Source organism: Streptomyces collinus, from assembly GCF_031348265.1.
GTDB lineage: Bacteria > Actinomycetota > Actinomycetes > Streptomycetales > Streptomycetaceae > Streptomyces > Streptomyces collinus.
This window is the reverse complement of record NZ_CP133771.1, coordinates 1491913-1953285: the sequence shown is the minus strand read 5'-3', so window position 1 is coordinate 1953285 and position 461373 is coordinate 1491913. Positions and strand designations below refer to the sequence as shown.

At 71.2% G+C, this 461373-nt stretch carries 402 protein-coding genes, 8 tRNA genes, 3 rRNA genes and 8 pseudogenes (1 of these 421 only partly in view); 276 read left to right on the top strand and 145 right to left on the bottom strand.

All coding sequences use genetic code 11. The features are described 5' to 3' along the window. Window positions 1-845: 845 nt before the first annotated feature. Window positions 846-2402 (bottom strand): annotated as a pseudogene (locus RFN52_RS08740) (streptophobe family protein); the annotation flags it as partial. A gap of 240 nt (window positions 2403-2642) precedes the next feature. Between RFN52_RS08740 and RFN52_RS08735 the strand changes: the two are divergent. Further along, entirely contained in the window at window positions 2643-5165 is a 2523-nt protein-coding gene (locus RFN52_RS08735) for an ABC transporter ATP-binding protein/permease (protein ID WP_184844634.1), read from the top strand. 89 nt (window positions 5166-5254) lie between these two features. Here the strand turns inward: RFN52_RS08735 and RFN52_RS08730 are convergent, their stop codons facing one another. The 3 genes from RFN52_RS08730 to RFN52_RS08720 all read right to left on the bottom strand — a co-directional run bounded on the left by RFN52_RS08730 (window position 5255) and on the right by RFN52_RS08720 (window position 8102). After that, entirely contained in the window at window positions 5255-6010 is a 756-nt protein-coding gene (locus RFN52_RS08730) for a transglycosylase SLT domain-containing protein (protein ID WP_184844631.1), read from the bottom strand. Window positions 6011-6351: 341 nt separating this feature from the next. Further along, window positions 6352-7407 carry an S-adenosylmethionine:tRNA ribosyltransferase-isomerase gene (locus RFN52_RS08725; RefSeq protein ID WP_184844628.1) on the bottom strand — a complete coding sequence of 352 codons (1056 nt, stop codon included), beginning with the start codon at window positions 7405-7407 and terminating at the stop codon, window positions 6352-6354. After that, a complete protein-coding gene (locus tag RFN52_RS08720) occupies window positions 7404-8102 on the bottom strand; it encodes an SDR family NAD(P)-dependent oxidoreductase (protein ID WP_184844626.1) in 699 nt (232 codons plus the stop codon). The genes RFN52_RS08725 and RFN52_RS08720 overlap by 4 nt, the downstream gene beginning before the upstream one ends. A gap of 236 nt (window positions 8103-8338) precedes the next feature. On the opposite strand from RFN52_RS08720, the gene RFN52_RS08715 reads away from it, so the two are divergent. The 3 genes from RFN52_RS08715 (at window position 8339) to RFN52_RS08705 (ending at window position 10516) form a co-directional block, all read left to right on the top strand. Further along, complete coding sequence (locus tag RFN52_RS08715; RefSeq protein WP_184844623.1) at window positions 8339-9484, top strand: GAF domain-containing sensor histidine kinase; 1146 nt, start codon at window positions 8339-8341, stop codon at window positions 9482-9484. Beyond that, on the top strand, window positions 9477-10118 hold the full coding sequence (locus tag RFN52_RS08710; protein WP_184844620.1) for a response regulator: 642 nt from the start codon (window positions 9477-9479) through the stop codon (window positions 10116-10118). Before RFN52_RS08715 ends, RFN52_RS08710 begins: the two co-directional genes overlap by 8 nt. Before the next feature lie 155 nt (window positions 10119-10273). Then, complete coding sequence (locus tag RFN52_RS08705; RefSeq protein WP_184844617.1) at window positions 10274-10516, top strand: chaplin; 243 nt, start codon at window positions 10274-10276, stop codon at window positions 10514-10516. 249 nt (window positions 10517-10765) lie between these two features. On the opposite strand, the gene RFN52_RS08700 is transcribed toward RFN52_RS08705, so the two are convergent. Continuing rightward, window positions 10766-11551: an Rv1486c family protein gene (locus RFN52_RS08700; RefSeq protein WP_184844614.1), complete on the bottom strand. Its 786-nt coding sequence runs from the start codon at window positions 11549-11551 to the stop codon at window positions 10766-10768. A gap of 161 nt (window positions 11552-11712) precedes the next feature. On the opposite strand from RFN52_RS08700, the gene RFN52_RS08695 reads away from it, so the two are divergent. The 3 genes from RFN52_RS08695 (at window position 11713) to RFN52_RS08685 (ending at window position 14130) form a co-directional block, all read left to right on the top strand. Further along, a complete protein-coding gene (locus RFN52_RS08695) occupies window positions 11713-12510 on the top strand; it encodes an ABC transporter ATP-binding protein (protein WP_033310988.1) in 798 nt (265 codons plus the stop codon). A 95-nt stretch (window positions 12511-12605) separates the two neighbouring features. Then, a complete protein-coding gene (locus RFN52_RS08690) occupies window positions 12606-13037 on the top strand; it encodes an NfeD family protein (protein WP_161368928.1) in 432 nt (143 codons plus the stop codon). Window positions 13038-13170: 133 nt separating this feature from the next. Continuing rightward, window positions 13171-14130: an SPFH domain-containing protein gene (locus RFN52_RS08685; RefSeq protein WP_184844611.1), complete on the top strand. Its 960-nt coding sequence runs from the start codon at window positions 13171-13173 to the stop codon at window positions 14128-14130. A gap of 58 nt (window positions 14131-14188) precedes the next feature. On the opposite strand, the gene RFN52_RS08680 is transcribed toward RFN52_RS08685, so the two are convergent. The 3 genes from RFN52_RS08680 to RFN52_RS08670 all read right to left on the bottom strand — a co-directional run bounded on the left by RFN52_RS08680 (window position 14189) and on the right by RFN52_RS08670 (window position 16266). After that, on the bottom strand, window positions 14189-14695 hold the full coding sequence (locus tag RFN52_RS08680) for an HNH endonuclease (protein ID WP_033310994.1): 507 nt from the start codon (window positions 14693-14695) through the stop codon (window positions 14189-14191). A 208-nt stretch (window positions 14696-14903) separates the two neighbouring features. After that, window positions 14904-15443, bottom strand: coding sequence for a YbhB/YbcL family Raf kinase inhibitor-like protein (locus RFN52_RS08675; RefSeq protein ID WP_184844608.1), 540 nt, complete (start codon window positions 15441-15443; stop codon window positions 14904-14906). Window positions 15444-15483: 40 nt separating this feature from the next. Continuing rightward, window positions 15484-16266, bottom strand: a complete 783-nt coding sequence (locus RFN52_RS08670; protein ID WP_107458778.1) for a sporulation protein — start codon at window positions 16264-16266, stop codon at window positions 15484-15486. Window positions 16267-16410: 144 nt separating this feature from the next. On the opposite strand from RFN52_RS08670, the gene RFN52_RS08665 reads away from it, so the two are divergent. The 6 genes from RFN52_RS08665 to RFN52_RS08640 all read left to right on the top strand — a co-directional run bounded on the left by RFN52_RS08665 (window position 16411) and on the right by RFN52_RS08640 (window position 24996). Beyond that, window positions 16411-17052, top strand: coding sequence for a DNA-3-methyladenine glycosylase (locus RFN52_RS08665; protein ID WP_184844605.1), 642 nt, complete (start codon window positions 16411-16413; stop codon window positions 17050-17052). A 525-nt stretch (window positions 17053-17577) separates the two neighbouring features. Then, window positions 17578-19103: ribosomal RNA gene (locus RFN52_RS08660) — 16S ribosomal RNA — on the top strand. Window positions 19104-19408: 305 nt separating this feature from the next. Beyond that, window positions 19409-22525, top strand: a 23S ribosomal RNA gene (locus RFN52_RS08655). Window positions 22526-22616: 91 nt separating this feature from the next. Continuing rightward, window positions 22617-22733 (top strand): 5S ribosomal RNA (gene rrf / locus RFN52_RS08650). Together the 16S, 23S and 5S rRNA genes form the textbook arrangement of a ribosomal RNA operon. A gap of 236 nt (window positions 22734-22969) precedes the next feature. Continuing rightward, window positions 22970-24313, top strand: coding sequence for a beta strand repeat-containing protein (locus tag RFN52_RS08645; protein WP_184854227.1), 1344 nt, complete (start codon window positions 22970-22972; stop codon window positions 24311-24313). Next, window positions 24205-24996, top strand: coding sequence for a hypothetical protein (locus RFN52_RS08640; protein WP_184853833.1), 792 nt, complete (start codon window positions 24205-24207; stop codon window positions 24994-24996). Before RFN52_RS08645 ends, RFN52_RS08640 begins: the two co-directional genes overlap by 109 nt. Before the next feature lie 92 nt (window positions 24997-25088). Here RFN52_RS08640 and RFN52_RS08635 read toward each other — a convergent pair whose 3' ends face one another. Further along, window positions 25089-26381 carry a DUF1015 domain-containing protein gene (locus tag RFN52_RS08635; RefSeq protein ID WP_184844602.1) on the bottom strand — a complete coding sequence of 431 codons (1293 nt, stop codon included), beginning with the start codon at window positions 26379-26381 and terminating at the stop codon, window positions 25089-25091. Between the two features lie 72 nt (window positions 26382-26453). On the opposite strand from RFN52_RS08635, the gene RFN52_RS08630 reads away from it, so the two are divergent. The 4 genes from RFN52_RS08630 (at window position 26454) to RFN52_RS08615 (ending at window position 30523) form a co-directional block, all read left to right on the top strand. Beyond that, window positions 26454-27485, top strand: a complete 1032-nt coding sequence (locus RFN52_RS08630; protein WP_184844599.1) for an HAD hydrolase-like protein — start codon at window positions 26454-26456, stop codon at window positions 27483-27485. Between the two features lie 88 nt (window positions 27486-27573). Then, entirely contained in the window at window positions 27574-28617 is a 1044-nt protein-coding gene (locus RFN52_RS08625; RefSeq protein WP_184844596.1) for a FecCD family ABC transporter permease, read from the top strand. Next, complete coding sequence (locus RFN52_RS08620) at window positions 28614-29654, top strand: FecCD family ABC transporter permease (RefSeq protein WP_184844593.1); 1041 nt, start codon at window positions 28614-28616, stop codon at window positions 29652-29654. Before RFN52_RS08625 ends, RFN52_RS08620 begins: the two co-directional genes overlap by 4 nt. After that, window positions 29651-30523: an ABC transporter ATP-binding protein gene (locus tag RFN52_RS08615; protein ID WP_184844590.1), complete on the top strand. Its 873-nt coding sequence runs from the start codon at window positions 29651-29653 to the stop codon at window positions 30521-30523. Before RFN52_RS08620 ends, RFN52_RS08615 begins: the two co-directional genes overlap by 4 nt. Window positions 30524-30560: 37 nt before the next feature. Here the strand turns inward: RFN52_RS08615 and RFN52_RS08610 are convergent, their stop codons facing one another. Continuing rightward, window positions 30561-30908: a sterol-binding protein gene (locus RFN52_RS08610; RefSeq protein ID WP_184844587.1), complete on the bottom strand. Its 348-nt coding sequence runs from the start codon at window positions 30906-30908 to the stop codon at window positions 30561-30563. 42 nt (window positions 30909-30950) lie between these two features. Here RFN52_RS08610 and RFN52_RS08605 point away from each other — a divergent pair, with 42 nt between their 5' ends. The 5 genes from RFN52_RS08605 (at window position 30951) to RFN52_RS08585 (ending at window position 36228) form a co-directional block, all read left to right on the top strand. Next, the gene (locus RFN52_RS08605) at window positions 30951-31226 is read left to right on the top strand and encodes a hypothetical protein (protein WP_184844584.1); all 276 of its coding nucleotides are present in this window, start codon (window positions 30951-30953) and stop codon (window positions 31224-31226) included. A 7-nt stretch (window positions 31227-31233) separates the two neighbouring features. After that, on the top strand, window positions 31234-32049 hold the full coding sequence (locus tag RFN52_RS08600) for a TlyA family RNA methyltransferase (RefSeq protein WP_184844581.1): 816 nt from the start codon (window positions 31234-31236) through the stop codon (window positions 32047-32049). Further along, window positions 32046-32951: an NAD kinase gene (locus RFN52_RS08595; protein ID WP_031112347.1), complete on the top strand. Its 906-nt coding sequence runs from the start codon at window positions 32046-32048 to the stop codon at window positions 32949-32951. The genes RFN52_RS08600 and RFN52_RS08595 overlap by 4 nt, the downstream gene beginning before the upstream one ends. Before the next feature lie 196 nt (window positions 32952-33147). Further along, a complete protein-coding gene (gene recN, locus RFN52_RS08590) occupies window positions 33148-34866 on the top strand; it encodes a DNA repair protein RecN (protein WP_184853832.1) in 1719 nt (572 codons plus the stop codon). Between the two features lie 219 nt (window positions 34867-35085). After that, a complete protein-coding gene (locus tag RFN52_RS08585) occupies window positions 35086-36228 on the top strand; it encodes a glycosyltransferase family 4 protein (RefSeq protein WP_184844578.1) in 1143 nt (380 codons plus the stop codon). 6 nt (window positions 36229-36234) lie between these two features. On the opposite strand, the gene RFN52_RS08580 is transcribed toward RFN52_RS08585, so the two are convergent. Continuing rightward, window positions 36235-37914 carry a PucR family transcriptional regulator gene (locus tag RFN52_RS08580; protein WP_184844574.1) on the bottom strand — a complete coding sequence of 560 codons (1680 nt, stop codon included), beginning with the start codon at window positions 37912-37914 and terminating at the stop codon, window positions 36235-36237. A gap of 128 nt (window positions 37915-38042) precedes the next feature. Between RFN52_RS08580 and RFN52_RS08575 the strand changes: the two genes are divergently transcribed. Beyond that, window positions 38043-38999, top strand: coding sequence for an LLM class F420-dependent oxidoreductase (locus RFN52_RS08575; RefSeq protein WP_184844572.1), 957 nt, complete (start codon window positions 38043-38045; stop codon window positions 38997-38999). A gap of 45 nt (window positions 39000-39044) precedes the next feature. On the opposite strand, the gene RFN52_RS08570 is transcribed toward RFN52_RS08575, so the two are convergent. Further along, entirely contained in the window at window positions 39045-40847 is a 1803-nt protein-coding gene (locus RFN52_RS08570; protein ID WP_031110122.1) for a glycoside hydrolase family 15 protein, read from the bottom strand. A gap of 527 nt (window positions 40848-41374) precedes the next feature. Between RFN52_RS08570 and pyrG the strand changes: the two genes are divergently transcribed. The 11 genes from pyrG to RFN52_RS08515 all read left to right on the top strand — a co-directional run bounded on the left by pyrG (window position 41375) and on the right by RFN52_RS08515 (window position 55063). Further along, window positions 41375-43033, top strand: coding sequence for a CTP synthase (pyrG, locus tag RFN52_RS08565; protein ID WP_184853831.1), 1659 nt, complete (start codon window positions 41375-41377; stop codon window positions 43031-43033). A gap of 94 nt (window positions 43034-43127) precedes the next feature. Then, a complete protein-coding gene (locus RFN52_RS08560; RefSeq protein ID WP_184844568.1) occupies window positions 43128-43754 on the top strand; it encodes an NUDIX domain-containing protein in 627 nt (208 codons plus the stop codon). Window positions 43755-44034: 280 nt separating this feature from the next. Beyond that, entirely contained in the window at window positions 44035-46074 is a 2040-nt protein-coding gene (locus RFN52_RS08555; RefSeq protein WP_184844565.1) for a tetratricopeptide repeat protein, read from the top strand. A gap of 138 nt (window positions 46075-46212) precedes the next feature. After that, window positions 46213-47337 carry an alanine dehydrogenase gene (gene ald, locus RFN52_RS08550; protein ID WP_184844562.1) on the top strand — a complete coding sequence of 375 codons (1125 nt, stop codon included), beginning with the start codon at window positions 46213-46215 and terminating at the stop codon, window positions 47335-47337. 425 nt (window positions 47338-47762) lie between these two features. Continuing rightward, complete coding sequence (locus RFN52_RS08545) at window positions 47763-48890, top strand: ParA family protein (protein ID WP_184844559.1); 1128 nt, start codon at window positions 47763-47765, stop codon at window positions 48888-48890. Further along, window positions 48875-49459, top strand: a complete 585-nt coding sequence (locus tag RFN52_RS08540) for a hypothetical protein (RefSeq protein ID WP_184844556.1) — start codon at window positions 48875-48877, stop codon at window positions 49457-49459. The genes RFN52_RS08545 and RFN52_RS08540 overlap by 16 nt, the downstream gene beginning before the upstream one ends. A gap of 939 nt (window positions 49460-50398) precedes the next feature. Further along, the gene (locus RFN52_RS08535; RefSeq protein ID WP_374050155.1) at window positions 50399-51439 is read left to right on the top strand and encodes a segregation and condensation protein A; all 1041 of its coding nucleotides are present in this window, start codon (window positions 50399-50401) and stop codon (window positions 51437-51439) included. Next, window positions 51436-52122 (top strand): SMC-Scp complex subunit ScpB, encoded by a 687-nt coding sequence (gene scpB, locus RFN52_RS08530; RefSeq protein WP_184844550.1) that lies wholly within the window; start codon window positions 51436-51438, stop codon window positions 52120-52122. The genes RFN52_RS08535 and scpB overlap by 4 nt, the downstream gene beginning before the upstream one ends. Further along, complete coding sequence (locus RFN52_RS08525) at window positions 52122-53240, top strand: pseudouridine synthase (RefSeq protein ID WP_031106757.1); 1119 nt, start codon at window positions 52122-52124, stop codon at window positions 53238-53240. The genes scpB and RFN52_RS08525 overlap by 1 nt, the downstream gene beginning before the upstream one ends. An 87-nt stretch (window positions 53241-53327) precedes the next feature. After that, window positions 53328-54047, top strand: a complete 720-nt coding sequence (locus tag RFN52_RS08520) for an NUDIX hydrolase (RefSeq protein WP_184844547.1) — start codon at window positions 53328-53330, stop codon at window positions 54045-54047. Then, entirely contained in the window at window positions 54044-55063 is a 1020-nt protein-coding gene (locus tag RFN52_RS08515) for an ADP-ribosylglycohydrolase family protein (RefSeq protein ID WP_184844544.1), read from the top strand. The genes RFN52_RS08520 and RFN52_RS08515 overlap by 4 nt, the downstream gene beginning before the upstream one ends. 25 nt (window positions 55064-55088) lie before the next feature. Here RFN52_RS08515 and RFN52_RS08510 read toward each other — a convergent pair whose 3' ends face one another. Further along, window positions 55089-55529: a Rieske (2Fe-2S) protein gene (locus RFN52_RS08510; protein WP_184844542.1), complete on the bottom strand. Its 441-nt coding sequence runs from the start codon at window positions 55527-55529 to the stop codon at window positions 55089-55091. Between the two features lie 179 nt (window positions 55530-55708). Between RFN52_RS08510 and aroH the strand changes: the two genes are divergently transcribed. From aroH to der, 5 genes are all read left to right on the top strand, one after another. Continuing rightward, a complete protein-coding gene (gene aroH, locus RFN52_RS08505; protein WP_184844540.1) occupies window positions 55709-56071 on the top strand; it encodes a chorismate mutase in 363 nt (120 codons plus the stop codon). Further along, window positions 56068-57153 carry a prephenate dehydrogenase gene (locus tag RFN52_RS08500; RefSeq protein ID WP_184844537.1) on the top strand — a complete coding sequence of 362 codons (1086 nt, stop codon included), beginning with the start codon at window positions 56068-56070 and terminating at the stop codon, window positions 57151-57153. The genes aroH and RFN52_RS08500 overlap by 4 nt, the downstream gene beginning before the upstream one ends. A gap of 246 nt (window positions 57154-57399) precedes the next feature. Then, on the top strand, window positions 57400-58062 hold the full coding sequence (gene cmk, locus RFN52_RS08495; protein ID WP_374050211.1) for a (d)CMP kinase: 663 nt from the start codon (window positions 57400-57402) through the stop codon (window positions 58060-58062). Continuing rightward, the gene (locus RFN52_RS08490; protein ID WP_184844531.1) at window positions 58059-58706 is read left to right on the top strand and encodes a lysophospholipid acyltransferase family protein; all 648 of its coding nucleotides are present in this window, start codon (window positions 58059-58061) and stop codon (window positions 58704-58706) included. The genes cmk and RFN52_RS08490 overlap by 4 nt, the downstream gene beginning before the upstream one ends. 78 nt (window positions 58707-58784) lie before the next feature. Further along, window positions 58785-60278 carry a ribosome biogenesis GTPase Der gene (gene der, locus RFN52_RS08485; protein ID WP_184844528.1) on the top strand — a complete coding sequence of 498 codons (1494 nt, stop codon included), beginning with the start codon at window positions 58785-58787 and terminating at the stop codon, window positions 60276-60278. Between the two features lie 63 nt (window positions 60279-60341). Here the strand turns inward: der and RFN52_RS08480 are convergent, their stop codons facing one another. Together RFN52_RS08480 and RFN52_RS08475 are read right to left on the bottom strand one after the other, a co-directional pair. Continuing rightward, window positions 60342-60731: a hypothetical protein gene (locus tag RFN52_RS08480; RefSeq protein WP_107458088.1), complete on the bottom strand. Its 390-nt coding sequence runs from the start codon at window positions 60729-60731 to the stop codon at window positions 60342-60344. An 85-nt stretch (window positions 60732-60816) separates the two neighbouring features. Continuing rightward, the gene (locus RFN52_RS08475; RefSeq protein ID WP_184844525.1) at window positions 60817-61614 is read right to left on the bottom strand and encodes a DUF8842 C-terminal domain-containing protein; all 798 of its coding nucleotides are present in this window, start codon (window positions 61612-61614) and stop codon (window positions 60817-60819) included. 543 nt (window positions 61615-62157) lie between these two features. Between RFN52_RS08475 and RFN52_RS08470 the strand changes: the two genes are divergently transcribed. Continuing rightward, a complete protein-coding gene (locus RFN52_RS08470; RefSeq protein WP_184844522.1) occupies window positions 62158-62790 on the top strand; it encodes a LysM peptidoglycan-binding domain-containing protein in 633 nt (210 codons plus the stop codon). A gap of 72 nt (window positions 62791-62862) precedes the next feature. On the opposite strand, the gene RFN52_RS08465 is transcribed toward RFN52_RS08470, so the two are convergent. The 3 genes from RFN52_RS08465 to RFN52_RS08455 are packed head-to-tail and all read right to left on the bottom strand — an operon-like array spanning window position 62863 to window position 66703. Further along, on the bottom strand, window positions 62863-63504 hold the full coding sequence (locus RFN52_RS08465) for an ATP-binding cassette domain-containing protein (protein ID WP_184844519.1): 642 nt from the start codon (window positions 63502-63504) through the stop codon (window positions 62863-62865). Next, entirely contained in the window at window positions 63501-66227 is a 2727-nt protein-coding gene (locus RFN52_RS08460; RefSeq protein WP_184844515.1) for a branched-chain amino acid ABC transporter permease/ATP-binding protein, read from the bottom strand. The genes RFN52_RS08465 and RFN52_RS08460 overlap by 4 nt, the downstream gene beginning before the upstream one ends. Beyond that, window positions 66227-66703, bottom strand: a complete 477-nt coding sequence (locus RFN52_RS08455) for a hypothetical protein (RefSeq protein WP_184844512.1) — start codon at window positions 66701-66703, stop codon at window positions 66227-66229. Before RFN52_RS08455 ends, RFN52_RS08460 begins: the two co-directional genes overlap by 1 nt. 145 nt (window positions 66704-66848) lie before the next feature. Between RFN52_RS08455 and RFN52_RS08450 the strand changes: the two genes are divergently transcribed. Genes RFN52_RS08450 through RFN52_RS08440 form a run of 3 tightly spaced genes read left to right on the top strand, consistent with a single transcriptional unit; the run spans window position 66849 to window position 69752 of the window. Beyond that, the gene (locus RFN52_RS08450; RefSeq protein WP_184844510.1) at window positions 66849-67412 is read left to right on the top strand and encodes an MTB12 C-terminal domain-containing protein; all 564 of its coding nucleotides are present in this window, start codon (window positions 66849-66851) and stop codon (window positions 67410-67412) included. Beyond that, the gene (locus RFN52_RS08445) at window positions 67387-68673 is read left to right on the top strand and encodes an ABC transporter substrate-binding protein (RefSeq protein ID WP_184844507.1); all 1287 of its coding nucleotides are present in this window, start codon (window positions 67387-67389) and stop codon (window positions 68671-68673) included. Before RFN52_RS08450 ends, RFN52_RS08445 begins: the two co-directional genes overlap by 26 nt. Window positions 68674-68711: 38 nt before the next feature. Beyond that, the gene (locus RFN52_RS08440) at window positions 68712-69752 is read left to right on the top strand and encodes a helix-turn-helix transcriptional regulator (protein WP_311240923.1); all 1041 of its coding nucleotides are present in this window, start codon (window positions 68712-68714) and stop codon (window positions 69750-69752) included. Here the strand turns inward: RFN52_RS08440 and ctaD are convergent. Next, a pseudogene (gene ctaD, locus RFN52_RS08435) lies at window positions 69751-71322 on the bottom strand (aa3-type cytochrome oxidase subunit I); the annotation flags it as partial. The gene RFN52_RS08440 and the pseudogene ctaD overlap by 2 nt on opposite strands. A gap of 430 nt (window positions 71323-71752) precedes the next feature. Between ctaD and RFN52_RS08430 the strand changes: the two are divergent. Further along, the gene (locus RFN52_RS08430; RefSeq protein WP_184844501.1) at window positions 71753-71968 is read left to right on the top strand and encodes an I78 family peptidase inhibitor; all 216 of its coding nucleotides are present in this window, start codon (window positions 71753-71755) and stop codon (window positions 71966-71968) included. Between the two features lie 75 nt (window positions 71969-72043). On the opposite strand, the gene RFN52_RS08425 is transcribed toward RFN52_RS08430, so the two are convergent. Both RFN52_RS08425 and RFN52_RS08420 read right to left on the bottom strand, forming a co-directional pair. Next, window positions 72044-73027: a phosphatase PAP2 family protein gene (locus tag RFN52_RS08425; RefSeq protein ID WP_184844498.1), complete on the bottom strand. Its 984-nt coding sequence runs from the start codon at window positions 73025-73027 to the stop codon at window positions 72044-72046. Window positions 73028-73254: 227 nt separating this feature from the next. Next, entirely contained in the window at window positions 73255-74442 is a 1188-nt protein-coding gene (locus tag RFN52_RS08420) for a mannosyltransferase family protein (RefSeq protein ID WP_184844495.1), read from the bottom strand. 262 nt (window positions 74443-74704) lie between these two features. Here RFN52_RS08420 and RFN52_RS08415 point away from each other — a divergent pair, with 262 nt between their 5' ends. Both RFN52_RS08415 and RFN52_RS08410 read left to right on the top strand, forming a co-directional pair. After that, window positions 74705-76309, top strand: coding sequence for an MFS transporter (locus RFN52_RS08415; protein ID WP_184844492.1), 1605 nt, complete (start codon window positions 74705-74707; stop codon window positions 76307-76309). Between the two features lie 237 nt (window positions 76310-76546). Continuing rightward, window positions 76547-77737 (top strand): acyl-CoA dehydrogenase family protein, encoded by a 1191-nt coding sequence (locus tag RFN52_RS08410; RefSeq protein ID WP_184844489.1) that lies wholly within the window; start codon window positions 76547-76549, stop codon window positions 77735-77737. 49 nt (window positions 77738-77786) lie between these two features. On the opposite strand, the gene RFN52_RS08405 is transcribed toward RFN52_RS08410, so the two are convergent. After that, on the bottom strand, window positions 77787-78227 hold the full coding sequence (locus RFN52_RS08405) for a cell division protein SepF (RefSeq protein ID WP_030850887.1): 441 nt from the start codon (window positions 78225-78227) through the stop codon (window positions 77787-77789). 289 nt (window positions 78228-78516) lie between these two features. Here RFN52_RS08405 and RFN52_RS08400 point away from each other — a divergent pair, with 289 nt between their 5' ends. The 3 genes from RFN52_RS08400 (at window position 78517) to RFN52_RS08390 (ending at window position 82419) form a co-directional block, all read left to right on the top strand. Further along, window positions 78517-79731: a DUF5685 family protein gene (locus RFN52_RS08400; RefSeq protein WP_184844486.1), complete on the top strand. Its 1215-nt coding sequence runs from the start codon at window positions 78517-78519 to the stop codon at window positions 79729-79731. A 268-nt stretch (window positions 79732-79999) separates the two neighbouring features. Further along, window positions 80000-80905: a S1 family peptidase gene (locus tag RFN52_RS08395; protein ID WP_184844483.1), complete on the top strand. Its 906-nt coding sequence runs from the start codon at window positions 80000-80002 to the stop codon at window positions 80903-80905. Window positions 80906-81336: 431 nt separating this feature from the next. Beyond that, a complete protein-coding gene (locus RFN52_RS08390) occupies window positions 81337-82419 on the top strand; it encodes a S1 family peptidase (protein WP_184844480.1) in 1083 nt (360 codons plus the stop codon). Window positions 82420-82678: 259 nt separating this feature from the next. Here RFN52_RS08390 and RFN52_RS08385 read toward each other — a convergent pair whose 3' ends face one another. Continuing rightward, window positions 82679-83698, bottom strand: a complete 1020-nt coding sequence (locus tag RFN52_RS08385; RefSeq protein WP_184844477.1) for a DUF3533 domain-containing protein — start codon at window positions 83696-83698, stop codon at window positions 82679-82681. Between the two features lie 154 nt (window positions 83699-83852). Here RFN52_RS08385 and RFN52_RS08380 point away from each other — a divergent pair, with 154 nt between their 5' ends. Continuing rightward, a complete protein-coding gene (locus tag RFN52_RS08380; RefSeq protein ID WP_184844474.1) occupies window positions 83853-87347 on the top strand; it encodes a DNA polymerase III subunit alpha in 3495 nt (1164 codons plus the stop codon). Then, on the top strand, window positions 87344-88327 hold the full coding sequence (locus tag RFN52_RS08375) for a DNA polymerase Y family protein (RefSeq protein ID WP_184844472.1): 984 nt from the start codon (window positions 87344-87346) through the stop codon (window positions 88325-88327). Before RFN52_RS08380 ends, RFN52_RS08375 begins: the two co-directional genes overlap by 4 nt. Before the next feature lie 16 nt (window positions 88328-88343). On the opposite strand, the gene RFN52_RS08370 is transcribed toward RFN52_RS08375, so the two are convergent. Further along, a complete protein-coding gene (locus tag RFN52_RS08370; RefSeq protein WP_184844469.1) occupies window positions 88344-88718 on the bottom strand; it encodes a cupin domain-containing protein in 375 nt (124 codons plus the stop codon). Between the two features lie 79 nt (window positions 88719-88797). Here RFN52_RS08370 and RFN52_RS08365 point away from each other — a divergent pair, with 79 nt between their 5' ends. Together RFN52_RS08365 and RFN52_RS08360 are read left to right on the top strand one after the other, a co-directional pair. Continuing rightward, window positions 88798-89244, top strand: coding sequence for a MarR family winged helix-turn-helix transcriptional regulator (locus tag RFN52_RS08365; protein ID WP_184844466.1), 447 nt, complete (start codon window positions 88798-88800; stop codon window positions 89242-89244). A 172-nt stretch (window positions 89245-89416) separates the two neighbouring features. Beyond that, window positions 89417-90277, top strand: a complete 861-nt coding sequence (locus RFN52_RS08360; RefSeq protein ID WP_184844463.1) for an esterase/lipase family protein — start codon at window positions 89417-89419, stop codon at window positions 90275-90277. Window positions 90278-90385: 108 nt separating this feature from the next. On the opposite strand, the gene RFN52_RS08355 is transcribed toward RFN52_RS08360, so the two are convergent. Beyond that, a complete protein-coding gene (locus tag RFN52_RS08355; protein ID WP_184844460.1) occupies window positions 90386-91405 on the bottom strand; it encodes a lytic polysaccharide monooxygenase auxiliary activity family 9 protein in 1020 nt (339 codons plus the stop codon). A 180-nt stretch (window positions 91406-91585) separates the two neighbouring features. Here RFN52_RS08355 and RFN52_RS08350 point away from each other — a divergent pair, with 180 nt between their 5' ends. Next, window positions 91586-92035, top strand: a complete 450-nt coding sequence (locus RFN52_RS08350; RefSeq protein ID WP_184844457.1) for a GNAT family N-acetyltransferase — start codon at window positions 91586-91588, stop codon at window positions 92033-92035. Window positions 92036-92065: 30 nt separating this feature from the next. Here RFN52_RS08350 and RFN52_RS08345 read toward each other — a convergent pair whose 3' ends face one another. Then, a complete protein-coding gene (locus tag RFN52_RS08345; protein WP_107308287.1) occupies window positions 92066-92200 on the bottom strand; it encodes a hypothetical protein in 135 nt (44 codons plus the stop codon). A 139-nt stretch (window positions 92201-92339) separates the two neighbouring features. Here RFN52_RS08345 and RFN52_RS08340 point away from each other — a divergent pair, with 139 nt between their 5' ends. Continuing rightward, a complete protein-coding gene (locus RFN52_RS08340; protein ID WP_184844454.1) occupies window positions 92340-92972 on the top strand; it encodes a class I SAM-dependent methyltransferase in 633 nt (210 codons plus the stop codon). On the opposite strand, the gene RFN52_RS08335 is transcribed toward RFN52_RS08340, so the two are convergent. Together RFN52_RS08335 and RFN52_RS08330 are read right to left on the bottom strand one after the other, a co-directional pair. Then, a complete protein-coding gene (locus RFN52_RS08335) occupies window positions 92931-93431 on the bottom strand; it encodes a ribonuclease FAU-1 family protein (RefSeq protein ID WP_184844449.1) in 501 nt (166 codons plus the stop codon). The genes RFN52_RS08340 and RFN52_RS08335 overlap by 42 nt on opposite strands. Continuing rightward, window positions 93412-94341 carry a GNAT family N-acetyltransferase gene (locus RFN52_RS08330; RefSeq protein ID WP_184844445.1) on the bottom strand — a complete coding sequence of 310 codons (930 nt, stop codon included), beginning with the start codon at window positions 94339-94341 and terminating at the stop codon, window positions 93412-93414. Before RFN52_RS08330 ends, RFN52_RS08335 begins: the two co-directional genes overlap by 20 nt. A gap of 71 nt (window positions 94342-94412) precedes the next feature. Between RFN52_RS08330 and RFN52_RS08325 the strand changes: the two genes are divergently transcribed. Continuing rightward, entirely contained in the window at window positions 94413-94781 is a 369-nt protein-coding gene (locus RFN52_RS08325) for a GntR family transcriptional regulator (protein WP_184844442.1), read from the top strand. A gap of 7 nt (window positions 94782-94788) precedes the next feature. Here the strand turns inward: RFN52_RS08325 and RFN52_RS08320 are convergent, their stop codons facing one another. The 7 genes from RFN52_RS08320 to RFN52_RS08290 form a co-directional block, all read right to left on the bottom strand. Next, a complete protein-coding gene (locus tag RFN52_RS08320) occupies window positions 94789-95565 on the bottom strand; it encodes a DUF72 domain-containing protein (RefSeq protein ID WP_184844439.1) in 777 nt (258 codons plus the stop codon). 44 nt (window positions 95566-95609) lie between these two features. Beyond that, window positions 95610-96005: a hypothetical protein gene (locus RFN52_RS08315; protein WP_184844436.1), complete on the bottom strand. Its 396-nt coding sequence runs from the start codon at window positions 96003-96005 to the stop codon at window positions 95610-95612. Window positions 96006-96141: 136 nt separating this feature from the next. Then, window positions 96142-97236: a DUF5925 domain-containing protein gene (locus RFN52_RS08310; RefSeq protein WP_184844433.1), complete on the bottom strand. Its 1095-nt coding sequence runs from the start codon at window positions 97234-97236 to the stop codon at window positions 96142-96144. 75 nt (window positions 97237-97311) lie between these two features. Then, window positions 97312-98112: a polysaccharide deacetylase family protein gene (locus RFN52_RS08305; RefSeq protein ID WP_184844430.1), complete on the bottom strand. Its 801-nt coding sequence runs from the start codon at window positions 98110-98112 to the stop codon at window positions 97312-97314. Then, window positions 98105-99103 carry a glycosyltransferase family 2 protein gene (locus RFN52_RS08300; RefSeq protein ID WP_184844427.1) on the bottom strand — a complete coding sequence of 333 codons (999 nt, stop codon included), beginning with the start codon at window positions 99101-99103 and terminating at the stop codon, window positions 98105-98107. The genes RFN52_RS08305 and RFN52_RS08300 overlap by 8 nt, the downstream gene beginning before the upstream one ends. Further along, the gene (locus tag RFN52_RS08295) at window positions 99100-99921 is read right to left on the bottom strand and encodes a glycosyltransferase family 2 protein (RefSeq protein ID WP_184844424.1); all 822 of its coding nucleotides are present in this window, start codon (window positions 99919-99921) and stop codon (window positions 99100-99102) included. Before RFN52_RS08295 ends, RFN52_RS08300 begins: the two co-directional genes overlap by 4 nt. Before the next feature lie 479 nt (window positions 99922-100400). Further along, the gene (locus tag RFN52_RS08290; RefSeq protein WP_184844421.1) at window positions 100401-101606 is read right to left on the bottom strand and encodes a S8 family peptidase; all 1206 of its coding nucleotides are present in this window, start codon (window positions 101604-101606) and stop codon (window positions 100401-100403) included. A gap of 336 nt (window positions 101607-101942) precedes the next feature. Between RFN52_RS08290 and RFN52_RS08285 the strand changes: the two genes are divergently transcribed. After that, entirely contained in the window at window positions 101943-102749 is an 807-nt protein-coding gene (locus RFN52_RS08285; protein ID WP_184844418.1) for an SGNH/GDSL hydrolase family protein, read from the top strand. 4 nt (window positions 102750-102753) lie between these two features. Here the strand turns inward: RFN52_RS08285 and RFN52_RS08280 are convergent, their stop codons facing one another. The 4 genes from RFN52_RS08280 to RFN52_RS08265 form a co-directional block, all read right to left on the bottom strand. Next, entirely contained in the window at window positions 102754-104403 is a 1650-nt protein-coding gene (locus RFN52_RS08280; protein ID WP_311240922.1) for a serine/threonine-protein kinase, read from the bottom strand. A 114-nt stretch (window positions 104404-104517) separates the two neighbouring features. Further along, a complete protein-coding gene (locus RFN52_RS08275) occupies window positions 104518-106104 on the bottom strand; it encodes a HoxN/HupN/NixA family nickel/cobalt transporter (protein ID WP_184844415.1) in 1587 nt (528 codons plus the stop codon). Further along, a complete protein-coding gene (locus tag RFN52_RS08270) occupies window positions 106101-107732 on the bottom strand; it encodes a tetratricopeptide repeat protein (protein WP_184844412.1) in 1632 nt (543 codons plus the stop codon). Before RFN52_RS08270 ends, RFN52_RS08275 begins: the two co-directional genes overlap by 4 nt. A 101-nt stretch (window positions 107733-107833) precedes the next feature. Then, window positions 107834-109366 (bottom strand): DUF4331 domain-containing protein, encoded by a 1533-nt coding sequence (locus RFN52_RS08265; protein WP_184844409.1) that lies wholly within the window; start codon window positions 109364-109366, stop codon window positions 107834-107836. A 227-nt stretch (window positions 109367-109593) separates the two neighbouring features. On the opposite strand from RFN52_RS08265, the gene RFN52_RS08260 reads away from it, so the two are divergent. The 3 genes from RFN52_RS08260 to RFN52_RS08250 all read left to right on the top strand — a co-directional run bounded on the left by RFN52_RS08260 (window position 109594) and on the right by RFN52_RS08250 (window position 111344). Then, the gene (locus tag RFN52_RS08260) at window positions 109594-110136 is read left to right on the top strand and encodes a sigma-70 family RNA polymerase sigma factor (protein WP_033312815.1); all 543 of its coding nucleotides are present in this window, start codon (window positions 109594-109596) and stop codon (window positions 110134-110136) included. Beyond that, window positions 110133-110951, top strand: coding sequence for an anti-sigma factor (locus RFN52_RS08255; RefSeq protein ID WP_184844405.1), 819 nt, complete (start codon window positions 110133-110135; stop codon window positions 110949-110951). Before RFN52_RS08260 ends, RFN52_RS08255 begins: the two co-directional genes overlap by 4 nt. Before the next feature lie 126 nt (window positions 110952-111077). Then, window positions 111078-111344: a hypothetical protein gene (locus RFN52_RS08250; protein WP_184844402.1), complete on the top strand. Its 267-nt coding sequence runs from the start codon at window positions 111078-111080 to the stop codon at window positions 111342-111344. A 178-nt stretch (window positions 111345-111522) separates the two neighbouring features. Here RFN52_RS08250 and RFN52_RS08245 read toward each other — a convergent pair whose 3' ends face one another. Both RFN52_RS08245 and RFN52_RS08240 read right to left on the bottom strand, forming a co-directional pair. Then, on the bottom strand, window positions 111523-112305 hold the full coding sequence (locus RFN52_RS08245; RefSeq protein ID WP_184844399.1) for an ABC transporter permease: 783 nt from the start codon (window positions 112303-112305) through the stop codon (window positions 111523-111525). After that, window positions 112302-113267 carry an ATP-binding cassette domain-containing protein gene (locus RFN52_RS08240; RefSeq protein WP_184844396.1) on the bottom strand — a complete coding sequence of 322 codons (966 nt, stop codon included), beginning with the start codon at window positions 113265-113267 and terminating at the stop codon, window positions 112302-112304. The genes RFN52_RS08245 and RFN52_RS08240 overlap by 4 nt, the downstream gene beginning before the upstream one ends. A gap of 63 nt (window positions 113268-113330) precedes the next feature. On the opposite strand from RFN52_RS08240, the gene RFN52_RS08235 reads away from it, so the two are divergent. Further along, window positions 113331-114047 carry a TetR/AcrR family transcriptional regulator gene (locus RFN52_RS08235; RefSeq protein ID WP_184844393.1) on the top strand — a complete coding sequence of 239 codons (717 nt, stop codon included), beginning with the start codon at window positions 113331-113333 and terminating at the stop codon, window positions 114045-114047. Here the strand turns inward: RFN52_RS08235 and RFN52_RS08230 are convergent. The 3 genes from RFN52_RS08230 to hmgA form a co-directional block, all read right to left on the bottom strand. Next, window positions 114044-115201, bottom strand: a complete 1158-nt coding sequence (locus RFN52_RS08230) for a type ISP restriction/modification enzyme (RefSeq protein WP_184844390.1) — start codon at window positions 115199-115201, stop codon at window positions 114044-114046. The genes RFN52_RS08235 and RFN52_RS08230 overlap by 4 nt on opposite strands. A gap of 26 nt (window positions 115202-115227) precedes the next feature. After that, window positions 115228-115977, bottom strand: a complete 750-nt coding sequence (locus RFN52_RS08225; protein WP_184844387.1) for a GntR family transcriptional regulator — start codon at window positions 115975-115977, stop codon at window positions 115228-115230. Window positions 115978-116113: 136 nt separating this feature from the next. Beyond that, window positions 116114-117460, bottom strand: coding sequence for a homogentisate 1,2-dioxygenase (hmgA, locus tag RFN52_RS08220; protein WP_184844384.1), 1347 nt, complete (start codon window positions 117458-117460; stop codon window positions 116114-116116). Window positions 117461-117612: 152 nt separating this feature from the next. Here hmgA and RFN52_RS08215 point away from each other — a divergent pair, with 152 nt between their 5' ends. From RFN52_RS08215 to RFN52_RS08175, 9 genes are all read left to right on the top strand, one after another. Then, window positions 117613-118209: a hypothetical protein gene (locus tag RFN52_RS08215; RefSeq protein WP_184844381.1), complete on the top strand. Its 597-nt coding sequence runs from the start codon at window positions 117613-117615 to the stop codon at window positions 118207-118209. Further along, entirely contained in the window at window positions 118206-118826 is a 621-nt protein-coding gene (locus RFN52_RS08210) for a TetR/AcrR family transcriptional regulator (RefSeq protein WP_184844378.1), read from the top strand. The genes RFN52_RS08215 and RFN52_RS08210 overlap by 4 nt, the downstream gene beginning before the upstream one ends. A 94-nt stretch (window positions 118827-118920) precedes the next feature. Next, window positions 118921-121188: a molybdopterin oxidoreductase family protein gene (locus RFN52_RS08205; protein ID WP_184844375.1), complete on the top strand. Its 2268-nt coding sequence runs from the start codon at window positions 118921-118923 to the stop codon at window positions 121186-121188. Between the two features lie 135 nt (window positions 121189-121323). After that, window positions 121324-122757 carry a CitMHS family transporter gene (locus RFN52_RS08200; protein WP_184844372.1) on the top strand — a complete coding sequence of 478 codons (1434 nt, stop codon included), beginning with the start codon at window positions 121324-121326 and terminating at the stop codon, window positions 122755-122757. A gap of 23 nt (window positions 122758-122780) precedes the next feature. After that, complete coding sequence (locus RFN52_RS08195; RefSeq protein WP_184844369.1) at window positions 122781-124073, top strand: MFS transporter; 1293 nt, start codon at window positions 122781-122783, stop codon at window positions 124071-124073. Window positions 124074-124495: 422 nt separating this feature from the next. Continuing rightward, the gene (locus RFN52_RS08190; protein WP_184844367.1) at window positions 124496-125833 is read left to right on the top strand and encodes an ABC transporter ATP-binding protein; all 1338 of its coding nucleotides are present in this window, start codon (window positions 124496-124498) and stop codon (window positions 125831-125833) included. A gap of 121 nt (window positions 125834-125954) precedes the next feature. Beyond that, window positions 125955-127343 (top strand): aldehyde dehydrogenase family protein, encoded by a 1389-nt coding sequence (locus tag RFN52_RS08185; protein ID WP_184844365.1) that lies wholly within the window; start codon window positions 125955-125957, stop codon window positions 127341-127343. Window positions 127344-127362: 19 nt separating this feature from the next. Next, on the top strand, window positions 127363-128445 hold the full coding sequence (locus RFN52_RS08180) for a Zn-dependent alcohol dehydrogenase (protein WP_184844363.1): 1083 nt from the start codon (window positions 127363-127365) through the stop codon (window positions 128443-128445). Window positions 128446-128641: 196 nt separating this feature from the next. Further along, window positions 128642-130003 (top strand): MFS transporter, encoded by a 1362-nt coding sequence (locus RFN52_RS08175; protein ID WP_184844361.1) that lies wholly within the window; start codon window positions 128642-128644, stop codon window positions 130001-130003. Here the strand turns inward: RFN52_RS08175 and RFN52_RS08170 are convergent. The 3 genes from RFN52_RS08170 to RFN52_RS08160 form a co-directional block, all read right to left on the bottom strand. Next, window positions 129992-130960, bottom strand: coding sequence for a DMT family transporter (locus RFN52_RS08170; RefSeq protein WP_184853829.1), 969 nt, complete (start codon window positions 130958-130960; stop codon window positions 129992-129994). The genes RFN52_RS08175 and RFN52_RS08170 overlap by 12 nt on opposite strands. Before the next feature lie 384 nt (window positions 130961-131344). After that, a complete protein-coding gene (locus tag RFN52_RS08165; RefSeq protein WP_184844359.1) occupies window positions 131345-132055 on the bottom strand; it encodes an ArsR/SmtB family transcription factor in 711 nt (236 codons plus the stop codon). Between the two features lie 46 nt (window positions 132056-132101). Further along, the gene (locus RFN52_RS08160; RefSeq protein WP_184844357.1) at window positions 132102-132752 is read right to left on the bottom strand and encodes a TetR/AcrR family transcriptional regulator; all 651 of its coding nucleotides are present in this window, start codon (window positions 132750-132752) and stop codon (window positions 132102-132104) included. Between the two features lie 67 nt (window positions 132753-132819). Between RFN52_RS08160 and RFN52_RS08155 the strand changes: the two genes are divergently transcribed. Next, window positions 132820-133971: an acyl-CoA dehydrogenase family protein gene (locus RFN52_RS08155; protein ID WP_184844355.1), complete on the top strand. Its 1152-nt coding sequence runs from the start codon at window positions 132820-132822 to the stop codon at window positions 133969-133971. Window positions 133972-134018: 47 nt separating this feature from the next. Here RFN52_RS08155 and RFN52_RS08150 read toward each other — a convergent pair whose 3' ends face one another. Continuing rightward, window positions 134019-134468: a DUF6234 family protein gene (locus RFN52_RS08150; protein ID WP_311240921.1), complete on the bottom strand. Its 450-nt coding sequence runs from the start codon at window positions 134466-134468 to the stop codon at window positions 134019-134021. 220 nt (window positions 134469-134688) lie between these two features. On the opposite strand from RFN52_RS08150, the gene RFN52_RS08145 reads away from it, so the two are divergent. Together RFN52_RS08145 and RFN52_RS08140 are read left to right on the top strand one after the other, a co-directional pair. After that, a complete protein-coding gene (locus tag RFN52_RS08145; protein WP_184844343.1) occupies window positions 134689-134934 on the top strand; it encodes a YiaA/YiaB family inner membrane protein in 246 nt (81 codons plus the stop codon). A gap of 94 nt (window positions 134935-135028) precedes the next feature. Beyond that, window positions 135029-135664 (top strand): TetR/AcrR family transcriptional regulator, encoded by a 636-nt coding sequence (locus RFN52_RS08140; RefSeq protein ID WP_184844340.1) that lies wholly within the window; start codon window positions 135029-135031, stop codon window positions 135662-135664. Window positions 135665-135682: 18 nt separating this feature from the next. Here RFN52_RS08140 and RFN52_RS08135 read toward each other — a convergent pair whose 3' ends face one another. Then, window positions 135683-136144, bottom strand: coding sequence for a MaoC family dehydratase (locus tag RFN52_RS08135; RefSeq protein WP_033311842.1), 462 nt, complete (start codon window positions 136142-136144; stop codon window positions 135683-135685). Window positions 136145-136253: 109 nt separating this feature from the next. On the opposite strand from RFN52_RS08135, the gene soxR reads away from it, so the two are divergent. Further along, window positions 136254-136718 carry a redox-sensitive transcriptional activator SoxR gene (soxR, locus tag RFN52_RS08130; RefSeq protein WP_184844337.1) on the top strand — a complete coding sequence of 155 codons (465 nt, stop codon included), beginning with the start codon at window positions 136254-136256 and terminating at the stop codon, window positions 136716-136718. Here the strand turns inward: soxR and RFN52_RS08125 are convergent. Next, window positions 136678-137442, bottom strand: coding sequence for a 3-keto-5-aminohexanoate cleavage protein (locus RFN52_RS08125; RefSeq protein WP_184853828.1), 765 nt, complete (start codon window positions 137440-137442; stop codon window positions 136678-136680). The genes soxR and RFN52_RS08125 overlap by 41 nt on opposite strands. Before the next feature lie 76 nt (window positions 137443-137518). Beyond that, a complete protein-coding gene (locus RFN52_RS08120) occupies window positions 137519-138121 on the bottom strand; it encodes a hypothetical protein (RefSeq protein ID WP_184844334.1) in 603 nt (200 codons plus the stop codon). Window positions 138122-138385: 264 nt separating this feature from the next. On the opposite strand from RFN52_RS08120, the gene RFN52_RS08115 reads away from it, so the two are divergent. Further along, window positions 138386-141184 carry a penicillin acylase family protein gene (locus RFN52_RS08115; protein WP_184844331.1) on the top strand — a complete coding sequence of 933 codons (2799 nt, stop codon included), beginning with the start codon at window positions 138386-138388 and terminating at the stop codon, window positions 141182-141184. 19 nt (window positions 141185-141203) lie between these two features. Here the strand turns inward: RFN52_RS08115 and RFN52_RS08110 are convergent, their stop codons facing one another. Together RFN52_RS08110 and RFN52_RS08105 are read right to left on the bottom strand one after the other, a co-directional pair. Continuing rightward, on the bottom strand, window positions 141204-142520 hold the full coding sequence (locus tag RFN52_RS08110; RefSeq protein WP_184844328.1) for a serine-threonine protein kinase: 1317 nt from the start codon (window positions 142518-142520) through the stop codon (window positions 141204-141206). A gap of 92 nt (window positions 142521-142612) precedes the next feature. Beyond that, the gene (locus tag RFN52_RS08105; protein WP_184844325.1) at window positions 142613-143848 is read right to left on the bottom strand and encodes an exo-beta-N-acetylmuramidase NamZ family protein; all 1236 of its coding nucleotides are present in this window, start codon (window positions 143846-143848) and stop codon (window positions 142613-142615) included. 173 nt (window positions 143849-144021) lie between these two features. Here RFN52_RS08105 and RFN52_RS08100 point away from each other — a divergent pair, with 173 nt between their 5' ends. The 3 genes from RFN52_RS08100 to RFN52_RS08090 are packed head-to-tail and all read left to right on the top strand — an operon-like array spanning window position 144022 to window position 147078. Then, window positions 144022-144795: an SDR family oxidoreductase gene (locus RFN52_RS08100; RefSeq protein ID WP_184844322.1), complete on the top strand. Its 774-nt coding sequence runs from the start codon at window positions 144022-144024 to the stop codon at window positions 144793-144795. Continuing rightward, a complete protein-coding gene (locus RFN52_RS08095) occupies window positions 144792-146456 on the top strand; it encodes a class I adenylate-forming enzyme family protein (protein ID WP_184844318.1) in 1665 nt (554 codons plus the stop codon). The genes RFN52_RS08100 and RFN52_RS08095 overlap by 4 nt, the downstream gene beginning before the upstream one ends. A 28-nt stretch (window positions 146457-146484) precedes the next feature. Continuing rightward, on the top strand, window positions 146485-147078 hold the full coding sequence (locus RFN52_RS08090) for a TetR/AcrR family transcriptional regulator (protein WP_184844315.1): 594 nt from the start codon (window positions 146485-146487) through the stop codon (window positions 147076-147078). On the opposite strand, the gene RFN52_RS08085 is transcribed toward RFN52_RS08090, so the two are convergent. The 5 genes from RFN52_RS08085 to RFN52_RS08065 all read right to left on the bottom strand — a co-directional run bounded on the left by RFN52_RS08085 (window position 147017) and on the right by RFN52_RS08065 (window position 152733). Beyond that, entirely contained in the window at window positions 147017-147442 is a 426-nt protein-coding gene (locus RFN52_RS08085) for an STAS domain-containing protein (RefSeq protein ID WP_229856907.1), read from the bottom strand. The genes RFN52_RS08090 and RFN52_RS08085 overlap by 62 nt on opposite strands. A 22-nt stretch (window positions 147443-147464) precedes the next feature. Further along, a complete protein-coding gene (locus RFN52_RS08080) occupies window positions 147465-148571 on the bottom strand; it encodes a cobalamin B12-binding domain-containing protein (RefSeq protein WP_184844312.1) in 1107 nt (368 codons plus the stop codon). Further along, window positions 148568-150184: a SpoIIE family protein phosphatase gene (locus RFN52_RS08075; RefSeq protein WP_184844309.1), complete on the bottom strand. Its 1617-nt coding sequence runs from the start codon at window positions 150182-150184 to the stop codon at window positions 148568-148570. The genes RFN52_RS08080 and RFN52_RS08075 overlap by 4 nt, the downstream gene beginning before the upstream one ends. Before the next feature lie 294 nt (window positions 150185-150478). Beyond that, a complete protein-coding gene (locus tag RFN52_RS08070) occupies window positions 150479-151693 on the bottom strand; it encodes an acyl-CoA dehydrogenase family protein (RefSeq protein ID WP_184844306.1) in 1215 nt (404 codons plus the stop codon). A 5-nt stretch (window positions 151694-151698) separates the two neighbouring features. Then, window positions 151699-152733 (bottom strand): phosphotransferase family protein, encoded by a 1035-nt coding sequence (locus tag RFN52_RS08065; protein ID WP_062925941.1) that lies wholly within the window; start codon window positions 152731-152733, stop codon window positions 151699-151701. A gap of 200 nt (window positions 152734-152933) precedes the next feature. Here RFN52_RS08065 and RFN52_RS08060 point away from each other — a divergent pair, with 200 nt between their 5' ends. Then, a complete protein-coding gene (locus RFN52_RS08060; RefSeq protein ID WP_184844303.1) occupies window positions 152934-153884 on the top strand; it encodes an NADP-dependent oxidoreductase in 951 nt (316 codons plus the stop codon). A gap of 291 nt (window positions 153885-154175) precedes the next feature. Here RFN52_RS08060 and RFN52_RS08055 read toward each other — a convergent pair whose 3' ends face one another. The 4 genes from RFN52_RS08055 to RFN52_RS08040 form a co-directional block, all read right to left on the bottom strand. After that, window positions 154176-154511 carry a DUF202 domain-containing protein gene (locus RFN52_RS08055; protein ID WP_184844300.1) on the bottom strand — a complete coding sequence of 112 codons (336 nt, stop codon included), beginning with the start codon at window positions 154509-154511 and terminating at the stop codon, window positions 154176-154178. 121 nt (window positions 154512-154632) lie between these two features. Further along, window positions 154633-155025, bottom strand: coding sequence for a YidH family protein (locus RFN52_RS08050; RefSeq protein WP_184844297.1), 393 nt, complete (start codon window positions 155023-155025; stop codon window positions 154633-154635). A gap of 10 nt (window positions 155026-155035) precedes the next feature. Then, window positions 155036-155596, bottom strand: a complete 561-nt coding sequence (locus tag RFN52_RS08045; RefSeq protein WP_184844294.1) for an NUDIX hydrolase — start codon at window positions 155594-155596, stop codon at window positions 155036-155038. A gap of 43 nt (window positions 155597-155639) precedes the next feature. Then, the gene (locus RFN52_RS08040; protein WP_184844291.1) at window positions 155640-156545 is read right to left on the bottom strand and encodes a DMT family transporter; all 906 of its coding nucleotides are present in this window, start codon (window positions 156543-156545) and stop codon (window positions 155640-155642) included. A 364-nt stretch (window positions 156546-156909) separates the two neighbouring features. On the opposite strand from RFN52_RS08040, the gene RFN52_RS08035 reads away from it, so the two are divergent. The 4 genes from RFN52_RS08035 to RFN52_RS08020 all read left to right on the top strand — a co-directional run bounded on the left by RFN52_RS08035 (window position 156910) and on the right by RFN52_RS08020 (window position 160874). Next, a complete protein-coding gene (locus RFN52_RS08035; protein ID WP_184844288.1) occupies window positions 156910-157860 on the top strand; it encodes a hypothetical protein in 951 nt (316 codons plus the stop codon). Window positions 157861-157894: 34 nt separating this feature from the next. Beyond that, window positions 157895-159430 carry an APC family permease gene (locus RFN52_RS08030; RefSeq protein ID WP_184844285.1) on the top strand — a complete coding sequence of 512 codons (1536 nt, stop codon included), beginning with the start codon at window positions 157895-157897 and terminating at the stop codon, window positions 159428-159430. 111 nt (window positions 159431-159541) lie between these two features. Beyond that, window positions 159542-160267, top strand: a complete 726-nt coding sequence (locus RFN52_RS08025) for a molybdopterin-dependent oxidoreductase (RefSeq protein WP_184853826.1) — start codon at window positions 159542-159544, stop codon at window positions 160265-160267. Then, window positions 160251-160874, top strand: a complete 624-nt coding sequence (locus RFN52_RS08020) for a cytochrome b/b6 domain-containing protein (RefSeq protein ID WP_184844282.1) — start codon at window positions 160251-160253, stop codon at window positions 160872-160874. The genes RFN52_RS08025 and RFN52_RS08020 overlap by 17 nt, the downstream gene beginning before the upstream one ends. Window positions 160875-161667: 793 nt before the next feature. Here RFN52_RS08020 and RFN52_RS08015 read toward each other — a convergent pair. Genes RFN52_RS08015 through RFN52_RS08000 form a run of 4 tightly spaced genes read right to left on the bottom strand, consistent with a single transcriptional unit; the run spans window position 161668 to window position 165469 of the window. Continuing rightward, the gene (locus RFN52_RS08015; RefSeq protein ID WP_184844279.1) at window positions 161668-162699 is read right to left on the bottom strand and encodes an L-idonate 5-dehydrogenase; all 1032 of its coding nucleotides are present in this window, start codon (window positions 162697-162699) and stop codon (window positions 161668-161670) included. Between the two features lie 20 nt (window positions 162700-162719). Continuing rightward, window positions 162720-163484, bottom strand: a complete 765-nt coding sequence (locus tag RFN52_RS08010; RefSeq protein ID WP_184844276.1) for an SDR family oxidoreductase — start codon at window positions 163482-163484, stop codon at window positions 162720-162722. 13 nt (window positions 163485-163497) lie between these two features. Beyond that, on the bottom strand, window positions 163498-164895 hold the full coding sequence (locus tag RFN52_RS08005; protein ID WP_184844273.1) for a GntP family permease: 1398 nt from the start codon (window positions 164893-164895) through the stop codon (window positions 163498-163500). Between the two features lie 55 nt (window positions 164896-164950). Beyond that, window positions 164951-165469: a gluconokinase gene (locus tag RFN52_RS08000; protein ID WP_184844271.1), complete on the bottom strand. Its 519-nt coding sequence runs from the start codon at window positions 165467-165469 to the stop codon at window positions 164951-164953. Window positions 165470-165607: 138 nt separating this feature from the next. Here RFN52_RS08000 and RFN52_RS07995 point away from each other — a divergent pair, with 138 nt between their 5' ends. Beyond that, window positions 165608-166309: a FadR/GntR family transcriptional regulator gene (locus RFN52_RS07995; RefSeq protein ID WP_184844268.1), complete on the top strand. Its 702-nt coding sequence runs from the start codon at window positions 165608-165610 to the stop codon at window positions 166307-166309. Window positions 166310-166315: 6 nt separating this feature from the next. Here RFN52_RS07995 and RFN52_RS07990 read toward each other — a convergent pair whose 3' ends face one another. Both RFN52_RS07990 and RFN52_RS07985 read right to left on the bottom strand, forming a co-directional pair. Further along, window positions 166316-166690: a YchJ family protein gene (locus RFN52_RS07990; protein WP_184844265.1), complete on the bottom strand. Its 375-nt coding sequence runs from the start codon at window positions 166688-166690 to the stop codon at window positions 166316-166318. Between the two features lie 62 nt (window positions 166691-166752). Beyond that, window positions 166753-166837 (bottom strand) — tRNA-Leu (locus tag RFN52_RS07985). Between the two features lie 196 nt (window positions 166838-167033). On the opposite strand from RFN52_RS07985, the gene RFN52_RS07980 reads away from it, so the two are divergent. The 3 genes from RFN52_RS07980 (at window position 167034) to RFN52_RS07970 (ending at window position 169729) form a co-directional block, all read left to right on the top strand. Then, complete coding sequence (locus RFN52_RS07980; RefSeq protein WP_033311869.1) at window positions 167034-168359, top strand: M20/M25/M40 family metallo-hydrolase; 1326 nt, start codon at window positions 167034-167036, stop codon at window positions 168357-168359. A 149-nt stretch (window positions 168360-168508) separates the two neighbouring features. Then, entirely contained in the window at window positions 168509-168742 is a 234-nt protein-coding gene (gene chpH, locus RFN52_RS07975; protein WP_184844262.1) for a chaplin ChpH, read from the top strand. A 132-nt stretch (window positions 168743-168874) separates the two neighbouring features. Continuing rightward, window positions 168875-169729, top strand: a complete 855-nt coding sequence (locus tag RFN52_RS07970) for a chaplin (protein WP_184844258.1) — start codon at window positions 168875-168877, stop codon at window positions 169727-169729. Between the two features lie 79 nt (window positions 169730-169808). Here the strand turns inward: RFN52_RS07970 and RFN52_RS07965 are convergent, their stop codons facing one another. After that, window positions 169809-169997 (bottom strand): DUF5703 family protein, encoded by a 189-nt coding sequence (locus RFN52_RS07965; protein WP_003989151.1) that lies wholly within the window; start codon window positions 169995-169997, stop codon window positions 169809-169811. 47 nt (window positions 169998-170044) lie between these two features. On the opposite strand from RFN52_RS07965, the gene RFN52_RS07960 reads away from it, so the two are divergent. Then, complete coding sequence (locus tag RFN52_RS07960; RefSeq protein WP_184844255.1) at window positions 170045-170758, top strand: hypothetical protein; 714 nt, start codon at window positions 170045-170047, stop codon at window positions 170756-170758. A 63-nt stretch (window positions 170759-170821) separates the two neighbouring features. Here RFN52_RS07960 and RFN52_RS07955 read toward each other — a convergent pair whose 3' ends face one another. The 3 genes and pseudogenes from RFN52_RS07955 to RFN52_RS07945 form a co-directional block, all read right to left on the bottom strand. Continuing rightward, a complete protein-coding gene (locus tag RFN52_RS07955; protein ID WP_184844252.1) occupies window positions 170822-173260 on the bottom strand; it encodes a helix-hairpin-helix domain-containing protein in 2439 nt (812 codons plus the stop codon). Continuing rightward, entirely contained in the window at window positions 173257-174243 is a 987-nt protein-coding gene (locus tag RFN52_RS07950) for an aldo/keto reductase (RefSeq protein WP_184844249.1), read from the bottom strand. The genes RFN52_RS07955 and RFN52_RS07950 overlap by 4 nt, the downstream gene beginning before the upstream one ends. Before the next feature lie 112 nt (window positions 174244-174355). Continuing rightward, window positions 174356-175456 (bottom strand): annotated as a pseudogene (locus RFN52_RS07945) (pectate lyase family protein); the annotation flags it as partial. 211 nt (window positions 175457-175667) lie between these two features. Between RFN52_RS07945 and RFN52_RS07940 the strand changes: the two are divergent. Then, a complete protein-coding gene (locus RFN52_RS07940; RefSeq protein ID WP_184844243.1) occupies window positions 175668-176723 on the top strand; it encodes an LLM class F420-dependent oxidoreductase in 1056 nt (351 codons plus the stop codon). A gap of 242 nt (window positions 176724-176965) precedes the next feature. Continuing rightward, window positions 176966-177754 (top strand): ferritin-like domain-containing protein, encoded by a 789-nt coding sequence (locus tag RFN52_RS07935; RefSeq protein WP_184844240.1) that lies wholly within the window; start codon window positions 176966-176968, stop codon window positions 177752-177754. Between the two features lie 10 nt (window positions 177755-177764). Here RFN52_RS07935 and RFN52_RS07930 read toward each other — a convergent pair whose 3' ends face one another. Next, complete coding sequence (locus RFN52_RS07930) at window positions 177765-178760, bottom strand: magnesium and cobalt transport protein CorA (RefSeq protein WP_184844237.1); 996 nt, start codon at window positions 178758-178760, stop codon at window positions 177765-177767. Between the two features lie 61 nt (window positions 178761-178821). Here RFN52_RS07930 and RFN52_RS07925 point away from each other — a divergent pair, with 61 nt between their 5' ends. The 4 genes from RFN52_RS07925 (at window position 178822) to mshC (ending at window position 182292) form a co-directional block, all read left to right on the top strand. Continuing rightward, a complete protein-coding gene (locus RFN52_RS07925) occupies window positions 178822-179508 on the top strand; it encodes a histidine phosphatase family protein (RefSeq protein ID WP_184844234.1) in 687 nt (228 codons plus the stop codon). A 78-nt stretch (window positions 179509-179586) separates the two neighbouring features. Continuing rightward, window positions 179587-180174, top strand: coding sequence for a DUF3090 domain-containing protein (locus RFN52_RS07920; protein WP_033311881.1), 588 nt, complete (start codon window positions 179587-179589; stop codon window positions 180172-180174). Then, the gene (locus RFN52_RS07915; protein ID WP_184844231.1) at window positions 180138-180968 is read left to right on the top strand and encodes an SCO1664 family protein; all 831 of its coding nucleotides are present in this window, start codon (window positions 180138-180140) and stop codon (window positions 180966-180968) included. The genes RFN52_RS07920 and RFN52_RS07915 overlap by 37 nt, the downstream gene beginning before the upstream one ends. 94 nt (window positions 180969-181062) lie before the next feature. Further along, window positions 181063-182292: a cysteine--1-D-myo-inosityl 2-amino-2-deoxy-alpha-D-glucopyranoside ligase gene (mshC, locus tag RFN52_RS07910; RefSeq protein ID WP_184844228.1), complete on the top strand. Its 1230-nt coding sequence runs from the start codon at window positions 181063-181065 to the stop codon at window positions 182290-182292. A 65-nt stretch (window positions 182293-182357) separates the two neighbouring features. Here mshC and RFN52_RS07905 read toward each other — a convergent pair whose 3' ends face one another. The 6 genes from RFN52_RS07905 to RFN52_RS07880 all read right to left on the bottom strand — a co-directional run bounded on the left by RFN52_RS07905 (window position 182358) and on the right by RFN52_RS07880 (window position 189383). After that, entirely contained in the window at window positions 182358-183341 is a 984-nt protein-coding gene (locus RFN52_RS07905; protein WP_184844225.1) for a PAC2 family protein, read from the bottom strand. Between the two features lie 157 nt (window positions 183342-183498). Beyond that, complete coding sequence (locus RFN52_RS07900; RefSeq protein ID WP_184844222.1) at window positions 183499-184170, bottom strand: FadR/GntR family transcriptional regulator; 672 nt, start codon at window positions 184168-184170, stop codon at window positions 183499-183501. 128 nt (window positions 184171-184298) lie between these two features. Further along, window positions 184299-185915, bottom strand: coding sequence for a glycerol-3-phosphate dehydrogenase/oxidase (locus RFN52_RS07895; RefSeq protein ID WP_184844219.1), 1617 nt, complete (start codon window positions 185913-185915; stop codon window positions 184299-184301). Between the two features lie 8 nt (window positions 185916-185923). Continuing rightward, a complete protein-coding gene (glpK, locus tag RFN52_RS07890) occupies window positions 185924-187462 on the bottom strand; it encodes a glycerol kinase GlpK (protein WP_184844216.1) in 1539 nt (512 codons plus the stop codon). Window positions 187463-187544: 82 nt separating this feature from the next. Continuing rightward, entirely contained in the window at window positions 187545-188339 is a 795-nt protein-coding gene (locus tag RFN52_RS07885; protein ID WP_184844213.1) for an MIP/aquaporin family protein, read from the bottom strand. 270 nt (window positions 188340-188609) lie between these two features. Further along, window positions 188610-189383 carry an IclR family transcriptional regulator gene (locus tag RFN52_RS07880; protein ID WP_184561913.1) on the bottom strand — a complete coding sequence of 258 codons (774 nt, stop codon included), beginning with the start codon at window positions 189381-189383 and terminating at the stop codon, window positions 188610-188612. 303 nt (window positions 189384-189686) lie between these two features. Between RFN52_RS07880 and metH the strand changes: the two genes are divergently transcribed. The 4 genes from metH to RFN52_RS07860 all read left to right on the top strand — a co-directional run bounded on the left by metH (window position 189687) and on the right by RFN52_RS07860 (window position 197735). Further along, on the top strand, window positions 189687-193202 hold the full coding sequence (gene metH, locus RFN52_RS07875) for a methionine synthase (protein ID WP_184844211.1): 3516 nt from the start codon (window positions 189687-189689) through the stop codon (window positions 193200-193202). Between the two features lie 126 nt (window positions 193203-193328). Beyond that, window positions 193329-194030, top strand: coding sequence for an HAD family hydrolase (locus RFN52_RS07870; protein ID WP_184844208.1), 702 nt, complete (start codon window positions 193329-193331; stop codon window positions 194028-194030). Window positions 194031-194438: 408 nt separating this feature from the next. Further along, window positions 194439-196043, top strand: coding sequence for an ABC transporter substrate-binding protein (locus RFN52_RS07865; RefSeq protein WP_184844205.1), 1605 nt, complete (start codon window positions 194439-194441; stop codon window positions 196041-196043). A gap of 108 nt (window positions 196044-196151) precedes the next feature. After that, window positions 196152-197735: an ABC transporter substrate-binding protein gene (locus RFN52_RS07860; RefSeq protein WP_184844202.1), complete on the top strand. Its 1584-nt coding sequence runs from the start codon at window positions 196152-196154 to the stop codon at window positions 197733-197735. 71 nt (window positions 197736-197806) lie between these two features. Here RFN52_RS07860 and RFN52_RS07855 read toward each other — a convergent pair whose 3' ends face one another. Together RFN52_RS07855 and RFN52_RS07850 are read right to left on the bottom strand one after the other, a co-directional pair. After that, on the bottom strand, window positions 197807-198478 hold the full coding sequence (locus RFN52_RS07855) for a response regulator (protein ID WP_033311894.1): 672 nt from the start codon (window positions 198476-198478) through the stop codon (window positions 197807-197809). 54 nt (window positions 198479-198532) lie between these two features. Next, entirely contained in the window at window positions 198533-199537 is a 1005-nt protein-coding gene (locus RFN52_RS07850) for a RecB family exonuclease (protein ID WP_184844199.1), read from the bottom strand. A gap of 804 nt (window positions 199538-200341) precedes the next feature. On the opposite strand from RFN52_RS07850, the gene RFN52_RS07845 reads away from it, so the two are divergent. The 3 genes from RFN52_RS07845 (at window position 200342) to RFN52_RS07835 (ending at window position 203902) form a co-directional block, all read left to right on the top strand. Further along, on the top strand, window positions 200342-202066 hold the full coding sequence (locus RFN52_RS07845; protein WP_311241215.1) for a site-2 protease family protein: 1725 nt from the start codon (window positions 200342-200344) through the stop codon (window positions 202064-202066). Between the two features lie 38 nt (window positions 202067-202104). Further along, window positions 202105-203007 (top strand): tRNA (adenine-N1)-methyltransferase, encoded by a 903-nt coding sequence (locus RFN52_RS07840; RefSeq protein WP_033311897.1) that lies wholly within the window; start codon window positions 202105-202107, stop codon window positions 203005-203007. A gap of 316 nt (window positions 203008-203323) precedes the next feature. Further along, entirely contained in the window at window positions 203324-203902 is a 579-nt protein-coding gene (locus RFN52_RS07835) for a hypothetical protein (RefSeq protein WP_184844193.1), read from the top strand. A gap of 59 nt (window positions 203903-203961) precedes the next feature. On the opposite strand, the gene RFN52_RS07830 is transcribed toward RFN52_RS07835, so the two are convergent. Then, window positions 203962-204267, bottom strand: a complete 306-nt coding sequence (locus tag RFN52_RS07830; protein WP_062925902.1) for a ferredoxin — start codon at window positions 204265-204267, stop codon at window positions 203962-203964. Window positions 204268-204512: 245 nt separating this feature from the next. Here RFN52_RS07830 and arc point away from each other — a divergent pair, with 245 nt between their 5' ends. The 6 genes from arc to prcA all read left to right on the top strand — a co-directional run bounded on the left by arc (window position 204513) and on the right by prcA (window position 210633). Next, entirely contained in the window at window positions 204513-206279 is a 1767-nt protein-coding gene (gene arc, locus RFN52_RS07825) for a proteasome ATPase (protein WP_062925901.1), read from the top strand. A 234-nt stretch (window positions 206280-206513) separates the two neighbouring features. Then, window positions 206514-208025 (top strand): depupylase/deamidase Dop, encoded by a 1512-nt coding sequence (gene dop, locus RFN52_RS07820; RefSeq protein WP_345614308.1) that lies wholly within the window; start codon window positions 206514-206516, stop codon window positions 208023-208025. Window positions 208026-208203: 178 nt separating this feature from the next. After that, window positions 208204-208422: a ubiquitin-like protein Pup gene (locus RFN52_RS07815; RefSeq protein ID WP_019757212.1), complete on the top strand. Its 219-nt coding sequence runs from the start codon at window positions 208204-208206 to the stop codon at window positions 208420-208422. A gap of 9 nt (window positions 208423-208431) precedes the next feature. Next, the gene (locus RFN52_RS07810; RefSeq protein ID WP_184844190.1) at window positions 208432-209022 is read left to right on the top strand and encodes an endonuclease VII domain-containing protein; all 591 of its coding nucleotides are present in this window, start codon (window positions 208432-208434) and stop codon (window positions 209020-209022) included. After that, entirely contained in the window at window positions 208974-209819 is an 846-nt protein-coding gene (gene prcB, locus RFN52_RS07805) for a proteasome subunit beta (RefSeq protein WP_184844187.1), read from the top strand. The genes RFN52_RS07810 and prcB overlap by 49 nt, the downstream gene beginning before the upstream one ends. Window positions 209820-209886: 67 nt before the next feature. After that, window positions 209887-210633: a proteasome subunit alpha gene (gene prcA, locus RFN52_RS07800; protein WP_184844184.1), complete on the top strand. Its 747-nt coding sequence runs from the start codon at window positions 209887-209889 to the stop codon at window positions 210631-210633. 319 nt (window positions 210634-210952) lie between these two features. On the opposite strand, the gene RFN52_RS07795 is transcribed toward prcA, so the two are convergent. Next, on the bottom strand, window positions 210953-212005 hold the full coding sequence (locus tag RFN52_RS07795; protein ID WP_184844180.1) for a LacI family DNA-binding transcriptional regulator: 1053 nt from the start codon (window positions 212003-212005) through the stop codon (window positions 210953-210955). A gap of 46 nt (window positions 212006-212051) precedes the next feature. Between RFN52_RS07795 and RFN52_RS07790 the strand changes: the two genes are divergently transcribed. The 17 genes from RFN52_RS07790 to RFN52_RS07710 all read left to right on the top strand — a co-directional run bounded on the left by RFN52_RS07790 (window position 212052) and on the right by RFN52_RS07710 (window position 229515). After that, window positions 212052-213311 (top strand): MFS transporter, encoded by a 1260-nt coding sequence (locus RFN52_RS07790; protein ID WP_184844178.1) that lies wholly within the window; start codon window positions 212052-212054, stop codon window positions 213309-213311. A gap of 9 nt (window positions 213312-213320) precedes the next feature. Beyond that, window positions 213321-214682, top strand: a complete 1362-nt coding sequence (gene pafA, locus RFN52_RS07785; RefSeq protein WP_184844175.1) for a Pup--protein ligase — start codon at window positions 213321-213323, stop codon at window positions 214680-214682. 191 nt (window positions 214683-214873) lie between these two features. Beyond that, window positions 214874-215854: an FKBP-type peptidyl-prolyl cis-trans isomerase gene (locus RFN52_RS07780; RefSeq protein WP_184844172.1), complete on the top strand. Its 981-nt coding sequence runs from the start codon at window positions 214874-214876 to the stop codon at window positions 215852-215854. 56 nt (window positions 215855-215910) lie between these two features. Continuing rightward, the gene (locus RFN52_RS07775; protein WP_030848632.1) at window positions 215911-216282 is read left to right on the top strand and encodes an FKBP-type peptidyl-prolyl cis-trans isomerase; all 372 of its coding nucleotides are present in this window, start codon (window positions 215911-215913) and stop codon (window positions 216280-216282) included. Window positions 216283-216410: 128 nt separating this feature from the next. Then, window positions 216411-217388, top strand: coding sequence for a helix-turn-helix transcriptional regulator (locus RFN52_RS07770; RefSeq protein WP_184844169.1), 978 nt, complete (start codon window positions 216411-216413; stop codon window positions 217386-217388). 15 nt (window positions 217389-217403) lie between these two features. Continuing rightward, window positions 217404-218477 carry a helix-turn-helix transcriptional regulator gene (locus RFN52_RS07765; protein WP_184844167.1) on the top strand — a complete coding sequence of 358 codons (1074 nt, stop codon included), beginning with the start codon at window positions 217404-217406 and terminating at the stop codon, window positions 218475-218477. Window positions 218478-218577: 100 nt separating this feature from the next. Beyond that, window positions 218578-218871, top strand: a complete 294-nt coding sequence (locus RFN52_RS07760; protein ID WP_184844165.1) for a hypothetical protein — start codon at window positions 218578-218580, stop codon at window positions 218869-218871. Window positions 218872-218915: 44 nt separating this feature from the next. Beyond that, window positions 218916-219110 (top strand): hypothetical protein, encoded by a 195-nt coding sequence (locus RFN52_RS07755; RefSeq protein WP_033311910.1) that lies wholly within the window; start codon window positions 218916-218918, stop codon window positions 219108-219110. Window positions 219111-219368: 258 nt separating this feature from the next. After that, window positions 219369-219650 (top strand): Sec-independent protein translocase subunit TatA, encoded by a 282-nt coding sequence (gene tatA / locus RFN52_RS07750; protein ID WP_033311911.1) that lies wholly within the window; start codon window positions 219369-219371, stop codon window positions 219648-219650. A gap of 47 nt (window positions 219651-219697) precedes the next feature. Then, on the top strand, window positions 219698-220660 hold the full coding sequence (gene tatC / locus RFN52_RS07745) for a twin-arginine translocase subunit TatC (RefSeq protein ID WP_184844163.1): 963 nt from the start codon (window positions 219698-219700) through the stop codon (window positions 220658-220660). 31 nt (window positions 220661-220691) lie between these two features. Next, on the top strand, window positions 220692-221582 hold the full coding sequence (locus tag RFN52_RS07740; RefSeq protein ID WP_184844161.1) for a diacylglycerol kinase: 891 nt from the start codon (window positions 220692-220694) through the stop codon (window positions 221580-221582). A 40-nt stretch (window positions 221583-221622) separates the two neighbouring features. Then, on the top strand, window positions 221623-224472 hold the full coding sequence (locus RFN52_RS07735; protein ID WP_184844159.1) for a DEAD/DEAH box helicase: 2850 nt from the start codon (window positions 221623-221625) through the stop codon (window positions 224470-224472). Between the two features lie 399 nt (window positions 224473-224871). Next, window positions 224872-226515, top strand: a complete 1644-nt coding sequence (locus RFN52_RS07730; protein WP_184844157.1) for a sensor histidine kinase — start codon at window positions 224872-224874, stop codon at window positions 226513-226515. Further along, window positions 226512-226919, top strand: a complete 408-nt coding sequence (locus tag RFN52_RS07725) for a roadblock/LC7 domain-containing protein (protein WP_030848665.1) — start codon at window positions 226512-226514, stop codon at window positions 226917-226919. Before RFN52_RS07730 ends, RFN52_RS07725 begins: the two co-directional genes overlap by 4 nt. Continuing rightward, window positions 226916-227314, top strand: a complete 399-nt coding sequence (locus tag RFN52_RS07720) for a DUF742 domain-containing protein (RefSeq protein ID WP_184844154.1) — start codon at window positions 226916-226918, stop codon at window positions 227312-227314. Before RFN52_RS07725 ends, RFN52_RS07720 begins: the two co-directional genes overlap by 4 nt. After that, the gene (locus RFN52_RS07715) at window positions 227295-227915 is read left to right on the top strand and encodes a GTP-binding protein (protein ID WP_184844152.1); all 621 of its coding nucleotides are present in this window, start codon (window positions 227295-227297) and stop codon (window positions 227913-227915) included. The genes RFN52_RS07720 and RFN52_RS07715 overlap by 20 nt, the downstream gene beginning before the upstream one ends. Window positions 227916-227976: 61 nt before the next feature. Next, on the top strand, window positions 227977-229515 hold the full coding sequence (locus RFN52_RS07710) for a cytochrome P450 (protein ID WP_184844149.1): 1539 nt from the start codon (window positions 227977-227979) through the stop codon (window positions 229513-229515). Here RFN52_RS07710 and RFN52_RS07705 read toward each other — a convergent pair. Further along, complete coding sequence (locus RFN52_RS07705; protein WP_184844146.1) at window positions 229509-230501, bottom strand: RluA family pseudouridine synthase; 993 nt, start codon at window positions 230499-230501, stop codon at window positions 229509-229511. The two genes, RFN52_RS07710 and RFN52_RS07705, sit on opposite strands and share 7 nt — an antisense overlap. A gap of 80 nt (window positions 230502-230581) precedes the next feature. Here RFN52_RS07705 and RFN52_RS07700 point away from each other — a divergent pair, with 80 nt between their 5' ends. Further along, a complete protein-coding gene (locus RFN52_RS07700) occupies window positions 230582-231178 on the top strand; it encodes a GNAT family N-acetyltransferase (protein ID WP_184844143.1) in 597 nt (198 codons plus the stop codon). Between the two features lie 17 nt (window positions 231179-231195). On the opposite strand, the gene RFN52_RS07695 is transcribed toward RFN52_RS07700, so the two are convergent. Together RFN52_RS07695 and RFN52_RS07690 are read right to left on the bottom strand one after the other, a co-directional pair. Further along, window positions 231196-232038: a siderophore-interacting protein gene (locus RFN52_RS07695; protein ID WP_184844140.1), complete on the bottom strand. Its 843-nt coding sequence runs from the start codon at window positions 232036-232038 to the stop codon at window positions 231196-231198. 103 nt (window positions 232039-232141) lie between these two features. Then, window positions 232142-233071 (bottom strand): 5'-3' exonuclease, encoded by a 930-nt coding sequence (locus RFN52_RS07690; RefSeq protein ID WP_229856919.1) that lies wholly within the window; start codon window positions 233069-233071, stop codon window positions 232142-232144. A 170-nt stretch (window positions 233072-233241) separates the two neighbouring features. Between RFN52_RS07690 and RFN52_RS07685 the strand changes: the two genes are divergently transcribed. From RFN52_RS07685 to RFN52_RS07670, 4 genes are all read left to right on the top strand, one after another. Further along, window positions 233242-234333: a quaternary amine ABC transporter ATP-binding protein gene (locus RFN52_RS07685; protein WP_184844135.1), complete on the top strand. Its 1092-nt coding sequence runs from the start codon at window positions 233242-233244 to the stop codon at window positions 234331-234333. Beyond that, window positions 234326-236941 (top strand): ABC transporter permease/substrate binding protein, encoded by a 2616-nt coding sequence (locus RFN52_RS07680; RefSeq protein WP_184844132.1) that lies wholly within the window; start codon window positions 234326-234328, stop codon window positions 236939-236941. The genes RFN52_RS07685 and RFN52_RS07680 overlap by 8 nt, the downstream gene beginning before the upstream one ends. Before the next feature lie 330 nt (window positions 236942-237271). Beyond that, complete coding sequence (locus RFN52_RS07675; RefSeq protein WP_184844129.1) at window positions 237272-237841, top strand: helix-turn-helix domain-containing protein; 570 nt, start codon at window positions 237272-237274, stop codon at window positions 237839-237841. After that, entirely contained in the window at window positions 237838-238557 is a 720-nt protein-coding gene (locus RFN52_RS07670; RefSeq protein ID WP_184844126.1) for a helical backbone metal receptor, read from the top strand. The genes RFN52_RS07675 and RFN52_RS07670 overlap by 4 nt, the downstream gene beginning before the upstream one ends. Here the strand turns inward: RFN52_RS07670 and RFN52_RS07665 are convergent. Further along, window positions 238469-239620, bottom strand: a complete 1152-nt coding sequence (locus RFN52_RS07665; RefSeq protein WP_184844122.1) for a TDT family transporter — start codon at window positions 239618-239620, stop codon at window positions 238469-238471. The genes RFN52_RS07670 and RFN52_RS07665 overlap by 89 nt on opposite strands. A gap of 70 nt (window positions 239621-239690) precedes the next feature. On the opposite strand from RFN52_RS07665, the gene RFN52_RS07660 reads away from it, so the two are divergent. After that, entirely contained in the window at window positions 239691-240620 is a 930-nt protein-coding gene (locus RFN52_RS07660; protein WP_184844119.1) for a LysR family transcriptional regulator, read from the top strand. A 64-nt stretch (window positions 240621-240684) separates the two neighbouring features. On the opposite strand, the gene RFN52_RS07655 is transcribed toward RFN52_RS07660, so the two are convergent. The 3 genes from RFN52_RS07655 to RFN52_RS07645 form a co-directional block, all read right to left on the bottom strand. Beyond that, window positions 240685-241380 (bottom strand): gamma-glutamyl-gamma-aminobutyrate hydrolase family protein, encoded by a 696-nt coding sequence (locus RFN52_RS07655; protein ID WP_184853825.1) that lies wholly within the window; start codon window positions 241378-241380, stop codon window positions 240685-240687. A gap of 37 nt (window positions 241381-241417) precedes the next feature. Further along, window positions 241418-242863, bottom strand: coding sequence for an ethanolamine permease (gene eat, locus RFN52_RS07650; RefSeq protein WP_184844116.1), 1446 nt, complete (start codon window positions 242861-242863; stop codon window positions 241418-241420). A gap of 163 nt (window positions 242864-243026) precedes the next feature. Beyond that, a complete protein-coding gene (locus tag RFN52_RS07645; RefSeq protein ID WP_184844113.1) occupies window positions 243027-243764 on the bottom strand; it encodes a FadR/GntR family transcriptional regulator in 738 nt (245 codons plus the stop codon). 97 nt (window positions 243765-243861) lie between these two features. Between RFN52_RS07645 and RFN52_RS07640 the strand changes: the two genes are divergently transcribed. From RFN52_RS07640 to RFN52_RS07625, 4 genes are read left to right on the top strand one after another with little or no spacing between them, the layout of a single operon-like run. Further along, a complete protein-coding gene (locus RFN52_RS07640) occupies window positions 243862-245226 on the top strand; it encodes a glutamine synthetase family protein (protein ID WP_184844110.1) in 1365 nt (454 codons plus the stop codon). Window positions 245227-245234: 8 nt separating this feature from the next. After that, window positions 245235-246608: an aldehyde dehydrogenase family protein gene (locus RFN52_RS07635; protein WP_184844107.1), complete on the top strand. Its 1374-nt coding sequence runs from the start codon at window positions 245235-245237 to the stop codon at window positions 246606-246608. Next, complete coding sequence (locus tag RFN52_RS07630; protein WP_184844104.1) at window positions 246605-247390, top strand: 3-oxoacyl-ACP reductase; 786 nt, start codon at window positions 246605-246607, stop codon at window positions 247388-247390. Before RFN52_RS07635 ends, RFN52_RS07630 begins: the two co-directional genes overlap by 4 nt. A gap of 42 nt (window positions 247391-247432) precedes the next feature. Continuing rightward, on the top strand, window positions 247433-248338 hold the full coding sequence (locus RFN52_RS07625) for a DUF2510 domain-containing protein (RefSeq protein ID WP_311240920.1): 906 nt from the start codon (window positions 247433-247435) through the stop codon (window positions 248336-248338). Between the two features lie 13 nt (window positions 248339-248351). Here the strand turns inward: RFN52_RS07625 and RFN52_RS07620 are convergent, their stop codons facing one another. Further along, window positions 248352-249554 (bottom strand): amino acid deaminase/aldolase, encoded by a 1203-nt coding sequence (locus tag RFN52_RS07620; protein ID WP_184844101.1) that lies wholly within the window; start codon window positions 249552-249554, stop codon window positions 248352-248354. Between the two features lie 1722 nt (window positions 249555-251276). Between RFN52_RS07620 and RFN52_RS07615 the strand changes: the two genes are divergently transcribed. Genes RFN52_RS07615 through RFN52_RS07605 form a run of 3 tightly spaced genes read left to right on the top strand, consistent with a single transcriptional unit; the run spans window position 251277 to window position 254065 of the window. Next, window positions 251277-252089 (top strand): hypothetical protein, encoded by an 813-nt coding sequence (locus tag RFN52_RS07615; protein WP_184844098.1) that lies wholly within the window; start codon window positions 251277-251279, stop codon window positions 252087-252089. After that, window positions 252086-253294: a type VII secretion-associated serine protease mycosin gene (gene mycP, locus RFN52_RS07610; RefSeq protein WP_374050154.1), complete on the top strand. Its 1209-nt coding sequence runs from the start codon at window positions 252086-252088 to the stop codon at window positions 253292-253294. Before RFN52_RS07615 ends, mycP begins: the two co-directional genes overlap by 4 nt. 42 nt (window positions 253295-253336) lie before the next feature. Further along, entirely contained in the window at window positions 253337-254065 is a 729-nt protein-coding gene (locus RFN52_RS07605; protein WP_184844094.1) for an SseB family protein, read from the top strand. Window positions 254066-254085: 20 nt separating this feature from the next. Here RFN52_RS07605 and RFN52_RS07600 read toward each other — a convergent pair whose 3' ends face one another. Then, on the bottom strand, window positions 254086-254442 hold the full coding sequence (locus RFN52_RS07600; protein ID WP_062925865.1) for a DUF1844 domain-containing protein: 357 nt from the start codon (window positions 254440-254442) through the stop codon (window positions 254086-254088). Window positions 254443-254837: 395 nt separating this feature from the next. Here RFN52_RS07600 and infC point away from each other — a divergent pair, with 395 nt between their 5' ends. From infC to RFN52_RS07555, 9 genes are all read left to right on the top strand, one after another. Beyond that, on the top strand, window positions 254838-255488 hold the full coding sequence (gene infC, locus RFN52_RS07595; RefSeq protein WP_221760418.1) for a translation initiation factor IF-3: 651 nt from the start codon (window positions 254838-254840) through the stop codon (window positions 255486-255488). Between the two features lie 107 nt (window positions 255489-255595). Then, window positions 255596-255790 carry a 50S ribosomal protein L35 gene (gene rpmI / locus RFN52_RS07590; protein ID WP_003977225.1) on the top strand — a complete coding sequence of 65 codons (195 nt, stop codon included), beginning with the start codon at window positions 255596-255598 and terminating at the stop codon, window positions 255788-255790. Window positions 255791-255888: 98 nt separating this feature from the next. After that, the gene (gene rplT / locus RFN52_RS07585; protein ID WP_003989074.1) at window positions 255889-256272 is read left to right on the top strand and encodes a 50S ribosomal protein L20; all 384 of its coding nucleotides are present in this window, start codon (window positions 255889-255891) and stop codon (window positions 256270-256272) included. An 87-nt stretch (window positions 256273-256359) separates the two neighbouring features. Next, entirely contained in the window at window positions 256360-257220 is an 861-nt protein-coding gene (locus RFN52_RS07580) for a TrmH family RNA methyltransferase (protein WP_184844091.1), read from the top strand. A gap of 53 nt (window positions 257221-257273) precedes the next feature. Next, on the top strand, window positions 257274-258425 hold the full coding sequence (locus RFN52_RS07575; RefSeq protein WP_184844088.1) for a sensor histidine kinase: 1152 nt from the start codon (window positions 257274-257276) through the stop codon (window positions 258423-258425). 127 nt (window positions 258426-258552) lie between these two features. After that, complete coding sequence (gene pheS, locus RFN52_RS07570; RefSeq protein WP_184844085.1) at window positions 258553-259674, top strand: phenylalanine--tRNA ligase subunit alpha; 1122 nt, start codon at window positions 258553-258555, stop codon at window positions 259672-259674. After that, window positions 259674-262187, top strand: coding sequence for a phenylalanine--tRNA ligase subunit beta (gene pheT / locus RFN52_RS07565; protein ID WP_184844082.1), 2514 nt, complete (start codon window positions 259674-259676; stop codon window positions 262185-262187). The genes pheS and pheT overlap by 1 nt, the downstream gene beginning before the upstream one ends. Window positions 262188-262510: 323 nt before the next feature. Then, entirely contained in the window at window positions 262511-263851 is a 1341-nt protein-coding gene (locus RFN52_RS07560) for an NsdA family TPR-like regulatory protein (RefSeq protein ID WP_184844079.1), read from the top strand. Window positions 263852-263958: 107 nt separating this feature from the next. Next, window positions 263959-264504 (top strand): NUDIX hydrolase, encoded by a 546-nt coding sequence (locus RFN52_RS07555; protein WP_062925859.1) that lies wholly within the window; start codon window positions 263959-263961, stop codon window positions 264502-264504. Between the two features lies 1 nt (window position 264505). Here the strand turns inward: RFN52_RS07555 and RFN52_RS07550 are convergent, their stop codons facing one another. Continuing rightward, window positions 264506-264763, bottom strand: coding sequence for a hypothetical protein (locus RFN52_RS07550; RefSeq protein WP_031142045.1), 258 nt, complete (start codon window positions 264761-264763; stop codon window positions 264506-264508). Between the two features lie 228 nt (window positions 264764-264991). Beyond that, complete coding sequence (locus RFN52_RS07545; RefSeq protein ID WP_184844076.1) at window positions 264992-265867, bottom strand: 3-hydroxybutyryl-CoA dehydrogenase; 876 nt, start codon at window positions 265865-265867, stop codon at window positions 264992-264994. 179 nt (window positions 265868-266046) lie between these two features. On the opposite strand from RFN52_RS07545, the gene RFN52_RS07540 reads away from it, so the two are divergent. Next, window positions 266047-267276, top strand: a complete 1230-nt coding sequence (locus RFN52_RS07540; protein WP_445082010.1) for a glycoside hydrolase family 10-like protein — start codon at window positions 266047-266049, stop codon at window positions 267274-267276. Window position 267277: 1 nt separating this feature from the next. Here the strand turns inward: RFN52_RS07540 and RFN52_RS07535 are convergent, their stop codons facing one another. Together RFN52_RS07535 and RFN52_RS07530 are read right to left on the bottom strand one after the other, a co-directional pair. Further along, window positions 267278-267478: a DUF1918 domain-containing protein gene (locus RFN52_RS07535; protein ID WP_184844070.1), complete on the bottom strand. Its 201-nt coding sequence runs from the start codon at window positions 267476-267478 to the stop codon at window positions 267278-267280. Window positions 267479-267571: 93 nt separating this feature from the next. Then, window positions 267572-268492 (bottom strand): DMT family transporter, encoded by a 921-nt coding sequence (locus RFN52_RS07530; protein ID WP_184844067.1) that lies wholly within the window; start codon window positions 268490-268492, stop codon window positions 267572-267574. Between RFN52_RS07530 and RFN52_RS07525 the strand changes: the two genes are divergently transcribed. The 3 genes from RFN52_RS07525 (at window position 268491) to RFN52_RS07515 (ending at window position 271076) form a co-directional block, all read left to right on the top strand. After that, window positions 268491-269927, top strand: coding sequence for an aminotransferase-like domain-containing protein (locus tag RFN52_RS07525; protein WP_184844064.1), 1437 nt, complete (start codon window positions 268491-268493; stop codon window positions 269925-269927). The genes RFN52_RS07530 and RFN52_RS07525 overlap by 2 nt on opposite strands. A 41-nt stretch (window positions 269928-269968) precedes the next feature. Then, the gene (locus RFN52_RS07520) at window positions 269969-270409 is read left to right on the top strand and encodes a GNAT family N-acetyltransferase (protein WP_184844062.1); all 441 of its coding nucleotides are present in this window, start codon (window positions 269969-269971) and stop codon (window positions 270407-270409) included. Between the two features lie 73 nt (window positions 270410-270482). Next, entirely contained in the window at window positions 270483-271076 is a 594-nt protein-coding gene (locus RFN52_RS07515) for a histidine phosphatase family protein (protein ID WP_184844059.1), read from the top strand. Here RFN52_RS07515 and RFN52_RS07510 read toward each other — a convergent pair. After that, window positions 271058-271507: a DUF6314 family protein gene (locus RFN52_RS07510; protein WP_184853821.1), complete on the bottom strand. Its 450-nt coding sequence runs from the start codon at window positions 271505-271507 to the stop codon at window positions 271058-271060. The genes RFN52_RS07515 and RFN52_RS07510 overlap by 19 nt on opposite strands. 137 nt (window positions 271508-271644) lie before the next feature. On the opposite strand from RFN52_RS07510, the gene RFN52_RS07505 reads away from it, so the two are divergent. After that, entirely contained in the window at window positions 271645-274131 is a 2487-nt protein-coding gene (locus RFN52_RS07505; protein ID WP_184844057.1) for an alpha-L-arabinofuranosidase family protein, read from the top strand. Window positions 274132-274197: 66 nt separating this feature from the next. Here RFN52_RS07505 and RFN52_RS07500 read toward each other — a convergent pair whose 3' ends face one another. Further along, a complete protein-coding gene (locus RFN52_RS07500; RefSeq protein WP_311240919.1) occupies window positions 274198-274890 on the bottom strand; it encodes a DUF6215 domain-containing protein in 693 nt (230 codons plus the stop codon). A 172-nt stretch (window positions 274891-275062) separates the two neighbouring features. Between RFN52_RS07500 and argC the strand changes: the two genes are divergently transcribed. The 5 genes from argC to RFN52_RS07475 are packed head-to-tail and all read left to right on the top strand — an operon-like array spanning window position 275063 to window position 279899. Next, window positions 275063-276091, top strand: a complete 1029-nt coding sequence (argC, locus tag RFN52_RS07495) for an N-acetyl-gamma-glutamyl-phosphate reductase (RefSeq protein ID WP_184844051.1) — start codon at window positions 275063-275065, stop codon at window positions 276089-276091. Continuing rightward, on the top strand, window positions 276088-277239 hold the full coding sequence (gene argJ, locus RFN52_RS07490; protein WP_184844047.1) for a bifunctional glutamate N-acetyltransferase/amino-acid acetyltransferase ArgJ: 1152 nt from the start codon (window positions 276088-276090) through the stop codon (window positions 277237-277239). The genes argC and argJ overlap by 4 nt, the downstream gene beginning before the upstream one ends. Then, window positions 277236-278150, top strand: a complete 915-nt coding sequence (gene argB, locus RFN52_RS07485) for an acetylglutamate kinase (RefSeq protein ID WP_184844044.1) — start codon at window positions 277236-277238, stop codon at window positions 278148-278150. Before argJ ends, argB begins: the two co-directional genes overlap by 4 nt. Then, a complete protein-coding gene (locus tag RFN52_RS07480) occupies window positions 278147-279346 on the top strand; it encodes an acetylornithine transaminase (protein ID WP_184844041.1) in 1200 nt (399 codons plus the stop codon). Before argB ends, RFN52_RS07480 begins: the two co-directional genes overlap by 4 nt. A gap of 7 nt (window positions 279347-279353) precedes the next feature. Continuing rightward, window positions 279354-279899, top strand: coding sequence for an arginine repressor (locus RFN52_RS07475; protein ID WP_184844037.1), 546 nt, complete (start codon window positions 279354-279356; stop codon window positions 279897-279899). A gap of 169 nt (window positions 279900-280068) precedes the next feature. Here RFN52_RS07475 and RFN52_RS07470 read toward each other — a convergent pair whose 3' ends face one another. The 6 genes from RFN52_RS07470 to RFN52_RS07445 form a co-directional block, all read right to left on the bottom strand. Next, a complete protein-coding gene (locus tag RFN52_RS07470; RefSeq protein ID WP_229856913.1) occupies window positions 280069-280872 on the bottom strand; it encodes an FAD:protein FMN transferase in 804 nt (267 codons plus the stop codon). Continuing rightward, window positions 280865-281944, bottom strand: coding sequence for an FMN-binding protein (locus tag RFN52_RS07465; RefSeq protein ID WP_184844034.1), 1080 nt, complete (start codon window positions 281942-281944; stop codon window positions 280865-280867). The genes RFN52_RS07470 and RFN52_RS07465 overlap by 8 nt, the downstream gene beginning before the upstream one ends. A gap of 40 nt (window positions 281945-281984) precedes the next feature. Beyond that, the gene (locus RFN52_RS07460) at window positions 281985-283367 is read right to left on the bottom strand and encodes a ferredoxin reductase family protein (protein ID WP_184844031.1); all 1383 of its coding nucleotides are present in this window, start codon (window positions 283365-283367) and stop codon (window positions 281985-281987) included. 126 nt (window positions 283368-283493) lie between these two features. Beyond that, window positions 283494-284192: a L,D-transpeptidase family protein gene (locus tag RFN52_RS07455; RefSeq protein ID WP_184844028.1), complete on the bottom strand. Its 699-nt coding sequence runs from the start codon at window positions 284190-284192 to the stop codon at window positions 283494-283496. Window positions 284193-284195: 3 nt separating this feature from the next. Then, on the bottom strand, window positions 284196-284783 hold the full coding sequence (locus tag RFN52_RS07450; RefSeq protein WP_184844025.1) for a pyridoxamine 5'-phosphate oxidase family protein: 588 nt from the start codon (window positions 284781-284783) through the stop codon (window positions 284196-284198). A 139-nt stretch (window positions 284784-284922) separates the two neighbouring features. Continuing rightward, window positions 284923-285819, bottom strand: coding sequence for a hypothetical protein (locus tag RFN52_RS07445; protein WP_184844022.1), 897 nt, complete (start codon window positions 285817-285819; stop codon window positions 284923-284925). A 222-nt stretch (window positions 285820-286041) separates the two neighbouring features. Here RFN52_RS07445 and argH point away from each other — a divergent pair, with 222 nt between their 5' ends. The 4 genes from argH (at window position 286042) to RFN52_RS07425 (ending at window position 290771) form a co-directional block, all read left to right on the top strand. Further along, on the top strand, window positions 286042-287475 hold the full coding sequence (gene argH, locus RFN52_RS07440; protein WP_184844019.1) for an argininosuccinate lyase: 1434 nt from the start codon (window positions 286042-286044) through the stop codon (window positions 287473-287475). A 153-nt stretch (window positions 287476-287628) separates the two neighbouring features. Next, on the top strand, window positions 287629-288600 hold the full coding sequence (locus RFN52_RS07435; RefSeq protein WP_184844016.1) for an aldo/keto reductase: 972 nt from the start codon (window positions 287629-287631) through the stop codon (window positions 288598-288600). An 87-nt stretch (window positions 288601-288687) separates the two neighbouring features. Then, window positions 288688-289239 carry a TetR/AcrR family transcriptional regulator gene (locus RFN52_RS07430; RefSeq protein WP_184844013.1) on the top strand — a complete coding sequence of 184 codons (552 nt, stop codon included), beginning with the start codon at window positions 288688-288690 and terminating at the stop codon, window positions 289237-289239. Next, complete coding sequence (locus RFN52_RS07425; RefSeq protein WP_184844010.1) at window positions 289236-290771, top strand: MFS transporter; 1536 nt, start codon at window positions 289236-289238, stop codon at window positions 290769-290771. The genes RFN52_RS07430 and RFN52_RS07425 overlap by 4 nt, the downstream gene beginning before the upstream one ends. A gap of 174 nt (window positions 290772-290945) precedes the next feature. Here the strand turns inward: RFN52_RS07425 and RFN52_RS07420 are convergent, their stop codons facing one another. Further along, entirely contained in the window at window positions 290946-291620 is a 675-nt protein-coding gene (locus RFN52_RS07420; protein ID WP_062925833.1) for a lysophospholipid acyltransferase family protein, read from the bottom strand. A 385-nt stretch (window positions 291621-292005) separates the two neighbouring features. Here RFN52_RS07420 and RFN52_RS07415 point away from each other — a divergent pair, with 385 nt between their 5' ends. From RFN52_RS07415 to RFN52_RS07405, 3 genes are all read left to right on the top strand, one after another. Next, window positions 292006-293181 carry a glycerophosphodiester phosphodiesterase gene (locus tag RFN52_RS07415; protein WP_184844007.1) on the top strand — a complete coding sequence of 392 codons (1176 nt, stop codon included), beginning with the start codon at window positions 292006-292008 and terminating at the stop codon, window positions 293179-293181. Between the two features lie 90 nt (window positions 293182-293271). Then, the gene (locus RFN52_RS07410; RefSeq protein ID WP_184844004.1) at window positions 293272-293766 is read left to right on the top strand and encodes an RNA polymerase sigma factor; all 495 of its coding nucleotides are present in this window, start codon (window positions 293272-293274) and stop codon (window positions 293764-293766) included. 57 nt (window positions 293767-293823) lie between these two features. After that, entirely contained in the window at window positions 293824-294321 is a 498-nt protein-coding gene (locus tag RFN52_RS07405) for a GNAT family N-acetyltransferase (protein WP_184844001.1), read from the top strand. Between the two features lie 93 nt (window positions 294322-294414). On the opposite strand, the gene RFN52_RS07400 is transcribed toward RFN52_RS07405, so the two are convergent. Both RFN52_RS07400 and RFN52_RS07395 read right to left on the bottom strand, forming a co-directional pair. Continuing rightward, complete coding sequence (locus RFN52_RS07400) at window positions 294415-294843, bottom strand: hypothetical protein (protein WP_184843998.1); 429 nt, start codon at window positions 294841-294843, stop codon at window positions 294415-294417. Then, window positions 294824-295183, bottom strand: coding sequence for a hypothetical protein (locus tag RFN52_RS07395; protein ID WP_184843995.1), 360 nt, complete (start codon window positions 295181-295183; stop codon window positions 294824-294826). The genes RFN52_RS07400 and RFN52_RS07395 overlap by 20 nt, the downstream gene beginning before the upstream one ends. Before the next feature lie 69 nt (window positions 295184-295252). Between RFN52_RS07395 and RFN52_RS07390 the strand changes: the two genes are divergently transcribed. The 10 genes from RFN52_RS07390 (at window position 295253) to RFN52_RS07345 (ending at window position 308237) form a co-directional block, all read left to right on the top strand. Next, window positions 295253-295903, top strand: a complete 651-nt coding sequence (locus RFN52_RS07390; protein WP_184843992.1) for an HAD family hydrolase — start codon at window positions 295253-295255, stop codon at window positions 295901-295903. 375 nt (window positions 295904-296278) lie between these two features. Next, window positions 296279-297313 (top strand): methionine ABC transporter ATP-binding protein, encoded by a 1035-nt coding sequence (locus tag RFN52_RS07385; RefSeq protein WP_184843989.1) that lies wholly within the window; start codon window positions 296279-296281, stop codon window positions 297311-297313. Further along, on the top strand, window positions 297310-298017 hold the full coding sequence (locus RFN52_RS07380; RefSeq protein ID WP_107458263.1) for a methionine ABC transporter permease: 708 nt from the start codon (window positions 297310-297312) through the stop codon (window positions 298015-298017). The genes RFN52_RS07385 and RFN52_RS07380 overlap by 4 nt, the downstream gene beginning before the upstream one ends. A 62-nt stretch (window positions 298018-298079) precedes the next feature. Beyond that, window positions 298080-298898: a MetQ/NlpA family ABC transporter substrate-binding protein gene (locus RFN52_RS07375; protein ID WP_184843986.1), complete on the top strand. Its 819-nt coding sequence runs from the start codon at window positions 298080-298082 to the stop codon at window positions 298896-298898. A gap of 140 nt (window positions 298899-299038) precedes the next feature. After that, a complete protein-coding gene (locus RFN52_RS07370) occupies window positions 299039-299671 on the top strand; it encodes a GNAT family N-acetyltransferase (RefSeq protein WP_184843983.1) in 633 nt (210 codons plus the stop codon). A gap of 145 nt (window positions 299672-299816) precedes the next feature. Next, window positions 299817-301037, top strand: coding sequence for a precorrin-6y C5,15-methyltransferase (decarboxylating) subunit CbiE (gene cbiE / locus RFN52_RS07365; RefSeq protein ID WP_184843980.1), 1221 nt, complete (start codon window positions 299817-299819; stop codon window positions 301035-301037). Between the two features lie 367 nt (window positions 301038-301404). After that, window positions 301405-305526: a nicotinate-nucleotide--dimethylbenzimidazole phosphoribosyltransferase gene (gene cobT / locus RFN52_RS07360; RefSeq protein WP_184843977.1), complete on the top strand. Its 4122-nt coding sequence runs from the start codon at window positions 301405-301407 to the stop codon at window positions 305524-305526. A 185-nt stretch (window positions 305527-305711) separates the two neighbouring features. Next, entirely contained in the window at window positions 305712-306953 is a 1242-nt protein-coding gene (gene cobA, locus RFN52_RS07355; protein ID WP_184843974.1) for a uroporphyrinogen-III C-methyltransferase, read from the top strand. 64 nt (window positions 306954-307017) lie between these two features. Then, on the top strand, window positions 307018-307836 hold the full coding sequence (locus tag RFN52_RS07350; protein ID WP_184843970.1) for a TrmH family RNA methyltransferase: 819 nt from the start codon (window positions 307018-307020) through the stop codon (window positions 307834-307836). 8 nt (window positions 307837-307844) lie between these two features. Then, the gene (locus tag RFN52_RS07345; protein WP_184843967.1) at window positions 307845-308237 is read left to right on the top strand and encodes an NUDIX domain-containing protein; all 393 of its coding nucleotides are present in this window, start codon (window positions 307845-307847) and stop codon (window positions 308235-308237) included. A 33-nt stretch (window positions 308238-308270) separates the two neighbouring features. On the opposite strand, the gene RFN52_RS07340 is transcribed toward RFN52_RS07345, so the two are convergent. Then, window positions 308271-309728, bottom strand: coding sequence for a serine/threonine-protein kinase (locus RFN52_RS07340; protein ID WP_184843963.1), 1458 nt, complete (start codon window positions 309726-309728; stop codon window positions 308271-308273). Window positions 309729-309923: 195 nt separating this feature from the next. Here RFN52_RS07340 and RFN52_RS07335 point away from each other — a divergent pair, with 195 nt between their 5' ends. From RFN52_RS07335 to RFN52_RS07320, 4 genes are all read left to right on the top strand, one after another. Further along, window positions 309924-310163: a DUF8836 family protein gene (locus RFN52_RS07335; protein ID WP_184843960.1), complete on the top strand. Its 240-nt coding sequence runs from the start codon at window positions 309924-309926 to the stop codon at window positions 310161-310163. A 234-nt stretch (window positions 310164-310397) separates the two neighbouring features. Then, on the top strand, window positions 310398-310607 hold the full coding sequence (locus RFN52_RS07330) for a hypothetical protein (RefSeq protein WP_184843956.1): 210 nt from the start codon (window positions 310398-310400) through the stop codon (window positions 310605-310607). 201 nt (window positions 310608-310808) lie between these two features. Continuing rightward, on the top strand, window positions 310809-311750 hold the full coding sequence (locus RFN52_RS07325) for a phosphotransferase family protein (RefSeq protein WP_311240918.1): 942 nt from the start codon (window positions 310809-310811) through the stop codon (window positions 311748-311750). A 79-nt stretch (window positions 311751-311829) separates the two neighbouring features. After that, window positions 311830-312120: a TFIIB-type zinc ribbon-containing protein gene (locus RFN52_RS07320; protein WP_107458274.1), complete on the top strand. Its 291-nt coding sequence runs from the start codon at window positions 311830-311832 to the stop codon at window positions 312118-312120. A gap of 52 nt (window positions 312121-312172) precedes the next feature. Here RFN52_RS07320 and RFN52_RS07315 read toward each other — a convergent pair. The 5 genes from RFN52_RS07315 to RFN52_RS07295 all read right to left on the bottom strand — a co-directional run bounded on the left by RFN52_RS07315 (window position 312173) and on the right by RFN52_RS07295 (window position 312640). Continuing rightward, a tRNA-Val gene (locus tag RFN52_RS07315) sits at window positions 312173-312244 on the bottom strand. 43 nt (window positions 312245-312287) lie between these two features. Beyond that, a tRNA-Val gene (locus RFN52_RS07310) sits at window positions 312288-312359 on the bottom strand. 24 nt (window positions 312360-312383) lie between these two features. Continuing rightward, a tRNA-Val gene (locus RFN52_RS07305) sits at window positions 312384-312455 on the bottom strand. A gap of 1 nt (window position 312456) precedes the next feature. Further along, window positions 312457-312530: transfer RNA gene (locus RFN52_RS07300), tRNA-Cys, on the bottom strand. Window positions 312531-312567: 37 nt separating this feature from the next. Next, a tRNA-Gly gene (locus tag RFN52_RS07295) sits at window positions 312568-312640 on the bottom strand. Window positions 312641-312818: 178 nt separating this feature from the next. Between RFN52_RS07295 and RFN52_RS07290 the strand changes: the two genes are divergently transcribed. Genes RFN52_RS07290 through RFN52_RS07280 form a run of 3 tightly spaced genes read left to right on the top strand, consistent with a single transcriptional unit; the run spans window position 312819 to window position 315559 of the window. Beyond that, on the top strand, window positions 312819-313862 hold the full coding sequence (locus tag RFN52_RS07290; RefSeq protein WP_184843950.1) for a chorismate-binding protein: 1044 nt from the start codon (window positions 312819-312821) through the stop codon (window positions 313860-313862). Further along, a complete protein-coding gene (locus RFN52_RS07285) occupies window positions 313859-314680 on the top strand; it encodes an aminotransferase class IV (protein ID WP_184843947.1) in 822 nt (273 codons plus the stop codon). The genes RFN52_RS07290 and RFN52_RS07285 overlap by 4 nt, the downstream gene beginning before the upstream one ends. Window positions 314681-314734: 54 nt before the next feature. Continuing rightward, window positions 314735-315559, top strand: a complete 825-nt coding sequence (locus RFN52_RS07280) for a GNAT family N-acetyltransferase (RefSeq protein ID WP_184843945.1) — start codon at window positions 314735-314737, stop codon at window positions 315557-315559. Window positions 315560-315591: 32 nt separating this feature from the next. On the opposite strand, the gene RFN52_RS07275 is transcribed toward RFN52_RS07280, so the two are convergent. Further along, a complete protein-coding gene (locus RFN52_RS07275; RefSeq protein WP_184843942.1) occupies window positions 315592-316116 on the bottom strand; it encodes a DsbA family protein in 525 nt (174 codons plus the stop codon). Window positions 316117-316290: 174 nt separating this feature from the next. Between RFN52_RS07275 and RFN52_RS07270 the strand changes: the two genes are divergently transcribed. Both RFN52_RS07270 and RFN52_RS07265 read left to right on the top strand, forming a co-directional pair. Further along, window positions 316291-316728, top strand: coding sequence for a hypothetical protein (locus RFN52_RS07270; RefSeq protein ID WP_184843939.1), 438 nt, complete (start codon window positions 316291-316293; stop codon window positions 316726-316728). 156 nt (window positions 316729-316884) lie between these two features. Continuing rightward, window positions 316885-317061: a hypothetical protein gene (locus RFN52_RS07265; RefSeq protein ID WP_167345902.1), complete on the top strand. Its 177-nt coding sequence runs from the start codon at window positions 316885-316887 to the stop codon at window positions 317059-317061. Window positions 317062-317145: 84 nt separating this feature from the next. Here the strand turns inward: RFN52_RS07265 and RFN52_RS07260 are convergent, their stop codons facing one another. Continuing rightward, on the bottom strand, window positions 317146-317706 hold the full coding sequence (locus RFN52_RS07260) for a CGNR zinc finger domain-containing protein (RefSeq protein ID WP_184843936.1): 561 nt from the start codon (window positions 317704-317706) through the stop codon (window positions 317146-317148). A 347-nt stretch (window positions 317707-318053) separates the two neighbouring features. Next, window positions 318054-318467 (bottom strand): SsgA family sporulation/cell division regulator, encoded by a 414-nt coding sequence (locus RFN52_RS07255; protein ID WP_004002642.1) that lies wholly within the window; start codon window positions 318465-318467, stop codon window positions 318054-318056. 191 nt (window positions 318468-318658) lie between these two features. Between RFN52_RS07255 and RFN52_RS07250 the strand changes: the two genes are divergently transcribed. The 7 genes from RFN52_RS07250 to RFN52_RS07220 all read left to right on the top strand — a co-directional run bounded on the left by RFN52_RS07250 (window position 318659) and on the right by RFN52_RS07220 (window position 327441). Beyond that, window positions 318659-319117 carry a TIGR02611 family protein gene (locus RFN52_RS07250; RefSeq protein ID WP_184843933.1) on the top strand — a complete coding sequence of 153 codons (459 nt, stop codon included), beginning with the start codon at window positions 318659-318661 and terminating at the stop codon, window positions 319115-319117. Between the two features lie 46 nt (window positions 319118-319163). After that, window positions 319164-319235: transfer RNA gene (locus tag RFN52_RS07245), tRNA-Val, on the top strand. Between the two features lie 1578 nt (window positions 319236-320813). After that, complete coding sequence (locus RFN52_RS07240) at window positions 320814-322103, top strand: ABC transporter substrate-binding protein (RefSeq protein WP_184843929.1); 1290 nt, start codon at window positions 320814-320816, stop codon at window positions 322101-322103. Beyond that, a complete protein-coding gene (locus RFN52_RS07235; RefSeq protein ID WP_184843926.1) occupies window positions 322103-323110 on the top strand; it encodes a carbohydrate ABC transporter permease in 1008 nt (335 codons plus the stop codon). The genes RFN52_RS07240 and RFN52_RS07235 overlap by 1 nt, the downstream gene beginning before the upstream one ends. Further along, window positions 323107-323994 carry a carbohydrate ABC transporter permease gene (locus tag RFN52_RS07230; RefSeq protein ID WP_184843923.1) on the top strand — a complete coding sequence of 296 codons (888 nt, stop codon included), beginning with the start codon at window positions 323107-323109 and terminating at the stop codon, window positions 323992-323994. Before RFN52_RS07235 ends, RFN52_RS07230 begins: the two co-directional genes overlap by 4 nt. 7 nt (window positions 323995-324001) lie before the next feature. Then, on the top strand, window positions 324002-324592 hold the full coding sequence (locus RFN52_RS07225; RefSeq protein WP_184843919.1) for a hypothetical protein: 591 nt from the start codon (window positions 324002-324004) through the stop codon (window positions 324590-324592). Window positions 324593-324705: 113 nt separating this feature from the next. Next, complete coding sequence (locus RFN52_RS07220) at window positions 324706-327441, top strand: exo-rhamnogalacturonan lyase family protein (RefSeq protein WP_184843916.1); 2736 nt, start codon at window positions 324706-324708, stop codon at window positions 327439-327441. A gap of 281 nt (window positions 327442-327722) precedes the next feature. On the opposite strand, the gene RFN52_RS07215 is transcribed toward RFN52_RS07220, so the two are convergent. After that, complete coding sequence (locus RFN52_RS07215) at window positions 327723-328217, bottom strand: hypothetical protein (RefSeq protein ID WP_184843914.1); 495 nt, start codon at window positions 328215-328217, stop codon at window positions 327723-327725. 629 nt (window positions 328218-328846) lie between these two features. Here RFN52_RS07215 and RFN52_RS07210 point away from each other — a divergent pair. Together RFN52_RS07210 and RFN52_RS07205 are read left to right on the top strand one after the other, a co-directional pair. Beyond that, entirely contained in the window at window positions 328847-329530 is a 684-nt protein-coding gene (locus RFN52_RS07210; protein WP_311240917.1) for a hypothetical protein, read from the top strand. Between the two features lie 67 nt (window positions 329531-329597). Beyond that, a pseudogene (locus RFN52_RS07205) lies at window positions 329598-329986 on the top strand (hypothetical protein). A gap of 114 nt (window positions 329987-330100) precedes the next feature. Here the strand turns inward: RFN52_RS07205 and RFN52_RS07200 are convergent. The 4 genes from RFN52_RS07200 to RFN52_RS07185 all read right to left on the bottom strand — a co-directional run bounded on the left by RFN52_RS07200 (window position 330101) and on the right by RFN52_RS07185 (window position 336102). Next, complete coding sequence (locus tag RFN52_RS07200) at window positions 330101-330307, bottom strand: hypothetical protein (RefSeq protein ID WP_062925803.1); 207 nt, start codon at window positions 330305-330307, stop codon at window positions 330101-330103. Window positions 330308-330318: 11 nt separating this feature from the next. Further along, a complete protein-coding gene (locus RFN52_RS07195) occupies window positions 330319-331674 on the bottom strand; it encodes a type III PLP-dependent enzyme domain-containing protein (protein WP_184843911.1) in 1356 nt (451 codons plus the stop codon). Window positions 331675-331958: 284 nt separating this feature from the next. Further along, window positions 331959-333620 (bottom strand): helix-turn-helix domain-containing protein, encoded by a 1662-nt coding sequence (locus RFN52_RS07190; protein ID WP_184843909.1) that lies wholly within the window; start codon window positions 333618-333620, stop codon window positions 331959-331961. Between the two features lie 109 nt (window positions 333621-333729). Continuing rightward, entirely contained in the window at window positions 333730-336102 is a 2373-nt protein-coding gene (locus tag RFN52_RS07185) for an SCO7613 C-terminal domain-containing membrane protein (protein WP_311240916.1), read from the bottom strand. 97 nt (window positions 336103-336199) lie between these two features. Here RFN52_RS07185 and RFN52_RS07180 point away from each other — a divergent pair, with 97 nt between their 5' ends. Together RFN52_RS07180 and RFN52_RS07175 are read left to right on the top strand one after the other, a co-directional pair. Continuing rightward, complete coding sequence (locus tag RFN52_RS07180) at window positions 336200-336646, top strand: SRPBCC family protein (protein ID WP_184843902.1); 447 nt, start codon at window positions 336200-336202, stop codon at window positions 336644-336646. A gap of 39 nt (window positions 336647-336685) precedes the next feature. Further along, window positions 336686-336757: transfer RNA gene (locus RFN52_RS07175), tRNA-Val, on the top strand. A gap of 68 nt (window positions 336758-336825) precedes the next feature. Here the strand turns inward: RFN52_RS07175 and RFN52_RS07170 are convergent. After that, window positions 336826-337554, bottom strand: a complete 729-nt coding sequence (locus RFN52_RS07170; RefSeq protein WP_184853818.1) for a 3'-5' exonuclease — start codon at window positions 337552-337554, stop codon at window positions 336826-336828. A gap of 169 nt (window positions 337555-337723) precedes the next feature. On the opposite strand from RFN52_RS07170, the gene RFN52_RS07165 reads away from it, so the two are divergent. From RFN52_RS07165 to RFN52_RS07150, 4 genes are all read left to right on the top strand, one after another. Continuing rightward, complete coding sequence (locus RFN52_RS07165) at window positions 337724-338290, top strand: DUF4365 domain-containing protein (RefSeq protein ID WP_062925797.1); 567 nt, start codon at window positions 337724-337726, stop codon at window positions 338288-338290. Continuing rightward, window positions 338287-339522, top strand: coding sequence for a hypothetical protein (locus tag RFN52_RS07160; RefSeq protein WP_184843899.1), 1236 nt, complete (start codon window positions 338287-338289; stop codon window positions 339520-339522). Before RFN52_RS07165 ends, RFN52_RS07160 begins: the two co-directional genes overlap by 4 nt. A gap of 92 nt (window positions 339523-339614) precedes the next feature. Continuing rightward, the gene (thrS, locus tag RFN52_RS07155; protein ID WP_184843896.1) at window positions 339615-341591 is read left to right on the top strand and encodes a threonine--tRNA ligase; all 1977 of its coding nucleotides are present in this window, start codon (window positions 339615-339617) and stop codon (window positions 341589-341591) included. 66 nt (window positions 341592-341657) lie between these two features. After that, window positions 341658-342218, top strand: coding sequence for an HIT family protein (locus RFN52_RS07150; RefSeq protein ID WP_184843893.1), 561 nt, complete (start codon window positions 341658-341660; stop codon window positions 342216-342218). A 138-nt stretch (window positions 342219-342356) separates the two neighbouring features. Here RFN52_RS07150 and RFN52_RS07145 read toward each other — a convergent pair whose 3' ends face one another. Beyond that, window positions 342357-344024: an AbeC-like domain-containing protein gene (locus RFN52_RS07145; protein ID WP_184843891.1), complete on the bottom strand. Its 1668-nt coding sequence runs from the start codon at window positions 344022-344024 to the stop codon at window positions 342357-342359. Window positions 344025-344195: 171 nt separating this feature from the next. Then, window positions 344196-346394 carry an elongation factor G-like protein EF-G2 gene (locus tag RFN52_RS07140; protein WP_184843888.1) on the bottom strand — a complete coding sequence of 733 codons (2199 nt, stop codon included), beginning with the start codon at window positions 346392-346394 and terminating at the stop codon, window positions 344196-344198. 218 nt (window positions 346395-346612) lie between these two features. On the opposite strand from RFN52_RS07140, the gene pgsA reads away from it, so the two are divergent. From pgsA to relA, 15 genes are all read left to right on the top strand, one after another. Further along, window positions 346613-347371: a phosphatidylinositol phosphate synthase gene (gene pgsA, locus RFN52_RS07135; protein WP_229856920.1), complete on the top strand. Its 759-nt coding sequence runs from the start codon at window positions 346613-346615 to the stop codon at window positions 347369-347371. Continuing rightward, window positions 347368-348276, top strand: coding sequence for a phosphatidylinositol mannoside acyltransferase (locus RFN52_RS07130; RefSeq protein WP_184843885.1), 909 nt, complete (start codon window positions 347368-347370; stop codon window positions 348274-348276). The genes pgsA and RFN52_RS07130 overlap by 4 nt, the downstream gene beginning before the upstream one ends. Then, window positions 348273-349436, top strand: coding sequence for a glycosyltransferase family 4 protein (locus tag RFN52_RS07125; protein ID WP_184843882.1), 1164 nt, complete (start codon window positions 348273-348275; stop codon window positions 349434-349436). Before RFN52_RS07130 ends, RFN52_RS07125 begins: the two co-directional genes overlap by 4 nt. Before the next feature lie 311 nt (window positions 349437-349747). Beyond that, window positions 349748-350290 (top strand): LemA family protein, encoded by a 543-nt coding sequence (locus RFN52_RS07120; protein ID WP_033309754.1) that lies wholly within the window; start codon window positions 349748-349750, stop codon window positions 350288-350290. A 135-nt stretch (window positions 350291-350425) separates the two neighbouring features. After that, the gene (gene pdxS / locus RFN52_RS07115) at window positions 350426-351331 is read left to right on the top strand and encodes a pyridoxal 5'-phosphate synthase lyase subunit PdxS (protein WP_184843879.1); all 906 of its coding nucleotides are present in this window, start codon (window positions 350426-350428) and stop codon (window positions 351329-351331) included. Window positions 351332-351344: 13 nt separating this feature from the next. Beyond that, window positions 351345-351953 carry a pyridoxal 5'-phosphate synthase glutaminase subunit PdxT gene (gene pdxT, locus RFN52_RS07110; RefSeq protein ID WP_184843877.1) on the top strand — a complete coding sequence of 203 codons (609 nt, stop codon included), beginning with the start codon at window positions 351345-351347 and terminating at the stop codon, window positions 351951-351953. A 48-nt stretch (window positions 351954-352001) separates the two neighbouring features. Beyond that, entirely contained in the window at window positions 352002-352754 is a 753-nt protein-coding gene (locus RFN52_RS07105; RefSeq protein ID WP_184843874.1) for a YebC/PmpR family DNA-binding transcriptional regulator, read from the top strand. Between the two features lie 199 nt (window positions 352755-352953). Then, window positions 352954-353493 carry a crossover junction endodeoxyribonuclease RuvC gene (gene ruvC, locus RFN52_RS07100; RefSeq protein ID WP_175431467.1) on the top strand — a complete coding sequence of 180 codons (540 nt, stop codon included), beginning with the start codon at window positions 352954-352956 and terminating at the stop codon, window positions 353491-353493. Continuing rightward, on the top strand, window positions 353490-354095 hold the full coding sequence (ruvA, locus tag RFN52_RS07095) for a Holliday junction branch migration protein RuvA (protein WP_184843871.1): 606 nt from the start codon (window positions 353490-353492) through the stop codon (window positions 354093-354095). The genes ruvC and ruvA overlap by 4 nt, the downstream gene beginning before the upstream one ends. Before the next feature lie 45 nt (window positions 354096-354140). Next, the gene (ruvB, locus tag RFN52_RS07090) at window positions 354141-355211 is read left to right on the top strand and encodes a Holliday junction branch migration DNA helicase RuvB (protein WP_184843868.1); all 1071 of its coding nucleotides are present in this window, start codon (window positions 354141-354143) and stop codon (window positions 355209-355211) included. 185 nt (window positions 355212-355396) lie between these two features. Then, complete coding sequence (yajC, locus tag RFN52_RS07085) at window positions 355397-355888, top strand: preprotein translocase subunit YajC (protein ID WP_184843865.1); 492 nt, start codon at window positions 355397-355399, stop codon at window positions 355886-355888. Between the two features lie 132 nt (window positions 355889-356020). Then, window positions 356021-357781, top strand: coding sequence for a protein translocase subunit SecD (gene secD / locus RFN52_RS07080; protein ID WP_184843863.1), 1761 nt, complete (start codon window positions 356021-356023; stop codon window positions 357779-357781). A gap of 1 nt (window position 357782) precedes the next feature. Continuing rightward, complete coding sequence (gene secF / locus RFN52_RS07075) at window positions 357783-358895, top strand: protein translocase subunit SecF (RefSeq protein WP_184843860.1); 1113 nt, start codon at window positions 357783-357785, stop codon at window positions 358893-358895. Continuing rightward, complete coding sequence (locus tag RFN52_RS07070) at window positions 358892-359431, top strand: adenine phosphoribosyltransferase (protein ID WP_184843857.1); 540 nt, start codon at window positions 358892-358894, stop codon at window positions 359429-359431. The genes secF and RFN52_RS07070 overlap by 4 nt, the downstream gene beginning before the upstream one ends. Before the next feature lie 193 nt (window positions 359432-359624). Further along, window positions 359625-362147, top strand: a complete 2523-nt coding sequence (relA, locus tag RFN52_RS07065; RefSeq protein ID WP_184843854.1) for a GTP pyrophosphokinase — start codon at window positions 359625-359627, stop codon at window positions 362145-362147. Window positions 362148-362233: 86 nt separating this feature from the next. Here relA and RFN52_RS07060 read toward each other — a convergent pair whose 3' ends face one another. Continuing rightward, window positions 362234-363463: a DUF349 domain-containing protein gene (locus tag RFN52_RS07060; protein WP_184843851.1), complete on the bottom strand. Its 1230-nt coding sequence runs from the start codon at window positions 363461-363463 to the stop codon at window positions 362234-362236. 137 nt (window positions 363464-363600) lie between these two features. Continuing rightward, window positions 363601-364434, bottom strand: a complete 834-nt coding sequence (locus RFN52_RS07055) for a peptidylprolyl isomerase (RefSeq protein ID WP_184843848.1) — start codon at window positions 364432-364434, stop codon at window positions 363601-363603. 167 nt (window positions 364435-364601) lie between these two features. Between RFN52_RS07055 and RFN52_RS07050 the strand changes: the two genes are divergently transcribed. Both RFN52_RS07050 and hisS read left to right on the top strand, forming a co-directional pair. Next, window positions 364602-365309 (top strand): MBL fold metallo-hydrolase, encoded by a 708-nt coding sequence (locus tag RFN52_RS07050; RefSeq protein ID WP_184843845.1) that lies wholly within the window; start codon window positions 364602-364604, stop codon window positions 365307-365309. A gap of 11 nt (window positions 365310-365320) precedes the next feature. Continuing rightward, window positions 365321-366583, top strand: coding sequence for a histidine--tRNA ligase (gene hisS / locus RFN52_RS07045; protein WP_184843841.1), 1263 nt, complete (start codon window positions 365321-365323; stop codon window positions 366581-366583). Window positions 366584-366621: 38 nt separating this feature from the next. On the opposite strand, the gene RFN52_RS07040 is transcribed toward hisS, so the two are convergent. The 4 genes and pseudogenes from RFN52_RS07040 to RFN52_RS07025 form a co-directional block, all read right to left on the bottom strand. Beyond that, window positions 366622-367248 carry a response regulator gene (locus RFN52_RS07040; protein ID WP_184843838.1) on the bottom strand — a complete coding sequence of 209 codons (627 nt, stop codon included), beginning with the start codon at window positions 367246-367248 and terminating at the stop codon, window positions 366622-366624. Continuing rightward, window positions 367245-368431 (bottom strand): annotated as a pseudogene (locus RFN52_RS07035) (sensor histidine kinase). The gene RFN52_RS07040 and the pseudogene RFN52_RS07035 overlap by 4 nt, the downstream one beginning before the upstream one ends. Further along, window positions 368428-369273 carry an ABC transporter permease gene (locus RFN52_RS07030; protein ID WP_184843835.1) on the bottom strand — a complete coding sequence of 282 codons (846 nt, stop codon included), beginning with the start codon at window positions 369271-369273 and terminating at the stop codon, window positions 368428-368430. Before RFN52_RS07030 ends, RFN52_RS07035 begins: the two are co-directional and overlap by 4 nt. Beyond that, on the bottom strand, window positions 369270-370142 hold the full coding sequence (locus RFN52_RS07025) for an ABC transporter ATP-binding protein (protein ID WP_184843832.1): 873 nt from the start codon (window positions 370140-370142) through the stop codon (window positions 369270-369272). Before RFN52_RS07025 ends, RFN52_RS07030 begins: the two co-directional genes overlap by 4 nt. Window positions 370143-370284: 142 nt before the next feature. Here RFN52_RS07025 and RFN52_RS07020 point away from each other — a divergent pair, with 142 nt between their 5' ends. The 17 genes from RFN52_RS07020 to nusB all read left to right on the top strand — a co-directional run bounded on the left by RFN52_RS07020 (window position 370285) and on the right by nusB (window position 386841). Beyond that, window positions 370285-370944 (top strand): vitamin K epoxide reductase family protein, encoded by a 660-nt coding sequence (locus RFN52_RS07020; RefSeq protein ID WP_184843829.1) that lies wholly within the window; start codon window positions 370285-370287, stop codon window positions 370942-370944. A gap of 56 nt (window positions 370945-371000) precedes the next feature. Next, window positions 371001-372353: a replication-associated recombination protein A gene (locus tag RFN52_RS07015; protein ID WP_184843826.1), complete on the top strand. Its 1353-nt coding sequence runs from the start codon at window positions 371001-371003 to the stop codon at window positions 372351-372353. Between the two features lie 318 nt (window positions 372354-372671). Next, complete coding sequence (gene rpsD, locus RFN52_RS07010; RefSeq protein ID WP_010046470.1) at window positions 372672-373286, top strand: 30S ribosomal protein S4; 615 nt, start codon at window positions 372672-372674, stop codon at window positions 373284-373286. 176 nt (window positions 373287-373462) lie between these two features. Continuing rightward, window positions 373463-373903, top strand: coding sequence for a DUF948 domain-containing protein (locus RFN52_RS07005; protein WP_051715496.1), 441 nt, complete (start codon window positions 373463-373465; stop codon window positions 373901-373903). A 9-nt stretch (window positions 373904-373912) separates the two neighbouring features. Further along, entirely contained in the window at window positions 373913-374266 is a 354-nt protein-coding gene (locus RFN52_RS07000) for a hypothetical protein (protein WP_184843824.1), read from the top strand. Next, entirely contained in the window at window positions 374266-376938 is a 2673-nt protein-coding gene (gene alaS / locus RFN52_RS06995; protein WP_184843821.1) for an alanine--tRNA ligase, read from the top strand. Before RFN52_RS07000 ends, alaS begins: the two co-directional genes overlap by 1 nt. Before the next feature lie 17 nt (window positions 376939-376955). After that, window positions 376956-377420, top strand: a complete 465-nt coding sequence (gene ruvX, locus RFN52_RS06990) for a Holliday junction resolvase RuvX (RefSeq protein WP_184843818.1) — start codon at window positions 376956-376958, stop codon at window positions 377418-377420. A gap of 121 nt (window positions 377421-377541) precedes the next feature. Beyond that, complete coding sequence (gene mltG, locus RFN52_RS06985) at window positions 377542-379275, top strand: endolytic transglycosylase MltG (RefSeq protein WP_184843815.1); 1734 nt, start codon at window positions 377542-377544, stop codon at window positions 379273-379275. After that, window positions 379256-380095, top strand: a complete 840-nt coding sequence (locus tag RFN52_RS06980; protein WP_184843812.1) for a shikimate dehydrogenase — start codon at window positions 379256-379258, stop codon at window positions 380093-380095. Before mltG ends, RFN52_RS06980 begins: the two co-directional genes overlap by 20 nt. A 51-nt stretch (window positions 380096-380146) precedes the next feature. After that, on the top strand, window positions 380147-380548 hold the full coding sequence (locus RFN52_RS06975; RefSeq protein ID WP_184843810.1) for a hypothetical protein: 402 nt from the start codon (window positions 380147-380149) through the stop codon (window positions 380546-380548). 141 nt (window positions 380549-380689) lie between these two features. Then, window positions 380690-381874, top strand: a complete 1185-nt coding sequence (gene aroC / locus RFN52_RS06970; protein WP_184843805.1) for a chorismate synthase — start codon at window positions 380690-380692, stop codon at window positions 381872-381874. Beyond that, entirely contained in the window at window positions 381871-382386 is a 516-nt protein-coding gene (locus RFN52_RS06965; RefSeq protein ID WP_184843802.1) for a shikimate kinase, read from the top strand. The genes aroC and RFN52_RS06965 overlap by 4 nt, the downstream gene beginning before the upstream one ends. Then, on the top strand, window positions 382383-383474 hold the full coding sequence (gene aroB, locus RFN52_RS06960; protein WP_184843799.1) for a 3-dehydroquinate synthase: 1092 nt from the start codon (window positions 382383-382385) through the stop codon (window positions 383472-383474). The genes RFN52_RS06965 and aroB overlap by 4 nt, the downstream gene beginning before the upstream one ends. Window positions 383475-383638: 164 nt before the next feature. Continuing rightward, the gene (locus tag RFN52_RS06955; RefSeq protein WP_184843797.1) at window positions 383639-384496 is read left to right on the top strand and encodes a Pro-rich N-terminal domain-containing protein; all 858 of its coding nucleotides are present in this window, start codon (window positions 383639-383641) and stop codon (window positions 384494-384496) included. A 172-nt stretch (window positions 384497-384668) separates the two neighbouring features. Continuing rightward, complete coding sequence (locus RFN52_RS06950) at window positions 384669-385784, top strand: aminopeptidase P family protein (RefSeq protein ID WP_184843794.1); 1116 nt, start codon at window positions 384669-384671, stop codon at window positions 385782-385784. A 53-nt stretch (window positions 385785-385837) separates the two neighbouring features. Then, window positions 385838-386404, top strand: a complete 567-nt coding sequence (gene efp, locus RFN52_RS06945) for an elongation factor P (RefSeq protein ID WP_184843791.1) — start codon at window positions 385838-385840, stop codon at window positions 386402-386404. Between the two features lie 2 nt (window positions 386405-386406). Further along, the gene (nusB, locus tag RFN52_RS06940; RefSeq protein ID WP_184843788.1) at window positions 386407-386841 is read left to right on the top strand and encodes a transcription antitermination factor NusB; all 435 of its coding nucleotides are present in this window, start codon (window positions 386407-386409) and stop codon (window positions 386839-386841) included. 174 nt (window positions 386842-387015) lie between these two features. On the opposite strand, the gene bldD is transcribed toward nusB, so the two are convergent. Then, entirely contained in the window at window positions 387016-387519 is a 504-nt protein-coding gene (gene bldD, locus RFN52_RS06935; protein ID WP_006131213.1) for a transcriptional regulator BldD, read from the bottom strand. Window positions 387520-387785: 266 nt separating this feature from the next. On the opposite strand from bldD, the gene pyrR reads away from it, so the two are divergent. From pyrR to RFN52_RS06865, 14 genes are all read left to right on the top strand, one after another. After that, complete coding sequence (pyrR, locus tag RFN52_RS06930) at window positions 387786-388352, top strand: bifunctional pyr operon transcriptional regulator/uracil phosphoribosyltransferase PyrR (RefSeq protein WP_062925757.1); 567 nt, start codon at window positions 387786-387788, stop codon at window positions 388350-388352. A gap of 102 nt (window positions 388353-388454) precedes the next feature. Then, the gene (locus RFN52_RS06925) at window positions 388455-389432 is read left to right on the top strand and encodes an aspartate carbamoyltransferase catalytic subunit (protein ID WP_184843785.1); all 978 of its coding nucleotides are present in this window, start codon (window positions 388455-388457) and stop codon (window positions 389430-389432) included. Window positions 389433-389437: 5 nt separating this feature from the next. Further along, window positions 389438-390724 carry a dihydroorotase gene (locus tag RFN52_RS06920; protein ID WP_184843782.1) on the top strand — a complete coding sequence of 429 codons (1287 nt, stop codon included), beginning with the start codon at window positions 389438-389440 and terminating at the stop codon, window positions 390722-390724. Further along, window positions 390721-391290: a PH-like domain-containing protein gene (locus tag RFN52_RS06915; protein WP_184843779.1), complete on the top strand. Its 570-nt coding sequence runs from the start codon at window positions 390721-390723 to the stop codon at window positions 391288-391290. Before RFN52_RS06920 ends, RFN52_RS06915 begins: the two co-directional genes overlap by 4 nt. Further along, complete coding sequence (carA, locus tag RFN52_RS06910; RefSeq protein ID WP_184843776.1) at window positions 391287-392429, top strand: glutamine-hydrolyzing carbamoyl-phosphate synthase small subunit; 1143 nt, start codon at window positions 391287-391289, stop codon at window positions 392427-392429. The genes RFN52_RS06915 and carA overlap by 4 nt, the downstream gene beginning before the upstream one ends. Beyond that, the gene (gene carB, locus RFN52_RS06905; RefSeq protein ID WP_184843773.1) at window positions 392422-395730 is read left to right on the top strand and encodes a carbamoyl-phosphate synthase large subunit; all 3309 of its coding nucleotides are present in this window, start codon (window positions 392422-392424) and stop codon (window positions 395728-395730) included. Before carA ends, carB begins: the two co-directional genes overlap by 8 nt. Window positions 395731-395800: 70 nt before the next feature. Then, window positions 395801-396907: a quinone-dependent dihydroorotate dehydrogenase gene (locus RFN52_RS06900; RefSeq protein ID WP_184843770.1), complete on the top strand. Its 1107-nt coding sequence runs from the start codon at window positions 395801-395803 to the stop codon at window positions 396905-396907. Next, window positions 396904-397749: an orotidine-5'-phosphate decarboxylase gene (gene pyrF, locus RFN52_RS06895; protein WP_184843767.1), complete on the top strand. Its 846-nt coding sequence runs from the start codon at window positions 396904-396906 to the stop codon at window positions 397747-397749. The genes RFN52_RS06900 and pyrF overlap by 4 nt, the downstream gene beginning before the upstream one ends. Window positions 397750-398026: 277 nt before the next feature. Beyond that, the gene (locus tag RFN52_RS06890) at window positions 398027-398350 is read left to right on the top strand and encodes an integration host factor (protein WP_003977346.1); all 324 of its coding nucleotides are present in this window, start codon (window positions 398027-398029) and stop codon (window positions 398348-398350) included. 58 nt (window positions 398351-398408) lie between these two features. Continuing rightward, the gene (gene gmk, locus RFN52_RS06885; RefSeq protein WP_031105569.1) at window positions 398409-399002 is read left to right on the top strand and encodes a guanylate kinase; all 594 of its coding nucleotides are present in this window, start codon (window positions 398409-398411) and stop codon (window positions 399000-399002) included. Window positions 399003-399070: 68 nt separating this feature from the next. Beyond that, complete coding sequence (rpoZ, locus tag RFN52_RS06880; RefSeq protein ID WP_003988945.1) at window positions 399071-399343, top strand: DNA-directed RNA polymerase subunit omega; 273 nt, start codon at window positions 399071-399073, stop codon at window positions 399341-399343. A 114-nt stretch (window positions 399344-399457) separates the two neighbouring features. Then, window positions 399458-400660, top strand: a complete 1203-nt coding sequence (gene coaBC / locus RFN52_RS06875; protein WP_184843764.1) for a bifunctional phosphopantothenoylcysteine decarboxylase/phosphopantothenate--cysteine ligase CoaBC — start codon at window positions 399458-399460, stop codon at window positions 400658-400660. 236 nt (window positions 400661-400896) lie between these two features. Then, window positions 400897-402105, top strand: a complete 1209-nt coding sequence (gene metK, locus RFN52_RS06870) for a methionine adenosyltransferase (RefSeq protein WP_184843761.1) — start codon at window positions 400897-400899, stop codon at window positions 402103-402105. 454 nt (window positions 402106-402559) lie between these two features. After that, complete coding sequence (locus RFN52_RS06865; protein WP_184843758.1) at window positions 402560-404713, top strand: primosomal protein N'; 2154 nt, start codon at window positions 402560-402562, stop codon at window positions 404711-404713. A 106-nt stretch (window positions 404714-404819) separates the two neighbouring features. On the opposite strand, the gene RFN52_RS06860 is transcribed toward RFN52_RS06865, so the two are convergent. Continuing rightward, window positions 404820-405371, bottom strand: a complete 552-nt coding sequence (locus tag RFN52_RS06860; protein ID WP_184843756.1) for a hypothetical protein — start codon at window positions 405369-405371, stop codon at window positions 404820-404822. 377 nt (window positions 405372-405748) lie between these two features. Between RFN52_RS06860 and fmt the strand changes: the two genes are divergently transcribed. Continuing rightward, window positions 405749-406681: a methionyl-tRNA formyltransferase gene (gene fmt, locus RFN52_RS06855; RefSeq protein WP_184843753.1), complete on the top strand. Its 933-nt coding sequence runs from the start codon at window positions 405749-405751 to the stop codon at window positions 406679-406681. A gap of 572 nt (window positions 406682-407253) precedes the next feature. Next, a complete protein-coding gene (locus RFN52_RS06850; RefSeq protein WP_184843750.1) occupies window positions 407254-408681 on the top strand; it encodes an RsmB/NOP family class I SAM-dependent RNA methyltransferase in 1428 nt (475 codons plus the stop codon). Between the two features lie 573 nt (window positions 408682-409254). Here the strand turns inward: RFN52_RS06850 and RFN52_RS06845 are convergent. Continuing rightward, window positions 409255-409769, bottom strand: a pseudogene (locus RFN52_RS06845) (IS256 family transposase); the annotation flags it as partial. A gap of 231 nt (window positions 409770-410000) precedes the next feature. Continuing rightward, window positions 410001-411098: a LacI family DNA-binding transcriptional regulator gene (locus RFN52_RS06840; protein ID WP_051803924.1), complete on the bottom strand. Its 1098-nt coding sequence runs from the start codon at window positions 411096-411098 to the stop codon at window positions 410001-410003. Window positions 411099-411343: 245 nt separating this feature from the next. On the opposite strand from RFN52_RS06840, the gene RFN52_RS06835 reads away from it, so the two are divergent. From RFN52_RS06835 to RFN52_RS06805, 7 genes are all read left to right on the top strand, one after another. Then, window positions 411344-412261 carry a carbohydrate ABC transporter permease gene (locus RFN52_RS06835; protein WP_184843747.1) on the top strand — a complete coding sequence of 306 codons (918 nt, stop codon included), beginning with the start codon at window positions 411344-411346 and terminating at the stop codon, window positions 412259-412261. Window positions 412262-412263: 2 nt separating this feature from the next. After that, on the top strand, window positions 412264-413211 hold the full coding sequence (locus RFN52_RS06830) for a carbohydrate ABC transporter permease (protein WP_184843744.1): 948 nt from the start codon (window positions 412264-412266) through the stop codon (window positions 413209-413211). A gap of 56 nt (window positions 413212-413267) precedes the next feature. Continuing rightward, window positions 413268-414611: an ABC transporter substrate-binding protein gene (locus RFN52_RS06825; protein ID WP_184843741.1), complete on the top strand. Its 1344-nt coding sequence runs from the start codon at window positions 413268-413270 to the stop codon at window positions 414609-414611. Between the two features lie 674 nt (window positions 414612-415285). After that, on the top strand, window positions 415286-416782 hold the full coding sequence (locus tag RFN52_RS06820) for a ricin-type beta-trefoil lectin domain protein (protein WP_184843738.1): 1497 nt from the start codon (window positions 415286-415288) through the stop codon (window positions 416780-416782). 164 nt (window positions 416783-416946) lie between these two features. After that, window positions 416947-418368, top strand: coding sequence for a GH1 family beta-glucosidase (locus RFN52_RS06815; protein WP_184843736.1), 1422 nt, complete (start codon window positions 416947-416949; stop codon window positions 418366-418368). A 404-nt stretch (window positions 418369-418772) separates the two neighbouring features. Next, the gene (locus RFN52_RS06810) at window positions 418773-419156 is read left to right on the top strand and encodes a transposase (protein ID WP_184843733.1); all 384 of its coding nucleotides are present in this window, start codon (window positions 418773-418775) and stop codon (window positions 419154-419156) included. Beyond that, entirely contained in the window at window positions 419123-419461 is a 339-nt protein-coding gene (locus RFN52_RS06805; RefSeq protein ID WP_184843730.1) for a transposase, read from the top strand. The genes RFN52_RS06810 and RFN52_RS06805 overlap by 34 nt, the downstream gene beginning before the upstream one ends. Window positions 419462-419809: 348 nt before the next feature. On the opposite strand, the gene RFN52_RS06800 is transcribed toward RFN52_RS06805, so the two are convergent. Next, the gene (locus tag RFN52_RS06800) at window positions 419810-420115 is read right to left on the bottom strand and encodes a helix-turn-helix domain-containing protein (protein WP_184843727.1); all 306 of its coding nucleotides are present in this window, start codon (window positions 420113-420115) and stop codon (window positions 419810-419812) included. Window positions 420116-420435: 320 nt separating this feature from the next. Continuing rightward, entirely contained in the window at window positions 420436-421101 is a 666-nt protein-coding gene (locus RFN52_RS06795; RefSeq protein WP_311240915.1) for a universal stress protein, read from the bottom strand. 229 nt (window positions 421102-421330) lie between these two features. Between RFN52_RS06795 and RFN52_RS06790 the strand changes: the two genes are divergently transcribed. From RFN52_RS06790 to RFN52_RS06775, 4 genes and pseudogenes are all read left to right on the top strand, one after another. After that, window positions 421331-422599, top strand: coding sequence for a sensor histidine kinase (locus RFN52_RS06790; RefSeq protein WP_184843724.1), 1269 nt, complete (start codon window positions 421331-421333; stop codon window positions 422597-422599). Window positions 422600-422679: 80 nt separating this feature from the next. Then, window positions 422680-423453, top strand: a pseudogene (locus RFN52_RS06785) (LytR/AlgR family response regulator transcription factor); the annotation flags it as partial. 227 nt (window positions 423454-423680) lie between these two features. Next, complete coding sequence (locus RFN52_RS06780) at window positions 423681-424043, top strand: hypothetical protein (RefSeq protein WP_184843721.1); 363 nt, start codon at window positions 423681-423683, stop codon at window positions 424041-424043. A gap of 13 nt (window positions 424044-424056) precedes the next feature. Then, a complete protein-coding gene (locus tag RFN52_RS06775) occupies window positions 424057-425898 on the top strand; it encodes a sodium/solute symporter (RefSeq protein WP_184843719.1) in 1842 nt (613 codons plus the stop codon). A 38-nt stretch (window positions 425899-425936) separates the two neighbouring features. Here RFN52_RS06775 and RFN52_RS06770 read toward each other — a convergent pair whose 3' ends face one another. Both RFN52_RS06770 and RFN52_RS06765 read right to left on the bottom strand, forming a co-directional pair. After that, entirely contained in the window at window positions 425937-426440 is a 504-nt protein-coding gene (locus RFN52_RS06770) for an ATP-binding protein (RefSeq protein ID WP_184843715.1), read from the bottom strand. 692 nt (window positions 426441-427132) lie between these two features. Further along, window positions 427133-427390 carry a hypothetical protein gene (locus RFN52_RS06765; protein WP_311240914.1) on the bottom strand — a complete coding sequence of 86 codons (258 nt, stop codon included), beginning with the start codon at window positions 427388-427390 and terminating at the stop codon, window positions 427133-427135. A gap of 240 nt (window positions 427391-427630) precedes the next feature. On the opposite strand from RFN52_RS06765, the gene RFN52_RS06760 reads away from it, so the two are divergent. The 14 genes and pseudogenes from RFN52_RS06760 (at window position 427631) to RFN52_RS06695 (ending at window position 446290) form a co-directional block, all read left to right on the top strand. Beyond that, window positions 427631-428071, top strand: a complete 441-nt coding sequence (locus tag RFN52_RS06760) for a group II intron maturase-specific domain-containing protein (RefSeq protein WP_311241214.1) — start codon at window positions 427631-427633, stop codon at window positions 428069-428071. 160 nt (window positions 428072-428231) lie between these two features. Beyond that, window positions 428232-428351 (top strand): annotated as a pseudogene (locus tag RFN52_RS06755) (IS5/IS1182 family transposase); the annotation flags it as partial. 264 nt (window positions 428352-428615) lie between these two features. Then, the gene (locus RFN52_RS06750) at window positions 428616-429926 is read left to right on the top strand and encodes an ABC transporter substrate-binding protein (protein WP_184843712.1); all 1311 of its coding nucleotides are present in this window, start codon (window positions 428616-428618) and stop codon (window positions 429924-429926) included. Beyond that, on the top strand, window positions 429923-430954 hold the full coding sequence (locus tag RFN52_RS06745) for a carbohydrate ABC transporter permease (RefSeq protein WP_184843709.1): 1032 nt from the start codon (window positions 429923-429925) through the stop codon (window positions 430952-430954). The genes RFN52_RS06750 and RFN52_RS06745 overlap by 4 nt, the downstream gene beginning before the upstream one ends. Then, on the top strand, window positions 430951-431841 hold the full coding sequence (locus RFN52_RS06740) for a carbohydrate ABC transporter permease (protein WP_184843706.1): 891 nt from the start codon (window positions 430951-430953) through the stop codon (window positions 431839-431841). The genes RFN52_RS06745 and RFN52_RS06740 overlap by 4 nt, the downstream gene beginning before the upstream one ends. 634 nt (window positions 431842-432475) lie before the next feature. Next, window positions 432476-433960, top strand: a complete 1485-nt coding sequence (locus RFN52_RS06735; RefSeq protein WP_184843703.1) for an RICIN domain-containing protein — start codon at window positions 432476-432478, stop codon at window positions 433958-433960. A 423-nt stretch (window positions 433961-434383) separates the two neighbouring features. Then, on the top strand, window positions 434384-436819 hold the full coding sequence (locus tag RFN52_RS06730) for a ricin-type beta-trefoil lectin domain protein (RefSeq protein ID WP_311240913.1): 2436 nt from the start codon (window positions 434384-434386) through the stop codon (window positions 436817-436819). A 218-nt stretch (window positions 436820-437037) separates the two neighbouring features. Then, the gene (locus RFN52_RS06725; protein WP_311240912.1) at window positions 437038-437166 is read left to right on the top strand and encodes a hypothetical protein; all 129 of its coding nucleotides are present in this window, start codon (window positions 437038-437040) and stop codon (window positions 437164-437166) included. Between the two features lie 372 nt (window positions 437167-437538). Beyond that, entirely contained in the window at window positions 437539-439248 is a 1710-nt protein-coding gene (locus tag RFN52_RS06720; protein ID WP_184843696.1) for an RICIN domain-containing protein, read from the top strand. 39 nt (window positions 439249-439287) lie between these two features. Beyond that, window positions 439288-441279, top strand: coding sequence for a ricin-type beta-trefoil lectin domain protein (locus RFN52_RS06715; RefSeq protein WP_184843693.1), 1992 nt, complete (start codon window positions 439288-439290; stop codon window positions 441277-441279). 92 nt (window positions 441280-441371) lie between these two features. Further along, on the top strand, window positions 441372-441980 hold the full coding sequence (locus tag RFN52_RS06710) for a (2Fe-2S)-binding protein (protein ID WP_184843690.1): 609 nt from the start codon (window positions 441372-441374) through the stop codon (window positions 441978-441980). A gap of 2 nt (window positions 441981-441982) precedes the next feature. Then, window positions 441983-442963 (top strand): FAD binding domain-containing protein, encoded by a 981-nt coding sequence (locus tag RFN52_RS06705; RefSeq protein ID WP_184843687.1) that lies wholly within the window; start codon window positions 441983-441985, stop codon window positions 442961-442963. Further along, window positions 442960-445203 (top strand): xanthine dehydrogenase family protein molybdopterin-binding subunit, encoded by a 2244-nt coding sequence (locus tag RFN52_RS06700; RefSeq protein ID WP_184843684.1) that lies wholly within the window; start codon window positions 442960-442962, stop codon window positions 445201-445203. The genes RFN52_RS06705 and RFN52_RS06700 overlap by 4 nt, the downstream gene beginning before the upstream one ends. Before the next feature lie 4 nt (window positions 445204-445207). Then, window positions 445208-446290: an XdhC family protein gene (locus tag RFN52_RS06695; RefSeq protein WP_184843681.1), complete on the top strand. Its 1083-nt coding sequence runs from the start codon at window positions 445208-445210 to the stop codon at window positions 446288-446290. Here RFN52_RS06695 and RFN52_RS06690 read toward each other — a convergent pair. Next, window positions 446241-448979 (bottom strand): helix-turn-helix transcriptional regulator, encoded by a 2739-nt coding sequence (locus RFN52_RS06690; protein WP_184843678.1) that lies wholly within the window; start codon window positions 448977-448979, stop codon window positions 446241-446243. The genes RFN52_RS06695 and RFN52_RS06690 overlap by 50 nt on opposite strands. Before the next feature lie 576 nt (window positions 448980-449555). On the opposite strand from RFN52_RS06690, the gene RFN52_RS06685 reads away from it, so the two are divergent. Then, window positions 449556-451829: an MMPL family transporter gene (locus RFN52_RS06685; RefSeq protein ID WP_184843675.1), complete on the top strand. Its 2274-nt coding sequence runs from the start codon at window positions 449556-449558 to the stop codon at window positions 451827-451829. A gap of 143 nt (window positions 451830-451972) precedes the next feature. Here the strand turns inward: RFN52_RS06685 and RFN52_RS06680 are convergent, their stop codons facing one another. Further along, window positions 451973-452347: a GntR family transcriptional regulator gene (locus RFN52_RS06680; protein ID WP_184843672.1), complete on the bottom strand. Its 375-nt coding sequence runs from the start codon at window positions 452345-452347 to the stop codon at window positions 451973-451975. Next, window positions 452344-453312 carry a hypothetical protein gene (locus RFN52_RS06675; RefSeq protein ID WP_311240911.1) on the bottom strand — a complete coding sequence of 323 codons (969 nt, stop codon included), beginning with the start codon at window positions 453310-453312 and terminating at the stop codon, window positions 452344-452346. The genes RFN52_RS06680 and RFN52_RS06675 overlap by 4 nt, the downstream gene beginning before the upstream one ends. Before the next feature lie 144 nt (window positions 453313-453456). Between RFN52_RS06675 and RFN52_RS06670 the strand changes: the two genes are divergently transcribed. Beyond that, the gene (locus RFN52_RS06670) at window positions 453457-455172 is read left to right on the top strand and encodes a sigma-70 family RNA polymerase sigma factor (protein WP_311240910.1); all 1716 of its coding nucleotides are present in this window, start codon (window positions 453457-453459) and stop codon (window positions 455170-455172) included. 38 nt (window positions 455173-455210) lie between these two features. Here the strand turns inward: RFN52_RS06670 and RFN52_RS06665 are convergent, their stop codons facing one another. The 4 genes from RFN52_RS06665 to RFN52_RS06650 all read right to left on the bottom strand — a co-directional run bounded on the left by RFN52_RS06665 (window position 455211) and on the right by RFN52_RS06650 (window position 459300). After that, window positions 455211-455735 (bottom strand): GtrA domain-containing protein, encoded by a 525-nt coding sequence (locus RFN52_RS06665; protein WP_184843660.1) that lies wholly within the window; start codon window positions 455733-455735, stop codon window positions 455211-455213. A gap of 111 nt (window positions 455736-455846) precedes the next feature. Beyond that, window positions 455847-456227: a PPOX class F420-dependent oxidoreductase gene (locus RFN52_RS06660; RefSeq protein ID WP_184853814.1), complete on the bottom strand. Its 381-nt coding sequence runs from the start codon at window positions 456225-456227 to the stop codon at window positions 455847-455849. A gap of 87 nt (window positions 456228-456314) precedes the next feature. Further along, window positions 456315-457667, bottom strand: a complete 1353-nt coding sequence (locus RFN52_RS06655) for an aldehyde dehydrogenase family protein (protein ID WP_184843657.1) — start codon at window positions 457665-457667, stop codon at window positions 456315-456317. A gap of 73 nt (window positions 457668-457740) precedes the next feature. Next, window positions 457741-459300, bottom strand: coding sequence for an MFS transporter (locus RFN52_RS06650; protein WP_184843654.1), 1560 nt, complete (start codon window positions 459298-459300; stop codon window positions 457741-457743). A 145-nt stretch (window positions 459301-459445) separates the two neighbouring features. On the opposite strand from RFN52_RS06650, the gene RFN52_RS06645 reads away from it, so the two are divergent. Continuing rightward, on the top strand, window positions 459446-459832 hold the full coding sequence (locus RFN52_RS06645; protein WP_184843651.1) for a MarR family winged helix-turn-helix transcriptional regulator: 387 nt from the start codon (window positions 459446-459448) through the stop codon (window positions 459830-459832). Window positions 459833-460948: 1116 nt separating this feature from the next. Continuing rightward, window positions 460949-461373: the 5' portion of a class I SAM-dependent methyltransferase gene (locus RFN52_RS06640; protein WP_184843647.1), read on the top strand. The gene runs 229 nt beyond the window's last position; only the first 425 of its 654 coding nucleotides appear in the window; the start codon lies at window positions 460949-460951; the stop codon falls past the right edge of the window.

Here is a 461373-nt window from a genome sequence, read left to right as displayed (position 1 = left end):
GGCGGTCCGGTCCCGTTCCTCGGCCCGGGCGACTGCCGGGGGCCACGCGGGGGCGGCCCGACCTGCCGTACGACGGTGGGGGCGCCGTAGACGTCGCCGGGGGCGGGGGGCCCGTCGTCCGCCGGTGTGCCGTCCTCGGCCCCGGGAGCGGCATCGCCGTGCGGTTCCGCCTCCGGAGGGGGTGCGTCCCGCGGCTCGCGGAGCTCGTCCGGCACCCGGAGGTACGGATTGGTCCCCGGGTTCGGCGGCCGGTACGGCGTACCCGGGGCGTAGGGCCCGGCTTCCTGGCCAGGCACCCCACCACGGACTCCGGGCTGCCCGCCAGGGGCGTCGTCCGCGGGTCGCCGTGTGCCGGCGCCGGCGTCGTCGCGCTGCCGCGGTCCGAGGCCGTCGCCGGCGTCGCCCTCGGGTCGTGCTGCGCCTGCCCCGGGCCAGGTCTGCGCAGAGCCCTGGTGGTGTCGTCCCGCGGGCTCTGTGCCGCCCCGGGCCCCGGCTTGCCCAGTACCGGCGTCGCCCTCAGGCCGCCTTGCGCCGACGCCCGTGCCGTCCCGCTCCGGGCCGAGGCCGGCGTTCGTAACGCCCCCGGGCTGCCCTGGCCCGGGCCAGGCTTGCCCGGGGCCTTGGTGGTGTCCCACGGGCGTTGGGCCGCCCCCGGCCTGGGCTTGCCCAGTAACGGCGTCGTCCTCAGGTCGCCCTGCGCCGCCCCGGGGCCAGCCCTGCCCGCCTCCGTCGTCGTCCCCCGGCCGCACCCCACCGGCCCCCGTCCAGGCCTGCCCGGCACCCCCGTCGTACCGCCCCGGTCCCTGCCCCTCCTCGGCGTAGTCCCCCGGCCGCACCTCGCCGGCCCCCGGCCGGCCTTGCCCCTCGCCCCCGCCGTACCCCGTCGGCCCCCCACCACCCCAGGGCGCCGCCTGTCGGGCGCCAGCCCCGTACTCGGCATGCCTGCTCCCCGCTCCGGGCCCCGTCCCACGCCCGCCCCACCCGCCGCCCGGCCGGGACTCTGCCCTGCCGGCCAGGCCCTCGCCCCGAGCCCATGCCGTCGCCCGGCGCCCCGCCGCGCCGCACGCCCACGCGAGCAGCGCCCCCACGGCCCCGGCCCCCGCGCCCCACACCGCGCCCAGCAGCAGGGCCAAGCCCAGCGGGCCGTGGAGTTCGATGCCGCCGCCGAAGGCGTCGAAGCCGAGCACGGACAGGGAGGCGGTCACGGAGACGTCCGTCAGCCAGGCGAGCAACGGCAGGGCGAGGGCCGTCGCGACCCCCAGTCGCAGCGCGCACCACCCCGCGAAACGCAGCGCGCCGGGCCCTTCCCCGGCCGGCGTCCGTACTCCCGTCAACACACCGGCCAGCAGCATCGTCAACGCCGCCGCCACCGCCAGCAGCCACACCCGGCCGTCCAGCTCGGCGAGCCGGCTCAGCGTCACCGGCTGTTCGGACCCGGCACCGAGCAGGTCGTCCAGCGGGTCCGGCAGGAAGCGGATCAGTTCGCCCGTAGCGCGTCCGTCCCACGGCACGAACAGGCCGAGCGGGATGCCCAGCCACACCCCGTTCGGCGCCCCGAGCAGCGCCGCTCCGGCGATGCGCTCGGGACGGTCGTCGCCGATCGCCGCGTACGCCGCCGCGGCGAAGCCCGCCGCGACCGCCACCAGCAGCACGGTCACCACGGCCGACACGGCCGGCCGCACGACGCGGTGCACGGCCTCCCAGCCCGGCGGCAGCGGCGTACGGCGCGAGGCCAGCAGGGCGACGAGGAGGACCCCGGCCGACCAGCCGAACCCGCCGAGCAGCGTCGGTGCGGTGTCGACCGTGAAGCCGACAGCGGCCTGCGCGTCGACCAGATCGCCGAGCCGGTCCGGCAGCAGCCCCCCGACGTCCCCGAGCCCCGGGATCTCGACGCCCCCGCTCCCGCCGGTCACGTCGTCGAGCCCCAGCGAACCGCCGTCGATGGTGATGACGTCGTGGCCCGCCCACGCCAGACCGCCCAGCATCGCCACGAACAACGCCACCACCGCGCCCGCCCGCGCCAGCAGTTCGGCCCGTGAGATCACAACTCCCGCCGCCCGCAAGGACCGCAGGAAGAACCAGGACAGCAGCACCGCCCCGACCAGGCTCACCCCCAGTGGCGTGATCTCGATGGCCGTGTCCGCCTCCGCGCCCGTGATACCGAACGCCGACACCTCACCGGACGGCGTGACCGAACCACCCGCCCCGAGGGCCACCACCGCCGCGGTCATCGGCCCCAAGGAGCCCGCCGTGTCCGCCTCCAGCAGCCGCAGACCCAGCGCGGCGGTCCCCGCCATCCCGATCAACGCCCAGCTCACGGCGGCCACGGCGGACATCAGCACGTCCCCCCACGGCACGCGCGCGTCGTCCCTCGCCGTCCCGGCCCCTGCGGCAGCACTCATGGCAGACCCCCCGATCCGCTGCGCGACGGGAACACCACGCATGTCCCCCTCGCGTCGAAATACCACTCTCCGGCCCGGTTTCAACCCCGTCAACGGAATCGGCCGATGCGGCCGAACCCGGTCTTCACAAGGCCCGACTTTCGGTCAGGGGGCCGCTCCTGAAATAGTTCCCCCCGATGTTCGACATCCCTAGACTCCCCATGTCGGGGGTAACTCGGGGGACAACTCAGTGGGGCTGGAGTGCCGGAACTCGTACTGGAATCAAACGGACGTACCTGGACGCTCGATCCGTCCAGGGCATACACCCTCGGACGTGATCCGCAGGGGGACGTCGTCTTCGACGACGCCAGGGTCTCCTGGCGTCACGCCACGGTCAGCTTCAACGGCCGCAGTTGGGTCATCGAGGACCACGGCAGCACCAACGGCACGTTCGTGCAGGGGCAGCGCATCCATCAGCTGGAGCTCGGCCCCGGTTCGGCCGTCAACCTGGGCAACGCGACCGACGGTCCGCGCCTGAACCTCTCCGGCGCCGCGGCCTCCGTCGCCACGCCGCAGGCCCAGCCCCAGCAGCCGTACGCGGCGCAGGGCGCGAACCCGGCGTGGGGGCAGCAGGCCCCGGCCCAGCAGCCGCCGCAGCAGCAGGTCCCGCAGGCCGGCTGGCAGCAGCCGCAGCAGGCCGGGGCGCACATCCCGCAGCAGCAGGGTCCCGGTGGTGTCGCGGGGGCACCTCCGGTCTACGGTGACCGCAGCCCGACCACGTTCCACCAGTTCTCCCTCGGCCGCGTGATGCGCATCGGCCGTGCCCTGGAGAACGAACTGGTCGTCTCCGACCTGCAGGTCTCCCGGCACCACGCCGAGTTCCACTCGACGCCCGACGGCCGTATGGAGATCCGGGACCTCGGCTCCCACAACGGCACGTACGTCAACGGCCAGCCGATCGCCAAGGGCGGCACGCAGCTGCTCGGCCCGACCGACGTCGTCGGCGTCGGCCACTCGACGTTCCGCATCGTCGGCGACCGGCTCGAGGAGTTCGTCGACACCGGTGAGGTGTCCTTCTCCGCCCGCCACCTGACCGTCACGGTCGACGGCGGCAAGCAGATCCTCAAGGACGTCTCCTTCGGCGTCCCGGAGAAGTCGCTGATCGCGGTCATCGGCCCGTCCGGCTCCGGCAAGTCGACCCTGCTCAAGGCGCTCACCGGCTACCGGCCCGCCAACCAGGGCGAGGTGCTGTACGACAACCGCAACCTCTACAAGCAGTTCGCCGAGCTGCGCCAGCGCATCGGTCTGGTCCCGCAGGACGACATCCTGCACAAGGAGCTGACCGTCAAGAAGGCCCTCAAGTACGCGGCCAAGCTGCGCTTCCCCGCCGACACCACCGGCGCCGAGCGCGAGGCCCGCATCGACGAGGTGCTGCGCGAGCTCAAGCTCGACATCCACAAGGACAAGAAGGTCACGTCCCTGTCCGGCGGCCAGCGCAAGCGCGTCTCGGTCGCCCTGGAGCTGCTCACCAAGCCGTCGCTGATCTTCCTGGACGAGCCGACCTCGGGCCTCGACCCGGGCATGGACCGCGACGTCATGCAGCTGCTGCGCGGCCTCGCCGACGACGGCCGTACGGTCCTCGTCGTCACCCACTCGGTGGCCGAACTGGCGATCTGCGACAAGCTGCTGGTGATGGCGCCGGGCGGCTCGGTCGCCTACTTCGGCCCGCCCGAGGAGGCGCTGAACTTCTTCGGCTACGACACCTGGGCCGATGTCTTCTCCGCCTTCGAGAACTACCGCGACTACGACTGGGCGGGCCGCTGGAAGGGCTCGCAGCACTACCAGATGTACGCCGCGGACATCGACGCCGTCGCGCCACAGTCCGTACAGGTCCCGCAGATGCAGGCGATGAAGCCGCCGAAGCCGCAGGGCTGGATGTCCCAGTTCATCACGCTTGTCCGGCGATACGTCTCAGTGATCGCCTCGGACAAGGGCTTCCTCGCCCTGATGGTGATCCTGCCGGCCGTGCTGGGCGCGGTCAGCCTGCTCATCGACGCCGACAGGGGCCTGCTGCCCAACCCGGCCAACCCGGAGACCGGCCGCATCATCCCGAACGGCACGGCCACCACGGTCCTGCTGATCCTCGCGGTCGGCGCCTGCTTCGCGGGCGCGGCGAACTCGGTCCGAGAACTGATCAAGGAACGCGTCATCTACGAGCGGGAGCGCGCCACCGGCCTCTCGCGCTCGGCGTACCTGATGTCCAAGGTGTTCGTGCTCGGCATGATCACCGTGCTCCAGGGCCTGCTGGTCGGCGTCATCGGCTTCTCCAGCCGTGAGATCCCCGAAGAGGGCCTGGTCTTCGGCAGCGCCACGATGCTGGAGCTGTCCGTGCCGATCATGGCGCTGGGCTTCACCTCGATGATGTTCGGCCTGATCATCTCCTCGCTGGTGAAGACCGCCGAGAAGACCATGCCGCTGCTGGTGATGTTCGCCATCATCCAGGTCGTCTTCACCGGCTGCCTGTTCGCGCTGCACGGCTCGATCGGCGTCAACCAGTTCTCGTTCCTGATGCCGTCGCGCTGGGCGGTCGCCGCCTCCGGTGCCACGCTGGACTTCAACAAGATCAGCCCGCCCGAGACGGCCGGCGACAACGACCCGCTGTGGGAGCACACGGTCGGGGCCTGGGCCATGGACATGGGCGCGCTCCTCGTCCTCGGCGTGATCTGCGGCTTCTTCGTGGCCCGCTTCCTGCGCCGCCACGAGCCCGAGGTCATGCGCAAGTAACCACCGCCGTACGACGCCCGAAGGGCGGCACCCGTCAGGAGGGTGCCGCCCTTCGGCGTTCGTACAGCGAGCTGAGTCCCGCGCCGGCCTCAGTACGCGCTGTCGACGTTGTCCATCGAGCCGTACTTGTCGGCCGCGTAGTTGCAGGCGGCGGTGATGTTGGCTACCGGGTCGTAGATGTCCCAGGAGGTGCCGGGGACGTGCCAGTGCTTGAAGGTCGGCGGGATGACCTGCAGCAGGCCCTTCGACGGGATGCCGTTGATCGCGTTGATGTCCCAGTTGTTGATCGCCTTCGGGTTACCCGAGGACTCACGGATGATGTTGCGCTTGATGCCGTCGTAGGAGCCCGGGATCCCGTGCTTCTTCATGACGTCGAGCGACTCGCGGATCCAGCCGTCGAGGTTGTTCGGGTAGCTCTTGGCGGCGGCCTTCTTGGCCTCGGCGCGCTTGGCGGCGCGGCTCGCGGCCTCCTTCGCCTCGCGGGCGGCCTCGGCCTTCTTCTTCGCGGCCTCGGCGGCGGCCTTCTTCTTCGCGGCCTCGGCGGCGGCCTTCTTCTTGGCGGCGGCCGCGGCGTCGGCCTTCTTCTTCGCCGCGATCTGCTCGGCCTTCAGGCTGGCGCCGGCCATCTGGTCCGTGACGCTCGCCTTGACGTCCTTGATCTGCTGGGTGCTGTACGCCACCGCAGCCGGCTGAGCGGCCTCGGTCGTGGTCTTGGTCGAGGCGCCGCTCGGCACCGCGGAGAACCCGATGGCGGCGGCGCCGAGGGTGGCGACACCTGCCATGGCGATCTTGTGGTGACGGGTCAGGCTACGACTCTGAACACGGCTGAAGATGTTCTTGGGCATGCTGCGTGGACCTCTTCGAATAGCGCGGGAGTCGCTCGGCGTCCGGCGTTGGACTCGGTGTGTTTCCGACACAAACGCCGCGGAGGTGAACCCACGGCGCTGAGCGACGTCGCCAATTCTTAGCGGCAGCAAAATGGCGTGGCAAAGGTGTGACGTACGAAGGAAGATAGTGGATCAGGGAGGGGCAAATCGGTGCAGATTGGACTGTCCGTGCCGCTCAAAAGGGGCGACTTTGTCTCCTACGTCCCTTCGTACGTGACGTGGGTCCTATGCGAGGGCTCACACCGCCCCTAGATCAGCCTCACGCGCAGTTGCACAAGCGATGCTGTGTGTGAGCCCTTTCAGGGGCGTGCTGAGGGCAGGACGAGGTGCACGTCCCCGAACTCGTGCCACAGATAGCGCCCTTGCAGCGCGGCCTCGTACCCCCGCTCGACCGCCACCCGCCCCGCGACCGCCTCCAGCATCAGCAGATGCGAGGCCTCCGGCTCGTGCAGCCCGGTCAGCAGCCCGTCCACCACCCGCACCCCCCGCTCCGGCGTGACGACGAGGTCCGTCCACCCCGCACCCGCGCGTACGGCTCCGTCGGCGCCCACCGCCGACTCCACGGCCCGCACCGCCGTCGTCCCGACCGCCACCACCCGGCCCCCACCGGCCCTCGCGGCCTCGATCAGCCGCGCCGACGCCTCCGGCACCGCGAAACGCTCCGGATACGGCGGCTCGTGCGCCTCCGCCGAGGCCACCCCCGTGTGCAGCGTGACCGGCGCGAACAGCACCCCCCGGCTCACCAGCTCCGCCACCAGCCGCGCCGTGAAGGGCCGCGCCGCGCTCGGCATCTCCGCGCTGCCCGTCCCGTCCGCCGACGGCAGCGCGAACACCGTCTGATAGACGGACAGCGGCTGGTCCCGCTCCGTATAGGCGTAGCGAATGGCCCGCCCGTAATCCCGCAGCAGCCCCGGCACCCCCGCCCCGGACACCCGCGCCCACCACAGCCGCTCACCCCGCCCGCTCAGCGGCTCCTCCAGAACCAGCCGCACACCACCCGGCAGGCGCACCTCCCTCCCCGCAGGCCCACCCGCACGCGCGCGTGTGGTGCCCCGCCCGTCGGGCTCCCGCAGCTCCACCGCCCAGCGGCCGTCGTCCCCGCGCGTCGAGAAGTGCACCACCACGCGCGCGTGCCCGGTCCATCCGTCCACGGCCGCCGCCAGCGTGGCCGAGGTGTTGACCACGAGCAGGTCCCCGGCCCGCAGCAGCAGCGGCAGCTCCCGGAACGTGTGATGCGCCACCTCGGCACCCCGCGACACCAGCATCCGCACGGCGTCCCGCTCCAGCCCCGGCCCCCGCTGCTCCACGGGCACCCGGGCCGACAGCTCCTCCGGCACACGCACGGCCAGTGTCATCGGGCTCCGTCCAGCAGCGCCGGGGCCCCGTACCGCCCGCTCGCCGGACGTTCGTCCAGCAGCCGCAGGAACCCCGGCACGACAGCCGCCGGCTCCGGCCGCGGCTCCCGGTCCTCCGGTACGGCCGCCGCGTACAGGTCCGTGGCCATGTCCCCCGGATCGACCGCCCAGACCCGCAGCCCCGGCTCCTCCACGGCGAGCACGGCCACCAGATGGTCCAGAGCCGCCTTGGACGCCCCGTAACCGCCCCAGGTCTGGTACGCCTCGGCGGCCGCGTCCGAGCTCACCGCGACGACGGCGCCCGCCCGCGAGGCCCGCAGCAGCGGAAGCGCCTCCTGGACCAGACCCAGCCCCGCCACCAGGTTCACCTCCAACGCCCGGCGCAGCCCCTCCAGGGGCAGCTCCTCCAGCCTGACCAGCGGCTCGGCACCCAGCGCGCTCGCGTTGTGCACCAGCAGGTCGACGCCGCCCAGCCGCCAGGCCGCCCCCACCAGCTCCGCCCGGTGCCCGGCGTCCGTGACGTCCCCGGGCAGGGCGGCCACCCGCGTGCCCTGCGCGGACACCTCCTTTGACGTCTCCGCCAGCGCCTTTGCGCCCCTGGCGTCGAGCACCAGGTCCCAGCCCCGCCCGGCCAGGGCCAGGGCCAGCGCCCGCCCCAGCCCCTTCGATGCCCCGGTGATGATCGCAACCGGCATGATCCGCTCCCTCATCTTGATCGCGTGCCCTCAACCTAGGAACGGGGCCACCCGGGCCGCCTCGGACGCGGGCCGCAATCCACCGGGTCCCTTCGCCCTACGCCATGGGCCCGGCGGCCCCGGCCGTAGGACCCGCCGCCCGGCGGTCTCGGCCCCGGGACCTAGGCCCACCGACCGGGCACCCGGCCGCCGGCGGTCCGATCCGCCCCGTCACAGCCCGCCGGTACCGTGAGGACATGAGTCACGGTCCCCGGTCCGGCCTCGCCGCGGTGAGCTCCGCGTTGCTGGCCATGAGCAGGCATCTAGAGGTGCGCGACGTCCTCAAGACGATCGTCGCCTCGGCCCGCGAGCTGCTCGACGCGCAGTACGCCGCGCTCGGCGTCCCGGACGACCACGGCGGCTTCGCCCAGTTCGTCGTCGACGGCGTCAGCGAGGAGCAGTGGAAGGCCATCGGCCCCCTCCCGCGCCAGCACGGCATCCTCGCCGCGATGCTGCACGAGGCCAGGGCCGAACGTCTCGCGGACGTCCGCAAGGACCCCCGCTTCGAGGGGTGGCCGAAGGCCCACCCGGACCTGGTCGACTTCCTCGGCCTGCCGATCCGCGACGGCGACGAGGTCATCGGAGCGCTGTTCCTGGCCAACAAGAACTGTGAGCGGCCCGAAGGCGGCTGCGGCTTCACCGAGGACGACGAGGAGCTGCTCGGCATCCTCGCCCAGCACGCCGCGATCGCCCTCACCAACGCCCGCCTCTACGAGCGCAGCCGTGAACTGACCATCGCCGAGGAGCGCTCCCGCCTCGCCCACGAACTGCACGACGCCGTCAGCCAGAAGCTGTTCTCCCTGCGCCTGACCGCCCAGGCCGCGGCCCGCCTGGTGGACCGCGACCCCTCCCGCGCCAAGGGCGAACTCCAGCAGGTCGCGGCCCTGGCCGCCGAGGCCGCCGACGAACTGCGCGCCGCGGTCGTCGAGTTGCGGCCCGCCGCCCTCGACGAGGACGGCCTCGTGGCGACCCTCCGGACACAGATACAGGTCCTCGACCGGGCCCACAGCGCCCGTGTCACCTTCGCCGGCCACGGCGTGAAGGCCCTGCCCGCATCCCAGGAGGAGGCCCTCCTGCGCGTCGCCCAGGAAGCCCTGCACAACGCCCTGCGCCACTCCGGTGCCGACCACGTCGAGGTGACCCTGGACCGCCTCGGCGGCGGAGCCGTCCTGCGGATCACGGACGACGGCAGCGGCTTCGACCCGCAGGCGGTGCGTCACGCGGGACGCCATCTCGGCCTGGTCTCCATGCGGGACCGGGCGAGCGGCGCCGGCGGCACGCTGACCGTGGAATCGGTGCCCGGCAAGGGCACCGTCATCGAAATGGAGGTCCCCGGTGGCTGACGCGATCAAGGTGCTGCTCGTCGACGACCACCAGGTCGTCCGCCGTGGTCTGCGCACCTTCCTCGAAGTGCAGGACGACATCGAGGTCGTCGGCGAGGCGGCGGACGGCGCCGAAGGAGTCGACCGCGCCGAGGAGCTGAAGCCCGACGTCATCCTGATGGACGTCAAGATGCCGGGCATGGACGGCGTCGACGCCCTGCGCAGACTCCGCGAGCTGGCCAACCCCGCGCGCGTGCTGGTCGTCACCAGCTTCACCGAGCAGCGCACGGTGGTCCCGGCCCTGCGCGCCGGCGCTGCCGGATACGTCTACAAGGACGTCGACCCCGACGCCCTCGCCGGAGCCATCCGCTCGGTGCACGCCGGGCACATCCTCCTCCAGCCGGAGGTCGCCGGCGCCCTGCTGGCGCAGGAGGAGAACAACGCGGGGACGGGAAGGGCCGGTTCGCTCACCGAGCGGGAACGCGAGGTGCTCGGGCTGATAGCGGACGGCCGCTCCAACCGGGAGATCGCCCGCGCGCTCGTCCTCTCCGAGAAGACCGTCAAGACCCACGTCTCGAACATCCTGATGAAACTCGACCTGGCCGACCGAACACAGGCCGCCTTGTGGGCCGTTCGCCATGGCGTGACGGGCTGACGGGCTCCCCCACGGCAACGCGGAAGGTTGCGTTCCGGACCGAGATTCATACTGTCGTGGGAACGTCCCTCATATGGCGCAACCTCGATGGATCTCCGCCGTTCTCCAGTGCGTGCTGCGGCGCCTGCCGCGGCAATCGCAAGGAGGGCTCAGAAGTGAAGAACCTGAAGAAGGCAGCGGCCGTGACGATGGTGACGGGTAGCCTGCTGGCCGCCGGCGCGGGCATCGCCTCCGCCACCAGCGCGCACGCCGACGGCCAGGCCGTGGGCTCCCCGGGCGTCGGCTCGGGCAACGTCGTCCAGGCCCCGGTGCACGTCCCGGTCAACGTGTCCGGCAACAGCGTGAACGTCGTGGGCATCCTGAACCCGGCCTTCGGCAACCTCGCCGTCAACCACTGACACCCCACCTCCGTCTCCGAGCCGGAGGTGTCCCGGCCTCCCGGTCCTGCCCGGGAGGCCGTTCGGCGTGGCTACGGGCATGCGTGCCGCCCCGCTGCGGGCATGCGTGCCGCTAGGGGCGATGGGGGTCCCCCCTGCTCGAGCGAAGCCGAGAGCTTGGGGGAGGGTGGGTGCAGGCGGCGCCCCGCGACGCCGGGCTGCGCACCCACCCGGCCTCAGCGCCAACGCCGGGCACCACGCCCCACCTCGTCACCGCACCCCCCGCTCCCGCTCCTCCACAACGGAGTTGTACGCCGCGACCTGCGCCCGCCGAGCCGTCCGCTCCACCGGCCGCAACGCCTCCCGCCGCGCGGAGATCTCCGACGAACTCACCGCGCCCCCGTGCCCACTCTCCGTCGCCACGCCGATCAGCGTCCCCACCCGCTGCGCCAGCTCCAGCACCCGCACCGCCCGCGGCGGATACCCCGGCGCCAGCACCTCCCGCCCCCGCTCGGCCCGCGCCCGGTACGCATCGATCGCCGCCTCCGCCACCGGCCCGGACCCCGCCACGTCCAGCCGCGTCAGCACCTCCGTGGCCTCCCGCAGGGCCTCCGCCAGCTCCCGCTCCGCCTCGCCCAGCGACGGCACATCCGCGGGCGGCGCCTCCCGCACCGGCAGCACATGCCACACCACCTCGACCTGCACCCCCTCGGGACCGGCCTCGTACACGTCCGGCACCAGCCCGTAGGCGGCCCCGTGGCAGACCACCGCCTCCTCGGCCTCCAGCGCACGCGCGTTGAACTCCGGCGGCCCGCTCAGCCCCAGCGGATGCCCCGGCGCGGGCAGAGCCACCCGCAGCCCGGTCACCCCGAGCGTCCGCAGCCGCCCGAGCGCGAGCGTCAGTCCGACCTGTCCCGACTCGCCCGGCAGCCCCTCCACCCGGTGCACCGCGTCCGCGCCGACGATGGCGAGAACGGCGTCGTCCGGCGAGACAAGCCCGGCCAAAAGGGCATTTCCCCAAGCTGCGAGACGTCCAGCACGTGGTTCCGAGAGCATGCCTCCACCCTAGGACCCTCCAAGGACCGGACCGAGGGAACGCCCGGTACGACCGGTGGCGTAGATTTCATGGAGGGCTGCGCCCACCGGCGCGGCGGACCGAGCCACAGGCTTACGCGACAGCCGAGACCGGCCACACTGCAAGGGGAGACAACGCGCTCATGAGCGATGTTCTGGAGCTTCAGGACGTATCCGTGGTCCGTGAGGGCCGGGCTCTGGTGGACCAGGTCTCCTGGTCGGTCAAGGAGGGCGAGCGCTGGGTCATCCTCGGCCCGAACGGCGCCGGCAAGACCACCCTCCTCAACCTCGCTTCCACCTACCTCTTCCCCAGCTCGGGCACCACCGCCATCCTCGGCGAGACCCTCGGCCGGCCCGGCACCGACGTCTTCGAGCTGCGCCCCCGCATCGGCATGGCCGGCATCGCCATGACCGAGAAGCTCCCCAAGCGCCAGACGGTGCTGGAGACCGTCCTCACCGCCGCGTACGGCATGACCGCCACCTGGCACGAGGACTACGAGGACATCGACGAGCAGCGCGCCCGCGCCTTCCTCGACCGCCTCGGCATGAGCGAGTACCTGGACCGCAGGTTCGGCACGCTCTCCGAGGGCGAGCGCAAGCGCACCCTGATCGCCCGCGCCCTGATGACCGACCCCGAGCTGCTCCTCCTCGACGAGCCCGCAGCCGGCCTCGACCTCGGCGGCCGCGAGGACCTCGTCCGCCGCCTCGGCCGCCTCGCCCTCGACCCGATCGCCCCCTCGATGCTCATGGTCACCCACCACGTCGAGGAGATCCCCCCGGGCTTCACCCACGTCCTCATGATCCGCCAGGGCAAGGTCCTCGCCGCCGGCCCGCTGGAGCTCGAACTGACCTCCCGCAACCTCTCCCTCTGCTTCGGCCTCCCGCTCGTCGTCGAACAGTCGGGCGAGCGCTGGACCGCGCAGGGCCTCCCGCTCTCCTGAGCCTGACCGCCGCTTCCCAAATCCCAGGGCAAGAACGGGATTTCACACCACGGGCGCCCTGTCGGCGACAGGGCCCGCGGACCTACCATGACCATGTGGAAATCGACGCATGGCTGTGGTGGCTGATCGGCGCGGCAGCGCTCGGCATCGCGCTCGTGGTCACCGCGATGCCCGAACTCGGCATGCTGGCGGTGGGCGCCATCGCCGCGGCGGTGGTCACCGGCGTCTTCGGCGGCGGAGCCGTCGCCCAGGTCGCGGTCTTCGCCGTCATCTCGGCCGCGGGCATCGCCGTCGTACGGCCCATCGCGAACCGTCACCGTGCTCAACGACCCCAATTCGCCTCCGGCGTGGAGGCGTTGAAGGGCAGACGAGCCGTCGTCCTGGAACGCGTCGACGCCTCCGGCGGCCGGATCAAACTCGCCGGAGAGGTCTGGTCGGCCCGCGCTCTCGACACCGGCCGCGCCTACGAATCAGGCGAGGAAGTGGATGTCGTGGACATCGAAGGAGCCACCGCGATCGTCATGTGACCTCGCAGGACGTAACTGGAGTGGAACTCCTCGCCAGCCACGCGACGGTCTGTCAGACTCGACCAGCAAGATCTTCGACAACCATAAGATCTGCCGAAGACGCCGAAGCGGAGAAGGGACACGGGGAACGACGATGGAACCGGTCATCATCGTCCTGATCATCCTGGTGGTGTTGGTCTTCATCGCCCTGATCAAGACGATCCAAGTCATCCCACAGGCCAGTGCGGCCATCGTCGAGCGCTTCGGGCGCTACACGCGGACACTCAACGCGGGCCTCAACATCGTCGTCCCGTTCATCGACACCATCCGCAACCGCATCGACCTGCGCGAACAGGTCGTGCCCTTCCCGCCGCAGCCGGTGATCACCCAGGACAACCTGGTCGTGAACATCGACACCGTCATCTACTACCAGGTGACCGACGCACGGGCCGCGACCTACGAAGTCGCCAGCTACATCCAGGCGATCGAGCAGCTCACCGTCACCACCCTCCGCAACATCATCGGCGGCATGGACCTGGAGCGGACCCTCACCTCCCGCGAAGAGATCAACGCGGCCCTGCGCGGCGTCCTCGACGAGGCCACCGGCAAGTGGGGCATCCGCGTCAACCGCGTCGAGCTCAAGGCGATCGAACCGCCCACCTCCATCCAGGACTCGATGGAGAAGCAGATGCGCGCCGACCGCGACAAGCGCGCCGCGATCCTCCAGGCCGAAGGTGTCCGGCAGTCGGAGATCCTGCGCGCCGAGGGTGAGAAGCAGTCCCAGATCCTGCGCGCCGAGGGCGAGGCCAAGGCCGCCGCCCTGCGCGCCGAGGGCGAGGCCCAGGCCGTGCGCACGGTCTTCGAGGCCATCCACGCCGGCGACCCGGACCAGAAGCTCCTCTCCTACCAGTACCTCCAGATGCTCCCCAAGATCGCCGAGGGCGACGCCAACAAGCTCTGGATCGTCCCCAGCGAAATCGGCGACGCCCTCAAGGGCCTGTCCGGCGCCATGGGCAACTTCGGCGGCCTCGGCGGCGGTTCCGGCGGCAACTCGGGCGGACCCCAAGCCGGCGTCCCCGCCCAGGAGCGCCGCGAGAAGCCGTCCATCGACTGACCTGGCACACACGGAGGGGCCCGCTTCCCAGGGAAGCGGGCCCCTCCGTATGACAGCTCTAGGCCGCGGGCTGTGCCAGCCACTCCGGCAGCGCGTCGAAGTCGTCCTGCCCCAGCGCCAGCAGCATCGCGTCCGCCGGAGTCGGCTCGAACGGCTGCCGCAGCAGCGGCATCCCCGCCTCCTCCGGAGTCCGGTTCGCCTTACGGTGATTGTCCTGCGCACACGAGGCCACGGTGTTCAGCCACGTGTCCTGACCCCCCTGCGACCGCGGCACCACGTGGTCCACGGTCGTCGCCCGCCGACCGCAGTACGCGCACCGGTTCCGGTCCCTGATCAGCACACCCCGCCTCGACCACGGCGCTCGTCTTCGGAACGGCACCCGTACGTACTGGCAGAGCCTGATCACACGGGGCGCCGGTATGTCGACCGCGGCTCCCCGCATCCGCAGTTCGGGGTGGGCCTGCTCGACGACGGCCTTGTCCTGAAGCACCAGAACGACGGCTCGATTCAACGTCACCGTCGACAGCGGCTCGAAGCTCGCGTTCAGTACCAGCGTGTCCCGCATACCAGCCCACCTCCCGTGTGCACCGGCCCACCCCCTGGCGGGCTGGGATCAACTCTGGCCGGGCACGCCGAGATGGACAACGCAATATCTGCTGCTCCACGAGGGGTGACCCCCGCGACCCCCGACAACAAAAATGCCCGCTCCTGATCAATTCCAAGACCAGGAGCGGGCAAACGTTCCGTGAACGCCGGGATCGCAGGCGGCTTCCTCAGCCCTCGGCGGGCACCTCGTACTCACCGATCAGCTGGGCCCGCCCGATCGTGTGGAACCTCAGGTTGAAGCCGACGACGGCAGGCGACGCGTCCGCGTCCGGACCGAGCTTCTCCTCATCCACGGCGTACACCGTGAACACATACCGGTGCGGCCCGTCCCCGGGCGGCGGCGCGGCCCCGCCGAACTCCTTGCCGCCGTAGTCGTTCCGAGCGTGGATCGCGCCCTCCGGCAGACCCTCGAACTTGCCGCTGCCCGCACCGGCCGGCAGCTCGGTCACCGACGCCGGGATGTCGAACAGCACCCAGTGCCAGAACCCACTGCCCGTCGGAGCGTCGGGGTCGTAGCAGGTCACGGCGAAGCTCTTGGTCTCGGGCGGGAACCCCTCCCACCGCAGCTGCGGCGAGGTGTTGCCCGCCGCCTGGACCTGAGCGTCCTTGAGCGTCGCACCTTCCTCGACGTCCGCGCTCGTCACCGTGAACGACGCAACGGGCGGATGGAAGTCGTGGGGGAGCGGCCGCCGCTTGAGCTCGGTCACCTCGGTACCTCCTGATCGTTTCTTGCAGTCGCCCCCGAGCCTAGAACCAGTTGCGCTTGCTGCCGACCTCGGACAGCCACTGGTTGAGGTAGGCGGTCCAGTCGGTCCCCTGGTAGTCGTTCAGACCCACCTGGAACGACCGGAAGGTGTCACTGCCCTCGCTGAACAGCCCCGGCTTCTTGTCCATCTCCAGCACCACGTCCATCGTGTGCTGATCGGCCACGAAGCTCAGCTCGACCTGGTTCAGCCCCCGGTACTGCTGCGGCGGGTAGAACTCGATCTCCTGGTAGAACGGCAGCTTCTGCCGCGTACCCCGGATGACACCGCGCTCCATGTCCGCGTTCTTGAACCGGAAGCCCAGCTGGAGGAACGCGTCGAGGATCGCCTTCTGCGCCGGCAGCGGGTGCACGTTGACCGGGTCCAGGTCACCGGAGTCCACCGCACGCGCGATCTCCAGCTCGGTCGACACCCCGATGTTCATGCCACGGAGCGCCTGACCGTCGATCATCGTGATCGGCGTCTCCCACGGGATCTCGAGACCGAACTGCACCGCGTGCACGGCGTTCGCCTGCAGCTCGAACGCCCCGCCCAGCCGCGACTTCGTGAACTCGATGTCCTGCTTGTACTCCTGGTCGCCGCTCTCCACCTCGACCTTGGCCTGCAGCCCGACCGAGAGCCCCTCGATCTGCTGGTTGACGGACCCGCCCTGGATCCGCACCTCACCCTGGACGACACCGCCCGGGACGACGTTGACCTCGTGCAGCACCGTCTCGACCGAAGCCCCGCCGGCCCCCAGGCTCGCGAGCAGCTTCTTGAACGCCATGTCTCTCCCTCTCGCCCACTACGGGTGGATCCTTGATCCCTACATACGCGATCCGGCCGTGGCCGGTTCCATGCCCCACCCTTGCAAGGCCGGTGCCCGACGGCCACCCCGCGACACCACGTGTCTCCAGTACCCTCGGACGCCATGATCGCGACCCCCGACCGTACGCCCTTGTCCAGGGAGTTCTTCGACCGGCCCGTCCTCGATGTCGCCCCCGACCTCCTGGGCCGCATCCTGGTACGCAGCACCCCGGACGGTCCGATCGCCCTCCGCCTCACCGAGGTCGAGGCCTACGACGGCGCCGATGACCCCGGCTCCCACGCTTATCGCGGCCGTACGGCACGCAACGACGTGATGTTCGGTCCGCCCGGTCACGTGTACGTCTACTTCACCTACGGCATGTGGTTCTGCATGAACCTGGTCTGCGGCCCCGAGGGCAAGGCGAGCGCGGTCCTCCTCCGCGCCGGCGAGATCATCGAGGGCGCCGAACTGGCCCGGACCCGTCGACTCTCGGCCCGCAACGACAAGGAACTGGCCAAAGGCCCGGCCCGCCTGGCCACGGCCCTCAACGTGGACCGCTCCCTCGACGGCACGGACGCGTGCACCTCGCAGGACACCCCACTTCGCATGCTGACGGGCACTCCCATCCCCTCCGACCAGGTACTCAACGGCCCCCGCACCGGCGTGGGCGGCGACGGAGCCGTGCACCCCTGGCGCTACTGGGTCTCCAACGACCCCACGGTGAGCCCCTATCGAGCCCATGTCCCGAGGCGCCGCCGAAGTTGACGCGTCCTGCCGGGGTGCGTAATGTAGTCCGAGCCGCTGAACCGGGTAGGGCAATCGCCCGCAGCCGGAAGCGGCCAAACCACTACCTAGCGACTCCCCTCAGCAGGGGCGAATTCGGCGTGCCCGCATGCCTGAATTCGGCGCCGGCAGACTCGATTATGAGCTGGACGGGGAATCGGCTAACGTAGTGAATGTCGAAAGGCCGACAGGCGAAAGCCCGGGGCCGAACGGCAAATCCCGCCGACAGGGAATCGGATCGAAAAGGATCTGATAGAGTCGGAAACGCAAGACCGAAGGGAAGCGCCCGGAGGAAAGCCCGAGAGGGTGAGTACAAAGGAAGCGACCGTTCCTTGAGAACTCAACAGCGTGCCAAAAGTCAACGCCAGATATGTTGATACCCCGTCCATCGGACAACCGATGGTCGAGGTTCCTTTGAAAAAACACAGCGAGGACGCTGTGAACGGTCGGGCCTATTCCGCCTGACTGTTCCGCTCTCGTGCGTGTCATCCCGATTACGGGAAAACATTCACGGAGAGTTTGATCCTGGCTCAGGACGAACGCTGGCGGCGTGCTTAACACATGCAAGTCGAACGATGAACCACTTCGGTGGGGATTAGTGGCGAACGGGTGAGTAACACGTGGGCAATCTGCCCTGCACTCTGGGACAAGCCCTGGAAACGGGGTCTAATACCGGATACTGATCCGTCTGGGCATCCAGATGGTTCGAAAGCTCCGGCGGTGCAGGATGAGCCCGCGGCCTATCAGCTTGTTGGTGAGGTAGTGGCTCACCAAGGCGACGACGGGTAGCCGGCCTGAGAGGGCGACCGGCCACACTGGGACTGAGACACGGCCCAGACTCCTACGGGAGGCAGCAGTGGGGAATATTGCACAATGGGCGAAAGCCTGATGCAGCGACGCCGCGTGAGGGATGACGGCCTTCGGGTTGTAAACCTCTTTCAGCAGGGAAGAAGCGAAAGTGACGGTACCTGCAGAAGAAGCGCCGGCTAACTACGTGCCAGCAGCCGCGGTAATACGTAGGGCGCGAGCGTTGTCCGGAATTATTGGGCGTAAAGAGCTCGTAGGCGGCTTGTCACGTCGGTTGTGAAAGCCCGGGGCTTAACCCCGGGTCTGCAGTCGATACGGGCAGGCTAGAGTTCGGTAGGGGAGATCGGAATTCCTGGTGTAGCGGTGAAATGCGCAGATATCAGGAGGAACACCGGTGGCGAAGGCGGATCTCTGGGCCGATACTGACGCTGAGGAGCGAAAGCGTGGGGAGCGAACAGGATTAGATACCCTGGTAGTCCACGCCGTAAACGGTGGGCACTAGGTGTGGGCAACATTCCACGTTGTCCGTGCCGCAGCTAACGCATTAAGTGCCCCGCCTGGGGAGTACGGCCGCAAGGCTAAAACTCAAAGGAATTGACGGGGGCCCGCACAAGCGGCGGAGCATGTGGCTTAATTCGACGCAACGCGAAGAACCTTACCAAGGCTTGACATACACCGGAAAGCATTAGAGATAGTGCCCCCCTTGTGGTCGGTGTACAGGTGGTGCATGGCTGTCGTCAGCTCGTGTCGTGAGATGTTGGGTTAAGTCCCGCAACGAGCGCAACCCTTGTCCCGTGTTGCCAGCAGGCCCTTGTGGTGCTGGGGACTCACGGGAGACCGCCGGGGTCAACTCGGAGGAAGGTGGGGACGACGTCAAGTCATCATGCCCCTTATGTCTTGGGCTGCACACGTGCTACAATGGCCGGTACAATGAGCTGCGATACCGCGAGGTGGAGCGAATCTCAAAAAGCCGGTCTCAGTTCGGATTGGGGTCTGCAACTCGACCCCATGAAGTCGGAGTCGCTAGTAATCGCAGATCAGCATTGCTGCGGTGAATACGTTCCCGGGCCTTGTACACACCGCCCGTCACGTCACGAAAGTCGGTAACACCCGAAGCCGGTGGCCCAACCCCTTGTGGGAGGGAGCTGTCGAAGGTGGGACTGGCGATTGGGACGAAGTCGTAACAAGGTAGCCGTACCGGAAGGTGCGGCTGGATCACCTCCTTTCTAAGGAGCACTTCTTACCGATCCCTTCGGGGTGAGGTCAGAGGCCAGTACATCAGCGAATGTCTGATGCTGGTTGCTCATGGGTGGAACGTTGACTACTCGGCACACTTGATCGTCTTCTCCTTCTAGTACTGCTCTTCGGAGCGTGGAACGTTGAGGGAAGCGGGGAGTGTGTCGGGCACGCTGTTGGGTGTCTGAGGGAATGAACTTCCTCAGTCGCCGGCCCCGGTAAAGCATCACGGAAGTGGTGTGTGACGGGTGGCTGGTCGTTGTTTGAGAACTGCACAGTGGACGCGAGCATCTGTGGCCAAGTTTTTAAGGGCGCACGGTGGATGCCTTGGCACCAGGAACCGATGAAGGACGTGGGAGGCCACGATAGTCCCCGGGGAGTCGTCAACCAGGCTTTGATCCGGGGGTTTCCGAATGGGGAAACCCGGCAGTCGTCATGGGCTGTCACCCTTGTCTGAACACATAGGGCAAGTGGAGGGAACGCGGGGAAGTGAAACATCTCAGTACCCGCAGGAAGAGAAAACAACCGTGATTCCGGGAGTAGTGGCGAGCGAAACCGGATGAGGCTAAACCGTATACGTGTGAGACCCGGCAGGGGTTGCGTATGCGGGGTTGTGGGATCTCTCTTCCACGGTCTGCCGGCCGTGGGACGAGTCAGAAACCGTTGATGTAGGCGAAGGACATGCGAAAGGTCCGGCGTAGAGGGTAAGACCCCCGTAGTCGAAACATCAGCGGCTCGTTTGAGAGACACCCAAGTAGCACGGGGCCCGAGAAATCCCGTGTGAATCTGGCGGGACCACCCGCTAAGCCTAAATATTCCCTGGTGACCGATAGCGGATAGTACCGTGAGGGAATGGTGAAAAGTACCCCGGGAGGGGAGTGAAATAGTACCTGAAACCGTGTGCCTACAAGCCGTGGGAGCGTCGGATGGAAGCTTGCTTCCATCTCGTGACTGCGTGCCTTTTGAAGAATGAGCCTGCGAGTTTGCGGTGTGTTGCGAGGTTAACCCGTGTGGGGAAGCCGTAGCGAAAGCGAGTCCGAATAGGGCGTTTCAGTAGCACGCTCAAGACCCGAAGCGGAGTGATCTAGCCATGGGCAGGTTGAAGCGGAGGTAAGACTTCGTGGAGGACCGAACCCACCAGGGTTGAAAACCTGGGGGATGACCTGTGGTTAGGGGTGAAAGGCCAATCAAACTCCGTGATAGCTGGTTCTCCCCGAAATGCATTTAGGTGCAGCGTCGTGTGTTTCTTGCCGGAGGTAGAGCACTGGATAGGCGATGGGCCCTACCGGGTTACTGACCTTAGCCAAACTCCGAATGCCGGTAAGTGAGAGCGCGGCAGTGAGACTGTGGGGGATAAGCTCCATGGTCGAGAGGGAAACAGCCCAGAGCATCGACTAAGGCCCCTAAGCGTACGCTAAGTGGGAAAGGATGTGGAGTCGCAGAGACAACCAGGAGGTTGGCTTAGAAGCAGCCACCCTTGAAAGAGTGCGTAATAGCTCACTGGTCTAGTGATTCCGCGCCGACAATGTAGCGGGGCTCAAGCGTACCGCCGAAGTCGTGTCATTCACACAATAGGGCCAACGCCTGTGTGGATGGGTAGGGGAGCGTCGTGTGCCGGGTGAAGCAGCACCGGAAGGTAGTTGTGGACGGTTCACGAGTGAGAATGCAGGCATGAGTAGCGATTCACACGTGAGAAACGTGTGCGCCGATTGACTAAGGGTTCCTGGGTCAAGCTGATCTGCCCAGGGTAAGTCGGGACCTAAGGCGAGGCCGACAGGCGTAGTCGATGGATAACCGGTTGATATTCCGGTACCCGCTGTGAAGCGTCAAACATCGAGCATCGTGATGCTAAGGCCGTGAAGCCGCCCTGGAGCCTTCGGGCAAAGGGGAGTGGTGGAGCCGCTGAACCAAGCGGTTAGTAGGTGAGTGATGGGGTGACGCAGGAAGGTAGTCCATCCCGGGCGGTGGTTGTCCCGGGGTAAGGGTGTAGGCCGTGATAGGCAAATCCGTCACACAAGGCTGAGACCTGATGCCGAGCCGATTGTGGTGAAGTGGATGATCCTATGCTGTCGAGAAAAGCCTCTAGCGAGTTTCATGGCGGCCCGTACCCTAAACCGACTCAGGTGGTCAGGTAGAGAATACCGAGGCGTTCGGGTGAACTATGGTTAAGGAACTCGGCAAAATGCCCCCGTAACTTCGGGAGAAGGGGGGCCACACTCGGTGATCCGATTTACTCGGTGAGCTGGGGGTGGCCGCAGAGACCAGCGAGAAGCGACTGTTTACTAAAAACACAGGTCCGTGCGAAGCCGTAAGGCGATGTATACGGACTGACGCCTGCCCGGTGCTGGAACGTTAAGGGGACCGGTTAGCTCAGATTCGTCTGGGCGAAGCTGAGAACTTAAGCGCCAGTAAACGGCGGTGGTAACTATAACCATCCTAAGGTAGCGAAATTCCTTGTCGGGTAAGTTCCGACCTGCACGAATGGCGTAAACGACTTCTCGACTGTCTCAACCATAGGCCCGGTGAAATTGCACTACGAGTAAAGATGCTCGTTTCGCGCAGCAGGACGGAAAGACCCCGGGACCTTTACTACAGTTTGATATTGGTGTTCGGTTCGGCTTGTGTAGGATAGCTGGGAGACTGTGAACTCTGGACGCCAGTTCAGGGGGAGTCGTCGTTGAAATACCAGTCTGGTCGTGCTGGATGTCTAACCTGGGTCCGTGATCCGGATCAGGGACAGTGTCTGATGGGTAGTTTAACTGGGGCGGTTGCCTCCTAAAGAGTAACGGAGGCGCCCAAAGGTTCCCTCAGCCTGGTTGGCAATCAGGTGTTGAGTGTAAGTGCACAAGGGAGCTTGACTGTGAGACCGACGGGTCGAGCAGGGACGAAAGTCGGGACTAGTGATCCGGCGGTGGCTTGTGGAAGCGCCGTCGCTCAACGGATAAAAGGTACCCCGGGGATAACAGGCTGATCTTCCCCAAGAGTCCATATCGACGGGATGGTTTGGCACCTCGATGTCGGCTCGTCGCATCCTGGGGCTGGAGTCGGTCCCAAGGGTTGGGCTGTTCGCCCATTAAAGCGGTACGCGAGCTGGGTTTAGAACGTCGTGAGACAGTTCGGTCCCTATCCGCTGTGCGCGTAGGAATATTGAGAAGGGCTGTCCCTAGTACGAGAGGACCGGGACGGACGAACCTCTGGTGTGCCAGTTGTTCTGCCAAGGGCATGGCTGGTTGGCTACGTTCGGGAGGGATAACCGCTGAAAGCATCTAAGCGGGAAGCCTGCTTCGAGATGAGTATTCCCACCTCCTTGAGAGGGTAAGGCTCCCAGTAGACGACTGGGTTGATAGGCCGGATATGGAAGCACGGTAACGTGTGGAGTTGACCGGTACTAATAGGCCGAGGGCTTGTCCTCAGTTGCTCGCGTCCACTGTGTTAGTTCTGAAACCACGAACGGCCCCATGCATGGTCACGGTTGGTGTGCTTGTTCGACAGTCACATAGTGTTTCGGTGGTTATAGCGTAGGGGAAACGCCCGGTTACATTCCGAACCCGGAAGCTAAGCCTTACAGCGCCGATGGTACTGCAGGGGGGACCCTGTGGGAGAGTAGGACGCCGCCGAACAATCTTTGGAAGGACCCTTGGTCCCAGCGTTCAGCTGGGACCAAGGGTCCTTTTTGTTTTTGCACTGCGCGCTGGGCACCCGGCTGCGCGAGAATGACTTGCGGTACCGAAGACAGGAGTCACCATGTCCACCAACTCTCCCGAGGACCGACCGGAGCGCGACCAGCGGCGACGGGAGGGGGACCGGAGCGACCGCAACGACCGCGGCGGTCAGCGCGGGGGCCGCGGCGGAGACCGTGGGGGCTTCCGCCGCGACAACGACCGAGGCGGCAACGACCGTAGCGGGTTCCGGCGGGACGACCGCGGCGATCGCCCCGCCTTCCGGCGCGACGACCGGGACGACCGCGGTGAGCGCCGCGACGACCGGGACCGTGGCGGGTTCCGTCGTGACGACAACCGTGGTGGCGGATACGGCCGGCGTGACGACCGCGATCGCGGACCGCGCAGGGACGACCGCGACCGTGGCGGGTTCCGCCGGGACGACCGCGGCGATCGCCCCGCCTTCCGGCGCGACGACCGGGACGACCGCGGTGAGCGCCGCGACGACCGGGACCGTGGCGGGTTCCGTCGTGACGACAACCGTGGTGGCGGATACGGCCGGCGTGACGACCGCGATCGCGGACCGCGCAGGGACGACCGCGACCGTGGCGGGTTCCGCCGGGACGACCGCGGCGATCGCCCCGCCTTCCGGCGCGACGACCGTCGGGATGACCGTCGGGACGACAGGCGTGACGACCGACGCGACGACCGTCGTGGTGAGCGGCGCGAGGGCGACCGTGGTGGGTTCCGCCGGGACGACCGCGGCGATCGCCCCGCCTTCCGGCGCGACGACCGTCGGGATGACCGTCGGGACGACAGGCGTGACGACCGACGCGACGACCGTCGTGGTGAGCGGCGCGAGGGCGACCGTGGTGGGTTCCCCCGTCGCGACGACCGGGACCGTGGCGGTTTCCGTCGCGACGACAACCGCGACCGTGGCTTCCGTGGTGACGACCGGGACCGCGGGTTCCGCGGTGGTGATCGAGACCGCCCCAGGGACGGTGACCGCGGCTTCCGGCGTGACGACCGCGGTGGTTTCCGCGGCCGGGACGAGCGCCGGGACGAGCGTCGCGGGGACGACCGCGGGGAGCAGCGTGGCGGCTTCCGGCGTGACGACGCCGGCCGGGGCGGGCGTCCCGGATTCCGTCGCGAGGACGGCCCCCGCAGCGACCGCGGCGAATTCCGTCGTGACGACCGTCGCGACGACCGTCGTGGGGACGACCGCGGTGGTTTCCGTGGCCGTGACGACCGAGGCGGGCGTGGGCCCCGTCGGGACGACCGTGGCGACCGTCCGGCCTTCCGGCGCGACGGTGACCGGCGCGACGGTGACCGGCGCGACGGCGACCGGGGTGGCTTCCGCGGCCGGGACGACCGGCGTGGCCCCGGCCGGTTCCGTGAGGAGCGGGACCGGGACAGGGAGCCCATCAAGCGGCTGCCGATCCCCGAGGACGTCACCGGCGACGAGATCGACAAGGACGTACGGCAGGAGCTGCAGAGCCTGCCCAAGACGCTCGCGGAGGACGTCGCCAGGAACCTGGTGATGGTCGCGCGGCTCCTCGACGAGGACCCCGAGGGCGCGTACGGCTACTCCAGGGTCGCGCTGCGGCTGGCCTCGCGTGTCGCCGCCGTGCGGGAGGCCGCCGGGTTCGCCGCCTACGCCAACCAGAAGTACGGCGAGGCGCTGGGCGAGTTCCGGGCCGCCAAGCGGATGACCGGGAACATCGACCTGTGGCCCGTCATGGCCGACTGCGAGCGAGGGCTCGGGCGGCCGGAGAAGGCGCTGGACATGGCCGGGGCGCCCGAGGTGCACAAGCTCGACAAGGCCGGGCAGGTCGAGATGCGGCTCGTCGCGGCCGGTGCGCGGCGGGACATGGGGCAGCTGGACGCGGCCATCGTGACGCTGCAGAGCCCGGAGCTGGCCGCGAACTCCGTGCAGCCGTGGACCGCGCGACTGCGGTACGCCTACGCCGACGCGCTGCTCGCCGCCGAGCGGCAGAGCGAGGCGCGGGAGTGGTTCGCGAAGGCCGTCGAGGCCGACCGCGACGGCAGCACCGACGCCTCGGACCGGCTTGCCGAGCTGGACGGCGTGGAGTTCGTCGACGCCATGGCCGAAGACGAGGACGACGAGGTCCAGGCTCCGGCTTCGTCCGAGGCGAGCGAGCACGAGGACGAGGACCAGGACGAGGACCAGGACGAGGGCGCCGACCAGGGCGACAAGGACTGACGTCCACTGACGTCCGTCGAAGGAGGGGCGGGAACCCGGCCGTGAGGCCCGGGGTCCCGCCCCTTCGTCATGTCGTCACCGGCTTCGCCCTGTCAGAGGTCCAGGGCCCGCAGCACCAGGCCCGTGGCCGGTTTCGGGCCGAACGACGTCGACTTGCGGGGCATCGTCACGCCCTGGCGGGCCAGGTCGCGGACGACCTCCTCGCGGACCGGGTGCATCAGAACGGCCGTTCCGCCGTCGCGTTCCGCCTTCTCCACCGTGGCCGCCGTGTCGTGGATGTAGGCGATGTGGGCGGGGGAGTCCTCGGGGATGCGCCAGACGTGCTCGAGGAGCGTGGCGTGCAGGACCGTCGCGTCCAGGGTGCGCCAGGCCTCGGGGCGGTCGGCGGGGATGGTGCGGGCCAGCAGGTCGGGGTCCGGATCGTCGACGAGGTGGAAAGCGCCGTCGCCGGCCAGCAGGAAGGCGTTGCCGGCGCGGGCCGCGCCGCCCAGGGCGTCCAGGGCCTCGGGCAGGGGTACTTCGAGCCGGCGCACGCGGAAACGGCCCTTCAGGGCTGCCACCGCCTCGCCGACCGGCAGGTCGTGCAGCAGACGGTGGATCGCGCGGACCCGGAGCGGGTACCGGGCCGTGTCGACGAGGAGGACCAGGCCGTGGTCCCACGGGCTGGGCGAGGGGTGCTCCGTGCGGAGGCGGCGGTAGGTCGCCCAGCGGTGGTGGCCGTCTGCGATGAGGGCCTGGTGCCGGACGAGGCCGGTCTGGACCGCGGCCAGGTCCTCGGGAGAGGTGACCGACCACAGGCGGTGGTGGAAGCCGTCCTCCGTGGTGGTGGCGAGGAGCGGGGGCAGTTCGGCGGTGCGCTCGATCAGGTCGGCCGTGGCAGCCGTCGCCTCGTCGCCCCGGTAGGTGAGCAGGAGGGGTTCGAGGTTGGCCGAGGTGGCGCGCATGAGGTCGGCGCGGTCGGCGACGATGTGCGGCATGACGTCCTCGTGCGGCAGCACCACCTGCTCGGCGGGATCGGACACGCGCAGGGCGCCGATGATGCCGCGCTGCAGCATGCCGCCGCCGTCCCGCTGCTCGTAGACGTAGAGCCCCGGTTCCGGGTCGGTGGTCAGGACGCCCTCGGACAGCCAGCGGCGCAGGGTGTCGGCGGCCTGTTCGTTGCGGGCGCTGGGCGTGGCGGCCTGGGGGAGGATCAGTCGGACGATGTTGTACGGGTCGGCGGCCTCGAGGTGGTGCAGGCCGTCGGGGCGCACCACGACGTCGTACGGCGGAGATGTGACGGCGGCTAGGCTGCCGACCCGGTCGGGGTCGTAACGAAGGCCTCGGAACGGGGTGAGTTCCAGGCCTCGGTGCGCCGTTGCCTCCGAGTGACCTGCTGTATTCATCCCGGCATCGTACGGGTGTCAGTGGCATGGGGGATGATCGGGGGAAAGCCGTCGAACGAGGAGCGATGCGGGATGAGCCGGAGCGTCAGGACGAGGCCCGAGGGCAGTGGGCAGGCCCTGAGCGAGGCGTACGACACGGCGCTGCTCGATCTGGACGGCGTCGTGTACGCGGGCGGGAGCGCGATCGCGCACGCGGTCGAGTCGCTGGCCCGGGCCAGGGAGGGCGGCATGCGGCTCGCGTACGTCACGAACAACGCGCTGCGGACGCCGGACACAGTGGCCGGGCATCTGACGGAGCTGGGGATACCGACGGGCGCGGAGGAGGTCATCACCTCGGCGCAGGCGGTCGCGCGGCTGATCAGTGAGCAGGTGCCGCAGGGCGCCCGGGTGCTGGTGATCGGCGGTGAGGGGCTGCGGGTCGCGCTGCGCGAACGCGGGCTGGTACCGGTGGAGTCGGCGGACGACGATCCGGCGGCGGTGGTGCAGGGGTTCGGCGGGCCCGATCTGCCGTGGGGCCGGTTCGCCGAGGCGTCCTACGCGGTGGCCCGGGGCGTGCCGTGGTTCGCGTCCAACACCGACCTGACCATTCCGAGCGGGCGGGGGATCGCGCCGGGCAACGGCGCCGCGGTGGAGGTCGTCCGGATCGCCACGGGTGCCGAGCCGCAGGTCGCGGGCAAGCCGCTGCCCCCGATGCACCGGGAGACGATCCTGCGGACCGGCGCGCGGCGGCCGCTGGTGGTGGGGGACCGGCTGGACACGGACATCGAGGGTGCGTTCAACGGGGACGTCGACTCGCTGCTGGTCCTGACCGGCGTCACCGACGGCGCGCAGCTGCTGGCCGCGCATCCGCAGCACCGGCCGACGTATGTGGACGCGGATCTGCGCGGGATGCTCGGCCGTCAGCCGGAGGTCGTCGAAGCGGGCGAGGGCGGATTCCGGTGCGGTGGCTGGACGGCGACGGCCGGTGCGGACCGGCTGGAGCTCGACGGGGAGGGTGAGGCTCTGGACGGCCTGCGCGCGTTGTGCGCCGTGGCGTGGACGGCGGCCGGTGAGGGTGGCTGCGAGCTGGACGGGGAGAAGGCGCTGGCGCGGCTGGGTCTCTGAGCGTCTGTCAGCGCCCGGGCCGGGTACCCGGGGCGGAGCCGGGAATCCGAATCTTGCTCGAATGCGAGGGTAGGCTAACCTAACCTGCGTGTTGGTTGAGAGTCCCCCTGAACAGCGCGCGGAGACCGCCCCCGCGCCCCCGGCCCGACGGGCGGTGCGAGCCTTCGGGCTCCTCCTGGCCGTCGCGATCCTGGTGCTCGTAGCGCTGGCGAGTATCGCGATCGGTGCGAAGGAGCTGTCCCTCGGTCAGGTCTGGCACGGCCTGTTCGAGGACTCGGGGACCTATGGGGACGTCGTGGTGGCGGAGCGGCTGTCGCGGACGGTGCTCGGGCTGCTCGCGGGCGCCGCGCTCGGTCTGGCCGGGGCGGTCCTGCAAGCTCTCACGCGCAACCCGCTGGCCGACCCCGGTCTGCTCGGCATCAACGCCGGTGCCTCCGCCGCGGTCGTCACGGCCATCACGTACTTCGGGGTCACCTCGCTCAGCGGCTACGTGTGGTTCGCGTTCTTCGGCGCGGCCGCGGTCGGGGCGCTGGTGTGGTTCCTCGGCGGCAGCCGGGGGGCGACGCCGGTGCGGCTCGCGCTCGCCGGCACAGCGATCAGCGCCGCGCTGTACGGCTACCTCCAGGCCGTGATGATCATGGACGAGGCGGCGCTCGGCAAGATGCGCTTCTGGACGGTCGGTTCGCTGGCCTCGGCCACCGACTCGACCATCACGCAGGTCCTGCCGTTCCTGCTGACCGGTACGGTCCTGGCGCTGGCGCTCGCCCGGCCGCTCAACGCGATGGCCATGGGCGACGACACCGCCAAGGCCCTCGGCGCCGACCTCAACCGCACCCGGGCGCTGTCGATGCTGGCCGCGACCGTGCTGTGCGGGGCCGCGACCGCCGCGTGCGGGCCGATCGTGTTCGTCGGGCTGATGGTGCCGCACGTGGTGCGCTCCTTCACCGGGCCCGACCTGCGCTGGATCCTGCCGTACGCGGCGATCCTGTCGCCCGTGCTGCTGCTCGGAGCCGATGTCATCGGCCGGATCGTGGCCCGGCCCTCGGAACTCCAGGTGGGCATCGTCACCGCGATCCTCGGCGGCCCGGTGTTCATCCTTCTCGTACGACGGCGGAGGACGGCGCAGCTGTGAAGACCACCAACCGTGCCGTGCGGACGCCGGGCGGGCTCTCGATACGCCTGGACGTACGGGCCGTCACCGTCGTGCTCCTGCTGCTCGTCGCGGCGCTCGCGGCGAGTGTCGTGCTCATCGGCACCGGCGACTTCCCGATCCCGGCCGCCGACGTGCTGCGGACGCTGGTCGGCGAGGGCAACCCGGGTCAGGAGTTCATCGTCAACGAGCTGCGGCTGCCGCGGGTCCTCGTCGGGCTGCTGGTAGGCGCCTCGCTCGGACTGGGCGGGGCCCTGTTCCAGGCCATCTCCCGCAATCCGCTGGGCAGTCCGGACGTGCTGGGTCTCGGGCAGGGGGCGACGGCCGGCGCGCTCGTGGTGATCGTGCTGAGCTCCGGGAGCGCCAACCAGGTCGCGGCCGGGGCGCTGGTGGGCGGCCTGGTGACCGGGCTCGCCATCTATGTGCTCGCCTGGAAGCGGGGTGTGCACGGCTACCGGCTGGTCCTGGTCGGTATCGGCGTCTCCGCGATCGTCACGGCGGTCAACGGCTACCTGCTCACCAAGTCCGACATCGTGGACGCGGCCCGCGCGGTCGTGTGGATGACCGGGTCCCTAGACGGCCGGGACTGGGACCAGGTGTGGCCGCTGCTCGCGCTGACCGCCGTGCTGGTGCCGCTCGTCCTCGTCAACGCGCGCGGGCTGCGGATGATGGAGATGGGCGACGACGTGTCGTACGCCCTCGGCGTGCGGGTCGAGCGCGTACGGCTGCTGCTCATGGTGGCGGCGGTGCTGCTCACCGCGTCCGCCACCGCCGCTGCCGGTCCCGTCAGCTTCGTCGCGCTCACCGCGCCGCAGCTGGCCCGGCGTCTGACCCGCTCGCCCGGGCCGAACCTGCTGCCCTCGCTGTGCATGGGCGCGGCCCTGCTGGTCGTCGCCGACTGGGTCTCGCAGCGGGCGTTCGGCGCCGAACAGCTGCCTGTGGGCGTGGTCACCGGCGTGCTCGGCGGGGTCTACCTGCTGTGGCTGCTGGTCAGCGAGCGCAGGGCGGGCCGGATATGAGCACCGGGGTGGAGAAGAGCACCAGCGGACTGAACAACCAAGGGAGCACCGTGAACCGCCTGTCCGCCGAGAACGTCACCCTCGCCTACGACCAGCGGGTCATCGCGGAGCAGTTGTCGGTGGAGATACCCGACAACTCCTTCACCGTGATCGTGGGCCCCAACGCGTGCGGCAAGTCGACGCTGCTGCGGGCGCTGTCACGGATGCTCAAGCCGAGCGAGGGCCGGGTGCTGCTCGACGGGCAGGTCATCCAGTCGATGCCCGCGAAGAAGGTCGCGCGGACCCTCGGTCTGCTGCCCCAGTCGTCCATCGCGCCCGACGGCATCACGGTCGCCGACCTGGTCGGCCGCGGCCGCTACCCGCACCAGGGCATCCTGCGCCAGTGGTCGGCCGAGGACGAGCGCGTCGTCCAGGAGTCCATGCGGCAGACCGGCGTCGCCGAACTGGGCGACCGTTACGTCGACGAACTCTCGGGAGGCCAGCGCCAGCGCGTGTGGATCGCCATGGCGCTCGCCCAGCAGACGCCGCTGCTCCTCCTCGACGAGCCGACGACATTCCTGGACATCCAGCACCAGATCGACGTCCTGGACCTGTGCGCGGAGCTGCACGAGGAGCAGGGGCGCACGCTCGTCGCCGTGCTGCACGACCTGAACCACGCCGCCCGCTACGCCACCCACCTCATCGCCCTGCGCGAGGGCCGGATCATCGCCGAGGGCGCGCCGAAGGACATCGTCACGGCCGGACTGGTCGAGGAGGTCTTCGGGCTGCGCTGCCAGGTCATCGACGACCCCGAGACGGGCACGCCGCTGGTCGTGCCGGCGGCCCGCAAGGCCCGGGCCGGGAAGGCCACGGCTGCGGAAGCCTCCTGAGCTGCCGCGGCCGCAGCGGCTTCCTGAGCTGTCGCGGCTACAGCAGCTTCCTGAGCTGGAGCAGGTCCCGCACGCCCGCGTGCAGCTTCACACGGCCGGAGCCCCAGGCCTGGGCGAAGCTCAGCTCGCCGCCGACCAGCGCGACCAGGTCGTCGCCGGTCATGGCGAGTCTGATCTCGGCCTTGCCGGGCGGCGGCCCCGGCACGGTGTCGTGCACCTCGATCCGCCCGCCCCGCATGCGGCCGAGGAAGGTGACGTCGAGGTCCGTGATGTGGCAGCTCACCGAGCGGTCCAGGGCCGCGGCGTCGCGGACGTCCCCTTCGGCGCGCTGCATGTTGTCCGAGAGCTTGTCGAGTGCGCTGCGGCACTCCTCGATCGTGGCCATCGCGACCGACGGTACCGCAGCGGTTCGCGGTAGCGTCGTGGCATGGACGACGCAGTTCCCGAGCCCCCGCCGGCGGCGGAGGGCGAGCCGGTGCACGATCCCGCCGCCCCGGCCCCCCTGAACGTGCCCCGCACGCCGACCGGCGACGCCGGTGTGGACGCGGCCCTGGACCGGCTCGGCGACGCGGACCACCTCGCCACGGACGGGCATGTCGAGGTGTACGAGGATGTACACCGGGGGCTGCGCGACGCGCTCACCGCGCTCGACGCCCGCCCGGGACCTCCGGTGCCCCCGACGCCGCCTGGACCTAGGAGCTGAACCGAACGTGGCAGGAGTCGCACGACGCCGTCTGGACGCGGAGCTGGTCCGCCGGAAGCTCGCGCGCTCGCGCGAGCACGCCGCGCAGCTGATCGCCGCGGGGCGGGTCTCCGTCGGCAAGACCGTCGCGGCCAAACCCGCCACGCAGGTGGAGACCGCGGCCGCGATCGTGGTGGCCCAGGACGACGACGACCCCGACTACGTCTCGCGCGGCGGCCACAAGCTGGCCGGGGCGCTCTCGGTGTTCGGTCCGCGGGGGCTGGCCGTGGAGGGGCGCAGGGCGCTCGACGCGGGCGCCTCCACCGGCGGTTTCACCGACGTCCTGCTGCGGGCGGGCGCCGCGCACGTCGTCGCCGTAGACGTCGGATACGGACAACTCGCGTGGTCCCTCCAGAAGGATGAACGCGTCACCGTCAAGGACCGTACGAACGTACGCGAGTTGACGCTTGAAGCGATCGATGGGGAGCCAGTGGATCTTGTCGTGGGGGATTTGTCCTTCATCCCGCTCGGGCTGGTCCTGCCCGCCTTGGTGCGGTGCGTGAAACCGGACGCCGACCTGGTGATGATGGTCAAGCCGCAGTTCGAGGTGGGCAAGGAACGCCTCGGCAGCGGGGGAGTGGTGCGCAGCACCCAGCTGCGGGCCGAGGCGGTACGGGGGGTGGCCGAGAAGGCCTGGGGGCTGGGGCTCGGGGTGAAGGGCGTGACGGCCAGTCCGCTGCCCGGGCCGTCGGGGAATGTCGAATACTTTCTGTGGCTGCGGTCCGGGGCACCGGAACTGGACCCGGCCGAGGCAGACCGTGCAGTGGCGGAGGGGCCGCGTTGACCGAGAACCGAGCTCGTACTGTTTTCCTGCTCGCCCACACGGGCCGGCCCGCGGCCGTGCGCAGTGCCGAGCTCGTCGTGAAGGGGCTGCTGCGCTCCGGTCTGGGCGTGCGCGTCCTGGAGGCCGAGGCGCGCGACCTGCCCCTGCCGGCCGAGGTGGAGCTGGTCAAGGAGGCCACTCCGCAGTGCCTCGACGGCTGTGAGCTGCTCATCGTGCTGGGCGGTGACGGCACGCTGCTGCGCGGTGCCGAGTTCGCGCGGGCGTCGGGTGTGCCGATGCTCGGCGTCAACCTCGGGCGCGTCGGGTTCCTCGCGGAGGCCGAGCGGGACGACCTCGACAAGGTCGTCGACCGGGTGGTCACCAAGGCGTACGAGGTCGAGGAGCGGATGACCGTCGACGTCGTCGTGCACCGCAACGGGGACATCGTGCACACGGACTGGGCGCTGAACGAGGCGGCCGTGCAGAAGGTGTCCGCCGAGCGGATGCTGGAGATCGTCCTGGAGATCGACGGGCGGCCGGTGACGGGGTTCGGCTGCGACGGGATCGTGTGTGCGACGCCCACGGGGTCGACGGCGTACGCGTTCTCCGCGGGAGGGCCGGTGGTGTGGCCGGAGGTCGAGGCGCTGCTGATGGTGCCGATCTCCGCGCACGCGCTGTTCGCGAAGCCGCTCGTGACATCGCCGGATTCTGTGTTGGCTGTGGAGGTTCTGCCCCACATTCCGCCGGGTGTGCTGTGGTGTGACGGGCGGCGGACGGTCGAGTTGCCGCCCGGGGCGCGGGTGGAGGTCCGGCGGGGTGCTGTGCCGGTGCGGCTGGCGCGGCTGCACCACGCGTCCTTTACGGACCGTTTGGTGGCGAAGTTCGCGCTGCCTGTTTCCGGGTGGCGGGGGGCTCCTCACTAGCGGCTTGTGGGGGGTGGTTCCGCTTTCGTCGTCGGCTGCGGGTGGATTGTGGTTGTTCGTGCCCACGCGGCGAGCCGCAGATTGATACAGCCCCGCGCCCCCAAGAAGAGGGCGCAGCCACACTCGTGGGTGACAAGAGTGGGCCGGTCGCAATTCGCCGCCCCGACCTCGTAAGGTCGTGTCCGTGTTGGAGGAGATGCGGATACGGTCGCTGGGCGTGATCGACGATGCTGTCGTCGAGCTGTCGCCCGGGTTCACCGCGGTCACCGGTGAGACGGGTGCGGGCAAGACCATGGTGGTCACCAGCCTGGGGTTGCTGCTGGGCGGGCGGGCCGACCCGGCGCTCGTGCGGATCGGGGCCGGGAAGGCCGTCGTGGAGGGGCGGATCACCGTCCCCCGGGACGCCGCGGTCGCCGTACGCGCCGAGGAGGCCGGGGCCGAGCTCGACGACGGGGCCCTGCTGATCAGCCGTACCGTTTCCGCCGAGGGGCGCTCTCGGGCGCACCTGGGCGGGCGCAGCGTGCCCGTGGGCGTGCTCGCCGAGCTCGCCGACGAGCTGGTGGCCGTGCACGGGCAGACCGACCAGCAGGGGCTGCTCAAGCTGTCCCGGCAGCGGCAGGCGCTCGACCGGTACGCGGGCGAAGCGGTCGCCGGGCCGCTGGCCAAGTACGGCGAGGCGTACAAGCGGCTGCGGGCCGTCGCGGCCGAGCTCGACGAGATCACCACCCGGGCCCGTGAGCGGGCCCAGGAGGCCGACCTGCTGCGCTTCGGGCTCGACGAGATCGCGGCCGTCGAACCCCGCGCGGGTGAGGACGTGGAGCTGGCCGAGGAGGCCGAGCGGCTCGGGCACGCCGAGGCGCTGGCGTCCGCCGCCGCGGTCGCACACGCCGGCCTCGCGGGCAACCCCGAGGACCCCGAGGGCGTCGACGCGGGCACGCTCGTCGCGGGCGCGCAGCGGGCCCTGGACGCCGTACGGTCGCACGACCCGGCGCTGGCCGCGCTCGCCGACCGCATCGGTGAGATCGGGATCCTGCTGCGCGACGCGGCCGGCGACCTCGCGGGATACGCCGACGATCTGGACGCCGATCCGCTGCGGCTGGCGGCCGTCGAGGAGCGGCGGGCCGCGCTCACGGGGCTGACGCGCAAGTACGGCGAGGACATCGCCACCGTGCTGGCCTGGGCCGAGCAGAGCGCCGCCCGGCTGACCGAACTCGACGGTGACGACGAGCGGATCGGGGAGCTGACCGCCGAGCGGGACGCGCTGCGGTCCGAACTGGGCGGGCTGGCGCAGGCGCTGACGGACGCCCGGACGGAGGCCGCCGAGCGCTTCGCCGCCGCGGTGACAGCCGAGCTGGCCTCCCTCGCCATGCCGCACGCGCGCGTGTCCTTCGACATCCGGCAGACCGAGGACCCGGAGGGCGTCGAGGTCGGCGGCCGTCCGGTCGCCTACGGTCCCGCGGGCGCCGACGAGGTCGAGCTGCTGCTCGCCCCGCACCCGGGGGCGCCGCCGCGGCCGATCGCCAAGGGTGCGTCGGGCGGTGAACTGTCGCGCGTGATGCTGGCCGTGGAGGTGGTGTTCGCGGGGACGGACCCGGTGCCGACCTATCTCTTCGATGAGGTCGACGCGGGTGTCGGCGGCAAGGCGGCGGTCGAGATCGGCCGGCGGCTCGCACGGCTGGCGAAGACAGCGCAGGTCGTCGTCGTGACGCATCTGCCCCAGGTGGCCGCCTTCGCCGACCGGCAGCTGCTGGTCGAGAAGACCAACGACGGGTCGGTGACCCGCTCCGGCGTCAAGGTCCTCGAAGGCGAGGACCGGGTCCGGGAGCTGTCCCGCATGCTCGCCGGGCAGGAGGACTCCGAGACGGCCCGGGCGCACGCGGAGGAGCTGCTGGCGGCGGCCCGGGCGGACGGCTAGGGCCGGCGCACCGGCGGCGGTGCGGCAAGGCAGGGCGGGTCACCCGATTTCACTCGTGTGGGTGACACGGCCCGGGGCATTCCTCCGTTGCCGCCCCCCGCTGCCGCGGCGGAGGGGTTCCGGGCGTTCCCGGAACCCCCTTGTGTCCTGGCATCCTTGGCGGAGTACGCGTGCGAAACCACGTCGTGACCGCCCGACCCGAACCAGGAGCCCGGCCACGTGACCCCCGTGAGCAGCCACTCACCGCATGGCCAGTTGCCGCTGCGCACCGTGCAGGTGCTGGGCGGAGGCAATGCCGCCAGTAGCGCACATGTGCGCACGCTGGCTGCGGGGCTCGTCGCGCGGGGCGTGAAAGTCACCGTGTGCGCCCCCTATGAGGCCGATCGCGCCTATGACTTCAGCGGTGCCGGGGCCGACCACGTGCACGTACCACGTAGCAGCGACCCGGTGTCGGTGGCCGCGCTGCGGGCGGCCTGCGCCAACGCCGATCTGGTGCACGCGCACGGGCTGCACGCCTCCTTCCGTACCGTGCTCGCCCTCAGCGGGCGACGCGTGCGTACTCCGCTGGTGGTGACGTGGCACGACCGAGCGCACGCCGACGGCGCGCGTGCCCACATGCTGCGCGTGCTGGAGCGAAGGGTCGTGAAGGCGGCCACGGTGGTGCTGGGGACGACCTCGGCGCTCGTGGACCGGGCCCGGCGGACCGGCGCGCGGGACGCCCGGCTCGCGGCCGTCGCACTGCCCGGTCCCCGCAGGCCCCGTGAGCCCGACGACCCCGACCGGCGGCGGCCCAAGGTGCGCGCCGAACTCGGCTCCATCGGACGGCCGTTGCTGATGGCGGTCGGCTCCCTGGAACGCCACCGCGGATACGACGTGCTGCTGGACGCCGCACGCGCCTGGCGCCGCCTCGATCCCGTGCCGCTGGTCGTGATCGCCGGGGAGGGACCGCTGCGCGGTGAACTCCAGGCGCGGATCGAGGAGGAGGGGCTGCCGGTCCGGCTCATCGGGCGGCGCGACGACATCACCGATCTGCTCGCCGCTGCCGACCTCGCCCTGCTGCCGAGCCGCTGGGAGGCACGCTCCGTCCTCGCCCAGGAGGCCCTCCACGCACGCGTGCCACTCGTCGCGACCGAGGTCGGCGGCATCCCCGAACTCGTCGGCGACGCGGCCGAACTCGTCCCGTACGGGGACGCGAAGGCCCTCGCCGACGCCGTCGTGCGGCTGCTCGGGGACCAGGAACGGCGGGACCTGCTGGCGGCCAAAGGCGCCCGGCAGGCCGCCACCTGGCCGACCGAGGACGAGACGGTCGCCCAAGTGCTCAGCGTGTACGACGAGTTGACCCAGCCCCGTCCTCTTCCGTAGAAACCGTCACTGCACGTGCCTGCGGGCCCGCAGGGCCAGGCTCAGGGCCAGGACCGTCTGCGGGTCGTCGAGGTCCGTGCCCAGCAACTCCCCGATGCGGGCCAGGCGGTTGTACAGGGTCTGCCGGTTCAGATGCAGCTCGCGGGCCGTCTCCGCCTTGCGTCCCGCGTGGGCGAGGTAGGTCGTGAGCGTGGGCAGCAGCGGCGGCCGGGAGCGGCGGTCGTGTTCCAGCAGCGGGCCGAGGGCGCGGTCCACAAAGGCCGCCAGGTCCTCGTGGTCGCGCAGCCGCCACAGCAACAGGTCGATGTCGAGGCGGCGGGCGTCGTACCAGGGCCGGTCCGGCAGGCCCTGGGCCGCCGTCGCCGTCTCGGCCGCGTGCCGCAGGCCTGAGGCGGCGGCCGGCCAGGGACCCGCCGCCCCCACGACCATCACGGGCGGCTGCCCGCCCGGCCGCGGCAGCCCGGCCCGGCCCACACCGGCCCGCAGAGCCGCCGCGACCCGGTCCGCGACCGCCGCCCGCTCCGACTCCGCACGCAGCCCGAGCAGCACCAGCACCCGGCCCTCCACCGGCCGCACCCCGAGCAGCACCGGCACGCCCAACGACGACAGCTCCTCCGAGACCGCGCGGGCCAGCACGGCCCAGCCACCCCCGCTCTCGGCTCCGCCGGAGCGGGCACCGCCCCCGTCCGCGGACAGGGCGTCCCCGAGCCGCATGACCACCGGCAGCAGCGGGCCGTTGCCCGGCCGGAAACCCAGGACGCGGGCCTGCGCCGGGGCGTCCTCGGCCGTGACCCGGCCCTCGGCGAGGTCGGTGAGGAAGTCGCCGCGCCCGCGCGCCGCCAGTTCCTCCTCCTGGCGGGCCTGCATCAGTACCACGGCCAGGATGCCCGCGGCCCGCTCGGCGGCCATCCGGTGCACCGGAGCCAGGGGAGTCCGCACGGGCAGCAGAATGAGCCGGGCCCGGACGCCCCCGCTGCCCGGCCCGCCGCCCGGCACGTCCACGAGCACCGATCCCGCGAGCGGCGGCTCGTCCTTGTGCTGGCCGCGCAGCCCCTCCCACACCTGGAGCGGGTCCGCACCCTCGGGCCCGGACCCGGCCGCGTACAGCAACTGCCCGTCCGCCGTCTCCAGGAACACCGGGTTCGCGGCGAAGTCGGCGAGGATGCCGAGCACTTGGGGCACCCCGCCGCCGCTCAGCAGGGCCTGCGTGCACCGCCGGTGCACCTCCTCGGCCCGCTGCAGCAGCGCGTAGTGGCCGTTGACGATCTCGGTGTGGACCTCCTCCGTGACCGTCACGAACGGCACCTCGCGGTGCAGCTGGACGAGCGGCAGCCCGGCGGAGCGTGCCGTGTCGACGAGGGCCGCGGGCAGCCGGGTGAAGCGCGGACCGAGCTCCACGACCAGGGCCGCGATGCCGCGCTCGGCCAGGGTGCGCACGAACGCCCGCTGCTCGGCGGGCCGGGTGCCGAGGCCGTAGCCCGTGGTCAGCAGGAGTTCACCGCCCTTGAGCAGGGAGGCGATGTGCGGCACCTCGCCGGCGTGCACCCAGCGCACGGTCCGCCCGAGCCGCTCGGCGCCCGCCAGCACCTCGGGCAGCCCGCTGCGCAGCCCCGGCAGCTCCAGCGCCCGCTGCACGGTGATCCCGGCGCCCTGGGTGTCGTAACCGCTGTCCGTCCCGCTCTCCATGTGCCGGACGCTACCCGCGCGGGAGCCCTGCGGACATCTCCGGCGGGGCACCGAAATGATCACCTCCCGGATCCCGCGCCGGATCTCCCCCCGGATTAGCGCGTGACCGACCGGGTACGGGCGCCGTCATGGACATGAGCGTGGTGGCGGTAGGGCGGGAGGACGACAGTCCGGTCGAGGAGCCGTTGCGGGTCGCGGTGCTCGCCGACCGGCTCGGGTACCGGGAGGTCTGGGCCGGCGAGGGACCCACGTGGGACTCGTTCGTCCTGGCGACGGCGATCGGCGCCGCCACCGAGCAGGTCGCGCTGACCGCCGGGCCCGTCCCGGTGTCGGTGCGCGATCCGCTCACCATCGTCCGGGGTGCCGCCTCCACCGCGGCCGTCACCGGCCGGCCCGTCGGGGTGGCCCTGGGCACGTCCAGCAAGCGGGTCGTCGAGGGCGTGCACGGCCGGCCGCGTACCCGGCCCGCGGCGGCCCTGGCGGAGTCGGCGTCGGCCGTACGGGCGCTGATGGACAGTGTGCCGGGCGAGCCGATCGTGCCCGGCAGCGGCTTTCCGCGCCGGCTGCCGCCGCCCGGAGGCACGGTCACCGTCGCCGCGTTCGGGGAGCGGGCCGTCGCCGCCGCCGTCGCGCACTCCGACCGGATGCTGCTCGACCTCGTCTCGCCCGAGCAGGTCCGCATGCTGCGCGGCCGGATGCTCGCGGCCGCCGAGAAGGCGGGACGTACCCCGCCGCGGCTGGCCGCCTGGCTGCCCGCCGCCGTCGATCCGGAGCCGGAGACGCTCACGCAGGTCCTGCGCAGCGTCGTCGGCTACCTCGCGGTGCCGGGCTACAGCGACATGTTCGTCGACGCGGGGTTCGCCGAGGTCGTCGAGCTGGCCGCCAAGGGCGCCGACGCCGACACCCTGCTGCGGGCGTTGCCGCCCGAGGCCGCCGGCACGGTCGCCCTCGTCGGCGACACGGACACCGTCCGCGCCCGCATCGCCGCCTACGCCGAGGCCGGACTGGACGAGATAGCCCTCGTCCCGGCCACGGCCGCGGACCCCGCGGGGGAGCGCACGCTCACGGCCCTCAGGCCGCAGTGAGGCCCACGGGAGGGCCGGAGTGACACCCCCGGGTGACGCCCCCGCTCAGCCGCCGTACGCGCCCGAAGCCGTCAGACGCAGTGCCGTGTCGATGAGCGGCACATGGCTGAAGGCCTGCGGGAAGTTGCCGACCTGGCGCTGCAGACGGGGGTCCCACTCCTCGGCCAGCAGACCGAGGTCGTTGCGCAGGGACAGCAGCTTCTCGAACAGCTTGCGGGCCTCGTCCACGCGGCCGATCATCGCCAGGTCGTCGGCCATCCAGAACGAGCACGCCAGGAACGCGCCCTCGTCGCCGGGCAGACCGTCGACGTTCTCGTCGCCGCTGGTGGTCGGGTAGCGCAGGATGAAACCGTCAGACGTGGACAGCTCACGCTGGATCGCCTCGATCGTGCCGATGACCCGCTTGTCGTCCGGCGGCAGGAAGCCCATCTGCGGGATCAGCAGCAGGGAGGCGTCCAGCTCCTTCGAGCCGTACGACTGGGTGAAGGTGTTGCGCTCCTTGTCGTAGCCCCGCTCGCACACGTCCCGGTGGATGTCGTCGCGCAGCTCCCGCCAGCGCTCCAGCGGGCCGTCCGCGTCACCGGACTCGATCAGCTTGATCGTGCGGTCGACCGCGACCCAGGCCATCACCTTGGAGTGCACGAAGTGGCGGCGCGGGCCGCGCACCTCCCAGATGCCCTCGTCCGGCTCCTGCCAGTGGTCCTCCAGGTAGCGGATCAGCTTCAGCTGGAGCAGCGAGGCGTAGTCGTTGCGGGCGAGGCCCGTCATGTGGGCCAGATGCAGGGCCTCGGTGACCTCGCCGTACACGTCCAGCTGGAGCTGGTGGGCCGCGCCGTTGCCGACCCGGACCGGGCCGGAGTTCTCGTATCCGGGCAGCCAGTCCAGCTCCGCCTCGCCGAGCTCGCGCTCGCCGGCGATGCCGTACATGATCTGCAGGTTCTCCGGGTCGCCGGCCACCGCCCGCAGCAGCCACTCGCGCCAGGCGCGGGCCTCCTCGCGGTAGCCGGTGCGCAGCAGCGAGGACAGGGTGATCGCCGCGTCGCGCAGCCAGGTGTAGCGGTAGTCCCAATTGCGGACGCCGCCGATGTCCTCCGGCAGGGAGGTGGTGGGCGCGGCGACGATGCCGCCGGTCGGGGCGTACGTCAGGGCCTTCAGCGTGATCAGCGAGCGGACCACGGCCTCCCGGTACGGGCCGTGGTACGTACAGTGGTCGACCCACTCGCGCCAGAAGTCCTCCGTCGCCTCCAGCGACTGCTCCGGCTCGGGCAGCGGCGGCGGCTCCTTGTGCGAGGGCTGCCAGGAGATCGTGAACGCGATCCGGTCACCCGGTGCGACCGTGAAGTCCGCGTACGTCGTCAGCGACTTGCCGTAGGTCTCCGCGGATGTGTCGAACCACACGGAGTCGGGGCCCGCCACGGCCACCGTGCGCCCCTCGTGCTTGTGCACCCACGGCACCACCCGCCCGTAGGAGAACCGCATCCTGAGCGCCGAGCGCATCGGCACGCGGCCCGAGACGCCCTCCACGATCCGGATCAGCTGCGGGGCGCCGTCACGCGGCGGCATGAAGTCGGTCACCCGGACCGTGCCCCGCTGGGTGTCCCACTCCGACTCCAGGATCAGCGAGTCGCCCCGGTAGCTGCGCCGCGCTGCCGTGGGGGGCTGCTGGTCGGAGGCGTACGCGGGGCCGAGCCGCCAGAAGCCGTGCTCCTCGGTGCCCAGCAGGCCGGCGAAGATGGCGTGCGAGTCGAAGCGGGGCAGGCACAGCCAGTCGACTGTGCCGTCCCGGCAGACCAGGGCAGCGGTCTGCATGTCTCCGATGAGTGCGTAGTCTTCGATGCGCCCGGCCACGTGCAACTCCAGTCGAACGGCCACGTCACCCCACGAGGGGGCTGTCGCTAGTGCGGTCAAGGGGGGTTTCAGCAAGTCTTGCAGTGCGGCGTTGAGCAATGAAGCAAAACAGGTCACTCAGCCCTGATGCAAAGCGCCAATTGTTGCTCAACGAACTGACGAGCTCACGTTGTTCCGGTGCTTACGGGCGGGGGGTGGTCCCGTTGGGCCGGACGGGCTCGGCAGCGAGTGTCCGAGCAGGATACGACGCAGGCGGATGATCCGGGTGCCCGTCCGGACAAGGGGAGTACGCCGAACGAGTGAGCAACGGGTGAGGAAGCGGTGAGTGTGGCCGCCTCCGTGTCGGGATGTGTGCGGAGCGTGGCCGGAAGCCGGCGCCCCGCGGCGCTGATACGCTGGTAGCCCGTGGACCGGTGGGCCCCTTCCCGACAGGGAACCCCCGAACCGCAGCGACGGCACCCCGGAATTCTCCGGCGGGCAGCCGCACCGCACCCCCAGACCGCGACCACGGGAGCCCCGTCTTGGCCATGCCGCCCGCCGCTTTTCGTAATTCGACGACCAAGCACATCTTCGTCACCGGGGGTGTCGCCTCCTCGCTGGGCAAGGGCCTGACGGCCTCCAGCCTCGGCATGCTGCTCAAGGCCCGCGGTCTGCGCGTCGTGATGCAGAAGCTCGACCCGTACCTGAACGTGGACCCGGGCACGATGAACCCCTTCCAGCACGGTGAGGTGTTCGTCACCAACGACGGCGCCGAGACCGACCTGGACATCGGCCACTACGAGCGCTTCCTCGACCGCGACCTCGACGGCTCCGCCAACGTCACCACCGGCCAGGTGTACAACACCGTGATCGCCAAGGAGCGGCGCGGCGAGTACCTGGGTGACACCGTGCAGGTCATCCCGCACATCACCAACGAGATCAAGCACCGCATCCGCCGCATGGCGACGGACGAGGTCGACGTCGTGATCACCGAGGTCGGCGGCACGGTCGGCGACATCGAGTCGCTGCCGTTCCTGGAGACCGTCCGCCAGGTCCGTCACGAGGTCGGCCGTGACAACGTCTTCGTCGTCCATATCTCGCTCCTGCCGTACATCGGCCCCTCGGGTGAGCTGAAGACGAAGCCCACCCAGCACTCGGTTGCGGCCCTGCGCAACATCGGTATCCAGCCGGACGCGATCGTGCTGCGCTGCGACCGCGAGGTACCCACCGCGATCAAGCGGAAGATCTCGCTGATGTGCGACGTCGACGAGGCCGCCGTCGTGGCCTGCCCCGACGCCCGCTCGATCTACGACATCCCGAAGACCGTGCACGGCGAGGGCCTGGACGCCTACGTCGTCCGCAAGCTGGACCTGCCGTTCCGCGACGTCGACTGGACGACCTGGGACGACCTGCTCGACCGCGTCCACAACCCCGACCACGAGATCACCCTCGCCCTGGTCGGCAAGTACATCGACCTGCCCGACGCCTACCTGTCGGTCACCGAGGCGCTGCGCGCCGGCGGCTTCGCCAACCGCGCCCGCGTGAAGATCAAGTGGGTCACCTCCGACGACTGCAAGACCCCGGCGGGCGCCGCGGCGCAGCTCGGCGACGTCGACGGCATCTGCATCCCCGGCGGCTTCGGCGACCGCGGTGTGCTCGGCAAGGTCGGCGCGATCAAGTACGCCCGCGAGAACAAGATCCCGCTGCTCGGCCTCTGCCTCGGCCTGCAGTGCATCGTGATCGAGGCCGCGCGCAACCTGGCCGACATCACCGACGCCAACTCCACCGAGTTCGACCCGGCCACCGGCCACCCCGTCATCTCCACCATGGCCGAGCAGCTCGACATCGTCGCCGGTGAGGGTGACATGGGCGGCACCATGCGGCTCGGCATGTACCCGGCCAAGCTCGCCGAGGGCTCGATCGTGCGCGAGGTGTACGACGGCAAGGAGTACGTCGAGGAGCGCCACCGGCACCGCTACGAGGTGAACAACGCCTACCGGGCCGAGCTGGAGAAGCAGACGGGCATCCAGTTCTCCGGCACCTCGCCGGACGGCAAGCTCGTCGAGTACGTCGAGTACCCGCGCGACGTCCACCCGTACCTGGTCGCCACGCAGGCCCACCCGGAGCTGCGCTCCCGGCCGACGCGCCCGCACCCGCTGTTCGCCGGGCTCGTCAAGGCCTCGGTCGAGCGGAAGACTTCGAAGTAACACACCAGTTGTACGGTGGCCGGGGTGCATCCCTTCAAAGGGTGTGCACCCCGGTTTCGTTTCGGCAGGTCGTGTGGCACGTGGAAGGACAGGCATGACGATCAAGGACGCCCCGGAGGAGTGGGAGATCCGGGCGACGCAGACTCCCTTCGTGGGCAACAAGACCTCCGTCCGCACCGACGCCGTGGTCATGCCCGACGGCACCGTGGTCGGCCGCGACTATCAGGTCCACCCCGGCTCCGTGGCCGTCCTCGCCCTCGACGCGGACGACCGCGTGCTGGTGCTGCGCCAGTACCGCCACCCCGTGCGCCACAAGCTGTGGGAGATCCCGGCCGGACTGCTCGACGTCCCCGGCGAGAACCCGCTGCACGCCGCGCAGCGCGAGCTGTACGAGGAGGCGCACGTCAAGGCCGAGGACTGGCGGGTGCTGACCGACGTCTACACCACGCCCGGCGGCTGCGACGAGGCCGTCCGGATCTTCCTGGCGCGCGACCTGTCCGAGGCCGAGGGCGAGCGCTTCGCCGTCGAAGAGGAAGAGGCCGACATGGTCCTGGACCGGGTGCCGGTCGAGGACCTCGTGCGGGGCGTGCTGGCCGGCGAGCTCCACAACAACTGCCTCGTCGTGGGCGTCCTCTCGCTGGTCGCCGCCCGGGGTGGTGACGGCCTGGACGCCCTGCGCCCGGCCCTGGCGCCGTGGCCGGCGCGTCCGTTCGAGGCGTAGCGCTGCGCCGGGGGTGCCGCGGGGGTCGTCCCTCGGGTGCGGCACCGTCGTGGCTCGTCGCGCCCGCGCGGCGGAGCCGCAGATCCGGCACAGGCCCGCGCCCCTTTCGGGCGCGACCCCGACGCTGTCAGTCCTACGATCTGTTGATCCGATCGGGGGAAGTGGCCGTCCCCCCGCCGTGCTCCACCCGGAACGTTGCAGAGCGTGAATTAGGCTCTGAGGCACGCCCGAACCGGAGTCCCGGCGGGCTCGCGTGTGCGGTGGGACGGGAGTGTGGCCCGTGGCGGATCAGGTCGTGGAGACAGGCGACGTGCGGCACGCCGGGCGCGCTGCCGGGGAGATCGAGTTCCTGGGCCGCACACGGGAGTTGAAGGAACTGCGCGCCGACATCGAGCGCGCCGGACTGGACACCCTGGCCGGCCGCAAAGCACCCCGCGCGCGCGTGCTGCTCATCGCCGGCCGGCCCGGGTCGGGCCGCACGGCACTCGCCGAGGAACTCGTCCGGCAGGTTGCGGACCGTTACCCCGACGGAGTGCTGCGGGCGAGACTGACCGAGCCGGGCGGCACCCCGGTCCCCGTCGGACGTGCCGCCCGCCACCTCCTCACCGCCCTGGACAGTCCGGCGCCGGCCGGGGCCTGCGAGGACGACCTCACCGACGCCCTGCGCACCGCCCTGGCCGACCGCCGAGCCCTGCTCCTGCTGGACGACGCGGCCGACGCCGGGCAGGTCGACGCCCTGCTCCCCGACACCCCGGACTGTCTCGTCGTCGCGGTCTCCGAAGGCCCGCTGACCGGCATCTCCGACGTCCGCCCCTGCACCCTGGGCGGCCTGGACGCCAAATCCGGGGTGGAGCTGCTGACCCGGCACACCGGCTCGGTCCGCATCACCGTCGACCCCCGGGCCGCCGAGGGCCTCGCCGAGGAGTGCCAGGGGCAGCCCGCCGCGCTGATGCTGGCGGGGGGCTGGCTCGCGGCCCGCCCCAAGGCCTCCGTCTCCGACCTCGCCAAGCAGCTGCGCGCCGAGGACACCGAGGGCACCGCCCTGACCCGGGTGTTCCGGCTCGCCTACGCCGCCCTGCCCGCCGGCGCCGCCCGGATGCTGCGTCTGCTCGCCCTCGCCCCGGCCGGACTGGTCGACCCGCAGACCGCCTCCGCACTCGCAGGCTGCTCGGTGGACAGCGCGCACACCACCCTCGACGACTTCGTCGCCCTGGGCTTCCTGCACGCGGTGGACACACCGCTGCCGCAGTACGAGGTGCCCGGCTGCCTGCACCCCCAGCTGCGGATCCTCGCCGAGCACCAGGAACGCCCCGCCGAGCTCGAGCTGGCCCGCGCCCGCATGCTGGAGCGGACCGTACGCCTGCTCCAGGCCTGCCGGGCCATCACCGAGACCGACAGCCCCCAGGCGCGCCAGAAGCTCCTCGACATGCCGAGTGCACTGCGCTTCCCCACTCCGAGGGCGGCCGCCGACTGGCTGCGCCTGACCCGGCCCGCGCTGCTGGCCTCGGTCCGGCTCGCGGTCGCCGACGGGGAGCTGGACACCCTGGCCCGACGGCTGATGACCCAGCTGGTCCGGGCGATGGCGGCGCACATCGGCACCCAGGCCGCCGCCGCCGACCTCTACGACATCCACAGCCTCGTCCTCGGCATCGCCGAGCGCCGCAACCTGCCCCGCGAGCGTGCCGCGGCCCTGCTGAACCTCGGCGACCTCGACGCCCGCGCCGGCCGTACCGCCGACGCCCTGACGAGCTACCGGGCCGCGCTGGACGCCGGGCGCGAGGTGAACGACCCGTACGCGACATGCCGCGCGATGGAATCCGTAGGCGGCGCGCACCTGGAGCTCGGCGACTACGACCGGGCCGCCGACTGGTTCGGCCGCGCGCTGGTCGAGCGGCTCGCCCGGGGCGAGCGCGCCGAGGCCGCCCGGCTCTACGGGCGGATCGCCGCCGCACACACCTTCGCGGGCCGCTACGGCGAGGCCCTGCGGAACTGGCGCGCGGCGGTCGCAGGGCACCGCAAGAACGGCGACGTGGCCGCCCAGGCATGCGCCTTGAGCGAGCTGGCGCGGGTGCAGGAGTACGCGGGCCGGCCCGAGGAGTCGCTGCGCACCTGCCGGGAGGCGGTGGAGTGGGCGCGGCGCGCCGAGGACCCGCGACTGCAGGCCGCCCTGCATCTGCGGGTCGCCGACACCCTGGAGCACCTGGGCGATCCCGCGTCGGCCGGGCTGCACCGGGGCGCCGCCGAGCGGATTCTCGGCGACTCAAACCTTCAAAATGACCCTGACGCCTGCGAAATCCGTACCGCATCAGCTGAAGATTGATGCAATGAAAGGCTAGACAGCGAGAACACCTTCATTAGACTGGCTCTGCCGCACGTTCTCCTGCGGTCTCTCCCGGTGTGCCCGTGCGTGCCCGGGTATGTCTAAGAAATACCCCCCATACCCTCTGAGCCAAGGACCGTGATCGACGTGAAGGTCGGCATCCCCCGCGAGGTCAAGAACAACGAGTTCCGGGTGGCCATCACCCCCGCCGGCGTGCACGAGCTGGTGCGCCACGGCCACCAGGTCGTCATCGAGCGTGGCGCCGGCGTCGGCTCCTCGATCCCCGACACCGAGTACGTCGCCGCCGGTGCGCAGATCCTGGACACCGCCGACGAGGTGTGGGCCGCCGCCGACCTGCTGCTGAAGGTCAAGGAGCCCATCGCCGAGGAGTACCACCGCCTCCGCAAGGACCAGACGCTCTTCACCTACCTGCACCTGGCCGCCTCCAAGGAGTGCACGGACGCCCTCCTGGAGTCCGGCACCACCGCCATCGCCTACGAGACCGTCGAGCTGCCCAGCCGCGCGCTGCCGCTGCTCGCCCCGATGTCCGAGGTCGCGGGCCGGCTGGCCCCGCAGGTCGGCGCCTACCACCTGATGCGCGCCAACGGTGGCCGCGGCGTGCTGCCCGGCGGTGTCCCCGGCGTGCTGGCCGGCCGTGCCGTCGTGATCGGCGGCGGTGTCTCCGGCTGGAACGCCGCGCAGATCGCCATCGGCATGGGCTTCCACGTGACCCTGCTCGACAAGGACATCAACAAGCTCCGCGAGGCGGACAAGGTCTTCGGCACGAAGATCCAGACCGTCGTCTCCAACGCCTTCGAACTGGAGAAGGCCTGCCTGGAGGCCGACCTCGTCATCGGCGCCGTGCTGATCCCGGGCGCCAAGGCCCCGAAGCTGGTCACCAACGAGCTCGTCTCGCGAATGAAGCCCGGAAGTGTCCTTGTCGACATCGCGATCGACCAGGGCGGCTGCTTCGAGGACTCCCGTCCGACCACCCACGCCGAGCCGACCTTCCCGGTGCACAACTCGGTCTTCTACTGCGTCGCCAACATGCCCGGCGCGGTGCCGAACACCTCCACCTACGCGCTGACCAACGCGACGCTGCCGTACATCGTCGAGCTGGCCAACCACGGCTGGGTGGACGCGCTGCGCCGCGACCCGGCGCTGGCCAAGGGCCTCAACACCCACGACGGCAAGGTCGTTTACCGCGAGGTCGCCGAGGCGCACGGCGTGGAGCACGTGGAGCTGACCTCGCTGCTCGGCTGAGCCGCCCGCCATCCCTCGGCAGCCGGAAAGTCGGCTAAGTAACCAACCGGCAAAGGCGATACGTCAACACCGGTCGTCAACGCCGCGCACCCGGCCGGACCTTGCCCGACGAGGTCCGGCCGGATGTGTGTATGGTCACTTCGCGATTCTCGCGCAACTCGCCTCGAACGTAACCCTTCAACCGATTCGCACACCGGTGAAACCTGCCGTGCGACGGCCGTACGCCCTTGACAGCGGGATGTTTCATTGCCGACACATCGGGCCGGGTCCGGCGGATTGTGTTGCTGCGGACGCCCGACACGCCATAGAGTCGCCAGCTGTCGGCATGGTGCCACGCTGACCTGTCTAGAAGTTTCCTGGTCACCAAGGAGGTAAGACGACTTGTGAATGAGTCGACATTTACTCCCGGGGGTGGCCAACCAGGAATGCCTGCACGGGACCAGGAGCCCGCGGGGTTCGCGGCTGTCGGCTCCGTCGCTGTGCGCACCTTCGCAGCCCACCAGAGTCCGCAGGCGACTCACACAGCACACCAGAAGATGGATGGCCATCACGTGAACGCCATGGCCGGCGACGGAAGTGGCGCGCCCCACAACCACTTCGCCGACTACGACGAACTGCCCGAGGGGCACTTCTACGACCCCGACGCGGAGTACGAGCCCGACCCCGAGTACGCGGCCACTCTCGCGCCCGACGCGGCCAGACAGCGCCGGGAGCGTGTGGGCCCGACCGGGCGGCCGCTGCCGTACTTCCCGATCCCGGGACCGCTGCCCGAACACGGCCCCGCGAAGATCATCGCGATGTGCAACCAGAAGGGCGGCGTCGGCAAGACCACGTCGACCATCAACCTGGGTGCCGCGCTCGCGGAGTACGGACGCCGGGTCCTGCTCGTGGACTTCGACCCGCAGGGCGCGCTGTCGGTCGGACTCGGCGTCAACCCGATGGAACTCGACCTCACCGTCTACAACCTGCTCATGGAGCGGGGGATGGCGGCCGACGAGGTGCTGCTGAAGACGGCGGTCCCCAACATGGACCTGCTGCCCAGCAACATCGACCTGTCGGCGGCCGAGGTCCAGCTCGTCTCCGAGGTCGCCCGCGAGTCGACGCTGCAGCGCGCCCTGAAGCCGCTGCTGCCCGACTACGACTTCATCGTCATCGACTGCCAGCCCTCGCTCGGCCTGCTCACGGTGAACGCCCTGACGGCCGCGCACAAGGTGATAGTGCCTCTGGAGTGCGAGTTCTTCGCGCTGCGCGGCGTGGCCCTGCTGACGGAGACCATCGAGAAGGTCCAGGAGCGGCTCAACCCCGAGCTGGAACTCGACGGCATCCTCGCCACGATGTACGACTCGCGCACGGTGCACAGCCGTGAGGTGCTCGCGCGTGTGGTCGAGGCGTTCGACGACCACGTCTACCACACGGTCATCGGGCGCACGGTCCGCTTCCCGGAGACCACGGTCGCCGGTGAGCCGATCACGACCTACGCCTCCAACTCCGTCGGTGCCGCCGCCTATCGCCAGCTTGCCAGGGAGGTGCTCGCCCGGTGTCACGCCGAGTGAGTCTGCCGGGGGCCGACGAACTCTTCCGTACGACAGGGGGGATGGCGCTTCAGTCGTCCCAGCCCAGGCGTCAGGCCAACGGCGACGCCCGGGTGCCCGCTCCGGCGGGGGAGGGCGACGCGGCAGCGGCCGCGGAGGACGCACCGCAGTCGGTGCCCGCGCAGGGCGGTGACGGCGAGGGCGCCGAGCATGTCGCGGTGGACGCGGAGCCGGCCGAGGCCGGGGAGGCCCACAGCCGTTCCGCGACCGCCGAGCGCTCCGGGTCCGCCCGTCGGCAGACGGCGCAGGAAGGTTCTGCCTCCGGTGCCGCAGGGGCCGCGCCCCGCAAGCGCGGGCGGAGCCCCTCGCGCCGCCCCAGCGGCCGTGAGCGGCACGACGAGAAGATCACGGTCTACGTGTCGGCCGAGGAGCTGATGGACCTCGAGCACGCCCGTCTGGTGCTCCGCGGCGAGCACGGCCTGGCCGTCGACCGCGGGCGCATCGTCCGCGAGGCGGTCGCGGTGGTCCTCGCCGACCTGGAGACCCGCGGAGACGCCAGCATCCTCGTACGACGACTGCGCGGGCGGTAGCGGTAGCCTGCGGGGGCCATGACCTCGAACGCTTCCCCACCTCCCCCCGGCGGCCCGGCCGGCCGCCGGCGTGCGCTGGGGAGAGGGCCGGGGGCTCCATGGACGGCTCCGCCGGCTGAGCCGAGAGAGGCCGAGCCGCCCCCCTCACCGGAGGAGAAGGACCCTGCGGCGCCGGTCGAGCGGCCCGGGACCGAGGCGGCCGAGTCGCCCGGGTCCTCGGCGGACGGCGACGGGGCAGCTTCGCCGGTCGAGCCGCAGCCGGAGACGGTCCCGTACGGATCGTCACCCACAAGCGCGACAGTCGCCCCTGCGGCGCCGGCCGACCCGGTGGCCGAACCGAGCTTCCCAGCCCAGAGCGCCGGGCCTGCGGCTTCACCGGCCGGTTCCCTGGAGGGCACGGCCCCCGGGCCGGTGGACGTGGCCGGGCCCGTCGCGCGGCCGGTGGACGTGTCCGGGCCTGCTGGACCGCCTGCGGAGGCGGCTGGGCCGGTCGTGCCGGTTGCGGGCGCGCCCGGGTCCATGCCACCGCCTGCGGACGTGTCCGGTCCGGCGGGGCCGTCTGCGGACGGGGCCGAGCCGAGCTCGCCGCCCCAGAGCGCCGGGCCCGCGGTTTCCTCGGCGGGTTCCCTGGACGGCACGGCTCCCGGGCCGGAGGACATGGCCGGGCCCGTGGCACCGCCTGTGGATCCGTCCGGCACGGTAGCGCCGGCTGCGGGCGTGGCCGAGCCCGCTGCGCGGCCTGCGGGCGCGGGTGTGCCGGTGGCCGAGCCGAACTTGTCGCCCGAGAGCGCCGGGCCCGCGGTTTCCTCGGCCGGTTCTCTGGACGGCACGGCCCTCGGGCCGGAGGACATGGCCGGGCCCGTGGCACCGCCTGCGGAGGCGGCTGGGCCGGTGGACATGGCTGGGCCCGTCGCGCCTCCGGTGGACGCGTCCAGGCCCTTGGCACCGGCTGCGGGCGCGTCCGGTCCGGTGGCGTCGGCTGCGGGCGTGGCCGGCACCATCGCACTGCCTGCGGACGTGGCGGAGCCCATCGCGCCGCCCGCGGGCGCGTCCGGGCCGGTGTCCGTGGGGGAGATGAGTCCGGCTGCTGCCGAGACGCTGCCCTCGGATGCGGTGACCGTGTCCGAGAGGGCTTCCGTGCCCGCCCCGGGCGGTGACGCGGCGGCGGACGACGGGGTCTTCAAGGTTCGGCTCGCCAACTTCGAGGGGCCCTTCGATCTGCTGTTGCAGTTGATCTCGCGGCACAAGATGGATGTCACCGAGGTGGCGCTGTCGAAGGTGACCGACGAGTTCATGGCCCACATCCGGGCGATGGGGCCGGACTGGGACCTGGACGAGACGACCGAGTTCCTGGTCGTCGCCGCCACCCTGCTCGATCTGAAGGCCGCGCGGCTGCTGCCCGCCGCCGAGGTGGAGGACGAGGGCGATCTCGCGCTGCTCGAAGCGCGGGACCTGCTGTTCGCCCGGCTGCTGCAGTACCGCGCGTACAAGCAGATCGCCGACATCTTCAGCGGGCGTCTCGACGACGAGGCCCGGCGCTACCCCCGTACCGTCGGCCTCGAAGCGCACCACGCCGAGCTGCTGCCCGACGTCGTCATCAGCATCGGGGCGGAAGGATTCGCCAAGCTCGCCGTGAAGGCGATGCAGCCGCGGCCCAAGCCGCAGGTCTACGTGGACCACATCCACGCCCCGCTGGTCAGCGTGCAGGAGCAGGCGCAGATCGTCGTGGCCCGGCTCAGGGAGCTCGGCGAGGCCAGCTTCCGGGCCCTCGTGGCGGACACCGACGACACCCTGACCGTCGTGGCGAGGTTCCTCGCCCTGCTGGAGCTGTACCGCGAGAAGGCCGTCGCGCTGGAGCAGGAGACCGCGCTCGGGGACCTGCTCGTGCGGTGGACCGGCGGGGACGGGGACGAGACCCCGACCGTCACCGACGAGTTCGACCGGCCGCCCGAGCCGCCGAAGGAGGAGAAGAAGGCGTGAGCGAGCGAACGACCGAGCTGCCGGCCGGGCCGAGTGCCGTCGCCGGTCTCGATCTGAAACCGGCCCTGGAGGCCGTCCTCATGGTCGTGGACGAGCCCGCGACCGAGGAGCACCTCGCGAAGATACTGGAGCGGCCGAAGCGGCAGATCGCCGACGCACTGCGCGAGCTCGCCGACGAGTACACCGTCCAGGGCCGCGGTTTCGAGCTGAGGTACGTCGCGAACGGCTGGCGCTTCTACACCCGTGCCGCCTTCGCGCCGGCCGTCGAGCGCTTCGTCCTGGACGGCCAGCAGGCCCGCCTCACCCAGGCCGCCCTGGAGACCCTGGCCGTCGTCGCCTACCGGCAGCCGGTCAGCCGCAGCCGGGTCTCGGCCGTCCGCGGAGTCAACTGCGACGGTGTCATGCGCACCCTCCTCCAGCGCGGTCTGATAGAGGAGGCGGGCACGGAACCCGAAACAGGTGCGATCCTGTACAGGACGACGAACTACTTCCTGGAGCGGATGGGCCTGCGCGGTCTGGACGAGCTCCCGGAGCTCGCGCCCTTCCTCCCGGAGGCGGAGGCGATCGAGGCCGAGACCCAGGAGGGCGTACCGTCGTTCGACCCGGACGCGCCTGACGACGACGTGCCGGGCCGCCCGGTGAGCCCGGGGACCCACGACGAAGACGACCAGACGGAACTTTGATGCGAAGCAGCAGCGGCAGGAACAGCAGCGGAAACAACGGCGGGAGCCGTGGTGGCAACAGCGGCGGCCGCGGCGGGAGTGGTGGTGGTCGCGGCAACTTCCGCGGCGCCGGCAACAACCGCGACGACAAGCAGGGCAGTGGCCGTCCGAAGAAGCCGCGCCCGGAGGAGCGCCGCTACGACGTGGGCCCCGGGGCGACCAAGGACGGCCCAAAGGCCGGGCGCGGCGGCGCGGCCCGCGGTGGCGCCAAGGGCGGCCCCAAGCAGCCCCAGAAGCCGGGGCGCACGGCCCCGGCGCGCCCCCGTGAGTACGAGGCGCAGATCGAGGAGCGCAACCGCGACCGGTACGCCGGGAAGAAGGAGGTCAAGCTCCCGAAGACCTTCCCCGGCGCCGAGCAGGAGGGCGAGCGGCTGCAGAAGGTCCTCGCCCGCGCGGGCTTCGGCTCCCGGCGCTCCTGCGAGGAGCTGATCGAGCAGGCCCGCGTCGAGATCAACGGCGAGATCGTCCTGGAGCAGGGGCGGCGCGTCGACCCGGAGAAGGACGAGATCAAGGTCGACGGTCTGACCGTCGCCACGCAGAGCTACCAGTTCTTCTCGCTCAACAAGCCCGCCGGTGTCGTGTCCACGATGGAGGACCCGGAGGGCCGGCAGTGCCTCGGTGACTACGTCACCAACCGCGAGACGCGGCTCTTCCACGTCGGCCGGCTCGACACCGAGACCGAGGGCGTCATCCTGCTCACCAACCACGGTGAGCTGGCCCACCGGCTGACCCACCCGAAGTACGGCGTGAAGAAGACCTACCTCGCGCACATCGTCGGGCCCATCCCGCGTGACCTGGGCAAGCAGCTCAAGGACGGCATCCAGCTGGAGGACGGCTACGCCCGCGCGGACCACTTCCGGGTCGTCCAGCAGACCGGCAAGAACTACCTCGTCGAGGTCACCCTCCACGAGGGCCGCAAGCACATCGTGCGCCGGATGCTCGCGGAGGCCGGTTTCCCGGTCGACAAGCTGGTCCGGGTCTCCTTCGGACCGATCACCCTGGGCGACCAGAAGTCGGGCTGGCTGCGGCGGCTGTCCAACACCGAGGTCGGCATGCTGATGCAGGAGGTCGACCTCTAGGGATCACCTTCCTCCGAGGGCTTGTGAGCGACCCGCACCCCCTTTTATAGTCGCAGTGACTATTAAAGGGGGTGTTCGGTACTCGCCATGAACGGCTACGACAAGTACGCCCACGAGCCCTTCGCCGTCACCGTCGACCTCGCGGTGTTCACGCTCCGGGAGGGGGCGCTGCACGTGCTGCTCGTCGAGCGCGGGCAGGAGCCGTACGCCGGGCACTGGGCGCTGCCCGGTGGATTCCTGCAGCCGGACGAGTCGGCGGAGACGGCCGCCCGGCGTGAACTCGCCGAGGAGACCGGCCTGTCCGATGTCTCGGGGCTGCATCTGGAGCAGCTGCGGACCTACAGCGAGCCCGGCCGCGACCCCCGGATGCGGGTCGTCTCGGTCGCCTTCGCCGCGCTGCTGCCCGACGCCCCCGAGGCGCACGGCGGCAGCGACGCGGCGCAGGCCCGCTGGGTGCCGTACGGCACGGCGGGGCCGCTCGCGTTCGACCACGACCGCATCCTGGCCGACGCCCACGACCGCGTCGGCGCCAAGTTCGAGTACACCTGCCTCGCCACCGCCTTCTGCCCGCCCGAGTTCACCCTCGGCGAGCTCCAGCAGGTCTACGAGACCGTGTGGGGCACCGAGCTGGACCGGCCCAACTTCCGGCGCAAGGTGCTCGCCACGCCGGGCTTCGTCGAAGCCGTCCCGGGTGCCGCGCGGCTGACCGGCGGCCGCGGCAAACCCGCCGCGCTGTACCGCGCCGGCACCGCCACCGCACTCCACCCGCCTCTCCTCCGGCCCGCCCGGGAAGGACGCCCCGCATGACCATGCTCGTCCACAAGCAAGCCGCCACCGGAGCGCTCACGGGCCTGGCCCTCGGGGATGCGCTGGGGTACCCGACCGAGTTCAGTGACGTTCCGTCGATACTCGCCAGGTTCGGTCCCTGGCGGCAGCTGGACCTGCCCGAGCGGGCCACCGTGTCGGACGACACCCAGATGACACTGGCGCTCGGGCGGGCGGTGCGGACGGCTATGGACCGGGGGCTGCTCACCCCACTGCGTCTGGCCCGGCCCCTGCGCGAGGAGTTCGTGGACTGGTACCAGTCCCCGGAGAACAACCGGGCTCCGGGCCGCACCTGCATGAAGGCCTGTTACCTGCTGAAGGACGAGTCCCGCCCCTGGCAGGACGCCAGCCAGACGGAATCCAAGGGCTGCGGCGCCAACATGCGCGTCGCGCCTCTGGGTCTGGTCCCCGGCCTCAGTGACGAACAGCGCGCGGGCGCCGCCCAGTTGCAGTCCGCCCTCACCCACGGACACCCCACCGCGCTCGCCGCCTCCGACCTCACCGCGCACGCCGTACGTCTGCTCGCGCAGGGCGCCGAGCCGACGGGGCTCGTCGGCCTGCTCCGCTCCTACGCCCTGGAGAACCGCGGCCACTACCACGAGCGCTGGCTCGGCGACCTGTGGCGGCGGGCCGGGGACCCCAGCCCCGGGCAGTTCATCGCGCGCGGCTGGGACGAGTGCCTGGAGGTGCTCGAACGGCTCCAGCGCGCCGTGCGCACCGTCTCGCCGGAGACCGACCCCTGCCTGGCCACCGGCGAGGGCTGGATCGCCGAGGAGGCCCTGGCGACCGGGCTGCTGTGTTTCCTGCTCTTCGTCGACGAGCCGGTGACCGCTCTGCGCCGCGCCGCGTGCACCGCCGGCGACTCGGACTCGATCGCCTGCCTGACGGGCGCCTTCGCGGGTGCCTACCTGGGCGCGGAGGCCTGGCCCACCGAGTGGGCCGACCGCGTCGAGTACCGGACCGACCTGCTCACGTTCGGGGCGCTGTGGGACGCGTGAGGCCGCGGGGCCCGGTCGTGGGCGCTCACGTCAGGCGGACCGAGTTCCCCTCCACCGTGATCTTCTCGGAGGGCAGCGGCCGGGTCGCCGGGCCGTGCGCCACCGCGCCGTCGGCGACGCGGAACTTGCTGCCGTGGCAGGGGCAGTTGATCGTGCCGTCGGAGACGGTGGACACCAGGCAGCGCTGGTGGGTGCAGATCGCCGAGAAGGCCTTGAACTGACCCTGCTCCGGCTGGGTCACGACGACCTCCTCGTCCTTGAAGATCTTGCCGCCGCCGACCGGGATCTCGTCGATGTCGGCCAGGACCTGGCCGCCGGGGGCGCTCGTCGCGTCCTGGCCGGTGGGGGAGCTCGTCGACTCGGAACCGTTGTCGTCGCCGCCTCCGCCGCAGGCCGCGACGAGCGCCGTGGCGCCGGTCGCGCCCGTCGCGAGGAGAACCGTGCGGCGCGTGGTCTCGTAGGTCATGTCGTCACTCCGAAGGTGCCAAAGAGGGGTGAATCGGAATGTGCAGCATCTTTGCACTGAACCTACCCAAAGGCGTTGATCCTGGCGTCTCACCGGGCGGGCGCCGCACACCCCGGCCGCGTCGGCTGACTAGGCTGGTCGGACGTAGAGCGACACGCACGTCAGCAAGGAGCATCGCTGTGGCGGTACGAGCGGTCCGGGGCGCCGTCCAACTCGAACGGGACGAGGCCGGGCACATGGACGAGCAGGTCGGAGCCCTGCTCACGGAGATCCTCGAGCGCAACGATCTCGCCGCCGACGACCTGATCAGCATCTGGTTCACGGCCACGCCCGACCTGCACAGCGACTTCCCGGCCGCCGCCGCCCGCAAGCTGGGCATCGTCGACGTGCCCCTCATCTGCGCCCAGGAGCTGGACATCGAGGGCGCCATGCCGCGTGTCGTCCGGGTCCTCGCGCACATCGAGTCCGACCGGCCCCGGGCCGGCATCGCCCACGTCTACCTCGGCGCCGCGGCAGCCCTGCGCAAGGACATCGCCCAGTGAGGACCGCACTCGTCATCGGCACCGGCCTCATCGGCACGTCCGCCGCGCTGGCCCTGTCCCAGCGGGGCGTCACCGTGCACCTCGCCGACCCGGACCCGGAGCAGGCCCGTACGGCGGCCGCGCTCGGCGCCGGGACGGACGAGACGCCGGACGGGCCCGTCGACCTCGTGATCGTCGCCGCCCCGCCCGCGCACGTGGCGGACGTGCTCACCGACGCCATCCGCCGCGGTGCGGGACGCGGCTACCTCGACGTCGCCAGCGTCAAGGGCGGGCCCCGCCGCGAGCTGGAGGCGCGCGGCCTCGACCTGTCGGCGTACATCGGCTCGCACCCCATGTCGGGCCGGGAGAAGTCCGGCCCGCTGGCCGCGACCGCGGACCTCTTCGAAGGCCGCCCCTGGGTGCTGACCCCGACCAGGGACACCGACACCGAGGTGCTGAACCTCGCCCTGGAGCTGGTCTCGCACTGCCGGGCCGTGCCGGTCGTCATGGACGCCGACGCCCACGACCGGGCCGTCGCCCTCGTCTCCCACATGCCCCACCTGGTCTCCAGCCTGGTCGCCGCGCGGCTGGAGCACGCCGAGGAGTCCGCCGTTCGACTGTGCGGGCAGGGCATCCGCGATGTGACGAGGATCGCCGCCTCCGACCCGCGGATGTGGATCGACATCCTCTCCGCGAACCCCGCGCCGGTCGCCGACCTGCTCACGGACGTCGCCGCAGACCTGGAGGAGACCGTGCGGGCCCTGCGCGCCCTGCAGTCCTCCGACGACCACAAGCGCCGCGAGGGCGCCGGCGGGATCGAGGACGTCCTGCGGCGCGGCAACGCCGGGCAGGTCCGCGTCCCCGGCAAGCACGGGTCCGCGCCGAGGGCCTACGAGGTCGTGTCCGTGCTCATCGACGACCAGCCGGGACAGCTGGCCCGGATCTTCGCCGACGCGGGCCTGGCCGGCGTCAACATCGAGGACGTGCGGATCGAGCACGCGACGGGGCAGCAGGCCGGTCTGGTGCAGCTGATGGTGGAGCCCAAGGCGGCCCCGGTCCTGAGCGCCGCGCTGCGGGAACGGGGCTGGGCGATCCGGCAGTAGGAGGTACGGATGGGCGGGCCGACTCCGGGTGCTGCCGCCCCCGGGCCCCGCTTCGGCCTGAACGGCCTCGTCCTCACGCGTGGGACGGGCTGGATGTGGCCGAGCGCCGTCGGCGGTCGTGCGCGGCCGTCCCGGACGCGCGGCCGGACGAGTGACGCGAACCCAGTAACCTTGTGCGGGGCAGTCGCGCCCTCACCCCGCCGAGCCCGGTTCAGGAAGGTCCCCACTGTGGAAAGCGCCACGCCAGTGATTGTCGCCATCGACGGCCCCGCCGGCACCGGCAAGTCGAGCACCTCGAAGGCCGTGGCGGCCCAGCTCGGGCTGAGCTACCTGGACACCGGCGCCCAGTACCGGGCGATCACCTGGTGGATGGTGAGCAACGGCATCGACATAGACGACCCGTCCGCCATCGCCGCCGCCGCGGGCAAGCCCGAGATCGTCTCCGGCACCGACCCGGAGGGCCCGGCCATCACGGTCGACGGCATGGACGTGGCCGGCCCGATCCGCACCCAGGAGGTCTCCTCCAAGGTCAGCGCGGTCAGCGCGGTGCCCGAGGTGCGCACCCGGATCACCGAGCTGCAGCGCTCGATCGCCGCCTCCGCCGAGCAGGGCATCGTCGTCGAGGGCCGGGACATCGGCACGACGGTGCTGCCCGACGCCGACCTCAAGGTCTTCCTCACCGCCTCCCCGGAGGCGCGCGCCGCCCGCCGCAGCGGCGAGCTGAAGGGCTCCGACGTCCACTCCACCCGCGAGGCCCTGATCAAGCGGGACGCCGCCGACTCCAGCCGCAAGACCTCCCCGCTCGCCAAGGCGGACGACGCCGTCGAGGTGGACACCACCGAGCTCACGCTGGCCCAGGTCATCGAGTGCGTCGTCACCCTCGTCGAGGAGAAGCGGGCCGGAAAGTGACCGATCTGCCTTCGGCGCGGGGTGCCGAGGTCGGGCGGCGCATCGGCGTCGGCCTGATGTACGGGCTGTGGAAGCCGCGCGTGCTCGGCGCCTGGCGGGTGCCCGCGAGCGGCCCGGTGATCTTCGCGGTCAACCACTCCCACAACATCGACGGCCCGATGGTCATGGGCGTGGCGCCCCGGCCGACGCACTTCCTGATCAAGAAGGAAGCCTTCATCGGGCCGCTGGACCCCTTCCTGCTCGGCATCGGGCAGGTGAAGGTCGACCGCGACACCACCGACCGCACGGCGATCACCCACGCGCTGGGCGTCCTGGCGGGCGGCGGCGTGCTCGGCATCTTCCCGGAGGGCACCCGGGGCGAGGGTGACTTCGCCTCGCTGCGCGCCGGCCTCGCGTACTTCGCTGTGCGCAGCGGCGCCCCGATCGTCCCGGTGGCCGTGCTGGGAAGTTCCGACAAGCCCGGACGGTTGATAAAGGCGCTGCCTCCGCTGCGCTCCCGCGTCGACGTCGTCTTCGGCGAGCCCTTCGAGGCGGGCGACGGCAGCGGCCGCCGGACGCGCAAGGCGCTGGACGAGGCCACCGGGCGCATCCAGAAACAGCTCGCGGCCCACCTGGAAAACGCCAGGCGCCTCACCGGGCGCTAGGCGACACTGAGTAGTGGATCAGCCCGGAACAGCGGGTACTCCACCGACCACCACGATGAACGACGAGGTACGGACTTCATGAACGACCACATCCAGCCCGACGGCTCGGACGCCTCCGAGGGCGCGTACGAGCACGACCACGGGGCGCTCGGCGACGCCGAGTACGCGGAGTTCATGGAGCTCGCCGCCGAGGAGGGCTTCGACCTCGAAGACGTCGAAGGCGCCATCGAGGCGGCCGGGCACGGCCCGCTGCCCGTCCTCGCCGTCGTCGGCCGCCCCAATGTCGGCAAGTCGACTCTGGTGAACCGCATCATCGGGCGCCGTGAGGCCGTCGTCGAGGACAAGCCCGGCGTCACCCGCGACCGTGTGACCTACGAGGCCGAGTGGGCCGGCCGCCGCTTCAAGGTCGTCGACACCGGCGGCTGGGAGCAGGACGTCCTCGGCATCGACGCCTCCGTCGCCGCCCAGGCCGAGTACGCCATCGAGGCCGCCGACGCGGTCGTCTTCGTCGTCGACGCCAAGGTCGGCGCCACCGACACCGACGAGGCCGTCGTCCGGCTGCTGCGCAAGGCCGGCAAGCCGGTCGTGCTGTGCGCCAACAAGGTGGACGGCCAGAGCGGCGAGGCCGACGCGTCCTACCTGTGGTCACTGGGCCTGGGGGAGCCGCACCCGGTCTCCGCGCTGCACGGCCGCGGCACGGGCGACATGCTCGACCAGGTCCTCGAAGTGCTCCCCGAGGCGCCGCGCGAGACGTTCGGCGGGGGCGGCATCGGCGGCCCGCGGCGCATCGCCCTGATCGGACGCCCGAACGTCGGCAAGTCCTCGCTGCTGAACAAGGTGGCGGGCGAGGAGCGCGTCGTCGTCAACGAGCTGGCGGGCACCACCCGCGACCCGGTCGACGAGCTGATCGAACTCGGCGGCGTCACCTGGAAGTTCGTCGACACCGCGGGCATCCGCAAGCGCGTCCACCTCCAGCAGGGCGCCGACTACTACGCCTCGCTGCGCACCGCGGCCGCCGTCGAGAAGGCGGAGGTTGCGGTCATCCTGATCGACGGCTCCGAGTCCGTCTCGGTGCAGGACCAGCGGATCGTCACCATGGCCGTCGAGGCCGGCCGCGCGATCGTCATGGCGTACAACAAGTGGGACACCCTCGACGAGGAGCGTCGCTACTACCTGGAGCGGGAGATCGAGACCGAGCTCGGCCAGGTGGCGTGGGCGCCGCGGGTGAACGTCTCGGCGCGCACCGGCCGGCACATGGAGAAGCTGGTACCGGCGATCGAGACGGCCCTGGCGGGCTGGGAGACCCGGGTCCCGACGGGCCGGCTGAACGCCTTCCTCGGTGAGCTGGTCGCCGCCCACCCGCACCCGGTCCGGGGCGGCAAGCAGCCGCGCATCCTGTTCGGCACGCAGGCGGGCACCAAGCCGCCGCGGTTCGTGCTGTTCGCCTCCGGATTCATCGAGGCGGGCTACCGGCGCTTCATCGAGCGCCGGCTGCGCGAGGAGTTCAGCTTCGAGGGGACGCCCATCCACATCTCCGTGCGGGTGCGCGAGAAGCGCGGCAAGAAGAAGTAGCGCGCAGCACTGGAAAGGGGCGGCCCCGAACGGGGCCGCCCCTTTCCAGTGTCCGGTGCTCGCTCAGACGCCGCCGCGCCGCCCTGGCGGCAGCGCGGCCGGTACGTGGTGCATCCCCGTGCTGTGTGAGGCGACGGTCCCGACGCGTTGCCACTGCGGCTGCTGCCCGGCGGCATGACGGGCGCTCTGGGCGCCCGCGCTGTAGGCACTGTAGGAGCTGCCGTACGCCCCCGCGTACGAGCCCGAACCGTGCGGGGTGTTTCCGAAGGCGGTGAATCCCAGCTTCTCCTCGCCACTGCGGTCGCCGGGCAGTGCGCGGAAGGACTTGACGTACTCGGCGTAGAGCGCGTCGTAGATCGGCGTGGCCGATGGGCCGCCCTGGGAGTCCTGAGCCGATCGCGCGGACGGAATCGGCGAGAAGGACTGGCGGCGGGGAACGTCGTATGCGTGCACGTATGTCCAAACGACCCCGCGGGTCAGGGGATGCGGCCCGGGTGCGGCTTTCGCGGGTCTGCGGCGTGCTCGGGTGACGGGCGGCTCAGGTGCCGGCCAGCGGCAGCGCCGAGCCGACCAGCTTTCCGTTCGCCGCCGCCTTGTCCAGCGCGTCCCGCAGCAGGTCCTCGCGCGGCTGGCGGCCGATCGAGCCGGCGGGCGCGGCGAGCATCAGCACCTGCTGGTGCTTGTTGGCCGCCGCGCGCCAGCCGTCGGTCACCTGGAGCGGCTGGTGCGCCTGCCACCAGGCCACCGGCTGGCCGCCGTTGCTGCCCGGCTGGAGCACCGCGTGCAGCTGGCCCATGGCGAGCAGCACCGACCAGCCGTGCAGCACCGGCGGTACGGCCGACAGCTCCGACAGCGGCATGAAGCCCTGCTCGATGAGCAGCGGCAGGAAGTCGTCGCCGGTGCCGGTCGTGCCGGGCCGGGCGATGGGCCCGGTCGGCTCCACCACCAGGGCCGGGTGGAGCTCCCCGCCGATCAGGACGAGCCCGCTGGTCACACCGAGCACCGCCTGCTCGGGCACCGCCTTGTCGGGTACCACCCTGTCGGGCTCCAGGTCGACGGTGTCGCCGGCGATGGACTTCACGGCGCCCCGCAGCTGCTCCTCGGTGACCTGCACGACCTGCGAGGGCAGACAGCCGGAGTGGGCGAAGGCGAGGACGGCGGTCTCGTCACCGATGAACAGAACGGTGCTGGTGCGCTCCTGCGTGGAGTCGCCCGGTGTGCGGCAGGAGGTGCAGTCGTAACTGCCCGGGGCGGTCTCTCCGGCGAGCAGGCGGTCGGCTTCTTCGTCGCCGATCTCGGCGCGTACCTCGTCGCTGACGTCGAGCATGCGCGGCACGGGTGGCTCCCTCGGGGATGCGGTGCGTGGCAAAGCCGGGTGGCTCCCGGCCCGTGGTCCGGGTCGGTCCCGGCTCATGAAGAAGACAACGGGCGATCTGTGGCGGGAGTCACGCCCCAGGGCGAACGGAATCGAACCAACCAGCGCGCAGGGTCACGCTTCGCGCGGAATCGCGCACTCCCCGTCAACTCACCGATACGTAAAGGGCGTTGGAGGAGTGAAGTGGGTCACAGGATGCCAGGGGAGGTGGTGAAAAAATCCGGAAATCCACGAATGAAGTGGGTGTCCGGAAATGGCCGTTACCCGAGGTATCGGTGAACTGGCCTGCCCGGACGGGCGACTGGTTGATGCCGGCCGCCGACCTCCTTAGATTCCTCCGCCGTGTGCATCGAGCACCGCTCGGGTACGTCCACCGGCCGCCGGGTTCCCAGGAACCGGGCACGGCACCGCTCCGGTGGGCGGGGCGAGTGCGACCCTCGCGTCCCATGGCGCGGGAGTGGCGCTCCGCCTTGGGGGATCCCGGGTGTTTCGAAAGGGACCTACATGTCCGAATGTGCCGATTCCTCTCGCCCCGCCGCCCGGAAGAGCCAGGTTCGTACGACGGCGGTCCTCGCCGGGGCGGCACTGCTCGCGCCCCTCGGACTGCTCGCCGCGACCGGGAACGCCGCGGCGGCCGACAGCGGAGTGTGGGACCGCATCGCCCAGTGCGAGAGCGGCGGCAACTGGCACATCAACACCGGCAACGGCTACTACGGCGGACTCCAGTTCGCCCCCTCCACCTGGAACGCCTACGGCGGCACGGCCTACGCGCCCACCGCCGACCGGGCGAGCAGGTCCCAGCAGATCGCCGTCGCCACCAAGGTCCAGCGCGCCCAGGGATGGGGCGCCTGGCCGACCTGCTCGGCACGCGCCGGGGCGAGCGGCGGCGCACCGGCCGCCGACCCGGTCACCTCCACCGCGCCGGCCCCGGCGAAACCGCCGAAGGCGCCGGCGCGTACCGCGGAACACGCGGACCGCGGCTCCTCCCGCGGTGACTACACCGTCCGCCGGGGTGACACGCTGAGCGGTGTCGCAGCCCGGCACGGGACCACCTGGCAGCGCCTCTACGCCGCCAACAAGGCCGCCATCGGCGGGGACCCCGACGTGATCGTGCCCGGCCTGCGCCTCACGTTCTGAGACGCTGCTCCCCCTCGCCGGGACACGGGCCCCGTCCGGTCGGCCGACCGGACGGGGCCTCGGCGTCCGGCATCAGCCCGCGAGTTCGCCCGCCTCCCCGGCGAACACGACGGCCCCGCGGCGCAGTTCGTAGACGATCGCGGACCGCTCCCGCAGGGCGGGCGGCAGCCGCTGCTCGGCGACCACCACACACGCGTCCAGTGCGCCGAGCAGCTCGTACGTCCGGGCCGCGACCGACGGCGACATGCCCTGGGCGGGCTCGTCGACGAGCAGCACGCGTGCGCGGGCGAGCAGAGCCCGGGAAAGGGCGAGCATGCGCTGCTCCCCGCCCGAGAGGGTGCCGGCACGCCGCTCCAGCAAGGGCCGCAGCCGCGGGTAGGCGTCGAGGGCCGGGGTGTGGTCGCGCGCGGCGAGTGCGAGGTTCTCGCGCACGGTGAGCGAGCCGAACACGGCCTGCCGCTCCGGCACCAGGCACAGCCCCCGCCGGGCCCGTTCGTACGCCGGGACGCGGGTCACGTCCGTGCCGTCCCACACCACCGCGCCGCCCGACAGGGGCACGGTGCCGGCCAGGGCGCGCAGGGCGGTGGTGCGGCCGGACCCGTTGCGGCCGAGCAGCACGGTGAGGCCCGGGCCGGCAGCGGTGAGGGTGATGCCGTGCAGCGCTTCCAGGGGGCCGTAGCGCACGCGTGCGTGGCGCAGGGAGACGGTCGTCATCGTCCGGCCCCCGGTTCCAGGGCGTCCAGCACGCGTCCGGGCGGGCCGGAGGCGACGATCCGGCCCGCGGTCATCACGTGCACGACGTCGGCGAGGCCGGCCACCAGGTCCAGGTCGTGCTCGACGACGAGGAGGGCCGTGCCGTCGGCGGCCAGCGCCTTCAGGACCCGGGCCAGGACGGTCACTTCGGCGGTGTCGAGCCCGGCGGCGGGCTCGTCGAGGAGCAGGACGCGGGGGCTTCCCGCGAGGACCCGGGCCAGTTCGACCCGGCGCAGCGTCCCGGTGGGCAGCCCGGCGGCGGGCCGTGCGCGCAGGGGCCCGTCGAGCCCGAGCAGCCTGAGGGCGCGCTCCACCGCGCCCGGGTCGGTCACCCGGCCCTGCTCGGCGCCGACCCGGACGTTCTCGGCCACGGTCAGCGACGGGAAGACGGCCAGTTGCTGGAACGTCCGTGCGACACCGAGCCGGGCGCGGGCATGGGCGGGCAGCGCGGTGATGTCCCGCCCGCCGAGCCGCACGGTCCCACGCGCGGGCGGCAACGTCCCCGCCAGACAGTGGAACAGGGTGCTCTTCCCGGCCCCGTTGGGCCCGACGACCGCGGTGATCCGGCCGGGGGAGAGGTCCAGCTCCACTCCGTCGAGGGCGGTGAAGCCGCCGTAGTGGGCGTGGAGCCGGCGGGCGGTGAGGAGGGGAGCGGCGGTCGGGGGTGCGGGCGGAGAGGCGTCTCCCAGGCCGGGGACGGCCCGGCCCGGTGGGCCGGGTGGCGGGTGGCTGTCGCCGTCCGGGTGCTTGCGCCGGGTGGGTGTTCCTGCCCTGTGAGCCACGCGTGTCGCCCCGCTCGGCACCGGAGCCCTCGGAGCCGCCCGCGCCTCCGCGGGGCGCAGCATCCCGCGGGCCCGGGCGCCCGCCGGAGTCAGGCCCGGGGTGTGGCGCAGCCGGAGGCGTTCCGTGGCCGTGCGCAGGGCTTCGTACGGGCCGCCCGGGAAGCGGCCCACCAGGATCGCCAGGACGCCGATCAGGGCCGCCGCGACACCGCCCCGGGTGCCCGCGTCCAGCCCGACCAGGAGAGCCGCCGCCGCGAGGGCGCCGAGCGTGCTGTCGGAGCCCAGCACCACCACCGCCGCGAACCACAGCAGGCCGCGCACGGGGTCGTAGGCGCCCGCGTCGAAGGCACGCAGGCCCATGCCGAGCATGCCGCCGCCCAGCGCGGCCAGGGCGGCGCCCGCGACGAAGGCCAGCAGCTTGAGGGACGGCACCCGGACGCCCGCCGCCTGCGCGCCCCGCTCGTGATCCCGCATGGCGGCGAGGGCCCGGCCCGTCCGCCCCCGGCGCAGCGCGTGCGTGGCCAGCAGCGCGACCGCCAGCAGGAGCAGCTCCAGGACGTAGTACGCCCGGTCCCCGTCGAAGCCCGCGGGGCGGCCCAGGGACAGGCCCGAGGTGGCGTACGGCTGGGCGAAGACGAAGCGGCTCACTCCCACGCCGACCGCGAACGTCGCCAGCGCCAGCGCCAGGCCCCGGCGGCCGATCGCCGGCCAGCCCGTCAGCAGGCCGAGCGGCGCCACCAGGACCACCGACACCCCGAGGGCCGCCAGCTCCGGCAGGGCGGGCAGGCCCGGGAAACGGCCCGCCGCCAGCAGCGCCGTGAACAGGGCGCCGAGCCCCGCGTACGCCGCCTGCCCCAGGGAGATCTGGCCGCCGCGCCCGGTGACGACCACCAGGGACAGCAGGATCACCGCCAGCGCCGGCACCTGGACCGACGTGTGCAGATCCTGGCCGGCGAACCCCAGCGGAAGCAGGAACAGCACGAGCACCACGATCCAGGCGCCCGGCGGGGTCGGCACGCGCGCGGTGGCCGTGCGCGGCAGCGCGTCCCGCTCCCCGACGCCCGGCAGGACCAGCGCCGCGACCAGCAGCGCTACGACGAAGAGGTTCGTGCCCACCGCCTGGAGGAGCGGCTCGGCCCAGCCCGACGGGTGCAGCCGCGTCAGCTGACTCTGCGCCACCCCGATGCCCAGCGCCACCACCACCGCGACCGGCAGGCTCCGCATCCGCGCGGCCACGGCGACCGCCACGACCTCCATCACGAGCAGCGAGAGACCGTACGGGTCGAGCCGCACGTACGGCGCCAGCAGCACACCCGTCAGACCGGCCGTGAACGCGCCGAACGCCCAGCCCGTGGCCGCGACCCGGTCCGCGTCGATGCCGCCCAGCTCGGCGAGCCGCCGGTCGTCGACCACGGCCCGCAGCTCCCGCCCGAACCGCGTCCGGCGCACCATCGCCGCGACCCCGGCGGCCAGCACCAGCACCACCGCCAGCTGCCCCCACGGCTCGTCCGGCACCAGCACCGGCGCGTCGTCCCGCGCCCCCTGCCCCCACAACAGCGCCGCCCCGCCCACCAGCAGCACGAACACCCCGATGGACGCCACCAGCGTCTGCGCCGGATCGCCGCCCAGGACCGCCAGGGGCCGGAACACGAACCGCTCCAGGACCACACCCAGCCCCGGGGCCAGCACCAGCAGCGTCACCACCGCACCGAGCCACAGCGGCCAGCCCCACTCGACCACGCACTGCCGCAGCACGTACGCGCACACCATCGCGATCGCGCCGTGCGCGAAGTTCAGCACGCCCGTCGCGCGGTACGTCACGATCAGGCCGATCCCGGTCAGCGCCGCCGCACTGCCGACCGAGAGCCCGGCGAGCGTGAGGTCGTACGTCAGCGACGACATCAGTCGGTTTCTTCGGCCGGCTCGCAGATCGGGCACGGGTCCAGCTCACCGCTCGCCACCAGCTTGGAGTCCACCGGGACCGCCTCCGCCTTGCCCGCGACCAGCGGGCAGTCCGCGCGGTGCCACAGCGTGCCGCCCGGCACCATCAGCAGGTCGCCGCTGACCGCGAGCGGCGCGAGCGCGACCCGGCCGGTGCCCTCCGGCTCGTCCGGCTCCGCCGCCACCAGCAGGTGGTACAGCTCCTCCACGCGCGTGGCGGCGACCGCCCCCCGGCCCCGGGCCAGCAGCACCGCCCCGGCGACGATCAGCGCGGCGCCGGGGATCGTGCAGGAGGCCAGGTAGGGCAGCTGCCGTTCGGCGTAACGCTCGCCGGAGACTCCGTACCAGCCGACGACGCACAGCACCGCGCCGGCGGCCAGGGCGGCCCAGCCCGCCCACAGGACGGGATGCACGGTCCGCAGTCGGCTGGTCCGCATCGCTGGCTCCCACACGTCGGAATCGGCTGTGCGTGCGTCGGGCTGCCTGTTCAAGTCCGCCGATCGCTTGCACTATGCCCTGTGGAAGCTGACCCTGAAAGCACCGGGCGCACATGGCCCGGACCGACACCCGGTGGTGAGCCAGATGGTTCTCGGCAGCGACCTCAAGCGGGGGAACGCGACGGGGGGTCCACGCACCGCGGGACGGGGTACGGCGATCGCCGCGGCCCTGGTCCTGGCCCTCGCCCCGGCCCTGGCGGCCTGCAGTGACGACAGCGGCGGCGGCAGTGAGTCCACGCCTCCCACCCCGACCGCGGAGCGGACCACGAGCGCCCCGGCCTCCGCGCCGGCGGACCGGGCCGCGGCGGAGGCGGAGATCCGGCAGAACTGGCAGAAGTTCTTCGACCCGAAGACCTCGGCCGAGGAGAAGCAGGCCGTCCTGGAGAACGGCGACCGGATGGGCCCGGTCCTCCAGGCCTTCAGCGGTGACGAGCGCGGCGGGCAGGTCCAGGCGAAGGTCACCAAGGTCGAGTTCACCTCGGCGACCGGCGCGGACGTGACGTACACGCTCACCCTGAAGGGCGCCACCGCCCTGCCCGACGCCTCAGGAAGCGCCGTCGAGCAGGACGGCACCTGGAAGGTGTCCGCCAAGACGCTGTGCGCGCTGGTGCAACTGAGCGGCAATGCGTCACCGATCCCGGGCTGCTGAGGCCCTGGTCGCGGTACTGCTGCTCGCCCTGAGCGCGGCCTGCGGCAGCCGGCTCCCGGAGAGCGACTTCGAGCACGACGACCGCACCTCCGCGCCCCGCGACGCCGCGCCCCTGCGGGTCGGCATCATCACCAGCGCCACCAGCCCGGTCGGCGGCAACGCCTTCACCGGCCCGCGCGACGGCGCCCGGGCCTTCTTCGACCGGCTCAACGCGCGCGGGGGCATCGACGGCCGCCGGGTCGAGGTGCGCGGTTGCGACGACGGCGGCAGCGGCGTCGGCAACAACGAGTGCGTGCACCAGCTCGTGGAGAAGGACAAGGTCGTCGCCCTGGTCGCCACCACCGCCCTGGACTACGCGGGCGCCTCCCGGGTCGCACGCGCGGGCGTGCCCGACGTCGGCGGCCAGCCCATCGGCACCGCCTACGACACCTTCCCGCACCTCTACGGCATCTACGGCAGTCTCGCGCCCCGCGACGGCACCCCCGGCTGGGACGGAAAGCTGTACGGCGGCACCGAGGTCTACCGCTACTTCAAACGCGAGCACGGCGCCCGCACCGCCGCCGTCGTCTCCTACAACCAGTCCGCCTCGGCCGCCTACGCCCGGCTCGTCGAACGCGGCCTGCGCGCCGAGGGCTACAAGGTCGTCACCGAGCAGGTCGACTTCGCCCTGCCGAACTTCCGCGCCGTCGCCGCCGACCTGAAGGAGCAGGGCGCAGACCTGGTGTTCGACGCGATCGACGGGCACGGCAACGCCCGGCTCTGCCAGGCCATGGACGAGGCCGGCGCCCACGTCACCGCCAAGGTGACCAACGTGCAGAACTGGACGTCCACCGTCGCCGACGACTACAAGGACGCCCCGCGCTGCCGCAACGCCCTGTGGGCGACCGGCGCCAGCCGCAACTTCGAGGACACCGGCAACACGGCCGTACGGGAGTTCCGCGAGGCGACGAAGGACCTGGAGACGCACTCCCAGTGGCAGCTGGAGGGGTGGGCGGCCGCGCGGTGGTTCACGGACGCCGCGAAGTCCTGCGCGAGCACGGGCATCACGCGCGCGTGCGTCGACGCCTTCATGAACCGCAGCCAGGGCTACACCGCCGGGGGGCTGCTGCTCCCCGTCCGCTTCGAGCGCCTGCCCGAGCCGCCGAAGAGCAGCAGGACCTGCCTGTCGGTGGCCCGCTGGCAGGACGGCGAGGGCTGGGTGGGCCAGGGGGACATGAACCGCACCTGCTTCACCGTTCCGCAACTGGCCTACGCGCCTTGAGGACAGTGGCTGTCCGCAAGGCCTGGCAGACTCGCCCCATGTTGGAGACCTCGGCCCGCCTGCTGCGTCTGCTGTCCCTGCTCCAGGCCCACCGCGAGTGGTCCGGCGCCGACCTGGCCGGCCGGCTCGGCGTCAGCGCCCGCACCCTGCGCCGGGACGTCGACCGGCTGCGCGAACTCGGCTACCCGGTCAACGCCAGCCCCGGCACCGGCGGCGGCTACCAGCTCGGCGCCGGCGCCGAACTGCCGCCGCTGCTCCTGGACGACGACGAGGCCGTCGCCGTGGCGGTCGGGCTTCGGACGGCCGCCGGGCAGGGCATCGACGGCATCGGCGAGACCTCGGTACGGGCCCTCGCCAAGCTGGAGCAGGTGCTGCCGGACCGGCTGCGCCGCCGCGTGGGCGCCCTGAACGCCTTCACCGTGCCGATGCTGCGCAGCACACTGCCCTCCTCGGTCGACCCGGCCGTGCTCACCGAGCTCGCCCACCTGTGCCGGGACGCCGAACGGCTGCGCTTCGAGTACCGCGGCCACGACGGCACCCCCACCCGACGCACGGTCGAACCGCACCGCCTGGTGTGCACCGAGCGCCGCTGGTACCTGGTCGCCTGGGACCTCGACCGCGACGACTGGCGCACGTTCCGCGTGGACCGCGTCACGCCCAAGCCGCCGCACGGCCCGCGTTTCACCCCGCGCAAGCCGCCCGCCGAGGACCTCGCCGCCTACGTCTCCCAGGGCGTCTCCACGCGCGCGTACGCCACCCACGCCCTCGTGCGGCTCCTGGTGCCCCTGGAGGAGGCCGTCCAGCACATCTCGCCCTCCGCCGGGGTGCTGGAGGCGGAGAGCGCGGACACCTGCCTGCTGCGCTGCGGCGCCGGCAACCTCGACGTGATGGTCATCCACGTGGTGATGCTGGGCCTCGAGTTCGAGGTGCTGGAGCCGGACGGGCTGGTCGAGGCGATCAGGAGGACTCGGGACCGGCTTGATGGCGCTCTGGCTCGGGCTGCGCAGTCACCGCCGCGTACCGCGGATGGTGCAGGTCGAACGCCGGCGACTCCGAGCGGATCCGGGGCAGCATCGTGAAGTTGTGCCTCGGCGGCGGGCACGAGGTCGCCCACTCCAGGGAACGGCCGAAGCCCCAGGGGTCGTCGACCTCGACCTTCTGTCCGTACTTCGCCGTCTTCCAGACGTTGTAGAGGAACGGCAGCGTCGACATGCCGAGCAGGAACGCGCCGATCGTCGACACCGTGTTCAGCGCGGTGAAGCCGTCCGCCGCGAGGTAGTCGGCGTACCGGCGGGGCATGCCCTCGGCGCCCAGCCAATGCTGCACCAGGAACGTGGTGTGGAAGCCGACGAAGAGCACCCAGAACTGGATCTTGCCGAGCCGCTCGTCGAGCATCTTCCCGGTGAACTTCGGCCACCAGAAGAAGAACCCGGCGAAGATCGCGAAGACGACGGTGCCGAAGACGACGTAGTGGAAGTGCGCCACCACGAAGTACGTGTCCGTCACATGGAAGTCCATCGGCGGCGACGCGAGGATCACCCCGGTCAGGCCGCCGAACAGGAAGGTCACCAGGAAACCGGTCGCCCACAGCATCGGCGTCTCGAAGGACAGCGAGCCCTTCAGCATGGTGCCGGCCCAGTTGAAGAACTTCACACCCGTCGGCACCGCGATCAGGAAGCTCATGAAGGAGAAGAACGGCAGCAGCACCGCGCCCGTCGCGAACATGTGGTGCGCCCACACGACCATCGACAGGCCGGTGATCGCCATCGTCGCCCCGACCAGCGTCAGATAGCCGAACAGCGGCTTGCGGCTGAAGACCGGGATGATCTCCGTGATGATGCCGAAGAACGGCAGCGCGATGATGTACACCTCGGGATGGCCGAAGAACCAGAACAGGTGCTGCCACAGGATCGCCCCGCCGTTGGTCGCGTCGAACACCTGCGAGCCGAACCGCCGGTCCGCCTCCAGCACCAGCAGCGCCGCCGCGAGCACCGGGAACGCCATCAGGATCAGGATCGACGTGAACAGGGTGTTCCACACGAAGATCGGCATCCGGAACATCGTCATGCCCGGGGCGCGCATCCCGATGATCGTGGTGATGAAGTTGACCGCGCCGAGGATCGTGCCGAAGCCCGACAGAGCCAGCCCCATGATCCACAGATCGGCCCCGATCCCAGGCGAGCGCTCCGCGCTGTTGAGCGGGGCGTAGGCGGTCCAGCCGAAGTCCGCCGGCCCGGAGGGCACCAGCAGCGAACCGAGCACGATCAGCCCGCCGAACAGGAACAGCCAGTACGAGAACATGTTCAGCCGCGGGAAGGCCACGTCGGGCGCGCCGATCTGCAACGGCATCAGCTCATTGGCGAAGCCCGCGAAGGTCGGCGTCGCGAACAGCAGCAGCATGATCGTGCCGTGCAGGGTGAACGCCTGGTTGAACTGCTCGTTGTCGATGATCTGCAGACCGGGGCGGGCCAGTTCGGCGCGCATCAGCAGCGCCATCGCCCCGGCGACCATGAAGAACAGGAACGACGTGATCAGGTAGAGATGGCCGATCTTCTTGTGGTCCGTCGTCGTCAGCCAGTCGACCACCACCCGTCCGTGCCGCGTCCGCGGCTCGGACGGAGCCGCCGCCTGTACGGTCTGCGTCCCCATCGCTCGCTCGCCCCTTCGCTGATCGCGCACCGGGCCCGCCGCAGCCCGCGCCTCACGTACCCGCGAGCTCACGCCATGATGCTCGCGTCACCGCGCGCTCCGACAGGGGGCGTATCGGCCTCCGCGTGCCGAAGCCATGCATTTCCCGTGCCGCACCGACCCCGCCGGGCCGGTGCGGCACAGGAAAGGAATGGAGCCCCGGAGGCACTTCACCCGGAACTTTCCGCCGGGCTTTTCCATGAGCTCATGCGACACGCGGGAATTCCGATCGAATGCCTGCGGAAGGCGTACGGAACCGCTCGTCCGTGTGACGGACAGCTCCCGAAACGCCTGTCGTGATCTTGTGACAGAAGCGTGACGGGGAGCGGACAGTGACCGGGGCCGCGGGCCCGGACTTCCGCGGCCGGCGGCCGGCGCATAGCGTGGGGGCATGGCACCGACTCCGACACCTTCCGCCGAACCCGACGACAGCCCGGACACCTATGTCGGCCTGGAGGCCGACCGGGCCGAAGGCCTGGCGCGGGAGCGCGGCTGGCCGACGGTGCGCTCGCTGCCGCCGGGCGCGATCATCACGATGGAGTACCGCGTGGGCCGGCTGAACTTCGAGGTCAAGGGCGGCCGGGTGGCGCGGGCTTGGAAGGGCTGAGACCCGGCGAAGGCCCCGGTTCCGCTCCGGAACCGGGGCCTTCGCGCTGCCGGAAGGGGTGCGCACCGGACGTGGTCAGCCACCCGTCAGGGGGCGGGCCGACGAGGCCGAACCGCGCGGGTGACGCTCCGGGTGCTGAGGGCGGCGGCTGCCGGCGGGCGTGATCGGCGTGCGCTCCGAGCGGGCCGTGTGCGGGCCCGGCGCCAGGTAGGCCGGGGTCCGGGACGCGCAGGCCGCCACGTCCTCCCGGTCGGCGGGCAGGGGCGTGAGCACGACGGGAGCACCGGCCGGGGTGCGGCGCCCGCGGGCCCGCAGACGGTCGCGCAGGTCGAAGATCGCGGCCTCGGCACGGGCGATCAGCGGCTCGAACCACGGCAACCCGAGCATGATCAGCAGACCCGCGGTCCAGCCGAGGAGCACATCACTCAGCCAGTGCGTACCGAGGTAGACCGTGGCCATCCCGACGCCGAGCGAGGTCACCGCGGACACGGCGGACAGCCAGCGCTGGGCTCTCGCGGAGGACGCCAGATAGGCCAGGATTCCCCAGGTCACCACGGCGTTGGCGGTGTGACCGCTTGGAAATATATCGCCGCCGCGCCACATCTCGTTCGAGCCGATCACGGTCGCGTAGTGCGGGCCCAGGCGGCCCATGCCGTACTTGGCGGCGCCGACCGTGATGTTCAGCAGCAGCAGTGAGACGCCGAGCGCGAGCAGCGGCCGCAGGGTGTGCTGACGCCAGGAGCGCCAGCCCAGCCAGGCCGCGACCATCACGGCGGTCGGGCCGCGCTGGCCGAGGACCACGTAGTAGTCGACGAACCAGTGGATCTCCGACCACTGCTGGTACGGGCGGAAGAACATGACCTGCCAGTCGAGCCGGACCAGCCAGGACGTGATCACCACGGCCCACACGATCGCGCCGTAGAAGGCCAGGGTTCCCGCGAAGAGCACGATGCGGTGCCTGCTCATCTTCGGCACATCGATGTGGGCCGGTCGTTCCGGCTCACGGTCCAGCCGGGCGAACACCCGGTCCAGACGGGTGAGCTTCGGTTCGGTACGCACCCAATCGACGTTACAGCGAGTGAGCTCAGATCCCGGGCGAATCAACGGCTTTGTGATGACGATGTGATGTGGGATTCCTCTCAGGAGGGGGTTTATTTCCAGTGAATCTGCAATCGTCGGCCGCTGCGGCCTTCAATTCCTTTGATCATTCCGGATGGGGGTTTTATTGCGCTTTTGAATTCGTTCACCGGGGCATGGTGCGGAATTCCCCCTGCGCTCACAGCGGGTCAGGGCGGACCGGAGCCGTTCAGCCAGAACGCCCCGTACACCGCCGAGGCCATCGCGACGGACCCGAGCACCGCCGCTGACCTGCGTATACGCACGTTTGCCAGGGCCAGAGCGAGAGGCAGCAGCAGCGGGAAGGCGGGCAGCAGCAGGCGCGGTTTCGAGCCGAAGTAGCTCGACGCGCACAGGGCGAGCGCGGTCACGACCCCGGTGTAGACCAGCAGCGGCAGCGGCTGGCGCTGACGTACTCCGGTCACATACAGCCAGACGACTGACGCGACCCCCACGATGAGCCCCGCACCGGCCAGAGCCGACGGGAACGACGTGAACTTCTCGGCGACGAACCGGGCGAAGGCGTAGCCGCCGTCGAAGCCGTTGCGCCATCCGGCCTGGACGTTCAGATAGCCCAGCGGGCCCTTGCCGGTGTGGTGGCCGACCCAGAGCACGTAGCCGGCGGTGCCGAGGGGGGCAAGGGCCATGCCGAGGACGCGCCGGACCCGGTCCGCGGGCTCGGCGGTGACGCGCGGGCCGTCCTGCCCGGGCGCACGCCGCTCCCGTACGAAGGAGGCCACCGCCGCCACCCACACGGCCGCCACCACGGCCAGCCCCACCGGGCGGGTCAGCCCGGCGGACAGGGCCAGTGCGCCGGCCGTCACCCAGCGGCCGGTCAGCACCGCGTACAGCGCCCAGGCCGCCAGCGCCGTGAACAGGGACTCGCTGTACGCCATCGACTGCACGATCCCGACCGGCAGCACGGCCCACAGCAGCACCGCGCACACCCCGGCCCGGCGGCCGTACACACGGTCCGCCACCGCGAAGATCCCCCAGGCCGCGGCGAGCGAGGCGACCAGGCTGACGAGGAACCCGCCGTCCGCGTACGACAGCGGCGACACCGCAGCCACCAGCCGCTCCAGCCAGGGCAACAGCGGGAAGAACGCCAGGTTCGAGTGCACGTCCCCGTTCGCCAGCCGCACCTCGTAGCCGTAGCCGAGCTCGGCGACCCTGACGTACCAGAGCGCGTCCCACCGGGCGGTCAGCAGCGTGTACGCGCTCTTGTCCCGCGCCGCGCTCCACAGGAACAGGGCCAGCAGGCCCAGGGAGCGGACGGCCACGTATCCGGCGAGCGCCGGGGCCGCCCGGCGCAGCGCCCCGGCGCGGGTCGGATCCGCGCGCGTCTCAAGATCGGTCACGCGCCCGATTATCGACCCGGCCCGGAACCACCCGACCGGCCGGGGCGTGGACGAGGTGGGAGGAAGTGGCGTACACCACATCCTTCCGCCTGAGGTGTGAGAGGTCCGCCACTGGTCTCCGTCGAGGACTCGCGTACTCTGACGTGTCACTCGCTTTTCGTTTGCGCGGGCCGGGGACCACCGCTCCTCTCCGGCCGAGTCGCGGGGGCGTCCCCCACCCCGTGAGCCCGCCGATCGCGAGGAACATCTGGGAGGTACGTACATGTCCGGGACGACCACGGCCGCCGCTGCGCTGCGCCGTCGGGCGGCCGGGGCCGGTGCCAACCGCTGGGTGGTGCTCGTCGTCCTCTGCGTCAGCCTGCTGCTGGTCGCCGTCGACGCCACCGTGCTGCACGTGGCGGTCCCCGCCGTCACCGAGGACCTGAGGCCCGGCGGGATCGAGCTGCTCTGGATCGTCGACGTCTACCCACTGGTCTGCGCCTCGCTGCTGATCCTGTTCGGCACGCTGGGCGACCGCATCGGCCGCCGAAGAGTCCTGCTCCTCGGATACACGCTGTTCGGCGTCGCCTCCGGCCTCGCGGCCCTGGCCGACAGCGCCCAGGTGCTGATCGTGGCACGGGCGCTGCTCGGCGTGGGCGGCGCGATGATCATGCCCGCGACCCTGTCGATCCTGCGGCAGGTCTTCCCCGACCGGCGCGAGCGGGCGCTCGCGATCGGCATCTGGAGCGCCGTGGCCGCGGTCGGCGCGGCGGTCGGTCCGCTGCTCGGCGGCTTCCTGCTGGAGCACTTCTGGTGGGGCTCGGTGTTCCTCGTCAACATTCCGTTGATGCTGGTCAGCCTTCCGGTGGGACGGCTGCTGCTGCCCGAGTCGAAGGGTGACGGCAGGGGCCCCTGGGACGTGGTCGGTGCGCTGATGGCGGCGGCCGGACTGTTCGGTGTCGTGCTCGGGGTGAAGCGGCTCGGCAGCGGGGAATCGCTGGGCAGCCTGCTCACCGTGCCGCCGCTGGTGGTGGGCGCCGTGCTGCTGGTCGCCTTCGTACGGCGGCAGCGGCGGCGGGCGTATCCGCTGGTGGACCTGAAGATGTTCGCGCGGCCGGCGTTCAGCACGTCCGTCGGGTGCATCGTGCTGGCGATGCTCGCGCTGGTGGGGCTGGAACTGATCGCGGCGCAGTACCTGCAGCTGGTGCTCGGGCTGTCGCCGCTGGAGACCGGGCTGCGGCTGCTGCCGCTGACGTTCGCGGCGATGGCGGCCGGGCTGGCCGGGGCGCGGATGCTGCGGCGGTTCGGGCCGCGGCGGATGGTGTGCGCCGGTTTCTGCCTCACGGCGTTCGCGGTGGTGCTGCTGACGGCGCTGGGCCGGACCGACAACTGTGCGCTGATGGTGAGCGGGTTCGTCCTGCTCGGCTTCGGGCTGGAGACGACGCTCTTCGGGGCGTACGAGTCGATGCTGAGCGAGGCGCCGCAGGAGCAGGCCGGTGGGGCGGCGGCGATCGGGGAGACGTCGTACCAGCTCGGGGCGGGAATCGGGATCGCGCTGCTCGGCACGGTGATGAACGCGGCGTACGCGCCCGGGCTGTCGGGCGTGCAGGGGGTGCCGGCGTCGGCTTCCGCCTCGGCGGGGCATTCGCTGGGGGAGGCGTACGAGGTCGCCGCGCAGCTGGGCGGGTCGGCCGGTGCCGCTCTGCGGCATGCCGCCCGCGACGCGTTCGTGCACGGGCTGCATGTGACGTTGCTGGTGAGTGCGGGGCTGTTGCTGCTGGGGGCCGCGATGGCGTTGCGGTTGCCGCGGGTCATGCAGTGCGAGTCCTCGGAGCAGGTGGAGCTGCCTGCCCCCAGGGACGCGGCGGAGTCCCGCGTCTCGGTGTGACCCTCCTCCGCCCACCCACCCACGCACGCCCGTAGCTGTCGGCCTTGGGATGAGGGCGCTCGGGGCTGGTCCGCCGTTGCGGCTTGCGGCTTGCGGCTTGCGGCTTGCGGCTTGCGGTTCGCGGTTCGCGGCTCGGGGTTCGCGGCCTCGTCGGCCGGTACGGGTGGTGCGAGGGTGGGGCGAGGCCGTAGCGTCTGACTAGCGCTGCTAGTTAAAGAGCTTCGGAGGGTGTCGATCATGTCCGGTTCATCCAAGCTGCCTCCTTTCGATCCCGCCGATCCCCTCGGCCTGGACGACCTCCTGGAGCCGGAGGACCTCGGGATCAGGGACACCGTGCGGGCCTGGGCCGCGGACCGGGTGCTGCCCCATGTCGCCGAGTGGTACGAGAAGGGGGAGCTGCCGGGGATCCGGGAGCTGGCCAGGGAACTCGGCGGCATCGGCGCGCTCGGCATGTCGCTCGACGGGTACGGGTGTGCCGGCGCGTCCGCCGTGCAGTACGGGCTGGCCTGCCTGGAGCTGGAGGCCGCCGACTCCGGCATCCGTTCCCTCGTCTCCGTGCAGGGCTCCCTCGCCATGTACGCCGTCCACCGCTTCGGCAGCGAGGAGCAGAAGCAGCAGTGGCTGCCGCGGATGGCCGCCGGCGAGGTGATCGGCTGCTTCGGGCTGACCGAGCCCGACCACGGCTCCGACCCCGCCTCCCTGCGCACGTACGCCAAGCGCGACGGCTCCGACTGGATCCTCAACGGCCGCAAGATGTGGATCACCAACGGGTCGGTCGCCGGCGTCGCCGTCGTCTGGGCGCAGACCGAGGACGGGATGCGCGGCTTCGTGGTGCCCACCGACAGCGGCGGATTCTCCGCTCCCGAGATCAAGCACAAGTGGTCCCTCAGGGCCTCGGTCACCAGTGAGCTCGTGCTCGACGACGTGCGGCTGCCCGCCGACGCCGTCCTGCCGGAGGCCACCGGCCTGCGCGGGCCCCTCAGCTGTCTGTCGCACGCCCGGTACGGAATCGTCTGGGGCGCCATGGGCGCGGCCCGCAGCAGTTTCGAGGCCGCCGTCGCATACGCGAAGTCACGCGAGCAGTTCGGGCGGCCCATCGGCGGCTTCCAGCTCACCCAGGCCAAACTCGCCGACATGGCGGTCGAACTACACAAGGGGATTCTGCTCGCCCATCATCTGGGGCGGCGTATGGACGCCGGCCGCCTGCGCCCCGAGCAGGTCAGCTTCGGCAAGCTCAACAACGTCCGGGAAGCGATCGAGATCTGCCGCACGGCCCGGACGATTCTCGGCGCCAACGGGATCTCGCTCGAATATCCCGTCATGCGGCACGCGACCAACCTCGAGTCGGTGCTCACCTATGAGGGCACCGTCGAGATGCACCAGCTCGTGCTGGGCAAGGCGCTCACCGGACTCGATGCCTTCCATTAGGCCGGTCCGGTGACCCTGCGCGGAGGCAGGGCCGGTGAGCGGCCCTGCCTCAGCTCTGGTTGAAGAATCCATCCGTCCGGTGCCCGGCCGGGTCGCCGTTGACGATCTCCGTGTTGGCGGGGGTCAGCAGGAACACGCGGGTCGACACTCTCTCGATCGAACCGCGCAGGCCGAAGATCAGCCCGGCCGCGAAGTCGACCACGCGCTTGGCGTCGGACGCCTCCATGGCCGTGAGGTTCATGATGACCGGCACGCCCTCGCGGAACAGTTCGCCGATGGCGCGCGCGTCCCGGAAGCTGTCCGGGGTCACCGTGCCGATGCGGCGGCCCTTCTCCTCGGCGACGTCCGAGGCCACCTTGACCCGCGGATCGGTGACCCAGGCCTCCCCGGGCTCGTTCCCGTCGGAGTAGTCGTCGTCGTCGTAGTAACGCTCGTCTTCGTTGTCGTCGACGAGGCCAAGCCAGGCACTTGCCTTGCGTACCGATCCCATGGACGCCTCCTCTCACAGCGGTCTTTCTGCTTTCCGCATCCCTATGGTCGTCCATGATGCGGATGGCGCGCCAAGTGGATAGACGCCGCACGGGGGGTTTGTGACGGTACTGGTGCACAGCGAATCCGTCGAGAGTCCGTGTGTCCCAAGGGCCGTTTCCCAAACGGCTGCTGACTGTGAGTGAAATATGATTCTTCTCGGCGTACGGGTGACGCCGGGGCGTATGGGTGAATGCCGGGGCCGATACGATGCCGCAGCTCAACGTCGTCACGAACCTCGGGGGAGTGTTGTGTTCGGAATCGTCAGGCCCTGTAGACACCGGCTCGGGGAGAAGCTCGCAAGCCAGTGGATGGCGCATTTGTGCGGGCTCTGCCTCGCTCTACGGGGTGACCACGGGCAGTTCGCCCGAATAGTCACGAATTACGATGGGCTGCTGGTCTCGGTTCTGACGGAGGCTCAGTCGGAGAGTGACGGAGCCGGCCGACGTACGGCCGGACCGTGCCCGCTGCGCGGCATGCGCACCGCCTCCGTCGCGCACGGCGAGGGGGCCCGGCTCGCGGCCGCCGTTTCCCTCGTGCTGGCTTCGGCGAAGGTCCGCGACCACGTCACGGACGGTGACGGGCTGTTGGCCCGCAGGCCGGTGGCGCGTGCGGCGCGCCGGGTCGCCGCGAGCTGGGACACGGCGGGCGCCCGGACCGGCACCGCTGTGGGATTCGACACCACGCTCCTGGTCGACGCCGTGGACCGGCAGGCCGGAATCGAGGCGCTGGCCGGGCCCGGGACGCCGCTCCTGACCATCACCGAACCGACCGAGACCGCGACCGCCGCGGCCTTCGCGCACACCGCCGTCCTCGCCGGCCGGCCTGACAACGCCGTGCCCCTCACCGAGGCCGGACGGCTCTTCGGACGCCTCGCCCACCTGCTGGACGCCGTGGAGGACCTGCACGCTGACGCCGCGTCAGGCGCCTGGAACCCGATCGCCGCGACCGGCACCTCTCTGCTGGAGGTCCGGCGGCTCGCCGACGACGCGGTGCACGGGGTCCGGCTGGCGCTGCGCGACGCCGAGTTCGCCGACGCCCGGCTCGTCCATCTGCTGCTCGTGCACGAACTGCGGCGCTCGGTGGACCGCGCATTCGGCACGGTGCCGGTGTGCGCCTCCCACCAGGGCGGCGGACCCTACGGACAGCAGGGACCCCACGGGCAGCCGCCGCAGGGACCCTACGGCTCCCCGCACCACCCGTACGCGGGCGGTGGCGGGCACCCGTACGCCGGCGGGGGAGGCGCGTACGGCGGTGACGGGTTCGGCGGTGGCGCGCCGCTGCCCCAGCCGCCCCGCCGGCGCGGGTTCTGGGCCGGCTGCGGGATGTTCTGGCTCCTGTGCTGCACCTGCAAGCTGTGCTGCGCCAAGGAGTACGAGGGGCCGTGGTCCCGTAAGAAGCGCGAGGGTGTCTGCCGGGACTGCGACTGCGACGGATGCGATTGCTGCTGCCCCTGCGACGGCTGACCCGACCACGGTGTACGACCCGCACGACGCTCCGGGAGGGGTGATGGTGTGGGCCCGGAAACCGGCTGCGGGGCGGCTTCGTAAAGATCGCTCAAAGGTTGAAGTCCGAAAGGCACTCTTGCGCCGACCGGCCGTTCGGCCGAATACTCCCCCTCAGCGCTTGTCAGGGGCACGGCGTGTTCGGAATCCGAACAGCCGGTCCCGGACTGCGCCTCACGGGCCCGAAACCCCACGAGGGCCCCCTACTTCCTTTGTGGAGGAACGAAAAGTGAGGATCAAGCGCACCACCCCCCGCAGTGGCATTTCGAGACGGACCCGGCTGATCGCCGTTTCCACCGGCCTCGTTGCCGCCGCAGCGATCGCGATCCCCAGCGCGAACGCATCCGACGCTCCCACCGCCTTCAGCGCCGCAGAGCTCAAGAGCGCCAGCGGTTCGCTGCTGAAGGCCGACATCCCGGGCACCGCCTGGGCCGTCGACAGCAAGACCGACCGGGTGCTCGTGACCGTCGACAGCACGGTCACCCAGGCCGAGATAGCGAAGATCAAGCAGCAGGCCGGCGGTAACGCCGACGCGCTCACGATCAAGCGCACCCCCGGCAAGTTCAACAAGCTCATCCAGGGCGGCGACGCCATCTATGCGAGTAGCTGGCGCTGCTCCCTCGGCTTCAACGTCCGTGCCAGCAACGGCACCGAGTACTTCCTGACCGCCGGTCACTGCACCGACGGCGCGGGCACCTGGTACTCCAACTCCGGCCGCACCACGGTCATCGGCTCGACCGCCGGCTCCAGCTTCCCGGGCAACGACTACGGCCTCGTGCGCTACAGCGGGTCCGTCAGCCGTCCCGGCACCGCCAACGGCGTGGACATCACCCGTGCGGCCACCCCGAGCGTGGGCACCACCGTCATCCGTGACGGCTCCACGACCGGTACGCACAGCGGCCGTGTCACCGCCCTCAACGCCACCGTCAACTACGGTGGCGGCGACATCGTCTCCGGCCTGATCCAGACCACCGTCTGCGCCGAGCCCGGTGACTCCGGCGGTTCGCTCTACGGCAGCAACGGTGTCGCCTACGGCCTGACCTCCGGCGGCAGCGGCAACTGCTCCTCCGGCGGCACGACGTTCTTCCAGCCCGTCACGGAGGCCCTCAGCGCCTACGGCGTCAGCGTCTACTAGGCCCCCGGCGGCAGTTCGCAGCACTGCAGCACTTCACGGCCCCCGCACGCATCGCGTGCGGGGGCTTCGTGCTGTGTGCCGGGTTCTGGGCCGTGTGCGGGCTTCGGGCTTGTATGCGGGGATTCGTGCCGGGTGTGGGCCGCCTTCCCGAACTCGGCGTCGGAGGGGCGAAATTCAGCCATGGGCAGACGTCACAGAGTGGGCACACATTACTCACGCGTAATGTTTGCAGTGTGAACGCGCGGGAGTTGGTCCGATTTGATCGTGGACGGTCAAAATGAGGGCCGTGCGAAGCGCTGTCTACGCGCGTCTCGAACTCACCCTTGTGTGCTCCCTGTTGTCCTCGGAATAGTGGTCGCTCGTCAACGAAGCCTTCCGGCTCGTGAGGTCCCCACAACCTCTCGTGCCGACCCCCCACAGGAGGACAGAAGTTGAAGCACCGACGCATACCCAAGCGGCGTGCAGCCGTGGCAGGCGCGGGCATCGCCGCGCTGGTCGCCGCGGGAGTGACGTTCCAGACCGCGAACGCGAGTGAGACCCCTGAGGCGTCCGCACCCCGGACCCTGTCGGTCTCCGCGGCCGGAAAGCTCGCCTCGACGCTGGCCGAGGACCTGGGCGGCGACGCGGCCGGGACGTACTACGACACGAAGAGCAAGGCTCTCGTGGTGAACGTGCTCGACGAGGCCGCCGCGCAGGCCGTCGAGAAGGCCGGGGCCAAGGCGAGAGTCGTGGCGAACTCCCTCGCCGAACTCAAGAGCGCCCGCAGCACGCTGAAGCAGGACGCGACGATCCCGGGCACCGCCTGGGTGACCGACCCGACCACCAACAAGGTCGTGGTGACCGCCGACCGCACGGTCTCCAAGGCCGAGTGGGCGAAGCTGACCAAGGTCGTGGACGGGCTCGGCGCGAAGGCCGAACTGAAGCGGTCGAAGGGGGAGTACAAGCCCTTCATCGCCGGTGGTGACGCGATCACCGGCGGCAGCGGGCGCTGCTCGCTGGGCTTCAACGTGGTCAAGGGCGGCGAGCCGTTCTTCCTGACCGCCGGTCACTGCACCGAGGGCATCTCCACCTGGTCGGACTCCGGCGGCAAGGAGATCGGCACCAACGCGGACTCCAGCTTCCCGGACAACGACTACGGGCTGGTCAAGTACACCGCGGAGGTCGCTCACCCGAGTGAGGTGAACCTCTACAACGGTTCCACCCAGAAGATCTCGGGCGCCGCGGACGCGACCGTCGGCATGGCGGTCACCCGGAGCGGGTCGACCACGCAGGTGCACGAGGGCAAGGTCACCGGGCTGGACGCCACGGTGAACTACGGCAACGGCGACATCGTGAACGGTCTGATCCAGACCGACGTGTGCGCGGAGCCGGGTGACAGCGGCGGGTCGCTGTTCTCGGGCGACAAGGCGGTCGGGCTCACGTCCGGCGGCAGCGGTGACTGCACCTCGGGCGGGGAGACGTTCTTCCAGCCGGTGACCGAGGCGCTGTCGGCTACCGGGACGCAGATCGGCTGACGCGTGCGTGTGTGAAGTCCCGCCCCTTGTGCGAGGGGCGGGACTTTCGTCTGTCGGGTGCGGGTTCGCGTCCGCTTCGCGCTTCGCCTGACCGCCGGGTGGTGGGTCGGGGCCGCGCCGGGGGGTGTCCGTCCTCGGAACGGCGCGATGGGGCCCCCACACCGACTGACTGGCGTTGACGCGCCAACCGCTGCGGGCGGACACCCCCCGACACGACCCCTTCTCGCCGTACGCGGGTGCGGGCCGGCTCCGGCGGGGGCTACGGCGGCTGCGTTGCGGTCGCGCGTCTTCGTACCGCCGCCGCCATGGTGATCGCCGCTCCCGCCACCGCCCACGCCGACAGGACCAGGAGTGCCGTCGTCATCGCGTTGTTGTCGAAATAGGCGATGGAGCGGGTCGACCAGGTGCCGGCGCCCGGGGGCAGGGCCGGGCCGATCGCCTTCCAGAAGGGTGGGAGGAGGGGTGGGGGCAGCGCACCGCCGGCGCTGGGGTTGCCGAGGATGACCACCAGCAGGATGACCAGGCCGATGCCGATCGTGCCGAAGAGGCCCTGCAGCGCGAGGGTGGCCGCGCCCACGGCGAAGATGATCAGGGTGCCAAGGCCCCAGAGGGCCGCGGTGCTGCCGGGCAGGGCGTCCAGGGCCGGGCCGGCGATGAGGGCTCCGCCGAGACCGCCGGTGAGGGCGACCAGGGCCATGACCGCCAGCCGGATCGCGGCGCGGGAGGGGTCGGAGGGCTTCGCCCCGGCGCTGATGGCCAGGGCCGCGGCGCCCAGGTAGCCGCCCACGCACCAGCCGATCACCAGGTAGAAGGACGAGAGTCCGTTGGGGTCGTGGGGTGCGGACGGGATCACGTCGACCGTTCGGATGGTGCGCCGCTCGGACTTCTCCAGGGCGGTGACCAGGGTCGTCAGTGTGGTGGAGAGGATCCTGCCGCCCCCGGAAGCGACCAGGAGGGTGTCAGTGCTGCCCCTGGGGTCGATGATCAGGGCCGCGTCGATGTCGCGGTGGGTGAGCCGGCTCCGGGCCGTGGCCTCGTCGGGCAGGGCGCGGGGGTCCAGGGGGGAGCCGGGGAGGCGTTCGAGTCGGGTGATCGCCTGTGCGGCCGCGGCCTGGGGGGCTACCACGCCGAAGGGCACGTCCTTGGGTTTCGGGTCGTGGAGTGCTCCCACGTACGAGGCGATGAACAGCAGCTGGAGCGCGATCACGCCGACGATGAGCAGGGTGGCCCGCGGGGTGACGGCCTCTCTCACCTCCGTGCGGAACGAGCTGTGCGGCATGCCTCCACGGTCGAGTGATTCGGGGTGTTTCCGCAGGTGGGGCGGGGCCGAACGGATGTCGCACATACATTCGAGGATGGGGGTATGGTGGGGGTGAGGTAGCTGGGAACAGATGTTCGAGAGCTGGTGTGGCTCACAAGTGCGGGAGGTGCGTGTGCCGGGGTTCACGCATCTGCACACCGTCTCCGGATTCTCGTTGCGCTATGGAGCCTCGCACCCGGAACGGCTGGCCGAGCGTGCCTCCGAGCGGGGCATGGACGCCCTGGCGCTCACCGATCGCGACACGCTCGCCGGCGCGGTCCGGTTCTCGAAAGCCTGTGGGAAGGCGGGGGTCCGGCCGCTGTTCGGGGCCGATCTGGCCGTGGCGGGTGCGGAGCCCGGGAGCGAGCGGCGGGTGCGGCGCCGGACCCCGGTGCGGGGTGGTGCCTTTGTCGACGAGTCGGCTCCCCGTGTGACCTTTCTCGCCCGGGACGGCGCCCGGGGGTGGGCGGACCTGTGCCGGCTCGTCTCGGCTGCTCATGAGGGGGAGGGGACGCCCCTGCTGCCCTGGGAGCGCAATCACGCCGAGGGGCTGACCGTGCTGCTCGGGCCCGGATCGGACGTCGGGCGCGCCCTGGCCGCGGGGCGGCCCGACCGTGCGGCGCGACTGCTCGCGCCCTGGCGTGACGTCTACGGCGACGCCCTGCGGCTGGAGGCCGTCTGGCACGGCCGGGAGGGTACGGGGCCGGGGTCGCTGCGGCTGGCCGCCCGGACCGTCGGGTTCGCCGCCGAGCAGCGGATCCGGCCCGTGCTCACCAACGCGGTGCGGTACGCCGATCCGGGTCTCGGGCCGGTCGCCGACGTGCTGGACGCGGCCCGGCTGCTGGTGCCCATCGACCCGGCCAAGGGGCTGGACTCCGGTGAGGCCTGGCTCAAGGGCGCCGGGGACATGCTCGCTGCGGCGGAGCGGATCGTGGAGGCCGCGGGGTTCCGGCGGGAGACCGCTCACCGGCTGGTGGAGCAGACGGAGGCCACGGCCGCCGCGTGCCTGGTCGATCCCGAGGACGATCTCGGGATCGGCACCGTCCACTTCCCCGAGCCGCATCTGGTCGGTGCCGGGCGGCGGACCGCCCAGCGCGCCCTTGCCTCGCGGGCGGCGGCGGGGATGGTGCTGCGCGGATACGACCGGCGGCGGGAGTACTGGGAGCGGATGCACCACGAGCTGGACATCATCGCCCACCACGGCTTCGCCTCCTACTTCCTGACCGTCTCCCAGGTGGTGGAGGACGTACGGAAGATGGGCGTCCGGGTCGCCGCCCGGGGGTCCGGGGCCGGCTCGCTCGTCAACCATCTGCTCGGCATCGCGCACGCCGATCCGATCGAGCACCGGCTGCTGATGGAGCGGTTCCTGTCGAAGGAGCGGGTCGTGCTGCCCGACATCGACATCGACGTGGAGTCCGCGCGGCGGCTGGAGGTCTACCGGGCGATCATCGACCGGTTCGGCACCGAGCGGGTCGCGACGGTCGCGATGCCGGAGACGTATCGCGTGCGGCACGCGATCCGGGATGTGGGGGCCGCCCTGTCCATGGACCCGGCCGAGATCGACCGGGTGGCCAAGTCCTTTCCCCATATCCGGGCGCGGGACGCCCGCGCGGCGTTGGAGGAACTGCCCGAGCTGCGCGCGCTGGCGGGGGAGAAGGAGAAGTACGGAAGGCTGTGGGAACTGGTCGAGGGGCTGGACGCCCTGCCGCGCGGGGTGGCCATGCACCCGTGCGGGGTGCTGCTGTCCGACGCCTCCCTGCTGGCGCGTACGCCGGTCATGCCGACCAGCGGCGAGGGCTTTCCGATGTCGCAGTTCGACAAGGACGACGTCGAGGACCTCGGCCTGCTGAAGCTCGACGTGCTGGGCGTGCGGATGCAGTCGGCCATGGCGCACGCGGTGGAGGAAGTGGAGCGGGTGTCGGGGGTGAGGGTCGATCTGGACGCCCTGGCGCCGGGGGATCCGGAGACGTACCGGCTGATCCGGTCGACCGAGACGCTCGGGTGCTTCCAGATCGAGTCGCCCGGGCAGCGGGATCTGGTCGGGCGGCTCCAGCCGGCCACGTTCCACGACCTCGTCGTCGACATCTCGCTGTTCCGCCCCGGTCCGGTCGCCGCCGACATGGTGCGGCCGTTCATCGAAGCGCGGCACGGGCGGGCGCCGATCCGGTATCCGCACCCTGATCTGGAGGGGCCGCTGCGGGACACGTACGGGGTCGTCGTCTTCCACGAGCAGATCATCGACATCGTCGGCATCATGACCGGCTGCGGGCGAGGCGAGGCCGACCGGGTGCGGCGCGGGCTGTCGGACCCGGAGTCGCAGCAGCGGATCAAGGTGTGGTTCGCGCAGCACGCGGCGGTGAACGGCTATGACGCGGAAACGATTCAGCGGACCTGGGAGATCGTCGAGGCCTTCGGCAGCTACGGCTTCTGCAAGGCGCACGCGGTCGCCTTCGCCGTGCCGACCTACCAGTCGGCGTGGCTGAAAACGCATCATCCGGCCGCCTTTTACGCCGGGCTGCTCACGCACGATCCCGGGATGTACCCGAAGCGGCTGCTGCTGGCGGATGCGCGGCGGCGCGGGGTGCCCGTGCTGCCGTTGGACGTGAACGCGTCGGGAGTCGCACACCGTATCGAACTGGTGTCCGGTAAATGGGGGATGAGGCTCGCCCTCTCCGATGTCCACGGCATCAGCGAGGCCGAGGCGGCGCGGATCGCCGAGGGCCAGCCGTACGCCTCGCTGGTCGACTTCTGGGAGCGGGGCCGGCCCAGCCGTCCGCTGGCCCAGCGGCTCGCGCAGGTGGGAGCGCTGGACGCGTTCGGCGCCAACCGCCGCGATCTGCAACTGCATCTGACCGAACTGCACCGGGGTGCCCGGGGCGGGGGCGGCGGCCAGCTCCCCCTGGCCGGGGGGCGCGAGACCGCACCGGCCGGACTGCCCGACCTCACCTCCTCGGAACGGCTCAGCGCAGAGCTGGGCGTGCTGTCCATGGACGCCTCGCGCAATCTGATGGACGATCACCGCGCCTTCCTCGACGAGCTGGGCGTCGTCTCGGCGCGGCGGCTGCGCGAGGCCCGGCACGGGGAGACCGTGCTGGTCGCGGGCGCCAAGGCGGCCACCCAGACGCCGCCGATCCGGTCCGGCAAGCGCGTCATCTTCTCCACCCTGGACGACGGCACGGGTCTGGTCGACCTCGCCTTCTTCGACGACTCCCACGACGCCTGCGCCCACACCGTCTTCCACTCCTGGCTGCTGCTGGTGCGCGGAGTGGTGCAGCGCCGCGGCCCGCGCAGTCTCAGCGTGGTGGGCGCCGCCGCCTGGAACCTCGCGGACCTGCTGGAAGTGCGCCGGGAGGAGGGGCTGGAGGGGGTCGCGGCCCGGCTGGCCGGCGGCGGTGATCACGGTGGTTCCGGCGACGGCGGTGACGGGGCGGTGCGCCGGCGGCTCGCCGGCTCGGAAGGGGCGCCCGCGCCGACGGGTTCCGCGGCCCAGGACCCGATGGAGCAGCGGAAGATCCGCATGACCACGGGGTACGAGATGCACCCCTGGGCCGATCTGCGTCCCGCGGGGGAAGGGCCCGCGGCGGTCGGAAGAAAGTTGTGGCACCAGAGTCCGGGGAGTGCGGGATGACCATCCTCTGCGTACGTTTCCAGCTGTCTCCGACGAGCGAGGCGGATCTGCCCCATCTGCTCGGGATGCTGGAGGAGTTCACCCCCGTCGTCCAGGCCCTGCCGCCGGACGGGGCGCTGGCCGACCTGCGCGGCGCCGAGCGGTACTTCCGGCGGGACGCCGTCGAACTGGCCTCGGTGATCCGGGTGCGGTCGCTCGCGCTGCACGGCGTCGACTGTGTGATCGGGGCCGGGCCCGGGCCGATGCTGGCCCGGATGGCGCTGGACGAGGCCGCGCCCGGGGTGACGCGTACGGTGCCCGAGGAGCAGGGCGCCATCGCGGAGTTCCTCGCGGACAAGCCCGTCGCCGCGCTGCCCGGTGTGGGCAGCGCGACCGCCCGCACGCTGGGCGACTACGGTCTCGACACCCTCGGCCGGGTCGCCGCCGCACCGCTGTCCACACTGCAACGGCTGATCGGCGCGAAGGCCGGCCGTGAGCTGCGCGAGAAGGCGAACGGCATCGACCGAGGCCGGGTCGTACCGAACGCCGTCTCCCGGTCCCTCGCGGCGGAACGCCCCTTCGGGCGCGACGAGCTGGACCCGGACCGGCACCGCCGGGCGCTGCTGTCGGCCGCCGAGGAGCTCGGCGCCCGCCTGCGCGCCCTGGAGAAGGTCTGCCGCACGCTCACCCTCACCGTGCGCTACGCCGACCGGTCCGCCACCACCCGCAGCCGCACCCTGACCGAACCGACCGCGCACTCCCCGGCGCTGACCAGGGCCGCGTACGGCATGTACGAGACGCTCGGGCTGCAGCGGGCCCGGGTGCGGGCCGTCGCCCTGCGCGCCGAGGGGCTCGACCCCGCCGACCGGGCCTCCCACCAGCTGACCTTCGACCCGGTGGACGAGAAGGTCCGCCGTATCGAAGAGATCGCGGACCAGGCGCGGGCCAAGTTCGGCCCGCGGGCGGTGATGCCCGGGGGGCTAGGGGGACGGGCGGCGTAGATCCCTGCCCGTGACGTCAGTTGGCCCACGGCGGCACGATGCGGGTGCCGTCGGCCAGCCGTGCCTCCAGACCGATGGAGGTGGTGACCCAGGAGTACGCGGTCCGGTCGGTCGGGTTCTCGACGGTCAGGGTGGCGCTGGGGTTGATGATCACCGTGTCACCCGCGGCGATCCGCTCGGTGCGGCCGTCGAGGGTGATCAGCAACTCGCCGTCGAGCAGATGGAAGATCTCCTCCCGGCTGACCGTGTGCGCGGGCGCCTTGAGGCCGGCCGGGATCTCACCCCGCCAGGCGCACAGCTCCTTGCTGCCGCTGGCCGGGGTGGCGTACGAGACGAAACGGGCGCCGTGGATCTCGTGGACGACGGCTTCGGACGATCGGACGATGGGCACGATGCCTCCAAGTGGTCAAGTAACTTGACTATATAGTCAAGCTACTTGACCGTTGCGTCAAGGGTGTTTCAATGCATGCGTGCAGAACTCCGAGGCCATGGCCCTGTCCGCCGCCCTGCTCGCCGTCGCCGGCGGGCTCACGCAACGCATCCACGAGGGCGTGCTCGCCCGCGGCTTCGAAGGGGTGCGGCCGGCGCACGGCTTCGCCTTCGCCCGGCTCGCCCCGGACGGCGCCACGGTCACCGACCTCGCCGCCCACCTCGGGGTGACCAAGCAGGCCGCGAGCCAGCTCGTCGACGAGATGGTGCGCAAGGGGTACGCCGAGCGCCGGCCGCACCCCGAGGACGCGCGGGCGCGGCTGGTCGTGCTGACCGAGCGGGGCTGGGCCTGCACCCGGGCCGCGGAGGAGGCGGCCGCGGAAGCCGTGCGGGAGTGGGGGGAACTGCTGGGGGAGCGGGAAGTGCGCTCGCTGGGGCGGCAGTTGCTGCGCATCGCACCGCACGGGCCCATCCGGCCTGCTTGGTGACGGCGTGTCGGCCCAGGCCTCGCGCGCCGGTTATCGCTGCAAGTTTTTACTGACGCGTAACTTCCCAGTTTGACTACTCGCCCGTAACTTGACGAGTGAACAGCATCCTCGTGATCCGGATCACAGGGCCCAGTGCCGTCGCATCCCCCTTGAGCCGCAAGGAGATCACCCGATGCTGCCCTGGAAACGAGTGCTCAGACCCCTGGCCGCGCTGCTGCTGACCGCCGCGGCCGTCACCGTCCCCGCCACCACCGCCCAGGCCGCCGGCGCCCCGAGCTCCGGCTGGAACGACTACTCCTGCAAGCCGTCCGCCGCCCACCCCCGCCCCGTCGTCCTCGTCCACGGCACCCTCGGGAACTCCGTCGACAACTGGCTCGGTCTCGCCCCCTACCTGAAGGTCCGCGGCTACTGCGTCTTCTCCCTCGACTACGGCCAGTTGGAGGGCGTCCCCTTCTTCCACGGCCTCGGACCCGCCGAGAAGTCAGCCGGACAGCTGAAGGGCTTCGTCGACAAGGTGCTCGCCGCGACCGGCGCCGCCGAGACCGATGTTGTCGGGCACTCGCAGGGCGGCATGATGCCCCGCTACTACCTGAAGTTCCTCGGCGGAGCCGCCAAGGTGAACGCCCTGGTCGGCATCGCGCCCAGCAACCACGGCACCGACCTGAACGGCTTCACCAAGCTGCTGCCCTACTTCCCGGGCGCGGCGGACCTGCTGTCGAAGAACACCCCCGCCCTCGCCGACCAGGTCACCGGCTCCGCCTTCCTCGCCAAGCTCAACGCGGGCGGCGACACCGTGCCCGGCGTGCGGTACACCGTCATCGCCACCAAGTACGACGAGGTGGTCACGCCGTGGCGCAGCCAGTACCTGAACGGGCCGGACGTGCGCAACGTCCTGCTCCAGGACCTGTGCGGTGTCGACCTGTCCGAGCACGTGGCCGTCGGTCTGCTGGACCGGGTCGTCTTCCACGAGGTGGCCAACGCCCTCGATCCGGGGCGGGCCACGCCCACCACGTGTCTTTCGGCCTTCGAATGACACGTGTCACCCATTGACGTGTCGTCTGTTGACACGTGCCAGGGAAACGTTTCGGGGCCTGCCCGGCCTGAGCCGCCGGACAGGCCCCGGGTCATGGGGCGGTGAGGGTCAGCGGCCCTGGCGGCCGCCGCTCACCGTCCGGCGCCTGGCCGAGAGGAACAGGGCCGAGGCGCCCAGCGCCAGCGCCGCCGCGCCGCCGATCGCGACGTACGGGGTGGTGCTGTCACCGCCGGTCTCGGCGAGGTTCTCCGTGGCACCGGCAGCCTCGGGCCGGTTGGGCGCGGGTGCGGCGGCCTTCGGCCGGTTCGGCGTGCTCTGCTTCGGAGCCGCCGCCGGCTCCGCCGAGGTGCTGGGGTCGTTGTCGCCGTGCCCGTGGTGCTCGACGGTCGACTTGGCGTTGCCGTCCTTGATCTGCTTCTCGCTGGGAGCGGAGGCGGACGGGGCCGGAGCGGCGGCGCCTGCCGAGCTGCCGCCGCCTGCCGCGCCGCCACCGCCGCCGAAGCTGACGTCCGAGCAGGAGTAGAACGCCTCCGGGCTGTCGGACCGCTGCCAGACCGCGTACAGCAGGTGCTTGCCGGAGCGCTGGGGCAGGGTGCCGGAGAAGGTGTAGAAGCCGCCGGTGGCGGCCGGGTCGGTGGACGTCGCGACCGGCTTCGCGAGATCCAGGTCCTTCCAGGCGAGCGGCTTGGCCGGGTTGTAGCCGGGCTTGGTGATGTAGACCTTGAAGGTGCCCTTGTGAGGGGCCGTCACACGGTACTTGAAGGTGTGCGAGCCGCTGCGGACGCCGGTCGCGGGCCAGTCGGCGCGGGGGAGGTCGAGCCCCTTGAACTCCGCGTTGTTCGCGCTGCAGAGCTTGCCGTCCGGTATGAGCCGCTGGTGCCGGCCGCCCGCGTCGCCGATGCGGATGCCGTTCCAGTCGTAGAGGGCCTGGGTGCCGCCCGCCGCGACCGCCGCCTTGCACGCGGCCGACTTCGGGCTCTCGGGACCCTCGGCGTAGCACTGCGAGACCCGGCTGACCGGGTCGCCCATCGAACCGTGCGCGGCGGCCGGGGCGGCGGTCAGCGCGGTCAGGGCGAGCGGGAGGCTGCCGAGGGCTGCGACGGTGGCCACCTGGCGACGTGCGGTCATGCGGGAACTCCTCGAACGGTTCATGGGACAGGTCCGTGCCCGGGTGGGCCGGATCCCGTGGGGTGATCCGAAGCTAGCCCCTGAAAACCGTGAAATCGCCTGCTGAGGGCGGGTGGAGGAGATCCTTATGGCCCGCTTAAGGGAGTGTTCGGACTGGCATCAGGTAGGTACCGTCACGGAATGGCAGACGAGGAGATCCGGCCGGCCGGGGCCGCCGACGTACCGGTCGTCGCGGAGGTGATCGACGCGGCCTTCCGCCCCTACATCGAGCGCATCGGGCGCGTGCCGCAGCCCATGGAGGAGGACCACGCGGCGAACGTGGCCGCGGGCAAGGTGTTCGTGACGGGCGATCCCGTGACCGGGCTCGTCGTGGCCGAGGCGTTCGCGGACCATCTCTTCCTCGACACCATCGCCGTCCACCCCACCGCGCACGGCGGGGGAGTGGGGCGGCGGCTGCTCCGCTTCGTGGACGCACACGCGCGTGCGCTGGGCCTGCCCGAGGTCAGGCTGTACACGAACGCGCTGATGTGGGAGAACCAGCGGATCTATCCGAGATACGGCTACGAACTGGTGGAGCGCCGCGTGGACGGGCCATACGACCGCGTCCACTACCGCAAGCGGCTGCTCTGAGGCGTGCGTCTCATGACCGGCACCGGCCGCTCAGGCGTCCGGCCACCACGTGCGGGCGATGTCCTTGCGGACCTCGGGGCGCCCGGCGGGGCGCTCGTCGGCCTCGTCGCGGACCCGGCGGACGTCCGTCTTCTTCAGGGGCTTCTGCACGGTCACACGGCGCATGGCTGCCTCCTTAAGGGTCTACCGGGTTCCGCGTTCTCACGGAGGTAGACCTTTCGGGGGAGGGTTACTCATCGCTCCTGGTCTGTCAGTGGCGGCAGTCACGATTCGAGTGTCAGTGGCGGGTGTCACTCTTGGGCCCATGACGAACGTGGACTGGGACGCCGAGGCCGCCTCCTTCGACGAGGAGCCGGACCACGGCCTGCGCGACCCCGAGGTGCGCCGTGCCTGGGCCGGGCGGCTGCGCGACTGGCTGCCCGCCCGGGCGGGAGACGTCCTCGACCTCGGCTGCGGCACCGGAAGCCTGTCGCTCCTCGCGTCCGAGCAGGGACACCGGGTGACGGGCGTGGACCTCTCGGCGGCGATGGTGACGCTCGCCAGGGAGAAACTCGCCGGGCGTGACGCGGTGTTCCTGGTCGGTGACGCCGCGGCACCGCCGGTCGGGGAGCAGCGCTTCGACGCCGTGCTCGTCCGGCACGTCCTGTGGGCCCTGCCCGACCCCGGCCGCGCCCTCAGGCACTGGTGCGGCCTGCTGCGGCCGGGTGGGCGGCTCGTTCTGATCGAGGGCGTATGGGGAAGCGCCGCCCCCGTCGGCATACCGGCGGAGCGGCTCACCGGTCTCCTCGCCCCGGTCGCCGCGCCGGTGCGCCTGGAGCGGCTGTCGGGCGATCCGTCGCTGTGGGGCAGGGAGGTGACGGACGAGCGGTACGCGGTGATCGCGCAGGTCCGGACGTCAGGCCAGGAGTGCGGTGAAGTCGCCGCCGCGGGCGAGTGACTCCAGCTCGTCGAGCGCGGCCAGGGCGGCCCGTGCCGCCTCCGGATCCGTCTCGGCGAGGCCGCTCTCGGCGAACTCGTCCTCGTCCAGGCGCCGTACGTCCAGGCCGTCCGCCGAGCGCCACAGGTCCAGGTCGAGATCCTCCACGACCAGCTCCGGCCCGGAACGCACGGCGGGGCGGGTGATGTCGCAGTACCAGCCCTTCAGCGCGCCCGTGGCGGAGCGGACCTCCTTGATCGCGTACCAGCGGTCGCGCCAGTAGTACTCCGTGAAGACGTCCCCGGGCTCGAAGCGGACGAAGCCGAAGTCGCGGACGCCGGAGCCCGCCCAGGCGGCGCGGACCGCCAGGCGCGTGCCGTCGTCCGTCAGCAGCTCGCCGGTGTAACGGATCTTCGTACGGCCCGCCTTGACGAGCACGACGTCCAGGAGCGGGAGCCGGTCAGCCGAGTTCGCGGACATACCGTATTTCCTTCGCGCAGGTCTCGTAGCCGAACCACTTGTTGATGGCGATCATCGGCTCGTTGCCGGTGTCGTTGCCGGTGAACGCCTCCGTGTACCCCGCGGCGCGGGCGCGGTGCAGGGAGTCGTTCTTGGCGAGCTTCGCCAGGCCCCGGCCCCGGAACGCGCGGGCGGTGCCGGTCATGGCGGTGGCGTAACGGGAGCCGCCGTCGGTGTACGCCGCGCTGAAGGCGGCGAGGCGTCCGTCGACGACCGCGATCGTGGTCAGGTCGCGGTCCAGGAGCGGTTGCTTCCAGGTCTCCTCGATCCAGGCCTCGTAGTCCGTCAGGTCCACGTCGATGTCGCTCGGTTCGTCCGACGAGGCCTCCGCGTCCAGCTCGAACACGGGGCGCGGGTCGTCCGCGAAGTCGGCGGCGGTGCGCAGCTCGACGCCCGCCGGCGGGTCCTGGCGGGGCGGCAGGGACCCGGCCGCCAGGTCGAGGCGCAGGAACCAGGCGGAACGGCTGGCCCGGAAGCCGTGCCGCTCGGCGAACGCGCGGTTGTCCGGCTCGTCCAGCACCCAGGTGAACAGCTTCGTGACGCCCAGCCGTCCCAGGCACTCCTCCGCGGTGCGCAGCAGGAGCGAGCCGGCGCCGCGGCCCGTGTGGCCGGGGCGCACGTAGATGTTGGCGGAGCCCTGGCCGGGCTCCGGGCTTTCGTGGGCGACGCTGATCTGCGCCGTGCCGATGATCTCGCCGTCCTCCTCGGCGATGAGCTGCCCGAAGTGGGCGTCCGGGTGCGCGTGCGTCAGGGTGTGCACCACGGACTCCGGTGTGGAGAGCATGTACGGAAGGGCGAGGCGACGGGTCTCGGAGAACCCCTCGGCGTCGGCTCGGACGTCGGGACGCAGGTCGCGCACGATCATGGTCATGGAGACGCACGCTACGCGTGGGCCCGTCCTCGGTGCCTCTCATTTTCCGTCGGGTGCGCGACAATCGGGCTGTGACCTTGAAGATCGACATCGACGACAGCGCCCCGCCGTACGAGCAGGTGCGGGCGCGGATCTCCGAGCAGGCCCGGTCGGGTGCGCTGCCGGTGGGGTACCGGCTGCCGACCGTGCGGGGACTGGCCGAGTCGCTGGGACTCGCCGCGAACACGGTCGCCAAGGCGTACCGGGCGCTGGAGGCGGACGGGGTGATCGAGACGCGGGGCCGCAACGGCACGTTCGTGGCCGCCGCCGGCTCGGCGGCGGACCGCGAACTGGCATCGGCCGCACAGGCCTACGCGGAGCGGGCCAGAAGGCTCGGGCTGGGCGAGGACGTCGCGCTCGCCGCGGTACGGGACGCCCTGCGGGCGGTGCACGGGGACTAGGGGAGTCCTAACCGGACCGCTGTGCCAGGCGCTCCGGTGTCCGCGTGATGTCCAGCCCCGCCGACCTCCCCGTCCGTGCGAACGCCATCGCGTCCTCCACCGCCGCGCCGCCCGGGTCGTTGTTGAAGTACGCGAAGACGTCCTCGCCGCCCGACCACGTCGTGGCGATGCGGTCGAGCCAGGTGGCCAGCGAGCGACGGCCGTAGCGGGGCCAGGGCCGGGCGCGGCCCTGGTGGAAGCGGACGTAGCCCCAGTCGGTGGTGCGCCACAGCGGCGTGGCCGGGCGGGCCAGGACGTCGGCCCAGCACAGGGCGGCACGCCGGGACTCCAGGACGCGGCGGACCTGCGGGGTCCACCAGGAGTCGTGGCGCGGCTCGACCGCCACCCGGGTCGGGGCCGGGAAGCAGGCCAGGCACGCGTCCAGCAGGCCCGGGTCGGCGCGCAGCGTGGGCGGGAGCTGGAGCAGGACCGGGCCGAGACGGTCGCCGAGGCCCGCCGCGTGGCTCATCAGGCGGTGCACCGGCTCCTCGGGGTCCTTGAGCCGCTTGATGTGGGTCAGGTAGCGGCTCGCCTTGACCGCGACGACGAAGTCCCCGGGCACCCGCCCCCGCCAGTCCTCGAAGGTCTCCCGGGCCGGCAGCCGGTAGAAGGCGTTGTTGATCTCGACGGTGGCGAAGTGCCCCGCGTACTCCTCCAGCCAGAGCCGCATCGGCAGCCCGGACGGATACAGGACGTCCCGCCAGTCCTTGTACTGCCACCCGGACGTGCCGACGAACAGGGTCATATCCCTATCAAAGCACCGCAGGCTCCGGAGGGCGGCCGGGGCGGCTACGCGTCGGCGCGCGTGTGGAAGCGGTAGAACAGCAGCAGGAAGAGGGCCACCGTGACCAGCAGCGCAGTGATGACCACGGGCCGGATGTCGTCGCCGGTCTGACTGTAGAGGAAACCCAGTGCGACACCGGCGAAGACGGCCCGCAGCAGGGCGTGCAGAGCGTGCAGATCGCGCCGGAGACGCCGGAGGACCTGGACCACGGCGATGCAGAGCGCCGTGAAGGCGAGCGCACTCCAGACGCCCGACGCCACATACGCTCCGGTGATCGGGCCACCGTGACGCCGGTTCACCGCGACCCAGTTGCCGTAGACGACACCGAGCACGACGGGCAGGACCCACCGTGCGACGCGGTGGGCGGGTTCGCTGAACACGGTGGGCGCCGTGTGCGCCATCAGAGGCCTCCCTGGTCCCTACGGAGCGCGACGTCGCTCCGCGGCACACCTTGGCACGCCCGGGTAACAGGGAGGTGAGAAGCGGTTGTGAGCGAACCCGGCAAGGTCGCGCACAGAGCCCGGTGGTGTGCCCCCGCTACAGATACAGCCCCGCGTCGACGCCCCCGCGCGGCTCCGGCAGGGACGTCGGGGACGTGCCCCGGCGCAGCGCGTACAGCTCCGCCAGCGTCGCGCCCTCGCGGCCGACGCCCTCCTCATGGCCCAGCCAGGTCACCGCCTCGCGGCGGGTCAGCGGACCGACCTCGATCCGGGCGAGGCAGCGGCCCGGGCGGACCACGGCCGGGTGCAGGCGCTCCAGGTCCTCGTTGGTCGTGACCCCGACCAGGACGTTGCGCCCCTGGCCGAGCAGGCCGTCCGTCAGGTTCAGCAGCCTCGAAAGCGCCTGGCCCGCCGTGTGCTTGGCCTCGCCGCGGATCAGTTCGTCGCAGTCCTCCAGGAGCAGCAGCCGCCAGCGGCCCTTGCCCGTCGCGTCCTCCTCGCCGATGGCGATGTCCATGAGGTAGCCGACGTCGGAGAAGAGCCGCTCGGGGTCCAGGACGCAGTCCACCTGGCACCAGTCGCGCCAGGACCGGGCCAGCGTCCGCAGCGCCGAGGTCTTGCCGGTGCCCGGCGGGCCGTGCAGCAGCAGGAGACGGCCCGCGATGTCCTCCGGGGTCGTCTTCATCAGGCGGTCCATGGCGTCCGCCACCGGCGCGGTGTAGTTGGGACGGACCTCGTCCCAGGTGCCCGCCGCGATCTGCCGGGTGGTGCGGTGCGGGCCGCGGCGCGGGGAGACGTACCAGAAGCCCATCGTGACGTTCTCCGGCTGCGGTTCGGGCTCGTCGGCCGCGCCGTCCGTGGCCTGGTCGAGGATCTTCTTCGCGAGTTCCTCGCCGGTCGCCGTCACCGTGACGTCGGCGCCCCGGTTCCAGCGGGAGACCAGCAGCGTCCAGCCGTCGCCCTCGGCGAGCGTCGCGCTGCGGTCGTCGTCCCGGGCGACGCGCAGCACCCGGGCGCCGGGCGGCATCAGCGTCGCACCGGACCGCACGCGGTCGATGTTCACCGCGTGGGAGAACGGCTGCTCGCCCGTCGCGAAGCGGCCGAGGAACAGCGCGTCGACGACGTCGGACGGGGAGTCGGAGTCGTCGACGTTGAGCCGGATCGGCAGCGCCTCGTGCGGGTTTCCAGACATGCCGCCATGATCCGGCACGGGGAGGCCGCGTGCACCCGGTTTCCCGGTGCACGCGGCATGTCGCCCTTGTGCAGGTCAGCCCAGTGAGCGGGAGACCAGCCGGCGCGCCTGCCGGACCCTGCGGACGACGGCGTACCCCTTGGTCAGGGCACGGTCCCCGGCGAACGTACGGGCGATCGCGCGGCCCTCGACGACCCGCTCGAACTCCTCGATGCCCGTGCTGCGGCGCACCGTCACCCGCCGCAGTGCGTAGGGCCCCTGCGCGCGCCGCGCGAGCCCGTTGCCGACGGCGAGGGCCTGGGCGTAGCCCGTCTCGCGCACCGCCTGCCGGACCCGGCGGCTGGAGTAGCCGTAGGGGTAGGCGAACGAGGCCGGGACGGTGCCCAGCTGGTCCGAGACGATCTCCTTGCAGTGGATCAGCTCGAACCGCAGGGTGGCGTCGGAGACCTGGTCGAGCTGCGGGTGGCTGTGGCTGTGCCCGCCGATCTCGACGCCCGCCGCCGCGAGTTCGCGCACCTGGTCCCAGTCCAGCATGGTGTCCAGGCCGCCCCCGGTGTCGTACGGCCCCCTGAGCCACCCGGTCGAGACGAACAGGGTGGCCGGGAAACCGTGCTTGGCCAGGGCGGGGAGGGCGTGCCGGTGCACGCCCTCGTAGCCGTCGTCGAAGGTGATGAGGACGGGCCGCTCGGGCAGCGCGCGGCCGGAACGCCAGCACGCCGCCAGTTCGGCCGTGGTGACCGGCGTGAGGCCCCGGTCGGCGAGCACCGCCATCTGCTCGGCGAACGCCTCCGGGGTCACCGACAGGGCGCGGGTCGCCTCGTTCGGCTCGGTCGCCACCGCGTGGTACATGAGGATCGGTACACGGACGTCACTCACGGGCCGCCACCCCCACCGCGGGCACCCGGAACGTGGTCCCGCCCCGGCGCGCCCGGACGCTGCCCACGACGTAACCGCCCGCCGCCGTCAGCACCCCGGCCACGATCGCACCCGCCCGGCCCGCACCGCCCGGCCGGGCCAGCAGGGCGTCCCGCAGCCCCCGCGCCACCCCGGCCGGCAGGACCCGCGTGGCGTACCGGCGCTCCGACTCCAAGCCCTTCCCGGCGCCGACGCTGCGCGCCACCAGGGCCTTGGACAGGCCCTCGGCGTAGGTGCGGGTGCGGAAGTAGCGGAAGTGCTCGCGGATCTCGGGCACCCGGTGGTGGATCACCGCCCGGTCGTCGATCAGCAGCACCGCCTCGGGCCGGGCGCGGCTGAGGCGGATGCACAGTTCCGTCTCCTCGCAGCCCAGCGGGCGCTTGTCGCCGTCCCGGCCGATGCCGGTGGCGAAGCCGCCCGCCGCGTCGAAGGCGCTGCGGCGGAACGAGGCGTTGCCGCCGAGCACGTTGCGCACCCGGACCCGGCCGCGCGGCAGGCCCCGGTACGTGCAGCCCACCACCCAGTCGAACTCCTCCGGGAACCAGTCCGGCCGCCGCCCCGACGCCCAGACCGGCACCGTGCGCCCGCCCACCGCCATCACCCGCTCGTCGGCGTACGCCTCGGCGAAGTGCCGCAGCCAGTCGCGCTCGGCCACGGCGTCGTCGTCGAGGAAGGCCACGATCTCGCCGCGGGCCGCGGCGATGCCGGTGTTGCGGCCGGCGGACAGCCCGCGGGGGCCCGCGTTGGCGAGCACCCGCACCACGGACCCCTCGGAGGAGTCCTTGTACTCCTTGGCCAGCCGCTCCCGGAGCGTCTCGTTGTGATCGACGACCAGCAGCGTCTCCAGGGCCGGCTGTGACTGCGCGTGGACCGAGGAGACCGCGGCGAGGATGTCCTCCCAGCGGTCCTCGGTGTACGCGCAGATCACGACGGAGATGCCGGGACCGCTCAAGACACCTCTCCCCGCATCGCGTCCAGCATCGGAGACTGGGGCGAACGGCGGCGCAGGGCACGGCGGTTGGAGCGCTCCTGAAGGATCACCCGGAGCACGCGCAGTCCGTCCCGCACGGCCCGCAGATTGCTGACGCCGTGGATGCGGAGGTATTCGTGGCTCGGGATCTCCTGCACCTTCAGCCCGGCCTTGACGACGCGGATGTTCATCAGGGTCTCGACCTCGAAGCCGGTGCAGTCGAGGTCGATCTTGTCGAGGCAGTGCCGCCAGAACGCGTTGTAGCCGTAGCAGAGGTCGGTGTAGCGGGCGCCGAACTTGCGGTTGACGACCGTGCACAGTGCCCAGTTGCCCATCTTGCGGATGAAGGTCATGTCGTCGGTGCCGCCGCCGTTGGCGAAGCGGGAGCCCTTGGCGAAGTCCGCGCCGGAGACCAGGGCGGAGACGTAGGAGAGGATCTCCCCGCCGTCCGCCGAGCCGTCCGCGTCGACCATCACGATGATGTCGCCGGTGCAGGCCTGGAACCCGGTGATCAGGGCGTCGCCCTTGCCCTTGCCGCGCTGCTCGACGACCTTCACCTCGGGCCACAGCTCGCGGGCCACCTGGACGGTGTTGTCGGTGGAGTTGCCGTCGACCAGGACCACTTCGTGTATCCAGTCGGGCAGGGACTTGAAGACGTACGGAAGGTTCTCCGCCTCGTTCATGGCCGGGATGACCACGCTCACCGGCGGCGCGATGGCCAGGTGCGAGGAGACGGGCCGGTACTTCCCGGCGAGCGGCGGATGCTGCTCCGCGGCGGCCGGCTGCAGAACTGAGCTCATGAGTCTGGTCCCTCTCGTCCGGTGGACCGCCCCCCCAGGGCAGTCCGGATCCAATCCGGTTCGAAAGGGGGGTTCTCACTCGAGGCACGCCGACATGGAACTTCGGGCACGCCGGGTGAGCTGGCAAAGCTGGCCGGCCGCGAAAACGGCAGCCGACCGCGCGGCACGGCCCGGTCACCACGTGCGGTCACCGAGCACGGCACCCCCCTACCGCGCCCCGCGCCGGTTCGTCGCGGTCCTTGAGCCCTCCCCTAGAGCCGCGTACTGACGGACCGATGCGGGTGAGATGTATGACGGTATTGACGATTGAACCCGTATGGCAAGACCTGGAACGGCCCCTCACGTTTTTGTTGGTTTGGCCGTTGCGGCAGGCGCCTTGTGCGACGCAAGTTGCACGTTCCCTTCGCATAAACATGCGTTCCCCGGAGGCGATCAGGGCCTCCGGGGAACGCATGTTCAGGTGCCGGTGCGGTCCGCGGTCACTGCACGAGCTGCAGCAGCCGGTTCGGCGAGCCCGAACCCGCGCTGGTGACCTTGCCGGTGACGGCGCCGTTCACCAGGGCCGTGGCGACCTGGGCCGGGGTGGACGAGGTGTGGCCCGCCAGGTAGACCGCCGCCGCGCCAGCGACGTGCGGGGTCGCCATCGAGGTGCCGGAGATGGTGTTGGTCGCGGTGTCGCCGGTGTGCCAACCGGCCGTGATGGAGGAGCCGGGCGCGAAGATGTCCAGCGCGGAGCCGTAGTTGGAGTAGCTCGCCTTGGCGTCCGTGCTGGTGGTGGCACCGACCGTGATCGCCTCGGCGACCCGGGCCGGGGAGGACGAGGAGGCGGTGGTGCTGCTGTTGCCCGCGGCGACGGCATACGTGACGCCGCTGGCTATGGAGTTGCGGACGGCCGTGTCCAGGGTGGCGGAGGCGCCGCCGCCGAGCGACATGTTGGCCACCGAGGGGCCGGAGTGGTTCTTCGTCACCCAGTCGATGCCGGCGATCACACCGGCCGTGGTGCCGGAGCCGCTGTTGTTCAGCACCCGCACGCCCACGATCTTCGCCTTCTTGGCGACGCCGTAGGTCGAGCCCGCGATGGTGGTGGCCACGTGGGTGCCGTGGCCGTTGCCGTCGGAGGCGTTGCTGTCGCCGTCGACCGCGTCGTAGCCGTGTGCGGCACGGCCGCTGATCTGCTGGTGGGTGATGCGCACACCGGTGTCGATGACGTAGACCGTCACGCCGCTGCCCGCGCTGTCCGGGTAGGTGTAGGTGCCGGACAGCGGGAGCGAGGCCTGGTCGATGCGGTCCAGGCCCCAGGGGGCGTTGGTCTGGGTGGCGGCGAGTCCGACCCGCTGGTTCTGCTCGACGGAGGCCACCGCCGGGTCGGCGGCCAGGCGCCGGGCCTCGGTGGCGGAGAGGGTGGCGGAGTAGCCGTTCAGCGCCTTGCCGAACGTCTTGTCGACCGAGCCGCCGTACTCCTTCACCAGCCCCTGGCCCGCGGCCGAGGCGGCCTTCAGGCCGGCGCTCTTCTTGAGCGTGACCAGGTAGCTGTCCTTGATCGCGGTCGGGGAGTCCGCGGCGAGCACCCGGCCCTCGGCGGGCGCGGCCTGGGCGGGAAGGGCGGTGAGCCCGCCGACGAGGGCGGCGGTCGCCAGCGAGGTGAGTGCGGCGAACCCGATTCTCTTGCTACGCAGTTGTGCCATTACGAGGGAGTCCTCCTCTAGGCGGCGCGCGCCTGGGTGGGGCGCGCGTCATGTGGGGGATGTGCGCGTGCTCGCGCACACGGCCCGGGAGCGTCGCGTTCCGCTCCCGGCCGGAGTAAAGCGTCGACCAACTACTGGCGTAGAACAAGAGAGTTGAGCATCCGTCAACAAATCTGTCATGGGCACGTAACAAGAGAGCCCTGACGCGTAACACAAGGTGTGGGGAACGTGCCAAGCGTCCGGGGATGGACCGAAAAGACTTGGCATGGACACTTCCTGTCAACACGCGTAGCTGCTACCACGGTTATGGCAGAGATCCTGCTAAAGGGAGGTTCCATGAGACGTTCCCGACTTGTCGTCCTCGTGAGCTCGCTCCTCCTCGCCGTCGGCACCGCCCTCACCGGGGCGGCGACGGCGCAGGCGTCCTCACTCGCCGCAACTGGCGGCTACGTGGCGCTCGGTGACTCCTACTCCTCCGGAGTCGGAGCGGGCAGCTACATCAGCTCCAGCGGCGACTGCAAGCGCAGCACCAAGGCCTATCCCTACCTCTGGGCCGCCGCCAACTCACCCTCGACCTTCGCCTTCACCGCCTGCTCGGGCGCCCGAACGGGTGATGTTCTCGCGAATCAGCTCACTCCGCTCAGCGCCTCCACCGCCCTCGTCTCGATCAGCGTCGGCGGCAACGACGCCGGATTCGCCGACGTCATGACGACCTGTGTCACCCAGTCCGACAGCGCCTGCGTCTCCCGCATCAACACCGCGCGGGCGTACGTCGACTCCACGCTCCCCGGCAAGCTCGACGGCGTGTACTCGGCCATCCGCACCAAGGCCCCCGCCGCCCGGGTCGTGGTCCTCGGCTACCCCCGCTTCTACAAGCTCGGCGCCACCTGCCTCGGTCTGTCCGAGACCAAGCGCAAGGCCATCAACGACGCCTCCGACCACCTCAACACCGCCATCGCCAAGCGCGCCGCGAACCACGGCTTCGCCTTCGGCGACGTCCGCTCCACCTTCACCGGCCACGAGATCTGCTCCGGCGACTCCTGGCTGCACAGCGTCAGCTGGCTCAACATCGGCGAGTCGTACCACCCGAAGGCACCGGGCCAGTCGGGCGGCTACCTGCCGGTGCTCAACAGCAACGACTGACCGCTCAGCCGGAGCCGGAGCCGGAGCCGGAGTCCGAGTCCGATTCCGCGTCCGGGCCCGAGTCCGAGTCCGAGTCGGAAGGAGAAGGGGAGGCCCCGCCCGTCGGGGTCTCCGCCTCGCAGGACACGGAGAACGGCACCGACTCGGACGTCGTCCGCACCGGCTCCCGCACCTCGACGCTGATCTCGTTCTCGAACGTCCCGGTCTCCGCCTCGGTCGTCACCCGCACCGTGTCCCGCTGCGAACGGCCGCCGCCCTCCGCGAACGACAGCGTCTTCCAGCCCCCGTCCAGCACCTGGCCGTCCCGCGTCACCCAGCGGTAGCTCACCTCGGCCGGCAGCCGCCCCACCGTGAGCGTCGCCGTGAACTCCGGCGCCTGCGCGTTCGGCGGCGGACAGGTGCCCGCGTAGTCCGTGCGCCGGCCCTCCAGGGCGACCCGCACCGACTGCGGCGGCGGACTGCTCTCCTTGCTCTCGCTCGGGGTCGGCGACGGGCTGGACTTCTCGGTCGCGGTGTTCTCCGGCGGACTCTCGGCAGCCGTGGGCGTGGTGTCCCCGGCGCCCTGGTCCTTGCCGTCGGAACCGTCCCCGTTGTTGAGCAGCGCGTACGTCAGACCGCCCACCGCGAGCGCCAGCGCGATCACGCCGGCGACCAGCACCCGCCCGGTCCTGCGGTCCCGGTCCGGGCCGGTGGCCGCCGTGGCGGCGGTCGGCCCGGAGGCCGCAGACGAGCCGGGGAACGGCATCGGGGGTGTGGGAGCGGGCTCGGGGTGGCCCGCGACGGTCGGTGGGAACGCCACCGCCCGCGTCAGGTCCGGGCCCGGCGAGCCGCCCGCCGCGACGGCCCGCAGATCCTGCTCGGCCCGCTCGGGCGGCAGCCGCTGCTCGGGGTCCTTGCGCAGCAGCCCCTCGATCACCGGGGCGAGCGGACCCGCCCGGTACGGCGGCGGCAGCTCCTCGTCGACGATCGCCCGCAGGGTGCTCAGCGGGGTGTCGTGACGGAAGGGGGAGATGCCCTCGACTGCCGCGTACAGCAGCACCCCGAGCGACCACAGGTCCGACTCCGGGCCCGGCGTACGGCCGAGCGCCCGCTCCGGGGCGAGGAACTCAGGAGAGCCGATGACCTCCCCGGTCATGGTCAGCGCCGAGCTGCCCTCGACCATGGCGATGCCGAAGTCGGTGAGCACGATCCGGCCGTCGTTCGAGATCAGCACGTTGGCCGGCTTCACGTCGCGGTGCAGTACCCCGGCCTCGTGCGCCGCTCGCAGCGCGGACAGCACCTCGGCGCCGACGTGCGCGGCACGCTGCGGTGTCATCGGGCCCTCGGCGTCCAGGACCTCCGCCAGGGAGAGTCCGCGCACCAGTTCCATGACGATCCACGGCCGGTTGTCGTCCGTCGCCACGTCGTACACCGTCACCACGTTGTGGTTGGCGACCCGGGCCGCGGCCCACGCCTCACGCTCCAGCCGGGCGTACATCCGCTGCACGTCGTCCCCCGCCAGCCCGGACGGGGCGCGCACCTCCTTGACGGCCACCTCGCGGTGCAGCACCTCGTCGCGGGCGCGCCACACCGTTCCCATGCCGCCCTCGCCGAGCGGCGCCAGCAGCCGGTAGCGGCCGGCGATCACACGCTCATGGCCCGGTTCTTCGAACACGGCGCCCCCATTCGCAGCCGGGCGAAATCTCCATGGGGTGTGTTTTCCCCACGAGGTCGGATTTCCTCACGACGTCCGCATTTCTCCTGACGTCCGACGCCTCACGAACGTAACTCAGCCGAGTGCGGATGCCGCCCCCTTGAACACCAGTCCGGCACCGAGAACCACCACGGCGAAGGCCGAGCCGAGCGGAGCGGTCCGGCGCACCAGGGCCGCCATCGGGCCCACCGTCCAGCGGGGGCGCCGGTCCAGGAGCCGGGTCATGCCGCTGCCCGCCTTCACGACGGCGTATCCGGCGGCCGTGAGGGTGAGCGCCAGTCCGACGCCGTAGGCGACGACGAGCAGCAGCCCGAACCAGGCCTGCCCGAGGGCCGCGGCGCCGACCAGCACCACCACGGCGGACGGGCTGGGCACGAGCCCGCCCGCGAAGCCCATGAGGATCGTGCCGCGCAGGGTGGGCGCGACGGGGTGGCTGTGGGTGAAACCGCCGTGGGTGTGCTCGATCGTGTGGGGGTGGGAGTGGGGGTGGCTGTGATCGTGCGGGTGGTCGTGGTCGTGGTCGTGCTTGTGGTCGTGGTCGTGCGTGTGGCCGTCGTGGTCGTGGGTGTGGCTTCCGTGGCCGTGTTGGTGGCCGTGATGATGACCGTGCGGCTGGTGGGTGTGCGCCCGGTTGCGCAGGGCGCGGCGGAGCAGGCTCGCGCCCGCCAGGGTCACCAGGATGCCGCTGGCGACACCGAGCCAGGCGATCACCGACGGCGCCGCCGCCGAGCCGGCCGTGACCAGGAGGCCCAGGGCGACCACACCCAGGGTGTGGGTGACGGTCACCGAGGCGGCCATGGGCAGGACGTCCTTCATCCGGGCCTGCCCGCCCCGGGCCGCCGCCGTGGCGGCCATGATGGTCTTGCCGTGGCCCGGCGCGAGCGCGTGCATCGCACCCAGGACGACGGCGATGAGGAGGGCCAGCGCGGCGAAGCCGGCGCTGAGGTCCTGCCGGGCCACCAGGTCGTCCAGGGCACGCGTCCAGCGGTCCGCGCCGCGCGGGAGCACCGAGGCCGCGGGGGCGTCCGACTCCTCCTCGGCCAGGGCCGAGCCGCCGGGGCGCACCCGGAGGGCGGCCGACGCGGTGTCGGCCGGGGAGGACAGCAACTCCTCCGGGTAGCGGGTCAGCTCGGCCGATATCGACTTCTCCGGCACGTCCGAGGCGGCGAGCGTCATACGGTCGCCCCGTGCCGTGATCTCCCGCCAGCCCGGGCCGCCGGAAGCCCCCGCACCACGGAAGCCGAGGGACACGGTCTTCTCGCCCGCCGGCAGAGCAGCGGTCAGCTCGCACTCCACCCGCAGGGTGTCGAGCCCCGCCTGCCCGGGCCGCACACGCGCCTTGCTGCGCTCGGCGGAGAGGGCGACCTCGCGCCCGTCGACGGTCGCGCGGCTGTCCTCGGCGGCCGTGGCGCACCGCTCGCGAGCCCACATGGCGATGCCCAGCCGCTTGATGTCCGGCGCCGCCTGGGTCGCGGGAATCTCGGCGAGGTCCTCGACGTGATGGACCCGCAGCTCGCCGGGGGCGGCGACCAGGCCGTCGTAGCGGTTGACGGTGAAGTTGCCCAGCGGGTGGGCGCTCGCCGTGGCGGCGGGCAGCAGGGTGAGCGCGCAGGCGGCCGTCAGGACGGCGGCGCCGGACGCGAACAGCCGGCGCAGGGTCACCGGTTCCCCTCCAGGTCCTTGAGTGCGGTACGGGCCTCGCGCGCGCCGAGGGGCGAGAAGCCGGGGTTCAGGTCCAGTGCGGCCTTCAGGTGCGTGCGGGCCCCGCGCTCGTCGCCGGTGGCGCGCTCGATGACACCGCGGTGATAGAGGAAGACGGCGTTGCGGTAGCCGGTCGCCGTCGCCCGGCGGGCGTACGGCAGGGCCTCCTCGTCGCGGCCGTTGACGTGCAGGGCCCAGGCGAGGGCGTCGGCGGTGTGCACGCTGTGGCGGCGGTCCCACTCGGCGCGGGCGGAGCGCAGGGCTTCCTTCTTGTCGCCGTGGTCGGCGGCGGCCAGAGCCGTCTCCAGGTCGGTGTTGGCGCCACCGGCGCGGGCGAGGGCCGTCCAGGCGTCGACGAGGGCGTACTGGTCGCCGGCTTTGGCCCGGTCGCCGTCGGCGCCCCGGTCCTCGTACAGCTCGCCGAGGGCGACGAGCGGGCCGGGCAGCGGGAACTGGGCGACGACCTGTTCGAGACCGGCCACGGCAGCGGCCCGGTCACCGCTCGCGGCCTGGGTGCGGGCGCGGCCCTCCAGCGCGGGCAGGTACGCGTCGTCGGCGGCCAGGGCACGGGCGTAGTGGCCGAGGGCCGTCTTGTACTCGCCCTGGTTCCAGGCGAGTTGCCCCAGCGAGGTGGCGACGTACGCGACGTCGGCCGGGGCGCTCGCGGAGCCCAGGGCGCGCTCCAGCACGGACCGCGCCGTACGGACGTCGCCGCGCAGCTCGTGCACGTACGCGTACCGCGTGAAGACGGGGACGCCGGGGCGCCTGTCGTCGGCGGTGTCGGCGGCCTTCGCGGCGTCGTCGTACCGGCCGAGTTCCACGAGCGCGTCGATACGGGTGCACAGGGCGCGTTCGTTGTACGGGTTCTGCTTCAGGGCCCGGTCGGCGTGGTTCAGGGCGCCGGGGAAGTCGTGCCGGGCCGCGGCGAGGGCGGCCTGCCCGGCCAGGGCCTGGTCGTTGCCGGGTTCCAGGTCGAGGGAGCGCCGCAGGGCGCGCTCGGCCTGCGGATACCGGGACGGGTCGCCCTTCGTGCGGGCCTGCTCGACGTAGGCCACCCCGAGGGTGGACCAGCCGCCGAAGTCCCTCGGCTGGGCGCGGAGATGCTTCTGCAGGGAGGCGATCCCCGCGTCGAGGTCTCCCCGGGCGAGATCGCCGGGCGACAACGCCCCGGCCGCCGACACGGCGTCGACGCCGGTCCCGCCGTCCTGCCCGCCGCCGACCGCGACGGCCCCGCCCGTCACCGCGACCGCCAGCAGCACGGCACACCCGGCCAGATGCAGGGCCCGCCACCGCCGCCCTCCGTCGGCGGCCCGTCGCATCGCGGCGACCCGCTGGTCCGTGTCGTCGCCGCCTTCGCCGGCTTCGTCGCCGTCCCCGCCGGCCGGGGAGGGGGTGGGCGCGGTGTCTCCGGCGCCGGGCTCGGCAGGGCGGGCGCCGGATGTGCCGTCGCCGCCCTTGCCGGAACCGGCCCCCGCCCCGGCAGCCGCACCGCCCTCCCGCTCCCCGGCGGTCTCGGGCTCCGGGCCCGTCGACGGCGCTCGGTCGTCGTCGCGCCTCTCCGGTGTGCTGTCGGTCGTACGCGGAGGCATGACCTCTCCTCGGTCGGATGTGCTGGTGCGGGAATCGGCGACGCGGCCCGCGCCGTGGGGGACGGGGAACGGGCCGCGCCGGTCGGTGGGAGCGGAGCGGGTCAGTACGCCCGGTTCCGCATGCGGCGCCACCACATCAGGGCCGCGCCGATCAGGACGATGCCGCCCGCCCCGGCCCCCGCGGACGCGGCGATCAGGCGCGTGTCGTCCGAACCCTCGGCGCCGGCCGGCTGGAGCGCGTCGCCCAGCTGGCTGCGCACGTCGTTGCCGCCGTCGACGCCCTTGGCGAGCGGGCCGCGCGACCCTTCCGTCGGCAGGGCGACGTACGGGAAGGACTTCTCGAACTTCTTGTCGTTCTTGTCGACCGCGTCACCGAGGTCGTTCTTCGCACCCACCAGCTCGCCCTCGACGACCTGGAGCGAGGCGTCGATCACGTCGTCGGTGAGGCGACGGCCGTTGGGGAAGCCGGCGTTGTCACCGTCGAGGACACCCAGCCGCTTGGGCTTCGCGGCCGGCTTGATCGAGGTGTTGAGCCGCAGCTGCTCCGAAGGCGTCACGTGCGGGGGCTGGTTGAGGTCCTTGACGCCCTTGAGGAAGACGTCGACCAGGTCGTTGCGCGGCTCGTCCGGCGCCGGGATCTTGTAGATCGCCTCGATGAGCTTGGGCAGCTCCGGGTTGGTGACGTTCTCCAGGAACGCGCCGTCGTCCCGCGGCGTGGACGCGTTGAACTTGTCCTTGTCCTTCAGCGGGTTGACGACCTCGTTGACCAGCGGGTTGCCGAGGCGCGAGACCTGCGTGAAGTAGCCCTTGGCGTTCTTGCGCTGGGTCGTCGACCAGATGCCGACGACCGGCTGCTCGTGCGACTCGGCGATGAAGCTGTTGGGGACCTGCAGGGCGATCGAGTTGACGTTGTAGCCCTTGAGAGTGTCGTTGCCGACCTCGGAGAGGTTCCCGCCGTAGAGCAGGTCGAAGACGCGCAGATCCAGGAAGAACGGGTCGTCGGCCTGCCCGGCGAACGTCTGGGCGCCCCCGGCGAGCTTGTGGACCGCCTGCTTGCGCAGGGCGTTGTAGTCCGGCATCGACGCCTTGCCGACGTTCGACGGCGCCACCGGCACGTCGTCGGCGACCTTGGTCTTCGACACGGCCTTCAGGTTCCGCAGCTTGATCAGTTCGAGGTCGTACGTCTGCGTGATGTTCAGGTCGGGGTCGTCGAGGCTCTCGACCGGGCCCGTGTTGTACAGGAACGTCTTGTCGTTCTTCGTATGAGTCTTGAACGTGTACCGGAAGACCAGGTCTTCCTTCGCGTCGCCGTTGCTGTCGATGCGCAGGTCGTACTGGGCGTCCTCGGCGAACGTGAAGAAGTTGGGCCCTCCGGCCGGTTCCTCGAAGGGGATCCAGTTCGCGACGATGGTCGTCGTGTCCGGCTTGTCCGGGCTGACGAACGCGTACACGTCGGTGTTGTCGTACTGGGGGGTTCCCGAGATCAGCGGGGCCTCGCGGTGGCTGGAGGCGGAGGCCTCCTCAGGTGCCAGCGCGGTCACACCGGCGGCGGCGAGCCCGCCGGTGGCCAGCGCACCACAGATCACAGTCGCGATGCTCCGGCGCCCCGCGCCGGTCCTGAAGGTAGGTGTCATGCCGTCCGTCCTCGGTGCCAACTTGCCTGACACACGCCATTCGGAGTGGTCGGCGAAGCGGATTGGTCGAATCTCAAACGTTCTTACGGCGAGTCGGGGAAGTTGTTTCATCGCCGGGCGACCCGCGTTTTCGGCGCGCTGATCCGTAACACCGTCCGGAGGTGTGTGCGTTGCGAATGCCTCGTGTGAGGGGACAGGCCCGGTGCGGCCTCGGAGAGGGGGACCGAGTGGAGGCGGACGAGCTGCTGCTGCTCGTGGCAGGTGGGGACCAGAAGGCCTTCGAGGAGCTGTACGGACTGGTGTCCGGTCCCGTGTTCGGTCTCGTACGGCGTGTGGTGCGCGACCCCGCCCAGTCGGAGGAGGTGGCTCAGGAGGTGCTGCTCGAACTGTGGCGGTCCGCGGCGAAGTTCGACCCGGGCCGGGGCAGCGCGATGTCCTGGATCCTCACCCTCGCACACCGTCGCGCCGTCGACCGGGTCCGCAGTGCCCGGGCGGCCGGGGAACGCGAGCAGCGCGAGGCGCTCCGCGCGAACCAGCCCGCCTTCGACCAGGTCACCGAGGAGGTCGAGGCCGGCCTCGAACGCGAGTGGGTACGCCGCTGCCTCGACCGGCTCACCGTCCTGCAGCGCCAGTCGGTCACCCTCGCCTACTACGAGGGCTACACGTACCGTGAGGTGGCCGAGCAGCTCTCCCTGCCGCTGGGCACCGTCAAGACCCGGATGCGGGACGGACTGACCCGTATGCGCGAGTGCCTGGGAGGTGTGGCATGAGCCTCTTCCGCCGCGAGGACCTGCACTCGCTCGCCGCGCCCTACGCGCTGGACGCCCTGGAGCCCCCGGAGCGGGTCCGCTTCGAGAAGCACCTGAGGGACTGCGACCGCTGCGCCGCCGAGGTGCGCGCCCTGACCGAGGACGCCGTCCGGCTGGCCTGGTCCACGACCGCACCGCCCCCGGCCGCGATGCGCGACCGGGTCATGCTCGCCGTACGGACGACTCCGCAGGACCCGGCACCGCAGGGTGCGGGGCGCGAGCCGGCACGGGCGCGTGCGACGCAGCTGCCGCCGCACGTGTGGGGCGCCCAGCCGCCGCCGCGGCAGCGGCAACGGCGCCGGATCCCGCTGTTCGTGCCCTTCGCGACGGCCACCGCCGCCGCGGCCCTCGTCGTCGCCTCGCTGTTCGCCGTGCAGGCGAACCGGACCCAGGACCGGCTGACCGCCGAGCAAGATCGGTCACGTGAGATCGCCCACGTTCTGGCGGCTCCGGACGCCCGTGCGAGCAGTGGCCGGGACGGGCGGGGGCGCACCATCGGAGTGATCGCTTCCGCCACGGAGGGGAGTGCGGTGGTCACCCTCGGCGGATACGGAGCCCCGTCGGGCGGCCGCGTGCACCAGTTGTGGCTCATGCGCCCGGGCGCGCAACCGCGCTCCCTCGGGCTCTTCGAGCGCGACACGCCCCTGGTCGCGACGGGTCTGGGCACCTCCGCGACGTCACTGGCCGTGACCGTCGAGCCCGACGGGGGATCGCCGCAGCCCACTACCCAGCCGATCGTCCAACTCGCCCTGAAATCTGTTGGATTCGGAGAGTAATCGGAGATACATCGTCAACCCCCTTATGGGGAAGGTGAATCCTGTGACCGAGATACACGCGTGCCCGGACGGGGCGATAGGGTTAACCTGCCCGGGCCGGGTGGACTCGTACGGGTGGGGAGTGACATGGATCAGATAACAGTGCGCAGCAGGGCCAGGGTCCCTGCGATCACCTGCGGGAGCAGCGCGACCAGTTCGCGCCTCGACCGCCACCTCTCGGTGCTGGGCGGCCCTGCCGTCCCCCAGCGGGAGACGGTCGAGGCGACCTCGTTGATGCGGGAACTGACCGCGCGTCAGCCGCACGACCGCAGTGGCAGGGGTGCGCGCGTGCGTCGCGTCTCGCTCTTCGCGCCGCTGCGCCGGCTGCGCCGCACGCTGTTCGGCAGCAGGTAGGGGACCGCGCTCGGGCGGTCACACCGCCCCCGGCGCCGGCGCTGCGACACCCGTCGTCCGTCATCCCCGCGGCACGCAGCGGCGCCAGGTGTGTTCCCGAGCGCGGCACGCCCCCTGTCGGTGCCACATCCCCGCCCGGCAGTGACCGGGGGCGACGTCCGCGGTTCCGGCCGCCCGTTCACCGCTCCCCGTGCGCGTACTGACGCACGGCGAGCGGCACGAACACCCCGAGCAGTACGGCGCACCACAGGAGCGACCCCGCGACGGGGTGGGCCACCGGCCAGGCCGCCCCGTCGGGCACCGGCGCGTTGCCGAACAGGTCCCGCAGGGCCGTCGCCACCGCGCTGATCGGATTCCACTCGGCGATCGTCCGCAGCCAGTCCGGCAGTCCCCGCGTCGGGATGTAGGCGCTGGACAGCAGTGGCAGCAGGAACGTCGCACCGCCCAACTGGCCGGACGCCTCCTCGTTGCGGGTGAGCAGGCCGAGGTAGATCCCGGCCCACGTGCACGCGAAGCGGAACAGCATCAGCAGCGCGAACGCCCCCACCGCTTCGAGCGGGCTTCCCTCGACTCGCCAGCCCACGGCGAGGCCCACCAGCAGGAACGGCACGGCCCCGGCGGCCGCGGCCACCACATCCGCCGCCGCCTGCCCCAGGGGCACGGCCGCCCGGCTCATCGGCAGCGTACGGAAGCGGTCCGTCACGCCCCGGTGGGTGTCATGGGCCGCCTGGAACATGCCGGTCATGATCCCGCCCGAGGCGGTCGCCACCAGCAGGCCCGGTACGAGGAAGGACCGGTACGCCTCGCCCGGCACCGCCAGCGCGCTGCCGAAGACATAGCCGAAGAACAGCAGCATGCTGATCGGCATCGTCTGGGTGAGGATCAGCAGCCCCGGGTTGTTCCGCATCCGCAGCAGCTGGCGGCCCAGCATCGCGCTCCCGTCGTACGCCAGCACGCTCATGCGACACGCTCCTTCTCGTCGGTGGTCCCGGTCGTGGTCTCCGTCAGGCGCAGGAACACGTCGTCGAGGGTCGGCGGGCGCAGGCTCACGTCGAGCAGCGGCACCCCCGCCGTGTCCAGGGCGCGCACCAGCAGCGGGATCGTCAGGGTCGGGTCCTTGCTGACCGCGCCCACGGCGTTGCGCTCGTGGTCGAACGAGGGCTGTGCGCCTGTCAGCCGGTCGAGCACGCCCGCGGCCTTCGCGAGGACGTCCGCGTCCGGCACGACGACCTCGGCGTGCGCCCCGACCAGCGACTTGAGCTGCTCCGGAGACCCGGTGTGCGTGACCCGGCCCCGGTCCACCAGGGCGATGTCGTCGGCCAGTTGGTCGGCCTCCTCCAGGTACTGCGTGGTGAGCAGCACGGTCGTGCCCTCGGTGGTCAGGCCGCGCACCACGTCCCGGATGAGGGTGCGGCTGACCGGGTCGAGGCCGGTCGTCGGCTCGTCCAGGAACAGCACGTCGGGGCGGCGGACCAGGCTCGCCGCGAGGTCCAGGCGGCGGCGCATGCCGCCGGAGTAGGTGGACGCGGGGCGGTCGGCGGCCTCGGTCAGGCCGAAGCGGTCGAGGAGTTCCGCGGTCCGGCCGGCCGGACCGCGCACCCGGTGCAGCCGGCCGAACAGCTGGAGGTTCTGGCGTCCGGTGAGGTCACCGTCGATCGAGGTGTCCTGCCCGGTGACGGCGATCCGGCGGCGTACGGCGGCGGCCTCGCGGACGAGGTCGTGCCCCGCGACGCGGGCGGAGCCCGCGTCCGGCCGCAGCAGCGTGGTCAACAGCCGTACGGCCGTCGTCTTCCCCGCCCCGTTCGGCCCGAGGACCCCGCAGACCGTCCCCTCGGCGACCGCCAGGTCCAGCCCCCGCAGGGCACGGACCTCCCCGAACCGCTTCTCCAGACCTTCACTAAGTACAGCGTACGTAGAAGTCATGGCATGACCATAGCGCACTACGTACGCTGTACGTAACTAGGATGGTGGCCGAGGTGATGACCGATGGCGGGCCGAGCGGCCGTACCCGAAGTGATCTGGGCGCGCCCCGAGCGCACCGGACGTGGGCCGAAACCGGCGTTCACGCGCGCCGACATCGCGGCGGCGGCGGTGCGGATCGCCGATGCGCAGGGGCTCGACGGGGTCACCATGCGGAATGTCGCCGCGGAGCTGGGCTGCGGGACGATGTCGCTGTACAACTACGTCCCCCGCAAGGAGGACCTGTACGAGCTGATGATCGACGCCATCGGTGCCGAGCACGAGATGTTCGAGCCCACGGGCGACTGGCGCGCCGACATGCTCCGCAACGCGGAGGAGACGCGCGCCATCATGCACCGCCACACCTGGGTGCCGCGCCTGATGCCGGGGGTGTTCGGCTTCAGCCCCAACACCCTGCGCTACCTGGAACACTGCCTGGCCTGCCTCGAACCGCTCGACGTGCCGGCCGGCACGAAGACGGAGCTGGTCGCGCTGCTCAACGGCGTCGTGACGACGTACACCGGGAACGACATCGCGACCGCCGAACGCACCCGCTCCATGCCGTGGTCCGCGGACGAGGAGAACGCGGTCCGCATGGCCTACCTGGGCAGCCAGATCGCCACCGGCGCGTATCCGCGGCTGACCGCGGCCTTCACGGAGCAGAGCGGGCCGGTCGATCTGGAGGCGGTGTTCAGACGGGCACTCGAACGCGTCCTGGACGCCTTCGACCCCGAGCTGCGTTAGAGCAGCGCCAGTTGCCCCTCCGGGCCCTCCTCGGGCCCCTCCAGCACGGTGGCCGGCCGGCGGGCCGCGTTCGGCACCGGGAGGACGCCGGCCTCACGCAGGTCCGTCGCCGTGACCGGGTCGGGGAGTTCCGGCTCCTCCAGGGGGCGCAGCTCGGCCAGGAGCGCGAGGACGGTGATCAGCTCCAGCAGCTCCGACGTCCAGGTCTGGGGCCAGGTGGCGGGACGGATCGCGGCCAGCGTGCCCGGCTCGGGGACGGCGACACGGGTCTCGAACCACTGCTGGAGGACACGGACTCCGCCCACCTCGAAGTCCCAGGCCTCCGGCGGCACGGGCGAGATGCGGCCCTCGTCCAGGAACAGGGCTTCCTCGTCCCGGTCGTAGCGCAGCGTCACGGGCCGGGAGGGCAGCGGGGCGCGGACGTAGGGGCGGCGGCCGCCGGGAAGCTTCGGGCGTTCGCCGTCGCGGCGCATCAGCCACAGCAACCGGTGGCCCAGCTCAAGGCCGCGTTCCCACTCGTCGGCGTCCCCGGTGAGCGGGACGGTGAGGTCCGGTCGGGCCGTGGCCGTGATCCAGGCCAGGACGTCCAGCGGCGGCGGGGCGCTGCCCAGGCGGGTGCCGAGATGCTCCAGCAGGCCCGGAGCCAGGTTCGGCTCGCGGCCCCCCGGGCGGCGGAACAGAGGGCGGATCCGGCCGGGGCGGTGCAGCGGGAGCAGCGAGGTGACGAGCAGGGGAGGGGTGGCCTCGGGCGTCTCCACCACGAAGACCTGCCGTTCGTCCGCCACCCGCCACAGCTCCGGGCGGGCCGCGTCGATCAGCCGCTGGTCGGGGATCAGCCACTGCTCGTCGTAGGGCGCGAGCAGGACGCGCACCGGCTCCGGGCAGGGCCCCGAGGCGCGCACCAGCTTCTCCGTGCCGCCGCTGCCGGTCCGGCCGGGCAGCCGGCCGACCGCCGAGCGCAGCGTGCGCGAGCGGGTCGGCTCGAACAGGGTCTCGCGGTCGGGACCCTCGGCCTTCACCAGAGCGTCCCAGCGGGCCTTCAGGGACGCCGCGTCGGGCGCCGCCGGCCAGCCCCGGCCGAGCCGCGGCGGTGCGACGGACCACGGCATGAGGTCCGCCAGCGGCGGAGCGTCGTCGTGCGTCACGCTGGGCATCGTACGACCTGCCGCCGACACGCGGGTCAGGTGGCGTCCAGGGTCACCGTGAAGGAGAACCGGTCCCCGCGGTAGTGAATGACGGCCACATCCAGAGGCTGTCCCTCGGCGTCGTACGTCACGCCCGTGTAGTGCAGGATCGGGCTCAGCAAGGGCACTTGGAGCAGCTTCGAGGTCTCCGGGTCGGCCAGCCGCGCCTCCACCGTGTCCGTGATGCGGCTGATGTCCGCCCCCACCGCGTCCCGCAGCACCTTGGTCATGGGCCACCGGACGAGGTCGTCCAGGTCGATCCGCGCGGCCAGTTCGGGCCGCACGTAGTTGCGGGCGTGGTTCGTCGGCTCACCGGTCTTCTCGTCGCTCCGCAGCCGGTGGTACGTCGAGACCTCCCGCACGTCCGGGAAGAACTCGGCGAGTTCGCCCGGCACGGGCGCGCTGCCGTGATCCAGCAGTTCGGTCGTCATGCCGGACTGCTGGGCCACGATCGCGTCCACCGAGCCGAGCAGGCGCACCGGGGAACCCCGGCGCGCGTGCGGCTCGATGAACGTGCCGCGCCGGCGGTGGCGCGAGATCAGACCCTCGTCCTCCAGCTCCTTCAGCGCCTGCCGCATCGTCAGCACGCTCACGCCGTAGTGCCCGGCCAGCTGCTCCTCGGTGGGCAGCCGCAGCGGGTCCTGGGGCGAGCGGCCGAGGATCGAGGCGCGCAGCGACTGCGACACCTGGTACCAGAGCGGCAGCTTGCGGTTCAGGACGATGGAGTCCGGGGCGAAGGAGGTCACGGGCCATCCGTACCGGTAGGAAATGATCAGTGCAAGGGGGCTTCTGACGGATCTCCGTGGAAGAAGAAGCGGCGTTCGGTGCGGCGAGAGTGCGTGCCGGGCGTCGCGACGCCGCGGAGTTCCGTCAGAAAGCCCCCTAGGGGCGGAAGTGCCGCTCCAGGCCCTGCCAGACGTCGTCGTAGCGCTGCTGGAGGTGTTCCGCGCGGGCCGCGTGCGGGGTCAGGGTGAGCGGCCAGCGCGTCTCGAACATGAAGGCCAGGCCGTCATCGATCTTCTGCGGCTTCAGCTCGGCGGCGCTCGCCCGGTCGAACGTCTCCCGGTCCGGGCCGTGCGCCGACATCATGTTGTGCAGCGAGCCGCCACCCGGCACGAAGCCCTCGGCCTTCGCGTCGTACGCGCCCTCGATCAGGCCCATGTACTCGCTCATCACGTTCCGGTGGAAGTACGGCGGCCGGAACGTGTCCTCGCCGACCAGCCAGCGCGGCGCGAACACCACGAAGTCGACACCCGCCAGGCCCGGGGTGTCCGACGGGGAGGTCAGCACCGTGAAGATCGACGGGTCCGGGTGGTCGTAGGTGATGGTGCCGAGCACATTGAAGCGGCGCAGGTCGTAGACGTACGGCACATGGTTGCCGTGCCAGGCCACCACGTCGAGGGGGGAGTGGTCGTAGGTGGCCGTCCACAGGTTGCCGCAGAACTTGTTCACCACCTCCACCGGTCCCTCGACGTCCTCGTACGCGGCGACCGGGGCGCGGAAATCCCGCGCGTTGGCGAGCCCGTTGGCGCCGATCGGGCCCAGGTCGGGCAGGCGGAAGGGCGCGCCGTAGTTCTCGCACACATAGCCGCGGGCGGAATCATCCAGCAGCTCCACACGGAAGCGGACTCCACGCGGAATCAGCGCCACATGTCCCGGCTCCACATGCAGCAGACCGAACTCCGTGCGCAGCAGCAGCCCGCCGCGCTCCGGGACGATCAGCAGCTCGCCGTCGGCGTCGCTGAACACCCGGTCCATCGAGGCGTTGGCCGCGTAGAGGTGGACGGCGATACCGGTGCGCTGGGTGGCGTCGCCGTTGCCGCCCAGGGTCCACAGGCCTGCCAGGAAGTCCGTCTCGGGCGCCGGGTCGGGCAGCGGATTCCAGCGCAGGCGGTTGGGGTCGGGCACCGTCTGGTTGAAGGGGGCGGTGCGGACCGATCCGTTCTGGGCCCGGGTGAACGCCGGGTGCGCGGCCGACGGGCGGATCCGGTACAGCCACGAACGGCGGTTGTGCGCCCGCGGCTCGGTGAACGCCGAACCGCTCAGCTGCTCCGCGTACAGCCCGAGCGGGGCACGCTGGGGCGAGTTGCGGCCCTCCGGCAGTGCGCCCGGGACGGCTTCCGAGCTGTGCTCGTTGCCGAAGCCGGAGAGGTAGGCCAGCCCTTCGGCGGTCTTCCGCGCTCCCTCGCGCTCGCTCCCGCTCGCGCGAGAGGTACCCCCATCGCCCATGATCGGTGCTCCCTTGCATTCGATTCCTATGGAGTACCGTAGGATTGCGATTTCCCCAACGCAAGAGGGGCACGCCCCTCCTCTCGACGGATGACCTGAACCCGACTTGAGAATGATCCGCCGGACCGGACGTGTGTTCTACGCTCACGGACATGTCGTGGACACGGAAACCTCTGGCCGCGCTCGCGGTCTGTGTCCTCCTTCTGGCCGGATCCGCGGGTTGTGGCACCGATGACGCCCGGGAGGGCAGTGCGTCGCCCACCCCGGTGGGCAAGATCCTGGAGGACCGGGACCAGGAGGGGCGGCCCTTGCGTGAGGTCGGACAGGAGGGTGCCCCCGGCGTCGGCATCGAGGTGCAGCCCGACACGGCCGGCGGCTGGGGCGTACGCCTGACCGTGCGCAACTTCCGCTTCTCGCCGGCCGGCGCGGCAGCCCGCGCGGTGGCCGGGCGGGGACTCGCGCGCCTCTACGTCGACGGCCGTCCCGTCGCCCGTCTCCGCGCCCCCGCCCACCGGCTCGACGCCCGCCTCGTCCCGCGCGGCACGCACCGTGTCACGGCCCGTCTCTACGCCGACGACGGCACCGTGTGGGCCGTGGACGGCAAGCCCGTGGAGAGCACGGCCGACATCACCGCGTCGGAGCCGGGGCCGGGGATGACACCGGACGCGTCCTCCCGGCGCAAGGCCCGCACACAGGGCGCGGACGTCGGGGGGCGAGGTTCACCAGGCCGCGCCCAAGGGGCATCATGAAGCCCGTGCCCCACGCGACATCGCTCCGTCGTGCGCCCGTGCAGCGGCGCAGTGCCGAACGCCTGACCAGGATCCTCGACGCCTGCGCCGACCTCCTCGACGAGGTCGGTTACGACGCCCTGAGCACCCGTGCCGTCGCCCAACGGGCCTCGGTCCCGATCGGCTCCGTCTACCGCTTCTTCGGCAACAAGCGCCAGATGGCCGACGCGCTGGCGCAGCGCAACCTGGAACGGTACTCCGAGCGCGTCACCCGGCGCCTGCGGCAGGCCGGCGAGGACGGGGGCTGGCGCACGGCCATGGACGCCGTGCTCGACGAGTACCTGGAGATGAAGCGCACCGCGCCCGGCTTCTCGCTCGTCGACTTCGGCAACCAGATCCCGGTCGGTGCCCGCCACGGCGAACCCAACCACCGCGTCGCCGACCGGCTCACCGAACTCCTCTCCGGCTACCTCGACCGAGAACCGGACGAGGATCTGCGCCGGGTCTTCCTCGTCGCCGTCGAGACCGCCGACACCCTCGTGCACCTGGCGTTCCGGGTCGCACCGGAGGGGGACGAGCGGATCATCGAGGAGGCCAGGGAGATGCTGCGCGCCTATCTGGCCCGCGCCCTCGACTGACCTCCGTCCCGCCAGGCCCTCCCCGAGATGCATACCGGTCGGTATGCTCGGGCGCGTCAGCGCGTCACCGTAGCCGCCGCCCCCGGGAGGACCCGTGTCCCGCACCGCCCTGCGTATCTGTCCCCTGTGCGAGGCCACCTGTGGCCTGACCCTCACCATCGAGGGGACGCGCGTCACCCACGCCCGAGGCGACCGGGACGACGTCTTCAGCCAGGGATTCATCTGCCCCAAGGGCGCCTCCTTCGGAGCGGTCGACTCCGACCCCGACCGGCTGCGCACGCCGCTCGTACGGCGGGACGGCGAGCTGCGCGAGGCCACCTGGGAGGAGGCCTTCGACGCGGTCGCCGCCGGCATCCGGCCCGTCGTGGAGCGCCACGGCCCCAACTCCGTCGGAGTCGTCCTCGGCAACCCCAACGTGCACACCATGGCCGGTGCCCTCTACCCGCCCGTCCTGCTCGCCGGGCTCGGCACCCGCAGCGTCTTCACCGCGTCCACGGTCGACCAGATGCCCAAGCACGTCTCCAGCGGCCTGCTCTTCGGCGACGCCAACGCCATCCCCGTGCCCGACCTCGACCGCACCGGTCATCTCCTCCTGATCGGCGCCAACCCGCTGGAGTCCAACGGCAGTCTGTGCACCGCCCCCGACTTCCCGGGCAAGCTGAAGGCGCTCAAGGCCCGGGGCGGCACCCTCGTCGTGATCGACCCGCGGCGCACCCGCACCGCGAAGCTCGCCGACCGGCACATCGCCGTCCGGCCCGGCACCGACGCGCTGCTGCTGGCCGCGATGGCGCAGGTGCTCTTCGAGGAGGGGCTCGTCGAGCCGGCCCCGCACGTCCAGGGCGTCGAGGAACTGGCCGACGCCATCCGGGAGTTCACCCCCGAAGCCGTCGCGGAGGCCTGTGACGTCGAGGCGGACGCGATCCGGGCCCTCGCCCGCGACCTGGCCGCCGCCCCGGCCGCCGCCGTCTACGGCCGTATCGGCAGCTGCACCGTCCCGCACGGCACCCTGGCCAGCTGGCTCGTCGACGTCCTCAACATCCTCACCGGCAACCTCGACCGGCCCGGCGGCGCGCTCTTCCCGCAGGCCGCCACCGACAAGACCCCGCGACCCGCCGGACCGGGCCGGGGCTTCGCCCTCGGGCGCTGGCAGTCCCGTGTGAGCCGGCACCCCGAGGCGAAGGGCGAACTGCCCCTCTCCGCCCTCGCCGAGGAGATCGACACCGCCACCGAGGAGGGCGAGCCGGTGCGCGCGCTGATCGCCGTCGCCGCCAACCCCGTGCTGTCCGCGCCCGACGGCGACCGGCTCGACAAGGCGCTCGACTCGCTCGACTTCATGGTCAGCGTCGACCCGTACCTCAACGAGACCTCGCGCCACGCCGACGTGGTCCTGCCCCCGCCCCCGCCCTCCCAGAGCCCGCACCACGACTTCGCCTTCAACACCCTCGCCGTCCGCAACCAGGTCCGCTACACCCGCCCGGCCGTTCCGCTGGAGCCGGGCCGCATGGCGGAGACGGAGATCCTGGCGCGGCTGATCCTGGCGGTCACGGGCATGCACGGGGCGGACCCGGCAGCCGTGGACCAGATGGTCATCGACCAGACCCTCGGCAAGGCGGTCACCGAGCCGCACTCGCCGGTCCACGGCGGTGATCCGCGCGAGCTCGCCGCCCGGCTCGGCGGCGACACCGGCCCCGAGCGACGGCTCGACATGATGCTGCGCCTCGGCCCCTACGGCGACGGCTTCGGCGTACGACCCGATGGCCTCAGCCTGGACAAGCTGCTCGCACACCCCCACGGCATCGACCTCGGGCCGCTGGAGCCCCGCCTGCCGCAGCCCCTGAAGACCCGCAGCGGCCGGGTGGAGCTGCTGCCCGGCCCGATCGCCGACGACCTGCCCCGCCTGCGCGCGGCCCTGGCCGAACGCCCCGAGGGGCTCGTCCTGGTCGGTCGCCGCCATCTGCGCTCGAACAACAGCTGGATGCACAACGTGCCCGCCCTCACCGGCGGCTCCAACCGCTGCACCCTGCACATCCACCCCGAGGACGCCGAACGGCTGGGCGTCGAGGACGGGGCCGCCGTGCGCGTCAAGGGCGCCGGGGGAGAGGTCACCGCACCCGCCGAGGTCACCGACGCGATCCGCCGGGGCGTGGTGAGCCTGCCGCACGGATGGGGCCACAACCGCCCCGGCACCCGCCTCAGCCACGCCTCCACGGACCCCGGCGTCAACGTCAACCAGCTGCTCGACGGCCGTCTGCTCGACCCGCTGTCGGGCAACGCGGTCCTCAACGGAGTCCCGGTCGAGGTGACACCCGAGACGGGTCCGGAAGCGTCCGCCGTGACCGAAAAGCTCACCGCTCTGACCTGAGCAAAGCTGTGACCAGCAGTTTTGCGCTTATTGCTCGCACGTCAACGTCTTGTTAACGCCGCTTGAACGCACCTAACGTCTCGGACACCGCCGGCCCTGGTGGGATGTTCAAGGGCGAACGTTAGGTATCAACTCATGCTGACCATCCTCGGCTTCGCCATGATCGCGACCTTCCTGGTCCTGATCATGATGAAGAAGATGTCGCCGATCGCGGCGCTCGTGCTGATTCCCGCGCTGTTCTGCGTGTTCGTCGGTAAGGGCGCCAAGCTCGGCGACTACGTCCTCGACGGCGTGACCGACCTCGCCCCCACCGCGGCGATGCTCATGTTCGCGATCGTCTACTTCGGCGTGATGATCGATGTCGGTCTCTTCGACCCGATCGTCCGCGGCATTCTCAAATTCTGTAAAGCCGACCCGATGCGGATCGTCGTGGGCACCGCCCTGCTCGCCGCGATCGTGTCGCTGGACGGCGACGGTTCGACGACCTTCATGATCACCGTCTCGGCGATGTACCCGCTGTACAAGCGCCTGAAGATGAGCCTGGTCGTGATGACCGGTGTCGCCGCCATGGCCAACGGCGTGATGAACACCCTGCCGTGGGGCGGCCCGACCGCCCGCGCCGCGACCGCGCTGAAGCTCGACGCGAGCGACATCTTCGTCCCGATGATCCCGGCGCTCCTGGTCGGCCTCGCCTTCGTCTTCGTCCTCTCCTACGTGCTCGGTGTGCGCGAGCGCCGGCGGCTGGGCGTGCTGACCCTGGACGAGGTGCTGGAGGAGGAGCAGGAGAGCGAGACGGTCCTCGTCGGCTCCGGCGGCTCCGGCGACGGCAAGGTCTCGATGCGCAAGGGCGGCACGGCCGCCGCGGGCTCCGGCACGGACGCCCCCACGGGTGCCACGGGCACCGCCGCCTCCGGTGACGACGACGGCTTCCAGGGCCTCGACCCGAACCGGCCCACCCTGCGTCCCAAGCTCTACTGGTTCAACGCGCTGCTCACGGTCGGCCTGCTCACCGCCATGATCATGGAGTGGCTGCCGATCCCGGTGCTGTTCCTGATCGGTGCCGCGCTCGTCCTCTCCGTGAACTTCCCGCACATCCCGGACCAGAAGGCCCGTCTGGCCGCCCACGCCGACAACGTCCTGAACGTCTCCGGCATGGTCTTCGCCGCCGCCGTCTTCACCGGCGTCCTCCAGGGCACCGGCATGGTCGACCACATGGCCAAGTGGATGGTGGACGTCATCCCGGGCAGCATGGGCCCGCACATGGCGCTCGTCACCGGCATCCTGAGCCTGCCGCTCACCTACTTCATGTCGAACGACGGCTTCTACTTCGGTGTCCTGCCCGTCCTCGCCGAGGCGGGAGCCGCCCACGGGGTCACCCCGCTGGAGATGGCCCGCGCCTCCCTGGTCGGCCAGCCGCTGCACATGTCCAGCCCGCTCGTCCCGGCCGTCTACGTCCTGGTCGGCATGGCCAAGGTGGAGTTCGGCGACCACACCAGGTTCGTCGTGAAGTGGGCCGCCCTCACCTGCCTGGTCATCCTCGGCGCGGGCATGCTGTTCGGGATCATCTGAGCCACTTCAAGGAGGACGTCATCGTGAGGCCCGGTGGGAACCGCGGCTGGCTGCTCCGCCTCGTCATCGCCTTCGGCTTCGCGCAGGGGGCGGTGTCGATGGCCCGGCCCGCCGTCTCCTACCGGGCCCTCGCGCTGGGTGCGGACGAGCGCGCGATCGGCGTGATCGCCGGTGTGTACGCCCTGCTGCCCCTCTTCGCAGCCGTCCCCCTCGGCCGCCGCACCGACCACGGCCGCTGCGCGCCCCTGCTGCCGGTCGGCGTGGTCCTCATATCCGGCGGCTGCGCCCTCAGCGGAGTCGCCGGTTCCCTGTGGACGATGGCCCTGTGGAGCGGGGTGATGGGCCTCGGGCACCTGTGCTTCGTCATCGGCGCCCAGTCCCTCGTCGCCCGCCAGTCCGCACCGCACGAACAGGACCGCAACTTCGGCCACTTCACCATCGGTGCCGCCCTCGGGCAGCTCGTCGGCCCCATCGCCGCGGGCGCGCTGATCGGCGGCGAGGACATGGCCGGCAGCAGCGCGCTCGCCCTGATCGCGGCGGGCGCCACGGCGGCGGTGGCGTTCACCTCGCTGTGGCGCATCGAGGATCGCCGTACGGCGTCCACGTCCCGCGCGGACAAGGGCGACCGGGTCCCGGTCCGGGGCATCCTGCGCACCCGCGGGGTGCCGGCGGGCATCTTCATCAGCCTCGCCGTGCTGTCCGCGACCGACATCCTGACCGCCTACCTCCCGGTGGTCGGCGAGCACCGGGGCATCGCGCCGTCCGTGATCGGCATCCTGCTCAGTCTGCGCGCGGCGGCCACGATCGCCTGCCGCCTGGTGCTCACGCCCCTGCTGCGGCTGCTCGGGCGGACCCTGCTGCTGACGGTCACCTGTCTGCTGGCGGCCCTGCTCTGCGCGGGCATCGCCCTGCCGGTGCCGGTGTGGGCGCTCGGACTGCTGCTGGTCGCGCTGGGCTTCTGCCTCGGGGTCGGCCAGCCGCTGTCCATGACGACGGTCGTCCAGGCCGCCCCGGACGACGCCCGCTCCACGGCCCTGGCCCTGCGCCTGACCGGCAACCGGCTCGGCCAGGTCGCCGCGCCCGCCGCGGCCGGGCTGATCGCCGGAGTCGCGGGCGTGGCGGCGCCGTTCGTGATGCTGGGGGTGCTGTTGCTGCTGTCGTCGGGGGTCGCCGTACGGTCGCGGCGGGAGCCGGGGGAGCCGGGGGAGCCGGGGGAGCCGGAGCCGGAGCCGGAGCCGGAGGCTGATGGTGAGGTCCGCGGTGCGCGGAGGGGCTTCCGGTGTGGGGAGCCGCTGCGCCGGAAGAGCGATACCTGACGCGTCACAGGGCGGTGCCGCCCGCCGCCCCACCGGGCCGCCGGACGCCGACCCCGAACTCGACGGCCGGCACCGGCACGGAGCCTCACCCGGCGAGCAGGGCACCGCTGTGGCCGTGGGGCATCCGGACACGGACAGCGGACCCGCCGTCCTCGCGCTGCGTCTGATCACGTGCGGCGGCTACGACCGCGGGAAGGGCTACTCCGGCAACGTGGTCGTCTTCGCCCACCTCACCGGCGCGGCATCCGCTGAACCGGGCCGTCCGCCTTCTCACCAGATGGACCGAAGCCCCCGATCTTGTCCGGTGTCTTCCCCCGGCCGCACACATTCCGTTAACTTCCGTGACCCACAGCCCCGTACGACCCGCACGGGGCTTCCGACCGCGGAGCACCAGCGCCCTGAAGACCCCTCGGGGGCACCTCATGACACGCGCCATCTCCCTGCACGACGTGAGCAAGGCCTATCCGCGCGGCCCCCGCGTGGTGGACCGGCTGGCGCTGGACATCTCGCCCGGCGAGTTCCTCGTGCTGCTCGGGCCGTCCGGCTGCGGCAAGTCGACCGTGCTCAGAATGATCGCCGGGCTGGAGGAGATCGACGAGGGCCGACTGCTGCTCGACGGCGAGTACGCCAACGACCTGCCGCCGTCCGGCCGGGACATGGCGATGGTCTTCCAGAACTTCGCCCTCTACCCGAACATGACCAGCCGCGCCAACATCGGCTTCCCGCTGCGCATCGAGGCCCCGGGCACGGACCCCCGCCCCCGCGTCGACGCCACCGCCCGCATGCTCGGCATCGAGGACCTCCTGGACCGCCTGCCCGGCCAGCTCTCCGGCGGCGAACGCCAGCGCGTGGCCATGGGCCGGGCCATCGCCCGCCATCCCTCCGCCTTCCTGATGGACGAGCCGCTGTCCAACCTCGACGCCAAGCTCCGCACCCATCTGCGGGCCGAGATATCCCGGCTCACCCAGGAACTGGGCGTCACCACGATCTACGTCACCCACGACCAGGCCGAGGCCATGTCGCTCGGCGACCGGGTCGCGGTACTGCGCGGCGGCGTCCTCCAGCAGGTCGACAGCCCCCGCGCGGTCTACGCGCTGCCCCGCAACGTCTTCGTCGCCGCCTTCATCGGCACCCCGCGCATCAACCTGCTGCGCGGCCTGGTGCGGGCTCCGCTCGACGGGGCCATGACCATCAGCCTGGGCAAGCAGTTCCTCCGCCTGCCCGAACCGCTCTCCCTGGACCACCAGTTGCTGCGGGTCCAGCAGGGTCGTGAGGTCATCGTGGGCCTGCGCTCGGAGGCCGTCAGGATCGCGAAGCACAGCGCCGCCCGTCCGGGCGAGGTGCCGATCACGGGCCTGGTCGAGCATGTGGAGTTCCAGGGGCACGAGATCCTGGTCCACTTCAACACCGGCTCCAGCCCCGCCGTCGTCCCCGACCTGGAAGCCCCGCGCCCCCGGCCCGGCCGCCCCGCCCGGCGGCGCCGCCGCGACGGCTCGGTCCTCACGAGGTTCCGGGAGCGGTCCGGGGTGGGGCGGGCGGGACCCGTGATCGCCCTGGACCACCCGGAGGCCGCGGCCGTCCCCGCGACCGCCGAAGCGCGCCTACCGGGCGACCTCATCGTCCGCACCACCCCGGACCTGGCCCTCCGGCACGGCATGCAGGTACCGCTCCTCGTGGACCTCGCCCACCTCTTCGTCTTCGACCAGCACGGCGACCGGATCTGTCCGCACCCGGACCGCCTGCCCGACCTGGGGGAGTGAGGAGCGGCACAGCCGGACGTGGCCGTCCGCGTGCTCTGATGACCGGTGGTGTCTGGCGCCAGAAAACTATCGTCGCTAGTTTATGTGTCGGACGACGACGCCCCGCCCCGGAGGAAGCGCGATGAAGGCACACGACGGCATGTACATCGACGGCGCCTGGCGCCCCGCCGCCGGCCAGGACGTGATCGAGGTCGTGAACCCGGTCGACGAGCAGGTCATCGGCACGGTCCCGGCGGGCACCGCAGAGGACGTCGACGCCGCCGTACGGGCCGCCCGCGCCGCCCTGCCGGACTGGGCCGCGACCCCGCCCGCCGAGCGCGCGGCGCGCCTGAGCGCCCTGCGGGACGTGCTCGTGACCCGTGCCGACGAGATCGCCGAGACCGTCACGGCCGAACTCGGCTCCCCGCTGAAGTTCTCGCAGGCCGTCCACGCCGGCGTGCCGATCGCGGTGGCGGGCTCCTACGCCGAGCTGGCGGCGACGTACGCCTTCGAGGAGAAGACCGGCAACTCGGTCGTGCACCACGAGCCGGTCGGTGTCGTGGCCGCGATCACCCCCTGGAACTACCCGCTGCACCAGATCGTCGCCAAGGTCGCCCCGGCCCTCGCGGCCGGCTGCACGGTCGTGGTGAAGCCCGCCGAGGACACCCCCCTGGTCGCCCGGCTGTTCGCCGACGCCGTGCACGAGGCCGGGATCCCGGCGGGCGTCTTCAACCTGGTCACCGGCCTCGGCCCGGTCGCGGGGCAGGCCCTTGCCGAGCACCCAGGCGTCGACCTGGTCTCCTTCACCGGCTCCACCGCCGTCGGCCGGCAGATCGCCGCGATCGCCGCCGGGCAGGTCAAGAAGGTCGCCCTCGAACTGGGCGGCAAGTCCGCCAACGTCATCCTCCCGAGCGCCGACCTGGCCAAGGCGGTCAACGTCGGTGTCGCCAACGTCATGTCCAACTCCGGGCAGACGTGCAGCGCCTGGACGCGGATGCTGGTCCACCGCGACCGGTACGACGAGGCGGTCGAGCTCGCCGCTGCCGCCGCCGCCAAGTACGGCGACCGCATCGGTCCGGTCGTCAACGCCAAGCAGCAGGACCGGGTGCGCGGCTACATCGAGAAGGGCGTGGCGGAAGGCGCCCGCCTGGTCGCCGGCGGGCCCGAAGCCCCGCGCGAGCAGGGTTACTTCGTCGCCCCGACCGTCTTCGCGGACGTCACGCCGGACATGACCATCGCCCAGGAGGAGATCTTCGGCCCGGTCCTGTCGATCCTGACGTACGAGGACGAGGAGGACGCCCTGCGCATCGCCAACGGCACGGTCTACGGCCTGGCCGGCGCCGTCTGGGCCGGTGACGAGGCCGAGGCGGTGGCGTTCGCGCGCCGCATGGAGACCGGCCAGGTCGACATCAACGGCGGCCGCTTCAACCCGCTCGCGCCCTTCGGCGGCTACAAGCAGTCCGGCGTGGGCCGAGAACTCGGCGTGCACGGCCTGGCCGAGTACCTCCAGACCAAGTCCCTCCAGTTCTAGTCAGGGAGTCCCTTCCGTCATGGCTGTCCGCGCCGCCGTCCTGCCCGCCATCGGCTCCCCGCTGGAGATCACCGGCATCGAGCTGCCCGACCCCGGACCCGGCCAGGTCCGCGTCCGGCTCGCCGCGGCCGGGGTCTGCCACTCCGACCTGTCCCTGTCCGACGGCACGATGCGCGTGCCCGTTCCGGCCGTCCTCGGGCACGAGGGCGCCGGTACGGTCGTCTCCGTCGGGGAGGGCGTCGATCACGTCTCACCCGGCGACGGCGTCGTCCTCAACTGGGCCCCCTCCTGCGGCGCCTGCCACGCCTGCTCGCTCGGCGAGGTGTGGCTGTGCGCCAACGCCCTCACCGGCGCCGCCGCCGTCTACGCCCGCACCACCGAGGGCACCGACCTCCACCCCGGCCTGAACGTCGCCGCGTTCGCCGAGGAGACGGTCGTCTCCGCCTCCTGCGTCCTGCCGGTCCCGGACGGCGTCCCGCTCACCGACGCGGCCCTGCTCGGCTGCGCCGTCCTCACCGGCTACGGCGCCGTCCACCACTCGGCCCGGGTCCGGCAGGGCGAGACCGTCGCGGTGTTCGGCGTCGGGGGAGTGGGCCTCGCCGCCCTCCAGGCCGCCCGGATCGCGGGCGCCTCGAAGATCGTCGCGGTGGACGTGTCCGCCGAGAAGGAGGAACTGGCCAGGGCGGCCGGCGCCACCGACTACGTCGTCGCCTCCGACACCACTGCCCGCGAGATCCGCGGCCTCACCGGCAAGCAGGGCGTCGACGTCGCCGTGGAGTGCGCAGGCCGCGCGGTCACCATCCGCACGGCCTGGGACTCCACCCGCCGCGGCGGCCGCACCACGGTCGTCGGCATCGGCGGCAAGGACCAGCAGGTCACCTTCAACGCCCTGGAGATCTTCCACTGGGGCCGCACCCTCTCCGGCTGCGTCTACGGCAACTCCGACCCGGCCCGTGACCTCCCCGTCCTGGCCGGACACATCCGGGCGGGCCGCCTCGACCTGAGCGCGCTGGTGACGGAACACATCTCCCTGGACGGCATCCCGGCCGCCTTCGAGAACATGCTGGCGGGCAAGGGCGGCCGGGCCCTGGTCGTCTTCTAGGCCGGATCCGTCCGGTACAACCCCGGCCTCCCGCGAGGCCGGGGTCTTCGGCATGCCCGGGCCCGCGGTCGATGCCAAGTACAGGTAAAAGTCCCAGTGCGCGACCCGTTGACGTACATACCGTCCGGTCAGTACGTTCCCCGGAACTCAAGCCACCCCCCGTTCCGTCCCCCGCACCCCCCGGAGCGTGCACCGCATGGACACGGCACCTTCCGCTCAGCCCGCCACGACCACGCCCGCCGTCGGCAACCGCCGTCGCGTGGCCACCGCGGCGGCGCTCGCCTCGGCCGTCGAGTGGTACGACTACTTCGTCTTCGGCATCGCCGCCGCCCTCGTACTCGGCGATCTCTACTTCCCCGCCGGGAGCACCACGGCAGGCGTCCTCGCCTCGTTCGCCACCTTCGCCGTCGGCTTCCTCGCCCGGCCCATCGGCGGCATCGTCGCCGGGCACCTCGGCGACCAGCGCGGACGCAAGCCGATGCTGGTCCTCGCGCTCACCCTGATGGGCGTGGCCACCACCGGCATCGGCCTGCTGCCCACGTACGACACCATCGGCGTCGCCGCCCCGATCCTCCTCGTGCTGCTGCGCGTCGCCCAGGGCGTCGCCGTCGGCGCCCAGTGGGGCGGCGCGATGCTCCTGGCCACCGAGTACGCCCCGGAGGGCAAGCGCGGCGTCTACGGCAGCGTCGTCCAGCTCGGCGTCCCCATCGGCGTGGTCACCGCCAACACCGTCTTCCTGCTGGCCGGCGCCCTCACCACCGACTCGGCGTTCGCGTCCTGGGGCTGGCGCGTGCCGTTCCTGGTCGGCCTGCTGGTCCTGGCCCTCGCCTGGTACATCCACACGCGGGTCGAGGAGACCCCGGCGTTCCGGGAGGCCGAACGGGCGCTCGCCGAGAAGGAGAAGTCCGAGAAGAACTCGCCGCTGCGCACGATCCTGCGCGGCCACCTGGGCACGGTGCTCCTGGCCGGCGGCTCCTTCGCCGTGAACACCGCCACCTTCTACATCCTCATCACCGGCGTCCTCGACTACACGACCCGCGAGCTGGACATGAAGAAGAGCGCGGTGCTCACCGTCTCGCTCTGCGTCAGCCTCACCCAGCTGGTGCTGATCCCGGCCTCCGCCGCGCTCTCCGACCGCGTCGGCCGCATCCGGATCTACGCCCTCGGCGCCGTGGGCATCGCGCTGTGGGCCGTACCGCTCTTCCTGCTGATCGACACCGGCTCGCTGCTCTGGCTCGCGGTCGGCACGTTCGTCGCCAGCTGCTTCCTGAGCATCATGTACGGTCCCCAGGCCGCGCTGTTCGCCGAGCTGTTCACGCCCGAGATGCGCTACACCGGCGCCTCCCTCGGCTACCAGATCGCGGCCGTCGCGGGCGGTGGGCTGGCGCCCTTCATGATGGTGCTGCTCCTGGAGGCGACGGGCACGTCGATGGCCGTGTCCGGGTACATCATCGTGCTCTCGGTGATCGCACTGGTGTCGATCAAGATCCTCGCGGACCGGGCGCGTGCGGCAGAGGCACAGGCCGGGCCCGAGACGAAGGCCGGATCAGCGGACTGAGTCCCCGGCCTGCTCGGGCCGCGGCTCCGGAACCGCTCCCGGAGCCGTGCCCCGGGCCGCGGCCCTCGACCGCGACCGGGACACCGCCACCCCGGCCAGGCACAGCACGCCGCCCACCAGCGTGAGCAGTCCCGGCACCTCGCCGAGGAACAGCCACGACATCAGCACGACCAGCGCGGGCGCCGCGTACGTCGTCGCGCCCATCCGGCTCGCGGTCGTCCGGGACAGCGCGTACGCCCACGTCGTGAAGGCGAGGGCGGTCGGGAAGACGCCCAGGTAGAGCATGTTGAGCGTCGCGGAGGCCGGGGCGTCACCGGCCTCCTGGACGAGCTGTCCCGCGAACGGCAGGCACAGCACCGCGCCGACCAGGCACCCGAACGTCGTCACCTGCAAGGGGCTCGCCGAGCCCAGCGCCGGCTTCTGCGCCACGACGCCACCGGCGTACGCGACCGCCGCCAGCAGGCACAGCACCACCCCCAGCACCGAGGACCCGCCCTCGCCCGACATCGACAGGCCCACCGTCACGGCACCGGCGAACGACACGGCCATCCCCGCCAGCAGCCGCGGCGGCATCGGGTCGCCGAGCAGCCGGGCACCGAGCAGCGCGATCAGGATCGGCCCGGTGTTCACGACCAGGGCGGCCGTACCCGCGTCGACCTGCTGTTCTCCCCAGTTGAGGGCGACCATGTAGAAGCCGAACCACAGCAGCCCCGATAGCGCGATCCCGCGCCAGGCCGAGCGCGGCGGCACCCCTTCCCGCCGCAGCAGGCAGATCACCCCCAGCGTCAGCGCCCCGGCCAGCAGCCGCCCGAGCGCCAGCGCGCCCGGTGAGTACGCGTCACCGGCACTGCGGATCGAGACGAAGGCGGACGCCCACAGCACGACGGTGACCGCCGCCGCGCCCGCGGCGAGCAGTTCCGCCCGGCGGCCGGAAGGGGACGGGGAGGTGTTCGGCATCATGCTCCAGAGGCTAGGTGGGGTCGGGCCCCGGAAGCTCGCGGATTTCGGACGGGGCGCCGGGAGCGGCGGGGAGGGCGCCGGGGGCGGTCGGAGGGGTTGCCGTGCCGGGCCGGTCGCTGCGTGTGGTCGGAGGGGTTGCCGTGCCGGGCCGGTCGGGTGCTGTGTGTGGTCGGAGGGGCGTGGTGCCGGGGGTTGCAGGGGGCTGTGCGCGGCGGGGAGCGGTGCCGGGGTTCGCCGGCGCGCCGTGCGTGGTCGAAACGGAGCCGTTGCCCCAGGGGAGGCAGGCGTGGTGCCGGGCCAGAGGGGGGTGCCGGACCGGAAGGGGCGTCGTGCCGGGCCGGAAGTGGCGTCGTGTCGTGCCGGACCGGGAGCCGTGCGCGGCTATCGCAACGCCACCGCCTCCACCCCCAGCAGGTCCCACAGGGCCCGCTCACCGGCCGCCGTCACCTTCACGGCCCGCTCCGAGCCGATGCGCACGCACCAGCCCGTGTCCAGGGCGTGCCGGCACAGGGCCGCGCCCGCGACGCCCGCCAGGTGAGGGCGGCGTTCGGTCCAGTCGAGACAGGCCCGGGCCAGGGGACGACGGCCCCGCCGCTCCAGGCCGATCCCGGCCGACGCGAACCACGCCAGCCCGGCGCCGGTGAGCGCGAACCCCGTCTCCTGCTCCAGCAGCCCGCGGGCCGTCAGCGCGTCGGTGACCGCGATGCCGAGCCGCCCGGCGAGATGGTCGTAACACGTACGGCCCCGGGTCATCGCCGAGCCGGCGCTCGACTCCCGCAGGTTCCGCGGCCGTACGGCGGTGCCCGACGGGACCTGGGAGGCGAGATCCTCCACCAGCTGGGCGATCCGGGCGTCGGCCAGCCGGACGTAGCGGTGCCGGCCCTGCCGCTCCTCGGTGAGCAGCCCGCCCGCGACGAGCCGGCCCAGGTGCTCGCTCAGCGTCGAGGCGGCCACCCCCGCGTGCCGTGCCAGCTCGCCGGCGGTCCAGGCCCGGCCGTCGAGCAGCGCCAGCAGGCACGCGGCCCGGGTCTCGTCCGCGAACAGCGCGGCGAACCGGGCCAGGGCCGTGGCCCGTGGGTCCCTCGTCGTCATGTCCCCAGCATGGGACACGGACGGTTCGGCGGTCGCCGAAGCGTCGCTACGCCGTGCGCCGCACCTGCTCGTACTGCCGCGCCAGCCCGTCCAGCAGGGCCGTCAGGCCGGTCTCGAAGGCGCGCTCGTCGATCTTCTCCTGCTGCTCGGCGAGGCGGTGGGCCTGCTGGAGATGGGGGTAGTCGGCGGGGTCGTAGGCGCTCGCGTCGTCCACGAACCCCCCGGCGAAGGAGCCGAGGGCGGAGCCCATCACGAAGTAGCGCATCAGCGCGCCGATGGACGTGGCCTGCGCGGGCGGCCAGCCGGCGGCGACCATGGCGCCGTAGACGGCGTCCGCGAGGCGCAGCCCGGCCGGGCGGCGGCCGGGGCCGCGGGCCAGCACCGGCACGATGTTCGGGTGGTCGCGCAGGGCGGCCCGGTAGGAGACGGCCCAGTCGTGCAGCGCGGTCCGCCAGTCCCGGCCGTCCTGGAACATCGACAGGTCCACCTGGCCGCTCACCGAGTCGGCGACGGCCTCCAGGATCTCGTCCTTGGTGCGGAAGTGGTTGTACAGCGAGGGCCCGCTGACGCCCAGTTCGGCGGCGAGCCGCCGCGTGGAGACGGCTGCCAGACCCTCCGCGTCCACGAGCGCGCGGGCCGTCTCGACGATCCGGTCGGTGCTGAGCAAGGGCTTGCGCGGTCGGGCCATGGCGCACATAGTAGGGCTGCACGGCAAAACTAGCAGTGCTAATTTAAATGTACGGCTTTCAATGGGGTGACCTGTGGTGAATCTGGAGCTCAGCGAAGAGCAGAGCGCGGTCCGGCGGCTCGCGCGGGACTTCACGGAGCGCGAGATCACCCCGCACGTCGTCGCCTGGGACCGCGCCGAGGAGGTCGACCGGGCGATCGTGAAGAAGCTCGGCGAGGTCGGCTTCCTGGGCCTGACGATCGACGAGGAGTACGGCGGCTCCGGCGGCGACCACCTCGCGTACTGCCTGGTCACGGAGGAGCTGGGCCGCGGCGACTCGTCGGTGCGCGGCATCGTCTCGGTCTCCCTCGGGCTGGTCGCCAAGACCGTCGCCGCGTACGGGAGCGAGGAGCAGAAGCGCCGCTGGCTGCCCGGGCTGACCTCCGGCGCGTCGGTCGGCTGCTTCGGCCTGACCGAGCCGGGCACGGGCTCGGACGCGGGCAGTCTCGCGACCCGGGCCGTACGGGACGGCGGCGACTACGTCCTCAACGGCACCAAGACGTTCATCACCAACGGCACCTGGGCCGACGTCGTCCTGCTCTTCGCCCGCTCCACGGACGCCCCGGGTCACAAGGGCGTCTCCGCCTTCCTCGTCCCCACCGACACGCCCGGCCTGACCCGCCGCACCATCCACGGCAAGCTCGGGCTGCGCGGCCAGGCCACCGCCGAACTCTCCCTGGAAGACGTGCGCGTGCCGGCCTCCGCCCTGCTGGGGGAGGAGGGCAAGGGCTTCTCCATCGCCATGTCGGCTCTCGCCAAGGGCCGGATGTCGGTCGCCGCGGGCTGCGTCGGCATCGCCCAGGCCGCCCTGGACGCGGCCGTGCGCTACGCGGGGGAGCGCGAGCAGTTCGGCAGGACCATCGCCCACCACCAGCTGGTCCAGGAGCTGCTCAGCGACATCGCCCTCGACGTGGACGCCGCGCGCCTGCTCACCTGGCGGGTCGCCGACCTGATCGACCGGGGGCAGCCGTTCGCCGTCGAGTCGTCCAAGGCCAAGCTGTTCGCCTCGGAGGCCGCCGTCCGCGCCGCCAACAACGCGCTCCAGGTCTTCGGCGGCTACGGCTACATCGACGAGTACCCGGCGGGCAAGCTGCTGCGGGACGCCCGCGTCATGACCCTCTACGAGGGCACGAGCCAGATCCAGAAGCTGGTCATCGGGCGGGCGCTGACGGGGGTGTCGGCGTTCTGAGCCGCCGTGGCTGTCCGCCTCGTGCTGCGATGCCCCAGCCGCCGGCCCTACCGGTCGGTTACGGGGGTCGGTGGGGCGCAGGGCGTCCCGGTCCTCGTCGGGCAGGTCGGGAGTGGGGCCGGGTGGGCGCGCTGGTACTCCTTGTGCCAGGCCGTGAAAGCGAAGAGCAGCGCCATCGCCGCGATGAGCAGTTGTACCGCTCCCGCGTAGGGGTGTGCCGAGCACAGGAACACCACGGCGACCACGAGGACACCCAGTGTGAAACCGCCGAGCCAGAGGACAGGTACCCAGTCCATCGCGGGTGCCCCGGATTGCTCGTCGGCGCGGCCCCGTCCACGGACGCTCGACACCAGCACCAGCAGGATGGCGACCGGGATTTCGACGAGCAGCACGATCAGACTGATGCAACCCCCCGCGAACCCGTCGCCTCGCGAAACCGAAGGGCCGCCGGGGTGGCACCGGGGCGTCGGTGAGTGCGGTCTCGGCTCGACGTTCATGGTCACAGGTTCGAAGGTCGAGCCGTGCGCTGCACCGCGGTTCACCAGGCCGCAACCGAGTCGTGTCCGACCTGAACACCGCGGCCGACGCGGGTATGACGGCCAGGCGCTCCGGGATCATCGCCGACCGCGACCGGCGCGGACCGTGAAGGGCAAACTGAGTACCCGTCTGAGTATCACGGCGGATGTGGCGCGGGCCACGTCCGCCGATGCTTTCCCCATGAGTGACACACCGGGCAAGCCGCAGAACACGGCCGCCTTCTACGGCCAGGCCGTCGCCTCCTTCGCCGTCGCCATGGCGGCCACCGCGATCGGCATCTACCAGCTGAGCGCCGACGCCTGGGTGCGGGCCTTCCTCGCCATCGCCGTCCTGTACCTGGTCACGTCCTCCTTCACCCTGGCCAAGGTGATCCGGGACCGGCAGGACGGTGCGGCCCCCTCGTACGCCCCCTTCGAGAAGCGCTGACCCACCCTCTTCGGAATACGCCGAGCGGCCACACTAAGCGCTCGCTCACCTTCGGCGGTATGGTGTTCCTCCTGCCAGTGGAGAGGGGCGAGCGATGAGTACGGCGGAGGAGACGGCCGGCGGCGAGGCGCAGGCGTGGGGCGAGGTCACGCCCGACGCGGCGCGGCGGCTGCTGATCGCCGCGGTGGAGGCCTTCGCCGAGCGCGGCTACCACGCCACGACGACCCGCGACATCGCGGGCCGCGCCGGAATGAGCCCGGCCGCGCTCTACATCCACTACAAGACCAAGGAAGAGCTGCTGCACCGCATCAGCAGGATCGGGCACGAGAAGGCCCTGGAGATCCTGCGGACGGCGTCCCGCCGCGAGGGCAGTGCCACCGAGCGGCTCGCCGGCGCGGTGAGTTCCTTCGTCCGCTGGCATGCGGGCGGGCGGACCACCGCGCGGGTCGTGCAGTACGAGCTCGAATCGCTCGGACCCGACGCCCGCGCCGAGATCCTCGCACTGCGCCGCCAGGTCGACGGCGAGGTGCGCGGGATCATCGAGGAGGGCGCGCGGTCGGGCGAGTTCGAGGTCATCGACGTGCACGGCACCACGCTGGCCGTGCTGTCGCTCTGCATCGACGTGGCGCGGTGGTTCAACGTCGACGGTCCCCGGACGCCGGAGCAGGTCGGCGAGCTGTACGCCGACCTCGTGCTGCGCATGGTCGGGGCCCAGGGCCCGGCCGCCTGAGCTCCGGCTGGCTCCGCCTCAGAGGTAGTAGCGCGCCACGGACTCGGCGACGCAGACCGGCTTGTCGCCGCCCTCGCGCTCGACGCTGAAGGCGACGGCCACCTGGACGCCGCCCGGCACCTCCTCGACGGCGCTGATCGCCGCGGTGGCGCGCAGGCGGGAGCCGACGGGGACCGGGGCGGGGAAACGCACCTTGTTCGTGCCGTAGTTGACGCCCATCTTCACGCCCTCGACGGCGATCAGCTGCGGTCCGAAGAGGGGCAGCAGCGACAGGGTCAGATAGCCGTGCGCGATGGTGGTGCCGAAGGGGCCCGCGGCGGCCTTCTCCGGGTCGACGTGGATCCACTGGTGGTCACCGGTGGCCTCCGCGAAGAGGTCGATCCGCTTCTGGTCGATGTCGAGCCAGTCGGTGTACCCCAGTTGCTCGCCCACCGCCGACTTCAGGTCGTCGACGGACGTGAAGATCCTCGGCTCTGCCATGTCTTCCAGGCCTCTCGTGTGCAGGGGGTCTGCGCGCTCACTGTCTAAGCGACTGCTTAGCATGGTCGGCCGTGCGGGCTGTGTCAACGGACTCGGTAGGGTTCGAGGGGTGCCCCAGATCCCAGAGAAGATCCATGAGCTCACGGTCGGCCAGCTCGCGGCGCGCAGCGGCGCCGCCGTTTCGGCCCTGCACTTCTACGAGTCCAAGGGCCTGATCAGCAGTCGCCGCACGGCGGGCAACCAGCGCCGCTACTCCCGCGACACGCTCCGCCGGGTCGCCTTCATCCGGGCCGCGCAACGGGTCGGCATCCCCCTGGCGACGATCCGCGACGCACTCGCCGAACTACCCGAGGAGCGCACCCCCACCCGGGAGGACTGGGCGCACCTCTCCGAGGTCTGGCGCACCGAACTGGAAGAACGCATCAAGCAGCTGAACCGTCTCAGGGATCACCTCACCGACTGCATCAGCTGCGGCTGCCTCTCCCTGGACAACTGCGTCCTGTCCAACCCGGACGACGTCTTCGGTGAACGCCTCACGGGCTCGCGCCTGCTGGTCGACCGAGGTGGCCGGTAGCGCCCGACCGGGCCGCCCCGTACTCCGCCGACCCCGCCGCGACCAGCTCCCCGTTGGACCCTGCCGGTTCCCCGCCCGGCAGGAACAGGGCGTCCTCCAGCCCGATCCGCGTGGCAAGACCCAGGCGCCCCGCGAGCCGCAGCACCGGCCACGCACCTCCGTCCTCCCCGTGCAGCAGCACAGGACGGCCGTGCGCGGACCCCAGGTCGGACAACAGCCCCCGTGCCGAGGCAACCGCGCCCAGCGGATCCGTGTCCGTCACCTCCGCCAGGACCCGCAGCACCTTCGGCCCGAGCGGCGAGGCGGTGAACCGCTCGGCGCCGTCCGTCCCGGACCAGATGCCGGCCTCCACACCCACTCCGCGCTCCAGGAGCAGCGCGGCCGTCTCCTCCGCCCCCGGCTCGTGCCAGTTGACCGAGGCGTGGTCGGGCAGCACCGTCCACGCGCGGATCCGCTCCAGCCGGGCGGCGGGGTCCGGCTCCGCCCATGCGCCCGTGGTCACACCGACCGGCACCTGCACCCGCGCCCGGATCGCCGACAGCGTCACCGCGAGCACCCGCGGCGACAACGTGTCCCGCCCGCACGGTGTTTTGGGATGGACGTGGATGTCCCGCGCTCCGGCGGCCACGGCCCCGGCGGCCGAGCCGGCCATCGACTCGGGTGTCAGCGGCACGGCCGCACCGTCAGCGGCCGTCCGCGAACCGTTCAGGCACACCTGCATCATGGCTTCGATGGTGCCAGTCACCACCGACAGTGGGGGTGCGGCATCCCCGGCGCACCCCCCCGCGCACCCGCATTCGTCAAGCCGACACCAACAGCCTCGCCCGCCGGGCGTACGCCAGGGACTCGGGCGTGAGCACGGGACGCGGCACCAGGATCCCGCAGTCCGTGCAGACCGGACCGGACGAGGGTTCGTGGTCCAGGTCGTACCTCCACATGAGCTGCTCCCCGCCGCACACCGGGCAGGCCGAGCCCGGTTCGCGCTCCAGCGCGGCGATCAGCCGGCGCAGCACCTCGGCCAGCGGTTCACGGGGATGGACCGCCGGATCGTCGCACCACGCCACACCGAAACCGCCCCAGGTCAGCCGGTGCCAGTCGTCCACGCTGCCCGGCCTGCGCAGCCCGTCGTGCTTCTCCTTCTTGCGGCGCTCGGCGAACTCGACCTCGTAGGCCAGCCAGACCGCCCGCGCCTCCTCCAGTTCGTCCAGTGCGGCCACGAACCGCACCGGATCGGGGGAGCGGTCCTCGGGACCGAACCCTGCCCGGGAGCACAGATGGTCCCAGGTCGCCCTGTGTCCGTAAGGGGCGAACCTCTCAAGGCACTTACGCAGCGAATAGCGCCGCAAGGCCAGATCGCACCGCGGATCGCGGACCTGTCTCGCCAGACTCCGGAAACCGGCCATCGTCCTGCACCTCCGTCACACCTGCACCTGTAATCCGGTCACTTCGGCGTCGTCGAACGGACGTCGCCGAATAGACGTATCGACAAGCGAATCGGCTCCATCCGATTTCAAATGGCCTCCATAAGCGGCCCCGAGAGGCTCGCGAGTCGACTGCCGTGGTCTCTGTGTCTGTTGTGCCGACTTCAAAAAGTGACGCTTGTTCATCTTCAAGCCGGGGGATACCGGCGGTAACATCCCGCCCACCCCCGTCGGGAGGAGCCCCCCATGCCACGGCGTGCCCCACGCACCGTTCTCGACAGAATGAGAACTCCCAGCGGAATCCCCGGGTTCCTGAAGACAGCTTCGGTATGCGCCCTGATCGCAGGTCTCTTGTCGCCGCTTGCCCCGGCTGCCGCCTCGGAAACAGCGACCGCGCAGGCCGTGGCCGCGGCGAACGACCACTGCGGAAACCAGTGTTCGGACATCCTCCCGCCCGGCCAGAACGGCAACGCCACCCTCGCCCAGATCCTCCTCAACCAGGCCTTCGGCACCCAGCCCGAGCACGCCGAGGACCAGCTCGGGCCCTACGCCAACCTGGCCAAGGGCTACCCCGGCCTCACCAACGACAAGATCAACACCTTCTTCAACGACGCCTCCTTCGGGGTCCCCGCCGACCAGGTCGCCTCCAGCCTCAAGCCCGCCGGACGCAGTGACGTGACGATCGTCCGGGACAAGAAGACCGGTGTGCCGCACATCACCGGTACCACCCGGTACGGCACGGAGTTCGGCGCCGGCTACGCGGCAGCCCAGGACCGGCTGTGGCTGATGGACGTCTTCCGGCACGTCGGGCGTGGACAGCTGACCTCCTTCGCGGGCGGTGCGCCCTCCAACCAGGGCCTGGAGCAACAGTTCTGGCGGCACGCCCCGTACACCGAGGCCGATCTGCAGGCGCAGATCGACAACGCCGTCGCCACCAACGGCGAGCGCGGACGCCAGGCCCTCGCCGACGTCAAGGCCTACCTCGACGGCATCAACTCCTACATCGACGCCTCCGACAGCGGGCGCACCTTCCCCGGTGAGTACGTACTCACCGGGCACAAGGACTCAGTCACCAACGCCGGGACCATCGAGCACTTCAAGATCACCGACCTGGTCGCGCTGGCCTCCGTCATCGGCGCGCTGTTCGGCTCGGGCGGAGGCGGCGAGGTCAACAACGCCCTCTCGCTCATGGCCGCCCAGGAGAAGTACGGCGTCACCGAGGGCACCAAGGTCTGGGAATCCTTCCGGATGCGCAACGACCCGGAGGCCGTCCTCACCCAGCACGCCGGCAGCTTCCCGTACGGGACCAAGCCCGCCGCCCCGCAGGGCACGGCCCTGCCCGACGCGGGCTCGGTGAAGCCGGAGCCGCTCGTGTACGACCGCACCGGCAGCGCCACCACGGCCGGTGCGACCGGCGCCTCCGGCGAAGCCGCCAAGACCGCCACGTCGTCCGCCAAGCGCGGCATGTCCAACGCCCTCGTCGTCAGCGGCAAGCACACCGCCAGCGGCCACCCCGTCGCCGTGTTCGGCCCGCAGACCGGCTACTTCGCCCCCCAACTGCTGCTGCTTCAGGAGATCCAGGGCCCGGGCATCAGCGCCCGCGGCGCCTCCTTCGCGGGCTTGAGCATGTACGTCGAACTCGGCCGCGGCCAGGACTACGCGTGGAGCGCCACGACCTCCGGCCAGGACATCATCGACTCCTACGCCGTCGAACTGTGCCAGGACGACTACCACTACCTGTACCGCGGCACCTGCACGCCGATGGAGAAGATCGAGCAGAAGAACACCTGGAAGCCCACGGTCGCCGACGGCACCGCGGCGGGCTCGTACACCATGCGCGTCTGGCGCACGAAGTACGGCCCCGTCGAGTACCGCGCGACGGTCGGCGGCAAGAAGGTCGCCTACACCACCCTGCGCTCGTCCTTCCTGCACGAGGCCGACTCCATCATCGGCTTCCAGATGCTGAACGACCCGGACTACGTCAAGGGCCCGGACACCTTCCAGAAGGCCGTCCAGCACATCAACTACACCTTCAACTGGTTCTACGCCGACTCCGAGCACACCGCGTACTACAACAGCGGCGACAACCCGGTGCGTGCGGCCGGCGTCGACTCCGAGTTCCCGGCGTGGGCCCGGCCGGCCTACGAGTGGCGCGGCTGGGACCCGGCGACCAACACGGCCGACTACACCCCGCCCTCCGCCCACCCGAACTCCGTCGACCAGGACTACTACGTCTCCTGGAACAACAAGCAGGCCAGGGACTACACGACCGCCCCCTGGGGCAACGGCTCCGTGCACCGCGGCAACCTCCTGGAGGACCGGGTGAAGAAGCTCGTCCAGCAGGGCGGGGTGACCCGGGCCGCCCTCGTGAAGGCCATGGCCGACGCCGGGCTGGCGGACCTCCGGGCCGAGGACGTCCTGCCCAAGCTCCTGAAGGTCGTCACCAGCTCGCCCGTCACCGACCCCGCCGTCGCGGCCGCCGTGAGCAGACTCCAGGCCTGGACCGCCGCGGGGGGCAAGCGCACGGAGACCGCCGCCGGCTCGAAGAAGTACGCCGACGCCGATGCGATCCGCATCCTCGACGCCTGGTGGCCCCTGTTGGTCAAGGCCGAGTTCGAACCCGGCCTCGGCAGCGGGCTCTACGAGGCCGTGACCGCCAACCTCCCCGTCGACGAGTCCCCGTCAGCGGCGCACGGTCCGACCGGCTCGCACGCGGGAAGCTCCTTCCAGTACGGCTGGTGGAGCTACGTCGACAAGGACATCCGCTCGGTCCTCGGTGAGCAGGTCAAGGGACCGCTGGCCCGCACGTACTGCGGCGACGGCAGCCTCGCCGCCTGCCGGGACACCCTCGTCAGCACCCTGAAGACGGCGGCCGGCAAGACCGCGGCCCAGGTCTACCCCGGCGACGACGTGTGCGCGGCGGGCGACCAGTGGTGCGCCGACTCGATCAACCACCGCACCCTCGGCGGCATCAAGCACGGCAAGATCAGCTGGCAGAACCGGCCGACCTACCAGCAGGTCGTGGAGTTCACCTCACACCGGTAACGCCCTGCCTGGCGGCGGGTCAGCGAACCCGGCCCGCCGCCAGGACCAGCCGGGCCAGTTCCGCGTGCAGGATGTCGCTGTGCGCGCCGGCCGGCGGCCCGCCGCGTCTGACCACCGCCGCCGCGTCGACGTTCACGCACCCCGAGGCGGGCAGCTCCGCCTCCAGGGCCTGGGCGAGGGTGTGAGCGCGCGTGCCCGGCACGGCCTGCACTCCGTCGTACCCCATCGCGCCCCACTTGGCGCCCAGGACCCGCCCCAGGACCGGCTCCGCTGCCGACCGGCTGTCGCCCGCCATCCGTGAGGCCAGCGGATACATCGTCCCCAGGGCCGCGTCGTGCCGGGAGTGGCAGCACACCAGGGGCCCATCGACACGGTTCTGCTGTCCCTGGAGCACCCCGCCCGCCCGGGCGTCGTGCGGCAGCCGGGCGGCGAACGCGTAGTGCGAGAAGGCCCCTTGGAGCAGCGTCACCGACTTCACCGTGCGCACGCCCTCGGGCAGGCCCCGCAGCGCGAACGACACCAGCCGCGCTCCGAAGCTGTGCCCGACCAGGTGCACCCGCACCCCTGGGGCCGCCTTCGCGAGCTGCCCGACGACCCGGCCGAGCCCCCGCTCCCCGACGGTCCCCGCGCGCCGCTTCATCGCGTAGTACGTGGCCTGCCGCAGCAGTTCGTGCGCACCGTCCCAAGGGTTGGGGATCCGGAACCCCTGCGGCGTCCCGGACGCCTCCAGCTCCGCCAGCGCCCGCGCGAACTCCTCGCAGGCCGCCGCCGACGACCCGGCGAACATCTCCGGCTCGCTCTGCGGCACGCCCTCCGCCACCGTGTCCGCGGCGAACAGCGCCTGCGGCCCGGGCGCCACCACCTCCACCAGGGTCCGCACCAGCCGTCCGAACTCCTCCAGTTCGGCCTCCTCCGGCGGCTGCTGCTCCAGCAGCCGGGCGATCTGGTCGACCAGGATCGCCCGGCCCGGGAAGGTGTCCAGCAGGGCGTGCCGGGTGTCCTTGTCCAGCACCGGGCGCCTCGCCGGCTCGGCCGCCACGGCCCGGGGGAAGTCCGGGATCGGCTCGTCGGAGAACCGCATCGCCGGCCACAGCACGCCGACGTAGCCGATCCGGGCCGCCGGGGCCAGCCGCGGCACGGGCGCGAAGAAGCGGTCGTAGAGGCGGGTCGCGCCCGAGCGGTCGGTGTTCCAGCCGTGCGCGAAGACGATCAGGTCGCGCACGCCCCGCTCGCGCACCCCCGCCAGCAGCCGGTCGCGCCGGCGGCCCTCCGGGTCCCCGTCCGCGTCGAAGGCCACCTCCCAGTAGGGAGTCACGCTCATCGCCGGATCCGTCATGACAGGCCCCCTGGTCCCCGGGTGACGCCACGATGTGGGCGCATCGTCCTGCCAACGGGGCAGCTTGGCCATACGTCACGGGCGCATTCGGCTCAGCGGTAGTGGAGGTACGTCCGCCGCATCCTCCGGAACGCCGCCAGGTCCTCCTGCCACCCGGCCACGACCTCGTCGGTGTCCGCACCCGCGTCGATCATCGTGCGCACGCGGGCGGAGCCGGTGAGCTTGTCGATCCAGTTGTCAGGGCGCCAGGCGAAACCGCTCCAGACCCGCTTGGCGGTGACGAGCAGCGCGATCCCCGTCCGCACGGGATCGAACGCGGCCCGGTCGTGCACGTGCACCTGCACACCGCCGATCGTCTTTCCCTGGTACTTCGAGAACGTGGGCGCGAAGTACGCCTCCCTGAACCGGACCCCGGGCAGGGCGAGTTCGTTCGCCGCGGCCGCCCAGCGCCGGTCGACGCCCTCCGCGCCCAGCAGCTCGAACGGCCGGGTCGTGCCGCGCCCCTCCGACAGGTTCGTGCCCTCGAACAGGCACGTCCCCGAGTACACCAGGGCCGTCTCCGGCGTCGGCATGTTGGGGCTCGGCGGCACCCAGGGCAGCCCGGAGGCGTCGTAGAAGTCCGACCGTTTCCAGCCCGACATCGTCACGGTCTCCAGCGGCACGGGCTCGGTCAGGAACTCCCCGTTGAACAGCCGTGCCAGCTCGGCGACGGTCATCCCGTGGGCCTGGGCGATGGGCTGCCGCCCGACGAACGTGGCGAACTCCTTGTGCAGGACCGGGCCGAGGGCCGCCCGCCCGGTCACCGGGTTGGGCCGGTCCAGGACCACGAACCGCTTGCCGGCGAGCAGGGCTGCCTCCATGCAGTCGTACAGCGTCCAGATGTAGGTGTAGAAGCGGGCGCCGACGTCCTGGATGTCGAAGACGACCGTGTCGACGCCGGACGCGGTGAAGACGTCGGCGAGCGGCCGGCCGCTCTTGAGGTACGTGTCGTAGACCGGCAGGCCGGTCGCCGGGTCGTCGTAACGGCCCTCGGAGCCGCCGGCCTGGGCGGTGCCGCGGAAGCCGTGCTCGGGGCCGAAGACGGCGGTGAGGCCGACGCGGGTGTCGGCGTGCATGACGTCGACGATGTGGCGGGCGTCGCGGGTGATGCCGGTGGGGTTGGTGACGATGCCGACCTTCTGGCCGTCGAGCAGGGAGTAGCCGTCGTGGGCGAGTCGTTCGAAGCCGGTGCGCAGGTGCCTGCGGCGCTGGGCGGCGGACGCGGTGGACGTGGCCGATACGGCTGCCGCCGTGGCGGTGGTGATGACGGCTCGTCTGGAAGGGCGCATGCGGTGGCCTCCGTAGTCCGTTTTGTGCCGCTTCGTTGTGGCTGGTCGCGCCCACGCGGCGGAGCCGCATATCGGTACAGCCCCGCGCCCCTAGGGTGCTGCTCCACCCCCTTCCTTGAAACATACCGACCGGTTAGTCTGGCGTCATTGCTGAGCCGCGTCTAAGGAGACCGATGGTGGGAGCCTTTCAAGAGGCCGGAGTCGTTGTCACGGGGGCCGGCGGCGGGATCGGGGCCGCGCTCGCCCGGCGGTTCGCCGCCGAAGGGGCCCGGGTCGTCGTCAACGACCTCGACGCCGAGCGGGCCAAGCAGGTCGCAGGCGACATCGGCGGCATCGCCGTGCCCGGCGACGCCTCGGCGATCGTCGGCGACGCCCGCGACGCACTCGGCGGCACGGTCGACGTCTACTGCGCCAACGCCGGTGTCGCCGCCGACGGCATCGAGCCCGGGCAGCCCTTGGACGAGAAGGCGTGGGCCCTGTCCTGGGACGTCAACGTCATGGCCCATGTGCGGGCCGCGCAGGACCTGCTGCCCGCCTGGCTGGAGCGCGGCAGCGGCCGGTTCGTCTCCACCGTGTCCGCCGCCGGGCTGCTCACCATGATCGGGGCGGCGCCCTACGCCGTCACCAAGCACGGCGCGCTCGCCTTCGCCGAGTGGCTGTCCCTGACCTACCGGCACCGCGGCGTGAAGGTCCACGCGATCTGCCCGCAGGGCGTCCGCACCGACATGCTCGCCGCCACCGGCAGCGCGGGCGACCTCGTGCTCCAGCCGACCGCGATCGAGCCGGAGGCCGTGGCTGACGCGCTGCTCCAGGGCATCGAGGAGGACCGGTTCCTGATCCTGCCGCACCCCGAGGTCGCCGCCTACCACCAGGCCCGGGCCGGTGACCCCGACCGGTGGCTGTCCGGCATGAACCGCATCCAGCAGCAGTGGGAGGAGGCCCGGTGACCGAGTCCCGTTACGCGGCCAAGCCCTGGCTCGGCCTGCTCAGCGACGCCCAGAAGGGCGCGATCAGCCCGGCCGACTCCCTCGTGCACGCCCTGCGCACCGCCGTGGCCGAGACCCCCGGCAGCGACTTCCTGGCCTACTTCGACGGCCGGCTCACCTACCGCGAGGTCGACGAGCTCAGCGACTCCGTCGCCGGGCACCTCGCCGCCCGCGGTCTCCGGCGCGGCGACCGGGTCGCGGTGCTGCTGCAGAACTCCCCGCACTTCGTGCTCGCCCTGCTGGGCGCGTGGAAGGCGGGCGCGGTCGTCGTGCCCGTCAACCCGATGTACAAGTCGGGCGAGGTGGCCCACGTCCTGAAGGACGGCGAGGTCACCGCGCTCATCTGCTCGGACCGGGCCTGGGATTCGTACCTGCGCGAGACGGCGGCGGACTCGCCGGTGCGGATCGTGCTCACCGGGTGCGAGCTGGACTTCCAGAGCCGCGACGACGCGCGCGTGCTCACCTTCGAGCGCCTGCCGCAGGCCCCCGACGCCGACGACCTGGTGAGCGTGGCACGGGCCGGGCACAAGACGCCCGAGGGCCGTGATCCCGGACCCTCCGACATCGCGCTGATCAGCTACACCTCCGGCACGAGCGGCACGCCCAAGGGCGCCACCAACACGCACGGCAACATCATGTACAACGCCGAGCGCCAGCGGACCGGGCTCGGACTGCCCGAGCGGCCGGTGTACTTCGCGCTGGCGCCGCTGTTCCACATCACCGGCATGGTCTGCCAGCTCGGAGCCTGCCTGAACAGCGCGGGCACGCTGGTGCTGGCCTACCGCTTCGAGTCGGGCGTCGTGCTGGACGCGTTCGCCGAGCACCGCCCGCACTACACCGTCGGACCGTCCACGGCCTTCATGGCGCTGGCGGCTCACCCCTCCGTCACCCGTGACCACTTCTCCTCCTTCCGGGTGATCTCCTCGGGCGGCGCCCCGCTGCCGCCCGCCCTGGTGGAGAAGTTCCGGGCCGGCTTCGGGCCGTACATTCGCAACGGCTACGGGCTGACCGAGTGCACCGCGCCCTGCGCCTCGGTGCCGCCCCACCTGGAGGCGCCGGTCGACCCCGCGTCCGGGACCCTCGCCGTGGGACTGCCCGGCCCCGACACGGTCGTCCGGATCGTCGACGACGCCGGCGCGGAGGTGCCCTTCGGCGAGCAGGGCGAGATCGTCGTCGCGGGCCCGCAGGTCGTGCCCGGCTACTGGCGCCGCCCCGACGCCACCGCCGCCACGTTCCCCGGCGCCGAACTGCGCACCGGCGACATCGGCTTCATCGACGAGCAGGGCTGGCTCTACGTCGTCGACCGCAAGAAGGACATGATCAACGCGTCCGGCTTCAAGGTGTGGCCCCGCGAGGTCGAGGACGTCCTCTACACGCACCCGGCGGTGCGCGAGGCCGCCGTCGTGGGGGTGCCCGACGGGTACCGCGGAGAGACGGTCAAGGCCTACATCAGCCTGCGGCCGGACGCCGACACGGACCCGGATGCACTCGCCGCCTACTGCAAGGAGAGACTGGCCGCCTACAAATATCCGCGTCAGGTGGAGATCCTGCCGGACTTGCCGAAGACGGCCAGTGGGAAGATCCTCCGTCGGGAACTGCGTTCCCGTACGCAAGGCGACTGACAACAGAACGGAAAGGCAGGTGGCGGCAGTGCCCAGGACCACGGACTCGGACGGCACGCCCGTGCCTCAGCGGCTCCTCGCCGCCGCCACCCGGCTCTTCGCCGAGCAGGGCTACGACCGCACCTCGGTGCAGGAGATCGTCGAGGCGGCCGGCGTCACCAAGGGAGCGCTGTACCACTACTTCGGATCCAAGGACGACCTGCTGCACGAGGTGTACGCGCGCGTGCTGCGCATCCAGCAGGAGCGGCTGGACGCCGTGGCCGGTGCCGACGAGCCGGTCGAGAAGCGGCTGCGGCACGCCGCCGCGGACGTCGTGGTGACGACCATCGAGAACCTCGACGACGCCATGATCTTCTGGCGGTCCATGCACCACCTCAGCCCCGAGAAGGACAAGCAGGTCCGCGCCGAACGCCGCCGCTACCACGAGCGTTTCCGCGCGCTCGTGGAGGAGGGCCAGGAGTCGGGCGTCTTCTCCCGGGCGACCCCGGCGGACCTCGTGGTCGACTACCACTTCGGCTCGGTCCACCACCTGTCGACGTGGTACCGCCCCGACGGCCCCCTCACGCCCCAGCAGGTCGCGGACCACCTGGCCGATCTGCTGCTGCGCGCCCTGCGCCCGTAGCGGCCGTCCCCTCCTCGGTACCGGGCGGCTCGGAGCTTCCGGGCAGCCCGGCTTGCCGCGGAGCCGTCAGGTGCTCGTAGGTGCCGGTGAGTTCGAGCAGGCGCCGCAGGGCCGGGCCGATGCCGTCCAGGTGGAAGGCGATGCCGTCCCGGCCGGCGGAGCGGTGGATCTGGTGCAGGGTCGAAAGACCCATGGAGTCGACCGTCCCCAGCCCTCCGCAGTCCAGGTGCAGTTCCTCGACACCCCCGCCGTCGTCGAGAGCCGCCCGTACCCGCTGGAGCAGTTCCCCGCAGGTGTCGTAGTCCAGATCGCCGGTGAGGGCCAGGCGCACGGCGTGCGGGCCGGTGCCGAAGGAGGGCGTCACGGATTCGTCCAGCGTCTCGGGGTCAGGGGCAGGGAGCGAGCGCGGTACGCCCGGCGTCGAGGATCCGGCGGGCGCGCGGGAAGTCGTGCAGCTGCTCCTCCAGCAGGTCCAGGCACGGCAGCAGCGAGCGCGCCGGCACCCGGCGGGCGGTGAGCACCTCGGCGGTCCACAAGAGGAAGCCGGTGAAGACGTCGTCGGCGTCGACGTACAGGGCGGCCGTCAGGAAGCCGACGATGTGGGCGATGTCCTCGGCGGTGCGCTCGCGCTGCTCGTCGCTGTAGTCCCGCATTGCGGGGATGTGCCGCTCCAGGCGCTGGAAGGTGTCACGTACCAGCCGGGTGGAGGACCTGGCGACCAGGGTGTACTCCTGGTCGCCCAGGTGCGGCAGATCGTCGATCGCCTGGTGGGCGGGGACCGGCCGGGTCAGCGGACCGGCCGCGAGGCGGTCCCCGGCCGCGCGGGCGTCGGGCGCCCAGGCGTCGGCCCCCAGCAGGCGGGCGTAGCGGCCGTCGGTACCGAAGGCGAGGCCACCGGCCATGACCGGGGTGCCGGCCGCCTGGACGGCGGTGATCGCGCTGTGCGCGAGAGGCAGCCGGGTGGGCAGCGAGCTGGACAGGCACACCGCGTCCGGCCCGGTGCGGTGGACGTGGCCGATCAGATGGGCGGTGGGGACCTGCGCGCCGAGGTAGTCCACCTGCCAGCCGCGCAGCCGCAGCGTCTCGGACACCAGGCGCGCGGGCAGGGCGTGCCATTCCTGGTCCACGCAGGCGACCGTGATCCGGCCCCGGCGGGCCGTCGGACGCCGGGCCGGCAGGACGGCGATGACGCGGTCGTTGATGGCGGTGGCGGCGTGCTCGTCGGCCACGCTCATGCGGTTGGCCGCCCACTCGATGCCCACCTTGTGCTGCACCGCGCCGATCACGTCCAGCAGCACCGACTCGGGATCGAGACCCGCGGCCAGGGCGTCGGTGACGACGTCGAGGGCCGCGTATTCGTCCCCGGCCCGCACGGCGGTCCACAGCCTGTCCGTCCAGGGGGCGGACGCGCCGTCGTCGTGCGGCACGGAGAGACGGGCACCGACTCTGTGGCGGCCCGGTGCTTCGTCGAGGTCGGTGATGCGTCCGGTCATGCCGTGTACCTGCCCCGGGTCGCCCCGTCCACCGCACTGAGGTGGGCACCGCGGGGTGCGGTGATGGCCAGCACGGCGATGTCGTCGTGGCGTCCGCCGCCGATCCACTGCGAGGTGACCATCTGGACGCGCTCCACGACCGCCTCCGCCGGCATGCCGGCGCACTCGGCCGCCGCGCGCTTGAGGCGCTGGTCACCGAACATCGTGTCGCCCAGCGGACCGCCCCTGGCCTCGGTGACGCCGTCGGTGAACAGCAGGCAGGTTTCCCCCGGCGCCAGCCGGACCCGTGCGGTCCGGGAGGTGATGGTCGGCAGCACGCCGATCAGGGTGCCGCCGGTGTCGGCCTCCTCCACCGTCCCGTCCCGCCGGATGATCAGGGGCGCGGGATGCCCGGCGGACGTGAGCCGCAGCGCCACCTCGCGCTCCTCCCTGCGGACCGAGGCCATCACGAGCGTGGCGAAACGGGTGTGGTGGCTGGTGCGCATGGCGTTGTTCACGAGACGCAGCATCCTGGCGTGGTCGTCGGCCATCGGCAGCAGGGCGTGCAGCGTGTTGCGGATCTTGCCCGTGAGGACCGCGGCCTCGAGCCCCTTGCCGGCCACGTCCCCGAGCACGACGAGGGTCTCGGGGGAGTCCTCGCCGGGCGGATGGACGTCGTAGAAGTCGCCGCCGACGCGCTCCGTGTCCCTGCTGGCCCGGTAGCCGCCCGCGAACTCCACGCCCTCCGTCTGCCGCAGGGTGGGCGGCAGGAGTTCCCGCATGAGGGTGTCGGAGATCGAGTTCTGTTCCGCGTAGAGGCGGGCGGCCGACATCGCCGCGCCGGCCCGGGCGGCGAACAGCCCGGCCAGCGACTCCTCCGCCTCGCTGAACGCGTCCTGCTGCGCACGGCGCAGCAGGACCAGCGCCCCTGCCGGTACGCCGAGACCCGGAAGCGGTGTGATGACCAGCGAGCCGACCTCGCCGAATCCGGCCGGGACGAGCCAGTCCGGGGCCGTCGCGGGATCTATCCACCGCGAGGGCACCGGCGGGAAACCCCGCAGCGCCTCGGCGAGTCCCGGCACGGAATCCGGCGCCTCGGACACCGTGCTGCGGCTGAGCTCACGCCGGTGGTCGCAGACGACCACCGGCAGCGTCCGCGCGGCGGCGGGCGAGATGACCAGCGCGGCATCCGCCAGATGCTCCGTGGCCAGGCGCGCCGTCACCTCCATGCACCGTTCGAGGTTCAGCGAGGCCAGCAGCGCGGTGGAGGCCTCCGTGAGGAACCGGGTGCGCCCGCGTTCGGCCGCCAGCTCCGCCGCCGTGGAGCGGTAGGCGGTCTCGTCCAGCAGCCACCAGACCGTGCGGCCGTCCGCCAGGACGGACGGCTGCGCCGAGAACGACCGGTCGCCCACCTCCCCGCTGACCGGGACCGGCCGGGTCCGGTCCGCGGCGGCGAGCCAGGCGGGGGAGGACAGCGGCTGCCCGAGGCGGGCGGCGGGCAGCAGGGCACCGGCCGCGTCGTTGAGCTCCGCGATGAGCCCGTCCGCGTCCAGGACCACCACCGGGCAGGGGGCGGAGGCGACGCTCACCGTGCTCACCGCACCGGTGCGGGGCCTGGCCGGGGATGAAGTCATGTACGGGGCCCCTGCGCGTGACCCACACCTCACTTTGCGAAGACGGGACTGTTCTCGATGCACAGTCCCGCAGACCGGGTGTGCGGTGCAACCACGTGGCCTCGCCCGGGGTACGGCGAAGGACGGTTCCCGGGCCGGCCACCCCCCGGAAAAGGCTCCCTACCCCGATGGCCGGTCACGAGACCGTGCGAAGTTTCACACCCCGTCCACAACCCCGGGCGGCCGCCGCCCACCCGTCGGGACGCGCGGGCGGCGGAGGCGGTGAGGGGGCGAACACCCCACCGCCCGCACACGTCACAGGTACCGCTTCAGCTCCCGCCGCGCCAGCGACCGCTGGTGCACCTCGTCCGGCCCGTCCGCGATCATCAGCGTCCGCGCGCCGGCGTACAGCTCCGCCAGCGGGAAGTCCTGGCTCACCCCGCCGGCGCCGTGCAGCTGGATCGCCCGGTCGAGGATGTCCACCACCGCCCGGGGCGTGGCGATCTTGATCGACTGGATCTCGGTGTGCGCGCCCCGGTTCCCCACCGTGTCCATCAGCCACGCGGTCTTCAGCACCAGCAGCCGCAGCTGCTCCACGGTCACCCGCGCGTCCGCGATCCAGTTGTGGACGACGCCCTGCTGCGCCAGCGACTTCCCGAACGCGTTCCGGGACACGGCCCGCCGGCACATCAGCTCGATCGCACGCTCCGCCATGCCGATCAGCCGCATGCAGTGGTGGATCCGCCCGGGGCCGAGCCGCGCCTGCGCGATGGCGAAACCGCCGCCCTCCTCGCCGACCAGGTTCGAGACGGGCACGCGCGCGTGGTCGAAGATCACCTCGGCGTGACCGCCGTGGTAGTGGTCCTCGTACCCGAACACCTGCATGGCCCGCTTGATGGTGACGCCCGGGGTGTCACGCGGGACCAGCACCATCGACTGCTGGCGGCGGATGTCCTCCCCGTCCGGGTCGGTCTTGCCCATCACGATGTGGATCTTGCAGTCGGGGTGCATCGCCCCGGAGATGTACCACTTGCGGCCGGTGATGACGTACTCGTCGCCGTCCCGCTCGATGTGCGTGGTGATGTTGGTGGCGTCCGAGGAGGCCACGTCCGGCTCGGTCATCGCGAACGCCGAGCGGATCTCCCCGGCCAGCAGCGGCTCCAGCCACTGCTTCTGCTGCTGCTCGTCGCCGAACTGGGTGAGTACCTCCATGTTCCCGGTGTCGGGCGCCGCGCAGTTCGTCACCGTCGGCGCCAGCTGCGGGGAGCGGCCCATGATCTCGGCGAGCGGCGCGTACTGGAGGTTCGTCAGCCCGGCCCCGTACTCGGAGTCCGGCAGGAACAGGTTCCACAGGCCCTGCCGGCGGGCCTCGGCCTTCAGCTCCTCCACCACGGGCACGGTCTCCCACGGGGAGGCCAGCCGCTCGCGCTGTTGGTGCGCGACCTCCTCGGCCGGGTAGACGTACTCGTCCATGAAGGCGAGGAGCTTGGCGCGCAGCTCTTCGGTGCGCGCGTCATAAGCGAAGTCCATGTGGATCAGCCCTCCTGGAGGCCTTCGTGGAGCGTGGTCAGTCCGTGCCGGACGAAGACGGGCACGAGGTCGCCGATGCGGTCGAAGCCGCGCCCGACCGTCTGGCCCAGCGTGTAGCGGTAGTGGATGCCCTCGAGGATCACGGCGAGCTTGAACCAGGCGAACGCCGTGTACCAGGAGACCGCGGAGACGTCCCGCCCGGAGCGCGCGGCGTACCGCTCGATGAGTTCCGACGGCGCCGGATGCCCTGGGGCCTCGGCGGTCGTGGAGACGGGGGACTCGGGCATGCCGAGCGGCATGCTGTACATGACCAGCAGGCCGAGGTCGGTGAGCGGGTCGCCCAGCGTCGACATCTCCCAGTCGAGGATCGCCCGGATCGAGTCGTCCTCGCCGATCAGTACGTTGTCCAGCCGGTAGTCGCCGTGCACGACGGCCGGGGCGGGGGAGCCGGGCAGCTCGCGCCCGAGGGCCGCGTGCAGCTCGTCGATGCCGTCCAGGTCGCGGTTGCGCGAGGCGTCCAGCTGCTTGCCCCAGCGCCGCAGCTGCCGGTCCAGGAAGCCCTCGGGCCGCCCGAAGTCGGCGAGCCCCACCTCGCCCGGGTCGACCGCGTGCAGCTCCACCAGCGTGTCGACGAGGTTCAGCACCGCGCCCCGGGTCCGCTCCGGACCGAGCGGGACGAGCTGGTCGGCGGTGCGGTAGGGGGTGCCGTCGACGAACTCCATGACGTAGAACGGCGACCCGAGCACCTCCTCGTCCTCGCACAGCAGCACCGGCTCCGGGACCGGCACGGCGGTCGGGTGCAGCGCGCTGATGACCCGGTGCTCGCGCTTCATGTCGTGCGCGGTGGCCAGGACATGGCCGAGCGGAGGCCGGCGCACGACCCACCGGGAGGCGCCGTCGGAGACCGCGTAGGTGAGGTTCGACCGTCCGCCCTCGATCAGTCGGCCGGACAGCGGGCCGTTCACCAGGCCGGGCCGCTCGCGGTCGAGCAGGCCGCGCAACCGGTCGAGATCGAGTCCGGGCGGGTGGTCGGGGCTCATGTGTCGCTCCTACGGGCGGGGTGGACGGTTCCCGACTCATGATGCCGACCGGTCGGTATGTCGTCCAGAGCGGGGCCGAAACGTGATCGGAGCCACGATAGGCCGACGGCGTCCCCCCGCGAGGCGCCGGGGAGGTTTCGGCCGGTTCGTTCAGGCCATCCGGCTTGCGGGCCGTGCGGCGAGCCCGGAAGGTCGGACCCATGAAGGCCATCAGCTACTCACGGTACGGCGGACCCGAGGTGCTGGCGTTCGGGGAGGTCCGCGATCCGAAGGTCGGCCCGGACGCGGTGCTGGTGAAGGTGCGGGCGGCGGCCGTGAACCCCGTCGACTGGAAGGCCCGGGAGGGATACCTCGACGGGATCCTCGCCCCTGTCTTCCCCGTGGTGCCCGGCTGGGACGTCTCGGGCGTCGTCGTGCGGCCCGGCGTGGCCGTCTCGGAGTTCGACGTCGGGGACGAGGTCATCGGGTACGTGCGTGAGGACTTCCTCTCCCGCGGCACCTTCGCCGAGTACGTGGCCGCACCCCTGCGCACCCTCGCGCGCAAGCCGCGCAACCTCTCCTTCGAGGAGGCGGCCGGGCTGCCGCTGGTCGGGCTCACCGCCTACCAGGTGCTGATCAACGTGCTCCAGGTGAAGCAGGGCGAGACCGTCCTGGTGCACGCCGCGGCCGGGGGCGTCGGCTCGATCGCCGTGCAGCTCGGCGTTCATCTCGGCGCCCGGGTGATCGGTACGGCGAGCGAGCCCAATCACGACTTCGTGCGGGGCCTCGGCGGGGAGCCGGTGGTGTACGGCGAGGGCCTGGGCGAGCGGGTGCGCGGACTGGCCCCGGAGGGCGTGGACGCCGTGTTCGACACCGTCGGCGGGGACGCGCTGAAGGTGTCGGCGAACCTGCTGGCCCCCGAGGGCCGCCTGGTGTCGATCGCCGACAACGGCGTCGTCACCTACGGCGGCCGCTACTACTTCGTCCGCCCCGACGCGCAGGACCTCCAGCGCCTGGCCGACCTGGCGGAGCAGGGCGTGGTGAGCGTGCACGTCGACGCGGCGTTCCCCCTGGAGCGGGCCGCGGACGCGCACCGGCTGAACCAGGAGGGCCGCACCCGAGGCAAGATCGTCGTGACGGTGGACTGGGAGAGCGAGGGTGAGGGCGCCTGAGCGGGGGAGCCGCCCCGGGGCTGGTCGTGTGGATCAGGCCGCAGGACATCGACGGTGCTGTTCAGCGCCGGTGAGCGGGGCCCGGTGCGTGCGCGCAGGGCGGGTGCCGCGGCAGGGCGGCCGTTGGGCTTCACCGGAACGGCCGGCCGGATCCCGAGTACGGCGTCGACAAGGGCGCCGTCATCCTGCACAACGCCTGGATGCGCTGATCACACCCCGGCGGCACCGAGTTGCCGGTCGCGCGCGCCGGGCCCCGCGTCCGCGGCGTGAACCGAACGGCGGGCCCAGGTTCTAGAGGACGAGGGCGGCCCCGCACACCGCCATCGCCACCGTGCACAGCACCGCGGCCGCCGCGTGCCGGGGTGCGAAGGCCACGGGGCTCGGGGTGGCCGCGAGGGTGCGGATGCGCCGGTGGGCGACGCTCAGGAAGCCCAGCCAGAGCACACAGCACAGCGCGCCCGCTGTGACCCCGGCCGCCGACGCCCCGCCGTGCAGCACGGTCTTCACCGCGAGCACGGCGACGACGGTGCCCGACAGCGTCGTACGCCGCCACGCGAGCCGGGTCCGCTCGGGCTGCAACCCGGGATCGCGGTCGGGGTCCCGCGGCCGGGGTGCCGGGCTGCTCACAGCGCGCTTCCCGCGCGTACGGCGACTACGGTGCCCGACGGCGTCGTACGCCGGGGCCCCATGGGCTGCTGCGGTCCGGAGTCGCGGTCGGAGTCCCGCCGCCGGACGGCAGCCGGCGCGGTCACCCCTCCCACCCCACGAGCACCACCAGGACCATGGCGACGGCCACGACCGCGACGACGAGGCTCAGCAGCACCGGGAAGCGGGACACCGGCAGGTCCTCGCCCCGGCGCATGGCCCGCTCGCAGCGCACCCAGTGGTTGACGGCCCGCAGCGAGCACAGCACGCCCGCGCCCAGCAGCGCGAGCGCCAGCCCGACCCGCCAGGCCCAGCGCAGGTCCGGCAGGAACTGGTCCACGGCGAAGCCGCCGCCGATCAGCGCGAGCGCGGTGCGCAGCCAGGCCAGGAAGGTGCGTTCGTTGGCCAGCGAGAACCGGTAGTCGGGCGTCTCGCCGTCCTCCCGGACCTCCGCCGGTACGAACCACAACCGGACGTTCCGTACGAACTCGATCACGTGCGCGACCCTACCCGGCGTCCTGACCGGCTCCGCCCGAGCCGCCCGAGCCGCCCGAGCCGTCCGAGCGGAACGCCTTGAGCCGCTCGTATGCCGCCAGCCCGTCCGGCACCCACTCCCAGTCGCCCAGGCGCCGCTCGACCTCGGCCTCGGGCAGGAAGTCGTACCAGGCCACCTCCTCGGCCTGCGGCCGCACGGGCAGCTCGCAGCGCACCTCGTGGACCGCCGACCACCAGCTCCGGCCGGAGCCGTTGTCGTAGAGGAACGTGAAGAGGTGCCGCGGCTGCGGCAGGCCGCTCACGCCCAGTTCCTCCTCGGCCTCGCGCAGGGCCGCCGTCCCGTAGGACTCGCCCGCGCCGACGACCCCGCCGACGAACATGTCGTAGAGGGAGGGGAAGACCAGCTTGGTGGGGGTGCGCCGGTGCACGAAGATGCGGCCCTCGGCGTCCCGGGCCTGGATGAACACGCAGCGGTGGCGCAGTCCCCGGGCGTAGACCTCGCCGCGGGGGAACTGCCCGATGACCTGGTCGTGCTCGTCCACGATGTCGAGGATCTCGTCGGCAGCGCTCATGCCCTCATCCAAGCAGGGCGCGCGCCCCCGCCGCGGCAGGGTGTCAGGGCGAGGCCGGGCTCACCGCGGGTGCGGCCACCCGTGCCCGCTCCGGCGCCCCCTGCGGCATCGCCGGGTGCAGCCCCAGCAGCACGATCCCGGCGACCACGGCCAGCAGACCACCGGCCTCCCAGCCCAGGGCCATCGCGTCCGTGCGCAGCCGGTCGCCCAGGAAGCCGACGCCGCAGACGATCCCGGCGAGGGGCTGCGCCGCGGTCAGGGCGGGCAGCGACTTGCGCAGGGACGCGGTCTCGAACGCGCTCTGCACGAGGACCAGCCCCGTGACGCCCAGCGCGAGGACCGCGTACGGCTCCCAGCCGGTGAGCAGCTCGGCGAGGCCGCCTTCGGCGACCTTCTGCCCGCTGACCCGGGTCAGCGCGTCCTGCACGCCGTAGAGGAGTCCGGCGGCCAGGGCCAGCAGGACCGGGCCCGAGCCGAGCCGGGTCCGCCTGCCGTGCGTCGTGAGCAGCAGGGCGAGCCCGATCATGGCCCCGATGATCACCCACTGCCGGACCGGATCGGCCGTCGCGGCACCGCCCTCCGGCCGGCCCGCCACGATGAACGCCGTGACCCCGCCGGCCAGCAGGAGCAGGCCCGCCCAGCCCTGGCGGCCCAGTGGCTGCCGGGTCTGCTTGCGCGAGAGCGCGAGAGCGAAGAGCAGGTTCGTCGCCAGCAGGGGCTCCACCAGCGACAGCTCGCCCTGCCCCAGCGCGGCGGCGCCGAGCCCCATGCCGGCCACCATCAGCGCGATGCCGCCGAGCCAGCGCGGCACCTTCACGAGGTCGATCAGCAGACGGAAGGAGAGGAAGTCGCTCAGCGGGGCACGCTGAGCCGCGTTCTGCTGGAGGACGAAGCCGAAGCCCAGACAGCAGGCGGCGCCCAGGGCGAGCGCCAGTACTAGAACCGACACGCGGTGTACCTCGATCGTCAGGTCGGGTCACGGTTGCGTAGGGGCCGACTGTACCGGCCGGCTCCGCCCGGCGCGCCCGTACGTCATGCCATCGTCGGGGGCGTCGGCAGCCCACGCTATGACGTACGTCACAAAGGGCGAAACGGAAAAATCGGATGCCGCTCACACTGGTCTCTCCTGCCCCTCGGATCACAAAATCCTCACGAGTGACGGGAGTTGACGCGTGTAACGCACTGGCTGCCCTTGACGACGCCCCTTGGCGGGGGGTTGGCTGTGTGTGATCGGTTCATGGCAATGCGCACATCCGCGCTCCCTCTGCCGCCGTGAGCCGAAACACCAGAAGAGTGCGTGAGGAAGTCCCGCGGTGTCCCCACCCCCGCCTCCCCTCGGCCGTGGCCGCAGACGTGCCGCGCAGGCCTTCGACGAGGCCCTCGACGACGCCGACCTCATGGCCGCGCGCACCGCACTGGTGCAGGGCCGCTGGCAGAACGCCCGGTCCCTGCTGGTGCACACCGGGGACGACTGGGACCGGCGCGGCCACCGCGTCACCGTCCTCGCTCGGGAGTCCTCCTGCGCCGCGTGGGCCCGCGAGTGGCTGCTCGCCGAACCCGAGTCCGCCGACGCCTCCGTGCTGCTCGCCCTCGCCCAGGTCCGGCGCGCCCTGCACGGCAAGGCCAAGCCGGTCCGGGCCCGCGAGGCCTGCCAGGCCGCCGCGACCCGTGCCCCCGCCGACCCCACCCCCTGGCTCGGCCTGTTCATGCTGGACTGCGCGGTCGGCGCCGACCAGGACGTGGTTCGCGGTTTCGAGGCGGTCCGCGCCCGCTACGCCGACCACCACCACGCCCACCATCTGATGGTCGCCCGGCTCGCCGCCCGCCGTACCGAGGCCGGTCCGGATCCGCTGCACGAGGTCTACGACTTCGCCAACTGGGCCGCCGAACAGGCCCCTGCCGACTCCCCGCTCGCGATCCTGCCGGTCATCGCACACGCCGAGCGCTACCGCGTGCTGGCCGCCGCCGGGCACGAAAGCGCCGACCCGGCCGCCTCCGGCCACTGGACGGGCCGCCGCGCCCGGCAGGTCATGAAGGCCGCCTTCGACTGGTGGCTGGAGTGGGAGCTGGAGGGGCACCCGCGGCGGCTGATCGACCTGAACTTCCTCGCCCACGCCAAGTTCTGCGAGGGGCGGGGCGCCGAGGCCGCCGCCCTGTTCCACCGGATCGGCCGCCACGCCACCCCGGCGCCCTGGTCGTACCCGGACCGCGACCCGCACACCGCCTTCGCCGCCGCCCGCGCCGGCGCGCTCGGCACGGCCTGACACCCCCGACCCGAAGAGTGAGGACGCTCCCCCGATGACCACGGACAGTTCGAGAACGAGCACCACCGCCTCCGGCGGCATCAGTACGTTCAAGGGGGAGGAGCGTGCCCTGCGCGCCGACCGGCTCGGCACCGGGGGCCTGCTGCTCTCCGTCCTCGCTGCGACCGCCCCGCTCATGGTCGTCGCGGGTGTCATGCCCACTACATTCGCGGTGATGGGCATCGTCGGCCAGCCGCTGCTCTTCGTCGTCCTCGGCGTCGTCCTGATCCTGTTCAGCGTCGGATACGCCGAGATGAGCCGCCACGTCCACAACGCCGGCGCCTTCTACGCGTACATCTCCCGCGGCCTCGGCGGCACCGCGGGCGCGGGCGCCGCCCTGGTGGCCCTCGTCGCCTACAACGCGCTCCAGGTCGGCATCTACGGCATCTTCGGCTTCGAGGTCTCCGGGCTCCTCGCCACCTACGCCGACGTGCAGATCGCCTGGTGGATACCGGCGCTCGTGGCCGTGCTCGCCGTCGGGCTGCTCGGCTGGCTCAAGATCGACGTCAACGCCCGTGTGCTGGGCGTGCTGCTGGTCATCGAGGTGCTCCTCGTCGTCGTCTTCGACATCGCCGCGATCGCCGACCCCGGCAAGGAGGGCCTGTCGCTGCACGCCTTCAACCCCGACACCCTCACCGGCGCGGGCGTCGGCACCGCGCTGTGCTTCTGCATCGCCGCGTTCCTCGGCTTCGAGCAGGCCCCCGTCTACGCCGAGGAGACCAGCCGCCCGCACGTCCTGGTGCCGCGCGTGATGTTCCTCGCCGTCGGCGGGGTCGCCGTCTTCTTCGCGCTGAGCAGCTGGGCCCTCACCGTGGCCACCGGCCCCGCCGCCATCGTCGGCACGTCCCAGAAGCAGAGCGCCGGGCTGCTGTTCTTCCTCACCGAGTCCCGCCTCGGCGGCACCTTCACGGACGTCCTGCACGTCCTGTTCGTCACCGGCATGTTCGCCGCGCTGCTCAGCTTCCACAACGTCGTCGCCCGCTACGCCTTCGCCATGGGCCGCGAAGGCCTCCTGCCCGCCGCCTTCGGCCGCACCAGCGGCAGCAGCGGCGCCCCGGGCACCGGCTCGCTGCTCCAGACCGTCGTGGCCGTGGTGGTCGTGGTCGCCTTCGCCATCGCCGACGACAAGCCGGCCGGCGACCCGACCGCGCCCGTCCTCCAGCTGTTCACCTGGTTCGGCAACATCGGCGCCCTCGGCGTGATCGTGCTGATGGCGGCGGCGTCCCTGTCCGTCGTCGTCTTCTTCGCCCGCCGCGGCGCCGCCGGCACCCAGGCCTGGCGGCTGGTCACGTCCGCCCTCGCGGGCATCGCCCTGCTGGTCATCGCCGGCTACACGGTGAAGGACTTCGAGGTGCTGGTCGGCGCCGGCCCCGACTCGTCGCTGAGCTGGGTGCTGCCCGGCATCATCGGCCTCGCGGCACTCGCCGGAGTGGCCCTCGGCCTGGTGCTGCGCGTCCGTGCCCCCGAGAAGCACGCCCGGATCGGCCTCGGCAACGAGGCGTTCCAGCTCGACAAGGCGGCCTCCTCCTGACGCGCTCCGCGTAAGAAGTGGTTACGGAAATCTGACGAGCACCCGCGATCCCTGTCCTGCCGGGGCCGCGGGTGTTCGAATGAGTACGTGAACGAGGACGTACATCAGGGTGTGAACGACGAACACCCCGAGGAGCGGGGCACCCCGATCGGCCGCCGCGTCTTCCTCGGCACCCTCGCCCTGGGCGCCGCCGGCGTCGTCGCCGCGCCCCCGCTGCAACGCGGCCTGGAGGCCTTCCTCGGCGGAGCGGCCGACAAGGACCCCACGGGCCTGACCGGCCTGCTCCCCAACGGCGGCGGCTTCCGCTACTACTCGGTCGCCTCGTCGGTCCCGCGCAAGGACGCCGGCAGCTACCGCCTCACCGTGGACGGCCTGGTCGACCGCCCCACGACCTACACCCTCCACGACCTCAAGGCCCTGCCCCAGACCCGCATGGTCCGCGACGTCCAGTGCGTCACGGGCTGGCGCGTCCCCGACACACCCTTCGAGGGCGTACGCCTGTCCCGGCTCCTGGACGCCGCCCGGGTCCGCCCCACGGCCAAGGCCATCCGCTTCACCTGCTTCGACGGCACGTACACCGAGAGCCTCACCCTCTCCCAGGCCCGCCGCGCGGACGTCCTGGTCGCCCTGCGCATGCAGGACAAGGACCTCGGCCACTCCCACGGCGGCCCGGCCCGCCTCTATGTCGCCCCCATGTACTTCTACAAGTCCGCCAAGTGGCTCTCCGGCATCACCGTCACCGACGAGGTCCGGCCGGGCTACTGGGAGAAGCGCGGCTACGACATCGACGCCTGGGTGGGCCGCTCGAACGGACGCGACGATGCCCCTACGAGCTGACACACCACCGGCCACGGCCGATGTCCGCCGCTTCACCCCGCTCCAGCGCTGGATCCACCGCACCACGGCCGCCCTGATGGGCATCTGCGTCGTCACCGCGGCCTGCCTCTACGTCCCCCAGCTCGCCGAACTCGTCGGCCGCCGCGCCCTGGTCGTCACCCTGCACCAGTGGGCCGGCCTCGCCCTGCCCGTCCCCGTCCTGGCCGCCCTCGCCTCCCGGGCGTTCCGCGCCGACCTCGGCCGCCTCAACCGCTTCGGCCCGCACGACCGCACCTGGCTGCGTGCCGCCCTGCACCGCGACAAGCGCCACGCCTCCCGCCCCGCGGCCAAGTTCAACGCCGGGCAGAAGCTCTACGCGTCCTGGATCGCCGGCGCCACGCTGGTCATGCTCGCCACGGGCCTGATGATGTGGTTCACCCACCTCACCCCCCTGCTCTGGCGCACCAGCGCCACCTTCGTCCACGACTGGCTGGCCCTCACCATCGGCATCGTCCTGGCGGGCCACATCGGCATGGCCCTGGCGGACCCGGAATCCAGAAGGGGCATGCGGACCGGGTCGGTGAGCCGTGAGTGGGCGGAGCGGGAGCACCGGCTGTGGCGACCGTGAGCGACCGGGGCCCGGTCGCCCGACATCGCGCCTGCGCCGAACGTAGGCGACCGTGACGACCCCGAGCAGTGGACCCCACAGCAACAGAGGGGCGTAGCAGACGTGGAACACGGCGCTCTCCCAGCCGCCCGCCGCTGTCGGGTAGTCAGGCGGGAGCGGTTCTCCCCGCAGGGTCACCCCGGCAGTCTCCGCGACGTAGGCGGCGGTCCAGAGGGCCGTCAGCATTACCGCGCCGAAGGCGGCAGGCCAGACCGCGGCCGCGGTCGGCACCCTGCGCCCACGCAGCAGTGGGACCCAGCGGGGGAACACCTCGCCCCACCCGGCGATCAGCCCGACGGCCGTGAACGCCACCAGTTCGGAGAGCGCCGAAAGCAGGACCACGTAGACCTCACCAGGCAGCCACGACGGCAGGCTCCCGGTCTTACCCGCTGTGTCCTCGTCGACGAACGCCACCAGAACCCGCCACACGCTCGACGGCAACACGGTGAACGGTATGGCGTAGGCGGCGATCCGACCCCACCTCGGCACCCCCGCCACCGGAGCGTGGGCGGCAGCCCAGACGGTGCGCATCCGGCCCGGAGGGCGCGTGGCCCCGGACGGTGTGACGGGTGAGACAGTGCTGGTCACGAGCGGTCCTCCCCTGCAGCGGCAACGCCTGCTCGGCGATGTTCCCAAGGTGCCACTCTGTCGACCTGCGGGAATCACTACACGGAAGGAACCGGCTCCGCCGCCCGGGCGGGCCGGGGTTCAGTACCAGGGATGACGCGCGGGAGCCGCCCGGCCTCCACAACGCCTACAGCAGCGCGGCGAAATCCAGCAGCACCTTGCAGGACCGACTCCGGTCAGCCGCCAGGGCAAAAGCCGACTCGGCGTCCCCCACGGGAACCACCGCACTGACAAGCCCGTCGAACGCCGGCTCCACCGCCAGCAACGCCAGCGCCTCGTCGAACTCCGTGTCGAAGCGGAACGCTCCCCGCAGCTCGATCTCCCGGCTCACCACCAGGTTCCCGGCGAAGGAACTGTGCCCTGGCGGCAACATCCCCAACTGCACGACGACCCCACCCCGCCGGGCCCGCCGCAGACACGCGTCGAGGCCCGCGGCCACCCCGGACGCCTCGATGGCCACATCGACCTCGTCGGGCCACCCGGCATCGTCGGGATCGTCGGCGCGAACAACCGTCCCGGCACCGGCGACCCGGGCGTACTCCAATGCCTCGGGCAGGAGATCCGTCACCGTCACGTTCGCGGCACCCGCCGCCCTCGCCGCCGCGACCACGAGACACCCGATGGGTCCGGCGCCGGTGACCAGAACGTGCCGGCCCCGAACGTCCCCGGCCCGCCGCACCGCGTGCAGCGCCACCGACAGCGGTTCGGCGAGTGCCGCCCGCCGCAGGCCGAGGCCGGGCGGCAGAGGCCGCACCTGCGCGGCGGGTACGACGACTCGGGCGGCGAAACCGCCCTGGACGTGCGGGAAGCGGGCCGCGCTGCCGAGGTAGCGCGTGTCCCGGCACACGTTCCGCCGCCCGCCCGCGCACTCCGGGCACACCCCGCACGGAGTCGCCGGATGCACGGCGACGGCGGTGCCGGGAGCCGGCCCCGTGGCACCGGGGCCGTACGCCACAACCGTCCCGACGACCTCGTGCCCGAGCACCATCGGCTCCCGCAGCCGGAAGTCACCGACCCCGCCGTGCCGCCAGTAGTGCAGATCGGACCCGCACACCCCGCCGTACCGCACGGCGACCAGCGCCTGACCCGGCCCGGGCTCCGGCATGGGCAACTCCGCCACTCGCAGGTCGCCCTGACCGTGGATCACACACCCCAGCATCACAGCCGCCTCCCGGCAGGTCACAGCACGCTCGTCATACCGCCGTCTACATACAGCACCTGCCCGCTGACGAAGTCCGCCGCGGGGGAGGCGAGGAACAGCAACCCGCCCACCAGGTCCTGCGTACGGCCCCAGCGCCCGGCCGGCGTACGCCGCCGCACCCAGGAGCTGAACTCCTCGTCCTCCACCAGCGGCCGGGTCAGCTCGGTCTCGATGTAACCCGGGCCGAGCCCGTTGACCTGCACACCGCTCGGGCCCCAGTCGGCGCACATGCCCTTGGTGAGCATCTTCAGCGCGCCCTTGGTGGCGGCGTACGGCGCGATCCCGGGCCGTACCACCTCGCTCTGCAGCGAGCAGATGTTGATGATCTTCCCGCGGCCCCGTTCCGTCATCCGGCGCGCCGCCTCACGGCCGACCAGGAAGGCACTGGTCAGATTGGTGTCCAGGATCCGGTGCCAGTCGGAGTCGGTGAACTCCAGCAGCGGGGCGCGCAGTTGCATGCCCGCGTTGTTGACGAGGATGTCGAGCGGGCCCACCCGCTCCTCGACCTCGGCGACCCCCGAGGCCACCGATGATCCGTCCGTCACGTCGAACGAGGCCGTGTGCACCCGGTCGCCGGGCAGCCCGGCGGCGGCCTCGGCGAGCCGGTCCTTGTCACGTCCGTTCAGGACGACCGTGCAGCCGGCCTCCGCCAGACCGCGCGCGAGGGCCAGTCCGATGCCCCGGCTGGAGCCGGTGACCAGGGCCGTACGGCCGCCGATGTCGAAGAGGGGATGAGCCGTCATCGCCGCAGCACTCCTAGATCACGAGGGACAACAGCAGGACGATGCCGCCGGCGACCACCGAGATGATCGTCTCCATGACGGACCAGGTCTTGATGTTCTGGCCGACGCTCAGCCCGAAGTACTCCTTCACCATCCAGAACCCGGCGTCGTTGACATGGCTGAAGAAGAGCGAGCCGGCGCCGATGGCCAGGACGAGAAGGGCCGCGTGCGTGCTGGACATGTCCGCCGCGAGCGGGGCGACGAGACCGGCGGCCGAGACCGTGGCCACCGTCGCCGAACCGGTCGCGAGGCGGATCACCACCGCGATCAGCCAGGCCAGCAGCAGCGCCGGGATCGCCCAGTCCTGGGAGATGTCCAGGACCATCTGGCCCACGCCGGTGTCGATCAGCGTCTGCTTGAAGCCGCCACCCGCGCCGACGATCAGCAGGATGCCCGCGATGGGCATGAGGCTCTTCTCGACGAGCGGCGATATCCGCTCCTTGGAGAACCCGGCGGGCCGCAGCAGCGTGAAGATGCCGACCAGCACCGAGGCGAGCAGCGCGATCATCGGCGCACCGATCACGTCGAAGACGCGCTGGACGAGGTTCTCCGGGTCGTCGATGACGATGTCGACGAGCGCCTTGGCCAGCATGAGGATCACCGGCAGCAGGACCGTGAAGAGCGTGGCGCCGAAGCCGGGGCGCTTGTCGAGCTCCTCGGAGGCGCGCTGCGGGATCATCTTCTCGGGTGCGGGGACGTCGACCCAGCGGGCCGCGTACTTCGAGAACACCGGACCGGCGATGATCACGGTGGGGATGGCGACGAGGACACCGAGCGCCAGGGTGATGCCGAGGTCGGCGCCGACCGCGTCGATCGCGACCAGCGGACCGGGGTGCGGCGGCACGAGGCCGTGCATCACGGACAGACCCGCGAGCGCCGGGATGCCGATGCGCATCAGCGAGTAGTTGCCGCGCTTGGCGACCATCAGCACGACCGGGATCAGCAGCACGATGCCGACCTCGAAGAACAGCGGCAGGCCGATCACGGAGGCGATCAGCACCATCGCCCACGGCATCGACCGTCCGCCGGCCCGGTCGAGGATGGTGTCGACGATCTGGTCGGCGCCGCCGGAGTCGGCGAGCATCTTGCCGAGGATCGCCCCGAGGGCGATCAGCACACCGACGCCGGCGACCGTGGTGCCGAGGCCGGCGCTGAAGCTGGTGAGCACCTTGTCCAGCGGCGCCCCGGCGATCGCGCCGAGCGTCAGTGACCCGATGGTCAGTGCCAGGAAGGCGTGCAGCTTGAACTTCGTGATGAGCAGGACGATGACGGCGATGCCCGCCAGGACGGCGATGCCCAGCTGAGCGTGGCCGGCCGAGGTGATCGGCTCGGGTGCGTCCGCTGCCAGCATCTCGACGCTGAGTCTGGTCACGGGGGTGAGTTCCCTTGCGTTGGGGGAGTAGGGGGAGCGGCAGGGCCGCCAGGGGCTACTGGACGGGCTCGGGGAGTTCCCGCAGGGCGTGTGCCGCCCGCTCGGTGATCTCCTCCGGGCCGCCCGCGACGTCCACCCCGACCCCCGCCTCGTCCGCCGCGAGGGGCTGGAGCGTGGCGAACTGGGAGTCGAGCAGCGCCGTGGGCATGAAGTGCCCCTGCCGGTGCGACATCCGGTCCTCGATCAGCGCGCGGTCACCCGTGAGATGCACGAAGACCACGCCGGGCGCGGCGGCCCGCAGCCGGTCGCGGTACGACCGCTTCAGTGCCGAGCAGCTGACCACCCCGCCGAGCCGGGCCCGCCCCTGCGCCCACGCGCCGATGGCGTCGAGCCAGGGCAGGCGGTCCTCGTCGGTGAGCGGGGTACCGGCCGACATCTTGGCGATGTTGGCCGGCGGGTGGAAGTCGTCGCCCTCGGCGTACGGAACGCCGAGCCGGGCCGCGAGCAGGGGACCGATGGTGGTCTTGCCGGTGCCCGCTACGCCCATGACCACGACGACGTGGGGGGTGTTCATCGCTGCCTCACTGTCTGCTGTCCGAGGTCGACACCTGATGTCGACGCAACTGAAACCCATTAGGTACGACGAATTCAAGAGGTCGTGCTCAATAAGTCTGACTTTTTGTCTCCGTGATCTACCCCGTACGCTGAGTGCATGAGCACACCGGGCCGGGGCCTGCACGGCCATGTACTGGACACCCTCGGCCCCGAGATCACGGCGGGGGAGTACCCGCCGGGCAGCGTCCTGCGCACCGACGAGCTCGCCCAGCGTTTCGACGTGTCGCGCTCCGTGATGCGCGAGGCGGTCCGTGTCCTGGAGTCCATGTACCTGGTCGAATCCCGCCGCCGCGTCGGCGTGACGGTCCGTCCGAAGTCCGAGTGGAACGTCTACGACCCACAGGTCATCCGCTGGCGCCTGGCCGGCGCCGACCGCCCCGGGCAACTGCGGTCCCTCACGGTGCTGCGCTCGGCGATCGAACCCGTCGCGGCGGGCCTCGCCGCCCGGCATGCCACATCCGAGCAGTGCGCAGAGCTCACCGAGTGCGCCCTCGGCATGGTCGCCCACTCACGCGGTCACAAACTGGAGGGGTACCTCCTCCACGACGTGGCCTTCCACCGCGTCATCCTGGCCGCCTCCGGCAACGAGATGTTCGCCCGCCTCGGCGACGTCGTCGCGGAGGTCCTGACCGGCCGCACGCAGCACGACGTGATGTTCGAGGACCCCGACCCGGCCGCCGTCACCCTGCACGTCCAGGTCGCCGAGGCGGTCCGCGCGGGCGATGCCGCCCGGGCGGAGCGGCTGACCCGCGAGATCACGGTCGGCGCCCTCCAGGAACTCGACATCCTGGCGCCGTAGCAACGGCTAGGCCGGGAACTCCCCGTCGACGTAGACCCACGCCCCGTCGACCCGCTCGAAACTGCTCCGCTCGTGCAGGGACCCGCCCCGGTACGACGCCCGGAACTCCACCGTCCCGGCGGAGTGGAACGCGGACCCGCCGCCCGTCCCCAGGATCTCCAGCCCGGTCCACCGCATCCCCGGATCCAGCTCCAGCGTCCCGGGCCGTGTCCGCGGATGCCAGGTCCGCAGCAGATACCCGGCGTCCCCCTTCACGAAGGCGCAGTACCGCGACCGCATCAGCGCCTCGGCGGTCGGCGCGGCGGCGGCTCCGGAGTGATAGCGGCCGCAGCACGCCTCGTAGGGCTGAGGGAGCCCGCAGGGGCAGGAACGCCTGGTCATGGTCACCTCTCCGCAAAACGCCTGAGGGCCGTGACCTCGCGGTCACGGCCCTCAGCCTCATGTGTCCGAGGGGGGACTTGAACCCCCACGCCCGATAAAGGGCACTAGCACCTCAAGCTAGCGCGTCTGCCATTCCGCCACCCGGACAAGGTGTCTGTCGCGTGGGTTCTCCCCGCGGCGACGACGTAAACATTACCAGGCTTTCCGGGGTGGCCGATCACCCCCCGGCGGCACCCCGGCGAGGCGTGAACGGCGTGTGACGGGCCGGGAGCGCTCTTGGGGTGCGGGCCGGGGAGAGGGAGGATGAGGGGGACCCACCAGCAGTGACACCGGGAGGAAGCACGTGAGCGAGACGGACACGGCCAGGAGCGTCACCGGCGAGGACGAGGTCGTGGACCTCTGCCGCGAGCTGATCCAGATCGACACCAGCAACTACGGCGACCACTCGGGTCCGGGCGAGCGCAAGGCGGCGGAGTACGTCGCCGAGAAGCTCGCCGAGGTCGGGCTCGAACCGCAGATCTTCGAGTCCCACCCGGGCCGCGCTTCCACGGTCGCCCGGATCGAGGGCGAGGACCCCTCCCGGCCCGCGCTCCTCATCCACGGCCACACCGACGTCGTACCGGCCAACGCGGACGACTGGACCCACCACCCCTTCTCCGGCGAGGTCGCCGACGGCTGCGTCTGGGGCCGCGGGGCCGTCGACATGAAGGATATGGACGCGATGACCCTCGCGGTCGTCCGCGACCGGCTGCGCAGCGGGCGCAAGCCCCCGCGCGACATCGTCCTCGCGTTCCTCGCGGACGAGGAGGCCGGCGGCACCTACGGCGCCAAGCACCTCGTGCGCAACCACCCGGACCTGTTCGAGGGCGTCACCGAGGCGATCAGCGAGGTGGGCGGGTTCTCGTTCACCGTCAGCGAGCAGCGGCGGCTCTACATGATCCAGACGGCCGAGAAGGGCATGCACTGGATGAAGCTCACCGTGGCCGGCACCGCCGGGCACGGATCGATGATCCACCGGGACAACGCGATCACCGAGCTGTCGGAGGCCGTCGCGCGGCTCGGGCGGCACAAGTTCCCGGTGCGGGTCACCAAGACCACCCGCGCCTTCCTCGACGAGCTCGGCGACGCCCTCGGCACCGAACTCGACCCGGAGGACATGGAGTCGACCCTCGTCAGGCTCGGCGGCATCGCCAAGTTCATCGGCGCGACCCTGAGCAACACGGCCAACCCGACGCAGCTCGGCGCCGGTTACAAGGTCAACGTCATCCCCGGCGAGGCGACCGCCCACGTCGACGGGCGGTTCCTGCCCGGACACGAGGAGGAGTTCCTCGCCGACCTCGACCGGATCCTCGGCCCGAACGTGCGCCGTGAGGACGTCCACGCCGACAAGGCCGTCGAGACCACCTTCGACGGGGCGCTCGTGGGGGCGATGCAGTCCGCGCTGCTCGCCGAGGACCCGACCGCCAAGGCGATCCCCTACATGCTCTCCGGCGGAACGGACGCGAAGTCCTTCGACGACCTGGGCATCCGGGGCTTCGGCTTCGTGCCGCTGAAGCTGCCGCCGGAGCTGGACTTCGCCGGCATGTTCCACGGCGTGGACGAGCGGGTGCCGGTGGAGGGCCTGCAGTTCGGCGTGCGGGTGCTCGACCGCTTCATCGACCTGTCCTGAGCCGCCCCTGCGAAACGCCGGTATTCGGTCGCGCGTACGGAATCGACTGGGAAGAGTGAATGCGACGATAAGCTCGTAGCCTCATTACTCCCTCCTCGTTACAGGTAATGCGATCGCAAGATGGGTCGCTTTGCCAACTAGGAGGAATAATGATCAAGAAGGTCGTCGCTGCTGCGGCTGCCACCGGTGGGCTGGTTCTCGCGAGCGCGGGCATGGCCGTCGCCGACTCGGGTGCTCAGGGCGTCGCCGCGCACTCCCCGGGAGTCCTGTCCGGCAACGTTGTCCAGGTGCCCGTTCACGTCCCGGTGAACGTCTGCGGCAACACGGTCTCCGTGATCGGGCTGCTGAACCCCGCCTTCGGCAACACCTGCATCAACAAGTGATGCTTCCCCCTCGCTGAGGGGAGTTCCAAAGCCATCGGTCCCGGAGTGCGTGCCATGCGCCCCGGGACCGAACGCTTCTTTCGGGGAATTCGAGAAGAATTCGAGACAGGGTCGAAGGCAGGTATTCAGTAAATGCGACAGGTCACCCGCAAGGGTCTGATGACCGTGGCGGCCGCGACAGGCGTGATCGCCGCCGCGGGCGGTTCCGCTCACGCCGACTCGGGCGCCCAGGGCTCGGCGTCGGGCTCGCCCGGCGTGCTGTCCGGAAACTCGGTGCAGGCGCCGGTGCACGTACCGGTCAACGTGTGCGGGAACACGGTCAACGTCGTCGGCGTGCTCAACCCGTCGGTGGGCAACTCGTGCGCCAACCAGGGCGGTGGACCGTCGTCGGGGGGATACGGCGAACACGGCGGCAAGGGCGGCTCCCAGGCGAGCGGGCACGCCACCGACTCACCCGGCGTCGGCTCGGGCAACAACGTCCAGGTGCCGGTCCACGTGCCGGTGAACGTCTGCGGCAACAGCGTCGACGTCATCGGCGTCGGCAACCCCAGCACGGGCAACGACTGCTCCAACGGCGGCGGCGGACAGCACGGCACCCCGCCGGGCGGCCAGGAGCCGGGCCAGCCGGGGAACCCCGGCAACCCCGGCGACCCGGGGAACCCTGGCAATCCGGGTGAGCCCGGCAACCCCGGTGACCCGGGGAACCCTGGCAATCCGGGGAATCCCGGCAATCCGGGTGAGCCCGGTACCCCGGGCAACCCTGGTGACCCCGGCACTCCGGGCACCCCGCCCTCCACCGATGGCGAGACCCCGGGCGGCTCCTCGCACGGCAACAAGCCGGGCGCCCAGTTCGTCACCCAGCCCGAGGGCGAATCCCAGCTCGCCAGCACCGGCAGCGACCTGCCGCTCGGCTTCGCCCTCCCGGCCGGCGCGGGCGCGCTGCTCGCGGGCGTGATCCTCTACCGCAAGGCGCGCGCCTCCGCCTGACACCCCCCGCAAACGGAGCGGGCCCCGCCGATGCGGGGCCCGCTCCGTCATGCGCCTTCTTCCCGTGCCCCGTCCCAGCTCACCACGTGGCCCGCACCTGGCGGATGATCCGCCGGCGCAACCGCACCTTGCGGCTGCCGTCGCGCAGCAGGCTCAGACGGTACAACTCCCAGTGTCCGTACTCCGCGTGGTCCGTCAGCAGACGTGCCGTTTCCTTGCGGGAGACCCCGCGAGGTACGTACACGTCGACAAATTCGTATTCCGGCATCGCATCTATTGTGCGGGCTGGGGCCTGGTACGGATAGCGTCTGCACTATGTCTGATGCTGCGCAGTCCACCGCTGCCGAGGTACGCGCCGCCGCCGAGGCGGTCAAGACCGCGCTCGACCGCCACCTGGCCGCGGTCGAACGCAGGTCGGGGGAGGACGACCCGGCCGTCTACGAGGCGTTCAACCAGCTCGCCGCGGCCGCAGAGGTGTACGACGAACTGCTCTACGACCGCTACGACGAGGTCACCCCCTTCGAGATCCCCGGTGCGGAGGACGCGCTGCCCCCGTACGCGGGTCCCGAGGAACCGAACGCGCTGAGCGTACTGATCCGCCGTGACTACGCCGTCGCCGAACCCCAGCGGCTGCTGGCGCAGGCACAGCGGATCGAGGCGGCGGAGGGCGAGGACGGTGCCCCGGCCTCCGGGACGGTGCACGGCGCGCTCGGACTGCTCTTCGGCGAGTTCGAGCCCGACGAGATCGCCTCCCGGCACAAGGAGTTCGGGCTGGAGGAGGGCGACTCCACGCTCTGGGTGACGGCGGCGGACGAACCGGCCGAGCCCGGCGAGTGGCTGGAGGCACCGTTCGAGCAGGTCGACCCGCAGCAGGTGGTCTGCCGCTTCGACGTCAGCGCCGTCTTCGACGACGAGATCGACGACATCGATGACGAAGATGACGAGGACACGGACGGGCTGGAGGACGAGCTCGACAGCGACCTCGACGAGGACGAGGACCTGGAGCCGCTGGACGCGGACCGCCGCTGAGCGCGCACGCCGACAGCCACGGGGGTGGTGGTCATGGGCCCGGGCCCATGACCACCACCCCCGTCACGTGCCGCTGATCTGCGGCCCGAGCAGCACCGGCAGCCGCGTCGTCCGCGGCTTCGCCGGAACCTCGGCCACGGCCCGGGGAAGCGCCTGCTCCACCCCGTGCACCACGGACAGATGACGGTCGGCCCGCCCGAACGCCGTGTACACCCACGGCCGGCTGAGAGCCTGCGCCGCATCACCGGGCAGCACCACGACCACCGCGGGCCACCGGCTCCCCACAGCCTGGTGCGCGGTCAGCGCCCACCCGTGCCGCACGGACTGCTCCACCCGCTCCCTCGGTACGACGACGGGCTCGCCCTCGCACGACAGATGCAGCCCCTCGGCGTCCGCCGTCACCACACGGCCCGGCAGCGCACGCCCCGGGGCGGGGGAGTGGACGATCCGGTCACCGGGGTCGAAGCCGCCGAAGCGGCCCGGGCCCGGATTGAGCCGTTCCTTCAGCGCCGCGTTGAGCGCACGCGTCCCGACGGCCCCGCCGTGCCCGGGGGTGATCACCTGGGTCTCCTCGGCCGGTACCCCGATCGCGCGCGGCACCGAGTCCGCGACGAGCTGCACCGTCCGGTGCACTGCCTCGCCCGCGTCCCGCACCGGCACGATCACGACCTCCTTGCCGGGCGCCTCGACCTGGTTCAGCTCGCCGATGCCGATACCGGAGACCAACTCGCCCAACGGCCCCGGATCCGGCCGGCGCGAGGCCACTTGGGGGCAGATCCGCGCCGCGAGCAGATCCGCGAGCACCCGCCCCGGCCCAGCGGACCACAGCACCGCCGGATCGCCGGCCAGCACCAGCCGCGCCCCGTCCGGCAGCGACTCGGTCAGCAGAGCCGCCGTCTCGACATCCAGCTGGGGCGCGTCGAGCACGACCAGCAGATCGAGATCGAGGGCCCCCTCCGTGTCCCGGCCGGGCCCTTCGAGGCCGGCGAGCAGCCCGGAGACGGTGGCGACGGGGGAGTCGGCGGGTGCCTCTTCGGCCTGTCCCGGGGCCTCCGCAGCCTGGCCGGACCGCCGCAACAGAGCCGCGAAACGGTTGCGGCCGATCGGGCCGTGCGTGGCCGCCCAGCCCCGCAGGCCGAGCGAGCGCGCGGCGGTCAGCAGGGCCGCGGGCTCGGCCAGGGACGCCTCCCCGCCGGTGTGCAGCACCAGGCCCTGTCCGGCGACCGCGCGGATCAGCTCCGCAGCCGAGCCCTGGGCCGCGGCGGCGGCCCGCTCCCACTCCTCGGCCGAACCGTCCTGCTTGGGCGCCGAGTTGACCAGCCGGGCCAGCCCGTCGGCCAGGCTCTCCTCCGCCATCGCGTACCGCTCCAGCCCGACCAGGACACGGACCGGACGCTCCTCGTCCTCCTCCGCGCCTTCCCCGCCCGCCGGGGCAGGGGCACCGGCCTCGCCTTCCAGGGCGTCCTGGAAGACCAGGACCTCACCCTCCGCGATCGCGCCCTGCACGGCGCTGTCGGGCTCCGGCACGCCCCGCTGGGCGAGGGCCGCGAGGAGTGCGGGCATCTCCAGGACGGTGTGACCGGCCAGCGCCGCCTGCTCCAGGAGCCAGCCGGTGACGGCCCGGCCCCGCCGCTCGTCGTCCGGGCCGCACTCGGCTCCGAGCAGGGCCCGGGCGAAACCGTCGGCCTGCTCGGGCCGCACACCGGCGATCCGCAGCAACTGCCAGGGGTCGGCGCGCAGCTGTTCGTCCGCGCTCTCGCCGAGAACCGCGGCGGCCTGCGGCGCGAGCACCTCCGGCGCACCGCCCTCACCGAGCACCTGCCGCACGGCCTCGACCGCCTCCGGGGCGGGGCCGGCCGGCGCCGAGACGGGCTCGGGCGCCACCGGCCGCGGTCGCCGCTCCGGCTCGGGGGCGGAGCGGCGGGGAGCGGGGCGAGGCTCTTCGAACACCGTCGCCGAGGGCTTCTCGCCGCTCTCGACGGCCCGTACGGCCGCCAGCAGATCGGCGGCCTTTCCGCTCAGCTTGGTGCCGCTCGCGATCGGCGCCTTCTTCTCGGCCTTGCGCTGCTCGATGCGCTCCCGCTCGGCCTGCTGGGCCCGCAACTCGGCCTCGGCCTCGGACACCTGCGGGGTTCCGGCGTCACCGCCCTCGGCGTCGGCGGCCTGTCCGGTGCTGGCCGGGGACCCCTCCTCCGAGGCCGCCTGTCCGGTTTCGGCCGCCGGGGCGTTCTCCGGGCCTGCCGCCTGCCTGGGGCCGGCTGGGTCTCCCTCCGCCGAGGCCGCCTGCCGGGTGTCGGCCGGGGCGTTCTCCAGGTCGGCCGCCTGCCCCGTGTCGGCTGGGGCTTCCTCCTCCGAGGCCGGTCGCCCGGCGCCGGTCTCACCACCCCCGGTCTCACCATCCCTGATCTCACCACCCCCGGCCCCGGTCCCACCGGCCGATGTGTTCTCGGCGCCCGGCAGCCCCGGCTCGGCGTCCTCCGTGGTCTCGGGCTCCGTGCTCACAGCGTGCTCCAGTCGTGATCGGGATAGCGGTGCACAGGCGCCGACACATCGTCGAGCGCCCGGCAGATCTCGTCAGGAAGACTAAGGGTCTCCACTGACAATGCCGCCGTGAGCTGCTGCGCGTTGCGCGCGCCGACGATCGGCGCCGCCACCCCGGGCCGGTCGCGGACCCACGCCAGGGCCACCTGGAGCGGCGTCACCGCGAGCCCGTCGGCCGCGGTCGCCACGGCGTCCACGATGCGGCCGGCCGTGTCGTCGAGGTACGGCGCGACGAACGGCGCGAGGTGCTCGGAGGCGCCGCGCGAGTCCGGCGGCATCGTGTCGCCGCGGTACTTCCCCGTCAGTACCCCGCGCCCCAGCGGCGAGGACGGCAGCAGGCCTATGCCCAGTTCCAGCGCGGCCGGCAGCACCTCGCGCTCGACACCGCGCTGCAGCAGGGAGTACTCCAGCTGCGTACCGGCCAGCCGGGTCCGGGTTCCGGGGGCGGCCAGCTGCCAGGTCGCGGCACTGGCCAGCTGCCAGCCGCAGAAGTTGGAGACGGCGGCATAGCGGGCCCGCCCGCTGGAGACCGCGAGGTCGAGAGCCTGGAGGGTCTCCTCCAGCGGGGTGTCCGGGTCGAACGCGTGCACGTGCCACAGGTCGACGTAGTCCGTGCCGAGCCGGGAGAGCGAACCGTCCAGTGCGGAGAGCAGATGGCCTCGGGAGCCGTCGAAGCGGCGCTCGGGGTCCGGGATGCTGCCGGCCTTGGTCGAGATGACCAGGTCACGGCGGGGCACCAGGCCGTCCATGAGCCTGCCGAGCAGGTACTCGGCGTCCCCGTCGCCGTACACGTCCGCGGTGTCGACGAGGGTTCCGCCCGCTTCCCAGAACGTCTTCATGAGGTCCGCGGCGTCGTGCTCGTCGGTGCCCCGCCCCCAGGTCAGGGTGCCGAGCCCGATCCGGGACACACGAAGGCCGGTGCGACCGAGATGCCTCTGCTCCATGAACGCCGAGATTACTGGCCAGAACCTACGCTGTGGGTGCCTGTGGACGACGGATTTCCAGGTGCGGCCGGTCCGTTGCCCCGAGCCGCCCGCGGCCCGTCGTCCTCGGTCAGCACCTGCCGTCCGACACCTGAAGCCCCTTGTTCGCGCCCGCCGTCCGGCTCACGATGGCCGGCACGCAGCCTGCCGCGTCGAGAGCGTGGGAGTAGGGGATGGCGACCGTGGTGTTCGATTTCGGGTCGGGGCCGGCCGGGCGGTTCTCGCTGCCCGGGGCGGACCAGGTCACGTTGTCGAAGATGTTGCCGCCGACCTGCCAGTAGCCGGCCTGGTCGGTGTAGAAGGTGCCCAGGACGTCCTTGGAGTCCTCGAAGTAGTTGTTGTCCACCTTGGCGCGGGCGCCGGCCCGGGAGTTGATGCCGGAGTCGTTGAGGCGGACGTAGTGGTTGTTGTAGAGGTGCGCGATGCCGCCGCGCAGCAGCGGGGCGCGGGAGTCGATGTTCTCGTACCGGTTGTGGTGGTACGTGATGTAGCCGTTCGACCGGTCGCTCTCGCTGTTGCCGACCAGGCCGCCGCGGCCGGAGTTGCGCAGGACGCTGTAGGAAAGGGTCACGTACTGGGTGTTGTCCTTGAGGTCGAACAGGCCGTCGAAGCCCTCCGACTCGCCGCCCGACGCCTCCAGGGTGGTGTGATCGATCCAGACGTTGCGGACGTTGCGCTCGATGCCGATGGCGTCCCCGCCGTTGGACGTGGGGGAGCCCGACTTCTTGACGTTCCGGACGGTCACGTTCTGGATGATGATGTTCTTCGATTCGCGGATGTGGATGCCCAGTTGGTCGAAGAGGGCGCCGCTGCCGACTCCCACGAGGGTCACATTGCTGACCTTCTTGAACTCGATCACCCCGTCGGCGGTGTCGCAGCCGGCGCCGGAGACCTTCTTGGTGTTCGCGTGGTTGATGGTCCCGGTGACCTCGATGGTGATCGGGGTGCTGGTGCCGGCCCGGCTGCAGAGAGCCTGGTGGATCGCCGTTCCCGTGGTCGCCCGGACCGTCTGGCCTCCGGCGCCGCCGGTGGTCCCGCCGTTCTGGGTCGCGTAGCCGGTGGCGCTGCCGGTCGCCGCCGAGGCCTCGGGCATCGACACGAGCGTGCCGGTCGCGGCGGCGAGGGCCATCGTGGCCAGGGTCGCGTGGAGCCTCAGGGGAAGTGCTCGCTTCATCGGGTGCCACTCCGTTCGACTGCGGAAGGTGGAGGACGGAAAGCGCTTTCCCGCGAAAGGTAGGGACTCGTCGTGGACGCGTCAATGGTCGTGTCCATGATTTCTGTTCACGGATCTAAACGACAGGCCGGCTGTGGCCGTGTACCTTGCCCCGGCCCCCGCGCTAAGGTCTCCGCAGAAGGCACGTTACTGATCAGTAAGGGGATGCGGCATGCAGCTCGGTATCAACCTCGGCTACTGGGGTGCCGGAATGGACGCGGACAACCTGGCCGTCGCCCAGGAGGCCGACCGCCTCGGATACGCCGTCTGCTGGGCCGCCGAGGCCTACGGCTCCGACGCCGCCACCGTACTGAGCTGGGTCGCCGCCCAGACCGAGCGCATCGACGTCGGCTCCGCCATCTTCCAGATCCCGGCCCGGCAGCCCGCCATGACGGCCATGACCGCCGCCACCCTCGACTCCCTCTCCGGCGGCCGCTTCCGCCTCGGTCTCGGCGTCTCCGGCCCGCAGGTCTCCGAGGGCTGGTACGGCGTCAAGTTCGACAAGCCGCTCGCCCGCACCCGCGAGTACGTCGAGATCGTCCGCAAGGCCATGACCCGCGAGCGGCTGTCCTACGAGGGGCAGCACTGGACGCTGCCCCTGCCCGGCGGTCCCGGCAAGCCGATCAAGCTCACCGTGCACCCGCAGCGCGAGCACATCCCGCTGTACATCGCCGCGATCGGCCCGAAGAACCTGGAACAGACCGGTGAGATCGCCGACGGCGCCCTGCTGATCTTCCCCTCCGCCGAGCACCTGGAGGACACCACGATCAAGTACCTGCGCGCCGGCCGCGAGAAGGCCGGCAAGACCCTCGACGGGTTCGACGTCTGCCCGACCCTGCCGCTCGCCGTCGGCGACGACAAGGACGTGGCCACGCTCGCCGACACCTTCCGCCCCTACACCGCGCTGTACGTCGGCGGCATGGGCAGCCCCAAGCAGAACTTCTACAACCAGCTCGCCCAGCGCATGGGCTACGAGCGGGAAGCCGCCGAGATCCAGAGCAAGTACCTCTCCGGCGACAAGCAGGGCGCCGCGGCCGCCGTGCCGCACGACCTGATCGACAAGACGACCCTGCTCGGTTCCGTGGACCGGATCGCGGACCGGATGAAGGCCTACGCCGCGGCCGGGGTCACCACCCTGTCCCTCGCGCCGGCAGGCTTCACGCTCGACGAGCGGCTCGCGTCCCTGCGGGCCGGTACGGAGGCCCTGGAGCGGGCCGGACTCGCCTAGAGGTTTCAGCGGCCGTGGTGGGGGCTCAGGGGTCTTCCCCGCCACGGCCGTCACGCAGAACAACGCGCCGGGCCGCCGTCGGTTACGGCGTCGCGCCCGGCACGCCTCCCCCTCGCGTCCCCCATTCGGCGGAGTTGTCCGTCACACCTGTTGCAGTGCTCTCCGCCCCGCACTTGACTCGTTCTTCGCGGAAACCTGCGAAATGCCGCAGAACGCCCACGCGCGCGGGAGAGGTGCCCACGATGCTTTCGGCCAAGAGTCTGTTCCAGGAGATCCTCGACAACGACGAGTCCTTCGCCCTGTTCTGCTCCGTCGCCGCGAGCGGCGAGACCCAGGGCGGCTGGGAGAACGCCCGCATCGCCGCACTCGTACCCGAGGCCGAGCGGGAACTCGCCCCCAAGATCAGCCGGCACGGCGCCGACGAGGACAAGCACGGCCGGATCTTCAACGCCCTGATGAAGAAGCGCGGCATCGACCCCGTCCCGGTCCCGCCGGAGACCGACTACACCATGCTCCTGGAGAAGAACGGCATCGGCCTCGCCCACACCCGGCTGAACCGCGACGAGCGGCTCACGGTCCAGGACATCGTCACCTACCTGTCGCACAGCAGGGTCACCGAGCAGCGCGCCTCCGAGCAGATGGACCTGCTCCGCAAGCACTTCGCCGACCACCCCGACATCGGCCGCGCGGTCAAGCAGATCTCCAACGACGAGGACAACCACCTCGCCTACTGCCACGAGGAACTGCTGCGCTTCGCCTACGCGGGCCACGGCCGGGCCATCCAGCGCACCCTGCGTGAATGCGCGCTGGCCGAGATCCGGATCTACCGCGACGTCAGCCTCGCCGTGATGGCGCACATGGGCCGCATCCTCGGCTGGTCCAAGGCCAGGTCGGCCGTGCTTGTGGCGGGCATCCACGCGGTGTACGCCTACGAACGCATGGGCGGCTGGCGCCGGATGGTGTCGCTGACGACGCCCGAGCGCCGCAACGCCCTCGGCGGCCCCGCCTCCCCGGAACCCGAGTTCGCCTGAGCCGGTCCGGCTACAGCCACCCGCGGCGCTTGAACAGCCGGAAGACCATCATCTCCAAGGCGGCCATCAGAACCAGCAGTGCCGGATAGGACCAGACCCAGCGCAGCTCCGGCATGTGCTCGAAGTTCATGCCGTAGATCCCCGCCAGCATGGTGGGGATCGCGGCCATGGCCGCCCACGCGGAGATCTTGCGCATGTCGTCGTTCTGCCGGACGCTCATCTGCGCCAGATGCGCCGAGAGGATGTCCGACACCAGCCGGTCCAGGTTCTCCACGGACTCGTTCACGCGCGTGAGGTGGTCGTTGACGTCGCGGAAGAACGGCCGGGCCCGGTCGTCCACGAACGGCACGGCCACCCCGGTCGACGCGGTGCCCGCCAGCCGGCTCATCGGCGGGGCCAGCGGCCCGGTCGCCCGGCGGAACTCCAGGACCTGCCGCTTGAAGTCGTAGATCCGGGACGCCGTGTTCCGGGACCCCCCGCCGTCCGGGGAGAACACCTCCGCCTCCAGCCCCTCCAGGTCGGTCTGCAACTCGGTCGCCACATCCAGGTAGTGGTCGACGGTGGCGTCGGCGACCGCGTACAGCACGGCCGTCGGGCCTTTGCCCAGCAGTTCCGGCTCCTGCTCCAGCCGGTGCCGGACGGCCTTGAGCGGGGCGCCCTCGCCGTGCCGGACGGTCACCACGAAGGAGTCGCCCAGGAAGATCATGATCTCGCCGGAGGAGACGGTGTCGCTCTGCGGCTCGTACGCCACCGGCTTGAGCACCACGAAGAGCGAGTCGTCGTACACCTCCAGCTTGGGCCGCTGGTGGGCCTTCAGGGCGTCCTCGACGGCCAGCGGATGCAGCCCGAACTCCCGGGTCACATGGTCGAACTCGCCCTCCGTCGGCTCGTGCAGCCCGATCCACACGAACCCGCCCGCCGTGCGGGCCTCACCCAGGGCGTCGGAGAGGTCCTCGGGACCTTCCGCCCGCTGTCCGTCGCGGTAGATGGCACAGTCGACGATCACGAAGCGAGTCTCCCGTCACTCGAACGACACCACACGCGCGCGTGCGCCTACGCTGGAGCGCATGCCCACGCTGATCCTGGTCAGGCACGGACGCTCCACCGCCAACACCGAGGGACTGCTCGCCGGCTGGACGCCCGGCGTCGCCCTCGACGAGCGCGGCGCCGCACAGGCCGCCGCGCTCCCCGGGCGGCTGGCCGCACTGCCCCTCGCCGAAATCGTCACCAGTCCGCTCCAGCGCTGCCAGGAAACGATCCGGCCGCTGCTCGACGCCCGGCCGGAACTGAGCCCGCACACCGACGAGCGCATCGGCGAGTGCCACTACGGCGACTGGTCCGGACGCAAGCTCGCCGAGCTCAAGGACGAGCCCCTGATGGAGGTGGTGCAGGCGCACCCCTCGGCCGCGGCGTTCCCCGGCGGGGAGTCCATGCGGGCCATGCAGACGCGCGCCGCCGAGGCCGTACGCGAGTGGAACGCGCGCGTGGAGCGCGACCACGGCGCCGACGCCGTCTACCTCATGTGCTCGCACGGCGACATCATCAAGTCGCTCATCGCGGACGCACTCGGACTTCACCTGGACCTCTTCCAGCGGATTTCTGTTGAACCGTGTTCCATCACCGCGATCCGCTACACACGACTGCGGCCGTTTCTCGTCCGGCTCGGTGACACCGGCGACTTCACCTCCCTCGTGCCGCGCGAGGAACCGCCGGGCGGCGAGGCCGACGTCGGGGGTGGTGCGGGCGCACCGTGATCGTTCGCCGCAGTAGGGTGAAGCGGTCGCAGCAGTGCCGTGGTCACACGGTTCCCACGATTCCAATGGAGACAGGACGTGTCCCGTCAGGTGTTCCTCTACGACCATCCGGAGCGTTTCGTGGCCGGTACGGTCGGACTGCCCGGGCGCCGTTCGTTCTTCCTCCAGGCCTCCGCCGGCTCCCGGGTGACCAGCGTAGCCCTGGAGAAGACCCAGGTCGCCGCCCTCGCCGAGCGCATGGACGAACTGCTCGACGAGGTCGTACGCCGCAGCGGCGGCAGCGCCCACGTCCCCGCCGTCGCCCCCTCGGACACCGACACCGCCCCGCTGGACACCCCCATCGAGGAGGAGTTCCGGGTCGGCACCATGGCCCTCGCCTGGGACGGCGACGAGCAGCTCATGATCGTCGAGGCGCAGGCACTCGTGGAGCTCGACGCGGAATCCGAGGAGGACCTCGCCGAGGCGGAGGAGCGGCTGCTCCAGGACGAGGAGAACGGGCCCCCGATGCTGCGGGTCCGGCTCACCGGCGCGCAGGCCAGGGCCTTCGCCAAGCGCGCTCTCGACGTCGTCAACGCCGGGCGGCCGCCGTGCCCGCTGTGCAGCCTCCCGCTCGACCCGGAAGGACACGTATGTCCGCGCCAGAACGGATACCGCCGCGGAGCGTGACACCTCCGGTGAACGCCGCCGAGCTGCTCGCCCGGGGCGAACTGACCGTGCGCGGCCGCATCCGTGAGGCCTCCAACGCGGCCCTGTACTGCACGGTGTCGTACGACGGCCAGGACGCGGCCTGCATCTACAAGCCGGTCGCGGGGGAGCGGCCCCTGTGGGACTTCCCCGACGGGACGCTGGCCCAGCGCGAGGTCGCCGCGTACGAGGTCTCCGAGGCGACCGGCTGGGGCCTCGTACCGCCCACCGTGCTGCGCGAGGGCCCCTACGGCGAGGGCATGTGCCAGCTGTGGGTCGAGGTGGCGCCCGAGGCGGAACTGCTCGCCCTGGTCGACGGCGAGGAACCCGGACCGGGCTGGAAGGCGGTCGGCTTCGCCGAGGTCGGGGAGGGCCGCACCGCGCTGCTCGTGCACGCCGACGACGAACGGCTGCGGCGGCTCGCGGTCCTGGACGCGGTCATCAACAACGCCGACCGCAAGGGCGGTCACCTGCTGCCCACCGGTGAGGGACGGCTGTACGGCATCGACCACGGGGTCACCTTCAATGCCGAGAACAAGCTGCGGACCCTGCTGTGGGGGTGGGCGGGGGAGCCCCTCACCCAGGAGGCCGCCGACGTCCTCGAAGGCCTCCGGAAGGGCCTGGCCGAGGGCGGGCCGCTCACCGCGCGGCTCGAACCGCTGATCACCGGCGCCGAGATCGACGCCACCCGGGCCCGCGTCGGAGCCCTGCTCGCTTCGGGGACCCACCCCGAGCCGAGCGGCGAGTGGCCGGCGATTCCCTGGCCACCCGTGTAGCAGCACAGGCGCCGGATCGCCGCAAGAGCGCCTTCTCGGCCGAGTGGGCCGCTCCCATTCGTATATGGAACTTCAGTCCGGTTAGGCTCATGGCATGCATGCCTGGCCCGCTTCCGAGGTCCCCGCCCTGCCTGGTCAGGGCCGCGACCTGAGGATCCACGACACCGCGACCGGCGGCCTCGTCACCCTCGACCCCGGTCCCGTCGCCCGTATCTACGTCTGTGGCATCACCCCGTACGACGCCACGCACCTGGGACACGCGGCGACCTACAACGCGTTCGACCTCGTGCAGCGCGTGTGGCTCGACACCAAGCGGCAGGTTCACTACGTCCAGAACGTCACCGACGTCGACGACCCCCTCCTGGAGCGGGCGCAGCGCGACGGCGTCGACTGGGCCGCCCTCGCCGAGAAGGAGACGGCCCTCTTCCGCGAGGACATGACGGCCCTGCGGATGCTGCCTCCGCGGCAGTACATAGGCGCCGTCGAGGCCATACCCGGGATCGTCCCGCTCGTCGAGCGGCTCCGGGACGCCGGCGCGGCCTACGAACTGGACGGCGACGTCTACTTCTCCGTCGAGTCCGACCCGCACTTCGGCAAGGTCTCGAACCTCGACGCCGCCGCGATGCGGCTGCTGTCCGCCGAGCGCGGCGGCGACCCCGACCGCCCGGGCAAGAAGAACCCGCTCGACCCGATGCTGTGGATGGCGGCCCGTGAGGGCGAGCCCAGCTGGGACGGCGGATCGCTCGGACGCGGACGGCCCGGCTGGCACATCGAGTGCGTGGCCATCGCCCTCGACCACCTCGGGATGGGCTTCGACATCCAGGGCGGCGGCTCCGACCTGGCCTTCCCGCACCACGAGATGGGCGCCTCGCACGCCCAGGCCCTCACCGGCGAGTTCCCCATGGCCAAGGCGTACGTGCACGCCGGCATGGTCGCCCTGGACGGCGAGAAGATGTCCAAGTCCAAGGGCAACCTGGTCTTCGTCTCCAGGCTCCGGCACGACGGCGTCGACCCGGCCGCCATCCGGCTCACGCTGCTCGCCCACCACTACCGCGCCGACTGGGAGTACACCGACCAGGTCCTCCAGGACGCCGTCGCGCGGCTCGGCCGCTGGCGTGCCGCCGTGTCCCGGCCCGACGGGCCGCCGGCGGAAGCCCTCGTCGACGAGATCCGCGAGGCCCTCGCCGACGACCTGGACGCCCCTGCCGCGCTCGCCGCGGTCGACCGCTGGGTCGCGCTCCAGGAGCAGAGCGGCGGCACGGACATCGGCGCACCCGGGGTGGTCTCCCGGGCGGTGGACGCGCTGCTGGGTGTGGCGCTCTAGCCCGGACAACAGACGAAGGGGCGTCTCCCGGCCGGGAGACGCCCCTCTGGCGTTGTGCTGCGCCCTCAGTCCTCCGACGACTCGTCGTCGTCCGTGCCCGGCTTGGGCGGCTTCGGCGGGCGGGTGCGGCCGCTGGGGTTGTCCCGAAGGTACGAGGTGCTGTCGCTGCCGTCCGCCGTGGCGTGACCGCCGGCCCCGGGGGGTCCGCCACCGTCGTGGCGCCGCAGATAGCGCTCGAACTCCCGGGCGATGGCGTCGCCGGACGCCTCCGGCAGCTCGGCGGTGTCCCGCGCCTCCTCCAGCGACTGGACGTACTCGGCGACCTCGCTGTCCTCGGCGGCCAGCTGGTCCACGCCGACCTGCCAGGCGCGCGCGTCCTCGGGCAGCTCGCCCAGCGGGATGCGCACGTCGATCAGGTCCTCCAGACGGTTCAGCAGGGCCAGTGTGGCCTTCGGGTTCGGCGGCTGCGACACGTAGTGCGGCACCGCCGCCCACAGCGAGACGGCCGGGACGCCCGCGTGCGTGCACGCCTCCTGGAGGACGCCGACGATGCCCGTGGGGCCCTCGTACTTGGTCTCCTCCAGGTCCATGCGGCGGGCCAGGTCCGGGTCGGACGTCGTGCCGCTGATCGGGACCGGACGGGTGTGCGGGGTGTCGCCGAGCAGGGCGCCCAGGACGACCACCAGTTCCACGCCCAGTTCGTGTGCGAAGCCCAGCAGTTCGTTGCAGAACGAACGCCACCGCATGGACGGTTCGATGCCCCTCACGAGGACGAGGTCGCGCGGCTTCTCACCGCCGACCCGGACCACCGACAGCCTGGTCGTGGGCCAGGTGATCTTGCGGACGCCCGCTTCCATGAACACCGTGGGGCGGTTGACCTGGAAGTCGTAGTAGTCCTCGGCGTCCAGCGCCGCGAAGACCTCGCCCTTCCATTCCCGGTCCAGATACGCGACCGCGGTGGAGGCGGCGTCGCCGGCATCGTTCCAGCCCTCGAACGCGGCCACCATGACCGGGTCGACCAGCTCGGGAACCCCCTCGAGCTCGATCACCCAGCGCCTCCTTCCGACGTGCCCTCGCTTGACCACCCAACCTTACGGCGTGCCGCGGGGGCGCCCGCAGCCCCCTCGCAGGGGGAGTGCCCCATCACTGCCCCGCGATCCACCCCTGAACACACCGGGTTCGTCCGGGCGGTCCGTGAGGCCCTGGTCACAGCGTGGAGCGCAGCCACTGCTCCACACTCGCGATGTGGACGGTCGCCCACGAGCGCGCCGCCTCGGCGTCCCGGTCGCGCAGGGCGGCGAGGATCGCCCGGTGCTCGCGCAGGGTGCGGGCGACGGCGTCCTCCTGGGTGAGGCCCCGCCAGATGCGGGCCCGGGTGGTGGGACCCGAGAGACCGTCGAGCAGCGAGCACAGGACGGAGTTGCCCGAGCTGTGCACGATGCCCCGGTGGAACTCCAGGTCGCAGGCGACGAGATCCTCCACGGAGGGGTCCTCGCCGAGCCTGTCCAGCTGGGCCGTCAGCGCGTCCAGCTGCTGCTCGCTGATCCGCGAGGCCGCCATCGCGGTCGCGGCCGGCTCCAGGATGCGGCGCACGGCGAGGAACTCCAGGACCGTGTCGTCGCGGTGGAAGTCGACGACGAAGCTCAGCGCCTCCAGCAGGAGTTGCGGGTCGAGGCTGGTGACGTACGTGCCGTCACCCTGCCGTACGTCCAGGATCCGGATCAGCGACAGGGCGCGCACCGCCTCCCTCAGGGAGTTGCGGGACAGCCCGAGGTCGGCGGCGAGTTCGCTCTCCTTGGGCAGCCGGTCGCCCGGGCGCAGCGCGCCGGAGACGATCATTCCCTTGATCTTCTCGATCGCCTCGTCGGTGACTGCCATGGCCGGCCTCCCAGTGCGTTCAAGACCTCCGACGTATCAGGTCATTATGCGGGCGCGGGAACGCGGAAGGGGCGGCTCCGTCGGCGTGGAACCGCCCCTCCCGGATCAGGGATCACCCGGACCCGTGCCTACTTCTTGTCGAGCAGGTCCTGCACCTTGGCGCGGACGTCGTCCGTGGCGAGGCCGCGGATCGTCAGCGTCGTGCGGCGGCGCAGCACGTCGTCCTGCGTCTCGGCCCACTCGTGGTCCCGGGCCCAGACGACCTGCGCCCAGATCTCCGGGGCGTCGGGGTGGACGCGCTCGGCGAGCTCGGGGCTCTCGTTGGCCATGCGGGCGATGTCGAAGGCCAGCGAGCCGTAGTGCGTCGCCAGGTGCTTGGCGGTGTCGGCCGCCATGCGCGGGCCGGGCGCCGGCCGGTCGGTGAGCAGCCGGTGGGCGACCGCGCGCGGGTTGGCGATGCCGGGCAGCGGCAGCTTCTTCGGCAGCGCGCTGATCGGCTCGAAGTCGTCGCCCAGCGGGTGGCCCGGCAGCGCCTCCAGCTTCTTCATGATGGTGCGGCCGATGTGGCGGAAGGTGGTCCACTTGCCGCCCGCGACGGACAGCATGCCGCCCCGGCCCTCGGTCACGACCGTCTCGCGCTTGGCCTTGGCGGTGTCGCCGGGGCCGCCCGGCAGCACGCGCAGGCCGGCGAAGGAGTACGTGATGAGGTCGCGGCTCAGCTGCTGGTCGCGGACCGAGAAGGCGGCCTCGTCGAGGATCTGGGTTATGTCCTGCTCGGTGACCGAGACGTCCGCCGGGTCGCCCTCGAACACCTCGTCGGTCGTGCCGAGCAGCAGCATGTCCTCCCAGGGGAGGGCGAAGGTGATGCGGTACTTGTCGATCGGGGTGGCGAGCGCGGCCTTCCAGGGGGAGGTGCGCTTGAGGACCAGGTGCGCGCCCTTCGACAGGCGGATGGAGGGCGCCGCGTTCGGGTTCTCCATCCTGCGCAGGTGGTCGACCCACGGGCCGGTCGCGTTCAGCACGAGCCGGGCGTTGACGCCGAACTCGTCGCCGGACACACGGTCCTTCAGCTCGGCGCCGGTGACACGGCCCTGGGTGAAGCGCAGGCCCGTCACCTCGGCGTGGTTGAGGACCACCGCGCCCGCCTCGACGGCCCCGCGGACCGTCATCAGCGCCATGCGGGCGTCGTTCATCTGGTCGTCGCCGTAGACGGCCACGGCCTTGAGGTTCTCGGTGCGCAGCTCCGGCACGTCCTGCGCGGCCTTGGCCGGGGACAGCAGGTGCCCGACGCCGTCACCGAACGCGGAGAGCGCGGAGTAGGCGAAGACGCCCGCGCCGAGCTTCGCCGCGCCGTGCGGCCCGCCCTTGTACACGGGGAGGTAGAACGTGAGCGGGTTCGCCAGGTGGGGAGCCACCTGGCGGGAGACCGCACGGCGCTCGAAGTGGTTCTCCGCCACCAGCTTCACCGCGCCGGTCTGCAGGTAGCGCAGACCGCCGTGGAGGAGCTTGGAGGAGGCGGAGGACGTGGCGCCGGCGAAGTCGCCGGCGTCCACCAGAGCCACCCTGAGGCCGGACTGCGCGGCGTGCCAGGCGGTGGAGATGCCCAGGATGCCGCCGCCGATCACGAGAAGGTCGTACGACGCCTTGGAGAGCTGCTCCCTGGTCTCGGCTCGGCTCGGGTTCGAGCCGGAGGCCGGGTGCGTCCCCAGGGCAGGCACGGTCTGCAGGGTGGACTTGGTGGTCATGCTGTTTCTTACTCCTCGTCCTCGAGCCAGCCCATGGTCCGCTCGACGGCCTTGAGCCAGTTCTTGTACTCACGGGCGCGGGTCTCCGCGTCCATGCGGGGGGTCCACTCGGCGGCCCGCCGCCAGTTGGCGCGCAGGTCGTCGGTGCTGTTCCAGAAGCCGACGGCGAGACCGGCGGCGTAGGCGGCGCCGAGGCAGGTGGTCTCGGCGACCATCGGGCGCACCACGGGGGCGTCCACGAAGTCGGCGAGGGTCTGCATCAGCAGGTTGTTGGAGGTCATGCCGCCGTCGACCTTCAGGGCGGCCAGCTCCACGCCGGAGTCCTTCGTCATGGCGTCCGCGATCTCCCGCGTCTGCCAGGCGGTCGCCTCCAGGACGGCGCGCGCGAGGTGCGCCTTGGTGACGTACCGGGTCAGGCCGGCGATCACACCGCGGGCGTCGGAGCGCCAGTACGGGGCGAACAGGCCGGAGAAGGCCGGCACGAAGTAGGCGCCGCCGTTGTCCTCGACCGACAGGGCGAGGGTCTCGATCTCGGCGGCGGTGGAGATCAGGCCCATCTGGTCGCGCATCCACTGCACCAGCGAACCGGTGACCGCGATCGAGCCCTCCAGGGCGTAGACCGTCTTCTGGTCGCCGATCTTGTAGCCGACCGTGGTCAGCAGGCCGCTGTAGGAGTTGATGATCTTGTCACCGGTGTTCATCACCATGAAGGTGCCGGTGCCGTAGGTCGACTTCGTCTCGCCCTCGGCGAAACAGGTCTGGCCGAACAGGGCCGCCTGCTGGTCGCCGAGCGCCGAGGCGACCGGGATGCCGCCGAGCAGGTCGCCCAGCTTTCCGCCGGTGATCTCGCCGTAGACCTCGGCGGAGGAGCGGATCTCGGGCAGGATCTGCTGCGGGACGCCGATGGACTCGCAGATCTTGTCGTCCCACTGCATGGTGTGCAGGTTCATGAGCATTGTGCGCGAGGCGTTGGTGACGTCCGTGACGTGCTTGCCGCCGTTGACACCACCGGTCAGGTTCCAGATGACCCAGGTGTCCATGGTGCCGAAGAGGATGTCGCCCGCCTCGGCGCGCTCCTTCAGGCCGTCGACGTTGTCGAGCAGCCAGCGGGCCTTCGGGCCGGCGAAGTAGGAGGCCAGGGGCAGGCCCGTCTCGCGGCGGAAGCGGTCCTGGCCGACGTTGCGGCCGAGCTCGCGGCAGAGGGCGTCGGTGCGGGTGTCCTGCCAGACGATGGCGTTGTGGACGGGCTCACCGGTGTTCTTGTCCCACAGCACGGTCGTCTCGCGCTGGTTGGTGATGCCGATGGCCTTGATGTCGTCGCGGGTGATGCCGGCCTTCTCGATGGCCCCGGCGACGACCTCCTGGACGTTCGTCCAGATCTCGGTGGCGTTGTGCTCGACCCAGCCCGGCTTCGGGAAGATCTGCTCGTGCTCCTTCTGGTCGACGGAGACGATCCGGCCGTCCCGGTCGAACACGATGCAGCGGCTGGAGGTGGTGCCCTGGTCGATGGCGGCGATGAAGGGGCCGGCGGTGTGCGCGTCGGTCACTGTGTGCTCCTGGTAATTCCGGGTTTATGGGGCTTTACGTACGGCGCGTGCTGGAAGTTTCCCGCAGGGCGGGGAATCGCTCCTAGGCGAATGCGACGTTGTAGATGCCTGCCGCGATGGCGCCGCCGATCAGCGGAGCCACCACGGGGACCCAGGCGTAGCCCCAGTCGGAGCCACCCTTGTTGGGGAGCGGCAGCAGGGCGTGCACGATGCGCGGACCGAGGTCGCGGGCCGGGTTGATCGCGTACCCCGTCGGGCCGCCGAGGGACAGACCGATGGAGACCACGACGAGCGCGGTGATCAGGGCGCCCAGGTTGCCCAGGCCGTTGCCCTTGTCGTTCAGGCCCTGGGTGAGCACGGCCAGCACCAGCACGATGGTGCCGATGACCTCCGTCGCGATGTTCTGCCAGGCGACACGGACCTCGGGGCCGGTGGAGAAGACGCCCAGCACGGGGCCGGCGCCCTTCTCCTGGGCCTCGACGGCCTTGGCCACCGTGTCCTGCGCACCAGGGCCGCCGACGATCTCGCGGTCGGTGAGGTGCGCGTGGAACTGACCGTAGTAAGCGACCCAGACCAGAGCGGCACCGATCATGGCGCCGAGGATCTGTCCGGCGAAGTAGACCGGGACGTTCTTCCAGTCGCCGTCCTTGATGGCGATGGCCAGCGTCACGGCCGGGTTCAGATGGGCGCCGGACAGCGGCGCCGAGGTGTAGACCGCCGTGAGCACCGCGAAGCCCCACCCGAAGGTGATGGCGAGCCAGCCGGCGTTACGAGCCTTGGAGGCCTTCAGCGTGACGGCGGCACAGACGCCGCCGCCGAGGAGGATGAGTATGGCGGTACCGATGGTCTCGCCGATGAAGATGTCGGAGCTGGACACCCGCGACTCCTTTGTCTTACGTCCAGGGAAGTTCGATACCGGCCTGGCGTTGTCACTCTAGCGCGTATTGCCGGTAGCTGTTCGACAATGTCGACCGATGGACGGGAGTCTTGCTTCGGCGTTACGAGCACGTCAAGAGCTGTGTTGTCGAAAATACGATCGTTACTGATCGCCGCGGTCCCGGTGATCTTCTCCGCAGGTGAGCGCGGACATGCCGAGGACCGGGACGCCGTACGGCGTCCCGGTCCTCGGCGGATGCCGACGTGTGCGTCAGAACCGCCCGGCGCCCAGATCCCGTGACACCGCACGGGCGCAGTCCCGTACCGCCGCGATCAGCTCGGGGCGCAGGGCTCCCTCGTCGTCGGACCGGCACAGCCGCTCCACGGCGCCGGTGATGCCGACCGCGCCGACCGGCATGCGCCGCCGGTCGTGGATGGGTGCGGCGAGGGAGGCGACGCCCTCCCAGGTCTCCTCCACGTCGGCCGCGTACCCGCGCGCGCGGGTCACGTCCAGGAGGTGCTCGAAGTCCTCCGGCTCGCACACCGTCCGATCGGTGAACGCCTTGCGGTCGGCCTCCAGGGCCTCGCTGTGGGCCACCGGGTCGTAGGCGGACAGCACCTTGCCCAGGGCGGTGGAGTGCAGCGGCTGCATGGCCCCGATCTCCAGGACCTGCCGGCTGTCGTCGGGCCGGAAGACGTGGTGCACGATCAGTACGCCCTGCTGGTGCAGGACACCCAGGTAGACGCTCTCGCCGCTGGAGCGGGCCAGGTCGTCGGCCCAGACCAGGGCGCGCGCCCGCAGTTCGTGCACGTCGAGGTAGGTGGTGCCCAGGCGCAGCAGTTCGGCGCCCAGCTGGTAGCGGCCGGAGGCGTCGTCCTGCTCCACGAAGCCCTCCTGCTGGAGGGTGCGCAGGATGCCGTGGGCAGTGCCCTTGGCCAGGCCCAGCGACGAGGCGATGTCCGACAGGCCGAGCCGCCGCTCGCCGCCCGCGAGCAGCCGCAGCATCGCGGCCGCCCGTTCGAGCGACTGGATGTTCCGTGCCATCGCCGTACTGCCTCCGTCCCCTTCGACCGCCGACAAGCGGCACCACAGCCCTCGTTCGGCAATGTCGAACACTACCGGTCGATGTCGACCTCTCGCTAATGGCAGGCCGCCATTTTTCAGCCACCGGTGGCTGATCCGTCGCCCGGCGGCCGATCCGGCACCACCGGAGTCCGCCCCGTGGACGTGCTGCCCATCCAAGCCCACTCCCGGTTACGCTGGCGCGGTGCGCCCATCCCGGATGCCCGCCGGCTGTCCGGGAAGCCGCAAAAGCCGACAGCCGTCGCATCCGAGGGAGCCCTTTTCATGGCCTCGTTGCCGCCGACCCCTTCCGCAGACAGCCGGACCCGTGCGTCCGCGCTCCGAGAAGCCCTGGCCACCCGCGTGGTCGTGGCCGACGGAGCCATGGGCACCATGCTCCAGGCGCAGGACCCCACCCTTGAGGACTTCGAGAATCTCGAGGGCTGCAACGAGATCCTCAACCTGACACGCCCGGACATCGTCCGTTCGGTCCACTCCGCCTACTTCGACGTCGGCGTGGACTGCGTGGAGACCAACACCTTCGGCGCCAACCTCACCGCTCTCGGCGAGTACGACATCCCCGAGCGCGTCACCGAGCTGTCCGAGGCAGGTGCCCGGATCGCCCGCGAGGTGGCCGACGAGTTCACCCGCAGCACCGGGCAGCAGCGCTGGGTCCTCGGCTCGATGGGCCCCGGCACCAAGCTGCCCACTCTCGGCCACACCACCTTCGGCGCCATCCGGGACGCCTACCAGCAGAACGCCGAGGGCCTGCTCGCCGGCGGCGCCGACGCGCTGCTCGTGGAGACCACCCAGGACCTGCTCCAGACCAAGGCCTCCGTCATCGCCGCCCGCCGGGCCATGGAGGCCACCGGCCACTCCGTGCCGCTGATCGTCTCGGTGACCGTGGAGACGACCGGCACCATGCTGCTCGGCTCCGAGATCGGCGCGGCCCTGACGGCGCTGGAGCCGCTCGGCATCGACATGATCGGCCTGAACTGCGCCACCGGCCCGGCCGAGATGAGCGAGCACCTGCGCTTCCTGTCCCGGCACTCGCGCATCCCGCTGTCCTGCATGCCCAACGCGGGCCTGCCCGTGCTGACCAAGGACGGCGCCCACTACCCGCTGACCGCGCCCGAGCTGGCCGAGGCACAGGGCACCTTCGTCCGGGACTACGGCCTCTCCCTCGTCGGCGGCTGCTGCGGCACCACCCCCGAGCACCTGCGGCAGCTGGTCGAGCGCGTCCGGGACACCGCCCCCACCGAGCGCGCCCCGCAGCCCGAGCCGGGCGCGGCCTCCCTGTACCAGTCCGTGCCGTTCCGGCAGGACACCTCCTACCTGGCCATCGGCGAGCGCACCAACGCCAACGGCTCGAAGAAGTTCCGCGAGGCCATGCTGGACGGCCGCTGGGACGACTGCGTGGAGATGGCCCGCGACCAGATCCGCGAGGGCGCGCACATGCTCGACCTGTGCGTGGACTACGTCGGCCGCGACGGCGTCGCCGACATGGAGGAACTGGCCGGCCGCTTCGCCACCGCCTCCACCCTTCCGATCGTGCTGGACTCCACCGAGGTCGACGTCATCCGGGCCGGCCTGGAGAAGCTCGGCGGCCGCGCGGTGATCAACTCGGTGAACTACGAGGACGGCGACGGCCCCGAGTCCCGCTTCGCCAAGGTCACCGCCCTCGCCCAGGAGCACGGCGCCGCCCTCATCGCGCTCACCATCGACGAGGAGGGCCAGGCCCGCACCGCCGAGAAGAAGGTCGAGATCGCCGAACGGCTCATCGACGACCTGACCGGCAACTGGGGCATCCACGAGGAGGACATCCTCGTCGACTGCCTGACCTTCACCATCTGCACAGGCCAGGAGGAGTCCCGCAAGGACGGCATCGCCACCATCGAGGGCATCCGCGAGCTCAAGCGGCGCCACCCGAAGGTGCAGACCACACTCGGCCTGTCCAACATCTCCTTCGGCCTCAACCCGGCCGCCCGCATCCTGCTCAACTCCGTCTTCCTCGACGAGTGCGTCAAGGCGGGCCTGGACTCGGCGATCGTGCACGCGTCGAAGATCCTGCCGATCGCCCGCTTCAGCGAGGAGGAGGTCCAGACGGCCCTCGACCTCATCCACGACCGCCGCGCCGAGGGCTACGACCCGCTGCAGAAGCTCATGCAGCTCTTCGAGGGCGCCACCGCCAAGTCCCTCAAGGCCGGCAAGGCCGAGGAACTGGCCGCCCTGCCACTGGACGAGCGCCTCAAGCGCCGCATCATCGACGGCGAGAAGAACGGCCTCGAAGCGGACCTCGACGCGGCCCTCCAGGAGCGGCCCGCGCTCGACATCGTCAACGAGACCCTGCTGGACGGCATGAAGGTCGTCGGCGAATTGTTCGGCTCCGGCCAGATGCAGCTGCCGTTCGTCCTGCAGTCCGCCGAGGTCATGAAGACGGCCGTCGCCCACCTCGAACCGCACATGGAGAAGACCGACGAGGCGGGCAAGGGCACCATCGTGCTCGCCACCGTCCGCGGCGACGTGCACGACATCGGCAAGAACCTCGTCGACATCATCCTGTCCAACAACGGCTACAACGTCGTCAACCTCGGCATCAAGCAGCCGGTCTCCGCGATCCTGGAAGCCGCCGAGGAGCACAAGGCCGACGTCATCGGCATGTCCGGACTGCTGGTGAAGTCCACGGTGATCATGAAGGAGAACCTGGAGGAGCTGAACCAGCGCGGTCTGGCCTCCGGCTACCCGGTCATCCTCGGCGGCGCCGCCCTCACCCGTGCCTACGTCGAGCAGGACCTGCACGAGATCTACGAGGGCGAGGTCCGCTACGCCCGCGACGCCTTCGAGGGCCTGCGCCTGATGGACGCCCTCATCGGCGTCAAGCGCGGCGTGCCCGGCGCGAAGCTCCCGGAACTCAAGCAGCGCCGGGTCAGGGCCGCGGCCCCGGCCGTCGTCGAGGAGCGCCCCGAGGAGGGGCACGTCCGCTCCGACGTCGCCACCGACAACCCCGTGCCCACCCCGCCCTTCCGCGGCACCCGCGTGATCAAGGGCATCCAGCTCAAGGAGTACGCGAGCTGGCTCGACGAGGGCGCCCTCTTCAAGGGCCAGTGGGGCCTGAAGCAGGCCCGCACCGGCGAGGGCCCGTCCTACGAGGAGCTCGTCGAGAGCGAGGGCCGGCCCCGGCTGCGCGGCCTGCTGGACCGGCTCCAGACGGAGAACATGCTGGAGGCGGCCGTGGTCTACGGCTACTTCCCGTGCGTCTCCAAGGACGACGACCTGATCATCCTCGACGAGCAGGGCAACGAGCGCACCCGCTTCACCTTCCCGCGCCAGCGCCGCGGCCGGCGCCTGTGCCTGGCGGACTTCTTCCGCCCGGAGGAGTCCGGCGAGACCGACGTCGTCGGCCTCCAGGTCGTCACCGTCGGCTCGCGCATCGGCGAGCAGACCGCCCGGCTCTTCGAGGCCAACGCCTACCGCGACTACCTCGAACTGCACGGGCTGTCCGTGCAACTGGCCGAGGCGCTCGCCGAGTACTGGCACGCGCGCGTGCGCTCCGAACTCGGCTTCGCCGGCGAGGACCCGGACGAGATGCAGGGCATGTTCGAGCTGAAGTACCGGGGCGCCCGCTTCTCCCTCGGCTACGGCGCCTGCCCCAACCTGGAGGACCGCGCCAAGATCGCCGACCTGCTCGAACCGGAGCGCATCGGCGTCGAGCTGTCCGAGGAGTTCCAGCTGCACCCCGAGCAGTCCACGGACGCCATCGTGATCCACCACCCGGAGGCGAAGTACTTCAACGCCCGCTGAGCCGTCCCACCGGGTACACGGGCCAAAAGAGGCGCTTCGTCCGCGCACGACGTAGACTGGTCGGTCCACCGCAGGCCGGTTCCCCTCGTGGGAACCGGCCTGAACGTCCCTCAAGGAGGTACGTGGATGACCAGTACGGTCCCCGCGCTCGGAACTCGCACGGCCGAAGGATCCGCCCTCCAGGCGGTGCTCCTCGACATGGACGGCACCCTGGTGGACACGGAGGGCTTCTGGTGGGACGTCGAGGTCGAGGTCTTCGCCTCCCTCGGCCACACCCTCGACGAGTCCTGGCGGCATGTCGTGGTCGGCGGCCCCATGACCCGCAGCGCGGGCTTCCTCATCGAGGCCACCGGCGCCGACATCCCCCTCGACGAACTCACCGTGCTCCTGAACGATGGCTTCGAGGCCCGCATCGACCGCGCCCTGCCGCTGATGCCGGGCGCCGGCCGGCTACTCGCCGAGCTCTACGAGTACGAGATCCCCACCGCCCTGGTCTCCGCCTCGCACCGGCGCATCATCGACCGGGTCCTGACCTCGCTCGGCGCCCACCACTTCAGCCTGACGGTGGCCGGTGACGAGGTGCCGCGCACCAAGCCCCACCCCGACCCGTACCTCGCCGCCGCCGCGGGACTCGGCGCGGACCCGGCCCGCTGCGCCGTCATCGAGGACACCGCCACCGGGGTCGCCGCCGCCGAGGCCGCGGGCTGCCAGGTCGTGGCCGTGCCCTCCGTCGCCCCCATCGCCCCGGCCCTGCGCCGCACGATCGTCACCTCCCTCGAAGAGGTCGACCTGACATTTCTGCACGGGCTGATGACGGAAATGCGCTAGGCGTCACCCAGCGTGCAGCGGCGTTAACGCGTGAATTCCGAAGGCGAATTCGAGCCCCTCCCGACGATCGAATTCCCGTGCCTCCGAACCTGTTTACGCGTGTGACGTTCCCCACGCGAACCGGGGTCGACAGCCGATCCGGCATGTGCTGCACACCCCCTCCAGGGGGCCGTCGGCGTGCCCTTGTGTCCCGATTGATGGAACGCTGCACCAAAGCTTCCGCTGTCGGGTTTTCGGTCTGTCCACGCCCGGTTCCGCAGCGTGATGGGTGCTCAACTCCGGTGGCTGCGAACCCTCCTGCCGGTCCGGACTAATCTCGATGCGAGAACATCGCCCCACCTCCGTGATCCGCTGCGCCACCCCTGCATGCCGGATACACGGAGTCGACAGCTCTGGAGAAACTCGAGCATGAACCGCAAGACTTTGGTGCTGCCGGCCGTGATCGGCCTGCTCGCGCCGGTGCTCGCCGCCTGCGGCGGGTCCGACAGCGGGAGCGGCGACAGCGGCGCGATCGTCGTCGGCACCACGGACCGGTTCACCGCCTCGAAGGACGCCCCCGCACCCCTCGACCCGGCGTACGCCTACGACGTCGGCACCTGGAACATCCTGCGTCAGACCGTGCAGACCCTGATGATCCAGCCGCGCGGCGAGGGCGAGCCGGTTCCGGAGGCCGCCGAGCGCTGCGGCTTCACCGACACCGGCAACGAGCGCTACGCCTGCACCCTGCGTGACGGCCTGACGTTCGCTGGCGGCAACGCTGTCACCGCGGCCGACGTGAAGTACTCCATCGACCGCGCCCGCTCCCTGAAGGCCGACAGCGGGGTGTTCGCGCTGCTGTCCACCATCGACACCGTCGAGACGCAGGGCGACCGCGAGGTCATCTTCCACCTGAAGACCGCCGACGCGACGTTCCCGTACAAGCTGTCGACCCCCGTCGCCGGCATCGTCGACCCCGACGACTACCCCAAGAACAAGCTGCGCGACGGCTTCGACCTGGAGGGCTCCGGCCCGTACACCCTGAAGGCCGACGTCGAGAACGGCGAGCTGGTCAAGGCCGAGTTCACCAAGAACCCCGACTACAAGGGGGCCCTCGAGGTGAACAACGACAAGGTCGACATGGTCTCGTACAAGGACGCCGACGCCATGGGCAAGGCCCTGGACAAGGGCGACATCGACCTGATGACCCGCACCATGTCGCCCGATCAGATCCGCGAGCTCTCGGGCGACGCGGACACCGACGTCGACCTCGTCGAGATGCCCGGCCTGGAGATCCGCTACCTGGGCTTCAACACCGACGCCCCGACGGTGAAGTCCAAGGCCGTACGCCAGGCGATGGCCCAGGTCGTCAACCGCAGCGCGCTGGTCTCCAAGGTCTACGGCTCCCAGGCCGAGCCGCTGTACTCGCTGGTCCCGGCCACCGTCACCGGCCACTCCAACTCGTTCTTCAACAAGTACGGCGAGCCGAACGTCACCAAGGCCCGTTCCCTGCTCAACCAGGCGAACATCACCACCCCGGTGAAGCTCACGCTGCACTACACGACCGACCACTACGGCCCGGCAACCAAGAAGGAGTTCGAGGTCCTGCGCGACCAGCTGAACTCCAGCGGCCTGTTCGACGTCGGCATCAAGGGCACCCCGTGGGACACGTTCCGCCCGGCCGAGAAGAAGGGCGAGTACGACGTCTACGGCATGGGTTGGTTCCCGGACTTCCCGGACGCCGACAACTTCCTCGCGCCGTTCCTCGACGCCGACAACACCCTCGGCTCGCCGTACGACAACAGCCGGATCCGCAACACCCTGATCCCGGAGTCCCGCCGTGAGGCGGACCGGCTGTCCGCCTCCTCAAGCCTGACTGACATTCAGGACATCGTCGCCGGTGACGTGCCGGTGCTGCCGCTGTGGCAGGGCAAGCAGTACGTTGCCGCGCGCGACGACATCACGGGTACCGCCTACGCGCTCAACTCCGCCTCGACGCTCCAGCTGTGGGAGCTCGGGCGGGGCGTGAGCGGCTGACGGACCCGCTGGAACCCCGGGGCCTGTGACCACGGCCCCCGGGGAGCCGTGCCCCGGAGCCAGGGAGATGCTCCGGGAGTTCTCGAGAACCGACGACAAGGCACACACGTGAACCTACGCAACCAGTGGCCGGTCCTGCCCATCGTGGCGGGCCTCGCCTCCGGACTGCTGACCGGCTGTGGCACGGAGAGCGGAGACTCCGCGGGGGACGGCTCCAACGTGGTGGTGGGGATGTCCGACGACGTCCTGGCCACCGACCCGGCCTCCGGCTACGACCCCGGCTCCTGGCTGTTGTTCAACAACGTCTTCCAGTCCCTGCTCAGCTTCCCCAAGGGCGCCACGGAGCCGCAGCCCGAGGCCGCAGAGAGCTGCGCGTTCACCGACACGCAGACCACGGTCTACAAGTGCACGCTGAAGGACGGGCTCAAGTTCAGCAACGGTGACGAGCTCACCTCCGAGGACGTCAAGTTCTCCTTCGACCGCATGCTGAAGATCAACGACCCCGACGGGCCCGCGATCATGTTCCCCATGCTCGACAAGGTCGAGACGCCGGACGCGAAGACGGTCGTCTTCCGCCTCAACACCGCCGACGCCACCTTCCCGAGCAAGATCGCCTCCGGTGCCGGCTCCATCGTCGACCACACCCAGTACGACGCCGACGGGCTCCGCAAGGACGGCGAGGCGGTCGGCTCCGGCCCCTACCAGCTCGACTCGTTCGACGACGGCCAGGCCGTCTTCTCCGTCAACGAGAACTACAAGGGCACCGCCAAGGTGAACAACACCGGCGTGACGCTCAAGTTCTTCGACGGCGACCAGACCGCCCTGAAGCAGGCCATCCAGAACGGGGACGTCGACATCGCCTACCGCGGTCTCACCGCGGGCGACATCGCCGACACCGAGAAGGCCGACGACGGCACCGGCGTCGAGGTCGTCGAGGGCAGCAGCGCCGAGGTCCAGCACCTCGTCTTCAACATGGACGACCCGGTCGCCGGAAAGCTCGGCGTCCGCAAGGCCATCGCCCACCTGCTCGACCGCGAAGCCCTCATCAAGGACGTCTACCAGGGCACCGCGACCCCGCTGTACTCGATCATCCCGGCCGGCATCGCGGGCCACAACACGGCCTTCTTCGACACCTACGGCGCCCGCCCCTCCAAGTCCAAGGCCCAGGCCGCGCTGCGCGAGGACGGCCTCACCGGCAAGGTGAAGCTGACCCTCTGGTCGACCCCCTCCCGCTACGGCCCCGCCACCGACCAGGAGCTGAACGCCATCGCCGGCCAGCTCAACGCCAGCGGCCTGTTCGACGCGAGCGTCAAGTCCGTCCCCTTCGGCCAGTACGAGAAGGACATCGCCGCCGGCAAGTACGGCGTCTACGTGAAGGGCTGGGTGCCGGACTACCCCGACGCCGACAACTTCACGGCCCCCTTCTTCGGCAAGGGCAACGTGCTGAACAACAACTACGACAACGGCACGATCACCGGCTCGCTCATCCCGCGCACCGCCGCCCTCACCAACCGGGCATCCACCGACAAGGAGTTCGGCGAGCTGCAGGACATCGTCGCCGACGAACTCCCCGTCCTGCCGGTCTGGCAGGCCAAGCAGTACGCGGTCGTCCGCGACGGCGTCTACGGCCTCGAGTACTGCCTCGACGCGTCGACGGTCTTCCGCTTCTGGGAGCTCAGCAAGGACGCCTGACGCTCAGGAACGCAGAAGGGCGCCCCCCCGCTCGACGGGGGGCGCCCTTCTCGCGTACGTGCTCCCTGTCGCTACTGCCCGCCGGGACGCACCAGCCCGCTCTCGTACGCGTACACCGCGGCCTGCACGCGGTCGCGCAGGCCCAGCTTCGTCAGCACATGCCCGACATGCGTCTTGACCGTGGTCTCACTGACGAAGAGATCGGCGGCGATCTCCGCGTTGGACAGCCCGCGCGCCACCAGCTTCAGCACCTCGACCTCGCGGTCGGTGAGCGTGTGCAGCGTGTCCGGCACCGGCTCGTCCCCCGACGGCAGATGCGTGGCGTACTTGTCGAGCAGCCGGCGGGTGATGCTCGGCGCGAGCATGGCCTCGCCCCCGGCGACGACCCGGATGGCCTGCACCAGCTCATTGGCCGGCGCGTCCTTGAGCAGGAACCCGCTGGCACCGGCGCGCAGCGCCTCCACCACGTACTCGTCGAGGTCGAACGTGGTCAGCACCAGGACCTTCGCCGGGCCGTCCCGCCCGGGCCCGGTGATCTGCCGGGTCGCCTCCACACCGTCCATCCGCGGCATGCGGATGTCCATCAGAACCACATCGGGCTGTAGCGCACGCACCTGGTCGAGTGCCTGCAGTCCGTCACCGGCCTCCCCGACGACCGCGATGTCCTGCTCCGCTTCCAGAATCATCCGGAAGCCGGTGCGCAGCAGCGGCTGGTCGTCGACCAGTAGGACGCGGATGGCCACGTGAGTCTCCTTCGCTAGTCCGGCCCCATTCTGCCCTGCACGGGCCCGCCGGACTCAGCCGCCCTCACCCGGAGCCGCCTGCACCGGCAGGGGATACGGCGGGGGAGTGCCGCCGAACTCCGGGCAGTGGGCCTGGTGGTCGCACCAGCCGCACAGCTTCGTGGGGCGCGGCCGCCAGTCACCCGTCTCGGTCGCCAGCCGGATCGCCTCCCACAGCGCCAGCAGCTTGCGCTCGACCCGCTCCAGATCGGCGAGGACCGGGTCGTACGTCAGCACCTGACCACTGCCGAGATAGACCAGCTGGAGCCGCCGGGGGACCACGTTCTTCAGCCGCCACACCACCAGGGCGTAGAACTTCATCTGGAACAGGGCGCCCTCCGAATACTCCGGCCGGGGCGCCTTCCCCGTCTTGTAGTCGACGATCCGGACCTCGCCCGTGGGAGCCACGTCGACCCGGTCGATGATGCCGCGCAGCCGCAGCCCGGACTCCAGCTCCGCCTCGACGAACAGCTCCCGCTCGGCCGGCTCCAGACGACTGGGGTCCTCCAGGGTGAACCAGCGCTCGACGAGCTGCTCCGCCTCGCCCAGCCAGCGCGCCAGCCGCTCGCCCTGCGGATCGTCGGCGAACAGCTCCACGACCTCCGGCCGCGTCTCGCGCAGCCGGTCCCACTGGCCGGGGATCAGCGACTTCGCCCGGGGCGGCGTGCGCTCGGCGGCCGGGGCGTCGAAGAGCCGCTCCAGGACCGCGTGCACCAGCGTGCCCCTGGTCGCCGCCTCGCTCGGCTTCTCCGGCAGCCGGTCGATGACCCGGAAGCGGTAGAGCAGCGGGCACTGCATGAAGTCACTGGCACGTGAGGGGGACAGCGACGCTGGCGGTATGGCGGCGGAGCCGGTCACGAGGTCGCTCACGGCGGCGGTCTCGGCCGCCGCCTCCGCCACCGTCCGCGCCTCTGCCGCCGTGTCCACCGCCGTCTGCGCGGGCCCCGCCGGGAGCGGCGGATCCGCCGCCGCGGCAGGGCTGCTCCCGGACGCCGCCGCGCCCTCGCTGCTCGTCTCCATGCCCCAGACCATACGGCCCGCCACTGACAGTGACCCAGCCGCGTTCGTGGGGGAAGCCGGGAGGGGAGGTCGACGTACGGGAAACACAGGGGTGCCGGGGCGGAACGCACCTCGACGGCCGCATACCATCGACACGAGACCCTCCCGTCCGGCAGGCGCGGGAGACGCTTCGACGAGGGGACACCGGTGGACGAGAGCGGCGGGCGCGGGCAGCCGCGGTCCGGCAACGACGAGTCGGCCGAGCGCCACGAGGGGCTTCCGCCCCGGGCCACCGACCCGGCCCCCGCCGACGAACAGCCCACGCACGAGCACGGTTCCGCTTCCGGGCAGCCCGCCCGGGGCCGAGAGCCGGCCGGACCGCAGGCACCCGCCGCCACACCGGCACCCCCCGCACACGCCCCGGGGAACGACCCGGCACCCCCCCGGCCCGCCACCGACGCTGCACCGGACCCGCGGACTCCGGACGCCGCACCCACCCGTGCCGACGCGCAGGCTCCGGCCGGGGGCGCCGGTGACGCGCCGTCCCCCGCCGGGGGCGCCGGAGACGCTCCGCAGGAGGCCGGCCCGCACCCCGACGGCCCGCACACGGGACCTGCCCACACCGACGCCGACGCCGAGGCGCCGCGGGTGACACCGGCCCGCGCCGGGGACGAGGGTGACGGTTCGCCGGAAACCGACACGCACCCCGACAGCGCCCCCGCCGACGGCTCGCACACGGACCCTGTCCGCACCGACGCCGCCGCGGCGCCGCGGACAAAACCGGCCCGCGCCGAGGGCGCCGGCGGTGGTTCGCCGGAAACCGGCATCCACCCCGACCGCGCCGACGCCGACGCGCAGCGGACGACACCGGCCCGCGCCGAGGGCGCCGGTGACGGTTCGCCGGGGACCGGCACGCACCCGGACCGCGCCCACGCCGACGGCCCGCGCGCGGCAGCCGGTGATGCCGGCGTAGCACCGGCACCGGCGGCCCGCGCCGAGGGCGCCGGTGACGGTTCGCCGGGGACCGGCACGCACCCGGACCGCGCCCACGCCGACGGCCCGCGCGCGGCAGCCGGTGATGCCGGCGTAGCACCGGCACCGGCGGCCCGCGCCGAGAGCGACAGTGACGGTTCGCCGGAGGCGGACACGCACCCCGACCGTGCCTACGCGGGCGACCCGCACGCCGCACCCGCCGCCGGTCGGCCCGAGGCGGACCGGCTGCGCAAGGCCCCGGCCCCGGGCCACGCCCCGGGCTCCGGTGATGCGCATCGCCGGGAGCAGCCCTCGGTCCCCGGCCCGGTTCCCGGCCACCCCAACCACCGACCCGACGCCCCCGCCCCCGGCGACCGGCCCCTCGCCCACTCCGCCGACGGCAAGGGCCCCGCCCCCCACCGCCCGGAGCCCCGGGGCGGGCTGCTCATGGGGCGGCCCTTCGGCGTGCCCGTGTACGTCGCGCCGAGCTGGTTCCTCGTCGCCGCGCTGATCACCTGGGTGTTCGGCGGACAACTGGAGCGCGTGCTGCCCGAGCTCGGGGCCGCCCGCTACCTGGTGTCCCTCTTCTTCGCGGTCGCCTTCTACGCCTCCGTGCTCGTCCACGAACTGGCCCACACGGTCGCCGCCCTCCGCTTCAAACTCCCGGTCCGCCGCATCCAGCTCCAGTTCTTCGGCGGCGTCTCCGAGATCGAGAAGGAGGCCGAGACCCCCGGCCGGGAATTCGTCCTGGCCTTCGTCGGGCCCCTGCTCTCCCTCGTCCTCGCCGGCGCCTTCTACGGCGCCGCGCAGACGGTGGAACCCGGCACCGTCCCCGGCGTCCTGCTCGCGGGCCTGATGATCTCCAATCTCATCGTGGCCGCCTTCAACCTCCTGCCCGGCCTGCCCCTCGACGGCGGTCGCATGCTCCGTGCCGTCGTCTGGAAGATCACCGGCAAGCCGATGAAGGGCACCATCGCCGCCGCCTGGGTCGGCCGCGCCCTGGCCGTCTCCGTCCTCATCGGACTGCCCCTGCTGACCCAGTCCGGCGCCCTCGGCACCGACGCCGCCGACAACGTCGGCATGGACACCGTCCTGGACGCCCTGCTCGCTGCGATCCTCGCCGCGATCATCTGGACCGGCGCGGGCAACAGCCTGCGCATGGCACGCCTGCGCGAGCACCTCCCCGAGCTGCGCGCCCGGGCCCTCACCCGCCGCGCCGTCCCCGTCGAGACCGACACCCCGCTCTCGGAGGCCCTGCGCAGAGCCAACGCCGCAGGAGCCCGTGCCCTGGTCGTCGTCGACGCCGACGGCCAGCCTCTCTCCCTCGTCCGCGAGGCCGCCATCGTGGGCGTGCCCGAGCACCGCCGCCCCTGGGTCGCCGTCAGCGGCCTCGCCCAGGACCTCACCGACGGCATGCGCGTCTCCGCGGAACTGTCCGGCGAGGAACTCCTGGACGCCCTGCGCGCCACCCCCGCCACCGAGTACCTGGTGGTGGAGGAGACCGGCGAGATCTACGGCGTCCTGTCGGCGGCCGACGTGGAGCGCGCCTTCGTGAAAGCGATGGCGAGGCCGTCCTAGTGGTCGGTGGCCCTCTCCGGGGCCGGTAGGCTGGTCACATGTCCGAACCGACCGGTGCCGCCCGCAGGCGCGGGCCCTTCAAGGTCGGGGACCAGGTTCAGCTGACCGACCCCAAGGGCCGCCACTACACGTTCACGCTCGAGGCCGGGAAGAACTTCCACACCCACAAGGGTTCCTTCCCCCACGACGAACTGATCGGTGCTCCCGAGGGCAGCGTTGTCCGTACCACGGGGAACGTCGCCTACCTCGCGCTGCGCCCCCTGCTCCCCGACTACGTCCTGTCCATGCCCCGCGGCGCCGCCGTGGTCTACCCCAAGGACGCGGGGCAGATCCTCGCCTTCGCCGACATCTTCCCCGGCGCGCGCGTCGTGGAAGCGGGCGTCGGCTCCGGCTCGCTCAGCAGCTTCCTCCTGCGGGCCATCGGCGACCAGGGCATGCTGCACAGTTACGAGCGCCGGGCGGACTTCGCCGAGATCGCCCAGGCGAACGTGGAGCGCTACTTCGGCGGCCCGCACCCCGCCTGGCAGCTCACCGTCGGAGACCTCCAGGACAACCTGTCCGACGCCGACGTCGACCGCGTCATCCTCGACATGCTCGCCCCCTGGGAGTGCCTGGAGGCCGTCTCCAAGGCGCTCGTACCCGGCGGCATCCTCTGCTGCTACGTGGCGACCACCACCCAGCTCGCCAGGACCGTCGAGTCCATCCGCGAGATCGGCTGCTTCAACGAGCCGAGCGCCTGGGAGTCGATGATCCGCAACTGGCACATCGAGGGCCTGGCCGTCCGACCGGACCACCGGATGATCGGCCACACCGGCTTCCTGCTCACCGCCCGTCGCCTCGCCGACGGCGTCGAGCCGCCCATGCGCCGCCGCCGCCCCGCCAAGGGCGCCTACGGCGAGGACTACGCGGGCCCCAACGCCGACGGCGGCTCCGGCCGCTAAGGCGCCACTCACCGCACCAACGCACCAGCGCCGTGCCGGAGTTCCCGGATCCGTACCGGAACTCCGCCACGGCGCCTCTGCGTTGCCGCCCCTGGTGAATCCCACCGGAACGCCGTTGACCTGCCACGACGGCCGCGGCGGCTGGGCCCCGCCGCAGCAGCGGCACCGCCCGCACAGGCCCGCTGACACAGCGGCAGGAACCGTAACCCTTCTGACTTCCCCGGCAGACACCACGCACACCCCGCCGTTCCCTCGCGGTGTGACGTGTGGCACCATGCTGGCCACCCCACCGGCACAGCCTCAGGAGACCCTCCTAGTGCAGTCTTCCGCCGTCCCGGAGCTCGCCCACACCCACACCCGCCCCATCCACTGGCTCGCCACCGCGACAGCCGTCGCGGGCGTCGTGGCCTTCTCCTCGGTCCTGCAGCCCGGCGCGGCGACGGCGGCCCAGCCGGCCGCCCCGCAGACCAAGAGCGCTCCGGCGCACACGACTCCGCCCGACCCCGCCGCGGTGACATTCCCGATCGAGTGCGGCCCCGTGAAGGCCGTGGTGAAGAAGCGAGCTTCCGGAGACCTCGACGGCGACGGCCGCCCCGAGACGGTGGCCGTCGTCCACTGCGACTCCCCGATGGGCACCCCGCCGGACGGCGTGTACGTCCTCACGCGCGGCGCCGACGGCGGCAAGCCCCGCCTCGTGGCCACCCTGCTCGACCCCAAGGACGGCACCACCGTCACCGACTTCGCCGTCTCCGACGGCGCCGTCACCGCCACGCTCCTCGGCTACTCGTCGGCCGACGTGCCGCGTTGCTGCCCCGACCAGAAGACCGACGTGAAATGGCGTTGGCACAGCGGCTCGTTCGTCCGCTCGACCCCGGCCGGGGCCCGCAGCGTGTGAGGCCCCTGAGACAGCGCGTGTGAGATATCAGACAGTAGTAACGGAACGTAGAGAAGTAGTCACTCCGCGTCCGGTCCATAGACCTCGGCCCTGTCCGAAACCCGACGTACGTGGATGCACTCGCCCGGGCACTCCTTCGCGGAGTCGATCACATCCGTGAGAAGCGGCAGCGGAACGGGCGTTGTCGCACCCTTGCCCTGGAGCAACTCGTCGTCGGCACTCTTCACATAGGCCAGACCGTCGATGTCCAGCTCGAACACCTCGGGCGCGTACTGGGCGCAGATGCCGTCGCCGGTACACAGGTCCTGGTCGATCCAGACCTCCAGCTCCGCACCGTCGGCCCCGGCCACCTGCTGCACGCTCATCTCTCCTGCCGTTTCTCCGCCGAGCCGCATCGGGAATCCGGCCAGCTCCGGCGGGTGTTGAACAGTTCGACCCTACCTCCGGCTGGGTTCCAATCATGTTCGCTGGGTATTCCCCTGGCGTGAGGGAGAGCGCAAGGGTGAAGATCGGACACACCCCGACCGTCTTTGTGATCTAGGGGTTTCAATCGACACCCGCCCAGGTAGGGTCTGGAAGCGTCCAGCTCCCCTTGGAGGAGGTGAGGACCGTGGCAGCCCACGACGACGACATGAACCGCGGCATCCGCCCGGGACGCGGGTCCGACGACCCGGCCGGGCAGATCGCCTATCTTGAGCAGGAGATCGCCGTCCTGCGACGCAAGCTCGCCGACTCTCCGCGACACACGAGGATTCTCGAAGAGCGGATCGTCGAGCTGCAGACCAATCTGGCCGGCGTGTCCGCGCAGAACGAGCGACTCGCCAACACGCTCCGTGAGGCCCGCGACCAGATCGTGGCCCTCAAGGAAGAGGTCGACCGGCTCGCACAGCCGCCGGCCGGCTTCGGCGTCTTCCTGACGGCCAACGAGGACGGCACCGCCGACATCTTCACCGGCGGCCGCAAGCTCAGGGTGAACGTCAGCCCCAGCGTCGAACTCGAAGAGCTCCGGCGCGGCCAGGAACTGATGCTCAACGAAGCGCTCAACGTGGTCGAGGCCATGGAGTTCGAGCGCGTCGGCGACATCGTCACCCTCAAGGAGATCCTCGAAGACGGCGAGCGGGCCCTGGTGCTCGGGCACACCGACGAGGAGCGGGTGGTGCGGCTCGCCGAGCCGCTGCTGGACGTCACCATCCGCCCCGGCGACGCCCTGCTCCTGGAGCCCCGCTCCGGATACGTCTACGAGGTCGTCCCCAAGAGCGAGGTCGAGGAACTCGTCCTCGAAGAGGTCCCCGACATCGGCTACGAGCAGATCGGCGGTCTCGGCGGCCAGATCGAGGCCATCCGCGACGCGGTCGAGCTGCCGTACCTCTACCCCGACCTGTTCAAGGAGCACGAGCTGCGCCCGCCCAAGGGCGTCCTGCTCTACGGGCCCCCCGGATGCGGCAAGACGCTCATCGCCAAGGCCGTCGCCAACTCGCTGGCCAAGAAGGTCGCCGAGGTCACCGGCCAGGCCGCCGGCAAGAGCTTCTTCCTCAACATCAAGGGCCCCGAGCTCCTGAACAAGTACGTCGGCGAGACCGAGCGGCAGATCCGCCTCGTCTTCCAGCGTGCTCGTGAGAAGGCCAGCGAGGGCACCCCCGTCATCGTCTTCTTCGACGAGATGGAATCCCTGTTCCGCACCCGCGGCTCCGGTGTCAGCTCGGACGTGGAGAACACCATCGTCCCGCAGCTGCTCGCCGAGATCGACGGTGTGGAGGGCCTGCAGAACGTGGTCGTGATCGGCGCCTCCAACCGTGAGGACATGATCGACCCCGCCATCCTGCGGCCCGGCCGTCTGGACGTGAAGATCAAGATCGAGCGTCCCGACGCCGAGGCGGCGAAGGACATCTTCGGCAAGTACCTCACCGAGCGCCTCCCGCTGCACTCCGACGACCTCGGTGAGCACGGCGGCAGCAAGGCCACCACCGTCCAGAGCATGATCCAGACGGCGGTGGAACATATGTACACCGAGTCCGAGGAGAACCGCTTCCTGGAGGTCACCTACGCCAACGGTGACAAGGAAGTCCTCTACTTCAAGGACTTCAACTCCGGCGCCATGATCGAGAACATCGTCGGCCGCGCCAAGAAGATGGCGATCAAGGACTTCCTCGAGAAGAACCAGAAGGGCCTCCGCGTCTCCCACCTCCTCCAGGCCTGCGTGGACGAGTTCAAGGAGAACGAGGACCTGCCGAACACCACCAACCCGGACGACTGGGCCCGGATCTCCGGAAAGAAGGGCGAGCGGATCGTGTACATCCGCACCCTCATCACCGGAAAGCAGGGCGCGGACACCGGACGCTCCATCGACACGGTGGCGAACACCGGTCAGTACCTGTAAAAGGCAGGGCGGCTGCGGGTGCCCTCGGCGGGTACCCGCAGCCGACTGTTTTTCAGGCCACGGCTGGAGCAACGCAATGACGCAAATGATCTCCCCACCAGCGCAAAGGCGTTCTAGGCTCTTGCGTACCGCCAAGTCGCGCAGTGCGGGGACGGGCACCGCACACGCAACCGAGCGCCAGCGGTATCTGAGTGGCGCCCACGACCGAGGGTGCCGCCGGGCAAGGAGGGCCGCATGACCGTACGGCGAGTAATGGGCATCGAGACGGAGTACGGGATCTCCGTCCCCGGCCACCCCAACGCCAATGCCATGCTCACCTCGTCCCAGATCGTGAACGCCTACGCGGCGGCGATGCACCGGGCCCGCCGGGCCCGATGGGACTTCGAGGAGGAGAACCCGCTGCGGGACGCGCGAGGCTTCGACCTCGCCCGCGAGGCCGCCGACTCCAGCCAGCTCACCGACGAGGACATCGGCCTGGCCAACGTGATCCTCACCAACGGTGCACGGCTCTACGTCGACCACGCACACCCCGAGTACAGCTCCCCCGAGGTGACCAACCCCCGGGACGCCGTCCTCTGGGACAAGGCCGGCGAGCGGATCATGGCCGAGGCCGCGGAACGGGCCGCCCAGCTGCCCGGTGCCCAGCCGATCCACCTGTACAAGAACAACACCGACAACAAGGGCGCCTCCTACGGCACGCACGAGAACTACCTGATGAAGCGGGAGACCCCCTTCTCGGACATCGTGCGCCACCTGACACCGTTCTTCGTCTCCCGCCAGGTCTTCGCCGGAGCAGGCCGCGTCGGCATCGGCCAGGACGGGCACGAGCACGGCTTCCAGCTCAGCCAGCGAGCCGACTACTTCGAGGTCGAGGTCGGCCTCGAAACGACGCTCAAGCGCCCGATCATCAACACCCGCGACGAGCCGCACGCGGACGCCGAGAAGTACCGGCGCCTGCACGTGATCATCGGCGACGCGAATCTGTCGGAGATCTCGACCTACCTCAAGCTGGGCACGACCTCGCTGGTGCTGTCGATGATCGAGGACGGATTCATCGCCGTCGACCTGGCCGTCGACCAGCCCGTCCGCACGCTCCACCAGGTCTCGCACGACCCGTCCCTGAAGCGCCTGGTCACGCTCCGCAGCGGCCGCACACTCACGGCTGTCCAGCTGCAGATGGAGTACTACGAGCTGGCGCGCAAGTACGTGGAGGAGCGGTTCGGGGCCGACGCCGACGACCAGACCAAGGACGTCCTGTCCCGCTGGGAGGACACTCTCACCCGTCTGGAGCACGACCCGATGAGCCTGGCCGGGGAGCTGGACTGGGTCGCCAAGCGGGAACTCATGGAGGGCTACCGACGCCGGGACAACCTCGACTGGGACGCGGCGCGGCTGCACCTGGTCGACCTCCAGTACGCCGACGTGCGGCCCGAGAAGGGCCTGTACAACCGTCTGGTGGCCCGCGGGCGCATGAAGCGGCTGCTGACCGACGCGGACGTCGAGCAGGCCCGTACGGTGCCCCCGGAGGACACCCGGGCGTACTTCCGCGGCCGCTGCCTGGAGCAGTACGCGGACGACGTCGCGGCGGCCTCCTGGGACTCGGTGATCTTCGATCTGCCGGGCCGGGACTCGCTGCAGCGCGTCCCAACCCTGGAACCGCTTCGCGGAACGCGTAATCACGTCAAGGAGCTCCTGGACCGCTGCCGCACCGCGGAAGACCTGGTCAGGGTCCTGTCGGGCGGGTGACCGCGCTGAATGGGTACTCGTCCGTAACCGGCCGGACAGGGTGGAAAGACCCTGGTCCGGGAATCATCGAGGTGGTCCCCGTACGTTGGAGCAACTGCGGGGCCACTGTCAGACCCGGCGAGTAGGGTCTGATCTTGACCGAGCAACTGTGTCGGGCGAACCGAGCGGGGTGAGGGATATGGCGACCAAGGACACCGGCGGCGGACAGCAGAAGGCCACCCGGTCCACCGAGGAGGTCGAGGAGCAGGCGGCGGAGACGCAGGCTTCCGAGGACCTCAAGGAGCGTCAGGAGAAGCTGAGCGACGACGTGGACTCGGTTCTGGACGAGATCGACGACGTCTTGGAGGAGAATGCAGAGGACTTCGTGCGGTCCTTCGTTCAAAAGGGTGGACAGTAAGTCACATCCATGAACGGTGGGGGATCGAAGAAGTGCTCGGCGTGCCAGGAGTCGCTCCCCGTCGGCGCATTCGCGGCGAACAGATCGCGGCCTGATGGGCTGCAGGTCAATTGCCGTGAATGCGCGGCCGAGTATCACCGACGACGCCAGGAGGGCAGGGGTAAGACGGTCCGGGGGAAGGTGGAGGTGCCCGAGGGGCACAAGCTCTGCCGGACGTGCGGCGAGATCAAACCCCACAGTGAGTGGCATCGCAACGCGACAGCCTCGGACGGGCTGTCGACGCGCTGCAAGGCATGTAGGGCGGCCCAGAGTCGGCGGGACCATCTGAAGCGTCACTACGGCCTCACCGAGGCCGAGCGCGACGAGCTGATCGTCTCTCAAGGGGGCGTCTGCTGCATATGTTCGGCGGCCGTGCCCGAGCATGTGGATCACTGCCACAAGACGGGTAGGGTCCGAGGCGTACTGTGCTTCAGCTGCAACGCCGCACTGGGGCAGTTCAAGGATCGGCCCGATGCCATAAGGCGGGCTGCCGCTTATGTGGAAGGAATCGCGTGGAAGCCAACACTCGTAGCACCGGGCGTCTACCAGCTGCCTTCCTGACGCCAGGGTCTTCCTCCTTCATGGACTTCCTGTCCGAGCACCAGCCGGAGATCCTGCCCGGCAACCGGCAACTGCCGCCCACCCAGGGCGTCATCGAGGCCCCCCACGGGACCACGATCGTCGCCGCGACGTTCCCCGGCGGTGTGGTCCTCGCCGGTGACCGGCGCGCCACCATGGGCAACGTCATCGCGCAGCGGGACATCGAGAAGGTCTTCCCCGCCGACGAGTACTCGGCGGTGGGCATCGCCGGCACGGCGGGCCTGGCCGTGGAGATGGTGAAGCTGTTCCAGCTGGAGCTGGAGCACTTCGAGAAGGTCGAGGGCGCGCAGCTGTCCCTGGAGGGCAAGGCGAACCGGCTGTCGACGATGATCCGCTCCAACCTCGGCATGGCCATGCAGGGCCTGGCCGTGGTGCCGCTGTTCGCCGGGTACGACGTGGACCGCGGCAGGGGCCGCATCTTCTCCTACGACGTCACCGGCGGCCGCTCCGAGGAGCACAACTACGCGGCCACCGGCTCCGGGTCGATCTTCGCCCGTGGTGCGATGAAGAAGCTCTTCCGGGACGACCTCAGCGAGGCCGAGGCCACGACGCTCGTGGTCCAGGCGCTCTACGACGCGGCAGACGACGACTCGGCGACCGGCGGTCCCGATGTCGCCCGCCGGATCTATCCCATCATCACCGTGATCACCGACGACGGCTTCCGCCGGCTCACCGAGACCGAGGCATCCGAGATCGCACGCTCGATCCTGGAGCGGCGGCTGGAGCAGCCCGACGGGCCGCGGGCCGCGCTGCTGTAGCGGCGATCGTCTTCGTGAGGGTGGTCCAGTGAACCGACGGAATCTTCAAGAGAGGGATGGATAACCGGTGTCGACGCCGTTCTATGTCTCACCTCAGCAGGCCATGGCCGACCGGGCGGAGTACGCCCGCAAGGGCATCGCCCGTGGTCGCAGCCTGGTCGTGCTGCAGTTCGCCGACGGCATCGTGTTCGTCGGCGAGAACCCGTCCCGTGCGCTGCACAAGTTCAGCGAGATCTACGACCGGATCGGTTTCGCGGCCGCCGGCAAGTACAACGAGTACGAGAACCTGCGGATCGGCGGTGTGCGCTACGCCGACTTGCGCGGTTACACCTACGACCGCGACGACGTGACGGCCCGGGGCTTGGCGAACGTCTACGCCCAGACGCTGGGCACGATCTTCTCCAGCGCCGCCGAGAAGCCGTACGAGGTGGAGCTGGTCGTCGCCGAGGTCGGGGAGACGCCCGAGGGCGACCAGATCTACCGGCTGCCGCACGACGGTTCCATCGTGGACGAGCACGGCTCGGTCGCGGTGGGCGGCAATGCCGAGCAGATCAGCAGCTATCTGGACCAGCGCCATCAGGAGGGCATGACGCTCGCGGAGGCGCTGAAGCTGGCGGTGCAGGCGCTGTCCCGCGACACCAACGGCAGTGAGCGGGAGATCCCCGCGGAGCGGCTGGAGGTCGCGGTGCTGGACCGCACGCGCCCGCAGAAGCGCAAGTTCAAGCGGATCAGTGGGGGGCAGCTGTCGCGGCTGCTCGATGCGGATGCCGCCGGCGGTGACGCGGAGGGGGCGTCGGAGGACGACGCCGAGTAGTTCTCATGTGGGGTGGCGCGCTCCGGCTGGTGGTTCGTGGTCGGGGCGCGTCGCTGTGTGCGGGTGCGGGTGCGGGTGCGTGTGCGGACGGCGCCTGACGCCGGGTGGTGGGGCGGGGCCGCGCCGGGGGTGTCCGTCCTCGGGACGGCGCGATGGACCTTCAGACCGACTGACTGGCGTTGACGCGCCAACCGCTGCGGGCGCGCTCTGCCCTAGCTGCGGGCATGCGTGCCGCTAGGGGCGCCACGGGTGGGCGCAGCGGCACCCCGCTCCGCCGGGTTGCGGACCCACCCGGCCCCAGCGGCAACGGCCGGCACAATCAACGAGGCGGGGCCGTAGAGCTTCGTACCACCAGTTGGACCGGGATGTCCCCGCTCTCGGGGGCGCGGTCCTCCAGGACGGCCAGCAGGGCGCGCATGCCGCGTTCGCCGAAGAGTTCGGCGTTCAGGCGGACCGTCGTCAGCTCCGGGTCCATGGCGGTGGCCAGGGCCAGGTCGTCGACGCCTGTGACCGACAGGTCGTCCGGGATGCGCAGTCCGAGGCGGCGGGCCGCCTTGTACGTGCCGGCCGCGAGCTGGTCGTCGTCGCAGATCACGGCGGTAGGGCGGGTACCGGGGGCCGCGAGCGCCGTTTCGGCGGCGGTCACCGCGCCCTCGATGGAGATCGGGGCCCGGGCCGTGCGGACCGATGTGCCCGGTACCTGCGACAGCCTCGCCGCCAGCTCGCGGGCGCGGATCTCGAAGGTCCAGGAGGGGACGTCCGCCGCCAGATGGAGGAAGCGGCGGTGGCCCAGGGCCAGCAGATGTGCCGCGGCCTGGCGGACGCCGTCGGCGATGTCCAGGTTCACCGTCGCCGCCCCCAGGCTGCCGTCGGGGTCGCTGTCCAGCATCACCAGGGGGAGTGCCTCGCCGCGGATCGCGGTCAGGGCGTCCGCGGCCATGGAGGAGGCGATCACGCCGTCCAGTGCGGCCTGGGCGGAGGCGAAGGGGTCGCGGGCGGGGCCGATGCCCTCGGGGGAGGGGTAGAGGACCACGCCGAAGCCGTGTTCGGCGGCGACGCGGGCCGCGCCTGTGTAGACGCCGGCGAAGAACTCGGTGGTGAGGGCCGGGACGACCAGGAGGACCGTGCGGGTGCGGCCCAGGCGCAGGTTGCGGGCGGCGAGGTTGGGGCGGTAGCCCAGGTCGCGGGCGGCTTCGCGGACGCGCTCCGCCGTCGCCTCCGAGACGCGGCCGCGCCACTTGTCGCCGAGGACCAGGGACACGGCCGCCTGGGAGACGCCGGCGGCCTGGGCGACGTCCCGGCTCGTCGGGCGTGTGCTGCCTCGTACCACCGTCGGCCTGCTCCTTCGTCTGGACCCGCGAACAGCGGCCATGGTACGTATGGACTCCGACGTTATACGTAAAACCTAGGGGCGGGACATGGCCACGGGATATCTGGAGATCCTCCGGGCGCGACACGCCGCCCGGCTGCTCGTCGGCACGCTCGTGGGCCGGCTGCCCTGCGCCACGGCCCCCATCGCGATCGTGCTGTTCGTCCGGGCCGAGGGCGGCTCGTACACCCTGGCGGGGGCGCTGGCGGCCGTCTACGGGGTCGCCAACGCCGTGGGGCAGCCCGTGCTGGGCAGGATCGTCGACCTGCGCGGGCAGCCGCTTGTGCAGCTGCCCGCAGCCGTGCTGTCCGGGCTGGCGATGGCCGTCTTCGCCTTCTCCGGCATCGGATCGCTGCCGCTCGCCTACGCCGCCGTGGCCGGCGCCGGGCTCTTCACGCCGCCCCTGGAGGGCGGACTGCGCGCGCTGTGGCCGTCCGTGCTGCGCCGGGAGGACCAGGTGCACACGGCGTACGCCATGGACGCCGTGGCCCAGGAGGTGATGTTCACCGTCGGGCCGCTGCTCGTGACGCTGTGCGTGTCCCTGTGGTCGGCCCAGGCCGCGCTGCTCGTGCTGAACGTGGTCGGGGTGCTGGGGGCGCTGTCCGTCGTGGTGTCGGAGCCCTCGCGCGCCTGGCGGTCGGCGCCGCGTGAGGCGCACTGGCTCGGCGCGCTGCGCTCACCCGGACTGCTCGCGCTGCTGGCGGCGTTCCTGTTCATCGGGATGGCGCTCGGGTCCATCACGGTCGCCTCGGTGCCCTACGCGGACGACCACGGCGGAGACGCCGTGTACGGCTGGCTGATGGCGGCCCTGGGCTTCGGCGCGCTGGTGGGCGGCACCGTCTACGGCGCCCGGCAGTGGGCCGGTGAGCCCGCGCGGCGACTCCAGGTGCTGGTCGCCCTTCTGGTGGTGTGTTACCTCCCGCTGATGCTCATGCCGGACGCCGTGCCGATGGTGGCGCTCACCGCGCTCGCCGGGGTCTTCCTCGCGCCCGCCATCGCCTGCGCGTTCGTCCTGGTCGACCGGCACGCCCCGCGCGGCACGGTCACCGAGGCGTTCTCCTGGCTGGTGACGACGTTCACCGTGGGCCACTCGGTCGGAACGGGCGTCGCGGGGCCCGTGGTCGAGAGGGGCGGGGCCCTGTGGGGCTTCGCCGTACCGGCCGTCGCCGGTGGCGTGTCCCTGCTGGTTTTGACCGCCACAGGACGGGTAGTCGCAGCTCCCGGCCAGGGAGCGGTTGTTGTGTCCGGTTCGGAAAATGATCCAAACCGTGCCCCCGAACCCCGTTTCAGTTCAGGGGATCGGGCGTAATGTTCCCTCATGGACCGCCGCATTTTCGGGCTGGAGAACGAGTACGGCGTCACGTGCACGTTCAGGGGACAGCGCCGCCTGTCTCCTGACGAGGTGGCGCGGTACCTCTTCCGCCGTGTCGTGTCATGGGGCCGCAGCAGCAATGTCTTTCTGCGAAACGGCGCCCGCCTCTATCTCGACGTGGGATCGCATCCGGAATACGCGACACCGGAATGCGACAACGTGACCGAACTGGTCACCCACGACAAAGCAGGCGAGCGCATTCTCGAAGGACTCCTGGTGGACGCCGAACGACGCCTGCACGAGGAGGGAATCGCGGGCGACGTCTACCTCTTCAAGAACAACACCGACTCGGCGGGCAACTCCTACGGCTGCCACGAGAACTATCTGGTCGCCCGGCACGGGGAGTTCTCCCGGCTCGCGGACATTCTCATCCCGTTCCTGGTCACACGGCAGCTGCTGTGCGGTGCCGGCAAGGTGCTGCAGACGCCGCGCGGCGCCGTGTACTGCGTGAGCCAGCGGGCCGAGCACATCTGGGAGGGCGTCTCCTCGGCGACGACCCGCTCCCGGCCCATCATCAACACGCGTGATGAACCACACGCCGACGCCGAGCGCTACCGCCGCCTGCACGTCATCGTGGGCGACTCCAACATGTCCGAGACGACCATGCTGCTCAAGGTCGGCGCCACCGACCTGGTGCTGCGCATGATCGAGGCGGGCACGGTGATGCGGGACCTCACCCTGGAGAACCCGATCCGGGCGATCCGCGAGGTCAGCCACGACATCACCGGCCGGCGCAAGGTGCGCCTGGCCAGCGGACGCGAGGCCTCGGCCCTGGAGGTACAGCGCGAGTACTACGAGAAGGCCCTGGACTTCTGCGAGCGCCGGGGCATCCGCACCGGCACCGTCGAGCAGGTCCTGGAGCTGTGGGGCCGCACACTGGACGCGATCGAGTCCGAGGACCTCGACCGCATCGGCACCGAGATCGACTGGGTCATGAAGTACCAGCTCATCGAGCGGTACCGCGCCAAGCACAACATGACCATGTCGCACCCGCGGGTCGCGCAGATAGACCTCGCCTACCACGACATCCACCGTCGTCGTGGCCTGTACTACCTGCTCGAGAAGAAGGGCCAGGCGGCCCGTATCTGCAACGACTTGAAGATCTTCGAGGGCAAGTCCGTTCCGCCGCAGACCACTCGGGCCCGGCTGCGGGGCGACTTCATCCGGCGGGCCCAGGAACAGCGCCGTGACTTCACGGTCGACTGGGTCCACCTCAAGCTCAACGACCAGGCTCAGCGGACCGTGCTGTGCAAGGACCCGTTCCGTTCCGTGGACGACCGGGTGGAGAAGCTGATCGCCGGAATGTGAGCCGGCGCCGGTCAGTGCGAGAAGCCGATGCCCGGGGGTTTTCACACCTCCGGGCATCGGCCTTTTCCCGCCCGTATCCGGCCGTTCCCGAGCGGGCCGAGGACGGCGTGTCGCGCGGTGAGACGAGTGCGGAGCGGGTACGCCGTAGAGTGGCGGCCATTGCCCCCACATCACCGATCCCAGTTGGACTGATGAACTACAACACGAAACGACGCGTGGCCGCGTTGCTGGCCGTTCCCGCCCTGTTGTTCACCGCCGCGTGCGGATCGGACGACGGGAACAACGGCGACACGGCGGGAGGCGTCGCCGAGATCAAGGGGAAGGTCGGGGCGAAGCCCGAGATCTCCGTGCCCAAGGACGGCAAGCCGTCCGACAAGACCGTGGTCAAGACGGTCTCGGCGGGCAGCGGCACTCCGATCAAGGGCTCGGACTTCGTCCGCCTGGACTGGACCGTCGAGAAGTGGGGCGGGGGCCAGGAGCTCGGCGGCACCTGGGCCGCGGGAGCGGCGGGTGACAAGGCTCCCCGCCGGCAGTCCATCGAGCAGATCGGCAAGCCGAGCCAGCAGCTCCCCGAGAAGGTCCTCGACGCGGTGAAGGGCAAGAAGCCCGGCAGCCGGATCCTGGTGCAGGGCACCGCGGGCGATCTGATCGGCCAGAGCCTCAACACCTCCTCCGGGATCTCCGCCAAGGACGTGCTGATCTGGGTGGTCGACCCGGTCGGTGCCGCGAGCGTCGACACCAAGGCCGAGGCCAAGGGTGAGCAGGCGCCCTCCGAGCCGGGCATGCCCGAGGTGAAGTCCCCGTCGCAGAAGGCCGCGGTCATCACCGTCCCCAAGGGCGAGAAGGCTCCCAAGGACCTCAAGGAGCAGGTGCTGATCAAGGGCGACGGCAAGAAGGTCGAGGCCGGCCAGGGACTCATCGCGCAGTACACCGGCGTCAAGTGGGAGGACGGCAAGAAGTTCGACTCCTCCTGGGACCACGGCGGCGCCACCGCCTTCCAGATCGGCAACGGCTCCGTGGTGGCAGGCTGGGACAAGGGCCTCGTCGGCAAGCACGTGGGCGACCGGGTGCTGCTGGTGATCCCGCCCTCGCTCGGCTACGGCGCGAGCCCGCAGAGTGAGCTGGCCAAGAACACGCTGGTCTTCACCGTGGACATCCTCGGCACGGTCTGACCCGGCCGGTCTGTGAGACTGTCCCCGACGCAGGTCACGTAACAAGGAGAGATGAAGTGAGCATCGACAAGCCCGAGATCGACTTCCCGGGCGGCGAGCCCCCGGCGGACCTCGAGATCAAGGACATCTGGGAGGGCGACGGCCCGGTCGCGCAGGCCGGCCAGACCGTCACCGTGCACTACGTGGGTGTCTCCTTCAGCACGGGCGAGGAGTTCGACGCCAGCTGGAACCGCGGCACCCCGTTCCGCTTCCCGCTGGGCGGCGGCCGGGTCATCAAGGGCTGGGACCAGGGCGTGCAGGGCATGAAGGTCGGCGGCCGCCGCCAGCTGACCATCCCCGCCCACCTCGCGTACGGCAACCAGAGCCCGTCGCCTCTGATCAAGGCCGGCGAGACGCTGATCTTCGTGGTCGACCTGCTCGGGGTCTGAGCAAGCTCCGACAGACTCGATCATGTGGGGCCCATGCCTGTTCGGGCATGGGCCCTCGGCTTTTGCCGTGCCACCGTGTGGCGGTACGGTCATCGCTCGTAAGCACCATAGGGAGGCGAAGCGCGTCGATGGCCATTGCCAAGGCGGAGCGGCTCATGAATCTGGCGCTGTGTCTGCTCGGGACACGGCGGCCGCTCAGCAAGCGTGAGCTGCGCGACTCCATCGAGGCCTACGTCGAGGCCTTCGGGCCGGGCAACGGCGCGTCCGGCTCCGATGATTCCTTCAATCGCATGTTCGAGCGCGACAAGGACGACCTGCGTGAACTCGGGCTGGTCATCGAGACCGTCGAGAGCCTCGACGGCGAGATCGGCTACATGGCCCGCCGCGACAGCAACCGCCTCCCGCCCATCACCCTGGACGCCGAGGAGGCCGCCGCCCTCGGGCTCGCCGCCAAGGTGTGGCAGCAGGCCCGGCTCGCCGGAGCGGCCAGCGGCGCCCTGCAGAAGCTGCGCGCGGCCGGACTCCCCGAGGACGTCGACCCGTACGGGTCGCACGGCGCGCTGGAGCCGCGCATCCCCGTGCACGAGGCCGCCTTCGAGCCGCTGATGCTGGCCTGCCGGGACCGCCGGCCCGTCGCCTTCGACTACCGCAAGGCCACGGCGGCCCACCCGGAGCAGCGGCATGTGGAGCCCTGGGCGCTGGAGTGCTGGCGGGGGCACTGGTACCTGGCGGGCTGGGACCGCGACCGGGGCGCCGAGCGGGTCTTCCGGCTGTCGCGGATCACCGGCAAGGTCCGCTCGCGCGGCGGCCGGTACACCGCTGACGTGCCGGACGTCGTCACCGTCCGGGAGACTGTGGCGAGCTGGGCCGGTGAGGTCGCCGACCGCTCGGCGCGGATCCGGCTGCGTGCGGGCGCGGGCTACCCCCTTCGGGCGAAGGCCACCTCCGTCCGGGAACTCGGCGACGGCTGGGACGAGTTGGAGATTCCGTACGGCCACGGGCTGGACGCCTGGCTGGTGGAGTTCGGGCCGGATGTGGTCGTCCTGGAGCCCGCCGAGCTGCGGGCCGACGTGGTGGACCGGCTGCGGGCCGTGGCCAAGGGCTGAGGGGGAGCGGAAACAGTGGCAGGCAAACCGGTCAGGCCCGTGAACGCCATCGACCAGACCCGGCGGATGCTCTCGCTGGTGACGTATCTGAAGGAGCGCCCCGGAGCCCGGGTCGAGGACGTCGCGCGCGCCTTCGGTATCAGCGAGGACGAGCTGGTCTCCGACCTCGACGTGCTGCCCATGTGCGGCACCAGCTTCCGCGGCGGCGACCTGCTCGACATCGACACCGACGGCGAGCGCATCTGGTGGCACAACCCGGCAGCCCTCGCGGCGGAGGCCGCGGAGCCGCTCCGGCTCGCCGCCGACGAGGCCACGGCCCTGCTCGTCGCCGCCCGGGCGGTGTCCACGCTGCCCGGACTGCGTGAGAGCGACCGGCAGGCGCTGCTGCGGGCGACGGCCAAGGTGGAGACCGCGGCCGGTGAGGCGGCGGGTGCCAGCTCGCGCCTGTCGGTGACCTTCGAGTCCGAGGGCGGTGTCTTCGCGGACGTCGACCGGGCGATCGCCGAGCGCCGCCGGCTGTGGATCCGCTACTACTCGCCGGCGCGCGACGAGGTCACCGAGCGGGAGATCGACCCCATCCGCCTGGTCAGCGTCGGGCACACCTATGTCGAGGCCTGGTGCCGCCGCTCCGAGGCGCGCCGCACCTTCCGGCTCGACCGGGTCGCCGAGATCAAGATCCTTGACGAGCCGTCGGCTCCGCCGGAGATCGAGCTGCGGGACCTCTCCGAGGCCCTGGTGCAGCCCGCGGCCGAGGACCCGGAGGTCGTGGTCGAGGTCGGGCCCGGCGGCCGCTGGGTCGCGGAGTACTACCCGCACGACAGTGCGGATGAGCTGTCGGACGGCGGGCTGCGTATCACCCTGCGGACCCCCGACCCGGCGTCGCTCCGGCGTCTGGCCCTGCGGCTCGGGCGGGACGGCCGGATCGTCTCGCCGCCGGAGCTCGCCGACAGCGCCCGGCAGGCGGCCCGTGAGGCACTGGCGGCGTACGACGGGATCGAGGAGCGGACGGCTCGCGTCGCGGAGGCCGGCGCCGGCGGACCGCAGGCGGTGCACGCGCATCCGGACGGGCCCGGCGACGGGCCCGGGTGAGCCACCGGCGCCCGTCAGCGGTCCACGGCCGGTACGGCCGGACCGTGCCACCGGCCGTGGCGCCCCGGAGGCGTACCACCCCAGAAAGAGGAGCGAGGGCTTGAGCGAGTCGGCGACGTCCGGTGTGCGGGGCATGACGGTGGAGTCCGCGTTCGCCGGGATGAGAAGCGTGACCCCGGTCGTCTTCCGGGCGGGCTGCCCCGACTGCCGAGGGTGCTTCGAGCTGGCCGCGGGCGCCCTGCGCCTGGCCATCGGCGCCACGAGCCGCACCACCTTCTACTCCTTCACCTGCCCGGAGTGCGGCGCGTCCGTCCGCAAGCCCGCGGGGGAGCGGATCGTGGAGCTGCTCACCGGCGGCGGTGTGCGGACCCTCAGGCTGCACTCCACTGTCTAGGGCACTGGACGTCCGCCCGCCCGGGACCGTCTAGGCTCGGCGTCATGTTCTGGCCGATGTTCGCGGTTGCCGTGGGATTCGTGGGTCTCGTCGTGCTCGGGGTGCTCGCCGTGCGGGTGTTCGTGGAGGCACAGCGCCTGGGCAGGCAGGTCACGGACTCGGCGCGCCGTATCAACCGGGCCGCCGAGGATCTGGAGCGGGCGGCGGGGAGTGCGGCCCGGTCGGTGGACGCTCTGTGAGTGCCGCGGGCGGCGGCCATGAGTTGCTTTTGGGACACTTCGCCCTGTCACCTCGGCGGTTCGGACAGGTACTCTGCTGGTCGCGGCCCGGTTAACGAGGCACTGGTCGCGGACGGGAGTACGCACGGGGGATGCAGAGGGATTGCCTCACGTTCACCCCCGAGCGTTACGATCGCTGCCAGCACGATCGTTCGGACATGTGTCCGACCGGTCGGACAGCACCCCACCACAGCCGCCTCGGTGAGAAGGTAAAGACTTATGTTCGGAAGGCTCGGAGCCCCCGAGATCATTCTCATCCTCGTCGTCATCATCCTGCTGTTCGGCGCGAAGAAGCTTCCGGACATGGCTCGGTCGCTCGGCAAGTCCGCCCGCATCCTCAAGAGCGAGGCCAAGGCGATGAAGGACGAGAACAAGTCCTCCACGACCCCGGCCGGCCCGCCCAACAACGACGAGCCCTCGCAGCGCACCATCCAGGCAGCGCCCGGTGACGTGACCAGCTCGCGTCCGGTCAACGAGCCCACGGACACGACCAAGCGCTGACGCAGGGCCGGTGACCTCCGGCCCGCCGCACGAGATGGGAACGTGGGTTGCTGAAGTCTGCCCGCAAGCAGGAGAAGGATCCCGAGGGGCGGATGCCCCTCGCGGAGCACCTTCGCGAGCTCCGCAACCGGCTCGCCAAGGCGATGCTGGCGATCGTCGCCGTCACGGTCGTCGCCGCCTTCTTCTACAACGACATCATCAACTTGATCACCAAGCCGATCCTCGACTCGGTCGGCTGTGACAAGACCTTCGCCGAGCTGGCCAAGTCGCAGGCCGGCACGAAGCCCTGTGCGCAGATCACCATCAACGGCCTGCTCACCCCCTTCACGCTGGCGCTGAAGGTGTCGCTGATGGCCGGTGTCGTGCTGGCCTCGCCGGCCTGGCTCTATCAGCTCTGGGCCTTCGTCGCGCCGGGACTGCACCGGCACGAGCGGAAGTACGCCTACGCCTTCGTCGCCACGGGCGCCCCGCTGTTCCTCGTCGGCGCCTACTTCGCCTACACGGTGCTCCCCACCACGGCGAAGGTGCTCCTGGAGTTCACCCCGGGCGGCACGTCCAACCTCCTTCCGCTGGACGACCTGCTCGACCTGGTCATGCGGATGGTGCTCGTCTTCGGCCTCTCCTTCGAGCTGCCGCTGCTGCTGGTCATGCTCAACCTCACCGGGGTGCTCACCGGCCAGCGCATGCTCGGCTGGTGGCGCGGCATGATCATGGGCATCACGGTGTTCGCGGCCATCGCCACGCCCAGCACCGACCCGCTGACCATGCTGGCGCTCGCGGCACCGATCTGGATCCTGTACTTCGCCGCTGTCGCCTTCTCCCTGCTCAACGACCGTCGGCGCAGCCGTCGCGAGGCCCTGGGTCCCGCCGACGACGAGGCCTCCGAGCTGGATCTCTCCCCCGACGACATCGGCGAGATCGAGCCCGTGACGACCGGCCGGGCCGCGCTGCCCGAGCAGGCGGGCTCGGAGCGCTCGGACCGGGTCAACGGTTATGACGACGTGACCTGAAGACCGGCAGGAAGATCGTAGGGTCGGTCGCGTGACCAGCGAGATCACCCTCTTCGTCAACCCCACCGCGGGCCGCGGCCGGGGCGCCCACGCGGCGCAGCCGGCCGCTTCCGCGTTGCGGGCGGCCGGCTTCTCGGTCCGGACGGTCCTCGGGGAGGATGCCGCGGACGCCCTCGTACGCGCGCGGGCGGCGGTCGAGGGCGGCACGGGCGCGCTGATCGCCGTCGGCGGTGACGGCATGGCGTCCCTCGCGCTGCGGGCCGTCGCGGGCACCCGCACCCCCCTCGGCCTGGTCGCCGTCGGCACCGGCAACGACTTCGCCCGCGCCCTGGGCCTGCCCGTGCGGGAGCCCGCCGCCGCGGGCCGCATGATCGCCGACGCTCTCAAGTGCGGCCGGATCCGCGACATCGACCTCGGGCAGGTGGGCGACCGCTGGTTCGGCACGGTCCTGGCCTCCGGCTTCGACTCCCGCGTCAACGACCGTGGCAACCGCATGCGATGGCCCACCGGCCGCCTCAAGTACGACCTGGCGATGATCGCCGAACTCGCCGGGTTCCGGCCCGTCCCGTACCGGATACGCCTCGACGACGGAGAGGTCCGGGAGGTCGAGGCGACCCTCGTGGCCGTCGGCAACGGCTCCTCCTACGGCGGCGGCATGCGGATCTGCCCCGGCGCCGACCTGACCGACGGGCTGTTCGACATCACCGTCGTCGGGGACTGCAGCCGGGCGACGCTGCTGCGGGTGTTCCCGAGGGTGTACCGGGGCACGCACGTCGGCCATCCGAAGGTGACCGTGCTGCGGGCGGCCCGGGTCGAGATCGCCGCCGAGGACGTCACCGGCTACGCCGACGGCGAGCCGCTCGGCCCGCTGCCGCTGAGCGTGCGCTGCGTACGCGGGGGCGTGCGGGTCGTCGGCCCCTGAGCTGCGCGGATCCTGGGTTTCACAGGAACGGATCCGGATAATGATCGTCCTGTTGTCAGTGCGGCCCGGTACGCTCGAAAGCACGATGACAGAGGACCTCTCACCGGCCGAGCGGTACGCGGCAGCCCGCCTGCGGGCAGCCGAGCAGGCCACCGCGCTCGCGGGCTTCCGCGAGATGTACGACTTCGGTCTCGACCCCTTCCAGATCGAGGCCTGCCAGGCGCTCGAAGAAGGGAAGGGCGTGCTCGTCGCCGCGCCTACGGGCTCCGGCAAGACGATCGTCGGCGAGTTCGCCGTCCACCTCGCCCTCCGGCAGGGCAAGAAGTGCTTCTACACGACACCCATCAAGGCGCTGTCGAACCAGAAGTACGCCGACCTGTGCCGACGCTACGGCACGGACAAGGTGGGTCTGCTGACCGGCGACAACAGCGTCAACTCCGAGGCGCCGGTGGTCGTGATGACCACCGAGGTGCTGCGGAACATGCTGTACGCCGGCTCCCAGACCCTGTTGGGCCTCGGCTACGTGGTCATGGACGAGGTGCACTACCTCTCCGACCGGTTCCGCGGTGCCGTCTGGGAAGAGGTGATCATCCACCTCCCCGAGTCGGTCACGCTCGTCTCGCTCTCGGCGACCGTGTCGAACGCCGAGGAGTTCGGCGACTGGCTCGACACCGTCCGCGGCGACACCGAGGTGATCGTCTCCGAGCACCGGCCCGTGCCGCTGTTCCAGCACGTGCTGGCCGGGCGGCGGATGTACGACCTCTTCGAGGAGGGCGAGGGCCACAGGAAGGCCGTCAACCCCGACCTGACGCGCATGGCGCGCATGGAGGCGAGCCGACCGTCGTACCAGGACCGCCGGCGAGGCCGGTCCATGCGCGACGCCGACCGTGAGCGGGAGCGCCGCCAGCGCTCCCGGATCTGGACGCCGAGCCGGCCGGAGGTCATCGAGCGGCTCGACGCCGAGGGGCTGCTGCCCGCCATCACCTTCATCTTCAGCCGTGCGGCCTGCGAGGCCGCCGTCCAGCAGTGCCTGTACGCGGGGCTCCGGCTCAACGACGACGAGGCGCGCGGGCGCGTCCGCGCCCTGGTCGAGGAGCGCACGGCGTCCATCCCGACGGAGGACCTGCACGTCCTCGGCTACTACGAGTGGCTGGAGGGCCTGGAGCGCGGCATCGCGGCCCACCACGCGGGCATGCTGCCGACCTTCAAGGAGGTCGTCGAGGAGCTGTTCGTGCGCGGCCTGGTCAAGGCCGTGTTCGCCACCGAGACCCTCGCCCTCGGCATCAACATGCCCGCCCGCTCGGTGGTGCTGGAGAAGCTCGTCAAGTGGAACGGCGAGCAGCACGCGGACATCACCCCGGGCGAGTTCACCCAGCTGACCGGCCGGGCCGGGCGGCGCGGCATCGACGTCGAGGGCCACGCCGTCGTGCTCTGGCAGCGCGGCATGAGCCCCGAGCACCTCGCCGGCCTGGCCGGCACGCGCACGTACCCGCTGCGCTCCAGCTTCAAGCCGTCGTACAACATGGCGGTCAACCTGGTCGAGCAGTTCGGGCGGCACCGCTCGCGCGAGCTGCTGGAGACGTCGTTCGCGCAGTTCCAGGCGGACAAGTCGGTCGTCGGCATCTCCCGTCAGGTGCAGCGCAACGAGGAGGGCCTTGAGGGCTACAAGGCCTCCATGACCTGTCATCTCGGCGACTTCGAGGAGTACGCGCGGCTGCGCCGCGAGCTGAAGGACCGGGAGAACGAGATCGCCCGGCGGGGCGTGGCCCAGCGGCGCGCGGAGGCCGCCGTCGCGCTGGAGAAGCTGAAGCCCGGTGACGTCATCCACGTGCCCACCGGCAAGTACGCGGGCCTGGCGCTGGTCCTGGACCCGGGGCTGCCGGCGGGCCGGTCGAACGGCCACCGCGGCTTCGAGCACCACGACGGACCGCGCCCGCTGGTGCTGACCGCCGAGCGGCAGGTGAAGCGACTGGCGTCCATGGACTTCCCGGTGCCGGTCGAGCCGCTGGAGCGGATGCGGATCCCCAAGTCCTTCAACCCCCGCTCCCCGCAGTCCCGTCGGGACCTCGCGTCGGCGCTGCGCACCAAGGCCGGGCACATCCCCGCCGAGCGGCACCGCAAGCAGCGCTCCCAGGCCGCCGACGACCGCGAGATCGCCCGGCTGCGGACCGCGCTGCGCGCGCACCCCTGCCACGGCTGCAACGACCGTGAGGACCACGCCCGTTGGGCCGAGCGGTACCACCGGCTGCTGCGCGACACCTCGCAGCTGGAGCGGCGGATCGAGGGCCGTACGAACACGATCGCCCGGACGTTCGACCGCATCGTGGCGCTGCTGACCGAGCTGGACTATCTGCGCGCCGACGAGGTCACCGAGCACGGCAAGCGGCTCGCGCGGCTCTACGGCGAGCTGGACCTGCTCGCCAGCGAGTGTCTGCGCGAGGGTGTCTGGGAGGGCCTCGGTCCGGCCGAACTGGCCGCCTGCGTCTCGGCGTTGGTGTACGAGTCGCGGGTCGCGGACGACGCGATGGCCCCGAAGGTGCCGTCCGGCAAGGCCAAGGCCACGCTCGGCGAGATGGTGCGGATCTGGGGGCGGCTGGACGCGCTGGAGGAGGAGTTCCGGATCACCCAGACCGAGGGGGTCGGGCAGCGGGAGCCCGACCTCGGCTTCGCCTGGGCCGCGTACGAGTGGGCCTCCGGGAAGGGGCTCGACGAGGTGCTGCGCGAGGCGGAGATGCCGGCGGGGGACTTCGTGCGGTGGTGCAAGCAGGTCATCGATGTGCTGGGGCAGATCGCGGCGGCGGCTCCGCAGGGGTCCTCAGTTGTGAAGAACGCCCGCAAGGCCGTGGATCTGTTGCTGCGGGGTGTTGTCGCCTACTCGTCGGTGGGGTGATCGTTTGATGCGCGGGTGCCGGCCGTAGGCCGTTGCTCGCGCCCCGCGGCGGAGCCGCACCATGACACAGCCCCGCGCCCCCAGGAGACGCGTCGTACTGAGGCCCATTCACCCGTCACGGTGAGTGGGCTTTCGTATGCCTGTACGCCGTCACGTAACGCATTCGAACGATGTCGCAGCGTGCAATCGACCGAGCGTACTATCCCTTCGCGTCCGCTTTCCGGCAGTTGCTGAATATGACACAGCGATGATCCGGTCGGACTAAGCTCGCCCGCAGCGCACCGGCTTGAGATGAATTCGTGCGCTTGTTCCCCAATGTGTGGAAGATCCCGACAGCTTCATGACATACCCCCCTGCAAGTCCTCCCGAACCTCAGTCGACTCCTGTCAGAAGGCCCACATGGTGAGTGTCCAATCCCCTCCCGGTCGCCGTGAACTTCCCTACGCGCGCGTGCTGTTGCTGCCGGCCATAGTCATGGCCGCGGCGACCGGAGCCGCCGTCGCCCTGGTGGCGGAGCCGGCCCGGGGCGCCGTCGGCTGGTGCGGCGGCATCGCCACGGCACTCGTGCTCGCGACGGCGACCGAGGCGGTGCGCCGCGGCCGGGCGCTGCGCAACCAGCGTGCGGAGCACGCCCGGCACACCGCGCATCTGGAACAGCGGATCGCCGCCCACGAGAACGAACTGGTCCGCTTCTCCAGGGAGATCGTGCCCGCCGCGCTCGATCTGCTGCGCACCGGAGAATCCCCCAGGGAGGTCATCCGCAAGCTCGGCCTCGCCAGTCCCGTCTTCCGCAACCTCCCCGAACCGCAGGCCGAGACGCTGCTGACGGTCCTCAAGATCGTCGACCGCGAAGTGACCATGCGTGACGCCGCCGCGCGCTCCTTCGTCAGTGTCGCCCGCCGCGTCCAGGCGATCATCCACCAGCAGGCCGAGGAACTCCGGGAGATGGAGGAGGACCACGGCCGCAACCCGGAGGTCTTCGACGACCTGCTGCGCATCGACCACGGCAACGCCCTGATCGGCCGCCTGGCCGACTCCGTCTCCGTCCTCGGCGGCGGCCGCCCCGGACGGCAGTGGCCCGAGCCGGTTTCTCTCTACAGCACGCTGCGCGGCGCGATGTCCCGCATCCTGGAGTACCGGCGCATCCAGCTGTCCTCCATCGCCAAGATCAGCGTCAAGGGCATCTACGTCGAACCCGTCATCCACGCCGCCGCCGAACTCCTCGACAACGCCACGCGCTACTCGCCCCCGCAGACCAAGGTGCACGTCACCGCCACCGAGGTGCAGACCGGCGTCTGCATCGAGATCGAGGACGGCGGTGTCAACCTCAACGAGGAGGCACGCGCCCGGATCGAGGGCATGCTGGAGGCCGCCAAGGCGGGCGTCGACCTTCAGGACATCGGCGAGCACCCGCGCCTCGGCCTCGCCGTCGTGGGCCGTCTGTGCACGGCGTACAACATGCAGGTCTCGCTGCGCGCCTCCGCGTACGGCGGCGTCCGGGCCATCCTCATCGTGCCGAGCGAGATGATCACCCACGAGCCCGGTGTCGGACTCGCCCACGGCATCGGCGCCACCGGCATCCCCATGACCGTCGGCATCCCCGAGGGCCCGAAGCGCGCGCCCAAGAGGCGCCGCCCCACCAGCCCGAAGATCCCCGCCACGGTCTCCCTGGAGGACGACGACGTCCCCGAGGTCACCGAGTGGACGGCGAACGGCCTGCCGCAGCGCCGCAGCCGGGTGAAGACGCCGCTCGCCGAGCGACTCGCCCAGCAGGCGGCCAACGAGAAGGCCGACCGGGAGGCCGCCGAGCGCGGCGAGTACAACCCCTGGGCCGCGACACAGGAGCCCGAGACCAAGCCCCTGCGCGACATGTCGGCGCCCGACGCCCCCGGCAAGGGCCTGGAGGCCTTCTGGGAGGGGCTCAAGCAGGGCATCGAGCCCGGCACCCATCCGACCGACTTCATTCGCAACCCGACCAAGTACCTGCACCTGATCAACGACCCGGCTCCCACCGAGGCCGACGACGAGGGGGACCTCAAGTGATCCAGCAGCGAGGCAACTTCGACTGGATGCTCAAGCAACTCGCCGACGGCGTACCGGGCATCGAGATGATCGTGGTGCTCTCCGCCGACGGCCTGCGCATCGCCCGCTACGGCGGCGAGCCCGACGCGGCCGACCGGGTCGCCGCGGCCTGCGCCGGCCTGCAGTCCCTCGCGGGCAGCATCTGCCAGGAACTCACCGTGGGCGACGGCGAGATGAAGCTCGTCATGATCGAGATCGACCGCGGCTACTTCTACCTGATGGGCGCGGGCGCCAACGCCTTCCTGGCGGTCCTCTCCGACGTGCGGTGCGAACCCGGCCGGATGAGCGCGATGATGCGCGACCTGGTCGTCCGGATCGGCGGCCACCTCACCAGTCCGCCCCGGCGGAACGGGCAGATCGTATGACGCCTCCCCAACGCCAGAGGCGCGACCTTGTCCCGGAACCGACCCCGCCCCAGGAGGGCGACGGCAAACCCGGCAACCCGGAGCGGATGTACGTGGTGGCCGGCCCGGACGGTGAACGGGCCGAACTCGACCTGGTGACGTTAATCGTGGCGCGTGCCACGGACCCGCCGCCGTCAGCCTCTCCCGAGCAGGCGGCGCTGCTCCGACTCTGCGCCGCCCCCCTGTCCGTGGCCGAGCTGTCGGCCTACCTCCACCTGCCGTTCAGCGCGATGGGCGTGCTGCTCACCGAGTTGCTGACGGCGGAACTGGTACAGGCGCGCGCCCCGATCGTCCGCAAGGCGCGCTCCGACCGTTCCCTCCTCGAAGCGGTGATGAATGGACTTCAACGGCTCTGACACCATCCCGGGCCCCCGGACCGAGGACCAGCTGCCCCACACGGCACAGGCCGCGGCCAAGATCGTGATCGTGGGCGGCTTCGGCGTCGGCAAGACGACCATGGTCGGGTCGGTCAGCGAGATCACACCGCTGACCACCGAGGAGACCATGACGCAGGCCGGCATCGGTGTCGACGACAACTTCGGCTCCGCGTCCAAGACGGCCACCACCGTCGCCATGGACTTCGGCCGGATCAGCATCACCGACCAGCTGGTGCTGTACCTCTTCGGAACGCCCGGCCAGCAGCGCTTCTGGTTCCTGTGGAACGGCCTGTTCGAGGGTGCTCTCGGCGCGGTGGTGCTGGTCGACACCCGGCGGCTGGAGGTCAGCTTCGACGTCATGGGGCGGCTGGAGGAGCGCGGCGTGCCGTTCGTGGTCGCCATCAACTCCTTCCCCGACGCCCCTCGTTACGACGTCGAGGAGCTGCGCGCGGCCCTCGACCTCACGCCGGACATCCCGATCATCGAGTGCGACGCGCGGCGGAGGGCCTCCAGCCGCGACGTCCTGATGACCCTCATGCGCTTCCTGCACTCGCTCGCCATGACGGGCTCGCTCACCTGATCCGTGTCCGTCCACCCCACCTCTTCCCCCCTGACTCCTGGAAAGTTTCGGAGCGATCACTGTGACGCCTGAATCCCACGCCCCGACCAGTACGGACGACGACCTCCGGCCCGGCCCGCCCCCCGGATGCCCCGCGCACGGCCTCGGGCCCGGAGGGCTGCACCGGCTGCACGAGGCGGAGGACCTGGGAGCGCTGTACGAGCAACTGCGGGACCAGCACGGTCCCGTGGCGCCCGTGCTGCTCCACGACGACGTGCCGATGTGGATCGTCCTCGGCCACGCCGAGAACCTGCACATGGTGCGCTCGCCCTCGCAGTTCTGCCGGGACAGCCGTATCTGGAACCCGCTCAGGGAGGGCCTCGTCAAGCCCGACCACCCGCTGATGCCGCACATCGCCTGGCAGCCCATCGCCTCGCACGCCGAGGGCGACGAGCACAAGCGGCTGCGCGGCGCGGTCATGGGCGCCATCTCCACCATCGACTTCCGCAGCCTGCGCCGCTACATCAACCGCAGTACGCAGGTGATCGTCAACCGGTTCTGTGAAGCGGGCGAGGCGGACCTCGTCGGCCAGTTCACCGAGCACCTGCCGATGGCGGTCATGTGCGAGATCCTCGGCATGCCCGAGGAGTACAGCGACCGGCTCGTCGAGGCCGCCCGCGACGCCCTCAAGGGCACCGAGACGGCGATCGCCAGCCACTCCTACGTCATGGAAGCTCTGAGCCGGCTCACCGCCACCCGCCGCGCCCGGCCGGAGGAGGACCTCGCCAGCTATCTGATCACCCACCCGGCCCGGCTCACCGACGACGAGGTCAGGGAGCACCTGCGCCTGGTGCTCTTCGCCGCCTACGAGGCCACCACCAACCTGCTCTCCAACGTGCTGCTCACGGTCCTGATCGACCCGCGCTTCCGCGCCCAGCTCAACGGCGGCCAGATGACGGTGCCGGAGGCGGTGGAGCAGTCCCTGTGGAACGAGCCGCCGTTCAGCACGGTCTTCGCCTACTTCGCCAAGCAGGAGACCGAACTGGGCGGGCAGCGCATCCGCCGGGGCGACGGGCTGCTTTTCGCGCCGCTCCCGGCCAACGTCGACCCACGGGTGCGGCCGGACCTGAAGGCCAGCATGCAGGGCAACCGCTCCCACCTGGCCTTCGGCGGCGGACCGCACGAGTGCCCCGGGCAGGACATCGGCCGCTCCATCGCCGACGTGGGCGTCGACGCGCTGCTGATGCGGCTGCCCGATGTCGAACTCGACTGCGACGAGGAGGAGTTGCGCTGGACGGCGTCCATCGCCTCCCGGCACCTGGTGGAACTGCCGGTGCAGTTCGCGCCCAAGCCGCCCCAGGACGTGCAGGAGGTGCCGAACCACAAGCCGGTCGCCACGCAGCGCTCGGACTGGCAGATCGGCGTCGCGCAGCCGCAGGCGGCACCGGCCGCCGCACAGCCGCAGCCTGCCATCGCACAGCCGCAGCCTGCCGGCGCGCAGCCGCAGCCGGCCGCGGTGCAGCCCCAGCCGCTGTCGGGACAGCCGCAGCCCGCCGTCACGGAACCACCCCGCCGCAAGGGCGTCTGGCAGCGGTTCCTGAGCTGGTGGCGCGGCTACTGACCGTCTGACGGGCCGTCGTACGTCCCGGCGGCCCACCGGGCGTGGCACGCCCAGGCCGCGAGCACCCGGCCGCTGCGGAACCGGTGCTCCGCGCCCGTGACCGGGTCGGTGAACTCCAGTGACCGTGCCAGCAGCTGGAGCGGCCGGCGGAAGTCACCGGCCGGCCCGGGGGCGGTCACCTCCGGGTAGAGCGGGTCTCCGAGGATCGGCAGGCCGAGCGCGGCCATGTGGACGCGCAGCTGGTGCGTCTGGCCGGTGGCGGGCGCGAGCCGGTACCGGGCGAGTCCGCGGGGCTCCCCGGGCCGGTCGCGGTGTTCGACGAGTTCGACATGGCTCACGGCGTTGGGCTCGCCCGGGACCTCCCGGGCGGTGAGCACCCCCCGCTCCTTCACGATCCGGCTGCGCACGGTCCGGGGCAGGGGGAGGGCGGGGTCGTACGGGGCGACGGCCTCGTACTCCTTGCGGACCCGGCGGTCACGGAACAGCGTCTGGTAGGCGCCGCGCTCCTCGGGGCGGACGGTGAACAGCACGAGTCCCGCGGTGAGCCGGTCCAGACGGTGCGCCGCGGTGAGCGCCGGGAGGTCCAGCTCGCGGCGGAGCCGGGCCAGCGCGGTCTCGGCGACATGACGGCCGCGCGGGGTGGTGGCGAGGAAGTGCGGCTTGTCGGCGACGACGATGTGCTCGTCCCGGTGCACCACCTCCAGCGGGAAGGGCACCGGCACCTCGTCGGGCAGGGCCCGGTGGAACCAGACGAACAGTCCGGGCACGTAGGGGGCGTCCGCGGCGACGGGTTGCCCGTCCGCCCCGACGATCCGGCCCGCGTCGAACATGCCGTCGACGACCCCGGCACCCGCGCCGGAGAGCCGCTCCACCAGGTGCTCGCGCACCGTCCCCCAGGTCCCCGCGGCGGGCAGCCGTACCCGCACCGGGTCCACGCCGTGGCGCTGCGGCAGGGGAGAGGGCGGGGTGTGGCTCTTGCGTCTCATCGCGGCCCAGCGTACGAGGCCGGTGCGCGAGGGCGGAAAACCGGTGGGACCGCCCGGCCGGACCTTGTCAGGATGCGGGCATGCCGTTCCTCATCAGCCCGGTCCTGACCGCCGGGACGCTCGCAGGCCGCCCCCAACCCGCTCTCCCCGCCGACGGCGGGCTCCTGCTGCGCCCCTGGCGGGACGGGGACGCGCCCGCGGTGTACGACGTCTTCCAGGACCCTGTGATGCACCAGTGGCACGCCCGGGCCGCCGACTCCGTGGACGAGGCCGGTGACTGGATCCGTGAGTGGCACCAGGCGTGGAACGACGAGCGGGAGGCGCACTGGGCCGTGGCCGACGCGGGCTCCGACGCGCTCCTGGGCCGGGTGGCGCTGCGCGAGCTGCGGCTTCACGACGGGACGGCGGAGGTGGCGTACTGGACCGTCCCGGAGGTCCGCGGCCGGGGTGTCGCCGCCCGGGCCACGACCGCGCTCACCCGCTGGGCCCTCGACGAGGCCGGCTTCCACCGGCTTGAACTCCTGCACGCCGTGCGCAACGAGGCCTCGTGCCGCGTCGCCACCAGAACCGGCTTCGCCCTGGAGGGCACCAAGCGCAGTGCGGCCCTGCAGCCGGACGGTTGGCACGACATGCATCTGCACGCGCGGGTCGGCTCCCGCACAGGCCTTCCCTCGTGATCACGTGAGCGAGGTTCTCAGGCCGCGGACACGCTCTCCTGCTCCGCCTCGATCCGGGCGTTCCACTCGCGCTTGGACTTCTGCCAGCCGTCCTCGTTGTGGCCGCGGCGCCAGTAGCCGGAGATCGAGAGGGACTCGCGCGGGACGTGGCGCTCGACGCGCAGCAGATGGCGCAGCTGCTTGACGAAGTGCGCCTCGCCGTGGACGAAGGCGTGCACACGCCCCTCGGGGAACTCCAGGTTCCGTACGCTCTCGACCAGCGCCTCACCGAGCGGGCGTGCGCCGCGGTGCAGCCACACGACCTCCACGTCCGAGTCGATCTTCTGCTCCTCCTCGGGGCCGGAGATCTCCACGAAGGCATACGCTCTGGCCCCGCGCGGCAGCGCCTCCAGAGCGCAGGCGATCGCGGGCAGCGCGCTCTCGTCACCCGCGAACAGATGCCAGTCGGCGTCCGGGTCGGGCGCGTAGGCCCCACCGGGCCCCATGAAGTACACGGTCTCGCCCGGCTGGACGCGCGCGGCCCACGGACCGGCCAGGCCCTCGTCGCCGTGGATGACGAAGTCCAGCGTCAGCTCGCGGTGCTCGGCGTCCCACTGGCGAACCGTGTACGTCCGGGTCACCGGCCACTGGTCGCGCGGCAGCTCGTCCCGGACGCGCTGCAGGTTGAAGGGCTCCGCATAGGTGACGCCCGCGGGCGGGAACAGCAGCTTCACGTAATGGTCGGTGCACGTCTCCGCCGTGAAGTCGGCGAGGCCCTCGCCGCCGAGCACCACACGCTGCATGTGCGGAGTCAGCCGTTCGGTGCGGACGACCTGAGCGGAGTGTGCCCGGCGCGGCTGTCGTCCCGGTCGCTCAGCCATGAGGACCTCCCTGTCTCACATAGTTAGGGTTACCTAAGTTAGCACCTCGTCCCCCCATCACACCCCTTGTGCGGCGATCTCACGTCGTTCTCTTACGAAAGGGTCAGGTCGAGAGGGTCGTCAGCAGGCGCTCCAGTGACCCGCCCAGTCCCCAGCGGGCCGCCAGCGCCTCCAGTGCCGCCGGGTCGCGCGGCGCCCGCGGCAGTGCCGTGGAGACGTCCGGCAGGGGCACGTCGTCCGCGACCCGGACCACCTTCGGCGCGACCGCGAGATAGGGGCGCGCCTCGTCGAGCCGCCTGCGCTGCGTCGGCGTCAGCCTGGACCGCCGGTCCTCGACCGCCGCCAGGATCCCGGCCAGGTCACCGAACTCGGCCAGCAGCTTGGCGGCCGTCTTCTCACCCACGCCCGGCACGCCCGGCAGGCCGTCGCTGGGGTCGCCGCGCAGCAGGGCCAGATCCGCGTACCCGCTGCCGCCGACCCCATACTTCTCACGCAGCACCGCCTCATCGGTGTGCTGCAGGGTGCCCACGCCCTTCAGCGGGTACAGCACGCGCACCCCGCGCGCGTCGTCCACCAGCTGGTACAGGTCGCGGTCGCCCGTGACGATGTCGACCGGGCCCTTCGCCAGTGCCGTGAACGTGCCGATCACGTCGTCCGCCTCGTACCCGGCGACGCCCACGCGCGCGATGCCCACCGCGTCCAGCACCGCCTCGATGACCGGCACCTGCGGCGACAGGGTGTCGGGCACCTCCTCCTCGTCCGGGCCCACCGCGTGCTCCTCGGCGACGCGGTGCGCCTTGTAGGACGGGATCAGCTCCACCCGCCACTGGGGCCGCCAGTCGGCGTCCATGCAGGCCACGAGCTGGTCGGGCCTGTGGTCCCGGACCAGGCGGTCGATGAAGTCGAGCAGTCCGCGCACGGCGTTCACCGGAGTGCCGTCCGGGGCCCGGACCGAGTCCGGGACGCCGAAGTAGGCGCGGAAGTACAGGGAGGCGGTGTCGAGGAGCATCAGTCGTCCGGTCACGCCACGCATCATGCCGTACGCCGCCGACAGTCACCCGCCTCGAATGTGACGCGCCCCACTTGTGCGTTTGGGATAGGGGATCTCGGGGAGGCGCCGCCCCGGAGCGAGGCTGGTTGCGCATTTCAACTGTTTGCGCCGTGTCCTCGCTCTGTTCTGTTGCCAACGAAATAGAGGAACACGTGTCAGCGAGGCTTGAGGCAGAGAGCCTGTACAAGGTGTTCGGCAGGAGACCGGACCGGGCGGTCGAGCGGCTCCGCGGCGGAGCCGACCGGGACGAACTGCGGGCCGAGGGAGCGACCGCCGCCGTGATCGACGCGTCCTTCACGGTGGAGCCCGGCCAGATCTTCGTCGTCATGGGCCTCTCCGGCTCCGGCAAGTCCACCCTGCTGCGCATGCTGAACGGCCTGCTCGAACCCACCGCCGGACACGTGCGCTTCGACGGCCAGGACCTGACCACGCTCGGCGACCGTGAACTGCGCGAGGTCCGCTCCAGGAAGATCAGCATGGTCTTCCAGCACTTCGCGCTCTTCCCGCACCGCAGCGTGCGCGAGAACGCCGCCTACGGTCTGGAAGTGCAGGGCGTGCCCCGCGCCGAGCGCGCACGCCGCGCCGACGAGGCGCTCGCCCTGTGCGGCCTGGCCGGCTGGGAGAAGTCCTGGCCCGACGAGCTGTCCGGCGGCATGCAGCAGCGCGTCGGTCTCGCCCGCGCGCTCGCCACCGACGCCGACCTGCTGCTCATGGACGAGTCCTTCAGCGCCCTCGACCCGCTGATCCGCCGCGACATGCAGGACCAGCTGCTGGAGCTCCAGCAGAAGCTGAAGAAGACGATCGTCTTCATCACCCACGACCTGAACGAGGCCATGCGCCTGGGCGACCGCATCGCCGTCATGCGCGACGGCCGCATCGTCCAGATCGGCACCGCGCAGGACATCCTGCTGCGGCCGGAGAACGACTACGTCGCCTCCTTCACCCAGGACGTCGACCGCTCCCGCGTCCTGACCGCGGGCGAGCTCATGGACACCTCGGTCACCGCCGACGACCCCGGCTGCCACTGCGAGACCGCCACGCCCGACACCCCCTTCACGGAGCTGTGCGCCATCAGCGCCCGGCTCTCCCACCCCGTCCCGGTCGTGGACAAGGACAACAAGCAGGTCGGCGTCGTCCCCCGGCAGCGCCTGGTCGGCTTCCTCGGCGATGAGCAGGACGCCACCCCGCAGCCCTGCGACTCCCCGCAGGACAAGGGCGGAGAGAAGGTGACCGCCCGTGCCTAGGATCGAGCTCGGCAGCTGGGTCAACGACGGAGTCGACTGGCTCACCACCCACATGGCGTGGCTGTTCGACTTCTGCAAGACCGTCTTCCTCGGCCTCTACGACGGCATCAACGCCGTCCTCCAGGCCCCCGAACCGCTCCTCCTCGCCGGCATCTTCGCCGTGATCGCCTTCTGGCTGCGCGGCACCCTCGCCGGTGTCCTCACGTTCGTCGGATTCGCGTTCATCGACTCCCTCGAACTGTGGGAGAACGCGATGATCACCCTGGCGCTCGTCCTCGTGGCGACCGTCATCGCGCTGGTGATCGCCCTGCCCGTGGGCATCTGGGCGGCCCGCTCCGACCGCGTCAGCGGTCTGGTCCGGCCCGTGCTGGACTTCATGCAGACGCTGCCCGCGATGATCTACCTCATCCCGGCGATCCTGTTCTTCGGCACCGGCGCCCCCGCCGGCATCGTCGCCACCCTGATCTTCGCGCTCGCCCCGGGCGTGCGCATGACCGAGCTGGGCATCCGGCAGGTCGACAAGGAACTGGTCGAGGCGGCCGAGGCGTTCGGCACCACGCCCCGCAACACGCTGCTGCGCGTCCTGCTGCCGCTCGCCCTGCCCACCGTCATGGCTGGCGTCAACCAGGTCATCATGCTCGGCCTGTCCATGGCCGCGATCGCCGGCATGGTCGGCACCGGCGGACTCGGCGGCGACGTCAACGAGGCCATCGGCCAGCTCAACGTGGGCCTCGGCTCCGAGGCCGGTGTGGCGATCGTGATCCTCGCGATCTACCTGGACCGCATGACCAGCGCCCTCGGCACCCAGGTCTCCCCGCTCGGCCGCCGCGCCGCCGCCAAGCTGCGCGCCACCCAGGGGCTGAAGATCTGGTCCTACCGGCCGCGCCCGGTCGTCGCCGTGATCGGCGTCGTCGTCCTCGCGCTCACCGCGGGCGGCATGGGCGTCCTCGGCGGCGGCACCGGCACCGAGGCCGCGGCGGGCGGCAAGAACGTCGGCCAGGGCAAGAAGATCAGCATCGGCTACATTCCCTGGGACGAGGGCGTCGCCTCCACCTTCCTGTGGAAGGAGGTCCTGGAACAGCGCGGCTACGAGGTCGAGGCCAAGCAGTTCGACGCGGGCCCGCTGTACACCTCCCTCGCCCAGGGCGACGTCGACTTCCAGACCGACTCCTGGCTGCCCACGACCCACGCCCAGTACTGGAAGAAGTACGGCAAGCAGCTCGACGACCTCGGCTCCTGGTACGACAAGACGTCCCTGGAGCTCTCCGTGCCCGCCTACATGAAGGGCATCGACTCCCTGGCGGACCTCAAGGGCAAGGCGTCGCAGTTCGGCGGCAAGATCACCGGCATCGAGGCCGGCGCCGGCGAGATGGCCCTGCTGAAGAGCAAGGTCCTCAAGGAGTACGGCCTCGACAAGGAGTACAAGGTCGTCGACAGCTCCACGCCCGCGATGCTGGCCGAGCTGAAGCGCGCCTACGCCCAGAAGAAGCCGATCGTCGTCACGCTCTGGTCGCCGCACTGGGCGTACAACGACTACGACCTCAAGAAGCTCAAGGACCCCAAGGGCGCCTGGGGCGAGGGCGACGGCGTGCACACCCTGTCCCGCAAGGGCTTCGCCGACGACGACCCCACGGTCGCCGAGTGGCTGAAGAACTTCAGCATGAGCGAGAAGCAGCTCACCAGCCTCGAAGCCGAGATCAACAAGGCGGGCAAGGGCAACCAGCAGGACGCCGTGCGCGCCTGGCTCAAGCAGAACCCCGGCTTCGCCGACAAGATGGCCCCGGTGAAGAACGCCGGGGGCAGCACGCCCGCCGAGGCGAAGCGGCCCCTGGACGTCGCCTGGTTCCCCTGGGACGAGGACATCGCCGTCACCTACCTGTGGAAGAACGTCCTGGAGCGGCGCGGCTACCGGCTGAACCTGAAGCAGATGGACGTCGGCCCGGTCTACACGGGTCTGGCCTCGGGCGATCTCGACCTCAACTTCGACGCCTGGCTGCCCTACGCCCAGAAGAACTACTGGGACAAGAACAAGGACCGCCTCAAGGACCTCGGCACCTGGTACCGACCGACCTCCCTGGAGATCGCCGTGCCGTCCTACGTCAAGGGCGTCGACTCCCTGGAGGACCTCAAGGGCAAGTCCTCCACCTTCAAGGGGAAGATCATCGGCATCGAGCCCGGCACCGGGGAGATGGACCTCGCGAAGAACAAGGTCCTGCCCGCCTACGGCCTGGACAAGGAGTACGAGGTCGTCGACGGCTCCACGCCCGCGATGCTGGCCGAGCTGAAGCGCGCCTACGCCAAGAAGGAGCCCATCGCCGTCACCCTCTGGTCGCCGCACTGGGCGTACAGCGACTACGAGCTGACCAAGCTGAAGGACCCCGAGAAGGCCTTCGGCGAGGGCAACACGATCCGCACCATCTCCAACGAGGAGTTCCCGGAGCAGTACCCGCAGCTCACGAAGTGGATCAAGAACTTCACGATGAGCGAGGGCGAGCTCGGCAGCCTGGAGAGCGAGATCAAGGACCGCGGCCAGGGCCACGAGGAAGAGGCTGTGGCCGAGTGGCTCGAGAAGCACCCGGGCATGGTGCAGCGCATGACACCGCAGTAGGGTTCCGGGGTGGGACGCGCGACACGCCGCGTCCCACCCGGCCCCCGGTCCACGAGCGGGATCCGGACAACCACAGAGCGCTACGCCACCCCCAGAACCCCCTCTCCCCGCCTGTTCCTCCAACAGACGGAAGGCCTGCCCGCCCCCTTCGGCGGCGGATCGCCTGGCGTGAAGTGTGAGGTCGCGCACCGTCCCGTATGACGTCGATGTGACGGGCGCAGGAAACGGTTTGCCGAACATGCGTAGGGTGCAGACAACTCAACAGGAGCAGTGCGCCGGGACACCGCCGCACGGGGCGCGGACGGACGGGCGAAGGAGGGAGCCGGAGCGATGGGCGACCACAAAGAGCAACCCCTTCGGGTGGGCGCGGCCGTGCGCCGACGGCGCCGCGCGCTGGAGCTCACCCTCGCCGTCGTGTCCGCGCGCAGTGGCCTGTCCGTCCCCTTCCTGAGCCAGATCGAGAACGACCGGGCGCGGCCCAGCACCAGCTCCCTGGAGAAGGTCGCCGACGCCCTGCGCACCACGGCGGTGGAGCTCCTCGCCGCGGCCGACCCGGCGTGCAGCGTGGACGTCGTCCGCGGCGACGGCAGCGAGCCGCTGTCCCGGCCCCGGTCCCGCTCCCTGGTCCGCGGTCACCACCAGATGCACGCCTCCGAGTTCACCGGCGACCACGATGCGGGCCGTGAATTTCAGTACCGCAACGACCAGTTGATGTACGTCGCCGACGGCGCGGTGGAGATCGAGGCGGAGGGCCGCGCCTACCGCCTGGGCCGCGGCGACACGCTGTACCTGACCGGCGGCGTGCGGCATCGCTGGCGGGCGGCCGAGTCGGACACCCGCGTGATCGTGGTCGCCGTGGCGGAGCACATCGAGGCGGTCCGGGACCGGCCACGCCGGTGAGGGTGGTCTCGCTGGTCCCCTCGCTGACCGAGGCCGTGGCCCGGTCCGCGCCCCGAACCCTGGCCGGCGCCACCGACTGGTGCACGCATCCCCCCGGCCTGGACGTCGTACGTGTCGGCGGGACCAAGAACCCGAAGACCGACCGGATCCTGTCCCTCGCGCCCGATCTGGTCATCGCCAACGAGGAGGAGAACCGCGCACCCGACCTCGCGGCCCTGCGCGCGGCGGGCGTCGAGGTCCTGGTGACGGAGATCCGCGACGTGCCGCAGGCCTTCCGGGAACTGGCCCGGGTGCTCGACGCCTGCGGGGTGCCGGCCCGGCCGCGCTGGCTGGACGAGGCGGAGCAGACCTGGTCGTCGCTGCCGGAGCCGCAGACGCGGCTCACCGCGGTCGTACCGATCTGGCGCCGGCCGTGGATGGTCCTGGGCCGCGACACCTTCGCCGGTGACGTCCTCGCCCGCCTCGGCGTCGATCACGCGTACGCGACGCACCCCGACCGCTACCCCCGCATCGCACTGGAGGAACTGCGCGCCTGCGCACCGGACGTGGTGGTCCTCCCGGACGAGCCGTACCGCTTCACCGCCGACGACGGCCCGGAGGCCTTCCCCGGCCTGCCCTGCGCGCTCGTCAGCGGACGGCACCTGACGTGGTACGGACCGTCACTGGCCGAGGCGCCGCGGGTACTGGGCCGGGCCCTGCGAGCAGCTCGCCCCTGAGCAGCCCGCGCGCGGTCCCCACGACGGCGGTGCCCCACGCCGCGACCAGCACCGTGAACAGCACGACCGCCGGACCCGCGTAGGCCACGAGCCCGGTGTGCCGGGCCAGCGCCTCGGCGCCCGTGACGCAGGTGCCGACCGGGAAGGTGAACGACCACCAGGTCATCGAGAACCGCATGCCGTGCCGCCGGGCGCGCAGCACATGGGCGGCGGCCAGGCAGAACCACAGCAGCGCGAACCCCATCACGGGCACGCCGTACAGCACGGCGAGAGCTCCGAAACCCTCGCTGTACGGCTCCGGTACGACCCCCGGCGCGACATCCGCGAAGGCACCCACGGCCGTCGTGGACTGCCCGAGCGGGCCCAGCACCAGGAACAGCGTCGGGGTGAGGGCGAGAGGCAGCGGTCCGCCGGTGAGCGACCGGGCGAAGACCAGCGGCAGCATGACCAGGGTCGCGAGCAGGCTCAGCCCGAACAGGGCGAAGCAGACGAACAGCAGCGTCTCTTGGGCCTGACCGGGCGGCAGATGCGGCACCAGCAGCGGCCCGACGGCGGCGGACACCATGGGCGCGACGAGCGGCAGCAGCCACACGGGCGTGGCCTGCCCCGGCTCCACCCGATGCCGTACGGCCATCAGATACGGCACGGCGACGGCCGCGGCCAGACCGGTCACCGTGCCGGCGGTGAACAGCACGGCGTCGAGCGCCACGGCCGCCCGCAGGCCGATCAGGTCCCGGCCGACGGTGAGGGCACCGCCGCCCACGGCCAGCAGGGCCATGGCGAGGCAGCCGTAGAAGGGTGCCGTCGCCGGGTCGAGGAGGTGGGCGCGGGCCTGGTCCCGGTGCCGGTTCCAGTGCGCGGCCCGACCCGCGAGCAGGACCAGCAGCAGGACGAGCGACAGGGCCCACACCCCCACGAGCACGCCGCGCAGCCCCGGGACGTGCGATGGGAGGGAGGCTCCGGCGGTGGCGACGACGGCGGTGCCCATCACGGTGGCGTACCAGTTGGGTCCGAGGTGACGGACGGAGAGCGGGTGCGCGAGGGGCTGGGCTGCGGTGACCATGACTCCACGGTGGGGCCGGGACAGGGGCACCACCAGGGACTATGCCTCTATGGCGGCATAAGCTGGGTTTATGAGCAACGCGGATGAGCAGGCCGGGCCGACCGTCTCCGGCTCCCTGGCGCACCGGGTGCCGGATCTGGGCGCCCTGGAGCTGCTGCTGGCGGTGGCGCGGCTCGGCAGCCTCGGCGGCGCGGCACGCGAACTCGGCATCACCCAGCCCGCGGCCAGCAGCCGGATCCGGTCGATGGAGCGGCAGCTCGGCGTGGCGCTGGTCGACCGCTCGCCCCGCGGGTCCCGGCTCACGGACGCCGGGGCGCTGGTGACGGACTGGGCGCGGCGGATCGTGGAGGCGGCGGAGGCGTTCGACGTGGGCGCGCAGGCGCTGCGCGTGCGCCGCGACTCCCGGCTGCGGGTGGCCGCGAGCATGACCATCGCCGAATACCTGCTGCCGGGCTGGCTGCTCGCGCTGCGGGCACAGCGGCCCGACACAGCGGTGTCGCTGCACGCGGGGAACTCGACGGTGGTGGCCGAGCGGCTGCTGTCGGACGAGGCGGATCTGGGGTTCGTGGAGGGGCTCTCGGTGCCGGCCGGTCTCGACTCGGCGGTCATCGCCCACGACCGGCTGATAGTGGTGACCGCGCCGGGGCACGCCTGGGCCCGGCGGCGGCGGTCGCTGGCCGCGGAAGAACTGGCGTCGACGCCGTTGATCCTCCGCGAGAAGGGGTCGGGGACGCGGCAGGTGCTGGACGCGGCGCTCGGCGGGCTGGCCCGGCCGCTGATCGAGCTGTCCTCGACGACGGCGGTGAAGGCGGCGGCGGTGAGCGGGGCGGGGCCGGCGGTGCTGAGCGAACTGGCGGTGAGGGAGGAACTGGCGATGCGGCGGCTGGTGTCGGTGCCGGTGGACGGGGTCGCCCTGGCGCGGGACCTGAGGGCGGTGTGGCCGACGGGGCACCGGCCCACCGGGCCGGCGCGGGACCTGTTGTCGCTGACGCGAGGATAGCGGCGCGCCGTGACCAGGGGGCTCCGCCCCCTGGACCCCGGCCTGTGCCCACCCACCGCCCGAATCAGTCGGTCAGGAAGCCCGGCTCGCGGGGCATGGCTGCCTCCACCAGCGCCCTCATCACCCGCACGTCCTCGCCCATCTCCGGATGCCACTGCACCCCCAGCACCCAGTCGGCAGAGGGCAGTTCCACGGCCTCCACCGTGCCGTCCGCCGCGTACGCCGAGGGGACCAGCCCCTCGCCAAGGCGGTCGACGGCCTGGTGGTGGTACGTCGGCACGAACGTCTCCTCCGGCACGACCCCGGCGTACAGGCTCCCCGGCACCGGCTTGACCGCATGCCCCCCGAAGACGCCCACGACCTCCGCGTGCCCGTCGATGTGCTGCACGAGGGTGCCCCCGAGAGCGACGTTCAGCAGCTGCATGCCCCGGCAGATACCCAGCAACGGCACGCCCGCCGCCAGCGCCGCGTCGATCAGCGCCAGCTCCCACGCGTCCCGGTCCGGCGCCGGCGGCCCCGTACGCTCCTCGCGCTCCGCCCCGTAGCGGACCGGCTCCACGTCCGGCCCGCCCGCGATGACCAGCCCGTCCAGCCGCGCCACGGCGTCGGCGGCCTGCTCCGGGTCGTCCGGAGGCAGCATCGCGGCCAGGCCGCCCGCCCGCTGCACCAGCCGGGGATAGCCGACCGGCAGCAGCGCGGCCTCCAGCTCCCAGACGCCCCAGCGCGCCCCGGACTCCAGATAGGTGCTGACCCCGATCAACGGCCTGGCCACGACGACTCCCTCACCACTCGAACACCTAGTCCCGAGCCAACTCTGCCTCGGCCGCAGCCAGTGCCGCGAACTCCTCCTCCGGTGCCTTCGCCACCAGCCGCTTGCGGCTGTACAGACCGAAGTACCCGACCGCCACCGCGTAGACCACGAGCGCGATCAACGCCGCCGTCACATCCACGAGGAACGTCGCCACCAGCGCCGCACACGCCAGCACCAGCGCGACCGACGAGGTCAGGATTCCGCCCGGCGTACGGTACGGCCGCGGCAGCTCCGGCTCGCGGCGCCGCAGCACGATGTGCGACAGGGACATCAGCGCGTAGGAGATGGTCGCCCCGAAGACCGCGATGTTCAGCATCCGCGCGCCGTTGCCGGAGACCGCGGCCAGCAGGAAGCCGATCGTGCCGGGAACCAGCAGGCCCAGGTACGGCGCCTTGCGGCGGCTGGTGAGCGACAGGAAGCGCGGCAGGTAGCCCGCCCGGGACAGGGCGAACAGCTGGCGCGAGCCCGCGTAGATCAGGGAGAAGAAGGACGCCACCAGGCCGGCGAGCCCGGCGTAGTTGACGATCCGGCTCAGGGTCGTCGCCTTGCCGTTCGGCTGGAGCGCCTCGACCAGCGGGTTGCCCGCCTCCTGGATCGCGGCGGAACCGCGGGCCCCGGCCGCCGCGAAGAACGTGACCACCGCCAGCACCACCAGGATGCCCATCGACCAGCGGATCGCCTTCGGCAGCGTACGGGCCGGATCCTTGGTCTCCTCGGCGGCCAGGGGCACGCCCTCCACGCCCAGGAAGAACCACATGCCGAAGGGGAACGCCGCCCAGATGCCGAGCAGGCCGAACGGCAGCCAGGAACTCGACCCCGCGGCGGAGGAGTCGACCGGGATGTCGTCCAGCGACGCGAGGGAGAAGTCGGGCAGTGCCGCCAGCGCGAACACGACCAGGGCGACCACCGCGATACCGGTGACGACGAAGCTGAAGCGCAGCGCCTCACCCACGCCCCACAAGTGGATGCCGAGGAAGATCGCGAAGCAGACCAGGTACATCGGCCAGCCGGACTCCAGCCCGAACAGGCCCAGCGACTCGACGTAGTCGCCGATGAAGATGACGATCGCGGCGGGCGCGAGGACGTACTCGATGAGGATCGCCGTGCCGGTCAGGAAGCCGCCCCACGGGCCGAGCGCCCGCCGGGCGAAGCCGTAGCCGCCGCCCGCGGTGGGCAGGATCGAGGAGAGTTCGGCGAGGGCGAAGACCATGCAGGCGTACATGGCGCCCATGAGGACCATGGCGATCGCCAGGCCCCCGAAGCCGCCTTCGGCCAGGCCGAAGTTCCAGCCCGAGTAGTCGCCGGAGACGACGTAGGCGACGCCGAGGCCGGTCAGCAGCACCCAGCCGGCGCTGCCGCGGCGCAGGGCTCTGCGTTCCAGATAGTCGTCGCCCTCGGGGGCGGCGGGTGTGACGGTTGGTTCCTGGGGCATGGGCAGACTCCCGACGGGGCGGCGGTGGTCACGGGATCGAGCGGGCTCCGACTCAATGGAATGGAGCCATACCTTTGCGGTGCCGACCGGGGATGGCAAGACCCGTGCGTGAATCGCCTGTAAATCCTCACCGCGCCGAGACACCGCACCGAAACGCCGCTCCTCAGCCGAGGAACCCCCGCAGCAGTGCCGCCGTGCCCCCGCAGTGCTCGCGCATGATCTCCCGCGCCTGGTCGGCCTCGCCCTCGATCACCGCCTCCACCAGGGCGGTGTGCTGCCGCTGGGAGTGCTCCAGGTTGCGCACCAGCAGCGGGATGCAGTCGAGCAGGTCGTTGACCCTCGCGCGGACGGCCGCGTACTGGGCGGTGAGCGTGGGGGAGCCGGACAGCTCGGCGATCGTGAGGTGCAGCAGCGTATCCAGGCGGCGGTACTCGGCGAGCGGCGCGTCATGCGTGCGCGCCAGGGCCTCGCGCAGCCGGTCCGCCTGCTTCTCCTCCAGCCCGTGCGCCGCGCACAGCCCGGCCGCGCCCACCTCCAGCACCTCCCGGAACCGCAGCACGTCCTCTATGTCGACCTCGGCGACCCGGCGCCGCAGCTCGTCCTCGCCGACGGCCTCGGCGCGCGGCAGCACGAACGTCCCGCCGTACCGGCCGCGCCGCGACTCGACGAGCCCCTGGTCCTGGAGCACCTTCAGCACCTCGCGCAGCGTCACCCGGCTGATCCCCAGCCGCTCCGCCAGCTCCCGCTCGGCCGGCAGCCGCTCGCCCCCCGGCACCAGACCCAGCCGTACGACTTGCAGGATCTGCTCCAGCGCCTCCTCGAAGCCGTTGCCCGCGCGCACCGGTCGCAGCACCGGCGTCAGCCCGTCCCGCACCTCGCCGCCCCCAGCTTCCTCCGGCATGTGGCCGTACCCCCTTCCCAAGCAATGGTTCTCCGCAATACCTTATGGCTCCCGGCGGATCCAGGCAGCGGATCCAAGGAGCCTAGGAGGCCTTCCCGTGGCAGACCGCACACCCCCGCTGAGCGTCGAGGAGCTGCACACCCTCGTCGCCGGCGGTGAGATCGACACTGTCGTCCTGGCCTTCCCCGACATGCAAGGGCGGCTCCAGGGCAAGCGGTTCGCCGCACGCTTCTTCCTCGACGAGGTCCTCCGGCACGGCACCGAGGGCTGCAACTACCTGCTCGCCGTCGACACCGAGATGAACACGGTCGAGGGCTACGCGATGTCCTCCTGGGACCGCGGCTACGGCGACTTCGCCATGCACCCCGACCTCACCACCCTGCGCCGCGTCCCCTGGAACGCGGGCACGGCCATGCTCCACGCCGACCTGGCCTGGAACGACGGCTCCCCGGTCGTCGCCGCCCCCCGCCAGATCCTGCGCCGACAGCTGGAACGCCTCGCCGAACTCGGTTACACCGCCCAGGTCGGCACCGAGCTGGAGTTCATCGTCTTCAAGGACACCTACGAACAGGCCTGGGACGCCGGCTACAAGGGCCTGACCCCGGCCAACCAGTACAACATCGACTACTCGGTCCTCGGCACCGGCCGCATCGAGCCCCTGCTGCGCCGCATCCGCAACGAGATGGCCGGAGCCGGTCTCACCGTCGAGTCCGCCAAGGGCGAGTGCAACCCCGGCCAGCACGAGATCGCCTTCCGCTACGACGAGGCCCTGGTCACCTGCGACCAGCACTCCGTCTACAAGACCGGCGCCAAGGAGATCGCCGCCCAGGAGGGCATGTCGATCACCTTCATGGCCAAGTACAACGAGCGCGAGGGCAACTCCTGCCACATCCACCTCTCGCTCGCCGACGCCGACGGCACCAACGCCATGGCCGGCGACCTCGAAGGCGGCATGTCCGAGGTCATGCGGCACTTCCTCGCCGGACAGCTGGCGGCCCTGCGCGACTTCTCCCTCCTCTACGCCCCCAACATCAACTCCTACAAGCGCTTCCAGCCCGGCTCCTTCGCCCCGACCGCCGTCGCCTGGGGCCAGGACAACCGCACCTGCGCGCTGCGCGTGGTCGGCCACGGCCGCTCCCTGCGCTTCGAGAACCGCCTGCCCGGCGGCGACGTCAACCCCTACCTCGCCGTCGCCGGACTGGTCGCGGCCGGACTGCACGGCATCGAGCAGAAGCTGGAGCTGCCCGAACCCTGCCCCGGCAACGCCTACGCCGCCGACCTCGACCACGTCCCCAACACCCTGCGCGAGGCCGCCGAGCTCTGGGAGAACAGCCCCATCGCCCGGGCCGCCTTCGGCGACGAGGTCGTCGCGCACTACCGCAACATGGCGCGCGTCGAACTGGATGCCTTCGACGCCGCGGTGACCGACTGGGAGCTGCGCCGCTCCTTCGAACGCATGTGAGGTCCTTTGTGTCTTCCGAGCACCTTCTGGAAGTACTGAACCCCGCGACCGAGGAAGTCGTCGCCGCCGTCGCCGGGGCGAGCCCGGCCGACGTCGACACGGCCGTCACCTGGGCCGCCCGGGCACAGCGGACCTGGGCCGCCCTGCCCCCCGCGGACCGCGCCCGGCTGCTGCGCCGCTTCGCGGCCACCGTCGACGAGCACCTGGAAGAGCTGGCCCGCCTGGAGGTCCGCGAGGCCGGCCACCTCATCGGCAACGCCCGCTGGGAGGCCGGAAACGTCCGCGACCTGCTGGACTACGCGGCCGGGGGAGTGGAACGGCTCACCGGCCGTCAGATCCCGGTCCCGGGCGGCCTGAACGTCACGATCCTCGAACCGCTCGGCGTCGTCGGCGTGATCGCGCCCTGGAACTTCCCCATGCCGATCGCCGCCTGGGGCACCGCCCCCGCCCTCGCGGCCGGCAACGCCGTCATCCTCAAGCCCGCCGAGACCACCCCGCTCACCGCGCTGCGCCTCGCCGAACTCGCCCTGGAGGCCGGGCTCCCCGAGCACCTCTTCCAGGTGCTGCCGGGACGCGGCGACATCACGGGCGACGCCCTGGTCCGCCACCCCGGAGTCGCCAAGATCGTCTTCACCGGTTCCACCCGGACCGGGACGCGCGTCGCGGCCCTCGGCGCCGAGCAGGTCAAGCCCGTCACCCTGGAACTCGGCGGCAAGAGCCCCAACATCGTCTTCGCCGACGCCGACCTCAAGACCGCCGTCGACCCCTTCTCCTTCCTGGACAACTCCGGCCAGGACTGCTGCGCCCGCACCCGCGTCCTGGTCCAGGAGTCCGTCTACGACGAGGTCCGCGAGCATCTCGCCGAGGCGCTGGCCGCCGTGGTGGTGGGCGACCCGGCCGACGAGAAGACCCAGATGGGCCCGCTGATCTCCCGGCAGCAGCTCGACCGCGTCCGCGGCTTCGTGCCGGACGGTGCCCCGGCCCTGCGCGGCAGCGCACCCGAGGGCCCGGGCTTCTGGTTCCCGCCGACCGTCCTCACCGGCGAGAGCCCCGATTCGGCTGCCGCCTGCGAGGAGATCTTCGGCCCCGTCGCCGTCCTCCTGCCCTTCACCGACGAGCAGGACGCGATCCGCCTGGCCAACGACACCCCCTACGGCCTGTCCGGCTCCATCTGGACCCGGGACGTCGGCCGTGCCCTGCGTGTCTCCCAGGGCGTCCGCGCGGGCAACCTGTCCGTCAACTCCCACGCCAGCGTCCGCTACTGGACCCCGTTCGGCGGCTACAAGCAGTCCGGCGTCGGCCGCGAACTCGGCCCCGACGCCCTGGCCGCCTTCACCGAAACCAAGAACGTCTTCATCAGCACGGAGGGCCCCGCACAGTGACTGCCCAGGAGAACATCTGCCGCCGCCTGGTCGGCCGTACCGCCGTCGTCACCGGAGCCGGCAGCGGCATCGGCCTCGCCACCGCCCGCCGCCTCGCCTCCGAGGGGGCCAGCGTCGTCTGCGGCGACGTCGACGAGACCCGCGGCAAGGCCGCCGCCGAGGAGACCGGCGGCACCTTCGTGAAGGTCGACGTCACCGACCCCGACGAGGTCGAGGCCCTCTTCAGGACCGCGTACGACACCTACGGCAGCGTCGACATCGCCTTCAACAACGCCGGCATCTCCCCGCCCGACGACGACTCCATCCTGGAGACCGGCCTGGAGGCCTGGAAGCGCGTCCAGGAGGTCAACCTGACCTCCGTCTACCTGTGCTGCAAGGCCGCCATCCCCTACATGCAGCGCCAGGGCCGGGGGTCGATCATCAACACCGCGTCCTTCGTGGCCAGGATGGGCGCGGCGACCTCCCAGATCTCGTACACGGCCTCCAAGGGAGGCGTCCTCGCGATGTCCCGCGAACTGGGCGTGCAGTTCGCCCGCGAGGGCATCCGCGTGAACGCCCTGTGCCCGGGCCCGGTCAACACCCCGCTCCTCCAGGAGCTGTTCGCCAAGGACCCGGAGCGGGCCGCGCGCCGCCTGGTGCACATCCCGCTGGGCCGGTTCGCCGAGGCCGACGAGATCGCCGCCGCCGTCGCCTTCCTCGCCAGCGACGACTCCTCGTTCGTCAACGCCACCGACTTCCTGGTCGACGGCGGGATCGCCGGGGCGTACGTCACACCCCTGTAGGCGAGTGCCCCGACGGTCCGGGTCGCGCCCTACAGTGCCGGGATGAGCCTGACGCCGCCGCCCGGCTGGTATCCCGACCCGCACGCCCCGCACCGGCAGCGCTGGTGGGACGGCACGGCCTGGACCGAACACCGCCGCGCGCCCGAGGCGCCCGCCGTCCCGCCACCGGGCGGCGGCACCGGCCGGACGAAGGCGGTCGCCCTGGCCGCCGCAGGCGCCGTCCTGGTGGCGGCGATCGTCACCGGAGCCGTCGCCCTCGGCGGGGGCGACGGCGACGGCACGGAGGCCAGGACGGCCCCCACCTCCGCGCCCGAGACCACGCCCGGCTCTCCCGAGCCGACCCCCGAGGCGTCGACGTCAAAACCGTCCGCGGACGACCCCGCCGTCGTCGAGGACCAGCTCAACGGCATCACGTTCCCGCTGCGCGACGGCTGGGTCCGCCCGCAGCACGTCGCCCAGGACGACGTCGTCATGACGACCGACGGCACCTACGACTGCCCCGCCGGCGTCGGCCTGTGCCGCCACGGCATGGTCTTCTCCCGCACGGTGACCGAGAACGACGAGAAGTCCCCCGAGGCCCTCGCCAAGGCGGACATCCCCGAGGCCGCCGACGAGGCCTACGACCGCGACCGGCTCGGCCGCGAGCTCCACGGCGGCCTGGAGTCGCACCAGGTCGTCAAGTCCGGGCCGGTCGCGGTGGCGGGCCGCGCCGGGTACCTCGTGCGCTGGCGCGTCAAGACCGGCAAGGGCCCCGGCGGCTACGTGCAGTCGCTGGCCTTCCCCTCCAGCGTCGGCACCGAGTCGCCGGTCCTCGTCCGGTACGTCTTCGACGCGGGCGAGGACGGACCGCCGCTCGCCGACATGGACCGCATCACCCAGGGCATCCGCCCGTTCGGCGACGCAGACACGGGCGGCGGCGTCGGCAGCAGCATCGGCCCTGCGGACTGACGCCCCGCAGGCCTCAGAGAAACGTGTGGCCCTCGCCGCGGTAGGTGGGCACGGCGGCCGTCACCGCGTCGCCCTCGATCAGGTGCAGCCGGTCGAACCGCTCGCACAGCTCACCGGCCTTCGCGTGCCGGAACCACACCTTGTCACCGATCAGCAGGTCGTCCGCGGGCAAGCCCAGCAGCGGCGTCTGCACCTCACCCGCACCCTCCTGCGGGTCGTAGCGCAGCCCCTCCGGCAGATACGGCACGGGCGACCGGTCGGCCCCGGCCGCACCCGAGGCGGGATACCCACCACCGAGCACGGTCACCACCCCCACCCCCGGCCGCCGCACCACGGGCATGGCGAAGAGGGCCGACGGACGACCCCTGAACGACGTGTAGTTGTCGAACAGGCGCGGCACGTACAGCCCCGAACCGGCGGCGATCTCGGTCACCGCGTCCTCGGCCGCCGTGTGCTGCACCGAGCCGGTGCCGCCGCCGTTGACGAACTCCAGATCCGGCACGACGGCCCGCACCGCGCGCACCACCTCCGCACGCCGCTCGGCGAGTTCACGCTTGGCGGCGGCCTGCATCAGCCGGATCGCACGGGACCGCAGCGGACGCCCGGCCAGCGAGTCCCCGACCCCGGCGACATGCCCCTCGTACGCCATGATCCCCACGACCTCGAAGCCGGGCCGCCGGGCCACCGCCCGTGCCACGTCGGCGACCTGGGCGGGGGAGTGCAGCGGTGAACGCAGGGCCCCGACCCGCACCCGCCCGCCGAGCAGCTTCAGCGAGGTGTCCAACTCCAGGCACACCCGCACCACTTCACGCCCGCCGCCACGCGAGGCGTCGATCAGATCCAGCTGGGCGACGTCGTCGACCATGACGGTCACGGCGGCGGCGAGCTTGGGATCACCGGCCAGTTCGGCATACGCCGCACGGTCGGCGGACGGATAGGCGAGCAGTACGTCCTCGAACCCGGAACGGGCCAGCCACAGCGATTCGGCGAGGGTGAACGACATGATCCCCGCGAAGCCGTCCCGGGCCAGGACGCGCTCCAGCAGCGCCCGGCAGCGCACGGACTTGCTGGCGACCCGGATCGGCTTGCCCCCGGCACGTCGGACCAGGTCGGCGGCGTTGGCGTCGAAAGCCTCCAGGTCCACGATCGCGAGAGGGGCGTCGAGATGGGCGGTGGCCCGGTCGTAACGGGCCCGGTCGGCGGCGCGCGCAGTCATGAACGCAGCCTGCCAGACTGGATTACCGCAGGGTAGGGGGACGTTCCGGGCAGATGCCCCGGCCTCGTGGACTGGTTCCCGTTCGCCCAGGAACAAGCCGTAGAGTGACGCGAACGTACGACGGACGCCGCCGGCCGGGGATCCGCGCGGGATGACGCTCCGTCCGTACGGGTAGGTGTGCCCGGGACGATTCCGTACCGGGCCTCGGGCAGGACGGCAACGGCCCGCGTGAAACGAGCGGCCCGGGCATGAGGAAACGGGGGGTGCATGAGCACGGAAGCGCCACGCGCCTCCTTCCCTCCGCGCCCCACGACGCCACCGCGTCCGTCGCACCCGCCGGCCGCACCGCAAGCCCCGGCGGCGGACGAGCGGAACACCCCGGGCACCACGTCCGACCCCGCGCCGGGTCCGGCAGCGGCCCCCTCCGGGACGCCCGGGGACCCGAACGGCCCGAAACCCTCCCACAGGCCGAACGGCCACCCCCGCTTCCCCTCCCTCGGAACCGCGAACACCGGCTCCGCCGCGCCCCGGCCCAGCGGCTCCGCCGCACCCCGGCGCAACGAGCCTGCGGAACCCCGGCTCACCGGGCCCGCCGTACCCCGGCTCACCGGGCCCACCGCGCCCCGGCGCAGCGAGCCTGCGGAACCCTGGCCCAGCAACTCCGCCGCCCCCCGGCCCACTGGGCCCACCGCGTCCCGGATCACCGAGCCCTCCGCGCCGCCCCCGCCCCGCGCCTCCACCCGCTTCCCCGACATGCCGCCCAACATCGGCCGCGAGACGCGTGCCGACTCGGACCGGCCTTCCGGCGGTCGTGTGACCGGCCTCGGTTCGGAGCGGTCTTCCGGCGTCGGCCGTGAGGCGCGCCCTGGCTCGGACCGGCCCTCCGGCGGCCGCGACGGTGGCCTCGGCACGGACCGGCCTTCCGGCGTCGGCGGCGATGGCCGCCCTGGCTCGGATCAGCCTTCCGGCGGCGGCCGTGAGTCGAGCTTCGGTTCGGATGGGTCGTCCGGCGGTCGTGTGACCGGCCTCGGTTCGGATCGGCCCTCCGGCATCGCCCGCGAGGCGCGCCCTGGCTCGGATCGGCCCTCCGGCATCGCCCGCGAGGCGCGCCCCGGCTCGGACAGGCCCTCCGGTGGCCCCGACGGCCGTCCCGGCTCGGACCACCCTTCAGGCGTCAGTCGTGGGAGCAGCCTCGGCTCGGAAGGGCGGTCCGGTGTCAGCCGTGAGGCCCGCGCCGGTTCACCCGAGCCGTCCCCCTCCCCGGCATCCGATACTCCTCCGCGCCCGCGTCACCTCCCCACGCCGGGGCCCTCCGGCCGGGCGGGACGTCCGGACCCTTCGGAAGGGGCCTCGGCGGAGACGCCCGGCCGGCCCTTCCGCCTCTCCGCCCCCGGCGGGTCGGGCGGTTCCGGTGCTCAGGCCGGAGCATCGTCGGAGACGGCCGGCAGGCCGTTCCGGCTCCCCGAGCCCCGCCGTACCGGCTCCCCCGGCGAGACCACCTCCGAGACGACCGCCCGTCTCCGCCCGGTCCCCGCCGACCCGGCACCGGACGAGCCCGCCGTACCCGTCGCCCGCCCCGCCGCCCCGGGGGTGACGGCAGCCCGTCCCGCCGCCCCGCCGCGCCCCGCACACGAGCCGCAGGCCCCCGCCGCCCCACCACACCCGAGCCCCGCCCCGGTCTCTCCCGACCCCGCCCTCTCCTGGAGCGCCACGCGCCCCCTGGTGTCGTTCGGTGAACCCGAGGGCTACGACGGCGACGCCCGGCCCCGGCCGCTCCTCCGGCGCGGGGCGCCGCAGGCCGCCGCTGCCGCCGTCTGCCTCGTGCTCGGACTGGGCCTCATCTCCGGGGCGGTCACCGGCAGCTGGCTCGTCGGCGGCTCCGGGGAAGAGGGCTCGCCCACTACCTTCGCCGCCGCCGGAAGCCTCTGGCACAGCGTCCCGGTCGACCAGCTCTTCCCGCCCACCGTGCAGGGCAGGGGCGCCGGCCCCGGCGGAGCCGACCGCACCTGGACCCGTATCGCCGTCGCCCCCGACAGCGGCTGCAAGGACGCCTTCGACCCGCTGCTGCGCAAGGCCCTCGCCCCCGTCGGCTGCGAACGCCTCCTGCGCGCCACCTACACCGACGCCACCGAGAGTTACGTGACCACCGTCGGCCTGCTGTTCACCACCGCCGACGCCCCCGGCATGACCGCCCTCGCGAACCGTTTCCGCAGGGAACGCCTGGACCGCCGCAGCGACCTGATGCCCTTGCCGTACGCCGCGAAGGGCACGCTCGCCGCCGGCTTCGGCGCCCGCCAGCGCGCCTCCTGGACCGTCTCCGTGCTCACCGAGGCCCCGGTCGTCGTCTACGCCGTCTCCGGCTGGGCCGACGGCCGCACCGTCGACGACCCGCAGCCCGCCGGGGACGCCCTGGAGGCCGACGCCACCACCGCCGCCGCACAGGCCGGCCTCGGCAACGAGGCGCAGGGCCTCGCCGACCGCGTCGAACGCGACTTCCGCAGAAACGTCCGATCGGCCTCGGAGCAGCCCTCGTGACCGCCGTGCACCCCCCGGCCGGGAAACGCCCGCGCAGGCCGTCCAGGAGGGCCGCCGCCCTCGGCGTCCTGCTCACCGCCGGCCTCGTCCTCCTCCCCGCCGCCACCGCGTACGCCGACGGCATCCGCGCCCAGCAGTGGGCCTTGCAGGCCATGAACACCGAGCAGGCCTGGCAGACCACCAAGGGCCGCGGCGTCACCGTCGCCGTCCTGGACACCGGCGTCGAGGAGGATCACCCCGACCTGGTCGGCAACGTCCTGCCCGGCAAGGACCTGATCCGCTTCGGAGCCGAACCCGGCGACCGCGCCTGGGCCCGGCACGGCACCGCCATGGCCGGCATCATCGCCGGCCACGGACACGGCCCCGGCGACGCCGACGGCGTCCTCGGCATCGCGCCCGAGGCGAAGATCCTCCCGGTCCGCGTGATCCTGGAGGACGGCGACCCCTCCCGGGCCAAGGCCCGCAGCACCCGCGGCAACGCCCTCGCCGAGGGCATCCGCTGGGCCGCCGACCACGGCGCCGACGTCATCAACCTCTCCCTCGGCGACGACTCCGCCTCCGCGCACCCCGAACCCGGCGAGGACCAGGCCATCCAGTACGCCCTGAAGAAGGGCGTGGTCGTCGTCGCCTCCGCGGGCAACGGCGGTGAGAAGGGCGACCACATCTCGTACCCGGCCGCCTACCCGGGCGTCATCGCCGCCACGGCCGTCGACCGTGCCGGCACCCGCGCCTCCTTCTCCACCCGCCGCTGGTACGCCACGGTCAGCGCCCCCGGCGTCGACGTCGTCATCGCCGACCCCGACCACAAGTACTACGAGGGATGGGGCACCAGCGCCGCCGCCGCCTTCGTCTCCGGCGCCGCCGCCCTGGTCAAGGCGGCCCACCCCGGTCTCGCCCCGGCCCAGATCAAGTCGCTGCTGGAGGACACCGCCCGCAACGCCCCGGCCGGGGGCCGCGACGACTCCCGCGGCTTCGGCTTCGTCGACCCGGCGGCCGCCATCGAGGCCGCCGGCCGCCTCAAGCCGGAGGACCTGCAGTCGGCGTCCTACGGCGCGAAGTACTTCGGCAGCGGACCGGACGCCGACGCCTCCGGGGACGGCCCCGCCGACTGGGCCGCCCCCCTCGCGGGCGGTGCCGGCGGCGTCCTCCTGGTCGCTGCGGTCGTCCTGTGGCGCGGCCGCCGTGCCGGCCGTGCGGACTTCTGAGCCACTGCCGGGAGCCCACCACCCGGCCGATAGGGTCGACGCGTGGCGAACAAGAACATCCCGGACTCCGGCTTCTCCGACGACGACGGCTCAGCCGACCCCCGGCTGAGCGCGGCTCTCACCGCCTGGTCCGCGGACCGGAGCGCCGTGGGTCCGGTCCTGGCCGCCCTCAAGAACGCCCGGCTGCTCGTCCCCGTCGTGGCCGTGCTCGGCGAGGTCGAGGAGGACGAGCAGGGACTGCGCCGCGAGAAGACCAGCGACATGGCCGTCCCCACGCTGAAGGCCGGCGACCGCACGGCCCTGCCCGCCTTCACCTCCACGGACTCCCTCGCCCGCTGGGACCCGGCGGCCCGCCCCGTCGCCGTGCCGCTGTACCAGGCCCTCCAGGCCGCCGCGCACGAGAAGGCGGACACGGTCGTGCTCGACGTCGCGGGGCCGGTGCCCTTCGAGCTGACGGGTCCCGCGCTGCTCGCCCTCGCCGAGGGCCGCGCGAGCACCGACCCGCTCACCGACCCGGTCGTGGTGGGAGCCGTACGGGACGCCGTGGCCGCCGAGCCCGCCGTGGTGCGAGCCCACCTCGGGCCGGGACAGGCCGACGGCACCCTCGCCCTGGTGCTGGACCCGTCCGCGGTACCGGCCGAGGCCGCGCGGGCCGTCGCGGAGCGGCTCGCCGCCGACGAAACACTGAGGGCCCGCCTGGTGCGCGGCCTCGACCTGGCATTGCTGCCGGCCGAGGTCACGCCGCCGGGCGAGCCCCTGTTCGTACGCTGAGGAGCGGGCCGACCGTCGGACTAGCCGTAGACCGGGCCCGTGTACTTCTCGCCCGGCCCCTGCCCCGGCTCGTCCGGGACGAGGGACGCTTCGCGGAACGCCAGCTGGAGCGACTTCAGGCCGTCGCGAAGGGGCGCCGCGTGGAAGGAGCTGATCTCGGTCGCCGTGGCGTCCAGCAGACCGGCCAGGGCGTGGACCAGCTTGCGGGCCTCGTCCAGGTCCTTGTGCTTCTCGCCCTCCTCGGTCAGACCGAGCTTCACGGCGGCGGCGCTCATCAGGTTGACGGCGACCGTCACGATCACCTCGACCGCCGGGACCTCGGCGATGTCGCGGGCCATGGCGTCGAAGTCGGGGGACTCAGGAGGGGTCTCACTCATGCCCCACACGATAGGCGCAGCGAGCGGGCGAACCCCACGTGACCCCGGCTCGCCCCAATTGGCCGTTCCTGGCCGATGCTGGTAACCTCGTGTAACGACCGGTCGGACACGTGTGCCCCACAGCTCGCGGGCCCGGCCCACAAGTGGAGGCTTTCGAACTCCCACCCGATCACCCTCAGGGCGGCGGGTCACCGGTCAGGCGGTCCCGTCCAAGCGGCGGTGATCCGTCCGAAAGCGCGCCCCGCGGCTTCCCGCGGCGGTGCTCCGGTAGTTCGAGGAGCCCCGCCTGGGATCGTCCGGGGCATTTTTGTTGCTTCGACGCGGTTTGGTCTATCGAACACAGACGTTACGCGGCCGTCCGCCAGACCGTCGCGTGGTGCTACCGAGGAGGATCCATCAGCGCCGAGCCCCGCATCAACGACCGGATTCGCGTTCCCGAGGTGCGACTTGTCGGTCCCAGTGGCGAGCAGGTGGGCATCGTCCCCCTGGCCAAGGCACTGGAGCTTGCGCAGGAGTACGACCTGGACCTGGTCGAGGTCGCGGCGAACGCCCGTCCGCCCGTGTGCAAGCTCATGGACTACGGGAAGTTCAAGTACGAGTCGGCCATGAAGGCCCGTGAGGCGCGCAAGAACCAGGCGCACACGGTCATCAAGGAGATGAAGCTCCGGCCGAAGATCGACCCGCACGACTATGACACCAAGAAGGGTCACGTCGTCCGGTTCCTCAAGCAGGGCGACAAGGTCAAGATCACGATCATGTTCCGTGGTCGCGAGCAGTCCCGTCCCGAGCTGGGCTACCGACTGCTGCAGCGTCTCGCGGAGGACGTCCAGGACCTCGGTTTCGTCGAGTCGAACCCGAAGCAGGACGGCCGGAACATGATCATGGTTCTCGGTCCGCACAAGAAGAAGACCGAGGCGATGGCCGAGGCTCGCCAGGCGCAGGAAGCCCGCAAGGCGGAAGCGAAGGCCAACCCCGGCAAGTCGCAGAACGCCGCGGAGAACGAGGCGCCGGCTGAAGAGCCCGCCGAGGAACCCGCCGAGGCGTGACTCCCGGGACGCCAGTCCCAGGAAGCAACCGATACAAGACGACGCTCCACCGTGCCCGGTTTCACGACCGGGCACCGGAGCGCCACCGACGAGGAGAGTACGGCGCTATGCCGAAGAACAAGTCGCACAGCGGTGCCAGCAAGCGCTTCAAGATCACCGGCTCCGGCAAGGTGCTGCGCGAGCGCGCCGGCAAGCGCCACCTGCTCGAGCACAAGTCGTCCCGTGTGACGCGTCGCCTCACCGGCAACGCCGAGATGGCCCCGGGCGACGCCGCGAAGATCAAGAAGCTTCTCGGCAAGTGACGTCCGGGCGCGTGAGCGCCGGACGCACGTCAGACCGGGACCCAATCGATTTCGGGTCGTGTGAGCACCCCCACGGCCCCGCTACAAGGAGTTAACAAGTGGCACGCGTCAAGCGGGCAGTCAACGCCCACAAGAAGCGCCGGGCGATCCTCGAGCAGGCTTCCGGCTACCGCGGTCAGCGCTCGCGCCTGTACCGCAAGGCCAAGGAGCAGGTCACCCACTCGCTGGTCTACAACTACAACGACCGCAAGAAGCGCAAGGGCGACTTCCGTCAGCTGTGGATCCAGCGCATCAACGCCGCTGCCCGCGCCAACGGCATGACCTACAACCGCTTCATCCAGGGTCTGAAGGCCGCGAACGTCGAGGTCGACCGCAAGATCCTGGCCGAGCTGGCCGTCAACGACGCCGGTGCGTTCGCCGCCCTCGTCGAGGTCGCCCAGAAGGCGCTGCCGAGCGACGTGAACGCGCCGAAGGCTGCGTGACGCCGGCCCGAGCCGACGTGAACTGAAGGACCCGCAGGCCGGACGGTCTGCGGGTCCTGCTGTGCAGCTACCGAGAAAGCGAACAGGATGCCGCCTGCCACCCCCGAGCTCGTCTCCCCCCGCTCCCCCCGCGTCCTGGCCGCGCGGCGGCTGGCCAAGCGGAACTTCCGGGGGAAGGACCGCCTGTTCCTGGCGGAGGGGCCGCAGGCCGTCCGGGAGGCCGCCGGGCACCGGACCGGGGACGCGGCCACGCTCGTGGAGCTCTTCACGACGCTGGAGGCCGCCGAGCGCCACGCCGACATCGTGGGAGCCGCCCGGGACGCCGGAGCCCGGGTGCACCTCGCCGCCGAGCAGGTCATCGCCGACATCTCCACCACGGTCACCCCGCAGGGCCTCGTCGGCGTCTGCCGGTTCCTGGACACGCCCTTCGAAGAGGTCCTCGCGGCCCGCCCCCGGCTCGTCGCCCTCCTCGCCAACGTCCGTGACCCGGGCAACGCCGGGACCGTGCTGCGCTGCGCCGACGCCGCCGGGGCCGAGGCCGTGGTCCTGACCGACGCCTCCGTCGACGTGTACAACCCCAAGGCCGTCCGCGCCTCCGTCGGCTCCCTGTTCCATCTGCCGGTCGCCGTCGGCGTCCCCGTGGAGCAGGCCGTCGAGGCACTGCGGGACGCCGGTGTCCGGGTGCTCGCCGCCGACGGCGCGGGCGACCGCGACCTCGACGACGAGCTCGACAAGGGCACCATGGGCGGGCCCACCGCCTGGGTCTTCGGCAACGAGGCCTGGGGCCTGCCCGAGGAGACGCGTGCGCTCGCCGACGCCGTCGTCCGCGTCCCGATCCACGGGAAGGCCGAGAGCCTGAACCTCGCCACCGCCGCCGCCGTATGTCTCTATGCGTCGGCGCGTGCACAGCGCGCCTCCGGAGGGTGCCGCTCCGTCACCGGGAACTAGTAGGGTGACCAGCTCAGGACCCCTCTGCGGAGCCTTGGAGGTGGGGTACGGGGATGAGCGTCGGCACGAGCAGCGCACCGGGAGCCCAGGACGCCGGGAGCCCGCCCGCCGCGTCCCGGCCACCCGGTGATCCCGCAGGCCTCGGCATCGACCCCGATCACCTGCCCGACGGGCTCGTCGTCGCCGACGAGCAGGGCCACGTCATCTGCTTCAACGCGGCCGCCGAGCGCATCACCGCCGTCCGCGCCCGGGACGCCCTCGGGCAGCGGCTGGAGAAGGCCCTGCCCTTAGAGGACCTGGAAGGCCGGCGCTGGTGGCAGCTGACCGACCCGTACGGCGGCCTCGCCATCCGCGTCGGACAGCCCGAGCGCAACCTGCTCCTGCCCGGCGGCCGTGAGGTGCTGGTCTCCGCGCGCTACGTCCGCACCCGGCCCACCGGGCCCCTGAGGCGCCTGGTCGTCACCCTGCGCGACACCGAGGCCCGCCGCCGCACCGAACGCAGCCATGCCGAGCTGATCGCCACCGTCGCCCATGAGCTGCGCTCCCCGCTGACCTCCGTCAAGGGCTTCACCGCCACGCTGCTCGCCAAGTGGGAACGTTTCACCGACGACCAGAAGCGGCTGATGCTGGAGACCGTCGACGCCGACGCCGACCGGGTCACCCGGCTCATCGCCGAGCTGCTCGACATCTCCCGGATCGACTCCGGCCGCCTGGAGGTGCGCCGCCAGCCCGTCGACATCGGCGCCGCCGTCGGACGGCACATCCAGGCCTACGTCGCCGCCGGGCAGCCCGCCGACCGGTTCCTGCTGCGCGTCCAGCAGCCGCTGCCCGATCTGTGGGCCGACCCCGACAAGATCGACCAGGTTCTCAGCAACCTGCTGGAAAATGCCGTGCGGCACGGCGAGGGAACTGTCACGATCGACGTCACGGCCACGGCGTCCCTCCGCGAGGGCGAGTACGCCGAGAACGCAGCCACGTCGGTCACGGTGAGCGACGAGGGGCCCGGCATCCCGGAGGAGTCCATGAACCGCGTCTTCACCCGCTTCTGGCGGGGCAGCAAGCGCGGCGGGACGGGCCTCGGTCTCTACATCGTCAAGGGCATCGTCGAGGCCCACGGCGGCACCATCACGGTCGGCCGCGCCCCCGGCGCCGGCGCCGAGTTCCGATTTACGTTGCCCGTGGCGGCTCCGGCGTATCTCGCCTGAGGACCACGGGCGCATTCGTCCACCTCCACCCCGTTAGACTCGGCCATTGGCACCTTTGTGTCCCGTAGACGGCCGTCGGAGTCGGTGACGGGGACCTCCAGCCAGCCAATCGGAAGCACGGGAAGAGATGTCGGCACCGAATAAGTCGTACGACCCGGTCGAGGTCGAGACGTTGAAACCGGAAGAGATCGAGCGCATGCGGGACGAGGCGCTCGCCGCCTTCGCCGCCGCGGACTCCCTCGAAGCACTCCACGAGGCCAAGGTCGCCCAGACCGGCCCCGCCTCCCCGCTGGCCCTCGCCAACCGCGAGATCGGCGCCCTGCCCCCGCACGCCAAGGCCGAGGCCGGCAAGCGCGTCGGCCAGGCCCGCGGCGCCGTGAACAAGGCCCTCGCGGCCCGCCAGGTGGAACTGGAGGCCGAGCGGGACGCGCGCGTGCTCGTCGAGGAGGCGGTGGACGTCACGCTGCCGTACGACCGCGTACCGTCCGGCGCCCGGCACCCGCTGACCACGCTGTCGGAGCGCATCGAGGACGTGTTCGTGGCCATGGGCTACGAGGTCGCCGAGGGGCCCGAGGTCGAGGCCGAGTGGTTCAACTTCGACGCCCTCAACATCGGCCCGGACCACCCGGCCCGCGGCGAGCAGGACACCTTCTTCGTGCAGAGCGCCGACGGCGGTTCCGACTCCGGCGTCGTTCTGCGCACCCACACCTCGCCCGTGCAGATCCGTTCGCTGCTCGACCGCGACCTGCCGGTCTACGTGATCTGCCCCGGTGTCGTGTACCGCACCGACGAGCTGGACGCCACGCACACCCCCGTCTTCCGCCAGGTCGAGCTGCTCGCCGTCGACGAGGGCCTGACCATGGCCGATCTCAAGGGCACCCTCGACCACATGGTCACGGCGCTGTTCGGTGAGGGCATGAAGACCCGGCTGCGGCCCAACTTCTTCCCCTTCACCGAGCCGTCCGCCGAGATGGACATGGTGTGCTACGTCTGCCGCGGCGAGTCCGTCGGCAACCCCGACCGGCCCTGCCGCACCTGCTCCAGCGAGGGCTGGATCGAACTCGGCGGCTGCGGCATGGTCAACCCCAAGGTGCTGACCGCCTGCGGCGTCGACCCGGAGAAGTACAGCGGGTTCGCCTTCGGGTTCGGCATCGAGCGGATGCTGATGTTCCGCCACAACGTCGAGGACATGCGAGACATGGTCGAGGGTGACGTCCGGTTCACCCGGCCGTTCGGGATGGAGATCTGATGCGGGTCCCGCTTTCTTGGCTGCGGGAGTACGTCGACCTGCCGGCGACGGAGACCGGCCGAGACGTCCAGGCCAAGCTCATTTCCGCCGGTCTGGAGGTCGAGACCGTCGAGCAGCTCGGTGCCGACCTCAAGGGCCCGCTGGTCGTCGGCCAGGTGCTGACCATCGAGGAGCTGGAGGGCTTCAAGAAGCCGATCCGCTTCTGCACCGTCGACGTCGGCCAGGCCAACGGCACCGGCGAGCCCCAGGAGATCGTCTGCGGCGCCCGTAACTTCGCGGTCGGCGACAAGGTCGTCGTGGTGCTGCCCGGCGCCTCGCTGCCCGGCGGTTTCACGATCTCCGCGCGCAAGACGTACGGCAGGAACTCGCACGGCATGATCTGCTCCGGCGAGGAGCTGGGCATGGGCGACGACGGCACCAAGGGCATCATCGTCCTGCCGCCGGAGACCGAGGTGGGCAAGGACGCCATCGAGCTCCTGGAGCTCGTCGACGAGGTCCTGGACATCGCCGTCACCGCCAACCGCGGCGACTGCCTGTCCATCCGCGGCGTCGCCCGCGAGACCGCCATCGCCTACGGCCTGCCGCTGCGTGACCCGGCCCTGATCGACGTGCCCGGCCCGAACGCCTACGGCTACCCGGTGCGGGTCTCGGACCCCACCGGCTGCGACCGCTTCACCGCCCGCACGGTGACCGGCCTGAGCGCCGAGGCCCGCTCCCCGATCTGGCTCCAGCGCCGGCTCCAGAAGGTCGGCATGCGCCCGGTCTCCCTCGCCGTCGACGTCACGAACTACGTGATGATGGAGCTCGGCCAGCCGCTGCACGCCTACGACCGCGGCCTGGTCCAGGGCACGATCGGCGTGCGCCGGGCCGAGCCGGGCGAGAAGCTCGTCACCCTCGACGACGTCGAGCGCACGCTGGACGCCGAGGACCTGGTGATCACCGACGACCGGGGCCCCATCGGGCTCGCCGGCGTCATGGGCGGCGCCAACACGGAGATCGCCGACCACGACAGCGCCGAGAACGTCACGGCGGACGTCGTCATCGAGGCCGCGCACTTCGACGCGGTGTCGATCGCGCGCACGGCCCGCCGCCACAAGCTGTCCTCCGAGGCGTCCCGGCGCTTCGAGCGCGGCATCGACCCGCAGGCCGCGGCTGCCGCCGCGCAGCGCACCGTCGACCTGCTGGTCCTCCTCGCCGGGGGCACCGCCGAGGCCGGCGTCACCGAGATCCTGGCCCCCTCCGCGCCGCGCACCATCACCATCCCCGCCGACCACCCGGACAAGGTCGCGGGCATCGCCTACGGCCGCGAGACCGTCGTGCGCCGCCTCCAGGAGGTCGGCTGCGACGTGTACGGGCAGGACGAGCTGATCGTCACCGTGCCGTCGTGGCGTCCCGACCTCACCGACCCGAACGACCTGGCCGAAGAGGTCATCCGGCTGGAGGGCTACGAGAACCTGCCCTCAACGCTGCCCCGGCCGCCGGCGGGCCTCGGCCTGACCGACCGGCAGCGGCTGCACCGCCGTGCCGGCCGTGCCCTGGCCGGTGCCGGGTACGTCGAGGCGCTGAACTACCCGTTCATCGCCGAGCAGGTCTTCGACCAGCTCGGCCTGGAGGCGGACGACCCGGCCCGCCGCGTCGTGAAGCTCAGCAACCCGCTGAGCGACGAGGAGCCCGCGCTGCGCACGACGCTGCTGCCGGGTCTGCTCGCCGCCCTGCGCCGCAACGACGGCCGGGGCTCGCACGACCTCGCGCTGTTCGAAACCGGACTGGTCTTCCGGCCGCGCGAGGAGCGGCGGACCGCGGCCGTGCTGCCCGTCGACCGCCGCCCGACCGAAGAGGAGCTCGCCGAGCTGAACGCGGCGCTGCCCGACCAGCCGCGGCACGTGGCCGTGGTCCTCGCCGGTGCGCGCGAACAGGCCGGCTGGTGGGGCAAGGGCCGTCCGGCCGACTGGGCCGACGCGGTCGAGGCCGCCCGGTCCGTCGCCCGTGAGGCCGGTGCCGAACTCGTCATCCGCAAGGGCCAGTACGGGCCGTGGCACCCGGGGCGGTGCGCCGAGCTGTCGGTCACCGTGGACGGCGCCGAGCGGGTCGTGGGGCATGCGGGCGAGTTGCACCCGCGGGTCGTGAAGGCTCTCGGGCTGCCCGCGCGCAGCTGCGCGATGGAGATCGACCTGGACGCGGTGGAGGCCGCCGGTGACGCCACGGCCGAGGCGCCGCGGATCTCCACGTTCCCCGTCGCCACGCAGGATGTCGCCCTGGTCGTCGACGCCGTCGTCCCCGCGGCGGAGGTCGAGGAGGCCCTGCGTGCGGGGGCCGGGGAACTGCTGGAGTCCATCCGGCTGTTCGACGTCTACGAGAACGCGGAGCAGCTGGGTGACGGACGGAAGTCGCTCGCCTATGCGCTGCGGTTCCGGGCGGCTGACCGGACGCTGACCGTGGACGAGGCCTCCGCGGCCCGGGACGCGGCGGTCGCCCTCGCGGGCGAGCGTGTCGGAGCCGAGCTGCGGAGTTAGCACCGCGGGACTGCGCGACGGCGGCGGCTGCGGGCTCGTCGTGGCTCGTCGCGCAGTTCCCCGCGCCCCTTGGGGCGGCCGGCGATGCCGTCCGCCCCGCCACGGAGTGTCGGGCAGGCGGCCGGGCGGACGGCGGGTGCGGGCCGCCGCACTGTACGAGGGGGAGCCGGCGGCCCGGCCGGCCTCTTTCGAGGCAATTCAGTCAACCGGTCGGCGACTCTCAGCGACAGTGCGCACACCGTGCGGATTCGAGCACTCCGTTCACACCCCGTGTGAAGGCGGACCCACTAACCTGGCCGCACCGAGCCACCCGGGGGGCCCACATGCAGCCCAACACTCTGCTCGACGCGATCCTGGACGAGGCGGGGATCTCGCACGCGGGGCTGGCCGCACACGTCAATCAGGCGGGACGGGCGCGTGGCCTGTCCCTGAGGTACGAACACACCGCCGTCGCCCGGTGGTTGAAGGGGCAGCGCCCCCGGGGCCAAGTGCCCGACCTGATCTGCGAGGTGCTCGCGGGCCGGCTGCAACGGCAGGTCACCCTCGACGACATCGGCCTCGGCGTGCCCGGCGAGCCGTCCGCCCCGCACACCGGTTCCCTGTCCGGGTTCGTCGAACGGGCCACCGCCCTGTGGCGCTCCGACCAGCAGCAGCGCCCGCACATCCTGGGCGCGCCCGCGCTCACCGGCACGCCCGCCGTGATGCCGGTGTGGGAGTGGGAGAACCCGCCCGAGGACGTGGACGTCTCCCGCGGCGGCAGACACCGGGTCACCACGGGCGATCTGGAGATGCTGCGGGCCGCCCGCGCGCACTACGAGCAGATGTACCGCAAGGCCGGGGGCATCGCCACGCGGGCCCGGATCGTCGGCTTCCTCAACGCCGAGGCCGCACCGCTGCTGCGCGGCGGCTACACCGATGAGACGGGCCGTCAACTGCACCGGGCCACCGGCGGGTTGGTGGCGGTCGCCGGCATCTGCGCGTACGACTCCGACGCGCACGGGCTCGCCCAGCGCTACTTCCACCAGGCGCTGCGGCTGGCCAAGGCCAGCGGGGACCGGGGCCTGGGGGCGTATGTGATCGCCCTGCTCGTCAACCAGTCGCTGTTCATGCGGGAGTACCGGCAGTCCGTCGCCTTCGCGGAGGCGGCGCTGCGGGCCGCCGGCAAGCACATCACCCCGGCGCTCGCCTCCGACCTCTACGCGATGCAGGCCAAGGCGTACGCGCATCTCGGCGACGGCGGCAGTGCCCTGTCCTGCATCCGGCGGGCCGAGCAGTCCGCCGAGCGCATCCGGCGCGGCTACGAGCCCGACGAGACCGGTTATGTCCAGCCCGGGCTCGTCAACGTCCAGGTGGCGGAGGCGCTGTTGAGCCTCGGGGAGATCGCGGCCGCCGGGGAGCATGCCGCGGCCGCCGTCGACAACCCGGCGCACGACCGCGGCCGGGTGCACCGGCTGGCGATGCTGAGCACCATCGAACTGCGGCAGGGCAACGCCGACAAGGCGGTGGTCATCGCCGTGCAGATGGCCGAGCAGGCCCGGGGCATGGAGTCCCAGCGGCTGCGCGACCGGCTGCGCGCGGTGCGGGAGCACCTGGTGCGCAGTGGCTGCGCGGGCACGGCCGAAGCCGCCGAACTCATCGACGGGGCCCTGCGCGTACCGTTGTAGATCCGGGCGGTGGTGCCCGGGGTCGCTCCGAGGCGCTTCCTGTGCGCCTGCTGTCCCTCCGTCCCTGCTGCGATATTGCCACTTACTCGACGGAAGGTGGCAGAACCGTGCAGTGGACGAAACACAACGAGCAAACTGTGTACTCAAACCGCTGGTTCAGCGTCAATCTCGCGGATGTCGAACTGCCGGACGGCAGGCACCTGGACCACTTCCTCATACGACTGCGCCCCGTTGCGGTGGCCACGGTCGTGAACGAGGCCAACGAGGTGCTGCTGCTCTGGCGGCACCGCTTCATCACCGACAGCTGGGGGTGGGAACTCGCGGCGGGGGTCGTCGAGGACGGCGAGGACGTCGCCCGCGCGGCCGCCAGGGAACTGGAGGAGGAGACCGGCTGGCGGCCGGGACCCCTGCGCCACCTCATGAGCGTGGAGCCGTCCAACGGGCTCACCGACGCCCGGCACCACGTGTACTGGGCCGACGAGGGCGACTACGTCGGGCACCCCGTGGACGACTTCGAGTCGGACCGCCGGGAGTGGGTGCCTCTCAAGCTCGTCCCCGACATGGTCGCCCGCGGCGAGGTCCCGGCCGCCAACATGGCGGCCGCGTTACTTCTGCTGCACCATCTCAGGCTCGGTCAGGACACGCTGCCCTGAGTCAGCGGCCCAGCACCTGCCAGATCGCCATGACGAGGGCACCCACGGCGGTGAGGGCGGCGACCGCGGGCAGCGGCCAGCGCGCGTGTTCGAGCGTGTGGATCCGGGTGTTGAGCTCCTCGATCTCCTTGGCGGTCTCCTCGGTGCGGTGGCTGAGCAGAGCCAGTCCGCCCTCGACGCGGGCGTAGGCCACATCGAGGCGGCGTCGTAACTCTGCGAGTTCTCCATGAACGACGGGATGCTCGGGATCGGCGGTCACGATTCCGCTCCTTTCCGTAGTCGTTTCACATCCCTTGCATGCGCATGAGGAGTCAACTCGCCTGGTGGGCGCCTGGGGAGAGTGTGCGTAGGGCATATGCGAGCCCGGCGCGCACACGGTGTGTGAATGCCGCGGGCCCGGCACCACATCCGGTGCCGGGCCCGCGACATGGCCGAAATCTGACCGTCCGTAATCGGCCTCGGGAAGGAGACGGACGGGCAGGAGTGGTCAGGCGTAGGTGTAGAAGCCCGAGCCCGACTTGCGGCCCAGCCGGCCCGCGTCGACCATGCGCTGCAGGAGCGGGGGAGCGGCGTACAGGGGCTCCTTGTACTCCTCGTACATGGACTGCGCGACCGAGGCGACCGTGTCCAGGCCGATCAGGTCCGACAGCTTCAGCGGGCCCATCGGGTGGGCGCAGCCCATCTCCATGCCGTTGTCGATGTCCTCGCGGCTGGCGATGCCCGTCTCGAACATCCGGATCGCCGAGAGCAGATAGGGGATCAGCAGCGCGTTGACCACGAAGCCGGAACGGTCCTGGGCGCGGATCGCGTGCTTGCCCAGCAGCTTCTCCGTGAACACCTGGGCGCGGCCGATGGTGCCCTCGGACGTGGTCAGCGCCGGGATCAGCTCGACGAGCTTCTGCACCGGGGCCGGGTTGAAGAAGTGGACGCCGATGACCTGGTCGGGCCGTGAGGTCGCCACCGCCAGCTTCACCAGCGGGATGGACGAGGTGTTGGAGGCCAGGATGGCGTCCGGCCGGGTCACGACCTGGTCCAGTACCTGGAAGATCTCGGTCTTGACCTGCTCGTTCTCGACGACGGCCTCGATCACGAGGTCACGGTCGGCGAATTCGCCGAGGTCCGTGGTGAAGCTCAGGCGGGCCAGCGTGGCCTCCTGCTCCTCCTCGGTGATCTTGCCGCGCTCGGCCGCCTTGGCCAGGGAGGTGAACAGCCGGGTGCGGCCGATCTCCAGGGCTTCGCCGGTGGTCTCGGCGACCTTGACGTCCAGGCCGGCCCGGGCGCACACCTCGGCGATGCCCGCGCCCATCTGACCGCAGCCCACGACTCCGACGCGTGCAATGTCTCCCGCTGGGATGTCCGTCACATCGTCCCTTTCGCTGCTGATCCACGTCCGGGCAGGTTCGCCGGGTCCCGGTGCCTGCTCCGTTCGTGCACGTTACTCCGAAGTATCGATGATCGATCGCCGGGGTCGGGTCTGCTTCGGGCATGCTGGGCGCGGAGCGATCCGCGGCCGGGCGGATCCGCGGCTTTTGGGGCATGCGGATGGGACGAGTCTCACGCAGGGCGTTCGCGGTGGCGGCGCTGTCGGCTTTCACGATGATGCCTCAGGCGTCGGCCGCGACCGGCCGCCGGGGCGGGGCACCGGACTCCGAGATGCGGGGCGTCTGGATCGCGTCCGTGGCCAACCGCGACTGGCCGTCGAAATCCGGACTGAGCGCGGCGCAGCAGCGCGCCGAACTGCTCACCCATCTCGACACCGCGGCCGACAACCGCCTGAACACCGTGTTCTTGCAGGTCCGGCCCACGGCGGACGCGATGTGGCCGTCGCCGTACGAGCCCTGGTCGCAGTACCTCACCGGCACCCAGGGCAAGGACCCCGGCTGGGACCCGCTGGGCACGGCCCTGGAGGAGGCCCATGCCCGCGGTCTTCAGCTGCACGCCTGGTTCAACCCGTACCGGGTCGCCGTGCATGCCGACCCGTCCCGCCTGGCCGCCTCCCACCCCGCCCGGGAGAACCCCGACTGGGTGGTGACGTACGGCGGGAAGCTCTTCTACAACCCGGGGCTGCCCGAGGTCCGCGCCTTCGTCGAGGACGCGATGCTCGACGCGGTGGCGAAGTACCCCGTGGACGGCGTCCACTTCGACGACTACTTCTACCCGTACCCCGTGGCCGGGCAGACCTTCGACGACGACGCGGCCTACGACGAGCACGGCGGCGGCTTCCCGGACCGGGCCGCCTGGCGGCGGGACAACATCGACCGGCTGGTGCGGGAGACGGCGGACCGCGTCAAGGAGGTCCGGCCGAGCGCACGCTTCGGCATCAGCCCCTTCGGCGTGTGGCGCAACGCCGCGACCGACCCTCTCGGCTCGGACACGAGGGCGGGCGTGCAGACGTACGACGATCTGCACGCGGACACGCGGAAGTGGGTGCGCGAGGGCTGGATCGACTACATCGTCCCGCAGCTGTACTGGAACATCGGCTTCGCCGCCGCCGACTACGCGAAGCTGCTGCCCTGGTGGGCGGAGGCCGCCCGCGACAGCTCGACGCAGCTCTACGTGGGGGAGGCGCTGTACAAGGCGGGTGACCCGGCGCAGCCCGCGGCGTGGCAGGAGACGGGCGAACTTTCCCGGCACCTGACGCTGGCCGGGGAGTACCCGCAGGTGCGCGGGCACGTCTACTTCGCCGCCAAGGACGTGGCGGCCGACCGGATCGGGGCGATGGCGCGGGTCGTCGCCGACCACTACGGGCAGCCGGCGCCGCCCCCGCGCTGAGTCATGGCCCGGTGGTGGTCTCCCTGTGCCGGATCTCCGTGTCGGGGCCCGGCGAGCACACGCCCTCGTGCCCGTCCTCGAACCGGACGCGGTACGGGGGACCGCCCTTCTGGCCGAGCACCTCGACGATCTCGCCGACCTTGTCGTGCTGACCGACCACCCTGCCGTGCTGGACAAGCTGGTCGCCCACGGTTGCGCGCATCTGGGGCCTCCTCACGGTGTGCGGAGCAGCGGTCCGTGGCCTCCGAGTCTACGGCGGGGGGCGCCTGCCGGCAGGGGCCGTGCGCCGTCCCGCTCAGCCGCGTGATCGCTGTGTGACGGCGATGCAGACCAGCACCGCCGCGGCCGTCAGCGGGGCGGCGACCGTGAGGTGCTCGCCCAGCAGCAGCACCGACCACACCAGTGTGAGCAGTGGCTGGGCGAGCTGCAACTGGCTGGCCTTGGGGATGCCGATGGCCGCCATGCCGCGGTACCAGACGACCAGCCCGGCGAACTGTGAGCCCGCCGCGACCCACAGCAGCCCGGTGACGCTGTGCGCGGTCAGCTGCACGGGCTCCCGCGTCAGGGCGAACGCGGCGACGGGCACGGTCAGCGGCAGGCACAGCACCAGCGCCCAGCCGATCACCTGCCAGCCGGGCATGACCCGGGCCAGGCGGCCGCCCTCGGTGTAACCGGCCGCGCAGACCAGCAGCGCGGCGAAGAGGTACAGGTCGGCGGTGGTCAGGGCGCCGCCGCTCTGCTGCACGGTGAAGGCCAGCACCGCCGCCGCGCCCACGAGGGCGGCGGTCCAGAAGGTGCGCGAGGGCCGGGTGCCCACGCGCAGCGCGGAGAAGAGAGCGGTCGTCAGCGGCAGCAGCCCGACCACGACGGCGGCGTGCGCGGTGGTGGAGGTCTCCAGCGCGAGCGTCGTCAGCAGGGGGAAGCCGAGGACGACACCGGCCCCGACGACCGCGAGTCCCGCCCGGTGCCGGCGGGCGGGCAGCGGCACGCGCAGGGCCAGCAGACAGCCGCCCGCGATCACCGCGGCCAGGACGCTCCGCACGGCGACCAGCGACCACGGGCCGAAGCCCTCCAGGCCCCAGGCGGTGGCCGGGAACGTGAGGGAGAAGGCGACGACGCCCAGGGCGGCCTGCAGGGTGCCGAACCCGGGGCGCTCCGGCCCTGGGGTGGCGACTGCTATCGGTGAGGTCGTAGTAGCGCTACTGTGTGCTCTCATGCAAGAGCGTAGCAGCGTGGATGAACTGGCCAAACAGCTCAGGCGGGAGCTCGACCGCTACTCACCCGGTGGAAAGCTGCCGTCGAGCCGGGCGCTCGTCGAGCGGTTCCGGGTGAGCCCCGTGACGGTGTCACGGGCCCTGGCGCAGCTCGCCGCCGAGGGCCTGGTGGTCACTCGCCCCGGAGCGGGCGCGTTCCGCGCGCAGGCCCGTACGGCACCGGCCCCCGCCGGGGACACCTCCTGGCAGGAGGTCGCCCTCAGCGCCGACGGAGCCGCCGACCTCGTACCGCGCTCGGTCGACGCCTCCGGCGTGCTGGTGTCCCTGGCCGCACCGCCGCCCGGCGTGATCGAGTTCAACGGCGGCTATCTGCACCCGTCGCTCCAGCCGGAGCGGGCGATGGCCGCCGCCCTCTCACGGGCCGGGCGACGCCCCGGCGCCTGGGGGCGCCCGCCCATGGAGGGACTGCCGGAGCTGCGCGAATGGTTCGCGCGGAGCATCGGCGGCGCGGTGACGGCCGCCGAGGTGCTGATCACCGCCGGCGGGCAGTCCGCGCTCACCACCGCCCTGCGCGCCCTCGCCCCGCCCGGCGCGCCCGTCCTGGTCGAGTCGCCGACCTACCCCGGCATGCTCGCCATCGCCCGGGCGGCGGGCCTGCGTCCGGTCCCCGTCCCGGTGGACGCCGACGGGGTGCGGCCGGAGCTGCTCGCGGACGCGTTCCGCGCCACCGGCGCCCCGGCCTTCGTCTGCCAGCCGCTCTTCCAGAACCCCACCGGCGCGGTCCTGGCGCCCGGGCGGCGCGCCGAGGTGCTGCGCATCGCCCGGGAGGCGGGCGCGTTCGTCGTCGAGGACGACTTCGTACGGCGGCTGGTGCACGAGGACGCGGGGCCGCTGCCGCGCCCCTTGGCCGCCGACGACCCCGACGGCGTCGTCGTGCACGTCTCCTCGCTCACCAAGGCGACCTCGCCCAGCTTCCGGGTCAGCGCCCTGGCCGCGCGCGGGCCGGTCCTGGAGCGGCTGCGGGCCATCCAGGTCGTCGACACGTTCTTCGTGCCGCGCCCCCTCCAGGAGGCCGCACTCGAACTCGTCGGCTCGCCCGCCTGGCCGCGTCATCTGCGGGCCGTCTCCGCGGCGTTGAAGGCCCGCCGGGACGCGATGACCGGCGCCCTCGCCCTGCACCTGCCCGAGCTCGCCCTGCCGCACGTCCCCTCCGGCGGCTACCACCTGTGGCCCCGCCTGCCCGACGGCACGGACGAGTCGGCCCTGACCTCCGCGGCCCTGCGGGCCGGCGTCGCCCTCACGCCCGGCCGTCCGTACTTCAGCGCCGAACCACCGGCCGCACACGTCCGGCTGAGCTTCGCGGCGGTCGCCGGGACCGGGGAGATCGCCGAGGGCGTACGACGACTGCGCACGGCCTGTGACGAGGTGCTCGGATAACCGCTCGACGCTCCCGCGGGCCGCCTGCGAGCATCGCGCACATGACCGACACCCCGAGCCTGCCCGAGGGCTACGAGATCTCCACCGACCCCGCCCGCGTCGACCGCGGGCGCGTGCACCACTGGCTGTCCACCGACGCGTACTGGGCGCTGGGGCGCCCCCGGGAGAAGCAGGACCGGGCGATCGAGGGGTCGCTCAACTTCGGCGTGTACGAGACGGTGTCGGGGGAGCAGATCGCCTACGCCCGGGTGATCACCGACCGGGCGACCTTCGGGTGGCTGTGTGACGTGTACGTCGATCCGTCGGTACGCGGCAAGGGCGTCGGAGGCGCGCTCGTGGCCGCCGTACGGGACGAGCTGCGGTCGTACGGGGTGCGGCGGGTGCTGCTCGCCACGCACGACGCCCACGAGGTGTACGCGCGGCACGGGTTCGCGGCACTGGAGCGCCCCGGGGACTGGATGGCGCTGGTCTTCGGCCCGTGAGGGCCGGCGCACCCTCGGTAACTCGTAGGTAACACCTCTTGACCTGCGCACTTGCTGCGTCCACCATCGCCGCATGCCACTTCGGGTCACCTTCGTCGCCGCCGCGCGCAGCTCCCCGCTGCTCGCCGAGCGTTTCGAGGACGAACGGCCGCTGGACCAGGCCGGCTGGGCCGAGGTGGAGCGGGTCGCACAGGAGCTGCTGCCGCTCGCCGCGGCCGAACTGCGCTACTGCTCGCCGACTCCGCGCAGCCGGGCGACGGGGGAGGGGCTCGGATACGCGCCGCTGGTGCAGCTCGGCCTGCGCGACTGCGGCATGGGCCGGTGGCGCGGGCTGACCCTGGGCGAGGCGATGGCCCGGGAGCCGGATGCCGTGGACGCCTGGCTCGCCGACCCGCGCGCCACACCGCACGGCGGTGAGTCGCTGGTCGACTTCATCACCCGGGTCGGCGGCTGGCTCGACACCCGGCCCGTCGAGGACGGCTGCCGGGTCGTGGCGGTTGCCGAGCCGTCCGTGATCCGGGCGGCCCTGGTGTACGCCCTGAAGGCACCGCCCTCGACGTACTGGAACATCGACGTCCGCCCGCTGTCGACGACGTCCGTGACGGGCCGGGCGGGGCGCTGGAACCTGCGCTTCGACGGGGCGTCGGCTCAGCCCTCGCGCGCGTAGCCGGTGCGCAGTACCAGGTCCTTGGCGGGGCCGCCGACGTGCCACACCGTCCGCCAGTGGTCCGCGTCGAGGACGGTGAACTCCCCGCGGTAGAGGTCCGCCGAGCAGGGGTGGTCGGCGACGTGGCGGCCGGACGTCAGGTCCAGGTCGTGGAACGGCCGCCCGTCGGTGAACCGCACGTCCGCCGTGCCGCCCGGACCGGGCAGGAACCGCAGAATCCGCTCCGCGGGCCGGGCGACGCCCTGCCAGACGAAGGTGCCGGACTCGTGGTGCAGCAGCCCGCCGGGCTCCTCCGTCTCGTCCGCGCGGAAGTCGGTGGTGCCGGTGAACTCCCCCTCCGCGCCGCTCGCGAGATCCCGCACCGACCGTGTCACGCGCCAGCGCCCGGCCAGAAACGTCAGTGCATCCGGCACTGGCCAGAACTCGCCCATCCCGTACCGCTCTCCGTCCCACGCGTTGCTGCGCGACCCATTGACGCGCATCCGCCCCCTCCTTATCTTGCCGTTCGAAGTGCTGATCAATGTCTGATATTTCGAACACTCCTCTACCAGAGAGCCGCGGAGTATCCATGCCACGCACCGCCGCCCGCACCCGATGGAGACTGGGTCTCACGACCACCGCCCTCCTGACGGCAGCAGCCCTCGTACCGGCCCCCGCACACGCCGAGGACGTCACCGACTACGCGATCACCGTCGACCCGTCCGCCAAGGGCGCCGCGATCGACGACACGATGTACGGCGTCTTCTTCGAGGACATCAACCGGGCCGCCGACGGCGGTCTGTACGCCGAGCTCGTACAGAACCGGTCCTTCGAGTACTCCACCGCCGACAACGGCTCCTACACGCCCCTGACCTCGTGGGCGGCCGGCGGTACGGCTGAGGTCGTCAACGACTCGGGCCGCCTCAACGAGCGCAACCGCAACTACCTCTCCCTGGGCGCCGGCTCGTCCGTCACGAACGCCGGCTACAACACCGGCATCCGGGTCGACAAGGGCAAGCGGTACGACTTCTCCGTCTGGGCCCGCGCCACGAGCGGCACCACGCTCACGGTCTCGCTCAAGGACACCGCGGGCACGCTCGCCACCGCCCGGCAGGTCGCCGTGAAGGGCGGCTGGGCCAAGTACAAGGCCACGTTCACGGCGACCCGCACGAGCAACCGCGGCCGTCTCGCTGTCGCCTCGACGAATGCCGCCGCGCTGGACGAGGTGTCGCTGTTCCCGCGCGACACCTACAAGAACCAGCCGAACGGCCTGCGCAAGGACCTCGCCGAGAAGATCGCCGCCCTCAAGCCCGGCTTCGTGCGCTTCCCCGGCGGCTGCCTGGTCAACACCGGCTCCATGGAGGACTACAGCGAGGCCTCGAACTGGCAGCGCAAGCGCAGCTACCAGTGGAAGGACACCGTCGGACCCGTAGAGCAGCGCGCCACCAACGCCAACGTCTGGGGCTACAACCAGAGCTACGGCCTCGGCTACTACGAGTACTTCCGCTTCTCCGAGGACATCGGCGCCATGCCGCTGCCCGTCGTCCCCGCCCTGGTGACCGGCTGCGGCCAGAACAAGGCCACCGACGACGAGGCGCTGCTCAAGCGGCACATCCAGGACACCCTCGACCTCATCGAGTTCGCCAACGGACCGGCGACCTCCACGTGGGGCAAGGTGCGCGCGCAGATGGGCCACCCCAAGCCCTTCCACCTGACCCACCTCGGGGTCGGCAACGAGGAGAACCTCCCGAAGGAGTTCTTCGCGCGTTTCGAGCGGTTCCGGACGGCCATCAAGGCGAAGTACCCGGGCATCACCGTCATCTCCAACTCGGGCCCGGACGACGCCGGCACGACCTTCGACACCGCCTGGCAGCTCAACCGCGAGGGCAAGGTCGACATGGTCGACGAGCACTACTACAACAGCCCGAACTGGTTCCTGCAGAACAACGACCGCTACGACTCCTACGACCGCAAGGGCCCCAAGGTCTTTCTCGGCGAGTACGCCTCCCAGGGCAACGCGTGGAAGAACGGCCTGGCCGAAGCCGCCTTCATGACGGGCCTGGAGCGCAACGCCGACGTCGTCAAGCTCGCCTCCTACGCCCCGCTGCTCGCCAACGAGGACTACGTGCAGTGGCGCCCGGACATGATCTGGTTCAACAACCGGGCCTCCTGGAACTCGGCCAACTACGAGGTCCAGAAGCTGTTCATGACCAACGTCGGCGACCGCGTCGTCCCCTCGAAGGCCACCACGACCCCGAACGTCAGCGGCCCCATCACCGGCGCCGTCGGCCTGTCGACGTGGGCGACCAGCGCCGCGTACGACGATGTGAAGGTGACCTCGGCGGACGGCTCGACCCTGCTGAGCGACGACTTCTCGGGTGACGCCTCGAAGTGGACGACCAGCGGCCGGGGCAGCTGGAGCGTCCAGGACGGGAGTTACGTCCAGAGCGACACCGCCGCCGAGAACACCCTGGTCACGGCGGGCGACCCGGCCTGGAAGGACTACGACCTGCATGTGAAAGCCACCAAGAAGGCCGGTAAGGAGGGCTTCCTCGTCGCCTTCGGCGTCAAGGACACCGGCAACTACTACTGGTGGAACCTGGGCGGCTGGAACAACACCCAGTCGGCGATCGAGCAGGCCGTGGACGGCGGCAAGGGCACCCTGATGACGAAGCCCGGGTCGGTCGAGACCGGCCGTGCCTACGACATCGACATCAAGGTCCGCGGCCGCCAGGTCACCCTCTTCCTCGACGGCAAGGAGTGGGGCAGCTTCAAGGACGACAAGCCGGCCGAGCCGTTCCGCCAGGTCGTCACCCAGGACGCGAAGACCGGTGACCTGATCGTCAAGGTCGTCAACGCCCAGTCCGCCGAGGCCCGTACGGCCGTCGACCTCGGTGGCGCCAAGGTCGCCTCCACGGCCCGCGTGACCACGCTGGCCGCCGACGAGGACGCCGTGAACACCGAGACGGACACACCGGTGACGCCGGTGACGTCCACCCTGCGGGGCGTGGCCCCGAAGTTCACGTACACCTTCCCGGCGAACTCCGTCACCTTCCTGAGGATCAAGCAGAAGTAGCACTCGCCGGTGTGGGCCGCCGCCCCGGGGCGGCGGCCCACACCGTGAAAGCGGCCGGGCGCGGGCTCAGCCGCGCGCCTTCCAGCCCGGGACCGTCGGCAGCACCGTCTCCGCGACGCGCAGCAGCACCGCGTCGTCCGGCACGACACCGTCCGCGCGCCACAGGGTGACGTCGAGGGAGCCGCCGCGGTCCTTCGCGTCCTGGGCCACGGTGAGGGCCCGGGCGGGGACGCCGGGACCGCTGTCGGCGTCGCCGCCGTCGATCCGGAAGCTGATGCTGACGGTGCGGTTCGAGTAGAGCACCCCCGGGCGGCCCAGTACCTTCTGCCGACGGGCGTCGCTTCCGAGCAGGGTTTCCGACCCGGCCACCGGGAGGCCGTCGTAGGTCGCCGAGAGCGTGACGGTGTACGTCTCGAACTCGACCTGCGCCTGCGGTGTGGCGATGTCCTTGCCGCCGGGGGACCCGATGGAGCTGTCACTGCCGTATGCGGTCTTCGCCATCTCGGTGGGCGTGCCCAGCAGTGCGGCCAGGTCGGACCGGTTCAGTGCCTCGCACAGCTGCGCGCCGGAGAGGTGCTTGCCCTGCGGGGCCGGGGTCTCCCCGTCGGAGCAGGTGGCGGGCTTCGGCTCGCTCTCCGCGGACGACGTCTTCGCCAGTCCCCAGAAGCCGGCGCCGAGTGCCCCCACCAGCACCACCGCGGCGAGCGCCTGCCCCCACGCGTTCGCGCTGCTCATGGGCGCGTCGTTTTCCTCGGCCATGTCCCCCACCCGCCGTGATCCCCTGAAATGTGCCCGGGGACCTTAACCTGTGGTCATGGCCAGGACAAAGCTGGTTTCCGGGACCGCCGCCGCGGCAGCCGCGCCGCCCCTGAATGGGATTGCATAAACGTGCAGCGAAACGTATAGTCATGCCCTCTAAGGAGGAGGATCCATGGCGGTACGTGCGGCAGTGGCCGGAGCGAGTGGGTACGCGGGCGGGGAACTGCTGCGTCTGCTCCTGGCGCACCCCGAGGTCGAGATCGGTGCCCTGACCGGCAACTCGAACGCGGGGCAGAGGCTCGGTGCGCTCCAGCCGCACCTGCTGCCCCTGGCCGCCCGAGTGCTCCAGGAGACCACCCCCGAGGTCCTCGCCGGTCACGACGTCGTCTTCCTCGCGCTGCCGCACGGGCAGTCCGCCGCCGTCGCCGAACAGCTCGGCCCGGACGTGCTCGTCGTCGACATGGGCGCCGACTTCCGGCTGACCGACGCCGCCGCCTGGGAGCGGTTCTACGGCTCCCCGCACGCCGGAACCTGGCCCTACGGCCTTCCCGAACTGCCGGGCGCCCGCGCTGCGCTGGAGGGGTCCAAGCGCATCGCGGTGCCCGGTTGCTACCCGACCGCCGTCTCCCTCGCCCTCTTCCCGGCGTACGCGGCGGGCCTGGCCGGACCCGAGGCCGTGATCGTCGCCGCGTCCGGCACGTCCGGCGCGGGCAAGGCGCCCAAGCCGCACCTGCTCGGCAGCGAGGTCATGGGCTCGATGTCCCCCTACGGCGTCGGCGGCGGGCACCGGCACACCCCCGAGATCACCCAGAACCTCAGCGCGGCCGCCGGTGAGCCGGTCACGGTGTCCTTCACACCGACCCTCGCGCCGATGCCCCGCGGCATCCTCGCCACGTGCAGCGCCAAGGCCGCCGACGGCGTCACGGCCGAATCCCTGCGCGCCGTCTACGAGAAGGCCTTCGCCGACGAGCCGTTCGTGCACCTGCTCCCCGAGGGCCAGTGGCCCGCCACGGCGTCCGTCCACGGTTCGAACGCCGTTCAGGTGCAGGTCGCGTACGACGCGGACGCCGGCCGGATCATCGTGATCAGCGCCATCGACAACCTCACCAAGGGCACCGCGGGCGGTGCCGTCCAGAGCATGAACATCGCCCTGGGTCTCGACGAGACCACCGGACTGACGACGATCGGAGTTGCGCCGTGAGTGTGACGGCAGCAAAGGGATTCACGGCGGCGGGCATCGCCGCCGGGATCAAGGAGAACGGCAACCCCGACCTGGCCCTCGTGGTCAACACCGGCCCCCGCCGCGCCGCCGCCGGCGTCTTCACCTCCAACCGTGTGAAGGCCGCGCCGGTTCAGTGGTCCGAGCAGGTCATGAAGAGCGGCCAGGTGTCCGCCGTCGTCCTCAACTCCGGTGGTGCCAACGCCTGTACCGGACCGAAGGGCTTCCAGGACGCGCACGCGACGGCCGAGAAGGTCGCCGAGGTCCTCGGCCGCGGCGCCATCGAGGTGGCCGTCTGCTCGACCGGCCTCATCGGCCTCCTGCTCCCCATGGACAAGCTGCTCCCGGGCATCGAGACGGCCGCCGGGTCCCTGAGCGAGCACGGCGGTGAGAAGGCCGCCATCGCCATCAAGACCACCGACACCGTCCACAAGACGTCCGTCGTCACCAAGGACGGCTGGACCGTCGGCGGCATGGCCAAGGGCGCGGGCATGCTCGCCCCCGGCCTCGCCACCATGCTCGTCGTCCTCACCACCGACGCGGACCTGGAGAACGACGTCCTGGACAAGGCCCTGCGCGCGGCCACCCGGACGACCTTCGACCGCGTCGACTCCGACGGCTGCATGTCCACCAACGACACCGTGCTGCTGCTCGCCTCCGGCTCCGCCGAAGTCACCCCGGAGTACGAGGAGTTCGCCGAGGCCGTACGGCAGGTCTGCGACGACCTCGGCCAGCAGCTCATCCGGGACGCCGAGGGCGCCAGCAAGGACATCAAGGTCGAGGTGATCAACGCCGCGACCGAGGACGACGCCGTCGAGGTGGGCCGCTCCATCGCCCGCAACAACCTCCTCAAGTGCGCCATCCACGGCGAGGATCCCAACTGGGGCCGCGTGCTCTCCGCGATCGGCACGACGAGCGCCGCCTTCGAGCCCGACCGGCTGAACGTCGCCATCAACGGCGTCTGGGTCTGCAAGAACGGCGGTGTCGGCGAGGACCGCGACAAGGTCGACATGCGCTACCGCGAGGTGCACATCGTCGCCGACCTCGCCGCCGGGTCCGAGACCGCCACCATCTGGACCAACGACCTCACCGCCGACTACGTCCACGAGAACAGCGCGTACTCGTCATGAGCACTGGAGCGACGCGCAAGCACACCGCGCTGCCCAAGGCGCAGATCCTCATCGAGGCACTGCCCTGGCTGGTCCGGCACAACGGCAAGACGGTCGTCATCAAGTTCGGCGGCAACGCCATGATCGACGAGGACCTCAAGGCCGCCTTCGCGAAGGACGTGGTGTTCCTGCACCACGCCGGCCTCAAGCCCGTCGTCGTGCACGGCGGCGGCCCGCAGATCAGCGCCGCCCTCGACCAGCACGGCATCGTCAGCGAGTTCAAGGCGGGCCTGCGGGTGACCACCGAGGACGCCATGGACGTCGTCCGGATGGTGCTGGCCGGGCAGGTCCAGCGTGAACTGGTCGGGCTGCTCAACCAGCACGGGCCCCTCGCCGTCGGCCTGACCGGCGAGGACGCGCACACCATCACCGCCACCAAGCACCAGCCCGAGATCGACGGAGAGCTGGTCGACATCGGACGGGTCGGCGAGATCACCGCTATCGACACCGGCGCCATCGAGGCCCTGCTCGCCGACGGCCGCATCCCGGTCGTCTCGTCGATCGCCCGCTCCCAGGACGACGGACATGTCTACAACGTCAATGCTGATACGGCGGCTGCGGCACTCGCTGCTGCACTGGGCGCCGAAACCCTCATGGTCCTCACGGACGTCGAGGGCCTCTACGAGGACTGGCCGCACAGCGACGAGGTGATCAGCCGCCTCACCGCCACCGAGCTGGAGCGGCTGCTGCCGGACCTGTCGTCCGGCATGGTGCCGAAGATGGAGGGCTGCCTGCACGCCGTGCGCAACGGCGTGACCACCGCCCGCGTCATCGACGGCCGGGTCCAGCACTCGATCCTGCTGGAGATCTTCACCGACGAGGGCATCGGCACGATGGTCGTGCCCGACGAGCAAGAGGGGGACGCCGTATGACCGCCCATCAGGAGTACGCCGAGCGGTGGCAGGGCGCACTCATGAACAACTACGGCACCCCGCTGCTGCCCCTGGCCCGCGGCGAGGGCACCCGCGTGTGGGACGCCGACGGCACCTCCTACCTCGACTTCGTCGGCGGCATCGCCACCAACGCCCTCGGCCACGCCCACCCGGCGGTGGTGGAGGCCGTGACCCGGCAGATCGGCTCCCTCGGCCACATCTCCAACTTCTTCATGGCTGAACCCACCGTCGCCCTCGCCGAACGGCTGCTGCGCCTCTTCGGCCGGGACGGCAAGGTCTTCTTCTGCAACTCCGGCGCCGAGGCCAACGAGGCCGCGTTCAAGATCGGCCGGCTGACCGGCCGGACTCACATCGTGGCCACCGAGGGCGCCTTCCACGGCCGCACCATGGGCGCGCTGGCCATGACCGGCCAGGCCGGCAAGCGCGAGCCGTTCCTGCCGCTGCCCGGCGACGTCACGCACGTGCCGTTCGGCGACGCGCAGGCCCTGGCCGCCGCCGTCACCGAGGAGACCGCGCTCGTCATCCTCGAACCGATCCAGGGCGAACTCGGCGTGGTCGTCCCGCCGGCCGGCTACCTCAAGGCGGCCCGGGCCATCACGGCCGCGACCGGGGCGCTCCTCGTCCTCGACGAGGTGCAGACCGGCATCGGCCGGACCGGTCACTGGTTCGAGTACCAGGCCCACGAGGGCGTCCTGCCCGACGTCGTCACCCTCGCCAAGCAGCTCGGCGGCGGGTTGCCGCTGGGCGCCACCGTCGCCTTCGGGCGCGCGGCCGACCTGCTCCAGCCCGGCCAGCACGGCACCACCTTCGGCGGCAACCCGGTCGCCTGCGCCGCCGGGCTCGCCGTCCTCGACACCATCGAGAACGAGGGGTTGCTGGAGAACGTCAAGCGGCAGAGCGAGAGGTTGCGGGACGAAATCGAGGGCCTCGGTCATCCGTTGATCGATTTCGTCCGGGGTACGGGACTCCTCCTGGGTATCGTGCTGACCGAGCCGCTCGCGCCCCAGGTGCGCCAGGCGGCTCAGGAGGCCGGATTCCTGGTGAACGTGCCCGCCCCCGACGTCGTCCGGCTGATGCCGCCGCTGAACCTTCGCGACGACGAGGTGGACGCGTTCCTCGGGGCGCTGCCCGGCATCCTCCAGGCAGCGAGCGGGGACGGACGATCCGGGGAATGAGACGACGATGAGCCAGGCGCAGGACCACGAGCAGCCGGGGGCGAACGGGCCCGCCGTGCCGCAGACCCGCACCGCCCGCCACCGCCGGATCGTGGACATCCTCAACCGGCAGCCGGTCCGCTCGCAGAGCCAGCTGGCGAAGCTGCTCGCCGACGACGGGCTGAGCGTCACACAGGCGACGCTCAGCCGGGACCTGGACGAGCTGAACGCGGTGAAGATCCGCAACTCCGACGGCGACCTGATCTACGCAGTACCCAGCGAGGGCGGGTTCCGTACGCCCCGGGCGCCGCTGGGCGGGTCGGCGAAGGAGGAGCGGATGCGGCGGCTCTCGCAGGAGCTGCTGATCTCCGCGGAGGCCTCGGCGAACCTCGTGGTCCTGCGTACCCCTCCGGGGGCCGCGCAGTTCCTGGCCTCGGCCATCGACCAGGCCGAGCTGCACGACATCCTGGGGACGATCGCGGGTGACGACACGTTGCTGCTGATCAGCAGGGACCCGACGGGTGGGCAGGCCCTGGCCGACCATTTGCTGAGGCTGGCCCAGAACGGGCACTAGGGGTTGTCGTTCGGGTGCGGGAGCGCTGTGGCTGATCGCGCAGTTACCCGCGCCCCTGGGCCGGTCCGCTCAAGCTGCGGGCAATCGTGCCGCCAAGGGCGGCACGGGTGGGCGCAGCGGCGGCACCCCGCTACGCCGGGCTGCGACCCCACCCGCCCTCAGCCACACCTCACCCCAGCCTCGCGGCCAACCCCCCGGTGCAACGAACCTCATCCCCGGCCGTGATCAGCAGCGCTTCCACGTCCGGCAGCGACTCCAGCCATGCCAGGCCCTCACGCGAGCCCATCGCGAACGCCGCCGTGGCCCAGCAGTCGACGAACGTCAGCCGGGGCCCCACCACCGTCACGGAGACCAGGTCCGTCACGGCTGAACGCCCCGTGCGGGGATCGACGATGTGGTCGCCCCGTTCGGCCGTACCGGACGTGGCGACGGACAACTCCGACACCCCCGCCGCGGAGACGACCGCCGCCAGACCCCCAGGTCGCAGCGGATCGGCCACACCCACCCGCCACGGCCGCTGCCCACCCGGTGTCCCGAGCAACTGCACGTCGCCGCCGCCGTTCAGGTTCACTCCGCACACCCCGGGCACGTCCGCCAGCCGTCGTGCCGCCCGCTCGACCGCCCAGCCCTTGACGATGCCGGTCGGATCGAGGCGGCCCCGGTACGACGTGCTGAACCAGCCGTCGCTCCTCCGCTCCGCCTCGGCGGCCAGGTCCAGCACCTCGGCGACCTCGGGGTCGCACTCCGCGACGGTCAGCTCCCCGCGCTGCAGCCGGGAGATCTGGCTGTCCTCGCGGTACGTGCTGAACACCTCGTCGACCCGGTGCAGCCCGGCGACGGCCTCGTCCAGGGCCGCGCGCACGGCGGCCGGTTCCCCGCCGCGGACGTCGAAGGAGAAGACGGTCCCCATCGTCTCCTCGGCATGACGTACCGCGGCGGGAGCCTCAGCGGGGTCGGCCACCGTGTCAGCCACCGGCCTGGTCCAGCGCGGACTGGAGGGACTGCTTGTAGCCGGCGCTGGTGTACGTGGCCCCGGACACGGCGTCGATCTGCGCGTTGCCGGCCGCCACGGCCGCCTGGTTGAGGCGGGGGACGGAGGAGGAGGTGATCTGGTCGCTGCGGCCGCCCTTGGGGGCCTGGACCGCCTCCGCCTTGGTGATCTTGCCGCCCGCGACGGTCACCCGCACCTGCACCGGGCCGTACTGTGTCTGCGCCACGCTGCCGGTGAGGGTCTGCGTCGCCGCCTGACCGCCTCCCGAACCCGCGGCCTGACCGCCTCCCGAACCCGCGGCCTGTGAGGAGCCGCCGCCGGCCGGAGCCTTGTCCAGGGCCGACTGGAGGGACTTCTTGTAGCCGGCGCTGGTGTACGTGGCGCCCGAGACCGCGTCGATGTCCGCGTTGCCGGCCGCCACGGCCGCCTGGTTGAGGCGGGGGACGGAGGAGGAGGTGATCTGGTCGCTGCGGCCGCCCTTGGGGGCCTGGACCGCCTCCGCCTTGGTGATCTTGCCGCCCGCGACGGTCACCCGCACCTGCACCGGGCCGTACTGCGTCTGCGCGACATCACCGGTCAGCGTCTGCGCGTTGCCCGACCCCTGCTGCGCCCCGGCCGACGCCTTCGCCTTGTCCAGGGCCGACTGGAGGGACTTCTTGTAGCCGGCGCTGGTGTACGTCGCCCCGGAGACCGCGTCGATCTCCGCGCTCTGGGCCGCGACCGCCGCCTGGTTCAGGCGCGGCACCGAGCTGGCCGTGATCTGATCGCTGCGGCCGCCCTTGGGGGCCTGGACCGCCTCGGCCTGGGTGATCTTGCCGTTGTTCATGGTCAGGCGGACCTGCACCGCGCCGTACTGCGTCTGCGCCGCGTCACCGGTGACCGCGCCGTTCACGCCGCCCTGCGGGGCCTGCCCGGCCGCCGCGGGCGGCGCCTGGCCGGCCGCCTGGGCGGAGCCCGGGTCGGAGGCCGGCTTGAGGGACAGCAGCAGCACGATCCCGGAGACGGTGGCTGCGCCGGCGAGTACGGCACGCCGGACGGGGTGAGACTTCCTCATCGTTTCCCAAACTCCTGAAAGACCGTTGGTGTCCCGTCGCTCACATCTCGAACGACTCGTGATGGATACGGCGAGCGGGTACTCCCGCGCCGCGCAGTGCCTCGTGGACCGACTGGGCGAAGCCGGGCGGCCCGCACATGAAGACGTCGTGGTCGCCGATGTCCGGGATCTTGCGCTGGAGGGACTCCGCCGAGATGTCGGGGCGTTCGCCCTCCGGGCTGTTGACCGCGTACATCAGCCGGGCGCCGCGTTCGTCGGCGATCCTGGCGAGTTCGCCCCACAGCGCCAGATCCTGCGTGGTGTTGGCCCGGTAGAGGAGGGTGATGTCGCCGGACGCGCCCGGCAGCGTCTCGAACAGCGCCCGCATCGGGGTGATGCCGACACCGCCCGCGACCAGCAGCACCTTGCCCCGGCTGCGGCGCTGCGCGGTCATCGCGCCGTACGGGCCCTCGGCCCACACCTTGGTGCCGGGTTCGAGGTCACGCAGCCGGGAGGTGTGGTCACCGATCGCCTTGACCGTGATCCGCAGCATGTCCGGGCGGGGCGCCGCCGACAGCGAGTACGGGTGGGAACTGAAGCGCATGCCCGGCGCCTTGAACCGCCACCGGAAGAAGTGCCCGGCCTCCGCGCCCATCCGGTGCAGCTTGCGCCCGCTGATCAGCACGGACACGATCCCGGGGGTCTCCTCGATGACCGCCGCCACCCGCATGCGGTGCCGCATGTTCAGCCGGATCGGGGTGAGGATCCGGTACCAGACGACCAGCGCGGTCACCACGCCGTACAGCCCGTACCAGAAGGTCTTCGCGGCCGGCTCGACGGCGAACTCGTTGCCGGTGGTGATCTGGTGCCAGAACGTCAGGTACACCGCCGCGTAGGTCAGCAGGTGCACGTGGTACCAGGTGTCGTACCCGATCAGCCGGCGTACCCCGCCGATCGACAGGATCCCGATGAGGAACAGCAGGCCCGTGCCGATGGCGGCCTTGCCCATGTCCGGCAGCTGGTTGATGGAGTCGGTCGTCTGCTGGACGATGTCGCCGAGCCCCTTGCCCGCCTGCAGGGCGTAGCCCCACATGATGAGGAAGACATGGGCGAGGACCAGGCAGAGCGTGTAGCGGCCGGTCATGGCGTGCCAGCGCGCGACCCGGTCGGTGCCCACCCGGCGCTCCAGCGCGGGCACCCGGGCCATCTGGAGCACCACCAGCGCCATGAGGTAGCCGGCGAGCAGACCGGTGATCCGGCCGGCGGCCAGGATCTTGCTCGTGTTGTCCGCGAGGGACGGTGTGTTGTCCCACCACAGCCACAGCACGGCCGCGGCACCGGCCCACAGGGCGATCAGCAGCGGGACGGCCGGGGAGCGGCGCGGGCGGATGCGGCGCATCGTCTGGCGGCGGGCGGCACGTCCGCCTGCGAGCGTGGTGGTCACGGTTCCTCCGTGGGGACTTGACCCTTGGCCCACAGATACGTGCCGGGACACGGGAGTGTTCAGCCGCGGTCCGAGTCGGCTGCGAAGAGGAGTGACCGGTGGTAACACGCACACGGCCGGCGCCCGTCACAGCCGCGTGACGGCCGTCTTCCCGCTCGTCGTGCCGACGGCGATGTGCGGCCGCCGCGCGGGATCGGCCCAGGTCAGGATCTGCCGCATCGCGTCCTCGGGCACGGACACGCAACCGGCCGTCGCACCCCGCCCGTTGACGTGGAGGAAGATCCCCGCACCGCGCCCCCGCACGGGACGCGCGTAGTTGAAGCCGATGACGAGCGCGTGTGCGTACTGGGCGCGGTAGGTGATCAGCTGCTCGGCCTCGGCGGCCCGGCAGTCGGCCGCGCGCGGCTCGCTCCAGCGGTTGTAGGAGCGGGAGTCGTTGTCCTGGCACCACCAGGAGTCCCGGTGCACCCGGCGGTATCGGTACGCCGTCCCGCGGGGCGCCGCCTTGATGCCGAAGGCGTACGGCAGGCCGTAGAGGCCGGTGGGGGTGGTGCTGGTGCCCTGCTTGCGGGAGGCGCCCGCGGCGAGCCCGTTCGCCCCGAAACGGGCGGGCGCAAAGCCCCTTCTCACCCAGCGTCCGTCTCCGCCGCGGTCCCACCAGCTGACCGTGCCCGTGGTCGAGGCCCGCTCCGGGGCCACCGCGGTGATCAGCTGGGTGCCGCCGCCGGTGTCCGCCATCCGGGCCGGCAGCGGCGGCGGGGCGGGCGGCCCGGCGCCGAGCGCGATCAGGGAGGAGACGGCGAGGGCGACGGCACCGGGGCGCATGTCTCAGACCGTAGAGGGAGGCAGCGGCAACGGCAGCCCGGGTAGTCCGTCCAGGCTGCTGGCGATGTGCTCCTTCTTGCTGAAGTACGCACTGAGCGAGGCGTCGTCCTCCCGGGCGAACCGCTTGCCGTGCAGGTCCCGGTCCTCCTCGTACGCCATGAAGGGCACCCCGTACCCGCAGGTGTCGCGGACGAGTTCGGCGGTGACGACGATGATCGCGCGCAGGCCGTGCTGCGTCGGGTCGATGTCCGGGAAGTGCGCGAGCAGTTCCCCGAAACGGGGGTCGTCGCGGAAGACCGGTTCACCTCTGCCGTGCACGCGGACGATGTTCGGCGGGCCCTGGAAGGCGCACCACATCAGGGTGATCCGCCCGTTCTCCCGGAGATGGGCGATGGTCTCGGCGTTGGAACCGGCGAAGTCGAGGTAGGCCACCGTCAGCTCGTCGAGCACCGCGAAGGAGCCGGTGAGCCCCTTGGGCGAGAGGTTGACCGTGCCGTCGGCGGCCAGGGGAGCGGTGGCGGTGAAGAAGACCGGCTGCGCCTCGATGAACGTGCGGAGCCGGCCGTCTATACGCTCATAAGTCTTTCCCATGTCGAACGATTATGGTCGCAGATCTTTCGGCCGTCTAAGGAATTGCGGGATCCGGTCACCTCTGCCGGATCCCGCAAGCAGGTGTGTCCGTGGCCGCCCCGGCCGGCGCTCCCACGGGGCGGCCACAGCGCCTGTCATCTCACTTGGTGAGCGTGCAGGTGGCCAGGGAGTCCAGGCCCTGGGGCTTCGCGGCCGTCCGTCCGATGGCGGTGGCGATGCGGTTGACGGTCGAGACGCGCTTGTCCTTGAGGGGGCCGAGGATGGCGTTCTGGACGAAGTTGGGGCCGCCCTGGCCGACGGTGTTCACCAGGCGGGTGTTGGCTTCCCGGATCTGGGTGTCGAGGAGGGTGAGGTTGCGGTCGACCTCGGCCTTGGCGGAGGCGGGGACGGCAGGCAGCTTGGAGCGGACGTCGGGGCAGGTGATCGTGCCGACGGCGGCGTTGCCGGCATTGCCCGCGTTACCTGCGTTGCCCGCGTTACCGGCGTTGCCTGCATTCCCGGCGTTACCTGCATTCCCCGTGTTGCCGGCATTCCCCGCGTTGCCGCCCGCCTGCGGCTTGCCGGCCGCGCCGCCGCCCGCGTTGGTGCCCGCGGCGTTCAGCGCGCAGGTGGCCAGGGAGTCCAGGCCCTGGGGCTTGGCGGCGGTCCGTCCGATGGCGGTGGCGATGCGGTTCACGGTCGCGACGCGCTTGTCCTTGAGGGGGCCGAGGATGGCGTTCTGGACGAAGTTGGGGCCGCCCTGGCCCACGGTGTCGACCAGGCGCTTGTTGGCTTCCTGGATCTGCGTGTTGAGCAGGGTGAGGTTGCGGTCGACCTCGGCCTTGGCGGAGGCGGGGACCGCCGGGAGCTTGGAGCGGACGTCCGGGCACGAGATGGTGCCGGGACCCGCCAGCGTCCGGGCGTTCTTGGCGCCGCTGTCGGGCGTCTCCCCGGCGAGGGCGAATCCGGCGATCACCGTGCCGGACAGTGCCACCGCGGCGGCGCCGCCGATGAACGTGACGCGACGCTTGTTGTACTTCGGAAGAGCCCTGGACATGCGGATGCCTCACTAGGGGTCGGGATGTCGTCGGTGTCATAACGCGGCGCCTGCGTTCGGCGAGAGGTACGGGTAAGCGGTTTCCCGCGTTCAAAGGATCTTCAAATTCCTTTCACGTGACCGGAAACCGCCCGTAGTCCCCGCTGAATTGACGAATCATGCAGTGGTCTGCATACTCATGCATGACGGCGAAGCACATCCACACCCCTTGAGGAGCGCGCAGTGAGCAGCAACAGCGGTGACGTCCGGCTCTGGGGCGGTCGTTTCGCCGACGGTCCCGCCGAGGCCCTGGCGAAGCTGTCCGCGTCCGTCCACTTCGACTGGCGCCTCGCGCCGTACGACATCGCCGGTTCGCGCGCCCACGCGCGCGTGCTGCACAAGGCGGGCCTGCTCACGGAGGACGAACTGACCCGCATGATCGCCGGTCTCGATCAGCTGGAGGCGGACGTCGCCGACGGCTCCTTCGTGGGCACGATCGCCGACGAGGACGTCCACACCGCCCTGGAGCGCGGGCTCCTGGAGCGCCTCGGCCCCGACCTGGGCGGCAAGCTGCGCGCGGGCCGGTCCCGCAACGACCAGGTCGCGACCCTCTTCCGCATGTACCTGCGGGATCACGCCCGGATCGTCGGCGGCCTCATCGCCGAGCTCCAGGACGCGCTGATCGGCCTCGCCGAGGCGCACCCGGACGTGGCGATGCCCGGCCGCACCCACCTCCAGCACGCCCAGCCCGTCCTCTTCGCCCACCACGTTCTGGCCCACGTGCAGTCCCTCTCCCGGGACGCGGAGCGGCTGCGCCAGTGGGACGCCCGCACGGCGGTCTCGCCCTACGGCTCGGGCGCCCTCGCGGGCTCCTCCCTCGGGCTGGACCCGGAGGCGGTGGCCAAGGACCTCGGCTTCGAGCACGGCTCGGCCGGCAACTCCATCGACGGGACCGCCTCACGCGACTTCGTCGCCGAGTTCGCGTTCATCACGGCGATGATCGGGGTCAACCTCTCCCGGATCGCCGAGGAGGTCATCATCTGGAACACGAAGGAGTTCTCCTTCGTGACCCTGCACGACGCCTTCTCCACGGGCTCGTCGATCATGCCGCAGAAGAAGAACCCGGACATCGCCGAGCTGGCCCGCGGCAAGTCCGGCCGCCTGATCGGCAACCTGACGGGCCTGATGGCCACGCTCAAGGCCCTCCCGCTCGCGTACAACCGCGACCTCCAGGAGGACAAGGAGCCGGTCTTCGACTCCATCGACCAGCTGGAGGTCCTGCTCCCGGCCTTCACCGGCATGATGGCCACCCTCACCGTCCACCGGGAGCGCATGGAGGAACTGGCCCCGGCCGGCTTCTCCCTCGCCACGGACATCGCCGAGTGGCTGGTCAAGCAGGGGGTCCCGTTCCGCGTGGCCCACGAGGTCGCGGGGGAGTGCGTCAAGGCCGCCGAGGCCGAGGGCAAGGAACTGGACGAGCTGACGGACGACCAGTTCGCGAAGATCTCCAGCCATCTGACCCCCGAGGTCCGCACGGTCCTCAACGTCCCCGGCGCCCTCGCCTCCCGCAACGGCAGGGGCGGCACGGCTCCCAGTGCGGTGGCGATCCAGTTGGCCGAGGTGAAGGCCGACGTGACGGCCCAGCACGAGTGGGCGGTGGCCAGGAAGCAGGCCTAGGGAATCGCCCTCCAGGGGGCGCGGGGAACGGCGCGAACAAGCGAAGACGACCCGCACTCGCCGAAACACCGCAACGATCGAGCCCTGAGGCGAAGGTCATCAGGGGTTACGTTGGGTCGGAGCCGAACCGGAGCCGACCGAACGGAGCCCCCGATGCCCTTCGCCCGCCTGGCCACAGCCACCACCCCCACCTGCCACATCGGCCTCGGCCTCGCCGCCGTCGGACGCCCGGGCTACATCAACCTCGGACGGGACGAAGACCTCGGAGAGGACCGCAGCGTCGAAACGCTGCGCACCCGCACCCACGAACTCCTCGACGCCGCCTACGCCCAGGGCGTCCGCTACTTCGACGTCGCCCGGTCCTACGGCCGCTCCGAGGAGTTCCTCGCCGAATGGCTCAAGGCCAGGCCGGCCTTCGGCGACATCGTCGTGGGCAGCAAGTGGGGTTACACCTACACCGCCGACTGGTCCACGGACGCCGAGCAGCACGAGGTCAAGGACCACACCCTCGCCACCTACGAACGGCAGCGCGCGGAGAGCGAGGCGCTGCTCGGCGACCGGCTCGACCTCTACCAGATCCACTCGGTGACCCCCGACAGCCCGGCCCTCACCGACAAGGAACTGCACGCCAGGCTCGCGGAAGCCGCCGAGCGGGGCCTCACGGTCGGCTTCTCCACCAGCGGCCCCGCACAGGCGGAGGCGATCCGCGCCGCCCTCGCCGTGACGGTCGACGGCGAACCCCTCTTCCGCACGGTGCAGTCCACGTACAACGCGCTGGAGACGTCCGCCGCCCCCGCGCTCGCCGAGGCGCACGACGCCGGGCTCACCGTGATCGTCAAGGAGGGCATGGCCAACGGCCGGCTGGCCGGGCCGCACGCCCCGCAGGTCGTGCGGGAGATCGCCGAACAGGCCGGGCTGGGCTGCGACGCCGTCGCCCTGGCCGTGATCCTGCGGCAGCCCTGGGCCGGCGTCGTCCTCTCCGGTGCCGCGACCGCCAATCAGCTCGCCTCGAACCTGCACGCGGCGGTCGTCGATCTCGACGACGAGCAGCTGACCCGCCTCGCCACCCTGGTCGAGGAGCCGCAGGCGTACTGGGAGCGGCGCGCGCAGCTGCCCTGGCACTGATCACCTTTCGCCCGCATCGTGCGGCAGCCGTGAGTCACACATGCCCCGAGTGAGACATTCATGTCTCATGTGGGGTACTCTCGTCTCATGACTGTCGACCCTGAGCACGTGCTGCGCGCCGCCGCGGCCCTGCTGACCCGCAAATCCAGCGCGACCATGGACGAGGTCGCCAGGGCCGCCGGAATCAGCCGGGCCACGCTGCACCGCCACTTCGCCGGGCGGGACGCCCTCGTCCGGGCGCTGGAGGCGCTCGGCATCGCGGAGTGCGAGGCCGCGCTGGACGCGGCCCGGCTCGACGAGGGCTCGGCGAGCGATGCCGTACGCCGGCTGGTCGGGGCCATCGAGCCGGCCGCCGGACTGCTCGCGTTCCTCTACACCGAGAACCAGTTGTTCGAGGGCGAGGAGCAGAACGCGGGCTGGGCCCTGATCGACGACCGGATCTCCGCGCTGTTCCGGCGCGGCCAGCTCAGCGGCGAGTTCCGCATCGACCTCACGCCCGCCTGGCTCACCGAGGCGCTGTACGGCCTGATGGCCTCCGGAGCCTGGCTGGTGCACAGCGGTAAGGGCGCCCCGAAGGACTTCCAGCACATGATCGTCGAGCTGTTGCTCGGCGGCGCACTCAGGAGAGAGGAATCATGACCAGCACCCTGCAGCCGGCGTCGACGACCGAGGTGGTGAACCGCCCGGGCCGCTGGCTCGCGCTCGGCGTTCTCGTGCTCGCCGTGCTGCTGGTGGCCGTCGACGCGACCGTCCTCGGTCTCGCGACCCCCTACATCAGCGAGGATCTGAAGCCCTCCGGCACCCAGCTCCTCTGGATCGGCGACGTCTACTCCTTCGTCATCGCCGGCCTGCTCGTCTCCATGGGCAGCCTCGGCGACCGCATCGGCCGCAAGCGGATCCTGCTGGTCGGCGCCACGGCGTTCGGCGCGATATCCGTGTTCAACGCCTACGCCACGACCCCCGAGATGATGATCGTCGCGCGGGCACTGCTCGGCGTCGCCGGCGCCACCCTGATGCCGGCCACGCTCGCCCTGATCCGCAACCTCTTCCACGACCCGCGCGAGCGCAGTCTCGCCGTCGGCATCTGGGGCGCCACCGCCTCCGCGGGTACGGCCGTCGGCCCGATCGTCGGCGGGTTCCTGCTGGAGCACTTCTGGTGGGGGTCGGTGTTCCTCATCAACCTGCCCGTGATGGCCGTGCTGGTCCTGGTCGGGATCAAGATGCTGCCCGAGTCGCGCACCGCGAACCCCGGCCCCTGGGACCTGGTCAGCGTCGTACTGTCGCTGGTCGGCATGATCGGCGTCGTGTACGCGATCAAGGAAGCGGCGACCCACGGCTTCGCGTGGACCACCCTGGCCGCGGGCCTGCTGGGGGCGGCCGCCCTGTACGGGTTCGTCCGCCGTCAGCTCAGTCTCCCGACGCCGCTGCTGGACATGCGGCTGTTCCGCAACCGCGGTCTCAGCGGGGCGGTGCTGGCCGATCTGCTGACCATCCTCGGCCTGTCCGGGCTGGTGTTCTTCCTGTCGCAGTACCTGCAACTCGTCCAGGGCAGGCGCCCGTTGGAGGCCGGGCTGGCCGAACTGCCCGCGGCGATCGGCGCGGTGGTGGCCGGACTCGTCGCGGGGCGTGCGGCCCGGCGCTTCTCGGTGCGGTCCGTCGTCTCCGGCGGCCTCGCGGCGATAGGCCTCGCTCTGGCCGCGCTCACGGTGCTCGACCAGTCCACGGGCTACCCGCTGCTCGGGACCGCGCTGCTGGTGGTCGGTGTGGGTGCCGGCTTCTCGTTCACCGTGACGGCGGACGTGATCCTCTCCAGCGTGCCCAAGGAGCAGGCGGGTTCGGCCTCCGCCGTGTCCGAGACGGCGTACGAACTCGGTGCCGCGCTCGGCATCGCCGCCCTCGGCTCGATCGTGACCGGCGTCTACCGCGACTTCACCGGCCCCGCGGGCACACCGGCCGCGGCCCACGAGTCGCTGGGCGGCGCGGTCGAGGCGGCGGCGCACATGCCCGCCCACAGCGCCGGCACGATGCTGGACGCGGCCCGCACGTCCTTCGTGGACGGCCTTGCCCTGGCGGCGGGCGTGGGCGCGACGGTCCTGCTGGCCGCGGCGGTGGCGGCGTGGTTCCTGCTCCGGGGCCAGAAACTGGAAGACGGCGGACCGGAACACACGTAAGAGCCACGCCCTGAGGGGGCGCGGGGAACTGCGCGAAACGGGCACGGGGCTCCACATGGCCACGCCCTCTGGGGCCACGCCCAAAAGGGGCGCGGGGAACTGCGCGACAAGCCCCCACAAACCCGCAGCCGCCAACGGCCCCGGGCCCCCGACCCCGCCCGCGCCCCGAAAAACCTACGCCGCTTCCTTCGCCTTGCTCGCGTACATGTCCACGTACTCCTGCCCGGACAGCCGCATGACCTCCGCCATCACCGAGTCGGTCACGGCCCGCAGCACATACCGGTCCCGGTCCATCCCCTCGTACCGGGAGAACTCCATCGCCTCACCGAACCGCACGGTGACCTTGCCCGGCCGCGGCAGCCCCGCCCCGCCCGGCTGCAACTTGTCCGTTCCGATCATGGCGAAGGGCACCACCGGCGCACCCGTCATCAGGGTCAGCCGGGCGATCCCCGTCCGTCCCCGGTACAGCCGCCCGTCGGGCGACCGCGTCCCCTCCGGGTAGATGCCGAACATGCGGCCTTCCTCCAGCACCCGACGCCCGGTCATCAGCGCTGCGACACCGCCCCGGCCACCGTCCCGGTCCACCGGGATCATGCCGACGCCGGTGAAGAACCAGGCCATCAGCCGGCCCTTGAGGCCCTTGCCCGTCACGTACTCGTCCTTGCCGATGAAGACGACCTGACGGTCGCAGACCAGCGGCAGGATCATCGAGTCGATGAACGTCAGGTGGTTGCCGGCGAGGATGACCGGGCCGTTGCCGGGAATGTGCTCCGCACCCTCCACCTGCGGGCGGAACATCAGGCGCATGACCGGGCCGAGCACTGCCTTGATGAGTGCGAAGCGGGACAACGGACCCTCCGGTGTCAAGGGGTTCTGTATGAGTCTGTGCAGGTGAGGACGATACTCGTGGCCCCGGGTATCGCGCACATCGGGCACGGCGACTTCACCGAGGCCTTACGCATTGTTGACGCGTGTTTACCTGCGGTGGCGCGCCGCCGGTACGCCGTAACGCGGCCGACATGGTGTGACACACATCGCCCCGGAGCACATCGGACGCGTTCCCAGAACCGCCGGACCGAATCGAACAGCCGCGGCGAACCGTCAACTCATCCTCCCCACCAGCCACTACGACATCCGACGTCACCCGCGTGTTCGGCCCGGGGTCTCCCACCGGTCATGTACGCGCCCCTACGATCGGCCCGCAGTGACGAGCCGAACGGCAGGGAGGGCGCTCATGGGAACGCAGGAGTCGAACGAAGAAACGAGCGGTACCGGAGCGGGCGGAACGGGCCGGCGGGCCCTGCTCGGCGCGGCGGTGCTCGGTGCCGGGGGAGCGGTCCTCGGCATGGCCGGCACCGCGCGAGCGGACGGCGCCCGGCACGGCGGCGGACCGGGAAGCCTGCCCAGGCCGACGATCATCGGCCACCGCGGCGCCAGCGGCTACCGCCCGGAGCACACCTTCGGTTCGTACCAGCTGGCCCTCGACCTGGGCGCCGACATCGTCGAGGCGGGCGACCTGGTCCCGACCAAGGACGGGCACCTGGTCTGCCGTCACGAGCCTGAGATCGGCGGTACCACGGACGTCGCCGACCACCCCGAGTTCGCCGGCCGCAAGAAGACCAAGCTCCTCGACGGCGTCTCCACCACCGGCTGGTTCACCGAGGACTTCACGCTCGCCGAGCTGAAGACCCTGCGCGCGGTCGAGCGCATCCCGGCCAACCGTCCGCACAACACCCTCTACGACGGCCGCTGGGAGATCCCCACCTTCGAAGAGGTCCTCAGATGGCAGGACGAGCAGACCCGCAGGCGCGGCAAGCAGGTGTGGATCTACCCCGAGCTCAAGCACCCGACCTACTTCCGCAAGCAGGGACTGCCGCTGGAGGAGCGCGTCGCCAAGCTGCTGCGCAAGTACCGCAAGGACCGGCGCACCTCCCCGGTCATCCTCCAGTCCTTCGAACCGACCAGCGTCCAGCGCCTGCACAGGCTCGTCGACAACCCGCTGGTCGTCCTGCTGTCCTCGGCCGGCTCCCGCCCCTGGGACTTCGTCGAGTCCGGCGACCCGCGCACGGTCGCCGACCTGGTCAAGCCGGCCGGCCTCCGGGAGATCGCCTCCTACGCGCGCGGCATCGGTCCGACCCTGGACCTGGTCATCCCGCGTGACGCCCAGGGCAAGCTCACCCGGCCCACGACGCTGGTCTCCGACGCGCACAAGGTCGGCCTGATCCTGCACCCGTACACGATGCGCAACGAGAACCCCTTCCTGCCCGCCGACTTCCGCAGGGGCACGGACGCGGACGCCTACGGTGACGTCTTCGGCGCGTACAAGGCGTACTTCGCGACCGGCATCGACGGCGTCTTCACCGACCAGCCCGACACGGGTCTGCTGGCCCGCGAGGACTTCAACGGCTGAGCCCGTCAACACCCGACTTCACACCCCCCGGTCGAGTGAGCTTCGGCCGCCCGGGCAACCCACAGCCCGGGCGGCCGCGTCGCTCCGCATATGACGCACGACCTGGTCACCGCCCTGCGCCCGCTGCTCACCGCCGAGGCCTCCGCGGAGGCATATTCCGCCGGAACCGAGCCGGGCGACCTGGAGCAGGCGGTCTGGCTCCGCCTGCTGGAGCGCCTCGACACCGAGGGCCCGCCGCTCGACCCGCAGCAGTGGCTCCGCCGTGTCGTCCGCTCCGAGGTGCGCCGCACCCGCCGTACGTCCCGTCTCGAACGGCCGTACGCGGGTGAACCGGTCGACGACCCGGACCGCGATCCCGAACAGCTCGCCCTCGCCGCGGCCCGCGGCCGGGCCCTGCGCGAGGCCGTGCGCCGCCTCCCGGGCCGCTGTCCCCGGCTGATGGAGGCCCTGCTCTCGCCGGAGGACCTGACATACCGGGAAATCGCAGGGGAGTTGGGTATCTCACAGGGGAGTCTTGGTCCGGAACGTTCCAGATGCCTGGGATGTCTCCGAAGATTGCTCACACCGGAGGTTGCGGCCCGCTGAGGACGGGGATAGGAGTGGGGGACGACCGGTGATCAGATGAGCGGGAGGCGTGCGCACATGGGCATGAGCGTGACCATCTCTGCGGCGACCGAGCAGGACGCGGAGCAGATCTTCAGACTGCAGTACCTGTGCTTCCAGACGGAGGCGGCGCTGTACGGGAACTACCGCATCGACCCGCTCGTCCAAACCCTCGACTCGGTCCGCGAGGAGGTCACCCGCGACTGCGTCTTCGTGGCCCGGCTCGGCGAGGAGGTCGTCGGCTCGGTCCGCGGCTCGGTCAGCGAGGACGGCGCCGCCGGCATCGGCAAGCTCTGCGTCCACCCCCGCCTCCAGGGGCACGGCATCGGCGCCCGCCTGCTCAAGGCAGCCGAATCGGCCCTCGCCGACCAGCACGGCGCCACCCGCTTCCGCCTCCACACCGGCCACCGCAGCGAGGGCAACCTCCGCCTCTACCGCAAGGTCGGCTACGAGACGGTGGGCACGTCCCAGGGCTCCGACGGCGTACCGATGATCGTCCTGGAGAAGCCGGCCGGCACCTACGCGGCGACGGCTTGATCTTCGCCTTCAGGGGTGCGGGGCTGCGTCCATATGCGGCTCCGCCGCGTGGGTGCGAGCAACCACACACGGCCCGTGGCCGCCTGACGTATCTCAGGCGGCATCCTCCCGAGGCACACCCCTGCGCAGCCAGTAGATCGCGGACACCGGCAAGAGCACGGGAATGAAGAGGTACCCCATCCCGAAGTCGGACCACACGGTCGCGTCCGGGAAGGCGGACGGCTCGACCAAGGTCCAGGTCCCCACCGTCAACACCCCCACCAACTCGGCGACACAGCAGGCCAGGGCGATCCTCCGCGCCGTCTCGCCGCCCCGCACCAGCGTGTACGTGATGAACCCGTACACGACACCGGCCACCGCCGACAGCGAGTACGCCAGCGGCGCCCGGTCGAACTCCGTCGCGATCTGATACGCGGACCGTGACACCGCCCCCACGACCATCACGCCGTACAGCCACACCAGCAGCGTGCCCGGACCGCTGATCAGCCGGCGCCGGCTCACCTCAGCCTCCCCAGATGTCATAGAGACGCACCTCCAGCACCGCCAGCACCACACCGCCGGCGGCCACCGTCACCGAACCCCACCGCGTCCGCTCGGCCAGCGACATGAACCCGGCCGCCGGGACGCACGCGAAAGCCCCCAGCAGATACGCCACGAAGATCGTCGTGCCCTGCTCCGGCTTCTCGCCCTGCGCGAGCAGCACGATCCCGGCCACCAGCTGGATCAGCGACAGCAGCGTGACCACGGCCATCCCGATGAAGTGCCAGTCCTTCGTCGGCTGGTCGCGGTAGGCCGCCCAGCCGCACCAGGCGGCGAGCAGCAGCGCGGCGACGCCGGTCGCCGGCGTCAGGGCAGCAAGCATGCTGCGACCTTATTACGGCCGAAAAGGCCCGATGCCTGCGACCCTGGCCTGCACCATAGGGTCGAGGGCATGACGATCCACGCGCAGGCCCTGCTGTTCGACAACGACGGAACCCTCGTCTCCTCCCTCGCCTCGGTGGACCGCTGCTGGACACGGTGGGCCACGGAGTACGGGATCACGGCCGAGGAGTTCGCCCGGATCGAGCTGCACGGCCGGCCGGCCGCCGAGATAGCCGCCGACCTGCTGCCCCCGGAGATCGTCCCGCAGGCCGTCGCCCGCATCGAGGACCTGGAGGTCGAGGACGTACCCAACGGCGGTGTGCACCTGCTGCCCGGCACCCGCGGCTTCCTCGACTCCCTGCCCGGCGACCGCTGGGCCGTCGTCACCTCGGCCACCCGGCGCCTCGCGGAGGCCCGGCTCGACGCCGTCGGCATCCTGCCCAAGACCCTCGTCGCCGCCGACGACATCACGCGCGGCAAGCCCGACCCCGAGCCCTACCTCCTCGCCGCCCGTGCCCTCGGTGTCGACCCGGCGCACTGCGTCGTCTTCGAGGACGCCCCCGCGGGCCTGGCGTCCGGCCGCGCCGCAGGCATGACCACCGTGGCGTTGACCACAACCCACCAGGCCCACGAACTGCGCGCCGATCTGGTGATCGAGAACCTGTCGGCCCTGTCCGCACTGGTCACCGAGCAGGGCGTGGAGATCTCCCTGCGCGACTGACAGGCCGCGACCCTGTCCACCGCTGTCCAGCATCCGGACAGCGGAGGGCCGGTAAGGACCGTACGCGTGTTTTACTGACGGCATGACCACGACGAGCGACCGCATCCCCGCGACCGAGGCGACCATGACGCCCGGTGCTCGTTGTATGTGTCGAATGTGCGCCTTCTAGAGGGCCCCCGCACCACCCCCTGAGCTCGCGCCCCGAAGCGAGACGCGGCCCGTCCGCACGCCCTGAGCGCTGCGTGACCCGAAGCCGCCGCGCGCACATGTTCTCCCCGGTTCCACTCCCCAGCGAGAACCGTGTCGCGTCCCTGACCGAATGCACCTGTGCCCGGGCACACCCACGCCCGCGCACTCGACAGTGACGGAATCCCAGTGATCACCACCTCGGGCCTGACCAAGGTCTACCGTGCACGCGGCCGCGAGGTCACCGCCCTGGACGGCGTCGACCTGCACGTCCGCGAAGGCGAGGTGTACGGCGTCATCGGCCAGTCCGGCGCCGGTAAGTCCTCGCTCATCCGCTGCGTCAACCTGCTGGAACGCCCCACGGCCGGCACCGTGACCGTCGCCGGGCAGGACCTCACCGCCCTGGCCGGCCGCGGCCCGCGCGCCGGAAGGGAACTGCGGCAGGCGCGCAGCCGAATCGGCATGGTCTTCCAGCACTTCAACCTGCTGTCCTCACGGACCGTCCAGGACAACGTCGAACTGCCGCTGGAGATCCTCGGCACGTCCGGGCAGGAACGCTCCCGCAAGGCGCTGGAGCTGCTCGACCTGGTCGGCCTGGCCGACAAGGCGAAGTCCTACCCGGCTCAGCTCTCCGGCGGCCAGAAGCAGCGCGTCGGCATCGCCCGCGCGCTCGCCGGCGACCCGAAGGTACTGCTGTCCGACGAGGCCACCAGCGCCCTCGACCCCGAGACCACCCGCTCGATCCTGGCGCTGCTGCGCGACCTCAACCGGCAGCTCGGCCTGACCGTCCTGCTCATCACCCACGAGATGGACGTCGTGAAGTCGGTCTGCGACTCGGCAGCGCTGATGGAGAACGGGCGCATCGTCGAGTCGGGCACGGTCAGCGAGCTCCTCGCGACCCCTGGCTCCGAACTCGCCTCGGCGCTCTTCCCGCTCGACGGCGAGGCCTCCGGCGAGGACCGCACGGTCGTCGACGTCACTTTCCAGGGCGAGAGCGCCACCCAGCCCGTCATCTCGCAACTGGCCCGCACCTACAACATCGACATATCGATCCTCGGCGCCGCCATCGACACCGTAGGCGGCCTCCAGGTCGGCCGGATGCGCATCGAACTGCCCGGCCGCTACGAGGACAACGTCGTGCCCATCGGCTTCCTGCGCGAAAAGGGCCTCCAGATCGACCTCCTGGGCCACGACTCCGAACCGGTGAAGGAAGGTGCCAAGTGACCTGGTCCGAGATGCAGCCCCTGCTGGAGCAGGCGTGTTGGGACACCCTCTACATGGTCGGCTGGTCCACGCTCATCGCCGTCGTCGGCGGACTGCCGCTCGGCATCCTGCTGGTCCTCACCGACCGCGGCGGCCTGCTCCAGAACCTCGCCGCCAACAAGGTCATCGGGCAGGTGGTGAACATCGCCCGCTCCCTGCCGTTCATCATCCTGATGGTCGCGCTGATGGGCTTCACCCGCTCGATCACCGGGACGACCATCGGTGTCGAGGCCGCCATCGTGCCGCTCGCCGTCGGAGCCATCCCCTTCTTCGCGCGCCTGGTCGAGACGGCCGTCCGCGAAGTGGACCACGGGCTCGTCGAGGCCGTGCAGTCCATGGGCGGCAACACCTGGACCATCGTCCGCAAGGTCCTCGTCCCCGAGTCCCTGCCGTCGCTGATCTCCAGCACCACCACCACGATCGTCGCCCTCATCGGCTACTCGGCCATGGCCGGCACCGTCGGTGCCGGCGGCCTCGGAGACATCGCCATCCGCTACGGCTACCAGCGCTTCGAGACCCAGCTGATGTGGATCACCGTCGCGATCCTCGCCGTCGTCATCTCGGTCATCCAGTTCGCCGGCGACTACGCGGCCCGCTCCCTGCACCGCCGCGGCGCCCACTCTGGGCCCGCCCCCAAACTGCGGCTCCTCAAAGCCGCCTCCTGATCGCCTCGTCCACCCACGACGAGGTCGCACCACCCGCAAGGCCATAAGGAAAGGCACTTTTCGTGCGTAACATCGCCAAGATCACCACCGCCGTCCTCGCCGCCGGAGCCCTCACCCTCGGGCTCAGCGCCTGCGGCGCCGACAGCTCCTCCACCGACGGCCCCCTGATCGTCGCCGCCAGCCCCGTCCCGCACGCCGAGATCCTGAACTACGTCAAGGACAACCTCGCCGAGAAGGAGGGCCTGGACCTCCAGGTCAAGGAGTTCACCGACTACGTCACGCCGAACACGGCGACGCAGGACGGCTCCGTCGGCGCCAACTACTTCCAGAACAAGCCGTACCTCGACGACTTCAACAAGAAGAACGGCACCGACATCGTGCCCGTCGTCACGGTCCACCTGGAGCCGCTCGGCCTCTACTCCCACAAGGTCAAGAAGGCCGACGACCTGAAGAGCGGTGCGACCGTCGCCATCCCCAACGACACGGTCAACGAGGCCCGTGCCCTCAAGCTCCTCGCCGCCGACGGGCTCATCACCCTCAAGGCCGGCGTCGGCAACGAGGCGACCCCCTCCGACATCGCCAAGAACCCCAAGAACCTCAAGTTCAAGGAGCTGGAGGCGGCCCAGACGCCGCGCTCCCTCGACGACGTGGACGCCGCCGTCGTCAACGGCAACTACGCCATCGAGTCCGACCTCAAGCCGTCCAAGGACGCCCTCGTCCTGGAGTCCCCGAAGAACAACCCCTACGGCAACTTCCTCGCCGTGAAGAAGGGCAACGAGGACGACCCGCGCGTGAAGAAGCTCGCGAAGCTCCTCACCTCGCCCGAGGTGAAGAAGTTCATCCAGGACAAGTACGCCGGCTCCGTGCTCGCCTCCTTCTGAGCCCACGCCCGGCACCCGCGCGCACGGGGCCCTTCCCCCACCCGGTGGGGAGGGTCCCGTGGTGCGGATCAGTGCTTTCATGCTGCATGCTGGGCAGTTCAGCATGCCCAGAAGGTTCACCGAAGGTTACGGAGCGGCGCATGACGAGCACCTTCCCCAACATCTCCATCAGCACGGAGCGGTTGGTGCTGCGTCCCCTCGACGAGGACGACGTCGCCTCCCTGGCCGCGATGATGAACGACGAACAGGTGGCGGCCTGGACTGCCGTCCCCCAGCCCTTCACGGAGGACGGCGCCCGCACCTGGATCACCGAGTACGCCCCCGCCGAGCGCACCGGGGGACGCGGAATCGACTTCGCGGTCACCGAGTTCCTCACCCAGCGCCTGGTCGGCGTCATCCAGCTCACCAAGACCAACTGGCACGTACGCTCCACCGAACTGTCGTACATCATCGCCCCCTGGGCCCGCGGCGAGGGCTACGCCTCCGAGGCCGCCCTCGTCACCGCCCGGTGGCTCTTCACGGACCAGAAGTTCGAGCGCATCGAACTGCGCACGGCCGCCGACAACACCGCTTCCCAGCAGGTCGCGCAGAAGATCGGCTGTATCAGCGAGGGCGTACTGCGCAACGCCTGTATAGCCCGGGCCCGTGCCGAGGACGGCACATGGACCGACGTACGCACCGACTTCATCGTCTGGAGCCTGCTCCCCGAGGACCTGGAAGGCGTCGGCGAGCAGCTGCGGGACGGCTTCACGTCCTTCGGCGACTGGAACTGACCGGAACCACCCGCAGGACGACGGCGACGACGATGCCGGGGCTCCCTCCGACACCTCCACCGGGTACCCTCACGGAGCCCGCCCCCGGGCTGCTCCCCACAACGCCACGCAGACGACCTGCGAAAACCCCTGGAGACTGACGACGATGGCCGACCGGGTCACGGTGATCGGCTGGGACGGTTCGCCGCTGACCGCCGCGGCGAGCGCCGCCCTCGGCGCCGCCACGCTCGTGGCCGGTGCCGCCCACCACCTGGCGCTCCCCGAGGTACCCGCCGGCGCCGAGCGCATCCGCCTCGGCAGCGTCGCCCTCGCCGCCCGCCGCATCGCCGGCCACCGCGGCACGGCCGTCGTGCTCGCCGACGGCGACCCCGGCTACTTCGGCGTCGTACGCACCCTGCGCGCCCCCGAGTTCGGCCTTGAGGTGGAGGTCGTCCCCGCCGTCTCCTCCGTCGCCGCCGCCTTCGCCCGCGCCGGTATGCCCTGGGACGACGCACAGGTGGTCGCCGCACACCCCCGCACGCTGCGACGCGCCGTCAACGTATGCCGCGCCCACACCAAGGTCGCGGTCCTCACCTCACCCGGCGCCGGCCCCGCCGAACTCGGTCTGCTCCTCGAAGGAGTCCACCGCTCCTTCGTCATCTGTGAGGAACTCGGCACCGCCCGCGAGCGCGTCTCCGTCGTCACCTCGGACAAGGCCGCCGACCACACCTGGCGCGACCCCAACGTCGTCATCGTCCTCGGCGGCCCGGCCCGGCCGGACACGGCGGGAGAGTCCGGAGGCTGGATCTCCGGCCGCGACCCGTCCGCCGGACCACGCGGCTGGACCCTGCCCGCCGACGCCCACGGCGCGGACCTCGGCGAGGGCGAGACCCAGCTGCTGCGCGCCTCCCAACTCGCCCACCTCGGGCCCCGCGTCGGCGACCTCGTCTGGGACATCGGCTGCGGCAGCGGCGCCTTCGCCGTCGAGGCCGCCCGGGCCGGCGCCGCCGTGCTCGCCGTCGACGGTGACCGGTCCGCCTGCGCCCGCACCGACGCCGCCGCCCGCCGCCTCGGCGTCCAGCTCCAGATCGTGCACGGCACCGCCCCGCACATCCTGGAGAACCTCCCCGAACCCGATGTCGTCCGGGTCGGCGGCGGGGGAGCGGCCGTCGTCTCGGCGGTCGCCGACCGACGCCCGCAGCGCATCGTCACGCACGCCGCCACCCGCGACGCCGCCGAACTCATCGGCCGCGACCTCACCGAGCACGGCTACGGGGTCGAGTGCGCCCTGCTGCAGTCCGTCGAACTCGACACCAGGGCCTGGACGGAGAAGGAACGGAGTGTCGCGTTCCTGCTCAGCGGCGTGCTCCCGCGGCGCAGCGCCTGACCGTGCCGCCGTCCCCGTGATCGGCTTGTCGTACTGCGCGCGGTAGGCTGGCCGATCGCTGCACCGCACAAGGACGCCCGGCGCTTCGTCGGTCAATGTCCGGAAAACGCGCCCGTTTTGGGGTGTGTGTGGTACGGCAGAACCGAAGGGCGCGCAACGTGGCGCAGTCCACAGCGGAACCGTCGCGGATCAAGCTGCCGTGAGGGTGGTACGGCCGCAACAATGCCAGTGAATGGCTTTGTCGCCTTTTCGGGGCGGACCGTTCGTGCCGCTGGGGACGCACGCTCGTTCTTCACTGCGGGGCGGTCGGTGCGCCGTTCCGGGCGAGCAGGTCGTAGGAGCACTAACCGATGGGCGAGGGGTACGCATGACCGACACCGGCCAGGTCCCGGGCGAGGGACTGCCGGAGAGTGCAGGCATGGTGGAGCAGCCGGGCGCCCCCGCGCCCGGTGCGTACACCTACCTCTCCGAGACCACCGCCGAGGCCGAGGACGAAGACCTGCTGCTGTTGCCGGGCGCCCAGGGCGCCTGGGGCAACGAGGTCCCTCCGCCCGCGCCGGAGCCGGTCCCGGAGGCCGTGCACCAGCCGGGCCCGCACGAGATCTCCGGCCGTGACAGCGGCTCGGTCGACCTCGGAGGCGTCCGTCTGCCCGACCCGCCGCCGATCCCGCCTGTCACCCCGCGTCGGCCCCTGCACCTCGGCCCGCCGCTGCCCGACAGCTCCGCCAGCCCGGTCCGCTCCCTCGCCGACCGCGGCCCCGCGGACGCGCCCGTCCGTCAGCCGGTGCCCGCCTCGGCGGGCCCCGAGTACCTCGACGGCCCCCGCGCACCCGAGATGCCCACGCAGCCCGCCGCCCCCTGGGGCGTACCGGCCACGCCCCCGGCCCCGGTGGGCGCCGGGGCGGCGCCTGCGGAAACGGTTGTTCCGGCAGCGGAGCCGACGGCAGCGGAGCCGACGGCGGCGGTGTCGGCGGCGGCGGTGTCGACGACGGAGCCGACGGGCGCGGCCCAGGCGGTCGCGACCGGTGTGATGACGGAGACCAGCCACACGACACCTCCGGCACCGGCCGATGCCGGGCAGGCTCCCGCGGGTGACCCCGTCGGTCCGGGCGTCGGCCCGGCCGAGGGTCAGGTAGCCGCGGCCGAGGCCGGTCGGACGACCGAGTCCGGCCCCGCGGCCGATGCAGGTCAGCCGGCCGAGTCCGGCCACGCGGGTGCGGGTGTCGGCCCGGACGGAGCCCAAGTGGCCGCCGCCGAGCAGGTCATGCCCGTAGCGGGGGCAGGGCCCGCGGATCCGGGCGTGGACGTGGCGGAGGACCGAGTGGCCGCCGCCCAGCCCGGGGCCGTGGCCGCCCCGGCAGCTGGTGCGCCGTCGGCCCCGGAACCCGGGCCCGCCCTGGGCGGCGCCGGGCAGGGCGGTGAGCCTGCCGATGTTCCTTCAGAGCTTCCCGTGCCGGACGCCGCCGGCGACCAGGCCCCGGTGGCGGTGGCCGAGCAGGCCGCCGCACCGGCCCCTGCTCCGGAGGCCGGTCAGATCCCTGAAGCGGTCCCGTTCCCTGAGGCGGCCGCCGCCCCGGAGTTCGCCGTCGTCGCTCCGCCCGAGGCCACCGGTGCAGAGGCCTCCGCCCAGGTGGCGGACGCCGCCGCTCACGCACCCGACGTAGCGCCGGAGGCCGTTGCGCAGGAGCCGGCAGCGGCCGTTGCCCCCGAGGCCGCCGTACCGGGCCCGCACCCGGCGGCCTCCGAGGCCGTCGCGCCGGAGCCGGAGGTCACCGCCGAAGAGGCTGCGCCCCAGCCCCCTGCGGCAGCTGACGCCACGCCGGCCGCGGCCACGGTCGCGCAGGGCCCCGATGCGACGGCTCCGCAACCCACCACTCCCGGCCCGGAAGCCCCCGGCCAGGTCACTGCCGCCCCGGCCGCCGAACCGGTGGCCCAGGAACCGGCCGCTCCACCTGCCGAACCGGCCGCCCCGGAACCGGCGGCCACACCCGCCGAGCCGGTCGCCCAGGAAGCACCCGCGCCCGCTCCGCCCGCCGGACCTGCCGCTGCCCCTGACTCTGACCCTGCTCCGGAACCGGCTGCCGAGTCCGTCGTCACCCCCGACCCGGCCCCGGCCGCAGAGACCGTGGCTGCCCCGGTCCCGGCCCCGACACCGGACCCGGTCGTTCAGGCCGCCGCCCCCACCGATGCCGAGGCCGCCCCCGACGCCGCCACGCCGGAAACCGCTCTGGAGACGACCGCCCCGGCTGAGCCTTCCCCGGAGCCGACGCCCACCGAGGCCGCCGCACCCGCTCAAGCATCCGAGGCGCCCCCGGCCGAGGCCCCCGTGCCCGCCCCCGCTGCCGAAGTGCCGGCCCCGGCTCAGGCCCCCGAACCGGTCGCAGCCACCCCCGACGCCGAAGCCGTCGAGCCCGCCCCCGCCCCTCAGGGAGCCGCCCCCGACGCCCCGGCACCCAGCGAGGACGTCACCGTCGTACTCCCCGCCCCGGCTGCGGAAGAGCAGGCGGGACAGGCAGAGCAGCCGGAGCAGGCCGGATACCCCGTGCAGGGCCCGCAGCGGTCCCAGCCGGCGGCGCCCGAGACGCTGGAGCCCCCCGCACCCGCGGCCGCCGTCCCTGCTCCCCGCGACGGCGACGCCGAACTCGCCCAGAGCGCCGACGACCTGAAAACCCGGGCCGCCGAACAGGAAGACATCGCCGACCAGGAACGCCGAGAAGAGAGTGCGGCCGCAGTGGCAGAAGCCCGACAGTCCACCGGCCCCGCGGCCCCCGGCTACGACCCCGCCGAGCGCGAGGCCGTCCTGAAGGTCATGCGCGAACGCCGCGACATCCGCAACGGCTTCCGCAGCGACCCCATCCCGCACGAGGTGCTGCTCCGCGTCCTGGAGGCCGCCCACCACGCGCCCTCCGTCGGCCACTCGCAGCCCTGGGACTTCGTCGTCATCCGCTCCGCCGACACCCGGCGCGCGATGCACGAACTGGCCATGCGCCAGCGCGACGCCTACGCCAAGTCCCTCCCCAAGGGCCGGGCCAAGCAGTTCAAGGAACTGAAGATCGAGGCCATCCTCGACACGCCGGTGAACATCGTGGTCACCGCCGACCCGACCCGCGGCGGCCGCCACACCCTCGGCCGCCACACCCAGCCCCAGATGGCCCCCTACTCGGCCGCCCTGGCCGTGGAGAACCTCTGGCTCGCCGCCCGCGCCGAAGGCCTCGGCGTCGGCTGGGTCAGCTTCTTCGACGAGCGCGAGATGGTCCGCGCCCTCGGCCTGCCCGAGCACCTGGAGATCATCGCCTACCTGTGCGTCGGCTACGTCGACGAGTTCCCGGACGAGCCCGAGCTGTTGCAGGCCGGCTGGTCCAAGCGCCGCCCCTTGTCCTGGGTCGTGCACGAAGAGACATACGGCCGCCGTGCCCTGCCCGGAGAGGAACCCCACGACCTGCTCGCCGAGACCGTCGCGCAGATCCGCCCGCTGGACGCCAAGGCGCTCGGCGAGGCGTGGGAGCGCCAGAAGCGTATGACCAAGCCGGCCGGTGCGCTGGGCATGCTGGAGATCATCTCCGCGCAGCTGTCCGGCCTGTCCCGCCAGTGCCCGCCGCCCATCCCGGAACCCGCGGCCGTCGCGATCTTCGCGGGCGACCACGGAGTGCACGCCCAGGGCGTCACCCCGTGGCCGCAGGAGGTCACGGCCCAGATGGTGGCCAACTTCCTCGGCGGCGGTGCCGTCTGCAACGCCTTCGCCACCCAGGTCGGTGCCGAGGTCTGCATCGTGGACGTGGGCGTCGCCGCCGACCTCCCGGCCACCCCGGGCTTGCTGCCCCGCAAGATCCGGGCCGGCACGTCCGACATGACGACCGGCCCCTCGATGACCCGCGAGGAGGCCCGGCAGGCCATCGAGGTCGGCATCGAGACCGCCCGCGACCTGGTCGCCGCCGGCAACAAGGCCCTGCTGACCGGTGAGATGGGCATCGCGAACACCACCGCGTCCGCCGCCCTGATCTCCGTCTTCACGGGCGCCGACCCGGCCGAGGTCACGGGCCGGGGCACCGGCATCAACGACGAGACCCTCGCCCGCAAGACCGAGGTCGTGCGCCGCGCCCTGGAACTCCACCAGCCGGACCCGGCCGACCCGATCGGCGTGCTCGCCGCGATCGGTGGCTTCGAGCACGCCGCCATCGTCGGCCTGCTCCTCGGCGGCGCCTCCCTGCGTACGCCGGTGATCCTGGACGGCGTCAGCGCCGGCGCCGCCGCCCTGGTCGCCCGCGCGATCGCCCCCGAGGTCCTGGCCGCGTGCATCGCGGGCCACCGCAGCGCCGAGCCGGGGCATGTCGCCGCCCTCAACAAGCTGGGCCTGCGTCCCCTGGTCGACCTCGACCTCCGCCTCGGCGAGGGCACCGGCGCCCTGCTCGCCCTCCCGCTGGTCCAGAGCACGGCCAGGGCGATGCACGAGGTGGCGACGTTCGATTCGGCGGGAGTGACCGAGAAGTAGGGCTTGCGCAGCCGACGTGAAGCCGTGGGCGGCCGTTCCCGCACGACGGAACGCCCGCCCACGGCCCACGCCCCGGCAGACGGGCGGGGTGCCCAGCCACTGGACCACCCGTGCCGCCCTCCCCCCTGCCCACTAAAATCCGCACGTCAGGGCATCGAACACCGCCGCAACAGGAGCCGCACCTCATGGCCGAACACCCCGCCTACCCCGTAGGCCTCCGCCTCACCGGCCGTCGCGTGGTCGTCCTCGGCGGCGGCCAGGTCGCCCAGCGCCGCCTGCCGGCACTGATCGCGGCGGGCGCGGACGTCCTCCTGGTGTCCCCCGAGGCCACCCCCTCGGTCGAGGCCATGGCGGACGCCGGCGAGATCACCTGGCACCGGCGCCCGTACGCGGAGGGCGACCTCGCGGACGCCTGGTACGCCCTCATCGCCACCAGCGACCCCGACGCCAACACCGCCGCCTCCGCCGAGGCCGATCGCCACCGCGTCTGGTGCGTCCGCTCCGACGACGCCGACCAGGCCACCGCCTGGACCCCGGCCACCGGTCACAGCGAGGGCGTCACGGTCGCCGTCCTCACCACCGACGCCAAGGGGCGCGACCCCCGTCACACCGCCGCCATCCGCGACGCGGTCGTCGAGGGTCTGCGCGACGGCACGCTGGTCGCCCCGCACCACCGCACCCGCACTCCCGGAGTCGCCCTGGTCGGTGGCGGTCCCGGCGATCCGGACCTGATCACCGTGCGCGGCCGCCGTCTGCTCGCCGAGGCCGACGTGGTCATCACCGACCACCTCGGCCCGCGCGACCTGCTCGCCGAACTGTCCCCGGGCGTCGAGGTGATCGACGCGGCGAAGCTGCCCTTCGGCAGGTTCATGGCCCAGGAGGCCATCAACGACGCCCTGATCGAGCATGCCCGCAAGGGCAAGTCGGTCGTCCGGCTCAAGGGCGGCGACCCCTTCGTCTACGGGCGCGGCATGGAGGAGGTCCAGGCACTGGCCGAGGCCGGCATCCCGTGCACGGTCGTGCCTGGCATCTCCAGCTCCATCTCGGTCCCGGGCGCCGCCGGCATCCCGGTGACCCACCGGGGCGTCGCCCACGAGTTCACCGTGGTCAGCGGCCACATCGCCCCCGACGACGAGCGCTCCCTGGTCGACTGGCCGTCCCTGGCCAAGCTGACCGGCACGCTGGTGATCCTCATGGGCGTCAGCACGATCGGCAAGGTCGCCGAGACGCTCATCGCCCACGGCAAGTCCCCGGACGCACCCGTCGCCCTGGTCCAGGAGGGCACGACGGCCGGCCAGCGCCGCGTCGACGCCACGCTCGCGACGGTCGCCGAGACCGTGCGGACCGCGGACGTGAAGCCCCCGGCGGTCATCGTCATCGGCGAGGTCGTGACGGTCGGCCCCGCGGCTCCCGCGCCCCGAAAGTAACCCCGGGTAACACAACCCGTACCGAGCCGTTGGCACCACACCCAGGACAAGGCAGTATCACCCTGTGGCCGATCTCATCACCGTCGAGGATCCCGACGACCCGCGTCTGCGCGACTACACCGGCCTGACCGATGTGGAGCTGCGCCGCAAGCGCGAACCCGCCGAGGGCCTGTTCATCGCCGAGGGCGAGAAGGTCATCAGAAGGGCCAAGGAAGCCGGCTACGAGATGCGGTCCATGCTGCTCTCGGCCAAGTGGGTCGACGTCATGCGCGACGTCATCGACGAACTCCCCGCCCCGGTCTACGCCGTCAGCCCGGAGCTCGCCGAGCAGGTCACCGGCTACCACGTGCACCGCGGCGCGCTCGCCTCCATGCAGCGCAAGCCCCTGCCCACCGCCGCCGACCTCCTCCGGACCGCCCGCCGGGTCGTCGTCATGGAGTCGGTCAACGACCACACCAACATCGGCGCCATCTTCCGCTCGGCCGCGGCCCTCGGCATGGACGCGGTCCTGCTCTCCCCGGACTGCGCCGACCCCCTCTACCGCCGCAGCGTGAAGGTCTCGATGGGCGCGGTCTTCTCCGTCCCGTACGCCCGACTGGACACCTGGCCCAAGAGCCTGGAGTCGGTCCGCGAGGCGGGCTTCGTCCTGCTCGCCCTCACCCCCGACGAGAAGGCCCGGCCCCTCGACGAGGCCGCCCCGCACACCATGGACCGCGTCGCCCTCATGCTCGGTGCGGAGGGCGACGGCCTGTCCACCCAGGCCCTGGTCGCCGCCGACGAATGGGTCCGCATCCCCATGTCCCACGGCGTCGACTCCCTCAACGTCGGCGCCGCGGCAGCAGTCGCCTTCTACGCCGTGGCCACCGGCCGGCCCCGAGCCTAGGGCGGCACATGGAGCAGCGCGAGGCCGTCGTGGCCGTACTCCTGCGCGGTGAGCACCTGCTCGCGATCCGGCGCGGCCCCGGGGTCGCCCGCCCCGGCTACTGGCAGCCGCTCAGCGGCAAGATCGAGCCGGGCGAGACCCAGGAGCAGGCGGTCGTCCGGGAGGTGCGCGAGGAGGTCGGCCTCACCGTCGTACCGGAGGCGAAGGTCTGGGAGTCGGAGACCGACGACCACCGCTTCCGCCTGCACTGGTGGACCGCCCGCGCCGACACGGGCGAGGTGGTCCCCGACCCGCACGAAGTCGCCGAGACCCGCTGGGTCACCCCGCGGCAGTTCCTGGCCCTGGACCCGGTCTTCGCCGGCGACCGGGAGTTCTTCGAGCGGATCCTGCCGGAGCTCTGACGGCCCGCCGGCCGGCGGGCCGTCGTCACACGGCTAGAAGTCTTGAGGACGGTCGTACTGCTGGACGCGCTCCTGCCGTACTCCGCCCCCGTCGCCGCCGAGCCCCCGTGCCGGACCCTGACACCCCTGCACCAGGGCGATACCGACCGCCACCAGCAGCGTCACGACGACGAACACGAACAGCCGTTGCCGCAGCAGCCGGGGATTGGCGGGCCGCAGCCCGGTCCCTGTGCTCCGGGAGGCCGGACGCCCGGTGCCGCTGTGCGGGGCGGGGCGGCTGCCGCTGCCCGACCGCGTTCCGTTGCGCCCGGTGGGCGTCGGCCGCGACCCGGACCGTGACGGGGTGCCGCCGCGCGGGGCGCCGGAACCGCGCACCGGAGTCCTGCCGCGGCTTCCGCCCCCCGTCGACCGGTTCCCGCTCCCGCCCGGCCGGGCTCCGCCGCGGGCACCGGTCCCGCTCTGGGAGGCCGGGCCTTCCGGCGACGCGTGGCCGTCCCGGGAGGGAGCCGACCCCCGCGGCGGGGGAGTGCCCCGGCCCCGCTGCGGCCCGGACGACCCGGCACCCGACTGTCCCTGCGGACGCCGGGTGCGCTCGGGGTAGGTGTCGGCGAGCCGCTCGGTCTCGGCACCCCGGGGAGAGGGCGGCCGGACGCCGGCGAGGTCCTGGGACTCCCGGGCCGCGATCTCCTTGAGCCGCAACGACAGTTGCAGCGTGCTGGGCCGCTCCTCGGGGTCCTTCGCCAAGCACGCCCGGACGAGCGGGGCCAGCGCGTCGGGCACGCCGTGCAGCTGCGGCTCCTCGTGCACCACGCGGTACAGCATCACCTCGGAACTGCCGTGCCCGAAGGGCGAGTCGCCCATCGAGGAGTACGCGAGCGTGGCACCGAGCGAGAACACGTCCGTGGCCGGGGTGACGGCGGCCCCGCGCACCTGCTCCGGCGCGAGGAAGCCGGGGGAGCCGACCGCCGTGCCGACGTGGGTGAGCGTCGAGGCCCCGGTCGCCCAGGCGATGCCGAAGTCGATGATCCGCGGCCCCTTCGGGGACAGCAGGATGTTGGACGGCTTCAGGTCCCGGTGCACCACCCCGGCCTCGTGCACCGCGACCAGGCCCTCCGACAGGGCGGCACCGACGGCCGCGACGTCGGCCGCGCCCAGCGGGCCCTCGGCCGCGACCTTGTCGTGCAGGGAGGGGCCGGGCACGTACTGGGTGGCGAACCAGGGCCGGTCCGCGTCGAGGTCGGCGGCCACCAGCCGGGCCGTGCAGCCGCCGCGGATCCGCCGCGCCGCCGACACCTCACGGGCGAACCGCGAGCGGAACTCCTGATCCTCCGCCAGGTCGGGACGGATGACCTTGAGCGCGACCCGCTGCCCCTTCTTGTCGGAGCCCAGGTAGACCACGCCCATCCCGCCCGCGCCGAGCCGTCTGTGAAGCTTGAACGAGCCGACGACGCGCGGGTCCTCGCGCCTCAGGCGCATCATCGCCATGTTCATCCCCGCTGCCCGGTCCTGTGACGAGCCACAGCTTACGTTTCCACGGCCGCCCGCGCGCAGAGGCCGCGCCCTCTCAGGGTGATGGATTGTCAGTGGTGGGTGGGAGACTTGAAAGGTGGTCAGGGAGGGCGCGAAGGGGCGGACTTCGCGTGGTGAGTGATCCCAACCACCCGTCGCAGAAGGGGGATTGGTCCTGTGAAGGGTGATCGCGTGGAGATAGTCGTGGACGCGGGGGACACGACGCGCACGTACGACGTCGTGGCGAGCAGAGCGGGACGCAGGGTGGAGACGACGGTACGGCGGGGTGTCGTGGAAGTGAGCGAAGTCACCCGTAGCGGGAGGGTCGTGCGTACCGCCCGCTTCATGGCGAATCGGGTGCTCGCGCTGGTGGAACAGCCCGTTCCACGGGAGGAGAGCGCGGACAAAGACGGGTGAACCGGTCGCCCCGTCGGGGAAGACCCTGAGACGCGCGTCCCCGTCTCCACCCAGGGGAGTACATCGCAGGTGGCGGCTCATCCTCCGGGAGGCCCGGCAATCGGTACGAGGGCATGACGCCGGGAGGGGGCCGGACACCTAGATTTGAGGTCAAGCGGCGGGTGTAGCACTCGTCCCCCGAGGTCAGACGCCCGCCGCTGCCAACGACAACTGATAAAGGTCAGGAGAGGGACCATGGCCCAGACGGCTCCGCGGACACTGCTCCGCGAGGAGGGACGCAAGGTGTACGACGCCGCGTTCCGCCCCCGCCGCCAGGGCCGTCGCCACCCGCTGGTGGCGACCCTGATGGCTCTTCCCCTGGCGGTCCTGCTCCTCCTCGTCTTCGACGGGTGGGAGACAGTGGCCACACAGGCGTCGTCCGTGGGCGAGATGCTGGGGCGCTGAGCGGCGACCCCAGGCCCGGAAGAGCGGTCCGGGCGGGGACATCCCGACCATGAAACCCCGTGGGGACGGGGGTGCGGCGGACGGCAAAAAATGCCGGCGCAGCTGGGGAGCTGCGCCGGCATTGCTTTTGCCCCGGTGCTGAGAACCCGCGACGGACACGTCCCCCTCCAGCCGGGTCCCGTCTGCGCGTACTCTCACCCGGTGAACTCCGCCCCCGGTCCGCTCCTGGCCGGCCTCACCGCCCGGGCCCGAGCCGCCGCCCACGCCCGCTCACCGGCCTGCCCCTGCGGCGCGGCCACGCTCGCGGACCGCCCGGACGGCACCGTCGTACGTCATGCGGACACCGTCGCGAAGGCCCACCCCCTGGACGCGACCCCGGCCGGACTCACGAGCCGCCTCACCCTGGCCGCCCGTCACCCCGCCATCCTCCTGCCCCCACTGGATCCCACTCCGGTCGACCTGCACGGCCGCCTGGTGACGTTCTGGCCGTACGGCAGCCCGGTGGACCCCGGCGACCCCGACGCCGCACCCTGGGAAGCCGCCGCCGCACTCCTCGCCCGCCTCCACCGCATCCCGGCTCCGGAGAACATGCCCGTCATGCGCGGTCCCGCCAAAGCGGCCCGGGCCGTCGCCCGGCTCCGAGAGGCCGGCCCGCACCCGGCGGTCGCGCCCGTCCTGCGCGCCTGGGCCACGCTCCCGCCCTGGGCCCGGGCCGAGGCCCCGATGCCGCACACCGGCACCCTCTGCCACGGCGACCTCCATCTCGGCCAGCTCGTACGACACCCCGCCGCCGACGGGCCCTGGCTGCTGATAGACGTGGACGACCTCGGCGTCGGTGTCCCCGCCTGGGACCTCGCCCGCCCCGCCGCCTGGTACGCCTGCGGTCTGCTCCCGCCCGGCGAATGGACCCGGTTCCTCACCGCCTACCAGGAGGCCGGCGGTCCGGCCGTCCCCGCCGAGGGCGACCCCTGGCCCGCTCTGGACGTCCCCGCGCGTGCCCTCACCGCGCAGACCGCGGCCCGGGCCGTCGTCAAGGCGGTCGCGGCCGGCCGCCCGCTGGACGAGGTGGAGCAGTCGGTCGTGGACGCCTGTGACCGAATGGCTACCGTCCCGCCCCAGTTGGTGCAGGAGTACGCGAAGTAGGGTGCAACCGAGCACAGCGGGACAGAGTCTGTCCTGGCGAGATGTGAAGCAGGACCGACCGGCGAGGAGTTGAACGACCATGCAGTGTCCGAAGTGCCGTGCGCCGATGCACACGTACAACCGCAACGGTGTCCAGATCGAGCAGTGCAGCGGGTGCCGCGGGATCTTTCTCGACTACGGCGAGCTGGAGTCGCTGACCCGCCTGGAGGCCCAGTGGTCCCAGGCCGCCCCGCCGCCCCCGCCCGCCCCGCAGGCCTACCCGGCCCCGCCGGCCCCCGCCTGGGGCGCCCCGCACGGCGGCCACGGGCACCACGGCCACCACGGTCACCACCGCAACAAGAGCTTCGGCCACATGCTGTTCTCGTCCTGAGCCGTGACATCGCAGAAGCCCCCGGCCGCGAACGGCCGGGGGCTTCCTGGTGTGGACGATACTGGGATTGAACCAGTGACCTCTTCCGTGTCAGGGAAGCGCTCTCCCGCTGAGCTAATCGTCCTCGGGACCATGACCACTGACTGGAGCGGATCATGGGCACTGCGTGCGCGATACTGGGATTGAACCAGTGACCTCTTCCGTGTCAGGGAAGCGCTCTCCCGCTGAGCTAATCGCGCGGGTCGGGATCTTGTGAGATCCAGTGGACGATACTGGGATTGAACCAGTGACCTCTTCCGTGTCAGGGAAGCGCTCTCCCGCTGAGCTAATCGTCCTTGGAGGTGGAGACGGGATTTGAACCCGTGTAGACGGCTTTGCAGGCCGTTGCCTCGCCTCTCGGCCACTCCACCAGGAGTGTAGGGGGCCGGGAAGCCCCCTCTTCCTTCGAGCGGACGACGAGGTTCGAACTCGCGACCTCAACCTTGGCAAGGTTGCGCTCTACCAACTGAGCTACGTCCGCCTGTCGTTTCGGTCCGCCCTCGCGGCCCGGCGACGTGTTGAACTCTAGCGGATTCCCGGGCCAGCACAAAAACGCGTTTGTGCAGCGTGCTGCGCTTCCCCTGCTCAAGGACGTCACAGGACCGCCCGGCAGGACATCCCCCGGTCACCCGCGGGGCCCCCGCCATAGACTCGACTGCGTGCTCGACCTCCCTCCTCTCGCCCGCTTCGGCGACCGCGTCGCCACCGGGCTCCTCGACGTCACCGACGATCCCGAGGCCCTGGAGTCCAGCGGCTTCTGGGCCGTCTGTGCCGACTTCGAGGGCCGTCTGACCTGCGCCCGCTTCGCGGAGGTCCGGACGGCGGACGTGCCGGCCCCCGTGCCCGGCGCCTGGCGCGCACCGGCCGCCGGTGACTGGACGTCCTCGCTCGACCGCGCCGCGTACACGGCCGCCGTGCGGCGGATCCGCGACCACATCGCGGCCGGCGAGGTCTATCAGGCGAACCTGTGCCGGGTGCTGTCAGCGCCCGTCGCACCCGGCGCCGACGTGGACGCCCTCACCGCACTGCTGGCCCGCGGCAATCCGGCGCCCTATGCAGGAACGATCCGCCTGCCCGGGCACGGCGTCGAGATCGCCACGGCCTCCCCCGAACTGTTCCTGCGGCGCGACGGCCGCGTCGTCACGTCCGGGCCGATCAAGGGCACCGGCCGTACCGAGGCGGACCTGCTGGAGAAGGACTTCGCCGAGAACGTGATGATCGTGGACCTGGTCCGCAACGACATCGGACGGGTGTGCGCCACGGGCAGCGTGACGGTGCCCGACCTGTGTGCCGTCGAGAAGCACCCAGGGCTGGTCCACCTCGTCTCGACGGTCCGCGGCGAGCTGGCGGACGGGGCCGGCTGGGCCGAGCTGCTCGGCGCCGCCTTCCCGCCCGGCTCGGTCACGGGCGCGCCCAAGTCCAGCGCCCTGCGGATCATCGACGCGCTGGAGACGGCGCCCCGGGGGCCGTACTGCGGCGGGATCGGCTGGGTCGACGCCGACCGGGGAACCGGAGAGCTGGCCGTCGGCATCCGCACCTTCTGGATCGACCGGGCCGAGGGGGTGCTGCGCTTCGGCACCGGCGCCGGCATCACCTGGGGCTCCGATCCCGAGGGGGAGTGGCGGGAGACCGAGCTCAAGGCGGCCCGGCTGCTCGCGATAGCGTCGGGAGCGTACGAGGTGAGTGGAGAGGACCTGACGTGAAGATCTGGCTCGACGGCGGGCTGCAGGACACCGAGTCCGCCCGCGTCTCCGTCTTCGACCACGGGCTGACCGTGGGCGACGGCGTCTTCGAGACGGTCAAGGCCGTGGACGGCCGGCCGTTCGCGCTCACCCGGCACCTCGACCGGCTGACCCGCTCGGCGCGCGGCCTCGGCCTGCCGGATCCGGACCACGACGAGGTGCGCCGCGCCTGCGCCGCCGTCCTCGACGCCAACCCCGCGCCGCTCGGCCGCCTCCGCATCACCTACACCGGCGGCCACGGCCCCCTCGGATCCGACCGCGGCGAGCACGGCCCGACCCTCGTCGTCGCCCTCGGCGAGACCACCCGCCGCCCCGACTCCACCGCCGTGATCACGGTCCCCTGGACCCGCAACGAGCGCGGCGCGCTCTCCGGCCTGAAGACCACCTCGTACGCCGAGAACGTCGTCGCCCTCGCCCGGGCCCGTGAACAGGGCGCGTCCGAGGCCCTGTTCGGCAACACGGTGGGGCAGCTGTGCGAGGGCACCGGCTCGAACGTCTTCGTCGTCCTCGACGGCGAGATCCACACCCCGCCGCTCGCCTCCGGCTGCCTCGCGGGCATCACACGTGCGCTCGCGGCCGAATGGACCGGCGCCAAGGAGACCGACCTGCCGCTCGACGTCCTGGAGCGGGTCGACGAGATCTTCCTGACGTCCACCCTGCGGGACGTGCAGGCCGTGCACCGCGTCGACGGCCGCGAGCTGCCCGGCGCGCCGGGCCCGGTGACCGCCAAGGCCATGCGGATCTTCGACGAGCGCGCGGGGCACGACCTCGACCCCTGACAGCACCGGCAAATTCGGCTGACCGGGACCGTGGTTGCGGGTAGAACACCCCTGATGACCACGACCCTGCGGCCGACCGAGCCGCTTCAGCAGAACGCCGACGGGACGCGCTCACGCCGCTACCAGGTATGTGTGAACAGCCGTCCCGTGGGGGCGATACACCTCGACACGCATCCCGTGTTCGGCACCGCGGTGGCCCGGATCACGAAGCTGCACATCGACGAAGCGGACCGCAGGCGAGGCCGGGGGACGGTCGCCGCGCTCGCCGCCGAGGAGGTGGCGCGCGGCTGGGGGTGCCGTCGCATCGAGGCGGTGATCCCCGCCGCCTCCGAGGCCGGACTCCGCCTTGCCACGGCGCTCGGCTACGTCGTCCGCAACCGCGGCATGGAGAAGCAGCTTGGCGACACCCCGCCGGAGCTGCCGGAGGGCAGCCGCGCCCGGCCCATGACCGAGGCGGAGTTCGGCCCCTGGCTGGAGAAGGGCAAGGCGCACTACGCGCGCAGCTGGATCGACCGGGGCGTCCCGGAGGCCGAGGCCCGGGCCAAGTCGGAGCGCGACCACGCGACCCTGCTGCCCGACGGCCTCGCCACCCCGGGCATGCTGATCAGCGTCGTCGAGCACCTGGGGACGCCCGTGGGAACGCTGTGGCTCGCGGTGCGGGAGAGCAGCGCCTTCGTCTTCGACGTCGAGACCGACGCCGCCCACCGCGGGGAGGGCCACGGCCGCACCCTGATGCTGCTGGCCGAGGCCCAGACCATCGCCGAGGGCAGGCGGATCCTCGGCCTCAATGTCTTCTCGGGCAACACCCCGGCCGAACGGCTCTACGCCTCACTCGGCTACGAGACCGAGCGGTACGCCCTGTACAAACCGTTGCTGTAGCGGCCCGGGAGCCGACGGCCGGGTGAGGGTGATCAGTGCTCCTGCCCGGCCAGGAGCCGGTCCGCGATCTCCTCGATCTTCTCGCGCAGCCCGTCCTGGCTCTTGCCGCCGTCGAGCCGCTCCCCGCCGATGACGTACGTCGGTGTGCCGGTCACACCGATCGCCTTGCCCTCGGCCTGGTCGGCGTCCACGATCAGGATGTGCCGGCCGTCGATCAGCGCGGTGTCGAACTCCTCGGCGTCCAGGTCCAGTTCGCGGGCGATCTCCACCAGGAAGGGTTCTCCCTTACGGGCCAGCTCCTCGACCCGCCCCAGCAGGGCCTCGGCGTACGGCCATCCCCGGCCCTGCTCCCACGCCTCCTCCGCGGCCTGGGCGGCGGCGAAGGCGTGCTTGTTCTTCTCCAGCGGGAAGTGCCGCAGCCGCAGCTCCAGACGGTCGCCGTAGCGGGCGCGCAGGGCATGGAGATCGTCCAGCGCGGTACGGCAGTCCGGGCACTGGAGGTCGCACCAGACCTCGAGGACGGGGGCGGCGGAACGGTCGGTGGAGGAGTCGCTCATGCCGACAGTCTCCCAGCAGCCGCGGCCGGGGCGCAGCCCGCACGGCACCTGCGGAGGAGGTGACCCGGAGATGTCCCTGATGTCGGGCCGGAGCATGGCCCGCCGGGGTGCGACGGGTGCAGGATGGAAGGGACGAAGTGCCCCGACCCGACCGCGCCACGCCTGGAGGACCGGATGATTGCCGAGACCGTCTGCTCCGCCGTGTCCGCGGCAGGCCTGGGCATTGCGATCGTCACGGCGTACCGCAAGCGGTACCTCGCCGCGGTCCGGGTCGCGGCCTACTCCCTCGTCCCGATCGGCCTCGTGATGACGGGGGTCGTCGAGTGGCTGGCCGACACCGCGTTCAGCCCGACGGCCTGGGCCGGGTTCGGGGTGCTCGGCCTCGCATGGGTGCTCTTCATGACCACACGAGCCGTGGAGCGCCGTCGTGGCGGCACCCGCAAGGAGCGCAGGGCGGCGGCCCGAGCCGCCGACCGGCCCGGCACGGTGGCCCCCGCAGCCTCGGCGCCTTCCCTGGGCCAGGGCTCCCGCCCCGCAACCAGGCCGGCGCAGGCGTCCCGCGACGACGACTTCAGCGACATCGAGGCCATCCTCAAGAAGCACGGCATATGACGACAGCCCCGCCCGGGGCCGAATCGTCAGAGTGGGTCCGCCGGTGCGCGGAAGTGATCACAACCCGAACCGGACCTCGCGGAATCGGTGCACTCCCGCACGGAACGAGGCCGCTGATCGCGCCCGGCGGGGCGATTGCGTCATCATCGCCGCGAGATGCTGGACACGACGAAACAGAGCGACCCCGCACCGCCGCAGGACGAGCCACATCCCCGGCAGGACGAGCCACGGGGTTGCCTCTTCGCCCTCTCCCAGCCACCGCTGATGATCTTCCTGGCGGTGATCGGGAGTCTGCTGCTCATGGCCTCGTTGCACGATCTGCTGCTGCTGTGAGCCTTACCCGCGGTACCCGGCGCCACCCGCCGGGACCGCGTCGGCATCGACATCCTCCACAGCCCCGCGGCCCGGGGCCGGGTGTCAGCCCGCCGCCTCCTTGCGGCGCGCCCGGTACGCGGCCACGTGCAGGCGGTTTCCGCAGGTGCGGCTGTCGCAGTACCGCCGCGAGCGGTTCCGGGACAGGTCGACGAAGGCGCGCCGGCAGTCAGGCGCCTCGCACCGCCGCAGCCGCTCCTGCTCCCCGGCGACCACGAAGAACGCCAGCGCCATCCCGCAGTCGGCGGCGAGATGATCGGCGACGGAGGCACCGGGCGCGAAGTAGTGCACATGCCAGTCGTAGCCGTCGTGGTCCGTGAGCCGGGGTGTGGTGCCGGCCGCCGCGACCAGCTCGTTGATCTGCCCTGCCGCGGCCCGGGCGTCCGGGGCGGCGAAGACGGCGGCGAAGCGACCGCGGATCTTGCGCACCGCTGAGAGGTCGAAGTCCGAGAGCACCCCGACATCGCTGATCTCGTGGTTCCGCACGAAGTCCGCAAGGGTCGCCACGTCCGGCAGTCCGTCCGATGCCGTGTCGTCCTCCGGTGCGGTGTTCACCAGATCGACCACGGTGTCGAGGGCGCACCGGGTGTCGTGGGTGATCAGCACGATTCGCTCCCTGGCCTGAGGGTCGGGCGGGCGCCCGCCGATGCTGGCCGATGGTAACGGCTCCACCATCGCCGGACCGCCTCATGCCCGCACATGGCTTCGAATACAACGCGTCCCGGCCCGCCGGGGTTCCCCGTGCGGCGCGACACCGGCGGCGTGACGCCGGCTGAGGGGCACGGGGGATGGACCCCGGGGGAGGGGCACCGAGGGAGGGGCTCTCCCACGCAAACCGGCGCCGAACCGCGTGATCCGCGGTGCCGGCGCCGGTGTCATCCCGTATGCGGTTGTCCGGGCCCGAGCCGTCTCCCCGAGTCGACGGCGCCGGGCGGCTTTGTGAGGGCCTCGCCCTAGCTTTCCGCCAGGATGTGCGAGAGCTCCTGATCGAGGTCGAAGTGCCGGTGTTCGGTGCCGGGCGGCACGGCGGCGTCGGTCCGCTTCAGGAAGGACTCCAGGGCCCGTGCCGGGGCCTCGAGCAGGGCCTCGCCCTCCGGCGAGCTCAGGGCGATGCACACGACGCCCTGGCCGTGACTGCGCGACGGCCAGACGCGGACGTCGCCGGTGCCTGTTGGGCGGTGAAGTCCCTCGGCGAGGAGGTCGCGGGCGAACACCCACTCGACGGTTTCCTCGGCTCCGGTGTGGAAGGTGGCGTGCACGGCGTAGGGGTCGGCCGTGTCGTACCGCAGGCCTGCGGGGACAGGCAGGGAGGACTCGCTCGACACAACGAGGCGCAGGTGCAGCTCGCAGCTGACCGTGGTGTTCATAAGCGCCAGGGCCTTTCGCTCAGTGTGCGCTCGGGGATTCGCACGTCGGCGAAATCGACATGCCACCTACGGTGCCGTTGTAAACCCCTCTGAGTGTTTTGCGTGCCTTTACGTAACTCTTCCGGCCGAGGGATCGTTCGCGTCCTGCGTCCATTCCGGTGACTGGTTTCGCTCGGGTAGTGTTTCCCCGTATGAATACGGGGAGTAACGAGCCGGGCGAGGTGGCCGTGGCGTCGAACGAGACGGGGACGGGCGAGGTACACGGCGAGCAGGATCGCGGGCTCGGCTCGCGTGCGCCGGAATTCATCAAGGCCCGCCGGGCGCTGCACCTCAGCTGGCAGGTCGGCGTCTTCATCATCGGACTCGCGGTCGTCGTGACCGGCATCATCATGCTGCCCCTGCCCGGACCGGGGTGGGTCGTGATCTTCGGCGGCATGGCGATCTGGGCGACGGAGTTCGTCTGGGCCCAGCTGGTGCTGCGCTGGACCAAGCGGAAGGTCACCGAGGCGGCGCAGCGCGCCCTCGATCCCAAGGTGCGGCGCCGCAACATCATCCTGACGTCGATCGGGCTGGTGATCATCGGCGTGCTGGCCGGCATCTACCTGTGGAAGTTCGGCATCACGATGCCGTGGAAGATCAAGGACCAGTGAGCGTCACAGGCACCCCCTGACATGGGGTAATGTTCTTCCTGCGTCCGGGCGATTAGCTCAGTGGGAGAGCGCTTCGTTCACACCGAAGAGGTCACTGGTTCGAACCCAGTATCGCCCACCCGGACCAGCGGCCCATCTGCGATTGCGCAGGTGGGCCGTCGGTGTTATAGGGGCTGTGGGTGCCGGGTTGTCGGGCTGGCTGTGCGCGCGGGGCGGCTTACGGCATTCCGCCGGGCGGGAGCGCCCGGACGGCGGCCTCTGTGCTCAGGCCGCTGGTGCCGCCGGGATCCGCCGTGCGGCGCCGGCGTGCTGTCGTGACAGTTCACGCCTGGTTCCGCCTCGGGCCGGAGGCTCCGGTGCGCTCCTGACCGGCGGGGGAGAGAGATCGCCGGGGGGCGGTGAGGGCTGAGACCCACCGGCCCGGGGCCTATGCCGGGCTTGAAGCCGAGAGCTCTCCGCTGTGCCGACCCTGTGGCCGAGATTCGCCCGGGCTGGGACTGCGGGGGGGGGGGCCAGGGGTTCGCGGACCGGCGCAGCCGCCCTGACGGTGCCTCCCGGGCGTCATCCTCGCCGCCGCCGACCCGGCGAACGAGTACGGCGCAGCCCTGGGGGCCTGCCCGGGCGGCGCTGCGGCGCACGGGCCGCGCGGGTCGCTCGCGCCGCGCCGTGCCGCGCCGCCCAGCACGGCCCCGCGCCGGGCGGCGGCGGGCCTCCCCGGGCCGGCTGGCGCCTATACCGCCATGGGCCGGGTAGGCCGGGAAGCCCGTGCCGGTCGGCTTCTCGCCCTGGCCACGCCTCTGCCCTTCGAACCGCTCGCACCCCGCCGAGCCAGCTACCCGACGAGATCCAGTCACCGGGCCGACCGGTCTGCCGGTAAGGCTGCCCCACCCCGCCGCCCCCGCCGACCCTGCCCATCGCCGAACCGCCGGAGGACCGCCCGGACGATCACCAAGCCCTGAGGCCCGCTGTGCCCCGGCCCGCCCTTGCCCCCAGCCCCTCTGCCGGCCGCACAACCACCGAGTCCTGGACGTCAGGCCGCCCAAGTCGCGGCCCCTACGTCGCTCGCACGTTCACCGAGCCAAGGGCCCGGGCCGCGAACCTCGAGCCCCGGACCCCGAGCACCACACCTCCCGTGCCGCCGGCGCCCCAGTCAGCCGTACTGATCACCAAGCCCGCACCCCAGCGCACCACCCCACGCCGTGCAGTCCGCTCACGGGCTCACCGCCCACCCACTCACCCACCTCCGCCCAACCATGCCCCCGTCACGCTAAGTCGCAGTCCCTTCGTCGACCCACCCCCGGCCACACTCCTCGCCTCCACCTCACATGGCCAAAAACCGACCCCCACAGCCGCAAAACCCCTCCCCGCGACGTCACATGGCCGAATCCGACCCCCGCCCTCCGACCTCCGCCCTCCGAAACCCCACCCCCAACCCCACCGTCGTCTTCCGGTCGGGCCCGGGATCGACCCGACCCGGCCCTCCCCGTTCGGCTCTTCGGACGCGTGGCCGTCACCAGGGACGTCGTTCGGCTCCGCTCCCGGCCCCGCCCTCTCGGCCCGCTCCGTCGCCCGCTCCGTCGGTAAGAAATTCTTGTCCGAATCATTGACGCACCCTCAGCCCCTCCGTACCTTGTGCCAGCAAGCGCTTACTTGAAACGATTCATGCAAGCGGGACGACACGCGGGGAGGTCCAACCGTGGTGAACGGCAGGAATGTTGAGAGACGTACCGTCCTGAAGGCGGCCGGAGCCACGGCAGCCACGCTGGGGCTGGCCGCGACGACCGGCTGCGGTGGCGACGGAGGGGCCTCCGCGGACGGGACGGTGACGATCCGTTACGCGTGGTGGGGTGCGGAGGATCGTGCCCAGAGAATCAACAAGACCATCGCGCTCTTCGAGAAGAAGTACCCGAAGATCAAGGTGAAAACGGACTTCCAGCCTTATCTCGACTTCTGGAAGAAGTTCAACACCCAGGCCTCCGGCGGAAATCCGCCGGACGTGTTCCAGAATGCGATCGGCTTCCTCCGTAAATACGACGCGAAGAACGTGCTGCTGGATCTGAGCGAGCAGGCGAAGGCGGGCAACCTCCGGATGGAGGGATTCCGCGCGGGCCTGGAGAAGTTCGGCGAGATCGACGGCAAGCTCCTCGGCGTTCCGGTCGGTTCGAACTCCATGGCCCTCGTCATCGACAAGCCCGTCTACACCCGCGCCGGCGTGAAGCCGGAGCAGGGCTGGACGTGGGACGACTTCGAAGCCGGGATGAAGAAGATCCGGGACAAGACCGGCCGCGCCGGCGACAGCGGCATGTACGGCACGATGTACCTCTACGACCTCTATCTGCGCCAGAACGGCAAGGCGTTCTTCACCGAGGACGGACTCGGCTTCACCGAGGCGGACCTGACGGACTGGTGGACGAAGGCCAGGAAGGGTGTCGAGGAGGGCATCTACTCCGACCCCAAGAAGGTCGCGCAGATCAAGCCCAAGTCCGCGCTCGCCGCGGAGCTCGCGGGCAGCGAGTTCACCTGGGACAACTTCACCGTCCGCTACACCTCCGAGGGCAAGAGCGAGTACGGCCTGGCCCCCATCCCGACGACGGACGGCAAGAAGACCGGGCAGTACCTCGGCTCCCTCATGCTGAGCGCCTCCAAGCGCACCCAGCACCCGAAGGAAGTCGCCCAGTTCATCGACTTCATGGTCCACGACCCCGAGGTCGCCAAGATCATGGGCTACGACCGCGGTGTGCCCGCGACGCAGGCCCAGTTCGACGCGTACAAGCCGACCGACCCGGTCAACCAGGCGATAGCCGCCTACGAGCAGTCCATCGTCAAGGCCGGAGTCCTGGAGCCCATCACTCCGCACCCGAACGGCGCGGACATCTGCGAGTCGGCGTTCCTGCGCATCGCCGAGGAGATGGGCCTGGGCAAGAGGTCGGTGGACGAGGCCGTCAAGCAGTTCTTCACCGAGTCGAAGACGGCTCTCGGCGCCTGATGGGAACCACCGTGACACACGCCCCTGCGATGGAGGACCTGCCCAAGGGCAAGGGCTCCGAGCCGCGGCACGGTCCGGTGGGCTCCCCGCGCCCCGCCGCCCTCAAGCGGCGGCGGCGCCGGGAGAACCTGGCCGGCTATCTCTTCATGTCTCCGTGGATCGCCGGGTTCCTGCTCCTGACAGCGGGCCCGATGATCGCCTCGCTCTACTTCGCCTTCACCGACTACAACCTGTTCGACGCGCCCCAGTGGATCGGCCTCGACAACTTCTCCGAGATGTTCGGTGATCCGCGCTGGCGCCATTCGGTGCAGGTGACGCTCTGGTACGTCGCCGTCGGCACGCCGCTGAAGCTGCTCGCCGCCCTCGGTGTGGCGCTGCTGCTCGCCCAGAGCCGGCGCGGGCAGGCCTTCTACCGGGCCGCCTTCTACGCGCCGTCGCTCATCGGTGCGAGCGTCTCCGTCGCGATCGTGTGGAAGGCGATCTTCTCCGACGACGCGGTGGTCGACCGTACCCAGAAGATCTTCGGGATCGACGTCGGCGGCTGGACCGGCGACCCGGACATGATCATCTACAGCCTCGTGGCGCTCACCGTCTGGCAGTTCGGCGCCCCCATGGTCATCTTCCTGGCCGGTCTCAAGCAGGTCCCGCGTGAGCTGTACGAGGCGGCCGAGGTCGACGGAGCGGGCAAGATGCGGCGGTTCTGGAACATCACGCTGCCGATGATCTCCCCCGTCCTCTTCTTCAACGTCCTGCTGGAGACGATCCACTCCTTCCAGATCTTCAGCTCGGCGTACATCGTCGGCGGTGGTGCGGGGAGCAACGCCTGCGGCCCGGCCGACGGCTCGATGGTCTACACCTGCTACCTCTACGTCCAGGGCTTCGAGAACAGCCGCATGGGTCTGGCCTCCGCGATGGCCTGGCTCCTGCTGATCGCGGTCGCCCTGGTGACGGCGGTGCTGTTCTGGTCCCAGAAGCGCTGGGTGCATTACGAGGAGGGCGCCCGATGAGTGCGCAGGCCACCGACATCAAGCCCGCCACCGGAGGCGGAGCACTCCGCCACAAGCTGCCCGGCTCCCTCGCCTGGCACCTCGGGTCCCTGCTGATCCTCGCGGTGATCCTCTACCCGGTGATCTGGGTCGTCGGCGGGTCGTTCAAGAAGAGCGAGGACATCGTCGGCAGCCTGGATCTCTTCCCGGGGGACCCGGTCGTCGACAACTACCAGAGCCTCGCCGACGGCATCGCCGACATCTCGATCTCCACGTTCTTCCTCAACTCGCTCTTCCTGGCCGTCGGTTCGGTCATCGGCATCCTGGTGTCCTGCTCGCTGACGGCCTACGCCTTCGCGAGGATCAGGTTCGCGGGCCGCAATCTGCTGTTCACGCTGATGATCGGGACGCTCCTGCTGCCGTACCACGTGCTGCTGATCCCGCAGTACGTGCTGTTCCGCAACATGGAGATGATCAACACCTACACGCCGCTGCTGCTCGGAAAGTACCTGGCCACCGAGGCGTTCTTCATCTTCCTGATGGTGCAGTTCATGCGCAACATGCCCAAGGAGCTGGACGAGGCGGCCCGCCTCGACGGCTGCGGGCACTTCCGGATCTACTGGTCGATCGTCCTGCCGCTGAGCCGGCCGGCCCTGATCACCAGTGCGATCTTCACGTTCATCAACTCCTGGAACGACTTCATGGGCCCGCTGATCTACCTCAACGAGCCCGACAAGTACACGGTCTCGCTCGGCCTGAAGATGTTCGTCGACCAGGAAGGGCTGGCCAACTACGGCGGCATGATCGCCATGTCGCTGGTGGCGCTGCTGCCGGTGCTCGCCTTCTTCCTCGCCTTCCAGCGGTATCTGATCGACGGCATGGCCACGTCGGGTCTGAAGGGCTGAGGCGGGCATGGCCGGGACACGGGTGAAGGCACGGGGGGAGTCGGCACTGGCCGAGCGGTTCGCGGTGTTCGCCGAGTGTCTGCTGACCGGTGTGTGGATCGCGGTGGCCTCACTGGGAGTCGTCACCTATCCCGCCGCGTTCGCCGCCGGGGCGCGGCATCTGCGGCGCCGTACAGCCCATGAGGGCGGCGGCTGGCGGGAGTTCGTCGCCGACTTCCGCACCGCCCTGCGCGGCGGATGGCTCGCCGGGCTGGCCGGGTGGGCGGCGGTGGCCGCGGTCTGGGTGGACGTGCAGGCGGTCCGGGCGGGGGTTCCCGGCGGGCCGCTCGTCGGGGCCGTCGGGGTCGTCGCGCTGATCGCGCTCGTCGTGGCCGGGCTGCGCGCGGCGGCGGTCTGGGAGCCGGGAGCGCGCTGGCGGAGGCTGCTGGCCGAGGCCGGGCGCCGCACGGTGCTCGATCCGGCCGGGTCCTTCCTGATCGTCGGCGGGCTGGCCGTCGTGGCCGTGTCCGCCTGGTTCGCCGCGCCGCTGGCGGTCGCGGTCCTCGGTGCCGTCGCGGCGGCGGCCGTCGCCGTGGAGGAGCGGTACCGGCACCGCTGAACGGCGGTGTCCCCATGTTCCAGGTCGGCGCCCCGGCGCCGCACCTCTCTCTGTCATGCCCTGACCAGCGTACGGATTCGCTTCCCGCACGGACGAGGAAAGGCAGCATCGCCATGTCTCCCATCCCCCGCAGATCCCTCCTCAAGGCAGCCGCCGTCACCGGAGCCGCCGCCCAGTTCAGCTGGGCGCTGGGAGCCCAGGACGCCCAGGCCGCGCCCGGAGCCGAAACCGCCGACGCCGACCCGGTGACCCTCGACTGGCTGGAGGACGGCGGCCTCGGCGCCGCGCCAGGATCCACCGTCGGCGTGCCCTGGCCCAAGGGCACGTACCAGAAGGACCAGACCTTCGCGCTGACGGACGCCGGCGGCAAGGCCGTGCCCGTGCAGTCCTGGCCGATCGCCTACTGGCCCGACGGCTCCCTCAAGTGGACCGCGCACGCGGTCGCCTCGGGCGACGGCAAGCTCACCCTCGCCGCCGGGACCCCCGCCGCTCCCGAGAAGAAGGTCACCGTCGAGAAGCGCGGCGGCACCATCGACATCTCGACCGGCGTCATCACCGCGAGGATCGGCAACTCCGGCTCCACCCTCGTCAAGTCGGTCACCCGCGGCTCCACCGAGATCGCGAGGAACGGCCGTCTCGTGCTGATCCGCCAGCCCGAGATCGAGGACGAGGACCAGGGCGCGGTCAGGACCGAGCGCTTCGACGGCGCGATCTCCAAGGTCGAGGTCGAGCAGGCGGGCCCGGTCCGCGCGGTCGTCCGCATCGACGGCAAGCACCGCAAGGGCGGACGCAACTGGCTGCCCTTCTCGATCAGGCTCTACTTCTACGCGGGCGCCGACTCCTTCCGCATGGTGCACACCATCACCTACGACGGCAAGCAGGAGCCGGGCAAGGCCAGTGGCGACTTCATCCGCGGCCTCGGCGTCCGCTTCACCGTGCCGATGCGGGACGCGTCGTACGACCGCCACATCCGCATCGGCGGCGACGGCACCGGACTGCTGCGCGAAGCCGTCAAGGGCATCACCGGACTGCGCCGGGACCCGGGCGCGGCCGTGCAGGCGGCCCAGTTCGAGGGCAAGAAGCTGCCCGACCCCGCCACCTGGGACCAGCGGGTGACGACCCGGCTGCAGTACATCCCCGAGTGGGGCGACTACACCCTCTCCCAGCTCTCCGCCGACGGCTTCACGCTGCGCAAGCGCACCAAGAAGGGGCACGGCTGGGTCGCCGCGGGCGGTGGCCGGCGCGCGTCCGGCTTCGGCTACGTCGGAGGCGCGAGCGGCGGGTTCTCCTTCGGGCTGCGCGACTTCTGGGAGAAGTTCCCCGCCCAGCTCGACATCCGGGACGCCCACACCGACGAGGCCGAGGTGACCCTCTGGCTCTGGTCGCCCGAGGCGCAGCCCATGGACATGCGCTTCTACCACGACGGCATGGGCCAGGACACCTTCCCGGAGCAGCTCGAAGGCCTCAACATCACCTACGAGGACTACGAGCCGGAGTTCGGCACCCCGTACGGCATCGCCCGCACCTCCGAACTCCTCTTCTGGGCCAACGACTCGACCCCGAGCCCCGACCGGTTCGCCGAGCAGGTCGAGGCCGTCCGCGTACTGCCGCAGCTGGCCGCCCCGCCCAGGCAGCTCATCAAGGCCAAGGTCTTCGGACCGGGCCTGTACTCCGAGCCCGACCGCTCCACCCCGGCCAAGGCGAAGATCGAGGACCACCTCGACTTCCTCTTCACCTACTACAAGGACCAGGTGGAGCAGCGCCGCTGGTACGGCTTCTGGGACTACGGCGACATCATGCACACCTACGACACCTTCCGGCACCAGTGGCGCTACGACATCGGCGGCTACGCCTGGGACAATTCCGAGCTGTCGCCGGACCTGTGGCTCTGGTTCGCCTACCTGCGCTCCGGCCGCTCCGACATCTTCCGCTTCGCCGAGGCGATGACCCGGCACACCGGCGAGGTCGACGTCTACCACCTGGGCAAATGGGCGGGCCTCGGCACCCGCCACGGTGTGCAGCACTTCGCCGACAGCGCCAAGCAGCAGCGCATCGCCAACACCACCTACCGGCGCTACTACTACTTCCTCACGGCGGACGAACGCGTCGGCGACCTCATGCACGCCAACGTCGACTCCGACGAGACGTTCCTCGCCCTCGACCCGCTGCGCAAGATCCGCACCGAGCCGTACACCCCCGACCGGCACGCCCTGTCGATCGGCTTCGGCACGGACTGGAGCGGCCTGGTGTCGGCCTGGCTGACGGAGTGGGAGCGCAAGGGCCCCAAGTGGGAGAAGGCCAAGGCCCGCGTGCTGTCCACGATGGAGACCATCGCCGCCCAGCCCAACGGCTTCGTCCAGGGCAGCGGCCTGTACGACCTGGACACGGGCAAGTTCGCCGTCGCCGACAAGCCCAAGGTGGAGGTCTCGCACCTCTCGGCCGTCTTCGGCCTCAACGAGCTGTGCGCCGAGCTCATCGACCTGGTCGACATGCCGAAGTTCAACGAGGCGTACTTCGACTACTGCCGCTACTTCAACGCCACCAAGGCCGAACAGGCGGCACGCTACGGCTCCAACTTCGGCTCCCTGCTGCTCTTCCAGGGGCACTCGCGCCTCGACGCGTACGCGGCCGTCAAGACCGGGGACGAGAAGCTCGCCAAGCGGGCGTGGGAGAAGTTCTACAACTCCGACGGCTACAAGGAGTCGGCGCCCTGGAAGACGGAGAAGCTGAGCGGGCCGGTCGCGCTGGTGGCGGGCAGCGAGGCCACCTGGGTGTCCACGAACGACACCGCGCTGTACGGCCTCGCCGCCATCGAGAACCTGGCGCTGCTCGGCGACAAGATGCCGTAGCGGGAAGCTGAACGAGCGGGACGCCGAACGAGCAGAAGCCCAACAAACTGAAAGGTCGACAAGCCGCAAGCCCTAACGAGCGGTTCCCGTGGCGACGCCGTGGCGGGAACCGCTCGTCCTGGATGATCGATTCCAAGGGGTCAGTGATCGTAGGGGGACCGCACATCGTGCGGTGTAACTCCCGATCATGGAAGATGCATCGATGACCAGTGCCACCGTGATCCGGTCAGCCCAGCGCCGCCTGTCGCCCGGCGCGGGATGGCAGTGCCCGACCCCCACGGCTATCGGGGCCGGTTACACAGGAAGCAGCCTTCCCACTTCGGGAGCCCGCTGAGGACGCGGTGACGCGTGCACGATGCCATCGCCGCCCCGTCCGGTCCGGGGAAGTGGTGGTACGGGCCGCTGTCGGCCGGCGGGGTGAAGGATTCCACCATGACCCTGAATTGATGCAGGTACTCGTGCACACGGGGCGGGTGGTAGCCCAACTCGCTCCAGCGGTGTCCGCTGGCTGCGAGAGCTGTGGTGCGCAGGACGAAGTCCTTGGACCGCGCGCGCTGGGATTCGCCGGCGCCCCAGTCGATCTCCTCCAGGTGGAAACCGACCGCACCTCGGCCCATCACGTTCTGGTCCTGCGCGATCAATAGCGCTGCGAAGCGAAGGTCCCAGGCCTCGGATGCAAGATCGGACACAGCGAGCATCAGCACCTCAACAAACGCCTCGGTGGCGCCGTTGGACAGATCCAGCTCCCGGCCTCCACCAGAAAAGATGTTCGCCACCTGACCACCGTACCGTCGGGCTACGGTCCTGCTTCGTCGGTCTCGAACATCGGCAGGCGGTGATGCCAGCCCCGCGCTCGGCACCCCCCGCCCCGGCGGCTGGGGCCGTCGTGCCGCAGCCCGCGGAGCCGGAGACGTTCACGTGCCAGGCCGCGCCGGACACGAAGGCCGTCGCGCCGGTGGACGCTCCCACCGCCCGGTCCGCGCCCGAGCATCCGGCCACCCGCCCAGCGACGTCGACGCGGCGTCCGGCGGCGAAGAAGGTGGCGGAGCCAGCGTCCGACTCACGGTTCCCGCGCGGTCGCTCGCCATACAGGAGGGCCGTCATCACCTTTGCAACGACGCACACAGTGAGCCGAGTTGTCGCTGGGTGATGAGGCGGGGCGCGAGTCCAGGAGCATGGTGGCTGTCGGCGGCCGCGGATGCGCGGGCGTCGGAAGCCGACCGGCCGACGGCCGTCCGGGCCTGCCATGGCGGCCCGGCACCCCACCGCGGCCGCGGCGTCCATCGACCCGAACTGCCGAGCGCGGACAACCATCACCTACACTGCGAGCCCACCAGTCCCGACGTCGCTGTAGCGTGCTTGCCGAAGTGAATGGGCAGCAGCAACAAGCGGGACAGGAGCGAAAATGCCAGGTGGCATACAGCGCAGCATGGTGGTATCGGCGGACAGTGCAGACGAGCCGCCCGCTGAGGCCGTGGCACCGTGGAAGTCGGTGCGCCGCACCGTCGCGTTGGTGGCCTTCGGGTGGGGGACCGCTGTGGGCACCGCCGGTATCGCGTACCTGACATTGGGGTCGGAATGGATCCCCATCATGGTCGGGGTGGTGCTGTGCCTGGCGTTCGCTGTGGCGCTGCTCTTGCTCCATCGGGCCCTGTGGCTGACGGTCCTGTCCTCGGTGCCGGCGCTCTTCGTCCTCGTCGGGGCCGTGCAGTACGCGCCTGAAGCGGCGCTGGAGTTGCGCGGTGTTCGGGAGAACGTCGTCATCGTGGCCGACAGCGCGGCCGGAACGTCGAGTGGCAATCACCGCTTCACCCTTCGGGCCACCAACGGAGACGAGCTGGAGGAGAAGCTGGGTCACGACGGTGACATGTGGGTTCCCAAGGTGGGAGACCGACTCGACGTCATCCGTGATCCGAAGGGTGTCGTTCCGATGGAGCAGGCGGATGACGTGGACGCTGCGGGGCGGATGAGTGGCCTGATCTCCGGCACGGTGGGTTGGACACTGATCGCCATTCTGGCCGGCTGGCGTGGCCACGTCCGACGCCGCCGGGGGCACGGCGAGTCCTTGCTGCTCCAACTCGCTTACTGACGGCGGCTCCCGAGGAGCCATCGCACTGACGAAGCTTCGGATTTCCTGAATGCACGGGACACAGGGAATCCCGACCCCTCCCTGGGCCCCGGTGGTCACCACCCTCGCCGGGGCTCGCAGCGCGAGACCAAGCGCCGCCGTCGTGATCTGCGGCTCCACGCGCTTCATGACCGAGATGAACGAGGCCGATCTGCGGGAGATCCAGAGCCGGAAGGATCGTCGTCAAACCGGGCTGGGGACATGAAGTCGCCGCACGAACTCTGGTCCGATCCTGTCGAGGCCGAGGCGCTGAAGGCTCGACTCGACGATCTGTACCGGGCAAAGATCCGGCTCGCTGATGAGGTGCTCGTGGCCGGCGACTACATCGGAGACAGCACCCGAGCCGAAATCGCCTACGCCCGGTCGCTGGGCAAGCCCGTGCGTTTCACACACCATGAAGCCGACCCTGACGCCTGACCGCCCGCTGCCACCTCGACAACCGGGCCGGCAGCCCGCTGCCTGACCGTCTCGAGGTGGCTTCGGCCGCCGCCCACCCCACACCCCCCGCAGGGATCCCTTGGAATTGACCATCTAGTCGATGATCTGATGGAAGAACAGGACGGCCGGGGCCACCACCCCGCCTCCGACGCTCACCGCGACCGGCCACACGTTGCCGGCCAGCGCCGCCAGAACAGTGGCACCGATGCCTGTCAGGGCTGCCAGCAGGAAGACGATCGCGGTGCGCTGGCTGAGGAGCGGTCCGTCCCCGCCGGGCCGCCGACGGTTGGCCTGTGCCACCTCGGTGCCCCTCAGCCGACGCCGTGAACGGGTTCGTACTCCTGCTGTCGCCCGGGGAGGGCGTGCCCGTCCGGGCCCGGCACGTCCCACGGATCCTGCGCGGGACGCAGGAGTTCGAAGCGGACACCGCCGCCGTCACCACTCGTCCTGACCCCGTACACGGCGGGTTCGGGCAGGCTGTTGTAGTGGAAGGGCGTCGAGAAGTAGTAGGCGCCGGTGTCCGGGACGGTGATGAGGTCGCCCGGTTCCAGGAGCGGCAGCGCGCGGTCACGCGCCAGCAGGTCCCCGGCGAAGCAGGCGGGTCCCGCGATGTCCTGGCGGACCGGTCCGCCCCGCTTGGCCCTGCCGCTTCCGTCGTGCGCCTCGATCCGCAACGGCCAGGCGTCGGGGTTGAACACCGTCCGGGTGGCCACCTGCACACCGGCGTGGGTGACCGCGATCGGCCGGCCGCCCATGCTCTTGGTGTACTCGACGTACGCGGCGGTGAACCCGTTCTTGGCGAGGACGGACCGCCCGAACTCGGTGACGATCTCGTACCCGCCGGAGAACAGGGCGGGAGCCTGGGCGCGCAGCTGCCGGACGTACGTGTCGAAGGTGGGTGTGGTCTCGTCGTCGGCGAAGTTGACGGGCAGTCCGCCGCCGATGTCGATGCCGACGACCTGGCGCCGCCCGAGCGAGGCGTTGACCTCCTCGGCGAACGCCACGGCCTGCCCGACCCCGCCGGCCATGAGGTCGAGCGGGCACCCCTGCGAACCGGCGTGCGTGTGCACCCAGGTCAGCCACGGGTGGTCGTGATAGGCGCGCAGCAGCCGCTGCCGGCTTCCCGGGTCCGCCAGGGGGACGCCGAACTTCGAGGTGCTCGTCGCCGTGCTCATCGCGGCGATGCTGCCGCCGCCGAGCTGGGAGTTGACCCGCACTCCGATCCGCGAGACCGGGACGCGGCCGTCCAGGGCCCGGTCGATCCGCGCCAGTTCCTGGTAGTTGTCCGCGTTGACGGCCACACCCAGGTCGAGGGCGTGCCGCAGCTCGGCCTCCGTCTTGGCGGGGGAGTCGAAGACGATCCGGTCCGGCGCGAACCCGGCTGCCAGCGCGCGGGCCAGCTCACCCGCGGTGGCCACCTCGCAGCCCATGCCGAGTCGCCTGAGCTCCGCCAGCACCGGCACCAGGCAGTTCGCCTTGGCGGCGAACGCGTGCAGCACGCGCGGCGCGGAGGGGAAGGCGCGGTGCAGGGACGCGACGGTCGCGGCGACGCCGTCGAGGTCGACGAAGGCGGCCAGCTGGGACCGCCCGGCGTCCAGCAGTCCCTGCCGCACCGCTTCCTGGAGGATCCGTGTCCGCCGCTCGGCGGCGGGGGTCAGTCCGGTCATGGTGAGCCTTCCGGTGTCGTACGCGAGGCCTGGGACAGCCCCGGGTGGAACACCAGGCTGCGGCCCGCACCGGGACGGCGTCTTCGTCGAGTCGTCAAAGACCCGCGCCTCACCTACGGCGGTAAGGTGCAACAACTCCTCGTCCGGACCCGGGTGTTGGGAGATACGACAAAAGCGAGGCCCCGCGATGGTGGTCCCGGCCGAACGGCGGCCCGCCGAGCCGGCCGCCTCGGCGGCGACTGGGGCCGCCTCCCGCGCCCGCTCCCCTCTCGGGTGCCGCACGTTCAGGGGCGTGCGCCGTCGGCCTCTGCGCCCAGACGCAGCTGCACCTGGGCGAGCAGCCGGGCGTCGGGACTCTCCAGGTCCAGCCCCGACACCTGCCTGATCCGGCGCAATCGGTAGCGCAGACTGTTGGCGTGCACGCCCAGCGCGCGCGAGGCGGCGGACACGTCACCGAAGTGGTCGAGGTAGGCGCGCAGGGTCTCCACCAGGCAACTGCCGCCGTGATCGGCGTCGAACTCCCTCAGCCGGGCCACCGAGGTCCGCGGCGGCAGCGTCACCTCGCGCAGGGCCTCGACGACCTGGAGGATGCCCACGGTGTCCGCGACGTCCTCGCTCCGCGCGACGGTGTGCGGCCCGGCGGTCGCGAGGAGCGCCTGGAGGGCCCGCTCGGCCGACCGGCGTGATGCGGGCGCCCCCGCCAGGCCGGGGACCACGTCGCCGAGACCCGCCTTCACCGTCGAGCCGATCGTCGCCGACAGCTGATCGGCCAGTGCGCTCCCCAGCCGCCTCACCTGGCCGTCGGCCCGCCGGGCGTCGCGCTCCAGCCCGCTCACCAGCACCCAGGCCCCGCCGCCCGCCGGGACCACCACGACGCGGTGGCCCAGGGCCGCGCAGTGCAGGGTCAGCAGGCCGTACAGCCCGGACGGACCGTCGTCCGCGGGGTGGCCGGAACCGATGCCCACCGCCAGGACGGCACAGGGTTCCCGGGGCGGCAGCGAGGCCCGCTCCGCGAGCACCTCCACGGACCCACGGTCCTCCAGCAGCGCCCGGGCCGCATCCTCCACCAGCCGGCCGTCCGAGCTGTGGGTGCGGTGGTGGAGCAGGTGGGCGGCGGCGGTCCGGGCCGCCGCGCGCAGCGTCTCCGTGGCGTTCGGCGCCAGCGGCCGGCCGGCCACCGCCGCCACCCAGATGGAGCCGAGCGCCTCCCCGCCCGCCCGCACGGCCCCCACCAGACGCTCCGGATCCTGCCCGTGGGCGGGCCGGTGCAGCACATCGCCCGCACCCCACAGCGCCTGGAAGAACCCCGCCTCCCGCATGGCCGCCACCCGCCAGGGCGGCACCCGGCGGCCGAGGATCGTCAGCCGGCGCATCTCGTCCACGTTCTCCTCGGTGGACGAGTACGCCAGCACCCGCGACTCCGTGTCCTCGATCGTCACCGAGCCTCCCACCAGGGCGGCCACCGCCTCGGCCAGGGAGTCCAGATCGCCCAGGGGCACGCCGCTGGTGGCGGGCATCGGGGGAGCACCCGCCGCGGCCAGCCCGGCCCTCAGCACCCCCACGAGCTGTGCCCAGGTGCACCAGGCGGTGCGGAAGAGCACCGCCGTGCCGCCCTCCTCCGCGGCCGTCTGCAGCGCCCGCCCGGTGGGCTCCGGCCGTCCCGGACCGAACACCACACCCGCCGCACCGGCCTCACCGGCCCGGCGCACGACGTCGACGGCATGCGCCGAGCCCGGGTCTACGCCGACCGCGAGCAGTAACTCCCGTGGTCTGATGGCCGGTTCCAGGGCGTCCAGCACATGCACACCGGTGACCTGTGTCCGCAGCCCCTCCGGGGCCGTGTGCAACTCCACGGCCCCCGCCCCCACCACCGAGAGCAGGCGCTCCAGCGTCCCCTGGTCCCCGGCGCCCGCGCCCCGGCCCGCCGATTCCTGCAGGTCCGTCATGATGCCCCCCGCCTCCCGCCTCCGCCCGAGCGTGCCGCTGCCACGGCGGCCGATCGGAGAACGTATGACATCACGGGACTTGTCCGCAGTCGAGACGGCCTCGACGTCCCTAGTCCATCCTCCCCAGGGCCTCCCGCACCCGACGGACGTCGCGGATCCGCTGCTCGTACGTCGCCCCGAGGGCGAGCAGCAGGAGCCCGGCGAGGGCGGGAGGTGCCCAGCGGGGGAGTGCCCCCGTCACCTGCACGACGTACGGGGCGAGTTCGTGCAGGGTGATCAGGGCCAGCGTCGAGCCGCCGAGCACCAGCGGTGCCTGGAGGTGATGCCGGGCGCCCAGTAGCGTGACCAGCAGCGCCGCACCGCCCAGCAGCAGTGGCCGTGGCCAGTACGGGTCGGCCCAGGCCGCGACCAGGCTCGGCAGGAGCGTGACGGTGAGGCCGGCGCCGTACGACGTCCAGGAGGAGGCCTGCGGGTCGCGGCGCCGGCGCAGGGCACCGACGAGCAGCGCCGGGACGGTCACCGGGAGCGTGTACGCCTCGGGCGTGCCCACGTCCCAGGCCGCCAGGCGTACCCACGCGGCCAGCACGAACAGGGCCGTGGCCGGGTAGCCGACCGGACGACGCCCCTCGCGCAGGGCCGTGCCCGCGGCGATCACCCCGCACAGGGCCAGGACCAGGGCGAGCATCGGCGGGTCGGTGACGGCGAGCGCCACGGCGAACAGAGCCACGGCTGCGCCCACGGCCTCGACGGGCACCGTCGTCCGGGATGCGCCCAGGCGCGCCGCCAGCAGGGCGGCGGCACCGGCAACGGCGAGTACCGGCAAGGCGGTTCGGGCCGACGGCCAGTCCGCCGCGGCACCGGACGCGGCGGCCAGCGCGGCGGCGTGCACGAGAGCGGCCGGAGCGGTGAAGGGGGCGACGCCCGCCCGCCACGAGGCCGCTGCGAACAGCGCCGTCAGCGCGGAGAGCACCACCAGGGTCGCGGACTGGGAGGCGAGCGAGACCAGGGTGAGGCCGGCGGCCGTGACCAGGGCGAGGACGAGGGCCGTGACCTGCGCGGCCCCCTCCGTGACCCGGCACGCGTACAGCGCGACCGCCGTGATGACGCCCAGGACGAGCATCCCCGCGAGGTACGGAGCCTCGACGATCGCTGGAAGTATCAGAGCCGTGGCCCAGAGCAGCCCCGCGGCACTCAGCCGGGCACGCCCGCGCCACTCCTGCGCGCGGACCGCCAGGGCGAGAACGGCGGCGACAGCCACCAGCACCAAGGGAGCCGGTGCTGTGTCCGGCGGCCAGGGCACATCGGCGGCCACCGCCGCACGGGCGTCCGCCGGAGCACCGCTCCACACCCGGCCCAGCCGGACGGCCGGACCCAGCAGCACCACGGCGACGACGGGCAGCGTCCACAGCACCGCCAGCGCCTGTACGGCACCGGAGGCCCAGGCGAAGCCCCTGCGCATCGCGTCCGGGAGCCGTTCGGCCCGCACCGCTGCCAACAGGGCGACACCGACGGCCAGATGAGCCGGAACCGCCCACTGCGAGGGCACCACCGAGCGGGCCACCCCGCCGAGCGCGGCCACCACGAGCAGCCCGGACGCGATCGCGAGGCCGAGGGCGTGCTTCCTGCCCGGCTCCGGCCGGGCCGTACCCAGGGCGATCGCCGCCGCCAGCAGGAGCAGCGCCCCGGCACGGGAAGCGTCACCCGGACCGCCGGCCGTCAAGGACAGCCAGCCGGCCCCCAGCACACCCCAGCCGCCCATGCCGTACGCACCGGCGACGGCGGTGATCCGCGCGGCCCCGGCCGTCAGCCGAACCACCGCCACCGCGTCGAGCCCGGCCGTCACCAGCAGCGCGGCCGTGATCGCCTCCGCACCCGCGTCGGCGGACAGGGTCCACAGCAACAGCGGGAACTGGGCCGCGGCCAGGGCGCACGGCAGGGGCAGACGGAGCGACGCCGTGACCGGCAGCAGGCCGTACCCCGCCCAGGTCACCGCCAGCACCGCGGCCGCGGCCGCCGCGTACCCGGTGCCGTCCGTCCCGGAAAGGGCCGCCGCGTGCAGTGCGTAGGCGTCCAGGACGGTCAGGGCGAGCCCGAGACCCGCCACGGACTCGGCCGTCGACCGCAGCCCCCGCTTCAGCAGAGCCACGGGCGCGGCGAGCGTGGCCAGCGTGACCGCGCCGAGCACCAGGGCCCGCCCGGCGATCCCCATCTGCCCCCAGCTGACCAGCGTGAACACCGCCGCTGCGAGCGTGAGCAGGACACCGCCGAGGACCAGCAGCACGTTCTGCACGCTGGGCGCCGCCGTCTCAGGGCGCGGCGATACGGTGATCGGGGGCTGCGCCGAGGCCCAGGGCCGCGGCTGCTGCAGTGCCGCGACCAGCCAGGCGCGACGCGTCAGCAACTGGGCGCGCCGGGCGTCCAGTTGCCGGAGTTCGGCATCGAGGAGCCGCAATTCCTCGGCCGGGGGCGGAAGGTGGGTCATGGCTGGCAGTGTGGTCCGCGTCACCTCGCACGACATGAGTGCGGATACTCAGGCGCGTACTCAGACGGTCCGCGCCGCTCCTGGGCAGACTTCCGGCATGGACTGGAACCATTACCGCTTCCGCAGTCTGTGGACCCTGCCCGCACCGCCCGCCACCGTCTACGACGTGCTGGAACGCCCCGAGGACTACCCGCGCTGGTGGCCCCAGGTGCGACAGGTGACCCGGGTCGACGACACCACCGGGGTGATCCGCATCCGCTCCGTCCTGCCGTATGACATGACCTTCACGGCGCGGGAGGTGCGACGCGATCCCGAGGCCGGTGTGCTGGAGACCGCCCTGTCCGGGGACATCGAGGGCTGGGCATGCTGGACCGTGGCACCGCACGGGACGGGCACTCTCGCGCGCTACGACCAGGTCGTCAGCGTGCACAAGCCGCTGCTGCGCCGGCTCGCCGTACCGGGACGGCCCGTCTTCCGCGCCAACCACGCGCTGATGATGCACTCCGGGCGGCGCGGACTCCTCAGGTACCTCGAAGCGGTTTGAAGGAAGCGTGCCCGGACCTGTATGGTTCAGTGCGTTCCCGGGCGATTAGCTCAGTGGGAGAGCGCTTCGTTCACACCGAAGAGGTCACTGGTTCGAACCCAGTATCGCCCACCGGAAACAACCGGTCCGTCGCAGACGGACCGGTTTTTTCATGCCCTCGCGGGCCCCGTGCCAGGTGCTCAGGCCGCCGCCGGCAGGTCCGGACGCAGCGGCCACGCCGGGTCGACCGCCTCGTCCACGCCGCTGCGCGCGAACCACGCCTGCAGGCCCCGCGCCTGCGCCGCGTGCCACACCGCCTGCAGGGTGTGCAGCTCACCCGGGGTGAGACGCTCCAGCCGGGACGCGAACCGCCGGCCCACCGCCCGCGTGACCTCCAGCGCCGCCACGGCGTCGGCCGCCGCGTCGTGCGCGCCCTCCAGGGCGACGCCGTAGTGCGCACACAGGTCGGTCAGGGTGCGCCGGCCCTTGCGGTAGCGGTCCAGGTGCTTGTCCAGAACCCGCGGGTCGAGCACGGACAGCGGAGCCGACTCGAACCAGCGGCCGAGCGCCGAGGCGCGATGGCGGCGCAACTCCCGGTCCAGCATGGTCAGATCGAACGGCGCGTTCATCACCACGACCGGGCGCCCGGCGTGTGCCTGCTCGGCCAGCGCCTGCGCTATCTCGTACATCACCGGCGCCGGCCACCGGCCGTTGAGCCGCAGATGCTCCTCCGTCAGTCCGTGCACCGCCGTCGCCTCCGCCGGCACCGGCACCCCCGGGTTCACCAGCCAACGGCTCACCCGCGGCCGGATGCCCGGCGCATCCTGGACGACCACGGCGGCCGACACGATCCGGTCGGTCTCGACGTCGACGCCCGTCGTCTCCGTGTCGAAGGCGGCCAGCGGCCCCTCGTACCAGCACGTCGTCATAGCCACACAACCCCTCGTTCACCTTCGGCAGTTGACGCACCGTCCGCTGCCCGATTCGGTGATACCCGGGCTGTTTGCGCCGTACGCCGGAAGGAGACAACAGGAGTACGGGTCGTTGCAGTTCAGCGGCCCGCAACGGGGAATCACTTGTTCTGGAAGGCTGTTGGCCATGGCCATAGCGCAGCCCGAACGGGGCGGGCTGCTGCCCGAGCGCACGGCTCCCTCTCGCGGCACTCTCGCCACCACCGCCTGCATGGAGACACTGCAGGTCGGCTATCTGCACGCCGTCGCGGCGGCCGCCGGCTGCTCGCTGTCCCAGCCCTTTCCCGACAACGGCATCGACTGGCACGTCAGCCACAGCGCCCCCGGGCACACGGTCGACGACGAGGTCACCATCAAGGTGCAGCTCAAGGCCACGTACCAGGTCCCGCCCAACCCGCCGGGCCGCACCTTCTCCTTCACGCTCGACAACGACCACCTGGCGAAGCTCGCCCGCACACCCGTGTCGGTGCACAAGATCCTCGTGGTGATGCTGGTGCCGCGCGCCCAGGACGACTGGCTGCGCGCCGGCCACGACCGGCTCGACCTGAGGCACTGCTGCTACTGGACCAATCTCGCCGGACAGCCGATCACCGGCCGCCGCCGCACCACCGTGCGCATACCGACCTCACGCATCTTCGACGACCGGGCCCTGTGCGAGATCATGACGCGGGTCGGGACGGGAGGGAAACCGTGACGCACCGCCCGACCGAGGAACCCCCGCGGCAGGTCCGTCCGCACCCCGTCGAGTCACCGGGACACGGCGGCCGCCCGCCCGAGCCCGCCGATGTCGACCCGGCCGTGCTGAACGCCCTGCTGCGCCGGCACGGCTGGCAGCGGCGCGGCGGCGCCCCCGGACGCTACGGCCGCTGGACCCCGCCCGGCCCCGGCGGCGGCACCAGCCTCCTGGTGCCGGAGACCCGCGCCTTCCCCGACAGCGACGACCTGCTCGGCGAGGCCCTGCTCGCCCTGTCCCGCAGCGGCTCGCCCTCCGCCCGCGAGGTCCTCGTCTCCCTCGCCGTGCCCAGCGACGAGATCCGCTGGTGGCACGACGTCCCCGCCGGACCCGCCGGCGCGGCCTCCTGGACCGTCGAGGACCGGCTGCGCGGCGCCGCCCGCCGGATGCTGCTCGCGGCGGCCCTCGCCACCCGCGCCCGGGCCGGCTACCACGGAGCCCGCCACCGCCGCTCCGCCGCCGCGGCCCTGCAACACGTCCTGGTCGGCTCCGCCACCGACGGCCGCCTCACCGCCTTCGTGCCCGTCGCCGGCGGGCGCCCCCTGGCCGTACGCCTCCACCAGGCCCTCTTCGCCGCCCGCGAGGCCATCGACTACCAGCGGGCCACCGGCGGCATGGACGCCTTCGACGCCGCCGTCGAGGCAGGCGTGAGCCATGACCTCACCGAGGCGCTCGTCGCCCTCGTCCGCGGTACGGAGGGCGCCCGGATCGCCGTCGAGTGGGCCCCGGCGGCCGGTGTGCCCGAGGGCTGCGCGCCCTCCGCCGAGCCCGTCGAGTTCTCGCCCGGCGACCTGGCCGTGCTGCGCGAGGCGGGCGCCCGCTACCTGCGCGAGGAACCCGCCGTCCCGGTGCGGATCACCGGAGCGGTGGTACGGCTGCGCAGGTCGGGGCCGCGCGGCGACGGCACCGTACGGCTGCGCGTGCTGGCCGGGGCCGACGTGCCGAACGTCCGGATCACCCTCGACGAGGAGGCCTACCGGATCGCCGGGCACGCCCACCTCGTCGGGCTCCCGGTGCGGGTGCAGGGGCGGCTGGAGAGCCGGGGCGGATTCCGCCGCCTCACCGGCGCCCACGGGGTCGTCCCCGTACAGCTCGACGACGCCGAGCGGGACCGGCTGATGAAGGCGCTGCAGGAGAACGCCGGGGTGGCGGCCTTCTTCGAGGAGGCCTGCGGAGGGGACTGCGGGGACTGATTTCGCGAAGGGCGGTCCCGGGTCGGTACGATCCTTACTCGTGCGCGCGCTCCGGTATGGCGCCCGCGGCCCCCTTCAGTCAGGAGAGACCGGTGTCAGACGTCCGTGTGATCATCCAGCGCGATTCCGAGCGGGAAGAACGCGTGGTGACGACGGGCACTACGGCCGCCGAGCTCTTCGCCGGCGAGCGCTCGATCATCGCCGCGCGCGTGGCCGGCGAGCTCAGGGACCTGTCGTACGCCCTGTCCGAGGGCGACGAGGTCGAGGGCGTCGAGATCTCCTCCGAGGACGGCCTGAACATCCTGCGCCACTCCACCGCGCACGTCATGGCGCAGGCCGTGCAGGAGCTCTTCCCCGAGGCCAAGCTGGGCATCGGCCCGCCCGTCAAGGACGGCTTCTACTACGACTTCGATGTCGAGAAGCCGTTCACGCCCGAGGATCTCAAGGCCATCGAGAAGAAGATGCAGGAGATCCAGAAGCGCGGGCAGCGCTTCTCCCGCCGCGTGGTGACCGACGAGGCCGCCCGTGACGAGCTGGCCGACGAGCCCTACAAGCTGGAGCTGATCGGCCTCAAGGGTTCCGCGTCGTCCGACGACGGCGCGGACGTCGAGGTCGGCGCCGGCGAGCTGACGATCTACGACAACCTGGACGCCAAGACCGGCGACCTGTGCTGGAAGGACCTCTGCCGGGGCCCCCACCTGCCGTCGACCCGTGCCATCCCGGCGTTCAAGCTGATGCGCAACGCGGCCGCCTACTGGCGTGGCAGCGAGAAGAACCCCATGCTCCAGCGCATCTACGGCACCGCCTGGCCCACCAAGGACGAGCTGAAGGCGCACCTGGAGTTCCTCGCCGAGGCCGAGAAGCGCGATCACCGCAAGCTGGGCAGCGAGCTCGACCTGTTCTCGGTCCCGGAGCAGATCGGCTCCGGCCTCGCCGTCTTCCACCCCAAGGGCGGCATCATCCGCCGGGTCATGGAGGACTACTCGCGGCGCCGCCACGAGGAAGAGGGCTACGAGTTCGTCTACACCCCGCACGCCACCAAGGGGAAGCTCTTCGAGACCTCGGGCCACCTGGACTGGTACGCCGACGGCATGTACCCGCCCATGCAGCTCGACGAGGGCGTGGACTACTACCTCAAGCCCATGAACTGCCCGATGCACAACCTGATCTTCGACGCGCGCGGGCGTTCCTACCGTGAACTGCCGCTGCGCCTCTTCGAGTTCGGGACGGTGTACCGGTACGAGAAGTCGGGCGTCGTGCACGGCCTGACCCGGGCCCGCGGCTTCACCCAGGACGACGCGCACATCTACTGCACGCGCGAGCAGATGTCGGAGGAGCTCGACAAGACGCTCACCTTCGTCCTCGGCCTGCTGCGCGACTACGGCCTGACCGACTTCTACCTGGAGCTGTCCACCAAGGACCCGGAGAAGTTCGTCGGCTCGGACGAGGCCTGGGAGGAGGCCACGGAGACGCTGCGCCAGGTCGCCGAGAAGCAGGGCCTGCCCCTGGTGCCCGACCCGGGCGGCGCCGCCTTCTACGGCCCGAAGATCTCCGTCCAGACCAAGGACGCCATCGGCCGCACCTGGCAGATGTCGACGATCCAGCTCGACTTCAACCTGCCGGAGCGCTTCGACCTGGAGTACACGGGCCCCGACGGCTCCAAGCAGCGCCCCGTCATGATCCACCGCGCGCTGTTCGGCTCGATCGAGCGCTTCTTCGCGGTGCTCCTGGAGCACTACGCGGGTGCCTTCCCGGCGTGGCTCGCCCCCGTCCAGGCCGTCGGCATCCCGATCGGTGACGCGCACGTCGAGTACCTGGAGAAGTTCGCCGCCGCGGCCAAGAGGAAGGGCCTGCGCGTCGAGGTCGACTCCTCCTCGGACCGCATGCAGAAGAAGATCCGCAACGCCCAGAAGCAGAAGGTGCCCTTCATGGTCATCGCGGGCGACGAGGACATGTCCCACGCGTCCGTGTCCTTCCGCTACCGCGACGGCTCGCAGGAGAACGGCATCCCCTTCGACGAGGCCATCGCGAAGATCCAGAAGATCGTCGAGGAGCGCGCGCAGGTCTGATCACGCGGCGTTCGGGCCCCCGGGGAGATCCCGGGGGCCTTTGCCGTCCCCCCAGCTCGACGCCATATGCTGCACTGCATGACGAGTGAGCCGGAGCAGCAGCTGGGAGTGGGGACGCAGGACGCGTTCCAGCGTCTGTGGACGCCGCATCGGATGGCCTACATCCAGGGCGAGAACAAGCCCACCGGCCCGGGCGCCGGCGACGGCTGCCCCTTCTGCTCGATCCCGGCCAAGTCCGACGAGGACGGGCTCGTCGTCCGGCGCGGCGAGCAGGTCTACGCGGTGCTCAACCTCTACCCGTACAACGGCGGGCACCTGATGACCGTGCCCTACCGGCACGTCGCCGACTACACCGACCTCACGGCGGGGGAGACCGCCGAGCTCGGCGAACTCACCAAGCAGGCCATGACGGCCCTGCGCAGGGCCTCCGGCGCGCACGGCTTCAACATCGGCATGAACCAGGGCACGGTCGCCGGCGCGGGCATCGCGGCGCACCTGCACCAGCACATCGTGCCGCGCTGGGGCGGGGACACGAACTTCATGCCGGTGGTGGGGCACACGCGGGTGCTGCCGCAGCTGCTGGCGGACACGCGGAAGATGCTGGCGGAGAGCTGGCCGACTGCTTGATCCCGGCGGGTGCGGCGGCCCCCAGCCCGTCCGGCGTTTGAGGACAAGGCCGTTCAGGCCGAAGGGGGCCCGGGGGCGAAGCCCCCAGGGACACCAGCCACCGCCGGCCCGCGGCTGATCGGCTCGACCGCCGGAGGCCTACGCGTCGTAGACGTCGGCCTTCTTCGGCGCCGCATCCTGAACCGCCCCGCTGAGCGCCGCCGACCTGGACCCGAACTTCTCCACGTCCACCCCGTTCTCCCGCAGCACCTTCAGTGCCGCCGCATGCACCACCCGCAGCACGGGCGTCGCCGCCCGCAGCGCGTCGTCGGCCATGAACCGGTGCCGCCACGGCTGGTCGGCCCACGCGTGCCGCAGACCGAACGGCTCCGGCAGCGTCAGGCTGCCGCCGAGCCACTTCAGCAGCGGCGGGTACCAGGTCAGCGGGGCGCGCGCGGCCAGCCGCACCACCTCGTCGGCGTCGATCAGCGGGAGCTTCACGGTGCGGGTCTCCCAGAACCGGAGGGCCTTCTGCACCGCCTTCTCCTTGGCCGCCGGCTTCTCGTTGAAGAGGGGGTTGACCGGCCCCAGGGCGTGCCCGGTGACCTCGATGCGCAGCGTGTCGTGCAGCACGGTCACCGTGATCAGCATCGTGATCACCAGATGCCCGTCCCACAGGGTCCACTGCACGCCCAGGTAGTGCCGGTCACCGCTGCCGAACTGCTGCTTGTTGCAGATGTCCTGTACGGCGTGCGTCCGGACCGTGTACGCGTCGACGTCCGTGCCGCTCGGCCGGGACACCTCCGTCGCCTTCTCGCCGATCGGCGAGACGATCCAGTGCGTGATGGACGGCTTGGGGAAGCCGCCGGTATTGATCGACGTGCGCTCCAGCATGCCGAGACCGCCCTGGATCGCCACGATGACGTCCCAGCTGCGGAACGGGTGGAAATCCTTGCCCGGCTCGGCGGAGACCAGCTCCTCGGCCAGCTGCCAGCTGCCCCAGCGTGTGCCCATGCCGAGTATGCCCTTGGGACCGGCGTAGAAGACCGAGTTGGACCGCTGCTCGGCGGCGAGGCGGGCCAGCTCCTTGCGGACCTGCTCGGCCGCGTCACCGGGGTTGCCGGGGACGGCCTCGGGGATCTTGGCGCCCACGCCACCGCCCGACAGCAGGCTCGACCAGCGCTCCCGCAGGTCGCGGGCGGTCCGCTCGCAGATCTGCTTGGCCCAGAACCAGCCGACCACCGGCATGATCACCGCCGCGCGTCCGTACAGGGCCCAGAATCCGGTGAACGGCATGCGGATCAGGAACAGCACGGCCAGCGCGCCCACGGCGACCAGGAGCGTCGTGGCGAGGGCGCCCGCGCGCTTGTCCTCGCGCTTGGCCATGGTGGTGCGCAGCGTGAACACCAGCAGCCACACGAGGAAGCCGGGCAGGAAGAGCACCCCGCAGATCACCGTGATCGCCGAGAGCCAGTTGTCGCGGTCGCGGCGGATGCGGTGGGCCGCCAGGCAGTGCTCCACGACGACTTGGGGCTCGATGCCGAAGGACTGGATGACCGGCTTGCGCCCGGCCCCCAGCATCCGGTCGATCACCGCGCGGGAGAAGGCCTCGCCGAACCGGGGGCGGAAGATCTTCGCCCACGGGCGCGGGGGAGTCACCTTGGACTGGTGCCACTCGTTGTCGGCGTTCAGGATCTTGGTGACCTCGTCGTCCCGGTACGCCGCCGCTGCCAGCGCATAGGTCGCCGCTGTCTGGCCGCTCGCACCCGCCAGGGGCACCTGGGCTCCCGGGCTGAAGTCGAATCCGTCCGTCACTGCCGCCCCCATCGCTGCCGCATCCGCATCTGCGGCCTTCCCGACTTCCGCGCTCCGCACACCTGTTGATCAGGTCATCAGCGTATCCGTCCCGACCGGCAGGCGGGGGCGGGCGGCCTGTCAAGCCGCCCGCCCCCGCGGAGGGGAGCCGTCAGGAGGGCACTTGGTGGCGCCCGGCGCCAACTACGAGGCCTTGCGCTCCCCTTCACGCACCCGGTCCGCTACCTGCTGCGGCATCGGTTCGTGGCGCGCGTACCGGCGGCTGAACCCCGCCGTGCCGTGCGCCATCGACCGCAGGTCGATCGCGTACCGGCCGATCTCGATCTCCGGCACCTCGGCCCGGATCAGGGTGCGCCCGCCCGGTGTCTGCTCGGTGCCGAGCACCCGGCCGCGCCGTCCCGACAGGTCACTCATCACGGCGCCCACGAAGTCGTCGCCGACCAGCACCGACACCTCGGCCACCGGCTCCAGCAGATGGATCCTCGCGTCGGCCGCGGCCTCCCGCAGCGCGAGCGCGCCGGCCGTCTGGAAGGCGGCGTCGGAGGAGTCCACCGAGTGCGCCTTGCCGTCCAGGAGGGTCACCCGTACGTCGATCAGCGGATACCCGGCCGCGACCCCCTTGGCCGCCTGGGCCCGTACGCCCTTCTCCACCGACGGGATGAACTGCCGGGGCACCGCGCCGCCCACGACCTTGTCGACGAACTCGATGCCGGACCCGCCGGGCAGCGGCTCGACCTCGATCTCGCAGATCGCGAACTGCCCGTGCCCGCCGGACTGCTTGACGTGCCTGCCGCGGCCGGCCGACTTGTCCGCGAACGTCTCGCGCAGGGACACCCGGTGGGGGACGACGTCGACCTGGACGCCGTACCGGCTGCGCAGCCGCTCCAGGGCGACGTCGGCGTGCGCCTCGCCCAGGCACCACAGGACCACCTGGTGGGTGTCCTGGTTCTGCTCCAGCCGCATCGTCGGGTCCTCGGCCACCAGCCGGGCCAGGCCCTGGGACAGCTTGTCCTCGTCGGGTTTGCTGTGCGCTTGGATGGCCAGCGGCAGCAGCGGGTCGGGCATCTGCCACGGCTCCATGAGCAGCGGGTCGTCCTTGGCGGACAGGGTGTCGCCGGTCTCGGCGCGGCCCAGCTTCGCCACGCAGGCCAGGTCGCCCGCGATGACGTGCGACACCGGGCGCTGCTGCTTGCCGAACGGCGTGGACAGGGCGCCGATCCGCTCGTCGACGTCGTGGTCCTCGTGCCCGCGGTCGGCCAGCCCGTGCCCGGAGACGTGGACCGTCTGGTCGGCGCGCAGGGTGCCGGAGAACAGGCGGATCAGCGACAGCCGGCCCACGTACGGGTCCGAGGAGGTCTTCACGACCTCCGCGACCAGCGGGGCGTCCGGGTCGCACGGCTTGAGCTCGCGCGGCTTGCCGTCGATGGTCGTCACCCGCACCGTCTCGTGCTCCAGCGGCGTCGGGAAGCCCCGCGTGATCAGCTCCAGCAGTTCCAGGGTGCCGATCCCCTGCCGGGCGCCCTCACCCGCCGGGGCGGCGGCCAGGACGGGGAAGAAGACCCCGCGCGCGACGGCCCGCTCCAGGTCCTCGATGAGCGTCCTGACGTCGACCGGCTCCCCGCCGAGGTAGCGGTCCATGAGGGTCTCGTCCTCGCTCTCCGCGATGATCCCCTCGATGAGCCGGTTGCGGGCCTCCTCGATCAGCGGCAGCTGGTCCTCGCCCGGCTCGGACTCCTTGCGCTCGCCGGTCGAGTAGTCGAACAGCTTCTGCGACAGCAGCCCGATCAGCCCGGTCACGGGCGCGTGCCCGTCGGGCGCCTGGGGGCCGTGCAGCGGCAGGTAGAGCGGCAGGACCGCGTCGGGGTCGTCCGCGCCGAAGGCCTCGGCGCAGCTGCGCGTCATCTCCTCGAAGTCGGAACGCGCCGACTCCAGGTGCGTGACGACGATGGCCCGGGGCATGCCCACGGCCGCGCACTCCTCCCACACCATGCGGGTCGAGCCGTCCACGCCGTCCGAGGCCGAGACGACGAAGAGGGCCGCGTCCGCCGCGCGCAGACCGGCCCTGAGCTCACCGACGAAGTCGGCGTATCCGGGGGTGTCGAGAAGGTTGACCTTGATGCCGTCCCACTCGACGGGCACCAGGGAGAGCTGTACCGAGCGCTGCTGCCGGTGCTCGATGTCGTCGTAGTCGGAGACGGTGCCGCCGTCCTCGACGCGGCCCGCCCGGTTCACCGCCCCCGCCGTGAGTGCGAGGGCTTCGACCAGCGTGGTCTTTCCCGATCCGGAGTGGCCGACCAGCACCACATTCCGTACGGACTGAGGGTGGTCGGCCGCTTGTGCCCTGCCGGCGGCCCCAGGGTGTGTCTGTGCCTTGTCGCCCATGATCCTGCCTCCCGTGCACGGTGAGGTCACTGTGGGCGCGGACACGCGGAATCCGCGTGCGGTGCGGCTCCGGCGACGCCCGCGGTCATTCGACCTTCCCACTCCCGTCACGGTGCGTCCATACGAACGACGTGATCCCACCGCCCACCAGCGGCCCGCGGGTTCCCCCGAAAGGGGTCAGGGTGCCCGCACCTCGCCCACGCGCGCGCGTGACTACGATGGGCCAGCCGGTGGCCAGCAGGGGCCAGACGGCGACACCGACCCTCGGGAAGGCCATGCTGAACAAGTACGCGCGTGCATTCTTCACGCGTGTCCTCACACCGTTCGCCGCGTTTCTGATCCGGCGGGGCGTCAGCCCCGACACGGTCACGCTCATCGGCACCGCCGGTGTGGTCGCGGGCGCGCTGGTCTTCTACCCCATGGGCGAGTTCTTCTGGGGCACGGTCGTGATCACGCTGTTCGTGTTCTCCGACCTCGTCGACGGCAACATGGCCCGTCAGCTCGGCCGCTCCAGCCGCTGGGGCGCCTTCCTGGACTCCACCCTCGACCGGGTCGCCGACGGCGCGATCTTCGGCGGCTTCATCCTGTGGTACGCCGGTGGTGGCGACGATCTCGTCCTGTGCGCCGTCTCGATCTTCTGCCTGGCCAGCGGCCAGGTGGTGTCGTACACCAAGGCCCGGGGCGAGTCGATCGGCCTGCCGGTCGCGGTCAACGGGCTCGTCGAGCGCGCCGAGCGCCTGGTGATCTCGCTGGTGGCGGCCGGGCTCGCGGGCCTGCACGCGTTCGGTGTGCCCGGCATCCAGTACCTGCTGCCCGTGGCCCTGTGGATCGTCGCCGTCGGCAGCCTCGTCACGCTGATCCAGCGGGTCGTCACGGTCCGCAGGGAGTCCGCGGAGGCCGAGGCGGCCGAGCAGGGCGAGCAGGATGATGGGGACGAGCAGCACAGCGCCTCCCACGGGAGCGAGGCGGCCACATGAGCACACAGGACCGGCTGACGGACGCGCTGTACGGCCTCGGCTGGGGCACGGTCAAGAAGCTCCCCGAGCCGGCCGCCGTACGCCTCGGCCGGACCATCGCCGATCTGGCCTGGAAGCAGCGCGGCAAGGGCGTCCAGCGCCTGGAGAGCAACTACGCGCGCGTGGTGCCGGACGCGAGCCCCGAGCGCCTGGCCGAACTGTCCCGCGCGGGCATGCGCTCCTACCTGCGCTACTGGATGGAGTCCTTCCGCCTCCCGGCCTGGAGCGAGGACCGGATCAAGGGCGGCTTCGAGGCCAAGGACCTGCACCACCTCACCGAGGGCCTGGCCGCTGGCAAGGGCGTCGTCCTCGCCCTGCCGCACCTCGCCAACTGGGACCTCGCCGGCGCCTGGGTCACCACGAAGCTCGGCATCCCCTTCACCACGGTCGCCGAGCGGCTGAAGCCCGAGACGCTCTACGACCGGTTCGTCGCCTATCGCGAGGGCCTCGGCATGGAGGTCCTGCCGCACAGCGGCGGCACCGCCTTCGGCACCCTGGCCCGGCGGCTGCGCGACGGCGGTCTGGTCTGCCTGGTCGCCGACCGCGACCTGTCCGCCTCGGGCGTCGAGGTGGACTTCTTCGGCGACACGGCCCGGATGCCGGCCGGACCGGCCCTGCTCGCCCAGCAGACCGGCGCCCTGCTGCTGCCGGTGACCCTCTGGTACGACGACTCGCCCGTGATGCGCGGCCGCCTCCACCCGCCGGTCGAGGTGCCCGGGTCGGGTACGCGCGCCGAGAAGACGTCCGTCATGACACAGGCGCTGGCCGACGCCTTCGCCACCGGGATCGCCGACCATCCGGAGGACTGGCACATGCTGCAGCGCCTGTGGCTCGCCGACCTCGATCCAGCGAAGGGATCCACGTGAGGATCGGCATCGTCTGCCCGTACTCCTGGGACGTACCGGGTGGCGTCCAGTTCCACATCCGGGACCTCGCCGAGTACTTCATCCGCCTCGGCCACGAGGTGTCCGTCCTGGCCCCGGCCGACGACGACACCCCGCTGCCGCCGTACGTCGTCTCGGCCGGGCGTGCGGTGCCGGTGCCGTACAACGGCTCGGTGGCCCGGCTGAACTTCGGCTTCCTGAGCGCCGCCCGGGTGCGCCGCTGGCTGCACGACGGCGCGTTCGACGTGATCCACATCCACGAGCCGACCTCCCCGTCGCTGGGCCTGCTGACCTGCTGGGCCGCCCAGGGACCGATCGTGGCGACGTTCCACACGTCCAACCCGCGCTCCCGCGCGATGATCGCCGCGTACTCGATCCTCCAGGCCGCCCTGGAGAAGATCAGCGCCCGGATCGCGGTGAGCGAGTACGCCCGCCGCACGCTGGTGGAGCACCTCGGCGGCGACGCGGTCGTGATCCCCAACGGCGTCGACGTCGACTTCTTCGCCGACGCCGAGCCCAAGGCCGAATGGCAGGGCGACACGATCGGCTTCATAGGGCGCATCGACGAGCCCCGCAAGGGACTCCCGGTGCTGATGAAGGCCCTGCCGAAGATCCTCGCCGCGCGTCCGCAGACCCGGCTCCTGGTCGCCGGGCGCGGCGACGAGAAGGAGGCCGTCGAGTCCCTGCCGACCGAGCTGCGCTCCCGCGTCGAGTTCCTCGGCATGGTCAGCGACGAGGACAAGGCCCGCTTCCTGCGCAGCGTCGACCTGTACGTCGCGCCCAACACCGGCGGCGAGAGCTTCGGCATCATCCTCGTCGAGGCCATGTCCGCGTCGGCCCCCGTCCTCGCCTCCGACCTGGACGCCTTCGCCCAGGTCCTGGACCGGGGAGCGGCCGGCGAGCTGTTCCCCAACGAGGACGCCGACGCCCTCGCCGACGCGGCCGTACGGCTCCTGGCCGACCCGGAACGGCTGGCGGAGTTGCGCGAGCGGGGGAGTGCCCATGTGCGGCGCTTCGACTGGTCGACCGTCGGCGCGGACATCCTGTCCGTCTACGAGACGGTCACGGCCGGAGCGGCGGCGGTCGCCGAGGACGAGCGGACGACCGGGCTGTGGGGGCGGCTGGGGTTCGCCCGGGACTGAGAGCGGGGACGGCGGGCCGGCCGGTTCCGGGGTGCGGGGCCGGCCGGGGCCTGGGCTGGTCGTTCCTGGGGGCTGGGCCGACGGCGCCCGGACTACCAGCCGGTTCTGGAGGGATGGCTCGACGGCGCCCGAACCAGCCGCTGGTGATGGTCGGGCCGGGGCCGGCCCGGGTCCGCCCGGGTCCGAGGGCAGGCCGGGCCGACGGGCTGCCCCCTGGCCCGGGCCGGACCGGCCGGAGTCGCCTGTCGCCGCCGGTCACCGGCGGGGCGGGGTGAACGGGGTGGCCGCGCGGGCCGCTAGCCTTGCCGCCCGTGACCACCACTCTCATCTGGATCGCCGTCGCCCTGGTCGCGATCGGGCTCTACCTGAGCTGGACCGCCGGCCGGCTCGACCGTCTCCACGCCCGGATCGACGCCGCCCGCGCGGCCCTGGACGCCCAGCTGCTGCGGCGTGCCTCGGTGGCGCAGGAACTGGCGACCTCCGGGGTCCTCGACCCGGCCGCCTCGATCGTGCTGTACGAGGCCGCGCACGCCGCCCGGCAGGCCGAGCAGGAGCAACGGGAGATCGCCGAGAGCGAACTGAGCCAGGCGCTGCGGGCCGTCTTCGGGGAGGCCCCGCAGGTGGAGGCGGTACGCGAGGCACCCGGGGGAGAGGAGGCGGCCCGGGAACTCACCGAGGCCGTCCGCAGGGTGCCGATGGCCCGCCGGTTCCACAACGACGCCGTACGGGCGGCCCGGGCCCTGCGACGGCACCGCAAGGTGCGCTGGTTCCGCCTGGCCGGTCACGCGCCCTTCCCGATGGCCTTCGAGATGGACGACGAGCCTCCGGCGGCCCTGGTGGACCGGGCCGCCTGACCCCGTTCACCTGTCGTTTTCCGGCCGTCCGTCGCAAAAGGATCCACGGCGTTCCCATTGGCCCTTGATGTGGCCTGGTTCTCTCACGTTTCCTCAGTGCTGCAGAAACCCCCTTTCCCATCAGCGAGGTCACCCGTGTCCATCTCCGAAAACCAGGCTCCCGAGACCGGTACCGCCCGGGTGAAGCGCGGCATGGCCGAGCAGCTCAAGGGCGGCGTCATCATGGACGTCGTCACGCCGGAGCAGGCCAAGATCGCTGAGGACGCGGGCGCCGTGGCCGTCATGGCCCTGGAGCGGGTCCCCGCCGACATCCGCAAGGACGGCGGCGTCGCCCGCATGTCCGACCCGGACATGATCGAGGGCATCATCGACGCCGTCTCGATCCCGGTCATGGCCAAGTCCCGCATCGGGCACTTCGTCGAGGCCCAGGTCCTGCAGTCCCTCGGCGTCGACTACATCGACGAGTCCGAGGTCCTCACCCCGGCCGACGAGGTCAACCACAGCGACAAGTTCGCCTTCACCACCCCCTTCGTCTGCGGCGCCACCAACCTGGGCGAGGCCCTGCGCCGCATCGCCGAGGGCGCCGCGATGATCCGCTCCAAGGGCGAGGCCGGCACCGGCAACGTCGTCGAGGCCGTCCGCCACCTGCGCCAGATCAAGAACGAGATCGCCAAGCTGCGCGGCTTCGACAACAACGAGCTGTACGCCGCCGCCAAGGACCTGCGCGCCCCGTACGAGCTGGTCAAGGAAGTCTCCGAGCTCGGCAAGCTCCCCGTGGTGCTGTTCTCCGCCGGCGGCGTGGCCACCCCGGCCGACGCGGCCCTGATGCGCCAGCTCGGCGCCGAGGGCGTCTTCGTCGGCTCCGGCATCTTCAAGTCCGGCGACCCGGCCAAGCGCGCCGCCGCCATCGTGAAGGCCACCACCTTCTACGACGACCCGAAGATCATCGCGGACGCCTCCCGCAACCTGGGCGAGGCCATGGTCGGCATCAACTGCGACACCCTCCCCGAGGCCGAGCGCTACGCCAACCGCGGCTGGTAAGGCACAGGAATCCATGAGCGACACCCCCGTCATAGGCGTCCTGGCCCTCCAGGGCGACGTACGGGAGCACCTCGTCGCCCTGGCCGCGGCCGATGCCGTGGCCAGGCCGGTGCGGCGCCCCGAAGAACTCGCCGAGGTCGACGGCCTCGTCATCCCCGGCGGCGAGTCCACCACCATCTCCAAGCTGGCCGTCCTGTTCGGCCTGATGGAGCCCCTGCGCGCACGCGTGCGGGCCGGCATGCCCGTCTACGGCACTTGCGCCGGCATGATCATGCTCGCCGACAAGATCCTCGACCCGCGCTCGGGCCAGGAGACCCTCGGCGGCATCGACATGATCGTGCGCCGCAACGCCTTCGGCCGGCAGAACGAGTCCTTCGAGGCCGCCGTCGCCATCCAGGGCATCGACGGCGACCCGGTGGAGGGCGTCTTCATCCGCGCCCCCTGGGTCGAGTCCGTCGGCGCCGCGGCCGAGGTGCTCGCCGAGCACGACGGCCACATCGTCGCGGTCCGTCAGGGCACCGCGCTGGCCACGTCCTTCCATCCGGAACTGACCGGCGACCACCGCGTCCACGCCCTGTTCGTCGACATGGTGCGGGCCAACCGGACAGCCGGATCCTTGTAGGATTCCTGCGTTCGTTGCTGAGATGGGTTACGCGAAGGAGACAGGCAGATGTCCGGCCACTCTAAATGGGCTACGACGAAGCACAAGAAGGCCGTGATCGACGCCAAGCGCGGCAAGCTCTTCGCGAAGCTGATCAAGAACATCGAGGTGGCTGCCCGGATGGGCGGCGTCGACATCGAGGGCAACCCCACTCTCTACGACGCCATCCAGAAGGCGAAGAAGCAGTCCGTCCCGAACAAGAACATCGACTCCGCGGTCAAGCGCGGCGGCGGCCTCGAGGCCGGCGGCGCCGACTACGAGACGATCATGTACGAGGGCTACGGCCCCAACGGTGTCGCGGTGCTCATCGAGTGCCTCACCGACAACCGCAACCGCGCCGCCTCCGACGTGCGTGTCGCCATGACCCGCAACGGCGGCTCGATGGCCGACCCGGGTTCGGTGTCGTACATGTTCAGCCGCAAGGGCGTCGTCATCGTCCCCAAGGGTGAGCTGACCGAGGACGACGTCCTCACGGCCGTTCTGGACGCGGGCGCGGAGGAGGTCAACGACCTCGGCGAGTCCTACGAGGTCATCAGCGAGGCCACCGACCTGGTCGCGGTCCGCACCGCCCTCCAGGACGCCGGCATCGACTACGACTCCGCCGACTCCAGCTTCGTGCCGTCCGTCCAGGTCGAGCTGGACGAAGAGGGCGCCAAGAAGATCTTCAAGCTGATCGACGCGCTGGAGGACAGCGACGACGTGCAGAACGTCTTCGCCAACTTCGACGTGAGCGACGAGGTCATGGAGAAGGTCGACGCGTAACGCGCCGCGAATGCCGCGATCTCGGCGGGCCGGGGGACACACGTCTTCCGGCCCGCTGTCGTTGTCGGTGGCAGCCGATAGCCTGGCGTAGCCAAAGATCACCGTCCACGGACCGCGACCGTCAATTGAGGAACCACGACGGTGCTCAGCCAGGTCCGCGAGAGCGGCGGCGGTTTAGCCGCCAAAAGGGGAGGGGCGCGTGCGCGTACTGGGGGTGGACCCGGGGCTGACCCGGTGTGGTGTCGGCGTCGTCGAGGGCGTCGCCGGACGGCCGCTCACGATGATCGGCGTCGGAGTCGTCCGCACGCCCGCGGACGCCGACCTCGGCCACCGCCTCGTCGCCGTCGAGCAGGGCATCGAGCAGTGGCTCGACGAGCACCGGCCCGAGTTCGTCGCCGTCGAGCGTGTCTTCAGCCAGCACAACGTCCGTACGGTGATGGGCACGGCCCAGGCCAGCGCCGTCGCCATGCTCTGCGCCGCCCGCCGCGGCATCCCCGTCGCGCTGCACACCCCGAGCGAGGTCAAGGCAGCCGTCACCGGCAGCGGCCGCGCCGACAAGGCACAGGTGGGCGCCATGGTCACCCGCCTGCTCCGGCTCAGCGCCCCGCCCAAGCCCGCCGACGCGGCCGACGCCCTCGCCCTCGCCATCTGCCACATCTGGCGCGCCCCCGCGCAGAACCGACTCCAGCAGGCCGTCGCCCTGCACACCGCCAAAGCACCGAAAGGCCGGACGGCATGATCGCCTTCGTCAGCGGCACAGTGGCCGCACTCGCTCCCGACGCCGCGGTCGTCGAGGTCGGCGGTGTCGGCATGGCCGTCCAGTGCACGCCGAACACGCTCTCCACGCTCCGCATGGGCCGGCCGGCCAAGCTGCACACCTCCCTGGTCGTCCGCGAGGACTCCCTCACCCTGTACGGCTTCGCGGACGACGACGAGCGGCAGGTCTTCGAGCTGCTCCAGACGGCCAGCGGCGTCGGCCCCCGCCTCGCCCAGGCCATGCTCGCCGTGCACAGCCCGGACGCCCTGCGCCGGGCCGTCGCCACCGCAGACGAGAAGGCCCTCACCGCCGTCCCCGGCATCGGCAAGAAGGGCGCGCAGAAACTGCTCCTGGAGCTGAAGGACCGGCTCGGCGCGCCGGTCGGTGCACCCGCCGTCGGCGCACCGGTCAGCAGCGGCTGGCGTGATCAGCTGCACGCGGCCCTGATCGGCCTCGGGTACGCGACCCGGGAGGCCGACGAAGCCGTGACCGCCGTGACCCCGCAGGCCGAGGCCGCCGAGGGCACACCCCAGGTGGGGCAGCTGCTGAAGGCGGCCCTGCAGACGCTGAACCGCGCCCGCTAGACCGAGCCGTCCGCACCCCCGTACCGAGATTCCGAGGCACACTCCATGAACTGGGACGACACCACCGACGCCGACGCCGCCGAGCGGCTGGTGGACTCCGTCGCCGACCGTGAGGACCAGGCCGTCGAGGCCGCCCTGCGCCCCAAGGACCTGGACGAGTTCATCGGCCAGGAGAAGGTCCGCGAGCAGCTCGACCTCGTACTGCGCGCCGCACGCGCGCGTGGCGCGACAGCCGACCACGTGCTGCTCTCCGGCGCCCCCGGCCTCGGCAAGACCACCCTGTCGATGATCATCGCGGCCGAGATGGGCGCCCCCATCCGCATCACTTCGGGCCCCGCCATCCAGCACGCCGGCGACCTCGCCGCGATCCTCTCCTCCCTCCAGGAGGGCGAGGTCCTCTTCCTCGACGAGATCCACCGCATGTCCCGGCCCGCCGAGGAGATGCTGTACATGGCGATGGAGGACTTCCGCGTCGACGTCATCGTCGGCAAGGGCCCCGGCGCCACGGCCATCCCCCTGGAGCTGCCCCCCTTCACCCTGGTCGGAGCCACCACCCGGGCCGGCCTGCTGCCGCCACCGCTGCGCGACCGCTTCGGCTTCACCGCGCACATGGAGTTCTACGAGCCGGCCGAACTGGAGCGGGTCATCCACCGCTCGGCCGACCTCCTCGAAGTCGAGATCGAGCCGGAGGGCGCCGCCGAGATCGCCGGACGCTCCCGCGGCACGCCCCGCATCGCCAACCGCCTGCTGCGCCGCGTCCGCGACTACGCGCAGGTCAAGGCCGACGGCCTGATCACCAGGGACATCGCCGCGGCGGCCCTCGCCGTGTACGAGGTGGACGCGCGCGGTCTCGACCGCCTCGATAGGGGTGTGCTGGAAGCCCTGCTCAAGCTGTTCGGCGGCGGTCCGGTCGGCCTGTCCACACTCGCTGTCGCGGTCGGGGAGGAACGTGAGACCGTGGAGGAGGTCGCCGAACCCTTCCTCGTCCGGGAGGGTCTGCTGGCCCGGACCCCCCGCGGCCGGGTCGCGACGCCCGCCGCATGGGCGCATCTCGGCCTCACCCCGCCACGGTCCCAGACCGCCGGAAACGGACAACAGGACCTGTTCGGGGCGTGACGGCGCCGTCACGGCTCCGGGGCGTCGAGGTCAGTGGCCGGAGCAGGAACCCCGGTGCCATGCTGAGCGTTGTTCCATGCGCGCGGACTCGCTTAGACTCCGCCGATGCCGCCTTTGTCGGCGGCGTACACACCCCCAACCATCTGGCCGCTCACAGCGCGGTCGTGTGAAGGAAGTACCGACCCGTGAGTCTCCTGACCCTCCTCCCGTTCATCGTGCTCATCGGGGCCATGTTCCTGATGACCCGGTCGGCCAAGAAGAAGCAGCAGCAGGCCGCCGACATGCGGAACCAGATGCAGCCCGGCAGCGGTGTCCGCACCATCGGGGGCATGTACGCCACGGTCAAGGAAGTGAACGAGGACACCGTCCTCGTCGACGCCGGTCCCGGCGTCGACCTCCTCTTCGCCAAGAACGCCATCGGTGCCGTCCTCACCGACGACGAGTACAACCGCATCGTCCACGGCATCGAGCACGACCTGAAGTCCGACGCCGACATCGTCCCGGACGACGCCTCCTCCCTCACCGAGACCGACGACTCCGCCTCCGACGCCCCCGCTGACGACAAGGCCGTCGACCTCGGCAAGAAGGACGCGGCCGGGGAACCGGCCGACGAGGCGGCCGAGGCCAAGCCGGACGCAGAGCCGAAGAAGACCGACGGCGACTCCGAGGCGAAGTAGTCGTGTCCCGGGGTGCGCGGGTCCTGCCCGCGCGCCCCGGGACACGCCCAGCTCGCACGGAGTCCCGACACCATGTCATGGCCGCCCGTCCGCCGATCCGGAGCGAGGTGGCCCGAGAGGGAGTACGAGAAGGTGGCCACACCTAAAAAGGGCAGGAACGCGAGCGCCCAGAGCAAGCCGGGGCGCTCGCTGGCCCTGATCCTGATCGCCATCGCGGCGCTCACCGGTGGGATGTTCGCCTCGGGGCACACGAAGCCCCGTCTCGGCATCGACCTTGCCGGCGGTACGAGCATCACGCTCCGCGCGGTCCCCGAGGCCGGCAACGAGGCGGCGATCAACAAGACCAACATGGACACCGCCGTCTCCATCATGGAGCGCCGTGTCAATGGTCTGGGCGTCTCCGAGTCCGAGGTCCAGACGCAGGGCCGGGAAAACATCATCGTCAACATTCCCAAGGGCACCAACTCGGAGCAGGCCCGCAAGCAGGTCGGCACCACCGCCAAGCTCTACTTCCGCCCGGTCATCGCCACCGAGATCGCCGGCGGCAAGGGCACGGCCAGCCCCTCCCCGAGCCCCACCGGCAGCCCCACGGACAAGCCGTCCGGCAAGGCCACCGACAAGCCCGAGGCCACCGACAAGGGCTCCGCGTCCCCCTCCGCCTCTGCCAGCACGCAGGGCCGTGCGGTCACGGACGCGCTGAAGGCCGACGCGACGCCCTCCGCGAGCGCCTCCGACAAGGGCGACAAGGCCGGCCCCTCCCCGTCGGGCAGCGGCGGCACCGCCGAGGGCGACGCGAACGCGCTGCAGGCCAAGTACGCCAAGCTCGACTGCACCGACGAGAAGACCCGCTCCAGCGTGGGTGACGGCGTCAAGGCCTCCGAGCCGACGCTGGCGTGCGGCAAGAACGCGCAGGGCCAGTGGCAGAAGTACATCCTCGGCCCCGCCGAGGTCGACGGCACGGACGTCGACAAGGCCCAGGCCGTCCTGAACACCCAGACCGGTGCCGGCTGGACCGTCACGATGGACTTCACGGACGCCGGAGCCAAAAAGTTCGCGAACATCACCGGCAAGCTGGCGCAGAACCAGTCCCCGCAGAACCAGTTCGCGATCGTCCTGGACGGCGAGGTCGTCTCCGACCCGTACGTCCGGCAGGCCCTGACCGGCGGCAACGCCGAGATCTCCGGCAACTTCAACCAGCAGTCCGCCCAGGAACTGTCCAACATGCTGTCGTACGGTGCGCTGCCGCTCACCTTCAAGGTGGACAGCATGACGACCGTGACCGCAGCGCTGGGCGGTGACCAGCTGCAGGCCGGTCTGATCGCCGGTGCGATCGGGCTCGCGCTGGTGGTCATCTACCTGCTGGCCTACTACCGCGGCCTGTCGTTCATCGCGATCCTCTCGCTGCTGGTCTCCGCCGCCCTCACCTACACGCTCATGGCCCTGCTCGGCCCGGCCATCGGCTTCGCGCTGAACCTGCCGGCCGTGTGCGGCGCCATCGTCGCCATCGGCATCACGGCGGACTCGTTCATCGTGTACTTCGAACGCGTCCGCGACGAGATCCGCGAGGGCCGTTCGCTGCGCCCCGCCGTCGAGCGGGCCTGGCCGCGCGCCCGGCGGACCATCCTGGTCTCCGACTTCGTGTCGTTCCTGGCCGCCGCGGTGCTCTTCCTCGTCACGGTCGGCAAGGTCCAGGGCTTCGCGTTCACGCTCGGCCTGACCACCCTGCTCGACGTGGTCGTCGTGTTCCTCTTCACCAAGCCGCTGCTCACCCTGATGGCCCGTCGCCCGTTCTTCGCGAACGGCCACAAGTGGTCCGGCCTCGACCCGAAGAGCCTGGGCGCCCAGCCGCCGCTGCGCCGTACCCGCCGCCCCGTCGACCCGAAGGAGGCCTGAGATGTCGAAACTCGGCACCCTCGGCGCCCGACTGCACCGTGGCGAGATCGGCTACGACTTCGTCAAGAACCGCAAGATCTGGTACGGCCTCTCCATCCTGATCACCATCCTGGCCATCGCCGGCCTGGCGGTCCGCGGGCTGAACATGGGCATCGAGTTCCAGGGCGGCGCCGTCTTCAACACCCCGAAGAACACCACCGCCTCGGTGTCCCAGGCGGAGGAGTACGCGGAAGCGGCCTCCGGCCACGACGCGATCGTCCAGAAGCTCGGCGACGGCAGCCTGCGCATCCAGGTCGCCGGCATCGACACCAGCGCGGCCAACGAGATCAAGAGCACGCTCGCCGACGACCTCAAGATCGACTCGGAGCAGATCAACGCCGAGCTGGTCGGCCCCAGCTGGGGTGAGCAGATCGCCAACAAGGCGTGGCAGGGCCTCGGCATCTTCCTGGTGCTCGTGGTGATCTACCTGGCGATCGCCTTCGAATGGCGCATGGCGGTCGCCGCGTTCGTCGCGCTGATCCACGACATCACCATCACGGTCGGCATCTACGCCCTCGTCGGCTTCGAGGTCACACCGGGCACGGTCATCGGTCTGCTGACCATCCTCGGCTACTCGCTCTACGACACGGTCGTGGTGTTCGACAGCCTCAAGGAACAGACGAAGGACCTCACCAAACAGACCCGCTGGACCTACAGCGACGTCGCCAACCGCTCGATCAACAGCACCCTGGTCCGCTCCATCAACACCACGGTCGTCGCGCTGCTGCCGGTCGCGGGCCTGCTGTTCATCGGTGGCGGCGTCCTCGGCGCCGGCATGCTGAACGACATCTCGCTGTCGCTGTTCGTCGGTCTCGCCGCCGGTGCGTACTCCTCGATCTTCATCGCCACGCCGCTCGTCGCCGACCTCAAGGAGCGCGAGCCGGCGATGAAGGCCCTGAAGAAGCGCGTCCTGGCCAAGCGGGCCCAGACCGCCGCCCAGGGAGGGGCCGAGGCCCACGACGAGGAGACGTACGCCGACGAGCCCGAGGACGCCGCACCCGCGGTGGTCGGGCCGCGCAACCAGCCCGCCTCGCGCACACGGGGCCGCGGCCGTCCCTCGGGGAAGCGCCGATGACCGAGATCAGGGAGCTGCTGCTCCGCCGCATCCGTGACGTGGCCGACTACCCGGAGCCGGGCGTGATGTTCAAGGACATCACCCCGCTCCTGGCGGACCCGGCGGCGTTCACCGCCCTGACCGACGCACTCGCCGAGATCGCCGAGCGCACCGGCGCCACGAAGGTCGTCGGCCTGGAGGCCCGCGGCTTCATCCTCGGCGCCCCGGTCGCCGTCCGCGCGGGGCTCGGCTTCATCCCCGTGCGCAAGGCGGGCAAGCTCCCCGGAGCGACCCTCGCCCAGGCCTACGACCTGGAGTACGGCTCGGCGGAGATCGAGGTGCACGCCGAGGACCTCACCGCCGGGGACCGCGTCCTGATCGTCGACGACGTCCTGGCCACGGGCGGTACCGCCGAGGCCTCGGTCCAGCTCATCCGCCGGGCCGGCGCCGAGGTCGCCGGCCTCGCCGTCCTCATGGAACTCGGATTCCTGAGCGGCCGCGTCCGCTTGGAGCCGTCCCTGAACGGCGCCCCGCTGGAGGCCCTGCTCACGGTGTAGCAGCCGAGCAGCGGGCCGGTGGGCACCGGCACGACACCGCGCAGGCGGGTACCGGACGATCCGGTGCCCGCCTCGTGCGTTTCCCGGGTAGACGGTCCTCACATTGGCCTGAAGGCGATCCCGGGGCCCGGGATCGCTACCATGGGGGTCCGGAGCCTGACCGGGGGAACCGGATCGCGCACGAGGAGCCCTCTTGCCAGACGAGGCCCAGCACCTGACCGCCGCCAAGCCCGAGTCCGCCTCGGCAGCCGCGGCCAAGCCCGCGCCGAACGCGCCCCACGCGAAGAACGACACCCGCGGGCCGGTCGAGCATGCCCAGGCGGCGCCGGTCGACAAACCCGCCGAGCAGGCGCGGCCCAAGCCCACCCCGCCGCCCGCGGTACGTCAGGCCGCCGGACAGCCGGCCCGCTCCGGCTCCTCCAACCGCGTCCGCGCCCGTCTGGCCCGGCTCGGCGTGCAGCGCGCGAACCCGTACAACCCGGTGCTGGAGCCGCTGCTGCGGATAGTGCGCAGCAACGACCCGAAGATCGAGACGGCCACGCTCCGCCAGATCGAGCGCGCCTACCAGGTCGCCGAGCGCTGGCACCGCGGCCAGAAGCGTAAGAGCGGCGACCCGTACATCACGCACCCCCTCGCCGTGACGACCATCCTCGCCGAGCTGGGCATGGATCCGGCCACGCTGATGGCCGGCCTGCTGCACGACACGGTCGAGGACACCGAGTACGGCCTGGACGACCTGCGCCGCGACTTCGGCGACGTCGTCACCCTGCTCGTCGACGGCGTCACCAAGCTGGACAAGGTCAAGTTCGGCGAGGCCGCGCAGGCCGAGACGGTGCGCAAGATGGTCGTCGCCATGGCCAAGGACCCGCGCGTCCTGGTCATCAAGCTCGCCGACCGCCTGCACAACATGCGCACCATGCGCTACCTCAAGCGCGAGAAGCAGGAGAAGAAGGCGCGCGAGACCCTGGAGATCTACGCGCCGCTCGCCCACCGCCTGGGCATGAACACCATCAAGTGGGAGCTGGAGGACCTCGCCTTCGCGATCCTCTACCCCAAGATGTACGACGAGATCGTACGGCTGGTGGCCGAGCGGGCACCGAAGCGTGACGAGTACCTGGCCATCGTCACCGACGAGGTCCAGCAGGACCTGCGCGCGGCCCGCATCAAGGCGACCGTCACCGGCCGCCCGAAGCACTACTACAGCGTCTACCAGAAGATGATCGTCCGCGGCCGGGACTTCGCGGAGATCTACGACCTGGTGGGCATCCGCGTCCTCGTGGACACCGTCCGCGACTGCTACGCGGCCCTCGGCACCGTGCACGCGCGATGGAACCCGGTCCCCGGCCGGTTCAAGGACTACATCGCGATGCCCAAGTTCAACATGTACCAGTCGCTGCACACGACGGTCATCGGCCCCGGCGGCAAGCCGGTCGAGCTGCAGATCCGCACGTTCGACATGCACCGCCGCGCCGAGTACGGCATCGCCGCGCACTGGAAGTACAAGCAGGAGGCCGTCGCGGGCGCCTCCAAGGTGCGCAGCGACGCCCCCAAGTCGTCCGGCAAGGGCAAGGACGACCACCTCAACGACATGGCCTGGCTGCGGCAGCTGCTGGACTGGCAGAAGGAGACGGAGGACCCGGGCGAGTTCCTGGAGTCCCTGCGGTTCGACCTGTCCCGCAACGAGGTCTTCGTCTTCACCCCCAAGGGCGACGTCATAGCGCTCCCCGCCGGTGCCACCCCGGTGGACTTCGCCTACGCGGTGCACACCGAGGTCGGGCACCGCACGATCGGCGCCCGCGTCAACGGCCGGCTGGTCCCGCTGGAGTCCACCCTCGACAACGGCGACCTGGTGGAGGTCTTCACCTCCAAGGCGGCCGGCGCCGGCCCCTCCCGCGACTGGCTCGGTTTCGTCAAGTCACCGCGCGCCCGCAACAAGATCCGGGCCTGGTTCTCCAAGGAACGCCGCGACGAGGCGATCGAGCAGGGCAAGGACGCCATCGTCCGCGCGATGCGCAAGCAGAACCTGCCGATCCAGCGCATCCTGACCGGCGACTCCCTGGTGACCCTCGCGCACGAGATGCGCTACGCCGACATCTCCGCGCTGTACGCGGCGATCGGCGAGGGCCATGTCTCGGCACAGAACATCGTGCAGAAGCTGGTCCAGGCCCTCGGTGGCGAGGAGGCCGCCACCGAGGAGATCGACGAGTCGGTCCCGCCGGCCCGCGGCCGCAGCCGCAAGCGCCGTACCAGCGCGGACCCGGGCGTCGTGGTCAAGGGCGTCGACGACGTGTGGGTCAAGCTGGCCCGTTGTTGCACGCCCGTCCCGGGCGACCCCATCATCGGCTTCGTCACCCGCGGCAGCGGCGTATCGGTTCACCGCAGCGACTGCGTGAACGTGGACTCGCTGTCCCGTGAGCCGGAGCGCATCCTCGACGTCGAGTGGGCGCCCACGCAGTCCTCGGTCTTCCTGGTCGCCATCCAGGTCGAGGCCCTGGACCGCTCCCGGCTCCTCTCGGACGTCACCCGCGTGCTGTCCGACCAGCACGTCAACATCCTCTCCGCGGCCGTCCAGACCTCCCGCGACCGCGTCGCCACCTCCCGCTTCACGTTCGAGATGGGCGACCCGAAGCACCTCGGGCACGTGCTCAAGGCGGTCCGCGGCGTGGAGGGCGTCTACGACGTGTACCGGGTGACGTCGGCGCGCAGCAGGTCGTAGCCGCTCGTCAGCGGTCGTCACCTCCGACCACACGAAAGGGGCTCCCGTACACCGTGTACGGGAGCCCCTTTACGATCGACCGCTGCTCAGCCGCCGAACTCCTGCAGACCCTTCAGCGCCTGGTCCAGCAGCGCCTGCCGGCCGTCCAGCTCACGCTGGAGTTTGTCGGCCTTGGCGTTGTTGCCCTGCGCGCGGGCCTGCTCGATCTGGCCCCGCAGCTTGTCCACGGCGGCCTGGAGCTGGCCGGTCAGCCCCTCGGCACGGGCGCGTGCCTCGGGGTTCGTCCGGCGCCACTCGGCCTCCTCGGCCTCCTGGATCGCCCGCTCGACCGCGTGCATCCGGCCCTCGACCTTCGGCCGGGAGTCGCGCGGCACGTGGCCGATGGCCTCCCAGCGCTCGTTCACGTGCCGGAACGCGGCCCGGGCCGCCTTGAGGTCCGTGATCGGCAGGAGCTTCTCGGCCTCCTCGGCCAGCTCCTCCTTGAGCTTGAGGTTCTCCGACTGCTCGGCGTCCCGCTCGGCGAAGACCGAGCTGCGGGCCGCGAAGAACACGTCCTGGGCGCCGCGGAAGCGGTTCCACAGGTCGTCCTCGTGCTCGCGCTGGGCGCGGCCCGCGGCCTTCCACTCGGACATCAGCTCGCGGTAGCGCGCCGCCGTCACGCCCCAGTCCGTCGAGTTCGACAGCGCCTCGGCCTCGGAGACCAGCCGCTCCTTGGTCTTGCGGGCCTCCTCGCGCTGAGCGTCCAGCTGCGCGAAGTGCTGCTTGCGCCGCTTGGAGAACGCCGACCGCGCGTGCGAGAACCGGTGCCACAGCTCGTCGTCGGACTTGCGGTCCAGGCGCGGCAGACCCTTCCAGGTGTCCACCAGCGCCCGCAGCCGCTCACCGGCCGCCCGCCACTGGTCGGACTGCGACAGCTCCTCCGCCTCGGCGACCAGAGCCTCCTTCGACCTGCGCGCCTCGTCGGACTGCTTCGCCCGCTGCGCCTTGCGCTCCTCGCGGCGCGCCTCCACCAGCTCCACGAGCTTGTCCAGCCGGACCCGCAGGGCGTCCAGGTCGCCCACCACGTGGTGCGCGTCGACCTGCTCCCGGATGTGGTCGATGGCGGCCTGGGCGTCCTTGGCCGACAGGTCGGTGGTCTTCACTCGCTTCTCGAGGAGGCCGATCTCGACAACCAGGCCCTCGTACTTGCGCTCGAAATAGGCCAGCGCCTCCTCGGGGGAGCCTGCCTGCCAGGAACCGACGACCTGCTCGCCCTCGGCCGTACGCACGTACACGGTCCCCGTCTCGTCGACGCGGCCCCACGGGTCGCTGCTCACAGCGCCTCCTCCACATGATGCCTGCGAGGGGCCTGAAGCTCCCCCGGGCATCGTCCACAGTTTCGTCACGGCCAACATAGGCGACCGGCGGGGGGCCTGTCCGCATCCCGCGCGACCGAAATTTCGCAGTTGAGGGGTCAGGATTTCGTGATCGTGGCCTTGTTGATCACGACCGTCGCGTTGGGCGCCGTATTGCCCGTCTGAGGGTCCGGTGCCTGCGCCCCGGCCTTGGCGATCTTCTGCAGAACCTTCATGCCCGCCTCGGACACCGTACCGAACGGTGTGTAGTCGGGCGGCAGCTGACTGTCCTGGTAGACGAGGAAGAACTGGCTCCCGCCGCTGTTGCGGCCCTGCTTCGTCTGGGCGTTGTACTGGTTCGCCATCGCGACCGTGCCCGCCGGGTACACCCCGCCCTTGAGGCTCTTGTCCTTGAGGTTCTCGTCCGGGATGGTGTAGCCCGGCCCGCCCATGCCGGTGCCCTTCGGGTCACCGCACTGCAGGACGTAGATGTTTTGGCTGGTGAGCCGGTGGCACTTGCTGTGGTCCAGGTAGCCCTTGCCGAGAAGGAAGGTGAACGAGTTCACCGTGTGCGGCGCCGCCGACGCCTTCAGCGCGACGTCTATCTCGCCGCAGGTTGTGTCCAGCTTCATCGTGTACTTCGCCGACTCGTCGATGGTCATCGCCGGTTCCTTCTTCCAGGTCTCCGACTTGACCTTGCCCGGAGCCGGCTTCTCGCACGGGTCCGGGGCCTTGCTCGGTGTGACGTCCGCGTTCGCGTTCTCCGTCTTGCCGTCGTCCTCGAACGGCTTGGTCAGGAAGACCGTCACCGAGAGCACCACGATCACGCCGAGAGCCGAGGCGATCACGGAGTTGCGGATACGGGCCTTGCGTCGCGCGTCAGTGCGTCGCTGCTGCTGCCGCAAGAACTTCTCCCGGGCGAGCTGACGCCGCCGCTGTTCCTGGCTGACCACCGGGTTCTCTCCTCATGGGTCTCGAACGTCGACCGGTACGCGTGCGTCCTGTGTGCCGACCGCCTGCGTGTGCCCCGTACCGTATATGGGTTCGCTGAGGAATCGGCAGCGCCGGTAGGCTCTGTGAGCAGCCGTAGCCGCCCGTATCGACACAACGAAGGACGATCGTGCTCATTGCCGGGTTCCCCGCCGGGGCCTGGGGGACGAACTGCTACCTCGTCGCCCCCGCCGCCGGTGAGGAGTGCGTGATCATCGACCCCGGCCATCAGGCCGCCGACGGCGTCGCGGAAGCGGTCAGGAAGCATCGGCTCAAGCCCGTCGCCGTCGTCCTCACCCACGGCCACATCGACCACGTGGCCTCGGTCGTCCCGGTGTGCGGCGCACACGACGTGCCGGCCTGGATCCACCCCGACGACCGGTACATGATGAGCGACCCCGAGAAGGGGATCGGCCGTTCCATCGGCATGCCGCTGCTGGGCGAGCTGACCGTGGGGGAGCCCGACGACGTCAAGGAGCTGGCCGACGGGGCGAGGCTGGAGCTGGCGGGCCTGGAGCTGTCCGTCGCGCACGCACCCGGCCATACCAAGGGGTCGGTGACCTTCGGCATGCCCGAGGCGGCGGACATCCCGCCGATCCTCTTCTCGGGCGACCTGCTGTTCGCCGGCTCCATCGGACGCACCGACCTGCCCGGCGGTGACATGGCCGAGATGCTCGACTCGCTGGCCCGCGTGTGCCTGCCGCTCGACGACTCGACCGTGGTGCTGTCCGGCCACGGCCCCCAGACGACCATCGGCCAGGAGCGTTCCACCAACCCGTATCTGCGGCAGGTGGCCGCCGGCCAGGGACCCGCTCGGGCTCCCCGACGAGGAATGTGACGAGACCTTCCGTGAGCACCTTCAAGGCCCCCAAGGGCACGTACGACCTGATCCCCCCGGACAGCGCCAAGTACCTCGCCGTCCGTGAGGCGATCGCCGCTCCGCTGCGCAACTCCGGCTACGGCTACATCGAGACGCCCGGCTTCGAGAACGTCGAACTCTTCGCGCGCGGGGTCGGTGAGTCCACCGACATCGTGACCAAGGAAATGTACGCCTTCGAGACCAAGGGCGGCGACAAGCTCGCCCTGCGTCCCGAGGGCACGGCCTCCGTCCTGCGTGCCGCGCTGGAGGCCAACCTGCACAAGGCCGGCAACCTCCCGGTCAAGCTCTGGTACTCCGGCTCGTACTACCGCTACGAGCGCCCCCAGAAGGGCCGTTACCGCCACTTCTCCCAGGTGGGCGCCGAGGCGATCGGTGCCGAGGACCCGGCGCTGGACGCCGAACTGCTCATCCTGGCCGACCAGGCGTACCGCTCGCTGGGCCTGAGCAACTTCCGGATCCTGCTCAACAGCCTCGGCGACCAGGAGTGCCGCCCGGTGTACCGGTCGGCGCTGCAGGAGTTCCTGCGCGGCCTGGACCTGGACGAGGACACCCTGCGCCGCGCCGAGATCAACCCGCTGCGCGTCCTGGACGACAAGCGCGAGTCGGTCCAGAAGCAGCTCGGGGACGCGCCGCTGCTGCGTGACTACCTGTGCGACGCGTGCAAGGCGTACCACGAGGAGGTCCGCGAGCTGATCACGGCGGCGGGCGTCGCCTTCGAGGACGACCCGAAGCTGGTCCGCGGCCTGGACTACTACACCCGTACCACCTTCGAGTTCGTCCACGACGGCCTCGGTTCGCAGTCCGCGGTGGGCGGCGGCGGCCGCTACGACGGCCTCTCCGAGATGATCGGCGGCCCCGCGCTGCCGTCCGTCGGCTGGGCCCTCGGCGTCGACCGCACGGTCCTCGCCCTGGAGGCGGAGGGCGTCGAGCTCGAACTGCCCGCCACCACCAGCGTGTTCGCCGTCCCGCTCGGCGAGGAGGCCCGCCGCGTCCTGTTCGCCAAGGTCACCGAGCTGCGCAAGAACGGCATCGCGGCCGACTTCTCCTACGGCGGCAAGGGCCTCAAGGGCGCGATGAAGAACGCCAACCGCAGCGGCGCCCGCTACACGGTCGTCGCCGGCGAACGCGACCTCGCCGAGGGTGTCGTCCAGCTCAAGGACATGGAGTCGGGCGAGCAGACGGCGGTGGGCGTGAACGAGATCGTGGCGGAGCTGGAGGCACGGCTCGGCTGAGGCACCGGGGTGGAAGGCGCCGGAGCACGGCGCCTTCCTCACTCCTCCAGGAGCCCGAACCGCATCGCGTTCGTCACGGCCGCCGTCCGGTCGGCCACCCCCAACTTGCCGAAGACGCGCAGCAGATACGTCTTCACGGTCGACTCCCCGATGAACAGCCGGCGCCCGATCTCCGCGTTCGTGCACCCCTCGGCGACCAGCCGCAGCACGGCCGTCTCGCGTTCCGACAGGCGTGGCCGCTCCGGCTTCGTCCTCAGCCGGTCGACCAGCCGGGCCGCCACGGACGGGGCCAGCACCGTCTCGCCGCGGGCGGCGGCCCGCACGGCGTCCGCCAGCTCCGCCCGCGGCAGGTCCTTCAGGAGGTAGCCCGCCGCCCCCGCCTCCACCGCCCGCAGGATGTCCCGGTCCATCTCGTACGTCGTCAGGACCACCACGCGGCAGGGCAGCCCGGCCCCGGCCATCCGCGCGATGGAGTCCACGCCCCCGCCACCCGGCATCCGCAGATCCATCAGCACGATGTCGGGCCGCAACCGCGCCGCCAGCGCCTCCGCCTGCGGCCCGCTGGATGCGTCGGCGACGACCTCCAGGTCGGACTCCGCACTGAGCATCGCCCGCAGTCCCTCCCGTACGACGGGATGGTCGTCGGCCAGGATGATCCGGATCACGATGTCCGCCTCCACAGGACCGGCAGCCTGACGGTCACGACCGTGCCGTCGCCCGGGGCACTGCGCACCTCGGTGGTACCGCCCACTTCGGCGGCCCGGGCCGCAGACCCGCGAGACCGTACCCGCCGCAGGCGGCGAAGGGATCGAAGCCGCGGCCGTCGTCCCGTACCGACACCGTCAGCGAGTCGTCCGCGTACGCCAGTGACACGCCGACCGTCGCCGAACTCCCGGCGTGCTTCCGGGCGTTGGCCAGCGCCTCCTGGCAGGACCGCAGCGCGACCACCTCCGGGCCCGCGGGCAGCGTGCGCACCGGGCCGGTCACCTCCAGCGCCGCGTCATGGCGCGCGGCGAGCCGCCCCAGCGCGTCCGGCAGGGACGCCCCGTCCAGGTCGGCGGGCGCGCCCCCGGCGACCAGGGCCCGGGCCTCGGCGAGGTTCTGCCGGGCCGTCTCGTCCATCAGCCGCAGATGACGCCGCGCCCCGGGCAGGTCGTGGTCCAGCTCCGCCTCGACCGCCTGGATCAGCATCACCACACTGGTGAACCCCTGCGCCAGCGTGTCGTGGATCTCCCGGGCCAGCCGCTCCCGCTCGGCCAGCGCCCCGTGGGCCTCGGACAACCGGCCCACCTCATGGCGGCTGGCGTCCAGCTCCGCGATCAACTCCGCGCGCTCCCGGCTCTGCTCGATGATCCGGATGACCCAGCTGCCGACGGCCACCGAGAACACCAGGGTGACCACCGAGAACAGCACGTCGAACGCGACCTCCCGGGCGCCGGGCCACCACAGCAGGGCCCAGCCCGCCACGGGCACGAGGTTCATCACGGCCACCGCCACCAGCGCCGAGCGCATCCGCAGTGTCATGAAGCACTGCGGGATCAGCGCGAACGTCAGCACCCGCGTCTCACCGGCGAGCACCGCCGACGGCAGGAACAGCGCCAGAGCCGCCGCCAGATAGCCGATCGCCTGCCGCTGGTCGGGCGGATCGCCCCGGATCAGCCGCCGCCCGGCCACCACGTACAGCGGGACGAGCGGGACGAGCAGCGCCGCCGCGACCGCGCGCAGCGGCCAGCCCGGCTGCTCCGTGGCCAGCACGTAGGCCACCGTCGCCACCCAGATCAGCGCGAAGTACGTGTCCCAGAGCCGGAACGAGCGCTCCCAGTGGTAGGCGCTCGCGGCATCGCTCATCCGGTGCGCCGGTCCTTCCAGCGGAACGTCAGCAGACACAGCGCCAATCCTCCGACGCACCACGCGGCCAGCACCAGAGCCACGCGTCCCGACTCCCAGCTCCCCGCCTGCTCCAGCACCTGCGCCGACTCCGGCAGGAACACCCCGCGCAGCCCCTGGCACATCCACTTCAGCGGGAACAGCGCACCCACGGTCAGCATCCAGTCCGGGATGGTGCCGACGGCGATGTACACCCCGGAGACGAACTGCAGCACCAGGAAGGGCAGGACCACCACCGAGCCCGCGCTGTTCGCGGAGTCCGGGACCGAGCTGATCGCGATGCCGAGCAGGGCGCAGGCCGTGATGCCCAGCACGAAGATCCACACCAGGTCGAACCAGCGGCCCGCGTCCGAGGGCAGGTCCACGCCGTAACAGGTCGTGCCGACGAGGAGCAGGATCACCGTCTCCAGCACACCGGTGAAGAGAACCAGCCAGATCTTCCCGAGGAAGTACGCGGCCGGCGGCATCGGGGTGCCCCGCAGCCGGCGCAGCACCTTGTCCTGCCGCTCGATCGCGATCGAGATGCCGAGCGCCTGGAAGCTCGTCGACATGATCCCGGCGGCCATCATCGCCGGCACGTACAGCTGTGAGGCGGTGATGCCCGCGCCCTCCACGTCGTCCCGGAAGATCGACGCGAACAGGAACAACAGGACGACGGGGAAGGCGAACGTGAACACCACCTGATCGCGCTGCCGGAAGAACTGCCTGATCTCCAGGCCGCCCCGCCGCAGCCCGAGCCCCCACGCACCGGGCAGCCGCCCGGTACCCACCGCACCGCGCTCCCGGACGACGCTCGTGCTCATCGCGCGTCCTCCTCGGCCTGTCCGGTCAGCCGGAGGTAGACGTCCTCCAGCGTGGGGCGGGTCACCGTCAGCCCGGGGATCTCGCCGCCGAGGCGTCGCACGAGCCCCGCGACGGTCCGGGCCGGTGTCCCGGTGCGCTCCGCGCGCGGGGTGCCGTCCGGCTCGGTCCACGCGACGGTGGCCTCGGTGCCGTACCGCCCCCGCAGCGCTCCGGGCTCGCCCTCGGCGACGATCCGGCCCCGTGCGACGACGGCCAGCCGGTGCACCAGGGCCTCCGCCTCCTCCAGGTAGTGCGTGGTCAGCACGATGGTCGTGCCGTCGTCGGCCAGGGCGCGGATCAGCGACCAGAATCGGCGCCGGGCCGCCGGATCGAACCCGGTCGTCGGCTCGTCCAGAAGCAGCAGGTCGGGACCTCCGATGACGCCGAGCGCCACGTCCAGACGCCTGCGCTGGCCACCCGACAGCGCCTTGATCCGGCTGTCCGCCTTCGCCTCCAGACCGGTCAGGGCGATGACCTCCTCCGGGTCACGCGGCCGGGGGTAATAGCGGGCGAAGTGCCGCACGGTCTCCCGGACCGTCAGCTCCGCGGGCGCCGATTCGTCCTGCCAGACGATCCCGACGCGCGACCGCCACGCGCGCGTGCCGGTCGCCGGGTCCGACCCGAGGACGGACACCTCGCCCGCGTCCCGGTCCCGGTTGCCCTGGAGGATCTCCACCGTGGTGCTCTTGCCCGCGCCGTTGGGTCCCAGCAGGCCGAACACCTCACCCCGTCGGATGCCGAGATCGATGCCGTCCACGGCGGTCACGCCCCCGTAGCGCTTGCGCAGTCCCCGTACGTGCACGGCGAGTTCGTACCTCTGTGCTGTCATGCGACGAGCGTCGGCCGGAACGCAACCCTCAGGGACGGCCGGGCGGCCATCCTTATGTCCACCGAACGGTGGACGAGGGCACCTGTGCGGCACAATGGCCCTGTCCGAAGATGCGCAGGTCTCAAGTGACGGAATCGGCGTGATGAGCAGCAAGACGACAGCCAGGGACGTCTCCACCGAGTCCGAGCCGGAGCGTGCCGAGACCGCGTCCCGCGCCGAGGGCGGCAGCCGGGCCCTGGCCCTGCTGCTGGTGATCACCGGCGCGGCCGGACTGCTCGCCGCGTGGGTCATCACGATCGACAAGTTCAAGATCCTCGAGGCCAAGGTCGCGGGCACGACGTTCACGCCCGGCTGCAGCCTCAACCCCGTGGTCTCCTGCGGCAGCGTCATGGAGAGCAAGCAGGCCGCGGTCTTCGGCTTCCCGAACCCGATGCTCGGCCTCGCCGCCTACGCCATCGTCATCGGCGTCGGCATGAGCCTGCTCGCCGGCGCCCGCTTCCCGCGCTGGTACTGGCTCACCTTCAACGCCGGCTGCCTCTTCGGTGTGAGCTTCTGCGCCTGGCTGACGTTCCAGTCCCTGTACCGGATCAACGCGCTCTGCCTGTGGTGCAGCCTGGCCTGGGTCGCCACGATCCTGATGTTCTGGTACGTGACGTCGTTCAACATCCGCAAGGGTTTCCTGCCCGCCCCGAGCTGGCTCAAGAGCTTCTTCGGCGAGTTCACGTGGGTCATGCCCGTCCTGCACATCGGCATCATCGGCATGCTGGTCCTGACCCGCTGGTGGGACTTCTGGCTCAGCTGAGCCCCCGGTTCCGGGGCCCGGCCGGATTGTCGGTGCCGTGATTTAGGGTTTCTGACGTGGAGCCCGATCTGTTCACCGCCGCAGCCGAAGAACGCCAGGAGAAGGAGCCGTCCAGCAGCCCCCTGGCGGTGCGGATGCGCCCGCGCACCCTCGACGAGGTCGTGGGCCAGCAGCACCTGCTGAAGCCGGGCTCACCCCTGCGCAGACTGGTCGGGGAGGCCTCCGGCCCGGCCGGCCCCTCCTCGGTGCTCCTCTGGGGCCCGCCCGGCACCGGCAAGACCACCCTGGCCTACGTCGTCTCCAAGGCGACGGACGCCCGCTTCGTGGAGCTGTCCGCGATCACCGCGGGCGTCAAGGAGGTCCGCGCGGTCATCGACGGCGCCCGCCGCGCCTCCGGCGGCTACGGCAAGGAGACCGTCCTCTTCCTCGACGAGATCCACCGCTTCAGCAAGGCCCAGCAGGACTCCCTGCTCCCGGCCGTGGAGAACCGCTGGGTGACGCTCATCGCGGCGACGACCGAGAACCCCTACTTCTCGGTGATCTCCCCCCTGCTGTCCCGCTCCCTGCTGCTCACCCTCGAACCGCTCACGGACGAGGACATCAGGAGCCTCGTGCGCCGCGCCCTCACCGACGAGCGCGGCCTCAAGGAGGCCGTCACCCTCCCCGAGGAGACCGAGAGCCACCTCCTGCGCATCGCCGGCGGCGACGCCCGGCGTGCCCTGACCGCCCTGGAGGCGGCCGCCGGAGCCGCCCTCGACAAGGGTGAGGCGGAGATCGGCCTGACCACCCTGGAGGAGACGGTCGACCGGGCCGCCGTGAAGTACGACCGGGACGGCGACCAGCACTACGACGTGGCCAGCGCCCTGATCAAGTCCATCCGCGGCTCCGACGTCGACGCGGCCCTGCACTACCTGGCCCGGATGATCGAGGCCGGCGAGGACCCCCGCTTCATCGCCCGGCGCCTGATGATCTCCGCCAGCGAGGACATCGGCCTGGCCGACCCGACCGCTCTGCAGACGGCCGTCGCCGCCGCCCAGGCCGTCGCCATGATCGGCTTCCCCGAAGCCGCCCTCACCCTCAGCCACGCCACGATCGCCCTCGCCCTGGCCCCCAAGTCCAACGCCGCGACCACGGCGATCGGCGCCGCCCTGGCCGACGTACGCAAGGGTCTGGCCGGTCCCGTTCCCGCGCACCTGCGCGACAGCCACTACAAGGGCGCGACCAAGCTCGGCCACGGACAGGGCTACACCTACCCGCACGACCTGCCCGAAGGCATCGCGGCCCAGCAGTACGCCCCCGACGAACTGAAGGACCGCGAGTACTACGAGCCGACCCGGCACGGCGCGGAGGCCCGCTACGCGGACGCGGTGGAGTGGACCCGGAAGAACCTCGGTCGAAAGCGGTCCTGAGCACCCTGTAAACTCGTCCGGAGTGCCGCGTCCCGTGCAGTCAGAACGGGACAGTCGGCCGGAGCCAGTCCGGGGGGCACAGCCCTCCGGGATCGGCTCCAGGAGCGTCGCGCACCGTCGAACGGTGTCGCGGGCAGCCCACCACCACCGTCGCACGACGGAACGGGTCGGTGGGCCACTCGCGTGCTGCACGTATGTGCCCAGACCAGGGGAGCGGCTGCCCACCGCGGTCCACCAGGACCGAGGAGGGTTTCCCCGGCTGCGGATGCGACCTCCCTCAACCCTGACGAGCCGGAAACCAGGAAAGAGAAGAAGACAGTGGCGAACCAGTCCCGCCCCAAGGTCAAGAAGTCGCGTGCCCTCGGCATCGCGCTGACCCCGAAGGCCGTCAAGTACTTCGAGGCCCGCCCCTACCCGCCGGGTGAGCACGGCCGCGGCCGCAAGCAGAACTCGGACTACAAGGTCCGTCTGCTCGAGAAGCAGCGTCTGCGCGCGCAGTACGACGTGTCCGAGCGTCAGCTCGTCCGCGCCTACGAGCGTGCCTCCAAGGTCCAGGGCAAGACCGGTGAGGCCCTGATCATCGAGCTGGAGCGCCGTCTCGACGCCCTGGTTCTGCGTTCGGGCATCGCCCGCACGATCTACCAGGCCCGCCAGATGGTCGTCCACGGCCACATCGCGGTCAACGGCAAGAAGGTCGACAAGCCCTCCTTCCGTGTCCGTCCGGACGACGTCGTGCAGGTTCGCGAGCGTTCCAAGGAGAAGACCCTCTTCACGATCGCTCGTGAGGGTGGCTTTGCCCCCGACGGTGAGACCCCGCGCTACCTCCAGGTGAACCTCAAGGCCCTGGCGTTCCGCCTGGACCGTGAGCCGAACCGCAAGGAGATCCCGGTGATCTGCGACGAGCAGCTCGTCGTCGAGTACTACGCCCGCTGATCCTCGGCAGGCACGCGGTACCCCAGCCCGCCGTCTCCCCACCCGTCCGGGTGGGCGAGACGGCGGGCTCTCGCGATTCCCCTGCTCCCGCGCGGGAAACCGGTACGGAGCGCAACCTCCGGCGCGATAGGCTCGGCGCACGACTTTTTGATGTTCAGGCACGTTTCAGGGAGCGGGTGCACACAGTGTCCGGTGGAGAGGTTGCCGGGATCCTGGTGGCCGTCTTCTGGGCGATCCTGGTCTCCTTCCTCGCCGTCGCGCTGGCGAGGGTGGCCCAGACGCTCAAGGCGACCACCAAGCTCGTGGCGGACGTGACCGACCAGGCCGTCCCGTTGCTGGCGGACGCCTCCACGGCGGTGCGCTCCGCGCAGACCCAGATCGACCGGGTCGACTCGATCGCCTCCGACGTCCAGGAGGTCACGTCGAACGCCTCGGCGCTGTCGACGACCGTCGCCTCCACCTTCGGCGGCCCCCTGGTCAAGGTCGCGGCCTTCGGCTACGGCGTGCGCCGGGCCCTGGGCGGCCGCAAGGAGGACGTGCCCGCCAAGGCGTCCAGGCGTACCGTGATCGTGGGCCGCACGGTCACCCGGCGCAGCGCCCGAGGGAAGAGGGACTGAGAGCCAGCGATGTTCCGCCGCACCTTCTGGTTCACCACGGGCGTCGCCGCCGGTGTGTGGGCCACCACCAAGGTCAATCGCAAGCTGAAGCAGCTGACCCCCGAGAGCCTCGCCAGAACCGCCGGGAACAAGGCGATCGAGGCCGGTCACCGCATCAAGGACCGTGCCGTGGGCTTCGCACTCGACGTCCGCGACAACATGGCCGTCCGGGAGGCCGAACTGGGCGACGCACTCGGGATCAACGAGAATCCCGAACTCCCCGCACCCCGGCGTCACATCGCCATCGAGAACCGCAACAACCCGAAGTACGTCGAGGGTTCGGCGTACCAGACGTACCCGTACAACCGGAATGAGGACCACTGATGGAGTCGGCTGAGATTCGCCGCCGCTGGTTGAGCTTCTTCGAGGAGCGCGGTCACACCGTCGTCCCTTCGGCGTCGCTCATCGCGGACGACCCGACTCTGCTCCTCGTCCCGGCCGGCATGGTGCCCTTCAAGCCCTACTTCCTGGGTGAGGTCAAGCCGCCCTTCGACCGCGCCACCAGCGTGCAGAAGTGCGTGCGCACGCCGGACATCGAAGAGGTCGGCAAGACCACCCGGCACGGCACGTTCTTCCAGATGTGCGGCAACTTCTCCTTCGGCGACTACTTCAAGGAAGGCGCCATCAAGCTCGCCTGGGAGCTGCTCACCAGCGCCCAGGACAAGGGCGGTTACGGCCTCGACCCCGAGCGTCTGTGGATCACGGTCTACAAGGACGACGACGAGGCCGAGCGCATCTGGCACGAGGTCGTCGGCGTGCCGAAGGAGCGCATCCAGCGCCTCGGCATGAAGGACAACTACTGGTCCATGGGCGTCCCCGGCCCCTGCGGCCCGTGTTCCGAGATCAACTACGACCGCGGCCCCGAGTTCGGCGTCGAGGGCGGCCCCGCCGTCAACGACGAGCGGTACGTGGAGATCTGGAACCTCGTCTTCATGCAGTACGAGCGGGGCGAGGGCATCGGCAAGGACAACTTCGAGATCCTCGGCGAACTGCCCAGCAAGAACATCGACACCGGCCTCGGCCTCGAGCGCCTCGCCATGATTCTGCAGGGCGTGCAGAACATGTACGAGATCGACACCTCGATGGCCGTCATCAACAAGGCCACCGAGCTGACCGGCGTCCGCTACGGCGACGCCCACGACTCGGACGTCTCCCTGCGCGTGGTCACCGACCACATGCGTACCTCCGTGATGCTCATCGGAGACGGCGTCACGCCCGGCAACGAGGGCCGCGGCTATGTGCTGCGCCGCATCATGCGCCGCGCCATCCGCAACATGCGCCTGCTCGGCGCCACCGGTCCGGTCGTGAAGGACCTGGTCGACACCGTGATCGAGATGATGGGCCAGCAGTACCCCGAGCTCATCACCGACCGCGAGCGCATCGAGAAGGTCGCCCTCGCCGAGGAGAACGCCTTCCTCAAGACGCTGAAGGCCGGCACCAACATCCTCGACACGGCCGTCACCGACACCAAGGCCGCCGGCGGCACCGTCCTGGCCGGCGACAAGGCCTTCCTGCTCCACGACACCTGGGGCTTTCCGATCGACCTCACCCTGGAGATGGCCGCCGAGCAGGGCCTCTCCGTGGACGAGGACGGCTTCCGCCGCCTGATGAAGGAGCAGCGGGAGCGCGCCAAGGCCGACGCCCAGGCCAAGAAGACCGGCCACGCCGGCGCCGGTGCCTACCGTGAGATCGCCGACCAGGCCGGTGCCACCGACTTCATCGGCTACACCGACACCGAGAGCGAGTCCACGATCGTCGGCATCCTCGTCGACGGCGCCTCCTCCCCGGCCGCCACCGAGGGCGACGAGGTCGAGATCGTCCTCGACCGCACCCCCTTCTACGCCGAGGGCGGTGGCCAGATCGGCGACACCGGCAAGATCAAGGTCGACTCCGGTGCCGTCATCGAGATCCGTGACTGCCAGAAGCCGGTCCCGGGTGTGTACGTCCACAAGGGCGTCGTCCAGGTCGGCGAGGTCACCGTCGGCGCCAAGGCCCACGCCTCCATCGACGACCGCCGCCGCAAGGCCATCGCCCGCGCCCACTCGGCCACGCACCTGACCCACCAGGCCCTGCGCGACGCCCTCGGCCCGACGGCCGCCCAGGCCGGTTCCGAGAACCAGCCCGGCCGCTTCCGCTTCGACTTCGGCTCCCCGTCCGCCGTCCCGACGGCCGTGATGACCGATGTCGAGCAGAAGATCAACGAGGTGCTCGCCCGCGACCTGGACGTCCGTGCCGACGTCATGGGCATCGACGAGGCCAAGAAGCAGGGCGCCATCGCCGAGTTCGGCGAGAAGTACGGCGAGCGCGTCCGCGTGGTCACCATCGGCGACTTCTCCAAGGAGCTGTGCGGCGGCACCCACGTGCACAACACCGCCCAGCTCGGCCTGGTGAAGCTGCTCGGTGAGTCCTCCATCGGCTCGGGTGTGCGCCGCATCGAGGCCCTGGTCGGCGTGGACGCCTACAACTTCCTCGCCCGGGAGCACACGGTCGTCGCCCAGCTCCAGGAGCTGATCAAGGGTCGCCCGGAGGAACTCCCGGAGAAGGTCTCCGCCATGCTCGGCAAGCTGAAGGACGCCGAGAAGGAGATCGAGAAGTTCCGCGCCGAGAAGGTCCTCCAGGCCGCCGCCGGCCTCGCCGAGTCGGCCAAGGACATCCGTGGCGTTGCTGTCGTGACCGGTCAGGTCCCGGACGGCACGACCGCCGACGACCTGCGCAAGCTCGTCCTCGACGTGCGCGGACGCATCCAGGGCGGGCGTGCCGCCGTGGTCGCCCTGTTCACGGTGGCGAACGGCAAGCCGCTGACGGTCATCGCCACCAACGAGGCCGCCCGCGAGCGTGGTCTGAAGGCCGGCGACCTGGTCCGCACGGCCGCCAAGACCCTCGGCGGCGGCGGTGGCGGCAAGCCGGACGTCGCCCAGGGCGGCGGCCAGAACCCGGCCGCCATCGGCGACGCCGTGGACGCCGTGGAGCGCCTGGTCACCGAGACGGCCAAGTAAGAGACGGGTCGAACGGCATGCGCAGAGGACGTCGACTCGCGATCGACGTCGGGGACGCCCGCATCGGGGTCGCCTCGTGCGACCCCGACGGGATCCTCGCCACCCCGGTGGAGACGGTCCCGGGGCGTGACATCCCCGCAGCTCAGCGACGGTTGAAGCAACTCGTCGAGGAGTACGAGCCCCTCGAGGTCATCGTCGGTCTCCCGCGCTCCCTCAAGGGGGGCGAGGGCCCGGCCGCGGTCAAGGTCCGGGGCTTCGCCCAGGAACTGGCCCGCATGATCTCCCCGATTCCGGTGAGACTCGTCGACGAACGCATGACGACGGTGACGGCCAGTCAGGGGCTGCGCGCCTCGGGCGTGAAATCCAGGAAGGGCCGGTCCGTCATCGACCAGGCAGCGGCTGTCGTCATCCTGCAACAGGCCCTCGAATCCGAACGGGTGTCAGGTAAAGCACCCGGCGAAGGCGTCGAAGTGGTCATCTGATCGCGATACGGTAACGTTCCGCGCGATGCGACGGCATTCGAACAGCCGCCGCACAGCAAGAGGCGGGACGAGCGCCGGGCCGGAAGCCGCGCGACCGCCGCCTCGCGGCTCTAGGGGATCGATGACTGAGTATGGCCGGGGCCAAGGCTCCGAACCGTGGCATCCGGAGGACCCGTTGTACGGGGACGGCGGATGGGGCGGACAGCAGGCCCATCAGGGTCAGCAGTCCCCCTACGGCGGCCAGCCGCAGCACTATCCAGAGCAGCCGCAGCAGCAGTACGGCGACTGGGGCACCGGTGAGCAGGCCGGATACGGTCAGGCGCAGCAGCAGTACCCGTACGACCAGCAGCATTACGCGGCACAGGCCCACGGACACCAGCAGTACCCGGGGCAGCAGGACCCCGGACATCAGCAGGCCCAGGGCTACCACCAGCAGCAGTACGACACCGGCGGCTGGGCCAACGACCCCCACCAGCAGCTCCCGTACCCCGGCGACGCGGGGGATCCGTACGGACAGCAGACCCCTGCGTACGGCGGGGGCCAGCAGGAGTACTACGGCACGCCTGACGCGTACCCACCCCCGGAGCCGCCCGGCCGGCGCGGGGTCGAGCCTGCTCAGGAGCCCGCCCAGGAACCGGCGACCGACTGGGATCCGGGCCCCGACCAGGGCGAACACGCCTTCTTCGCGGGCGGTGACGACGATGACGACGGCGACGAGCCGGGGCAGCGCCGCGGGCGCGAGGACAAGCGCGGGCGCGGCGGCGGCAAACCGAAGAAGCGCCGCAACGGCATGGCCTGCCTCCTGGTCGTCGTGATCCTCGGGGGAGGTCTGGCCGGCGTCAGCTACTTCGGCTACCAGTTCTACCAGGATCGTTTCGGCGACGCCCCGGACTTCGCGGGTGAGGGCAACGGGCAGCAGGTGACGGTCGAGATCCCCGAGGGTGCACTCGGGTACAAGATCGGTCAGGTGCTGAAGAGCGCGGGGGTCGTCAAGAGCGTCGACGCCTTCGTCGCGGCCCAGCAGAGCAACCCCGAGGGCAAGAGCATCCAGGACGGCGTGTACACGCTGCAGAAGCAAATGTCGGCCGAGAGCGCGGTCGAACTGATGCTCAGTCCCAAGAGCCGCGACAACCTGATCATCGCGGAAGGCAAGCGCAACGCCGACGTCTACCGGCTCATCGACAAGCGGCTGGGCGTCAAGGGGGGCACCACCGCCGCGGTCGCCGAGAAGGACTACAAGAAGCTGGGCCTGCCCGCCTGGGCGCTGAACCATCCGGATGTCAAGGATCCGCTCGAAGGATTCCTCTACCCGTCCAGCTATGGCGTCAGCAAGGGTCAGAAGCCCGAGGCCGTGCTCAAGCAGATGGTGGCCCGGGCCGCCGCGACATACAAGAAGGCCGGTGTCGAGAAGAAGGCCGAGAGCCTCGGACTCGAGAACCCGTGGCAGCTGATCACGGTCGCGAGCCTCGTCCAGGCCGAAGGCAAGACGCACGACGACTTCCGGAAGATGGCCGAGGTGGTCTACAACCGCCTCAAGCCCACCAACACGGAGACCAACCAGCTGCTCCAGTTCGACTCGTCCTTCAACTACCTGAAGAACGAGAGCAACATTCACATCAGCGAGTCCGAGATCAACAGCAACAAGGACCCGTACAACACGTACACCAACAAGGGCCTGCCGCCCGGTCCGATCGGCAATCCGGGCGACGTCGCGTTGCAGGCGGCTCTCAACCCCACGAAGGACGGCTGGATCTACTTCGTGGCGACCGACGGCGTGAGCAAGACCGAGTTCGCCAAGACCCATGCGCAGTTCCTGAAGCTGAAGGAAAAGTTCGATGCCAGCTCGGGCAACTGACGTCCGCCGCGCCGGAGTGCTCGGCAGCCCCATCGCCCACTCCCTCTCCCCGGTGCTGCACCGCACCGCCTACCAGGAGTTGGGCCTGGCCGGCTGGACGTACGACAGGTTCGAGGTCGGCGAGGCCGGGCTGCCCGCGTTCTTCGAGTCGCTCGGTGCCGAGTGGGCCGGGCTGTCGCTGACCATGCCGCTGAAGCGGGCCGTCATCCCGCTGCTGGACGAGGTCAGCGAGACCGCCGCGTCGGTGGAGGCGGTGAACACCGTCGTGTTCACCGAGGACGGCCGCCGCATCGGCGACAACACCGACATCCCCGGCATGGTCGCCGCCCTGCGCGAGCACGGCATCGACGAGGTCGACTCCGCCGCCGTCCTCGGCGCCGGCGCCACCGCCTCCTCCGCGCTGGCCGCGCTGTCCCGGATCTGCCCGGGTGAGATCGCCGTGTACGTGCGCAGTGAGGCCCGGGCCGCCGAGATGCGGCAGTGGGCCGAGCGGCTCGACGTCGACGTCCGTATCGCCGACTGGGCGGACGCCGAGCAGGCCCTGCATGCCCCTCTGGTGATCAGCACCACGCCGGCCGGCGTCACCGACGCCCTCGCCCGGTCCGTGCCGGAGCGCCCGGCTGCCCTCTTCGACGTCCTGTACGACCCCTGGCCCACCGACCTGGCCGCGCGCTGGTCGGCGTACGGCGGTGCCGTCGTCAGCGGTCTCGACCTGCTGGTGCACCAGGCCGTGCTCCAGGTCGAGCAGATGACGGGGCTGGCCCCGGCGCCCCTGGACGCCATGCGAAAAGCGGGCGAACAGGCGCTCGCCGAACGCTAGTATCCGCTCTCGGTTCCGCAGGGGGCGGAACAGGGGAGGGGAACGTCCGTCATGTCCGCAGGCCTGCCTCAGGCGTCCGTCAAGTCCCAGATATTCGAGTCCCTGCTCGGATTCCTGCCCGACTGGGTGCAGATCACGGTGCTCGCCCTGATCGTGCTCGCCGTCGTGGCGTCCTGGGCCGTCAAGATCAAGCGCAAGATCGCCCACCGGCGTGCCGTCCGCAGCGGACAGCCGGTCCACGCGGCGGCCCGGTACGGGCAGGGGCGCGGAGCGGACTACCTCGGGGAGTACGCACCTCAGCAGGCGCAGCAGCAGGGCAGCGGGGCCGACCATCTGGGGGCCTACGCCCCGCAGGCCCAGCCCGCGCAGCAGCCGAGCGGTGCCGACTTCCTCGGGGCGTACGCGCCCCAGCAGCGCCAGGGCGACGGCCCGTCCGCGAACGCGTCCGCTTGATGGACCGGCCGCCGGGCGAACGGCCCCGGCGTGGGAGGATCGGAGATGGCGGACCGGGCCGCGCACCCGGTCGCGCCGTCGCCGTACGCGACGAGGCGCGTACGCAGGGCAGTACCAGAGCGCGAGCACTGAGGAGCACCGTTGAGCAGGTTGCGCTGGCTGACCGCGGGGGAGTCCCACGGTCCCGCACTCGTCGCGACGCTGGAGGGCCTTCCCGCCGGCGTGCCGATCACCACGGACATGGTGGCGGACCATCTCGCGAGGCGGCGCCTGGGCTATGGACGCGGTGCCCGGATGAAGTTCGAGCGGGACGAGGTCACCTTCCTCGGCGGCGTGCGGCACGGCCTGACCCTCGGCTCGCCGGTCGCGGTCATGGTCGGCAACACCGAGTGGCCGAAGTGGGAACAGGTCATGGCGGCCGACCCGGTCGACCCGGAGATCCTCGACGGGCTCGCCCGCAACGCCCCGCTGACCCGGCCGCGCCCCGGCCACGCCGACCTCGCCGGCATGCAGAAGTACGGCTTCGACGAGGCCCGGCCGATCCTGGAGCGCGCCTCCGCGCGTGAGACCGCGGCTCGTGTGGCGCTGGGCGCGGTGGCCCGGTCGTACCTCAAGGAGACGACCGGCGTCGAGATCGTCAGCCACGTCGTGGAGCTGGCCGCCGCGAAGGCGCCGCGCGGTGTCTACCCGACCCCGGCCGACGTGGAGAAGCTGGACGCGGACCCCGTGCGCTGCCTGGACGCCGACGCCTCGAAGGCGATGGTCGCCGAGATCGACCAGGCCCACAAGGACGGCGACACCCTCGGTGGCGTGGTCGAGATCCTGGCCTACGGCGTGCCCGTCGGCCTCGGTTCGCACGTGCACTGGGACCGCAAGCTCGACGCCCGGCTGGCCGGCGCGCTCATGGGCATCCAGGCGATCAAGGGCGTCGAGATCGGTGACGGCTTCGAGCTCGCGCGGGTGCCCGGCTCCAAGGCGCACGACGAGATCGTGAAGACCGACGACGGCATCCGGCGCACCTCCGGCCGCTCCGGCGGCACCGAGGGCGGTCTCACCACCGGTGAGCTGCTGCGCGTGCGCGCCGCGATGAAGCCGATCGCCACCGTGCCGCGCGCCCTGCAGACCGTCGACGTCACCACCGGCGAGGCCGCGCAGGCCCACCACCAGCGCTCCGACGTCTCCGCGGTCCCGGCCGCCGGCATCGTCGCCGAGGCCATGGTGGCTCTGGTGCTCGCGGACGCGGTGGCGGAGAAGTTCGGCGGCGACTCGGTGACCGAGACCCGCCGCAACGTGACGTCCTACCTCGACAACCTCGCCATCCGATGAGCGGCCCGCTGGTCGTCCTGGTCGGCCCGATGGGCGTCGGCAAGTCCACCGTCGGGCAGCTGCTGGCCGATCGGCTCGGCGTCTCCTACCGGGACACCGACGACGACATCGTCGCCGAGCAGGGCAGGACCATCGCCGAGATCTTCGTCGACGAGGGCGAGTCCGCCTTCCGTGCGATCGAGAAGGCGGCGGTGCACCGGGCGCTCGCCGAGCACGATGGCATCCTGGCCCTGGGCGGCGGCGCGATCCTCGACGCCGGCACGCGTGCCCTGCTCGCCGGGCAGCGGGTGGCGTACCTGTCGATGGACGTCGAGGAGGCGGTCAAGCGCACCGGCCTCAACGCGGCCCGGCCGCTGCTCGCGGTCAACCCGCGCAAGCAGTGGCGCGAGCTGATGGAGGCCCGCCGCCACCTGTACGAAGAGGTCGCCACGGCCGTCATCGCCACCGATGGCCGGACCCCCGAAGAGGTCACCGAAGCCGCCCTGGACGCACTGGAGTTGAAGGAAGCATGAGCGAGGCAGTCACGCGGATCCAGGTCGGCGGCACCGCGGGGACCGACCCGTACGAGGTCCTCGTGGGCCGGCAGTTGCTGGGTGAACTCGGCGGGCTGATCGGCGAGAAGACCCAGCGAGTCGCGATCGTCCACCCCGAGGCGCTGGCCGAGACCGGCGACGCGCTGCGCGCCGACCTGGCCGAGCAGGGCTACGAAGTGGTCGCCGTCCAGGTGCCCAACGCGGAGGAGGCCAAGACCGCCGAGGTCGCCGCCTACTGCTGGAAGGCGCTGGGCCAGTCCGGCTTCACGCGCACGGACGTCATCGTCGGCGTCGGCGGCGGCGCGACCACGGACCTCGCCGGGTTCGTCGCCGCCACCTGGCTGCGCGGAGTGCGCTGGATCGCCATCCCGACCACCGTGCTCGCCATGGTGGACGCGGCCGTCGGCGGCAAGACCGGCATCAACACGGCCGAGGGCAAGAACCTCGTCGGCGCCTTCCACCCGCCCGCCGGTGTCCTGTGCGACCTGGCCGCGCTGGACTCCCTGCCGGTCAACGACTACGTCTCCGGGCTCGCCGAGGTCATCAAGGCCGGCTTCATCGCCGACCCGGTGATCCTCGACCTCATCGAGTCCGACGCAGAGGCCGCCCGCACCCCGGCCGGCCCGCACACCGCCGAGCTCATCGAGCGCTCCATCCGGGTCAAGGCCGACGTCGTGTCGTCCGACCTGAAGGAGTCGGGCCTGCGCGAGATCCTCAACTACGGCCACACGCTGGGCCACGCCATCGAGAAGAACGAGCGCTACAAGTGGCGCCACGGCGCGGCGGTCTCGGTCGGCATGCACTTCGCCGCCGAACTGGGGCGTCTGGCAGGCCGGCTGGACGACGCGACGGCCGACCGTCACCGCACGATCCTCGAAGCGGTCGGACTGCCCCTGCACTACCGGCACGACCAGTGGCCCAAGCTGCTGGAGACCATGAAGGTCGACAAGAAGTCCCGCGGCAACCTGCTGCGCTTCATCGTCCTCGACGGCCTGGCCAAGCCCACCGTCCTGGAGGGACCCGACCCGGCCGTGCTGCTCGCCGCGTACGGCGAAGTGGGGCAGTAAGTCCCCGGACGCTCCTTCCGCCCGAAATCACCTTACGGAGCCGGGCACTTCGGGCCGCCCCCGGCCGTTCACACATCGACGACCGGGGGCGGTACCGTTCGGTAGCAAGCGGGTTCCGCCCCGCTGTCAGCGCCCATCGCCTGTACGAGACGGAGTGGCACCGGATGCAGCACGCAGTGGGTTCTCCGCTGCCGCCGCCCCATCAGCCGGGGCACGGACCGGCCACCGGCTGGTCGCCGGCCGCACAACACCCGGTCCCGCCGAACGCGGGCGCGCACCCGGGCCCCGTGCCCGTGCCCCCGCCGCCCCCGGCACCGGGATACCCGGCGCCCCCGCCCGGACCGGGACCGGCGGCGACGTCCCTCCCGCCGACGCCGGAGACCACCGGGCACGTGCCGCTTCCGCCGGGCGGCCCGGTCGCCATGCCGATGGCCCCGCCCGCCGCGACCGTTCCCGACCCCGCCGGCACGACGCTCGCGGTGCTGCTCATCGGCCCCGCGGGCGCGGGCAAGACCAGCGTCGCCAAGTACTGGGCGGACCATCGCCGGGTCCCCACGGCCCACATCAGCCTCGACGACGTGCGCGAGTGGGTCCGCTCCGGCTTCGCCGACCCCCAGTCCGGGTGGAACGACAACTCCGAGGCGCAGTACCGCCTGGCCCGCCGCACGTGTGGTTTCGCCGCGCGGAACTTCCTGGCCAACGGCATCTCGTGCATCCTGGACGACGCGGTCTTCCCCGACCGCCCGGTCGTCGGCCTCGGCGGCTGGAAGCGCCACGTCGGGCCGGGCCTGCTGCCGGTCGTCCTCCTGCCGGGCCTGGAGATCGTCCTGGAGCGCAACGCAGAGCGCTCCGGCAACCGCCGCCTCACCGACGACGAGGTGGCCCGCATACACGGCCGCATGGCGGGCTGGTACGGCTCGGGCCTGCCGATCATCGACAACTCCCAGCTCGACATCCCGCAGACGGCCCAGGTCCTGAACGACGTCCTGTCCCGCTCCATCGCCAGCCCACCCCAGTGGTGAGCGCCCCTCAGGTAAGCGCCCCTCAGCGCGGGGAACTGCGCGACAAGCGCCCGCACACGCGCTGACGGCACACAGCCCCGAACGGCACCCCTCCCCGCCCGGACATCTCAGGTACCGCCCACTCAGACGCCCTCAACCAGCGCAAAACCGGCGGAGCTCATACGCTCGGGTCATGTCAGAGGTGTACGCGGCCCGCCGGACGCGTCTGAGGGATCACTGCAACGCGGGCGGCAGCGCGGCGGCGCTGGTCTCCCGCCCCGCCAACGTGCGCTATCTCGCGGGCGCCGCCCCGCACGGCGCCGTTCTGCTCCTGGGCAGGACCGAGGAGCAGGACCTCCTGGTCCGTGCCGGGCCCACGGCCGACCGCCCCACGCAGGAGCGTCCCGACGAGGCCCTGCGCGTACAGACCCTGCCCGCAGCCGGCGGTGGTGACCCGGCCGTCGCGGCCGCGCGTCTCGCCGCGGGCCAGGGCGCGGACTCCCTCGCGGTGGAGGAGCACCACCTCACGGTGGCCCGGCACAGGGCCCTCGGCTCGGTCGCCCCCCGGCTGCGGCTCACCGGGCTCGGCAGCGCCGTCGAGCAGCTCAGGGTCGTCAAGGACGAGGAGGAGATCTCCTGTCTGCGCATCGGCGCCGAGATCGCCGACCAGGCCCTCGGCGAGCTCCTGGAGTCGATCCTCGTGGGCCGCACCGAGCGCCACCTCGCCCTGGAACTGGAGCGGCGGCTCGTCGATCACGGGGCGGACGGGCCGGCCTTCCCGACGTCGGTGGCCACCGGGCCGAACGCCGGCCGTCCCGGCCACCGGCCCAGCGACCGCCGGGTCGAGGAGGGCGACTTCCTCTCCGTCTGCCTCGGTGCCACGTACCGCGGCTACCGCTGCGAGATCGGCCGCACCTTCGTCATCGGCACCGCTCCCGCGGACTGGCAGATCGAGCTCTACGACCTGGTCTTCGCGGCCCAGCGGGCCGGGCGTGAGAGCCTGGTACCCGGCGCCGCCTGCCGGGACGTCGACCGCGCCGCACGCCAGATCCTGGACTCCGCGGGGTACACGGAGGGCCTCACGGTCCTGACCGGACACGGCGTGGGGCTCGAAATCGACGAGGACCCTCAATTGAGCCCCGCGGCCATGGGTAAACTGGACGCTTGCGTGCCGGTCACCGTCGAACCGGGGGTCCACCTCCCGGGCCGGGGCGGCGTCCGGATCGATGACACGCTCGTCGTCCGCCCCGAGGCGGACGGCGGACCCGAGCTACTCACCATCACGACCAAGGAGCTGCTCGCCCTGTAGCCAGGCAGGCGCGTGCCCCGGGGTCGTACGTCAGTCCAGGAGATTCCGCAACCGTGGCTTCCACGAACGACCTCAAGAACGGCATGGTGCTCAAGCTCGAAGGCGGCCAGCTCTGGTCCGTCGTCGAGTTCCAGCACGTCAAGCCCGGCAAGGGCCCGGCCTTCGTGCGCACCAAGCTCAAGAACGTGCTCTCCGGCAAGGTCGTCGACAAGACCTTCAACGCCGGCGTCAAGGTCGAAACGGCCACCGTCGACAAGCGCGACATGCAGTTCTCCTACATGGACGGCGAGTACTTCGTCTTCATGGACATGGAGACCTACGACCAGCTGCACGTCGACCGCAAGGCCGTCGGCGACGCCGCGAACTTCCTGATCGAGGGCTTCACCGCCACCGTCGCGCAGCACGAGGGCGAGGTGCTCTTCGTCGAGCTGCCGGCCGCCGTCGAGCTCGTCATCCAGGAGACCGAGCCGGGCGTCCAGGGCGACCGCTCCACCGGCGGCACCAAGCCCGCCATCCTGGAGACCGGCCACCAGATCAACGTGCCGCTCTTCATCACCACCGGTGAGAAGATCAAGGTCGACACCCGCAGCAGCGACTACCTCGGCCGGGTGAACAGCTAACCGTGGCTGCCCGCAACACGGCCCGTAAGCGCGCCTTCCAGATCCTCTTCGAGGGGGACCAGCGCGGCGTCGAGGTGCTGACCGTCCTCGCGGACTGGGTCCGGCTCTCCCGGGCGGACACCCGGCAGCCGCCGGTCAGCGAGTACACGATGGAGCTGGTCGAGGGCTACGCGGAGCACGCGAAGCGCATCGACGAGCTGATCGCGCAGTACTCCGTCGGCTGGACGCTGGACCGGATGCCCGTCGTCGACCGCAACATCCTGCGGCTCGGCGCCTACGAGCTGATCTGGGTCGATGCGACGCCGGACGCCGTCGTCCTCGACGAGATGGTGCAGCTGGCGAAGGAGTTCTCCACGGACGAGTCGCCCTCGTTCGTGAACGGCCTGCTCGGCCGGCTCAAGGAGCTCAAGCCCTCGCTCCGCCGCGACGAGGTCTGAGACGGACCACATGCCGGAGGGCCCGCAGCGTGACTGCTGCGGGCCCTCCGGCGTTTCCGTACGTCCTCGGTGCGGCGCAGGGATGCCAGAGCCGCACAACGCCGCCGGGGTGGCCGAGAACCCTACGGTTTCGGCCACCCCGGCGGCACGTTTCTGCTGGGCCCGCCCAGCGGGTCAGGCGTCCTCGTGGGACGCCACCGCGCGGCGCGCGTCCGCGTCCAGGACACCCCAGCTGATCAGCTGTTCCGTGAGGACGGACGGCGACTGGTCGTAGATGACGGCGAGTGTGCGCAGGTCGTCCTGGCGGATCGACAGCACCTTGCCGTTGTAGTCACCGCGCTGCGACTGGATCGTGGCCGCGTAGCGCTGAAGAGGGCCCGCCTTCTCGGCCGGCACCGTGGCCAGCCGCTCCAGGTCCAGGACCAGCTTCGGCGGCGGCTCCGCGGCCCCGCCCGGGGTCGTGCCCGGAAGCAGTTCCTGCACCGGAACGCCGTAGAAATCCGCCAGCTCGGCAAGACGCTGTACGGTCACGGCACGGTCGCCGCGCTCGTACGAACCGACCACGACCGCCTTCCAGCGTCCCTGGGACTTCTCCTCGACACCGTGGAGGGAAAGGCCCTGCTGGGTGCGGATCGCCCGGAGCTTGGCCCCGAGCTGTTTGGCGTATTCGCTGGACATATAGCTCCCCGGCACTGTGTCGACGCGTCTGGCGTGGGTGCCAGGCCGCGCGGCTGGTAACTCACTGTGAGGTTACGCAGCGTTACTCTGCCGCGTCAAGCCGAATGGTCCGCACCGACTCTTCCGTGATATCGGCGTTCCGTTAGGCCGAGCGGGTGATCCGAGGGGGCCATCGGAGCGACAACGGGGACCTGCTACCGTGTATGGCGCAATCCCGACGTCCTTTAAGGTCCGTCCCGTGAGGCGGAGAAGGAGGTCCGTTTCGTATGGACACGCACGACACGCAGTCCGATGCCCGGCCCGTTCTCGAAGGGCCCGACATCGCGCGGGTGCTGACCCGCATCGCCCACGAGATCGTCGAACGCGCCAAGGGCGCCGACGACGTGGTGCTCCTCGGCATTCCGACCCGGGGCGTCTTCCTCGCCCGGCGGATCGCGGACAAGCTGGAGCAGATCACCGAGCGCAAGGTCCCGTGCGGCTCGCTCGACATCACCATGTACCGCGACGACCTGCGCATGCACCCGCCGCGCGCGCTCGCCCGCACCGAGATCCCCGGTGACGGTCTCGACGGCAAGCTCGTCGTCCTCGTCGACGACGTGCTCTTCTCCGGCCGCACCATCCGCGCCGCCCTCGACGCGCTGAACGACCTCGGGCGCCCGCGCGCGGTGCAGCTCGCCGTCCTCGTCGACCGCGGACACCGCGAACTGCCCATCCGCGCCGACTACGTCGGCAAGAACCTCCCCACGTCGTTGCGGGAGACGGTCAAGGTCCAGCTCGCCGAGGAGGACGGTCGCGACACCGTGCTGCTCGGTGCCAAGCCGACCCCCCGGTAGCGCTCCAGGCGTACGCCGCTGTCGTACGCCGGCTCAGTGCGCGCCCCCGCGCGCCCGTCTGCCCCGAACCTCCCGAATGAACTGCCTTACGGAGCCTGACAGATGCAGCGTCATCTCATCTCGGCCGCCGACCTCACCCGCGACGACGCCGTCCTGATCCTCGACACCGCCGAGGAGATGGCCCGGGTCGCCGACCGGCCGATCAAGAAGCTGCCGACCCTGCGCGGCCGCACGATCGTCAACCTCTTCTTCGAGGACTCCACACGGACCCGGATCTCCTTCGAGGCCGCCGAGAAGCGGCTGTCCGCGGACGTCATCAACTTCACCGCCAAGGGCTCCAGCGTCTCCAAGGGCGAGTCCCTGAAGGACACCGCCCAGACCCTGGAGGCCATGGGCGTCGACGCCGTGGTCATCCGGCACGGCGCCTCCGGAGCCCCGTACCGCCTCGCTAACTCCGGCTGGATCGACGCCGCCGTCGTCAACGCCGGCGACGGCACCCACCAGCACCCCACCCAGGCCCTGCTGGACGCCTTCACCATGCGCCGCCGCCTGATCGGCCCGGACGCCGGACTCGGCCAGGACCTCGAAGGCAAGCGCATCACGCTCGTCGGCGACGTCCTGCACAGCCGGGTCGCCCGCTCCAACGTCGACCTGCTGCACACCCTCGGCGCCGAGGTCACCCTCGTCGCCCCGCCGACCCTGCTGCCGGTCGGCATCGAGACCTGGCCCTGCGAGGTCTCCTACGACCTCGACAGCACGCTGTCCAAGTCCGACGCGGTGATGATGCTGCGCGTCCAGCGCGAGCGCATGAACGCCGCGTTCTTCCCGACCGAGCGCGAGTACTCCCGCCGCTACGGCCTCGACGGCGACCGCATGGCGCGGATGCCCGAGCACGCCATCGTGATGCACCCCGGCCCGATGGTCCGCGGCATGGAGATCACCGCCGAGGTCGCCGACTCCGACCGCTGCACCGTCGTCGAGCAGGTCGCAAACGGAGTGTCCATCCGGATGGCCGTCCTGTACCTGCTGCTCGGGGGCAACGAGCCCGCCGTCACCCACCCCCGTACCGAGGAGAAGTAAGACAGATGAGCAAGATCCTGATCCGTGGTGCGAAGGTGCTCGGCGGCGAGCCGCAGGACGTGCTGATCGACGGCGGAACCATCGCGCAGGTGGGCAGCGGGCTGGCCGCCGAGGGCGCCGAGGTCGTCGAGGCCGGGGGCAAGGTGCTGCTGCCGGGCCTGGTCGACCTGCACACCCATCTGCGCGAGCCCGGCCGCGAGGACTCCGAGACCGTCCTCACCGGCACGCGCGCCGCCGCCTCCGGCGGCTTCACCACCGTCTTCGCCATGGCCAACACCTTCCCGGTCGCCGACACCGCCGGTGTCGTCGAGCAGGTCTGGCGGCTCGGCAAGGAGCACGGCTACTGCGACGTCCAGCCCATCGGCGCCGTCACCGTCGGCCTGGAGGGCAGGAAGCTCGCCGAGCTGGGCGCCATGCACGAGTCCGCCGCCGGCGTCACCGTCTTCTCCGACGACGGCAAGTGCGTCCACGACGCCGTGATCATGCGCCGCGCCCTGGAGTACGTGAAGGCCTTCGGCGGTGTCGTCGCGCAGCACGCGCAGGAGCCACGGCTCACCGAGGGCGCCGAGATGAACGAGGGGATCGTCTCCGCGGAACTGGGGCTCGGGGGCTGGCCCGCGGTGGCCGAAGAATCGATCATCGCCCGGGATGTCCTGCTCGCCGACCACGTCGGCTCCCGCGTCCACATCTGCCACCTGTCGACCGCCGGCTCCGTCGAGATCGTCCGCTGGGCCAAGTCCCGCGGCATCGCCGTCACCGCCGAGGTCACCCCGCACCACCTCCTCCTCACGGATGAGCTGGTGCGCACCTACAACCCCGTCTACAAGGTCAACCCACCGCTGCGCACCGAGCGCGACGTCATGGCCCTGCGCGAGGCGCTCGCCGACGGCACGATCGACATCGTCGCCACCGACCACGCCCCGCACCCGCACGAGGACAAGGACTGCGAGTGGGCCGCGGCCGCCATGGGCATGGTCGGCCTGGAGACCGCGCTGTCAGTGGTGCAGGAGACCATGGTCGACACGGGTCTGCTGGACTGGGCCGGCGTCGCCGACCGCATGTCCGTCAAGCCCGCGCAGATCGGACAGGCCACGGGCCACGGACGACCCGTCTCGGCAGGTGAGCCCGCCAACCTCACCCTGGTCGACACGGCATACCGTGGGCTCGTGGAACCCGCGGGCTTCGCCTCGCGCAGCCGCAACACCCCCTACGAGGGGCGTGAGCTGCCGGGCCGTGTGACGCACACGTGGCTGCGGGGCAAGGCCACGCTCGTCGACGGGAAGCTCACGTGACACCTGTACTCCTGCTGGCCGCCGAGAAGGAATCGGCGCAAGTGACCGACTGGGCCGCCCGCATCGGCTGGGTCGTCGGCCTCGCCCTGTTCGTCGCGCTCGTCTACTGGCTGATGCGCGAGGGCTGGAAGTGGCGCGGCACCCTCCAGGGCGACCTGCCCGAGCTGCCCGCCGCCCCGGACGACCGGGGCCCCGAGAAGCTGAGCCTGAGCGGCCGCTACCACGGCTCCACCACCGCCGGTCAGTGGCTCGACCGCATCGTCGCCCGGGGCCTGGGCACCCGCAGCCGGGCCGAGCTCACCCTCACGGACGCCGGCCTCGATGTCGTACGCCCCGGGGCGAGCGACTTCTTCGTCCCGGTCGCACAGCTGCGCGAGGCCCGGCTCGACAAGGGCATCGCCGGGAAGGTCCTCACCGAGGGCGGCCTGCTGATCGTCACCTGGGAGCACGGCGACCGGCTGATCGACTCAGGCTTCCGCTCCGACCACGCGGCCGAGCACAACGAGTGGGTCGTAGCCATCAACTCCATGATCGAAACGAACACCAGGGAAGGCGCCGAACGATGACCACCTCCACCAGGGGAGCCGCCAAAACTCCCGCCGTACTCGTCCTGGAGGACGGCCGGATCTTTCGCGGCCGTGCTTACGGGGCCGTGGGGGAGACCTTCGGCGAAGCGGTGTTCTCCACCGGCATGACCGGCTACCAGGAGACCCTCACCGACCCCTCGTACCACCGCCAGGTCGTGGTGATGACCGCGCCGCACGTCGGCAACACCGGCGTGAACGACGAGGACATGGAGTCGAAGAGGATCTGGGTCTCCGGCTACGTCGTGCGCGACCCCGCGCGCGTGCCGTCCAGCTGGCGCTCCCGGCGCACGCTGGACGCAGAGCTGGACGCCCAGGGCGTCGTCGGCATCAGCGGCATCGACACCCGCGCCCTCACCCGCCACCTGCGCGAGCGGGGCGCCATGCGCGTCGGCATCTTCAGCGGCGGCGCCGTCCAGGACGACGCCGCGCTGCTGGCCCGCGTCCAGGAAGCCCCCCAGATGAAGGGCGCGAACCTCTCCGCTGAGGTCGCCACCACCGAGCCCTACGTCGTCCCGGCCATCGGCGAGAAGAAGTTCACCGTCGCCGCCGTCGACCTCGGCATCAAGGGCATGACCCCCCACCGCATGGCCGAGCGCGGCATCGAGGTGCACGTACTCCCGGCGACCGCGACCGTCGAGGACGTGTACGCGGTCAACCCGGACGGCGTGTTCTTCTCCAACGGCCCGGGCGACCCGGCCACCGCAGACCACCCCGTCTCCGTGATGCGGGGCGTCCTGGAGCGCGGCACCCCGCTCTTCGGTATCTGCTTCGGCAACCAGATCCTGGGCCGCGCGCTCGGCTTCGGCACCTTCAAGCTGAAGTACGGCCACCGCGGCATCAACCAGCCGGTGCAGGACCGCACGACCGGCAAGGTCGAGGTCACCGCGCACAACCACGGCTTCGCCGTCGACGCCCCGCTCGACCAGGTCTCCGAGACCCCGTTCGGCCGCGCCGAGGTGTCCCACGTCTGCCTGAACGACAACGTGGTGGAGGGGCTCCAGCTCCTCGACCGCCCCGCCTTCAGCGTCCAGTACCACCCCGAAGCGGCAGCCGGCCCGCACGACGCCGCCTACCTGTTCGACCGCTTCGTATCCCTGATGGAGGGCCAGCGTGCCTAAGCGCACCGATATCCAGTCCGTCCTGGTCATCGGCTCCGGCCCGATCGTCATCGGCCAGGCCGCCGAGTTCGACTACTCCGGCACCCAGGCGTGCCGCGTCCTGAAGGCCGAGGGCCTCCGGGTCGTCCTGGTGAACTCCAACCCGGCGACGATCATGACCGACCCGGAGATCGCCGACGCCACCTATGTCGAGCCGATCACCCCCGAGTTCGTCGAGAAGATCATCGCCAAGGAGCGCCCCGACGCGCTGCTGCCCACCCTGGGCGGCCAGACGGCCCTCAACACGGCCATCTCCCTGCACGAGGCCGGGACGCTCGACAAGTACGGCGTCGAGCTGATCGGCGCCAACGTCGAGGCCATCAACAAGGGCGAGGACCGCGACCTCTTCAAGGAGGTCGTCGAGGCCGTCCGCGGCAAGATCGGCCACGGCGAGTCCGCCCGCTCGGTCATCTGCCACTCCATGGACGACGTGCTCCAGGGGGTCGACACGCTCGGCGGCTACCCGGTCGTCGTCCGCCCCTCCTTCACCATGGGCGGCGCCGGCTCCGGCTTCGCCCACGACGAGGAGGAGCTGCGCCGCATCGCAGGCCAGGGCCTCACGCTCTCCCCGACCACCGAGGTGCTCCTGGAGGAGTCCATCCTCGGCTGGAAGGAGTACGAGCTGGAGCTGATGCGTGACAAGCACGACAACGTCGTGGTCGTCTGCTCCATCGAGAACTTCGACCCCATGGGCGTGCACACCGGCGACTCGATCACCGTGGCGCCCGCGATGACGCTCACCGACCGCGAGTACCAGACCCTGCGCGACATCGGCATCGCCGTGATCCGCGAGGTCGGCGTCGACACCGGCGGCTGCAACATCCAGTTCGCGGTGAACCCCGAGGACGGCCGGGTCATCGTCATCGAGATGAACCCGCGCGTGTCGCGCTCCTCGGCGCTGGCCTCCAAGGCGACCGGCTTCCCGATCGCCAAGATCGCCGCCAAGCTCGCCGTCGGCTACACGCTGGACGAGATCCCGAACGACATCACCCAGGAGACCCCGGCCTCCTTCGAGCCCACGCTCGACTACGTGGTCGTGAAGGCCCCGCGTTTCGCCTTCGAGAAGTTCCCGAGCGCGGACGCCACCCTCACCACCACCATGAAGTCCGTCGGCGAGGCCATGGCCATCGGCCGCAACTTCACCGAGGCCTTCCAGAAGGCGCTGCGCTCGCTGGAGAAGAAGGGCAGCCAGTTCACCTTCGTCGGCGAGCCCGGCGACAAGGTTCAGCTCCTGGAGCAGGCGGTCCGGCCGACCGATGGCCGGATCAACACCGTCATGCAGGCCATCCGCGCGGGCGCCACGCCCGAGGAGATCTTCGAGTACACGAAGATCGACCCCTGGTTCGTCGACCAGCTCTTCCTGATCAAGGAGATCGCGGACGAGCTGGCCGAGGCGCCCGAGCTGACCACCGACCTGCTCGCCGAGGCCAAGCGGCACGGCTTCTCCGACGCGCAGATCGGTGAGATCCGCGGCCTGCGCGAGGACGTCGTCCGCGAGGTCCGGCACGCGCTGGGCATCCGCCCGGTCTACAAGACCGTCGACACCTGCGCCGCCGAGTTCGCCGCCAAGACGCCGTACTTCTACTCCTCCTACGACGAGGAGACGGAGGTCGCCTCCCGCGAGAAGCCGGCCGTCATCATCCTGGGCTCCGGCCCGAACCGCATCGGCCAGGGCATCGAGTTCGACTACTCCTGCGTCCACGCCTCCTTCGCGCTCAGCGACGCGGGCTACGAGACGGTGATGGTCAACTGCAACCCGGAGACCGTCTCCACCGACTACGACACCTCCGACCGCCTGTACTTCGAGCCGCTGACGCTCGAAGACGTGCTGGAGATCGTGCACGCCGAGCAGCAGGCCGGACCGGTCGCGGGCGTCGTCGTGCAGCTCGGCGGCCAGACCCCGCTGGGCCTGTCGCAGGCGCTGAAGGACAACGGCGTGCCGATCGTCGGCACCTCCCCGGAGGCCATCCACGCCGCCGAGGACCGTGGCGCCTTCGGCCGGGTCCTGGCGGAGGCCGGCCTCCCGGCCCCCAAGCACGGCACCGCCACCACCTTCACCGAGGCCAAGTCCATCGCCGACGAGATCGGCTACCCGGTCCTCGTGCGCCCGTCCTACGTCCTCGGCGGACGCGGCATGGAGATCGTCTACGACGAGACCCGGCTGGAGTCCTACATCGCCGAGTCGACCGAGATCAGCCCCTCGCGGCCGGTCCTGGTCGACCGGTTCCTCGACGACGCGATCGAGATCGACGTCGACGCCCTCTACGACGGCGAGGAGCTCTACCTCGGCGGCGTCATGGAGCACATCGAGGAGGCCGGCATCCACTCCGGCGACTCGGCGTGCGCCCTGCCCCCGATCACGCTCGGCGGCTTCGACATCAAGCGCCTGCGCGCCTCCACGGAGGGCATCGCCAAGGGCGTCGGGGTCCGCGGCCTGATCAACATCCAGTTCGCGCTCGCCGGCGACATCCTCTACGTCCTGGAGGCCAACCCGCGCGCGTCCCGGACCGTCCCCTTCACCTCGAAGGCGACGGCGGTGCCGCTGGCCAAGGCCGCCGCCCGGATCTCACTGGGCGCCACGATCGCCGAGCTGCGTGCCGAGGGCCTGCTCCCGGCGACCGGCGACGGCGGCGAGCTGCCGTTCGACGCGCCGATCTCCGTCAAGGAGGCCGTCATGCCGTGGTCGCGCTTCCGCGACATCCACGGCCGCGGCGTCGACACGGTCCTCGGCCCGGAGATGCGCTCCACCGGCGAGGTCATGGGCATCGACTCCGTCTTCGGCACGGCGTACGCCAAGTCGCAGGCGGGCGCCTACGGGCCGCTGCCCACCAAGGGCCGCGCGTTCATCTCGGTCGCCAACCGCGACAAGCGCTCGATGATCTTCCCGGCCCGCGAGCTGGTCGCGCACGGCTTCGAACTGCTCGCCACCTCCGGCACCGCCGAGGTCCTCAAGCGCAACGGCATCAACGCCACCATCGTGCGCAAGCAGTCCGAGGGCACCGGGCCGAACGGCGAGAAGACCATCGTCCAGCTCATCCACGACGGCGAGGTCGACCTCATCGTCAACACCCCGTACGGCACGGGCGGCCGCCTCGACGGCTACGACATCCGTACGGCTGCCGTGGCGCGCTCCGTGCCCTGCCTGACGACGGTCCAGGCACTCGCGGCGGCGGTCCAGGGCATCGACGCCCTCAACCGCGGCGACGTGAGCGTCCGCTCGCTCCAGGAACACGCGGAACACCTGACCGCGGCCCGCGACTAGCAGCCCCGAGGGGGACACCGGAAACGGTGTCCCCCTCTTCGTGAGGACGCCATGTCTTCGTGAGGACACCATGTACAAATACTTCTTCCGACTCGTCTTCAAGAGGTTGGACCCGGAGCAGGCCCACCACCTGGCCTTCCGCTGGATCCGCCTGGCCGCCCGCGTGCCCGTGCTGCGCACCTTCCTCGCGGCCGCCCTCGCGCCCCGCCACAAGGAGCTGCGCACCGAGGCCCTGGGCCTGCGCATGCACGGCCCCTTCGGGCTCGCCGCGGGCTTCGACAAGAACGCCGTCGGCATCGACGGCATGGCCATGCTCGGCTTCGACCACGTCGAGATCGGCACGGTGACCGGCGAGCCACAGCCCGGCAACCCCAAGCGGCGGCTGTTCCGCCTGGTCAAGGATCGGGCGCTGATCAACCGCATGGGCTTCAACAACGACGGCTCGCTCCGGGTCGCCGCCCGCCTGGCCTCGCGCACGCCGGTCTTCAAGCCGGTCGTCGGCGTGAACATCGGCAAGACCAAGGTCGTCCCCGAGAAGGAGGCCGTCGCGGACTACGTGAAGTCCGCCGAGCGGCTCGCGCCGTACGCCGACTACCTGGTCGTCAACGTCTCCTCGCCGAACACGCCGGGCCTGCGCAACCTCCAGGCGACGGAGGCGCTCCGCCCCCTGCTGAGCGCCGTCCGCGAGGCCGCCGACCGCACGGCGTCGGCCCGCCGCGTCCCGCTCCTCGTCAAGATCGCACCGGACCTCGCCGACGAGGACGTCGACGCCGTCGCCGACCTCGCCGTGGAGCTCGGTCTGGACGGGATCATCGCCACGAACACCACCATCGCGCGCGAGGGCCTCGGCCTGAAGTCAGACCCCACCCTGGTCAAGGAGACCGGCGGCCTGTCCGGAGCGCCCCTGAAGAACCGCTCCCTGGAGGTCCTGCGGCGCCTCTACGCGCGCGTGGGCGACCGGATCACCCTGGTGGGCGTCGGCGGCATCGAGAACGCCGAGGACGCCTGGCAGCGCATCCTGGCCGGCGCCACGCTGGTCCAGGGCTACAGCGCCTTCATCTACGAGGGGCCCTTCTGGGGCCGCGCGATCCACAAGGGGCTCGCCGCTCGCCTGGCCACGAGCCCCTACGCCACGCTCGCCGACGCGGTGGGCGCCGACGTGAGGAAGACGGCATGAGTGGTCTCGAACCCTTCGGCGCGCGCCTGCGCCGCGCCATGGACGAGCGCGGCCCGCTGTGCGTCGGCATCGACCCGCACGCCTCCCTGCTCGCCGAGTGGGGCCTGAACGACGACGTGGCGGGCCTGGAGCGGTTCAGCCGCACGGTCGTCGAGGCGGTGGCCGACCGGGTCGCCGTGCTCAAGCCGCAGAGCGCGTTCTTCGAGCGCTTCGGCTCGCGCGGCGTCGCCGTCCTGGAGAAGTCGGTCGCCGAGGCCCGCGCGGCGGGCGCACTGGTCGTCATGGACGCCAAGCGCGGCGACATCGGCTCGACCATGGCCGCCTACGCCGAGTCCTTCCTGCACAAGGACGCGCCGCTGTTCTCCGACGCCCTGACGGTCTCGCCGTACCTCGGCTACGGATCGCTCAGCCCGGCCGTCGCGCTGGCCCGGGAGAACGGTGCGGGACTCTTCGTACTGGCCCTGACGTCCAACCCGGAGGGCGGCGAGGTCCAGCACGCCGTGCGCTCCGACGGCCGGAACGTCGGAGCGACGATGCTGGCGCACCTGGCCGCCGAGAACACGGGGGAGGAGCCCCTGGGGTCGTTCGGCGCGGTCGTCGGCGCCACCCTCGGTGATCTGTCGACGTACGACCTGGACATCAACGGCCCGCTCCTCGCACCCGGCATCGGCGCCCAGGGCGCCACGCCGGCCGATCTTCCCGGGGTCTTCGGTGCGGCGGTGCGCAACGTCGTGCCGAACGTCAGCCGGGGAGTGCTACGCCACGGTCCCGACGCGGTCGCTCTGCGTGACGCCGCGGAGCGCTTCGCGGAGGAGATCCGGCACGCCGTGACGCCCTCGTGAGGCGGTCCAGACCTTACCGCGAGACCTCCGATGAGTGGTCAGGGGGCCGCTTGAGTCTGAATACATCCTCAAATCCGGGGCAGTATGTCCTAAATGTCCGTTCAGATGAAGGCTGACCAGGACTTTTCCGCTGTTCTCGCTGACTCTGGCGGACTTGCCCGCTAGTCTCCGACGAGAGAACGGGCAAGCGTGTGTTGCTCGTGGCTCCCCAGGTGTGGGGCGACTAGGTTCCTCACCGGTCCGTATCCGACAGTTCGACATCCGAGGTGACGTAGGCGTGGCTCTTCCGCCCCTTACCCCTGAACAGCGCGCAGCCGCGCTCGAAAAGGCCGCCGCGGCTCGCCGGGAGCGGGCCGAGGTCAAGAATCGACTCAAGCACTCCGGCGCCTCCCTTCACGAGGTCATCAAGCAGGGTCAGGAGAACGACGTCATCGGCAAGATGAAGGTCTCCGCCCTCCTCGAGTCGCTGCCCGGCGTGGGCAAGGTCCGCGCCAAGCAGATCATGGAGCGACTCGGCATCTCCGAGAGCCGCCGCGTGCGGGGTCTCGGTTCCAACCAGATCGCCTCCCTGGAGCGCGAGTTCGGCAGCACCGGCTCCTGAATCGGGAGCTCCGGGGAAGCGAGTCCCGGGCACTCCGCGATTGCTGGATAATCGCTGCATGGCTGCAACACCCCGGGGGACGTCCCCCGTACCCCCGGACGTACGTCCGCGGCTGACCGTGCTCTCCGGCCCCTCCGGGGTCGGCAAGAGCACGGTCGTCGCTCATATGCGCAAGGAGCACCCCGAGGTCTGGCTCTCGGTGTCGGCGACGACCCGCAAGCCCCGCCCCGGCGAGCAGCACGGAGTCCACTACTTCTTCGTCTCCGACGACGAGATGGACAAGCTGATCGCCAACGGGGAGCTGCTGGAGTGGGCCGAGTTCGCCGGCAACCGCTACGGCACGCCGCGTGCGGCCGTGCAGGAGCGCCTGGAGAACGGCGAGCCCGTCCTCCTGGAGATCGACCTGCAGGGCGCCCGCCTGGTCCGCGAGTCGATGCCCGAGGCCCAGCTGGTGTTCCTCGCTCCTCCCTCCTGGGAGGAGCTCGTGCGCCGACTCACCGGGCGGGGCACCGAACCGCCCGAGGTGATCGAGCGCCGGCTCGAAGCGGCGAAGATCGAACTCGCGGCGGAGCCGGAGTTCGACACCACCCTGGTCAACACCTCCGTCGAGGACGTAGCACGCGAGCTGCTAGCCTTGATGGACGTCGTGTGACCATCGCCGATCGTTACGGTCGGCCGATCAGCCCGACAAATTCTTTCCCATCCATCGGAAGGTAGAGCGTGTCCTCTTCCATCTCCGCGCCCGAGGGCATCATCAACCCGCCGATCGACGAGCTCCTCGAGGCCACCGACTCGAAGTACAGCCTCGTGATCTACGCGGCCAAGCGTGCCCGCCAGATCAACGCGTACTACTCGCAGCTCGGCGAGGGCCTCCTCGAGTACGTCGGTCCTCTCGTCGACACCCACGTCCACGAGAAGCCGCTCTCGATCGCCCTCCGCGAGATCAACGCGGGGCTCCTGACGTCCGAGGCCGTCGAGGGCCCGGCGCAGTAAGTAAGATTTACAGCTTGACGCTGACTTATCCACAGGCCCGGCAGGCCGACTGCCGGGCCTGTGGTGTGTCATGGAGTCGTACGGTGTGCCGGTTGCCGAGGTCCGGGGAGAGACGTGGACAAGCCGAAGGTCGTTCTGGGGGTCAGCGGGGGCATCGCCGCCTACAAGGCCTGTGAGCTGCTGCGGCGGCTGACGGAGTCGGGCCACGAGGTGCGGGTGGTCCCCACGGCGTCCGCACTGCACTTCGTCGGCGCCGCCACCTGGTCCGCGCTCTCCGGCCACCCCGTCTCCACCGAGGTCTGGGACGACGTGCACGAAGTCCCGCACGTCCGCATCGGGCAGCGGGCCGACCTGGTCGTCGTCGCCCCCGCCACCGCCGACATGCTCGCCAAGGCGGCCCACGGCCTCGCCGACGACCTCCTCACCAACACCCTGCTCACCGCCCGCTGCCCGGTCGTCTTCGCCCCCGCCATGCACACGGAGATGTGGGAGCACCCGGCCACCCAGGAGAACGTGGCGACGCTGCGCCGCCGCGGCGCCCTCGTCATCGAACCGGCCGTCGGCCGCCTCACCGGCGTCGACACCGGCAAGGGCCGGCTGCCCGACCCGGGCGAGATCTTCGAGGTCTGCCGCCGTGTCCTGGCCCGGGGCGTCACCGAGCCCGACCTCGTGGGCCGGCACGTCGTCGTCAGCGCCGGCGGCACCCGCGAGCCCCTGGACCCCGTCCGCTTCCTCGGCAACCGCTCCTCCGGCAAGCAGGGCTACGCCCTCGCCCGCACCGCCGCAGCCCGCGGCGCCCGCGTCACGCTGGTCGCGGCCAACAGCACCCTGCCGGCCCCCGCGGGCGTCGACGTCGTGCCGGTCGGCACCGCCGTGGAGCTGCGCGAGGCGGTGCTGCGGGCCGCCCCGGAGGCCGACGCCGTGGTGATGGCGGCCGCGGTGGCGGACTTCCGCCCGGCGGCCTACGCGTCAGGGAAGATCAAGAAGAAGGACGGCCAGGAGCCGGAGCCGGTCACCCTGGTGCGGAATCCGGACATTCTCGCGGAGATCTCGGCCGACCGGGCCCGCCCCGGACAGGTGATCGTCGGATTCGCCGCGGAGACGGACGACGTCCTGGCCAACGGCCGCGCCAAACTCAAGCGCAAGGGCTGCGATCTCCTGGTCGTGAACGAGGTGGGGGAGCGGAAAACCTTCGGTTCCGAGGAGAACGAGGCGGTCGTGCTGGGCGCCGACGGCAGCGAGACCGCGGTGGCGCACGGACCCAAGGAAGCCCTGGCCGAAACCGTGTGGGACCTGGTGGCCGAGCGCCTGGGCTGACGGCTCATGGGCCGCGTACCACGCGAAAGTGGGCGGATCCGGGCGTGGCGCCTCTGGCCAACGTCACTCGGTATTGGGCAGAATGCCCGTGCCGCAGGTCACAGCACTCCCGAGTGGCGAGACGGGGGGACCGTGGCCGAAGCGTGACCCGTAAACTGTTCCACGGACGGCGCCGGGTGCAGCCCCCGCCGTCCGCCAATGATCAGCCAGCAGCCGCTGCAACCTCAGGGAGCGTTGTGTCCCGTCGTCTGTTCACCTCGGAGTCCGTCACCGAGGGTCACCCCGACAAGATCGCTGACCAGATCAGCGACACCATTCTCGACGCGCTTCTGCGCGAGGACCCGTCATCCCGGGTCGCCGTCGAGACCCTGATCACGACCGGCCTGGTGCACGTGGCCGGCGAGGTCACGACCAAGACGTACGCGGACATCGCGACGCTGGTCCGGAACAAGATCCTCGAAATCGGCTACGACTCCTCCAAGAAGGGCTTCGACGGCGCCTCCTGCGGCGTGTCGGTGTCGATCGGCGCGCAGTCCCCGGACATCGCCCAGGGCGTGGACACGGCGTACGAGAACCGTGTCGAGGGTGACGACGACGAGCTCGACAAGCAGGGCGCGGGCGACCAGGGCCTGATGTTCGGCTACGCGACGGACGAGACGCCGACGCTGATGCCGCTGCCGATCTTCCTGGCGCACCGCCTGTCGAAGCGCCTGTCCGACGTGCGCAAGAACGGCACGATCCCCTACCTGCGCCCGGACGGCAAGACGCAGGTCACCATCGAGTACGACGGTGACAAGGCGGTCCGCCTGGACACCGTGGTGGTCTCCTCCCAGCACGCCTCCGACATCGACCTGGACTCGCTCCTGGCTCCGGACATCAAGGAGTTCGTCGTCGAGCCGGAGCTCAAGGCGCTGCTGGACGAGGGCATCAAGCTCGACACGGAGAACTACCGTCTCCTGGTCAACCCGACCGGCCGTTTCGAGATCGGCGGCCCGATGGGTGACGCCGGCCTGACCGGCCGCAAGATCATCATCGACACCTACGGCGGCATGGCCCGTCACGGCGGTGGCGCGTTCTCCGGCAAGGACCCGTCCAAGGTCGACCGTTCCGCGGCGTACGCGATGCGCTGGGTCGCGAAGAACGTCGTGGCCGCGGGCCTCGCCACCCGCTGCGAGGTCCAGGTCGCGTACGCGATCGGCAAGGCCGAGCCGGTCGGCCTGTTCGTCGAGACCTTCGGCACCGCCAAGATCGAAACGGAGAAGATCGAGAGGGCGATCGACGAGGTCTTCGACCTCCGTCCGGCCGCCATCATCCGCGACCTCGACCTGCTCCGCCCGATCTACTCCCAGACCGCCGCGTACGGCCACTTCGGCCGTGAGCTGCCCGACTTCACCTGGGAGCGGACGGACCGCGTGGACGCGCTGCGCAAGGCCGCGGGGCAGTAAGACCCGTCCCTCGGGGCATCGCGTGAGGCCCGGCACCCTTCGGGGAGCCGGGCCTCGGGCGTGCGTTCCGGGCCTCGTGGGGGCCTGCTCACGGCTGGCGCGGCCGCTTCCGTCTCCGCGTGCGCTCCGGGCCTGGTCGGGGCCGGCTCCCGCCGTGTGCGGGCCGCTCCCGTCTCCTGCCGCCCCGTCCCGCGCGGGCCCCTTTCTGCCCTGCGGGCCTTCAAAACGGCTCGCGGACGGTGGCGGCCGCTCTCTACGGTGGAGGGCGCCGGGGCGCCCGGTGCGAAGGTGACGGATACTTCTGGGCTCGATGCAGCCCCCGCGGGTTCGAATCCCGCCGTCGGCCGGGCCGTGCCCGGTGGCGTGGCCGAGTGGTCCAAGGCGAGTGCGCGCCGTCACCACGAGGGACCTCGGGCGCCTCCGCCTGTCAGTGGTGTTTGGTAAGAATGCAAGCGTGAGCAGCGAGAACGAACAGGCGGGCGGCGGGGCCGAGGGTGCGCCGCCCGAGCAGCTCGCGCTCATCCGGGACAGCGTGCGCAAGGCCAGGACGCCCCGGGCCAAACCGCGCACCTGGCGGGGGGCCGCGCTCGCCAAGGAGCTCCCCGTCGCACGCGTCCTCGTCGACAAGGGCGTCCTCCATCTCGACCGGTACTTCGACTACGCCGTGCCCGAGGAGCTGGACGCGGACGCCCGGCCGGGCGTGCGGGTGCGCGTGCGGTTCGGGGCCGGGCGGCATCGCGTGCGGGACGGACGGCGCGAGGGCGGCGGACTGATCGACGGGTTCCTCGTCGAGCGGCTGGCCGAGTCCGACTACTCCGGGCCGCTGGCAGCCCTCGCCCAGGTCGTGTCGCCCGAGCAGGTGCTCAGCGAGGAACTGCTGGGGCTGGCCCGGGCGGTCGCCGACCGGTACGCGGGCAGCCTCGCCGACGTCCTGCAGCTCGCCGTGCCACCGCGCAACGCCCGAGCCGAGCAGCGGCCCTCCCCACAGCCGCTGCCACCGCCCCCCGCGCCCGAGGCGGCATCCTGGCAGCGCTACGAGCGGGGAGCGGCCTTCCTGGCGTCGCTGGCCTCGGGTGGAGCGCCCCGGGCCGTGTGGAACGCGCTGCCCGGGCCGCAGTGGAGCGATGAGCTGGCCCGGGCCGTCGCCGCGACGCTGGCCTCCGGGCGCGGGGCGCTCGCCGTCCTGCCCGACGGACGCGCGGTCGCGCGGGCCGACGCCGCCCTGACCTCTCTGCTCGGGAAGGGGCGGCACGCGGTGCTCACCGCCGACGCCGGCCCCGAGAAGCGGTACGCGCAGTGGCTCGCGGTGCGGCGCGGCTCCGTACGGGCCGTGATCGGGACCAGGGCCGCGATGTTCGCGCCCGTCCAGGACCTCGGCTTGGTCGCCCTCTGGGACGACGGCGACGACAGCCACAGCGAGCAGCACGCCCCGCAGCCGCACGCCCGCGAAGTGCTCCTGCTGCGGGCCGCGCAGGACAAGTGCGGTTTCCTGCTGGGGAGCTGGGGCTGCACGGTGGAGGCCGCGCAGCTCGTCGAGAGCGGCTGGGCGCGGCCGCTCGTCGCGGGGCGGGAGCGGGTCCGGGCCGCCGCTCCGCTGGTACGGACCGTCGGGGACCAGGATCTCGCCCGTGACGAGGCCGCCCGGGCCGCCCGGCTGCCGACCCTCGCCTGGCAGGCCGTCAGGGACGGTCTGCGGAGCGGCCCGGTGCTGGTGCAGGTCCCGCGCAGGGGATATGTGCCGCGCATGGCGTGTGCCAACTGCCGGGCGCCCGCGCGCTGCCGGCACTGCTCGGGGCCGCTGGAGGCGCCGGACGGCGGTGCGCTGAACTGCGGGTGGTGCGGACGCGAGGAGAGCGGCTGGCACTGCCCGGACTGCGGCTCGTTCCGCCTGCGCGCCTCGGTCGTCGGGGCGCGGCGGACCGCCGAGGAACTCGGCCGGGCCTTCCCCGCCGTGCCCGTACGCACCTCGGGGCGGGAACACGTGCTCGACACGGTGCCAGGGGCGCCCGCGCTGGTGGTCAGTACGCCAGGGGCCGAGCCCGTCGCCGAGGGCGGGTACGCGGCGGCGCTGCTGCTGGACGGCTGGGCGATGCTCGGGCGGCCCGACCTGCGGGCCGGGGAGGACGCGTTGCGGCGGTGGATCGCGGCCGCGTCGCTCGTCCGGCCGCAGCCCGACGGCGGCACGGTGGTGGTCGTGGCCGAGCCGACGCTGCGGCCCGTGCAGGCGCTCGTCCGATGGGATCCCGTCGGTCATGCGGTGCGGGAGCTCGCCGAGCGTGCGGAGCTGGGGTTTCCGCCGGTGTCGCGGATGGCGTCCGTGTCGGGCCCCGCGGAGGCGGTGGCCGACTTCCTCCGCGCGGCCGAATTGCCGCCCGAGGCCGAGGTGCTGGGGCCGGTGCCGTTGCCCGTGTCCGCAGCCGGGCGACCGCGGCGGGCGGGGGCGCCGCCGCCCGGGGAGCCGTGGGAGCGGGCGTTGCTGCGGGTGCCGCCGGGGAGGGGCGCCGCGCTGGCGACCGCGCTCAAGAACGCGCAGGCCGCGCGGATGGCCCGGGGGAGCGGGAGCGGGGCCGGTGTGTGGGTGCGGGTGGATCCGGCCGACATCGGGTGATGCGTGGCCTGTGTCGGCGGGCGCCCGCTGGGGTCTGTTCTGCTCATCGGCCGGATACGCGACTGCCCTCCCGGGGCGGTCCGGGAGGGCAGGGCAGAGGGGGGCGTCAGCCGTTGCGCGGGCCAGGGAAAGCCGTGGGCCTCGCCTCGTCGCGGAGAGCGGGGCTGCCGGCTGTCGGCTGGGTGGGCATGGAGCGGGCCGCGGGGACCGTCGGGACCGTGGGCAGGCCGGTGGTCACATTGACCGCGCGGCCGGCCGCAGGGGTCGGCTCCGGCGTGCGCTCCGGCTCGGGCGTGGCCGCCGGGGCCGTGGCACGCCGGGAGCCGTAACGGCGGTGGACCGCCTGCTTGGTGACTCCGAGCGCGGAACCCACCGCGTCCCACGAGAAGCCGAGCGAGCGGTCGAAGTCCACGGCCGCAGTGACCAGGGTCTCGACACTGTCCCGCAGCTCCTGGGCGAGACGTACCGTCGGGGCGGGGGCGCGTCCGTAGACGACGAAGCCCGTGGAGGGGCCGGAGCGGCGCGGGCGGTAGACGTTGCCCAACTGGGCGGTCAGTGTGCGCAGTGCGTCCACCTGCCGGCGGACCCGCTCGATGTCCCGCACCAGCAAGTGCAGGCTGGCCCGAGCCTGGGCGTCGTGGGTTGCGTGGTCGGCCATGAACAAGCCTCTCGAACCGGCGATGAGATGAAAGGAATGGGCCGCGATCGCGGCCCGGTGTGGTCAACTCTGTCTTGACCAACGCGGATTCGCTCCGCTGGTCACGGTGTGGGGGCGCGGGGGCATACGCGTGCGCCCGTTTGCGCGGGGCGTGCGCCTCGGCTTCCGGCTTTCGCCGCTCGTCTCCCGCCCGCGCACCGCCTGGAGCAGCCGATCGCGAGGCCGAGCCCTCCTGTATCGCGAGGCCGAGCCCTCCTGTATCGCGGGGCCGAGCCCTCCTGTGGGGGCTGAGCGCCGTCGGCGGCTTTCCGTCCCGGGCTCATAGACTTGGGCGCGCTGCCCGTCCGATTCCCGCCCCGAGAGGCCCCCACCACCCCATGAAGCTCGTCTTCGCCGGTACACCCGAGGTCGCCGTTCCCGCCCTGGACGCTCTGCTCGCCTCCGGACGGCACGAGGTGGCCGCCGTCGTCACGCGGCCCGACGCGCCGGCCGGGCGCGGGCGCAGGCTCGTCGCGTCGCCCGTCGCCGAGCGGGCGGAGGAGGCCGGGATCGAGGTGCTGAAGCCGGCGAAGCCGAAGGACCCGGAGTTCCTGGAGCGGCTGCGGCAGATCGGACCGGACTGCTGTCCCGTGGTCGCCTACGGGGCGCTGCTGCCCCGGGTCGCGCTCGACATCCCCGCGCACGGCTGGGTCAATCTGCACTTCTCCCTGCTCCCGGCCTGGCGCGGTGCCGCGCCCGTGCAGCACGCCATCATGGCCGGCGACGAGATCACCGGGGCGTCCACCTTCCTGATCGAGGAGGGGCTCGACTCCGGCCCGGTGTACGGCACGGTGACCGAGGAGATCCGGGCCACCGACACCAGCGGGGACCTGCTGACACGGCTGGCGTTCGCCGGCGCCGGGCTGCTCGCGGCGACCATGGACGGCATCGAGGACGGCACGCTGAAGGCCGTACCGCAGCCGGCCGACGGGATCAGCCTCGCCCCGAAGGTCAACGTCGAGGACGCGCACCTGGACTGGAACGCACCCGCGCTGCGCATCGACCGGATGGTGCGGGGCTGCACCCCGGCCCCCGGCGCCTGGACCACCTTCCGCGGTGAGCGGCTCAAGCTCATCCAGGTCACGCCCGTGCCCGACCGGACGGACCTCGCCGCCGGGCAGATCGCCGCCGGGAAGAACAACGTCCACGCCGGCACCGGCTCCTACGGCGTCGAGCTGCTGTGGGTGCAGGCCCAGGGCAAGAAGCCGATGCGGGCGGCGGACTGGGCCCGCGGGGTGCGCATCGGGGAGGGCGAGCGGCTCGGGGGCTGAAGCCGGAAAGCGGGCCGGCGGTCCGGCGCGGCGCGCTGCCGCGGTCACGTCACGCCTCGGCAACTCCGAGACTGAAACCGGAGTGACGCCGGCAGCCTGGTTTGCTGCCCTGCCGTCCGGTCACATCCCGCGTGACGACGTGGCCCGCGGCCTGCTGCCGTCGCGGTCCCCCGTCCGGCGACTCCGCGGGCGACGCAGGAGCGGCGTCCGCGACCTGGCTCGGCGCGCTGTCGGCCGGTCAAGCTCGCGTTGACGACGCCGGCGGTGACGACGTGGTCCGCGGCCCTGCTGCCGGTCACGTCCCTCGTCCGGCGACTCCGCGGGCGATGCAGGAGGGGCGTCCGCGACCTGGCTCGGCGCGCTGCCGGTCGGTCAAGCTCGCGCTGGCGACGCCGGCGGCGACGACGTGGTCCGCGGCCCTGCTGCCGGTCACGTCCCCCGTCCGGCGACCCCGTGGCCGCCCCCGGAGCGATGTCGGCAGCCTGGCTTGCCGCCACCGCTGCCGGTCACGCCCGGATCCCGGCGGCGTAGGCTGGACGGCGCACTTCTTCTCACCCCCGGAGCACCTTTTCGTGAGCGAACAGCCCCGTCGAGCCCGCACGTCAGGCAAGCCCTACCGCCGGCCCAAGAAGGACCCCGTCCGCATCCTCGCCTTCGAGGCCCTGAGGGCCGTGGACGAGCGGGACGCCTACGCCAACCTCGTTCTCCCGCCCCTGCTGCGCAAGGCCCGGGAGAAGGAGGGGCCCGAGACGTTCGACGCCCGGGACGCGGCGCTCGCCACCGAGCTGGTGTACGGGACGCTGCGGCGGCAAGGGACGTACGACGCGGTCCTCTCCCACTGCGTGGACCGGCCGCTCGGGGAGGTCGATCCGCCGGTGCTGGATGTGCTGAGCCTCGGCGCGCACCAGCTGCTCGGCACGCGGATCCCGACGCACGCGGCCGTGTCCGCCACCGTCGAACTCGCCCGGGTCGTGCTCGGCGACGGGCGGGCCAAGTTCGTCAACGCCGTGCTGCGCAAGGTCGCGCAGGACGATCTGGACGGCTGGCTGGAGCGGGTCGCGCCGCCCTACGAAGACGACCCCGAGGACCATCTCGCCGTCGTGCACTCGCATCCCCGGTGGGTCGTGTCCGCGCTGTGGGACTCCCTCGGCGGCGGGCGCGACGGCGTGGAGGAGCTGCTGCGCGCGGACAACGAGCGGCCCGAGGTGACGCTGGTGGCGCGGCCCGGACGGGCCACCGCCGAGGAACTGCTCCACGAGGACGCCGCCGTGCAGGGGCGCTGGTCGCCCTACGCCGTGCGGCTGACCGAGGGCGGGGAGCCGGGTGCCATCGCCGCCGTGCGGGACGGGCGCGCGGGCGTGCAGGACGAGGGCAGCCAGCTCGTGGCGATCGCTCTCGCCAACGCGCCCCTGGACGGGCCCGACCGGCGCTGGCTGGACGGATGCGCGGGGCCCGGCGGCAAGGCGGCGCTGCTCGGGGCGCTGGCCGCCGAGCGCGGCGCGCTGCTGGTCGCCTCCGAGAAGCAGACCCATCGCGCCGGACTGGTGGCCAGGGCCCTGGACGGCAACCCCGGGCCGTACCAGGTGATCGCCGCCGACGGGACCCGCCCGGCGTGGCGGCCCGGCAGCTTCGACCGGGTGCTGGTCGACGTGCCGTGCACGGGCCTCGGTGCCCTGCGCCGCCGCCCGGAGGCCCGCTGGCGGCGCCGCCCGGAGGACCTGGAGGGCTTCGCGCCGTTGCAGCGCGGGCTGCTGCGGACCGCGCTGGAGTCCGTGCGGGTCGGCGGAATCGTGGGCTACGCGACCTGCTCGCCGCATCTGGCCGAGACCCGGGCCGTTGTCGCCGACGTGCTCAAGCAGCACCCGGACACCGACCTCGTCGACGCCCGGCCGCTGCTGCCCGGCGTACCGGACCTCGGCGAGGGGCCCGACGTGCAGCTGTGGCCGCATCTGCACGGGACCGACGCGATGTACCTGGCGCTCATCCGCCGGACCGGCTGACCCCCGCCCCGTGTAGGTTCTCAAACTGAGTGACCAATTCTCATTCCAGTTGGCCACTGTCTGGCCAATTGGCCAACTGGAATGAGACGGACAGTCTTTCGAAGCATCGCTCATGCGTATGAACCCTGTGGCCGCCTCTCTGCGTCTGCGTGCTCCCGTGTAACCGTCGGGGGGACGGCCTGACGGCGCCATGCTTTGAGGCCAGCACTTGGGTTGCTGGGGGACATGTGAGCATTGTGGTCGACTCTGTCTCGTTGACGGTACGCCGGAGTGACGGTGAACTTGCGGTGGCGCCATGGCCGTATACCGACACTGAAAGCATGGAATCGTTGGTTCCATGGCGCACGTTCCGCTGGTACTACGGCCAGAAGCATTACTCGGGTTTCTACTGGTCCTCGACCACGCGTGCTCACGTGATTTACGAATCACGGTTGGAGCTGACGCGCCTGATCTATGCAGATTTTGCACCCGAAGTTGGGTCTATTTATGCTCAGCCGTTTTTGATTACGGCGCAGGTATCGATAGGACCAAGCGAGGGTCTGTCAAACGAACGGTGTAACCAGGGTGGTTGGGTTACTGGCGGGCCGCTGAGAGCCGGCCGTCGAAGGGGATGTCGAAGGCGTTCAGTGCGGTCTTCCAGCGCATGGTCCAGCGGGCCTGGCCCTTGCCCGTGGGGTCGAGCGACATGATGGCCATGTAGACGCACACTTCAACGCGGCCTGCTCGTTCGGGAAGTGCCCGCGGGCCTTGACCGCCCGGCGGATGCGGGCGTTGACCGACTCGATCGCGTTGGTGGTGCAGACGATGCGACGGATCTCGGTGTCGAACCGCAGAAATGGAGTGAACTCCTCCCAGGCGTTCTCCCACAGCTTCACGATCGCCGGGTATTTCCTGCCCCAGGCGTCGGCGAACTCGGCGAACCTGTCCAGGGCGGCCTCCTCGGTCGGCGCCGTATAGACGGGCTTCAGAAGCTTGGCGATCTTGTCCCAGTCCTGGCGGGCGGCATAGCGGAAGGAGTTCCGCAGCAGGTGCACCACGCAGGTCTGCACGATCGTCCGCGGCCAGACCGTCTCCACCGCCTCGGGCAGGAGCTCGGCCGCGGCCAGCTTGGCCTGGATACGGCAGCCTCCTCACGCAGCCCGTCGACTCGACGGCAAGCGGCGAACTCGTACTGTTGCCAGTAGCCCGACCCCGACGGCATTCGAGGCCTCCCGGCGGGCGACAACACAACAGGCCACAGCTCCCACGGAATCACCGACCCCAAGCTTGACCAGCTGAAACGCCGTCCTCAAGTTCGGCAAGCCAACAGCCACCCACCCTTACCGCTTCAGGGGCGGCGGCGCCGTGCTGCTTCTGACCACCAGGCGGGTGGGAACGATGTCCGTGCCGGATCGGGGGACGTCGTGTTCGTGGATCTGCCGCAAGACCTCCTGGGCACTCTTCCGGCCCACCTCGGCGAAGTCCTGGTGGACGGTGGTCAGGGGCGGGGCGAAGTGGGCGGCATCGGGGAGGTCGTCGAAGCCGACCACGCTGATGTCGCCGGGGACGGCCTTGCCTCGTTCTTGGAAGGCGTGCAGGAGACCGAGTGCCATCTGGTCGTTGGAGGCAAACACCGCGGTGCAGTCCGGCTCTTGTGCGAGTTCGAGGCCGGCCGCGTAGCCCGATTCGGCGGTCCAGTCGCCGTGCAGGGGCGGTGGCACAGGCCGTCCGGCTTCCTCGAGCACGGTCTGCCAAGTCTGGGCTCGGCGCTGGCTTGCGTACGACGTCTCCGGACCGGTCACGTGCCAGACGGTTTCATGTCCGAGTTCCAGCAGGTGGCTGATGGCCTCTCGGGTGCCGCCGGCCTGGTCGGTATCGACCACTCGATAGCGGTCTCCGGCGTCGGAGTCCACGACGACCACGCGCACGCCGGGCGGCAGCTTCACGGTTCCCGCGTCAAGCAGGTGGACCTCGATGAAGACGATGACTGCGTCGACGGCCAGTTCGCCCATCCGGGTGAAGGCGCCCAGCACACTGTCCTGGGTCGGAATGTCGACGGGGATCACCGTGATCGCGTATCCCTCGGCCGCGGCCTGGGCCGCGATCGCTTGCACGGTGTCGCTGTGGCCGGTGGCGGAGAGGCTGTGGAGGATCACGCCGATGGTCTTGAACTGCCCGTACCTGAGGGCGCGCGCGGCACTGTTGGGCCGGTAGCCCAGTTCCCGCATCGCAGCCTGCACCCGCTCCCGGGTCGAACCGATCACGCTGGGATGGCCGTTGGCCACCCTGGACACGGTCTGACGTGAAACGCCGGCAAGCGCGGCGACGTCGGCCCTCGTGACGTGCTGCCTGTGGCGCCCGCCCGGTACGGCCGAACCGACTTGCTGTGCGCCCACCGCAGGACCAGGATCCTGCTGTCCCGGCTCACTCAGGTCCATCGAGCCTTCGCTCCTGTCTGTCCACCCGTCGCCGTCCGCTGAAGGCTCGGGCGGAAGTTTTAACGTGCGAGAAACCTTGACCTCCCACTGTGACGGGTGCCACGCTACCGCATCATGTTCACGTGACCAACCGCCTGCGGGCTGAATGGTCACGTGAACAAGGTTCGGATCGGTGCGCTGAGCCGGACTCGATGTTCACGTGACCACGCAGTGTGGTCAGCGTTCGCGCAGCAAGGAGTGAAGCGGTGGTCGCAGCACCCCAGGCAGGGGTTCCAGGTGCCAGGAGGCCATCGGCCTCGAGACGGCGGTCATGGGTCGGCTGGCGGTTCGTCGGGCCGTTTGTGGCGGTGTTTGCGCTGGTCTTCCTCGCACCGATCGGCTACTCGATCTACCTGAGCCTGTTCCGTACACAGCTGATCGGCGGAACGGCCTTCGTCGGTGCCGACAACTACACCGAGGTGCTGGGGGACGCGCAGTTCTGGTCCGCCTTCGGGCGGGTGGCGGTCTTCCTTGCCGTGCAGGTCCCGATCATGTTGCTCCTCGCGCTTCTGCTGGCCCTGGCGATCGACAGCGGCCGCCTGTACGGGGCGGGCTTCTTCCGGATCTCGGTGTTCCTGCCTTACGCGGTGCCGGCCGTCGTCGCAACGCTGATGTGGGGCTTCATGTACGGAACCCGGTTCGGCCTGGTCGGCAACATCAATGAGGCGTTCGGGATCTCGCTTCGTGACCCGCTGTCGCCCGATCTGGTCCTGGCGTCGATCGGCAACATCGTGACCTGGCAGTTCGTGGGCTACAACATGCTGATCCTCTACTCGGCGCTGAGGGTGGTCGATCCGGCGCTGTACGAGGCCGCGGAGATGGACGGGGCCGGGCAGCTGCGGATCATCTGGGCGATCAAGCTCCCGGCGCTGCGCGGGGCTCTGTCGATCGCGACGATCTTCTCGATCATCGGCAGTTTCCAGCTGTTCAACGAGCCGAGCGTCCTCAAGAGCCTGGCGCCGAATGCGATCACGTCCTACTTCACGCCAAACCTCTACGCCTACTCGCTGTCGTTTGCCGGACAGAAGTTCAACTACTCGGCCACGGTCGCCATCGTCATGGGTGTGATCACGATGATCATCGCCTACGCCGTCCAGCTGCGCGGCCTGCGGAAGGAATCCTGATCATGGCGACCACGACTCCCCGCGTCGGGCACAAGCCGCGCACGGCACGGCACGCGAGTGCCTCTTCGGGCCCGCTGGTGGTCCGCCCCGCCCGGCGCGCCTCCCGCCGGAAGAGGCGCAGCGCCACGCTGACCGCCCTGACGGTGATCATGCTGGTGTACACGTTGCTGCCGCTGGCGTGGCTGGCGATCAACGCGACCAAGACGCAGAAGGGGCTGTTCGACTCCTTCGGCCTGTGGCTGGATGGCGACTTCGCCCTGTTCGGCAATATCGCCGACACCTTCAGCTACAACGACGGGATCTTCACCCGCTGGCTGCTCAACACCGTGCTGTATGTGGTGGTCGGGGCGGGCGGCGCTACGTTCCTCGCGACGCTCGCCGGATACGGGCTGGCCAAGTTCGACTTCCCCGGCAAGAAGGCCGTGTTCGCGACTGTCATCGGAGCGGTCGCGGTGCCCGGTACCGCACTGGCGGTTCCCACCTTCCTGATGTTCTCCGAGATGGGGCTGACCAACACCCCGTGGGCGATCATCATCCCGTCGCTGGTCTCGCCGTTCGGCCTCTACCTGATGTGGACCTTCGCCACCGACGCCGTCCCGAAGGAGATCCTGGAGTCGGCGCGCGTCGATGGCGCCGGCGAGTTCCGCACGTTCTTCCGGATCAGCATGCCGATGCTGGCGCCGGGAATCGTCACCGTTCTTCTCTTCAACGTGGTCGCGACCTGGAACAACTACTTCCTGCCGCTGATCATGCTGAAGGATCCCGACTGGTACCCGCTGACCCTCGGCCTGAACAGCTGGAACGCCCAGGCTTCCACCGTGGGTGGCGAAGCGGTCTTCAATCTCGTGATCACTGGATCACTGCTCACCATCGTCCCGCTGATCGTGGCGTTCCTGCTGCTCCAGCGGTACTGGCAGTCCGGCCTGTCCGCCGGAAGCGTCAAGGGCTGATCTGCGCCCGCCGACTGCAACCCCTCCCAGGTACACCGCACGAAAGGGAACACCCCATGACGAGAACCCGTCGTCACGCCCTGCTGCTGGGCGCCGCGGCCCTGTCGGTGGCACTCACCGCCACCGCCTGCAGCTCCTCCGGCACCGAGGACTCGGGCAGCGCCAAGCCTGCGTCCAACGCCGACATCCAGGCCGCCCTGAACGCCGGGGGCGAGATCACGGTCTGGGCCTGGGACCCGACGCTGAAGAAGGTCGTCAGCGACTTCGAGGCCAAGTACCCCAAGGTCAAGGTCAACCTGGTCAATGCCGGTACCAACAACGAGCAGTACACCGCGCTGCAGAACGCGGTCAAGGCCGGGAAGGGCGTCCCTGACGTCGCCATGATCGAGTACTACGCCCTGTCGCAGTTCTCGCTCGCCAAGTCCGTCACCGACCTCAGCGCCCTGGGTGCGGACAAGCTCAAGGGCACCTTCACTCCTGGCCCGTGGAGCGCCGTCCACGCCGGCACCGAGGGTATCTACGCCCTGCCGATGGACTCCGGCCCGATGGCCCTGTTCTACAACAAGGAGGTCTTCGACAAGCACAAGATCAAGGTGCCGGCCACCTGGGAGGAGTACATCGCCGCGGCCAAGAAGCTGCACAAGGCGGACCCCAAGGCGTATCTCACCGCCGACACCGGCGACGCCGGCTTCACCACCAGCATGATCTGGCAGGCCGGCGGCAAGCCGTACACCGTCGACGGCACCCAGGTCGGTGTGAACTTCGACGACGCCGGGACCAAGAAGTTCACCACCGCCTGGCAGCAACTCATCAGCGACAAGCTGCTCGCGCCGGTCCCCGCCTGGAGCGATGCGTGGTACAAGGGCCTCGGCGACGGCACGATCGCCTCCCTCGTCACCGGCGCGTGGATGCCCGCCCCTCTCGCATCGGGCGTCAAGGCCGGCGCCGGGAAGTGGCGTGTGGCGCCCATGCCGCAGTGGAACAGCGGGGAGGACGTCACCGCCGAGAACGGCGGCAGCTCGCTGGCCGTCATGGAGGCCAGCACCAAGAAGAAGCTCGCCTACGCCTTCCTCAAGTACGCCACCGTCGACGAGGGCGCGCAGACCCGTATCGACGCCGGGACGTTCCCCTCCACCACCAAGCAGCTGAACTCCGTGGAGTTCCTGAACAAGAAGGACCCGTACTTCGGCGGCCAGAGGATCAACGAGGTGCTCGCCAAGTCGGCCGACGACGTCCTCGTCGGATGGTCCTACCTGCCTTTCCAGGTCTACGCCAACAGCATCTTCAACGACAACGTCGGCAAGGCCTACGTCAGTGGCACCACCCTGCAGGAGGGCCTGAAGTCCTGGCAGGACGCCTCCATCAAGTACGGCCAGGAACAAGGCTTCACCGTCAAGTAACACGCCCCCGGCCCGTGTCCCGCCCGCCTGTTGGCGGGACAGCAGGACCGTCCAACGGCACTTTGTCGCACCTCCACCCTGAGGGCACGAGGCCGCACGACCGGCCGCCAACGGCCGCCGCTGACGACGACCTCAGCGACCCGCCCCCACCATCGCCCCGCCGGCCACCTGACAGGCCGGCGGGGTCCCACCCCGGGCTCAGCAAGCCACACGCGGCCTCCCTCCCCCATGCCCTGAGCCGCCGTACCCGAAGGAGCAACCCGGATGCACGGACGCTCGCCCAGCATCCTGCCCAGGCCACCGCCCGCGCGGATTCGGGCACCGGTGGTCGCGACCACCGCGGTCGGCCGCGCAGCCGCCAACAGCATCCCGTGCCCGCCGCCCCGAGCAAGGACACTCAGCGGGCGGTGACAACGCCGTAGCGGGCCCCACCCGCAGTGGCCCCTTCTCCACAACAAAGGCCGTGCCCGCCAGCCCAAAGCGAGCACGTCAACTCAGCCGACCCCACGTGCCCCGGCCGCCCGGCGCCCATCACCACCTCGCGCCGTGCCTTCTCCGGAACACACCCGGGCGCCACCACCGCATCACAACCGCCCACCGCGGCAGATCGCTTCGTGGCGCCCAAGGCGGCAACGACCGCCTGCACAGAGCCGCATGCAGAAAAGGAACACGACATGCCCAACTCCCAACGCACCCGGCCAGGTCCTCACTCCGCCGTACTGCCTCCCGCCCGTACCCGCTTCCTCCGCCGCGCGCTGGCCTGCCTCGCGGCCGCGCTGATCGCCGTGCCGATCACCATGCTGTCCACGGCGTCGCCGGCGGCTGCGGAACCCAACCCGACGGACGCCAGCAAGTTCCAGGGCGTGAACTGGGCCAGGGTGGGCGACAACTTCATCCAGGGCGCCGTCGTCCCGGAGGGGCTGAACAGCTCCGACAGCTACGACGTCGTCAAAGCCAAGGCCAACGCCATCCTCGGCGGATTCCAGAGCACGCTCGGCGCCAACACCGTCCGGCTGCCGATCAACACCCACTCCGTCCCCGGCACGACGTGGGGCGACAAGTACACCGGCGCCATCGACGCCGCAACCGCCAAGGGCTTCAAGGTCATCCTCTCCTACTGGGAGGACGAGGCCGCCTCGGGCGGCAGGATCACCAATATGGCCGCCTTCAACTCGATGTGGGACTCGGTCATCGGTAAGTACGGCTCCAACAGCCTGGTCTACTTCGAGCCGATGAACGAGCCCCACGGCTACAGCGCCACCGACTGGGCGAACGTCGCCGCCAAGTGGATCACCGACCGCCCCTCGGTCCCCAAGAACCGGATCATCGTGAGCGGACACGACTACAACGACTACGTCACGACCGTGTGCGCAGACTCCCGCCTCGACGGGACTTACCTCTCGCTCCACCACTACGCCTTCAATCAGTCGGCGAAGACTTACGACGGGTTTGTCACCGACCTCAAGAGCAAGGTCGGCACCTGCGGCGCGCGCACCATCCTGGACGAGTTCGGCGCGCCGATGGACACAGGTCTCAACTACAACGACGCGACGAGCACCGACAACTTCGTGCGGTACCTGCGCGCCGACACCGACAGCGTGCGCTCCCTCGGCATGGGCGCGGTCTACTGGCCGGCCCTCGGCGGTAAGCCCACCGAGGGCCGGCCAGACGGGCACGACTGGTACTCCCTGTTCGACCTCAAGGGCAGCGGCACCAACCTGGCGCTGGGCGTTCGCAACATCAGCGGCATCGACCGCCTGAAGTACGCCTGGGGCAGCGACCCCGGCTCGCACACGAGCATCCTGCGCAACGTCGGCAGCAACGGCTGCCTCGACGTCCCCCTCGGCCAAGACAACGTCCAGGTCCAGGTCTGGGCCCAGTGCTGGGGCGGCGACAACCAGAAGTGGACCCGGACGCCTTCCGGGCAGCTCACCGTCTACAGCGGTACGAACCAGAAGTGCCTGGACGCCTGGGGAGCCATCAAGGACGGCACCGTGGTCGGCACCTATAACTGCAACGGCCAAGACAACCAGAAGTGGAGGTTCTACTCCGACGGCACGATCCGTCCGATAGTGAACTCCGATCTCTGCCTGGACAGGGCCCTGGAAACCTCCAAGGTCCAGCTCTGGTCCTGCTGGGGCGGCAACAACCAGAAGTGGCAGACCAGCTGAGAGGCCACCCCCCGCCTGACACACCCACAGGCCGGTCGCGGACGTCAAGAGCCGCGACCGGCCTCATCCCCGGGGCGCTCCCCGCCGGGCCCGAGCAGCGCCCCGGTCCATCCACGGTCCCATCCGTACCCCGAACACCTCCCGACCACGAAGCGAGGAAAGCTGTGCCCCTTGACGACCTGACCGCATTCCACTCCGGCTTTGCCTGGGGAGCGGCCACCTCCGCCTACCAGATCGAAGGCGCGGTCGCCGAGGACGGCCGAGCACCATCCATCTGGGACACCTTCTGCAAGCAGCCCGGCACCATCGCCGGCGGGGACACCGGCGACGTTGCCTGCGACCACTACCGCCGGTGGCCCGACGACGTGGCGTTGATGAAGGCCCTCGGCCTCAACGCCTACCGATTCTCCATCGCCTGGCCCCGCGTCATGCCGGACGGGGACAGCCGCGTGAACCCGGCAGGGCTGGCCTTCTACGACCAACTGGTCGACGCACTGCTGGAAGCGGGCCTTGCTCCTCATGCCACCCTCTACCACTGGGACCTGCCGCAGGCCCTCGAGGACCGCGGCGGCTGGCCCGCCCGCGACACCGCCCTGCGATTCGCCGAATATGCCACCGTCGTGGCCGACCGGCTCGGTGACCGGGTCACCAACTGGGCGACGCTGAACGAGCCGTACTGCTCCGCATGGCTCGGCCACCTCCAGGGGGTCATGGCGCCGGGCCGCACCGACCTGACCGCCGCCGTGCGCGCCTCACACCACCTGCTGCTCGCCCACGGGCTCGGCGTCGAGGCCCTCCGGTCCACCGCCTCCGGGGCGCGGGTCGGCATCGTCAACATCCTCACGCAGTCCGAGCCCGCGAGCGACCGGCCCGAGGACATCGCCGCCGCCCGCCGCGACGACGGGCACAACAACCGCTGGTGGCTCGATCCCATCCACGGCCGCGGTTACCCGGCCGACATGGTCGAGGTGTACGGGACCGAACCACCCATCGAGGCCGGGGATCTGCAGAAGATCGCGGCGCCGCTGGACTGGCTCGGCGTCAACTACTACAAGCGGTCAGTCACCGTCGATGATCCGCAGGGGCCCGCACCGTTCGCCCGTCCCGTCACACCGCCGGGCACACCCCGCACCGGGATGGACTGGGAGGTCCACCCGGACCGGCTGGAACACCTGCTCGTCCGGGTCACCGAGGACTACGCGCCGCGATCGGTCCTCGTCACCGAGAACGGCTCCGCTTTCCCCGACCGTGTAGCGCCCGACGGCAGCGTGCACGACGTCGAGCGCATCGCCTTCCTGGAGTCCCACCTGGCGGCCTGCGCGCGGGCTGCCCGCCGCGGCGTCCCGCTCGACGGCTACTTCGCCTGGTCCCTGCTGGACAACTTCGAATGGGCCTACGGCTACTCCCAGCGGTTCGGCATCGTCCACGTCGACTACGAGACCCAGACACGCACCGTCAAGGACAGCGGCCACCGCTACGCCGAGATCATCCGCGCACACGGGCGCACCACACAACACGCAGCTTCCGTCGCGTTCCCCGCCCCCCGAGAAGAGAACCTCTATTCGGAGGAGCGGCGCATTAACTGAAGACCCTCGTCACCAGGGGACTGTCTGACGCTTACATGTCCTGGGCCGACAGGACGCGGCGAAGCGGTGCATGGATGCCGCCGAGGCCGAGGCTCTTGGTAGCTGTTGTTTTTCGATCTTGAGAGAAGCCCGTCGGGCGGGAGTCCCGATTGGGTGGTCGCGGGATGCTTGGCGCATACGGGTGGGGCCTCCTGAACAACTCGTTGGTATCGAATCACCGAGCAGGAGGCCCTGATGCAGCAGTCTTCCGTGCCGATGGCCGGGCGGTCCAGCTCGGTCACCTGGGAGTGTGACTGTCTGGCTCACCGGTTTTCGGAAACGCCGCCGACAACGGGTCCCGGCAGCCGCGTTATCCGACGGACATGACGGACCGGGAGTGAACGGCTGTCCGGCCGCTGCTGCCGGTGCCGGGCTGGCTGCGCGGTCGCGGCGGTCGGCCGGAGGCGTACTGCCACCGGGCCGTACATGATGCGATCCGCTACCTGGTGGACAACGGCATCAAGTGGCGGGCGATGCCTGCTGACTTCCCGCCGTGGGACCGGGTGTACGCATTCTTCCGCCGCTGGCGCGACCACGGTCTGGTCAGGGAGTTCCACGACCGGCTGCGCGCCAGGGCCCGCCTGATGGTGGGCCGCGACGCGGAGCCGAGCGCAGGCGTGATCGATTCGCAGTCGGTCAAGGCGGACGCGGTGGTCGGGGCGGACAGTCGGGGCTTCGACGGCGGCAAGCTGGTCAAGGCCGCAAACGGCACGTCGTGGTCGACACGCTCGGTCTGCTGCTGGGGGTGATGGTCACCGCCGCGGACACCGGCGACCGCACCGCCGCCCGCGTGCTGCTGAAAGAGGTAGGCGATGCCCACCACCGCCTCGCCCTCGTCTGGGCCGACGGCGGCTACACCGGCAGCCTCGTCGAGCACTGCCTGGCCGCGTTCGCGCTGGTCCTGGCGATCGACGACATGCGCGGCTTCGTGGTGCTGCCCAAACGGTGGATCGTCGAGCGGTTCTTCGCCCACCTGATGCGCACCCGACGCCTGGCACGCGACTTCGAACGCCGCACCACCAAGCGCCGAAGCGATGATCTGCGGGGCTTGTAGAAAACCTTGGAGAAAACCCAGCGAGTGGATCTTCAGCCGAGATGTACAAGCCCGCTGGTCAGTGGGGGTGCGCTGGTGCTCGCCACGGTTTCCCGGGCGGACATCTGGCGCGACCTGACCGCTGACGTGAACAGCGTAGCGGATCGGGGCGGAGCAGAGGTGCGGAGTACGGGGGTGGGGCGTTGCGAAGGGCTTGACCTGCATTTTTCTTTGCAAGGCTGGGTGGTGTTCGTTTCGGTCTGTGCGTGACGGAGGCTCGGTTTGTCCGTTCCGTCGCGGACGTGGAGCCGAGGTGGTGTCAGGTGAGGGTGTGACCGCCGCCCACCTTTCGTGGCGGAGTGCGTCGGGTCAGATCACCTGACGCCTGGCTGATACCGAAGCGCGAATCGCTGTGGGGTCGGGCCAGCGCTGATGGTCGAGTGCGTCCTCCAGTCGTGTCAGGGTGCCGATGTCCGGCAGGACGTCGCCGTTGAGGACTCGGGCGACGGTGGAATGCGCGACACAGGCCACATCGGCCAGTCCGCGAAGCGAGAGCTTGCGGGAGCGCATGGTGCGGTTCAGGTCGCTGGCGAAGGGCAGCCCGCAGTGGGCGCTCAGTGGAGCGTCGTGGGTCAGGGTGACCTCCGGCCAGTCTCCGTCCGCTACGTAGTACAAAGGGTGCTTGCCGTTGTTACTGCGCGGTATGCCCAGATCGTGCCACGTGCCGGGTGGTCGATCGGGGCCTTGACGGCGGAGGGGCCCGCTCGCTGTAGGGAGATGTGGCGCTGGGCACCATGACCCCCACGGCGTGCGACAGCCGGGAGCTTCGGGGCCGTCGACCGAGTGCCGAGGGGCCGGGCGATGTAGGTGTTCACCGAGCCAGATCTGGTGTGTTGCCAGTAGCCATGTACCGCAGGCGAGTTACCCCTCCTCTGGGTACATCGGAGGGTGCAAAGAGCCGTTGCCAACTGCGAGTTGGCATGTCAGGTTGCCCTCTACCTGTTGCCGGGGGCCTTGATGGTCGGGGGCCAGGCCAGAGCCGAGCACGACGAACTCGCGGTCGCTGAACGGGTTCTTGAGCGGGTGAGTGAGCAGCTCGCCGGGGAGCGTGCCTCGGCCGCGCCGACGCCGGGCAGGTGGGCGGCCGGGCGGTGATGCTGATCCCGCACCGCACGTCCGGCGTGGAGGAGGGGGCTCTGCCGTCGGACTACCGGCGCATTCTCGCCGCCGTGCGGCAGGGCGCCGGGCCGGTCATGGCCCGGCAGGTCGGCGAGATGCTGGGGGTGGACATCAGCGTGCGGGCCAGACTGGAGCCGCCGCGCGGGAAGCTGGTCAGGCTGGCCGACCGCGGCTGGCTTCGGCCGGCGGGACGCGCGTTGGCGGGGGCCGGCCACGAGGACCGGCACTGTGCTCTGACGCACCAGTTCTTGGGCGACATTGCCGAGCAGCCGACGGGACAGGCCCCGCCCATGCGTGCCGACGACGATGAGATCGATGCCCTGCTCGCTCGCGTAGCTCATCAGCGCCTGCGCCGGCGGCCCGGACAGGACGTCGCACTCCGTCACCCGCCCCCCGCTGCGCTCGACGACGGTGCTCAAACGGCTCTTGGCCGCGACGATGGTCGGGTCCCACCCGTCCTCAGCCGCGTTGTATCCCGCCACCTCGGCGGCGTAGAAGAACGCGGTGAGACTGGCGATGAGCCCAATGACACGCAGGGCCGAGACGCAGTTCTCCCACGGCCTGCTGCGCGGCCTCGCTCAGTGAGCGACGCACGAAGAGGGTGACGACGCCGAGCACCCGTCCACGGTGAACGGCCAACCCCGGCTCCCCGGCTCACCACCGGCCGCTCTGCCCGTGCCCGCACCGCCCATCGCGCGGTACTGTCCAGACATGCCGTGGTATTCCGCCGTCGCGGCCGTACTGCTCCTGGTGGGAGCGCTGGCGCTCATCATCGCTGCCACCGTCCTGCTGCTGCGTTCGGCGCGCAAGCGGCAGTTCCTGGGAACCACGCAGGAGCGGGCGACGTACGAGACGCTGCACACGGCCTCGCTGGCCGCTCCGCCGCTGCGGGCCAGTCTGGACCGGGACGGGGCGCGGCGGGCCGGACGGCATCTGCGTGCGCTGCTCGGTGTTCCCGCGCTGATGCTGGCGGACACGTCCGGCACCGTGCTGGCCTGGGACGGCTCCGCGCCCGCGGCAGGACACGATCACGAAGAGGCGGTGTCCGGGCACGCCCGGAGCGCTTTGGCCAGCGGTCGTACGGAGGTCGTGGGACCTGACGACATACCGTGTGACGACGTGGACTGTCTGCTACGGCAGGGCGTGGTGGTGCCACTGGTCGTCGCGGGCCGCCCGGAGGGCGCCCTGGCGGTCTATGGGGCCTCCGCCACCACCGGTCTGGTCCGGGCCACGACCGAAGTCGCTCGCTGGGTGTCGACACAGCTGGAGCTGGCCGAGCTCGACCGATCACGCACGGCGGTGGCCGAGGCGGAGACCCGCGCGCTGCGCGCCCAGATCTCGCCTCACTTCATCTACAACTCGCTGTCGGTCATCGCCTCGTTCGTCCGCACCGACCCGGAGCGGGCCAGGGAGCTGCTGCTGGAGTTCGCCGAGTTCACCCGCTACTCCTTCCGTCGGCACGGTGACTTCACGTCACTCGCCGAGGAGCTGCGCTGCATCGACCGCTATCTGCTCCTGGAGCGCGCCCGCTTCGGCGGCCGTCTTCAGCTGTCCTTGCAAGTGGCACCGGAGGTCCTCTCCGTGGTGGTCCCCTTCCTGTGTCTGCAGCCCCTGGTCGAGAACGCGGTGCGGCACGGCCTGGAGAGCCGCGCCGGTCCGGGGCATCTGAGGATCACGGCCCAGGACGTGGGCAACGAGGCGCGCATCACCGTGGAGGACGACGGTGTGGGTATGGATCCCGAGCGGCTGGCGGACACACTCAGGGGCGAGACCAAGCCGTTCGCTGACGTGCCCTCGGGCTCCGACAGACGCCGCGAGCCGGGCATCGGACTGCGGAACGTCGATGTCCGGCTCCGGTATGTCTACGGCGACGCCTACGGGCTGGTGGTGGAGACCGCACCGGGTGCCGGAACGAAGGTGCGGGTGCGGGTGCCGAAGTTCCATCCGCACGCCGTTCAGGAGGGGCCGGACGACAGCTGACCGCAATCATGTACATCCGGTGCGTATCGGGCATCCGATCAGGGTTTCGCTCCCCGCGCGGCGCTGGTTACGCTCACAGTGTGCTCCATGTTCTCGCGGTTGACGACGAGGAGCCGGCGCTGGAGGAACTGGCCTATCTGCTCCGTCGCGACCCGCACGTGGCGGAGGTGCGAACGGCCAACGACGGCACCGAGGCGCTCCTCGACATCGATCGGACTCTGAGTGCGGGACGGCCGCTCGACGCCGTCTTCCTCGACATAGGCATGCCCGACCTGGACGGCGTGTCCATCGCCCGCCTGATCTCCCGCTTCGCCGAGCCGCCGCGGGTCGTGTTCGTGACCGCGCACGAGGACTACGCGGTGGACGCGTTCTCCTTGCACGCCGCCGACTACGTGCTCAAACCGGTCGACCCGCAACGCCTGGCCGAGGCGGTGCGCAGGGTCGCGGACGAGAAGGTGAGCGAGCCGGGGGAGTCGGGCGAGCAGGGTGAGCAGGGCGATGGCACCGGGCGTCAGGAAGCCGCGCTGCCCGCAGACGAGGTCATCTGCGTAGAACTGGGCGGAGTGACGCGTTTCCTGCGCCGCAGCGAGGTGCTCTACGCCGAGGCCCAGGGCGACTACGCGCGCCTGCACTCCTCATCGGGCACCCACCTGGTGCGGACGTCGCTCACCGCCTTGGAGGAAGGCTGGCGCGACGCGGGATTCATTCGCATTCACCGAGGTTTCCTGGTCGCCGTCGACGCGGTGAGCGAGATCCGGATCGAGGCCGGGAAGACCTGTGTGCGGGTCGGTGACCAGGTTCTGCCGGTCAGTCGACGTCACGTCCGGCAGGTCAGGGACGCCCTGGTGCGCCAGGCGCTGGCCCGCCGTCCCGGGGCGAAAGCCACCGGTCCGCCGACGCCCGCCACGGGCACACCGACACCCACCACCGGTCCGCCGGCGCACGGCGGCAGGCTGCCCGGCACCGTCAGACCGCTCATCCAGCGTCCCTTCCACGACCGCGACGGTGTCGCGTGACGGCGGGGCAGGACCGTTTCCGCGGCGATCCGGGGACCGGCGAGCCACCTCCGCGCCGTGTCACGGTGGCACACCCCAGGACCCTGGCGGCCCTCGGCAGCGGGGAGCCGGCCACCGAGCACGCGTCGGTCCACGACGATCTCGGCCGCCAGACCCCGCTGGGCGACATCTACCTCCGCTCCCTGATGCGTAGCCAGCTCCGGCTCGGACTCGCCGTCGTGGGAACCCTCGCCCTTGTCCTCGGTTCCCTTCCGTACCTCTTCCTCATAACGCCCGTCCTGCGGGACGGGACCCTGGCCGGAATCCCCGTGACATGGCTGGTCATCGGCGTGGCCGTATACCCGGTGATCCTCACGCTCGCCCTGGTCTGTGTCCGCCGGGCCCGCAGGAACGAGCGTGACTTCGTCGACCTGATCGACCGCTCATGAGGGGCCCGGCCCCATGAACGGCGTGCAGGCCATCGCGGCCGTCGCTCTGGTGTCCGTCGCCACGGCCCTGTTCAGCGTGTACGGACTGCGCCCGGGACGGGCCACATCCGACTTCTACGTCGCCTCGCGGGCCGTCTCGCCCTTCCGCAACGCCTCAGCGATCGGCGGCGAGTACCTCTCCGCCGCCTCCTTCCTCGGCATCGCCGGACTGGTGCTGGCCTACGGCGCGGACATGCTGTGGTTCGGCGTCGGGTACACCGCCGGATATCTGGTGCTCCTGGCCTTCGTCGCCGCCCCGCTTCGCCGTTCCGGCGCCTACACCGTCCCCGACTTCGCCGAGGCGCGTCTGGAGTCCGTTCGGGTGCGCCGCCTGACGGCGCTGCTGGTGGTGCTCACCGGGTGGCTCTACATGCTGCCGCAACTGCAGGGAGCCGGACTGACGCTGCGTACCGTCACCTCCGCCCCGCTGTGGGTGGGGCCGGTGGTCGTGACCGCCGTGGTGATGATCACCGTCGCGTCGGGCGGGATGCGCAGCGTCACCTTCGTGCAGGCCTTCCAGTACTGGCTCAAGCTCACAGCGCTCGCCATCCCCGTGATCTTCCTGCTGCTGGCCTGGCGTGCCGACGGAGCTCCGTGGCCGAGTGCCGACACTCCGCCGCGGTTCCGGGAGACGACGACCGTGTCCGTGCAGCAGGCCGTGCGCGTGGAGGTGGAAGAACCCGTGACCGTGAAGGTGAGCGGCAGCCTCGACGGGCGTCAACTCGACGACACGACCGTACGGCTCGGCGAAGGAGACCACCGGATCGGCGAGGAGGCGGAGGTGGAGTTCCCCGCCGGGGCCGACGTCCCGCACACCGTGGGGCAGGAGCCGCTGGAGGGAAACGACTGGTCCCAGCCGCTGTCGGCGATCAGCCATCCCGTGTACGGGACGTATTCACTGCTGCTCGCCACCTTGCTGGGCACCATGGGGCTGCCCCATGTGATCGTGCGTTTCTACACCAACCCCGACGGGGCGGCCGCCCGCCGCACCACGTGGGTCGTCCTGTGGCTGCTCGGCGCCTTCTACGTGCTGCCCCCGGTCTACGGGGCACTAGGCCGCCTGTACACCCCTGAGCTGCTCATGACCGGCCGCACCGACGCGTCCGTGCTGCTGCTGCCCACCCAGCTCGTCGGCGGGACCGTCGGCACGTTGCTGGGCACGCTGGTCACCGCGGGCGCGTTCGCGGCGTTTCTGTCGACGGCCTCCGGCCTGACCGTCTCGGTCGCCGGTGTCCTCGGTCAGGAGCTGGACCATGTGCGGGCACACATCAGAGCCCGGCTTGCGCGTCGGCGCACGTTGGTCACCGGACCGCGCCGGGGGAACGCGAGGGGCACTCTCCGGGCGGAGGGCCGCGGGGACATTCTGCGCCTGCGGCTTGCCGGAGTGGCTGCCGCGAGTGTGCCGTGCCTGCTCTCGCTGGCCGTCGTCCACCGTCCGGTGGCGGATGTGGTCGTGCTGGCGTTCGCGGTGGCCGCCTCGTCGTTCTCGCCGCTGCTGTTGCTCGGCATCTGGTGGCGCGGCCTGACTCCGCAGGGTGCGGTGGCGGGGCTGCTGGTCGGTGGGGGCGCCACGATCGGTGCGGTGGCCCTCACCATCGTCGGCCACCCGTTCGGCGGCTGGCCGGGGGCCCTGCTGAGCCGCCCTGCGGCCTGGAGCGTGCCGCTCGCCTTCGCGGTGATGATCGGGACCTCCCTGCTGACCCGGCGCAGCGTCCCTCGCGGCACCGCCCGTATCCTCGTCCGCCTCCACGCGCCCGAGGGGCTGGCGCTGCCCCGCCGGGACTCGGCGGCCCGTGACCGCGGACGCTGGATGTGAGGCCGTGACGATCCACCGGTCCTCGACCAGCGTGTCCGCTACGCGGCACCGGTTTCGGGATCGTGCTCGGGAGCGTTGACGGCCAGTGTGGCCCAGACGAGCTTTCCGCCGTGGCCGGTGGCGGTGCCCCAGCGGCTGGCCAGGCACTGCAGGATGTACAGGCCGCGGCCGTGTTCGTCCGAGGACGCGGGGGACGCCACCTCGGGCATCGCCTCGGCCGGGCACTCGTCGGTGACGGTGATCAGCAGCTGCGGGTCCGTGGCGGTACCGCACTTGGCGAGGTGCACCATGATCGTTTCGGCGAGGCCGTAGAGCACGGCGTTGGTCACCAGTTCGGAGGTGATCAGAGTGGCGTCGTCCACCAGGTGGTCCAGGTCCCAGCACCGTAGATGGGCCGCGATCTGCCGACGGGCAGTGGAGATGTGTTCCGGATCGGCGGCCAGGGCGAGACCGACGCGGGTGGGGACCGACTGCTTGCCCCAGGCAGCGACGGCCGGCGCGGACGGCCAGGACACCGGTTCGGCTGCGATGGTGGTGGACATGAGGGGGTCCTTCCCTGCAGCGGCGGTCGGCCTAGGAGTTTCTGCGCCAACTGTGTTCGAGACGGAGGTCTGCTCAGTTCGGTTCGTGCTTTGTGTCTACACCGATCGCGGCGGCCTGTGTCCCCCTCCGGAACCCCGGGCATGCCGAACGGACACCTCCATGCGACGAACGGACCGGCACGTGCGCCGAGCGGTAGCCCGGGGACGACGAACGACGTGTCTCGTGGTCGGCCGACGCGTGCCCTGTCGCCCCTGCCACAGCGTCCGGCCTGGCTTCCCCGGGAGCCCCGCCGGAGTCGCTGTTGCGCTCAGGGCGCCGGTGTCAGGCGCAGGGTGCGGATCTGGAACGGGCGCGGTGTCACGGAGAGGTTCTGCTCCCCGTTGACCGGCAGGTCGGCGCGCTGGTCGGGGAGGGGGGCGTTCCAGCAGGTCCGTCGTCCGCGCGGCGTCCAGCGGGAAGCCCGCCCGCAGCGTCGCGTGCTCCTGGCCGGAGCGGGTCGCATTGCGGCCGGTGATGATGACCGGAGCACCGTCGGGGTCGTCGTCGAGGCGGACGAAGCCGAGGTCGGCCAGGGCACCGAGGCCGGCCTCGCGCAGATGCCTGGTGATGTGGTCGTGGCGGGCGGCGGTGATCTCGCTGACCCGGCCCGGGCGGGCGGAGGAGATCCAGAGCAGGTCTCCCCTCTCGTCGGTCAGTGCGAGGAAGAGCAGGCCATGGGCCCTGTGTTTCCCGCTGCATTCTTGCGGTTGTCCGCCCCGGTGCGGCGGCGGGTGCGCACGAGGGTGCCGTCCAGCAGGACCACCGCACCGCCCCGACGGGCGATCTTCTTCAGGGCGCGGTCCAGACGCGGGGCCCGGGCAGCGAGCAGGCCGAGGACTTCCAGGACCCAGCGGGCACGCTGGAGGCGGAGACGTCGTGCCGTCGGCCATGTCGAGAAGCCGCTGGTCATGACGGAGCAAGGCGAGCACGACAAACGCCTGGGTCCCCGGGGTGACCTTGCGCCAGCGGGTGCCGAGTTGCTTGCGCCGCCCGCGTATCAGGCCGGCGACGAGTTCGATGGTCCGCTTCGACACGGGGAGCCGAACCTGGTAGACAGCATCGCGAGTGCCCTCGACGGGGCGGTGAGTCTTCACACGCGAACCAACTCCCGCCGGGGGCCCTCGCGTTACGGCGGGAACCGGCTGGTCCGCTGCCTCCCCCGCCGGTCAGCGCGGCAGGTAGCGCCCCGATCCGGTCCGTTTCAGCCAGCCCCGGTCAGCGAGTTTGCGCAGCAGGCCGCGGACCGGCTCGACCTTGCCCGCTCGGCATCCCTGCACCGAAGCAGACATCGCGCTCGAACCCGCCCCCGCTGACCAGCACGAACACCAGCGCCTCCTTCCAGGAGCTCGCCCGCAGGATCAACCGTGTGGTGGCGGGCTGGCTCAACTACTACAGCCGCTTCAGGCCGTGGAAGCTGATCCCCCTCGCGATGCGCATCAACGCCTACCTGGTGCGCTGGATCCGCCAGAAGTACAAGCGGCTTGCGGCCAAGCGGAAGGCCCTCGCGAAGATGCAGGAGATCGCCCGGCGATACCTCCGCATGTTCGCTCACTGGCGCCTCACCGCGACTGTGAGTGCCGTATCGGCCTGATGAACAGAACGACAAGAGCCGTGTAACGGGCGACTGTTACGCACGGTTGCGTGAGAGCCGAGGGGTGAGATTCCCCGCGGCTGCTCGGCGATGGGTTTGCGACCAAGAAATCCGCCTCCGCCAAAGGCTTCGTGTGCTTGTCTAGCCGTCCGCCGTCGACGTGCCCAACTCTGCCCTTCGCTTCCTGTCCGCCAAGCTGCGCCGGCACCGCCGGGAACTCGGCACCCGATGGCGGCGCCTGAGCGCCGGCCGTCAGGCCCTGCTCGCTCTCGCCCATCTCGATGTGCGGCGCAGGCGCATTCGCGCCATGGGAGCGCACCCATCGCGTCGGCCTGCGGGAATCCTGCAACTGGCGCCCAGAGAAAGCGATTTCCCCAGGTCATCGGTTTTCGTAGGGGTCATAAGAAGAGGATGCACACCTCTTGACGTTCGGCGGGTCGAACGGATCTCATGGGCTCCGCCGTTTGGTCTCGTTTGTTTCTGATCGATCTTGTGCCATGCGGTTTGGATTCCCATGGCCGCCGCTCTGCCCCAGGAGTCGTTCATGCAACTTTCTTCCTCTGGTCTCTCCTCTCCCGGCCCCGCTCGCCGCACGCTGCTGCGGGGTGTGGGCGGGGCGGTTGCGCTGGGCGCCGGCTTTCCCCTGCTGAGCGCCTGCGGCGGCAGCGGCACGGCCAGTGACCCGAAGACCGTCACGGTTGGCTCCAACGCGTCGGACGCGGTGCCGAAGAAGGCGTTCGCGGACATCTACGCGGCCTACAAGAAGAAGTCCGGCATCACGGTCGACGTGAACACCAAGGACCACAACACTTTCCAGGAGCAGATCAACTCCTATCTGCAGGGCACGCCGGACGACGTGTTTCACTGGTTCGCCGGCTACCGGATGCAGTTCTTCGCGGCCAAGGGCCTCGCCACCCCGATCGACGACGTGTGGAAGTCCATCGGCGACAACTTCCCCGTCGCGATGAAGGTGCTCAGCCAGAGTGAGGACGGCAAGTACTACTTCGTGCCGCTGTACACCTACCCCTGGGCGATCTTCTACCGGAAGAGCGTCTTCAAGCAGTACGGTTACGAAGTCCCCGCCACCTGGGACGACTTCGTAGCTCTGTGCGGGCAGATGAAGAAGGACGGGCTCGTCCCGATCGCCTTCGGCGACAAGGACGCCTGGCCCGCGATGGGCACCTTCGACCAGATCAACTTCCGCGCCAACGGCTACGACTTCCACGTCGAGCTGATGGCCGGCAGGGCGTCCTGGACCGACGCCAAGGTGCGCAAGACCTTCGACCTGTGGACGGAGATCCTCCCCTTCCACCAGGAGGGCGCCGTCGGCCGTACCTGGCAGGACGCCGCCCAGACCCTGGCCTCGAAGAAGGCGGGCATGTACCTGCTGGGAACCTTCGTGGCCCAGCAGTTCACCGACAAGGCCGCCTTGGACGACCTCGACTTCTTCGCCTTCCCGGAGATCAACTCGGCGTACGGCCAGGAGACCGTCGAGGCGCCGACCGACGGCTTCATGCTCTCCAAGGCCCCGAAGAACAAGGCCGGTGCCGTCAAGCTGCTGGAGTACCTGGGCACGCCGGAGGCCGAGGCGCTCTACCTCAAGTCCGACCCCAGTGTCGTCGCCGCTTCCAGGACGGCGGACACCTCCTCATACACCCCGCTGCAGAAGAAGGCGTACGACATGATCGCCGGCGCCAAGTCCCTGACCCAGTTCATGGACCGCGACTCCCGCCCGGACTTCACCTCCACGGTGATGCAGCCCGCGCTGCAGAAGTTCATCCGTGATCCCAAGGGCGTCGACAGCCTGCTGTCCTCGATCGAACGCCAGAAGAAGACGATCTTCACCGCCTCATGACTGTCACGGGGAACACCGGGACCGGGACCGGGACCGGAATCACCAGCACTCCGGCGGCGACCAATCCCACGCCCCCGCCCTCGGGGCACTCGGAGACGACATGGGCAAAGGGAAGGGGCGAGCAGGTGCCCCAGGGGCACCGCCGTCTGCTGACCCACCGTGACCGGCTCACTCTCGGTCTGATGGCGGGTCTGCCCACGATCCTGCACATCGCCCTCGTGTGGGTCACCGCGCTCGCCTCGATCGCGCTGGCCTTCACCACCTGGGACGGCATCGGCTTCGACTCGATCAAGTGGGTCGGGCTGGACAACTTCAGGGAGCTGTTCACCAACAACCCGCAGTTCTGGCCCGCCGTCCAGCACAACGTCATCTGGCTCGCCGTTCTGATCCTCGTGCCCATGCCGCTGGGGATGTTCCTGGCGGTACAGCTGGACAAGAAGATCCGGTTCAGCAGGGTCTACCAGACGGCCTTCTTCCTGCCCGTAGTGATGTCGTTCGCCGTCATCGGCTTCGTCTGGCAGCTCGTCTACAACCCCGACACCGGCCTGATCAACAGCCTCATCGGCGCCAACAAGCCCGGCCACTACATCGACTGGATCGGCGACCCCGACCTGAACCTCTGGGCCGTGCTGGTTGCCGCCTCCTGGCGGCACACCGGCTACCTCATGATCCTTTACCTGGCCGGCCTGAAGGGAGTCGACCCCGCGCTGCGGGAAGCCTCCGCGCTCGACGGCGCGAACGAATGGCAGACATTCAAGAACGTCATCTTCCCCACCCTGCGGCCCACCAACACCATCGTCCTCGTCGTCACCATCATCGAGGCTCTGCGCGCCTTCGACCTGGTCTTCGTCTTCAACAAGGGCGCCGAAGGCACCGAGCTGCTCTCGATCCTCGTGACCAACAACATCATCGGCGAGTCCAGCCGCATCGGATACGGCTCCGCGATCGCCGTCGTCCTGCTGCTGATCTCCCTCGCCGTGATCATCCCGTACCTGGTGGCCACCTTCCGGAAGGAGCGGCGATCGTGAGCGCCTCCACGGCCGCGCTCAGCAAGCAGCGCACCCCCCTGCGCCCGGCCCGGATCCTGCTGCACGTCTTCCTCGCCGGCACCGCACTGGCCTGGCTCGCCCCGCTGCTCTGGGCGATCCTCGCGGCCCTGCGCCCGTACGGCGAGACCAGCACCAAGGGCTACGTGTCCTGGCCCGACAAACTGAGCCTCGACAACTTCACCAACGCCTTCCAGCAGTCAGACATGCTGCACTACTTCGGCACCACGCTGCTGATCGCCGTTCCGGCGGTGTTGCTGACGCTGTTCCTGTCCTCGATGGTCGCCTTCTACGTCAGCCGCTTCGACTTCCGCCTCAACCTGGCGCTGCTGCTGGTCTTCACGGCCGGCAACCTGCTGCCGCAGCAGGTCATCATCACCCCGCTGTACCGGATGTACCTGCTGGTCGACCTGCCCGGCATCACGATGAGCGGCAAGCTGTACGACTCCGCGCTCGGCCTGGTGTTGATCCACGTCGCCTTCCAGTCGGGCTTCTGCGCCTTCGTACTCAGCAACTACATGCGCACGCTGCCGCACGAGCTGACCGAGGCCGCGCTGGTGGACGGTGCCTCGGTGTGGCGGCAGTACTGGCAGATCGTGCTGCCGCTGTGCCGTCCAGCGATGGCCGCCCTGGCGACGCTGCTGTCCATCTGGATCTACAACGACTTCTTCTGGGCCATCGTCCTGATCTCCACCGGCGAGAACATGCCGATCACCTCGGCGCTCAACAACCTCTCCGGCCAGTACTTCACCGACCCCAACCTGATCGCCGCCGGCGCCCTGCTCACCGCGATCCCCACCCTGATCGTCTACTTCGCGTTGCAACGCCAGTTCGTCAGCGGGCTCACCCTCGGCGCCAACAAGGGCTGATCGTCGGCCCCCGCCGCCCCCGTCCCACCCGCATCCTCCTGGAGCCGGTATTGAGCACAGAGCGGCATCTGTCCCTCCCCAGCACGAACGCACCCGCCCCACCACACCCGTCCCGATCAAGAGCAGGAGACTCCGGACCGTTGAATGCCGACCTCTGCTGCAGGTGCAACCGCTGGACGGACGCCCCCATTTCCGTGGGCTTCATCCAGCGGTCGAGCGCCCCCGACCGGGCGCTCTCCGCCTGCCCGGACTGCGTCCCCCGTTTCACCTGAGCCCCTCGCGCAGCCGACGAACCCCAACCGTCCCGCGCCAGCAGCCGCCGGCGGGGCGGGGCGACGACGGCCTTGCCGACTGCGATGACGACGGCCTCGCCAGACTCTTGCCGGGCCGCCGTCGAACACCTCGGGGAAGTCCGCTGACCGGGACTCGGCCGAAGGCCGACAGCGGACGCACCTCACTTCCAATCCTCGATCTTGGCCCCACCCGCACACCATGTGAGCCCTTGACCGGGGTGGGGTCAACCCTCATTCCCGATCAAGCCCAGGCACGGATCGACGAATGGGATCAAGAGCCGCACGAGGGTGGGTTCGACTCGCCTTACTGAACTCGCCCTCCCGTCCACGAAGGAGCAATGATGCTCAGACGTGTTCTCATACCCTTGCTGGCCGCCTGCGCCAGCGTGCTCGCAGTACTGGTGGTCGCGCCGCCCGCCCAGGCCGCCCCGGTCACCCTGGACAACCCCAACGATTTCATCGGGACCAATGGCGACCCGGTCGACGCACACGGCGGCGGGATGATCAAGCACACCGATGGCTACTACTACTGGTTCGGGGAGAACCGCCACCCGAACTACACCTTCAAGGCCGTCTCCGTCTACAAGTCGGCCGACCTGAAGAAGTGGGAGTGGGTAGGCGATGCCCTCAACCAGGCGAGCGATCCCGAGCTGAAGTCCGCCAAGATCGAGCGTCCCAAGGTGATCTACAACAGCACCACCAAGAAGTTCGTCATGTGGATGCACAAGGAGAACGCCACGGACTACGTCGAGTCGAGGGCCGCCGTCGCCGTCTCCGACAAGATCGAGGGTCCCTATGACTATCTGAGCAGTTTCCAGCCGCCGAGTGGCAACGACACCACCCAGACCACTGAGTCCCGGGACATGACGCTGTACGTGGACAAGAACGCGGACGGAAGTGAGACCGCCTATCACGTGACGGCCACCAAGGACAACGCCGACCTGCGCATCTACAAGCTCAACGCCGACTTCACCGGGTACGCCGACAATCCGTTGGTCGCCAACCCCTGGCCGGGCCAGAACCGGGAGGCCCCGGCGCTGTTCAAACGTGACGGTGTCTACTTCATGCTGACCTCCGGCCTGAGCGGCTGGAATCCCAACCAGCAGATGTACGCCACCGCCGCCGGCATCGCCGGCCCCTGGTCGGAGATGAAGGAGGTCGGTGACGGCATCGGCTACAACTCCCAGACGACGTTCGTCCTGCCCATCGAGGGCACGTCGGGCAACACCTCGTTCCTGTACATGGGCGACCGGTGGGCCGGCGCCAATATGAACGGGAAGGGCCCGGCCAACGACTCCACGTACGTCTGGCTGCCGTTGACCTTCCCGACCAAGACCACCATGAACCTGTCCTGGTACCCCAAGGTCGAGATCGACGCGGCGGCGGGGACGGTCAAGGGCGTGGGCGGCGGCCCTTACTACAACCTCGTGGCCCGGCACAGCGACAAGTGCGTCGACGTCCAGGACAACTCCGCCGCCGGCAACGGCCACGTCGTCCAATTCGCCTGCAACGGCGGCATCAACCAGCAGTGGCGCCTGGAGGACGCGGGCGGCGGCTATTACCGCATCCTCGCCCAACACAGCGGCAAGTGCCTGGATGCCGAGGGTGGGTCCACCGCAAAGGCCTTCGTCAACCAGGACAACTGCGGCAGCGGCCAGAATCAGCAATGGAAGTTCGAGGACCAGGGCAACGGCTACTACCGCCTGGTGGCCCGGCACAGCGGACTCTGCTTGGACGTCACAGAGGGCTCGCCCGAGGATGTCCGCCTCATCCAGTACAAGTGCGGAGCCGGCACCCATCAGCAGTTCAAGCGGCTTATCGCTTGACCCACCTGGACCGACGCGGTTGTGCACACCGCCCGACGCGGGGGCCGGGCCGACCGCGGACCGGCCCCCGCCTGCATCGCGCCTTGCGAATGTCCATGTACGGCTTCGGTTCGCCCATGGTCGAGCCCGTGGGCCGTGCTCATGCCTCTGGCCGTGCCTGACGCCCAGGTAAATCCGGACCCAACACTGCGAGCCGTACGAGTGCCAGTCCTGCGACAGACGGCTGCACCGCCCCGGCGCGAACCCTCGCTCATCCCCCTTGCCGTCAGTGGACGACTGCCATCGCGGCGCCGCGCCGCTGCCGGAGGCCAGGGCATCGGGGCGGGTGCGCATCCCAACCCCTCGAAGTCGTAAGGAGCCAGCGTGCTTCGAATATCCCGGGGCCGTTATGCCCTGTTCGCAGTTATGGCGATGATACTGAGCGTGATATCCGGGGTGGCGACTCCCCGCGCGTACGCCGCAGTCTCGACATCGATCACCGTCGACGGCATCAAGCCGGGCCGGGTGTTCGACGGAGCCGGCGCGATCAGTGGAGGTGGAGGGAACACTCGACTGCTGATCGACTATCCCGAACGGCAGCGCAACGAGATCCTCGACTACTTGTTCAAGCCCGGCGTCGGCGCCTCGCTGCAGACACTCAAGCTTGAGATCGGAGGGGACACCAACTCCACCGACGGCGCCGAACCCAGCCACGAGCACACCCGGGGCAAGGTGGACTGCGACGCCGGCTATGAGTGGTGGCTGGCCCGCGAGGCCCAGGCCCGAAACCCGAACATCACATTCTCCGCCCTGGCTTGGGGCGCACCGGGCTGGGTCGGCGGCGGGGACTTCTGGACCAACGACACGATCGACTACCTGATGCGCTGGATGGACTGCGCAAAGCAGAACAACCTGGAGATCGACTATCTCGGCGGCTGGAACGAGCGGGGGTGGAAAGCCTGGTGGTTCGTCGACCTCAAGAACGCCCTCAAGTCGAAGGGGTACGCGACCAAGGTCGTGGCAGCTGAGCACAACTGGGATGTCGTCGATGAGATGGAGAGAAACGCGGCGTTCCGGGACGCGGTGGACGTCATCGGCGTGCACTACCCGTGCGGCTACTCGGGTTCGGGAGCCATCGGCAACAACCACACGACCACCGCCTGCCCCGAGTACAACACAACAGATCCCTGGTCCAGCTGGAACCGCAACCAGAAGGCCCAGAACATGGGAAAGCAACTGTGGGCCAGCGAGAACGGATCGCAGGACACCGAGGCGGGTGCCGCGAACGTGGCGCGGGCTCTCAACCGGGACTACATCGACGGTCGGATGACCTCGTACTACAACTGGCCGCTGATGGGTGCGCTCTACCCGAACACCTACTTCGCCTTCAATGGGCTCGTGTCGGCCAACCAGCCCTGGTCGGGCCACTACCGGGTCGGCAAGACCGCCTGGGTCATGGCCCACACGACACAGTTCACAGAGGTCGGATGGCGGTACCAGGATTCCGCCAGTGGCTATCTGGGTGGTGACCGTTCCAACGGCAGCTATGTGACGCTGCGAGCACCCGAGGGTGGCGACTACAGCACGATCATCGAGACGACGCAGGCCACCGCCCCGCAGACTCTGGATGTCCAGGTCACCGGCGGGCTGTCGACGGGTCAGGTACAGGTGTGGGCCACGAACGTCGACACGAACTCGGACAGTTCGTACGGTGATGACAACTTTGCGCACACCACCGATGTCACCCCCTCCGACGGCAAGTACACCGTGACACTGCAGCCCGGTCGCGTCTACACGCTGACCACGAAGGCCGGGGGAGGCAAGGCCGCGACGACGGCGCCGGCGGTCGGCTCGCTGAGCCTGCCGCAGTACAACGACTTCGAGACGCCGGGCATCACCGAGTCTCCGAAGTACTTCACGGACATGAACGGCGCCTTCGAGACCGTGACCTGCGGTGGCGGACGCGGGGGCACGTGCCTGCGTCAGATGGCCACGGTAAAGCCGATCCGCTGGACCGAGGAGAAGTACTACGCGCCGTACACCTTCATGGGCGACGACGCGTGGAGCAACTACACCGTCAGTGCGGACGCCATGCTGGAACAACCCGGCGCAGTGGAACTCCTTGGCCGCGTGGGCATGCAGGGCAGGAACAACAGCGGCCTGGAGGCGTACCGTCTGCGGGTGAGCGACACGGGTGCCTGGTCGATCCTCAAGAGCGATATGGAGTCGAACGTCACCACCCTGAAGAGCGGCACCACAGCGGCCCTCGGCACCAACCGCTGGCACTCCGTCGCCCTGACCATGCAGGGATCGACCATCACCGCCAAGGTCGACGGCAGAGTCCTGGGCAGCGTCACCGACTCGACCTACGCTCACGGCCGCGCCGGCCTGGGCACGGTCGACTCCGTCGACGCGACGGCGGTGAGCGGATACGAGAGGCAGCAGTTCGACGCCTTCTCGGTCGCGCCCGGGACCGATCCGACCCCCAAGCGTGTCGGCGCCATCCCTTCGGGCATCCCCGACATGTGCCTGGATCTCCCCGAAGGCAAGCTCGAGAATGCAGCTCGGGTGAAGACCTACCAGTGCAACAACAGTTTCGCGCAGACCTGGACCTACAACCCGGCCGACGACACGATCAGGCTCGGCGGCACCTTCTGTCTGGATGTCCCCAGGAAGGCCACGACGAACGGCACCAAGGTCGAGATCTACACCTGCAACGGTGGATACAACCAGAAGTGGACGCAACTGGCAGACGGCAGCCTCCGCGCCACACAGTCCGGCCGATGCCTGGACGTCCCGGAGTTCGCCACCAGCCCTGTCGAGGTTGAGATCTACACCTGCAAGGGCGGTAACAACCAGAAGTGGAAGCTCCCCGGCTAGGAAGGTGGGCGGGGATCCCCTGTCATCCAGGAGATCTCCGCCCGCCCCACCTCGACACCTCCAACAGCGGCGTCCCCCCTGCCGCTCCTCTGTCCGGGTGGCCGTCACCGATGCCATCAGATCTGATCTCCGCCACTCGAGGATCACGGTGCAGTCGGCTCGCGCGACACAGCCAGTCCCTCCCGAGAAGGACGTGCGACATGATCAGTCCCAGATCAGTGTCCGCAAGAACGTGCGTGGTCTTCGGCGCCCGGAACCTGGCCGAGGAGCGCGCCCGTCTCATCGACACCTTCGGTCTGCGGCTGACGGTCGTCCGCGGCCACGCACCGAAGGCGGCACCGTGGTGAGCGCCCCGACTCCGTCACCGACCCGCCCCGCACAGCCGACCCCGCTGACCGGATGGACGAGCGGCACACGACAGTTTGGGACCTGACCGGCGCACCCCAACGAATGCCACCATCCACGCGCCCGGCCCCTGCGAGCTGCGGATCGTCTCCCACGCTGGGCTCCCGCTGGTGATCGAAATCGCAGACACCGGCGACCAAGTCGACATCATCGCGCGGCTCTCCGGGGGCCGTTGTGCAGTCCACCCCACCCGTCTCTGCACAACCCCCGCCGTCGGCAAATCCGTTTGGTTCGCCATCCCCGGCCCGCCCACTGAACCCCGCTCTTTCGAGCTCCATGGTCCCGGTGCAAGAGGTGGACTGCCGGACCTTCGGATGCCCCGCGCCGCGCCCCTCACCACGCAAAGACCCAAGAAAGAGGTTCTCATGCGAATAACAAGACGTCTCGCGGTCCCGGTCGGCCTGGGCCTCGCGGCCTGCGCCCTGACCGGGACCGGCGCTACGGCCCACGCGGCCTCGGCAGCCCCCGTCTCCGGCACCGTCTACACCCTGACGAACGTCGCGAGCGAAAAGCGGATGGACGTCAAACTGGCTTCGACCGCCCCCGGCGCACCCGTCATCCAGTACACGTCGAACGCCGGGGCCAACCAGCAATGGTTGCTGACTCGGACCAGCTCCGGTGCGTACACCATCAGGAGCGCCAACAGCGGCCTGTGTCTGGACACACCTGCCCCGCAGAGCGAAACTCCGCAGCTCGTCCAGAACACCTGCGACGGCGCCGGCGACCAGCAATGGAAGCTCCAGCCCGCCGGCGACGCCTACCACCTTGTCAACGCCGCCAACGGCCTGGTCGTCGACAACAAGGAGTCGTCGGACAAAGACGAAAACGAGATCATCCAGTGGACGCCCAATGGAGGCGACAACCAGCGCTGGACCCTGACCCCGGTCTCCGCCCCGCTCACACGGGTCGGCACCTACACAGCCGGCCTGATGAAGAACGGTGAATCGTTCACCGACAAGAGCATCCGGATGGTCGCACACACCACCGTCGCAGGGTCCGAGCTCCGCCTCCGACTCAGTAACCGCTATGGCACCGGACCGCTGACCATCGACGCCGTCGGCCTCGCAAGGGAAGGCAGCACCCCCGGCACCGCCGTCGCCGGCACCCATCGCACCGTCCTCTTCAACAAGAGGGCCTCCGTCACCATCCCCGCCGGGCAGGACGTCGCCAGCGACCCGATCCCGATGGCCGTGGCCGCGGACACGAACCAACTCGTGAGCCTCTACGTGTCGGGCACGTCCCCCGCCGCCACTTGGCACCATGAGGCACAGCAGCGGGCCTGGGTCGCCTCCGGCAACCACGTCGCCGACGAGGGCATCGACAACTACCCGACAGACAAGTCGTCCTGGTACTTCCTCGAAGGCCTGGATGTCATCTCCTCGGCCGCCACCGGAACCGTTGTGTGCGTCGGGGACTCCATCACCGACGGCGTCGGTTCCACCTGGGGCGCCAACCGCCGCTGGCCCGACTACCTCGCCCGGCGCATGAACTCCGCCTCCGGCGGCCCCACCCTCGGCGTCGTGAACGCCGGCATCGGCTCCAACCGGATACTGACAGACGCCTGGTCGACCAACCCAAGCCTCAAGAGCCGATTCGGCCGGGACGTGCTCGGCCAGCCCAACGTCAAAAGCGTGATCCTGCTGGAGGGCATCAACGACATCGGCAGCAACACCGGCCCGAACGGATCCGGCCCTGTGACCGCCGCGGATCTCCAGAACGGCATGAAGACCGTGATCGACCAAGCCCACGCCGTCGGCGTGAAGATCATCGGCGGCACGATCCTGCCTTACGCGGGGGCCCAGTACTACAGGCCTGAGGGCGAGCAGGTCCGCCAAGCCGTCAACCAATGGATCCGCACCAGTGGCGCCTTCGACGGCGTCATCGACTTCGACAAGGCCATGCAGGATCCCCGCAACCCTCAGGCCCTCAATCCCGCCTACGCCAGCAACGACAAACTGCACCCCAACGACGCCGGCTATCAGGCGATGGCCAACGCCGTGAACCTCGCCCTGCTCACGCCGTAAGTCAGCGTTGCTTCCCCCCTTCCTGCCCTGGAGAGCCGCATGTCCCGCACCGTCGCACGAAGTTGGACCAGACGCATCACCGTCCGGGTCCTCGCCGCCGGAGTCGCCGTCGCCGGCCTGGCCACGCTCGACCGGCCGGAGTCTTCGGCGCCCCTGTCCGCCGAACCGGCTGCCGTGAGCACCTCTCAGACAGGTGTCACGCCGCCGCCGATGGGCTGGGCGTCGTGGAACAGCTTCTTCAGCAGCATCGACCACAACGTGATCAAGCAGCAGGCCGACGCCCTGGTCTCCTCCGGCATGGCCGCCGCCGGCTACAAGTACGTCAACCTCGACGACGGCTGGTGGCAGGGCCAGCGCGACGCGAACGGCGACATCGTCGTCGACGAGAACCTGTGGCCGGGCGGCATGAAGGTGATCGCCGACTACATCCACAGCAAGGGCCTCAAGGTCGGCATCTACACCGACGCGGGCCAGAACGGCTGCGGCTACTACTACCCCACCACCCGGCCCAAGGCGCCCAACACCGGTATGGAGGGCCATTACCAGCAGGACCTGGAGACCTTCCAGCGCTGGGGCTTCGACTACGTGAAGATCGACTTCTGCGGCGGCAGAGAGGAGCGCCTGGACCAAGAGACCACGTACAAGCAGATCGGCACCGCCAACGAGGCCGCCTCGGCCGTGACCGGTCGCAAGCTGGTGCTGTCGTTCTGCGAGTGGGGCTCCGGACTGCCGTGGAACTGGGCGCCGGGATACGGCGACCTGTGGCGCACCAGCGTCGACATCCTGCAGAAGGACGAGACCCCGCAGCTGACCAAGATGTACTACAACTTCGACGAGGCTCTGCACCCCGCCGCCCAGCACACCGGCTACTACAACGACCCCGACATGCTGATGGTCGGCGTGAGCGGACTGACCGCCGCCCGCAACCGGCTGCACATGAGCCTGTGGTCGATCGCCGGCGCCCCCCTGCTGGCCGGGAACAACGTCGCCACGATGAGCGCGGAGACCCGCGACATCCTCACCAACCCCGAGGTTCTCGCCGTCAACCAGGACCCCCGCGGCCTGCAGGGCGTCAAGGTCGCCGAGGACACCCGGGGCCTGCAGGTCTACGGCAAGGTGCTCTCCGGCACCGGCAAGCGCGCGGTGATGCTGTTCAACCGCACCGGCTCCGCCGCGAACATAACCGTCCGCTGGGCCGACCTCGGCCTTACCTCGGCCTCCGCCACCGTGCGCAACGCCTGGACCCGCACCGATGCCGGGTCGTTCGAGACCAGTTACACCACCTCCGTGCCGGCGAACGACGCGGTACTGCTGACCGTCTCCGGCACCGAGGCCTCCGGCAGCACCTACGAGGACACCACCACCGCCACCACCCCCACCTTCAGCAACATCACCGCCTCCACGGCGGGCACCAAGCTCGTCGACATCACCTACGCCAACGGCAGCAGCACCGCCCGTAAAGCCACCATCCAGGTCAATGGCCAGTACAAGTACGTCGTGGCATTCCCGCCCACCGGCTCGGCCACCACCTATCGGACCGTCTCCCTGCTCGCGCACCTGGCCAAGGGGGCGAACACAGTCAGGTTCGCGGCGGTCTCCGGCAGCACCACCCCCGACATCGACGCCCTCCGCGTCCAGGCCATCCCCGGCACCGACGGCGCGGCCCTCGTCGGCGCCGCTTCCGACCGCTGTGTGGACATCGACAAGAACGCCCACATCAACGGCACCAAGCCACAGTTGTGGGACTGCTCCGGCGGACGTAACCAGACCTTCCAGCAGAACTCGCGCGGCGAACTCGTCGTCTACGGCGACAAGTGCCTCGACGCCGTAGATGACGACAAGGGCGACAAAGTGGCCATCTGGGACTGCCACGGCGGCGCCAACCAGAAGTGGACCGTCCACTCGGACGGCACCATCACCGACCTCAACGGCAATTGCCTGGACGCATCTGGCTCGGCAACCGCCAACGGCACCCAGCTGATCCGGTGGCAGTGCAAGGGCCAGGCCAACCAGAAGTGGACCCTCAGGTGAGCGGCCGGTCCACGAGACCGGTCGAAGTGACAGATGTATCCGGAACCACCGGGACGGAGGCTGAAGACCCGAACAGAAAGGCAGGGCACTCCATGCCGGACGAGGTGTCCCCTCACCCCAGTCGCCGCGTCGTGGTCGGCGGCGGACTGGCCGTCGGAGCCGCCGTAGCGGCCGGTTCGTATCTGTCCGCGACGTCGGCGGAGGGCGCGCCCGCCGCCGAAGCGATGCGACAGGTCTCCCTCACCGTCAACGGCGGACGCCTGAAACTCGCCGTCGACCCGCGCGCCAGCCTCCTCGACACCCTGCGCGACGAAGTCGGCGTCACCGGCCCCAAGAAGGGCTGCAACCAGGGGGCGTGCGGGGCGTGCACCGTGCTGCTCGACGGACAGCGCGTCCTGTCGTGCCTCACCTTCGCGGTCCTGCACGACGGGCAGGAGGTCACCACCGTCGAAGGCATCGGCGACGGCGACCGCCTGCACCCCGTGCAGCAGGCCTTCATGGACCACGACGCGTTCCAGTGCGGCTTCTGCACATCCGGGCAGATCATGTCGGCAGTCGCGCTGCTGGAGAGCGAAGAGCCCGGGATCACCGAGGACCGAATCCCCGAAGCCATGAGCGGCAACCTGTGCCGATGCGCGGCCTACTGCAACATCAGGGACGCGATCACGTCGGCCTCGGCCACGATGGCGAAGGGGCGGTAGCCGTGCAGCCTTTCCAGTACGTTCGCGCACGCAGCGTCGGCGAGGCGGTCGGTCTTCTCGCCCGTCACCCGGAGGCCGAGGTGGTTGCCGGGGCCACCGATCTGACCACGCTGATGCGTGACGGTATCCGGCGGCCGAGCCACCTCATCGACCTCAACGGGCTCGCCCTCGACAAGATCTCCGCCCTGCCGGACGGCGGGCTGCGCATCGGCGCGCTGTGCCGCAACACCACCGATGACCAGCGGATCGTGCGGCGTTTCCCCGTCCTTGCCGAGGCGTTGCGCTCGGGTGCGTCCCAGCAGATCCGCAACCGCGCCACCTTCGGCGGCAATCTCCTGCAGCGGGTGCGCTGCCCCTACTACCGGCAGCCCGAGTTCGCCTGCAACCGCCGCGATCCTGGCTCCGGCTGCGCGGCGCTGGACGGTGACAGCAGTCGGCACGCCATCCTGGGCACCAGTGGCTCCTGCGTCGCCGTCCATCCGTCCGACTGCGCCGTCGCGCTCCAGGCACTGGACGCCGAGGTCGTGGTTCGGGGAGCCCGTGGGGAGCGACGTATCCCGATCGACGCCTTCCACCGGCTGCCGGGCCGCACGCCCGAGCGCGAAGTCATGCTGCGCGACGACGAGATCATCCTCGCTGTCGAGCTGCCGGGCCGGGCCTCCTCGGCGCACTCCCACTACGTCAAGTTCCGCGAACGCGCCTCGTACGCCTTCGCGTTGGCGTCCGCCGCCGTCGCCGTGGAGGTGCGCGGCGGCACGGTCCGCTCGGCCCGGATCGCGCTGGGCGGCGTTGCGCCCAAGCCCTGGCGCGCGAGGGCGGCAGAGCGCGCCCTGCTCGGCCGGCCCTTCGACGAGGACGCCATCGACGTGGCCGCCCGCGCGGCGACCAGTGGCGCGGCCCCGCGCCCCGACAACACGTACAAGGTGAGCCTGGCCCAAGCGGTCGTGCGGCGGGCCCTCACCGAACTCGGAGGTGCGCGATGACGTTCAGGACCGACAGTACCGAAATTCCCGAATCCGGGATCGGCGCGCCGGTCAACCGCGTCGAGGCGCGCGACAAGGTCACCGGCTCGGCCCGCTACACAGCGGACGTGCGTCTGCGGGGTATGGCGCACGCCACCGTCGTCACGAGCACGATCTCCGCGGGCCGGGTGCGCCGTATCGACACCACCCGCGCCCTGGGCGCACCCGGCGTGCTCACCGTCATCACCCACCGCGACCGGATGCCCTGGCGGGGCACCCCCGCCGACACCGGCTACCTCGAGAATCGCTTCCCGCTCGCCGACGACAAGATCGCTTACTCCGGGCAGCACCTCGCGATCGTCGTCGCCAAGAGCCTGGAGCAGGCCCAGCACGCGGCATCGCTCCTGGACATCGACTACGAGGTGCACGAGCCCGTGCCCACCATGGAGGAGGCGTTGCCCGACGCCCACACCGCGAGCGGGCGCCTCATCCGCCCGCCGTGGCCACAGCACGTGGTGCTCCCGCCGGGTGCCGACCCGCAGGCGGCACTGGCCGGTGCGGACGTGCGTACCGACTCCACCTATCGGGTGCCGCACTTCAGCCACGTGCCGCTGGAGCCGGGCGCGGTGGTCGCCGAGTGGTCGGGCGGCACGCTCACGCTGCACGACTGCAGCCAGGACGTGCACGGCCACCGGGAGGTCGTGGCCGCCGTGTTCGGGCTGCCGCCGGAACGCGTCCGGGTACTGTCCCCGCTGGTCGGCGGGGCGTTCGGCAACAAGACCGACGTGTGGGGGCACTCCCTGCTCGCGGCGCACGCGGCCAGGGTGGTCCGACGCCCCGTCAAACTCGTGCTCAGCCGCAAGCAGGTGTTCACCTCGACGGGCCACCAGCCGCCGATCGTCCAGCGCATCCGGCTCGGCGCCGGCGGCGAGGGCAGGCTCGCCGTGATCCTCCACGACACGGTGAACGCGACCGAGGTGCGCGGCGACCGGCCCGAGCCCGCCATCGTCTCCACCGCGGCCTCCTACGCCGCACCGGTCCTGGCCATGGACGCGAAGATCACCAAGGTGAACATCGGCCCGTCCATCAGCCTGCGCTCCCCGGGCGACGCCCCCGGCTCCTTCGCCCTGGAGAGCGCCATGGACGAGCTGTCCTACCGCCTCGGCATGGATCCACTGGAGCTGCGCCGCCGCAACCACCTGACCACGGATCCGCTGACCGGCAAGCCGTGGAGCGCCAAACACCTCCTCCAGGCCTACGAGATGGGAGCCGAGCGCTTCGGATGGTCCCGGCGCACGGCCGAGCCCCGCTCGATGCGTGACGGCGGCGAACTGGTCGGCTACGGCATGGCCACCGCCGTACGCGGCGAAATCCCCGACCAGGCACGGGCCGAGGTGGAGATCCGCGCCGACGGGACGGCCCAAGTACGCACGGCCACGCAGGAGATCGGCACCGGGGCCCTCACCCTCGTCGCCCAGATCACGGCGGCGGGCACCGGCGTGCCCCTGGGCAGGGTGTCCGTCCGCGCGGGCGACACCAACCTGCCCAGGACCGCGGGCAACGCCGGCTCGCGCACCACGGGCTACACCGGCTCCGCCGTCCACCTCGCCGCGGAGAAGGCCCGCAAGGCCGCGGTGCGGACGGCCGTCACCGACCCGGACTCGCCCCTGTACGGCCTGGCGGACGGCGAGGTCGAAGCGGCCGACGGGAGGCTGTTCCACCGGGACGACACCAAGCGCGGGGAGACGTACCGTGCCCTGCTGGCCCGCAACGACGGCAAGCCGGTGCTGGCCGAGGCCAGCTACACCCCCCGGACCTCCCACTCCGTGGCCACCTTCGGCGCGCACTTCACCGAGGTGCGGATCGACCCGGACCTGCCGAGGGTCCGTGTCACCCGGCACGTGGCGGTCTTCGACGTCGGCCGGATCACCAACCACAAGGCGGCCAGGAACCAGGCCCAGGGCGGCATCGTGTTCGGCATGGGCTGGGCGCTGATGGAGAAGCTGACGCCCGATCCGGTCTCCGGCCGTTACATCGACCCCGCGCTCACCGACTACCACATCCCGGTCAACGCCGATGTCCCCGACATCGAGGTGCTGTTCATCGACGAGCCCGACACCATCGCACACCCGCACGGCAGCAAGGGCATGGGCGAGGTCGTCTCGGTCGGCGTCGCCGCGGCCATCGCCAACGCCGTTCACCACGCCACCGGCAGGCGGATCACCGAACTGCCCATCACCCCCGACAAGCTGGTGGGTTGACGCAATGCGCGACATTCTTCCGCAGCTGGCGGGGTGGTGGGCCGAGTCCCGGCCGTTCGCCCTGGCCACCCTCGTCGACGCAGCCGGCAGCACACCCTTCCCCGTGGGCACAGCGATGGCCGTCGACGGCGCGGGCGCGGCGCTCGGCGCGATCAGCGGCGGCTGCGTCGACGCCGACGTCGCCGCGACGGCGCAGGAGGTGCTGCGCGACGGCCGCCCCGTGCTGCGCCGCTACGGCTCCGCCGGACCCGCCAGTGGACCGTTCGACGTCGGTCTGACCTGCGGAGGCACGGTCACGGTTTGGATCGAGCCGGTGCCGCCGGACAGCGCTTGGTGGCTGCCCGTCCTGGCCATGGCGGTCGAGGCCGGGCGCCCCGCCGCGCACGCCATACGGCTGCGCGACGCCGGCTCCCGGCACCTGGTCGTGCTGCCCGACGGCGGCCGGGAGGGCAGCCTCGGCGCGGGCGAGGTGGACCGCGATGCCGAGGCGGCGGTGCGGAGCCTGCTGCCGGAGGGCGGCACCGCGGTTCTCGGCTCCGGTCCGCAACCGGACGTCTTCGTCGCCGCACACGCCTCCCCGCCGCAGCTGGCGATCGTCACCTGGACGCCGGTGGCCGGGCCCCTGGCCCGGATCGGCGGCGAACTCGGCTACCGGCCGATCGTTCTGGAGCACCGCCCGGTCTTCGCGGCGCAGGCACGGGACGCCGGTGTGGAGGTGCTCCCCGGGCTGCCGCAGACGGGGCTGCGCACCCTGCGCGGCGAAGGCACGCTCGACCGCCGCTCCGCCGTCGTGGTGCTCACGCATGACGCGCGGGTCGACGTACCGGCGCTGCTGGAAGCCGCCGAGGCGGGCGTCGGTTACCTGGGCGCGATCGGTTCGGCGGCGACGGTCCGGGACCGGAGCGGACGGCTGCGCGACGCCGGACTCGACGAGGCGGGGCTCTCGGCGATCCACTCGCCGATCGGCCTCCCCCTCGGCGGCCGTGCCCCGGCCGAGGTCGCCACGGCGATCGCGGCCCAACTCGTCGCCGTACGCGTCAGCCCACGGCATCCAGGTCCGCGTCGCGCAGTTGGGAGCGGCTGCTGATGCCCAGCTTCGGGAACACCTTGTACAGGTGGTAGCCGACGGTCCGCGGGCTCAGGGAGAGCCGCGCGCCGATCTCCCGGTTGCTCAGCCCCTCCGCCGCCAGTTGGGCCACTTGCAGCTCCTGGACCGTCAGCCGAGCCGAGGGATCGCCGCCGCGCTGCCGTGGCGCACCCCCCGCAGCGCGCAGCTGGGCGCGGGCGCGCTCCGCCTCGTCCCGCGCCCCGAGGCCCGCCAGCGTCTCCAGTGCCGAGCGCAGCTGTGTTCTGGCCTCGCCCTCGCGCCGGTTCCTGCGCAGCCACTCCCCGTACAGCAGCGCCGTATGCCCCCGGGCGAGCGGAGCGTCCGCCGCGCCCGGAGCCGAAAGAGCCGCCTGGAAGTGCTTGTCGGCCGTGTCGCCCTCCGCGAGCAGGGCGCGGATGCCGTGCCGGGACAGCTCGGGCCAGGCCAGAGTGGTCCGCTCTGACCACTCCTCGAACGCCCACGCCGAGTGCTCGGCGGCTTCCCTGCGGTCCACGCGCACCTGCGCCTCCACCACGTCGAGGACGGCCTGCCGGGCCACCTGGCGGTGGGCGAACGGTGAGCCCGGCTCGCCGAGCGCCGCCAGCCGTTCACAGGCCTCCGCGTACTCTCCGGCGGCCAGGGACAGCCGCCCCAGCGCCCACTGCGCGGTGCCCGCCGCCGACCTGTTGCCCTGCGGCACCGCCAGAGCCTGGGCGCGTTCGGCGTACGCGCGGCATTCCGCCGCCTCGCCGCGCCCTGCGGACAGCAGGGCCAGCACCGCGAGCAGATCCGCCTCCAGGACGGGCTGCCCGACGTCCCGGGCCATCCGCAACCCCTCCTGCGCGTGCGCCTCGCACTCGGGCCACAGCCCGATCCGGTACTCCATATCCGCGAGCCACGACAGGAGCAGTCCACGGACGGCGAGCATGCCGGACGTCGCGAAACGGTCGCAGGCTTCCAGGATGAAGGACCGGGCCGTCCGAGGGGAGGGCCCGAGATTGCTCAGCGCCGCAGGCCATACGTGGCGGTGGGCGTCGTTGCGGCTGAGGTCCTCCGGCGCGGCCTGGAGGATCTGCCAGGGAGTCAGCCCGTCCCGGGGACGGCCGGCGACCGCGTCCGCCAGCCAGCTCCCGTACCGCGCATACCCGGGATCCTCGCCGCCGGCGGCTTCGATGAGGCGCGCGGCCCGCAGGGCCTCGTCCGTCCGGTCGGAGCGCAGCGCCCCGTCCACCGCCATGAAAGCCAGGGTCACCGCCTGCCCGGGGGAGTGGTTGATGAGCGCGGCCGCACTGTCCAGCAGCCGGGCCGTCGCCGCCTGCTGATCGCCGCCCCAGAGCTCCATCATGCCGCGCAGCCGGTCCAGTTCCAGCTGAGTCCCGCCGTCCGCGGGATGGGACAGCGCCTCCCTCAGCAGCGGCTGGGCCAGCTGAGGGCTGCCCGACTTCCAGGCGGCCTCGGCCGCGGCGGCGAGCCGCCTGGTGCGCTGCCGCTCCGTGGGGCTCAGCAGCGCGGCCCGGTGCAGTACGGCCGCGGCCACGGCGAGTCCGCCCCTGCGGCGCACGGTGGCAGCGCCGGCTTCCAGTGCTTCGGCCAGTTGCTCGTCGGGGCCGGTGGCCGCGAGCGCGCGCTGCCACACGGCCCGTTCGCGCTGCCCGCCCTCCGGGGGGCGCGCCGCCAACTCGTCGGCGAGCGCGCGATGCGCGAGCGCACGCCGGCGAGCGGAGGCGTCGGCATACACCGCGGCCCGTACCAGCGGATGCCGGAAGCGCAACCGGGCACCCGACACCTCCTCCAGGTACCCGGCGGCCTCCACGACGTCCAATGCTTGCTCGTCGACCGCCAGCCGCCGGGCTGCCGCGAGCACGGTGCCGGTGTGGCCGCTGTCCTCCGCTGCCGCCACCAGCAGCAGGGTGCGGGCCGATTCGGGCAGTTCCCGGGTGCGTTCGGCGAAGACCTCGCGAAGGCGCAGGCTGAGCGGGGCGGTTCCGGTGAGGACGACCTTCTCCGCGACCTCCGCCGGACTTCCCAGCCGTACCAGTTCCTGCAGCGCCAGCGGGTTGCCTCCCACGGCGTCGGCGACGGCGCGCCTGGCCGGACCCGGAGTCCCCCAGCCGTGCTCGTCGAGGAGGGCGGACGCGGCGTCCTGGGCGAGCCCGCGGAGCGTGAGCCGCGGCAGGTCCCGAGTGGTCTCTCCGGCTTCGCGGACGGCGGCGAGGAAGGCGATGGGGCGGCCTTCGAGGCGGCGGGCGGCGTAGAGCAGCACACCGGCGGTGGCCGGGTCGAGCCAGTGCAGATCGTCCGCGACGAGCAGCAGGGGGGTGCGGACCGCGGCCCGGTCCAACAGGGACAGCACGGCCGTACGGACCATCAGATCCGTGGCGGGCGCGGTGGACAGGCCCAACGCGCTGCGCAGTGCGGTGACTTGATCGTCCGGCAGCTCCGGCAGCCGGTCGAGCAGCGGTGTCAGCAGCCGCTGTAATCCGCCGAAGGCCAGGGCGACTTCGGCCTGGACGCCCGAGCAGGTCAGTACGCGCGTGCCGCTGCCGGCCGCGGCAACAGCACGCCGTAGCAACGCGGTCTTGCCGACCCCGGCATCCCCCTCCACGATCAGCGCTCCGCCCCGGCCCGCGCGGGCCTCTGCGACAAGCCGGCTCAGTGAGTGGAGTTCCTTCTGCCGCCCGTAGAGCATGCGGTGAGGCTACCTCTGCGTGTCAGTGGTGGTGGGTGAGGAACACCTCAATTGGGTCGATGTGTGGCGCGAGGGATCTCAGCAAGGCTATTGTCGAGCGGTAGAACGACCGGTCTTTCTTCGAGGGTGGTCCTCTGGGCTGTCTGGCGGGTCCGCCTCCAGCTGGAGGACTCTCGCGAAGCGCCGGTGAACGTCGAACAGGGATGAAGAACCTCCATGACACCAATCCGTTCCGGGGCAGACCTAACCGACACCGTGGGGGCAGGTCTCACGCGAGCCTCCACCGGACCGGCTGCCTGATCGGATCGGCCTGACCACCTCAGGCAGAGTCTTCTGGGCTGCCGTCGAGTCGCCCGCACGCTGATCGACGAACAGCAGCCGACGCAGGACGTCCTCCCTGTGCATATCGACGCCGTGGTCCTCCCCGCCCCCGGCTCAACCATCGCCCGACAAGGCCCGCACTCAGCCCTGACGTGCCCGCACGTCGTAGGGCCGATCAGCCCTGCTTCCTCGCCGGGCCGGTCACCCCTGCCCCGAAGAACCCACGACCCACGACCTGACTGGGAGTACGCCCTCGTGGCCACGTTTCTCTACAGACTCGGCCGACTCGCCTTCAGGCGACGGCATTTCGTCGCCCTGATATGGGTGGCACTGCTGACGCTCGCGGGCTTCGCCGCGGCCAGCGCCCCCACGGCGGGCAATACGTCCTTCTCCGTCCCCGGCACCGAGGCCCAGAAGGCTTTCGACCTGCTGGAACAGCGCTTCCCCGGGATGAGCGCCGACGGCGGCACCGCCCGAGTCGTCTTCAAGGCACCCGCCGGCGGGAAGATGACGGACGCCGCCCACAGGAACACCGCGCAGAAGACCGTCGACGAGCTGGGCGAAGGGTCTGAGGTCGCCTCCGTCGCCGACCCGTACAAGGCCGACGCCGTCAGCAAGGACGGCACGATCGCCTACGCGTCGGTCAAGTACAAGGTCCCCGGCATGGAACTGGAGGACGGCACCCGGGAGGCCCTGGAGGATGCCGCGCAGGACGCGCGGGACGCCGGGCTGACCGTCGAGGTCGGCGGTGACGCGCTCCAGGCGCAGCCCGAGACCGGCGCCGGCGAGATCATCGGTATCGCGGTCGCCGCCGTGGTCCTGGTCATCACTTTCGGCTCGTTGGTCGCGGCCGGCCTGCCGCTGCTGACGGCGCTCATCGGCGTCGGCATCGGAGTCTCGGCGATCACCGCCCTCGCCAGCGCCCTCGACCTGGGCTCGACCACGTCGACCCTGGCCTCGATGATCGGCTTGGCGGTCGGCATCGACTACGCCCTGTTCGTCGTCTCCCGCTACCGGACCGAACTGGCCGAGGGCCGCGAGGGCGAGGAGGCGGCCGGCCGGGCCGTCGGCACCGCGGGGTCGGCGGTGGTGTTCGCCGGCCTCACGGTCGTGATCGCGCTGGTGGGCCTGTCCGTCGTCAACATGCCGATGCTGACGAAGATGGGCGTCGCGGCAGCGGGCACGGTCGCCATCGCCGTCCTCATCGCACTGACGATGATCCCCGCGCTGCTCGGTTACGCGGGTCGGAGGGTCAAGCCGGCGGGCGAGAAGAGCAGGTTCCTGGGCGGCGCCCGGGCCGCGCGGAAGGCCGCTTCGTCCAAGGCCGAGCCCAAGCCCAACATGGGCACGCGCTGGGCGAGGTTCGTCGTACGCCGTCCGATCGCCGTACTGCTCCTCGGCGTCGTCGGCCTCGGCGCCGCCGCCGTCCCAGCCGCCTCCATGGATCTGGGCATCGGGGACGACAGTTCGCTGCCGACCTCGACGACGCAGCGCCGGGCGTACGACCTGCTGTCCGAGGGCTTCGGCCCCGGCTTCAACGGCCCGCTGGTGGTCGTCGTCGACGCGAAGGCGAGCGACGACCCGGATGCCGCATTCACCGCGGTCTCCGACCAGATCAAGGGCCTCAAGAACGTCGCGACCGTGATGCCGGCCGCCCCCAGCGAGGCGGGCGACACGGCCACGATCACCGTGATCCCGGACGCCGACCCGTCGTCGGTGACCACCGAGGACTTGGTGCACGCGATCCGGGACGCGGGCGCGGACATCGAGGCCGACACGGACGCGGACGTGCTGGTCACCGGTACCACAGCCTTGAACATCGACGTCGCGCAGAAGCTGAACGACGCGCTGATGCCGTACCTGGCCCTGGTCGTGGGCCTGGCGTTCCTGCTGCTGATCGTGGTGTTCCGCTCGATCCTGGTCCCGCTGAAGGCGGCCCTCGGATTCCTGCTGAGCGTGATGGCAGCCCTCGGCGCCGTGGTCGCGGTCTTCCAGTGGGGCTGGATGGCCGACCTCGTGGGCGTCGACGAGACTCGCCCGATCGTGGCGATCATGCCGATCTTCCTGATCGGTGTGGTCTTCGGCCTCGCGATGGACTACGAGGTGTTCCTCGTGACCCGGATGCGAGAGGCGTACATCCACGGCGAGAAGCCGAGCCAGGCAGTGGTGACCGGCTTCAACCACGGAGCACGGGTCGTGACGGCCGCGGCGGTGATCATGATCGCGGTGTTCGCGGGATTCGTCGGCTCCAGCGAGGCCATGGTCAAGATGATCGGCTTCGGCCTCGCGATCGCGGTCTTCTTCGACGCGTTCATCGTGCGGATGGCGGTCGTCCCGGCCGTCCTGGCTCTGCTCGGCAAGAAGGCGTGGTGGCTGCCGAAGTGGCTGGACCGGATGCTGCCGAACGTGGATGTCGAGGGGGAGGGGCTGCGGATGCAGGATGACCGGGCCCACTCGTCGGGCTCGCCCGGCTCGGGCGACGCGAAGGGTGCGGGTCCGGGTGAGGAGCAGGGACTGGTGAAGGTCTGAGTGCTCGGACCTCGGCGGCCCCCGGTCTGACGGTGTGCGGTGAGCACATCATCGGGCCGGGGGCGCTGTCGGTGGGCGGACGGCTTCTCCGGCTGGAGAGGATCGGGCTGGTGGTGCCGCCGCGGGTGGCGGGCCGGCCGTCGTCAGTCCAGGGCCTCGCGGATGGCGGTCAGGATGGCCTCGGTGTCGGCGCCCAGAGCGCGGGCAGCTGAGGTGAAGTCCCGGGCCAGCGTGGCGAGTTGGTCCGGAGCGGGGCGGGGCGGTTCGGACGGGGGTGTCGCGACCCGGGTGCCTGCCCCACGGCGGGTGCGGATCAGTTTCGCGGCCTCCAGTTCACGGTAGGCGCGGGCCACGGTGCCCGGTGCCAGGCCGAGGTCGGTGGCGAGCTGACGTACGGTCGGCAAGCGCTCGTCCTCGGTCAGTCGGCCGGTCACGATCAGGGCGGCGAGCTGGGCCCGGATCTGCTCGTACGGCGCTACCGGGCTGGCGGTGTCGACGCGGACGGTGAGTGCGGTCATCGTCGGGCCGTCCGGGGTACCACCACGGTGAACAGGGACCACGCCAGAGAGATCAGGGACAGCAGGCCCAGGGGGTAGATCGCCAAGGAGGTGACGGTGCCCATCAGGCCTGCGCAGTTACTGTGCGTCAGGTGGCTGTGGATCATCAGAACGACGATCGACAGCTGGGCCGAGACCAGCACCCCCCAGGCTGCGATGATCGCCCACGAGCGGTCGCGGCGCTGCTGGTCGTCGCCCGCACGGCGGGCGACACGATGCAAGGCCCAGGTGCAGGCGGCCGTGCCGATGGCGAGAGAACCGAGGATCTGGCTGCCGTGGAACATGCCGGGCCAGAGAAGGACGGCTGGTTCGGTTCCGTCACAGCCGTCATGCGCCCCGATCGCCCGGCTCATGGCGTCTTGGGTGCCCAAGGCGTCCCCCACACCCGCCAGCGCGACGAGGAACACCGCCTGGAGGAGAAGCAAGGCAGTGATGCGGGCCGGTACATGGTCCCGGACCCGGCGTGGGGTGAGGCCGGCGGTGCGTACCGCGTCCCGAGGGCGGGGGGTGAGGGCGTCGCCGAGCAGGACGCCGCCCACCGCGCACAGGCCGAAGGCGGTCACGAAGCTCACCAAGGGCACGCCGGCGTCGAAGCTGCTGATGCCGTGATTGGTGAGGTCCGCGGTGGCCCATAGCGGTGCGGCCACGACGCCGACAGCGAGACCGGCCCAGCGGGCGTAGCGGTCGGCGTGGGCGCGGGGGCGGGATTCGGGCTGGTGAGTATCGAGCATCTGAAGACCCCAGTGGGTGACGGCGGCTGCGCAGCCTGCACCGGCGGCTGCGCAGCCTGCACCGGCGGCAGCGGACGCCGCCTGCTGCAAGCCCAGCTTGTATCGAGTGATAAGTACAAGATGCTCGAGGACACATCTTGTGTCAACGGCTCGATACAAGTTGGGGCCCGTGCACTGCGGCACGTCGTGTCCCACGGTGAAGAGCACACCTTCCGGACCGGCCGGGCAGTCAGCCGCTCAGGTTCGCGGCGCGTTGTTGTTATCCCGCTCCTCGGGCCGGGGTCTCCCATATGACAGGCAAGGCACTTCGAGCATCGGGAAGGGAAGTGGTCAGCCGTGGTGGCGAGTGGGGAACGCGACGCTGCGTTGGTCGAGGCGGCCCGGCAGGGGGCCCTGTGGGCACAAGACGAGCTGGTCGCCGCGTATCTGCCGTTGGTGTACAACATCGTGGGCCGGGCACTGAACGGGGACGCCGACGCCGACGTCGACGACGTGGTGCAGGAGACCATGATCCGTGCGCTCGGCGGGCTCGGCTCGTTGCGCGATCCAGAACAGTTCAGGTCCTGGCTGGTGGCCATCACGATGAACCGGATCCGCAGCCACTGGCACACCCGCCAGGCAGCGCCGGCCGTTGCAGGACTGCAGGACCTCCACGACGTGGCCGACCCCGGCGCGGACTTCGTTGACCTGACGATCGTCCAACTGCGGCTTCAGGGACAGCGGCGGGAGGTGGCCGAAGCCACCCGCTGGCTGGATGAGGCCGACCGGGAGCTTCTGGCGCTGTGGTGGCTGGAGGCCGCGGGCGAGCTGACCCGACGCGAGGTGGCCGCGGCGCTCCAGTTGACGCCGCAGCACACCGCGGTGCGGGTGCAGCGGATGAAGGCCCAGTTGGAGACGGCCCGCCTGGTGGTGCGGGCGCTGGCCGCGGTGCCTCGCTGTGTGCTGCTCGACGCCGGCATCGGGCTCTGGGACGGCGTCCCGTCGGCGCTGTGGCGCAAGCGGATCGCGCGGCACGCCCGCGACTGCACGCTGTGCTCGCGCCTGCAGGCCGGCCTGCTGCCCGCCGAGAAGTTGCTGGTGGGCCTGGGGCTGGTGGCATCGGACGGGGCGCTGTCCGGTCTCGCGGGGCTCGCGCCCGTCGGAGGCGACGGCTTGCCCGCCCAGAACGCAGCCTTCGAGACCGGAGTGCAAACGGGTGCAGACGGTCCCCCGGACCCGGCCGTGCACACAGATCAGGGGAGCCCCGCCGAGCTGGCCCAGCACAGTGGGAAGGCCGACCCGGACGCCGACGGCCGGTACCCCGCCGTCGGGGCGGACGCCACCGTCCTTGGCGCGCCGGGGAGCGGCAATCCGCCTGGACGCCGCAGCCTGCGCATACCACGCCGCATACCGAGGCGGCGTCGTGCCGTCGTGGCCGCCGCCGTCACACTGATCACCGCCGGCGGCACCGGCGCGGCCATGGCCATCCTGTCGCCGGACACCGGGCACCAGCCGGTGCGGGCGATCACCACCCCCGAGGGGGAGCCCGAGTCCGCACCCGGATCCTCGACGCCGTCGCCGACCGCATCCCCCACGAGGTCGGCCACGGCCGCATCCACGGCCTCGCCGTCGTCCCCGGCGGCTACCAGCCCGCCGCCCACCGGTATGAGGCCCACGAGACAGGCGACGCCGCCCACGCGCACCTCAGCCCCGAAACCCACCACCAAGACGACCCCGACCCCTCCGTCACTGGCATCCCGGCTGATCGCCTTGCTCAACGAACGTCGCCGTGCGCTGGGACTGCCCGACGTCAAGGAGAGTGCCCAACAGGTGCGAGCAGCCCAGGCGTGCGCGGACAAGAACGCCGCCCGGCAGCCCGGCCCCAGCGAGCACTGCGGCTACGAGGTCCTCTACTGGTCCCCCAGTACCTCCGCCACACCGGAGGAGATGATGGAGACCTGGTTCAACAGCCCCGGGCACAAGGCAGCCCTCACCCACCCCACTTCCCGCAACGCCGGCGCCGGAAGCGCCGTGGGCCCGAGCGGACTCATCTCCGCTCTCAACATCGACTACTAGGCCCCGCCGCTGGGGCGTGATGTGGACGTCGGTCCCGGTCAGGCGGCGTGGCCCAGCACCACCGGCCCGGCGGGTGCCGCGGCGCGGGCCGCGCTTGCGGGCACAGGACGGATGGTGGGGACGGTGGCCGTGACCTGCGAGCGGCCCCGCGCGAAGACGACGAGGCGCAGCACCGCGAACCGCGCGATGCCGGCGAGTGCGGAGGCGGACAGGTAGACGACCTGCTCGAGCACCACACCGGGTGCCGCCACCAGTTGGTGCAGGACAAGCATCGCCACGGAGGTCACCGCATACGCGGCCGCCGCGGACCCGGCCGACTGCGCATGCTGGCGCCGGGTCGCGCGCCCGCCTGCGCCGAACGTGAAGCGCGCATGCAACTCGGTGGCGAGGAGCGTGGAAACCACGGTGATCAGAGCGTTGGCCAGGCCCCAGTAGATCCACGAGGCGAGGACCGCCACGGCGAAGCTGGAGGCGAGCCCCACTCCGCCGCCGAAGAGTACGAAGCGGGCGAAGGCGGTGAAGGTGCCGGGTGCCGCCCGCTGTTGACTCTGCGCTGTCTCCATGATCCGACCCCCTTGATCGCTCGCCCTTGTGTGCCGTGACCGTCTGACGGCATTCACCGAGGCCATCCGACAAGCAGCCCCTGCCGCAGAAGCTGACGGTGCGTCATCCTGTTACGGGGTGAGCCGCACGCGGATGCCCAGCGTGCTGTCCGCGCCCCGCAGCCGGCTCTGGAGGATCAGGAGGCGGCCGAGGATGCCGTACTTGCGGGCGATGAGTTTGCGATAGCGGGCGCCGGTCGCCTCGTCGGTGATCTCGGCGGTGGCCGGGACCTGTTCGCCGGTCGGTTTGCCGCTCAGGTCACAGGGGCCGACGAGGATGTCGCCGCGGGCCCGGATCCGCTTGACCTTCCAGGAGTCGGCGGGGGTCCGCACGCCCAGAGTGTCGCCGTCGCGGACCACCCACACCGGGGTGGTGACCGGGGTGCCGTTCTTGCGGTAGCTGGTGACGAGCATGTACTTGCCGGCGCCGAGCTGGTCCAGCGTGTCGTCCATGATGCGTTCGTGCTCCTTGCTCTTGTGTTCGAGGTCGTCGGCCACGTGGGCGGTGTGCTGCATGGGGGTGCCTTCTTCCGGGAGGGTTCAGCTCAGCGGGACGTCGAGGACGGCCTTGCGGTGGCTGAAGGTCTCGATGGAGTAGCGGCCGTGGTAGTTGCCCATGCCGCTTTGGCCGACGCCGCCGAAGGGGAGGGTCGGAACGGCGAGGTGGTGCATCGGCAGGCCGAAGTTGAGGCCGCCCGAGGAGGTCTCGGCGGCGAGGCGGCGCTTGGTGGTGTTGTCCTCGGTGAAGGCGTAGAGGGCGAGCGGCTTGTCGCGCTCGTTGATGAACGTGATCGCCTCGTCCAGGTCCGCCACGGTCAGGATCGGCAGGATGGGGCCGAAGATCTCCTCCTGCATCACGGGCTCGTCGGGTCGGACCTCGGCCAGCACGGTCGGGGCGATGTACGTGTCCGCGCGGTCGGTCTGCCCGCCGGTGACCGTACGGCCGGAGTCCAGCAATGCGGACAGCCGGTCGAAGTGCCGCTCGTTGATGATCCGTCCGTAGGCGTCGGACGTCTGCGGGTCCTCACCGAACTGCCCCTTGAGCGCGACGACCAGGGCAGCCTCCAGTTCGGTCGCGGTGTCCGGGTCGGTCAGGACGTAGTCGGGGGCGACGCAGGTCTGTCCGGCGTTGGCGAACTTCGTCTGCGCCAGGCGCTGCGCGACCGTGGCGATGTCGGCGTCCCGGTCCACGAACACCGGTGACTTGCCGCCGAGTTCGAGGACGACGGGGGTGAGGTTCTTCGCGGCGGCGGTCATCACGATGCGGCCGACCGTGCCGTTGCCGGTGTAGAAGATGTGGTCGAAGTGCTGCTCCAGCAGCACGGTGGTCTCCGGTGCGCCGCCCTCGACGACCGCCGTCGCGTCGGTGTCGAGATACGCGGGCAGCAACTCGGCCAGCAGTGCCGAGGTGTGGGCGGCGTAGTCGGCGGGCTTGATGACGACCGCGTTGCCGGCGGCGAGCGCGCCCGCGACGGGCACGAGCAGCAGATTGACCGGGTAGTTCCACGCCGAGATGACCAGGGCGACGCCCAGGGGGTCGAAGACCGTGCGGGCGGTGCTGCCGGGGACTCCGGGCACCGTCACGGTGGCGGGCTGCGGGGCGGTCCACTCCTCCAGGTGCTCCAGGTAGTCGTCGATCTCGACGATCGTGGTGTTGATCTCCATGGCGTCGGCTTCGGCGCGGTTCTTGCGCAGGTCGGCGTAGAGGGCGTCGGCTATCGCCGCGCGGTTGTCGGTGAGCAGGTCGCGCAGGCGGGTCAGCTGCTGCCGGCGCCAGGCCAGCGGCTTGGTGCGGCCGGTACGGAAGGTGGCGCGCAGCCGGTTCACCAGCGCGGTGGCTTCGGTGGAGGTGAAGGTGTCGTCAAGGGTGAAGGCTGCCTTGGTGTCAGTCACAGTCGTGTCCTGTTCGGTTCGGAGGGAGTCGGCATCCCGAGGAAGGAAAATCGCGGCCGTGCAGGTAGTGCGGTCAGACCGTGGCGGCCGTGCGTGCGGTCGCGGGTTCGCCGTCGCCCGACGGTGCGGGCGTGGCTTCGCCGTCGCCCGACGGGGACGTGCGACGGATCGCCAGGCCGACCATGGCCACGCCGATGACCAGCAGGAACGCCATGCCGGCGAGGGCGAAGCTGAGGGTGTACTGGCTCTCGGCGGGCAGCGCGGGGACCCCGGCGGGCAGGTTGGCGAGCGTGTTGGAGGCGAGCAGCGAGGTGATGACCGCGCTGCCGATCGCACTGCCGGCGGAGCGGGAGATGGAGTTGATGCCGTTGGCGATGCCGGTCTGGTGGTGCGGGACGCCGGCCACGATCAGGGCGGGCATCGCGGCGTAGCCGAAGCTGATGGCGACGCCGACGACCATGCCGGCCAGGATCACCGACGCGGTGGTGTCGTGGGCGAGGGTCAGCCAGGCGAAACCGATGACACCGAAGGCGGCCCCGACGGCGAGTGTGAGACGCGCGCCGATGCGGCGGACCAGCACGCCTCCGAACTGGGCGGCCACGAGCGAGACGAGGGCGGAGGGCAGCAGGTAGAGGACGCTGGCGCGCAGGACGGAGGCGCCGAAGCCGTAACCGGCGATCTCAGAGGGTGTCTGGACGAGGTAGGAGACGCCGATGAACTGCGCAAACATGGCGAATCCGACGAGCAGTCCGGCGACGTTGGTGAACAGCACCGGTCGGTGGACGAACATCTTCATGTCGACCAAGGGGTCGCGGACCCTGCGTTCGACGAAGACCCAGAGGGCCGTCGTGACGACGGCACCGGCGAACAGGGCGAGCGTGCGAGGTGAGGTCCAGCCCCAGGTGTGACCCTGCGAGATGGGCAGCAGGAACAGCACGAGCAGCAGGGCGAGACCGGCGGCACCCAGCCAGTCGGTGCGCCCGCCCGCCCGGGTGCGGGGCGCGGGGACGGCGACCGCAACCGCGATCAGGGCGGCGGTGGCGAGTGCGGCGGCCAGCCAGAAGACCAGGTGATAGTCGGGGTTGGCACCCTGGCTCAGGAGTCCGGCGCTCACCAGGGCGAGGCCGCTGCCGAACCCGAGCGTGCCGCTGACCAGGGCCATGGCGCCGGGCAGCCGCGCGGGTGCGACCTCTTGGCGCAGCACGGACAGCGCGAGCGGGAAGATCGCGGTTGCGGCGCCCTGCATCACGCGGGCCACGATGAGCCACAGCATCGAACTCGTGGTCGCGGCGAGCACGGATCCGGCGACCATCACCACCAGTACGCCCAGCAGGGTCGGCTTCGTGCCGTGCTGGTCGCCGAGGCGGCCCAGCAGCGGCGTGAACACTGCGGCCGACAGCAGCGTGGCGGTGGTGACCCAACTGACCTGGGCCGTGGTGGCGCCGAGGTCGTTCTGGATGATGCCGAGGATCGGGATGACCAAGGTCTGCATCATCGACACGACCATGGCGGCGAGGCCCAGCACCAGGACGAGGCTGAGGCTGCCGGTGCGGCGCTCCGGCGCGGTGGCAAGGGAGGACTTCACGGTCTTCTTTCCGGTGGAAGGTTGCGGTTGCCCGAAGGGCGAGAGCATCTATGGTCGAGGAGCCAAACCATTGAGGTACTCGATGCTTGAGGACATCAAACAATATGACGCCGGTAGATGTCAAAGGTTGAGGTGCTCAAGCTTTTGGCGGTACCCTCGACGCATGCCACCCACCCCGTCCAAGGCGCAGCTCATGGAGCTGCTCGCCCATTCGGTCAGTACGCACTACGCCGATTTCACGACCGCCGCCGCCGACACGGGCCTTACGTCCAGCCAGGCAAAGACCCTCACGGTGCTGCGCCGCGCGCCCGCCTCGATGCGCTCGCTCGCGCACACCCTCGCCTGTGACGCATCGAACATGACCGGGATCATCGACCGACTCGAAAAACGCGATCTGGTCCGCCGCGAGGTCAGCGCCACCGACCGCCGCGTGAAGAACGTTGCCCTCACCGAGGCGGGCCAGAAGCTGATCGACACGATCCGCGAGCGGATGGAACAGACGCAGACCGGCCTGGACCAACTGTCCGACGAGGAGCGCGCCGAACTCTTCCGCCTTCTGACGGTCGTCTTCCCGCACTGATGTGCGCCGGTGTCGTCCTGTCGGGCAATCGAGCGGTGGCTGACGGCTCGACCGTGGCCCAAGAACCCCACTCGTCCGGCAGGCTGCGGCCCAGCCTCTCGGTGTGGACCCTCGCGCAACTCGCCGACCGGACGAAGTTCCCTGACTGGCAAGGTCCGGGCTGGGCCGGCTTCGGCAGAGTGCAGTCGTACAGCAGGTCCGCCCAGGGCTCGCCCGCCTCGTGGAAGCCGTCCTTGAGCGCGACCAACTCCTTGGTGCCGTCCGTGCGTACGCCGACAAAGACGACCCGCGCACGCGCAGTCGACCTCTGCGAGGTCACGGTCAAGAAGGCGGCGCGGTCGGCGTGTCACTGCTGGTCAGATGGGTGACTGTGGCCGGATGCGGCCCGGCTGAACCGCCAAGGAACCGCTCCGGCGCGGGTGCAAAGTGTGCGGCATCAAGGGCCTTCTCTGTCCGTGGTGGATGAGCGAGGGGCCCCTCAATCGAGTCGACGAGTGGCGCGAGGACCCCGTGGGAGCTATTGTCGGCGAGGTAGAACGACCGGTCTTTCTGTGAGGTGGCCCCTCGGGGCCGTCCGGGCGGGTCCGCCATCAGCTGGAGGACTCCCTCGGGCCCCGGTGCACGTCGAACAGGGATGACAAGTTCCATGAAACCAATCCGCTCCAGGGCCGAGGTGGCCTCCGCCGGTGAGCCTCTTGTCGCTGAAGCGGGTGCGGATCCCTCCGATGGGAGCCATCAGGCCGCGCACCGCCTGGAAAGCGTCTGGGCACTCGGCGGCCGCGTACATGAACGGCGATGCGCGAAAGCCGCGCTCGCGCGCGTGCCCGGGGATCGTCTCGAAGATCAGCTCGATCGCCTCCGTGGGCGGGTGCCCGGCGGTCAGCTGTTTGGCCACCTCCCAGTAGCGCGTGTCCCTGGTCAGCACACCGGCCACGGCCAGGTCGTCCGAGAAGGCGAAGTGCCGTAGAAGGTGCCGCGTCCTCCACGGCCGACGTCGCCCTCCCGGTCCTTCCGCCCTCAATAGAACCGGCCGCTGCGCCACCGACGGGACCCACAGCACATGGCCCGTTCACACCGACACGATCGACCCACGCACTCCCCGACAAGGGCACCGACATGACCACCAGCACCACGCACCACGCAGCCTGGCACTGCCCACTCTGCAGGCGGCCCTTGCCGGAGCCGAACGACTACACCCTGTTCCTGCGGCAGTGGGTGCGCGCACCGGCCCGTATGGGGGCAATCGCCCCCAGCTCGCGGCACTTGGCCGAGGCGGTCTGCGCGCCGGTGCCCGAACGCGGCGAGCCGGTCGTGGTGGAACTGGGTGCCGGCACCGGACCGTTCACCGCCGAGATCCAGCGCCGGCTGGGCGGCCGCGGCCGCCACCTGGCCGTCGAGATCGATCCACTCCTCGCCCAGCGCCTGCGTCACCGCCACCCGGGAGCGGAGGTGATCCAGCGCGACGCCGTGCACCTGCGCCACCTGCTGGATGAGCGCGGCATCGAGAAGGCCGACGTGGTGGTCAGCGGCCTGCCCTGGGC

What these genes read in the sequence shown, in the direction of transcription:
- RFN52_RS06695 (WP_184843681.1), top strand. Translation starts at nt 445,208, where the DNA reads ATGCGCGACATTCTTCCGCAGCTGGCGGGGTGGTGGGCCGAGTCCCGG.
- RFN52_RS07780 (WP_184844172.1), top strand. Translation starts at nt 214,874, where the DNA reads ATGAACTACAACACGAAACGACGCGTGGCCGCGTTGCTGGCCGTTCCC.
- RFN52_RS06955 (WP_184843797.1), top strand. Translation starts at nt 383,639, where the DNA reads ATGCAGCACGCAGTGGGTTCTCCGCTGCCGCCGCCCCATCAGCCGGGG.
- RFN52_RS06775 (WP_184843719.1), top strand. Translation starts at nt 424,057, where the DNA reads ATGAACGGCGTGCAGGCCATCGCGGCCGTCGCTCTGGTGTCCGTCGCC.
- RFN52_RS08255 (WP_184844405.1), top strand. Translation starts at nt 110,133, where the DNA reads ATGAGCCTCTTCCGCCGCGAGGACCTGCACTCGCTCGCCGCGCCCTAC.
- RFN52_RS08175 (WP_184844361.1), top strand. Translation starts at nt 128,642, where the DNA reads ATGGACACGGCACCTTCCGCTCAGCCCGCCACGACCACGCCCGCCGTC.
- RFN52_RS08215 (WP_184844381.1), top strand. Translation starts at nt 117,613, where the DNA reads ATGTCGTGGACACGGAAACCTCTGGCCGCGCTCGCGGTCTGTGTCCTC.
- bldD (WP_006131213.1), bottom strand. Translation starts at nt 387,519, where the DNA reads ATGTCCAGCGAATACGCCAAACAGCTCGGGGCCAAGCTCCGGGCGATC.
- RFN52_RS07270 (WP_184843939.1), top strand. Translation starts at nt 316,291, where the DNA reads ATGATTGCCGAGACCGTCTGCTCCGCCGTGTCCGCGGCAGGCCTGGGC.
- RFN52_RS08135 (WP_033311842.1), bottom strand. Translation starts at nt 136,144, where the DNA reads ATGGCAGAGCCGAGGATCTTCACGTCCGTCGACGACCTGAAGTCGGCG.
- RFN52_RS07180 (WP_184843902.1), top strand. Translation starts at nt 336,200, where the DNA reads ATGGACTGGAACCATTACCGCTTCCGCAGTCTGTGGACCCTGCCCGCA.
- RFN52_RS08610 (WP_184844587.1), bottom strand. Translation starts at nt 30,908, where the DNA reads ATGGCCACGATCGAGGAGTGCCGCAGCGCACTCGACAAGCTCTCGGAC.
- RFN52_RS08680 (WP_033310994.1), bottom strand. Translation starts at nt 14,695, where the DNA reads ATGCGGGACACGCTGGTACTGAACGCGAGCTTCGAGCCGCTGTCGACG.
- RFN52_RS06770 (WP_184843715.1), bottom strand. Translation starts at nt 426,440, where the DNA reads ATGTCCACCACCATCGCAGCCGAACCGGTGTCCTGGCCGTCCGCGCCG.
- RFN52_RS08250 (WP_184844402.1), top strand. Translation starts at nt 111,078, where the DNA reads ATGGATCAGATAACAGTGCGCAGCAGGGCCAGGGTCCCTGCGATCACC.
- RFN52_RS08240 (WP_184844396.1), bottom strand. Translation starts at nt 113,267, where the DNA reads ATGACTTCTACGTACGCTGTACTTAGTGAAGGTCTGGAGAAGCGGTTC.
- RFN52_RS08295 (WP_184844424.1), bottom strand. Translation starts at nt 99,921, where the DNA reads ATGAGCTCAGTTCTGCAGCCGGCCGCCGCGGAGCAGCATCCGCCGCTC.
- RFN52_RS08315 (WP_184844436.1), bottom strand. Translation starts at nt 96,005, where the DNA reads ATGGCGCACACGGCGCCCACCGTGTTCAGCGAACCCGCCCACCGCGTC.
- RFN52_RS07830 (WP_062925902.1), bottom strand. Translation starts at nt 204,267, where the DNA reads ATGAGCGTGCAGCAGGTGGCCGGGGCCGACGGTGCGGAGCTGGAGGTC.
- RFN52_RS07840 (WP_033311897.1), top strand. Translation starts at nt 202,105, where the DNA reads ATGTCCGAACCGACCGGTGCCGCCCGCAGGCGCGGGCCCTTCAAGGTC.
- RFN52_RS08515 (WP_184844544.1), top strand. Translation starts at nt 54,044, where the DNA reads ATGACCATGCTCGTCCACAAGCAAGCCGCCACCGGAGCGCTCACGGGC.
- RFN52_RS07935 (WP_184844240.1), top strand. Translation starts at nt 176,966, where the DNA reads ATGCTTTCGGCCAAGAGTCTGTTCCAGGAGATCCTCGACAACGACGAG.
- RFN52_RS08070 (WP_184844306.1), bottom strand. Translation starts at nt 151,693, where the DNA reads ATGGACTTCGCTTATGACGCGCGCACCGAAGAGCTGCGCGCCAAGCTC.
- RFN52_RS08605 (WP_184844584.1), top strand. Translation starts at nt 30,951, where the DNA reads ATGGACGACGCAGTTCCCGAGCCCCCGCCGGCGGCGGAGGGCGAGCCG.
- RFN52_RS07600 (WP_062925865.1), bottom strand. Translation starts at nt 254,442, where the DNA reads ATGAGTGAGACCCCTCCTGAGTCCCCCGACTTCGACGCCATGGCCCGC.
- RFN52_RS08330 (WP_184844445.1), bottom strand. Translation starts at nt 94,341, where the DNA reads ATGACCATGATCGTGCGCGACCTGCGTCCCGACGTCCGAGCCGACGCC.
- RFN52_RS08355 (WP_184844460.1), bottom strand. Translation starts at nt 91,405, where the DNA reads ATGACCGCACGTCGCCAGGTGGCCACCGTCGCAGCCCTCGGCAGCCTC.
- pheT (WP_184844082.1), top strand. Translation starts at nt 259,674, where the DNA reads ATGCGGGTCCCGCTTTCTTGGCTGCGGGAGTACGTCGACCTGCCGGCG.
- RFN52_RS06920 (WP_184843782.1), top strand. Translation starts at nt 389,438, where the DNA reads ATGAGCAAGATCCTGATCCGTGGTGCGAAGGTGCTCGGCGGCGAGCCG.
- RFN52_RS06925 (WP_184843785.1), top strand. Translation starts at nt 388,455, where the DNA reads ATGCAGCGTCATCTCATCTCGGCCGCCGACCTCACCCGCGACGACGCC.
- RFN52_RS08415 (WP_184844492.1), top strand. Translation starts at nt 74,705, where the DNA reads ATGTCCGGGACGACCACGGCCGCCGCTGCGCTGCGCCGTCGGGCGGCC.
- RFN52_RS07480 (WP_184844041.1), top strand. Translation starts at nt 278,147, where the DNA reads ATGACCGCCCATCAGGAGTACGCCGAGCGGTGGCAGGGCGCACTCATG.
- RFN52_RS07330 (WP_184843956.1), top strand. Translation starts at nt 310,398, where the DNA reads ATGGCCCAGACGGCTCCGCGGACACTGCTCCGCGAGGAGGGACGCAAG.
- RFN52_RS08345 (WP_107308287.1), bottom strand. Translation starts at nt 92,200, where the DNA reads ATGCGCCGTGTGACCGTGCAGAAGCCCCTGAAGAAGACGGACGTCCGC.
- RFN52_RS07560 (WP_184844079.1), top strand. Translation starts at nt 262,511, where the DNA reads ATGCAGCCCAACACTCTGCTCGACGCGATCCTGGACGAGGCGGGGATC.
- der (WP_184844528.1), top strand. Translation starts at nt 58,785, where the DNA reads ATGAACGACCACATCCAGCCCGACGGCTCGGACGCCTCCGAGGGCGCG.
- RFN52_RS06700 (WP_184843684.1), top strand. Translation starts at nt 442,960, where the DNA reads ATGACGTTCAGGACCGACAGTACCGAAATTCCCGAATCCGGGATCGGC.
- RFN52_RS07455 (WP_184844028.1), bottom strand. Translation starts at nt 284,192, where the DNA reads ATGCGCCCCGGTGCCGTCGCCCTCGCCGTCTCCTCCCTGATCGCGCTC.
- RFN52_RS08725 (WP_184844628.1), bottom strand. Translation starts at nt 7,407, where the DNA reads ATGACACTGGCCGTGCGTGTGCCGGAGGAGCTGTCGGCCCGGGTGCCC.
- RFN52_RS06750 (WP_184843712.1), top strand. Translation starts at nt 428,616, where the DNA reads ATGCAACTTTCTTCCTCTGGTCTCTCCTCTCCCGGCCCCGCTCGCCGC.
- RFN52_RS08350 (WP_184844457.1), top strand. Translation starts at nt 91,586, where the DNA reads ATGGCAGACGAGGAGATCCGGCCGGCCGGGGCCGCCGACGTACCGGTC.
- RFN52_RS07690 (WP_229856919.1), bottom strand. Translation starts at nt 233,071, where the DNA reads ATGCGTGGCGTGACCGGACGACTGATGCTCCTCGACACCGCCTCCCTG.
- RFN52_RS07255 (WP_004002642.1), bottom strand. Translation starts at nt 318,467, where the DNA reads ATGAACACCACGGTCAGCTGCGAGCTGCACCTGCGCCTCGTTGTGTCG.
- RFN52_RS07150 (WP_184843893.1), top strand. Translation starts at nt 341,658, where the DNA reads ATGCTGCACTGCATGACGAGTGAGCCGGAGCAGCAGCTGGGAGTGGGG.
- RFN52_RS08185 (WP_184844365.1), top strand. Translation starts at nt 125,955, where the DNA reads ATGAAGGCACACGACGGCATGTACATCGACGGCGCCTGGCGCCCCGCC.
- RFN52_RS08460 (WP_184844515.1), bottom strand. Translation starts at nt 66,227, where the DNA reads ATGTCGTCGCTGACGTACGACCTCACGCTCGCCGGGCTCTCGGTCGGC.
- RFN52_RS08080 (WP_184844312.1), bottom strand. Translation starts at nt 148,571, where the DNA reads ATGACCGGACGCATCACCGACCTCGACGAAGCACCGGGCCGCCACAGA.
- RFN52_RS08715 (WP_184844623.1), top strand. Translation starts at nt 8,339, where the DNA reads ATGAGTCACGGTCCCCGGTCCGGCCTCGCCGCGGTGAGCTCCGCGTTG.
- RFN52_RS06790 (WP_184843724.1), top strand. Translation starts at nt 421,331, where the DNA reads ATGCCGTGGTATTCCGCCGTCGCGGCCGTACTGCTCCTGGTGGGAGCG.
- RFN52_RS07790 (WP_184844178.1), top strand. Translation starts at nt 212,052, where the DNA reads ATGGCCACGGGATATCTGGAGATCCTCCGGGCGCGACACGCCGCCCGG.
- RFN52_RS08730 (WP_184844631.1), bottom strand. Translation starts at nt 6,010, where the DNA reads ATGCCCAAGAACATCTTCAGCCGTGTTCAGAGTCGTAGCCTGACCCGT.
- RFN52_RS06825 (WP_184843741.1), top strand. Translation starts at nt 413,268, where the DNA reads ATGACGAGAACCCGTCGTCACGCCCTGCTGCTGGGCGCCGCGGCCCTG.
- RFN52_RS07695 (WP_184844140.1), bottom strand. Translation starts at nt 232,038, where the DNA reads ATGGCTGAGCGACCGGGACGACAGCCGCGCCGGGCACACTCCGCTCAG.
- RFN52_RS07395 (WP_184843995.1), bottom strand. Translation starts at nt 295,183, where the DNA reads ATGCTTGCTGCCCTGACGCCGGCGACCGGCGTCGCCGCGCTGCTGCTC.
- RFN52_RS06840 (WP_051803924.1), bottom strand. Translation starts at nt 411,098, where the DNA reads ATGGACCTGAGTGAGCCGGGACAGCAGGATCCTGGTCCTGCGGTGGGC.
- RFN52_RS08235 (WP_184844393.1), top strand. Translation starts at nt 113,331, where the DNA reads ATGGCGGGCCGAGCGGCCGTACCCGAAGTGATCTGGGCGCGCCCCGAG.
- RFN52_RS07220 (WP_184843916.1), top strand. Translation starts at nt 324,706, where the DNA reads ATGTCTCCCATCCCCCGCAGATCCCTCCTCAAGGCAGCCGCCGTCACC.
- RFN52_RS07520 (WP_184844062.1), top strand. Translation starts at nt 269,969, where the DNA reads ATGACCGACACCCCGAGCCTGCCCGAGGGCTACGAGATCTCCACCGAC.
- dop (WP_345614308.1), top strand. Translation starts at nt 206,514, where the DNA reads ATGACCGTACGGCGAGTAATGGGCATCGAGACGGAGTACGGGATCTCC.
- RFN52_RS07895 (WP_184844219.1), bottom strand. Translation starts at nt 185,915, where the DNA reads ATGACCACCAAGTCCACCCTGCAGACCGTGCCTGCCCTGGGGACGCAC.
- RFN52_RS08695 (WP_033310988.1), top strand. Translation starts at nt 11,713, where the DNA reads ATGAGCGATGTTCTGGAGCTTCAGGACGTATCCGTGGTCCGTGAGGGC.
- RFN52_RS07700 (WP_184844143.1), top strand. Translation starts at nt 230,582, where the DNA reads ATGCCGTTCCTCATCAGCCCGGTCCTGACCGCCGGGACGCTCGCAGGC.
- argB (WP_184844044.1), top strand. Translation starts at nt 277,236, where the DNA reads ATGAGCACTGGAGCGACGCGCAAGCACACCGCGCTGCCCAAGGCGCAG.
- RFN52_RS07660 (WP_184844119.1), top strand. Translation starts at nt 239,691, where the DNA reads ATGAGCAACGCGGATGAGCAGGCCGGGCCGACCGTCTCCGGCTCCCTG.
- RFN52_RS06680 (WP_184843672.1), bottom strand. Translation starts at nt 452,347, where the DNA reads ATGACCGCACTCACCGTCCGCGTCGACACCGCCAGCCCGGTAGCGCCG.
- RFN52_RS06650 (WP_184843654.1), bottom strand. Translation starts at nt 459,300, where the DNA reads ATGCTCTCGCCCTTCGGGCAACCGCAACCTTCCACCGGAAAGAAGACC.
- RFN52_RS08665 (WP_184844605.1), top strand. Translation starts at nt 16,411, where the DNA reads ATGATCGCGACCCCCGACCGTACGCCCTTGTCCAGGGAGTTCTTCGAC.
- RFN52_RS08230 (WP_184844390.1), bottom strand. Translation starts at nt 115,201, where the DNA reads ATGCCCAGCGTGACGCACGACGACGCTCCGCCGCTGGCGGACCTCATG.
- RFN52_RS07850 (WP_184844199.1), bottom strand. Translation starts at nt 199,537, where the DNA reads ATGGAGACGAGCAGCGAGGGCGCGGCGGCGTCCGGGAGCAGCCCTGCC.
- pyrR (WP_062925757.1), top strand. Translation starts at nt 387,786, where the DNA reads ATGGACACGCACGACACGCAGTCCGATGCCCGGCCCGTTCTCGAAGGG.
- RFN52_RS07500 (WP_311240919.1), bottom strand. Translation starts at nt 274,890, where the DNA reads ATGGCCGAGGAAAACGACGCGCCCATGAGCAGCGCGAACGCGTGGGGG.
- RFN52_RS08110 (WP_184844328.1), bottom strand. Translation starts at nt 142,520, where the DNA reads ATGACGGATCCGGCGATGAGCGTGACTCCCTACTGGGAGGTGGCCTTC.
- pgsA (WP_229856920.1), top strand. Translation starts at nt 346,613, where the DNA reads ATGGGCCAGCCGGTGGCCAGCAGGGGCCAGACGGCGACACCGACCCTC.
- RFN52_RS07990 (WP_184844265.1), bottom strand. Translation starts at nt 166,690, where the DNA reads ATGACCAGGCGTTCCTGCCCCTGCGGGCTCCCTCAGCCCTACGAGGCG.
- RFN52_RS06980 (WP_184843812.1), top strand. Translation starts at nt 379,256, where the DNA reads ATGCCAGCTCGGGCAACTGACGTCCGCCGCGCCGGAGTGCTCGGCAGC.
- RFN52_RS07770 (WP_184844169.1), top strand. Translation starts at nt 216,411, where the DNA reads ATGGCCATTGCCAAGGCGGAGCGGCTCATGAATCTGGCGCTGTGTCTG.
- alaS (WP_184843821.1), top strand. Translation starts at nt 374,266, where the DNA reads ATGGAGTCGGCTGAGATTCGCCGCCGCTGGTTGAGCTTCTTCGAGGAG.
- RFN52_RS08265 (WP_184844409.1), bottom strand. Translation starts at nt 109,366, where the DNA reads ATGACACCTACCTTCAGGACCGGCGCGGGGCGCCGGAGCATCGCGACT.
- RFN52_RS07225 (WP_184843919.1), top strand. Translation starts at nt 324,002, where the DNA reads ATGGCCGGGACACGGGTGAAGGCACGGGGGGAGTCGGCACTGGCCGAG.
- RFN52_RS08405 (WP_030850887.1), bottom strand. Translation starts at nt 78,227, where the DNA reads ATGGGATCGGTACGCAAGGCAAGTGCCTGGCTTGGCCTCGTCGACGAC.
- RFN52_RS07530 (WP_184844067.1), bottom strand. Translation starts at nt 268,492, where the DNA reads ATGAGAGCACACAGTAGCGCTACTACGACCTCACCGATAGCAGTCGCC.
- RFN52_RS07950 (WP_184844249.1), bottom strand. Translation starts at nt 174,243, where the DNA reads ATGGAGCAGAGGCATCTCGGTCGCACCGGCCTTCGTGTGTCCCGGATC.
- RFN52_RS07720 (WP_184844154.1), top strand. Translation starts at nt 226,916, where the DNA reads ATGACGCCTCCCCAACGCCAGAGGCGCGACCTTGTCCCGGAACCGACC.
- secF (WP_184843860.1), top strand. Translation starts at nt 357,783, where the DNA reads ATGTCGAAACTCGGCACCCTCGGCGCCCGACTGCACCGTGGCGAGATC.
- RFN52_RS07000 (WP_184843824.1), top strand. Translation starts at nt 373,913, where the DNA reads ATGTTCCGCCGCACCTTCTGGTTCACCACGGGCGTCGCCGCCGGTGTG.
- RFN52_RS07410 (WP_184844004.1), top strand. Translation starts at nt 293,272, where the DNA reads ATGACGCACGACCTGGTCACCGCCCTGCGCCCGCTGCTCACCGCCGAG.
- RFN52_RS07165 (WP_062925797.1), top strand. Translation starts at nt 337,724, where the DNA reads ATGGCCATAGCGCAGCCCGAACGGGGCGGGCTGCTGCCCGAGCGCACG.
- RFN52_RS07340 (WP_184843963.1), bottom strand. Translation starts at nt 309,728, where the DNA reads ATGAACATGGCGATGATGCGCCTGAGGCGCGAGGACCCGCGCGTCGTC.
- RFN52_RS08455 (WP_184844512.1), bottom strand. Translation starts at nt 66,703, where the DNA reads ATGCGGACCAGCCGACTGCGGACCGTGCATCCCGTCCTGTGGGCGGGC.
- RFN52_RS07275 (WP_184843942.1), bottom strand. Translation starts at nt 316,116, where the DNA reads ATGAGCGACTCCTCCACCGACCGTTCCGCCGCCCCCGTCCTCGAGGTC.
- RFN52_RS07970 (WP_184844258.1), top strand. Translation starts at nt 168,875, where the DNA reads ATGCGACAGGTCACCCGCAAGGGTCTGATGACCGTGGCGGCCGCGACA.
- RFN52_RS08285 (WP_184844418.1), top strand. Translation starts at nt 101,943, where the DNA reads ATGAGACGTTCCCGACTTGTCGTCCTCGTGAGCTCGCTCCTCCTCGCC.
- RFN52_RS08310 (WP_184844433.1), bottom strand. Translation starts at nt 97,236, where the DNA reads ATGTCTGGAAACCCGCACGAGGCGCTGCCGATCCGGCTCAACGTCGAC.
- RFN52_RS08630 (WP_184844599.1), top strand. Translation starts at nt 26,454, where the DNA reads ATGAGCCGGAGCGTCAGGACGAGGCCCGAGGGCAGTGGGCAGGCCCTG.
- RFN52_RS07675 (WP_184844129.1), top strand. Translation starts at nt 237,272, where the DNA reads ATGGGCGACCACAAAGAGCAACCCCTTCGGGTGGGCGCGGCCGTGCGC.
- ruvA (WP_184843871.1), top strand. Translation starts at nt 353,490, where the DNA reads ATGATCGCCTTCGTCAGCGGCACAGTGGCCGCACTCGCTCCCGACGCC.
- RFN52_RS06765 (WP_311240914.1), bottom strand. Translation starts at nt 427,390, where the DNA reads ATGACCAGCGGCTTCTCGACATGGCCGACGGCACGACGTCTCCGCCTC.
- RFN52_RS07280 (WP_184843945.1), top strand. Translation starts at nt 314,735, where the DNA reads ATGACCACGACCCTGCGGCCGACCGAGCCGCTTCAGCAGAACGCCGAC.
- eat (WP_184844116.1), bottom strand. Translation starts at nt 242,863, where the DNA reads ATGCCCCAGGAACCAACCGTCACACCCGCCGCCCCCGAGGGCGACGAC.
- RFN52_RS08245 (WP_184844399.1), bottom strand. Translation starts at nt 112,305, where the DNA reads ATGAGCGTGCTGGCGTACGACGGGAGCGCGATGCTGGGCCGCCAGCTG.
- RFN52_RS08190 (WP_184844367.1), top strand. Translation starts at nt 124,496, where the DNA reads ATGACACGCGCCATCTCCCTGCACGACGTGAGCAAGGCCTATCCGCGC.
- fmt (WP_184843753.1), top strand. Translation starts at nt 405,749, where the DNA reads ATGAAGCTCGTCTTCGCCGGTACACCCGAGGTCGCCGTTCCCGCCCTG.
- pdxT (WP_184843877.1), top strand. Translation starts at nt 351,345, where the DNA reads ATGAGCGACACCCCCGTCATAGGCGTCCTGGCCCTCCAGGGCGACGTA.
- RFN52_RS07400 (WP_184843998.1), bottom strand. Translation starts at nt 294,843, where the DNA reads ATGACATCTGGGGAGGCTGAGGTGAGCCGGCGCCGGCTGATCAGCGGT.
- RFN52_RS07730 (WP_184844157.1), top strand. Translation starts at nt 224,872, where the DNA reads ATGGTGAGTGTCCAATCCCCTCCCGGTCGCCGTGAACTTCCCTACGCG.
- RFN52_RS08430 (WP_184844501.1), top strand. Translation starts at nt 71,753, where the DNA reads ATGGCACCGACTCCGACACCTTCCGCCGAACCCGACGACAGCCCGGAC.
- RFN52_RS08065 (WP_062925941.1), bottom strand. Translation starts at nt 152,733, where the DNA reads ATGAGCCCCGACCACCCGCCCGGACTCGATCTCGACCGGTTGCGCGGC.
- RFN52_RS07620 (WP_184844101.1), bottom strand. Translation starts at nt 249,554, where the DNA reads ATGACTGCGCGCGCCGCCGACCGGGCCCGTTACGACCGGGCCACCGCC.
- RFN52_RS08165 (WP_184844359.1), bottom strand. Translation starts at nt 132,055, where the DNA reads ATGACGACGAGGGACCCACGGGCCACGGCCCTGGCCCGGTTCGCCGCG.
- RFN52_RS07210 (WP_311240917.1), top strand. Translation starts at nt 328,847, where the DNA reads ATGCCAGGTGGCATACAGCGCAGCATGGTGGTATCGGCGGACAGTGCA.
- RFN52_RS06745 (WP_184843709.1), top strand. Translation starts at nt 429,923, where the DNA reads ATGACTGTCACGGGGAACACCGGGACCGGGACCGGGACCGGAATCACC.
- RFN52_RS08670 (WP_107458778.1), bottom strand. Translation starts at nt 16,266, where the DNA reads ATGGCGTTCAAGAAGCTGCTCGCGAGCCTGGGGGCCGGCGGGGCTTCG.
- RFN52_RS06860 (WP_184843756.1), bottom strand. Translation starts at nt 405,371, where the DNA reads ATGGCCGACCACGCAACCCACGACGCCCAGGCTCGGGCCAGCCTGCAC.
- RFN52_RS07465 (WP_184844034.1), bottom strand. Translation starts at nt 281,944, where the DNA reads ATGAGGAAGTCTCACCCCGTCCGGCGTGCCGTACTCGCCGGCGCAGCC.
- RFN52_RS06710 (WP_184843690.1), top strand. Translation starts at nt 441,372, where the DNA reads ATGCCGGACGAGGTGTCCCCTCACCCCAGTCGCCGCGTCGTGGTCGGC.
- RFN52_RS06830 (WP_184843744.1), top strand. Translation starts at nt 412,264, where the DNA reads ATGGCGACCACGACTCCCCGCGTCGGGCACAAGCCGCGCACGGCACGG.
- RFN52_RS08180 (WP_184844363.1), top strand. Translation starts at nt 127,363, where the DNA reads ATGGCTGTCCGCGCCGCCGTCCTGCCCGCCATCGGCTCCCCGCTGGAG.
- carA (WP_184843776.1), top strand. Translation starts at nt 391,287, where the DNA reads ATGACCACCTCCACCAGGGGAGCCGCCAAAACTCCCGCCGTACTCGTC.
- RFN52_RS08000 (WP_184844271.1), bottom strand. Translation starts at nt 165,469, where the DNA reads ATGAACACCCCCCACGTCGTCGTGGTCATGGGCGTAGCGGGCACCGGC.
- RFN52_RS08200 (WP_184844372.1), top strand. Translation starts at nt 121,324, where the DNA reads ATGCTGACCATCCTCGGCTTCGCCATGATCGCGACCTTCCTGGTCCTG.
- RFN52_RS07580 (WP_184844091.1), top strand. Translation starts at nt 256,360, where the DNA reads ATGCCGCCTGCCACCCCCGAGCTCGTCTCCCCCCGCTCCCCCCGCGTC.
- cbiE (WP_184843980.1), top strand. Translation starts at nt 299,817, where the DNA reads ATGGCCGACCGGGTCACGGTGATCGGCTGGGACGGTTCGCCGCTGACC.
- RFN52_RS07795 (WP_184844180.1), bottom strand. Translation starts at nt 212,005, where the DNA reads ATGGCCGCTGTTCGCGGGTCCAGACGAAGGAGCAGGCCGACGGTGGTA.
- RFN52_RS06720 (WP_184843696.1), top strand. Translation starts at nt 437,539, where the DNA reads ATGCCCCGCGCCGCGCCCCTCACCACGCAAAGACCCAAGAAAGAGGTT.
- RFN52_RS07515 (WP_184844059.1), top strand. Translation starts at nt 270,483, where the DNA reads ATGCCACTTCGGGTCACCTTCGTCGCCGCCGCGCGCAGCTCCCCGCTG.
- RFN52_RS07815 (WP_019757212.1), top strand. Translation starts at nt 208,204, where the DNA reads ATGGCGACCAAGGACACCGGCGGCGGACAGCAGAAGGCCACCCGGTCC.
- cobT (WP_184843977.1), top strand. Translation starts at nt 301,405, where the DNA reads ATGACCGACACCGGCCAGGTCCCGGGCGAGGGACTGCCGGAGAGTGCA.
- RFN52_RS07925 (WP_184844234.1), top strand. Translation starts at nt 178,822, where the DNA reads ATGCCCACGCTGATCCTGGTCAGGCACGGACGCTCCACCGCCAACACC.
- RFN52_RS07020 (WP_184843829.1), top strand. Translation starts at nt 370,285, where the DNA reads ATGAGCAGCAAGACGACAGCCAGGGACGTCTCCACCGAGTCCGAGCCG.
- RFN52_RS07430 (WP_184844013.1), top strand. Translation starts at nt 288,688, where the DNA reads ATGACTGTCGACCCTGAGCACGTGCTGCGCGCCGCCGCGGCCCTGCTG.
- RFN52_RS07535 (WP_184844070.1), bottom strand. Translation starts at nt 267,478, where the DNA reads ATGCGCGCAACCGTGGGCGACCAGCTTGTCCAGCACGGCAGGGTGGTC.
- RFN52_RS08560 (WP_184844568.1), top strand. Translation starts at nt 43,128, where the DNA reads ATGACGATCAAGGACGCCCCGGAGGAGTGGGAGATCCGGGCGACGCAG.
- RFN52_RS07940 (WP_184844243.1), top strand. Translation starts at nt 175,668, where the DNA reads ATGCAGCTCGGTATCAACCTCGGCTACTGGGGTGCCGGAATGGACGCG.
- RFN52_RS07645 (WP_184844113.1), bottom strand. Translation starts at nt 243,764, where the DNA reads ATGCCGGAGGAAGCTGGGGGCGGCGAGGTGCGGGACGGGCTGACGCCG.
- RFN52_RS07435 (WP_184844016.1), top strand. Translation starts at nt 287,629, where the DNA reads ATGCCCTTCGCCCGCCTGGCCACAGCCACCACCCCCACCTGCCACATC.
- RFN52_RS08445 (WP_184844507.1), top strand. Translation starts at nt 67,387, where the DNA reads ATGCGTCACCGATCCCGGGCTGCTGAGGCCCTGGTCGCGGTACTGCTG.
- RFN52_RS07665 (WP_184844122.1), bottom strand. Translation starts at nt 239,620, where the DNA reads ATGGTCACCGCAGCCCAGCCCCTCGCGCACCCGCTCTCCGTCCGTCAC.
- RFN52_RS08615 (WP_184844590.1), top strand. Translation starts at nt 29,651, where the DNA reads ATGAGCACCGGGGTGGAGAAGAGCACCAGCGGACTGAACAACCAAGGG.
- RFN52_RS08060 (WP_184844303.1), top strand. Translation starts at nt 152,934, where the DNA reads ATGAAGGCCATCAGCTACTCACGGTACGGCGGACCCGAGGTGCTGGCG.
- RFN52_RS06820 (WP_184843738.1), top strand. Translation starts at nt 415,286, where the DNA reads ATGCCCAACTCCCAACGCACCCGGCCAGGTCCTCACTCCGCCGTACTG.
- RFN52_RS08105 (WP_184844325.1), bottom strand. Translation starts at nt 143,848, where the DNA reads ATGCGCCCTTCCAGACGAGCCGTCATCACCACCGCCACGGCGGCAGCC.
- RFN52_RS07425 (WP_184844010.1), top strand. Translation starts at nt 289,236, where the DNA reads ATGACCAGCACCCTGCAGCCGGCGTCGACGACCGAGGTGGTGAACCGC.
- pheS (WP_184844085.1), top strand. Translation starts at nt 258,553, where the DNA reads ATGTCGGCACCGAATAAGTCGTACGACCCGGTCGAGGTCGAGACGTTG.
- RFN52_RS07705 (WP_184844146.1), bottom strand. Translation starts at nt 230,501, where the DNA reads ATGAGACGCAAGAGCCACACCCCGCCCTCTCCCCTGCCGCAGCGCCAC.
- RFN52_RS06645 (WP_184843651.1), top strand. Translation starts at nt 459,446, where the DNA reads ATGGAGCTGCTCGCCCATTCGGTCAGTACGCACTACGCCGATTTCACG.
- RFN52_RS08125 (WP_184853828.1), bottom strand. Translation starts at nt 137,442, where the DNA reads ATGATGCAGGTGTGCCTGAACGGTTCGCGGACGGCCGCTGACGGTGCG.
- RFN52_RS07575 (WP_184844088.1), top strand. Translation starts at nt 257,274, where the DNA reads ATGAGCGTCGGCACGAGCAGCGCACCGGGAGCCCAGGACGCCGGGAGC.
- RFN52_RS08170 (WP_184853829.1), bottom strand. Translation starts at nt 130,960, where the DNA reads ATGCCGAACACCTCCCCGTCCCCTTCCGGCCGCCGGGCGGAACTGCTC.
- RFN52_RS07320 (WP_107458274.1), top strand. Translation starts at nt 311,830, where the DNA reads ATGCAGTGTCCGAAGTGCCGTGCGCCGATGCACACGTACAACCGCAAC.
- RFN52_RS07170 (WP_184853818.1), bottom strand. Translation starts at nt 337,554, where the DNA reads ATGACGACGTGCTGGTACGAGGGGCCGCTGGCCGCCTTCGACACGGAG.
- RFN52_RS06715 (WP_184843693.1), top strand. Translation starts at nt 439,288, where the DNA reads ATGTCCCGCACCGTCGCACGAAGTTGGACCAGACGCATCACCGTCCGG.
- RFN52_RS07965 (WP_003989151.1), bottom strand. Translation starts at nt 169,997, where the DNA reads ATGCCGGAATACGAATTTGTCGACGTGTACGTACCTCGCGGGGTCTCC.
- RFN52_RS07070 (WP_184843857.1), top strand. Translation starts at nt 358,892, where the DNA reads ATGACCGAGATCAGGGAGCTGCTGCTCCGCCGCATCCGTGACGTGGCC.
- mshC (WP_184844228.1), top strand. Translation starts at nt 181,063, where the DNA reads ATGCATGCCTGGCCCGCTTCCGAGGTCCCCGCCCTGCCTGGTCAGGGC.
- RFN52_RS08160 (WP_184844357.1), bottom strand. Translation starts at nt 132,752, where the DNA reads ATGTGCGCCATGGCCCGACCGCGCAAGCCCTTGCTCAGCACCGACCGG.
- RFN52_RS08375 (WP_184844472.1), top strand. Translation starts at nt 87,344, where the DNA reads ATGACCATCCTCTGCGTACGTTTCCAGCTGTCTCCGACGAGCGAGGCG.
- RFN52_RS07130 (WP_184843885.1), top strand. Translation starts at nt 347,368, where the DNA reads ATGAGCACACAGGACCGGCTGACGGACGCGCTGTACGGCCTCGGCTGG.
- RFN52_RS08335 (WP_184844449.1), bottom strand. Translation starts at nt 93,431, where the DNA reads ATGTCCGCGAACTCGGCTGACCGGCTCCCGCTCCTGGACGTCGTGCTC.
- RFN52_RS08340 (WP_184844454.1), top strand. Translation starts at nt 92,340, where the DNA reads ATGACGAACGTGGACTGGGACGCCGAGGCCGCCTCCTTCGACGAGGAG.
- RFN52_RS07755 (WP_033311910.1), top strand. Translation starts at nt 218,916, where the DNA reads ATGTTCTGGCCGATGTTCGCGGTTGCCGTGGGATTCGTGGGTCTCGTC.
- RFN52_RS07510 (WP_184853821.1), bottom strand. Translation starts at nt 271,507, where the DNA reads ATGGGCGAGTTCTGGCCAGTGCCGGATGCACTGACGTTTCTGGCCGGG.
- RFN52_RS06735 (WP_184843703.1), top strand. Translation starts at nt 432,476, where the DNA reads ATGCTCAGACGTGTTCTCATACCCTTGCTGGCCGCCTGCGCCAGCGTG.
- argC (WP_184844051.1), top strand. Translation starts at nt 275,063, where the DNA reads ATGGCGGTACGTGCGGCAGTGGCCGGAGCGAGTGGGTACGCGGGCGGG.
- RFN52_RS06950 (WP_184843794.1), top strand. Translation starts at nt 384,669, where the DNA reads ATGTCAGAGGTGTACGCGGCCCGCCGGACGCGTCTGAGGGATCACTGC.
- RFN52_RS07865 (WP_184844205.1), top strand. Translation starts at nt 194,439, where the DNA reads ATGAACCGCAAGACTTTGGTGCTGCCGGCCGTGATCGGCCTGCTCGCG.
- RFN52_RS07415 (WP_184844007.1), top strand. Translation starts at nt 292,006, where the DNA reads ATGGGAACGCAGGAGTCGAACGAAGAAACGAGCGGTACCGGAGCGGGC.
- RFN52_RS08685 (WP_184844611.1), top strand. Translation starts at nt 13,171, where the DNA reads ATGGAACCGGTCATCATCGTCCTGATCATCCTGGTGGTGTTGGTCTTC.
- RFN52_RS08410 (WP_184844489.1), top strand. Translation starts at nt 76,547, where the DNA reads ATGTCCGGTTCATCCAAGCTGCCTCCTTTCGATCCCGCCGATCCCCTC.
- RFN52_RS07390 (WP_184843992.1), top strand. Translation starts at nt 295,253, where the DNA reads ATGACGATCCACGCGCAGGCCCTGCTGTTCGACAACGACGGAACCCTC.
- RFN52_RS06660 (WP_184853814.1), bottom strand. Translation starts at nt 456,227, where the DNA reads ATGGACGACACGCTGGACCAGCTCGGCGCCGGCAAGTACATGCTCGTC.
- hmgA (WP_184844384.1), bottom strand. Translation starts at nt 117,460, where the DNA reads ATGGGCGATGGGGGTACCTCTCGCGCGAGCGGGAGCGAGCGCGAGGGA.
- RFN52_RS07475 (WP_184844037.1), top strand. Translation starts at nt 279,354, where the DNA reads ATGAGCCAGGCGCAGGACCACGAGCAGCCGGGGGCGAACGGGCCCGCC.
- RFN52_RS07190 (WP_184843909.1), bottom strand. Translation starts at nt 333,620, where the DNA reads ATGACGGACCTGCAGGAATCGGCGGGCCGGGGCGCGGGCGCCGGGGAC.
- RFN52_RS07025 (WP_184843832.1), bottom strand. Translation starts at nt 370,142, where the DNA reads ATGACAGCACAGAGGTACGAACTCGCCGTGCACGTACGGGGACTGCGC.
- RFN52_RS07030 (WP_184843835.1), bottom strand. Translation starts at nt 369,273, where the DNA reads ATGAGCACGAGCGTCGTCCGGGAGCGCGGTGCGGTGGGTACCGGGCGG.
- RFN52_RS07195 (WP_184843911.1), bottom strand. Translation starts at nt 331,674, where the DNA reads ATGACCGGACTGACCCCCGCCGCCGAGCGGCGGACACGGATCCTCCAG.
- tatA (WP_033311911.1), top strand. Translation starts at nt 219,369, where the DNA reads ATGTTCGGAAGGCTCGGAGCCCCCGAGATCATTCTCATCCTCGTCGTC.
- RFN52_RS08020 (WP_184844282.1), top strand. Translation starts at nt 160,251, where the DNA reads ATGCCCCTACGAGCTGACACACCACCGGCCACGGCCGATGTCCGCCGC.
- RFN52_RS07140 (WP_184843888.1), bottom strand. Translation starts at nt 346,394, where the DNA reads ATGGGCGACAAGGCACAGACACACCCTGGGGCCGCCGGCAGGGCACAA.
- RFN52_RS07525 (WP_184844064.1), top strand. Translation starts at nt 268,491, where the DNA reads ATGCAAGAGCGTAGCAGCGTGGATGAACTGGCCAAACAGCTCAGGCGG.
- RFN52_RS07105 (WP_184843874.1), top strand. Translation starts at nt 352,002, where the DNA reads ATGTCCGGCCACTCTAAATGGGCTACGACGAAGCACAAGAAGGCCGTG.
- ruvX (WP_184843818.1), top strand. Translation starts at nt 376,956, where the DNA reads ATGCGCAGAGGACGTCGACTCGCGATCGACGTCGGGGACGCCCGCATC.
- RFN52_RS07880 (WP_184561913.1), bottom strand. Translation starts at nt 189,383, where the DNA reads ATGGCACGGAACATCCAGTCGCTCGAACGGGCGGCCGCGATGCTGCGG.
- RFN52_RS07370 (WP_184843983.1), top strand. Translation starts at nt 299,039, where the DNA reads ATGACGAGCACCTTCCCCAACATCTCCATCAGCACGGAGCGGTTGGTG.
- RFN52_RS08270 (WP_184844412.1), bottom strand. Translation starts at nt 107,732, where the DNA reads ATGCCTCCGCGTACGACCGACAGCACACCGGAGAGGCGCGACGACGAC.
- RFN52_RS07265 (WP_167345902.1), top strand. Translation starts at nt 316,885, where the DNA reads ATGCTGGACACGACGAAACAGAGCGACCCCGCACCGCCGCAGGACGAG.
- RFN52_RS08010 (WP_184844276.1), bottom strand. Translation starts at nt 163,484, where the DNA reads ATGACGGCTCATCCCCTCTTCGACATCGGCGGCCGTACGGCCCTGGTC.
- RFN52_RS08525 (WP_031106757.1), top strand. Translation starts at nt 52,122, where the DNA reads ATGCGAAGCAGCAGCGGCAGGAACAGCAGCGGAAACAACGGCGGGAGC.
- RFN52_RS08545 (WP_184844559.1), top strand. Translation starts at nt 47,763, where the DNA reads ATGCCTGCACGGGACCAGGAGCCCGCGGGGTTCGCGGCTGTCGGCTCC.
- RFN52_RS08075 (WP_184844309.1), bottom strand. Translation starts at nt 150,184, where the DNA reads ATGACTTCATCCCCGGCCAGGCCCCGCACCGGTGCGGTGAGCACGGTG.
- RFN52_RS07810 (WP_184844190.1), top strand. Translation starts at nt 208,432, where the DNA reads ATGAACGGTGGGGGATCGAAGAAGTGCTCGGCGTGCCAGGAGTCGCTC.
- RFN52_RS07715 (WP_184844152.1), top strand. Translation starts at nt 227,295, where the DNA reads ATGGACTTCAACGGCTCTGACACCATCCCGGGCCCCCGGACCGAGGAC.
- RFN52_RS08635 (WP_184844602.1), bottom strand. Translation starts at nt 26,381, where the DNA reads ATGAATACAGCAGGTCACTCGGAGGCAACGGCGCACCGAGGCCTGGAA.
- RFN52_RS07960 (WP_184844255.1), top strand. Translation starts at nt 170,045, where the DNA reads ATGTCTGATGCTGCGCAGTCCACCGCTGCCGAGGTACGCGCCGCCGCC.
- gmk (WP_031105569.1), top strand. Translation starts at nt 398,409, where the DNA reads ATGGCTGCAACACCCCGGGGGACGTCCCCCGTACCCCCGGACGTACGT.
- RFN52_RS06965 (WP_184843802.1), top strand. Translation starts at nt 381,871, where the DNA reads ATGAGCGGCCCGCTGGTCGTCCTGGTCGGCCCGATGGGCGTCGGCAAG.
- RFN52_RS07625 (WP_311240920.1), top strand. Translation starts at nt 247,433, where the DNA reads ATGAGCCTGACGCCGCCGCCCGGCTGGTATCCCGACCCGCACGCCCCG.
- RFN52_RS08520 (WP_184844547.1), top strand. Translation starts at nt 53,328, where the DNA reads ATGAACGGCTACGACAAGTACGCCCACGAGCCCTTCGCCGTCACCGTC.
- RFN52_RS06900 (WP_184843770.1), top strand. Translation starts at nt 395,801, where the DNA reads ATGTACAAATACTTCTTCCGACTCGTCTTCAAGAGGTTGGACCCGGAG.
- RFN52_RS07185 (WP_311240916.1), bottom strand. Translation starts at nt 336,102, where the DNA reads ATGACCCACCTTCCGCCCCCGGCCGAGGAATTGCGGCTCCTCGATGCC.
- RFN52_RS08150 (WP_311240921.1), bottom strand. Translation starts at nt 134,468, where the DNA reads ATGAACGTCGAGCCGAGACCGCACTCACCGACGCCCCGGTGCCACCCC.
- RFN52_RS08100 (WP_184844322.1), top strand. Translation starts at nt 144,022, where the DNA reads ATGGTGGGAGCCTTTCAAGAGGCCGGAGTCGTTGTCACGGGGGCCGGC.
- RFN52_RS07145 (WP_184843891.1), bottom strand. Translation starts at nt 344,024, where the DNA reads ATGGGGGCGGCAGTGACGGACGGATTCGACTTCAGCCCGGGAGCCCAG.
- cobA (WP_184843974.1), top strand. Translation starts at nt 305,712, where the DNA reads ATGGCCGAACACCCCGCCTACCCCGTAGGCCTCCGCCTCACCGGCCGT.
- pyrG (WP_184853831.1), top strand. Translation starts at nt 41,375, where the DNA reads ATGCCGCCCGCCGCTTTTCGTAATTCGACGACCAAGCACATCTTCGTC.
- RFN52_RS07915 (WP_184844231.1), top strand. Translation starts at nt 180,138, where the DNA reads ATGTCCGCGCCAGAACGGATACCGCCGCGGAGCGTGACACCTCCGGTG.
- RFN52_RS08450 (WP_184844510.1), top strand. Translation starts at nt 66,849, where the DNA reads ATGGTTCTCGGCAGCGACCTCAAGCGGGGGAACGCGACGGGGGGTCCA.
- recN (WP_184853832.1), top strand. Translation starts at nt 33,148, where the DNA reads ATGCGGATACGGTCGCTGGGCGTGATCGACGATGCTGTCGTCGAGCTG.
- RFN52_RS07870 (WP_184844208.1), top strand. Translation starts at nt 193,329, where the DNA reads ATGACCAGTACGGTCCCCGCGCTCGGAACTCGCACGGCCGAAGGATCC.
- RFN52_RS08575 (WP_184844572.1), top strand. Translation starts at nt 38,043, where the DNA reads ATGGACATGAGCGTGGTGGCGGTAGGGCGGGAGGACGACAGTCCGGTC.
- RFN52_RS08580 (WP_184844574.1), bottom strand. Translation starts at nt 37,914, where the DNA reads ATGGAGAGCGGGACGGACAGCGGTTACGACACCCAGGGCGCCGGGATC.
- rpmI (WP_003977225.1), top strand. Translation starts at nt 255,596, where the DNA reads ATGCCGAAGAACAAGTCGCACAGCGGTGCCAGCAAGCGCTTCAAGATC.
- RFN52_RS08115 (WP_184844331.1), top strand. Translation starts at nt 138,386, where the DNA reads ATGCCACGGCGTGCCCCACGCACCGTTCTCGACAGAATGAGAACTCCC.
- RFN52_RS08440 (WP_311240923.1), top strand. Translation starts at nt 68,712, where the DNA reads ATGTTGGAGACCTCGGCCCGCCTGCTGCGTCTGCTGTCCCTGCTCCAG.
- RFN52_RS07445 (WP_184844022.1), bottom strand. Translation starts at nt 285,819, where the DNA reads ATGTCCAGGGCTCTTCCGAAGTACAACAAGCGTCGCGTCACGTTCATC.
- RFN52_RS07900 (WP_184844222.1), bottom strand. Translation starts at nt 184,170, where the DNA reads ATGGCAGTCACCGACGAGGCGATCGAGAAGATCAAGGGAATGATCGTC.
- RFN52_RS08470 (WP_184844522.1), top strand. Translation starts at nt 62,158, where the DNA reads ATGTCCGAATGTGCCGATTCCTCTCGCCCCGCCGCCCGGAAGAGCCAG.
- RFN52_RS07250 (WP_184843933.1), top strand. Translation starts at nt 318,659, where the DNA reads ATGAATACGGGGAGTAACGAGCCGGGCGAGGTGGCCGTGGCGTCGAAC.
- aroB (WP_184843799.1), top strand. Translation starts at nt 382,383, where the DNA reads ATGAGCGAGGCAGTCACGCGGATCCAGGTCGGCGGCACCGCGGGGACC.
- RFN52_RS08465 (WP_184844519.1), bottom strand. Translation starts at nt 63,504, where the DNA reads ATGACGACCGTCTCCCTGCGCCACGCACGCGTGCGCTACGGCCCCCTG.
- RFN52_RS08140 (WP_184844340.1), top strand. Translation starts at nt 135,029, where the DNA reads ATGAGTACGGCGGAGGAGACGGCCGGCGGCGAGGCGCAGGCGTGGGGC.
- pyrF (WP_184843767.1), top strand. Translation starts at nt 396,904, where the DNA reads ATGAGTGGTCTCGAACCCTTCGGCGCGCGCCTGCGCCGCGCCATGGAC.
- RFN52_RS08145 (WP_184844343.1), top strand. Translation starts at nt 134,689, where the DNA reads ATGAGTGACACACCGGGCAAGCCGCAGAACACGGCCGCCTTCTACGGC.
- RFN52_RS06975 (WP_184843810.1), top strand. Translation starts at nt 380,147, where the DNA reads ATGTCCGCAGGCCTGCCTCAGGCGTCCGTCAAGTCCCAGATATTCGAG.
- mltG (WP_184843815.1), top strand. Translation starts at nt 377,542, where the DNA reads ATGACTGAGTATGGCCGGGGCCAAGGCTCCGAACCGTGGCATCCGGAG.
- RFN52_RS07995 (WP_184844268.1), top strand. Translation starts at nt 165,608, where the DNA reads ATGAGCACACCGGGCCGGGGCCTGCACGGCCATGTACTGGACACCCTC.
- RFN52_RS06690 (WP_184843678.1), bottom strand. Translation starts at nt 448,979, where the DNA reads ATGCTCTACGGGCGGCAGAAGGAACTCCACTCACTGAGCCGGCTTGTC.
- metH (WP_184844211.1), top strand. Translation starts at nt 189,687, where the DNA reads ATGGCCTCGTTGCCGCCGACCCCTTCCGCAGACAGCCGGACCCGTGCG.
- RFN52_RS08120 (WP_184844334.1), bottom strand. Translation starts at nt 138,121, where the DNA reads ATGGCCGGTTTCCGGAGTCTGGCGAGACAGGTCCGCGATCCGCGGTGC.
- RFN52_RS07735 (WP_184844159.1), top strand. Translation starts at nt 221,623, where the DNA reads ATGATCGTCCTGTTGTCAGTGCGGCCCGGTACGCTCGAAAGCACGATG.
- chpH (WP_184844262.1), top strand. Translation starts at nt 168,509, where the DNA reads ATGATCAAGAAGGTCGTCGCTGCTGCGGCTGCCACCGGTGGGCTGGTT.
- RFN52_RS08700 (WP_184844614.1), bottom strand. Translation starts at nt 11,551, where the DNA reads ATGCTCTCGGAACCACGTGCTGGACGTCTCGCAGCTTGGGGAAATGCC.
- RFN52_RS08320 (WP_184844439.1), bottom strand. Translation starts at nt 95,565, where the DNA reads ATGACCCTGTTCGTCGGCACGTCCGGGTGGCAGTACAAGGACTGGCGG.
- RFN52_RS08290 (WP_184844421.1), bottom strand. Translation starts at nt 101,606, where the DNA reads ATGGCACAACTGCGTAGCAAGAGAATCGGGTTCGCCGCACTCACCTCG.
- RFN52_RS07230 (WP_184843923.1), top strand. Translation starts at nt 323,107, where the DNA reads ATGAGTGCGCAGGCCACCGACATCAAGCCCGCCACCGGAGGCGGAGCA.
- RFN52_RS08015 (WP_184844279.1), bottom strand. Translation starts at nt 162,699, where the DNA reads ATGCTGGGGTGTGTGATCCACGGTCAGGGCGACCTGCGAGTGGCGGAG.
- RFN52_RS07405 (WP_184844001.1), top strand. Translation starts at nt 293,824, where the DNA reads ATGGGCATGAGCGTGACCATCTCTGCGGCGACCGAGCAGGACGCGGAG.
- RFN52_RS08385 (WP_184844477.1), bottom strand. Translation starts at nt 83,698, where the DNA reads ATGCCGCACAGCTCGTTCCGCACGGAGGTGAGAGAGGCCGTCACCCCG.
- RFN52_RS08030 (WP_184844285.1), top strand. Translation starts at nt 157,895, where the DNA reads ATGACCACGGACAGTTCGAGAACGAGCACCACCGCCTCCGGCGGCATC.
- pafA (WP_184844175.1), top strand. Translation starts at nt 213,321, where the DNA reads ATGGACCGCCGCATTTTCGGGCTGGAGAACGAGTACGGCGTCACGTGC.
- RFN52_RS06665 (WP_184843660.1), bottom strand. Translation starts at nt 455,735, where the DNA reads ATGGAGACAGCGCAGAGTCAACAGCGGGCGGCACCCGGCACCTTCACC.
- RFN52_RS08210 (WP_184844378.1), top strand. Translation starts at nt 118,206, where the DNA reads ATGAAGCCCGTGCCCCACGCGACATCGCTCCGTCGTGCGCCCGTGCAG.
- RFN52_RS07345 (WP_184843967.1), top strand. Translation starts at nt 307,845, where the DNA reads ATGGAGCAGCGCGAGGCCGTCGTGGCCGTACTCCTGCGCGGTGAGCAC.
- RFN52_RS08045 (WP_184844294.1), bottom strand. Translation starts at nt 155,596, where the DNA reads ATGAGCGCTGCCGACGAGATCCTCGACATCGTGGACGAGCACGACCAG.
- RFN52_RS08720 (WP_184844626.1), bottom strand. Translation starts at nt 8,102, where the DNA reads ATGCCGGTTGCGATCATCACCGGGGCATCGAAGGGGCTGGGGCGGGCG.
- RFN52_RS07450 (WP_184844025.1), bottom strand. Translation starts at nt 284,783, where the DNA reads ATGGGAAAGACTTATGAGCGTATAGACGGCCGGCTCCGCACGTTCATC.
- RFN52_RS07235 (WP_184843926.1), top strand. Translation starts at nt 322,103, where the DNA reads ATGGGAACCACCGTGACACACGCCCCTGCGATGGAGGACCTGCCCAAG.
- RFN52_RS07540 (WP_445082010.1), top strand. Translation starts at nt 266,047, where the DNA reads ATGGGACGAGTCTCACGCAGGGCGTTCGCGGTGGCGGCGCTGTCGGCT.
- ruvB (WP_184843868.1), top strand. Translation starts at nt 354,141, where the DNA reads ATGAACTGGGACGACACCACCGACGCCGACGCCGCCGAGCGGCTGGTG.
- RFN52_RS08360 (WP_184844463.1), top strand. Translation starts at nt 89,417, where the DNA reads ATGCTGCCCTGGAAACGAGTGCTCAGACCCCTGGCCGCGCTGCTGCTG.
- RFN52_RS07505 (WP_184844057.1), top strand. Translation starts at nt 271,645, where the DNA reads ATGCCACGCACCGCCGCCCGCACCCGATGGAGACTGGGTCTCACGACC.
- RFN52_RS08510 (WP_184844542.1), bottom strand. Translation starts at nt 55,529, where the DNA reads ATGACCTACGAGACCACGCGCCGCACGGTTCTCCTCGCGACGGGCGCG.